Raw genomic sequence first — 461,373 nt, forward strand, 5'->3', positions numbered from 1 at the left:
TAGCGCCGATGGTAGTGTGGGGTCTCCCCATGCGAGAGTAGGGAACTGCCAGGCATCAAATTAGCGAAAGGCCATCCGTCAGGATGGCCTTTTTGCGTTGGTGCAGAAAAAATACCGGATGCGACGCTGGCACGTCTTATTGTTTTATCTGTGCCCGTCCTGAATAGCGTAGGCAGTAAAAACCACCGAATGGTCTGGCTAAGAAATAAAGACCCTACACATTTCCTTGTATACGCCAGATGTTCGCCCATTTCCATACGACAACCTCACCTGAAATCCTTCCTGCCATCCTGAATAATCATTCTCTTGCTAACCAAATTCGCAATTATGGTTGCACAAGCATATGTAACAAATGTATAACATTCGACTTACTAAATAATAAACAACATCGACCGACAAAAGCATCGGATTATGGCAGGAGAAATATTGGCATGGCAGAAAGCACTGTAACGGCAGACAGCAAACTGACAAGTAGTGATACTCGTCGCCGCATCTGGGCAATAGTAGGGGCCTCTTCAGGTAACCTGGTCGAATGGTTCGATTTCTATGTCTACTCATTCTGTTCCCTCTACTTCGCCCACATCTTTTTCCCTTCAGGTAATACGACCACTCAACTACTGCAAACAGCAGGCGTTTTTGCTGCGGGCTTTCTGATGCGTCCAATAGGTGGCTGGCTATTTGGACGTATAGCCGATAAACATGGCCGTAAAAAATCAATGTTGTTATCGGTGTGTATGATGTGTTTCGGATCACTGGTTATCGCCTGTCTGCCAGGTTATGAAACTATCGGTACCAGGGCTCCAGCATTATTGCTTCTCGCGCGTTTATTCCAGGGATTATCCGTTGGCGGAGAATATGGCACCAGCGCCACTTATATGAGTGAAGTTGCTGTTGAAGGGCGCAAAGGGTTCTATGCTTCGTTCCAGTATGTCACGCTAATTGGCGGTCAGTTGCTGGCCTTACTGGTTGTGGTGGTTTTACAACATACTATGGAAGATTCTGCTCTCAGAGAGTGGGGATGGCGCATTCCTTTTGCGTTAGGAGCGGTGTTAGCCGTTGTAGCGTTGTGGTTACGCCGTCAATTAGATGAAACTTCGCAACAAGAAACGCGCGCTTTAAAAGAAGCGGGCTCAATGAAGGGATTATGGCGCAATCGCCGTGCATTCATTATGGTTCTCGGCTTCACTGCTGCGGGTTCCCTTTGTTTCTATACCTTTACCACCTATATGCAGAAATATCTGGTGAATACTGCGGGAATGCACGCCAACGTAGCAAGCGGCATTATGACTGCGGCATTGTTTGTATTTATGCTCATTCAACCGCTCATTGGCGCGCTGTCAGATAAGATTGGTCGCCGAACCTCAATGTTATGTTTTGGCTCTTTGGCTGCTATTTTTACCGTCCCCATACTGTCAGCATTGCAGAACGTCTCCTCTCCTTATGCCGCTTTTGGTCTGGTGATGTGCGCCTTGCTGATTGTGAGTTTTTATACATCAATCAGCGGGATACTGAAGGCTGAGATGTTTCCGGCACAGGTTCGCGCATTAGGCGTTGGTCTGTCATATGCGGTCGCCAATGCTATATTTGGTGGTTCGGCGGAGTATGTAGCGTTGTCGCTGAAATCGATAGGAATGGAAACGGCATTCTTCTGGTATGTGACATTGATGGCCGTGGTGGCGTTTCTGGTTTCTTTGATGCTGCACCGCAAAGGGAAGGGGATGCGTCTTTAGTGATGCGCTATTTGCCAGACGGTATAGCCGGTGGTTGCACCGGCTACATCCCATGTAAAATCTTTCCAGCTCCAGCCGCTTCCTTCGGGGCGGCTATCCCAAAGTTCTTTTGACGTTCCCAACCCTACAGAGAACATCAGCCCGAACATTGCGCTGCGGTCGCGACTCATCCCCTGATGCTGTGCGTATTCATTTCCTGCAGCGGAAAGCATCGCCGAGGCGATAAAGTGTTGAGCTTTATCCTGCCCGTGCCAGCTATCGTAAGCCATGTGGCTGCAACCAGAAAGTAACAATAGTGAACAGACAAAAAGAATACGCAACGCGGCCTCCAAAAAACAAACCCCGTACGGGACGGGGTTCAGATTACAGGATACGGCTAATTAATCGGTCGATGCGGATGCGGCGCAAACGGCGGATAAGTTTGCGAACTTTCACCGGATAATCGGCAATACTTTGCAGATCGCGGTAGTGCTTAACAATGGTGGTATGCTCGCGGATCAGATCCAGTTCTTTTTCACGCTGCGGCGCAAGCTCCAGTTGCGGATCGTGGATCAAAATGGCGTTTTCCAGATCCAGACGCCAGGCGCGTGGATTCAGGTTATTGCCGGTTACCAGCATCCACTTATCATCAACCCACATTCCTTTCAGGTGATAAGTATTATCGTCATCTTTCCACAAACGGACCACTAACTGGTCTGTATTGACGTAATACTGCAAACGACTCAGGAAGCGACGCAGATTGATCTCATAAAGATAAGGCAACGCGCCAATTATCTTGAATGGTTCATCTTCCGGGATATAGAAGTCATTCGCGGTTTTATCACCAACGATAATTTCGACCTTTTTCCCTTCACGGAGCAACTGGATGATATTGCGCACCAGGATTGCCGGGAGGTTGAAGTATGGCGTGCAGATAGTCAGTTTCTGTTCTGCACAAGGCATCAGATGGAAAATGGTCTTGTTCAACAGACTCGATTTCCCCAGACCCACCAACGGCGTGACGGAAAGTTGATCGTTATCAGCATCTCCCTGGAAATGATAAGCGGCATCACGCAACTCCTGGCGGAACAGGCGAATGTCGTTCTTGATTTCCGGACTTTTTGGGCGATGTTCATCATCCAGACGGTTAACACCGCGACCATTCATAATATTCTGCGTAACCCATTCAAACATAATGTCTGACATCTTACGGTTACGAATCAGATGATAACGGTCGTAGCGGTATTTGTCGTGCTGATGCAGATAAACATCGTTCAGACTGGCACCGCTGTAAAGTACGCTATCGTCGATGATAAAGCCTTTAAAATGCAGAACACCCAGGGCTTCACGGGTATTGATGGGAACGCCATAAACCGGAACATCTACGCCCGGATTTTCCTGCGCCATGCGGCAGTACCAGTCAGCGTTAGTATTAGATGCCGCAGCGCCAATGCGTCCACGTTGCGCACGATGCCAGTCGACCAGCACCCGCACATCCAGTTCCGGACGCTGCCGTTTAGCCTCATAGAGCGCGCTCAGAATGCCTTTGCCACCATCATCCTGTTCGAGATACAGGGCAACAATGCAAATGCGCTGCTTCGCGCTGGCTATTTTTTCCAGCAGCGTCTCCCGGAAGTCGGCGGGAGCGTAAAAGAAATCGACATCATCAACTGATTGAGAAATCTTGGGTAGTTGGGCAAGGTGTTGTTGATGTTTATTACGCTTAAATTTTGACAACATCACAGTGCATTTCTTCTCTGTTCATTGAAGGGTCCTCTGTGCAATGCAGACGACATAAGCGGGCAATAATAACACCAGACCCGATTAAGTGGTCAACATTTCCAGTACCTTACTCATGATTCCTCGCGCTGGGCAAGATTTAGCGTAAGCCCAACGATCCCCTCTTCGAGCTGGATATCAACGTTAAACCCAAGCTTGCGGGCCAGCGCCACCATGCCACGATTGTTTGGCATCGTAATACCATTCAGACGTTGCAGTCCGTGATCTCGCGTATAGGTGATCAACTTTTCCATCAGTCGCCGACCTAACCCTAACCCTTTGAGATCCGAGCGAACCAGTACGGCAAATTCAGCATCAATGTTATCAGGGTCGGAGATCGCGCGTGTGACGCCGAGGATCTCTTCCGTTTGATCAATACGTCGCACCGCCACAAACGCCATTTCCCGATCGTAGTCGATCTGTGTCATGTTAGCTAAATCTTCATGGGTAAATTCGTTGATCTCGCTAAAGTAGCGATAATAAAGATCTTCTTTGGTGACTCGTGAAATGAATTGCTGAAGCTGTGGCTCATCCTCTGGCAAAATCGGGCGGAACAAGCAGCGTTCGCCGTTTTTCAATTCCACCCATTCTTCCAGCTGATGCGGGTACGGGCGCACTGCCAGCCGACTCTCGTTATCGCCTGCAAACGGTGCAATATCGAGCGTGACATCCAGCGCGGTAAATTCACTGCCAGAAGCCAGCAAAGGATGAATATCCAGACGCTGAATTTCCGGGCAATCGACAATCAAGTTGGAAGCCTGCACCAGAAGCTGGCTCAAGCCTGCAACATCCAATGGACGTAGCGCACTGCGCGCACGAATCTTTTTACTTTTGATTCCCTGAATGACCAGATAGCGGGCCAGGTTCATGTTTAGCGGCGGTAGCGCGACGACGGCTTGATCTTCAGGGCGCCACTCCACACCGCCTTCACCCAGCATGATCAGCGGTCCGAAAACCGGATCCTGCTCAACCACTACCCGCAACTCTTGAGCGCCCGCACGGTTAGCCATACTTTGCACCAGCAAACCGTGGATCCGCGCCTGCGGCCAGGCCATTTTTACGCGATCGAAAATAGCGTTCGCGGCTTGCTGTACTTCATTGGCTGTACGCAAGTAAAGCATTACGCCCTGAACTTCCGATTTATGTGGAATATCTGGCGAGCGCAATTTCAGCGCCACCGGATAACCAATCTGTTCAGCAATATGCACCGCTTCGGTACTATCGCTGGCAATCCAGGTGGGAAGCGTGTTCATACCATACGCTTGCAGGATTGGCTGTACCTCATGGGTATCGAGCGACGTTGCCCCTTCGGCAATAGCCTGTTGCAACAGAAGATGCGCTTCTGCGGTATTAGAGGTCAGATTGCTGGGCAGCGCCGGCGTTTCGCGTAGTTGCTTCTGATTACGCCGATACTCAACCATGTGCATAAAAGCGGTGATGGTACCTTCTGGCGTGCGATAGGTTGGCAGCCCGGCTTCACTGAATAAACGTCGCGCCTCTTGCGAGGAATGTTCGCCGCACCAGTTCGTCAGCAGAGAGACATACTTGCTGCGAGGGTGATGTTTTACCGCTTCAATTAATGCTTGCGCGCTTTCTGTTGCGGGCGCTGCGGCACTGGGCGAATGAATAACCATCAGCGCATCAAAATCCTGACTGTGGAGCAGAATATCCAGCGTTTTAATATAGTGCTCACTGCTGGCGTCATCGCGCAGATCAAGCGGGTTAGAGATTACTACATGTTCTGGCAACGCATCGCGTAGTTTCTGGCAGGTTTCTTCGCTTAGTGTTGCCAGCTTGCCATTGCGTGACCATAAGGCATCCAGCGCCAGCGCAGCTGGCGCTGCACCGTTGCTGATAATCATCAGTCGGTCGCCACGCAATGGGCGCATATGGCTAAGGGTTTCCACTGCCGAAAATAGTTCGTGAGTGTCCTGTACTCGTAATAAACCGGCACGCTGAATAGCCGCATCCCATGCCGGGTCCATTCCTGCCGTCGTATTCAGCAGTCGCTGTGCTGCCGGGCTACGTCCGCTTTTAATTACCAGGATCGGTTTATTACGCGAGGCGCTACGGGCAGCCGAAACAAAGCGCCGCGCGTCGCTTAATTGTTCGAGGTAGAGCAGGATGGCGCTGGTTTTACTGTCGCGCGCCAGATAATCGAGCAATTCATCAACGTCGATATCCAGGCTATCGCCGAGCGCAATAAAATACGAAAAACCCATTTCACGCTGTTGCGCCCAGTCGAGAATGGTGTTGGAAACAGCAGCCGATTGCGAAATAAACGCCAGTTTGCCGCGTTTGATTGGTACGGGCGAAAAGCTGGCATTCAGACCTTGCCACGGCGCCAGTAATCCCAGACTGTTTGGCCCAAGCAAGCGCATGTTATGGCGCTGGGCGCAGGCACGGAGATCTTCATGTTGCGATGCCGGGGCAGAAAGAATAATGCAGGTTTTACAGCCTTTCTCGCCGAGTTCTTCCAGAAGCGCCAGATTGCGGCTGGCATTGGTACACAGCACTGCAAGGTCGGGCGTAAATGGCAGACTGGCGATGTCCGGCCAGGCCAGTACACCTTGTACCGCTTTCCAGGCAGGCGTCACCGGTAACACCGGTCCGTTAAAGCCTCCCGCCAGCAGGTTACGCATCATCAGGTAACCTGCGCGATTAGGTTTCATCGATGCGCCAATTACCGCTATCGATTTTGGTCGCAGTAGTGCTTCCAGTCCTCGCTGACTCATACCAGTCTCCCGCAGAAGTGACTGAATGATTCTAAACGCTTTCTAACTGTTCTGCTGTGATGCTACCCAGATGTTGCGTTTTTCCTGCCAGATAGCGTGTTTTAAAGCGAGTGAAATGCTCGCCTAAGCTGACCGCAGCCCCGGTATCGCCCGCCATATCTAAAAGTGCGATAGCCACTTCAGCGGTACAATATTGGCCTTCAGCCTGGGCTTCACGCAGGCGATAAGCAGAAAGCCGGGAAAGATCGACGGAAATGACGGGAAGATTATCCAGATACGGACTTTTACGAAACATCTTGCGAGCTTCCGGCCAGGTGCCATCGAGCATGATAAACAGCGGTGGCTTACCGGAAGGCGGAGTGAAAATGACTTCCCGTTGTTCATCGGCATATGAGGCGGGAAAAACCACCATTGGCTGATATTCCGGATTCTGTACCAGATCCAGCAGTTCTTGCGATGGTTCGGTGCGCGACCATTGAAACGCGATGGTATCCGGCAAGATATCGGCAATCAAACGTCCCGTATTGCTGGGCTTCATCGGCTCGGTGTCGAACATCAGCAAACAAAAGCGGCTTTTTGCTTCCGCTGGCGTGATCGTTGAACAGAGACATAATTTCTCTGGTAAAAGACAACGTTGGCAACGACGAACGCGATTACCACGGGCAAGAAAAGGGCGCGTTGCGCGCGCAATACGCTCGGCGCGTAACTGGAGAACAGCGTTTTCGGTCATAAGAGAGCGTCGAAAAAACGCCATTGTCGCAGAGGAGAAAACGGGGCACAAGATGCGCCCCGACAAGATTAAAGCGATTCGTTCAGCCAGCTATCGAAAGGTGCTTTCGGTACTGCGCCATTAAGCATGTCGACAACCTGACCGTTTTTGAAAATCATGATCGTCGGAATACTGCGAATACCAAAGCGACTGCTTAATTCACGTTCAGCTTCGGTATTCACTTTCACAAAGCGCACTTTACCGCTACGCTCTTGCGCAACATCTTCAAAAATTGGCGCGAAATTACGGCAAGGGCCGCACCACGGCGCCCAGAAGTCGATCACCACAGGCAGATCGTCTTTCAGTAATTTGTCGAGCGTTTCACTGGTCGCATTAATCACCTCTCCGTCAAACAGGTTGTGACCGCAGCGTCCACATTTTGCCGCATCTTCGATCCGATCGTCGGGAATGCGATTGATGGCCTGACAATGGGTACAAACGGTATTCATATCTAACCTCGGGATGAGTAAGGAGACTTATCGGTAACGACAGAGGTATGTTTCTAATATGTTACATATTATCGAGGGCATTGTTCCAGACAACAATCTGTTTTATTCAATGGGTATGATAGTCACAGGCTTTGGAACGAAATCATGGCGAACCGCGCGCACTTCGGGTAATCTGCGCGCTTCGCGCAGCGCTGGTGGAGAAAAGCATGAACGATGAAATGAAAAGCAAAAGCGGCAAGGTCAAAGTGATGTATGTCCGCAGTGATGATGATTCTGATAAACGTACTCATAACCCGCGTACCGGGAAAGGGGGCGGGCGTCCAGGAAAATCTCGTGCCGACGGTGGCCGTCGCCCCGCCCGCGATGACAAACAGAGTCAGCCTCGTGACCGCAAGTGGGAAGAGTCGCCGTGGCGCACGGTTTCCCGCGCGCCGGGTGATGAGACGCCGGAAAAGGCCGATCACGGTGGCATCAGTGGTAAAAGTTTTATTGATCCGGAAGTGTTGCGTCGTCAGCGTGCGGAAGAAACTCGCGTCTACGGCGAAAATGCATGTCAGGCACTGTTCCAGAGCCGCTCGGAAGCAATTGTTCGCGCCTGGTTTATCCAGAGCGTAACGCCGCGTTTTAAAGAGGCATTGCGCTGGATGGCGGCAAACCGCAAAGCGTACCATGTGGTGGATGAAGCCGAACTGACAAAAGCGTCAGGCACGGAACATCACGGTGGCGTTTGCTTTCTGATCAAAAAACGTAACGGCACAACCGTGCAGCAGTGGGTAAGTCAGGCCGGTGCGCAGGATTGTGTACTGGCGCTGGAAAACGAATCTAACCCGCATAACCTGGGCGGCATGATGCGTAGCTGTGCGCACTTTGGCGTGAAAGGCGTTGTGGTGCAGGATGCTGCGTTGCTGGAATCGGGGGCGGCTATCCGTACCGCAGAAGGCGGCGCAGAACATGTTCAGCCGATTACTGGCGACAACATTGTTAACGTACTGGATGATTTCCGTCAGGCGGGCTACACCGTGGTGACCACTTCCAGCGAGCAAGGTAAACCGCTGTTCAAAACCAGTCTGCCAGAAAAAATGGTGCTGGTGCTGGGTCAGGAATATGAAGGGTTACCGGATGCCGCACGCGATCCGAACGATTTGCGCGTGAAGATTGACGGTACTGGCAACGTTGCTGGACTGAATATCTCTGTTGCAACCGGCGTTCTTCTTGGCGAATGGTGGCGTCAGAATAAAGCCTGATAAATCAGCCGGGTGGCAGTTCTGCCATCCGGCATTTTCCCGTTAATTTACTCACTCTCTGCCGGTAATACTGGCATCCAGTCAATCGGCGTCTCGCCACGTTGTTCCAGCCACTGATTTGCCAGCACAAAATGGTTACAGCCAAAGAATCCACGATGCGCAGAAAGCGGTGACGGATGCGGTGCTTTCAGCACGTGATGGCGTTGCTTATCTATAATCGCCCCTTTCTTTTGTGCATGCGATCCCCACAACAAAAATACCACGCCTTCGCGGTGCTGATTAATCAGACTGATGACTTTATCAGTAAATGTCTCCCAACCGAGGCTGGCGTGGGAATGCGCCTGGCCTGCACGTACAGTCAATACGGTATTGAGCAGCAGGACACCCTGACGCGCCCAGCTTTCAAGATAGCCATGAGTAGGGCGAGTAAAGCCTGGGATAGTATTTTCCAGCTCTTTATACATATTCAGCAGTGACGGTGGTGTCGGAATGCCGGGGCGAACGGAAAATGCCAGACCATGCGCCTGTCCTGGTCCGTGATAAGGATCCTGGCCGAGAATCACCACTTTCACGTCACCCAACTCTGTGAAGCGGAACGCGTTAAAGACATCTTTTTGTGGCGGATAGATAGTGATACCGGACTGCCGCTCGTTGGCGACGGTCTGAAGGGTGTTAAGAAAATAGGGTTGCTGCTTCTCTTCAGCCAGCACGTCATGCCAGGTTAATTCGTTAGCCATCTCGCTCTCCTGCGAATCTTCAATCCGCCTAGCTTAACTGCTTCTTTCTACAGAACAAAACCAAGCACACTTTTTAGCCAAAAATACGTGAAAAAAAATGTAAATTGGTAAAATTCCACACCTGCATAAGTTGATGTAAAACAATAAAATCCATTTGCGGCCACACTTGATGTGTGGTTTTTATTGATTTAAATCAAAGAATCAAGGGTCTTTGAGGAGTATATATACACTCAAGCAACAATGGTTTTACCAATTAGCCGCGACAGGCTGATCAAATCAAATAAATTTTGCCGGGGAGGCATCACATGATTACAGGTATCCAGATTACTAAAGCCGCTAACGACGATCTGCTGAACTCTTTCTGGCTGCTGGACAGCGAAAAAGGCGAAGCGCGTTGCATCGTTGCGAAAGCAGGTTTTGCAGAAGACGAAGTGGTTGCAGTAAGCAAACTGGGTGACATTGAGTACCGTGAAGTTCCAGTAGAAGTTAAACCAGAAGTACGCGTAGAAGGTGGTCAGCACCTGAACGTAAACGTTCTGCGTCGTGAAACTCTGGAAGATGCAGTTAAGCATCCGGAAAAATATCCGCAGCTGACCATCCGTGTATCCGGTTATGCAGTTCGCTTTAACTCTCTGACTCCGGAACAGCAGCGCGACGTTATCGCTCGTACCTTTACTGAAAGCCTGTAAGGCTTAAGTCAGATATATCAGAAGCGGAAGAGGGCAACCTCTTCCGTTTTTTTGTTTATTAATAGAAAATACGAACCGCGCAATAGACCAGAAGCAGCGCCAGCACGATATTTAACAGATGACCATACTGGCGAAACAATCGCTGAAACAGATGCCCCGCCAACGCCCAGCATACATTGCCAAACGTCCCAATCATTGCCAGCAAAACGCTGACGCCAACTACCCAGCTTAACGCCTGCGTTTGCGGCAGGACAAATGTCGATAGTGCCGTAATGCCGTACAAAATGATTTTGACGTTCACAAACTGTAGCGCAAAGCTTGCCCAAAAGCTGATCGGTTTTGCCTGTAGCCCGTCTTCCTTTGTTGGGCTGGTAGCGATTTTCCACGCCAGCCAGACAATATATGCCGCCCCCGCCCAACTTAACAGATGCACTGCTGCCGGGTCGATAACAGCCAGTGAAAACGAAATTCCCGCACACAGCAGCATGACGATTAAAAATCCCAGACTCATCCCTGCCAGTACGCGGGTACTCTGACGAAACCCATGCGACGTGGCAGAACTAAGGGCGAGAATATTGTTTGGTCCTGGTGTAAGGGCAGTAATCAGTGTGTAGGTCCAAAAAGCACTTAAAAGGGTCGGTGTCACTTGTTATCTCCTCTGTTTTAGTAGACAGTACCCGACACAAAACATTTAAAAAAATGAATGTTTTCACATTCTAAATTCGATATTTTCGATAGGTTTGGGATTATGGATCTGCGCCGTTTTATTACCCTAAAAACCGTGGTGGAAGAGGGTTCCTTTTTGCGTGCTTCGCAAAAATTGTGCTGCACACAGTCGACGGTTACCTTTCATATTCAGCAGCTTGAACAGGAGTTTTCGGTCCAGTTGTTTGAGAAAATTGGTCGACGGATGTGCCTCACTCGCGAAGGAAAAAAGCTGCTGCCGCACATTTATGAACTCACCAGAGTGATGGAAACGCTTCGCGAAGCTGCCAAAAAAGAGTCTGATCCGGACGGAGAACTGCGCGTTGTTTCGGGGGAAACGTTACTCTCTTACCGTATGCCGCAAGTGTTGCAGTGTTTTCGACAACGAGCGCCAAAAGTGCGTTTATCATTGCAGTCGCTGAACTGTTATGTGATCCGTGATGCACTACTGAATGATGAGGCAGACGTCGGCGTCTTTTATCGCGTAGGGAATGATGATGCACTGAACCGACGTGAGTTGGGTGAACAATCGCTGGTGCTGGTGGCTTCACCGCAAGTTGCAGATGTTGATTTTACTGAGCTGGGAAGGCATAACGTCTGTAGCTTTATTATCAACGAACCGCAATGTGTCTTCCGGCAGATCTTTGAAAGCACGCTGCGCCAGCGGCGCATCACGGTGGAAAACACCATTGAGCTTATAAGTATCGAAAGCATCAAGCGTTGTGTTGCGGCAAATATCGGTGTCAGCTACTTGCCACGCTTTGCGGTGGCAAAAGAGCTTGAAAGCGGTGAATTAATTGAATTGCCCTTCGGCGAACCGTCGCAGACCATTACAGCAATGTGCGCACACCATGCCGGAAAAGCGGTTAGCCCGGCGATGCACACTTTTATTCAGTGTGTTGAAGAGTGTTTTTTGCCGGGATAAAAATAATGCCGGGCTTAAACCCGGCATTAAGATTACTCTTCTGTCGTTTGCGGCGGCACGCCCGTTCCGCTTGGTTTGCGGCGCTTACCAATATTTTTGGTATCGCGATGGCGTTTTTTCACCCGCGGCTTCTCTTTCTCTTTAGCCTTTTTCTTCTCGGCACGTTTCGCCAGCACTTTCTTAGATGGCTTGCCCGTCTGTTTCTCGCTTGGCGCACGTGTTTTCGGGCGTAACTCATCAATTACGCGAGCTTTAATCGGCTCTTCAATGTAACGGCCAACTTTGCCCAGCAGCAGATGGTCATGAGCTTCAACCAGCGAAATCGCAGTGCCTTTACGGCCAGCGCGAGCGGTACGCCCGATACGGTGCAAATAAGTATCGCCACTGCGCGGCATATCGAAGTTAAAGACGTGGCTGACATCCGGAATGTCGATACCGCGTGCAGCAACGTCGGTAGCAACCAGCACGTTAACGCGACCTTCGGTCAGACGTTTAATCGCTTCATTACGCTTGCCTTGTACCATCTCACCTTCGAGATAGCAGTTGTTGATGCCCGCTTCGCGCAGCCAGTTTGCCAGTTCATGCACACGCTCACGCTTACGCACAAATACGATTGAGCGAGTCGCTTCAGGCTGTTTTAACAGGTGCACCAGCAACGCGGTTTTATGCTCAAGATCATCGGCGCGGTAATACCACTGATGGATCTTTTTGCGCTCACGAGTGGAAGGATTAGCAGAAACTTCCACCGGATCTTCCAGCAGACGCTCGGCAAAATCCTGAATCGCATCGCCTTCCAGCGTTGCGGAGAAGAGCAGGGTCTGTTTACGCCAGCGCGTTTCGCCAGCAATATGTTCGATATCCTGAGCGAAGCCCATATCCAGCATACGGTCCGCTTCGTCGAGGATCAGCGTTTCAACCGCGCGGCAATCGAAATTCTCTTCTTTTATGTATTGCAGCAGACGTCCGGTCGTGGCGACCACGATGTCCTGGTTTTCGCTGAACACTTCTGCGTGGTTCATATAGGCCACGCCGCCGGTGATAGTGGCGATATCGAGATGCGTATGTTTCGCCAGTTCGCGGGCATGATCGGCCACCTGCATCGCCAGTTCGCGAGTTGGGGTGAGGATCAAAATACGCGGTGGACCGGATTTCTTACGTGGGAAATCGAGCAGGTGCTGCAACGCTGGCAGCAGATACGCCGCCGTTTTACCGGTGCCTGTCGGCGCAGAACCGAGTACATCACGGCCATCGAGCGCAGGCGGAATGGCGGCAGCCTGAATGGCGGTCGGGCGAGTGAAACCTTTATCCTGGAGGGCTTCCAGCAGGCTTTCGTCGAGTTCAAGTTCGGAAAAAGTCGTTACAGTCATGTTCTACCTCTGTGTGGGGCGCTGATTATAGACGTTACGGCTGCAATCTTCATCTGTTTGTATGGATATCACTTCTCAGGTATTGTTCTTACCCGGTGCTATCGCCGTTTTTTCAGCAAGGTTTTATTTTCATGTCACAGTCTACATCCGTGCTTCGTCGTAATGGATTTACTTTTAAACAGTTTTTTGTCGCACATGATCGCTGTGCAATGAAAGTGGGAACGGATGGTATTTTGCTTGGCGCATGGGCTCCTGTGGCTGGGGTAAAACGCTGCCTTGATATCGGCAGCGGTAGCGGCTTATTGGCTTTGATGCTGGCGCAGCGCACCGATGACAGCGTGATAATCGATGCGGTTGAAATTGAAAACGAAGCGGCTGCCCAGGCGCGGGAAAATTTCGCTCAGTCCCCGTGGGCAGAGCGGATTAACGTCCATACGGCGGATATTCAGCAGTGGATAACACAGCAGACAACGCGCTTTGATTTAATCATCAGCAACCCGCCCTATTATGAGCAGGGAGTGGAGTGTGCGACACCGCAGCGGGAACAGGCGCGCTATACCACCACGCTGGATCATCAATCCTTGCTGACCTGCGCGGCAGAATGCATTACCGAAGAGGGATTTTTCTGCGTGGTGCTGCCAGAGCAAATCGGTAATAGTTTTACTGAGCTGGCATTAAGTATGGGGTGGCATTTACGTTTGCGAACGGATGTGGCAGAAAACGAAGCACGATTGCCGCACCGGGTGCTGCTGGCATTCTCCCCACTGGCGGGGGAGTGCTTTTGCGATCGCTTAGTCATTCGTGGGCCAGACCAGAACTATTCTGAAGCGTATACGGCGCTGACCCAGGCCTTTTATCTATTTATGTAATGATTGACGGGGGTGAGAATCGACGGACCGGAATGCGTGAGTAGCTCCGGGTAATCCAGCGTGAAATGCAACCCCCGACTCTCCTTGCGCATCATTGAACAGCGAACAATCAACTCGGCAACCTGCACCAGATTACGCAGTTCCAGCAAATTATTCGACACGCGGAAGTGGGCGTAATATTCGTCTATTTCCTGTTGCAACATATTGATACGCCGCAGGGCGCGCTCAAGACGTTTTGTTGTGCGCACAATGCCTACGTAATCCCACATAAACAAGCGTAACTCGTGCCAGTTATGTTGAATCACCACCAGTTCATCAGGATTCTCAACGCGGCTTTCATCCCAGGGTGGCAGGCTGCTGACGCCGCGCGCATAAGGCATACGTTTTGTGATATCTTCCGCCGCCGACCAGCCATAGACCAGACACTCCAGCAAGGAGTTAGAGGCCATGCGGTTAGCACCATGTAATCCTGTATAACTCACTTCTCCAATGGCATACAGGCCATCAACATCCGTGCGTCCATGATTATCAACCATTACACCGCCGCAGGTATAGTGCGCAGCAGGCACAATCGGCACCGGTTCTTTCGTGAGATCAATACCCAGCCCCAACAACTTTTCATAGATCATCGGGAAATGCTGGCGAATAAATTCGGCGGGCTTATGGCTGATATCAAGGAACATACAATCCGCGCCGAGGCGTTTCATCTCATGGTCAATGGCGCGGGCGACAATATCGCGCGGGGCCAGTTCGCCGCGATCATCAAAATCAGGCATAAAACGTGTGCCGTCCGGGCGTTTCAAATAAGCTCCTTCGCCGCGTAAGGCTTCCGTTAACAGGAAATTCCGTGCCTGTGGATGGTACAGCGCGGTAGGGTGAAACTGATTAAATTCGAGATTGGCGACCCGGCAACCAGCACGCCAGGCCATGGCAATACCATCACCAGAGGAAATATCCGGATTGGTGGTGTACTGATAAACCTTCGACGCGCCGCCAGTTGCCAGCACCACTGCTTTGGCGTGGCAAGTTTCCACTGTTTCTTTATTACGGTTCCAAACCCACGCGCCGACAACCCTTCGCGTTCCAGGCAAACCAATCTTGTCAGAAACAATCAGATCAACCGCATTGCTGCGTTCCAGCACATGAATATTCGGATGGTTCTGCGCCTTGCTCACCAGCGTGGTTTCTACTTCTCTACCGGTGGCGTCGGCAGCATGAAGAATACGACGGTGACTATGCCCACCTTCACGGGTCAGATGATAGCTCTCTTCGCCATTTGGCTGGACGTGGGTATCAAACAACACTCCCTGATCAATTAGCCATTGCACGCAGGAACGCGCGTTGCTGGCGACAAACTCAACCGCATGGCGATCGCAAATTCCGGCGCCAGCAATCAATGTGTCTTCCACATGCGAGTCAATGCTGTCAGTTTCATCAAACACGGCGGCGATTCCGCCCTGGGCATAAAATGTTGAGCCTTCCGTTACCGGGCCTTTGCTAAGAACGATGATCCGATGCTGGTCAGCCAGACGTAGTGCCAGTGAAAGCCCGGCTGCGCCGCTACCGATAATCAACACATCGCAAGAATGTTCAGGAAGAGTATTCATTTTGTTTGTTTAATTTACTAAACACGATTTGGTCATCATAGCAGCACATTGTGTAATTAAACACCTGTTATTTTAATATTTGTTACAATGGCTAAACAGGAAGATCCTGGGCGGTGGAAAAAAGAGAAGTTGCTTGCTGGCGGAGGATTAGGTGGTGAAATAAAAAGGCCGTTGGGGTACTCTTCAGGCAGTTAAATGGGCATTTCTACACAGATAATGCGATGTTCAGATTCTGTAGACTTATAATGATAGATAATGATCCGTCTACAGCATGACAAACAAAAACAGATGCGTTACGGAACTTTACAAAAACGAGACACTCTAACCTTTTGCTTGCTCAAATTGCAGCTAATGGAGTGGCGTTTCGATAGCGCGTGGAAATTTGGTTTGGGGAGACTTTACCTCGGATGAGCGAGCAGTTAACGGACCAGGTCCTGGTTGAACGGGTCCAGAAGGGAGATCAGAAAGCTTTTAACTTACTGGTAGTGCGCTATCAGCATAAAGTGGCGAGTCTGGTTTCCCGCTATGTGCCGTCGGGTGATGTTCCCGATGTGGTACAAGAAGCTTTTATTAAAGCCTATCGTGCGCTGGATTCGTTCCGGGGAGATAGTGCTTTTTATACATGGCTGTATCGGATAGCTGTCAATACAGCGAAAAATTACCTGGTTGCTCAGGGGCGTCGTCCACCTTCCAGTGATGTGGATGCCATTGAAGCAGAAAACTTCGAAAGTGGCGGCGCGCTGAAAGAAATTTCGAACCCTGAGAACTTAATGTTGTCAGAAGAACTGAGACAGATAGTTTTCCGAACTATTGAGTCCCTCCCGGAAGATTTACGCATGGCAATAACCTTGCGGGAGTTGGATGGCCTGAGCTATGAAGAGATAGCCGCTATCATGGATTGTCCGGTAGGTACGGTGCGTTCACGTATCTTCCGAGCGAGGGAAGCTATTGATAATAAAGTTCAACCGCTTATCAGGCGTTGACGATAGCGGGATACTGGATAAGGGTATTAGGCATGCAGAAAGAACAACTTTCCGCTTTAATGGATGGCGAAACGCTGGATAGTGAGCTGCTTAACGAACTGGCTCACAACCCGGAAATGCAGAAAACCTGGGAAAGCTATCACTTAATCCGTGACTCTATGCGGGGTGATACTCCTGAGTTGCTTCATTTCGATATCTCATCACGCGTGATGGCCGCCATTGAAGAAGAGCCAGTTCGTCAACCGACGATATTGATCCCAGAGGCCCAGCCTGCACCGCATCAATGGCAGAAAATGCCATTCTGGCAGAAAGTACGTCCGTGGGCGGCACAGCTTACCCAAATGGGCGTAGCGGCATGTGTATCGCTTGCAGTTATCGTTGGCGTCCAGCACTATAATGGACAATCTGAAACGTCCCAGCAGCCCGAAACACCGGTATTTAATACTCTGCCGATGATGGGTAAAGCCAGCCCGGTAAGCCTGGGGGTACCTTCTGAAGCGACGACCGCGAGCAATGGTCAGCAGCAACAGGTACAGGAGCAGCGTCGTCGCATTAATGCCATGTTGCAGGATTACGAACTGCAACGTCGACTCCACTCCGAACAGCTTCAGTTTGAGCAGGCCCAGACACAGCAAGCCGCTGTACAGGTGCCAGGAATTCAAACTTTAGGAACGCAATCGCAGTAATGAAGCAACTTTGGTTTGCCATGTCATTAGTGACAGGTAGCCTGTTATTCTCTGCTAACGCCTCGGCCACTCCCGCGTCCGGGGCGTTATTACAGCAGATGAACTTGGCTAGTCAGTCACTGAATTACGAGCTGTCATTCATCAGCATCAATAAACAAGGTGTTGAGTCTCTGCGTTATCGACATGCACGCCTCGATAACCGTCCGCTTGCACAGTTGTTGCAAATGGATGGCCCGCGCCGGGAAGTGGTACAGCGCGGCAATGAAATCAGCTACTTTGAGCCGGGCCTTGAACCGTTTACTCTTAATGGCGATTACATTGTTGATTCTCTGCCATCGCTCATCTATACCGATTTCAAACGCCTTTCTCCTTACTACGACTTTATCTCCGTGGGACGCACTCGTATTGCTGATCGTCTTTGCGAAGTCATTCGCGTAGTCGCCCGTGATGGTACACGCTACAGCTACATTGTGTGGATGGACACCGAATCGAAATTACCGATGCGGGTTGATCTCCTTGATCGCGATGGCGAAACGCTGGAACAATTTCGCGTGATTGCTTTTAACGTCAATCAGGATATCAGCAGCAGTATGCAGACGCTGGCGAAGGCGAACTTGCCGCCACTGCTTTCTGTTCCTGTAGGTGAAAAAGCCAAATTCAACTGGACTCCAACCTGGTTACCGCAGGGGTTTAGCGAAGTCTCCAGTAGCCGACGCCCGTTGCCCACGATGGACAATATGCCCATCGAATCACGTCTCTATTCTGACGGGTTGTTCAGCTTCTCGGTAAACGTTAACCGCGCGACGCCGTCGAGCACCGATCAGATGTTGCGAACCGGACGCCGAACAGTCAGCACCAGCATACGTGACAACGCGGAAATCACTATTGTTGGTGAACTACCGCCGCAAACGGCGAAACGCATCGCCGAGAACATTAAGTTCGGGGCCGCGCAATGATCAAAGAGTGGGCTACTGTCGTCTCCTGGCAAAACGGGCAGGCGCTGGTCAGTTGTGATGTCAAAGCCTCATGCAGCAGCTGCGCTTCCCGTGCTGGCTGCGGCAGCCGCGTGTTGAATAAACTTGGTCCGCAAACCACACATACCATCGTCGTACCCTGTGATGAACCGTTAGTGCCGGGGCAAAAAGTGGAATTAGGAATCGCTGAAGGTAGCCTGCTTAGTTCCGCATTGCTGGTTTATATGTCGCCGCTGGTGGGATTGTTCCTTGTTGCTTCGTTATTTCAGCTACTCTTTGCTTCAGACATTGCGGCGTTATGCGGCGCAATTCTTGGTGGCGTTGGTGGATTCCTGATTGCGCGCGGCTACTCGCGAAAGTTTGCTGCCCGGGCTGAATGGCAACCGATCATTTTAAGCGTGGCATTGCCGCCAGGCCTTGTGCGGTTTGAAACATCTTCGGAAGACGCGAGCCAGTGATTTCACTGGCTTTGTCGCATTTTGCATAACAAATGCGAGGACGTTTCCAGATACTACAATCCATACGGTATGAACATTTCCTCGCCTCAATGTTGTAGTGTAGAATGCGGCCTTTCTATTAATACAGACGTTAAGCTCAGAACAGCGACTTCTAAAAGCCTGGTTAACCGGGCATTAAGGCACAATAATCATACTTTATGAAGAATATACGTAACTTTTCGATCATTGCTCACATTGACCACGGTAAATCGACGCTGTCTGACCGTATTATCCAGATCTGCGGTGGCCTGTCTGACCGTGAAATGGAGGCGCAGGTTCTCGATTCCATGGATCTTGAGCGTGAGCGTGGCATCACCATCAAAGCGCAGAGCGTGACGCTGGACTACAAAGCGTCTGACGGCGAAACCTATCAGCTTAACTTTATCGACACTCCAGGCCACGTTGACTTCTCCTATGAAGTTTCCCGTTCTCTGGCCGCCTGCGAAGGCGCATTGCTGGTGGTCGACGCCGGGCAGGGCGTAGAAGCGCAAACTCTGGCGAACTGCTACACCGCGATGGAGATGGATCTCGAAGTGGTGCCGGTACTGAACAAGATTGACTTACCGGCAGCCGATCCTGAACGCGTGGCGGAAGAAATTGAAGATATTGTTGGCATCGATGCCACCGACGCGGTGCGCTGTTCAGCGAAAACCGGCGTTGGCGTGCAGGACGTTCTCGAACGTCTGGTGCGCGACATTCCACCGCCGGAAGGCGATCCAGAAGGTCCGTTACAGGCGCTGATTATCGACTCCTGGTTCGATAACTACTTGGGCGTGGTTTCACTTATCCGTATTAAAAACGGCACCCTGCGTAAGGGCGACAAAGTGAAAGTTATGAGCACCGGGCAGACCTATAACGCCGACCGCCTGGGGATCTTCACGCCGAAACAGGTTGATCGTACTGAACTGAAATGCGGCGAAGTAGGTTGGCTGGTGTGTGCGATCAAAGACATCCACGGCGCACCGGTAGGCGATACCTTAACGCTGGCGCGTAATCCGGCAGAAAAAGCGTTGCCTGGGTTTAAGAAAGTTAAACCGCAGGTTTATGCGGGCTTGTTCCCGGTAAGTTCCGACGACTATGAAGCCTTCCGTGACGCGTTGGGCAAACTCAGCCTGAACGACGCCTCACTGTTCTATGAGCCAGAAAGCTCTACGGCGCTGGGCTTTGGTTTCCGCTGCGGCTTCCTCGGCCTGCTGCACATGGAGATCATTCAGGAACGTCTGGAACGTGAATACGATCTGGACCTGATTACCACAGCACCGACAGTAGTGTATGAAGTTGAAACTACGGCAAAAGAAGTTATCTACGTCGACAGCCCATCCAAGCTGCCAGCGGTAAATAACATCTACGAACTGCGCGAGCCGATTGCAGAGTGTCATATGCTGCTGCCGCAAGCGTATCTCGGTAACGTCATTACCCTGTGCGTGGAAAAACGCGGTGTACAGACCAACATGGTCTATCACGGAAACCAGGTAGCGCTGACGTACGAGATCCCGATGGCGGAAGTGGTGCTTGATTTCTTCGACCGACTGAAATCAACCTCGCGTGGCTATGCGTCTTTGGATTACAACTTCAAACGCTTCCAGGCTTCTGACATGGTGCGTGTTGACGTCTTAATCAACGGTGAGCGTGTTGATGCGCTGGCATTGATCACCCACCGTGATAATTCGCAAAATCGTGGTCGCGAGCTGGTGGAGAAGATGAAAGATCTGATCCCACGCCAGCAGTTTGATATCGCTATTCAGGCAGCGATTGGTACGCACATCATTGCGCGTTCCACCGTGAAGCAGCTGCGTAAAAACGTACTGGCTAAATGCTATGGTGGTGATATCAGCCGTAAGAAAAAGCTGCTGCAGAAGCAGAAAGAAGGTAAGAAACGTATGAAGCAGATCGGTAACGTCGAGCTGCCGCAAGAAGCGTTCCTTGCCATTCTGCACGTCGGCAAAGACAACAAATAACCCTTAGGAGTTGGCATGGCGAATATGTTTGCCCTGATTCTGGTGATTGCCACACTGGTGACGGGCATTTTATGGTGCGTGGATAAATTCTTTTTCGCACCTAAACGACGGGAACGTCAGGCAGCGGCGCAAGCGGCTGCCGGGGATTCACTGGATAAAGCAACCCTGAAAAAGGTTGCGCCGAAGCCAGGCTGGCTGGAAACCGGGGCTTCTGTATTTCCGGTGCTGGCTATCGTATTGATTGTGCGTTCATTTATTTATGAACCGTTCCAGATCCCGTCAGGTTCGATGATGCCGACTCTATTAATCGGTGACTTCATTCTGGTAGAGAAATTTGCTTACGGCATTAAAGATCCTATTTACCAGAAAACATTGATCGAAACCGGTCATCCGAAACGTGGCGATATCGTGGTCTTCAAATACCCGGAAGATCCGAAGCTTGATTATATCAAGCGAGCGGTAGGTTTACCGGGCGATAAAGTCACTTATGATCCGGTGGCGAAAGAAGTGACCATTCAACCAGGATGCAGTTCCGGTCAGGCGTGTGAAAACGCGCTACCAGTAACTTATTCCAACGTTGAACCGAGCGATTTCGTACAGACCTTCTCGCGTCGTAACGGCGGAGAAGCGACCAGTGGCTTCTTTGAAGTGCCGAAAAACGAAACTAAAGAAAATGGTATTCGTCTTTCCGAACGTAAAGAGACGCTGGGCGATGTAACGCATCGCATCCTGACTGTACCCATCGCCCAGGATCAGGTAGGGATGTATTACCAGCAGCCAGGGCAGCAACTGGCAACCTGGATTGTTCCGCCGGGCCAATACTTCATGATGGGTGACAACCGCGATAACAGCGCGGACAGCCGTTACTGGGGCTTTGTGCCGGAAGCGAATCTGGTCGGTCGGGCAACGGCTATCTGGATGAGTTTCGATAAGCAAGAAGGTGAATGGCCGACAGGTGTGCGCTTAAGTCGCATTGGTGGCATCCATTAATTGCTGTTTCTCGTTCACGTTGTCGTCATTCTGGCGGCAACGTGAATTATTTATGAGATAAATCTCCCCAGGCTAACGACATCCCTTATCGTTGTGTATAGAATATTCCCCCGAAGTTTAAGGTTGGCGCCTTCTGGTTGCCACGGCACACGAAACAGCGTTGGTTTCCACATATGGCGTAATGAATCCGCAACAAAGCGGTTAACAGAGCCTATGTGTATCAGGTCTGTTTCGTGTGCTGAATTGTTGACGCATTTATTTATTGGTATCGCATGAACCCCATCGTAATTAATCGGCTTCAACGGAAGCTGGGCTACACTTTTAATCATCAGGAACTGCTGCAGCAGGCATTAACTCACCGCAGCGCCAGCAGCAAACATAACGAGCGTTTAGAATTTTTAGGCGACTCAATCTTGAGCTACGTTATCGCCAATGCGCTGTATCACCGTTTCCCTCGTGTGGATGAAGGCGATATGAGCCGGATGCGTGCCACGCTGGTCCGTGGCAATACGCTGGCAGAACTGGCACGCGAATTTGAGTTAGGCGAGTGCTTGCGTTTAGGGCCGGGTGAACTTAAAAGCGGTGGATTTCGTCGCGAGTCAATTCTCGCCGACACCGTCGAAGCATTAATTGGCGGCGTATTCCTCGACAGTGATATTCAAACCGTCGAGAAGTTAATCCTTAACTGGTATCAAACCCGTCTGGACGAAATTAGCCCAGGCGATAAACAAAAAGATCCGAAAACGCGCTTGCAAGAATATTTGCAGGGTCGCCATCTGCCGCTGCCAACCTATCTGGTAGTTCAGGTCCGTGGCGAAGCGCACGATCAGGAATTTACAATCCACTGCCAGGTCAGCGGCCTGAGTGAACCGGTGGTTGGCACAGGTTCAAGCCGTCGTAAGGCTGAGCAGGCTGCCGCCGAACAGGCGTTGAAAAAACTGGAGCTGGAATGAGCATCGATAAAAGTTACTGCGGATTTATTGCCATCGTTGGACGTCCGAACGTTGGTAAATCCACGCTGCTGAACAAACTGTTGGGGCAGAAAATCTCCATCACTTCCCGCAAAGCGCAGACAACTCGTCACCGCATTGTGGGTATCCATACTGAAGGCGCGTATCAGGCGATCTACGTCGATACCCCGGGCCTGCATATGGAAGAGAAGCGTGCTATTAACCGCCTGATGAACAAAGCGGCGAGCAGCTCCATTGGCGATGTCGAGCTGGTGATTTTTGTCGTTGAAGGCACCCGTTGGACGCCGGACGATGAAATGGTGCTCAACAAGTTGCGTGACGGTAAAGCGCCGGTGATCCTCGCGGTGAACAAAGTGGATAACGTGCAGGAAAAAGCCGACCTGCTGCCGCATCTGCAGTTCCTGGCAAGTCAGATGAATTTCCTTGATATCGTGCCAATCTCCGCCGAAACCGGACTTAACGTTGACACTATCGCGTCAATCGTGCGCAAACACCTGCCGGAAGCGACGCATCACTTCCCGGAAGATTACATCACCGACCGTTCACAGCGGTTTATGGCCTCTGAAATCATCCGTGAAAAACTGATGCGTTTCCTCGGAGCAGAACTGCCGTACTCCGTGACCGTGGAGATCGAACGTTTTGTCACCAATGAACGTGGTGGCTACGACATCAACGGTTTGATTCTCGTTGAGCGCGAAGGGCAGAAGAAGATGGTCATCGGCAACAAAGGGGCCAAGATTAAAACCATCGGTATTGAAGCGCGTAAAGACATGCAAGAAATGTTCGAAGCGCCTGTCCACCTTGAGCTGTGGGTGAAAGTGAAATCTGGTTGGGCCGACGACGAACGCGCGTTGCGCAGTCTCGGTTACGTTGACGATCTTTAATTAGCATACTCTATGACTTTCGAGGTGCAGGAAGGCGGCAAGACCGTGAATCCCTGGGAGCTTACTAAAGTAAGTGACCAGGGTGAACGGGTGCAGCCAGGGCACCTGCAACTTGAAAGGCGACGAGTATAATGGAAGGCTGGCAGCGCGCATTCGTCCTGCATAGTCGTCCCTGGAGCGAAACCAGCCTGATGCTGGACGTCTTCACGGAGGAATCGGGTCGCGTGCGTCTGGTTGCTAAAGGCGCACGCTCTAAACGCTCAACTCTGAAAGGTGCATTACAGCCTTTCACCCCTCTCTTGCTACGCTTCGGTGGGCGCGGTGAAGTCAAAACGCTGCGCAGTGCTGAAGCTGTCTCATTGGCGCTACCATTAAGCGGTATCACGCTTTACAGCGGTCTGTACATCAACGAACTTCTCTCCCGCGTGCTGGAATACGAGACGCGCTTCTCGGAACTCTTTTTCGATTACTTGAACTGCATCCAGTCTCTGGCTGGAGCCACAGGCACACCGGAACCGGCCTTGCGCCGCTTTGAGCTGGCATTGCTCGGGCATCTGGGTTATGGCGTTAATTTTACCCATTGCGCAGGTAGCGGCGAACCGGTGGATGACACCATGACGTATCGTTATCGCGAAGAAAAAGGCTTTATCGCCAGTGTAGTTATCGACAACAAAACCTTCACCGGAAGGCAGTTGAAAGCGTTACACGCGCGGGAATTTCCTGATGCAGACACATTGCGTGCCGCGAAACGCTTTACCCGCATGGCGCTTAAGCCGTATCTTGGCGGTAAACCATTAAAGAGCAGGGAACTGTTCCGGCAGTTTATACCTAAGCGAACAGTGCAAACACATAATGACTGATGAGGATTGTCATGGCTGAATTACTGTTGGGCGTCAACATTGACCATATCGCAACACTGCGGAATGCACGTGGTACTGCCTACCCCGACCCGGTGCAGGCCGCGTTTATTGCCGAGCAGGCTGGCGCGGATGGCATTACCGTGCATTTGCGTGAAGATCGTCGCCACATTACTGACCGCGACGTGCGCATCCTGCGTCAGACGCTGGATACCCGCATGAATCTGGAGATGGCGGTGACTGAAGAGATGTTGGCGATTGCCGTTGAGACTAAGCCTCATTTTTGCTGCCTGGTACCAGAAAAGCGCCAGGAAGTGACAACCGAAGGTGGCCTGGACGTAGCCGGTCAGCGTGACAAAATGCGCGATGCCTGTAAACGTCTGGCGGATGCCGGGATTCAGGTTTCTCTTTTCATTGATGCCGACGAAGAGCAAATCAAAGCTGCAGCAGACGTAGGCGCCCCGTTTATCGAGATCCACACCGGTTGTTATGCCGATGCCAAAACTGAAGCTGAACAGGCGCAAGAGTTGGCACGCATTGCCAAAGCAGCAACCTTTGCTGCAAGTCTCGGTCTGAAAGTTAACGCCGGTCACGGTCTGACCTATCACAACGTGAAAGCCATTGCCGCCATCCCTGAGATGCATGAACTGAATATCGGTCATGCCATTATCGGACGAGCGGTGATGACCGGGCTGAAAGATGCGGTGGCAGAAATGAAGCGTCTGATGCTGGAAGCGCGTGGCTAATGGCAATATTAGGTTTAGGCACCGATATCGTGGAGATCGCTCGCATTGAAGCGGTGATCGCCCGATCTGGTGAGCGCCTGGCACGCCGCGTATTAAGCGATAACGAATGGGAAATCTGGAAAACGCACCAACAGCCAGTGCGTTTTCTGGCGAAGCGTTTTGCTGTGAAAGAAGCGGCAGCAAAAGCGTTTGGCACCGGGATCCGCAATGGTCTGGCGTTTAATCAGTTTGAAGTGTTTAACGATGAGCTCGGCAAGCCAAGACTACGGTTGTGGGGCGAGGCGTTAAAACTGGCAGAAAAGTTGGGCGTCGCGCATATGCATGTGACGCTGGCAGATGAGCGCCACTATGCTTGTGCCACGGTAATTATTGAAAGTTAAAAATAATACCGTTCTCTTTAAAAAATAAAACCCCCGAACTGGTAAGGAACGGGGGTTTTACTTTACAACTTTAATTTTGTGCAGCACGCACCCTCAATGAGAGCGATTATGGATCAGTGTGGTTATCTTTTACAAGCAACTTGCAATCTTTAGTATAAAAACTCGAGCCTTGACGAATAAATCGATATTGATGGCAAGATTAACGTGACCGCCAATTTGTAAGTACATTAAAATTAGCTTCGTTATTGGAAATTTTGCTGTGCTTTACACCATGCCACTGAATTCCCCCATTGAAACGAGTGGTGTCGTCAAAGCTCTGGTGTGGAGTGCAGCATGCACCCTCAATAACTCGCACGTTCAGCTTTGGGGAGATGTAAGGGCTAATCTGAGCGGCTGCATTCCTTGTTTAAGGAAAAACGAATGACTGATTGTCGATACCTGATTAAACGGGTCATTAAAGTCGTCATTGCTGTTTTACAGCTGATCCTTCTGTTCTTGTAACACCAGGAAACGTACTTAAGGCGCGTCAGGTTAACCAGCCAGGCGCGCCTTTAATAATTAGAAGTAAATGTCTGCGTAGATATTATAGAAATTCATTTAATGAATATATTTATTAATGACGTCATGGAAATAAATATAACACTTTCGGTTTTATTCGGGTAAATAAGCAATACCCTGCTCCTGAAGCAGGATATTAAATTTTATCCGCGTGATGCATCAGCACAAATTTATCCCACAACTGCTCTTCTGTCTCGACATGCGCCGGATCTTTCACAATGGTATTAGGGATCGGGCACACCTTCTGGCAGGTTGGCGTTTCGTAGTGACCTACGCATTCAGTACACTTATCGCTGTTAATCTCGTAAATATGATCACCCATCGAAATCGCCTCATTCGGGCATTCAGGTTCACACATATCACAATTGATGCATTTTTTAGTGATTAACAGCGCCATAAGGAAACTCTCAAAACAACACAAACCGGGCGGGCATTATACGCGCATTCTTTACTCAAACCAGTTTTTTCACCAGTGCCTCGCTGTGGCGAATGCGCTCAGGCGCCAGTTCGAGATCCTGCTGGATTAGCGCAATGAACAGCAAATCTGTAAGCATTCCCTGGGCGTGACAAGCGGAGATCGACGCACTATTCGTCGCCTGTTCTTCGGCAATAGTATACAGGCAATGGGATGCACGTTGTTGCAGAGCATTTGGCGTGAAACCGGTAATTGCCAGCACCTTTCCTCCCACACGTAGCATCTCATCCGCCGCGAGATTTAACTCACGTCGTACACCAGTGTAAGAGATAGCTAATAACAGGTCGTCCGGTGAAGATGCCTGTACAGTTGAGAGCAACGCATGCATATCGCGTTCTGCGGCAGCATTGAAACCAATCTTCATCAGTTTCCAGGCAAAGTTTTGCGCTACCAGACCCGAAGCGCCAATGCCAGTCAAAATAATCCGCCGCGCAGAACGCAACATCACCACGCATTCATGCAATTTCTCTTCACTGTTAACGTTCAGCGTCGCATACATGGCAGCCGTGTTTTCTTTTATGAGCTTTTCGCCCACCAGTCGCAACGGATCATCACCGCGAATTTGGTTATGAATGGGGACAGAAGGGGATTCCGGCTGGCTCGCCAGAGCTTCGCTTAACGCCAGTTTTAAGGCTGGAAAACCTTTATAGCCGAGTTTTTGTGCGAATTTCACTACGCTGGATTGACTGACTCCGGCTTCGTTGGCCAATTGCTGCGAACTTAAATGGCGCGCCGAATCAGGTTGTAGCAGGAGATAGTCCGCCAGTTTTTTATCACTCTGGGCAAGCTGCTGGTAACGCTGACGAATACGAAGTAAGCCGTTCATATCTTTCCTCGCGATGAAATAATGGCGACAACAGGCAATATGAGACACAAGCGAGTGAATATTATATTCCATAGTTTGTAAGATCTATGAATTAAAAATTCCATTCAGCATTATACGGTAGATTGTTGCCGGAAAAGTGATGATCTATCTGTTAGGCTATGTAGTAGCGATGATTAATCAGGATGTTTCAGTCCAGAGGAGTATGGTTTGGCAACTCACGAGCGTCGTGTGGTGTTTTTTGACTTAGATGGAACATTGCATCAACAGGATATGTTCGGTAGTTTTCTGCGCTACATACTGCGTCGCCAACCACTGAATACACTGCTTGTCCTGCCGCTATTACCGGTTATTGCCATGGCATTATTGATAAAAGGTCGTGCCGCGCGCTGGCCGATGAGTCTGCTATTGTGGGGATGTACTTTTGGTCACCGCGAAGCGCGTTTACAGGCGTTGCAAGCCGATTTTGTGCACTGGTTTCGCGACAATGTTACTGCTTTCCCGCTGGTGCAAGAGCGCCTGACTACCTATCTGCTAAGTTCCGATGCCGATATCTGGTTGATAACTGGTTCTCCGCAGCCATTGGTTGAGGCTGTCTATTTTGATACATCGTGGCTACCACGGGTTAATCTTATCGCCAGCCAAATCCAGCGAGGCTATGGCGGCTGGGTGTTGACCATGCGTTGTCTCGGGCATGAGAAGGTCGCGCAACTGGAGCGCAAAATCGGTACGCCACTGCGGTTGTACAGTGGTTACAGCGACAGTAATCAGGACAACCCGCTACTCTATTTTTGTCAGCACCGTTGGCGCGTAACTCCGCGCGGCGAACTCCAGCAACTGGAATAGAGTAAAGCATAGCGTACGTGTATAATGCGCCGCGCTTTTATAACCGGAGTTTTCTTTTTGTCTGAAGTCGAATTTAGTCACGAATACTGGATGCGTCATGCCATGACGCTGGCAAAGCGTGCCTGGGACGAGCGGGAAGTACCGGTCGGCGCAGTATTAGTGCATAACAACCGGGTAATCGGCGAAGGCTGGAATCGTCCGATTGGTCGGCATGATCCAACCGCGCACGCTGAAATCATGGCCCTGCGTCAGGGCGGTCTGGTGATGCAAAATTATCGCCTGATCGACGCAACATTATATGTCACGCTGGAGCCGTGTGTAATGTGCGCCGGAGCGATGATTCACAGCCGCATTGGTCGTGTTGTTTTTGGTGCACGAGATGCGAAAACGGGCGCTGCCGGATCATTAATGGATGTGTTGCACCATCCGGGGATGAATCACCGGGTGGAAATCACAGAAGGGATACTGGCGGAAGAGTGTGCAGCGCTACTCAGCGACTTCTTTCGCATGCGTCGTCAGGAAATTAAAGCGCAGAAAAAAGCACAATCTTCTGCGGATTAATTTTGTTTCTTTTCACTTCCCTTCCTGGAAAACAGCAGCGAAGGGGAGTGTGTCAGATAATTAGATGACGATTGTGAAAAAAACGAGAGAAAAGGAAATTTTCCTTTACTCAATTCTGTTGGTGACACCGCCGGATAATCCTGAGCCAACTGCATCGCCGCTTCTGTAGCCTGCTTTTCTTTCTCTTGCAGATACCCCACCAGACTAATCTGATACTTACGGATATTTTCGACATAGGCGTAAGCTTCATGTCCCCGCGCATAACCGTAAGTCAGCTTGCTGTAATAGGGTTTCTGGCTAAGTAAAGGCAGACGTTGTTTAACATCGGTCCAACTGTCAGGATTACCTTTGGTTTTTGCCGTCAGGGCGCGAGCATCCAGCATATGCGCATAACCCATATTGTAAGCGGCGAGCGCAAACCAAATCCGTTCATTTTCTGGCACGCTTTCCGGCACTTTACTCATCATATCCTGCAAATAACGCGCGCCGCCGCTGATGCTTTGTTCGGCATCGGTACGATCGGTAATGCCCAGGCTTTGCGCGGTATTTTTGGTCAACATCATCATTCCACGCACACCGGTCGGTGAGGTGGCTTGCGCGTCCCAATGTGATTCCTGATAAGCAATAGCCGCCAGCAAACGCCAGTCAATTTCCTCGGCGTATTTTTCAAACAAAGGTTTTAATTGTGGCAGAACCGCATCGACGGCGCGTAAAAATGTGCGCGTATCGACGTAATCAAAATCATCGCCATGCCCCAGGTATTTCTCTTCAATGCGTGCCAGCGTACCGTCCTCATTCATTTTGTTGAAGAAGTCGAGCAGAGCTGCGGAAAGGGTATTATCGTCATCTAACTGGCTAAACCAGGTCACGGGTTGTTCATCGGTGATATCGAGCGCCACGGCGAGTTCCGGGTGAACTCGCTGAAACAGGCTGATGGCGACAGAATCAGCAATGGTGTAATCCAGCTTACCTCCGATGACATCTTCCAGTAATTCTGCAGAGCCTTTTTTGTCGTCCACCTTCCAGCTTAAATCCGGGAACTTAGTTTCTTTCAGTCTTTGCAGATCGTTAACGACGACGTGTCCTGGTGCGATGGAGAGCTGTTCCGCCGTCAAATTGCCCAGCGTGCGTGGGCGATATTGACCCACTTTGTAAACCAGTTGTTGTGAAACGGAATAATAGGTTGGACCAGGCTGATAATTTTTTACCCGCTCACTGTTATAAACCAGACCGGCTGCCAGAAGGTCGGCGTCGCCGTTGTCGAGATCGTCAAACAACTGGCTGATATTCTGCCGTACGGTCACTTTCAGTTTCACGCCGAGGTAGTCGGCAAATTGTTTGGCCAACTCATAATCCAGCCCGGAAGATTTACCGTTAATCTCATTCCAGGTGAGGGGAGTATGAATGGTGCTCACGCGCAATTCTCCCCGCGCTTGAATGGCGGCGATACGGTTGTCGGCTTTACCAAACCACGGAATAGATGGCCAGAGAGCTACCGCGAGAAGCAGTGCCAGAATGCCAATGAACAGATAATTAATCTTTAATTTTTTCAATTAGTTAATTCTCTGTGTCGTTCGTGTCCTGGCTTGAAAAAACGATATGCTAAACAAAGGTATAATCATCAATGAGCGGCATTTTGCGTAAACCTGTGCCAGTTGGCAACTTATTACAGCCGTTGGCGGCACGCGTTGCTAATCCACGATGGTGATTTTATTTCCACGCAAACGGTTTCGTCAGCGCGTCAGATTCTTTATAATGACGCCCGTTTCCCCCCTTGGGTACACCGAAAGCTTAGAAGACGAGAGACTTATGATGGAAATTCTGCGTGGTTCGCCTGCACTGTCGGCATTCCGAATCAATAAACTGCTGGCGCGTTTTCAGGCTGCCAGGCTCCCGGTTCACAACATTTACGCCGAGTATGTCCATTTTGCTGACCTCAATGCGCCGTTAAACGAAGAAGCGTACGCGCAACTTGAACGCCTGCTGAAATATGGCCCGGCACTCGCCAGCCATGCCCCGGAAGGCAAATTACTGCTGGTGACCCCGCGTCCAGGTACCATCTCTCCCTGGTCTTCAAAAGCGACCGATATCGCTCATAACTGCGGGCTGCAACAGGTAAACCGCCTTGAGCGCGGCGTTGCTTACTATGTAGAAGCCGGTACGCTGAACAATGAACAATGGCAGCAGGTTACCGCTGAACTGCACGACCGCATGATGGAAACGGTCTTTTTCGCTTTAGATGATGCAGAGCAGCTGTTTGCCCATCATCAACCGACTCCGGTCACCAGCGTTGATTTACTGGGGCAGGGACGTCAGGCGCTGATCGACGCAAACCTGCGTCTCGGCCTGGCACTGGCGGACGATGAAATTGACTATCTGCAAGATGCTTTCACAAAGCTTGGTCGTAACCCGAACGACATCGAGCTTTATATGTTTGCCCAGGCGAACTCTGAGCACTGCCGTCATAAGATTTTTAACGCCGACTGGATTATCGATGGTAAACAACAGCCGAAATCGCTGTTTAAGATGATCAAAAACACCTTCGAAACCACGCCGGATCACGTTCTCTCTGCTTATAAAGATAACGCCGCAGTGATGGAGGGCTCTGAAGTGGGCCGCTATTTTGCCGACCACGAGACGGGCCGCTACGATTTCCATCAGGAACCGGCGCATATCCTGATGAAAGTGGAAACCCACAACCATCCGACAGCGATTTCTCCGTGGCCGGGGGCGGCGACCGGTTCTGGCGGTGAAATACGTGATGAGGGCGCCACCGGGCGCGGTGCGAAGCCGAAAGCCGGTCTGGTCGGTTTCTCCGTTTCTAACCTGCGTATTCCGGGCTTCGAACAGCCGTGGGAAGAAGATTTCGGTAAGCCGGAGCGCATTGTCACCGCGCTGGACATCATGACTGAAGGCCCATTAGGCGGCGCGGCATTTAACAACGAATTTGGTCGTCCGGCACTGAACGGCTACTTCCGTACCTATGAAGAAAAAGTAAACAGTCACAACGGCGAAGAGCTGCGCGGCTATCACAAACCGATCATGCTGGCGGGTGGGATCGGCAACATTCGTGCCGATCACGTACAAAAAGGCGAGATCAACGTTGGTGCGAAGCTGGTCGTTCTCGGCGGCCCGGCGATGAACATCGGTCTTGGCGGCGGTGCGGCGTCTTCCATGGCGTCTGGTCAGTCTGATGCGGATCTCGACTTTGCTTCCGTCCAGCGCGACAACCCGGAGATGGAACGTCGCTGCCAGGAAGTTATCGACCGTTGCTGGCAGTTGGGCGATGCCAACCCAATCCTGTTTATCCACGACGTTGGCGCAGGCGGTCTTTCTAACGCCATGCCGGAACTGGTGAGCGACGGCGGACGCGGCGGTAAATTTGAACTGCGCGATATCCTGAGCGACGAACCGGGCATGAGCCCGCTGGAAATCTGGTGTAACGAATCCCAGGAACGCTACGTGCTGGCGGTTGCTGCCGATCAGTTACCGCTGTTTGACGAACTGTGTAAGCGTGAACGCGCGCCATACGCGGTGATTGGTGAAGCGACCGAAGAACTGCATCTTTCTCTGCACGATCGCCATTTTGATAATCAGCCAATCGATCTGCCGCTGGACGTGCTGCTTGGCAAAACGCCGAAGATGACCCGCGACGTACAAACGCTGAAAGCGAAAGGCGACGCCCTGGCCCGTGAAGGGATCACCATTGCTGATGCGGTGAAACGCGTGCTGCATCTGCCGACCGTGGCGGAGAAAACTTTCCTGGTGACCATTGGCGACCGTACCGTAACCGGTATGGTGGCGCGCGATCAGATGGTGGGTCCGTGGCAGGTGCCGGTCGCTAACTGCGCGGTCACTACCGCCAGCCTCGACAGCTACTACGGTGAAGCGATGGCGATTGGCGAACGTGCGCCGGTTGCGCTGCTGGATTTCGCCGCTTCTGCCCGTCTGGCGGTCGGTGAAGCGTTAACTAACATCGCCGCTACGCAGATTGGCGATATCAAACGCATTAAACTTTCCGCCAACTGGATGGCGGCAGCAGGTCATCCTGGTGAAGATGCTGGCCTGTATGAAGCCGTTAAAGCCGTGGGCGAAGAGCTTTGTCCGGCGCTGGGCCTGACTATCCCGGTGGGTAAAGACTCCATGTCGATGAAAACCCGCTGGCAGGAAGGTAGCGAAGAGCGCGAAATGACGTCGCCGCTGTCGCTGGTAATTTCTGCATTTGCCCGCGTAGAAGATGTACGTCACACCATTACGCCGCAGCTTTCTAACGAAGATAACGCACTGCTGCTCATTGATCTGGGCCTTGGCAATAACGCGCTGGGCGCAACGGCGCTGGCGCAGGTTTACCGTCAGCTTGGCGACAAACCCGCTGATGTGCGCGACGTCGCGCAACTGAAAGGTTTCTATGACGCGATTCAGGCACTGGTTGCGCAGCGTAAGCTGCTCGCGTACCACGACCGCTCTGACGGTGGCCTGCTGGTGACGCTGGCGGAAATGGCGTTTGCCGGTCATTGCGGCATTGAAGCGGATATCGCCTCTCTGGGCGACGATCGCCTGGCTGCGTTGTTTAACGAAGAACTGGGGGCGGTGATTCAGGTGCGCGCCGCTGACCGTGAAGCGGTCGAAGCCGTACTGGCACAGCATGGCCTTGCTGATTGCGTTCATTATGTCGGTCAGGCGGTATCTGGTGACCGTTTTGTGATTACCGCTAACGGACAGGCTGTATTCAGCGAAAGCCGTACTACGCTGCGTGTCTGGTGGGCAGAAACCACCTGGCAGATGCAGCGCCTGCGTGACAACCCGGAGTGCGCCGATCAGGAACATCAGGCGAAATCCAACGACGCCGATCCGGGTCTGAATGTGAAACTGTCGTTCGATATCAACGAAGATGTAGCAGCACCGTTTATTGCCACTGGCGCGCGCCCCAGAGTTGCCGTGCTGCGTGAGCAGGGCGTGAACTCGCATGTTGAGATGGCGGCAGCTTTCCATCGTGCAGGCTTCGATGCTATCGACGTGCATATGAGCGACCTGCTGGCTGGACGAACTGGTCTGGAGGATTTCCACGCCCTGGTAGCGTGTGGCGGTTTCTCCTACGGTGACGTGCTGGGCGCAGGTGAAGGCTGGGCGAAGTCTATTCTGTTCAACAACCGTGTACGCGATGAGTTTGCAACTTTCTTCCATCGTCCGCAAACGCTGGCGCTGGGGGTATGTAACGGATGCCAGATGATGTCCAACCTGCGCGAACTGATCCCTGGTAGTGACCTGTGGCCACGTTTTGTGCGTAACACATCCGATCGCTTTGAAGCGCGTTTCAGCCTGGTTGAAGTGACCCAAAGCCCGTCGTTGCTGCTGCAGGGGATGGTTGGTTCGCAGATGCCGATAGCCGTTTCTCACGGTGAAGGGCGCGTTGAAGTGCGCGATGCGGCGCATCTGGCGGCACTGGAAAGCAAAGGGCTGGTGGCGCTGCGCTATGTCGATAACTTCGGCAAAGTCACTGAAACCTACCCGGCCAACCCGAATGGTTCCCCGAACGGTATCACTGCGGTCACTACCGAAAGCGGTCGTGTCACCATTATGATGCCGCACCCGGAACGTGTTTTCCGGACTGTCAGCAACTCCTGGCATCCGGAAAACTGGGGGGAAGATGGTCCGTGGATGCGCATTTTCCGCAATGCACGTAAGCAGTTGGGGTAAGGCTGCGAGTATTTTTCGCAACGCATTGATTTTGTTGGCCGGATAAGGCGTTAACGCCGCATCCGGCATTAAACGTCAACCACTATTATCAGCTCCCAAATCCGGGAGCTTTTTTTGTGTCTGTAAATCACGACAACGGGTGGTTTGCCGTGTCGCTTATAGGTGACATTTAACTTGTTGATTTAATTTAAAACTAATACTTTTATCTTTAATTGTCTCTTATGAGCGACACAGTGGCTGATTTATAGACAAATCGTCAAGCAGCCATAAATCCATCAAACCAACGTAGAATCAGTACGTTATCAAACTATTTTATTTATTGGCACAGTTACTGCATAATAGTAACCAGTGGCTCATTCACCTACTTATGTCAGCCCCTTCGGGACGTGCTACATAAAATTCGAATGACGCACAACAAGGTGCCTGCCGTCCAACTTCTGATATCAGCGTAGCTATATCAACCATCGGGCGAAACGTCGAGTTAGGCACCGCCTTATTCCACAACAAAGCCGGGTAATTCCCGGCTTTGTTGTATCTGAACTCCCCCTCGGTTAGCATCAGGCTATTCGCGTCTGACGAGAGTAACACCTTGAAACGCTGGCCCGTTTTTCCCCGTTCATTACGACAATTAGTCATGCTGGCATTCTTGCTGATTCTGCTGCCTCTGCTGGTACTGGCATGGCAAGCCTGGCAAAGCCTTAATGCACTTAGCGATCAGGCGGCGCTGGTCAATCGCACAACGCTTATTGACGCCCGGCGCAGTGAGGCAATGACTAATGCGGCGCTGGAGATGGAGCGTAGCTACCGTCAGTATTGCGTGCTGGATGATCCCACCCTGGCAAAGGTCTATCAAAGCCAGCGTAAACGTTACAGCGAAATGCTCGATGCCCACGCAGGCGTGCTGCCAGACGATAAACTCTACCAGGCATTACGTCAGGACTTGAACAATCTGGCCCAACTCCAGTGTAACAACAGTGGGCCGGATGCGGCGGCTGCCGCGCGTCTGGAAGCCTTTGCCAATGCCAATGCCGAAATGGTACAGGCCACGCGCACCGTGGTGTTCTCACGCGGGCAGCAACTTCAGCGAGAGATAGCCGAACGCGGACAGTATTTCGGCTGGCAGTCACTGGTGTTGTTCCTGGTGAGTCTGGTAATGGTGCTGCTTTTCACCCGAATGATTATCGGCCCGGTGAAAAATATCGAACGGATGATCAACCGTCTGGGGGAAGGGCGTTCTCTGGGGAATAGCATCTCGTTCAGCGGCCCGAGTGAGTTACGTTCGGTCGGGCAGCGTATTCTCTGGTTAAGCGAACGCCTGTCATGGCTTGAATCCCAACGCCATCAGTTTTTAAGACATTTATCTCATGAATTAAAAACGCCGTTGGCGAGTATGCGTGAGGGTACTGAATTATTGGCTGACCAGGTCGTCGGGACGCTCACGCCGGAACAAAAAGAGGTGGTGAGCATTCTTGATAGCAGCAGCCGCAATTTGCAAAAGCTGATCGAACAACTGCTTGATTACAACCGCAAACAGGCGGACAGTGCGGTGGAACTGGAGAATGTTGAGTTAGCACCGCTGGTGGAGACAGTAGTTTCTGCTCATAGCCTGCCCGCACGGGCTAAAATGATGCATACCGACGTTGATCTCAAAGCAACAGCTTGCCTGGCGGAGCCAATGCTGCTGATGAGCGTACTGGATAATCTTTACTCCAATGCGGTGCACTACGGGGCTGAATCCGGTAACATTTGCCTTCGCAGCAGTTTACATGGTGCGCGGGTTTATATTGATGTCATCAATACAGGCACGCCCATTCCGCAAGAGGAACGCGCCATGATCTTCGAACCCTTTTTTCAGGGAAGCCACCAGCGAAAAGGGGCGGTGAAGGGCAGCGGTCTGGGATTAAGCATTGCCAGGGATTGTATTCGCCGTATGCAAGGGGAACTGTATCTGGTCGACGAGAGCGGGCAAGATGTTTGTTTCCGCATTGAATTACCGTCGTCGAAAAACACGAAATAATGCTAACAGCCTATCCCATCAGGCTATTTTATTTGCCAGTTTGGCCCCGGGCAGTGCTCGAAATCTTCACGTACGACATGTACGCTCCGGTTTCTCCGCGCTGTCCATGTCCAAACTGCCTGCAACAATTACGCCCACTGGGATAGGCTTTAAGTCTGGTGAATATGCGACACATTTTTCAACGATTTTTACCCCGACGGCTGTGGCTGGCGGGGTTGCCTTGTCTGGCGCTGCTGGGCTGCGTGCAGAATCACAATAAGCCAGCTATTAATGCGCCAGTAGAAGAAAAAATTCCGGTTTATCAACTGGCTGATTATCTTCCTACTGAATGTAGCGACATCTGGACGCTGCAAGGTAAATCAACCGAAACTAACCCGCTTTACTGGCTACGGGCGATGGATTGCGCCAACCGCTTAATGCCAGCGCAGTCGCGTCAGGAAGCGCGTAAGTATGGTGATGGCAGCTGGCAAAATACCTTTAAGCAGGGGATTTTGCTCGCCGATGCCAAAATCACGCCTTTTGAGCGCCGCCAACTGGTCGCGCGCATTGATGCGTTAAGTACTGAGATCCCGGCGCAGGTTCGCCCTTTGTATCAACTCTGGCGCGACGGACAGGCGCTGCAACTGCAACTGGCGGAAGAACGCCAACGTTACAGCAAACTCCAGCAGTCCAGCGACAGCGAACTGGACGCCTTGCGCCAGCAACATCACGTTCTACAGCAACAGCTGGAACTCACCACCCGCAAGCTGGAGAACCTGACGGATATTGAGCGCCAACTCTCGACCCGCAAACCGGCCGGAAATTTCCCACCGGACACGCCGCACGAGAGTGAAAAAAACGCGCCATCCACCAATGAGGTCACCCCTGATGAGCCATAAACCTGCGCATTTATTATTGGTCGATGACGATCCGGGATTGCTGAAATTGCTTGGTCTGCGCCTGACCAGTGAAGGTTATAGCGTGGTTACAGCAGAAAGTGGTGCCGAGGGATTACGGATACTGAATCGTGAAAAAGTGGATTTAGTCATCAGCGACCTGCGGATGGATGAAATGGATGGTATGCAACTGTTTGCTGAAATCCAGAAAGTGCAGCCAGGTATGCCGGTAATCATCCTCACCGCGCATGGTTCTATTCCCGATGCCGTAGCAGCGACACAGCAGGGCGTGTTTAGTTTCCTCACCAAGCCCGTCGATAAAGACGCGCTATATCAGGCAATTGATGATGCGCTGGAGCAATCCGCCCCAGCCACTGACGAACGTTGGCGCGAGGCGATTGTCACTCGTAGTCCGCTGATGCTGCGCTTGCTGGAACAGGCGCGGCTGGTGGCGCAATCAGATGTTAGTGTTTTGATTAACGGTCAGAGCGGCACCGGGAAAGAGATTTTCGCCCAGGCAATTCACAACGCCAGCCCGCGCAACAGCAAGCCGTTTATTGCTATTAACTGTGGCGCATTGCCTGAACAGTTGCTGGAGTCGGAGTTGTTTGGTCATGCACGCGGCGCGTTTACTGGTGCCGTCAGCAATCGCGAGGGCTTATTTCAGGCGGCGGAAGGCGGTACGCTGTTTCTCGATGAGATTGGCGATATGCCCGCACCTTTGCAGGTCAAACTGCTTCGCGTATTGCAGGAGCGCAAAGTACGTCCGTTGGGCAGCAACCGCGATATTGATATCGACGTGCGGATTATTTCAGCGACTCACCGCGACCTGCCAAAAGCGATGGCGCGCGGGGAGTTTCGCGAAGATCTTTATTATCGCCTCAACGTTGTCAGCCTGAAAATTCCGGCGCTGGCGGAGCGCACGGAAGACATTCCGCTGCTGGCAAATCACTTGTTGCGCCAGGCGGCAGAGCGACATAAACCATTTGTCCGCGCGTTTTCTACCGATGCGATGAAACGCCTGATGACCGCCAGCTGGCCAGGCAATGTGCGCCAGTTGGTGAACGTGATTGAACAGTGTGTGGCGCTGACCTCATCGCCGGTGATTAGTGATGCGTTAGTAGAGCAGGCGCTGGAGGGCGAAAACACGGCGCTGCCCACCTTTGTTGAGGCACGTAACCAGTTTGAACTCAACTACTTACGCAAGTTGTTGCAAATCACCAAAGGTAATGTCACTCATGCGGCGAGAATGGCGGGGCGCAACCGGACAGAATTTTATAAACTGCTTTCCCGACACGAGCTGGATGCAAACGATTTCAAGGAATGAATCGGCGTAATGTGTTACGTTTAGCAGATCAAAAGACAGGCGACCTTTTCAAGGAATAGCATGAAAAAGATTGATGCGATTATTAAACCCTTCAAGCTGGACGATGTCCGCGAAGCACTGGCCGAAGTCGGTATTACCGGCATGACCGTGACCGAAGTGAAAGGCTTTGGTCGCCAGAAAGGCCACACTGAGCTGTACCGCGGTGCGGAATATATGGTGGATTTTCTGCCGAAGGTGAAAATTGAGATCGTCGTACCGGACGACATTGTGGATACCTGTGTAGACACGATTATTCGCACGGCGCAAACCGGCAAAATTGGTGATGGTAAAATTTTCGTCTTTGACGTGGCACGGGTCGTTCGTATCCGTACCGGTGAAGAGGACGACGCGGCAATTTAAACCGCGTTATGGTTGCCGGATGTCTCCATCCGGCAACATCAAATCACAGCACTTTATGCGGGCCAAAGCATTCGTAATGAATGTTTTCCTGCTTCACACCCAGGTCCACTAACTGTTTCGCGGCAAACTGCATGAAGCCGACCGGACCGCAGAGATAGAACTGCATTGCCGGATTGCTGAACGCACCTTCCTGTTTGCTCAAATCCATCAGACCTTCACTGTCAAACTGACCTTTCGCGCGATCGGCTTCGCTCGGCTGGCGATACCAGGTGTGCGCGGTAAAGCGCGGCAGTGCTTGCCCCAGTTCCTTAACTTCATCAGCAAAGGCGTGAACATCGCCATTTTCTGCCGCATGGAACCAGTTCACCTGGGCGCTATGGCCTGCTTTTGCCAACGTGTCGAGCATCGCCAGCATTGGCGTTTGCCCTACGCCCGCAGAGATCAGTGTTACCGGCGTGTCATCTGTCACATCCATAAAGAAATCACCCGCCGGAGCCACCAGTTTCACAACATCGCCAACGTTGGCGTGGTTGTGCAGCCAGTTGGATACCTGGCCGCCATCTTCGCGTTTCACCGCAATACGATAGCCTTTGCCATCAGGTTTACGGGTCAAAGAGTACTGACGAATTTCCTGATGCGGGAAACCTTCCGGTTTCAGCCAGACGCCGAGATATTGCCCCGGACGGTATTCTGCCACTGCGCCACCGTCGACCGGTTCCAGTTCGAAGCTGGTGATCAATGCGCTGCGCGGTGTTTTAGCCACAATGCGGAAATCGCGTGTACCTTCCCAGCCACCGGCTTTGCTGGCGTTTTCGTTATAGATTTCTGCCTCGCGATTGATAAATACATTAGCCAGTACGCCATAGGCTTTACCCCACGCGTCCAGCACTTCCTGGCCCGGGCTGAACATTTCGTCCAGGGTCGCTAACAGGTGTTCGCCGACGATGTTGTACTGTTCCGGTTTGATCTGGAAACTGGTGTGCTTCTGGGCGATTTTTTCTACCGCAGGCAGCAGCGCAGGCAGGTTTTCGATATTGCTGGCGTAGGCGGCAATAGCGTTAAACAAGGCTTCACGTTGATCGCCATTACGCTGGTTACTCATATTAAAAATTTCTTTGAGTTCTGGGTTATGAGTAAACATACGGTCGTAGAAATGGGCGGTTAATTTCGGCCCTGTTTCCACCAGCAAAGGGATGGTGGCTTTTACTGTAGCGATGGTTTGAGCGTCAAGCATATGGTCTTCCTTTTTTTGCATCTTAATTGATGTATCTCAAATGCATCTTATAAAAAATAGCCCTGCAATGTAAATGGTTCTTTGGGGGTTTTTCATTAAGAATGTGATGAAGTGAAAAATTTGCATCACAAACCTGAAAAGAAATCCGTTTCTGGTTGCAGGCCCTTTATTCTCAAAAGCCTTGCACAGCCTGAAGGTAATCGTTTGCGTAAATTCCTTTGTCAAGACCTGTTATCACACAATGATTCGGTTATACTGTTCGCCGTTGTCCATCAGGACCGCCAAAATCAGGCGAAAAATTTTATTGTTAGCTGAGTCAGGAGATGCGGATGTTAAAGCGTGAAATGAACATTGCCGATTATGATGCCGAACTGTGGCAGGCTATGGAGCAGGAAAAAGTACGTCAGGAAGAGCACATCGAACTGATCGCCTCCGAAAACTACACCAGCCCGCGCGTAATGCAGGCGCAGGGTTCTCAGCTGACCAACAAATATGCTGAAGGTTATCCGGGCAAGCGCTACTACGGCGGTTGCGAGTATGTTGATATCGTCGAACAACTGGCGATCGATCGCGCGAAAGAACTGTTCGGCGCTGACTACGCTAACGTTCAGCCGCACTCCGGTTCCCAGGCTAACTTTGCGGTCTACACCGCGCTGCTGGAACCCGGTGATACCGTTCTGGGTATGAACCTGGCGCATGGTGGTCACCTGACTCACGGTTCTCCGGTTAACTTCTCCGGTAAACTGTACAACATTGTTCCTTACGGTATCGATGCAACTGGCCACATCGACTACGCAGATCTGGAAAAACAAGCCAAAGAACACAAACCGAAAATGATTATCGGCGGCTTCTCCGCATACTCCGGCGTGGTTGACTGGGCGAAAATGCGTGAAATTGCTGACAGCATCGGTGCTTACCTGTTCGTTGATATGGCGCACGTTGCAGGTCTGGTTGCCGCTGGCGTCTACCCGAACCCGGTTCCTCATGCTCACGTAGTGACTACCACCACTCACAAAACCCTGGCGGGTCCGCGCGGCGGCCTGATCCTGGCGAAAGGCGGTAGCGAAGAGCTGTACAAAAAACTGAACTCTGCTGTCTTCCCTGGCGGTCAGGGCGGCCCGTTGATGCACGTAATCGCCGGTAAAGCAGTAGCGCTGAAAGAAGCGATGGAGCCGGAGTTCAAAACTTACCAGCAGCAGGTCGCGAAAAACGCTAAAGCGATGGTAGAAGTGTTCCTCGAGCGCGGCTACAAAGTGGTTTCTGGCGGTACTGATAACCACCTGTTCCTGGTTGATCTGGTTGATAAAAACCTGACCGGTAAAGAAGCTGACGCCGCTCTGGGCCGTGCTAACATCACCGTCAACAAAAACAGCGTACCGAACGATCCGAAGAGCCCGTTTGTAACTTCTGGTATTCGCGTAGGTACTCCGGCGATTACGCGTCGCGGCTTCAAAGAAGCAGAAGCGAAAGAACTGGCTGGCTGGATGTGTGACGTGCTGGACAGCATCAATGATGAAGCGGTTATCGAGCGCATCAAAGGTAAAGTTCTCGACATCTGCGCACGCTACCCGGTTTACGCATAAGCGAAACGGTGATTTGCTGACAATGTGCTCGTTTTTTATGCCAGATTCGGCGTGAACGCCTTATCTGGTCTACAAATTCTCTGTGTAGGCCTGATAAGCGTAGCGCATCAGGCAATCTTACGTTTGTGATCATCAAGGCTTCCTTCGGGAAGCCTTTTTACCTTATCGCGCCATCAAATCTGTCGTAACTGCGCCTCAACATACAAATAGCCAATCCCCAGCACCTGTTGTGCGCGGCTTAATTGCCCAAAGCCAATTTGCGTCGCTTTCACGCTCGGTCCTTCGTCGCGGTCGAACGGATTAAATCCCGTCTGGCGAATAATGGTATTAAGCCAGTTCTCGCCAAAAGCACAGCTGCGACCATATAACCAAATCTGATTAATATTGAGGATGTTGAGGAAGTTATACAGACTCAAACCAATGGCGTTGGCACTGCGGTCAACCCAGCTGGTGACCCACGGTTCTCCGCTCTGCCAGGCCGCAATCAATTGCGCGGTAGTCAGTTTTTCGGGATCAAGCTGAGTATTGCCTGGTTGTGATTTTAGCCATACCCGCGCCTGCTTTTTTAATGCGCTTAACGAGGCAACGGTTTCCAGACAGCCGTAACGTCCGCAGTCGCAGGCGACGCCATCCAGGTTAACGATGGTGTGACCAATCTGCCCGCTGCCATACAAACTGCCGCGATAAATTTGCTCGTTAATCACGAACGACGAGCCAATGCCGTAATCAACGTTGATCACACAGAAATCACGCCCCTGTGAATTATTTTGCCATTTCTCCGCCAGTGCCAGCATCACACAGTCATTATCGACCATCACCCGAATACCGAGCTTCTCTTCCAGCAGGTACTTCACCTCGACTGGCGTTGTCCACGGCGCCTGCGGCATGGTTTGCGACACACCGGTGACCGGATCCACCTGGCCGTGGATTGCCAGCGCCAGATTGATGGTGCGGCCTGGCCACAGTTTGCGATGGCGATGCCAGCATTTTTCGATTTCGGAAAGCAGTGCCTGTGGTGTTGGTGCCTCTATCTGTAAATACTCAAATTCACCTTTCGGACTTAAACAAGCATTAGCAACCTGACACTCAATGCTGGTGGGCGTCACGTTCAGGCACAGCGTCCAGTCGCCATCCGGCGCAATCAGCCATGTGCCGCTGCTATGCCCGCGTGTCTGGCTTTCATCGTCGATATTCACCACCCGCTTTTCGTTTTCCAGCTCCTGCAAAATATTACTGACCGCCGGAATCGAAATTTGCGCCAGCCGCGCCAGCGTCGACTTATTGGCGCGTTTTTGTCGGTATAGCAGTTCCAGAATCACGCATTTGTTATGGTGGCGGATCTGTTGATTGTTAATACAGGCTCTCATCTTCACTAAACCTTGTTTAGTTAATTGCGTGATTATTCCGCGAAAACATTGCCAGATTGTTCAATACACTGCCACAAATCTTTTAATTCAGTATGTCTTGTTAATATTGAGGACACCATGACTCCAGTAAAAGTGTGGCAAGAGCGCGTTGAGATCCCGACCTATGAAACCGGGCCGCAGGATATACATCCCATGTTCCTGGAAAATCGCGTTTATCAGGGCTCGTCCGGCGCGGTTTATCCCTACGGCGTGACCGATACGCTGAACGAACAGAAAACCCTGAAATCCTGGCAGGCGGTGTGGCTGGAAAACGAGTACATCAAAGTGATGATCCTGCCGGAGCTGGGCGGTCGTGTGCATCGCGCGTGGGATAAAGTGAAACAGCGCGATTTTGTCTATCACAATGAAGTCATTAAACCGGCGCTGGTGGGGCTGCTGGGGCCGTGGATTTCCGGCGGGATTGAGTTTAACTGGCCACAACACCATCGCCCGACCACCTTTATGCCCGTTGATTTCACCATCGAAGCCCATGAAGACGGTGCACAGACGGTGTGGGTCGGCGAAACGGAACCGATGCATGGTTTACAGGTGATGACCGGTTTTACGTTGCACCCTGACCGTGCCGCACTGGAGATTGCCAGCCGCGTCTATAACGGCAATGCCACGCCGCGTCATTTCTTGTGGTGGGCCAACCCGGCGGTGAAAGGTGGCGAAGGGCATCAGAGCGTTTTCCCACCGGATGTGACTGCGGTGTTTGATCACGGCAAACGCGCAGTGTCTGCCTTCCCAATCGCCACTGGCACCTATTACAAAGTGGATTACTCCGCTGGAGTGGACATTTCTCGCTATAAAAATGTGCCAGTGCCGACTTCGTATATGGCCGAAAAATCGCAGTACGATTTTGTTGGCGCATGGTGTCACGATGAAGATGGCGGTTTGCTGCACGTTGCCAACCACCATATTGCGCCAGGTAAAAAACAGTGGAGCTGGGGACACAGTGAATTTGGCCAGGCGTGGGATAAGAGTCTGACCGACAATAACGGCCCGTATATCGAGCTGATGACCGGCATTTTTGCCGATAACCAACCCGATTTTACCTGGCTTGATGCTTACGAAGAGAAGCGTTTCGAGCAGTATTTCCTGCCTTATCATTCTCTGGGTATGGTGCAAAACGCCTCCCGCGATGCAGTGATTAAACTCCAGCGTAGCGAGCGGGGGATTGAGTGGGGGCTGTATGCCATCTCCCCGTTGAATGGATATCGCCTGGCGATCCGCGAAATCGACAAATGCAACGCGTTACTCGACGACGCCGTGGCCCTGACACCAGCGACCGCCATTCAGGGCGTGTTGCACGGTATCAATCCAGACAGACTGACCATTGAACTCTCCGATGCCGACGGCAATATCGTACTGAGTTATCAAGAACATCAGCCGCAAGAATTGCCGTTGCCGGACGTCGCCAAAGCGCCACTGGCAGCGCAAGACATTACCAGTACAGATGAGGCCTGGTTTATCGGTCAGCATCTGGAGCAATACCATCATGCCAGCCGTTCACCGTTCGATTACTACCTGCGCGGCGTGGCGCTGGACCCGTTGGATTATCGCTGTAACCTGGCGCTGGCGATGCTGGAATATAACCGTGCAGATTTCCCGCAAGCGGTGGCGTATGCCAGTCAGGCGTTGAAACGCGCACATGCGCTGAACAAAAACCCACAGTGCGGACAGGCAAGTTTAATTCGCGCCAGTGCTTACGAACGTCAGGGACAATATCAACAAGCCGAAGAGGACTTCTGGCGTGCGGTCTGGAGCGGCAACAGTAAAGCGGGCGGCTATTATGGTCTGGCACGTCTGGCGGCGCGTAATGGTAACTTCGACGCTGGTCTGGATTTTTGCCAACAAAGTCTTCGCGCCTGCCCAACCAATCAGGAAGTACTTTGCCTGCATAACCTGCTGCTGGTGTTAAGCGGTCGTCAGGACAACGCGCGTTTACAGCGCGAGAAACTGCTGCGTGATTATCCGCTGAACGCCACCCTGTGGTGGCTGAACTGGTTCGATGGTCGTAGCGAATCAGCCCTCGCGCAGTGGCGCGGTCTGTGTCAGGGACGCGACGTTAATGCCCTGATGACCGCCGGGCAACTGATTAACTGGGGAATGCCTGCTCTGGCGGCAGAGATGCTGAACGCACTGGACTGCCAGCGTACGCTGCCGCTTTACCTGCAAGCCAGCTTGCTGTCGAAAGCTGAACGCGGCGAACTGGTCGCAAAAGCGATTGATGTCTTCCCGCAGTTTGTCCGTTTCCCTAATACACTGGAAGAAGTAGCGGCGCTGGAGAGCATCGAAGAGTGCTGGTTTGCACGGCATTTACTGGCCTGTTTCTACTACAACAAGCGCAGCTACGGCAAAGCCATTGCCTTATGGCAACGTTGCGTAGAGATGTCGCCGGAGTTTGCCGACGGCTGGCGCGGGCTGGCGATCCATGCGTGGAATAAGCAGCATGATTCTGAACTGGCCGCGCGTTATCTTGATAGTGCTTATCAGCTTGCGCCGCAGGATGCACGTCTACTTTTTGAACGGGATTTGCTGGATAAGTTAATCGGCGCGGCACCAGAAAAACGACTGGCGCGTCTGGAAAATAATCTGGAAATTGCGCTGAAACGCGACGACATGACCGCAGAATTGCTCAATTTGTGGCATCTCACTGGTCAGGCAAACAAAGCGGCGGATATTCTCGCCACGCGCAAATTCCACCCGTGGGAAGGCGGGGAAGGGAAGGTCACCAGTCAGTTTATCCTCAACCAGTTATTACGTGCCTGGCAGCATCTTGATGCCAGACAGCCGCAGCAGGCCAGCGAACTGCTTCATGCCGCGCTGCATTATCCGGAGAATTTAAGCGAAGGCCGTTTACCGGGGCAAACTGACAACGACATCTGGTTCTGGCAGGCGATATGCGCAAAAGCCCTGGGCGATGAAACTGAAGCGACGCGTTGTTTACGTTTGGCGGCGACCGGCGATCGCACCATTAACATCCACAGTTATTACAACGATCAGCCGGTTGATTATCTCTTCTGGCAAGGAATGGCACTGCGACTGCTGGGCGAACAACAAACCGCACAGCAACTGTTTAGTGAAATGAAACAGTGGGCGCAAGAGATGGCGAAAACCAGTATCGAAGCGGATTTCTTTGCCGTCTCGCAACCTGACTTGTTGTCGCTGTATGGCGATTTACAACAGCAGCATAAAGAAAAATGCCTGATGGTGGCGATGCTGGCGGCCGCGGGATTAGGGGATATTGCGCAATATGAATCTGCTCGCGCTGAATTGACTGCGATTAATCCAGCCTGGCCGAAAGCGGCATTATTCACCACCGTGATGCCTTTTATTTTTAACCGCGTTCACTAAACCCTATTAACTGTAATATTTGAGCGGCACGCGCTGCCGCTCATCACTAAATAATTAGAATAAGCCGTCGTAAATAAAAACCCTACAGGAGGCACTATGCCTACAAAAATCAGAATAACCCGTAATCTATTATTAATGGCTACGCTATTGAGTAGCGCACTATTTGCCAGAGCAGCGGAAAAAGAAATGACCATTGGCGCAATATACCTTGATACCCAGGGATATTACGCTGGAGTGCGTCAGGGTGTTCAGGATGCGGCAAAAGATTCTTCAGTACAGGTACAGTTAATAGAAACCAATGCTCAGGGCGATATTTCAAAAGAAAGTACCTTTGTTGATACCCTCGTGGCGCGTAATGTCGATGCCATTATTTTGTCGGCAGTTTCTGAAAATGGCAGTAGCCGCACCGTTCGTCGCGCCAGTGAAGCGGGTATTCCGGTAATTTGCTACAACACCTGTATTAATCAAAAGGGTGTCGATAAATATGTTTCGGCATATCTGGTTGGTGATCCGCTGGAATTTGGTAAAAAACTGGGTAACGCTGCCGCCGATTATTTTATTGCCAACAAAATTGACCAGCCGAAAATTGCCGTCATCAATTGCGAAGCCTTTGAAGTTTGTGTGCAACGACGTAAAGGGTTTGAAGAAGTATTAAAAGCCCGCGTTCCCGGTGCGCAAATTGTCGCTAATCAGGAAGGGACTGTTTTAGATAAAGCGATTTCTGTCGGTGAAAAACTGATTATCTCCACGCCGGATCTCAACGCCATTATGGGGGAATCGGGCGGTGCGACACTCGGCGCAGTTAAAGCGGTACGCAATCAAAATCAGGCCGGAAAAATTGCTGTTTTCGGTTCGGATATGACCACTGAAATTGCTCAGGAGCTGGAAAACAACCAGGTGCTAAAAGCGGTAGTGGATATTTCTGGTAAGAAAATGGGCAATGCTGTTTTCGCGCAAACATTGAAGGTTATCAATAAACAAGCCGACGGTGAAAAAGTGATTCAGGTGCCAATCGATCTCTATACCAAAACTGAAGACGGTAAACAGTGGCTGGCAACGCACGTTGATGGTCTGCCCTAATAGCTGATACGCAGAGGTCCCTATGTTCACGGCAACAGAGGCAGTCCCGGTAGCAAAAGTGGTGGCAGGAAATAAGCGTTATCCCGGCGTCGTTGCGCTGGATAACGTTAACTTCACGCTCAATAAAGGCGAAGTTCGCGCGCTGCTAGGCAAAAACGGTGCGGGAAAATCGACCCTCATTCGAATGCTTACCGGTAGCGAACGTCCGGATAGCGGTGATATCTGGATTGGCGAGACGCGACTGGAAGGTGACGAAGCTACGCTGACTCGCCGTGCCGCTGAACTGGGGGTACGCGCGGTTTACCAGGAGTTAAGTCTGGTGGAGGGGCTGACGGTGGCGGAAAACCTCTGCCTTGGTCAATGGCCACGCCGCAACAGCATGATTGATTACCCGCAAATGGCGCAGGATGCCCAACGTTGCTTACAGGCGCTGGGTGTTGACGTTAGCCCTGAACAACTTGTTTCGACATTGAGTCCGGCGCAAAAGCAACTGGTGGAAATTGCGCGGGTGATGAAGGGCGAGCCGCGCGTGGTCATTCTCGATGAACCCACCAGCTCGCTTGCCAGTGCGGAAGTTGAACTGGTGATAAGCGCCGTGAAAAAGATGTCAGCACTGGGCGTGGCGGTGATTTACGTCAGCCACCGGATGGAAGAAATCCGCCGCATTGCCTCCTGTGCCACCGTTATGCGCGATGGTCAGGTGGCGGGCGATGTGATGCTCGAAAACACCTCAACCCGCCATATTGTGTCGCTGATGCTCGGACGCGATCACGTTGATATTGCACCGGTTGCTGCTCAGGAGATTGCGGACCAGGCCGTACTGGAAGTTCGCGCGTTACGCCACAGACCAAAGCTTACGGAGATCAGTTTCTCCCTGCGTCGTGGCGAAGTGCTCGGCATTGCTGGCCTGCTGGGGGCAGGACGCAGTGAATTGCTGAAAGCGATTGTTGGGCTGGAGACGTATGAACAGGGCGAAATTATTGTCAACGGCGAGAAAGTCACGCGCCCCGATTACGGCGACATGCTGAAACGCGGCATTGGTTATACGCCAGAAAACCGCAAAGAAGCAGGGATCATTCCCTGGCTGGGCGTTGACGAAAATACGGTACTGACCAATCGGCAAAAAATCAGCGCCAACGGCGTACTGCAATGGCCCACCATCCGCCGCCTGACCGAAGAGGTGATGCAGCGGATGACGGTCAAGGCTGCCAGTAGCGAAACGCCCATCGGCACGCTTTCTGGCGGCAATCAGCAAAAAGTGGTGATCGGTCGTTGGGTCTATGCCGCCAGCCAGATTTTGTTGCTCGACGAGCCAACGCGCGGCGTCGATATCGAAGCCAAGCAGCAGATCTATCGTATTGTCCGCGAGCTGGCCGCAGAAGGAAAAAGCGTGGTGTTTATCTCCAGTGAAGTGGAGGAGTTGCCGCTGGTGTGCGACCGCATCCTGTTGTTACAGCACGGCACGTTCTCGCAGGAGTTTCACTCGCCGGTCAATGTGGATGAGCTGATGTCCGCCATTCTGTCTGTGCACTGATGAATTTTACCGAGGAACCTGAAGATGTCTGCTTCGTCATTACCATTGCCGCAGGGCAAGAGCGTCTCGCTCAAACAATTTGTCAGTCGCCATATTAATGAGATTGGTTTGCTGGTGGTGATTGCCATTTTGTATCTGGTCTTCTCCCTGAACGCGCCTGGCTTTATCTCATTGAATAACCAGATGAACGTGCTGCGCGATGCCGCCACCATCGGGATCGCCGCCTGGGCGATGACGCTGATTATTATCTCCGGTGAAATTGATGTCAGCGTTGGGCCGATGGTGGCTTTTGTCTCAGTGTGCCTGGCGTTTTTGCTGCAATTTGACGTTCCGCTGGCGATTGCTTGCTTGCTGGTGTTGCTGTTAGGGGCGCTGATGGGAACGCTCGCCGGGGTGCTGCGCGGCGTGTTTAACGTGCCAAGTTTCGTTGCCACACTGGGGTTGTGGAGCGCCCTGCGCGGAATGGGGCTGTTTATGACTAACGCCCTGCCAGTGCCGATTGACGAAAACGAGGTCCTGGACTGGCTGGGGGGACAATTTCTCGGTGTGCCAGTATCCGCGCTGATCATGATGGTGTTGTTTACGCTGTTTGTGTTCATCAGCCGCAAAACCGCTTTCGGGCGCTCGGTTTTTGCCGTTGGCGGTAATGCTACGGCAGCGCAGTTGTGCGGTATTAACGTTCGTCGGGTGCGCATTCTCATCTTTACCCTTTCGGGATTATTAGCGGCGGTGACGGGCATTTTGCTGGCGGCGCGCCTTGGTTCTGGTAACGCAGGTGCGGCCAACGGTCTGGAGTTTGATGTTATTGCCGCTGTCGTGGTCGGCGGTACGGCGCTTTCCGGTGGTCGCGGCTCGTTGTTCGGTACGCTGCTTGGCGTACTGGTGATTACGCTAATCGGTAACGGTCTGGTGTTGCTTGGGATTAACTCCTTTTTCCAGCAGGTGGTGCGCGGCGTCATCATCGTGGTGGCGGTCCTGGCGAATATCTTGCTGACCCAGCGAAGCAGTAAAGCGAAACGCTAAACCTTAACGCCCCTGGCGCGGGTGCGGCAGGGATGAAAATTAATCGTATTGTTAATGAGGGATTTATGAAAACGATGCTGGCAGCTTATTTACCAGGAAATTCGACCGTCGATCTGCGGGAAGTTGCGGTGCCGACGCCGGGGATTAACCAGGTGCTGATCAAAATGAAATCCTCCGGGATTTGCGGAAGCGATGTCCACTACATTTATCATCAGCACCGCGCCACGGCGGCCGCGCCCGATAAACCGTTATACCAGGGATTTATCAACGGTCATGAACCGTGCGGGCAAATTGTGGCAATGGGGCAAGGCTGTCGCCATTTCAAAGAGGACGATCGCGTGCTGGTGTATCACATTTCTGGCTGTGGTTTTTGCCCGAACTGCCGCCGCGGTTTTCCTATCTCTTGTACCGGCGAAGGAAAAGCGGCTTACGGCTGGCAGCGTGACGGCGGTCATGCCGAATACCTGCTGGCGGAAGAAAAAGATCTGATCCTCCTGCCGGATGCGTTGAGCTACGAAGATGGTGCGTTTATCAGTTGTGGCGTTGGCACGGCCTATGAAGGGATTTTGCGCGGTGAAGTTTCCGGCAGCGATAACGTGCTGGTGGTTGGTCTGGGACCGGTCGGCATGATGGCGATGATGCTGGCGAAAGGTCGCGGTGCAAAACGGATCATCGGCGTTGATATGTTGCCGGAACGTCTGGCAATGGCGAAACAGTTAGGCGTGATGGATCACGGTTATTTAGCAACCACTGAAGATTTGCCGCAGATAATCGCCGAACTCACTCACGGCGGCGCGGATGTTGCGCTCGATTGCTCCGGTAATGCCGCAGGTCGCTTACTGGCACTGCAATCCACCGCTGACTGGGGACGCGTGGTTTACATTGGTGAAACCGGAAAAGTGGAGTTCGAGGTTAGCGCTGACCTGATGCACCACCAACGGCGAATTATTGGTTCCTGGGTGACCAGTTTGTTCCATATGGAGAAATGCGCCCACGATCTGACTGACTGGAAACTGTGGCCGCGTAACGCCATTACTCATCGCTTCACGCTGGAACAGGCGGGAGATGCTTATGCGCTGATGGCAAGCGGCAAATGCGGCAAAGTCGTGATTAATTTCCCGGATTAAGGAGTTAGCGGATGACCATCTATACCTTATCTCACGGGCCGCTAAAGCTGGATGTCTCTGATCAGGGGGGCGTAATCGAAGGTTTCTGGCGTGACACGACGCCGCTCTTACGTCCCGGTAAAAAAAACGGTGTGGCAACCGATGCCTCTTGTTTTCCGCTGGTGCCATTTGCAAACCGGGTGAGCGGTAACCGTTTTGTCTGGCAGGAGCGAGAGTATCAACTGCAACCGAATGTTGAATGGGATGCGCACTATCTGCACGGTGACGGCTGGCTGGGCGAGTGGCAATGTATAACGCGCAGCGATGATAGCTTGTGTCTGGTGTATGAACATCGCACGGGTGTTTATCACTATCGGGTAAGTCAGGCGTTTCATTTAACGGCAGATACGCTGACGGTCACGCTCTCTGTCACCAATCAAGGGGTAGAGACGCTGCCATTTGGTACCGGCTGGCATCCTTATTTTCCGTTGTCGCCGCAAACGCGGATTCAGGCACAGGCGAGCGGTTACTGGCTGGAGCGGGAGCAGTGGCTGGCGGGTGAGTTTTGCGAGCAGTTACCGCAGGAACTGGATTTCAACCAGCTCGCGTCGTTGCCGCGCCAGTGGGTAAACAATGGTTTTGCTGGCTGGAATGGTCAGGCCCGCATCGAGCAGCCGCAGGAAGGTTACGCCATCACTATGGAGACGACGCCGCACGCGCCGTGCTATTTCATCTTTGTCTCCGACCCGGTGTTTGATAAAGGGTATGCGTTTGATTTCTTCTGTCTGGAGCCGATGAGTCATGCGCCGGATGACCATCATCGCTCTGAAGGGGGGGACCTCATTGCGCTTGCGCCGGGGGAATCAACAACCTCAGAGATGTCGTTGCGGGTTGAGTTGCTGTAATTTATAAAATACCGGATGCACAGGCCTACAGGGTAATTTCGACTTGGTAGCAATCGGCGCACCATGCCTGATGCGACGCTTATCGCGTCTTATCAGGCCTACAATCGGTGTTGGATCGGTAGGCCGGATAAGGCGTTCACGCCGAATCCGGCATGTTTTTAACGTCGATCCAGAGAAATAGCCCCCGGCCCGGTAATTGCCAGCAGCAGGAATGCGCCAGCAATGCTGATATTCTTCCAGAAATTAATCATATTTGGCCCGACCGCATCGCCGGTCATATCCCAGTAATGGTGGCCAATCACCGCCGTACCCAACGTGTAGAAAATAAACAGTATCGCCAGCGGGCGGGTGAAAAAGCCAAGTACGATTAATATCGCGGCGGGGACTTCCATAATCACCGCAATACCTGCCGCCAGCATCGGCATCGGTGCGCCCAGCGAGGCCATATATTGTACCGTACCGTCAAAGCCCATCATTTTGGGAAAACCAAAAATAATGAAAATTAAGATGACGGCGATACGGGCAATTAATAACAACACGGGGCGGGCGGCACCAAAATCAAAATAACGTAGTGAGTTCATAACCAATCCCTTTGCAAGATAATGTGATTTAAACGTAATACACACACTCGCACCTCGCCACGCCTCAGCAGATGAGAAATTTGGTAATTATCCAGGTCAGCATCCAGCGCATTTTCTGTAGGTGATATTTTGTTAGCGGTATTAACGATAATTTTTTCCAGAATGGTGTACTGGAAGTGGCCCTGATTTTCTTATTTTTCAACTTGCAACAACATTCGATTAACCTCAGACTAACGCCTCCTGACGGGAGGGACTCATGGTTTTGCAATCCACGCGCTGGTTGGCGCTCGGTTATTTCACTTACTTTTTTAGCTACGGTATTTTTCTACCTTTCTGGAGCGTCTGGCTTAAGGGAATTGGCTTAACGCCAGAAACCATCGGCCTGTTGTTGGGAGCCGGGTTGGTGGCCCGTTTTCTCGGTAGTTTGATAATTGCGCCTCGCGTTAGCGATCCTTCTCGCCTGATTTCTGCGCTGCGTGTACTGGCGTTGCTGACGCTACTTTTTGCTATCGCCTTCTGGGCGGGTGCGCACGTAGCGTGGCTGATGGTGGTGATGGTTGGTTTTAACCTCTTTTTCTCTCCGCTGGTGCCGTTGACCGATGCATTGGCGAATACCTGGCAAAAGCAGTTCCCGCTTGATTATGGCAAAGTGCGACTTTGGGGCTCGGTGGCGTTTGTCATTGGCTCGGCGCTAACGGGAAAACTGGTCAGCGTATTCGATTATCGGGTGATTCTGGCAATGCTGACGTTGGGCGTAGCATCTATGCTGCTCGGTTTTCTGATTCGCCCGACCATTCAGCCACAAGGAGCAAGCCGCCAACAGGAAAGCACCGGTTGGCCAGCGTGGTTGGCGCTGGTTCGCCAGAACTGGCGTTTTCTGGCCTGCGTGTGTTTGTTGCAGGGGGCGCATGCGGCTTATTATGGGTTTAGCGCCATTTACTGGCAGGCGGCTGGCTACTCGGCCTCGGCAGTAGGCTATTTGTGGTCGCTGGGCGTGGTGGCGGAAGTCATTATCTTTGCGCTGAGTAATAAGCTTTTCCGCCGTTGTAGCGCCCGTGATATGTTGCTGATCTCGGCGGTATGCGGGGTAGTGCGTTGGGGAATTATGGGGGCAACCACTGAGCTGCCGTGGTTGATTATGGTGCAAATTCTGCATTGCGGCACCTTCACCGTGTGCCACCTGGCGGCCATGCGCTACATTGCCGCTCGTCAGGGGGGCGAGGTGATCCGCTTACAGGCAGTTTATTCTGCCGTCGCGATGGGCGGCAGTATTGCTATCATGACCGTCTTCGCCGGTTTCCTGTATCAATATCTGGGGCATGGCGTGTTCTGGGTGATGGCATTGGTGGCGTTGCCGGCAATGTTTTTGCGCCCGAAAGTCGTTCCCTCATGCTGATTCAAGTATTTTGCGGATCTGCTCCTGTTGATGTGCCGTCAGGGTCAGATCCGTATAAATCAGCGGTGGTGAAAAAAGCGGCAGCGGTATGGTATAAGGCGCAATAATAAGCGCGGCGTTGCGCGGTGCGCCAATCTGCAAAAATGTCTTCACAGACATGTGCTTAATATTGAGTGGCAGTATCGTTAGCTCACGCAATTGCAGCTCAATATTCGCTTCTCGTTCGCTGTCATTGCCCGTCAGCAAAATAATCTGTTTTTCGTGAATTTCATTTGCCGGCATCAGCCATGCACCGAAAATCACAGCCACCAGACAATTTTCTTCATCGGAAAGACTGACATTGTATTCATTTTCAAACCCAACCAGCGCTTCGCGGGTGGTGTGCACGAGCCGTGGATAAAGTCGACGGAACTCTTCCGGTAAAGTGTTATCAATGCCGATAGAAAACAAACAGCGGTTTAACGCCTGGGCGAGGTGAGTATAAAGCTGATAGCATAACCCCTGTTCATCATAGAAACGGACGTTACTCAACTGACGAAAATGCTGTACCAGACGGTTAATTGACAGACGCAACTGCTTGCCACGCTGATGGGTGTCTCGCAGTGGATCAGGAACCCGCAACATGGAAAAAAGTAATGCCATAAATAGCGGTTCATCTGGGGGGACAGGTTGACGCGCCCGCCGTTGCCAGTGCCGGCCAATTTCCTGTGCAACCTGAAACTCAATGCAAGATTCCAGCCAGTGGCGTTGCAGCGGGTTAAAAAGGGGCGAGATTCCGGCATGGTGTTGCAATAAGCAATATTGCAGATACAAACACAGGAAATGAATATCTCGCGCGTCAAAGCGTTTTTGTAGCCTTCGCGAGCAGAGATTAACTAACGCCAGTAGATTGGTGTCGTCGTAAAAATTACGAGCAATCCCCCGACGTTTTAGCTCCCTCTTTAACGCGGGCGTAAAATGGTTGCTGATAAATGACGGGCAAAGGCGAAAAGCGCGTCGTAGCCAATGAAATAAACATAAGCGTTTGTTAAGTATTGTACCTTCAATCCGGTAGCTCCCGTCATATCCAGTTGTAATGATGAGTTGATGATAACGCTGGATCTCCCGTCCTGTTTCGCTGATATCGCGACCCACAATTTCATCATCCACACCATTAAGCTCGCTGAAAGTTGCCGCTGTGGCACTCAACCCCGGCTGGAACAGCGTCAGTAATACTTGGCAACGGCGCTGGGGAGCTGAAAGTACAGATGGTGGGGCAAGTGTAGGTATCATCTGTAGATCTCCCATAAGCATAATTTATAAGAATAGCTAAAGTTTGCTTAGGGAAACGGTGATTGGAATGCTATTCATCAGAAATGATGACAAACATCACAGAATTTTTATCGATATAAACACTTCCAGGCAGTTTAATGCCATCAATTAAAGTGATTTCTTGCTGTTTTATCTGGTTTCGACCATAAAGTTAATTCTGTGGATTCAACGCGCTAAGGATAAAATCCACCATCTGCTCGCGATAAACGTCTCCGTGACGATCGGAAAAGGCATCAATATGTTCGCCATCGGGGATCAAAATCAGGCGTTTTGGCTCTTTCGCCAGGGCAAATAATTTCTCGCTATGCTGCCATGGAATAACATGATCAGCTTTGCCGTGAATCAGTAAAAGCGGAATGGGGCTGACACTGGCGATGTAGTTTTCGCTGCTGTAACTCTCATCAAGTAAGTAGCCACTGCCGGGGATCATTTGGTTGGCGATGGTCGAATAAGAGGCAAATGTGGAGTCGAGGATCACCGCGCGTATGCCCTCGCGATCTCCCAGTCCAATAACGTCAAGAATATTCGCGCCGCCAATACTCTGCCCGAACAACACCAACCGCTTTGGGTTTACATCGCTGCGATGGCGCACCACATTGATGGCACTTTGCGTATCGTCCAGTAACCCGGCTTGTGATGGCGTGCCTTTAGATTTACCAAAACCGCGATAATCGAACATAAAAACATTGAAATTGCGTTCTGGTAACCAACTGACCAGTGGCCAGTGGGCGGACATATTCCCGGCATTGCCGTGAGCATGAATTACGGTAGCAATAGCGTTTTCGGCGGGACCAGTGGAAGAAGGGATAAACCAGCCTTGCAGTCGTGTGCCGTCTTTAGCCGTAAATTCAACAGATTCCGCAGACCAGGGATCAGGGCCGTAAATTTTGTCATCGGGATAATAAAAGAAGTTGATGGCGATGCGCGGCACTAAATAAACGCAGAAAGCAGCAATAAAAAGAATAAACAGTATCTTGAGAACGCGTTTGTTCGCTGGCAGAACCATGACCTTTCCTTACGACTTCTTTGTAATCCATTAATCGGGGAAAGATGGTGGGAGAGTGGCAAAGGAAAGTAAAGCGGTGAGAAAGTATTTCAGAATAGCGCCTGAAAGGCGAGGGCGGGTGAGGAAAGTCACCCGCCCGAGAAATTAACGCTTCAGGGCGTCGCTTAACTCGTCACGCATATTTGACAGCATGGCTTTCACTACGCGTGGGTTACCGGCAACGATGTTACCAGTCAGCATGTAGTTATGACCGCCAGTGAAGTCGCTGACGATACCGCCTGCCTCACGAACCAGCAACTCGCCTGCGGCGAAGTCCCACGGACGCAGACCGATTTCAAAGAAACCGTCAACACGACCAGCGGCGACGTAAGCCAGGTCCAGCGCTGCAGAACCGGTACGACGGAAGTCAGCGCACTCGTTGAACAGTTTGCCGACGATGTTGATGTAGGTGGTGGCGTACTGTTTTGCTTTGAACGGGAAGCCGGTCGCCAGAATAGTACCGTCGAGATCGCGAGCGGTGCTGCCGCGCAGACGATAACCGTTCAGCTGTGCGCCCTGACCGCGAGTCGCAGTGAACAGTTCGTTACGCATAGGATCGTAAACCACAGCAACTTCAGTGCGGCCTTTGATACGTACGGCGATAGATACCGCGAAGTGCGGCAGACGTTTGATAAAGTTGGTAGTGCCATCCAGTGGATCGATAACCCATTGAACATCCTGATCAGTACCTTCAAGTTCACCGCTTTCTTCGGTGATGATGGTGTGCTGTGGGTAAGATTTACGAATCGTGTCGATAATCACCGCTTCGGCAGCTTTATCTACGTTGGTCACGAAATCGTTACTGCCTTTCTGGCTCGCTTCTACAGCGTCCGGGGTTTCATAGTTTTTGGCAATTAAATTACCCGCCTTGCGCGCTGCGCGCACGGCGATGTTCAGCATCGGATGCATCGGTTTCTCTCACTGGATGTTAAAGAACGGGAAAACGGCGCAGAGTATAGCAGCGAGATCGGCATCTGTCTTCGTTTTATGTTAAGATGCACGAATAATCTTTAGACGAAGAAAGACAATGCTGCAAAATATTCGAATTGTGCTGGTGGAGACGTCACACACCGGCAATATGGGGTCTGTTGCTCGTGCCATGAAAACAATGGGGTTAACCAACCTGTGGCTGGTTAATCCACTGGTGAAACCTGACTCGCAGGCGATTGCCCTGGCGGCAGGCGCCAGCGATGTCATTGGTAACGCTCACATCGTCGATACCCTCGACGAAGCGTTAGCCGGTTGTAGCCTGGTGGTTGGCACCAGTGCACGTTCGCGCACGTTACCGTGGCCGATGCTCGACCCGCGCGAGTGTGGTCTGAAAAGCGTCGCTGAAGCGGCAAATACCCCGGTGGCGCTGGTCTTTGGTCGCGAGCGCGTGGGCTTGACCAATGAAGAGTTGCAGAAGTGCCATTATCATGTCGCGATTGCCGCTAACCCGGAATACAGCTCGCTGAACCTGGCGATGGCGGTGCAGGTTATTGCGTATGAAGTGCGCATGGCCTGGCTGGCGACTCAGGAAAACGGCGAGCAGGTCGAGCATGAAGAGACGCCGTATCCGCTGGTCGATGATCTGGAGCGTTTTTACGGTCATCTGGAACAAACGTTGCTGGCAACCGGTTTTATTCGTGAAAACCATCCGGGGCAGGTGATGAATAAATTGCGCCGTCTGTTTACTCGTGCACGTCCGGAAAGCCAGGAGTTGAATATCCTGCGCGGGATTCTGGCTTCTATTGAGCAGCAGAATAAAGGTAACAAGGCCGAATAACAGTCGTTGCCTGATGCGACGCTTAACGCGTCTTATCAGGCCTACAAGTGCACGGAATCGTAGGTCGGATAAGGCGTTCACGCCGCATCCGACAGTGGTTGCCTGATGCGATGCTTAACGCGTCTTATCAGGCCTACAGTGTACAAAGTCGTAGGTCGGATAAGGCGTTTACGCCGCATCCGACAACAGGTATAAACGCCACGATAAAAAATGGCACTGAAGGTTAAATACCCGACTAAATCAGTCAAGTAAATAGTTGACCAATTTACTCGGGAATGTCAGACTTGACCCTGCTATGCAATACCCCCACTTTTACAATAAAAAACCCCGGGCAGGGGCGAGTTTGAGGTGAAGTAAGACATGAGACTGACATCTAAAGGGCGCTATGCCGTGACCGCAATGCTTGACGTTGCGCTCAACTCCGAAGCAGGCCCGGTACCGTTGGCTGATATTTCCGAACGTCAGGGAATTTCCCTTTCTTATCTGGAACAACTGTTTTCCCGTCTGCGTAAAAATGGTCTGGTTTCCAGCGTACGTGGACCAGGCGGTGGTTATCTGTTAGGCAAAGATGCCAGCAGCATCGCCGTTGGCGAAGTGATTAGCGCCGTTGATGAATCTGTAGATGCTACCCGTTGTCAGGGTAAAGGCGGCTGCCAGGGCGGTGATAAATGCCTGACCCACGCGCTGTGGCGTGATTTGAGCGACCGTCTCACCGGTTTCCTCAATAACATTACTTTAGGCGAACTGGTCAATAACCAGGAAGTGCTGGATGTATCTGGTCGTCAGCATACTCACGACGCGCCACGCAGCAATCGTAACGATGCAATTGATGTTAAGTTGCGCGCATAAAAGATAAAAAGTATTCAGAATCAGGCCGGGGCGTATCGCGCTCCGTAAACACGGTCGTACATCCAGCCGGTAGCCTGGTTCCTTGCATTGAGTGATGTACGGAGTTTATAGAGCAATGAAATTACCGATTTATCTCGACTACTCCGCAACCACGCCGGTGGACCCGCGTGTTGCCGAGAAAATGATGCAGTTTATGACGATGGACGGAACCTTTGGTAACCCGGCCTCTCGTTCTCACCGTTTCGGCTGGCAGGCTGAAGAAGCAGTAGATATCGCCCGTAATCAGATTGCCGATCTGGTCGGCGCTGACCCGCGTGAAATCGTCTTTACCTCTGGTGCAACCGAATCCGACAACCTGGCAATCAAAGGTGCAGCCAACTTTTATCAGAAAAAAGGCAAGCACATCATCACCAGCAAAACCGAGCACAAAGCGGTACTGGACACCTGCCGTCAGCTGGAGCGCGAAGGTTTTGAAGTCACCTACCTGGCGCCGCAGCGTAACGGCATTATCGACCTGAAAGAACTCGAAGCGGCGATGCGTGACGACACCATCCTCGTTTCCATCATGCACGTGAATAACGAAATCGGCGTGGTGCAGGATATCGCGGCTATCGGCGAAATGTGCCGTGCTCGTGGCATTATCTATCACGTTGATGCAACCCAGAGCGTGGGCAAACTGCCTATCGACCTGAGCCAGTTGAAAGTTGACCTGATGTCTTTCTCCGGCCACAAAATCTATGGCCCGAAAGGTATTGGTGCGCTGTATGTGCGTCGTAAACCGCGCGTACGTATCGAAGCACAAATGCACGGCGGCGGTCACGAGCGCGGTATGCGTTCCGGCACACTGCCTGTTCACCAGATCGTCGGTATGGGCGAAGCCTATCGCATCGCGAAAGAAGAGATGGCGACCGAGATGGAACGTCTGCGCGGCCTGCGTAACCGTCTGTGGAACGGCATCAAAGATATCGAAGAAGTTTACCTGAACGGTGACCTGGAACACGGTGCGCCGAACATTCTCAACGTCAGCTTTAACTACGTTGAAGGTGAGTCGCTAATTATGGCTCTGAAAGACCTCGCGGTTTCTTCAGGTTCTGCCTGTACGTCGGCAAGTCTTGAACCGTCCTACGTGCTGCGCGCGCTGGGGCTGAACGACGAGCTGGCACATAGCTCTATCCGTTTCTCTTTAGGTCGTTTTACTACTGAAGAAGAGATCGATTACACCATCGAGTTAGTTCGTAAATCCATCGGTCGTCTGCGTGACCTTTCTCCGCTGTGGGAAATGTACAAGCAGGGCGTGGATCTGAACAGCATCGAATGGGCTCATCATTAATCGGTATCGGAATCAGGAGAATTTATAATGGCTTACAGCGAAAAAGTTATCGACCACTACGAGAATCCGCGTAATGTAGGTTCTTTCGACAACAACGACGAGAACGTGGGCAGCGGCATGGTGGGTGCACCGGCCTGTGGCGACGTGATGAAGTTGCAGATTAAAGTCAACGATGAAGGTATCATTGAAGACGCGCGTTTTAAAACTTACGGCTGCGGTTCCGCTATCGCTTCCAGCTCCCTGGTAACCGAATGGGTGAAAGGGAAGTCTCTCGACGAAGCACAGGCGATCAAAAACACCGATATTGCTGAAGAACTTGAACTGCCACCGGTGAAAATTCACTGTTCTATTCTGGCAGAAGACGCGATCAAAGCCGCCATTGCGGACTATAAAAGCAAACGTGAAGCAAAATAAGAGTTGAGGTTTGGTTATGTCGATTACACTGAGCGACAGTGCAGCAGCGCGAGTAAATACCTTTCTGGCTAACCGCGGCAAAGGGTTTGGCCTGCGTCTGGGTGTGAGAACCTCCGGATGTTCAGGTATGGCTTATGTACTGGAATTTGTTGACGAACCGACGCCGGAAGACATCGTGTTTGAAGACAAAGGCGTGAAAGTCGTGGTCGATGGCAAAAGCCTGCAATTTCTGGACGGTACGCAGCTGGACTTTGTAAAAGAAGGCCTGAACGAAGGGTTTAAATTCACCAACCCGAACGTCAAAGATGAGTGTGGTTGCGGCGAAAGCTTCCACGTCTGATGCGCATACCGATAACCCCACCGTGGTCTGCTGCGCGTGGGGTTTGTTTTACCTGATTCGCCGTTATCGCGGTGGATCGCAGCCCTGAGAATGTTATGGATTACTTCACCCTCTTTGGCTTGCCTGCCCGTTATCAACTCGATACCCAGGCACTGAGCCTGCGTTTTCAGGATCTACAACGTCAGTATCATCCTGATAAATTCGCCAGCGGAAGCCAGGCGGAACAACTCGCCGCCGTACAACAATCCGCGACCATTAACCAGGCTTGGCTTACGCTGCGTCATCCGTTAATGCGCGCGGAATACCTGCTTTCGCTGCACGGTTTTGATCTCGCCAGCGAGCAGCATACTGTGCGCGACACCGCGTTCCTGATGGAACAGCTGGAACTGCGCGAAGAACTGGACGAGATCGAACAGGCGAAAGACGAAGCGCGGCTGGAAAGCTTTATCAAACGTGTGAAAAAGATGTTTGATACCCGCCATCAGTTGATGGTTGAACAGTTAGACAACGAGACGTGGGACGCGGCGGCAGATACCGTGCGTAAGCTGCGTTTTCTCGATAAACTGCGAAGCAGTGCCGAACAACTCGAAGAAAAACTGCTCGATTTTTAATTTCTGGAAGCTAAACATGGCCTTATTACAAATTAGTGAACCTGGTTTGAGTGCTGCGCCGCATCAGCGTCGTCTGGCGGCCGGTATTGACCTGGGCACAACCAACTCGCTGGTGGCGACAGTACGCAGCGGTCAGGCCGAAACGTTAGCCGACCATGAAGGCCGTCACCTGCTGCCGTCTGTTGTTCACTATCAACAGCAAGGGCATTCGGTGGGTTATGACGCGCGTACTAACGCAGCGCGTGACACCGCCAACACCATTAGTTCTGTTAAACGCCTGATGGGGCGCTCGCTGGCTGATATCCAGCAACGCTATCCGCATCTGCCTTATCAATTCCAGGCCAGCGAAAACGGCCTGCCGATGATTGAAACGGCGGCGGGGCTGCTGAACCCGGTGCGCGTTTCTGCGGACATCCTCAAAGCACTGGCGGCGCGGGCGACTGAAGCTCTGGCAGGCGAGCTGGATGGTGTGGTTATCACCGTTCCGGCGTACTTTGACGATGCCCAGCGTCAGGGTACCAAAGACGCCGCGCGTCTGGCGGGCCTTCATGTCCTGCGCTTACTTAATGAACCGACTGCCGCGGCTATTGCTTACGGGCTGGATTCCGGTCAGGAAGGCGTGATCGCCGTTTATGACCTTGGCGGCGGGACTTTTGATATTTCTATTCTGCGCTTAAGTCGCGGCGTGTTTGAAGTGCTGGCGACCGGCGGTGATTCTGCGCTTGGCGGCGATGATTTCGACCATCTGCTGGCGGATTACATTCGCGAGCAGGCGGGCATTCCTGACCGTAGCGATAATCGCGTTCAACGTGAACTGCTGGATGCCGCCATCGCGGCCAAAATTGCTCTGAGCGATGCAGACTCTGCGACCGTTAACGTTGCGGGCTGGCAGGGCGCAATCAGCCGTGACCAATTCAACGAACTGATCGCTCCACTGGTTAAACGGACCTTACTGGCCTGTCGTCGCGCGCTGAAAGACGCGGGCGTTGAGGCTGATGAAGTACTGGAAGTGGTGATGGTGGGCGGTTCTACCCGTGTGCCGCTGGTGCGTGAACGGGTGGGCGAATTTTTCGGTCGTCCGCCGCTGACTTCCATCGACCCGGATAAAGTCGTCGCTATTGGCGCGGCGATTCAGGCGGATATTCTGGTGGGTAACAAGCCGGATAGCGAAATGCTGCTGCTCGATGTGATCCCGCTGTCGCTGGGCCTCGAAACGATGGGTGGCCTGGTGGAGAAAGTCATCCCGCGTAATACCACGATTCCGGTGGCCCGCGCCCAGGATTTCACCACCTTTAAAGATGGACAGACGGCAATGTCTATCCATGTTATGCAGGGTGAACGTGAACTGGTGCAGGACTGCCGCTCGCTGGCGCGTTTTGCGCTGCGTGGTATCCCGGCGCTACCGGCTGGCGGCGCGCATATTCGTGTAACGTTCCAGGTCGATGCTGACGGTCTTTTGAGCGTGACGGCGATGGAGAAATCCACCGGCGTTGAGGCGTCTATTCAGGTCAAACCGTCTTATGGTCTGACCGACAGCGAAATCGCCTCGATGATCAAAGATTCAATGAGCTATGCCGAGCAGGACGTAAAAGCCCGTATGCTGGCAGAACAAAAAGTAGAAGCGGCGCGCGTGCTGGAAAGTCTGCACGGCGCGTTGGCTGCTGATGCCGCGCTGTTAAGCGCCGCAGAGCGTCAGGTCATTGACGATGCTGCCGCTCACCTGAGTGAAGTGGCGCAGGGCGATGATGTTGACGCCATCGAACAAGCGATTAAAAACGTAGACAAACAAACCCAGGATTTCGCCGCTCGCCGCATGGACCAGTCGGTTCGTCGTGCGCTGAAAGGCCATTCCGTGGACGAGGTTTAATATGCCAAAGATTGTTATTTTGCCTCATCAGGATCTCTGCCCTGATGGCGCTGTTCTGGAAGCGAATAGTGGTGAAACCATTCTCGACGTTGCGCTGCGTAATGGTATCGAGATTGAACACGCCTGTGAAAAATCCTGTGCTTGCACCACCTGCCACTGCATCGTTCGTGAAGGTTTTGACTCGCTGCCAGAAAGTTCTGAGCAAGAAGACGACATGCTGGACAAAGCCTGGGGGCTGGAGCCGGAAAGCCGTTTAAGCTGCCAGGCGCGTGTCACCGACGAAGATTTAGTGGTCGAAATTCCGCGTTACACTATCAACCATGCGCGTGAGCATTAACAGAGGTTAGTATGGGACTTAAGTGGACCGATAGCCGCGAAATTGGCGAAGCACTGTACGATGCGTATCCCGATCTTGATCCGAAAACGGTTCGATTCACCGATATGCATCAGTGGATTTGCGATCTTGAAGATTTCGACGACGACCCGCAGGCATCTAACGAGAAAATCCTCGAAGCGATTTTGTTAGTCTGGCTGGACGAAGCTGAGTGATTTCCGCGTCATGCTTCACGCCGCAGATGCGTTGGCCGCGCTCGTTCACCCCTGTCACATAGTTATCTATGCTCCTGGGGCTTCACTCACTTGCCGCGTGATTCGGCACCCCTCCGGGGCCAGCGCAAGCGCTGTTCAAAACGCAATGCGTTTTGTCCTACAACGCGAATCATTTAGCGGAAAAATCCTGGGGCTGCCAACTGGCGGCCCTTTTACAAATAAGGATAACTAAAATGACAGAAGCGATGAAAATTACCCTCTCTACCCAACCTGCCGACGCGCGCTGGGGAGAAAAAGCGACTTACAGCATTAATAATGATGGCATTACCCTGCATTTGAACGGGGCGGACGAGCTGGGGCTGATCCAGCGTGCGGCGCGCAAGATTGACGGTCTGGGCATCAAGCATGTTCAGTTAAGTGGTGAAGGCTGGGATGTGGATCGCTGCTGGGCATTCTGGCAAGGTTACAAAGCCCCGAAAGGGACGCGTAAAGTGGAGTGGCCGGATCTGGACGATGCCCAACGTCAGGAACTGGATAACCGCCTGATGATCATCGACTGGGTGCGTGACACCATCAACGCACCGGCTGAAGAACTGGGGCCATCGCAACTGGCACAGCGTGCTGTTGATCTGATTAGCAACGTTGCAGGCGATCGTGTGGCTTATCGGATCACCAAAGGTGAAGATCTGCGTGAGCAAGGTTATATGGGGCTGCACACCGTCGGGCGCGGTTCGGAACGTTCTCCGGTATTGCTGGCGCTGGATTACAACCCAACTGGCGATAAAGAAGCGCCGGTATACGCGTGCCTGGTAGGTAAAGGTATCACCTTTGATTCCGGTGGCTACAGCATCAAACAGACCGCGTTTATGGACTCAATGAAGTCCGATATGGGCGGCGCGGCAACGGTTACCGGGGCGCTGGCGTTTGCTATTACTCGCGGTCTGAATAAACGCGTGAAACTGTTCCTCTGCTGTGCGGATAACCTGATCAGCGGTAACGCGTTCAAACTGGGCGATATCATCACCTATCGCAACGGTAAAAAAGTCGAAGTGATGAATACCGATGCGGAAGGGCGTCTGGTGCTGGCTGATGGCCTGATTGATGCCAGTGCGCAGAAACCAGAACTGATTATTGATGCAGCGACCCTGACCGGGGCGGCGAAAACCGCGTTGGGTAATGATTATCACGCGTTGTTCAGTTTTGACGATGCGCTGGCTGGTCGCCTGCTGGCGAGTGCCGCACAAGAGAACGAACCGTTCTGGCGTCTGCCGTTGGCGGAGTTCCACCGCAGTCAGTTGCCGTCTAACTTTGCCGAACTGAACAATACCGGAAGCGCGGCGTACCCAGCGGGTGCAAGTACGGCGGCTGGCTTCCTGTCGCATTTTGTTGAGAACTACCAGCAAGGTTGGCTGCATATCGACTGCTCGGCGACGTACCGTAAAGCGCCGGTTGAACAGTGGTCTGCGGGGGCAACGGGACTTGGTGTGCGCACGATTGCTAATCTGTTAACGGCGTAAACTAATATGCCGGATGCGGCGTAAACGCCTTATCCGGCCTACAAAATATTGCAAATTCAACAAATTGCGGCTCCCTTGTAGGCCTGATAAGCGTAGCGCATCAGGCACTTCCGCTCCGAACGTTGAATGAATTGTGGTTCTTATGTCCGAAACAAAAAACGAACTTGAAGACCTGCTGGAAAAAGCAGCAACCGAACCGGCGCACCGACCAGCCTTTTTCCGTACTTTACTGGAATCCACCGTCTGGGTGCCTGGTACGGCGGCGCAGGGCGAGGCTGTTGTTGAAGATAGTGCGCTCGATTTACAGCACTGGGAAAAAGAAGACGGCACCAGCGTTATTCCTTTTTTCACCTCATTAGAAGCGCTTCAACAGGCGGTTGACGGCGAACAGGCATTTGTCGTGATGCCTGTTCGCACGCTGTTTGAGATGACTCTTGGTGAAACGCTCTTCCTTAATGCCAAACTGCCAACGGGTAAAGAATTTATGCCGCGTGAAATCAGTTTGTTGATTGGTGAAGAAGGGAATCCGCTGAGTAGCCAGGAAGTACTGGAAGGTGGCGAATCGCTGATATTATCGGAAGTCGCAGAGCCGCCAGCGCAGATGATTGATTCACTCACCACCTTATTTAAAACTATTAAGCCGGTGAAGCGCGCTTTTATTTGTTCAATTAAAGAGAGCGAAGAGGCACAGCCTAATTTGCTTATTGGTATTGAAGCCGATGGCGATATCGAAGAAATTATTCAGGCGGCGGGAAGTGTAGCGACCGATACATTACCTGGCGATGAACCTATTGATATTTGCCTGGTGAAAAAAGGGGAAAAAGGAATTAGCCACTTTATTACCGAACATATTGCGCCATTTTATGAACGTCGCTGGGGGGGATTCCTGCGTGACTTTAAACAGAATCGGATAATTTAATCTAAATAATTCGAGTTGCAGGAAGGCGGCAAGCGAGTGAATCCCCGGGAGCTTACATAAGTAAGTGACGGGGGTGAGCGACAAATCCGCATGGAGCGGATTTGAACGCTGCTTACAGCGGCCCCGTAAGGGGTGAGGCCCATGGATGGGCCGAGTAACCCGCAGACGCAGCACATGCAACTTGAAGTATGACGAGTATTTAAAATATGCCGCCCTGACGGGCGGCATTCGGGCTTACTTGCTGTTCTGAAGGTTGTTAATCACCAGTAAATTGTTGCCGGAGAGATTCCGGTTATTATTTACTTCGGAAAACAGCGCACCAGAAACAATAAGTACGATACAAAAGCACCGTATCTTCATTGTGCGGTCCATGCGAAGACCGCATCACGACAGCACCACTGGCGATATTGCCGCGATAGTAAGCACTGAGACGCGCTTGCCCTAAGGGTCGCGGAACATCCTTTCCTTAAGCCAGCGCCCGCTTGCGAGACGGCGGAAAGGGCCGTAGTGAATAATACACTAACTGAACAATAATTACTCTCTTATGCTTGACAAAAAGGGAGTTACTAGCGAGTATTGTTATCGCTGAGACGCGCTTGCATTACTACGGTAATACAACCAGCTGGAAAGGCCGCGAACCAGACCAGCAATAAAAAAACCGCCAAATTCGGCGGTTTTTTTATTGCCTGTAAAAAGCTTATTTCACGGGCTCAACCGGTAAATCTACCCGTGCTCCCCATTCACTCCATGCGCCGTCGTACAGTTTTACGTTTGGCACATCCAGTGTAGCGAGTGCCAGCAACACCACGGCTGCCGTTACACCGGAACCACAGCTGACAATAATTGGTTTGTCATAGCTGACGCCGCGGCCAAAAAATATCGCATCCAGTTCATCGGTTGTTTTCAGTTCGCCATCACGCACCAGTTCCGTCCACGGAACATTCAGCGCACCGGGAATATGCCCGCGACGTAAACCCGGGCGAGGTTCATCGACTTCTGCATTAAAACGTGCAGCCGGCCGGGCATCAATAATTTGCGCCGTTTTTTCATGGCTTGCCAATAACACATCGGTCACTTTTACCACAGCTTCCTGGTTAAACGCGGTGTTAAACTCTCCTTCCGGCAGTTCTACTGCGCCTTCTTCTAACAGCAGATCATCGCGCTGCCAGCCCGCTAATCCACCGCCGAGAATAGACACTTTCTCCACACCAAAAGTGCGCAGCATCCACCACGCGCGCGGTGCAGAAAATAGGTTTCCTTCATCATAGACAATCAGATGCTTGTCCTGATTAACGCCCAGTTCACGCATTGCGACGGCGAACGTTTCCGGGCGAGGCAGCATGTGCGGAAGTGGGGATGTATGATCAGAAAGCGCTTCGATATCGAAAAATACTGCACCGGGGATATGACCGCTCAGGTACTCCTGGGCAACGTTACGATCTTCCTGTCCGGGCGGTGCCATACGGGCATCAATAATCTGAATTTCCGGGTCATCAATATGTTCGGCGAGCCAGTCGGCTCCTACAAACCATGTCGTGGACATAGGCATCTCCATTTTTGCCGGGGTTAAGCTAAATTGTCGGATGTTTGCCGGAAAGCGACAAGCAAAAGAGGTTGATTTGGCTGTCTGAGCCACATTTCTCACTAAAATTCGGATTCTGTAGATGTGATAGTGAATTACATAACGTCATTTCTCACGCATAATAATCATTCGACGTTGCTAACGGGCCATTGTGGCAGGGATGAGAGATGAAAAAGTTACGCTTAGTCGCCTGTATATTAATGCTGGCGCTGGCAGGGTGCGACAACAACGATAACGCGCCAACAGCAGTGAAAAAAGATACATCTTCTGAAGTTGCTAAAGAGTCATCTTCGACAGATGCGACTTCTGCGAAACTCTCCGCGCCGGAGCGACAAAAACTGGCACAACAGAGCGCGGGTAAGGCACTGACATTGCTCGATCTCTCTGAAGTACAGCTTGATGGCGCAGCCACGCTGGTACTGACTTTCTCCGTCCCCCTCGACCCGGATCAGGACTTCTCGCGTGTTATTCATGTCGTCGATAAAAAGAGCGGCAAAGTGGATGGTGCCTGGGAGTTGTCAGATAATCTCAAAGAACTGCGTTTACGCCACCTCGAACCGAAACGTGATTTGATCGTCACTATTGGCAAGGAAGTTAAGGCACTCAATAACGTAACCTTCAGTAAAGATTACGAAAAAACTATCACCACCCGCGATATCCAACCCAGCGTCGGCTTTGCCAGCCGTGGTTCGCTGCTGCCTGGAAAAGTCGTGGAAGGACTGCCGGTAATGGCGCTCAACGTTAACAATGTCGATGTTAACTTCTTCCGTGTGAAGCCAGAATCGCTGCCTGCTTTCATTAGCCAGTGGGAATACCGTAACTCGCTGGCGAACTGGCAATCAGACAAACTGTTGCAGATGGCAGACCTGGTCTATACCGGGCGGTTTGATCTCAATCCTGCGCGTAACACCCGTGAAAAATTATTGCTGCCGCTGGGCGATATCAAGCCGCTTCAGCAGGCGGGCGTGTATCTGGCTGTAATGAATCAGGCCGGACATTACGATTACAGTAATCCAGCCACGCTATTTACGTTAAGTGATATCGGCGTATCGGCCCACCGTTATCACAATCGTCTGGATATCTTTACTCAAAGCCTGGAAAACGGCGCGGCCCAGCAAGGAATTGAAGTCTCGCTATTAAATGAAAAAGGGCAGACCCTGGCTCAGGCGACCAGTGATTCACAGGGCCATGTACAGCTGGAAAATGATAAAAACGCGGCGCTACTGCTGGCGCGTAAAGACGGTCAGACAACGCTGCTCGATTTAAAACTACCGGCACTGGACTTAGCGGAATTTAACATTGCTGGTGCGCCAGGGTACAGCAAACAGTTCTTTATGTTTGGCCCGCGCGATCTTTATCGCCCGGGCGAAACGGTAATCCTCAACGGCTTACTGCGTGATGCAGACGGTAAAGCTCTGCCGGATCAACCCATCAAACTGGACGTGATTAAACCCGACGGGCAGGTACTGCGTAGTGTTGTTAGCCAGCCGGAAAATGGCCTCTACCATTTTACCTGGCCGCTGGATAGTACTGCGGCAACCGGCATGTGGCATATCCGAGCCAACACTGGCGATAACCAGTATCGGATGTGGGATTTCCACGTCGAAGATTTTATGCCGGAGCGTATGGCGTTGAATCTGACCGGCGAGAAAATGCCATTAACGCCAAAAGATGAAGTGAAATTCTCCGTGGTGGGGTACTACCTGTACGGTGCGCCTGCTAATGGCAATACCTTGCAGGGACAGCTTTTCCTGCGGCCACTGCGTGAAGCGGTTTCTGCATTGCCTGGTTTCGAATTTGGCGATATTGCTGCCGAAAACCTTTCCCGCTCGCTGGATGAAGTCCAGCTGACGCTGGATGATAAAGGACGCGGCGAAGTTTCCACTGAAAGCCAGTGGAAGGAAGTACATTCCCCATTGCAGGTTATTTTCCAGGGCAGTTTGCTGGAGTCGGGCGGTCGACCGGTGACGCGCCGCGCTGAACAGGCTATCTGGCCTGCCGATGCGCTGCCAGGGATCCGTCCGCAGTTCACCTCGAAATCGGTTTATGATTACCGCACTGACAGTATGGTAAAACAGCCCATTGTTGATGAAGGCAGTAATGCCGCTTTTGACATCGTTTACAGCGATGCGCATGGCGTGAAAAAAGCTGTGTCAGGCTTGCAGGTACGCCTGATTCGCGAACGTCGCGATTACTACTGGAACTGGTCGGAAGATGAAGGCTGGAAGTCACAGTTCGATCAAAAAGATCTGATCGAAAATGAGCAAACGCTGGATCTGAAAGCAGATGAAACCGGTAAGGTGAGCTTTCCGGTAGAGTGGGGCGCTTATCGTCTTGAAGTCAAAGCGCCGAATGAAGCGGTCAGTAGCGTGCGTTTTTGGGCCGGATATAGCTGGCAGGATAATAGCGACGGTAGCGGCGCAGTGCGTCCGGACCGCGTTACGCTGAAACTGGATAAAGCCAGTTATCGCCCTGGCGATACTATTAAGTTGCATATTGCCGCGCCAACGGCGGGTAAAGGCTACGCGATGGTGGAGTCCAGTGAAGGGCCACTCTGGTGGCAAGAGATTGATGTCCCGGCACAAGGGTTGGATCTGACTATTCCGGTCGATAAAACCTGGAATCGTCATGATCTTTATTTGAGTACGCTGGTGGTGCGTCCTGGTGATAAATCTCGCTCCGCGACGCCAAAACGCGCGGTTGGTGTGTTGCATTTGCCGCTTGGTGATGAAAACCGTCGCCTCGATCTGGCGCTGGAAACACCAGCAAAAATGCGTCCCAATCAACCATTAACCGTGAAAATTAAAGCCAGCACTAAAAATGGTGAGAAGCCAAAACAGGTGAATGTGCTGGTGTCTGCCGTTGATAGTGGTGTGCTGAATATTACTGACTACGTCACGCCAGATCCGTGGCAGGCGTTCTTTGGTCAGAAACGCTATGGCGCAGACATTTACGATATTTACGGTCAGGTTATTGAAGGTCAGGGGCGTCTGGCTGCACTGCGCTTTGGTGGCGATGGTGATGAACTGAAACGCGGTGGCAAACCGCCAGTAAATCACGTCAATATTGTCGCGCAACAGGCGCTGCCGGTAACGCTCAACGAACAGGGCGAAGGCACAGTTACATTGCCGATTGGCGATTTTAACGGTGAATTGCGCGTCATGGCGCAAGCATGGACGGCAAATGACTTCGGCAGCAGCGAAAGCAAAGTGATTGTTGCTGCACCGGTGATAGCCGAACTGAACATGCCGCGCTTTATGGCGAGTGGCGACACCTCACGTCTGACGCTGGATATCACTAATCTTACTGATAAACCGCAAAAACTGAACGTTGCCCTGACCACCAGCGGCTTAGTTGAACTGGTAAGCGATTCACCTGCACCTGTTGAATTAGCGCCAGGGGTGCGAACCACGCTGTTTATCCCGGTGCGCGCTCTGACGGGCTATGGCGATGGTGAAATACAGGCCACCATCAGTGGGTTAGCGTTACCAGGTGAAACCGTTGCCGATCAGCATAAGCAGTGGAAAATCGGCGTCCGTCCGGCATTCCCGGCACAAACAGTCAATTATGGTACGGCGTTACAGCCTGGTGAAGCATGGGCGCTCCCGGCTGATGGGTTGCAAAACTTCTCTCCTGTTACGCTGGAAGGGCAGTTGTTGTTGAGTGGCAAACCACCGCTGAACATTGCACGTTATATCAAAGAGTTAAAGGCATACCCATACGGTTGTCTCGAGCAAACCGCCAGCGGTCTGTTCCCGTCGCTCTATACCAATGCAGCCCAACTACAGGCGTTGGGCATAAAAGGTGACAGTGATGATAAACGCCGTGCGGCAGTCGATATTGGTGTTTCTCGTTTGCTGCAAATGCAACGGGATAACGGCGGCTTTGCGCTGTGGGATAAAAACGGTGACGAAGAGTACTGGCTGACGGCCTACGTGATGGATTTCCTGGTCCGCGCAGGTGAGCAGGGTTACAGCGTGCCGACAGAAGCCATTAACCGGGGAAATGAGCGTCTGCTGCGCTATTTACAAGATCCGGGCATGATGTCGATTCCGTACGCTGATAATCTTAAAGCCAGTAAGTTTGCTGTTCAGTCTTACGCTGCGCTGGTGCTGGCTCGGCAGCAAAAAGCGCCACTGGGTGCGCTGCGTGAAATCTGGGAACGTCGTGCAGATGCTGCGTCTGGATTGCCACTGCTGCAACTTGGCGTTGCGCTGAAAACCATGGGTGATGCGACGCGGAGTGTAGACGCAATTGCGCTGGCGCTGAAAACGCCGCGTAATAATGATGAGCGGATATGGCTTGGCGATTACGGTAGCCCACTGCGCGACAACGCGTTGATGCTCTCCTTACTGGAAGAGAACAAACTGCTGCCAGATGAGCAGAACACCTTGCTGAATACACTTTCGCAGCAGGCGTTTGGTGAACGTTGGCTATCAACTCAGGAAAGTAACGCGCTGTTCCTGGCTGCCCGTACGATTCAGGATTTACCGGGCAAATGGCAAGCACAAACCTCTTTCTCTGCCGAGCCGCTGACAGGCGAGAAAGCGCAAACCAGCAGTCTGAATAGCGATCAACTTGCCGCCTTGCAGGTGACCAACAGTGGCGACCAGCCGTTATGGCTGCGTGTGGATGCCAGCGGTTATCCGCAATCCGCACCTTTGCCTGCGAGCAATGTGCTGCAAATAGAACGTCATATCTTGGGTACTGACGGTAAGAGCAAATCGCTGGACTCGTTACGTAGCGGCGATTTGGTACTGGTCTGGTTGCAGGTAAAAGCCAGTAACAGCGTGCCGGATGCGTTGGTGGTTGATTTGCTGCCAGCGGGTCTGGAGCTGGAAAACCAGAACCTGGCTAACGGTAGCGCCAGTCTGGAGCAAAGTGGCAGCGAAGTGCAAAACCTGCTTAATCAAATGCAACAAGCGAACATTAAGCATATTGAGTTTCGTGACGATCGCTTTGTGGCGGCGGTTGCCGTTGATGAATATCAGCCGGTAACGCTGGTGTATCTGGCGCGGGCGGTAACGCCGGGAACGTATCAGGTTCCGCAACCGATGGTGGAATCAATGTATGTTCCCCAATGGCGGGCAACAGGCGCGACTGAAGAGTTGCTGATTGTCAGACCGTAAATGCCTCGTCTGTTAACCAAACGTGGCTGCTGGATAACGCTGGCAGTCACGCCCTTTATTATCATTCTTGCAGCGTGGGGAGCAGACAAACTCTGGCCTCTGCCGCTACATGAAGTCAATCCCGCACGCGTGGTTGTGGCGCAGGATGGGACGCCGCTCTGGCGTTTCGCCGATGCTGAGGGTATCTGGCGTTATCCAGTGACTATCGAAGATGTTTCTCCGCGCTACCTTGAAGCACTGATCAATTACGAAGATCGCTGGTTCTGGAAGCATCCGGGCGTAAACCCGTTCTCGGTGGCGCGCGCTGCCTGGCAGGATCTGACTTCTGGTCGGGTTATCTCCGGCGGCAGCACGCTCACTATGCAGGTTGCTCGTCTGCTTGATCCTCATCCCAAAACATTTGGCGGTAAAATTCGCCAACTCTGGCGTGCATTTCAACTGGAATGGCACCTGTCTAAACGTGACATTCTGACCTTGTATCTTAACCGTGCCCCGTTTGGCGGTACCTTACAGGGGATCGGTGCGGCAAGCTGGGCTTATCTCGGGAAATCGCCTGCTAATTTGAGCTATTCCGAGGCAGCAATGCTGGCAGTGTTACCGCAAGCGCCCAGCCGACTGCGCCCGGATCGCTGGCCGGAACGTGCCGAGGCCGCACGTAATAAAGTGCTCAAACGGATGGCTGCGCAAGGTGTGTGGTCCCGTGAGCAGGTAAAAGAATCTAGTGAAGAGCCCATCTGGCTGGCTCCCAGACAAATGCCGCAACTGGCACCACTGTTTTCGCGCATGATGCTCGGTAAAAGTAAAAGCGACAAAATCGTTACTACGCTGGATGCAGGTCTTCAGCGACGTCTGGAAGAATTGGCGCAAAACTGGAAAGGTCGATTGCCGCCGCGCAGCTCACTGGCGATGATCGTGGTTGATCATACCGATATGCGTGTTCGCGGCTGGGTGGGATCTGTTGATCTCAATGATGATTCACGTTTTGGCCATGTTGATATGGTTAATGCGATCCGATCGCCGGGATCGGTACTCAAACCATTTGTTTATGGTCTGGCACTGGATGAAGGCTTGATTCACCCGGCATCGCTGTTGCAAGACGTTCCCCGGCGCACCGGTGATTATCGACCTGGCAACTTTGATAGCGGATTTCATGGCCCGATCAGCATGAGCGAGGCGCTGGTGCGCTCGCTGAACTTACCTGCTGTGCAGGTGCTGGAAGCTTATGGGCCGAAACGGTTTGCGGCAAAGTTACGTAACGTTGGTTTGCCGTTATATTTGCCCAACGGTGCTGCGCCGAATCTTTCGCTCATTCTCGGCGGCGCAGGTGCAAAACTGGAAGATATGGCAGCAGCGTATACCGCGTTTGCTCGCCACGGTAAGGCGGGTAAGTTACGCTTACAGCCGGGCGATCCATTACTCGAGCGACCGTTAATGTCGCCGGGGGCCGCGTGGATTATCCGCCGTATTATGGCTGATGAAGCACAGCCGCTACCGGATGGCGCTTTGCCGCGCGTCGTACCACTGGCGTGGAAAACAGGAACCAGCTATGGCTATCGCGATGCATGGGCTATAGGAGTAAACGCTCGCTATGTGATTGGGATCTGGACTGGCAGGCCGGACGGCACGCCGGTAGTCGGCCAGTTTGGCTTTGCCAGCGCCGTACCGCTGTTGAATCAGGTGAATAATATCTTACTGTCGCGCAGTGCGAATCTGCCGGAAGACCCGCGTCCTGACTCTGTAAGCCGTGGCGTTATCTGCTGGCCGGGCGGGCAGTCGTTGCCGGAAGGTGACGGTAACTGTCGCCGCCGTCTGGCAACCTGGCTGCTGGACGGGAGCCAGCCGCCAACGCTGTTACTGCCTGAGCAAGAAGGGATTAATGGCATTCGTTTCCCCATCTGGCTGGATGAAAACGGCAAACGTGTTGCTGCTGATTGCCCGCAGGCGCGACAAGAAATGATAAATGTCTGGCCGCTACCGCTGGAACCCTGGCTGCCTGCATCGGAACGTCGCGCCGCACGCCTGCCATTGGCATCAACACGTTGCCCGCCGTACGGTCATGATGCCCAGCTCCCGCTGCAGCTGACAGGCGTTCGCGATGGCGCGATTATTAAACGTTTACCGGGCGCAGTCGAAGCGACTTTGCCGGTGCAAACAAGTGGAGGGGCAGGCGAACGCTGGTGGTTTCTTAATGGCGAACCGTTAACTGAGCGCGGGCGCAACGTGACTCTGCATTTAACGGAAAAAGGCGATTATCAATTGCTGGTGATGGATGAAGTGGGGCAAATAGCGACAGTGAAATTTGTCATGCAATAGTCTGTTTCCTCCATGTTTGTTGCTTAAACTGGGTTTATTTTAAAAAAATGTTACCTTCATCAATAGTCAACGGCTCTGTTGCTCATTATAATCCGCGCCATCTCGTACGCTGGTACAGACAACAACAGAATAATTTACAGAGGTAAAAATGGCTATTGAACGTACTTTTTCCATCATAAAACCGAATGCGGTAGCAAAAAACGTCATTGGTAATATCTTTGCGCGCTTTGAAGCTGCAGGGTTCAAAATTGTCGGCACCAAAATGCTGCACCTGACCGTTGAACAGGCTCGTGGCTTTTATGCTGAACACGATGGAAAACCGTTCTTTGATGGTCTGGTTGAATTCATGACCTCTGGCCCGATCGTGGTTTCCGTGCTGGAAGGTGAAAACGCCGTTCAGCGTCACCGCGATCTGCTGGGCGCGACCAATCCGGCAAATGCACTGGCCGGTACTCTGCGTGCTGATTACGCTGACAGCCTGACCGAAAACGGTACCCACGGTTCTGATTCCGTTGAATCTGCCGCTCGCGAAATCGCCTACTTCTTTGGTGAAGGCGAAGTGTGCCCGCGCACGCGTTAATATTTTCGTAAATGCCGCGTGCAAACGTGGCATCCATGCGCCAGAATTTGTACAATGCAGCGCCCCCGGACGAGCAGTCGCTCACCGGGGCGTTTCTTTTTTCAACCCTCCAGGGGCCATAACGTGTAATAACGAGGCCGGAATAGCATATGTCTGAACAATTAGTCACACCTGAAAACGTCACCACGAAAGATGGAAAAATCAACCTGCTGGATCTCAACCGTCAGCAGATGCGGGAGTTTTTTAAAGAATTAGGTGAAAAACCCTTCCGCGCCGATCAGGTGATGAAGTGGATGTATCATTATTGCTGCGACAACTTTGATGAGATGACCGACATCAACAAAGTGTTGCGTGGCAAGCTGAAAGAGGTGGCGGAAATCCGCGCACCGGAAGTGGTTGAAGAACAGCGTTCATCTGACGGCACCATTAAATGGGCAATTGCCGTGGGCGATCAGCGCGTTGAAACGGTATATATCCCGGAAGACGACCGCGCCACGCTTTGCGTCTCCTCGCAGGTTGGCTGTGCGCTGGAGTGTAAATTCTGTTCCACTGCCCAGCAAGGTTTCAACCGTAACCTGCGGGTGTCGGAAATTATTGGCCAGGTGTGGCGTGCGGCGAAAATCGTCGGCGCAGCAAAAGTCACCGGTCAACGTCCGATCACTAACGTAGTGATGATGGGTATGGGCGAGCCGCTGCTCAACCTGAACAACGTCGTTCCGGCGATGGAAATCATGCTCGACGACTTTGGCTTTGGCTTGTCTAAACGTCGCGTGACGCTCTCTACATCGGGTGTTGTTCCGGCTCTGGATAAACTGGGCGATATGATTGACGTTGCGCTGGCAATTTCTCTGCACGCGCCGAACGACGAAATTCGTGACGAAATTGTACCGATCAACAAAAAGTACAATATCGAAACTTTCCTCGCTGCAGTACGCCGCTATCTGGAAAAGTCCAATGCCAATCAGGGGCGCGTCACCATTGAATACGTGATGCTTGACCACGTTAACGACGGTACAGAGCATGCGCATCAACTGGCGGAATTGCTGAAAGATACGCCGTGTAAGATCAACCTGATTCCGTGGAACCCGTTCCCGGGCGCGCCGTATGGCCGCAGTTCGAACAGTCGTATCGATCGCTTCTCAAAAGTGTTGATGAGTTATGGTTTCACAACCATCGTGCGTAAAACGCGTGGGGATGATATCGATGCAGCCTGCGGGCAATTAGCGGGTGAGGTTATCGACCGTACTAAACGGACCCTGCGCAAACGGATGCAGGGTGAAGCCATCGACGTGAAAACGGTTTGATGTCTTTTACGCCACGGTTATTTTTTGTACCGTGGCGTAATCTTTTATGAATATAGCATTCAGTTGCAATTGTCTGATCAATATTAACGGTGCGTTTTTGCTGACTTTAAGGCAGTATGTAACGATGCAACAGTAAGTTAGCTTTGATTCATGTGGGCTTTGTCATGAGCACACAGACAGTCTTATACTGTATGATAAGCGTTAACTTAATGGATGTCTCGCGGTGTGGGTGAGCATGATGACTCATCGGCATCTCAATTCTCATTTAAACGTACCTGCAGCGAATGAATACTGAAGCCACGCACGACCAAAATGAAGCACTTACTACCGGCACTCGCTTGCGTAATGCCCGCGAACAACTTGGACTTAGCCAGCAAGCCGTTGCCGAACGACTTTGTCTGAAGGTTTCCACGGTACGCGATATTGAAGAAGATAAGGCGCCAGCCGACCTTGCATCAACATTCCTGCGCGGGTATATCCGGTCTTATGCACGTCTGGTGCATATTCCGGAAGAAGAACTGCTGCCGGGGCTGGAAAAACAGGCTCCGCTACGGGCCGCAAAAGTTGCGCCTATGCAGAGTTTCTCTCTCGGCAAGCGGCGTAAAAAACATGATGGCTGGCTGATGACCTTCACCTGGCTGGTGTTATTTGTGGTGATTGGACTGAGCGGTGCCTGGTGGTGGCAAGATCACAAAGCCCAGCAGGAAGAGATCACGACTATGGCCGATCAGACCACAGCGGAACTGAACGGTAATAGCGGCCAGGCGCAGAGCGTGCCGTTAGATACCTCATCAAACGCCAGCCAGAGTGACTCCACTACGACGTCAGCACCTGCAGATACTACTGCTGCAAACACGCAAACGTCAGACGTGACCACGCCAGCACCTGCCGTTGAACCACAGCAGAACGCGGTTGTTCCGCCTTCGCAGGCGAATGTGGATACCGCTGCTACGACCGCGCCAACTGCAACGACGCCAGATGACGCGGCACCACTGCCAACCGATCAGGCTGGTGTGACCACGCCGGCGGCTGACCCGAATGCACTGGTGATGAACTTTACTGCCGATTGCTGGCTGGAAGTTACTGATGCTACCGGTAAAAAACTGTTCAGCGGGATGCAGCGTAAAGACGGTAATTTGAATTTAACCGGCCAAGCACCGTATAAACTGAAAATTGGTGCGCCGGCCGCAGTACAGATCCAGTATCAAGGGAAACCTGTCGATCTGAGTCGTTTTATCAGAACTAACCAGGTTGCGCGTCTGACCCTAAATGCCGAACAATCACCGGCGCAGTAACAGACGGGTAACGCGGGAGATTTTGCATGCATAACCAGGCTCCAATTCAACGTAGAAAATCAACACGTATTTACGTTGGGAATGTGCCGATTGGCGATGGGGCTCCCATCGCCGTACAGTCCATGACTAATACGCGTACGACGGATGTCGAAGCGACGGTCAATCAAATCAAGGCGCTGGAACGTGTTGGTGCCGATATCGTCCGTGTTTCAGTACCGACGATGGACGCGGCAGAAGCGTTCAAACTCATCAAACAGCAGGTTAACGTACCGCTGGTTGCCGATATCCACTTTGACTATCGCATTGCGCTAAAAGTGGCGGAATACGGCGTCGATTGCCTGCGCATTAACCCAGGAAATATCGGTAATGAAGAGCGCATTCGTATGGTGGTTGACTGTGCGCGCGATAAAAACATTCCGATCCGTATTGGTGTTAACGCGGGATCGCTGGAAAAAGATCTGCAAGAAAAGTATGGCGAACCGACGCCGCAGGCGTTGCTTGAGTCCGCCATGCGCCATGTTGATCATCTTGATCGTCTGAACTTCGATCAGTTTAAAGTCAGTGTCAAAGCGTCAGACGTTTTCCTGGCAGTAGAATCTTATCGTCTGCTGGCAAAACAGATCGATCAGCCGCTGCATCTTGGGATCACCGAAGCCGGCGGGGCGCGCAGCGGGGCGGTGAAATCGGCCATCGGTTTAGGTCTGTTGCTGTCTGAAGGCATTGGCGACACGCTGCGCGTTTCGCTGGCTGCCGATCCGGTTGAAGAGATCAAAGTCGGTTTCGATATCCTGAAATCGCTGCGGATCCGTTCGCGCGGGATCAACTTCATCGCCTGCCCGACCTGTTCTCGTCAGGAGTTTGATGTCATTGGTACGGTTAATGCACTTGAGCAGCGTCTGGAAGATATCATTACTCCGATGGACGTATCGATCATTGGTTGCGTGGTGAATGGCCCTGGCGAGGCACTGGTTTCTACACTCGGCGTCACGGGCGGCAACAAGAAAAGCGGCCTTTATGAAGACGGCGTTCGTAAAGACCGTCTGGACAACAATGACATGATCGACCAGCTGGAAGCGCGCATTCGTGCGAAAGCCAGTCAACTGGACGAAGCGCGTCGAATTGACGTTCAGCAGGTTGAAAAATAATAACGTGATGGGAAGCGCCTCGCTTCCCGTGTATGATTGAACCCGCATAGCTCCCGAAACATTTACGGAAGCGCTGAGGGTTCATTTTTATATTCAGAAAGAGAATAAACGTGGCAAAAAACATTCAAGCCATTCGCGGCATGAACGATTACCTGCCTGGCGAAACGGCCATCTGGCAGCGCATTGAAGGCACACTGAAAAACGTGCTCGGCAGCTACGGTTACAGTGAAATCCGCTTGCCGATTGTAGAGCAGACCCCGCTATTCAAACGTGCGATTGGTGAAGTCACCGACGTGGTTGAAAAAGAGATGTATACCTTTGAGGATCGTAATGGCGACAGCCTGACTCTGCGACCTGAAGGGACGGCGGGCTGTGTACGCGCCGGCATCGAGCATGGTCTTCTGTACAATCAGGAACAGCGTCTGTGGTATATCGGGCCGATGTTCCGTCACGAGCGTCCGCAGAAAGGGCGTTATCGTCAGTTCCATCAATTGGGCTGCGAAGTTTTCGGTCTGCAAGGTCCGGATATTGACGCTGAACTTATCATGCTTACTGCTCGCTGGTGGCGTGCGCTGGGTATCTCTGAACACGTTACCCTCGAACTGAACTCAATCGGTTCACTGGAAGCGCGAGCGAACTACCGCGATGCTTTAGTTGCGTTCCTCGAACAGCATAAAGAAAAACTGGACGAAGACTGCAAACGCCGCATGTACACCAACCCGCTGCGCGTGCTGGATTCCAAAAATCCGGAAGTGCAGGCGTTACTCAACGACGCTCCGGCGTTAGGCGATTATCTTGATGAGGAGTCGCGCGAGCATTTTGCTGGTCTGTGCAAACTGCTCCAGAGTGCAGGTATTGCCTACACCGTCAACCAGCGTCTGGTGCGTGGTCTGGATTACTACAATCGTACCGTTTTCGAATGGGTGACTAACAGCCTCGGTTCCCAGGGGACTGTGTGCGCAGGTGGTCGTTATGACGGTCTGGTGGAACAACTGGGTGGCCGTGCAACGCCGGCAGTAGGTTTTGCGATGGGCCTTGAACGTCTTGTGTTGTTAGTTCAGGCAGTTAATCCGGAATTTAAAGCCGATCCCGTTGTCGATATATACCTGGTGGCTTCAGGCACCGATACACAATCTGCGGCGCTGGCATTAGCTGAACGTCTGCGTGATGAATTACCGGGCGTGAAATTGATGACCAACCACGGCGGCGGCAACTTTAAGAAACAGTTCGCCCGTGCTGATAAATGGGGCGCACGCGTTGCTGTGGTGCTGGGTGAGTCCGAAGTGGCCAACGGCACGGCAGTAGTGAAGGATTTGCGCTCTGGTGAGCAAACGGCAGTTGCGCAGGATAGCGTAGCCGCGCATTTGCGCACGTTACTGGGTTAAGGAAGGAGAAGGACAGCGTGGAAATTTACGAGAACGAAAACGACCAGGTTGAAGCGGTTAAACGCTTTTTTGCTGAGAATGGTAAAGCACTGGCTGTTGGGGTGATTTTGGGCGTTGGCGCACTGATTGGCTGGCGCTACTGGAACAACCATCAGGTTGATTCCGCACGCTCCGCTTCTCTTGCCTATCATAATGCGGTTACCGCAGTGAGCGAAGGCAAACCAGACAGCATTCCGGCGGCGGAAAAATTCGCCGCTGAAAATAAAAATACTTATGGCGCGCTGGCTTCTTTGGAACTTGCGCAGCAATTTGTTGACAAAAATGAACTAGAGAAAGCTGCCGCCCAATTGCAACAAGGGTTGGCGGACACGAGCGATGAAAATCTCAAAGCCGTGATAAATCTGCGTCTTGCCCGAGTTCAGGTGCAGCTCAAGCAGGCTGATGCCGCGCTGAAAACCCTTGAAACCATTAAAGGTGAAGGGTGGGCTGCCATTGTTGCCGACCTGCGTGGTGAAGCATTGTTGAGCAAAGGTGATAAGCAAGGTGCGCGTAGTGCATGGGAAGCAGGCGTGAAAAGCGATGCTACCCCGGCACTGAGCGAAATGATGCAGATGAAAATTAATAATTTGTCCATCTGAGAGGGACCCGATGCAATTGCGTAAATTACTGCTGCCAGGACTGCTTTCCGTTACTCTTTTAAGCGGCTGTTCGCTGTTTAACAGCGAAGAAGATGTGGTAAAGATGTCCCCATTGCCGACCGTTGAAAACCAGTTTACGCCGACAACGGCGTGGAGCACCTCTGTTGGTAGCGGCATTGGCAACTTCTATTCTAATCTTCATCCGGCACTGGCGGACAACGTTGTCTATGCAGCGGACCGCGCTGGTTTAGTAAAAGCGATGAATGCGGATGACGGCAAAGAAATCTGGTCTGTCAGTCTGGCCGAGAAAGATGGCTGGTTATCTAAAGAGCCGGCATTGCTTTCTGGCGGCGTGACCGTAGCAGGTGGTCACGTTTACATTGGCAGCGAAAAGGCGCAGGTTTACGCGCTGAATACCAGCGATGGTACAGTAGCATGGCAAACTAAAGTTGCGGGTGAAGCACTTTCTCGCCCGGTGGTTAGCGATGGTCTGGTGCTTATCCACACCAGTAACGGTCAGTTGCAAGCGCTGAATGAAGCAGACGGTGCGGTTAAATGGACTGTTAACCTCGATATGCCTTCGCTCTCTTTGCGTGGCGAATCTGCGCCAGCAACCGCATTTGGTGCGGCAGTCGTTGGTGGTGATAATGGCCGCGTCAGTGCAGTGCTGATGCAACAGGGCCAGATGATTTGGCAACAGCGTATCTCCCAGGCGACCGGTTCAACCGAAATCGACCGTTTGAGCGATGTTGATACTACGCCAGTAGTTGTGAACGGTGTTGTTTTCGCGCTGGCCTATAATGGTAACCTGACGGCGCTTGATTTGCGCAGTGGTCAGATTATGTGGAAACGCGAACTGGGTTCGGTGAATGATTTCATCGTCGACGGTAACCGTATCTATCTGGTTGATCAAAATGACCGGGTAATGGCGTTGACCATCGATGGTGGCGTGACGCTGTGGACACAAAGCGATCTGCTGCACCGCCTGCTGACTTCTCCGGTGCTGTATAATGGCAACCTGGTGGTGGGTGACAGTGAAGGTTATCTGCACTGGATTAACGTCGAAGATGGTCGTTTTGTTGCCCAGCAAAAAGTTGATAGCTCCGGCTTCCAGACCGAACCGGTTGCCGCTGATGGCAAACTGCTGATCCAGGCAAAAGACGGGACTGTGTACTCCATTACACGTTAATCGTCTCTGTCGTTCACTTTGAAAACGGCTCCTGGACAGGGGCCGTTTTCCTGTTTTTAACAACGACGCAAAAAGAGCGCTCGTTGTCTGATGATTTATAAAAATGAGGCTTTAAACATGGTACCTGTGGTCGCGCTTGTCGGGCGCCCTAACGTAGGAAAATCCACGTTATTTAACCGTCTAACTCGCACCCGAGATGCGCTGGTTGCGGATTTCCCGGGTCTGACTCGTGACCGTAAGTACGGTCGTGCAGAAATTGAAGGCCGCGAGTTTATCTGTATTGATACCGGCGGTATTGACGGTACAGAAGACGGTGTTGAAACCCGCATGGCGGAACAGTCGCTGCTGGCGATTGAAGAAGCAGACGTTGTACTGTTTATGGTTGATGCGCGTGCGGGTCTGATGCCGGCGGATGAAGCCATTGCCAAACATCTGCGTTCCCGCGAAAAGCCAACTTTTCTGGTGGCGAACAAAACCGATGGACTGGACCCGGATCAAGCAATCGTTGATTTTTATTCACTCGGTTTAGGTGAAATCTACCCAATTGCCGCTTCGCATGGTCGTGGCGTATTAAGTCTGCTGGAGCACGTGCTGCTGCCGTGGATGGAAGATATCGCGCCGCAAGAAGAAGTGGATGAAGACGCCGAATACTGGGCGCAATTTGAAGCGCAAGAGAACGGCGAGGAAGAAGAAGAGGAAGACGACTTCGACCCGCAAAGTCTGCCAATCAAACTGGCGATTGTTGGTCGCCCGAACGTCGGTAAGTCTACGCTCACTAACCGTATTCTCGGTGAAGAGCGTGTTGTGGTTTACGACATGCCAGGCACTACGCGTGACAGTATTTACATTCCAATGGAACGCGATGGACGTGAGTATGTACTTATTGACACCGCAGGCGTACGTAAACGCGGAAAAATCACCGATGCGGTAGAAAAATTCTCCGTAATCAAAACGTTGCAGGCGATTGAAGATGCCAACGTGGTAATGCTGGTGATTGATGCGCGCGAAGGTATTTCCGATCAGGATCTCTCCCTGCTGGGCTTTATTCTCAATAGTGGGCGCTCACTTGTGATTGTGGTGAACAAGTGGGATGGCCTGAGTCAGGAAGTGAAAGAGCAGGTGAAAGAGACGCTGGACTTCCGTCTGGGTTTTATCGATTTTGCTCGCGTGCATTTTATCTCTGCATTGCACGGCAGCGGTGTTGGAAACCTGTTTGAATCGGTGCGTGAAGCTTATGACAGTTCCACCCGTCGTGTGGGAACGTCTATGCTGACACGAATTATGACCATGGCTGTTGAAGATCATCAACCGCCGCTGGTACGTGGTCGTCGTGTGAAGCTGAAGTATGCTCACGCCGGTGGTTATAACCCGCCGATTGTGGTGATTCACGGTAACCAGGTGAAAGACCTGCCAGATTCCTACAAGCGTTATCTGATGAATTATTTCCGTAAGTCTCTGGACGTGATGGGTACGCCGATTCGTATTCAGTTCAAGGAAGGGGAAAACCCGTATGCGAACAAGCGTAACACTCTGACACCGACCCAGATGCGTAAACGTAAACGCCTGATGAAGCATATTAAGAAAAGTAAGTAATTACTTATGTGGTTTCCCTTTCCGTATGGAAAGGGAAAACCATGAAAATATGAGGATCATTTATGGAACTTAGCTGCCCAATCTGCCAAAACCCTCTCGAACGTAATGGCGAGGCTGCTCACTGCGCAACGTGCAACAAAGATTTCATAGTCCAGGCTCTTTGTCCTGACTGCCACCAACCATTGCAGGTATTAAAAGCGTGTGGTGCGGTGGATTATTTCTGCCAGCATGGTCACGGTTTAATTTCTAAAACCCGTATTGAATTTATCATTGCTTAATATCACGGGAATATATGATTTTGCATTATATATTCCTAATTTAAATATTATAATCTCTTTCCTATTAAATTAACGACAAAATAAAAATGTATAAAATCACATTATTATAACTTTAATATTATATTTAGCACTTATGACGTGCAGTTTCTGCGTTATCTGGCATACAATGTCAGACATTATTTCAGAATTGAATTTCCACAGGGAAAAACATGCTGCGATGGATCCGCTATATAACGCTAATATTTATCTCTGGTGCTGCTTATGCGGCACCAGAGATAAATAGTAAGCAAAGCGAATCATCATTGCCCGATCTGGCAAGCGAGGCTGCTCAACTAGAAGAACAAAGTAACAAAGGTAAATCCTTCAAGGAACGTGGTGCCAACTACGTTACCGAGTCCGCCCAACAGGGCTTTGAGAACCTGACTCCAGAAGCTCTTGAATCCCAGGCGAGAAGCTATCTGCAAGGCCAAATCACCTCATCCGCACAGTCTTATATCGAAGGTGCACTTTCTCCTTATGGTAAAGTTCGCTCTAACCTTTCCATCGGTCAGGATGGCTCGCTGGACGGCAGTTCAATCGACTATTTTGTCCCCTGGTATGATAATCAGAGCACCGTCTATTTCAGTCAGTTTTCTGCGCAACGAAAAGAAGATCGCACGATAGGTAATATAGGTTTAGGCGTAAGACATAATTTTGATAAATGGTTATTGGGTGGAAATATATTTTATGATTATGATTTCACCCGCGGACATCGCCGTTTAGGTTTAGGAACAGAAGCCTGGACGGATTATTTAAAATTTTCTGGTAACTATTATCATCCGCTTTCAGACTGGAAAGATTCAAAAGATTTTGATTTCTATTTAGAACGACCCGCACGTGGCTGGGATGTCCGGGCGGAAGCCTGGCTACCATCTTATCCGCAGCTGGGGGGCAAAATTGTTTTCGAGCAATATTATGGTGACGAAGTGGCGCTCTTCGGCACCGATAATTTAGAAAAAGATCCCTATGCAGTGACGCTTGGCGTGAACTATCAACCCGTTCCGTTACTGACGGTTGGGACGGACTATAAAGCAGGAACCGGAGATAACAGCGATCTTAGTGTTAACGCCACGATTAACTATCAGTTCGGTGTTCCGCTAAAAGATCAACTGAATAGCGATAACGTTAAAGTCGCTCACTCGCTGATGGGCAGTCGCCATGACTTCGTTGAGCGTAATAATTTTATTGTTCTGGAATATAAAGAAAAAGATCCTCTCGACGTTACGTTATGGCTGAAGGCTGACGCCACCAATGAACACCCGGATTGTGTCATTAAGGACACACCCGAAGCTGCGGTGGGGCTGGAAAAATGTAAGTGGACCATTAACGCGCTAATCAACCATCACTATAAAATTGTCGTCGCCTCGTGGCAGGCGAAAAACAATGCTGCCCGTACGCTGGTAATGCCTGTTGTAAAAGCGAATACCATCACGGAAGGTAACAACAACCACTGGAATCTGGTGCTGCCAGCCTGGCAGTACAGCTCAGATCCTGCCGAACAGGAAAAACTCAATACCTGGCGCGTGCGTCTGGCGCTGGAAGATGAAAAGGGCAATCGGCAAAACTCAGGCGTGGTGGAAATTACCGTTCAGCAGGACCGCAAAATTGAGCTGATCGTCAATAATATCGCAGATGTGCCGGATGAGAACAATCATAGCCACGAAGCCAGCGCTCAGGCGGATGGCGTCGATGGCGTGGTGATGGATCTCGACGTTACCGATAGCTTTGGTGATGACACGGACCGTAACGGCGATGCGCTACCTGAAGATGGCCTGAGTCCGCAGCTTTACGATGCTCAGGATAAAAAGGTAACCCTCACCAATAAACCCTGTTCAACCGAGAATCCCTGCGTCTTTATCGCCAAACAGGATAAAGAAAAAGGTACCGTTACGCTCTCCAGTACGCTTCCCGGTACTTTCCGCTGGAAAGCGAAAGCTGCTCCGTATGATGACAGTAACTATGTCGATGTAACTTTCCTCGGCGCGGGGGGCAATGATGTTAATGCCTTTATCTACCGTGTATCCGCGACTAACCCTGTCAATCTTATCGGTAATGAGAAAGAGCATTTGCCTGTTGATAATTCCTATCGCTTTGTCTTGTGGCGCGATGCTAACAAAGATGGCGTTTTCCAGCAGTCGGAAAAACTGACGGAAGAGGAAATGGCGCAATACGACTACCAATGGGAATTTACCGGACACAGCGTCAATGGCTACACCGGTGCCCAAACGAATACCAGTAATGAAGATATTGTCATCCCTGCCACTAACGAGGAAGCCGTACAAAAATTTGGCGCCCAAAAAGAAGATGGCGTGCAGGGATATGGATTACGTGTGGTTTACAGCAAGCACTAGATCGGCGTAATGGCCGATCGGCCAGTCGCTGGATATTAATCAAGGAGAGAATTGAATGAACAATAATTTAACGCGGCCATTGACGAAAGTCGCGCTGGCGCTGGCTTTAGCGGGGTACTGTGTGGTGCCTGCTGCAATGGCTGAAGGGCAGGGTAATCTTAGAGCTGGTCAGTGGCAATCAGAATCACAGACTACCGGTACCATTCAGGGGACCGTGCCGTGGATCACCCGTAGCGCGTCAGAAACGAGCGATGCTGATAAATCTCATGTCACTATTACTATTGATCGCGGTGGACGTTCTGCTTCAACCGATGGCGAGAAGCAATTTCATGTTGGCGACAAGCTAACTGCAAACTGGGCCATTGGCGATACCCAGGGGGACCTTGACGACAACAACACAGCAACCAAAGCGACACTTCAGTGGATGAGCTTTAGCGACCAGGCGGGGGGCGATCCAAAACCGATAGGTACAGTTGGCAGTGACACTTACACCATCGCTGCAGCAGATGCCGATCGATACATAGGCTTGAAGATCACGCCAACCACTACTACCGGTGATCCAAACGTGGCGGTGGAAGTGGTCATGTTAGACCTCTCTACAAACGCTGGTGGTGGTTCTGACAGCGATGATATTCCTGAAGGTCCGGTGTTTGATGATGCAGTTCATGTGGTCATCCATGAGCAAGGTGTCAATACCAACCTGCTGGGCAAAGATACCAAACTCAAAACCAATACCACCTATCAGGTCATGCTGTGGAAAGATAAAAACAGCAACGGATCCTACGATACGGGCGAAGAAGTTACTAATCAGTACAACTACCGCTGGCGCTTTACTGGCACCAGTCTGCAGTTGGGGACGACGGGTGGGCTTGTCAACCCGAGCTACAACAACAGCGACCTGGTTATTCCGGTTACCAACGCCGAAGCGAAAACCGCGTTCGACTACAGCGAAGGCGGACTCACACTTGGCGCCGATGGTGTCCAGGGCTACGGTTTGTCCATCGACTACCAGAGAAAATAATTTTTACCAGCACCATTCCCCTTGGGGAATGGTGCTTTTCCGCGCACTTTGCTTAACCTGCGTTAAGCAAAGTGGGTTGAGGTAAGAAAGTAACGTTAACGGGCAGGTTTCACTCATGGGCGGGAAATTGAAACGCGTAAAAATGGTGATGGCTTTTTTAATGCTTACTCTGGCTACGCCAGCAGTAGCAGCATTGAAAGGAGGCCAATGGCAACATGTTGACGTTTCAACGGATGCCATAAACGGCACCCCTCCCATAGCAGACAGCGCCAGCGTACCCGTTTATCAGGGCAGCATCCAGTTAGATCCCAGCAAAGAACACGATGTTGCATTTAGCTCCACACCGGGTAATTTCAGCGTGGATGCTACCGCAACCAGTATGTTGCTCATTAACCAGCACGATACCGAAGGCGATCTTTTTGCCAACCCGCCACTGTTGCGCTGGGAAAACCAGACGTTACCTGCTGTCTCGTTGGTTTGGGCTGAAGCTGCGACGCCGGATGCGCCGCTTAGTCCGCAACCTCGCCCGGATCGCTCCTTCTGCGCGCAAAACCTTGCCGGACATAAGCTGGTGGTGATCCCTCAGTTTGACCCGAAAGAAACTCTGCCCACGCTGGATCTGTTCACCCTGACCGGTATACCTAACCGGGGCTCGGTATTATTGAGTGAACAGCAGGTGACGTTAAATATTGCGCCTGCTCAGGGCGATTTGGTGACCGTTGCTGCCGCGGGTTATGACGATACGCTGAAGGCGTCAAGAGCCAAAGTTGGCGAAACCATCACGTTAACCGTGACCACTAAGGACTGTCAGGGCAATCCGGCGGGTAATATCCCATTTACCATCAAGCGCGGCGATGCGATAAATCGTCAGACAATGGTGAACAATACCGGTCCGGTAAAGCTGGACAGCACAGAACTGACCACTACGGCGACAGAGTACCGTGGTACTACGGATGCCAATGGTTCCGCCACGGTACAGGTGACGCAGTCAAATGGCCCCGGTGTAAAAACGCCGCTGATCGTCGGTTTGCCCGGTATTTCGCAGACCAGCGAAACGGCAGTCATTTTTACTGTGCTCACCAGCCCGGACGTACCGCAAGCCAATATGTGGGGCCATATGCCCAACACACTGAAGGCGCAGCAGTACACCTTTACCCGGCCGAAACTGGCGGCGGAAGTCTCTAATGAAGACGGCACGGTTGACGATCATAACGAAACCTGGTCCACCTTTATCTGGAGTGGCGCGGATAACCACTGCGATATTTTGCCCGGTATGCGCCAGTTTGGCGCGCTGGCAACCGTGATTCCAACGACCATCCAGAATGTTGCAGGTTGGCCAATAGCGAACAACTATTACTGGTCTTCTCTGGCGGGGACCACCGGGCAGCACCATGCTGCGGATGTCTCCAACCGCAGCGAAGCGCAGAAACCGGATGATACCCGGTTCATCGTGAGCTGCGTCGACAAAGAAGCGCCTGATGTTGAGCCTGAACTGATTCTCACGTCAGATGATTATGACGACACTTTACAGGCGGTGAGAGTAGCTGTCGGCGACGAAACGAATATGCGCCTGACCATTACCGATAAGAAAAATAATAACCAGCCGCTGGCGTACTACTATTTCTCACTGCATCTGGATGACGGCGTTAACCGCAAAGGGGAAAGTAATGCGGCCTGGGAAGCAAACCCGGTACAGATAGACACAGGGGGCGATCTGCAAAAAGTGGACGCTCATAATTATGAGGGCATGACGGATGTTAACGGTCAGGCAACGTTAACTCTGCGTCAGCCCGGCGGTGTAGGGGTGAAAACGCACCTCACAGCGCAAATGCGCAGCAACTTTACTGCGTCAGACACCAAAGATGTGATTTTTGCCGTTATCACCAGCCCGGATGTGCCGCAGGCGCGCATGTGGGGATATATGGGTAACGGCATCATTGAAAAGGGTAACCTGTTCAAACGTCCTCGCCTGGCAGATGAAACAACCAATGAACTTGGCTCAATTCGTGAAAATAACGAAGACTGGGCGTTATTCGACCAGAACACCAGTATGCAAGCAGAGTGCGGTGTCGGGCATATACCGAGTCAGCGTTCACTAACTGCGTTATTCAATGGTCACCCTGGAAATGCAATTGGCACGGAGTACGGCTGGCCAACGGTAAAACAAGATTACCTGACAGCGGCGGAGCAGGTCGACTCGCATTCCTCCGTTGATCTGGGAAATGGTGATATCGATAGCTATTCTGGCTTTAAACAAAACTATCTCACCTGTTCTGCCAATGAACTGATTGCTCAGGTGGTGGTGGATACCGACAAAGACACGACGCCTGATTCCAGGATAGCCAAAGCTAAGGTAGGCGAGAAAATCACCATGACGGTTCATACCGTCAATGCTCAGAATGGTGCGCCTGTGCCGTTTACTGCTTTTACCATCACTAAAGATATGGGCTTAAGTCGTGCCGGTAAAACAACTGATTTTACCGACCCCACCAGCGGCGCATTAACCATGAATGGCGTACAGTACGGTACTTCGCAGCCTTCAACCGTTTATTCTGGTACTACGGATGCACAGGGCGCGGCCACCGTTGTGATCGAACAACCGCAAGGCGTGGGGCTAAGAACGCCGCTGAACATCACGCCGACCAATTCGGTGCTTCCTAATACCGTTAACTACTCCGTGGTATTTACCACGGTTACCAGCCCGGATGTAACTGGTGCGCGGATGTGGGGGCATATGGATGACACCATAAAAGTCGACTCCCTGATCTTTGAGCGCCCTAAACTGGCTGCGGAAGTTAACGAGAAGAATTTTATTACCGAGAATAATGAAGACTGGGCGCGTGTTGCACAGGAAGATATTGCCAATACCGATTTCGGAGGCTGTGGTGTAAACAAAGTCCCTCTGAAAACACAGCTTACCTCGTTATATGACGCCAACAATAACAACGCTATTCAGACCGTTCACGGCTGGCCGACTCAGCGTGAGGAATACTGGACCAGCACGCCAGCCGATAAAACACCCGTCCTGTATTCTCAGTGGCTGAATAATGGCTCGCTGGTGGCTAACAATACGGATCCCATTTATGTCAGTTGCCTGGCAACGGCGAACGCCCCGGCAAGCCAGATTACGCTGGAAGTCGTCAACCAGGCGCAGTGGAATGGCACATTGAAGGCTGCGAAGCTGAAAAAAGGCGAAACCTTACAGGTTAAGGTTACGGTAAAAGATGCGGCAGGCAATCCGATGCCGGATATGCCATTTACCTTTAACCGTGGTGATGGCTATACCCGTAATCCCGTTGAAAAACATATTGCAGGCAGCGATGACGGTATTGTTGCCCCGGTGGTGGTAGATGGCGAGTCGCTGAACGATACGGCAACTGTCCACGCCGCTATAACTGGCAGCGACGGCACGAAAATTCTTAATATCACTCGCCCGGATGCGCACGGCACCAAAACGGCCATTACCGTCGGGCTTTATTCCGATCCGACGATCAAGGCGACCATGGACACCATTTTCACCGTGGTCACCAGCCCGGATACCGGCAAAGCGAAAATGTGGGGCCATATGCCGGAAACGCTGTCGGCAGGCGGGCTGACGTTTAAACGCCCGATTCTGTTTACAGAACTAACCGGCAGCCCAGGCAATAAACGCAAAGGCCCGGAAGAGGATAATGAGATTTGGGCGTTGTTTACGGAGGCTCAGGCGGCCAAGGTCAATAATGGTGGCTGTGGCGCGGATTACATTCCGACGCAGGACGCACTGATCTCGCTCTCTGGCGGTTGGGGGGGCCATGCGGTTGATGGCTGGCCTGTTCTGATAAATTACGATTCCAGCACGCCGGATCAGGCCAGTACTGGCGATCGTAAATATAAAAGCGTGAAGCTGAGTGATGGCACCAGTGGCAGCCTGGCAACCGCTGATTTTGGCTATCTGACCTGCCAGACCACGGCGAATCCTGTGGTGAAAACGATTGAACTTAGCTCTGCTCAGACCGCGAAATATGATGGAATTGACGCGGTAAAAGTCAGAACTAACTACAGTGTTTTCGGGGATCAGTTAACCATGACGGTGACAACTCGTGATGCACAGGGGAACCCGCTGGGTTATGCACCGTTTACCTTAATTCATGGTACTACCGTGCCCCGCACGATGAATTCGATAACTATCGATAATTATTCACGACTGATATACGTTCAGGACAGTTATAATAATGCATCTACCTATCTTGATGATGGTAGACGTTACTACAGTATGACAGGGGCTGACGGTACATTAACCTTTACGATGCATCAGCCCAATCAAGGCATGGGAACGCGCATTCCGTTGACGGCGCAACTGGATAGCGGAGCGACATCGAATGTTCTAAGCGCGATTTTCACCACCATTACCAGCCCGGATACGCCGAAAGCGAACTTCTGGGGATACATGCCGGAAACCCTGTCCGCCCAAAATGGTAAGGTTTTCAATCGCCCATTGTTGAAAAAAGAGGCAGGATCTTCGGCCTCGTTAACCATTAATAACGAAGACTGGCAGCAGGTCACCATTACTCAGGCGCAGGATGGTACACAGGGGGGCTGTAAAGATGCATTGCCGCTGATGAACGATCTGCAATCACTGTATCAAGCGTATCCTTCCGGGACGCTGGAGTCCGCGCAGGGCTGGCCGCTGGATGCGACAAGACCGTTCTTCTGGTCGCGTAATGTGGCTTCAGGGAGTGATGTCACATCGCCAAACTGGCAATATATGAATCTCCAGACCGGAACCTCAGGGCAAACAAGCGCTACATCGGTGGCCTATTCCCAGGTGTGCCTTGCGAACGCTGAGCCGATTGGCAATATCGCCCTTACCTCTGCGCCAGCAAACTGGAACAGCACGTTGTCTGCGGGCAAAGTGAAGAAAGGGGACGCACTGCCGGTCACCGTGACGGTCACTCGCCCTGACGGCTCGCCGGCGGCGTATGAGTCGGTGAGTATCCAGCGCGGCGTCAGTATGCTGCGAGCTAACGACACTGTCGACGGCTCAGTTTCGTCTGACAATCTCACGGTGAATGCCTTCAATCCAGCGCAAACATTCTCAAGTGCGGTTTTAACCGGGCAGAATAATCAAAATTATCTGTTTATCCAGACCGATGCACAGGGACAGGTGACGTTTAACCTGCGCCAGGATGACACCACCGGGTTGAGAACACCAATGAGCGCCACAGCATTTGGTAGCAGCGCCAGACTAAACGCGCCGATGGATGCTATTTTCACGGTGATTACCAGCCCTGACAGCGATAAAGCCAATATGTGGGGTCATATGCCGGAGACGGCGACGGCGGCAGACGGTACGGTATTTGTGCGCCCGAAACTGAAGGCAGAATTACCGAATCCAATAACCGGGGCCAATAGCAAGGTGGTCGCTAGCGAAACCTGGCTTGTGCCAACTCCGGATGAGAGGGAGGATAGCGGTACTCGGGAATGTGAGGTCGCGCGGTACCCTTCAGCGGATGAGTTACGTTCTCTGAATGCTCGCTACCCTAACGGCACGATACAATCTGCAATCGGTTGGCCAGTTGTCGCAGCAGAGGATTATGGCTGGTGGACATCAGATCCAACCTGTAATACCACCGCACATGCTCGCGTGTGCCAGACGGTGAACTTGTACACCGGGGCTGTGGATACAACAAAGAGCCGTTCGCATCAGGCTTGTCTGTTGAATCCGCATAGTACCGTCTCTGCCGTGACGTTGACTTCGACGGCATTTGATAGCAGTACACAGGCGGCGAAGGTGAAAAAAGGCGAATCCATGCCAGTGACCGTCACGGTCAAAGACAGCGCCGGGAAACCGGTGCCGAACGTGGCCTTTACCCTGAAACGCGGTGATGCGGAACCGCGCAACTCTGGGGCGACTTTGTATGGCGACGTGGCGGCGATGGATGACCTGACCGTTCAGCCGCCCACTGGTGCTACGGTCATGTTATCCGACAGCGGTAATACAATACAGGGAACCACCGGCGCTGACGGTACGGCGACGTTTACTGTAAAACAGGACAATACGCCGGGCTATAAAACGCCGCTGACGGTGACGTTGAACGATAACGTCAGCATCACCGCGACGATGGACGCTATTTTCACCGTGGCGACTAGTCCGAATGTAACGAGCGCATACTTCTGGGGGCATATGAGCGATACCGCGACGGTAAATGGTAAGACATTACATCGCCCGTTGTTGAAATCAGAGATACCTTCGAACAGTACCGCAGCCGCCGCGCCGAACGTCAACAACGAAACCTGGGCGTTGGCGCATACTGTTGATGCGACAAAATGGGATCTTGCAGATCAGTGCGGACATTTGAGTAATGCGCCGGAATACGATGATTTACAGGCGCTTCACACCAGCTTTAGCTCGTTGGGCTGGCCCTCGTCTCCCAGCTTCCCTTACTTATCGCAAAGTCGAGGAGGCGGTAATTTTTACTGCGGTATGATTGAAGCGACCGGTGCGCAGAATTGTGGTATTTCCCCCGCTAGCACGGCAGGATTTGCTACATGTTTCCCGTAATACCTTACTGACGTATTTTTCTTGTGCGCTTCACGGAGTGCACTTCGCTAATTATCAGCCCGTCTTTTAGACGGGTAGTTAACATATCACCGGCTTTCACTTGTTTGGTCTGCTTCAGCACTTCGCCATCCGTTGCGCTGGTGACGCTGTATCCGCGCGCCAGCGTGGAGAGTGGGCTCACGGCTTCAAGATGCGTCACTGCATTACCAAAGCGTTCGCGCGTGACACTGAGTTGGTTACGAAGCGTTTCCGCCAGGCGATATTCTAATTGCTGAATGCGCGTTTGCGCGCGATGGATCCGCGGTTGCGGGTTTTGATTATTCAGGCGCTGGCTAAGGTGTTGCTGTTGCTGACCTGCCCGCTTCAACCTGTTTTCCAGCGCAAAACTCATCCGTTTTTGCAGACGTTCCAGAGTGGTTTGTTGGCGTGCCAGGCGTAGCTGCGGATGCTGCTGCTGTAACCGATGATGAATTTGCGTAAAGCGTCGCGTGCGGTTGGCGAGATAATAATCCATCGCCATTTCCAGCCGCTGCTGCGCAGATTGCACCTGGCGCAACAATTCTTGCTGATTACGGCTTACGACTTCAGCAGCGGCTGACGGCGTTGGCGCGCGCAGGTCAGCGACGAAGTCAGCGATGGTTACATCAGTTTCATGGCCGACGGCACTCACCACCGGGATCCGGCTGGCAAAAATCGCCCGCGCCACGCGTTCGTCGTTAAAACTCCATAAATCTTCCAGCGAACCACCGCCGCGCCCGACGATCAAAACGTCGCATTCGTTGCGTTGATTCGCCAGTTCAATGGCACGAACGATTTGCCCCGGCGCATCATCACCCTGAACGGCAGTAGGGTAGATAATTACCGGCAAAGAAGGATCTCGACGCTTTAACACATGCAAAATATCGTGCAGTGCCGCACCGGTTTTTGATGTGATCACACCAACGCAATGCGCAGGGGAGGGGAGTGGTTTTTTTAGTTGCTGATCGAACAAACCTTCCGCCTGCAACTTCGCTTTGAGTTGTTCGTACTTCTGTTGCAGCAAGCCTTCACCGGCAGGCTGCATACTTTCGACGATTATCTGATAGTCGCCGCGCGGCTCGTAGAGCGTAATATTGGCGCGAACTAAAACCTGTTGCCCATGCTGTGGGCGGAAGGTGACCCGTCGGTTGCTGTTGCGGAACATCGCACAGCGCACCTGGGCGGTATCGTCTTTGAGCGTAAAGTACCAGTGCCCGGAAGAGGGCTGGCTAAAGTTAGAGATTTCGCCGCTGATCCACACTTGCCCCATCTCCTGCTCAAGCAGCAAACGGACGGTCTGATTCAGGCGACTAACCGTAAAAATTGCGGGGGATTGAGATGGTAACATGTGAGCGAGATCAAATTCTAAATCAGCAGGTTATTCAATCGATAGTAACGTGCTGACCGGGGATCGCAAGTATTATTTGCAAAAAGGGGTAGATGCAATCGGTTACGCTCTGTATAATGCCGCGGCAATATTTATTAACCACTCTGGTCGAGATATTGCCCATGCTACGTATCGCTAAAGAAGCTCTGACGTTTGACGACGTTCTCCTCGTTCCTGCTCATTCTACCGTTCTGCCGAATACTGCTGACCTCAGCACTCAGCTGACGAAAACTATTCGTCTGAATATTCCTATGCTTTCCGCAGCAATGGATACCGTAACGGAAGCGCGCCTGGCTATTGCTCTGGCTCAGGAAGGCGGTATCGGCTTTATCCACAAAAACATGTCTATTGAGCGCCAGGCTGAAGAAGTTCGCCGTGTGAAAAAACACGAATCTGGCGTGGTAACCGATCCGCAGACCGTACTGCCGACAACCACCCTGCGTGAAGTGAAAGAGCTGACCGAGCGTAACGGTTTTGCTGGCTACCCGGTTGTTACCGAAGAAAACGAACTGGTCGGCATCATTACCGGTCGTGACGTGCGTTTTGTGACCGACCTGAGCCAGCCGGTTAGTGTTTACATGACGCCGAAAGAGCGTCTGGTAACTGTGCGTGAAGGCGAAGCCCGTGAAGTTGTGCTGGCAAAAATGCACGAAAAACGCGTTGAAAAGGCGCTGGTTGTTGATGATGAATTCCACCTGATCGGCATGATCACCGTGAAAGACTTCCAGAAAGCGGAACGTAAACCGAACGCCTGTAAAGATGAACAAGGTCGCCTGCGTGTTGGTGCGGCCGTTGGCGCGGGTGCGGGTAACGAAGAGCGTGTTGATGCGCTGGTTGCCGCAGGTGTTGACGTTCTGCTGATCGACTCCTCGCACGGTCATTCTGAAGGCGTTCTGCAACGTATCCGTGAAACTCGTGCCAAATATCCGGATCTGCAAATCATCGGCGGCAACGTTGCAACAGCTGCAGGCGCACGCGCCCTGGCAGAAGCTGGTTGCAGCGCGGTTAAAGTGGGTATCGGCCCAGGCTCCATCTGTACTACCCGTATCGTTACTGGTGTAGGTGTTCCGCAGATCACCGCTGTTGCTGACGCAGTTGAAGCGCTGGAAGGCACTGGTATTCCGGTTATCGCTGATGGTGGTATTCGCTTCTCTGGCGATATCGCCAAAGCTATCGCCGCTGGCGCAAGCGCGGTGATGGTAGGTTCCATGCTGGCAGGTACTGAAGAATCTCCGGGTGAAATCGAACTCTACCAGGGCCGTTCTTACAAATCTTACCGTGGGATGGGCTCTCTGGGCGCGATGTCCAAAGGTTCTTCTGACCGTTACTTCCAGAGCGACAACGCTGCCGACAAACTGGTGCCAGAAGGTATCGAAGGCCGCGTAGCCTACAAAGGTCGCCTGAAAGAGATCATTCACCAGCAGATGGGTGGCCTGCGCTCCTGTATGGGGCTGACCGGCTGTGCTACTATCGACGAACTGCGTACTAAAGCGGAGTTTGTACGTATCAGCGGTGCGGGTATTCAGGAAAGCCACGTTCATGACGTGACCATCACCAAAGAGTCCCCGAACTACCGTCTGGGCTCCTGATTTTCTTCGCCCGACTTCATGTCGGGCGATTTATATTATCTGTTTCACTTGCCTCGGAATAAGCGTCAATGACGGAAAACATTCATAAGCATCGCATCCTCATTCTGGACTTCGGTTCTCAGTACACTCAACTGGTTGCGCGCCGCGTGCGTGAGTTGGGCGTCTACTGTGAACTGTGGGCGTGGGATGTGACAGAAGCACAAATTCGTGACTTCAATCCAAGCGGCATTATTCTTTCCGGTGGCCCGGAAAGCACCACCGAAGAAAACAGCCCGCGCGCGCCGCAATATGTCTTTGAAGCAGGCGTACCGGTATTCGGCGTTTGCTATGGTATGCAGACCATGGCGATGCAGTTGGGCGGTCACGTTGAAGCCTCTAACGAACGTGAATTTGGCTACGCGCAGGTTGAAGTCGTTAACGACAGCGCACTGGTTCGCGGTATCGAAGATGCTCTGACCGCAGACGGTAAACCGCTGCTGGATGTCTGGATGAGCCACGGCGATAAAGTTACCGCTATCCCCTCCGACTTCATCACCGTTGCCAGCACCGAAAACTGCCCGTTTGCCATTATGGCCAACGAAGAAAAACGTTTTTACGGCGTACAGTTCCATCCGGAAGTGACTCACACTCGCCAGGGTATGCGCATGCTGGAGCGTTTTGTACTGGATATCTGCCAGTGTGAAGCCCTGTGGACGCCGGCAAAAATTATCGACGACGCCGTAGCCCGCATTCGCGAGCAGGTGGGCGACGATAAAGTGATCCTCGGCCTCTCTGGTGGCGTGGATTCCTCCGTGACCGCTATGCTGCTGCACCGCGCTATCGGCAAAAACCTGACCTGCGTATTCGTGGACAACGGCCTGCTGCGTCTCAACGAAGCAGAGCAGGTTCTGGATATGTTTGGCGATCACTTTGGCCTGAACATTGTTCACGTTCCGGCAGAAGATCGCTTCCTGTCAGCACTGGCTGGTGAAAACGATCCGGAAGCAAAACGTAAAATCATCGGTCGCGTTTTCGTTGAAGTATTCGATGAAGAAGCGCTGAAACTGGAAGATGTGAAGTGGCTGGCACAGGGGACTATCTACCCTGACGTTATCGAATCTGCCGCTTCTGCAACGGGTAAAGCACACGTAATCAAATCTCACCACAACGTTGGCGGCCTGCCGAAAGAGATGAAGATGGGCCTGGTTGAACCGCTGAAAGAGCTGTTCAAAGACGAAGTGCGTAAGATTGGTCTGGAGCTGGGTCTGCCATACGACATGCTCTACCGTCACCCGTTCCCGGGACCGGGCCTCGGCGTTCGTGTACTGGGCGAAGTGAAGAAAGAGTACTGTGACCTGCTGCGCCGTGCTGATGCCATCTTTATTGAAGAACTGCGTAAAGCGGACCTGTACGACAAAGTCAGCCAGGCGTTCACCGTGTTCCTGCCGGTACGTTCTGTTGGCGTAATGGGCGATGGGCGTAAATACGACTGGGTTGTCTCTCTGCGCGCTGTCGAAACCATCGACTTCATGACCGCACACTGGGCGCATCTGCCGTACGACTTCCTCGGCCGCGTTTCCAACCGTATTATCAATGAAGTGAACGGTATTTCCCGCGTGGTGTATGACATCAGCGGCAAACCGCCAGCGACTATTGAGTGGGAATGATTTCCCTATAATTGATTAATGATCATGGCACAAGGATAAGTGCCATTATTAAATATTCTTCACATCTGAATTAAGATACTACTCTGGCTTAATACATCCATTTTTCCACCAACGCATCACCTAATTTCTCGCGTAACATTTCTTCATTATCTTCCTCACCATGCACTGTGAGTAGACATTTAAACATGACCAGGTCGAGATACTGACCAACATCACTGAACATTTGTGTCAGCATCGGCGGACAGTCGTGATCAAAATACCAGACTTCGCCTGTTACCCGGTGAAAACACCACAAATTTCCATTCCCCAAATAGTCGCCAAAAGCGATAAGTTGATCGACAAGATTCCTCAGTCCATTACTATCAGGTAGCTCTTCCAGAAGATCTGTGATCCCAGGGTACGCGTCGGTTAATGGTTCAATTGCCGCGTAAGGTGCAGGTTGCACACTGCAAAGCGTTTCCGCCAGATTAAGGGTGCCAATGTGTTCATGATACGAGCGAAGTAATGGAGGAATTGTACAATCCAACCTTTGTTCAAGTGCTTCAATTTCACTGGCGGGAACAGGGGAAATGGGCGAGCGTCGGTTCCACTCTTCACTCCAGGCAAGGACACAGGTGCGCCACCAGTCTACACGTGCGTTAAGATCAACAAATTCGGGCCAAACCAGAGGAGGTATATCATTGTCGAGTTTTGGCGTTTTGGCATTTGTATCCATGTCATATCCTGTTCTAAATGAAGGAGAGTTAGAAACGTATATTGCAATATAAGAAAGCCTATAATCCTCACGGATCATAGGCTTGAAGCTACTGACATCGCTTAGTTAAACCAGCTGTCCGATTTATTCTCTTCTGCTTTACCCACGCTTTTCATCAAATCGCGACCACCTTCTGTCACATTTCTGTTAGCGTCAGCTTCAGATTGCACGACATCTGTTTGCGCGGCTTTGTGCTTCAGCTCCTGATCGATAAATTCGTTCTCGCGCTTAACGCGGGCTTCTTCTTTTGCCAGCGCCAGTTTTTGTTTCTGAATCTCTAAGCTGCGCAACTCATCTTCATAACTTTGATCGCGTTTTTTGTCCGCAGTGGCTTCGGCGTCCAGTTTATCCTGACGAGCTTTCTTATTCGCCGCTGCCGTTGCCGCTCTTTTGTTAGCGGCTGCCTGAGCGTTTGCGCGACGCTGTTTCTCTTGCTGAATTTCCCTGTTGCGCTCCGCGACCCATTCGTCATGCTGCTTTTGCTCTTCATTTTTACCTTGCTGTTCAGCTTCTGCGACAGCTGAAAGTTGATCCTGTAATGAAGAGGCGAAAGCCGAGCTACTAACAGCGGCTAAAATGGCGCAAAGAAAAACTTTCTTCATGAGTCCTCCTGATAGTTAGCTCTTTTCAGGACATTTGGTATTTGGCTGAATACGCGTTTCGTTATACGTCGTGGTAATAACAACGGCTAAACCCGTCGTAAACTGGCATTCTTTACCTACCTGGGTGGAGGTATACACTTTGGTGCCTTCCTTATAAGTTAAAGAAACACCTTCCACTAAGGTTTTATCATTCACCATAGAACCCGCTGCCGCACCTACAGCTCCGCCGCCAACTGCGCCTGCCGTCGTTCCGGAATTACTGCCAGACCCGACATTGTGGCCGATAACACCACCAGCGACTGCGCCAATAAGCGCACCGAAAGCTTGTGCGTTCCGTTTATTTTGGGAGTTGTCTACGGCAACTTTTGCGGGAAGAATGGAAATAATATTAACGGTTTTAGTTTCTTGCTTGGTATTCAGTTGATCGGTTTGATAAACATCGGCGGCATGATCGTCAGCATTTGACTGGCATCCTGCCAGGGTGAATGACGCTAACATTGCCATAGGCAGAAGACATTTTTTAAATTTCATCACTATTCCTTGTTATAGACTTTACGAAAAACAAGATATTTAAGATCATCGAAAGAGGAAAGTAAATGTATAGACTATGGAGGAATAGATTAAATTTATTTAAATTCATCAAACAAATAAATGCGCACAAACGCATAATACAAACAGATATATTATATCTAATATATATTGCGTCTTATTGCAGAATGATTCGAAATCAGGACAAAGAGGTAAAAATTTAGATAAATAAATGCCTGCCGCTTTGATAACAACAAAGAGCAACCGTATCTGACAGCATTGAGTCGTCTTGTTCAGTAAAGGTGACGAAGGTAATCGCTAACGTTGTACCGAGGATTCGATAGAGAGTGTGGATTGCTGAGCTTCTTTTTTGCTCTGATGATGCTGCCAGGCGCCAACGGAAGAGTAGATAAAGCGGCCAAAGAAGAAGAGAAAGCTGATAAGCAGTACGATACGGGTCATGCGACTGTTAAATCGGTGTCGTTTTCGCATACTGGTTGCCTGACTCACAAAAGGTTCCTTGAAGTATGTCCCACACTGTGGACGGTACTTACATTAAGGCACACCAGGACAAAATGGTCAATTCTTCGTTATGTAAAAAAGCGTCAGCTGATACATATTTTAATGTTATGGAAGTTGATTTAATTATTTACAACGATGATGTAATAATGATGAGCTAACATGATAAACGTAATAATTCATTAATCAGGGTTATTTTGTTTGATATATATCAATTGGAACTTTCATATGACACTTAGAATCAATGCTCTCTATAGTGATGAATAATCATCATACGAAGTCAGGTGGGATGCCTGTCTGAATACACCCCCTTCAGGATGTGGGGGATTCTGTTGAGCATCTATGAAACTGAACGCAACTTATATAAATATACGTGATAAATGGTGGGGGCTTCCGCTGATCCTGCCGTCTATAATCTTGCCTGTTTTCGCCCATATAAATACTTACGCACATATTTCTTCTGGTGAAGTTTTTCTCTTTTATCTGCCGCTAGCGCTGATGATCAGCATGATGATGTTTTTTAGCTGGGCAGCATTACCAGGTATTGCTTTAGGGATTTTTGTTCGCAAGTATGCCGATCTTGGTTTTTATGAAACGATCTCGTTAACGGTTAATTTTATTATCATTATCATTCTCTGTTGGGGCGGTTACAGGGTCTTTACTCCCCGGCGCAACAACGTTTCACATGGTGATACCCGCTTAATTTCCCAGCGTATTTTTTGGCAGATTGTTTTCCCTGCAACGTTGTTTCTGGTGCTCTTCCAGTTTGCGGCGTTTGTAGGTTTACTGGCAAGCAGAACAAATCTGGTTGGTGTCATGCCCTTTAATTTGGGAACCTTAATCAATTACCAGGCCTTGCTGGTGGGTAATCTGATAGGCGTCCCGCTTTGCTATTTCATCATTCGTTCTGTACGAAATCCATTTTATTTTCGAAGCTATTATTCTCAATTAAAACAACAGATTGACAGTAAAGTTACAAAAAAAGAGTTCGCGCTGTGGTTGCTTGCTCTGGGCGCATTGTTATTGCTGCTATGTATGCCTTTAAATGAAAAAAGCACAATTTTCAGCACCAACTATACTTTGTCGTTATTGCTGCCGCTGATGATGTGGGGAGCGATGCGTTATGGCTACAAGCTGATCTCGTTGCTCTGGGCAATAGTGCTGATGATCAGTATCCATAGCTACCAGAATTACATTCCCTTTTATCATGGGTATACCACTCAATTAACCATAACCTCCTCCAGCTATCTGGTATTTTCTTTTATCGTCAATTACATGGCTGTTCTGGCAACGCGTCAACGAGCCGTGACCAGACGCATTCAGCGACTGGCTTACGTGGATCCGGTTGTTCATCTGCCGAATGTTCGCGCCTTGAATCGCGCACTGCGTGATGCGCCCTGGTCCGCGCTATGTTATTTACGCATTCCTGGTATGGAAATGTTGGTAAAGAACTATGGCATCATGCTGCGTATCCAATACAAACAAAAGCTTTCACATTGGCTGGCACCTTTACTGGAACCCGGAGAGGATGTTTATCAGCTTTCTGGCAATGATCTCGCGCTGCGACTGAATACAGAGTCTCACCAGGAGCGCATTATCGCATTGGATAACCATCTTAAGCAGTTTCGTTTCTTTTGGGATGATATGCCATTGCAACCACAGATTGGCGTCAGCTATTGCTATGTCCGTTCGCCAGTGAATCATATTTATTTGCTGTTGGGTGAGCTAAGTACGGTTGCTGAACTCTCTATCGTGACTAATGCCCCTGAAAATATGCAGCGTCGCGGAGCAATGTATCTGCAACGAGAATTAAAAGACAAAGTGGCAATGATGAATCGGCTACAGCAGGCGCTTGAGCACGACGATTTTTGCCTGATGGCCCAGCCAATTACTGGAGTGCGCGGCGATGTCTATCATGAAATTTTGCTGCGTATGCGAGGGGAGAATGATGAACTCATCAATCCTGATAATTTCTTGCCGGTTGCGCATGAATTTGGCTTATCGTCCAGTATCGACATGTGGGTCATCGAACATACATTGCAATTTATGGCGGAAAATAAAGAGAAAATGCCCGCCCAACGATTTGCGATTAATTTGTCACCAACGTCAGTTTGTCAGGCTCGCTTTCCTGTTAAAATTAGTAAGTTATTGGCGAAATACCAAATAGAAGCGTGGCAGCTTATCTTTGAAGTCACTGAAAGTAATGCCCTTATCAATGTTAAGCAGGCACAGAACACGTTACAACATCTTCAGGAGTTAGGATGCCAGATTGCTATTGATGATTTCGGCACCGGATACGCAAGCTATGCGCGGCTAAAAAATGTGAATGCCAATTTATTAAAAATTGATGGCAGCTTCATCCGTAATATTGCCTCAAATAGCCTGGATTACCAGATAGTGGCATCGATTTGTCATCTGGCACGAATGAAGAAAATGCAAGTAGTTGCGGAGTATGTTGAAAATGAAGAGATTCGCAAAGCCGTACACTCTTTGGGTATTGATTACCTGCAAGGCTTTTTGATTGGTGAACCGCAGCCGTTAATTGCGATTGTGGCCGAAAGAGAACCTGCTCGAGAAAGCGCGTAATTCATTTGGGCCAACACAACTGGTTGGCCCGTTTTCATTTCATATTAAGCCGAGATTTCTGGCGTGCTTTCTTCTTCAATTTTTAACCGCCAGCCACTCACGCCTTCCCAGTATTCTTGCTCCTTTTCCAGATCAAGCAATACCAACGCGTTCTGGCTAAACCAGTCATGTGGAAAACGCAGCGTCCAGTGGCTGTCATCAGTAATCAGAGTTAATGTCGGCGGTGTCGTGGTTGCCTGACGTTGATTGTTAAGTAATACGCCAAGGCGCAATAGCTGAATTAACGGCAGGAATTGTTTTTTCTTAAATAGCGTAAAGCGCGGCAGATCGTCGAGCTTAATCGCTTTACGATGATAACGCACCAGCGTTGCCATCATCAGTTGTTGCTCCTGATTAAATCCAGGCAAGTCGCTGTTTTGCAGGATATACGCCGAATGGCGATGAAGGCCGCTATGATTAATGCTTAATCCAACTTCATGCAGCATGGCAGCCCAGCGCAGTAATGCTTCCAGTTGTGGATGAGCCAGCTTCGGTTGCTGTTCCCGCCATTGTTCGTACATTTGCATGGTTGTGTCGAGCACCCGTCGGGCCTGTTCACTGTCAATGTGATACTGGTTGGCGAGGCTGCTGGCGGTGCGGCTACGCACATCCTGATGGCGGAAACGTCCTTCCATTTCATACAAAACGCCTTCACGCAGCGCCCCGTCAGAAAGCCGCAGTTCACGAATGGCTAAGGCATCAAATACACCACACAAAATAGCCAGGCCAGGAACAAAAACCGTTTTCCGTTCTTCCGACAGACCCGGCAAACTTAACGCCGAGAAGTTACGATGACGTAAAACTTCTTTCACCAGTTTATCGAGGCGCTCTGGTGTTATGATGCCGTCTTTCTCGCCCATTTCCAGCAACACTTCATGGGCGGCTTTAATGGTGCCGGAAGCCCCCATCGCAACGTTCCAGCCCTGAATACGGAATTGCCAGGTTAATGTTTCCAGTTTTTGTGCAGCCGCCATGCGTGCGCGCTGAAAATTCTCTTTATTGATGACCCCGCCCGGAAAATAAAGCTGGGCAAAGCTGACGCAACCCATCCGGCGGCTTTCGACGAGAATCGGTTCGAAATTTTCTCCAATTACCAACTCCGTTGAGCCGCCGCCAATATCAATAACCAGTTTGCGACCTTTTTCTGGCTGGGTATGTTCCACACCCATAAAAATCAGACGAGCTTCTTCGTTGCCGGAAATAATTTCAATTGGATAGGGGATAACCTTTTCTGCGCGTTTCAGAAAATCAGTAGCGTTCAGCGCCTGACGCAGTGTATGTGTCCCGACAATGCAGACACTAGAGGGAGAGAAACCTTGCAAGCGTTCGGCAAACAGCGACAGACAGCTTAAACCGCGCGTCATCGCCTCCTCACTCAACATATTATCTGGCCCCAGACCATCTGCCAGGTGTACCCGTTGTTTCAGGCGGCCAATAATCTGCATGGCGCCATCCACCACACGGGCAATAACCATGTGGAAACTGTTTGAACCAAGATCGACCGCAGCAAACTCCTGCGGACGAGGGGATTTGTCGTGTATTGGCATAGGTTATTCTGGTTGTTCGAGTGATTTTATGTAGTCGTAGATCGCCAACTGCGCCCGAACTTTCCGGCGATTACCGCGGGGAACGTAGCGATTACTGAGTTCTTTATCGATATAACGCGCTTTCACCGTATCGCTGAACAAAATTTCTACGATATCCAGCACCCGCTGCTTCAGGCGCGGGTCGAGCAGCGGCGTAGCCACTTCAATACGATAATCAATGTTGCGTGTCATCCAGTCGGCGGAAGAAAGGTAAACCTTTTTATCGCCACCGTTTTCAAAAATATATACCCGGTCATGTTCAAGGTAACGGTCAACAATGCTAATAGCACGAATATTGTCGCTAATGCCTTCCAGATTGGGGATCAGCGAACACATCCCGCGTACCAGTAGATTCACCGGTACGCCGGAACTGGATGCCGCATACAGACGATCGACCAGCCCTTTATCGACCAGGTTATTCAGTTTCAGAGTAATACCGCTGGGCAGCCCTTGTTGTGCGTTGGCAATTTCGCGATCCACCATTTCATACAACAGACGGCGGGAGTTTTGCGGCGACACCATTAAATAATCAAATGTCACCGGACGGTATGGGTTTTCAATAAAGTTGAACACCCGTCGCACTTCGTTGGTGATGCGCGCATCGGCGGTCAGCAGCGAATAGTCGGTATAAAGGCGCGCGGTTTTTTCGTTAAAGTTCCCGGTCCCGATATGCGCGTAACGCACGACTTCACCGTTTTCCTTACGTGAAATCAGGAACAGTTTGGCGTGAATTTTCAGCCCCGGCGCAGAGAAGATAACGTGCACGCCAGCTTCGGTTAGTCGCTTCGCCCAATGAATGTTAGCTTCTTCGTCAAAACGTGCCTGTAGCTCAACCACCACGGTCACTTTCTTGCCGTTGTGCGCTGCGTGGATCATCGAGTCGATGATGCGTGAATCTTTTGCCACACGGTAAATATTGATTTTTATCGCCAGTACACTCGGGTCGAATGAGGCCTGACGCAGCAGTTCCAGTACGTGCTCAAAGGTGTGATAAGGATAATAGAGCAGAACATCGCGTTCGCGAATGGCATCAAAACCGTTGCGGAACTGGGCTTTATCAAACCAGATATGGCGTAAACGCGGCAGTGGTTTGTTAACCAGATTTGCTTTGCCGACATTAGGGAAATTAATAAAGTCTTTAAAATTGTGGTAACGGCCGCCGGGGACAATAGAGTCGTAACGAGAAATAGTCAGTTTCTCACGCAACACTTCAACCAGCGCGTTAGGCATATCACGCTGATAAACGAAACGTACTGGTTCTGCGGTTAAACGCTGCTTCAGACTGGAGGACATCAGCTCCATCAGGCTGGCTTCCATCTCGTGTACTAAATCGTATTCGGCGTCGCGGGTCATCTTCATCGAATAGGCATTTAGCGCGTCGTAATCAAAGAAGCCTTTGAAGATATCATCAAGGCAGTAACGCAGAATGTTATCCAACAAAATCATTGGTTTGCGTCGACGCGGTGCTTCCGGCGGCAAGTTCACAAAGCGCGGAACTTTATCCGACGGGATCTCCAGCAGCGCGTAACGGATGGTATCGCCACGAATAATCTCCACCGCCAGATAGGTATAATCGTCTTTCAGAAACTGCACTAAGTCAGTGTCAGGATTGATTAAAATCGGCGTAATGTGCTGACGCAGATACTGCTTAAAATAATGACGCAGCCAGTTTTGTTGATTAACGGAGAGCTGGCGTTCATTAATCAGGAAAATCTGGTTACGCGCCATCTCCAGCAGCAGCTCGTTGTAAAGACCGTCAAATTCCTGATCGGCTTTTAGCACGCGGGATTGAATTTTGCCCAGCAAATGGCGGGAGTGAGAGTTAGAACCTTGTTCTTCGCTAATAATGATACGTCGCTTCAGTTCAGCGAAGCGAACTTTATAGAACTCATCAAGGTTATTGGAATAGATCCCAAGAAAACGCATCCTTTCAATCAGCGGGTTAGATTTGTCCGCCGCTTCCTGAAGCACGCGTTCATTGAACGATAACCAACTGAGCTCTTTCTCGATGTATAGCTTTTCCTGACCCATTACCACTTTTACTCCGTTTTATTCACGGGACACTGCCTGGCTATTATGGCGAGCAATGTTGGCAGATGTCCAACTATGCCAGAAAAGGGGGAAAAAAACTGCTGAAGCCTGCGATTTACAGGAGAAACGAGAAGCGCCAGCAGTAGCGCTGGCGCTTTAAAATGCGGAAGATTACTCGTCGTCGGCGGCATAGCCCTGCGGTGGAAGACGTTGATCATCCAGCCACGCGGCGTTTTCATGCATCTTCAGACGACCATCAACAAACCAGCTAATGACCAGCGGGTAAATAGCATGCTCCTGGGTTTGCACGCGAGCGGTGATTTCATCTTCTGTATCACCGGCAAAAACCGGAATTTTAGCCTGCAAAATTACCGGGCCGCCGTCCAGCTCATCGGTCACGAAATGCACCGATGTACCATGTTCTTCATCGCCATTTTCCAGAGCCTGACGATGGGTATGCAAACCGGGATATTTCGGCAGCAGGGAAGGGTGAATGTTCAGCAAACGCCCGGCGTAGTGGGAAACAAACGCTGGGCTGAGAATGCGCATAAAACCGGCCAGAACGACCACATCGGGTGCGTACACGTCGATTTCGTGCATCAATTCCCGATCATAGTCTTCCCGACTGTCAAATTGACTGGCAATAAGCGTATGCGTTGCGATACCTGCTTTGCGGGCGCGCTCAAGGCCGAACGCGTCGGCCTTATTGCTGAAAACTGCCCGTAGGGTGCCTTTAATTTTGTTGGTTTTGCAGGCATCTATAATTGCCTGCAAATTACTTCCGTTGCCGGAAATAAGCACCACAATATTCATTATTCGATAACCACGCGTTGTTCGGAATCAGAAGCTTTGATGATACCGATTTTCCACGCGTTTTCACCGTTGGCATTGAGCAGGGCGAGAGCTTTGTCCACTTCCGGAGCAGGCAGGGCGATAACCATCCCGACGCCGCAGTTGAAGGTACGATACATTTCATGGCGGCTGACGTTACCTGCCGTTTGCAGCCAGTTGAACACTTCCGGCCACTGCCAGGAGGATTCATCAATCACTGCCTGAGTGTTTTCTGGTAATACGCGAGGAATGTTTTCCCAGAAACCGCCGCCGGTCAGGTGCGCAATGGCGTGAACATCAACCTTTTCAATCAATTCCAGCACGGACTTCACATAAATACGGGTTGGTGCCAGCAGATGATCGGCCAGGGGTTTGCCGTCCAGCTCTGTAGTTTGCGGATCGCAACCGCTGACTTCGAGAATTTTGCGTACCAGCGAGTAACCGTTAGAGTGCGGGCCGCTGGAGCCGAGTGCAATGAGCACATCGCCGTCGCTAACTTTAGAACCGTCGATGATTTCTGATTTTTCTACCACCCCAACACAGAAACCAGCAACATCATAATCTTCGCCGTGATACATCCCCGGCATTTCCGCTGTTTCGCCGCCCACCAGCGAACAGCCGGATTGCAGACAGCCTTCGGCGATGCCACTGATCACCGCTGAAGCGGTATCAACATCCAGTTTTCCGGTTGCGTAATAATCGAGGAAAAACAGTGGTTCAGCGCCTTGTACCACCAGGTCATTAACGCACATGGCGACCAGATCGATACCAATGGTATCGTGGCGTTTTAAATCCATGGCCAGACGCAGCTTGGTGCCTACACCGTCAGTGCCGGAAACCAGCACAGGTTCGCGATATTTTTGCGGCAACGCACACAGCGCACCGAAGCCGCCCAGACCGCCCATCACTTCCGGGCGACGCGTTTTCTTCACTACGCCTTTGATTCTGCCAACCAGAGCATTACCTGCGTCAATATCAACACCGGCATCTTTGTAGCTAAGAGAGGTTTTATCGGTCACTGCTTGGGTCCCCACGCGTTACTTGCGGTAGAAAAATAAAATTCGGCGCAATTCTAACAGGGAAAGCAAACGTTTGCGAGACTGCTTTACATAACCTTTTTCAGCCTCTTTTCGCCTACCAAACAGCGAAGTAGCGCATAAATAAACGTAATGAATGAATGTATTGTGAGATAATGACAATAAATAACTATTTGAATGTGAAATGATTTTTTATCAAACCGTTGTTAGTTTGTCTAAAGTCAACGAAAATAATATTGCCGCCTTAAAAAAAGGCGGTATAATCCGTCGATTTTTTTTGTGGCTGCCCTCAAAGGAGAAAGAGTATGAAGATCGTGGAAGTCAAACACCCACTCGTCAAACACAAGCTGGGACTGATGCGTGAGCAAGATATCAGCACCAAGCGCTTTCGCGAACTCGCTTCTGAAGTGGGTAGCCTGCTGACTTATGAGGCGACCGCCGACCTCGAAACTGAAAAAGTTACTATCGAAGGCTGGAACGGTCCGGTAGAAATCGACCAGATCAAAGGTAAGAAAATTACCGTGGTGCCGATCCTGCGTGCGGGCCTGGGGATGATGGACGGCGTGCTGGAAAACGTTCCGAGTGCGCGCATCAGCGTGGTCGGTATGTACCGTAATGAAGAAACGCTGGAGCCAGTACCGTACTTCCAGAAACTGGTTTCTAACATTGATGAGCGTATGGCGCTGATCGTCGACCCAATGCTGGCAACCGGTGGTTCCGTTATCGCGACCATCGACCTGCTGAAAAAAGCGGGCTGCAGCAGCATTAAAGTGCTGGTGCTGGTGGCTGCGCCAGAAGGTATCGCTGCGCTGGAAAAAGCGCACCCGGACGTCGAGCTGTATACCGCATCGATTGACCAGGGGCTGAATGAGCACGGATACATTATCCCGGGCCTCGGCGATGCCGGTGATAAAATCTTTGGTACGAAATAACGAATAAAAAATAATTAAAGCCGACTTTAAGAGTCGGCTTTTTTTTGAGTAAAGCGCCTATAACACATAATATACAGAGGATAATACTATGACGCGCCGTGCTATCGGGGTGAGTGAAAGACCGCCACTTTTACAGACAATCCCGCTTAGTTTACAACATTTGTTCGCCATGTTTGGTGCAACCGTCCTGGTGCCCGTCTTATTTCATATCAACCCAGCAACCGTACTGTTATTTAACGGTATCGGAACGCTGCTGTATCTCTTCATCTGTAAAGGGAAAATCCCTGCTTATCTTGGTTCGAGCTTTGCCTTTATTTCCCCGGTGTTATTGCTGTTGCCGTTGGGTTATGAAGTTGCGCTGGGCGGCTTTATTATGTGCGGCGTGCTGTTCTGTCTGGTTTCTTTTATTGTGAAGAAAGCAGGAACTGGCTGGCTGGATGTGCTTTTTCCTCCAGCGGCAATGGGGGCAATCGTTGCTGTCATCGGTCTGGAACTGGCGGGCGTGGCTGCTGGCATGGCGGGCTTACTCCCGGCTGAAGGGCAAACGCCAGATTCCAAAACCATCATTATCTCCATTACTACCCTGGCGGTTACGGTTTTAGGTTCCGTACTGTTCCGCGGTTTCCTGGCAATTATCCCGATTTTGATTGGCGTGTTGGTGGGGTACGCGCTCTCCTTCGCAATGGGAATTGTCGATACCACGCCGATTATCAACGCTCACTGGTTTGCTCTGCCGACTCTTTACACGCCGCGCTTTGAGTGGTTTGCCATTTTGACCATTCTGCCTGCGGCGCTGGTGGTTATTGCTGAACACGTAGGGCATCTGGTGGTAACGGCTAACATCGTGAAAAAAGATCTGTTGCGCGATCCGGGCCTGCACCGTTCCATGTTCGCTAATGGTCTGTCGACCGTTATCTCCGGGTTCTTTGGTTCCACGCCAAACACCACCTACGGGGAAAACATCGGCGTTATGGCGATCACCCGCGTTTACAGTACCTGGGTAATCGGTGGTGCGGCGATCTTCGCCATCCTGCTCTCCTGTGTTGGTAAACTGGCTGCTGCTATCCAGATGATCCCACTGCCGGTGATGGGCGGCGTTTCGCTGCTGCTTTACGGTGTCATCGGCGCTTCTGGTATTCGTGTGCTTATTGAATCGAAAGTGGATTACAATAAAGCACAGAACCTGATCCTGACCTCCGTGATCCTGATCATCGGCGTCAGTGGCGCGAAGGTAAACATTGGTGCGGCAGAGCTGAAAGGTATGGCGTTGGCGACCATCGTCGGCATTGGCTTAAGCCTGATCTTTAAATTGATTAGTGTGCTCCGCCCGGAAGAAGTGGTGTTGGATGCAGAAGACGCCGATATAACAGAAAAATAATGTAGCGGCCGGGCAGTAATGCTGCCCGGTTCAAACATGATGGAATTCTGTGGTAAACTTCTCGCGATTTTGTGAAATCCCTGGTTGAGGTATCTCTGAACACACCGGCACAGCTCTCTTTGCCACTTTATCTTCCTGACGACGAAACCTTTGCAAGTTTCTGGCCGGGGGATAACTCCTCTTTACTGGCCGCGATGAAAAACGTGCTGCGTCAGGAACATAGCGGTTACATCTATCTCTGGGCACGCGAAGGCGCGGGGCGCAGCCATCTGCTGCACGCGGCTTGCGCGGAATTGTCGCAGCGTGGCGATGCGGTAGGGTATGTCCCGCTGGATAAACGCACCTGGTTTGTTCCGGAAGTGCTCGATGGTATGGAACAACTGTCGCTCGTTTGCATCGACAATATTGAGTGTATTGCTGGCGATGAGTTGTGGGAGATGGCGATTTTCGATCTCTACAATCGGATTCTGGAGTCGGGCAAAACACGGTTGCTGATCACTGGCGATCGTCCACCACGTCAGTTGAATCTGGGGTTACCGGATCTCGCGTCACGTCTCGACTGGGGGCAGATCTACAAGCTGCAGCCACTTTCAGATGAAGACAAATTGCAGGCTTTACAGTTACGCGCCCGTTTGCGTGGTTTTGAACTGCCGGAAGATGTGGGACGTTTCTTGCTGAAGCGGCTCGACAGAGAGATGCGCACGCTATTTATGACGTTGGATCAGCTGGATCGCGCATCAATTACCGCACAACGTAAGTTGACCATTCCGTTTGTGAAAGAAATTCTGAAGCTGTAGACAAGGTTTTTATTGTCGGATGTGGTACGAAGACCTGCGCGAAGTGAGTCCATTGTATTCGTAGGCCGGATAAGACGCGGCAAGCGTCGCATCCGGCAATGTGCCTTAACTAGCGATGAGGCGCATCTTAACCCACGATTTCCAGCACCTGCTCCGGTGGACGACCAATCCGCGCTTTGCCATTCGCGACCACAATCGGGCGCTCCATCAGCTTCGGATTATCCACCATTGCCTGAATCAGCACTTCTTCGCTAAGTGAACTGTCAGCCAGGTTCAGTTCTTTATAAAGCTCCTCTTTCTGGCGCATCAGTTCACGGGCGCTATTCATACCCAACATTTTCAGCAAATTACGTAGCGTTGCTGCATCGGCGGGTGTCTCAAGATAGAGCACCACTTCCGGCTCCACACCATTTTCTTTCAGCAGGTTCAGCGTTTCACGGCTCTTTGAACAGCGTGGGTTGTGGTAGATTTTTACCTGTTTGGTCATTGTTCTTCCTTTAATGCGAATTACATTTTCGTATAAGGCTTAAAGCGTTCCTGCAACTGGCGCAACTGGTCGATACGTGCATCGTAACGCGCTTGTTGCAGGCTGCCTAATTTCACCTGCGAACTTGCGCTACTTAACAGAGAAATGGCTTGGTCGAGTCGCCCGGCCAGCGCATAACCTTCTGCTCGCGCAGCCAGTTCCTGATCGCGGTTATTTAGCGCGGCTTCTGCCTGTGCCAGCAAATCCCAGCCATTGCTGTCATCTTTATTATTAAAAGTGTAGCGATTCAGAATATTGGCCGCTTCCTGCGGTTGACCGCCTTGCAGATAAGCGTTTGCCAGGTTGAGTTGCAACACCGGATTGGTGCGCAAATCGCGGGCATTTTTCAGCCGATTGATAGCGTCATTGGCTTTGTGTTGCCCAAGGTCAATATCGGTTGCCAGATCGAGAAACCATGCATTAGTCGGTTCTGCCGCCAGTAATGGCTGTAGCGTCTTCCGTGCTTCATCGAATTTATTGGCTCCCATCGCCTGTAAAGCACGGCCATACTGTGCCGCCCGTTGCTGACGAACGTTACCTTTCGCCCATTCATCCAGCAAATCACTGGTGAGCTGGTTACGTCCGGAATTGTACATCCCCAGAGTACGCGCTTTCGCCAGATAGAAGTCTTCTGACGATTGCACCACCAGCGGGCGCATCTGATTAGCACGGTTACGAGCATCAGCCAGACGGCTTTCCGGCAACGGGTGAGTCAGCAAAATTTCCGGCGGACGCGAAGAGTAGCGCGCCTGATCGAGCAATTTTTCGAGGAAGGTCGGCATCGCCTGCGGATCGAACCCCGAGCGTTGCAGCACCTGAATCCCAATGCGGTCTGCTTCCTGTTCGTTTTGCTGGGTGAAGCTGATCATCCCCTGGCGCGTTCCCGCAAGCGTACCGGTCAGCGCCGCCATTCCCGCCTGCGGGCTGGCCATTGCCAGTAAAATAGAACCTAACGCCCCGACCCAGGTGAGTGGTGCGCTACGTTGCTGATCTTCCATCGCTCGCGCCAGGTGACGCTGGGTGACGTGGGAGATTTCATGCGCCATAACCGAAGCCAGTTGGCTTTCGTTATCGGAATAACGGAACAGGGCAGAGTGCAGTACCACGTTGCCGCCAAAGAAAGCAAAGGCGTTAATTTCGTCGTTATTGATCAGAAAGAAATGGAACGGCGTCTTTACTGAATTGGCATGCGAAACCAGACGCATCCCCAGCGAGTTAATGTATTGCGTTAATAGCGGATCATTAATTAACGGCGCGCTGCCGCGTAATTGGCGAACGTAATAGTCGCCCATTTGCATTTCCTGACCAATGGAAAGCGTGCTTCCTGCGGAGGTTCCCATATCCGGCAAGGTGTCTGCGCTATCGGCAAACGCCGGGGCCACCTGACCGAGGGTCACAGCAGCAATGAGGGTAGCAACAAGGTTTTTTTTCAACTGCCTGAACATAACCTCTGTCCTGTATTTTTGGAGATAGTCATTTGACCGATACTGTGAAATATCGTTCCCACCGCGCCGCCTTTGAGTGTAACGGTGAAGATTAGCCCACTCAAATGACTTTTCAGTTTCCTGAATCCGTCATAAAAAGCGAAGTCTTTTTTGTGACATTTCGATACAATTGCGGATCGCAATCCCCCTCTTGAGGTTCAGGGAAGGTCTTTATGCTCGAAATGTTGATGCAATGGTATCGCCGCCGTTTTAGCGACCCGGAAGCGATTGCCTTGCTGGTTATTTTAGTTGCCGGTTTTGGCATTATCTTTTTCTTTAGTGGCCTGCTCGCGCCGTTGCTGGTGGCTATTGTGCTGGCCTATTTGCTGGAATGGCCCACTGTGCGCCTGCAATCTATTGGCTGTTCCCGCCGTTGGGCAACGTCGATTGTATTGGTGGTTTTTGTCGGTATTTTGCTGCTGATGGCGTTCGTGGTACTGCCTATCGCCTGGCAACAGGGCATTTATTTAATCCGCGATATGCCGGGCATGCTCAATAAGCTTTCAGATTTTGCTGCCACGTTGCCGCGCCGTTATCCGGCGTTGATGGACGCGGGCATTATTGATGCGATGGCTGACAATATGCGTAGCCGGATGCTTACCATGGGCGATTCAGTGGTAAAAATTTCTCTCGCCTCGCTGGTTGGTTTGCTGACCATTGCCGTCTATCTGGTGCTGGTGCCATTGATGGTCTTCTTCCTGCTGAAAGACAAAGAGCAAATGCTGAATGCCGTTCGTCGGGTGCTGCCGCGCAACCGTGGGCTGGCAGGGCAGGTGTGGAAGGAGATGAACCAGCAAATCACCAACTACATCCGTGGCAAGGTACTGGAGATGATCGTGGTGGGGATCGCCACCTGGCTGGGATTCTTACTCTTTGGGCTGAACTATTCGCTGCTGCTGGCGGTGCTGGTCGGTTTCTCGGTGCTTATTCCGTACATTGGCGCATTTGTGGTGACCATTCCGGTGGTTGGCGTGGCGCTATTCCAGTTTGGCGCCGGCACTGAGTTCTGGAGTTGCTTCGCGGTGTATCTGATTATCCAGGCGTTGGACGGTAACTTACTCGTACCGGTGTTGTTCTCTGAAGCAGTTAACCTGCATCCGCTGGTGATTATTTTATCGGTGGTGATTTTCGGCGGGCTGTGGGGATTCTGGGGCGTATTCTTCGCTATTCCACTGGCGACGCTAATCAAAGCGGTAATCCATGCCTGGCCGGATGGTCAAATCGCGCAAGAGTAATCTTCATTCCAATATATCACCGGATATGAAGTGTGCTGGCCGCAAGCGCAGCCAGCACGGAATGGAGCAAAGTAATCAGGCGTGTTCTTTTAGCCAGTTAAGCACTACGTCGTGGTGATTGCTGGTTTTGAAATCGTCAAATACGTGTTCGATTTTGCCGTTGGCATCGATCAGGAAGCTGATGCGGTGAATACCATCGTAGGTTTTACCCATGAAAGACTTCTTGCCCCAGACGCCGAATTGTTCGCATACCTGGTGGTCCTCATCGGACAGAAGCGTAAAGTTAAGCAGTTCTTTATCTGCGAAACGGGAGAGTTTTTCGGGTTTATCGGTACTGATACCCAGCACATCAACGCCCACTTTTTTTAACTCTTCCATGTTATCGCGTAAGCCGCAGGCCTGTACGGTACAGCCGGGGGTCATGGCTTTCGGGTAGAAATAAACCAGAACACGCTGTCCCTGGAAGTCGGTCAAATTAACTTGTTCTCCGTCTTGATCCGGCAAGCTAAATTTCGGTGCGATGTCACCGGCTTTCAGTGGATTCATTACTTAACTCCATCCTGTTCATCATGTTGGGAATAATTGACGACGCTAATACTGCCTTGCGCATTGAGTTCTGTACATAGTGCTTTGAAGGCTTGTTCAATATTTGCTGAATCCGCAGACGCCGGGCTGTGGGCGGTTATCTGAATATGCAGTTGTGCAGCTCGTTCATTTTCAGCAGGTTGCGTGCGAGACACCAGCTCCGCAATGTTCATATGGTGCGCGTCGAAAAGTGCTGTGAAGCGCTCAATTAAATGCGGTGAATCTGCCACATCGATCTGAACCCAGACAGATGCGGGCATCGGCGGACGCGGACGAGCCGTCGTGCGCTTCATCACGATTAAAAGATCCAGTTCGGCACCTTTCAACGGTAACGTTGATTCGATCAAGGTGATGGCGTTCCATGAACCGGAAAGCAGCATGATAAAGGTGAACTCTTCTCCCAGCATCGCCAGGCGACTGTCTTCTATATTACAGCCGCAACTACTGACATGACGGGTGATAGTGTTCACAATTCCTGGGCGATCGGCACCCAGCGCAGTGATCACCAAATAATGTTGCGATGACAGTGTCAAACCGGTTATTCCTTCAAGGGGGAGAGTAGCTCTTAAGGAAAGCATAAAAAAAACATGCATACAACAATCAGAACGGTTCTGTCTGCTTGCTTTTAATGCCATACCAAACGTACCATTGAGGCACTTGTTTGCACAGAGGATGGCCCATGTTCACGGGAAGTATTGTCGCGATTGTTACTCCGATGGATGAAAAAGGTAATGTCTGTCGGGCTAGCTTAAAAAAACTGATTGATTATCATGTCGCCAGCGGTACTTCGGCGATTGTTTCTGTAGGCACCACTGGTGAGTCCGCTACCCTGAATCATGACGAACATGTTGATGTGGTAATGATGACGCTGGAGCTCGCTGACGGGCGTATTCCGGTAATTGCCGGAACTGGTGCTAACGCTACTGCGGAAGCCATTAGCTTGACACAGCGTTTCAATGACAGTGGCATTGTTGGCTGCCTGACGGTGACCCCTTATTACAACCGCCCGTCGCAGGAAGGTCTGTATCAGCATTTCAAAGCCATCGCTGAACATACTGACCTGCCGCAAATCCTGTATAATGTGCCGTCCCGTACTGGCTGCGATCTGCTACCAGAAACGGTGGGCCGTCTGGCGAAAGTAAAAAATATTATCGGAATCAAAGAGGCAACAGGGAACTTAACGCGTGTTAATCAGATCAAAGAGCTGGTTTCAGACGATTTTGTTCTGCTGAGCGGCGATGATGCGAGCACGTTGGACTTCATGCAGTTAGGTGGTCATGGCGTTATTTCCGTTACGGCTAACGTCGCAGCGCGTGATATGGCCCAGATGTGCAAACTGGCGGCAGAAGGGCATTTTGCCGAGGCACGCGTTATTAATCAGCGTCTGATGCCATTACACAACAAACTATTTGTCGAACCCAATCCAATCCCGGTGAAATGGGCATGTAAGGAACTGGGTCTTGTGGCGACCGATACGCTGCGCCTGCCAATGACGCCAATCACCGACAGTGGTCGTGAGACGGTCAGAGCGGCGCTTAAGCATGCCGGTTTGCTGTAAAGTTTAGGGAGATTTGATGGCTTACTCTGTTCAAAAGTCGCGCCTGGCAAAGGTTGCGGGTGTATCGCTTGTTTTATTACTCGCAGCCTGTAGTTCTGACTCACGCTATAAGCGTCAGGTGAGTGGTGATGAAGCCTATCTGGAAGCGGCACCGCTTGCGGAGCTTCATGCCCCGGCAGGAATGATTTTGCCGGTGACCTCTGGTGATTATGCAATCCCGGTGACCAACGGTAGTGGTGCTGTCGGTAAGGCGCTGGACATTCGTCCACCAGCCCAGCCGCTGGCACTGGTTTCTGGCGCGCGTACCCAGTTCACGGGCGATACCGCTTCACTGCTGGTGGAAAATGGTCGTGGCAATACTCTGTGGCCGCAGGTGGTTAGCGTGCTGCAGGCGAAAAACTATACCATTACCCAACGCGATGATGCCGGTCAGACGCTGACCACCGATTGGGTACAATGGAACCGTCTGGACGAAGACGAGCAGTATCGTGGTCGTTATCAAATCTCTGTTAAACCGCAGGGTTATCAGCAGGCGGTAACGGTGAAATTGCTGAACCTGGAACAGGCTGGCAAGCCGGTTGCAGATGCGGCGTCTATGCAGCGTTACAGCGCTGAGATGATGAACGTCATTTCCGCTGGCCTGGATAAATCCGTCACTGATGCGGCTAATGCAGCGCAAAATCGTGCTTCCACAACAATGGATGTACAAAGCGCCGCTGACGACACTGGTTTACCGATGTTGGTCGTGCGTGGTCCGTTCAACGTAGTATGGCAACGTCTGCCTGCTGCGTTGGAAAAAGTGGGCATGAAAGTGACCGACAGCACTCGTTCACAAGGCAGCATGGCCGTAACTTACAAGCCACTGTCTGACAGCGACTGGCAGGAACTGGGCGCGAGCGATCCAGGCCTGGCATCGGGCGACTACAAACTGCAGGTCGGTGATTTAGATAACCGCAGCAGCCTACAGTTCATCGATCCGAAAGGTCATACGCTGACACAAAGCCAAAACGACGCACTGGTATCTGTCTTCCAGGCTGCGTTTAGCAAGTAAAAATACAGGGCTGGAGTCTTCCGGCCCTTTTTTCTGATATGATACGCAAACGTGTGCGTCGGCAGAAAAACGCGATTTTAGCGGTAATTCGCACGAAATTTGTTTGTCGGACGTAGGTCGGGTAAGGCGTTTACGGCGCAACCGACAAAACATCCGGCACACCAGACAGCAAAAGATTTTAAAACGTTAATTCACACCCAGGAGTGATAAAGATGCAAAAGCAAGCTGAGTTGTATCGTGGTAAAGCGAAAACCGTATACAGCACGGAAAACCCGGACCTGTTGGTGCTCGAATTCCGCAATGATACGTCAGCAGGGGATGGCGCGCGCATTGAGCAGTTTGATCGCAAAGGTATGGTGAACAACAAGTTCAACTACTTCATTATGAGCAAACTGGCTGAAGCGGGTATCCCGACTCAAATGGAGCGTCTGCTCTCTGATACCGAATGTCTGGTGAAAAAACTGGATATGGTGCCGGTTGAGTGTGTCGTGCGTAACCGTGCTGCTGGCTCTCTGGTGAAACGTCTTGGAATCGAAGAAGGTATTGAGCTGAACCCACCGCTGTTCGATCTGTTCCTGAAAAACGACGCTATGCACGACCCAATGGTCAACGAATCTTACTGCGAAACCTTTGGCTGGGTAAGCAAAGAGAATCTGGCGCGTATGAAAGAGCTGACCTACAAAGCGAACGACGTACTGAAAAAACTGTTCGACGATGCAGGTCTGATTCTGGTCGACTTCAAGCTGGAATTTGGCCTGTACAAAGGCGAAGTGGTGCTGGGCGATGAGTTCTCCCCGGACGGTAGCCGCCTGTGGGACAAAGAAACGCTGGAGAAAATGGACAAAGACCGTTTCCGCCAGAGCCTCGGTGGCCTGATCGAAGCCTATGAAGCCGTCGCCCGCCGCCTGGGTGTACAGCTGGACTGATTTTTCTGTTCATCATCTTGCCGTGCTGCTGGCACGGCAAGATGACCGCTCTTGTAAGACGTGAATTGAACGCTCATTCCTCCATCATTTCCTCCCGCTTTCCTGTGGTAATCTTCCTCTGAACGACCTACGATCATTCCTATAATGAATATATTGTTGAGGTATCTATGCGCTGGCAAGGGCGTCGTGAAAGTGACAATGTTGAAGACAGGCGAAACAGCTCCGGTGGTCCGTCAATGGGTGGTCCCGGTTTTCGCCTACCAACCGGTAAAGGTGGGTTAATTTTATTGGTGGTTGTTTTGGTTGCTGGCTACTATGGTGTTGATTTAACTGGATTGATGACCGGACAGCCAGTTTCACAACAGCAATCAACGCGTTCAATTAGCCCAAATGAAGACGAAGCGGCAAAATTCACCTCGGTGATTCTGGCAACCACGGAAGATACCTGGGGACAGCAATTCGAGAAGATGGGTAAGGCCTATCAGCAACCGAAGCTGGTAATGTACCGTGGAATGACTCGCACCGGTTGCGGGGCGGGGCAATCCATTATGGGACCGTTTTATTGCCCGGCGGATGGCACAGTCTATATCGATCTCTCCTTCTATGATGACATGAAAGACAAACTGGGCGCGGATGGTGATTTTGCTCAAGGGTACGTTATCGCCCATGAAGTCGGTCATCACGTGCAGAAACTGTTAGGCATCGAGCCGAAAGTCCGTCAGCTGCAACAAAACGCGACGCAAGCGGAAGCCAACCGCTTATCTGTGCGTATGGAACTCCAGGCCGACTGCTTTGCCGGTGTCTGGGGGCATAGCATGCAGCAGCAAGGTGTTCTGGAAACCGGCGATCTGGAAGAGGCGCTGAACGCGGCGCAGGCCATCGGCGATGACCGTTTACAACAGCAAAGTCAGGGGCAGGTTGTGCCAGATAGCTTTACTCATGGCACATCTCAGCAACGCTACAGCTGGTTTAAACGTGGCTTCGACAGCGGCGATCCGGCACAATGCAATACTTTCGGTAAAAGCATTTAACTTCCGGGGCAGGGATGGCTGAACTGACTGCGCTTCATACATTAACAGCGCAAATGAAACGCGAAGGGATTCGCCGCTTGTTGGTGTTGAGCGGCGAAGGAAGTTGGTGCGGTGAGCATGCGCTTAAGTTGCGTGAAGCATTACCGGGCGACTGGCTGTGGGTTTCGCCACAGCCAGCTTCTGAAAACCACTGTACGCCATCTGCGCTGCAAACTTTACTTGGGCGCGAGTTTCAGCATGCGGTATTCGATGCCCGCCAGGGCTTTGATGCCGCCGCTTTTGCGGCCCTTAGCGGAACGCTGAAAGCGGGAAGCTGGCTGGTGTTGTTGCTCCCCGTGTGGGAAGAATGGGAAAACCATCCTGATGTCGATTCGCTGCGCTGGAGTGATTGCCCTGGTCCTGTTGCGGCTCCGCATTTTGTCCAACATCTCAAACGCGTACTTGCGGCGGATAACAACGCTATCCTCTGGCGGCAAAATCAGCCGTTCACGTTGGTGCATTTTGCTCCCCGTACTGACTGGCAACCTGCTACCGGCGCACCACAACCAGAACAACAGCACATATTACAGCAACTGCTGACCATACCGCCGGGCGTGGCAGTGGTAACCGCTGCGCGCGGGCGCGGTAAGTCGGCGTTGGCGGGGCAGCTCATTTCCCGTATCTCTGGCAGTGCGATTGTTACAGCACCTGCGAAGGCTGCAACGGATGTGCTGGCGCAGTTTGCGGGCGAGAAGTATCGCTTTGTGGCGCCAGATGCCTTATTAGCCAGTGATGAAAAAGCTGACTGGCTGGTGGTTGACGAAGCTGCAGCCATTCCTGCGCCACTGTTGCATCAGCTGGTATCGCGTTTCTCACGCACCTTGTTAACTACCACGGTACAGGGTTATGAAGGTACCGGACGAGGATTTTTGCTGAAGTTTTGCGCTCGCTTTCCGCGCCTTCAGCGCTTTGAATTGCAACAGCCGATCCGCTGGGCGCAGGGCTGTCCACTGGAAAAAATAGTCGGTGAGGCACTGGTTTTTGACGACGAAAACTTCACTCACGAACCAGAAGGTGACATCGTCATTTCCGCTTTTGAACAGACGCTATGGCAAAGCCATCCGGATACACCGTTAAAGGTGTATCAGCTATTGTCTGGTGCGCATTACCGGACATCCCCCCTGGATTTACGCCGGATGATGGATGCACCTGGGCAACATTTTTTACAGGCGGCTTGCGAAAACGAGATTGCCGGGGCGCTGTGGCTGGTGGATGAGGGCGGATTATCGGAAGAACTCAGTCAGGCGGTATGGGCGGGTTATCGTCGTCCACGGGGCAATCTGGTGGCTCAGTCGCTGGCGGCACACGGCAGCAATCCACTGGCGGCGACGTTGTGCGGTAGACGTGTCAGCCGGATTGCCGTCCACCCGGCACGTCAGCGCGAAGGTGTTGGGCAACAGCTTATTGCCAGCGCTTTGCAATATACGCATGGCCTCGACTACCTTTCGGTAAGCTTTGGCTACACCGAGGAATTATGGCGTTTCTGGCAACGATGCGGTTTTGTGTTGGTGCGGATGGGCAATCATCGCGAAGCCAGCAGCGGCTGTTATACGGCGATGGCGTTGTTACCGATTAGCGAAGCGGGTAAACAACTGGCAGAACGTGAGCATTTTCGTTTACGCCGCGATGCGCAAATTCTCTCGCAGTGGAATGGCGAAACTATTCCAGTCGATCCGCTTAACGATATCGTGATTACTGACGGCGACTGGCTGGAACTAGCTGGTTTTGCTTTCGCTCATCGTCCGCTTTTAACGTCGTTAGGCTGTTTAATGCGTCTACTGAAAATCAGCGAACTGACATTACCAGCGCTTCGTGGGCGTTTGCAGAAAAACGTCAGCGGCGCGCAGTTATGTACCACACTTAAACTTTCGGGGCGTAAGGCGTTGTTGGCCCATCAGCGTGAAGAGGCGGCACAGGCGCTATTTGCACTTGATGATGCCCGCACTGAACGCCTGCGCGATCGCATAACGCAATGGCAATTTTTTCACTGACTCCTTCAATTTTATCCCATGGTCATTGTGAGTCAGCGGCGTAAAATTAATGACATCAGTTAAGGAGTTCGCCATGAAACATGACCATTTTGTTGTTCAAAGCCCGGATAAACCTGCGCAACAGTTGTTGCTGCTTTTTCACGGCGTCGGCGATAACCCAGTAGCGATGGGGGAGATCGGCAGTTGGTTTGCACCGTTGTTCCCGGATGCGCTGGTGGTGAGTGTCGGTGGCTCCCAGCCGAGCGGTAATCCGGCTGGACGTCAGTGGTTTTCGGTGCAGGGCATAACGGAAGAAAACCGCCAGGCGCGCGTGGATGCCATCATGCCGACCTTTATTGAGACGGTGCGCTACTGGCAGAAACAGAGCGGAGTAGCGGCTAACGCTACGGCGCTAATCGGTTTCTCACAAGGCGCGATTATGGCTCTGGAGAGTATTAAAGCCGAACCGGGCCTTGCCTCACGCGTCATTGCTTTTAATGGACGCTATGCCAGCCTGCCGGAAACGGCTTCTACGGCCACGACAATTCACTTGATCCATGGTGGTGAAGATCCGGTTATCGATCTGGCGCATGCGGTTGCGGCACAAGAAGCGTTAATTAATGCGGGTGGTGATGTGACGCTGGATATTGTGGAAGATTTGGGCCATGCGATCGACAATCGTAGTATGCAGTTTGCCCTTGATCACTTGCGTTATACCATACCGAAACATTACTTCGATGAAGCGTTAAGCGGGGGCAAGCCCGGCGATGATGATGTGATTGAAATGATGTAATAATAGACGAGTAGGCCTGATAAGACGCGTGAGCGTCGCATCAGGCATCGTTCACCATTGCCGGATGCGGCGTGAACGCCTTATCCGGCCTACGGTTGAGCGCCCAGCTTACTTCTTCGGTTGATCCTTCTTCGGCCAGTCGTCGTCATCGTCCCACTTATCGTTGAAATCACGATGCGGGGGAAGCTCCGGCTTGTTGGCGAGAAATTTCTTATGGTCGATGCGCTTGAGATCTTTAATCACGTTCAGCAGGACGCCGACCAAAAAGACAATCACCAGAATCCACCAATATTTAGCCAGCCAGTCCATGCTTATTTCCTCTTACAGAACGACTCATCAGGCGACGAGCTGTTCCATGATACGTTGATACATACGGGCAAGTAGCTGCAGGTCGGCAGCATTTACACATTCATTAATTTTATGAATGGTAGCATTGACCGGCCCGAGTTCCACCACCTGCGCCCCCATGCGAGCAATAAAGCGCCCGTCGGACGTTCCGCCTGTGGTCAGTAGCTGCGGTTTAATTTCATTATAGTGCTCAACGGCGTTCACCACCGCATCTACCAGTTTACCGCGTGCTGTCAAAAATGGCTGACCAGAAAGCCACCAGTCGACGGTGTAGCGCAGCTGATATTTATCCAGTAAGGCAAGCACCTGCGCTTTGATCATTTCGTCGGTCAGTTCGGTACTAAAACGGAAGTTAAACTGCACAAACAGTTCGCCCGGAATAACATTGTTACTGCCGGTTCCCGCCTGAATATTGGCAATCTGCATACTGGTTGCCGGGAAGAATTCATTACCCTGATCCCACTCAATGGCCACTAATTCATTAAGGAAAGGCGCTGCGCGATGTACCGGGTTGTCAGCCAGGTGCGGATAGGCCACATGCCCCTGCACGCCATGAATAGTGAGGTTGCAGGTTAACGATCCGCGCCGGCCATTTTTCACTACATCGCCAACCACTTCGATACTCGACGGCTCACCGACCAGGCAGTAATCCAGCCGTTCATTACGCGCCATTAACGCTTCGACGACTTTGACCGTGCCATTGTGGGCGCTGGCCTCTTCGTCTGAGGTGATCAGAAACGCCAGTCGGCCTTTATGGTTTGGATGTTGCGCGACAAAACGTTCTGCTGCCACCACCATCGCCGCCAGCGAGCCTTTCATATCAGCCGCGCCACGCCCGAACAACATGCCATCGCGAATGGTTGGCTCAAATGGTGGGTTGATCCAACGGTCGGCATCGCCAGGGGGGACTACGTCAGTATGTCCGGCAAAGGCCAATGTTTCTCCTTGCCCACGCCACGCCCAAAAATTCTGCGTATCCGCAAAATCCATGCGTTCAATGGTAAAACCGATTGCCTGCAGACGGTCGATCATGATTGCCTGACATCCTGCATCATCAGGACTTAAGGATGGGCGGCGAATAAGCTGCTGTGTCAGCTCAATAACCGGACACGACATAGACTACACCTCATGGAAAAATTGCTGATAACTGGATTCACTGAAACCCAGCAGCATAGGCTTCCCTGGCGCACAGAGCAATGGGCGTTTGATGATTGCAGGCATTTCAGTCATTAATGCTATAGCGGAGGCCGCATCGGTGATGTTGTGGCGGGTGGCTTCGTCCAGTTTTCGCCAGGTTGTACCACGGGTGTTGAGTAACGCTTCCCAGCCTAATTCGTTGATAAAACCGTTCAATAATTCGCTGTCCAGCCCATCAACGCGGTAATCGTGAAAGCGATAGTCGATGTTATTGGTTTCCAGCCAACGGCGAGCCTTTTTAATGGTGTCACAATTTTTGATGCCGTAAAGTGTAAGCATAATGAATCCTTTTTCGATTTATAAGAATAAATACTCATTTAACGGGCAATACATTTCCCCTGCAAATGAATACCAGAAAATATAACATTATTAAGGTGTTTCACTTAACAATTATTAAATGATTGTGAGCGTTTTGAATGCAATATATTAAGAATATTCCCCTAGGTATCTGTCTGTATTTCAAACAGAATTAAACAAGTATTAGAATCTGTATGAATATGTCGAAATGTTGCTGTTCATCACATAAAAATCCCTGTCACAGGGCCATAGTATTTACATAGGCTTTGCCCCGGAGGTAGTAATCACAGCAATCGAATAAATTAGCTTCACCACGGTATATTGTTTCCGTAGAATACCCATAATTATAAGAGAGGTTGTTATGATTGAACGTGAACTGGGGAACTGGAAAGACTTTATCGAAGTTATGCTTCGTAAGTAATTTCCAGAACAGGAAATGAAAGAACCTGACGTCAGGTTCTTTATCAGAGAGTTGAAAAAGGCGACACATATGTATGTCGCCTTTTTTATTGCTTATTCTGGTCGAGGCTTCAGTGGGAAGCGACGACGCACCAGTACAAAGAATAGCGGTACGAAGTAAATCGCCAGAATGGTGGCAGAAATCATCCCACCCATTACGCCAGTACCGACTGCGTGTTGGCCACCGGAACCGGCACCACTGCTGATAGCCATTGGCAGTACGCCGAAGATAAACGCCAGTGAGGTCATCAGAATCGGGCGTAAACGCTGACGGCAGGCGTAGAGCGTCGCTTCAAACAGGTCGTGGCCTTTTTGATTCATCTCGTTGGCAAACTCAACAATCAGAATGGCGTTTTTCGCCGACAAACCAATGACTGTTAGCAGGCCAACCTGAAAGTAAACATCGTTTTCCAGCCCACGCATCCAGGTTGCCAGCAGCGCGCCGATAACCCCCAGCGGTACAACCAGCATTACCGAGAACGGTACAGACCAACTTTCATAAAGTGCAGCCAGACACAGGAATACCACCAGCAATGAAATGGCATACAGCGCCGGAGCTTGCGCACCGGAAAGTCGTTCCTGGTACGACATCGCTGTCCACTCCAGTCCAAAGCCGTTCGGCAACTGCTTCACCAGCGATTCCATAATATCCATCGCTGTACCCGTACTAACGCCCGGAGCGGCTTCCCCGACAATTTCTACCGCAGAATAGCCGTTATAGCGTTCCAGACGCGGCGAGCCTGTCTCCCAGCGAGAGGTTGCGAAGGCGGAGAAAGGCACCATGCCGCCGTCTTTGTTACGCACATACCACAGGTTAATGTCATCTGGCAGCATGCGATACGGCGCGGCAGCCTGCACATAGACTTTCTTCACGCGACCGCGATCCATAAAGTCATTCACATAGCTCGAGCCCCACGCGGTTTGCAGCGTGTCGTTAATATCGTCAATGGCAACGCCCAGCGCCTGCGCTTTGCGCTGGTCGATATCAATCTGCAATTGCGGGCTGTCGTCCAGACCGTTATGGCGCACACGGGTAAGTTCTGGGTTTTCCGCCGCGAGCGCCAGCAGCTGATTACGCGCGGCCATCAGCGCATCGTGACCAGCCCCGGCGTGGTCCTGCAACTCCATATCAAATCCAGCGGAACTGCCAAGACCGCTGATAGCTGGCGGGCTACTGGCGATAACGCGAGCTTCTTTGATTTTATTAAATTCTTTTGTTGCACGTTCGATAATGGCAAACGAGGTGCCTGTTTTACTGTCGCGTTCGCTCCAGTCTTTCAGGCGGACAAACATTCGTGCCACGTTCTGCCCGTTCCCCCCAGGGCCAGAACCGACAGTGGCAAACACCGACATGATGTTGTCTTTCTCATGGGTGAAGTAATACTTCTCGATCTGTTCCACCACTTTCAGGGTCTGTTGTTGAGTCGAACCGCTGGGTAACTGTACCGAGGTGGTAAACATGCCACGGTCTTCCAGAGGCAGGAACGACGTCGGCAGACGCAGAAACAGGAACACCATGCCGCCTAACAGCAGGACGTAAATCAAAATCCAGCGCAGGCTGCGATGGAGAATTTTTGCCACCCCTTTTTCGTAGCGTTCGGCGTTACGGTTGAACATCTGGTTGAACCAGGCAAAAAAACCTTTTTGCCCGTGATGCTCACCTTTTTTCAGTGGCTTAAGTAGTGTGGCGCACAATGCCGGAGTCAGGATCATCGCCACCAGCACCGACAGCACCATTGCTGCAACAATGGTTATAGAGAACTGGCGATAGATAGCCCCGGTGGTGCCGCCAAAGAAGGCCATTGGCACAAATACGGCAGAAAGCACCATTGCAATCCCGACCAGAGCGCCCTGGATCTGCCCCATCGATTTACGTGTGGCTTCGCGAGGAGTGAGTCCTTCCTCACTCATAATGCGTTCGACGTTTTCCACCACCACGATGGCGTCATCCACCAGCAGGCCGATCGCCAGCACCATCGCGAACATGGTTAAGGTGTTGACGCTATAGCCGAAGGCATAAAGCACCGAAAAGGTTCCCATCAACACTACCGGCACGGCAATAGTTGGGATCAGCGTAGCGCGGAAGTTTTGCAGGAACAGATACATTACGAGGAAAACCAGCGCGATAGCTTCTAACAGGGTTTTCACTACGTCTTCAATGGAGGCCTTAACAAACGAGGTGGTTTCATACGCCACCTTGTACTCCAGTCCGGGCGGGAAATACTGCGCCAGTTCATCCAGACGGTTGATCACCAGTTCTGCCGTCGCCATTTCGTTCGCGCCGGAGGCCAGTTTTACCCCTAGCCCCGAGGCTGGTTTACCGTTGAAGCGGCTAAGATAGTCGTATTTCTCCGCTCCCATTTCGACGGTGGCGACATCACCCAGTTTCACTTCCGAACCGTCCTGATTCACCCGCAGAGTGATATCACGGAACTGTTCTGGCGTTTGTAACAGTGACTGGGCGTTAATGGTGGCGTTGAGTGCCTGGTTATCGACAGACGGCGTACCGCCAAGCTGCCCAACCGCAATTTGTGCGTTCTGCGACTCGATGGCGTCGGTCACATCTTTAGCCGTCATCTGGAAACTGTTCAGTTTTGCCGGATCCAGCCAGATACGCATCGAATACTGTGAACCGTAAGCGTCGATATCACCAACGCCGTTCACGCGGCTTAACGGGTCCTGAATATTACTGGCAACGTAATCGGCAATATCCTGTTTATCCATCGAACCATCGGTTGAGACAAAGGCAATGGTCAGAATGTTGGTATCCCCGGTTTTACGCACCGTTACACCCTGATTTTGCACCGCCTGCGGTAGTTTACGCATGGCCGACTGCAACTGGTTCTGCACTTGTTGCACTGCTTCATCCGGATCTGTGCCAGCTTTAAAACTGAGCGTTACCGACGCCTGCCCAGTACCGCTGCTTTGTGATGACATATACATCAGGTTATCGAGGCCAGTCATATTCTGCTCGATAACCTGGGTCACGGTGTTTTCCAGTGTCTGGGCTGACGCGCCAGGATAGTTAGCGGTCACTCGCACATTCGGTGGAGCGAGATCCGGGTACTGTTCAACGGGCAATGAGAAAATGGCCAGGGTTCCTGTCAGACACAACAGAATTGCCAACACCCAGGCAAAAATGGGGCGATCAATAAAGAAATTCGCCATTAAAAGAGGACCTCGTATTTCTGCGTATCGTTATGGGCATGCCTTGCTTCACTGTAGCGGCAAGGTACGAGCCAATCGTGGAGAAAAAAAGGAGATAATGTAAATTATCATACCCTTTTATACTGAACTTAAAGTGCCAGTATTTATTGAACAGTAGGCGGCATTATAACTACTGGCTTTCCTCGCTCTCCGCAGAGCGAAAGCTAATACTCACTAACGTGCCGCCGCCGGAAGGTTGCGAAAAAGTCAGCGTCCCACCCAATCTTTCCGCGCGCTCGCGCATGATATTCAGACCATAATGGCCTTCGGGTTCCTTCGGTTCACCGATGCCAATACCGTTGTCACGAATATAAACTGTGTGATTGCCATCTGGCGCGGTGACGCAGCTAACGGCAATTTCGCTGGCGTCGGCGTGCTTCATTGCGTTCAGCACCGCTTCGCGAATAATTTGCAACAAATGCACCTGCATCTGCGCATCCAGCGCCAGGGTTGGCAGACGGCAGTCGAGCGTCAATTTTGCACTGGTCTGGTTTTGTAATGTATCCAGCATTTCACGTAGTGCAGAGGGGAGATCCGCCTGCTGTAGCGTCAGTCGGAAAGTGGTTAATAGCTCGCGTAACTGCCGATAAGCATCATTCAGCGCCTGGGAGAAATCGGCCATGATACTTTGTGCTGTGGCGTTATCTTCTGGTATCGAACGCTTCAGTAACGTCAACTGGATACGTAAGTAAGAAAGCACCTGTGCCAGCGAGTCGTGCAACTCGCGGGCGATGGTTGCGCGTTCTTCCATCAACAGCAACTGCTGAAAATGCTTCTGCGCCTGGTTAAAGTACAAACCGCGGCCCAGCATCGACGAAACGCTGTTAAGCAGCGGTTCTGACGCCGACAGGTTGCTATTTTGCCAGTGCAGCTCGCCGTAAACCGTCTCTTGCATGGTAACTGGCAAAATCTGCATTGGCAGCTCAGGGGTTGGCTTTCCTTCGCTAATACGCCAGTTATCCCCAACGTTCAGCTCCAGATATTCAGCCGCTTCATTGTCGCGAACAATCTGCAAAATATGGCGGAAACAATGCACATCAATCTGGCTGGTGTTCAGCGCCTGTGAACACTGATAAAGAACTTCCAGACGTCGCTTGGCCTCGTGGAGATCGCGAGTCTTTTCTTCTACTGACGCTTCCAGCGAGCGGTACAACTTATGCAGCTCGCTCGACATCTGGTTAAAGGTTTTTGCAAGCAGGCCCAGTTCATTGGGGAGGCTGGTATCCAGCGGCGGCGAGTCGAACTGCCCGTGTTCAATACGCTGACTGGCGGTAACCAGTTGATTCAGCGGAGCAACCACCTGATGGCGTATGCGGCGCAGAGTAAAAAAGACCAGCGTGAAAATACCAATACCGCCAGCCAGCGAAATCGCCACTACCAGCAGCATTTTACGTTCGGCGTAGTGTTGCAAAGCCAGTACGAACAGGTCTATCTGATTGACATAATTATTGATATTGGCCTGATACCACGGCAAATCGCCCTGAATGAGCCGGTTATTCATCTCCAGCCAGTTGGCATTCAGATGCGCATAGCGAGTTTTCACCGCCTCTGGTACATACCAGACGTTAAGATTGGTTAAGACTGGTGAGTGTAGCGCCTGCTGGAACAACTGGCGATGTACATTTAGCTGTGGACTTGCGCTTTGCAGATCGTAACCCAGACGGTAACTCTGCATACGCAGCGATCCGGCAATATTGATGGCTTCCGCATCACGCAAACTGCTCGCCAGAGTTAGCAGGGCAATACCAGTGGAAAGAATCGACAGCAGCACAATGTAAAAAAAGGCCCGGGCCAGACTGGCCGAGACGGGTCGTTTGACAATCACACGCGTCTTCTCCACATAAAATAACTAATGTTCCAGAACGCTGAAACTCAATTTGATAAGTAATGGGATTATTTGATCTGCCACAGTTTATAGCGAAATAGTTACTTATTCCGGGCAAATGAACATTGCCGATTCCCCTGTAAGTCGGGTAATAACAACACTCATATAAAGAATAAGGTTTTTACAACCAAAAAAGAAGGTCGTTATGAATCGTTTTATTATGGCCAACAGTCAGCAATGTCTGGGGTGCCATGCTTGTGAAGTGGCCTGTGTGATGGCTCATAATGATGAGCAACACGTGTTGAGTCAGCACCATTTCCACCCCCGAATTACGGTTATCAAACATCAGCAGCAACGTAGCGCAGTAACCTGTCACCATTGTGAAGATGCGCCCTGCGCTCGTAGTTGCCCCAATGGCGCGATCAGCCACGTTGATGACAGCGTTCAGGTCAATCAGCAAAAGTGTATTGGCTGTAAATCCTGCGTGGTGGCCTGTCCGTTTGGCACGATGCAAATTGTTCTGACGCCCGTCTCGGTGGGTAAAGTGAAAGCCACTGCGCATAAATGTGACCTGTGTGCAGGGCGAGAAAACGGCCCTGCCTGTGTCGAGAATTGCCCGGCGGATGCGCTGCAACTGGTGACCGACTCCGCACTCTCCGGCATGGCGAAATCCCGCCGCCTGCGCACTGCGCGTCAGGAACATCAACCGTGGCATGCGAGCGTCCCGGCACAAGAAAGGCCAGTCATCAGTAAAGTAGAACAAATGCAGGCAACCCCCGCGCGCGGCGAACCGGATAAACTGGCGATTGAGGCACGCAAAACTGGCTTTGATGAAATTTATCTGCCGTTTCGTGCCGACCAGGCACAACGAGAAGCCTCGCGCTGCCTGAAGTGCGGCGAGCATAGCGTTTGTGAATGGACCTGCCCGCTGCATAACCATATTCCGCAGTGGATTGAACTGGTGAAAGCCGGAAACATCGACGCAGCCGTCGAGCTTTCTCACCAGACTAACACGCTGCCGGAAATTACCGGGCGTGTTTGCCCGCAAGACCGTCTGTGCGAAGGTGCCTGTACTATTCGCGATGAGCACGGTGCGGTGACTATCGGCAATATTGAACGTTACATTTCGGATCAGGCGCTGGCGAAAGGCTGGCGTCCCGACTTAAGCCATGTCACCAAAGTCGACAAGCGAGTGGCGATTATCGGCGCAGGTCCGGCAGGGCTGGCATGTGCTGATGTCCTGACCCGCAATGGCGTCGACGTAACGGTCTACGATCGCCATCCGGAAATCGGCGGTTTGCTTACCTTTGGCATTCCCTCCTTTAAGCTCGATAAATCACTGCTGGCGCGCCGTCGGGAAATCTTCAGCGCGATGGGGATTCATTTCGAACTCAATTGTGAAGTGGGTAAAGATGTCTCTTTGGATTCGCTGCTGGAACAGTACGACGCGGTCTTCGTTGGCGTCGGCACTTACCGTTCCATGAAAGCAGGCTTACCCAATGAAGAGGCGCCGGGCGTTTATGACGCGCTGCCGTTCCTCATAGCCAACACCAAACAGGTGATGGGACTTGAAGAGTTACCGGAAGAGCCATTTATTAATACCGCCGGGATGAATGTGGTAGTACTGGGCGGTGGGGATACCGCGATGGATTGTGTACGTACTGCGCTGCGCCACGGCGCGAGCAACGTCACCTGTGCCTACCGTCGTGATGAAGCCAACATGCCTGGTTCGAAAAAAGAGGTGAAGAACGCCCGTGAAGAAGGGGCGAACTTCGAGTTTAATGTTCAGCCAGTGGCGATTGAGCTGAATGAACAAGGTCACGTCTGCGGGATCCGTTTCCTGCGCACGCGTCTTGGCGAAGCGGATGCACAAGGGCGTCGGCGACCTGTACGGATTGAGGGCAGTGAATTTGTGATGCCGGCAGATGCAGTGATCATGGCATTTGGCTTTAATCCACATGGTATGCCGTGGCTTGAGTCGCACGGTGTAACGGTGGATAAATGGGGCCGCATTGTGGCGGACGTTGAAAGCCAGTACCGTTACCAGACCACCAATCCGAAAATCTTCGCAGGTGGCGATGCCGTACGTGGTGCGGATCTGGTGGTTACCGCAATGGCCGAAGGCCGCCATGCGGCGCAGGGGATTATTGACTGGTTAGGGGTAAAATCAGTCAAATCTCACTGATAGCCTGCGCAGACAAACCCGACTTCACAGCGTAAGATAATTGTTCATTTCGCGCTGTGGAGTCGGTATGACGCAACAAATTACCCTCATTAAAGACAAAATTCTCTCCGATAACTATTTCACCCTGCACAACATTACCTACGATCTCACCCGCAAAGATGGCGAAGTTATCCGCCATAAACGTGAAGTTTACGATCGCGGCAATGGCGCGACGATCCTCCTGTACAACGCGAAGAAAAAGACCGTAGTTCTGATTCGCCAGTTCCGCGTCGCTACCTGGGTTAATGGCAATGAAAGTGGGCAGCTGATTGAAACCTGCGCCGGGCTGCTGGATAACGACGAACCGGAAGTGTGTATTCGCAAAGAAGCGATTGAAGAAACGGGGTATGAAGTTGGCGAAGTACGCAAATTATTTGAACTGTATATGTCGCCTGGCGGTGTGACCGAGCTAATCCACTTTTTTATCGCCGAATACAGTGACAATCAGCGCGCTAACGCCGGTGGTGGCGTCGAAGATGAAGATATTGAAGTGCTTGAGCTGCCGTTCAGCCAGGCACTGGAGATGATCAAAACCGGCGAGATACGAGACGGTAAGACGGTGTTATTGCTCAACTATTTGCAAGCGTCGCATTTAATGGACTGAAAAATAACAATAATATTTCGTTGTTTATTATTGGCTCAATCCGATAAATCCGATTGAGCCGCGCTACCTGCGCAACGAAGATACGACTTGTGCTGTTTGTTTGAACTTCTGGGGTCGTACCGTCCATGCGCTATCGCATTTTTCTTCTCTTTTTTTTCGCCTGGTTGCCGACGTCTTTGGCGTGGGCGGCACCAGCGCAACGGGCGTTTTCCGACTGGCAGGTCACCTGTAATAACCAAAACTTCTGCGTGGCGCGCAATACTGGCGATCATAATGGACTGGTGATGACCCTGAGTCGAAGCGCCGGGGCGCATACCGACGCTGTTTTACGTATTGAGCGCGGTGGATTGAAATCCCCGGATGTGTCGGAAGGGGAGATAGCGCCACGACTGCTGTTAGATGGCGAGCCGCTGACGTTAAGCGGGGACAAATGGCGGATTTCGCCGTGGTTATTAGTGACCGATGATACGGCGACCATCACCGCATTTTTAAAGATGATTCAGGAAGGGAAAGCCGTCACTTTACGCGACGGCGATCAGACTATTTCTCTGGCCGGATTGAAAGCAGCGTTGCTGTTTATTGATGCCCAGCAAAAGCGCGTTGGTAGTGAAACCGCATGGATTAAGAAAGGGGACGAGCCGCCGCTGAGTGTACCGCCAGCGCCTGCGCTAAAAGAGGTCGCTGTGGTAAACCCAACGCCGACGCCACTCTCACTCGAAGAGCGTAACGATTTGCTGGATTACGGTAACTGGCGGATGAATGGCCTGCGCTGTTCGCTTGATCCGTTGCGTCGCGAAGTCAATGTCACTGCGCTGACTGACGACAAAGCGTTAATGATGATTAGCTGTGAAGCAGGCGCGTATAACACCATTGATCTGGCGTGGATTGTGTCGCGTAAAAAGCCGCTGGCCTCGCGCCCGGTACGGTTACGTTTACCATTCAACAACGGTCAGGAAACGAATGAACTGGAGTTGATGAATGCGACATTTGATGAAAAAACGCGTGAACTGGTGACCTTAGCGAAAGGCCGCGGATTAAGCGATTGTGGTATTCAGGCGCGCTGGCGTTTTGACGGCCAGCGTTTTCGCCTGGTGCGTTACGCTGCCGAACCGACCTGCGATAACTGGCATGGGCCAGACGCCTGGCCTACGCTTTGGATCACGCGTTGAGTGCCATCTGGCGGATGCGGCGTAAACGCCTTATCCGCCCTACGGTCCGGCGCGGCTTGTAGGCCTGATAAGACGCGTTAGCGTCGCATCAGGCAAACCGGCATCAGGCACCTTTCACCCCCAGCACCTTATGCGCTTTTGCCACAATATTCTCGGCGGTAAAGCCAAAGAACGGGAACAGCTTATCCGCTGGGGCCGATTCCCCGTAGCCGGTCATCCCGACAATCGCCCCTTTCAGGCCGACGTATTTGTACCAGTAATCGGCGATGCCTGCTTCCACCGCTACGCGGGCCGCAACGTTAGAAGGCAATACCGATTCCCGATATTCCTCATCCTGGGCGTCGAAAATATCGGTCGAGGGCAGGGAAACCACCCGCACATTACGCCCTTCGCCCGCTAATTTCTCCGCCGCTTGCAGGGTAATTTCCATCTCTGACCCCGTGGCAATCAAAATAATATCCGGCTTACCGCCGCTGTCTTTCAGCACATAGCCACCACGGGCAATTTCTTTAACCTGATCCGGCGTACGTTCCACCTGCGCCAGATTCTGCCTTGAGAGGATCAGCGCCGTCGGTCCGTTGTGGCGCTCAACCGCCAGCTTCCAGCCCACTGCTGCTTCCACCTGATCGCTCGGTCGCCAGGTGCTGAAATTCGGCGTTAAGCGCAAACTGGCCAGTTGCTCAACCGCCTGGTGCGTTGGACCATCTTCCCCCAGGCCAATCGAGTCGTGGGTATAAACCATAATCTGCCGCGCTTTCATCAGCGCCGCCATCCGCGCGGCGTTACGGGCGTATTCAACAAACATCAGGAACGTTGCGGTATACGGTACAAATCCACCGTGGTGTGCAATGCCGTTGGCAATAGCAGTCATACCAAATTCACGTACCCCGTAGTGAATATAATTCCCCGCCGGATCTTCCTTCAGCGACAGAGAACCTTTCCAGATGGTGAGATTACTTGGGGCCAGATCCGCCGAACCGCCAAGCAGTTCCGGCAGCATAGGGCCGTAGGCGTTAAGCGTATTTTGCGACGCTTTACGGGTAGCGATTTTCGCCGGATTCGCCTGCAACTCATTGATATATTTCTGAGTCGTTTTCTCCCAGTCCTTCGGCAAACCACCACTCATCCGGCGAGTAAACTCTTCTGCCAGTTGCGGATGAGCCTTTTTATACGCGGCAAACTTCTCATTCCAGCTCTGCTGGGCTTTTTCGCCTTTTTCGCGGGCATCCCAGGCGTGATAAATCTCTTTGGGGATCTCAAATGGCGGATGATGCCAGCCTAGTTTTTGTCGTGCCAGTGCCACTTCTTCTTCACCCAGCGGTGCACCGTGGGCCTCTTCCTTACCCGCTTTATTAGGCGAACCAAAGCCAATCACTGTACGGCAGATAATCAACGACGGCTTATCTTTCACGCTTTGTGCTTCGAGGATCGCGTCCTTAACCGCCTGTGGATCGTGGCCGTCGATCTCGTGGATCACATGCCAGTGGTAGGCTTCAAATCGTTTTGCCGTATCGTCGGTAAACCAGCCTTCGGTTTCACCATCAATCGAAATACCGTTGTGATCGTAAAAGCCAATCAGCTTGCCGAGTCCCAGCGTACCCGCCAGCGAACAGACTTCGTGAGAGATTCCTTCCATCAGACAGCCGTCGCCCATAAACACGTAGGTGAAGTGATCGACAATCTCATGGTCCGGCTGGTTAAACTGCGCCGCCAGTGTACGTTCAGCTATCGCCATCCCGACCGCGTTCGCCAAACCTTGCCCAAGTGGACCTGTGGTGGTTTCAACACCTGGCGTATAGCCAATCTCCGGATGGCCTGGGGTTTTCGAATGCAGTTGACGGAAATTTTTCAGTTCTTCGAGCGGTAGGTCATAACCAGTCAGATGTAGCAAACTGTAGAGCAGCATCGAGGCGTGACCGTTGGAGAGAATAAAGCGGTCACGATCATACCAGGTCGGATCGGTGGGGTTATGTTTAAGAAAGTCGTTCCACAGCACTTCGGCAATATCGGCCATACCCATTGGCGCGCCGGGATGACCAGAATTGGCTTTTTGCACCGCATCCATACTGAGCGCGCGAATCGCATTGGCAAGGTCTTTTCGGGACATAAAACACTCCGTGGCTGGTTTTAGAATTTGGCGGCAAGAAGATCTTCCAGTTTGCGTTGATCGACGGCGAACAGGCGGATGCCTTCAGACAGTTTTTCTACCGCCATCACATCCTGATTATGCTCCCAACGGAACTCCGCTTCGCTCATGGGGGCAGGGCGTGGGAATGTCTGAGAAGGCGGGATTAATTTGCGGACGACTGGTGAGACTTTTTCCTGCAACTCTTTCAGCAAGTTCGGCGCGATGGTCAGACGATCGCAGCCGGTTAACGCGAGGATTTGCTCGGTACGGCGGAAACTTGCGCCCATCACAATGGTTTCATAGCGGTGCTGCTTATAGTAGTCGTAGATATTACGCACTGACTTAACGCCTGGATCTTCTTCTACCACATACGGGTCCAGCGGCTTGCGCGCCTGATACCAGTCATAAATACGACCGACAAACGGCGAAATCAGAAAAACGCCCGCTTCTGCACAGGCGCGTGCCTGAGCAAAGGAAAACAGCAGCGTCAGGTTGCAGTTAATGCCTTCTTTTTCCAGCTCTTCTGCTGCGCGAATTCCTTCCCAGGTCGAAGCCAGTTTGATCAGAATGCGTGATTTCTCAACGCCCTGTTGCTGGTACAAATCCACCAGATGGCGTGCTTTTTCAATACTCTTTTCTTTGTCAAAAGAGAGGCGTGCATCAACTTCTGTCGACACGCGACCGGGTACGATTTTGAGAATTTCTGTACCGAAATTGACCGCCAGCTTATCGCAGGCAGCTACCACTTGTTGTTCCTGCGTTTGGCCATTTTTTTTACCCCAGGCGATAGCATCGTCTATTAAATGCTCATATTGTGATAATCCGGCAGCCTTGAGTAATAGCGAAGGATTGGTGGTGGCATCCTGGGGGTGATAATGGCGAATGGACTCAATATCACCGCTGTCAGCCACTACAGTGGTGAACTGTTTGATGCCGTCTAACTCGTTCATAGGAAATACTCCTTGAAAAGTAAAGTGTTAGATGAGTGCGTTAATTCACACTTCTGAGAAATTTCGTTAAACGCATCAAAAAAGCATAGCAGAGAGGCATGGTATTGCTGGATTAAGCAGGTAACATCAGTGTTATGGGATTATTACCAAAACATTATTTGATGGGGGAGGGGTTGGGCTTGCTCAGAGTCCCGAAGCTCCGGCAAGGTAATAATGTGCGCCACGTTGTGGGCTGAGGCAGTTGCCCACACCTATTTTTGTGAACGTTACGTGAAAGGAACAACCAAATGGATGAGCAGTTAAAACAAAGTGCACTTGATTTCCATGAATTTCCTGTACCAGGAAAAATCCAGGTTTCTCCGACCAAACCTCTGGCAACGCAGCGCGATCTGGCGCTGGCCTATTCACCTGGTGTCGCCGCGCCTTGTCTTGAAATCGAAAAAGATCCGTTAAAAGCCTATAAATATACTGCGCGCGGTAACCTGGTGGCGGTGATCTCCAACGGTACGGCGGTGCTGGGATTAGGCAACATTGGCGCGCTGGCTGGCAAACCGGTGATGGAAGGCAAGGGCGTTCTGTTTAAGAAATTCGCCGGAATTGATGTGTTTGACATCGAAGTTGACGAGCTGGACCCGGATAAATTTATTGAAGTGGTCGCCGCACTCGAACCGACCTTCGGCGGCATCAACCTCGAAGACATTAAAGCGCCGGAATGTTTCTATATTGAGCAGAAACTGCGCGAGCGGATGAACATTCCTGTATTCCACGACGACCAGCACGGGACGGCAATCATCAGTACCGCCGCCATTCTCAACGGCTTACGCGTCGTTGAGAAAAATATCTCCGACGTACGGATGGTGGTTTCTGGTGCGGGCGCAGCAGCAATTGCCTGTATGAACCTGCTGGTGGCGCTGGGTCTGCAAAAACATAACATCGTTGTATGTGACTCAAAAGGCGTTATTTATCAGGGCCGTGAGCCGAACATGGCGGAAACCAAAGCGGCTTACGCGGTGGTGGATGACGGCAAACGTACTCTCGACGATGTGATTGAAGGTGCGGATATTTTCCTTGGCTGTTCCGGCCCGAAAGTGCTGACTCAGGAGATGGTGAAGAAAATGGCCCGCGCGCCGATGATCCTTGCGTTGGCAAACCCGGAGCCGGAAATTCTGCCACCGCTGGCGAAAGAAGTGCGTCCGGATGCCATCATCTGTACCGGTCGTTCTGACTATCCAAACCAGGTCAACAACGTGCTTTGCTTCCCGTTCATCTTCCGTGGCGCGCTGGACGTTGGCGCAACCGCTATTAATGAAGAGATGAAACTGGCGGCGGTACGTGCGATTGCTGAACTGGCGCATGCGGAACAGAGCGAAGTGGTGGCTTCTGCCTATGGCGATCAGGATCTGAGTTTTGGCCCGGAATACATCATTCCTAAACCGTTCGATCCACGTCTGATCGTTAAGATCGCCCCTGCGGTCGCTAAAGCGGCGATGGAGTCCGGCGTGGCGACGCGTCCGATTGCTGATTTTGACGTCTACATCGACAAACTGACTGAGTTCGTTTACAAAACCAACCTGTTTATGAAGCCGATATTCTCCCAGGCTCGCAAAGCGCCGAAACGCGTTGTTCTGCCGGAAGGGGAAGAGGCGCGCGTTCTGCACGCCACTCAGGAACTGGTTACCCTGGGGCTGGCAAAACCGATTCTCATTGGCCGTCCGAACGTTATCGAAATGCGCATTCAGAAACTGGGCTTGCAGATCAAAGCGGGCGTTGATTTTGAGATCGTCAATAACGAATCCGATCCGCGTTTTAAAGAGTACTGGAGTGAATACTTCCAGATCATGAAGCGTCGTGGTGTAACTCAGGAACAGGCGCAACGTGCGCTGATCAGCAACCCGACGGTGATCGGTGCGATCATGGTTCAGCGTGGTGAAGCCGATGCGATGATCTGCGGAACGGTGGGCGATTATCACGAACACTTTAGCGTAGTGAAAAATGTCTTCGGTTATCGCGATGGCGTTCACACCGCAGGTGCAATGAACGCGCTGTTGCTGCCGAGTGGTAACACCTTTATTGCTGACACCTATGTTAATGATGACCCAGACGCAGAAGAGCTGGCGGAGATCACGCTGATGGCGGCAGAAACTGTCCGTCGTTTCGGTATTGAGCCGCGCGTTGCCTTACTGTCGCACTCTAACTTCGGTTCTTCTAACTGCCCGTCGTCGAGCAAAATGCGTCAAGCGCTGGAACTGGTCCGGGAACGTGCGCCTGAGCTGATGATTGATGGCGAAATGCACGGTGATGCGGCGCTGGTGGAATCGATTCGCAACGACCGTATGCCGGACAGCACCCTGAAAGGTTCCGCTAATATTCTGGTGATGCCGAACATGGAAGCTGCCCGTATTAGTTACAACTTACTGCGCGTTTCCAGCTCAGAAGGTGTTACCGTCGGCCCGGTGCTGATGGGCGTGGCGAAACCGGTTCACGTGTTAACGCCGATCGCGTCAGTGCGTCGTATTGTCAACATGGTGGCGCTCGCCGTGGTTGAAGCGCAAACCCAGCCGCTGTAATTCTTCTTTAACTATCACGCTTACCCTGAGTAATTCGGGGTAAGCGATTTTTATATTATCAATACGTCTTACTGCTTTTACTAATAGCAAGTAAATTACCCGACATAAAAATAAAGTAATATCTTTATATTTATTCATGCGCTGCATATGAAAGTTTATACACCACGGTAAATATCTCTCCATTCTTAGTGATCTACCTCACCTTTTAAACTCGCTTGCCGAATTTTGTTATTTACTCTGACGAAAAATTGTCACGATACACGCAAGTTTTTTACAGGCGGCGACTTATGGACAAAGAACGCATCATTCAGGAATTTGTACCCGGGAAACAGGTCACGCTGGCGCATCTTATCGCGCATCCGGGCGAAGAGCTGGCGAAAAAAATCGGCGTTCCGGATGCTGGCGCAATTGGCATTATGACGCTAACGCCAGGCGAAACAGCAATGATCGCCGGTGATTTAGCACTGAAAGCCGCCGATGTGCATATCGGTTTTCTCGACCGCTTCAGCGGCGCATTGGTGATTTATGGCTCGGTGGGCGCAGTCGAAGAGGCTTTATCACAAACCGTCAGCGGTTTAGGGCGTTTATTAAATTATACGCTGTGTGAAATGACCAAAAGTTAATACGAGGCATTCATGAAGCGAATTGCGTTTGTGGGTAGCGTCGGGGCAGGAAAAACAACGTTATTTAATGCGTTGCAGGGAGATTATACCCTCGCCAGAAAAACACAGGCCGTGGAATTTAATGATAATGGCGATATTGATACTCCGGGTGAATATTTTAGCCATCCCCGCTGGTATCACGCCTTAATTACCACACTACAGGATGTGGACATGCTGATATATGTCCACGGCGCAAATGACCCGGAAAGCCGATTACCTGCCGGGTTGCTGGATATTGGCGTCACTAAACGGCAAATCGCCGTCATCAGTAAAACGGACATGCCGGATGCTGACGTCGCCGCAACGCGAAAGTTATTGCTTGAGACTGGCTTTGAAGAGCCGATTTTCGAGCTAAACAGCCACGACCCGCAAAGCGTGCAGCAACTGGTGGATTATCTGGCATCTCTCACCGAACAGGAGGAAGCAGGTGAAAAAACTCATCACAGCGAATGATATTCGTGAAGCACATGCGCGCGGCGAACAGGCAATGTCTGTGGTTTTGCGCGCCAGCATTATTACCCCGGAAGCCCGCGAAGTAGCAGACTTGCTGGGAGTTACCATCACTGAATGCGATGAATCGACGCCAGTAACGGCATCCGTTCCCGCCAGCGAGCCAGCCGATAAAACCGAAAGCCAGCGCATTCGCGAAACCATCCTCGCCCAGCTGCCAGAAGGCCAGTTTACCGAAAGCCTGGTTGCGCAGCTGATGGAAAAAGTGATGAAGGAAAAACAGTCGCTGGAGCAGGGCGCAATGCAGTCGAGCTTTAGATCGGTAACTGGCAAAGGCGGCATCAAAGTTATTGATGGCGGCAGCGTTAAGTTTGGTCGCTTTGATGGCGCACAGCCACACTGCGTCGGTTTAACGGATCTGGTGACCGGAGACGATGGCAGCAGCATGGCTGCGGGTTTTATGCAGTGGGATAACGCCTTCTTCCCGTGGACTCTGAACTACGACGAAATCGACATGGTACTGGAAGGTGAACTGCACGTTCGCCATGAAGGAGAAACCATGATCGCCAAAGCAGGCGACGTGATGTTTATCCCGAAAGGTTCCAGCATTGAATTTGGTACGACATCCAGCGTGAAATTCCTGTATGTCGCCTGGCCGGCTAACTGGCAATCCCTATGAAAGATTTCATCACCGAAGCATGGCTAAGAGCGAACCATACGCTCAGTGAAGGCGCAGAGATCCATCTCCCTGTGGACAGTCGCCTGACGCCCTCTGCCCGGGAGTTACTGGAAAGCCGCCATCTGCGCATCAAGTTTATTGACGAGCAGGGCAGCCTGTTTGTGGACGATGAACAGCAGCAGCCGCAGCCCGTTCACGGGCTGACCAGTAGCGATGAACATCCGCAGGCATGTTGTGAACTGTGCCACCAGCCGGTGGCGAAAAAGCCAGACACGCTAACTCACCTGTCGGCGGAAAAAATGGTCGCCAAAAGCGATCCGCGTCTGGGTTTTCGCGCTGTTCTCGACACCACCATTGCACTTACGGTATGGCTGCAAATTGAACTGGCGGAACCGTGGCAGCCGTGGCTGGCGGATATCCGTTCACGTCTTGGCAACATTATGCGCGCCGATGCGCTGGGGGAACCGCTGGGCTGTCAGGCGATTGTCGGGCTTTCTGACGAAGATCTGCATCGGCTTTCTCAACAGCCGCTGCGCTATCTCGACCACGATCATCTGGTGCCGGAAGCCAGCCACGGACGCGATGCGGCGTTGCTGAATCTGCTACGCACCAAAGTGCGTGAAACCGAGACGGTAGCGGCACAGGTGTTTATCACCCGCAGTTTTGACGTATTACGCCCGGACATCTTGCAGGCGCTGAACCGCCTTTCCAGCACGGTTTACGTGATGATGATCCTGAGCGTAGCGAAGCAGCCGCTAACGGTGAAACAGCTCCAACAACGACTGGGAGAGACGCAATGATTATTGAACGTTGCCGTGAACTGGCGTTGCGAGCGCCCGCCAGAGTGGTTTTTCCGGATGCGTTAGACCAGCGTGTACTGAAAGCCGCGCAATATCTGCATCAACAAGGTCTGGCGACACCTGTTTTGGTCGCCAATCCGTTTGAACTTCGCCAGTTTGCGCTCAGTCACGGCGTGGCGATGGACGGGTTACAGGTGATTGATCCGCATGGCAACCTCGTAATGCGGGAAGAATTTGCCCACCGCTGGCTGGCCCGTGCGGGCGAAAAAACGCCGCCGGATGCGCTGGAAAAACTCACCGATCCGCTGATGTTTGCCGCCGCAATGGTTAGCGCCGGTAAAGCGGATGTCTGCATTGCTGGCAATCTCTCTTCCACGGCGAATGTGCTGCGTGCCGGATTACGCATTATCGGCTTGCAGCCAGGCTGTAAAACGCTCTCTTCCATTTTCCTGATGCTGCCCCAGTACAGTGGCCCGGCGTTGGGCTTTGCCGATTGCAGCGTGGTGCCGCAGCCGACGGCGGCGCAGCTGGCGGATATCGCGCTTGCCAGCGCCGAAACCTGGCGGGCCATCACCGGAGAAGAGCCGCGCGTGGCGATGCTGTCGTTTTCCAGCAACGGTAGCGCCCGTCATCCCTGCGTTGCCAACGTGCAGCAGGCGACAGAAATCGTCCGTGAGCGCGCACCGCAACTGGTGGTGGATGGTGAGTTGCAGTTTGACTCCGCTTTCGTGCCGGATGTTGCGGCGCAAAAAGCGCCTGCCAGCCCGCTACAGGGCAAAGCCAATGTGATGGTTTTTCCATCTCTGGAAGCGGGAAATATTGGCTACAAAATCGCACAACGACTCGGCGGATATCGTGCCGTCGGGCCATTGATACAAGGACTTGCCGCGCCGATGCACGATCTTTCTCGTGGTTGTAGCGTGCAGGAAATTATCGAACTGGCGCTGGTGGCAGCCGTACCGCGTCAGACAGAAGTGAACTGCGAAAGCAGTTTACAAACACTGGTTGAATGAACGGTCCCGTTCTGGACCCCTATAAAGAGGAAAACACAATGGAAGCATTAGGAATGATCGAAACCCGGGGCCTGGTTGCACTGATTGAGGCTTCTGATGCGATGGTGAAAGCTGCGCGCGTCAAACTGGTTGGTGTTAAGCAGATTGGCGGCGGCCTGTGTACTGCCATGGTTCGCGGTGATGTTGCCGCCTGTAAAGCCGCGACTGATGCAGGTGCCGCAGCGGCACAGCGTATCGGTGAACTGGTATCCGTACACGTTATCCCGCGTCCTCACGGCGACCTGGAAGAAGTCTTCCCGATCGGCCTGAAAGGCGACAGCAGCAACCTGTAATCACCCTGTGTGACGTCGACTCGGGCGTCACGCTCTCTCCTTTTTCATTTTACCTTCCGCGGAGGGTAGGGGGAGCTTTTACCTGAAATACGCCACGGAGGCGGGTATGAAACTGGCAGTCGTCACTGGACAAATTGTTTGTACCGTACGCCATCACGGACTGGCGCATGACAAATTGCTGATGGTGGAAATGATTGACTCACAAGGTAATCCTGACGGGCAGTGTGCCGTTGCCATCGACAATATTGGCGCCGGAACCGGGGAGTGGGTGTTGCTGGTGAGTGGCAGTTCCGCCCGCCAGGCGCACAAAAGTGAAACATCTCCGGTCGATCTATGCGTGATTGGCATCGTCGATGAGGTGGTGTCTGGCGGTCAGGTTATTTTCCACAAATAAGGCAGAACATCATGAATCAACAGGATATTGAACAGGTGGTGAAAGCGGTACTGCTGAAAATGCAAAGCAGTGACACGCCGCCCACCGCCGTTCATGAGATGGGCGTTTTCGCTTCCCTGGATGACGCCGTTGCGGCAGCCAAAATTGCCCAGCAAGGGTTAAAAAGCGTGGCAATGCGCCAGTTAGCCATTGCCGCTATTCGTGAAGCAGGCGAAAAACACGCCAGAAATTTAGCGGAACTTGCCGTCAGTGAAACCGGCATGGGCCGCGTTGAAGATAAATTTGCCAAAAACGTCGCCCAGGCGCGCGGTACGCCAGGCGTTGAGTGCCTCTCTCCGCAGGTGCTGACGGGCGACAACGGCCTGACCTTAATTGAAAACGCGCCCTGGGGCGTGGTGGCTTCGGTGACGCCTTCCACTAACCCGGCGGCAACCGTAATTAATAACGCCATCAGCCTGATTGCGGCGGGTAACAGCGTTATTTTCGCCCCGCATCCGGCGGCGAAAAAAGTCTCCCAGCGGGCGATTACGCTGCTCAACCAGGCGATTGTTGCCGCAGGCGGGCCGGAAAACTTGCTGGTTACCGTGGCCAATCCGGATATCGAAACCGCGCAACGCTTGTTCAAGTTTCCAGGCATCGGCCTTTTGGTGGTGACCGGCGGCGAAGCGGTGGTGGAAGCGGCGCGTAAACATACCAATAAACGCCTGATTGCCGCAGGTGCCGGTAATCCGCCAGTAGTGGTGGATGAAACCGCCGACCTTGCCCGCGCAGCCCAGTCCATCGTCAAAGGCGCTTCTTTCGATAACAACATCATTTGTGCCGATGAAAAGGTACTGATTGTTGTCGATAGCGTGGCCGATGAACTGATGCGTCTGATGGAAGGCCAGCACGCGGTGAAACTGACCGCAGAGCAGGCGCAGCAGCTGCAACCGGTATTACTGAAAAATATCGACGAGCGTGGAAAAGGCACCGTCAGCCGTGACTGGGTGGGTCGTGACGCAGCGAAGATCGCGGCGGCAATCGGCCTGAACGTCCCGCATGAAACGCGATTGCTGTTTGTAGAAACCACCGCAGAACATCCGTTTGCTGTTACCGAACTGATGATGCCGGTGCTGCCCGTCGTGCGCGTCGCCAACGTAGCGGATGCCATTGCGTTGGCGGTGAAACTGGAAGGCGGTTGCCACCACACGGCGGCAATGCACTCGCGCAATATCGAGAACATGAACCAGATGGCGAACGCCATTGATACCAGCATTTTCGTCAAGAACGGGCCGTGCATTGCCGGGCTGGGGCTGGGCGGTGAAGGCTGGACCACGATGACCATCACTACGCCAACCGGTGAAGGTGTAACTAGCGCACGGACGTTTGTCCGACTGCGTCGCTGTGTATTAGTCGATGCGTTTCGCATTGTTTAAGGAGTAACCGATGGCGCACGACGAACAATGGCTCACTCCACGTCTGCAAACGGCGGCAACGCTGTGTAACCAGACGCCCGCCGCGACGGAATCTCCGCTGTGGCTGGGGGTGGATCTGGGCACCTGCGATGTGGTGTCGATGGTCGTCGACAGCGACGGTCAGCCGGTGGCGGTATGCCTCGACTGGGCCGATGTAGTCCGCGACGGCATCGTCTGGGATTTCTTCGGCGCAGTCACCATTGTTCGTCGCCATCTCGATACCCTCGAGCAGCAATTCGGTCGCCGTTTTAGCCATGCGGCGACGTCATTTCCTCCTGGTACTGACCCGCGTATTTCCATCAATGTGCTGGAGTCTGCCGGACTGGAAGTGAGCCATGTGCTGGATGAGCCAACGGCGGTGGCAGATCTGCTGCAACTGGACAATGCAGGTGTAGTGGATATCGGCGGCGGTACTACCGGTATTGCCATCGTGAAGCAGGGCAAAGTGACTTACTCGGCGGATGAAGCCACTGGCGGGCATCACATCTCTCTGACCCTTGCCGGAAATCGTCGTATTTCGCTGGAAGAGGCGGAGCAGTACAAGCGTGGTCACGGTGAAGAGATTTGGCCTGCGGTGAAACCGGTGTACGAAAAAATGGCGGACATTGTCGCCCGGCATATCGCGGGGCAGGGCATTACTGATTTATGGCTGGCAGGCGGCTCCTGTATGCAACCGGGCGTGGCGGAACTGTTTCGCAAACAATTCCCGGCGTTACAGGTGCATTTACCGCAGCACAGTTTGTTTATGACCCCGCTGGCGATCGCCAGTAGCGGGCGAGAGAAAGCGGAGGGGCTATATGCAAAATGAATTGCAGACCGCGCTCTTTCAGGCGTTCGATACCCTGAATCTGCAACGGGTAAAAACATTTAGTGTTCCACCGGTGACGCTTTGCGGTCCGGGCGCGGTGAGCAGTTGCGGACAGCAAGCGCAAATGCGTGGGCTGAAACATCTGTTCGTGATGGCCGACAGCTTTTTGCATCAGGCGGGGATGACCACCGGGCTGATGCGCAGCCTGGCCGTAAAAGGCATCGCCATGACGCTCTGGCCATGTCCGGTGGGCGAACCGTGCATTACTGACGTGTGTGCAGCCGTGGCGCAACTGCGTGAATCAGGTTGTGACGGCGTGATCGCGTTTGGCGGTGGCTCGGTGCTGGATGCAGCGAAAGCCGTGGCGTTGCTGGTGACGAACCCTGATAGCACGCTGGCAGAAATGTCAGAAACCAGCGTTCTGCAACCGCGTCTGCCGCTGATTGCCATTCCAACGACCGCCGGAACCGGCTCTGAAACTACCAACGTAACAGTGATTATCGACGCAGTGAGCGGGCGCAAGCAGGTGTTAGCACATGCCTCGCTGATGCCGGATGTGGCGATTCTCGACGCTGCGCTGACCGAAGGCGTGCCGTCACACGTTACGGCGATGACTGGCATCGATGCGCTAACTCACGCCATTGAAGCGTATAGCGCGTTGAACGCCACACCGTTTACCGACAGCCTGGCGATTGGCGCTATTGCGATGATCGGTCAATCGCTTCCGAAAGCGGTGGGTTACGGGCATGACCTGGCGGCGCGCGAGAGCATGTTGCTCGCCTCGTGCATGGCGGGTATGGCGTTTTCCAGTGCTGGGCTTGGGTTATGCCACGCGATGGCGCATCAGCCGGGGGCGGCGTTGCATATTCCGCACGGTCTGGCGAACGCCATGTTGCTGCCAACGGTGATGGAATTTAACCGGATGGTCTGCCGCGAACGTTTTAGTCAGATAGGTAGGGCGCTGCGAACTAAAAAATCGGACGATCGTGACGCTATTAATGCGGTAAGCGAGTTGATTGCGGAAGTTGGGATCGGTAAACGGCTGGGCGATGTTGGTGCGACATCTGCGCATTACGGTGCATGGGCGCAGGCCGCGCTGGAAGATATTTGTCTGCGCAGTAATCCGCGTACTGCCAGCCTGGAACAGATTGTCGGCCTGTACGCAGCGGCGCAATAAATGCCGGATGCGACGCCTGGCGCGTCTTATCCGGCTTACGGGATTGGACATGTAGGGCGGATAAGGCGTTCACGCCGCATCCGCCAATAAATAACAACTAACAGGGAGTAAAGGCGATGGGAATTAACGAAATCATCATGTACATCATGATGTTCTTTATGCTGATAGCTGCCGTAGACAGGATCCTGTCGCAGTTCGGCGGTTCTGCTCGTTTCCTCGGTAAGTTCGGTAAAAGTATCGAAGGAGCCGGCGGCCAGTTCGAGGAAGGTTTTATGGCAATGGGCGCTCTGGGGCTGGCGATGGTTGGTATGACCGCGCTGGCACCGGTACTGGCCCACGTACTCGGGCCGGTGATTATCCCCGTTTACGAAATGCTCGGCGCCAACCCGTCAATGTTCGCCGGAACGCTGCTGGCGTGCGATATGGGGGGCTTCTTCCTCGCCAAAGAGCTGGCGGGCGGCGATGTAGCAGCGTGGCTATACTCTGGGTTAATTCTCGGGTCGATGATGGGGCCAACGATTGTGTTTTCCATTCCGGTGGCGCTCGGCATTATCGAACCTTCTGACCGTCGTTACCTGGCGCTCGGTGTGCTGGCGGGCATTGTGACTATTCCAATTGGTTGTATTGCCGGTGGCCTGGTGGCGATGTATTCCGGCGTGCAGATCAACGGCCAACCGGTGGAATTCACCTTTGCGCTGATCCTGATGAACATGATCCCGGTACTTATCGTCGCGGTGCTGGTGGCGCTGGGGCTGAAATTCATCCCGGAAAAAATGATCAACGGCTTCCAGATCTTCGCCAAATTCCTCGTTGCATTAATCACCATTGGCCTTGCGGCCGCGGTAGTGAAATTCCTGCTTGGCTGGGAACTGATCCCCGGTCTGGATCCGATCTTCATGACCCCTGGCGATAAACCAGGCGAAGTGATGCGCGCCATAGAAGTGATCGGTTCGATCTCCTGTGTACTGTTGGGGGCGTATCCGATGGTGCTGCTGCTCACCCGCTGGTTTGAAAAACCGCTAATGAGCGTCGGTAAAGTGCTGAATATGAACAATATCGCGGCAGCAGGCATGGTGGCAACGCTTGCTAACAACATCCCGATGTTCGGCATGATGAAGCAGATGGATACCCGCGGCAAAGTCATCAACTGCGCCTTCGCCGTTTCTGCAGCCTTCGCCCTGGGCGACCACTTAGGCTTCGCGGCTGCCAACATGAACGCGATGATCTTCCCGATGATTGTCGGCAAGCTGATTGGCGGTGTAACGGCGATTGGCGTGGCGATGATGCTGGTGCCAAAAGAAGATGCGACTACGGCTAAAACCGAAGCGGAGGCGCAATCGTGAACACTCGCCAGCTACTGAGCGTCGGTATTGATATCGGCACCACCACCACCCAGGTGATCTTCTCCCACCTGGAGCTGGTTAACCGTGCTGCGGTGTCGCAGGTGCCGCGCTACGAATTTATCAAACGCGAAATTAGCTGGCAAAGCCCGGTGTTCTTTACTCCTGTCGACAAACAGGGCGGATTAAAAGAAGCGGAACTGAAAACCTTAATCCTCGAGCAATATCAGGCCGCAGGCATCGCGCCAGAAAGCGTCGATTCCGGCGCCATCATCATCACCGGCGAAAGCGCGAAAACCCGCAATGCCCGTCCGGCGGTAATGACGCTCTCCCAGTCGCTGGGCGATTTTGTGGTCGCCAGCGCCGGACCGCATCTCGAATCCGTGATTGCCGGTCACGGTGCCGGGGCGCAAACCCTCTCTGAACAACGGTTATGTCGGGTCCTGAATATCGACATCGGCGGCGGCACGGCGAACTACGCGCTGTTCGATGCCGGAAAAATCAGCGGAACTGCCTGCCTGAACGTCGGCGGGCGGCTGCTGGAAACCGACAGTCAGGGACGCGTGGTGTACGCCCATAAACCGGGACAGATGATTGTGGATGAGTGCTTCGGCGCAGACACCGACGTCCGTTTGCTGACAGGCGCGCAGCTGGTGCAGGTTACCCGACGGATGGCGGCGCTGATTGTCGAAGTGATTGACGGAACGCTCTCGCCGCTCGCGCAGGCATTGATGCAAACCGGTTTGCTGCCCGCAGGTGTTACGCCCGAAATCATTACGCTTTCTGGCGGTGTGGGCGAATGTTATCGCCACCAGCCTGCCGACCCGTTCTGTTTTGCCGATATTGGCCCGCTGCTTGCAACGGCGCTGCATGACCATCCGCGCCTGCGTGAGATGAACGTGCAGTTTCCGGCGCAAACCGTGCGCGCCACGGTAATTGGTGCGGGCGCGCATACCCTTTCGCTCTCTGGCAGCACTATCTGGCTGGAGGGCGTACAACTGCCGCTGCGCAATTTGCCAGTGGCGATCCCGATTGATGAAACGGATCTGGTGAATGCCTGGCAACAGGCGCTGATTCAGCTCGATCTGGATCCCAAAACTGATGCGTACGTGCTGGCGCTTCCCGCCTCGCTGCCTGTGCGTTACGCCGCGGTACTGACGGTCATCAACGCGCTGGTCGATTTCGTCGCGCGTTTTCCGAATCCGCATCCCCTGCTGGTGGTGGCCGGGCAGGACTTTGGTAAAGCTCTGGGCATGTTGTTGCGCCCACAGCTACAACAACTCCCGTTGGCAGTCATTGACGAAGTGATTGTCCGCGCGGGGGACTATATCGACATTGGTACGCCTCTTTTTGGCGGATCGGTTGTGCCGGTGACGGTGAAATCACTCGCATTTCCTTCTTGAGGGAACGACTTATGAAACTAAAGACCACATTGTTCGGCAATGTATATCAATTCAAGGATGTAAAAGAGGTGCTGGCAAAAGCCAACGAACTGCGTTCGGGGGATGTGCTGGCGGGCGTTGCAGCGGCAAGTTCGCAGGAGCGCGTGGCAGCCAAACAGGTGCTGTCGGAAATGACGGTGGCGGATATCCGCAATAACCCGGTGATTTCCTATGAAGAAGACTGCGTTACGCGCCTGATTCAGGACGACGTTAACGAAACGGCCTACAACCAGATTAAAAACTGGAGCATCAGCGAGCTGCGTGAGTACGTCCTGAGTGACGAAACCAGCGTGGATGACATTGCCTTTACCCGCAAAGGGCTGACCTCGGAAGTGGTCTCGGCGGTGGCGAAGATTTGCTCTAACGCGGATCTGATCTACGGCGCAAAGAAAATGCCAATTATCAAAAAGGCCAATACCACCATCGGTATTCCTGGCACCTTCAGCGCGCGTTTGCAGCCAAACGACACTCGTGACGATGTGCAGAGTATCGCCGCGCAAATCTATGAAGGGCTTTCCTTCGGGGTGGGCGATGCGGTGATCGGCGTTAACCCAGTGACGGACGACGTGGAAAACTTAAGCCGCGTGTTGGATACCATCTATGGCGTGATCGACAAGTTCAACATTCCGACTCAGGGCTGCGTACTGGCGCACGTCACCACCCAGATTGAAGCGATTCGTCGCGGCGCACCGGGCGGGCTGATTTTCCAGAGTATTTGCGGCAGCGAAAAAGGGCTGAAAGAGTTTGGCGTGGAGCTGGCGATGCTCGACGAAGCGCGCGCAGTGGGCGCGGAGTTCAACCGTATTGCCGGGGAAAACTGCCTCTACTTCGAAACAGGACAAGGTTCTGCGCTCTCCGCTGGCGCGAACTTCGGCGCTGACCAGGTGACGATGGAAGCACGTAATTATGGGCTGGCGCGTCATTACGATCCGTTTATCGTCAACACCGTGGTCGGCTTTATTGGGCCGGAGTATCTCTACAACGACCGGCAGATTATCCGCGCGGGTCTGGAAGATCACTTCATGGGCAAGCTGAGTGGCATCTCGATGGGCTGTGACTGCTGCTACACCAACCACGCAGATGCTGACCAGAACCTCAACGAAAACCTGATGATTTTGCTCGCCACCGCAGGCTGCAACTACATCATGGGCATGCCGCTCGGCGATGACATCATGCTCAACTACCAGACCACGGCGTTCCACGACACCGCTACTGTGCGTCAGTTACTCAACCTGCGCCCGTCACCGGAGTTTGAACGCTGGCTGGAAAGCATGGGCATTATGGCAAACGGTCGCCTGACCAAACGGGCGGGCGATCCGTCACTGTTCTTCTGATGACGCGGAGATAACACATCATGGATCAAAAACAGATTGAAGAAATTGTACGCAGCGTGATGGCGTCAATGGGACAAGCGGCCCCCGCGCCGTCAGAAGCAAAATGCGCCACCACAACCTGTGCGGCACCGGTGACCTCTGAAAGCTGCACGCTGGATTTAGGTTCCGCTGAAGCAAAAGCGTGGATTGGCGTAGAAAATCCGCATCGCGCAGACGTATTAACAGAACTGCGCCGTAGTACTGTGGCCCGCGTGTGTACCGGTCGTGCCGGTCCGCGTCCGCGTACCCAGGCGCTGTTGCGTTTCCTGGCCGATCACTCTCGTTCGAAAGACACCGTACTGAAAGAAGTGCCGGAAGAGTGGGTAAAAGCCCAGGGCCTGCTGGAAGTCCGCTCTGAAATTAGCGACAAAAATCTCTACCTGACTCGCCCGGATATGGGCCGCCGCCTGTGTGCAGAAGCTGTTGAAGCGCTGAAAGCGCAGTGTGTCGCCAATCCGGACGTGCAGGTCGTTATTTCCGATGGCTTGTCTACTGACGCTATTACCGTGAACTACGAAGAGATCCTGCCGCCGCTGATGGCGGGCCTGAAACAGGCCGGGCTGAAAGTCGGCACACCGTTCTTTGTTCGATATGGGCGCGTGAAGATTGAAGATCAGATTGGTGAGATCCTCGGCGCGAAAGTGGTGATCCTGCTGGTGGGTGAACGTCCGGGGCTGGGGCAGTCAGAAAGCCTCTCCTGCTACGCCGTTTACTCGCCGCGTATGGCAACCACCGTTGAGGCCGATCGCACCTGTATCTCTAACATTCACCAGGGCGGCACACCGCCGGTTGAAGCCGCAGCAGTCATTGTGGATTTGGCGAAACGTATGCTGGAGCAGAAAGCATCCGGCATCAACATGACCCGTTAAGGAGGCATCATGCCAGCTTTAGATTTGATTCGACCGTCGGTCACCGCCATGCGGGTGATTGCCTCCGTTAACGCCGATTTTGCGCGTGAACTGAAATTACTGCCGCATATTCGTAGCCTCGGTCTGATTTCAGCCGACTCCGATGACGTAACCTACATTGCGGCTGACGAAGCGACCAAACAGGCGATGGTGGAAGTGGTTTATGGCCGCTCGCTGTATGCGGGAGCGGCGCACGGTCCGTCACCGACTGCCGGTGAAGTGTTGATTATGCTTGGTGGGCCAAACCCGGCGGAAGTGCGTGCCGGTCTGGATGCAATGGTTGCGCATATTGAAAATGGCGCGGCGTTCCAGTGGGCCAACGATGCGCAAGATACGGCATTCCTCGCACATGTGGTTTCGCGTACCGGTTCTTATCTCTCATCAACCGCCGGGATCACACTTGGCGATCCGATGGCGTATCTGGTGGCGCCGCCGCTGGAAGCGACCTACGGCATTGATGCAGCGTTAAAATCTGCCGACGTGCAGCTGGTGACCTATGTACCACCGCCGTCAGAAACCAACTACTCGGCGGCATTTTTAACCGGTAGCCAGGCAGCGTGTAAAGCGGCCTGTAACGCCTTTACTGATGCTGTGCTGGAAATCGCGCGTAATCCAATCCAGCGTGCGTAACGGAGGTTGCCGATGATCAATGCACTGGGATTGCTGGAAGTGGACGGCATGGTCGCCGCAATCGATGCGGCAGATGCCATGCTGAAAGCGGCCAACGTGCGCCTGCTCAGTCATGAAGTGCTTGACCCTGGTAGGTTGACGCTGGTGGTGGAAGGCGATCTGGCGGCGTGTCGTGCGGCGCTGGACGCAGGTTGTGCTGCTGCGATGCGTACCGGGCGTGTAATCAGCCGTAAGGAAATCGGTCGGCCAGATGATGACACCCAGTGGCTGATTGGCGGCTTTAAACGCCAGCCGAAGCAACCTGTGAAGGAGCCGGAAAAGGAAGCTGACGCGCCAGCGATCGTCGCGGAATCTGCCGACGAGTTGTTGGCGCTGTTAACATCAGTACGTCAGGGAATGACGGCAGGAGAAGTCGCTGCCCACTTTGGCTGGCCGTTGGATAAAGCCAGAAATGCGCTGGAACAGTTCTTTTCTGCCGGGACGTTACGTAAACGCAGTAGTCGTTATCGTCTTAAGCCCCATTAACCTGTCGGAGGTGCCGGGCGTTATGTAACGCCCGGCATTAACATCATGAAAAAGACCCGTACAGCCAATTTGCACCATCTTTATCATGAACCCTTACCCGAAAACCTGAAGCTCACGCCGAAGGTTGAAGTGGATAATGTTCATCAACGACAGACAACGGATGTTTATGAACATGCATTGACAATTACCGCCTGGCAGCAGATTTACGATCAGCTGCATCCGGGCAAGTTTCATGGTGAATTTACGGAAATCCTGCTTGATGATATTCAGGTTTTCCGTGAATACACCGGTCTGGCGCTGCGTCAGTCGTGTCTGGTCTGGCCGAACTCGTTCTGGTTTGGTATTCCGGCGACGCGCGGTGAACAGGGATTTATTGGATCGCAATGTCTGGGAAGCGCAGAAATTGCCACGCGCCCTGGCGGCACCGAGTTCGAATTAAGTACGCCTGACGATTACACGATCCTTGGCGTAGTGCTTTCTGAAGATGTCATTACCCGGCAGGCTAACTTTTTGCATAACCCGGAAAGGGTGCTGCATATGTTACGTAACCAGTCGGCGCTGGAAGTGAAAGAGCAGCATAAAGCCGCGCTGTGGGGCTTTGTCCAACAGGCGCTGGCGACATTTTGCGAGAACCCGGAGAATTTGCATCAGCCTGCGGTGCGTAAAGTGCTTGGCGATAACTTGCTGCTGGCGATGGGGACGATGCTGGAAGAAGCGCAGCCAATGGTGACGGCGGAAAGCATTAGTCATCAGAGTTACCGTCGTTTGCTTTTCCGCGCCCGTGAATATGTGCTGGAAAACATGTCCGAACCGGTAACAGTGCTGGATTTGTGCAATCAACTGCATGTCAGCCGCCGCACCTTACAAAACGCGTTTCACGCTATTTTAGGCATTGGCCCGAACGCGTGGCTGAAACGCATCCGTCTGAACGCCGTACGTCGCGAACTGATAAGCCCGTGGTCGCAGAGCACAACGGTAAAAGACGCCGCCATGCAGTGGGGATTCTGGCATTTGGGGCAATTTGCCACGGATTATCAGCAACTGTTTGCCGAAAAACCGTCACTGACGTTGCATCAGCGGATGCAGGAATTGGGGGGAGGTTGAGGGCCGGATGGGGAGGGTGTTTGATCCGGCCAATAGTGAAGTTACAAATTATATTGAGCTGCTAAGTTTTTTATTGCCCGACGGGATATGCGATAAACAAACCGGCAATTGTCAAAATACATGCCAACAAAAATATCAAAATACGATTTACGCGCTTTCGCGAAATTTCAAATAAATAACAAAATAATGTTGTTACCACGATTACTACCGGGATAGTCATAAAATTAATAACGATGAGTGCTATCAACCCGAAACTTGCTCCACCACCATGGGGAATAAAAATGTGCTCTTCAAAATAAATTTCCAGGGCAAATGCCAGCACGCACCCCAGAAAACTCATATCCAGATGAGGGTACCATTTACTTTCTTTATGTGATGTGTCTGACATTTTTAATCGCTTCCTTTGTCGCTCGCAATAAATAATGCCTACGATTGCTGATAAGACGTCGCTGTTGTCCGGCACTCCGAGCAGATGAATGCGTAAATTATCCCTTCGCTGTATTGTTCAATATCGGCATAATCCAGTTGCGCAAGAAACGTCATTGAGCGGGAGCATTCCGGGCAGTGAGGATATTTCGCGTCCTGAATCCAGGTTGGATGCCCGCCAATTTGCGAGAAAGAAACAGGTAAAAATTGGTCTGCGGCAAATAACGGTGGTCGAAGGTTTCCCCGTCTCATGCTGTTTATCGGTAGCCGACGCCATTCAGATACATCATCCGGCAGCCAGGCCGGTGGGATATTTTTTGCAGACAAATGAGCGTTACCCAGTGAGTCCATGTAGCCGAAAACGGTGCTGTAGGCGGTGCAACATTCACAAGTCACGACGCGAAACTTGCCGTTATCGCTAAGGCCAATTGCTTTCAGGTCAACGTCGAAAAGATTCGTCAGGGGCAATGCGCAATTTGGACAGGTATCGCTGCGTTCATCTGCTACACGCAAAGCTTCGCAAGACCCGGTGCTTTTCATTTCCAGATGAAAACATTGAGGAAAATAGAGATTACGCCTTTGCCCTTCAGCGGTTAGCTCCCAACCGGCCTCAAACGCATATTCTTCAGGCGCGATGTAAAGTGAACTGCGCCACGGCGGCGGGCTATGACGCCAGCGGGCAAAACGCTCAACGACAACATCATCTCCAATCCATGCCAGACATTGCAGAATACAATTTCTGTTGTCTGCATCATCCTCAACCCGTTCTAGTAGCGTATCGCGAATATCCGTGGGGGCGCGGTGGAAAGGCATGTAAGAATCACTATCCAAATCATCGTAAGAGATCCATTCTCTGAAATACGCATCCAGATTTGCCTGGGTAAATGCCGCCAGACAAAGCCAAATCTCCTGAGCGAGCTTATATTCACCAGATGCAAAGCGTTCTGTGGCGTAATCAGCCATCTGCTGCGCTTGATCGGCGGTCAGTTGTTGATACAGGACATTGGTGGGAACGGGGCAGGGAGTCCAGTCGATTAACGCATTGAATTTTCTCGGCTGGTGAACTAATTTCAGCATGGCAACCGGATCGCTTAACCCTGCAAACGCATTCACGATCTTTTTGTTTTTCCTGATATATTCATCGTGCTCGCGCTGCTGTTGGGCCTGAACGCAGGGCATGCAAAACCCACCGGTGCGCGCCGCGGTTTGTGGCAGAATGGTTGATGTACAAGCGGGGCTTTTACAGGGAATACGGTCAGTCATTGGGGCGTTCCTTGCATTAATTAATCCATATTAATAATTGTGTCTTCTGGCAGCTTGTAAATAACATTCAACTGCCAGGAGTAAAATAAATTAAACCCAATCCCTGACCTTAATAAACTCACTCAACGCCGCTTCCGGACTGTCTTCTTCCGGCTGATAATCGTACTCCCAGCGTACCAGCGGTGGCATTGACATCAGGATTGATTCAGTGCGCCCGCCGGTTTGTAAGCCAAACAGCGTGCCGCGATCCCAGACCAGGTTGAACTCGACATAACGACCGCGACGGTAGAGCTGGAAATTACGCTCGCGCTCGCCGTATTCCATCGCTTTACGTCGCTCAACAATCGGCAAGTATGCGTCGGTGTAGCCTTTGCCTACCGCCTGCATAAAGGCGAAACAGTGGTCGAAGTCTGGCGTGTTCAGGTCATCAAAGAACAGCCCGCCAATGCCGCGCTGCTCGTTACGATGTTTGAGGTAGAAGTAATCGTCGCACCACTTTTTGTAGCGTGGATAAACATCTTCGCCAAACGGCTGGCACAGGTCGCGGGCGGTGCGGTGCCAGTGAATGGCATCTTCTTCAAAGCCATAGAAAGGGGTTAAATCGAAGCCGCCGCCAAACCACCAGACGGGAGCGGTACCCGGTTTTTCGGCAATAAAAAAGCGCACATTGGCGTGGCTGGTGGGAACATACGGATTATGCGGATGCACCACCAAAGAAACGCCCATCGCCTCGAAACTGCGCCCGGCAAGTTCCGGGCGATGAGCGGTGGCGGAAGCGGGCATTGCGTCGCCGTGGACGTGAGAAAAGTTGACGCCCGCCTGTTCGAAAACACCGCCATTACGCAACACCCGACTACGCCCACCGCCACCAGCTTCGCGTTGCCAGCTATCTTCGACAAACTCTGCGCCATCTACGGCGGCCAGTTGCTGGCAAATTGTATCCTGAAGGTCGAGGAGGAACTGTCTAACCTGGTGTGCGTCGGGTTTCATAACTTACCGCTTTTTCGAGTGTGCTTTCTGGTTGTCAAACCAGTGGAAATAACTGATCACGCCTTCAGCAATCGCTGTGGCGATTTTCTGACGAAACGCCGCCGTGCCTAACAGCCGTTCTTCTTCCGGGTTGGTGATAAACGAAGTTTCCACCAGCACCGAAGGAACAGACGGTGATTTCAACACCACAAATGCCGCTTGTTCGGTGTTGCGGCTGTGTAGTTTATGCACCGGCTTAATCTTCTTTAGAATGTGCGAGCCGAGTGTCAGACTATTTTTAATGGTATCTGTTTGCACCAGATCAAACAGCACTTGTTGTAATAGGTGATCCCTGTCGGTCGCCTTTTTCCCGGCGACTTCATCAGCACGGTTTTCGCGTTCCGACAAATATTTTGCCATCGCGCTACTTGCGCCACGGTTAGAGAGGGCAAAGACCGATGCACCAGCGGCTTTTGGGTTGGTAAAGCCGTCGGCGTGAATTGACATAAACAGGTCAGCGCCATGTTTATGGGCGATTTCAACGCGATCGTACAGTGGAATAAACGTATCGCCAGAACGCGTCAGCCGCGCATCAATGCCATGATTGCGCAATATGGAACGGACATTTTTGGCAATCGCCAGCACTACGTGTTTTTCTTTCGACCCGTTGCGGCCAATCGCCCCGGTATCAATTCCGCCGTGGCCTGGATCGAGAACGACTATTCGCTTACCTCCGGCTTTTTTGGCTTTAGGCTTACTGTGTCCGTTGCTGGTTTTTAAAGGTTCTTCTTTGGCGATGGCTTGTGACATTCCTGACAACGTCAGGGCAGCTAATCCGGCTTTCAGCACCTGGCGGCGCGAAGTGAGTGTTTTTAGTGGTTTAAAAGTGCTCATACGGCCTGAGTTGTAATAATGAAGTTCCAGATGTTATATCGTATCGCGTAATCCGTTACGACGGTTTGCTGGTGAGAATTGTTTTACTTTTCATTTCAATAAATGACAACGTGCCATTATGCCACTTTTTCAACCGATTTTCGTCAGATATTGGCTAATTCAACCGTTCACGCCATAATCACCCTTTTAACCCCCAAAAAGGTAACCAATACCATGGAGATACGCGTATTTCGCCAGGAAGATTTCGAAGAGGTCATCACCCTTTGGGAGCGTTGCGACTTGCTGCGTCCGTGGAACGATCCGGAAATGGACATCGAGCGCAAGATGAACCATGACGTCAGTTTGTTCCTGGTCGCGGAAGTGAACGGTGAAGTGGTGGGAACGGTGATGGGCGGTTATGACGGGCATCGTGGGTCTGCTTATTATCTTGGCGTGCATCCGGAGTTTCGCGGGCGCGGCATTGCTAACGCGTTGCTTAATCGGCTGGAGAAAAAGCTAATTGCCCGCGGCTGCCCGAAAATTCAGATCAACGTGCCGGAAGATAACGACATGGTGCTTGGGATGTATGAACGTCTGGGATATGAACACGCTGATGTGCTGAATCTGGGCAAGCGTTTGATTGAAGATGAAGAGTACTGAGTTTCATCCTGTCCATTACGATGCGCACGGACGCCTGCGTTTACCTTTCCTCTTCTGGTGTGTGTTATTACTACAGGCGCGGACCTGGGGGCTGTTTGTGATTGCCGGTGCGTCGCGTGAGCAGGGAACTGCGTTGCTGAATCTGTTTTATCCCGATCACGATAATTTCTGGCTGGGGTTGATTCCTGGCATTCCGGCGGTGCTGGCGTTTTTGTTGAGCGGTCGGCGGGCTACGTTTCCCCGTTTTTGGCATGGGCTCTATTTTGTGTTGCTGTTGGCACAGCTCGTTTTACTTTGCTGGCAGCCGTGGCTGTGGCTGAATGGGGAATCAGTGAGCGGTATCGGCCTGGCGCTGGTGGTGGCGGATATTGTGGCGTTAATCTGGCTTTTGACCAACCGACGTTTACGCGCCTGTTTTAATGAAGAAAAAGAATAACGCAGAGGCGCGCTTTGTTTATGCCGGATGCGGCGTGAACGGCTTATTCGGTCTACAAATTTTGCAAATTCAATATATTGCAGGAAAGAGTAGGCCTGATAAGCGTAGCGCATCAGGCAATTTTGTGTTTGCCATCAGCCTCTAACGGCACTTTTTTGCAAATTCGCACTCCAAGCAACGTTATTGAATAACCAAAGGAAGTGACATGAAATCGCTGCGTTTATTGTTATGCGCTATGCCGTTGATGCTGACCGGCTGTTCCACTATGTCGTCAGTTAACTGGTCTGCCGCTAATCCGTGGAACTGGTTTGGTTCATCTACCAAAGTGAGCGAGCAGGGCGTGGGTGAATTAACGGCGTCCACACCATTACAAGAACAAGCTATTGCCGATGCGCTTGATGGTGATTATCGCCTGCGCAGCGGAATGAAAACCGCTAACGGTAATGTAGTGCGCTTTTTTGAAGTGATGAAAGGCGACAGCGTGGCGATGGTCATCAATGGTGATCAAGGTACAATCAGCCGCATTGACGTTTCAGATAGCAATATTCCTGCTGACACCGGTGTTAAAATCGGTACACCGTTTAGCGACCTTTACAGCAAAGCATTTGGCAATTGTCAAAAAGCCGACGGTGATGATGATCGTGCTGTCGAATGTAAAGCTGAAGGCAGTCAACATATTAGCTACCAGTTCAGCGGGGAATGGAGTGGTCCTGAAGGGCTAATGCCTTCGGATGATACCCTGAAAAACTGGAAAGTCAGTAAAATTATCTGGCGACGTTAATTTGCGTCTGAGCAAACCGCTAATCATAAAAAACACGTAAAATAGCGCCCAACAATGCCACGGATTGCGTGGCATTCTTATTTTCAGGAGGAACAATGTCTCAGGTTCAGAGTGGCATTTTGCCAGAACATTGCCGCGCGGCGATTTGGATTGAAGCCAACGTTAAAGGGGAAGTTGACGCCCTGCGTGCGGCCAGTAAAACATTTGCCGACAAACTGGCAACTTTTGAAGCGAAATTCCCTGACGCGCATCTTGGTGCGGTGGTTGCCTTTGGTAACAACACCTGGCGTGCTCTGAGCGGCGGCGTTGGTGCCGAAGAGCTGAAAGATTTTCCGGGCTACGGCAAAGGTCTTGCGCCGACTACTCAGTTCGATGTGTTAATCCACATTCTTTCTCTGCGTCATGACGTAAACTTCTCTGTCGCCCAGGCGGCGATGGAAGCTTTCGGCGACTGCATTGAAGTGAAAGAAGAGATCCACGGCTTCCGTTGGGTGGAAGAGCGTGACCTGAGCGGCTTTGTTGACGGTACGGAAAACCCGGCAGGTGAAGAGACGCGTCGCGAAGTGGCGGTCATTAAAGACGGCGTGGATGCAGGTGGCAGCTATGTGTTTGTGCAGCGCTGGGAACACAACCTGAAGCAACTCAACCGTATGAGTGTTCACGACCAGGAGATGATGATCGGCCGTACCAAAGAAGCTAACGAAGAGATTGATGGCGACGAACGTCCGGAAACCTCTCACCTGACTCGTGTTGATCTGAAAGAAGATGGCAAAGGGCTGAAGATTGTTCGCCAGAGCTTGCCGTACGGCACCGCCAGCGGCACGCACGGTCTGTACTTCTGTGCTTATTGCGCACGTCTGCATAACATTGAGCAGCAACTGCTGAGTATGTTTGGCGACACCGATGGCAAACGTGACGCAATGTTGCGTTTCACCAAACCAGTCACTGGCGGCTATTACTTCGCGCCGTCGCTGGACAAGCTGATGGCGCTGTAAGCGTTTCTGATTCAATGATTAAAGGCCAGCCAGTAACACAACTGACTGGCCTTTTTACTACTTCTGCTTTAACGCCGCATATACCTGATCAACCACCCAACCATAAGTTGCAATCGGTAACTGACCGCTTTCGAACATATTGGGATTTTTTTGTGGATCGGCAACTGGCGAATGTGGCTTGTTGCTTAACATCACAATCGCCATATGATTCACCGGATCGATAACGGTCACCGTCCCGGTCCAGCCCGTGTGACCGTAGGTTTGCGGGCTTGCCAGCGAGCCAAATGTTGGTGTCATGGTGGCATTACCATTCACGCGCCAGCCGAGGCCAAAAGTGGCATCTTCCTTTGAACTGGTGGTGAACATCTTCACTGTTTCTGCACTGAACAGCTGCACATCGCCATAGCCACCGCCGTTCAGCATCGTTTGCATCAACACCGCAATATCGTCGGTATTGGAAAATAAACCTGCATGCCCGGAAACGCCGCCCATCGAATAAAAGGCTTTTTCATCGTGCACCTGACCCCAGAGAGTGGTGGTGCGGATATTCGGGAAGTGGATCACGCCATCGCGGGTATTGCCGTTCAGTTCCGTCGCGGCAATTTGCTGCGGTTTAAAGCCTTTCAGTAGCGGATTAAACACGGTGTGCGTCAGACCGAGCGGGCGATAAATCGACTCTTCAACATAGCGGTCAAGCGGTTGGCCAGTCACTGACTCGACGATAAATCCGAGCAGCATATAATCGACATCGCTGTAGATATGCTTGCTACCGGGCTGATACTCCAGCGGCGTGCGTTTAATCATCTCCAGCGTCTGGCCTTTATCCTGGGAATATAACGCGCCCGCGACGGCTTTATTCGGGTATTGCGGGTCTGCCGGGAAACCGCCGCTGTGATGCAGCAGGTCGGCGAGCCGCAGCGTGTTTTTGCCTTTAATCGTATCGCTCGGGCTATCGGCAAACCCGGGAATATATTTCGCAATCAGATCGTCAGGATGCAACTTGCCTTCGCTCATCAGCTTTTGCAGGGCGAAGTTAGTGGCGTACATTTTTGTGTTTGAGGCCAGGTCATACAGCGTATCGGTAGTGGCTTTTACAGGCTGCGCCATCAACACGCTGCCATCGTACTTTTTCGCCGCGCCCCAGGCTTTGCGATACACAATCTGATTATCTTTAATAATCAGCAGGTTTACTCCTGGGTAACCGGCATTCACCTGCTGGTTAATCCAGTTCTCCATCTGGTTAAGCCGCTCGACGTTGAATCCTGCTTTCTCTGGCGAACTTTCTGTCAGAACAGGGAATTCTGCGGCGCTGACGCTACAGCTGACAGCCAGCAGAGAAAGATAGAGCATTGTCCGTTTCATAATCAGTCCAGATTGACGTTACGGCAGCCAAAGAGTGTGGTGAAAATAAACCCACTAATCCATGCCACCAGAATCCCACCTGCATATACCGCCATTGCCGGAAGGATACCTTGAGCGGAAGTCATCAGCGGCAGCGCCACCAGACCAGACGGCCCAAAGGCGCTGTTTAAGCCCATTGGTAGACCCCACCAGGCTATCAGACCGATAAACAAACCGCCCGCTGCGCCGCCTAAACAGGCGGTAACAAACGGTTTCATGCGGGGCAGGGTGACGCCGTAAATCAGCGGTTCGCCAACGCCCAGCAGACCGGGAATAATCGCCCCACGTACCTGACTGCGTAATGCGCTATGCGGTTGCGCCCGCCAGTAGAGTGCCAGCGCCGCGCCCACCTGGCCCGCGCCCGCCATCGAAAGGATGGGAAATAAGCTGTTGAATCCCTGGCTGTCCATTAAAGCCAGATAAACAGGAATAAAGCCCTGATGCACGCCAAACACCACGGCAATCAGGAATAGCCCGGCCAATACTGCACAACCGAGCGGATTACTGTTCAGGTGCATAAACAGCCACGACATACCTTCGAATAACCAGCCGCCCAGCGGCATAATGATCAAATACGCCAGCGTAGCGGTGATCAGCAGAGTGATTAACGAGGTCAACAGCATGTCGAGATCGTCCGGCATAAAGCGGCGCACCATGCCTTCAATGCGGGCGCAGGCCCAGGCGGCAATCAACACGCCGATAATATTGCCGCGTGGATCGATGGGCAGACCGAAGAAATCATGAAAACCGGCGTAGTAACCGGTGGTGGCAGTAGGGTTATAACCAAGTAAAAAGAGCGCGGCGATAATTGCGCCATTTACGCCCGTGCCGCCGAACGCCTGCGCCGCGTTATAGCCAACCAGAATTACCAGGAAGGTGAACAAGCCTTTGCTGAACACCTTCATAAAATTCAGCGCGTCGGGCAGCATTCCCTGAGCATCTGCCGGAACGTGTATCACCGTGGCGATTAGTGTCGCTATCCCCAGCAACAGACCCGCAGCAATAAAACCGGGGATCAGCGGCGTAAAGATGGTGGCGAATTTGGCGAGAAATTGTTGTACGCCGGAAGTTTGTTTGGCTTTTAACTGACGTTTGTTCTGGGCGGCGATTTCTGCAGCATCCTGCACGGGCGCTTCACCCAGCAACTCGCTCATGGCTTTTGCGGCACGATGCGCTTTGCCTGGCCCAAAAACGACCTGTACCTGATCGCTGGTCAAAATGACGCCCTTTACGCCTTCCAGGGTTTTGATATCGGGATCAACCAGTGAACTGTCATGTACACCCAGACGCAGGCGCGTCATACAGTTACCACAACTGGCGATGTTTCCCGGGCCACCGACCCGGGTAAGAATGGTATTCAGAAGTTCACTGCTGATCTCTTTAGCCATGGGTTAATCCTTTTCCAGAGCCTTTCGAATAAAGCCGCCGTGTTGATCCAGGCGTTTTTTAGCTTCAGTGGCATCGAGATTTTTCAGCACCATCACAATGGCCGTTTTACAGTGGCGGTCGCAGGCAACCAATGCCGCTTCCGCTTGCTCCGCGCTACATCCGGTGGCGTTTTTGACGATATTGACCTGGCGCACATGCAGTTTTTCGTTGGTGGCGACCACATCAACCATCAGATTGCCGAACACTTTACCTGACTTAATCATCAGCCCGGTGGAGAGCATATTGAGCACCAGTTTCTGCGCCGTACCTGCTTTCATTCGCGAAGAACCGGTAACCACTTCGGCACCAACAACCGGTGTAATAGCAAACTCTGCGGTAGTGGAAACAGCACTCCCCGGATTACAGGAAATTCCCACTGTGCGGCAGCCCAACTGGCGTGCGTATTCCAGCCCGGCAATCACGTACGGTGTACGACCGCTGGCGGCAATACCGACCACCACATCCTGTGCCGTTAAATTGATAATTTTCAGATCGTTAACACCGCCTTCTCGGCTATCTTCTGCGCCTTCCACTGCATGCTGAATGGCATATTCGCCGCCAGCAATCAAACCCACCACCAGATCCGGTTTCACGCCGTAGGTCGGCGGACATTCACTGGCATCAAGAATACCCAGGCGACCAGAGGTTCCCGCACCGATGTAAATCAGACGGCCGCCGCCGCTCACCTGGGCATGAATAACATCGATCGCCGCTGCGATATCCGGCAGTACGCGTTCAACGGCGAGTGGTACGGTTTTATCTTCATCGTTGATAATCCGGCACATTTCCAGCGTCGAAACACGGTCAATTTCAGCCGAGGCGGCGTTCGAGCCTTCGGTAATCATCTTTTCAAGTTGCATCAGTGGTGACCTTAGTATTCACAATCAAATAATTGCAGATTGATGGAATCATATATCTCGATTTGCTAGTTTTAAAGGAATCATTGAGTCTGAAATCGCAGAGTGTGAAGAGCGTCAAAGGGCAAAAACCGTGTGCTATGCTGCGCGCAGAATGTGGTGAGGGAGTGGAAGATGTTGTACCTGACAAAATTACGCAATGCAGAAAGTGACTTTACTGAAAATGAGCAAAAAATAGCCGACTTTTTGCAAGCCAGGGTGAGCGAACTGAAATCCGTTTCTTCACGAAATATGGCGAAACAGCTCGGTATTAGCCAGTCGAGTATTGTGAAGTTCGCTCAGAAACTCGGCGCGCAAGGTTTTACCGAATTGCGTATGGCGTTAATTGGCGAATATAGCGCCAGCCGGGAGAAGAAAAACGCCACGGCGTTGCATTTGCACAGTTCGATTACCAGTGATGATTCGCTGGAAGTGATAGCGCGTAAATTGAATCGCGAAAAAGAGCTGGCGCTGGAGCAGACCTGCGCGTTGCTCGATTACACGCGACTGCAAAAAATCATTGAGGTCATCAGTAAAGCGCCATTTATTCAGATAACCGGTTTGGGCGGATCGGCGCTGGTGGGGCGCGATCTCTCATTCAAACTGATGAAAATTGGTTATCGCGTGGCCTGTGAGGCCGACACGCACGTACAAGCCACGGTTTCCCAGGCGCTGAAAAAAGGCGATGTACAAATTGCTATCTCTTACAGTGGCAGTAAAAAAGAGATTGTCTTGTGCGCAGAAGCGGCACGAAAGCAGGGGGCAACGGTGATTGCCATTACTTCTCTGACTGACTCTCCGCTGCGGCGGCTGGCGCATTTCACGATCGATACCGTTTCCGGCGAAACCGAATGGCGTAGCTCGTCAATGTCTACCCGCACAGCGCAAAATTCTGTTACCGATTTACTGTTTGTTGGCCTGGTGCAACTCAATGATGTGGAGTCGTTGAAAATGATTGAGCGCAGTAGTGAGCTGACACAACGGTTAAAGTGATGCATAAAGCAGCAACTGGATTGAGATTTTCCTTAATTAGTGAGCTGATACGCAGCAATATTTTGTTTATCCTGTATTTTCAGAGGTAATGGAGTGTAACGCTCTGTATTAACAAGGAGAGCATTAAAATGGGTAAACTCACGGGCAAGACAGCACTGATTACAGGCGCATTGCAGGGAATTGGCGAAGGAATTGCCAGAACTTTTGCACGTCATGGCGCGAACCTAATCTTGCTGGATATCTCCCCTGAGATTGAAAAGCTAGCGGACGAACTGTGTGGTCGCGGTCATCGTTGTACGGCGGTTGTTGCCGATGTTCGTGACCCGGCGTCGGTCGCCGCAGCTATCAAACGCGCAAAGGAAAAAGAAGGGCGCATTGATATTCTGGTGAATAACGCAGGCGTTTGTCGTCTGGGCAGTTTCCTCGATATGAGCGATGAAGATCGCGATTTCCATATTGATATCAATATTAAAGGCGTATGGAACGTCACGAAGGCGGTGCTGCCGGAGATGATTGCCCGCAAAGATGGCCGCATTGTGATGATGTCTTCAGTCACTGGCGATATGGTGGCCGATCCGGGCGAAACGGCGTATGCCTTAACGAAAGCGGCGATCGTCGGTTTGACTAAATCGCTGGCGGTGGAGTACGCGCAATCCGGTATTCGCGTAAATGCGATTTGTCCGGGCTATGTTCGTACGCCAATGGCGGAAAGTATTGCCCGCCAGTCGAATCCGGAAGATCCAGAATCGGTGCTGACGGAAATGGCGAAAGCAATCCCGCTGCGTCGCCTTGCCGATCCGCTGGAAGTGGGCGAACTGGCTGCCTTCCTCGCATCCGATGAATCCAGCTATTTAACCGGTACTCAGAATGTGATTGATGGCGGCAGCACGTTGCCGGAAACGGTTAGCGTCGGCATCTGATTCACCTCTGTTTCCTCCCTGCATGGGTGGGGAGGATTTCGTTTTGAACCCGGTTCTTATTCCCTTTTCAACTTCCAAATCACCAAACGGTATATAAAACCGTTACTCCTTTCACGTCCGTTATAAATATGATGGCTATTAGAAAGTCATTAAATATATAAGGGTGCGCAATGGCCGTTAACTTACTGAAAAAGAACTCTCTCGCGCTGGTCGCTTCTCTGCTGCTGGCGGGCCACGTGCAGGCAACGGAACTGCTGAACAGTTCTTATGACGTCTCCCGCGAGCTGTTTGCTGCCCTGAACCCGCCGTTTGAGCAACAATGGGCAAAAGATAACGGCGGCGACAAACTGACGATAAAACAATCTCATGCCGGGTCATCAAAACAGGCGCTGGCAATTTTGCAGGGCTTAAAAGCAGACGTTGTCACTTATAACCAGGTGACCGACGTGCAGATCCTGCACGATAAAGGCAAGCTGATCCCGGCGGACTGGCAGTCGCGCCTGCCGAATAACAGCTCGCCGTTTTACTCCACCATGGGCTTCCTGGTGCGTAAGGGCAATCCGAAGAATATCCACGACTGGAACGATCTGGTGCGCTCCGACGTGAAGCTGATTTTCCCGAACCCGAAAACGTCTGGTAACGCGCGTTACACTTATTTAGCCGCGTGGGGTGCAGCGGACAAAGCTGACGGTGGCGATAAAGCCAAAACCGAACAGTTTATGACTCAGTTTCTGAAAAACGTTGAAGTGTTCGATACTGGCGGACGTGGCGCGACCACCACCTTTGCCGAGCGCGGTCTGGGCGATGTGCTGATTAGCTTCGAATCGGAAGTGAACAACATCCGTAAACAGTATGAAGCGCAAGGCTTCGAAGTGGTGATTCCGAAAACCAATATTCTGGCGGAATTCCCGGTGGCGTGGGTGGATAAAAACGTGCAGGCCAACGGTACGGAAAAAGCAGCAAAAGCCTACCTGAACTGGCTCTACAGCCCACAGGCGCAGACCATCATCACCGACTATTACTACCGCGTAAATAACCCGGAAGTCATGGCCAAACTGAAAGATAAATTCCCGCAGACCGAGTTGTTCCGTGTGGAAGACAAGTTTGGCTCCTGGCCGGAAGTGATGAAAACTCACTTCACCAGCGGTGGCGAGTTAGACAAGCTGTTAGCGGCGGGGCGTAACTGATGTTTGCCGTCGCCTCCAGACGCGTGCTGCCGGGCTTTACCTTAAGCCTTGGCACTAGTCTGCTGTTTGTGTGCCTGATTTTGCTGCTGCCGCTCTCCGCGCTGGTGATGCAGCTCTCTGAGATGAGCTGGACACAGTACTGGGAAGTGATCACCAACCCGCAGGTGGTGGCGGCCTATAAAGTGACGCTGCTGTCGGCGTTTGTCGCATCGATTTTTAACGGCGTTTTCGGCCTGCTGATGGCGTGGATCTTAACCCGTTATCGCTTTCCGGGTCGCACGTTGCTTGATGCGCTGATGGATTTACCGTTTGCACTGCCGACGGCTGTCGCTGGTTTGACGCTGGCCTCGCTCTTTTCCGTAAACGGTTTTTACGGTGAATGGCTGGCGAAGTTTGATATCAAAGTCACCTACACCTGGCTTGGGATTGCGGTGGCGATGGCCTTTACCAGCATTCCGTTTGTGGTGCGTACCGTGCAGCCGGTGCTGGAAGAGTTAGGCCCGGAATATGAAGAAGCGGCGGAAACGCTCGGCGCCACGCGCTGGCAGAGTTTCTGCAAAGTGGTGCTGCCGGAACTTTCTCCGGCGCTGGTGGCGGGCGTGGCGCTGTCGTTTACCCGTAGTCTTGGAGAGTTTGGCGCGGTGATTTTTATCGCCGGGAACATCGCCTGGAAAACAGAAGTGACGTCGCTGATGATTTTCGTTCGCTTACAGGAGTTTGATTACCCGGCGGCGAGCGCAATTGCCTCGGTGATCCTCGCGGCATCACTGCTGCTGCTGTTCTCAATTAACACTCTGCAAAGTCGCTTTGGTCGGCGTGTGGTAGGTCATTAATGGCGGAAGTTACCCAATTGAAGCGTTATGACGCGCGCCCGATTAACTGGGGCAAATGGTTTCTGATTGGCATCGGGATGCTGGTTTCGGCGTTCATCCTGCTGGTGCCGATGATTTATATCTTCGTGCAGGCGTTCAGCAAAGGGCTGATGCCGGTATTACAGAATCTGGCCGATCCGGACATGCTGCACGCCATCTGGCTGACGGTGATGATTGCGCTAATTGCCGTACCGGTAAACCTGGTGTTTGGCATTCTGTTGGCGTGGCTGGTGACGCGTTTTGATTTTCCGGGACGTCAGTTGCTGCTGACGCTGCTGGATATTCCGTTTGCTGTTTCACCGGTAGTTGCTGGTCTGGTTTATCTGCTGTTCTACGGCTCTAACGGCCCGCTGGGCGGTTGGCTCGACGAGCATAACCTGCAAATTATGTTCTCGTGGCCGGGGATGGTGCTGGTGACGATTTTTGTCACCTGCCCGTTTGTGGTGCGCGAACTGGTTCCGGTGATGTTAAGCCAGGGCAGCCAGGAAGACGAAGCGGCGATTTTGCTCGGTGCATCCGGCTGGCAGATGTTCCGTCGCGTCACATTGCCGAATATTCGCTGGGCGCTGCTTTATGGCGTGGTGCTGACCAACGCCCGCGCGATTGGCGAGTTTGGCGCGGTGTCGGTAGTTTCCGGCTCGATTCGCGGAGAAACCCTGTCGCTGCCATTACAAATTGAATTGCTGGAGCAGGACTACAACACCGTCGGCTCCTTTACCGCCGCTGCGTTGTTGACGCTGATGGCGATTATCACCCTGTTTTTAAAGAGTATGTTGCAGTGGCGCCTGGAAAATCAGGAAAAACGCGCGCAGCAGGAGGAACATCATGAGCATTGAGATTGCCAGGATTAAGAAGTCTTTTGGTCGCACCCAGGTGCTGAACGATATCTCACTGGATATTCCTTCTGGTCAGATGGTCGCGTTACTGGGGCCGTCCGGTTCCGGGAAAACCACGCTGCTGCGCATTATTGCCGGGCTGGAGCATCAAACCAGCGGGCATATCCGTTTTCATGGCACGGATGTTAGCCGCCTACATGCGCGCGATCGTAAAGTCGGTTTCGTGTTCCAGCACTACGCGCTGTTCCGCCATATGACGGTATTCGACAATATCTCCTTTGGCCTGACGGTGCTGCCGCGTCGCGAGCGCCCGAATGCGGCGGCGATCAAAGCGAAAGTGACAAAATTGCTGGAAATGGTCCAGCTTGCCCATCTGGCGGATCGTTATCCGGCGCAGCTTTCCGGCGGGCAGAAACAGCGTGTGGCGCTGGCGCGTGCGCTGGCTGTAGAACCGCAAATTCTGCTGCTCGATGAACCGTTTGGTGCACTGGATGCGCAGGTGCGTAAAGAACTGCGTCGCTGGCTGCGTCAGCTGCATGAAGAACTGAAATTTACCAGCGTATTTGTCACCCACGACCAGGAAGAGGCGATGGAAGTCGCCAACCGCGTAGTGGTGATGAGCCAGGGCAATATCGAACAGGCCGATGAACCGGATCAGGTATGGCGAGAACCAGCGACCCGTTTTGTGCTCGAATTTATGGGCGAAGTGAACCGTCTGCGTGGCACCATTCGCGGCGGGCAGTTCCACGTTGGCGCACATCGCTGGCCGCTGGGCTACACGCCTGCGTACCAGGGGCCGGTGGATCTCTTCCTGCGCCCGTGGGAAGTGGATATCAGCCGCCGCACCAGCCTTGAATCGCCACTGCCGGTCCAGGTACTGGAAGCCAGCCCGAAAGGCCACTACACCCAATTAGTGGTGCAGCCGCTGGGGTGGTATGAAGACCCGCTGACCGTGGTGATGCGCGGGGATGACGCGCCAGTGCGCGGCGATCGTTTGTTCGTCGGGCTGCAACATGCGCGACTGTATAACGGCGACGAGCGTATTGAAACCCGCGATGAGGAACTTGCTCTCGCGCAAAGCGCCTGATAGGTTGAGTGAATGTTAAACGCCCGGAGGCGCTTCCCGCGATCCGGGCTTTTTAATGGCAAGGTTTTGTAACCTGTAGGCCTGATAAGACGCGTCAGCGTCGCATCAGGCAACACCACGTATGGGCAGAGATCGTGAGTACATTAGAACAAACAATTGGCAATACCCCTTTGGTGAAGTTGCAGCGGATGGGGCCGGATAACGGCAGTGAAGTGTGGTTAAAACTGGAAGGTAATAACCCGGCGGGGTCGGTAAAAGACCGTGCGGCGCTTTCGATGATTGTCGAGGCCGAAAAACGCGGTGAGATTAAACCGGGCGATGCGTTAATTGAAGCCACCAGTGGCAATACCGGGATTGCGCTGGCAATGATTGCGGCACTGAAAGGCTATCGCATGAAATTGCTGATGCCCGACAACATGAGCCAGGAACGCCGTGCGGCGATGTTGGCTTACGGCGCGGAACTGATTCTGGTTACCAAAGAACAGGGTATGGAAGGGGCGCGCGATCTGGCGCTTGAAATGGCTAATCGCGGTGAAGGTAAACTACTCGATCAGTTTAACAACCCTGATAACCCTTACGCCCATTACACCACCACCGGGCCGGAAATCTGGCAGCAAACAAGTGGGCGCATCACGCATTTTGTCTCCAGCATGGGGACAACTGGCACCATCACCGGCGTTTCACGTTTTATGCGCGAGCAATCCAGTCCTGTGACGATTGTTGGCCTACAGCCGGAAGAGGGCAGCAGTATTCCAGGTATTCGTCGCTGGCCAGCGGAATATCTGCCAGGCATCTTTAACGCTTCGTTGGTGGATGAGGTACTGGATATCCATCAGCGCGATGCGGAAAACACCATGCGTGAACTGGCGGTGCGCGAAGGGATTTTCTGTGGCGTCAGCTCTGGTGGCGCGGTTGCCGGTGCACTGCGCGTGGCAAAAGCCAACCCCGGCGCGGTGGTGGTAGCGATCATCTGCGATCGCGGCGATCGCTACCTTTCTACCGGGGTATTTGGTGAGGAGCACTTTAGCCAGGGCTCAGGGATTTGACGGCACCGTTTTATCCGTCTGCGCAATTAACGCATGTAAAAACGGTTGCGCATTTTCATCGCTCTTACCGGGCATCTTCACGATGTAAGGCTTACCGGTAATCGATGATGACGAAGCCACCTTATCAATAAATTGCTCGGCGGTATCAATGCGGTTGCGCGTGTTGCCGAGCTTCAACTTCAGATGCGAAACTGCTTCATCACAGGTATGTTCATCGCCGTTGCGCACAAATATCAAATCCTTTTTCTGTGCTAATCCATCCAGCATGGCGTTGATGCGGGCTTCTTCGTGGGCAGTTAATTTCGCGTAAGCGGGGAGTGTCATCAACAGCGTAATGACCAGACAAATGATTTTCTTCACTGAATTACCTTATCCTTGTTATGTGATAGCCGATTTGACTGCCAAAATCAGGTAAAGTTTCGGTTGGGATGCGATGAGGATCATCGGCAAGGAGAAAAATTAAATGAGTAGTTTGTTGTTGTTTAACGATAAGAGCAGAGCGTTGCAGGCGGATATTGTCGCTGTGCAGTCGCAGGTGGTGTATGGCAGCGTAGGCAACAGCATCGCCGTGCCTGCTATTAAACAGAACGGTCTGAATGTCTTTGCCGTGCCGACCGTGTTGCTCAGTAATACGCCGCATTATGACACATTCTATGGTGGTGCGATTCCGGACGAATGGTTTAGCGGCTATTTACGCGCACTACAGGAGCGCGATGCACTGCGCCAGCTGCGTGCTGTCACCACAGGTTATATGGGAACCGCGTCGCAAATCAAAATTCTTGCCGAGTGGCTGACTGTATTACGCGAAAATCATCCTGACTTATTGATTATGGTCGATCCGGTGATTGGCGATATTGATAGCGGTATCTACGTCAAACCTGATCTTCCGGAGGCATATCGGCAATATTTGTTGCCACTGGCGCAGGGAATTACGCCAAATATCTTTGAGCTGGAAATCCTGACCGGTAAAAATTGCCGCGATCTTGACAGCGCCATTGCTGCTGCAAAAAGCCTGCTTTCAGAGACATTAAAATGGGTGGTTGTTACCAGCGCCTCCGGTAACGAAGAAAATCAGGAGATGCAGGTGGTGGTGGTCAGTGCCGACAGCGTGAATGTCATTTCCCATTCTCGGGTAAAAACAGACCTTAAAGGAACAGGCGATCTGTTTTGCGCCCAGCTTATTAGTGGCTTGTTGAAAGGTAAGGAATTAACTGACGCGGTACATAGCGCGGGCTTACGCGTGCTGGAGGTGATGCGCTATACCCAGCAGCATGGTAGTGATGAATTGATTTTGCCGCCCCTGACTGAAGCATAAAAAAATGGCGCCATCGGCGCCATTTTTCACTGCGGCAAAAATTACTTCTTGATGCGGATAACCGGGGTTTCACCCACAGTCACGCTACCGGACAGTTTGATCAGTTCTTTGATTTCGTCCATGTTGGAGATAACAACCGGAGTCAGAGTCGACTTGGCTTTCTCTTCCAGCAGCGGGAGATCGAATTCAATCACAGTATCGCCAACTTTCACGCGCTGACCTTCTTCAGCAATACGCTTGAAGCCTTCGCCTTTCAGCTCAACGGTGTCGATACCGAAGTGGACGAACAGCTCAACGCCGCTATCGGATTCGATAGAGAACGCGTGGTTGGTTTCAAAGATTTTACCAATGGTGCCGTCAACCGGAGCGACCATTTTGTTGCCAGTTGGTTTGATAGCAATGCCATCACCAACGATTTTTTCCGCAAAAACGACATCCGGCACGTCTTCGATATTGACGATCTCGCCAGAGAGCGGAGCAATGATCTCAATAGTTCCGGTATCCTTCTTGTCGTCGGAAACCAGAGATTTCAGTTTATCGAACAAACCCATGATCTTCTCCTAAGCAGTAAATTGGGCCGCATCTCGTGGATTAGCAGATTGTTTTTTCTTCAATGAACTTGTTAACCAGCGTCATTAACTCGTCCGTTGTCGGTTGAGCAAGAGCTTGCTCTGCTAACACCTTCGCATCTTCGAAGTTCGTGTTACGGATAATCTTCTTAATGCGCGGGATAGAAATGGCGCTCATAGAGAATTCGTCCAGACCCATCCCCAGCAACAGAAGTGTAGCACGTTCATCGCCAGCAAGCTCACCACACATACCTGTCCATTTGCCTTCAGCATGAGAAGCATCAATAACTTGCTTGATCAAGTTCAGCACGGACGGTGACATTGGCTGGTAAAGGTGTGAAATCATATCATTACCACGGTCAACTGCCAGAGTGTACTGCGTTAAATCATTGGTGCCGATACTAAAGAAATCAACTTCTTTGGCTAAATGACGCGCAATTGTCGCGGCAGCCGGTGTTTCCACCATTACGCCAATTTCAATTGACTCGTCAAACGCTTTACCTTCGTCGCGCAGTTCCTGTTTGTAGATTTCAATCTCTTTGCGCAGTGCACGCACTTCTTCAACAGAGATGATCATCGGGAACATGATGCGCAATTTACCGAAAGCAGAGGCGCGCAGGATAGCGCGAAGCTGATCGCGCAGGATCTCTTTACGATCCATCGCGATACGGATAGCACGCCAGCCGAGGAACGGGTTCTCTTCTTTCGGGAAGTTCATGTACGGCAGCTCTTTATCGCCGCCAATGTCCATGGTACGAACAATAACTGCCTGTGAGCCACACGCTTCAGCCACCGCTTTGTAAGCAGCAAACTGTTCTTCTTCGGTTGGCAGCGCGTCGCGGTCCATGAACAGGAATTCGGTACGATACAAACCAACGCCTTCAGCGCCGTTACGCTCTGCACCTTCAACGTCACGAACAGTACCGATGTTAGCGCACACTTCGACCTGGTGACCGTCCAGCGTAATAGCTGGCAGATCTTTCAGTTTAGCAAGCTCTGCTTTTTCAGAAGCAACTTGCTCCTGAACGGCGCGCAGTTTATCAATAACTTCATTGGTTGGATTGACGTAAACCTGATTGTTTACGGCATCCAGAATCAGATAGTCGTCGTTTTTCACCTGAGAGGTGACGCTACCGGTACCCACGATGGCTGGCAGTTCCAGAGAACGCGCCATGATAGAGGTGTGGGAAGTCCGGCCACCCGCGTCGGTGATGAAACCCAGCACCTTCTTCAGGTTCAGCTGTGCGGTTTCGGACGGCGTCAGGTCAGCGGCAACCAGGATTACTTCATCCTGAATGGCGCTCAGGTCGATGATCTTCAGCCCCAGGATGTTGCGCAGCAGGCGCTTACCGATATCACGTACGTCAGCCGCACGCTCTTTCAGGTATTCGTCATCCAGTTCTTCCAGGGCAGAAGCCTGACCTTCGATAACTTCATGAGCAGCTGCATCAGCGGTCATGTGCTTATCTTTAATCAGGGCTATGATTTCCTGCTCCAGCTCCTCATCTTCGAGCAGCATAATATGCCCTTCAAAGATGGCTTCTTTTTCTTCACCGAACGTTTCACCAGCTTTCGTTTTGATCGTTTCCAGCTGGGCTGATGCCTTGGCACGACCGCTCAGAAAACGTTCAACTTCCTGATCAACCTGGTCGGCAGAAATTTTTTTCCGGTCAATGACGATTTCGTCTTCTTTCAAAAGCAGAGCTTTACCGAAAGCGATACCCGGGGATGCTAAAATGCCTGAAATCATAACCCTACCTTACTTGTGACTGATTTTTAAAAGAACCCGGGAAATTACTCGAGTTCAGCCATCAGTTTAACCAGATGTTCAACCGCTTTTTGCTCGTCTTCGCCTTCTGCAGAGATAGTCACAACGGTGCCTTGAGTCAGGCCCAGAGTCTGCAGTTTGAACAGGCTTTTGGCGCTGGCGCTTTTGCCGTTAGAAGTCACAGTAATTTCAGATGTGAAGCCCTTAGCTTCTTTTACAAACTGGGCAGCAGGGCGGGTGTGCAGACCGTTCGGAGCGGTAATGGTAACTTCTTGCTGGAACATTGTATTTCCCCAACTTATAGGTTTAGTGTTGTGGAACTAAAGTCTAGCCTGGCGGTTCGACTTTAGCCTGTATTGTTAGCGCCAGTTTTAACAGACGCGACGCACGAAGTGCTCTATACAGTCCATTGCTGGCGGATGTTGGCCGCTGACGTTTCGTTCATCATTAAACATTATGCCGCTAAAGGAAGACTTGAACCAAATCATAAAATCGATTCAGCTAAGGCTTTTCCTGTAACGATTAATTTCGCGCATCAAAATAATTAGTCAGGTTAAATACCAGTTCCGACAAGTTGAATCAATGCCAGGAGGGGCGAAAGTTTGAAGCAGGCCACAAAAAAGCACCTGAAAAGGTGCTTTTTTACGCATTTCTAACAAGCTGGCATTACTGTTGCAGTTCTTTCTCGGTAAAGAGATCGGCAAACAGTGCAGTGCTTAAATAACGCTCACCCGATGATGGTAGAATAACCACAATATTCTTATTGGTAAAGCTTTCATCTTCTTGCAGTTTCAACGCCGCAGCAACAGCCGCACCGGAAGAGATCCCGGCAAGAATGCCTTCTTCTTCCATCAGGCGTCGCGCAGTAGAGATGGCTTCTTCATTGGTGATGCCAATAACTTTGTCGACCAGTTTGAGATCAAGGTTAGCAGGGATAAAGCCTGCGCCGATGCCCTGGATTTTATGCGGCCCTGGTTTGATTTCTTCACCTGCCAGCGCCTGGGCGATAACCGGAGAGTCGGTTGGTTCTACGGCAACAGAGATGAGGTCAGTCTTGCCTTTGGTACCTTTAATGTAGCGGCTGACACCGGTCAAAGTACCGCCAGTGCCTACCCCGGCAATAAACACATCGACCTGACCGTCGGTATCTTCCCAGATCTCGGGACCGGTGGTTTTTTCATGAATTTCCGGGTTTGCCGGATTGCTGAATTGTTGCAGCAGCAGGTATTTTTCTGGATTGCTGGCGACAATTTCTTCCGCTTTTTGAATCGCACCTTTCATCCCTTTCGCGCCTTCAGTTAGCACCAGGTTTGCACCTAACGCTTTGAGCAGCTTGCGGCGTTCAATACTCATGGTTTCCGGCATGGTCAGAGTGAGTTTATAACCGCGAGCGGCAGCCACATACGCCAGCGCAATCCCGGTATTGCCGCTGGTTGGCTCCACCAACTCAACGCCCGGTTTCAGTACGCCGCGCTTTTCGGCATCCCAAATCATATTGGCACCGATACGGCACTTAACGCTGAAGCTGGGGTTGCGGGATTCCACCTTCGCCAGAATACGTCCGTTACCGATTCGATTCAGGCGAACCAGCGGTGTGTGACCGATAGTCAGCGAGTTATCTTCAAAAATCTTACTCATGGCCTGTCCTTAACTGTATGAAATTGGGATACAACAGCTAGCATACCCGCTCAGAGAATATGCGGAAGTAAGGATTTAGCATATCTATATGCAGAAGGGAAATAATGGTTCGCAAGATGGAATAAGGGGCGGCATAAGCCACCCCTGTTCCACACATAATGTTTACAAAATAATCGGTAAATTGTTACCGCCACAATGCATGTTTAGCGCGGTAGCAATCGACCCACATCGCCGTAGCGCCACAAACGGCCACCGGCATGATGAACAGGTTGAGTACCGGGATCATCGTGAACAGGCTAGTTAAAGCACCAAACTGCATATTAGTGATTTTGCGCGTGCGCAGGGCAGTGCGCATATCTTTGAATGGTACTTTGTGGTTATCGAACGGATAGTCGCAGTACTGGATGGCTAACATCCAGGCGCTGAACAGGAACCACAGTACCGGTGCGACGGTTTGCCCAATGCCAGGGATGAAGTAAAGGATCAGCAATACAATCGCGCGCGGCAGATACCAGGCAAACTTTTGCCATTCACGTTTCATAATCCGCGGCACATCTTTCATGATGCCGAAAATACCGGTATCCGGTGGCGTAGCGCCAGTCAGTCTTGCTTCCAGTTGTTCAGCCAACAAACCGTTAAACGGTGCGGCAATCCAGTTGGCGATGGTGGAGAAAAAATAGCCAAAAACCAGTAGCACGGAGATAACCGCTACAGGCCACAGCAAATAGCTCAACCATTGCAGCCAGCCAGGTACGTGGCTCATTAATGACGGGATCCAGACATCCAGTTGGCTAAAGAGCCACCAGAACGCGCCTCCCATCAACAAGATATTGATCAACAGCGGTAAGATGACAAAACGCCGAATCCCAGGTTGCGAGACGAGCTTCCAGCCTTGCGCAAAATAGTAAAAACCGCTGCGTGAGGCAGATGTGAATGTTGAAACCATAATCAGGATATGCTCCTTTTGACCAATCCCAGGAAAGTTCTGCGTATTTTACCGGGTAATTGCGCAATGGACAGTTAGGATATGTTCGAAAAAACAGCAAAAAGCACGATTTCATCTATCTTTGTGCTGTGAAAGTTAAGAGTGCACTTGCACTTGAGGTAATCGACAAATACTCTTAGTGAGTAAATGTTTGCCGTGGTGGCAAGGTGTTAGAACAACAGAGAATATAATGATGCAGGATTTGCGTCTGATATTAATCATTGTTGGCGCGATCGCCATAATCGCTTTACTGGTACATGGTTTCTGGACCAGCCGTAAAGAACGATCTTCTATGTTTCGCGATCGGCCACTAAAACGAATGAAGTCAAAACGTGACGACGATTCTTATGACGAGGATGTCGAAGATGATGAGGGTGTTGGTGAGGTTCGTGTTCACCGCGTAAATCATGCCCCGGCTAACGCCCAGGAGCATGAGGCTGCTCGTCCGTCGCCGCAACACCAGTACCAACCGCCTTATGCGTCTGCGCAACCGCGTCAACCGGTCCAGCAGCCGCCTGAAGCGCAGGTACCGCCGCAACATGCTCCGCATTCAGCGCAGCCTGTTCAGCAACCGCAGCCAGTGCAACAACCGCAGCCAGTACAGCAGCCGGCTTACCCGCCGCAGCCTGAACAGCCGGTTGCTTCGCAGGTGCCTCCAGCTCCGCAGCCGGCTTTCCAGACCGCGGAACCTGTAGCGGCACCGCAGCCTGAACCTGTAGCTGAACCAGCGCCTGTGATGGATAAGCCGAAGCGTAAAGAAGCGGTGATCATCATGAACGTCGCGGCGCATCACGGTAGCGAGCTGAACGGTGAACTGCTTCTTAATAGCATTCAACAGGCGGGCTTTATCTTTGGCGATATGAATATTTATCATCGCCATCTTAGCCCGGATGGCAGCGGCCCGGCATTATTCAGCCTGGCGAATATGGTGAAACCGGGAACCTTTGATCCTGAAATGAAGGATTTTACAACGCCGGGGGTCACTATCTTCATGCAGGTGCCGTCTTACGGTGATGAACTGCAAAACTTCAAGCTGATGCTGCAATCTGCGCAGCATATTGCCGATGAAGTAGGCGGCGTAGTGCTTGACGATCAGCGCCGTATGATGACTCCGCAGAAACTGCGCGAGTATCAGGACATCATCCGCGAAGTCAAAGACGCCAACGCCTGATACACTTAGGGCAAATTAACTCCTTTTCGAACCCCCGCTTGTCGGGGGTTTTTAGCATTGATGGTGCGATATGGAATCAATCGAACAACAACTAACAGAACTGCGAACGACGCTTCGCCACCATGAATATCTTTATCATGTGATGGATGCGCCGGAAATTCCCGACGCTGAATACGACAGGCTGATGCGCGAGCTGCGCGAGCTGGAAGCCAAACATCCAGAGCTGATTACTCCTGATTCGCCTACCCAACGTGTAGGTGCAGCGCCGCTGGCAGCCTTTAGCCAGATCCGTCATGAAGTGCCAATGCTGTCGCTGGATAACGTATTTGATGAAGAGAGTTTTCTCGCCTTCAACAAACGCGTACAGGACAGGCTTAAAAGCAACGAAAAAGTGACCTGGTGCTGCGAGTTAAAGCTCGATGGGCTTGCCGTCAGTATTCTGTACGAGAATGGTGTACTGGTAAGCGCGGCGACCCGCGGCGATGGCACCACTGGGGAAGACATCACGTCGAACGTGCGTACCATTCGCGCCATTCCGTTGAAACTGCATGGTGAGAATATTCCAGCACGACTGGAAGTGCGTGGTGAAGTGTTCCTGCCGCAGGCGGGCTTTGAGAAGATTAACGAAGAGGCGCGACGCACGGGCGGGAAAGTGTTTGCTAACCCACGTAATGCGGCGGCAGGTTCTCTGCGCCAGCTTGATCCGCGTATTACTGCGAAGCGACCGCTTACTTTCTTCTGCTATGGCGTTGGCGTACTGGAAGGTGGCGAGCTGCCGGACACTCATCTGGGCCGTTTAATGCAGTTTAAAGCGTGGGGATTACCTGTCAGCGATCGGGTAACGCTTTGCGAATCAGCAGAAGACGTGCTGGCGTTTTACCACAAAGTGGAAGAGGACCGCCCGACGCTGGGCTTTGATATTGACGGTGTAGTCATTAAGGTCAACTCGCTGGCGCAGCAGGAACAACTTGGCTTTGTTTCCCGCGCCCCGCGCTGGGCTGTTGCGTTTAAATTCCCGGCGCAGGAACAAATGACTTTCGTGCGCGACGTTGAGTTTCAGGTTGGGCGTACAGGCGCGATTACGCCCGTTGCGCGTCTGGAACCTGTCCATGTTGCAGGCGTGCTGGTGAGCAACGCCACACTGCATAACGCGGACGAAATTGAACGTCTCGGTTTACGTATTGGCGATAAAGTAGTGATTCGCCGCGCAGGTGACGTGATCCCACAAGTGGTTAACGTCGTGCTTTCTGAACGACCGGAAGATACCCGTGCGGTAGAGTTCCCTACACACTGTCCGGTTTGTGGCTCCGACGTCGAGCGTGTAGAAGGCGAAGCCGTGGCCCGCTGTACAGGTGGCCTGATTTGCGGTGCTCAACGTAAAGAATCGCTGAAACACTTTGTTTCCCGTCGTGCGATGGACGTTGACGGCATGGGTGACAAAATTATCGACCAGCTGGTTGAAAAAGAATACGTCCACACTCCGGCGGACCTGTTCAAACTCACCGCAGGCAAACTTACCGGACTGGAGCGAATGGGGCCGAAATCGGCACAAAATGTGGTTAACGCACTGGAAAAAGCGAAAGAAACCACCTTTGCCCGCTTCCTCTATGCACTTGGCATCCGTGAAGTCGGTGAGGCTACCGCAGCAGGTCTGGCGGCATATTTTGGCACGCTGGAAGCGCTGGAATCAGCCTCGATTGAAGAGCTGCAAAAAGTGCCAGACGTCGGGATCGTGGTGGCATCTCACGTTCACAACTTCTTTGCCGAAGAAAGCAACCGCAATGTCATCAGCGAGCTGTTGGCGGAAGGTGTTCACTGGCCTGCGCCGATCGTTATTAACGCAGAAGAGATCGACAGCCCGTTTGCGGGTAAAACCGTGGTGCTTACGGGCAGCTTAAGCCAGATGTCGCGTGATGACGCTAAAGCTCGCCTGGTCGCGCTGGGCGCGAAAGTGGCGGGCAGCGTTTCGAAGAAAACCGATCTGGTGATTGCTGGTGAAGCCGCTGGCTCTAAACTGGCGAAAGCGCAGGAACTGGGCATTGAAGTCATCGACGAAGCTGAAATGCTGCGTTTGCTGGGGAGCTGAGGTGGAGAAAGAGCAGCTGATTGAAATTGCCAATACGATGATGCCGTTTGGCAAGTACAAAGGGCGTCGCTTAATAGACCTGCCGGAAGAGTATCTACTGTGGTTTGCCCGCAAAGATGAGTTCCCGGCAGGCAAACTCGGTGAGCTAATGCAAATCACGTTGCTGATTAAAACCGAGGGGCTGACGCAACTGGTCCAGCCCCTGAAACGTCCGCTTTAAACTTTTCCGGCGCTGCTTTCCTGCTGCGGCTGTAGTTGCTCGGTCTGGCGCTTATAACGACGCGCCAGCACCGCGCAGACCATCAGTTGGATCTGATGGAAAATCATCAACGGCAGTACCATCATACCGATCACCGATGTGGGGAACAGAATGTTCGCCATCGGAATACCATTCGCCAGACTCTTTTTCGAACCACAGAAGACGATAGTGATTTCATCTGCTTTATTGAAACCCAGTCGACGCGCCATAAAGACGTTAATCACAATCACAATCGCCAGCAATACGCAGCTGACCACCACAATAAACAGCAGCGAACCCCAACCGACTTTGTGCCAGATGCCGTTAACGACGGCTTCGCTGAATGCCGTATAAACGACTAAAAGAATGGATGTCTGGTCGGTTTTCGCTATCCACTTTTTATTGCGTGCTACCCAGTTACCAATCCACGGGCGAGAAAGATGTCCCAGCACGAACGGCAGCAGTAGTTGCAACATAATCTTACCGACCTGTTCCAGACTGCCTTCTGCACCGTGAATATTCATTACCAGACCGACCAGCAACGGCGAAAGGAAAATCCCCAGCAGGCTGGATGCCGATGCAGAACACACCGCCGCCGCGACATTACCGCCCGCCATTGAAGTAAAGGCGATTGCAGACTGCACGGTAGCCGGGAGAATGCACAAATAGAGAAAACCGGAATAGAGCATGGGATCGACATTTACCGGTTTCCACCAGGCAAACAGTACGCCCAGAATCGGAAACAGTACGAAGGTGCTGCACATTACCCACAAATGTAACCGCCAGTGACTACCGCCAGCGATTATCGCCTCACGGGACAGCTTCGCGCCGTGCATAAAGAACAACAGGGCAATAGCTGCCGTGGTCAGATTTTCAAAGAAGGGAACAAAACCGCCTCTGGCCGGAAAGAAAGAAGCCAGTAATACCACCGTGATCAGGGTTAAAGTGAAAGGATCGAGGATACGAAAAAGTTTCATAAAGACTCCAGATGACCGATGGCACTATTGTGCTTCTTTCAGTTTGAGAAATAAAATCGATTTATTGCATTCATTCATGAAGAAAATAGATGAATTACTCTTTAAAACAATTAAATATTTTCTTCACAGTAGTGCAGGAAGAATCGGTCACGTTCAACAGCGGCTGAAGCATCAGAGGACGTGGTGCAAAAACAGGAGGGAATAGTGATGGCAGGGCGAGAAGGGCATTTGCTGTATCATATATAGTGTTATGTATTTCTGCCGGGAATCCCGGCAGAAATGGTTCAGAAGTTAAATTTGACCGAGTAAATGATGGCGTCCTGATACCAGGCTTCTCCCAGCTTGTCGTCCGCGTAGCGATACTGGAGTCCCGTAGTTATATTTGGGGTAGCGTTCCACCAGAGGGCGACCGCACCGTTCAGCCCTTCCTTACCGCCATTACCTACTGCGTAAGTGGCATCACGGTCAAACTCGTACTCGTTCCAGTTGGTGAGGGTGAATTTCTCACTGCCCAGCATAAAGCTGTAACCCGCAACCCAACCCGCTACGTAGCCGTTATCGCCAGTGTAATAGGTTTGATCCGTATAGCGTTTAGCGAAAAACGGTTTGAACCACCACCCCTTGCCAGTAAGGTTGTAGCCGATACCGTACAGGAACATATCATCGTGGAAATTTATCCGATTTGCAGAACCGTAGGTGCCATACGCGTGCAGGTAGAGATTAAATCCGGTATCGCCCAGGTAAATGCGGTTGGTATTTTTAAAGGTATAACGCTGCTCGCTACCTGGTTTATCGTGGCGGTCGTTATAAAAGTTTTCCCAGTCGAAGAACCCGTACATTTCTCCCCAACTAAAGTTAGCGCCGCCTTCCAGTTCAAGATAACCAAAATCATCTTTGTGTGATTTGGTCGACGATTTCTCAGTCGTTCGACTGGTCCAGTCCAGGTAATGCATGCCGATATCTGCAAACCCACCTTTAAATTCTGCATGAGATATAACAGGTATGGCTAATAAAGAGGAGAGTGTCAGAGTCAGAAGATGTTTTTTCATAGCATAAATCCCTATGCCGATCGTTATTAGTAGATTGCTTAATAAAGTAGTTGCTTAAAAACGGCATATTGTTAATGCAATGGAGTAAATATCGCCAATACAGTTTTTGCTGAGAATTAATAGTGAAAAGATATAAATCCATCGATATCGAATCACTATTGAATGCGTGAAAAAAGTGTATTGGTAAGAGCCGGGACAACCTCGCTATAAAAAGGCGTTAGATTCAACCCTACAGAAAAAGGATATATATGTCTCAGGCAAATTTTTCTCATAACCCGCTGTATTGCGTCGATATTATCCAGGCTTATAAACCTGATTTCACGCCACGAGTGGCCTTTATTTTAGGTTCCGGGCTAGGCGCGCTAGCCGATCAGATTGAGAACGCTGTCGCAATTTCCTACGAAAAGTTGCCTGGATTCCCGGTGAGTACCGTTCATGGTCATGCGGGTGAACTGGTGCTGGGTCACCTCCAGGGCGTACCGGTGGCATGCATGAAAGGTCGGGGACATTTCTATGAAGGTCGTGGAATGACCATCATGACCGACGCGATTCGTACTTTCAAATTGCTGGGCTGTGAACTGCTGTTCTGCACCAATGCGGCGGGCTCACTGCGTCCGGAAGTTGGTGCGGGCAGTCTGGTTGCGCTGAAAGACCACATTAACACCATGCCGGGTACACCGATGGTGGGGCCGAACGATGAACGCTTTGGAGAACGTTTCTTCTCGCTGGCGAATGCCTACGATGCGGATTATCGGGCACTGTTGCAAAAAGTGGCGAAAGAAGAGGGTTTCCCTCTGACGGAAGGTGTATTTGTTTCGTATCCGGGGCCGAATTTCGAAACGGCGGCTGAAATTCGCATGATGCAAATTATTGGCGGGGATGTCGTTGGAATGTCCGTTGTGCCTGAAGTTATTTCAGCACGCCATTGTGACCTGAAGGTGGTAGCCGTTTCTGCGATTACCAATATGGCGGAAGGTCTGAGTGACGTGAAGTTGTCACATGCCCAAACGCTGGCGGCAGCGGAGCTCTCCAGGCAGAACTTTATCAATCTTATTTGCGGGTTTCTGCGCAAAATTGCCTGATTAAAACAACAAGAAACGGCCTCTCGGGTGAGGCCACATGATGCGACAAGGAAACGATTATGAGCATCGCTTTGCGCCTAAAGGTAATGTCCTTTTTGCAATATTTTATCTGGGGGAGCTGGCTGGTTACCCTCGGTTCTTACATGATTAATACCCTCCATTTTACCGGCGCTAACGTCGGCATGGTTTACAGTTCCAAAGGTATTGCCGCGATTATTATGCCAGGCATTATGGGGATCATCGCGGACAAATGGCTGCGCGCTGAACGTGCATACATGCTGTGCCATCTGGTGTGCGCTGGCGTACTTTTTTATGCAGCATCCGTCAGTGATCCGGATACGATGTTTTGGGTGATGTTAGTCAATGCGATGGCATTTATGCCGACTATCGCATTATCGAACAGCGTCTCTTACTCTTGCCTTGCCCAGGCAGGGCTTGACCCGGTGACGGCTTTCCCACCTATTCGCGTTTTTGGTACGGTGGGGTTCATCATCGCGATGTGGGCGGTAAGCTTACTGCATCTGGAATTGAGCAGCCTGCAGCTGTACATCGCGTCCGGTGCGTCTCTGCTACTGTCGGCTTACGCGTTAACGCTGCCTAAGATCCCTGTTGCGCAGAAAAAAACGACCACTTCGCTTGCCAGTAAGCTCGGTCTGGATGCTTTCGTGCTGTTCAAAAATCCACGCATGGCCATCTTTTTCCTCTTCGCCATGATGCTGGGCGCAGTACTGCAAATTACCAACGTTTTTGGCAACCCGTTCCTGCATGATTTTGCCCGTAACCCGGAGTTTGTTGATAGCTTCGTGGTGAAATATCCGTCCATTTTACTGTCAGTTTCACAGATGGCTGAAGTCGGTTTCATTCTGACGATTCCGTTCTTTTTAAAGCGTTTCGGTATCAAAACGGTCATGCTTATGAGTATGGTGGCCTGGACGCTGCGCTTTGGTTTCTTCGCTTATGGCGATCCGTCACCAGCCGGGTTTATTTTGCTGCTGCTGTCGATGATTGTTTACGGCTGTGCATTCGATTTCTTCAATATTTCCGGTTCGGTTTTTGTCGAACAGGAAGTTGATTCCAGCATTCGTGCCAGCGCACAAGGGCTCTTTATGACCATGGTAAATGGTGTCGGTGCTTGGGTTGGCTCGATTCTGAGCGGTATGGCAGTAGATTACTTCTCGGTAGATGGCGTAAAAGACTGGCAAACTATCTGGCTGATGTTTGCAGGATATTCTCTTTTCCTCGCAGTGATATTTTTCTTTGGGTTTAAATATAACCATGACCCTGAAAAGATAACACATCGAACAGTGACACATTAAAAGGATTGACAGCTCTGTTTTCCGGAGCTGTTTTTATGATAAAGGTTATTAAGTGAAAGATATTTTATTTTCTTCGGGCGTCGGTTTTGGCATTGGTGCTTTATTTACAATCGTGCGATTACCTATTCCTGTGCCAAATGTATTGCCGGGTATATTATCCATTGTGTTTATGTATGTAGGTTATCTGGTGGTGAAATACTTTATGCCGTGATAATTTAACAAAATGTATTTATTAAACGGAGCACTTAATTATGGAACGCATTTACAGAACAGACCTTAAGTTGCTTCGTTATTTTCTTGCTGTAGCAGAAGAGTTACATTTTGGCCGCGCAGCGGCACGTTTAAATATGTCTCAGCCTCCGCTCAGTATTCATATTAAAGAGCTGGAAAATCAACTCGGCACACAGCTTTTCATTCGTCATTCGCGCAGTGTCGCTCTGACACACGCGGGAAAAATCTTGATGGAAGAATCGCGGCGGTTGCTGATGAATGCAAATCAGATGTTGGCTCGGATTGAACAAATAGGCCGGGGAGAAGCAGGGCGGATTGAACTCGGTGTGGTCGGGACGGCAATGTGGGGACGGATGCGGCCGGTTATGCGGCGATTCCTCAGGGAAAACCCCAACGTTGAAGTACTGTTTCGCGAAAAGATGCCTGCGATGCAAATGGCGCTGTTGGAGCGCCGCGAACTCGATGCCGGGATCTGGCGAATGGCGACAGAACCACCGGAAGATTTTACCAGCTTACGCTTGCATGAATCGGCGTTTCTGGTGGCGATGCCTGAAGAGCATTACCTCTCATCATATTCCGCCGTTCCGCTGGAAGCTCTACGTGACGAGTATTTTGTCACAATGCCGCCCGTGTACACTGACTGGGATTTTTTGCAGCGCGTTTGTCAGCAGGCGGGGTTTTCACCGGTTGTTATTCGCGAAGTTAATGAACCGCAAACGGTGCTGGCCATGATCAGTATGGGCATTGGTATCACATTGATAGCAGACAGCTATGCACAGATGAACTGGCCAGGTGTCATTTTCCGTCCGCTCAGAGAGCGCATCCCGGCAGATTTATATATTGTTTATGAAACACAGCAGGTGACGCCCGCGATGGTTAAGCTGTTGGCAGCATTGACACAGTAGGCGAGGGGGATTGCCGGAAATCGTAGGTCTGATAAACGAAGCGCATAAATCACACGTAGCAAAAAGGCGCCTTTAGGGCGCCTTTTTACATTGGTGGGTCGTGCAGGATGACTCGCTTCGCTCGCCCTTCGGGCCGTCGCCGCGAGCGGCTCCGTTGTTTCGCTGCGCTCAACTCGAACCTGCTGCAGGTTCGAATCTTTGAATATCGCACATAGCAAAAAGGCGCCTTTAGGGCGCCTTTTTACATTGGTGGGTCGTGCAGGATTCGAACCTGCGACCAATTGATTAAAAGTCAACTGCTCTACCAACTGAGCTAACGACCCGAAGTGGTGGGTGATGACGGGATCGAACCGCCGACCCCCTCCTTGTAAGGGAGGTGCTCTCCCAGCTGAGCTAATCACCCACTTCGGTACTTCACATTATTGCAAGAAATTTAGCCGGTGAGAAAGTGGTGGGTGATGACGGGATCGAACCGCCGACCCCCTCCTTGTAAGGGAGGTGCTCTCCCAGCTGAGCTAATCACCCACTTCTCAATTTCTTGCTACACGGCGGAGACTACATAAAGTAGTTGGTGGGTGATGACGGGATCGAACCGCCGACCCCCTCCTTGTAAGGGAGGTGCTCTCCCAGCTGAGCTAATCACCCCCGCTGTGTGGAGTCGCATTATAGGGAGAGTTGGAAATGAGTCAACGCCTTTTCTAAAGAAATTGTTCGTTCGTCGTAAAATTAAGCAGGATGATCGCAAAACAGACCGTGTTGCGCAATTTCTCAACGAAAACAATAATGCATCATGTAGCAACCCGAACTACATTGAGGAATCAGGCTGGAGTGATAGAATATCGCCCACTCAATTTTTCCAGGATTTGCCGGTTGTCGGCATCTTTCTAAACGTAAGGCCATTTCATGAAAATCAAAACTCGCTTCGCGCCAAGCCCAACAGGCTATCTGCACGTTGGCGGCGCGCGTACTGCTCTTTACTCCTGGCTTTTTGCACGTAACCACGGCGGTGAGTTCGTGCTGCGTATTGAAGACACCGATCTTGAGCGTTCCACGCCGGAAGCTATCGAAGCCATTATGGATGGCATGAACTGGCTGAGTCTGGAGTGGGATGAAGGCCCGTACTTCCAGACCAAACGTTTCGATCGTTATAACGCGGTTATCGATCAGATGCTGGAAGAGGGTACTGCCTATAAATGCTACTGCTCTAAAGAACGCCTTGAAGCGCTGCGTGAAGAGCAGATGGCAAAAGGCGAGAAGCCGCGTTATGACGGCCGCTGCCGCCACAGCCATGAACATCACGCTGATGATGAACCGTGCGTTGTACGTTTTGCTAACCCGCAGGAAGGTTCTGTGGTTTTTGACGATCAGATCCGTGGTCCGATCGAGTTTAGCAACCAGGAGCTGGATGATCTGATTATCCGCCGTACCGATGGTTCTCCGACCTATAACTTCTGCGTGGTTGTCGACGACTGGGATATGGAAATTACTCACGTCATCCGTGGTGAAGACCATATCAACAACACGCCGCGCCAGATCAACATTCTGAAAGCTCTGAAAGCGCCCGTACCGGTTTACGCGCACGTTTCTATGATCAACGGTGATGACGGTAAAAAATTGTCCAAACGTCACGGTGCAGTCAGCGTAATGCAGTATCGTGATGACGGCTATCTGCCAGAAGCACTGTTGAACTATCTGGTGCGTCTGGGCTGGTCCCACGGCGATCAGGAAATCTTCACCCGCGAAGAGATGATCAAATACTTCACCCTGAATGCCGTCAGCAAATCTGCCAGTGCGTTCAACACCGACAAGCTGCTGTGGCTTAACCATCATTACATTAACACGCTGCCACCGGAGTATGTGGCTACCCATTTACAGTGGCACATCGAGCAGGAAAACATCGATACCCGCAACGGCCCGCAACTGGCGGATCTGGTGAAACTGCTGGGCGAACGCTGCAAAACGCTCAAAGAGATGGCGCAAAGCTGCCGCTATTTCTACGAAGATTTTGCTGAGTTTGATGCCGATGCTGCGAAAAAACATCTGCGTCCGGTAGCGCGTCAGCCGCTGGAAGTGGTACGAGACAAACTCTCTGCAATTACTGACTGGACGGCTGAAAATGTTCACCACGCTATTCAGGCAACGGCGGATGAGCTGGAAGTGGGGATGGGTAAAGTTGGTATGCCACTGCGTGTAGCCGTAACCGGTGCAGGGCAGTCCCCGGCACTGGATGTTACCGTTCACGCGATCGGCAAAGCACGTAGCATCGAGCGCATCAACAAAGCGCTGGCCTTTATTGCTGAACGCGAAAACCAGCAGTAATTAGCGTATAAAAAGATAAACGGCAGGAGATAATATCCTGCCGTTTTTTTATTTATGCTGATTCGTCAATATCGAGACGGGCGAGGAAATTGCGAATTCCTTTACGTGACAAAAATTGCGCGACTTTTTCCTGCTCAATGTCAGTCATATTGTCTATTGCGTTGATGATTTGTCGATACGCTGGCGCACGTGCTCCAGGAGCGTATTCAGCAACTCTCTCTTCTGCTTCCATCAACATTGGTGTGTTATGGAACGCGGGCGTGTTCTGAATAAACTCGCAAACCTGCGAATCGACCAGAATAAGTCTGGCACGACCTCCTTTCACGCCGGGAAATTTTTCCGTTCTCCAGCTTTTTTCTCTGATCCAACGGTTAACTGTTTGTTTAGCCACACCGAGGCATTCAGCCAGCTCTTCGGTGGTCATTTTATTGCGTAATCTTTTCATATTATTTGCTGTCGCGAATCCCTAAGCGTTGTAATAAACCGATAATCCCTTCCCGCAGAAGCAAGGATGTAAACTGTTTTTGTTCAAGAGGCGTCATCTCTTTCGCCAGCGTCACCAGCAGCACTTCAAGCGGCGTATCGCCAGACAGTTCAGGTGCTTCCCTCTGACCGTCCGGGCGTTCTGCATTACGAATATATTCACGAACTTGTTTATTGATGTGAATCAGTCGGGCCTTGCCACCCTGGACACCTGGTTTTGGTGATGTCGTCCAGCCTTGCTTGCGTACCCATTTATTAATGGTCTGGCGGCTATAACCGGTCAGCCTGGCAAGTTCATCTGGCGTCATCCTCTCCTTGAACATAACAATTCCCTGAATGATTGCGGGTCTATTAGTGGTTCATTTTATAACACCACTTTACAAGAAACCGTGACAGGAATAACTACTGAATGCGAGCGACTATCCAAAATAGTTCATTTGCCTGATTTTTCAGCGATTGAAACTACGCGTTGCAATTTGCCGTTGACACATTCAGGCGGAATTCATATGATGCCGCCCGTCAACTCGACAAGCTTTACGTGATGGGGCTATAGCTCAGCTGGGAGAGCGCTTGCATGGCATGCAAGAGGTCAGCGGTTCGATCCCGCTTAGCTCCACCAAATTTTGCACCCAGCAAATTTGGTACGTAAACGACTCGTGGGGCTATAGCTCAGCTGGGAGAGCGCTTGCATGGCATGCAAGAGGTCAGCGGTTCGATCCCGCTTAGCTCCACCAAATTTCAAACCCTCGCTGCGAAGCGGGGGTTTTTTGTCTCTGCTTTTTGCCGCTTTTGTAATACCGTCTACGCCCCAGGTTAGTGTCGCCTGGTGGGAACATCATTGGATGAAATATCGGCAACGGGCCAGTCCCTGTTTGCTTCGCGATGCGAATAAACTTATTATTTGTGTGCCTTAAACCCCGATCAGTGAGAGTAGTGTACTCATGTTTGTGGAGCATAACCTGATAAAAAATATCAAGATATTTACTCTAGCGTTTACGCTCACCGTGGTACTTATTCAGCTATCCCGTTTTATCTCGCCACTTGCTGTTATCCATTCCAGCTATATCTTTCTGGCGTGGATGCCACTGTGCGTAATGCTATCCATATTCTTTATCTTCGGCTGGCGCGGTGTCGTTCCCGTATTAAGTGGAATGTTTTGCACCAATCTGTGGAATTTTCATCTCTCATTTTTGCAAACTGCCGTCATGCTTGGCAGCCAGACGTTCGCTGTGCTGTGTGCCTGTGCAATATTACGCTGGCAGTTGGGAACGCGTTGGCGCTATGGATTGACCACCCGAAACGTCTGGCAACGTCTCTTCTGGCTTGGTTTGGTGACGCCGATCGGCATCAAGTGCAGCATGTATCTCGTGGGCAGGTTCTTTGATTTCCCACTAAAGATATCGACCTTTTTCGGCGATGCCGACGCGATTTTCACGGTCGTTGATTTACTAAGTCTTTTCACCGCAGTGTTGATTTACAACATGCTCTTTTACTATCTCACTCGCATGATTGTAAGTCCGCACTTTGCGCAGATATTGTGGCGCAGGGATATTGCGCCGTCGCTGAATAAAGAGAAACGCACATTTACCTTAAGTTGGCTGGCGGCTCTTAGCGTTCTGCTACTTTTGATGTGTACGCCTTATGAAAACGACTTTATCGCCGGTTACCTGGTACCGGTTTTCTTTATCATCTTTACCCTTGGTGTCGGTAAACTTCGCTATCCGTTTTTAAATCTTACCTGGGCTGTATCGACGCTTTTCCTCCTGAATTACAACCAGAATTTTTTACAAGGGGTGGAAACAGAATATTCGCTGGCATTTATTCTTGCGGTGCTGATTTCCTTTAGCGTTTGCCTGCTTTACATGGTACGCATTTATCATCGGAGCGAATGGCTTAACCGTCGCTGGCATTTGCAGGCGCTGACCGATCCGTTAACGCTATTACCCAACTTTCGTGCACTGGAGCAATCGCCGGAGCAAGAGGCAGGTAAGAGTTTTTGCTGTCTGCGCATTGATAATCTTGAGTTTATGAGTCGCCATTACGGGTTAATGATGCGCGTTCATTGTATTCGCTCAATTTACCGTACATTGCTGCCATTGATGCAGGAAAACGAAAAGTTGTATCAATTGCCGGGGAGCGAATTGCTGTTGGTACTGACCGGGCCGGAAACGGAAGGGCGGTTACAGCATATGGTTAACGTTCTCAACAGTCGGCAAATCCACTGGAACAACACCGGGCTGGATATGGGCTACGGTGCTGCCTGGGGACGTTTTGACGGTAACCAGGATACCCTGCAGCCAATGCTGGGGCAGTTAAGCTGGTTGGCGGAACAATCCTGCGTTCATCATCACGTGCTGGCGTTGGATAATCGAGAGGAGATTGCATCCGGGCAGACAACCAAACAGGTGTTGTTACTCAATACAATCCGTAAGGCGTTAGATAAGGGGGATTTGCTGCTCTATGCCCAGCCAATTCGCAACAAGGATGGAGAAGGTTACGATGAAATCCTTGCGCGTCTGAAATACGACGGCGGCATAATGACGCCTGATAAATTTTTGCCGCTTATTGCCCAATTTAACCTTAGCGCGCGATTCGATTTACAGGTGCTGGAATCCCTGTTGAAGTGGCTGGCAACTCACCCTTGTGACAAAAAAGGGCCGCGTTTTTCGGTCAATTTAATGCCGCTCACTCTGCTGCAAAAGAATATCGCCGCGCGGATTATTCGTCTGTTTAAACGTTACCGTGTCTCCCCGGCGACTGTGATTATTGAGATCACCGAGGAGCAGGCGTTTTCTAACGCAGAAAGCAGTATGTACAATATTGAACAACTGCATAAGTTTGGCTTCCGTATTGCGATTGATGATTTTGGCACCGGCTATGCCAACTACGAACGGTTAAAGCGTTTGCAGGCTGATATCATCAAGATTGATGGCGTCTTCGTTAAGGATATCGTCACTAATACACTTGATGCGATGATAGTGAGATCAATTACCGATCTGGCGAAAGCTAAGTCATTGAGTGTGGTCGCGGAGTTTGTCGAGACGCAACAGCAGCAGGCATTATTGCATAAGCTCGGGGTGCAATATCTGCAAGGGTATTTAATTGGTCGCCCGCAACCATTAGTTGATTAACAGGCGTAAAAATGCCGGGGAATTATCCCCGGCATTTGAGGCTGATGACAAACAAAAATTGCCTGATGCGCTGCGCTTATCAGGCCTACATGGGAATCACAATCTATTGAATTTGCGTTGTTTCGTAGGCTGGATAAGGCGTTTACGCCGCATCCGGCATAAACAAAACGCACTTTGTCAACAAACTGAAGCCGGGGAATTATCCCCGGCTTTTTTAATGGATTAGCTTACAGTACCAGTGCTGCGATTGACGCAGACAACACACTCACCAGCGTAGAGCCGTAAACCAGTTTCAGACCGAAGCGAGAAACCACGTTACCTTGCTCTTCGTTCAGGCCTTTAACTGCACCCGCGATAATCCCGATAGAAGAGAAGTTAGCGAAGGATACCAGGAACACAGAGAGAATACCTTCAGCACGCGGAGAGAGCGTGGAAGCAATTTTCTGCAGATCCATCATCGCAACGAACTCGTTGGAAACCAGTTTGGTCGCCATAATACTGCCTACCTGCAGTGCTTCACTGGAAGGAACACCCATCACCCATGCAATTGGATAGAAGATGTAGCCCAGAATACCCTGGAAGGAGATGCTATAGCCAAACCAGCCAGTCACGGTAGCAAACAGAGCGTTCAGGGCTGCAATCAGGGCGATAAAGCCGATCAGCATCGCGGCAACGATAATGGCTACTTTGAAGCCTGCCAGAATGTATTCACCCAGCATTTCGAAGAAGCTCTGGCCTTCGTGCAGGTCGGACATCTGAATGTTTTCTTCGCTGGCATCAACACGGTAAGGGTTGATCAGCGACAGCACGATAAAGGTGCTGAACATGTTCAGTACCAGCGCAGCAACGACGTATTTTGGTTCCAGCATGGTCATGTATGCGCCAACGATGGACATAGAAACGGTGGACATCGCCGTTGCTGCCATGGTGTACATACGATTACGGGAGATTTTGCCGAGGATATCTTTATAGGCGATAAAGTTTTCAGACTGACCCAGAATCAGGGAGCTGACGGCGTTAAAGGATTCCAGTTTGCCCATGCCGTTGACTTTGGAGAGCAGGAAACCAATTGCGCGGATAATCACCGGCAATACGCGAATATGCTGGAGAATACCGATCAGCGCAGAGATAAAGACGATTGGGCACAGCACTTTCAGGAAGAAGAAGGCCAGGCCTTGATCATTCATGCTACCAAAGACGAAGTTAGTCCCTTCGTTGGCAAATCCGAGCAGTTTTTCGAACATTTCGGAGAAGCCTTTCACGAAGCCCAGACCAACGTCGGAGTTCAGGAAGAACCACGCCAGTAACACTTCGATAACAAGCAATTGAATAACATAACGGATACGAATTTTTTTGCGGTCGCTGCTTACCAGCAGTGCGAGAATCGCAACAACGGCAAGTGCCAGTACAAAATGAAGGACGCGGTCCATATTTGCTCCAAATATGAGGCAGGTTAAATTTCCGTGCACATTCTATGTAACATGGGTAAGGAAAACGAGATCTGACACACACTATAATGACGTCCTGTGACAAGCTTCAAAAATAGTGAGCTGTCATACATTTCTGCTATGTTGTGTATGGAAGCTGAAAGTTATGTAAATGTGCTAATATTAAACATAACCATAACATTCAAGTCATCAATCTTTTCGTAGCCATAATCCTGGTCTATCAGAAAAATCACCACAACCCATTTAAATGAATTTGATAATCATTCTCGTTTGACTTAGCATGAAACATAGCAAAGGCTATGTTTTAGAGGCACAAGATGATGAACTATCGCGTTGAGAGTAGCAGTGGTCGGGCGGCGCGCAAGATGAGGCTCGCATTAATGGGACCTGCGTTCATTGCGGCGATTGGTTATATCGATCCCGGTAACTTTGCGACCAATATTCAGGCGGGCGCCAGCTTCGGCTATCAGCTGCTGTGGGTGGTTGTCTGGGCCAACCTGATGGCGATGCTGATTCAGATCCTCTCGGCCAAACTCGGGATTGCCACTGGTAAAAACCTGGCGGAACAAATTCGCGATCACTACCCACGTCCGGTGGTCTGGTTCTATTGGGTCCAGGCGGAAATTATTGCGATGGCGACCGATCTGGCGGAATTTATTGGTGCGGCGATCGGTTTCAAACTCATTCTTGGTGTTTCTTTATTGCAGGGGGCGGTGCTGACAGGTATTGCCACTTTCCTGATTTTAATGCTGCAACGTCGCGGGCAAAAACCGCTGGAGAAAGTGATTGGTGGGCTTCTGTTGTTTGTCGCGGCGGCTTACATTGTTGAGCTGATTTTCTCCCAACCAAATCTGGTGCAGTTGAGTAAAGGCATGGCGATACCGAGTTTACCGTCCTCGGAAGCGGTCTTCCTGGCGGCTGGCGTGTTAGGGGCGACGATTATGCCGCATGTGATTTATCTTCACTCTTCGCTCACCCAGCATCTACACGGTGGTTCACGCCAGCAACGTTACTCAGCGACCAAATGGGATGTGGCGATCGCCATGACCATCGCTGGCTTTGTCAATCTGGCGATGATGGCAACGGCTGCTGCAGCATTTCACTTTTCTGGTCATACTGGTGTTGCTGATCTTGATGAGGCTTACCTGACGCTGCAACCGCTGTTAAGCAATGCAGCGGCAACGGTTTTTGGTTTAAGTCTGGTGGCTGCGGGGCTTTCGTCAACGGTAGTGGGTACGTTGGCAGGGCAGGTGGTGATGCAGGGATTCATTCGCTTTCATATCCCGCTGTGGGTACGCCGTACGGTAACCATGCTGCCGTCATTTATTGTCATTCTGATGGGATTAGATCCGACACGGATTCTGGTTATGAGTCAGGTGCTGCTCAGTTTTGGTATTGCTCTGGCGCTGGTGCCGCTGCTGATTTTCACCAGTGATAGCAAGCTGATGGGCGATCTGGTGAATAGCAAATGGGTAAAACAAATCGGCTGGATGATTGTGGTGTTGGTGGTAACGCTGAATATCTGGTTGCTGGTAGGAACGGCGTTGGGATTGTAGTTGAATGCGCGTCGCATCTGGCACCACTGGCGGATGCGGCGTAAAACGCCTTATCCGCCCTACGTGTTAAATGGAGCGGGTTTGTAGGCCTGATAAGACGCGCTAGCGTCGCATCAGGCATTGTGCTCCATTGGCGAATGTGTTTAATGGCGATGCCCGTGACCCCGGCCTTTTCCACGATGATCATCACGGTCGCGCCAGCCTTCACGATAGCCACGCTCATACGCTTTACGCTTATCCCAGCCACGGTGATAGCCATTATCATGACGCCACCAGCGGTTTTTACGCCATTCATAATTACGGTGCCAGTAGTCACGATCGCGCCAGTGACCACCGTCCCAGTAGTTACCATAATGATCGCGATCGCCAATTTGTAATTTAATTGATGGCAGTAAGGTAATTTCACCTGCGTTTGCTGCAAGCGGGGTAAATGCCATCAGGGCGGCCGCCAGAAACAGTGACCTGAACATTGTTATTCTCCTTCACGATCGAAGCCGTCAGCGGCCTGTTAACGCAATATTACGGGGAGGTAAAGCCCCGTTTCATCGCCATAACTCTTAAATCATAAGGGAGAGCATTTTTTGCTAAAGGTTATCGTGGGGGGGCTGTTGCTCTGGACGATTTACGATCATCATCGGTTTCCCTGCCAGTAATAGCCATGCCGGAAGCATGACGATACACAGTAGTGGTAACAATGTGGAATCGGGTACAACGACCGCCGCCATAAACAAACTTAGCCAGCCATCGCGCGTTACTACCAGTACGAGGCCGAGAATAGCGCAGGAGACGGTAATGGCCGCCGGAACTGCGGGGACGTGCGCATGTAGCATCAATCCTAACGCTACGCCGACAAATACCGCCGGGAAAATTCGCCCGCCGCGAAACCCGCTGGCGGCGGCAATGACCAGGGCTGCAAGTTTGATTACCGCCAGCAAAAAGTAATCACTGGTGCTGAAGGCCTGATTTGTCACCATCTGCTGCATCTCGTCCAGCCCTTTAAATAGCGAAATCGGCCCACCAATAACTCCCAAAATACCGAGAATAAACCCGCCAACCCCCAGCATGAGGACCGGATTTTTAATCTGATGCATCATCGCGTGCAACCGTGGGAAACACCAGACTGCAATCATACCCGCCGCAATGGCGATCGCCGTCACAATTGCACCACTGATGATGTCTGCCAACTGCATCTGTCCGTAATGCGCAATGGGCAGTGAAAAATGAGGATGGAAAAATAATCCGGTGGTAAGCGCACCAGCTGCTGCCGCCATTAACGGCGTAAAAAGACGATCCCATAGCGGGACTTCACTACTGCCATTTAAGGTTTGCGAAAAAATCAACGCCGCCGCAACAGGCGTGCCAAACAGCGCGCCGATAGTTCCGGCAGAGGCTAAAATAGTCCACTCCATGCGGTTCACTCGTGGTAACAGACGCGCGCCAATCGCTACCGCGAGGGCGATATTGATGGTCATGATTGGATGTTCCGGCCCGAGACTGACGCCGCCAGCAAGACCGAGAATTAATGCTACGATAAGTCCAGGTAGCGCAGAGGGGGGAACTGGCGCACCAATCAGCGCTTCACTGGCAGGATCCGGCCCGGCATGGCCCCGGCTGAAACGGATGACTAGCCCTACAGCCGCCCCCGTCAGCGTTAATATGCCGATGATCCAGAGCGGTGAATCCTGGGCTATCCCCAGAGTTCCCGGCAGTCGTTGCCAGAGCAGATTCTGTAATACCGAGGCGATTTTCATCACCGCAATCAGAATAAGACTGGACGCAATCCCAATTGCCAGGGCGGGGAGCGATAATAACAACATGGTTCTGGCTCGCGGATGAAGCATGTTCTATTCCTTTATGCGGGTTCAGATACTTAGTTTGCCCAGCTTACACAAAGGCATCGCTGCAATTGGTGCTGAAACGATAAAGTAATTGTGTGACCCAGATCGATATTTACAGGGAGCCCGCCTTTACGGCGTTGTTGTTATGCCCCCATGAATTTACAGTGTGAGAAAGAATTATTTTGACTTTAGCGGAGCAGTAGAAGAATGACAAAGTATGCATTAGTCGGTGATGTGGGCGGCACCAACGCACGTCTTGCTCTGTGTGATATTGCCAGTGGTGAAATCTCGCAGGCTAAAACCTATTCAGGGCTTGATTATCCCAGCCTGGAAGCGGTCATTCGCGTTTATCTTGAAGAGCAAAAAGTCGAGGTGAAAGATGGCTGCATCGCCATTGCTTGCCCAATTACCGGTGACTGGGTGGCGATGACCAACCATACCTGGGCGTTCTCGATTGCCGAAATGAAAAAGAATCTCGGTTTTAGCCACCTGGAGATTATTAACGATTTTACGGCGGTTTCGATGGCGATCCCGATGCTGAAAAAAGAGCATCTGATCCAGTTTGGCGGCGCAGAACCGATTGAAGGCAAACCTGTCGCGGTGTACGGTGCCGGGACAGGGCTTGGGGTCGCACATCTGGTCCATGTCGATAAACGCTGGGTAAGCTTGCCAGGCGAAGGCGGTCACGTTGATTTTGCGCCAAACAGTGAAGAAGAAGCCATTATTCTTGAAATACTGCGCGCAGAAATTGGCCATGTCTCGGCTGAACGCGTGCTCTCTGGCCCTGGTTTGGTGAATCTGTATCGCGCGATTGTGAAAGCGGACAACCGCCTGCCGGAAAATCTCAAGCCGAAGGATATTACCGAACGCGCGCTGGCCGACAGTTGCACCGATTGCCGTCGTGCGTTGTCACTGTTTTGCGTCATTATGGGGCGTTTTGGCGGCAATCTGGCGCTCAATCTCGGAACATTTGGCGGTGTCTATATTGCGGGCGGTATCGTTCCGCGTTTCCTTGAGTTCTTCAAAGCCTCCGGTTTCCGTGCTGCATTTGAAGATAAAGGGCGCTTTAAAGAATATGTCCATGATATTCCGGTGTATCTTATCGTCCATGACAATCCGGGCCTTCTCGGCTCCGGTGCACATTTACGCCAGACCTTAGGCCACATTCTGTAAATCCTTCCTGTTATATCGGGAGGTGACTCTCCCGATAATCTTTTAAATCATATAGTTAATTCAATTTTTCTTTGTGTCTCCTCACAAGGCCGACCTGCGTCACACTTCCGCACTACGGGATTAATTCTCCAGTAAATGCATTATTTATCTGGTAACGGCAATTTGTTTTGCACGTTCATAATTTCATTTGTCAACTATAAACGAACGAGGAAATAACGATGAGTAAGAAACTGATTGCCTTATGTGCCTGCCCGATGGGCCTGGCTCACACTTTTATGGCTGCCCAGGCGCTGGAAGAAGCGGCGGTGGAAGCCGGTTATGAAGTGAAAATTGAAACTCAGGGCGCGGATGGCATCCAGAACCGCCTGACGGCGGAGGATATCGCCGAAGCGACCATCATCATTCATTCCGTGGCAGTTACACCAGAAGATAACGAACGTTTCGAATCACGCGACGTTTATGAAATCACTTTGCAGGACGCAATTAAAAACGCTGCGGGCATCATCAAAGAAATCGAAGAGATGATTGCCGCTGAACAACAGTAATATTCGACAGGGATAATTGTTATGGCCATTAAAAAACGCAGTGCAACCGTTGTGCCTGGCGCATCCGGTGCGGCAGCGGCAATTAAGAATCCGCAGGCCTCTAAAACCAGCTTCTGGGGTGAACTCCCGCAGCATGTGATGTCAGGGATTTCACGCATGGTGCCGACCTTAATTATGGGCGGTGTGATCCTCGCTTTCAGCCAGTTGATTGCTTATAGCTGGCTAAAAATTCCCGCTGACATTGGCATTATGGATGCACTTAATAGCGGGAAATTTTCCGGTTTCGACCTCTCCTTACTGAAATTTGCCTGGCTGTCGCAGTCCTTCGGCGGCGTGTTGTTTGGTTTTGCTATTCCGATGTTTGCCGCTTTTGTGGCGAACTCCATTGGCGGCAAACTGGCGTTCCCGGCTGGGTTTATCGGCGGGTTGATGTCTACCCAGCCCACGCAACTGCTGAACTTCGATCCCAGCACTATGCAATGGGCGACCTCTTCACCAGTTCCGTCTACCTTCATTGGTGCGCTGATTATTTCCATCGTCGCGGGTTACCTCGTGAAATGGATGAACCAGAAAATCCAGTTGCCGGATTTCCTGTTAGCGTTCAAAACCACATTTTTGCTACCGATTCTTTCCGCCATTTTTGTCATGCTGGCGATGTATTACGTGATCACGCCGTTTGGTGGCTGGATCAACGGCGGGATCCGTACTGTGCTGACCGCAGCAGGTGAGAAGGGCGCGCTGATGTACGCAATGGGTATTGCGGCGGCGACCGCAATAGACCTCGGTGGTCCAATCAACAAAGCGGCAGGTTTCGTTGCTTTCAGCTTTACCACTGACCACGTATTACCAGTTACCGCGCGTTCTATCGCTATTGTTATTCCGCCGATTGGTCTGGGTCTGGCGACCATTATCGACCGCCGTTTAACCGGAAAACGTCTGTTCAGTGCCCAGCTTTATCCGCAGGGTAAAACCGCGATGTTCCTGGCGTTTATGGGGATCAGTGAAGGTGCCATTCCGTTTGCGCTGGAAAGTCCCATCACCGCCATTCCGTCCTATATGGTTGGCGCGATTGTCGGCTCTACCGCCGCTGTCTGGCTGGGCGCAGTGCAATGGTTCCCTGAATCAGCAATCTGGGCGTGGCCGCTGGTGACTAACCTGGGCGTCTACATGGCGGGGATCGCGCTGGGGGCAATCATTACCGCGCTGATGGTGGTGTTCCTGCGTCTGATGATGTTCCGCAAAGGCAAATTGTTAATCGATAGCCTGTAAGAAGGACAATCCAGATGACATTACTCGCTTCGCTGCGTGACTGGCTTAAGGTGCAACAACTGGATGCGGTGCTTCTCTCCTCACGACAGAACAAACAGCCACATCTGGGGATCTCCACCGGATCAGGTTATGTAGTGATTAGCCGTGAAAGTGCGCACATTCTGGTGGATTCGCGCTATTACACGGAGGTGGAAGCTCGTACGCAAGGCTACCAGCTTCATTTGCTCGATGCGACGCATACGCTTGCAACCATCGTCAGGCAAATCATTGCCGATGAGCAGCTGCAAACGCTCGGTTTTGAAGGCCAGCAGGTGAGCTGGGAAACCGCGCACCGCTGGCAGGCTGAACTCAATGCGAAACTGGTAAGCGCCACGCCGGATGTGCTACGGCAAATCAAAACGCCAGAGGAGGTGGAGAAAATCCGCCTCGCCTGTGGGATTGCCGATCGCAGTGCAGAGCATATTCGCCGCTTTATTCAGTCGGGTATGAGTGAGCGCGAGATAGCCGCTGAACTGGAGTGGTTTATGCGCCAGCAGGGCGCAGAAAAAGCCTCTTTTGACACCATTGTCGCCAGCGGCTGGCGTGGGGCGCTACCGCACGGGAAAGCCAGCGACAAGATTGTTGCAGCAGGCGAGTTTGTCACTCTCGATTTCGGTGCGCTGTATCAGGGCTACTGCTCTGATATGACGCGCACCTTCCTGGTGAATGGCAAAGGGGTGAGCGCCGAATCTCACCCGCTGTTTAAGGTGTACCAGATTGTCCTGCAGGCACAGCTGGCGGCAATCTCCGCGATTCGCCCCGGCGTGCGCTGCCAACAGGTTGACGACGCCGCGCGCCGGGTGATTACCGAGGCCGGTTATGGCGAGTTTTTCGGCCATAACACCGGTCATGCTATCGGCATTGAAGTCCATGAAGAGCCGCGTTTTTCACCGCGGGACACCACGACGCTACGGCCAGGGATGTTATTGACCGTGGAGCCGGGGATTTATTTGCCAGGGCAAGGGGGCGTGCGCATCGAAGATGTCGTGCTGGTTACCCCGCAAGGCGCAGAAGTGCTCTACGCCATGCCGAAAACAGTGTTGCTCACGGGAGAGGCATAATGGATTTATCGCTATTAAAAGCGTTGAGTGAGGCCGATGCGATCGCCTCCTCTGAACAGGAAGTACGGCAGATCCTGCTGGAGGAAGCGGATCGCCTGCAAAAAGAGGTCCGTTTTGACGGTCTGGGATCGGTGCTGATCCGCCTCAATGAATCGACAGGTCCGAAGGTGATGATCTGCGCGCATATGGACGAAGTGGGATTTATGGTGCGCAGCATCTCCCGTGAAGGGGCGATCGATGTCCTACCGGTTGGCAACGTGCGCATGGCTGCCCGCCAACTGCAGCCGGTGCGGATCACTACCCGTGAAGAGTGCAAAATTCCCGGCCTGCTCGACGGCGAGCGGCAGGGGAATGACGTCAGCGCCATGCGCGTGGACATTGGCGCGCGCTCGTATGACGAAGTGATGCAGGCGGGAATTCGTCCAGGCGATCGCGTCACGTTTGATACGACGTTTCAGGTTCTCCCTCACCAGCGGGTGATGGGGAAAGCCTTTGATGACCGCCTCGGTTGTTACCTGCTGGTGACTTTACTGCGCGAACTGCACAACGCCGAGCTGCCTGCTGAAGTCTGGCTGGTGGCCAGTTCCAGCGAAGAGGTGGGATTACGCGGTGGGCAAACTGCCACCCGCGCAGTGTCGCCTGACGTCGCCATTGTGCTTGATACCGCCTGCTGGGCGAAAAACTTTGATTTTGGCGCGGCTAACCATCGACAGATTGGTAACGGCCCGATGCTGGTGTTAAGCGATAAATCGCTGATTGCGCCGCCAAAACTTACCGCGTGGATCGAAACCGTGGCGGCAGAAATTGGCGTACCGTTGCAGGCAGATATGTTTAGCAACGGCGGCACGGACGGTGGAGTGGTGCACTTAACCGGTACTGGCGTACCAACGGTGGTGATGGGGCCAGCAACTCGCCACGGACATTGCGCGGCATCGATTGCCGATTGCCGTGACATTTTGCAGATGCAGCAACTTTTATCTGCCCTTATTCAACGTCTTACCCGTGAGACGGTTGTTCAACTGACGGATTTCAGATGATCTCCTGATTAACCCGGAGCGGTTATGTTAACGATTCAATTTCTCTGTCCTTTGCCTAACGGTCTGCATGCCCGTCCGGCGTGGGAACTTAAAGAGCAGTGCAGCCAGTGGCAAAGTGAAGTGACTTTCATTAACCATCGTCAAAATGCAAAGGCCGATGCGAAAAGCTCGCTGGCGCTGATTGGCACCGGCACCTTATTCAATGACAGTTGCAGCCTGAACATTAGCGGCAGCGATGAAGAGCAGGCGCGGCGCGTGCTGGAAGAGCATATTCAGGTGCGCTTTATTGACAGCGACAGCGTCCAGCCGACGCAGGCAGAACTGACGGCGCATCCACTGCCGCGCTCATTAAGCCGCCTGAACCCTGATTTGCTGTACGGCAATGTGCTGGCAAGCGGCGTCGGCGTCGGTACGCTGACCTTATTACAAAGCAACAGCCTCGACAGTTATCGGGAGATCCCGGCCAGTGCGCAAGACTCCACCCGGCTGGAGCACAGCCTGGCAACGCTTGCCGAGCAACTGAACCAGCAACTGCGCGAGCGTGACGGCGAAAGCAAAACCATTCTCAGCGCCCATTTGTCGCTTATTCAGGATGATGAGTTCGCAGGCAATATCCGTCGCCTGATGGCAGAACAGCATCAGGGACTGGGGGCGGCGATCATCAGCAATATGGAGCAGGTTTGCGACAAGCTTTCTGCTTCTGCCAGCGATTATCTGCGCGAACGTGTTAGCGACATTCGCGATATCAGCGAACAGTTGCTGCATATCACCTGGCCGGAACTGAAGCCGCGCAATAATCTGGTGCTTGAAAAACCGACCATTCTGGTGGCTGAAGATTTAACTCCAAGCCAGTTTTTGAGTCTCGATTTAAAAAATCTTGCAGGCATGATTCTGGAGAAAACCGGGCGCACCTCGCATACTCTGATTCTGGCCCGCGCCTCGGCGATCCCCGTTCTTAGCGGTCTACCACTGGATGCCATTGCGCGTTATACCGGGCAATTGGCGGTACTTGACGCCCAGTGCGGCGTGCTGGCAATTAATCCCAACGATGTGGTGAGCGGCTATTACCAGGTGGCGCAGACGCTGGCGGACAAACGCCAAAAACAACAGGCGCAGGCTGCCGCGCAACTGGCCTATTCTCGTGATAACAAACGGATTGATATTGCGGCGAACATTGGCACCGCTCTGGAAGCACCAGGCGCGTTTGCCAACGGCGCGGAAGGCGTCGGGCTGTTTCGTACCGAAATGCTCTATATGGATCGCGACAGCGCGCCGGATGAACAGGAGCAATTTGAAGCCTACCAGCAGGTGTTACTGGCGGCGGGCGACAAGCCGATTATCTTCCGCACGATGGACATCGGCGGCGATAAAAGCATTCCTTACCTCAACATTCCCCAGGAAGAGAACCCGTTCCTCGGCTATCGCGCGGTACGTATTTACCCGGAATTTGCTGGTCTGTTCCGCACTCAACTGCGGGCTATTTTGCGCGCCGCCAGTTTTGGCAACGCCCAGTTGATGATCCCGATGGTTCACAGCCTCGATCAGATCTTATGGGTGAAGGGCGAGATCCAAAAAGCGATCGTTGAGCTTAAGCGTGATGGCCTGCGCCATGCAGAGACGATTACGCTTGGGATCATGGTGGAAGTGCCGTCGGTGTGCTACATCATCGACCACTTCTGCGATGAGGTCGATTTCTTTAGTATTGGTTCCAACGATATGACCCAGTATCTGTATGCGGTCGATCGTAATAACCCGCGCGTTTCGCCGCTGTATAACCCGATTACGCCATCGTTCCTGCGCATGTTGCAGCAGATAGTTACCACTGCGCATCAGCGGGGCAAATGGGTCGGCATTTGCGGTGAACTGGGTGGCGAAAGTCGTTATCTGCCGCTACTGCTTGGGCTGGGCCTGGATGAATTAAGTATGAGTAGCCCGCGCATTCCGGCGGTGAAAAGCCAGCTGCGTCAGCTCGATAGCGAGGAGTGTCGGGAACTGGCGCGTCAGGCATGCGAGTGCCGTAGCGCGCAGGAAATCGAAGCGTTACTCACCGCCTTTACGCCGGAAGAAGACGTTCGCCCACTGCTGGCGCTGGAGAATATCTTCGTTGACCAGGCTTTTAGCAATAAAGAACAGGCGATTCAGTTCCTGTGCGGTAACCTCGGCGTTAACGGGCGCACTGAACATCCGTTCGAGCTGGAAGAAGATGTCTGGCAGCGGGAAGAGATTGTCACCACCGGCGTTGGTTTTGGCGTGGCGATCCCGCACACCAAATCGCAGTGGATCCGCCATTCCAGTATTAGCATTGCCCGACTGGTGAAACCGGTTGACTGGCAGTCAGAGATGGGCGACGTCGAACTGGTGATCATGCTGACGCTGGGCGCCAACGAAGGGATGAACCATGTGAAAGTCTTTTCGCAACTGGCGCGTAAGCTGGTGAATAAAAACTTCCGCCAGTCGCTTTTCGCCGCAAGTGATGCGCAAAGCATCCTGACGCTGCTGGAAACGGAAATAACCTTCTAAACTTAGCCCTGAAAACGGGCGCTGTACTCTCCCGGCGTCAGGCCAAACTGACGCCGGAAGACGCGACAAAAATAGTCGCTATCCGGAAAGCCGCAACGCTGCGCCACTTCATGAATCGACAGATGATATTTCTGCAATATCATCCTCGCCTTCGCCATTCGTACCCAGCGAACATACTCGATAAAACGCATCGTCCCATGCTGCGCAAACAGTTTTGACAGATGATTGGGCGTGATATTAAAAAACTGCGCCACGCTCTCGCGGGTGAGCGGCTGGGCGTAGTTATCCTGAACCCAGTTACAAATGCTGTGATAGAGAAAATCGCCGCGCGACTGTGAATGACCTGGAGGCATATTCACCACGTTGCGGCAAAGATGCAGCAAACTTAACACCAGTGGCTGAATGATATTCTGCTCCAGCGGCGAACGGCTGAGATGGGTGAGGGCGGTAAGCATTGCTTCACCTTCGCCGCGTTGCAGGCTGGGAAGCTGGAGCTGGCGAACCGGGTGTAACAACGACGTTGTGCGGCTATCGTAAAACGATAACCCCAGCCAGGTCGGTGCGAACACCAGGCTTAACAGCATCACCGGTTTTTTGTTCACTGGTAAATTAGCCGCGCGCGCCGGAATAAACAGCATTTCTCCTTCCACCATGTGCTGCTGCTTTGCTTCCAGCAGGTTGCCGTATTCGCCGCGCAGCACAATATCCAGACGGGGAAAATCAATACACAAACTGCCTACCGGCAGCGAGGCAGGCTGGCTGGCAAACCAGACGCGCCCAAGCAGTTGCGGGTTAAGCACCAGGCCGCTGAACAGATCGGCGAAAAATTGTTGATCGGCGGGCAAGCCTGTTGCTTTCATGGATCTTCCTGATTACAGATGCATTAACTGGCGGAATTCTTTAACTTTACTGCGGCTGACCGGCACTTCAAAATCCAGATCTTTCAGCCGCAGAATATAGGTATTGTTAAACCACGGTTCGATCTCGCGGATTTTGTTCAGGTTGACGCAAAATGAGCGATGGCAGCGGAAAAAATGCGACGACGGCAGTTTGCTGCAAAACTCGGTGATGTTCATCGGCATCACATAAGATTCACGCCGCGTATAGACAAAGGTCATTTTCTCGTGCGCTTCGGCGTAGTAGATATCATTAACCGGCGTCACGATGAGGCGTTCATCTTTCACCAGATTAATGGTGTCATTCTCACGCGTTAACGGCACGGCGGGCGTGCTGCTGGTTTGCTGTTGCTGCCAGGCGGTTTCCAGCTTTTGCAGCATCCCGGTAATCCGTGACTCCTGATACGGTTTGAGAATGTAGTCAAATGCCTCCAGTTCAAACGCTTCCACCGCATGCTCTTTCCACGCGGTGATAAACACAATAAACGGTTTATGAGCGAACTGGCTGATGTTTTGCGCCAGCAGCACGCCATCCAGCGACGGAATATTGATATCCAGAAAAATGGCGTCGACGCGGTTATGCTGCAAAAACTTCAACACGTCCAGACCGTCGTCAAAGGTGCCGACAATCTCCATCTGGCTGTGCTCTTTAATAAGCCAGCTAAGTTCCTGTTGTGCCAGGAATTCGTCTTCAACAATGATGACTTTCACAATATCACTCCGGCTCAAAGCAATAACGTAGCTTGTGAGGCGACAGGGGTGCGTTGGTTAGGAATGTAAAACGCAATTTCCGTTCCTGGTTCCAGGCGGCGGATATGCAGCCCCTCGCCATATAACAACTTCACGCGATGATGCACATTCAGCAGGCCGATTTTATTGCCTGGCATTTCGTTCGCTTCGACCCGCTCAATCACCTTTGGATCGATGCCATGCCCGGTATCTCTTACCGCAATGCGTACTCGGTTACCGCACTCCGCAACGCTGATGGTGACAACGCCTTTTCCCTTGCAAGGCTGAATACCGTGGACGATGGCGTTCTCCACCAACGGCTGGATCAGCAAGCTGGGTATACAGCAATTCACCTCTTCATCAATATCGTAGATAACTGCCAGCTTGTCGCCAAAGCGGGCCTGCTCAATGGCGATATAGTCTTTGATTTGGTACAGCTCTTTTTTGATATCAATTTGCTCATCGTCTTTTAATTCAATGTTATAGCGCAGATAGCGCGACAAATTAAAGATCAGCTGGCGAGCAGTGTCTGGATTCAGACGGATCGACGATGAAATAGCGTTCAGAGCGTTAAACAGAAAATGGGGATTAATTTTACTTTGCAGGGCGCGAAGCTCTGCCTTATTTGCCATTTCCCGCAGCTGCTCGGCACGGGAAACCTCCAGTTGGGTAGAGATGATTTGCGACAGACCGACCGCCATCTCCTGTAATGACGAAGTTATCTGATGCGCATGGCAGTAGTAAATTTTCAGCGTCCCGGTCACAACGCCTTTCTCCCACAATGGGATCACCAGCATGGAATGAATCTCTGGTGTGCGGTGGGCTTCATCATTGTTTTTAATGATGATTTTCCCGTAATTCATTGCCTGACGCGTCGTTGGGCTAATGAAGTCATCGCCATTCTGATAGTTATGCTCACCGACGCCAACATAGGCCAGCACATGTTCGGTATTGGTTATTGCCACCGCATCGGCGTGAATGTCATCGCGGATAATTTCGCAAACTTTACGTAACGATTCGCTATTCACATGACGAAACAGCGGCAGCGTTTTATTGGCGATATCCAGCGCCAGCTTGGCCTGGCGCGCGGCGCTGGCCTCTTTTTCGCCTTCAACGCTTTGCACCAGCAGCACAATAAAGCCAATACAAACACTGCCGAGGATCATCGGAATACCGATTTTGGAGACGATATCCAGCCCCAGCTCAGTGGTTGGCGCCCAGACAATCACCAGAATCATGGTCAACGTTTCACAGAGCATGCCGCCGAGAATACCGACGCGCCAACGTTGCGCTTTAGGGATTTTCAGATTGATCCAACCAGAGATGCATCCCGCCAGAATACTGGTGATGAAGCAGGGGATAGCCGTCACGCCACCAATATCAATTAAATAACGATGAATACCCGCGATCACGCCGGTAATGATGCCTACCCACGGGCCAAACAGAATCCCGCCTGACATTACCGCGATAATACGCACGTTAACCAGCGAACCTTCCACTGGTACGCCGGACCAGGTGCTGAACAAGGCGAACATCGAGAAAATGGCGGTAACAGCGAGCAGCTCTTTCGCTGAGTGCGCCGACTTGTGCAACAGCTCGCGAAACAGGCGGATACGAATAAGGAAGAACAGGCAGATAAGCATTAGCGCTGCCCGATCGAAGACCGCCAGCAGCATGTTGAATATTTCGTGCACGGGTAACTCTGAATAAGGTTTAAACCTCTATGATAGGTAACCTGAGGGCTGATGACCAGTGCGCTACTTTTGAGGAAAAACCACAAATTTAAAAGGGGATTGAAAGCTAAATGGTGTACTGGCAATGCATCTCTTGTCAGCATCAAACTCATTGGTAAATTTTTTGAAATTATATTGTTAATGCAATTGATGATGATTTTCTTGTTGGCGAATCTAAATTTCCTGTTTTTAATGTTTCGATCCTCTTTTTTTCGCATTGATAATAATTTTCTAAAACGCTGGACAGACAGAAATTAATCAGGCTATTTTCAAATCAGCCACCATCGTGGCTGCGTCGCTCGGACGGTCCGGGCGCTAACGTTAATCTGAGGAAATTATGGCTGACACTCGCCCTGAACGTCGCTTTACGCGCATTGATCGTCTCCCGCCTTACGTTTTTAACATTACCGCTGAACTGAAAATGGCTGCGCGTCGGCGTGGCGAAGATATTATTGATTTCAGTATGGGTAACCCGGACGGCGCGACCCCGCCGCATATTGTCGAAAAATTATGTACTGTGGCGCAGCGACCGGACACACACGGTTACTCTACCTCACGCGGTATTCCTCGGTTACGTCGCGCGATTTCTCGCTGGTATCGGGAACGCTACGATGTTGAGATCGACCCGGAATCAGAAGCCATCGTCACCATTGGCTCGAAAGAGGGGCTGGCGCACCTGATGCTGGCGACGTTGGATCACGGCGATACCGTGCTGGTGCCGAATCCAAGCTATCCCATTCATATTTACGGCGCGGTGATTGCTGGTGCGCAGGTACGTTCAGTGCCGCTGGTGGAAGGTGTCGATTTCTTCAACGAACTGGAACGCGCTATTCGTGAAAGTTATCCGAAACCGAAGATGATGATCCTCGGCTTCCCGTCAAACCCTACTGCGCAATGCGTAGAACTGGAGTTCTTCGAAAAAGTTGTGGCGCTGGCGAAACGCTACGATGTGCTGGTGGTCCACGACCTGGCCTATGCTGATATCGTTTACGATGGCTGGAAAGCGCCGTCAATCATGCAGGTGCCGGGCGCACGTGACGTTGCGGTCGAGTTCTTTACCCTGTCGAAAAGCTACAACATGGCGGGCTGGCGTATCGGCTTTATGGTGGGCAATAAAACGCTGGTTAGCGCGCTGGCACGCATCAAAAGTTATCACGATTACGGTACCTTTACGCCGTTACAGGTTGCCGCCATCGCGGCGCTGGAAGGCGATCAGCAGTGCGTGCGTGACATTGCCGAACAGTATAAGCGTCGGCGCGATGTGCTGGTAAAAGGGCTGCATGAAGCGGGCTGGATGGTCGAAATGCCGAAGGCTTCGATGTATGTCTGGGCAAAAATTCCGGAACCGTATACGGCAATGGGCTCGCTTGAATTTGCCAAGAAGCTGCTGAACGAAGCGAAAGTGTGTGTATCGCCGGGGATTGGCTTTGGCGACTACGGTGACACGCATGTCCGCTTTGCGCTGATTGAAAACCGCGACCGTATTCGTCAGGCAATCAGAGGGATTAAAGCGATGTTCCGTGCTGACGGCATACTGCCAGCCAGCAGCAAACATATTCACGAAAACGCTGAATAACGCCTTCGCCAGAAATGCAAACAGGAGCCAGATGGCTCCTGTTTTTCGTTTCGCAGTTTACTTTTAGATCATCAGGGCAAAAGTACCGGCCCAAACGATGACCATAAAAGAAATGCCCATAAAGAAATATTTCACTTTACATCTCTCCGCGTAATTACTGTTACGCCTGAATGACTTCATTACACCTGATACAGTGAGCTGACACCCGCGGGCATCACCTCAGAATTCTGAGCATATTGGCTCGAGACGGCGCTAATGTACGCCTAAAACTAAATCGAAACAAGTGGCATTTTCTTATTTACTTTTAGTAACTTACGAGTGTCGCATATCGGCGACAGATTGATTTCCGGCAGTAATAATTCACGATTCAGCGAAGGGAAAAATCTTAAGAAAAAAGCCATAAAAACCATGATGTTATTATGGCTTATCTGAGGAGGGAAAAAGTTTGGGTTATTTGCTAAACGTATAACGAGGCTTCACCCACCGGACGCGTTTTGAAGCGGCGATGGATCCAGAGATACTGCTCTGGTGCGCGCATAATCTCTTTCTCAATAATTTTGTTCATATAGGCGGCGGCCTGAATTTCATCAGCCGGATAGCCTTCCATCTCTGGCGTAATAAACAGACGGTAACCGCTATAATCGGTTTTTCGCACCATCGTCACAGTTAGCATAGCCGCGCCAGAGAGGCGAGAGAGGACGTAGGTACCATTGGTTGTAGCAACATTTTCTACCGCAAAGAATGGTGCGAAGGAGCTACCCTTACGACCATAATCCTGGTCAGGTGCAAACCATACAGCTTCACCTTTTTTCAGCGCACTGACAATGCCACGCAGATTATTTCTACCGATCATCGCTTTATTGGAACGCATGCGACCACGGGTCTGTACCCATTCCATCAGTTGATTATTATGCGGACGGTAAGTTGCCATCATCGGTTGGCAAAGCCCCATTACGCGGCCACCCAACTCCAGCGACATAAAGTGCACACCGACAACCATCACGCCGCGATTTTGCATTTGTGCGCGTTGCAGGTTATCCAGCCCTTCGACATCAAACCATTTACGCACGCGACGATCTGGCCAGAACCACGCCATTCCAGTTTCTACCAACGCCATTCCGAGCGAGCGAAAGTTGTCGGTAATCATCTTCTCGCGCTCTTCAGAGGAAAGTTGCGGGAAGCAAAGCTCAAGGTTTTTGCGGGCGATGGATTCGCGACGTTTCAAGAACGGCCTGGCCATTGTGCCGATACGCGTGCCAAGAAAGCACAGAACAGGGTAAGGAAGTTGTACCCAAAGCCAGAGTACGCCAAGACCAAACCACGTCAGCCAGTAGCGAGGATGCAGGAACTCGCGGGAAAATTTGCATTGTGGAAACATAGTTACCTTCAGTAGATACGAATTGTTGTATCGCAGAAGATTCCATGTCTACAGCGGTACACTCAATTGATTGGGCCATCATGTACGACAATGGTTCCTGTAAAGAGTGTAAAGACTAGTCAGGACATAACCACGAGGAGCATGAATACGGTTTTTCTATTTTATCACCAGCTGATTATTTTCAGCTACTGATTATTTATTGCTCAAGTAAATATTTTTCAGGGATGTACAGTCATGTCTATAATATATTGTTTTTATTGATGTTTTGTTAATATTGCCAGTGATTAAGAATTGTCTTACTATTGAAGTAAATAAAGTAACACGTTTTTTAGCACGGCAGGAGGTTGAGCTATGATTTATTTATGGATGTTTCTCGCCTTGTGTATCGTCTGCGTTAGCGGATATATCGGTCAGGTATTAAATGTAGTTTCTGCTGTCTCTTCTTTCTTCGGCATGGTCATCCTTGCCGCACTCATTTATTACACCACGATGTGGCTAACCAGTGGCAATGAGTTGGTCACGGGAATATTTATGTTTCTTGCACCAGCCTGCGGATTGATGATTCGCTTTATGGTGGGGTACGGAAGGCGGTAGTAGGGGGACGAAAATTTTTATGGCAGGTGTTCAGAGCACCAACTGAAGAGATTGTTCACCTGTGACCATCCATTTCGTGAATATATAATGCCACTTTAGAGCAATCGGCTGGACATGACCGTTATTGTTGAGTTGATGGCCGTTTTTACGGTCATTTCCGATAAAGGGCATTTGCATAGAATTGTGTGCAAACACGAAAAAAAGAGAGTATTAGGAATTTGGGGGCATTCCAGTAATTTACAATCAGAAAGGAATGACATATGTACCGGTCTTTCGATTTTGATAAAACCCCTGAAGTACTTCAGTCCGGATCTAACGGATAAAGACGTCATTTTAACCCAGTTAATCAAATAGTTAACCTCAGCTGCATTGACTGCGGAATTTGGCTCTCGTTTGATTCAGTAGTTGGAAGCATGGCCTTAAAACGGTTCCAGTAAAAAGATCATTTAAGCTACAACGGGCAGTTTCGAACGGGCTACGTCACGCGATTCTAATCGCTCGGTTGACTCCCTGTTAGTGAAAAGAGCCAGACCGCGCTGCCCGATAAGGTTAAACGGATTATCATTCTCTTGTTGCATTTGGGATACGTTGCCAGGATATCTGCAGTGAGATTGAAGATTTATATGTTTTCAGCGTGTCCGCTACGACTATCATCATCGTGGCAAATAAAGTTATTTCTGAGTTAAACCAGTGGCAACAACGTCCACTAGAAAAGTTCTAGCGTCTGGCTGGATGCTATTCAATATAAAATACAGGAAGATGACCGTTATCAGGACAAAGCAGTTAAGACGATACAAGAGCTGAATCTGGAAAGTAAAAAGAACCTCTGAGTCTGTATCTGCTTAAAAAAGAATCGCTAATTTCTGGTCATTTGTATTAAGTGACCAGAAAAATTAAAGCCCCTGCTTCGGGGCATAAATCATGCAATACTTTAGTGGCAGTGAATTTCGCTAATTAAGTTTGTTGGAACAATCATAACCCAGTTTGCTGGTTTGATTTGTATGGCTGAATTTGCGTTATCAATTTTTTCAGCGTGACATATTGAATAATAAAAATGATCATTTAAAAAAATGTTTTTCTTTGCCATTTCACTTTCTGATATTATGTCTGCATTCACAATATAAATACACAATAACACTCCGGAAATAAAATAAGATAAATAACTGATTGGCTTTGAGAAATTACATTGGGATAAACATGCTATGAACAATAAGATAGAGAGAAAATTTGTTCCTACAAAATATCTATCGGGAAATGTAATTTGATAGTTATTCAAGAGATCGCTGAGGCCGATTCTACCGAAAACAGTCGTAATAAGACAGATAAAGAGTGCGATCGCTAAAGTAAGTAAATGTTTTTTTATTGTTGCATCTTTAGTTTTGTAAATAATCGTTGTGCAAAAGATAACATATACGAATGATAGGGCTATCGATATTGAATCATTTAATTTTTCATACCACGGAAATACAAATGGATAAAGTAGCAGTCGAGCTGTTACCATTTCAATAATATTATTAGGATTATAGCCATAGTCACCAAGTCCACCAGAGCCATTGAGTCGAGGAAGTATAAATAAAGCTAATATGACCATGGATATTGCTAAAGGTAGCATATCCTTAATTAAAGTATATTTATTTTTAACATTCAACAACTTGAAGGAATAATAAACTCCTACAATTATAAATACGACTGGGTTTGTTGCGGCAGTTAACCAGATCATCATGTCAATAATAAATTTAGCAATTTTTTTATTGACGTACTCTCTCTGTATAATAAGAGCACTCGCTATAGCTGGCATATAAAAACCAATTTGTAACAAATGACCGATATTTTCAGATTGAGAATGGCCTAAGGGCAATAAGAGAGTTATGAAATATGCTAAAATAGAAAATAATGGATTGGATATTTTAATAATTAAATGAAAAGCCATAACGGCCATTAGACTATAGAAAAAATATGATGCTACAGCTATAGATTGCGGAAGAAGTAATAAGGGACTCCCGCTTATAATACTGCTGATTGATGTTGATACAAACAAAAAGAAAATATTAAAGAATACAAAATAATCTTCTCTGGCATTAATGAAGGTTTCTAGCCAACCATGATTCAATGCATTAGCAACCCAGACACCATCTTCCGCATAAAGCCAGGGATTGATGATTGGAGTCGTATAACGCATAGCCAAAACTATCATGCCAAATATTATTAAAATAATATAACTGCTGATGTTTATATTTTTCATTTTCATTTTCATTTTCCTTTTCCTTGATTATAAAATCCAAAACACGCTTTAAATAAGACAATCAATACGGAAAAGTTTCCTTTGATTCCATTTATTTTTGTAGGTATTTCACCTTTAGGATAACGACGAATGGTCGGAATTTCTAAGCAACGATAACCAAGTTGTGGGACTCGGTATGAAAGATATGCCAGTAGTTCATAAGATGAGAAAATATCACGGAACGGTGCAACACGCTCGTCAAGCAGCATTTTACTACTATAACCCCTAAATCCTTGAGTAGTATCTGTCCATTTAAATCCTGAAAAGAAACTAAGCATAGGCGCATGGATAAAGCGTATTGCAATATCTCGGGTGAGAGGAGTATTTTCTGCTACACCACCATTAAGGAAACGAGACGCCTGAACGAAATGTACACCATTTTTTAGAGCTGTGATAAATTGTGGAATAGCCACAGGATCATCTTTGTCATTTCCATCAATAGTCACAATGCCTTCATAACCTTGCTCAAGAGCAAAAGCATAGGCACATCTTAGCTGTGCGCTTAGCTTACCTGGTGCTTTTTTCAGTATTAGACCACGAACGCCTTTTTCCTGTAGGATATTGGGATTCAGAGAACCATCGGTGCTGCCACCATCAACAATAATTATATCTGCATAAGTTGATACATTTATGGCAGCCATTCTTGCTAATAGGTTATGTATGCGAATGCCCTCGTTAATTACGGGGATAACGACACAATAATTGTGTTTTTTACCAAGCCACATTTGGTTTTCGTAGGCAGGGACTTGCCATTTGGCGCGAAGTGTTTGAGATATGAATTCAGTCATAATGTTTACTTAACTTTAAGGGTAATAAGGGCGACACCACTCATCACCAACAGAATTCCAGTAATGGTAGACCAGTAAACTGGTTCGCGGAAAATAACGACAGAGAATAATGCGACACAGGCAATTGCACCAGAGGTCAGTATTGGGTGTGCTACATTCAAAGGTAAAAATGCCAGTGTAACAGCATATAACAAAAAGGCAATTCCATATAGAAATATCCCTAACCATAATGGCCAATTTGCAAGCGCGGCAAGAGGTTCAGTCAGACTTGGAAGCCTTCTGGGAGGGGTTATTGCTAATTTTATCAGAACACTGGCCGAGGCATTAGAAAATATGCCAAGAATCAAAATGAGCCACTTCATTCTATTCCCTCTTTCTACTGACGATAATGAGAAATTGCGAAATCAAGAGCATCCTCAATAGAGGAAAGCGAATGTTTATTTTGGGGATCGAGCATTTCAATTGTTGCAATAGAGTTCGGTAATGCGTGATAGAGAGCATTAGCAATATGCGTATGGTTCGCACCGCTACAGCCTAAAGGAGCCAGATCTGGTTCACTGAGATGAATGTGACCTATGATATCAGCGTCTTGCTGAAGGATATCATTAATATTTTCTTTGTTAATTATGATGGCACCAGTATCCAGCTGCATTTTAATTGCAGGGTGATTTACTTGCCGAACAACAAAAGCAGTTTCAGCACTGTTAATCATAAAATTTGCCCCGTAACAGACTGGGTTTGGTTCAAGGCAAAAATAAACGCCTTCTTGCTGTGCAATATCACCAAGATGATTAAAGAAATTTATTGCAATTTCAAGAGTAATACTATCAGACAATCCCTTTCGGTCGCGGTTTTTAGGTGATCCAAACACTAATGCTGGAATTCCTAAACCGGCAGCAATACGACTGATAGCCTGTAAGTGAACCAACATTTTTTTTTGTACTTCGTTGGTTGAAAAAATATTTAACCCTTGAGTTCCAAATAATAGTGATTGCATACCAACTAATGAAATTCCATTATCATGCCAGTAATTGCGAACGGCAAATATTTCGCGTTCACTTGCGTCTAACGGATTGGGGAAGTATTTTCCAGGGACAATATCTATTGCATCAATCTGTCTGGAATGTAGTAAGTGACAGATGGAATTATCATTAGTTATATTCCAGGCCATACCTGAGAGTGAAAGTCTCATTTTAATTACTGCCTATTTCAGATTGTGCATAAGCGCGTATTGCCATCAATGATTCACGACGGTTATACTGATAGTCATGATCGTTAGTAAATAGGTGACTATGGCAACTTTTCATATCGTAATATCCAGGTTTATCCTGAATGTGATTGCAAAACTCGAAGCCAAAGCTATGTTGTGCTATATCAGCGACGCTTATTGGTGCCGCAGTCAAATGTATCAGTGATAATTTATGTTGTAGCGCAATATTAATGTCATACCACAAGTTGATCATCGGGTAAAATTGAAAAATACTACGACTTTCAATTTGTAAAATATTATTTTTATGCAAAAAATCATAGATAATGTTTTTTTTGAGACCTGGCCCAACGAGGCCTGGTAATCGTACAATTAGATTGTCTGGGAATTGTTTGCTAACAAATTGTTCTAAATAATATCTGTGTGCACCGTAAGCATGTAATCCTTCTGTTTCGATTGATGTGGTCTCATCAACATTAACTGGATCTTTAAAGACATCTACAGTACTAATCAAAATAAATTTTTGACAAGATATTGTTTTTAATTTTTCAATTAGGTTATTGATTTTTTTTATGTCGCCGGCAGGGTCTTTATTTGCAAGCCATTTTTGTGCAGGGGCACCGGCACAAACTACCGTGTCAAATGTTTTTCCAACAATTTCGTCGATGTTGGTTGAGCGATATAGTGCATCGAAACGACGTTGCCTTAATAAAGTTGTACCGACAAAACCGGAATATCCAATCAATGCGTCCATTCTTCCCCCATAGTCTGTGGTGTTAAACCATCACGACCAGTTTGTACATAATTAGACTCTAGTGGCAGAGAAGTGTGCATAACATTAAACCTATCGGTATTAACCATGACTTCACTTGTTCGTTCATAAACCACTGCATACTCTGCCTGTGAGTTGCTTTCATCCAACAGGCGCCCCAAATACTCGCCAAAAAAAGCCATCATGACGAACTGAATTATAAATAATGAAGTTACAACTAATATAGTCGTTGTCCAGCCTTCAACAATAAGCCCACTGAACAGATGGATCAACACGCTATAACAAGCAAATAGAAAACCCGCAAGACTTCCGCCGAAACCGAGAATAGACATCCAACGTAGCGGCTTCGTGGAGTTAAATATTACCAAGTGCATCAATCGATGCAATGATTTTACTACCCCGGCGCCCTCTGATTGTTTTAGAGGTTTGTAGATGAGGGCTTCGGCTGGATAGCCGGTTTTGTGAATACGAAGATAGAATTGGTGGTGAAATCGACCGATTCGAGTAACGGCATTTACAGCGCGACGGCTTAAACAACGCAACCCCGTTGAGTTAGAAGGAATCTCATAATCTATGGTGCGCAATGCAACATTCATGAGTCGACGAAGTATCCGATAACGTAGTGAACGAACGTTATTCGAAACACCAATTACGACATCGGCACCTTCACGACATTTGTTAACACTTTGAGGTACGACTTCTACCGGATCGGCCAGTGGATTCCATAAAACAACAAAATCACCAATAGCACTTTCTAATCCAGCCGCTAAAGCAACATCATGAAATACGGGAGTGGATAGCTGGATTATTCGTACACAAGGAATATCCTTCAACACTCGATCTTCTACCTGTGCGCTAGTACTGTCTAACCCCGGTGCTATAACGACTAATTCGTAATCACTATATAGCGTATCCAGAAGTGAGGCAAGTTTAGATAAAGGAGCATAGATATCATTCAAGTGGTCTGGAATGACAATAACGACTGATACAAAAGATTCACTTTTCATTTTTATCAACTCAACTCGATCACGCGTTCTATTTCATGTAGAGCATCATAAATATTGTCAATTTTCCCACCCATCACGCAGTGAAGCCCCTTCAATATATAATTCGGGCGAAATAAAATTGGGCGAGAATCATCGCTATCGCTTCGTGGAAGGATTGTTTTTACTTCCCAGATTGAGCTTTGATATTGGCATTCACTCAAACAAGGGATATAACGTGTGGCATCTCTTATCATATGCCCCCAGGCCGAATGCCGTTCATTCAGTTCATACTTTCTATATGCATCCTCATAAGGTTTATTTGGTCTGTCATTCCATTGGTAATGGGGTGTGTATCGAACATGGCTGAAGGAATGTAGTTGAGCTGGTGGGAATGGCATAACAGAAAAAAATGGGCCGCACATTAGTGTTAGCCCCATTTTTTTTAGCTCATCTGGAACAGTTACAAGACACATTTCCGTCATTTCATGACGAAGGGGAATTAATGTAAGCTCAGAACCATTCAAGAGATAATTAATTCTTGAATAAGTACAATTGAAAAGATGATCAACATAACTAATATCTGGTTGTCCAGATATTGTTGTGATTACCTCTAACCCCTCACCAGATTTGCTAACTTTTTCAACAACCGCGTCCGTTACAATAGTAACTTTCGCCGCTGAAAGCCGTTGTAGCATTGTATTACGCAGCTTATGGGAATCAAATGCATACTCACGGGTAGTAAACACCGCATCGATAAGTACAGGATTAATCAAACGTTTCACTGACGGAGGAGCATCTTCACATTCAGCACCTATACGTTGACAAAATCGACTAAATTGTGCACCTGTTATTTTACTCAACGCACCTGCAACAAGGTAATATTTGGCAAAATCATCTTCAATGCAGTCGCGAAATTCTGTAACAAAACGAGGAAAAGAGATACGAGAGCGTAACGCTGTCAAGATGCTGCGTGGATAATGATAGCCATTGTGCACTCGAGCCTGATTAACATAGGATGCACGGGACATGAGTTCTTGACTTTTCTCATAAACTGTAACTTTACAACCTTTCAATGCAAGTTGTTCTGCCAGATACAAACCAAAAAAACCGCCTCCTGCGATTGCAACATTTTTACTCCCCATAATCGTAACCTCCGAAAAATACGTTAAAACTAAAAGTATTAACGTTGGTAAGTTTTGGCTTGCAAAAATTTAACCGCAGTTATATTTTTAGATTATCCTTAATATTAAGATAATACTTAATTCATGAGATGAATGAAAGTCTATTGTGAATTTTTAGTGGTTTATTGAATTTGTTCAGCTGAACAGCGGTGATATGCTCACCTTAGAACAAACAAGTATCCCAATGAAAAGAAGAAATTTCAGTGCAGATTGTAAATGCGAATCCGCTCAACGGGTTGTTGACCAGAACTACACAGTGGCAGATGCCGCCAAACTATGGATGTCGGCCTTTCCACGATGACAAGATGGGGCAAACAACTGCGCAATGAGCGTCAGGGCAAAGCACCAGAAGCCTCCCCGATAACTCCGGAACAAATCGAAATACGTGAGCTAAAGAAAAAGCTACAACGAATTGAAATGGAAAACGAAATATTAAAAAAGGCTACCGCGTTTTTGATGCCGGACTCCCTGAACAGTTCTCGATAATCGGGAAACGCAGGTCGCGTTATCCTGTGGTCACTCTCTGCCATGTGTTCGGGGTTCATCGCAATAGCTACAAATACTGGATCGTTCTGGAAAACCAGGCGGCAGACGGGCTGTATTACGCAGTCAGGTACTTGAGCTACATGGCATCAGCCATGGTTCGGTCGGAGTAAGAATCATCGTCACAATGGCAACCCAGAGAGGCTATCAGATGGGGTGCTGGCTTGCTGGCAGGCTTATGAAAGAGTTGGGGCTGGTCAGTTGCCAGCAGCCGACTCACCGGTACAGGCATGGCGGTCATGAACATGTTGCTATCCCTAACTATCTTGAACGGCAGTTCGCCGTGACAGAACCAAATCAAGTAGTGTGGTGTGGCGACGTGACTTTGTTGGCTCGCTCCATTGCGCCGCGATCTTCAAATCTGCGGATTACTTCCAGCAGTTGCATCGGCTCAATATCCTGAATTTCGAGGCCGCCGATGATAGGTAAAATGTCGTCATCAAACATTTTTGCAAGTTCAGTCGCATACCCTACTGACCATACTTGCTTCTTGTGCTCGTACCATTCCTTGTAAATGGCGCTAAAGGAATTGTTGTTAGACGAAGCCTTTTTCGCTTTTACCGGATCGATGCCAACCGAGATGACTTGCCTCGCAGCCCATGCCTTATCCTTTGCCTCCTGCAAAGTCATAAGCGGATATTTTCCGACGGTCAGTATTTTCTCCTTACCGTCAATTTTGTAGCGAAGCTGTCATACCTTTTTACCGGACACAGGGACATAAAGGTACAGGCCATTACCATCGAGAAGGCGGTATGGTTTTTCTTTCGGCTTTGTTGCTTCAATCTGCTTAACGGTGAGCATGGGTAAAATTATTTTATCCACTTTTTACCCGTCATGGAGTGCGGCTGTTAACAATCTTACGCGAACCATGACGAACTGTGGATGCACGGGAAGTTTGATATTCAAGGGGATTTCGCGGACTGGTACAGATGATGGGAGCGAACTGATAAATGGTGTCCCCTGCAGGAATCGAACCTGCAATTAGCCCTTAGGAGGGGCTCGTTATATCCATTTAACTAAGAGGACAATGCGGCATGAGTATAACCGCTATTAAACAGCGGGGTAAGTACACTGCCGCTCGATTGCTTAAACCCTCGCCACTTATAGCGGATTTTTATCATTTTTCTTAATGGTTTCCGCACGTTCTGCTTTCTGGCGTGCCTCTTCTTTACGCTTGTTACTCATATCGTTACGGATCTGCGCATGGCTCATTAATGCGAAGATGAAGGTGCCGCCGCAGATGTTCCCCGCCAGAGTAGGTAGCGCAAATGGCCAGATGAAATCACTCCAGTGCAGCGTGCCGTTAAATACCAGATAGAGGATCTCTACAGAACCGACGACGATGTGGGTAGTGTCGCCCAGTGCAATAAGCCACGTCATCAATATAATTACTACAATCTTTGCTGCTCCCGCCGCCGGAAACATCCATACCATAGTCGCTATTAGCCAGCCGGAAATGATCGCATTGGCGAACATCTCGCTGGGCGAGTTCTTCATCACATCCATGCCGATTTTGACAAATGCATCGCGGGTTTCTTCATCAAAGATAGGCATATACTCAAAAGCCCACGCCGCAATAGCTGTTCCCAGAATATTACCTAACAGAACCACCCCCCAAAGTCGCAACAGTAAACCGACATTGCCCATTGTCGGTTTTTGCATTACGGGCAGTACCGCAGTAACTGTATTCTCGGTGAATAATTGTTGGCGCGCCATAATAACGATAATAAAACCAAAGGTATAACCGAGATTCTCCAGCAAAAAACTGCCCGGTACGCCTTCCAGTTCGACATGAAATATCCCTTTTGCCAGTAGCGAAGCGCCCATCGACAGACCCGCCGCAATGGCTGACCACAGTAGCGCCATCGCGTCACGTTCCAGCTCTTTTTCGCCGTCCTGACGGATATGTTCGTGGATAGCCATTGCCCGGGAAGGGAGCCGGTCTTCATCTATTTCAATTTTTTTTCCGCGCTCTTTTTCTTCGCTCTCGACTTCAATTTCGTCGCTGTGTTTATCAATTTTATCGTTATCCATGGTGAGTTCTCTTGATTAGCACGTATAGCTAAAGCGTAGTGGCTTTTTTGCTCGCAACCGGCGGGAGTTACTCTGAAAATACATAAAAGGCAACGTTTGCCTTTTTCTGTTTCTATAGAATCAAGTAGCCTACAGGGCGGTGATTACCAGGCTATGATCAAATCAGTAAAACAGGGCGTATGGACATCATTTGACGTGCTGTTACAATCGCCCACACCTAAACAGGCGGATACGGTATCGTTCCGTCATGGATGGCAAACTGCATAAGCCATAAAAAAAACAGGGAGACATTTATGAAGCTTCGCCTGTCGGCGCTTGCTCTGGGAACTACGCTTCTGGTGGGGTGTGCGAGTTCCGGAACAGATCAGCAAGGGCGTTCTGACCCGTTAGAAGGGTTCAACCGCACCATGTACAATTTTAACTTCAATGTGTTAGACCCGTATGTGGTTCGACCGGTGGCTGTCGTGTGGCGTGATTATGTTCCGCAACCGGCACGTAATGGGTTAAGCAACTTTACTGGCAACCTTGAAGAACCTGCGGTGATGGTTAACTACTTCCTGCAGGGCGACCCTTATCAGGGGATGGTCCACTTTACCCGCTTTTTCTTGAACACTCTTTTGGGGATGGGCGGTTTTATTGATGTTGCTGGGATGGCGAATCCGAAACTGCAACGAACGGAACCTCACCGCTTTGGTAGCACGCTTGGCCACTATGGCGTGGGGTATGGGCCTTATGTCCAGTTACCGTTCTACGGTAGCTTTACGCTGCGTGATGACGGCGGTGATATGGCTGATGGCCTCTATCCAGTGCTTTCGTGGTTGACCTGGCCGATGTCGGTAGGTAAATGGACGCTTGAAGGTATCGAAACGCGTGCGCAACTGCTGGATTCTGATGGCCTGCTTCGTCAGTCGTCCGATCCTTACATCATGGTGCGCGAGGCGTACTTCCAGCGTCATGATTTCATCGCCAATGGCGGAGAACTCAAACCGCAGGAAAACCCGAACGCGCAAGCGATTCAGGATGATTTAAAAGATATCGATTCTGAATAAGAGCCAATAAAAAAGGTGAGTTGAAAAACTCACCTTTTTTCTTATTAAACTAACGTGTTATTAGAACGCGTAGTTAAAGTTCGTGCCGAACAGCCAGGCTTTACCTTCAGACTCGAAGGAATAAGCTGCCGCTCCTTCACCTTCGGTGAATTTCACTTTCTGACCATGCATATAAGATGCGCCGACGTCAATGGATGCATCTTCATTAAATGCGTAGGTTAACCCAGCACTTAACCACAAGCGATCCTGGTCAGGAATGGAAATAGAACGTTTATCTGCCGGAACCGGGCTGTCGTCATAGGCGATACCGGTACGGAAGGTCCAGTTTTTATCGTAATAGTAGGTTGTACCCAACGCGATACGATATGCGTCACGGAATCCTTCATCTTTATAGAACAGAGTCTGACCACTATCGCCTTTCGCTTTCAACTCCTGGAACTGGCTCCAGCTGGTATAGGCCATGCTGTAGTGAATTGCCCACTGCGGCGCAACACGGTTATAACCAGAAATCTCCCACATCTCAGGCAGGTTGAGCGTTAAGGACCCATTTTGTGTTGCACCCATCGTGCCATATGGTAAGCCCATGTTGCCCAAAATGTTGTTCAGATTTGGGTTAATGGAGCTTTTGTAATCCCCTTCGAAGTCGATTTTAACTTCTGAACGATATGTCAGGCCCCAACGGTTATCTTTATCCAGTTCATAAAGAATACCCGCGTTCCAGCCAAAGCCCCATTCGTCACCTTTCAGATGAGCAATTTGAGAGTCCGGAGTATTAATACCATTGGTTAATGAAGCGGGTACACCCCGGGCAATCAACTGTTGAGACAACAATGGCCCCAGCGAACCGGCGTAACGCTCAATTTTTGCCTTGGCGTAAACCGCATCAAAACCAAGACCAAAACTCCAGCTATTGTTAAGGCGATAAGCCCCGCTAAGGTTAAGGTTGATTGTCTGCAGATCGGTTTTACCGCCATAGATACCAGCAGCGTAGTTGTCGGTAAATTCCGTAGCCAGGCCGTAGTTGGAAGTTATTGACGCTCCCCAACCAAACTGATCGTTAATAGGCGCGACAAAGTGCAGGTTAGGTACCCACGCTGTCGGTGCGATATTTTTAGCATTTGCACTCTGACCGGTTAAATTAGAATGTCCGGTAATATCTACATCCGGATCAATATAAACCGCGCCCGCTGAAAAAGTTGGGCGGTCAAACATGGTAATCAACGCGGGGTTACGGCTGACGTTACCGGCATCATCGGCAATTGCGCCTTCCCCTGAATAAGCCCGGCCCAGGCCTGAGGAAGAAAATTCGTTTAACTGAAAGCCTGCCGACCAGGCCTGGGTGGAGATAAGTGCCACTGCGACTGCGATAGCAGACTTTGTAAACAGGGTTTTCTGGCTCATGACCATAACCTCAATAATTTATTTTTATACAAACTATGTTACGTGCTGTAACAGGAGCGCGAAGTGTAGGGTCTGATGTACATCTTAGAAATCAGACCAGTGGCGAGAGTATAGGTCGGACCAGATGGGATGTTGCAAGTATGTTTCTATATTTTTTCAAATATGATCTAAGAAACGCGATCCAGCTGGCAAAATTTGGAGGTGGCGCACTCATGGATTCGGGGGAATTTTGTTTTAGATCATTTTTAAGTGTGATTTCGGTCGCTTATCCGATTTTGCAGAATTAACAACTGGAGTGGCACTTTTCAGAAGCGTAAAATATCCGCAACGTTTATCTGGCACCTTGGGTGCACATACAGAGGAAATCAACGATGAGTAAATGTAGTGCTGATGAAACCCCGGTTTGCTGCTGTATGGATGTTGGCACCATTATGGACAACTCCGATTGCACCGCGTCTTACAGCCGTGTGTTTGCAAACCGCGCAGAAGCAGAACAAACGCTGGCGGCGCTGACTGAAAAAGCCCGTAGCGTGGAATCCGAACCGTGCAAAATCACCCCGACCTTCACTGAAGAGTCTGATGGTGTGCGCCTGGATATCGATTTCACTTTTGCCTGCGAAGCTGAAATGCTTATCTTCCAGCTGGGTCTGCGTTAATTCCTCTCGGGTACATACGCCCCTGCCAGCAACAGGCAGGGGCGTTTTCTTTTCTTTCTCCTGTCTTCAGTGTGTCATAGCTCTCACTTTCCTTTTTCTCCGCTTGGCTAAATGTAAAAAAATAGTTAAGACTATGATCAGGTCAGACCACTTTATATATTTTTTTACAGGGGAGTGTTATGGGTCAGGTTTTACCGCTGGTTACCCGTCAGGGCGATCGTATCGCCATCGTTAGCGGGTTACGTACGCCTTTTGCCCGCCAGGCGACGGCTTTTCATGGCATTCCTGCTGTTGACTTGGGAAAGATGGTCGTAGGTGAATTGCTGGCACGCAGCGAAATTCCCGCAGAAGTGATTGAGCAACTGGTCTTCGGCCAGGTTGTGCAAATGCCAGAAGCGCCCAATATTGCGCGTGAAATTGTTCTCGGTACTGGAATGAATGTGCATACCGATGCTTACAGCGTCAGCCGCGCTTGCGCTACCAGTTTCCAGGCCGTCGCGAACGTTGCTGAAAGCCTGATGGCGGGAACTATTCGAGCGGGGATTGCCGGTGGGGCAGATTCCTCTTCGGTATTGCCAATTGGCGTCAGTAAAAAATTGGCGCGCGTGTTGGTGGATGTCAACAAAGCTCGAACCATGAGCCAACGGCTGAAACTCTTTTCTCGCCTGCGTTTGCGTGACTTAATGCCCGTACCGCCTGCGGTGGCGGAGTATTCCACCGGATTACGGATGGGTGACACCGCCGAACAAATGGCGAAAACGTATGGCATCACCCGTGAACAGCAAGATGCGTTGGCCCACCGTTCGCATCAGCGTGCTGCCCAGGCATGGTCAGACGGTAAATTAAATGAAGAAGTCATGACCGCGTATATCCCGCCTTATAAACAGCCTCTCGCGGAAGATAATAATATTCGCGGCAATTCCACGCTTGCCGATTACGCAAAACTGCGCCCGGCGTTTGATCGTAAACACGGAACGGTAACGGCGGCAAACAGTACGCCGCTGACCGATGGCGCGGCAGCGGTGATCCTGATGACTGAATCCCGGGCGAAAGAATTAGGGCTGATACCGCTGGGATACCTGCGTAGCTACGCATTTACCGCTATTGATGTCTGGCAGGATATGCTGCTCGGCCCGGCCTGGTCAACACCGCTGGCGTTGGAACGTGCTGGTTTGACAATGGCCGATCTGACGTTGATTGATATGCACGAAGCGTTTGCCGCCCAGGCTCTGGCCAATATTCAGTTGCTTGGCAGCGAACGTTTTGCTCGCGACGTACTGGGGCGTGCACATGCCACAGGAGAAGTGGACGATAGCAAATTTAACGTGCTTGGCGGCTCGATTGCTTACGGGCATCCCTTCGCGGCGACCGGCGCGCGGATGATTACTCAGACCTTACACGAACTTCGCCGTCGTGGCGGTGGATTTGGTTTGGTGACCGCCTGTGCCGCAGGTGGGCTTGGTGCGGCAATGGTTCTGGAGGCGGAATAATGGAAATGGCATCAGCGTTTACTCTTAATGTCCGTCTGGACAATATTGCCATCATCACCATCGACGTTCCCGGCGAGAAAATGAACACCCTGAAGGCGGAATTTGCCTCGCAGGTCCGCGCCATTATTAAGCAACTCCGCGAAAACAAAGATCTGCGCGGTGTGGTGTTTATCTCTGCGAAACCGGACAACTTTATCGCTGGCGCAGATATCAACATGATCGGCAACTGCAAAACGGCGCAAGAAGCGGAAGCACTGGCGCGGCAGGGGCAACAGTTGATGGCGGAGATTCATGCTCTGCCAGTTCCGGTTATTGCCGCTATTCACGGTGCCTGCCTGGGGGGCGGGCTGGAGTTGGCGCTGGCGTGTCATGGCCGCGTCTGTACTGACGATCCTAAAACTGTCCTCGGTTTGCCGGAAGTACAACTTGGATTGTTACCCGGTTCAGGCGGTACTCAGCGTTTACCGCGCCTGACAGGCGTCAGCACAGCATTAGAGATGATCCTCACCGGAAAACAACTTCGGGCGAAACAGGCATTAAAGCTGGGGCTGGTGGATGACGTCGTTCCGCACTCCATTTTACTGGAAGCCGCAGTTGAGCTGGCGAAGCAGGATCGTCCATCTTCCCGCCCTCTACCTGTACGCGAGCGTATTCTGGCAGGACCGTTAGGTCGTGCACTGCTGTTCAAAATGGTAGGCAAGAAAACCGAGCAGAAAACTCAGGGTAACTATCCGGCGACAAAACGCATCCTTGACGTTATTGAAACCGGATTAGCGCAGGGGACCAGCAGTGGCTATGACGCCGAAGCCAGGGCGTTTGGTGAACTGGCGATGACGCCGCAATCGCAGGCTTTGCGTAGTATCTTTTTTGCCAGTACTGAAGTGAAGAAAGATCCCGGCAGTGATGCTCCGCCTGCGCCATTAAACAGCGTGGGGATTTTAGGTGGTGGCTTGATGGGCGGTGGAATTGCCTACGTTACTGCCTGTAAAGCGGGTCTGCCGGTAAGAATTAAAGATATCAATGCCCAGGGCATAAATCATGCGCTGAAATACAGTTGGGATCAGCTGGAGGGCAAAGTGCGTCGCCGACATCTCAAAGCCAGCGAACGTGACAAACAACTGGCATTAATTTCGGGAACGACGGATTATCGCGGCTTTGCCCATCGCGATCTGATTATTGAAGCGGTGTTTGAAAATCTCGAATTAAAACAAAAGATGGTGGCGGAAGTGGAGCAAAATTGCGCCGCTCATACCATCTTTGCTTCGAATACTTCATCTTTACCGATTGGCGATATCGCCGCTCACGCCACGCGACCAGAGCAAATTATCGGTCTGCATTTCTTCAGCCCGGTAGAAAAAATGCCGCTGGTGGAGATCATTCCTCATGCGGGGACATCGGCGCAAACCATCGCCACCACGGTAAAACTGGCGAAAAAACAGGGCAAAACGCCGATTGTGGTAAAGGATAAAGCCGGGTTTTATGTCAATCGCATCTTAGCGCCTTATATTAACGAAGCTATCCGCATGTTGACCGAAGGTGAACGTGTTGAGCAGATTGATGCCGCGCTGGTGAAGTTTGGTTTTCCGGTAGGGCCAATCCAACTTTTGGATGAGGTAGGAATTGATACCGGGACTAAAATTATTCCTGTACTGGAAGCAACTTATGGAGAACGTTTTAGCGCGCCTGCAAATGTTGTTTCTTCAATTTTGAATGATGATCGCAAAGGCAGAAAAAATGGCCGAGGTTTCTATCTTTATGGCCAAAAAGGGCGTAAAAGCAAAAAACAGGTCGATCCCGCCATTTACCCGCTAATTGGTGCGCAAGGGCAGGGGCGACTCTCCGCACCGCAGGTTGCTGAACGGTGTGTGATGTTGATGCTGAATGAAGCAGTACGTTGTCTGGACGAGCAGGTTATCCGAAGTGTGCGTGACGGGGATATTGGCGCGGTATTTGGAATAGGTTTTCCTCCGTTTCTTGGTGGCCCATTCCGCTATATCGATGCTCTCGGCGCGGGGAAAGTGGTTGCAATAATGCAACGGCTGGCCACGCAGTATGGTTCTCGTTTCATCCCTTGCGAGCGTTTAGTAGAGATGGGCGAGCGTGGGGAAAGTTTTTGGAAAACAAGTGCAACAGACCCTCATTAAAAGGGTCAAAGCTATATGAATCCGCGCTGAATGGCGGCGTATTGGTCAATGTGTAAACGCATGTTGACTATTCTTACGCCATTGAGGTAAAAAACAGCGTTTCATTCGGTGAATGGATAAGGCACAATGCCGGCCACCGTTTTCTTTTTTGGGTTTCAGATGAAAGAAGACGGGCGAATCTGGTTAACAAAAGCGGTGCAATATGCAAGTTTTTATCATGCGTCACGGCGACGCAGCCCTCGATGCCGCCAGTGATTCGGTTCGTCCCCTGACCACTAACGGTTGTGACGAATCTCGCCTGATGGCGAACTGGCTGAAAGGTCAAAAAGTGGAAATCGAACGCGTTCTGGTGAGCCCGTTCCTGCGAGCCGAGCAAACACTGGAGGAAGTAGGGGATTGTCTGAACCTGCCTTCCAGTGCAGAAGTTCTGCCGGAGTTAACGCCCTGCGGCGATGCCGGTCTGGTCAGTGCCTATTTGCAGGCGTTGACCAATGAAGGTGTTGCTTCGGTGTTGGTTATCTCCCATTTACCGTTAGTTGGGTATCTGGTTGCCGAGTTATGTCCGGGCGAAACGCCGCCTATGTTTACCCCCTCGGCCATTGCCAGCGTAACGCTTGATGAAAGCGGAAACGGCACATTCAACTGGCAGATGAGCCCGTGTAATTTGAAGGTGGCGAAAGCTATCTGATTCGTTTGAAAAGATGCCCGATGTAAGGTTTACACCGGGCATCTGCCTTCTTGCAATACGATGAATTTATTCAATATCGCTGATGGAGTCGGTGTGCTTCAATGGTGGTATGTTGAGTGAAAATCGTATCCGCGCATAAATTTTTATTTGAAATATTCCGCTCTGTGGATAGACCATGCCACTCATTTAATGGCGGGTGTTTTTTCGCATATCTGAACTAACGAAACATATAAAAGGAATAGGTAAATATATTATTTAGTCTTAATTTTATATTGCTTGTAGCGTTTAAATATTATATTTCACCAAAGTTAGAATTACAATCCAGTTATTTCCCTTTGTCTATTTTATGAACAAATGGTATTTGTTTTTGGTATGCCAGCAATGCTTTTTAACCATTTTATTGGACTTTTATAAGATTATCCTGATAAATGGGTGCTGTTTTTTATATATTAAGAAGCTCTACATTCAATCGTTAGTAAATTTAATTTGTATTGCGTTCCTGAAAATATCACCATCCACCCACACCAAAGAATATCTTCTTATGCGACCTATTTTCTTGTTAGTTAGATCGGATAGCTTATTCAATGGCTGGGTATAAATAATTGCTATTGACTGAATCAATGTATTGCAATGTTTATATTTTTAATTATTTATGGTTTAAGGACAAATAATGAGTAAGTTTGTAAAAACAGCTATTGCTGCAACAATGGTAATGGGGGCGTTCGCTTCTACTTCAACAATCGCTGCTGGCAACAACGGTACTGCACGTTTCTACGGCACCATTGAAGATTCCCCGTGCTCCATCGTTCCTGATGATCACAAACTGGAAGTCGATATGGGTGACATTGGTTCGGGGATCCTGAAAAACAACGGGACTTCCACACCAAAAAATTTCCAGATCCATCTGCAAGACTGTGTGTTTGACACTCAGACAACCATGACCACGACCTTCACCGGTAACGTGTCCTCTGCCAACAGCGGCAATTACTACACCATTTACAATACTGACACCGGCGCGGCATTTAACAATGTCAGCCTGGCGATTGGTGACGCTCAGGGTACCTCTTACAAAAGTGGCATGGGCATCGACCAGGCAATCGTAAAAGATACTTCTACCAACAAAGGCAAAGCGAAGCAGACTCTGAACTTTAAAGCCTGGCTGGTGGGTGCTGCTGATGCGCCAGATTTAGGTAACTTTGAAGCGAACACAACGTTCCAGGTTACTTATCTCTAAGTGATATCCCCATAGCTTTCGGGCTATGGGGTTTTTAAATGGAATTCGCGCAAATTATAATAATTACGGATGGATACGTATATGCCTGACCATTCTCTTTTCCGACTACGGGTACTTCCCTGCTGCATTGCACTGGCAATGTCCGGGAGTTATGTCAATGCCTGGGCTGAAGATGAAATTCAGTTTGATTCCCGTTTTCTGGAGTTAAAAGGCGATACAAAAATCGATCTGAAGCGATTTTCCAGCCAGGGGTATGTCGAACCTGGGAAATATAATTTACAGGTTCAGCTAAATAAACAGCCTCTGACGGAAGAACACGATATCTATTGGTACGCCTCTGAGAACGATGCCAGTAAAACCTATGCTTGCCTGACACCTGAACTGGTCGCCCAGTTTGGTTTAAAAGAAGACGTGGCGAAAAATCTGCACTGGATCCATGACGGTAAATGTCTGAAACCCGGCCAACTGGAAGGGATGGACATTAAAGCTGACCTGAGTCAGTCGGCGTTAATCATTTCATTACCACAAGCTTATCTCGAATATACCTATATTGACTGGGACCCGCCTTCACGCTGGGATGATGGTATTTCTGGTTTAATCGCTGACTACAGTCTGACCGCCCAGACACGACACGAAGAAAATGGCGGCGACGACTCTAACGAGATCAGCGGTAACGGGACGGTCGGGGTTAACCTCGGCGCGTGGCGTCTGCGTGCCGACTGGCAGACCGACTACCAGCACAGCAAAAGCAATAATGACGATGTTATCAGCGGTGATGACACGCAAAAAAACTGGGAGTGGAGTCGCTACTACGCCTGGCGGGCTTTGCCGTCATTAAAAGCCAAACTCGGCCTTGGTGAAGACTACCTTAATTCTGATATTTTCGACGGCTTTAACTACGTGGGGGGCAGTATCAGCACCGACGATCAAATGTTGCCGCCGAATCTGCGCGGTTATGCGCCGGATATTTCCGGCGTGGCGCACACTACCGCGAAAGTGACCGTTAGCCAGATGGGCCGCGTCATCTACGAGACGCAGGTCCCTGCGGGGCCATTCCGCATCCAGGATCTTGGTGATTCTGTTTCTGGCACGCTGCACATCCGCATTGAAGAACAGAACGGTCAGGTGCAGGAATATGACATCAACACTGCCTCTATGCCGTTCCTGACTCGCCCTGGCCAGGTGCGTTATAAACTGATGATGGGACGCCCGCAGGAGTGGGGGCATCACGTAGAAGGCGGTTTCTTCTCTGGCGGAGAAGCCTCCTGGGGGATTGCCAACGGCTGGTCGCTGTACGGCGGCGCGCTGGCGGATGAACATTATCAATCGGCTGCGCTTGGCGTTGGTCGCGATCTGTCTGTATTTGGCGCGGTCGCCTTTGATATTACTCACTCGCATACTCACCTGGATAAAGACACCGCCTACGGTAAAGGTTCGCTGGACGGTAACTCGTTTCGCGTGAGTTATTCCAAAGACTTTGATCAGCTCAACAGCCGCGTCACCTTTGCCGGATACCGCTTCTCGGAAGAGAACTTCATGACCATGAGCGAGTATCTTGATGCCAGCGATAGCGAAATGGTCCGCACCGGCAATGATAAAGAGATGTACACCGCCACCTATAACCAGAATTTCAGAGATGCCGGTGTTTCTGTTTATCTCAACTATACCCGCCATACCTACTGGGATCGCGACGAGCAGACCAACTACAACATCATGCTCTCGCACTACTTCAATTTAGGCAGTATCCGCAATATGAGCATTTCCATGACAGGATACCGCTACGAGTATGACAACCAGTCCGATAAAGGTGTGTACATTTCGCTCAGTATGCCGTGGGGTGACAGCAGCACCATCAGCTATAACGGCAACTATGGTAGCGGTTCGGATAGCAGTCAGGTGGGATATTTCAGCCGTGTTGATGACGCAACTCACTACCAGTTGAACGTGGGCACCAGTGACCATCACTCCAGCGTTGATGGCTATTACAGCCACGATGGCTCGCTGGCACAGGTAGATCTCAGTGCCAACTACCATGAAGGGCAGTACACCTCGGCAGGGATTTCTCTTCAGGGCGGAGCAACACTCACCGCGCAAGGTGGTGCGCTCCATCGGACCCAGAATATGGGCGGCACGCGTCTGTTAATTGATGCTGATGGCGTGGCCGGTGTTCCGGTCGAAGGAAATGGCGCAGCGGTTTACACCAATATGTTCGGTAAAGCCGTGGTGGCAGACGTCAACAACTACTACCGCAACCAGGCGTATATCGACCTTAACAACCTACCGGAAAACGCTGAAGCTACTCAGTCCGTGGTGCAGGCAACGCTCACCGAAGGGGCCATTGGCTACCGTAAATTCTCGGTGATCAGCGGGCAAAAAGCGATGGCAGTACTGCGTCTGCAAGATGGCAGCTATCCACCGTTTGGCGCGGAAGTGAAAAACGATAACGCGCAGAATGTCGGTCTGGTTGATGATGACGGCAACGTCTATCTCGCGGGTGTAAAAGCAGGCGAGCATATGACCGTTTCATGGGGCAGTGTTGCCCATTGCGATATTCATCTACCTGACCCGCTGCCTGCCGATCTGTTCAATGGTTTGTTATTGCCATGCCAGCAAACAGGGGCGACATCTCCCTCGGAGCCAAATGATATTAAGCCGGCTATCCAGGAACAGACCAAACAGGTTGCGCCAACAGAACCGCCGATATCGGTATCAGCTAACTAATAACGTGATTAAGGAATGATCCATGAAGAATCTATTTTGTTCTGCTAAAACAGCAGCAACGACGCTGGCGTTACTGTTAACTGCTACCAGCTTGTCAGCTCAGGCATCGGTCACCCCGGACCGGACTCGTTTGATTTTTAATGAAAGCGACAAGTCGATTAGCGTTACGCTGCGCAATAACGACCAAAAAATGCCGTATCTGGCGCAAAGCTGGATGGAGGATGAGCAGGGGAACAAGATTAGCTCGCCGCTGACGGTACTGCCGCCTGTGCAGCGCATCGATGCCATGATGAACGGTCAGGTGAAGGTGCAGGGTATGCCGGATATCAACAAGCTGCCTGCCGATCGTGAAAGCATGTTTTATTTCAACGTGCGCGAGATCCCGCCAAAATCGAACAAACCTAACACGCTACAGATTGCGTTACAGACGCGCATCAAGCTGTTCTGGCGACCAAAGGCGCTGGAAAAGACCAGTATGAAAAACCCGTGGCAGCACAAGGTGACCTTAACCCGTAGCGGTCAGGAATTTATCGTCAACAACCCGACGCCTTACTACGTCATTCTCAGCAACGCCAGCACGCAAAAAAACGGCACTCCGGCAGCGGGATTTTCGCCGTTGGTGATATCGCCAAAAACCTCCGTGCCGTTAAAGGTCAAAATGGATAGCGTTCCGGTGCTCACGTATGTGAATGACTTCGGGGCGCGTATGCCGCTGTTCTTCACCTGTACGGGCAACACCTGCCAGGTAGATGCAGAGCAGAGCCGCAAAGGCTGATGCCGGGGGAGCGACATGAGACAAATTTTTCTTACCGGGGCAGTTGCCATGCTGTTGGCCTGTAACGTGGCGGGGAATGTTGCCAGTGCGGAAACAAAACCCGTCAATCTGGAACTCATTGTCAGGGTGGATATGCCGCCGCCCTGTACCGTTACCGGCAGTGCGGTGGAGTTTGGCGATGTGGTGATCGCCAGTATTGATGGCAACAACTACCGTCAGAACGCAGCGTATACCCTCGATTGTTCAGGACGTCTTTCAGACGATCTGCGGATGCAACTGAAAGGCACCACCACTACGGTGAACGGTGAGACTGTACTGGATGCAGGCATTGCCGGGTTTGGCATCCGTATCGAAAACGCCGCCGATAACTCACTGTTTTCCATCGGTGAAAATAACTGGACGCCTTTTGCGGTTAATAGCCTGCCGGAACTGAAGGCTGTGCCGGTAAAACAGAGCGGCGTACAACTCACACCAGCGGAATTTAACGCCAGTATGACGATGGTGGTGGATTACCAATGAAACGACTCGCACTTTTCCTGATTTGTGGTGTATGCGGGGGCGTTCAGGCCTCGCCGGATATTACCTTTCACGGCACGCTGGTGTCGCCACCTGCCTGCACGATCAACGAAGGCCAGACCATTGAACTAGAGTTTCGTGATGTGCTTATCGACAGTATTGACGGCAACTACGCCCGCCAGGAGGTGCCGTACACCATTAAATGTGATTCGGACTACCGGAATACAGCCTGGGAGATGACGCTCACCTGGACGGGTACGCAAACCAGTTACAACGATGCGGCAATCGAAACCGATGTTCCTGGATTCGGTATTCAGCTTTTGCAAAATGGGCAACGTTTTCAACTCAATACCCCGCTGCTCATTAATGCCACGGATTTTACACAAAAGCCGAAGCTGGAAGCTGTTCCGGTGAAAGCGAGCGGCGCCACATTAAACGACGGCACGTTTTCAGCGTACGCAACATTACGGGTGGATTATCAATGAAGACAAAGACCGGTTGTATGCTCCTGGCAAGTCTCATGCTAACTGCCAGTGAAACCACATTGGCGGCGGACAATCTGCATTTTTACGGCAATTTGTTAAGTAAAACCTGCACCCTGGTGGTGGAGGGCGACGTGCTGGCGGAAGTGCATTTCCCCACCATCAGCAGTCAGGATTTAATGGTCGCGGGGCAATCTGCCCGGGTGCCGGTGGTCTTTAAGCTAAAAGATTGCAAAGGCCCGGCGGATTACCAGGTGAAAGTCACGCTGACTGGTACGGAAGATAGCGAACAGCCAGGTTTTCTGGCACTTGATTCGGCTTCGGGTGCGCAAGGGGTAGGAATAGGTATGGAAAAGTTCGACGGAACGTGGGTACCTCTTAACGACACTACTGGCGCGATTTTCAATCTCAGTAATGGCGCGAATAACCTCAATTTTAATACCTGGTTGCAGGCGAAAAGCGGTCGTGACGTAACCTCGGGTGACTTCACCGCCAGCCTGATCGCCACTTTTGAGTACATTTAAAATGAAAATAATACGATGTTTTTTGGGCGTACTGACACTGATGTTATTTAGCCTGGCGGCCCATGCAGAGGATTTTATGATGTATACCCCGATGGGAGCCCCAAGCTTCGCCGCACACATGGTATTTAAGCTGGAGGTGGTGACTTCAACAGGGGTGTATACAGGGGAGTATGAGTCCAGTAACCCCCATATACTCACAACTGGTAATTTGAGGCTTATAAGCTGGAATGGGCCGGCTGGTATACCGGCACCGACAATTAATTTTTTGCAAGCATACGGTTTACCCGATTCAACGTGCCCGGGTATTACCAGTGTTCCTTCTACCAGCGGCAAAGGTTGGGATTGTTATGAGGCTGATTTGAAGGTTTCAGTAACAGGAGACGTGCAAGGGTGTCCGTGGTTGGTATCGAGCCAGATTACAACTACGGATGAAGGGGCCGTAGGGGCAACATATACAGGGCCAAAGACTCATAACTCTGCCTGCCCCTCAATACCGCTGGCGACATATGATGTATCCTGGGATAAGAATACGGTGTTGCATAAAAAAACGTTAAATCTGCAATCAACCGACGCCGTAGGGGGAATCATCGAGAAAACCCTATCGACTTATTTAATGGAAAGCCAGAAGTTGTGTGACGGTAGTCAGTTTGACGATCGTGGAGCCAATTGCCGCTTTGTATCGCAGATGATCACCTTTACGACATCAGGCTGCGACGATGCTAAAGTGACGGTGACGCCAATTCCACATCCGATTACCGACGAGCAACTGCATGATATTGTGGTGCGTGTGGACACCAGTGCATTGCAACCTATTGATTCAACGTGTCGATTCCAGTATGTGCTGAATATGCTTTAGCACATCGCATCCGGTGGTTGTGCGCAGATGCCTGATGCGACGTTGACGCGTCTTATCAGGCTTACAGACGATACCAATTTGTAAGCCGGATAAGGCGTTTACGCCGCATCCGGCATTCGATGCCAGCAGTCAGGGTGAAATGGCAAAACGCATCCGCCTCCTGGTATTCAAGGTAACTCCGGCGGCAGCCACTCTTCCACTTCAATCAACACTAACAACGCCGCATCTCCGCCGTACTCTTTCGGCGCCTGGTGAAATGCCATTACATGCGGATGTTGCGCCAGCCACAGCGGCGTTTGCTGTTTCAAAATATGCTTACCATGACCATGCATCACGCAGGCGCAAAACACATGCTCACGGCGGCAGGCGGCAATCAATGCGCCTAACTCTTGTTTGGCTTGCAATTGCGTCAGACCATGCAAATCTAAAAACAGCTCTGGTGAATAATCACCACGACGCAGTTTCTTCGCCTCAAAATGGCTCACATCCGGGCGGACATATTTAACCGGACCTTCGGTATTTAATAACGGTTGAAACTCATCGGAGAAATAATGACTGGCATCAGCCTGTTCCTGAATCAACCGCTTCACCGGCACTTCGCTGATTTTTTTACGCTGCGGTCGGTGGACAATTGTGTCCTGCTTAATCTTGCGAGTGCCCGCCATCAACTGGCGAAACAGTGCCTGGTCCTCCTCGCTGAGTGTTGTTTTCTTTTTCATTTATGTATCTCTGTTTTAATTTTCCTACAGTTTACCCGACTCGCAGCGCAATCGATCGGTCAAAACGTATTTTTCCTGCGTCATCGCCGCGTGAATGCTGATTTATCGTCATCTTCATGGCAAACTAGCCGCCGAAATTAATGCGACCATGCCCTGGAGGAATACGTGGATAAAATTTTCGTTGATGAAGCAGTAAATGAGCTGCAAACCATTCAGGACATGTTGCGCTGGTCGGTTAGCCGCTTCAGCGCGGCAAATATCTGGTACGGCCACGGCACCGACAACCCGTGGGATGAAGCGGTGCAACTGGTATTGCCATCGCTCTATCTGCCGCTGGATATTCCGGAAGATATGCGCAACGCCCGCCTGACCTCCAGCGAAAAACACCGTATTGTTGAGCGTGTGATCCGCCGCGTCAACGATCGCGTTCCGGTGGCCTATCTGACCAACAAAGCCTGGTTCTGCGGCCATGAATTTTACGTCGATGAACGCGTGCTGGTGCCGCGCTCACCGATTGGTGAACTGATCAACAATAAGTTTGCCGGACTTATCAGCAAGCAACCGCAACATATTCTGGATATGTGCACTGGTAGCGGTTGCATCGCCATTGCCTGCGCTTATGCCTTCCCGGAAGCGGAAGTCGACGCGGTAGATATCTCTCCCGACGCGCTGGCGGTAGCCGAACAGAACATCGAAGAACATGGTCTGATCCACAACGTCATTCCGATTCGTTCCGATCTGTTCCGTGACTTGCCGAAAGTGCAGTACGACCTGATCGTCACTAACCCGCCGTATGTTGATGCGGAAGATATGTCCGACCTGCCAAACGAATATCGTCACGAGCCGGAACTGGGCCTGGCATCTGGCACTGACGGCCTGAAACTGACGCGCCGCATTCTCGGTAACGCGGCAGATTACCTTGCTGATGATGGCGTGCTGATTTGTGAAGTGGGCAACAGCATGGTACATCTTATGGAACAATATCCGGATGTTCCGTTCACCTGGCTGGAGTTTGATAACGGCGGCGATGGTGTGTTTATGCTCACTAAAGCGCAGCTTATTGCGGCACGGGAACATTTTGGAATTTATAAAGATTAAATTTACTCGTCATTCTTCAAGTTGCATGTGCTGCGTCTGCGCTCGTTCACCCCAGTCACTTACTTCTGTAAGCTCCTGGGGATTCACTCACTTGTCGCCTTCCTGCAACTTGAATTATTTAGAGTAAAAAATGCAAACACAACAATAACGGAGCCGTGATGGCTGGAAACACAATTGGACAACTCTTTCGCGTAACCACCTTCGGCGAATCGCACGGGCTGGCGCTCGGCTGCATCGTCGATGGTGTTCCGCCAGGAATTCCGCTGACGGAAGCGGATCTGCAACATGATCTCGACCGTCGTCGCCCTGGGACCTCGCGCTATACCACCCAGCGTCGTGAACCGGATCAGGTAAAAATTCTCTCCGGCGTTTTTGAAGGTGTTACCACTGGTACAAGTATTGGCCTGCTGATCGAAAACACCGATCAGCGTTCCCAGGATTACAGCGCAATTAAAGACGTTTTCCGTCCAGGCCATGCCGATTACACCTACGAACAAAAATACGGTCTGCGCGACTATCGCGGCGGTGGACGCTCCTCCGCCCGTGAAACCGCCATGCGCGTTGCGGCAGGGGCGATTGCCAAAAAATATCTCGCGGAGAAATTTGGCATCGAAATTCGCGGCTGCCTGACCCAGATGGGCGACATTCCCCTGGAAATCAAAGACTGGTCGCAGGTCGAACAAAATCCTTTCTTCTGCCCGGACCCGGACAAAATCGACGCGTTAGATGAACTGATGCGCGCGCTGAAAAAAGAGGGTGACTCCATCGGCGCGAAAGTCACTGTGGTGGCAAGTGGTGTACCCGCAGGACTTGGCGAACCGGTATTTGATCGTCTGGATGCCGACATCGCTCATGCGCTGATGAGCATCAACGCGGTGAAAGGTGTGGAAATTGGCGATGGTTTTGACGTGGTGGCGCTGCGTGGCAGCCAGAACCGCGACGAAATCACCAAAGAAGGTTTTCAGAGCAACCATGCAGGCGGCATTCTTGGCGGTATCAGCAGTGGGCAGCAAATCATTGCCCATATGGCGCTGAAGCCAACCTCCAGCATTACTGTGCCTGGGCGCACGATCAATCGCTTTGGCGAAGAAGTTGAGATGATCACCAAAGGTCGCCACGATCCCTGTGTCGGGATCCGCGCCGTGCCGATCGCAGAAGCGATGCTGGCAATCGTTTTAATGGATCACCTGTTACGGCAGCGGGCGCAAAATGCCGATGTGAAGACTGATATTCCACGCTGGTAAAACATGAACAAAACCGCGATTGCGCTACTGGCCCTGCTTGCCAGTAGCGTCAGCCAGGCAGCGACGCCGTGGCAAAAAATAACCCAACCTGTGCCGGGTAGCGCACAATCGATAGGTAGTTTTTCTAATGGTTGTATCGTCGGCGCTGACACGTTGCCGATACAGTCCGAACATTATCAGGTCATGCGTACCGATCAGCGTCGCTATTTCGGTCACCCGGATCTGGTGATGTTTATCCAGCGTCTGAGTAGCCAGGTGAACAATCTGGGCTTGGGTACGGTGCTGATTGGCGATATGGGAATGCCCGCTGGTGGGCGTTTCAACGGCGGTCACGCCAGTCACCAGACCGGACTGGATGTCGATATCTTCCTGCAACTGCCAAAAACACGCTGGACCTCCGCGCAGCTCTTGCGCCCGCAGGCATTAGATCTGGTTTCCCGTGATGGCAAGCGTGTCGTTCCTACTCTGTGGAAGCCGGAAATTTTCAGCTTGATCAAACTCGCCGCCCAGGACAAAGACGTCACGCGCATTTTTGTTAATCCGGCGATTAAACAACAACTTTGCCTTGATGCGGGTACCGATCGCGACTGGTTACGAAAAGTGCGACCCTGGTTCCAGCATCGCGCACATATGCATGTACGATTACGTTGTCCTGCCGATAGTCTGGAGTGTGAAGATCAACCTTTACCACCACCGGGCGATGGTTGCGGGGCAGAACTGCAAAGCTGGTTTGAACCTCCAAAACCGGGAACAACAAAGCCTGAGAAGAAGACACCGCCTCCGTTGCCGCCTTCCTGCCAGGCGCTACTGGATGAGCACGTGATCTAATGGAAACGTTTAATAGCCTGTTTATGGTTTCCCCGCTGTTGCTGGGAGTCCTCTTTTTTGTCGCCATGCTGGCGGGATTTATCGACTCGATTGCCGGTGGTGGTGGGTTACTTACCATTCCGGCGCTAATGGCGGCGGGGATGTCTCCAGCTAACGCGCTGGCAACCAATAAACTGCAAGCTTGTGGTGGCTCAATCTCGGCCACTATCTATTTTATTCGCCGCAAAGTCGTCAGTTTAAGCGACCAAAAACTCAATATCGCCATGACCTTTGTTGGCTCAATGAGCGGCGCACTGCTGGTGCAATATGTTCAGGCCGATATATTACGGCAGATATTGCCCATCCTGGTGATTTGCATCGGCCTCTATTTCTTACTGATGCCCAAACTGGGAGAAGAAGATCGCCAGCGCCGGATGTACGGTTTGCCCTTCGCGTTAATTGCCGGTGGCTGCGTCGGTTTTTATGACGGATTCTTTGGTCCGGCAGCAGGATCGTTTTATGCGCTGGCCTTCGTTACGCTGTGCGGATTCAACCTTGCCAAAGCCACTGCCCACGCAAAATTACTCAACGCGACTTCAAACATCGGCGGTTTGCTGCTGTTTATTCTCGGCGGCAAAGTGATCTGGGCAACGGGATTCGTGATGCTGGTGGGGCAGTTCCTCGGCGCACGTATGGGTTCAAGACTGGTGTTGAGCAAAGGACAAAAGCTGATCCGCCCGATGATCGTAATCGTCTCGGCGGTGATGAGTGCCAAATTACTTTATGATAGCCATGGACAGGAGATCCTCCACTGGTTGGGGATGAACTAATGAACACTACACACCACTACGAGCAGTTGATTGAAATTTTTAATAGCTGCTTTGCCGATGAATTTAATACCCGTCTGATTAAAGGCGACGACGAACCGATCTATCTTCCTGCTGATGCGGAAGTACCGTATAACCGAATCGTCTTCGCTCATGGCTTTTATGCCAGCGCCATCCATGAGATTTCGCACTGGTGCATTGCCGGGAAAGCGCGCCGTGAGCTGGTTGACTTCGGCTACTGGTATTGCCCGGACGGACGCGATGCCCAAACGCAAAGCCAGTTTGAAGATGTTGAAGTTAAGCCGCAGGCGCTTGACTGGTTGTTCTGCGTGGCGGCGGGATATCCGTTTAACGTCAGTTGCGACAATCTGGAAGGGGATTTCGAACCGGATCGCGTGGTGTTCCAGCGGCGGGTACATGCGCAGGTGATGGATTATCTGGCAAACGGCATTCCGGAACGTCCGGCACGCTTCATAAACGCATTACAAAATTATTATCACACGCCGGAACTTACGGCGGAACAGTTCCCGTGGCCGGAAGCGCTCAACTAAAGCCAGCGCCACGTTTTACAATGAGGAAAGAAGATGATCGCGGAGTTTGAATCACGCATTCTGGCATTAATCGACGGTATGGTTGACCATGCCAGTGATGATGAGTTGTTTGCCAGTGGGTATTTGCGTGGACACCTGACATTAGCCATCGCAGAACTGGAAAGTGGTGATGACCACTCCGCTCAGGCGGTGCATACGACCGTTAGCCAGAGTCTGGAAAAAGCCATTGGCGCGGGTGAATTGTCGCCGCGTGACCAGGCGCTGGTAACCGATATGTGGGAACACCTGTTTCAGCAGGCTTCACAGCAGTAATTTGTTAGCGTCTGGAGCATAATGCCTGATGCGACGCTTACCGCGTCTTATCAGGCCTACAGGTTACACGTAGGTCGGATAAGGCGTTCACGCCGCATCCAACATTGATTGCACCATGCCTGATGCGACGCTTACCGCGTCTTATTAGGCCTACACGTTACACGTAGGTCGGATAAGGCGTTCACGCCGCATCCGACATTGATTGCACCATGCCTGATGCGACGCTTACCGCGTCTTATTAGGCCTACACGTTACACGTAGGTCGGATAAGGCGTTCACGCCGCATCCGACATTGATTGCACCATGCCTGATGCGACGCTTACCGCGTTTTATTAGGCCTACATGTTACACGTAGGTCGGATAAGGCGTTCCCGCCGCATCCGACAATCAATGCCAAAGCAGATTACCCGACCTTAACCGCTTTACCTTTCAATAACTTCCGCACCCATAACCGATTCGGGTTTAACGCCGCCAGCGTACTGGCATCCATCGGAATTGGTTCTTCACTCATCTGCGCCGCCAGAATTTCGGCGCATAGCGGGGCAGAGCACAAACCACGCGAACCCAAAGCAGCTAGCATAAAGAGATCGGTATAAACCGGTGCGCTGACCGCGTTTTCTTTCTGTTCTGCCAGCGAGGCATATTCCGCGAGTGTTGCGTCATAATCAGGCACGTTGCCCACCATTGGCAGATGATCGCGGGTGGCACAACGTACACCGCAACGAGCGTCTTTATCACTGACATCAACTTCTTTCGCCCACTGCGCTTGCGGGAAACAATCAATCAACCGCTGGCGGTTCTGCTGCTGATCCTCCTCACTGTACGCTGTCTCTTCACTACCGCGATGGTAACTGGCACCAATACAATGGTGCTGATTCGCCGGATTTTGTGGCGTGAGATAACCGTCATAGCACAGCACCTTCTTCAGCGTCGCCAGTTCCGGCGTTGTCGGAATATGGCTGACCTGACCGGCAACCGAATATACCGGCAGAGATGATGTTTGGCTGAAACGGCTGATTTGATGCCCGTTCGCCAGTACCACCACGCTATGCGTCGCTTGCTGATTATTCTTAAAACTCAACAACCAACAGTCATCTTTACGGGATAAATCTTGTAACTGATGTTGATAATGAATCTGCAAACCTTGCTGTTCTGCCAGTTCCAGCACATTACGTGTCAGTTCCGCCGGACACAGCCAGCCACCCTGCGGATAAGTAATGCCGCCGCAATGGGTCGCAACGCCCGTAATTTGTTCAACCTCATTTGCCTCAACGGCAACAGCCAACTCTGCGGGTAAATCCATCGACAGCATCTGTGCGATTTTATGCTGACTTTTTTCATCCCAGCCTAACTGCGTGACGCCGCACCAGTCATGATCAAATTTAACGGGCAATAAATCATAAATCCGACGAGCAAAAGTAAACGCATTAGAGAAAAAGCGGTTTAGCGATTCATCGTGTTTACTTAAGAGCGGATACAGCGCTCCCTGACGATTGCCGGAAGCACCCAGCGCGGGGGCTTCATCCGCGCAATAAAGCGTTACCTGCCAGCCGCGACGTAATAGCGCCAGTGACAACAACGCGCTGGCAATACCGCCGCCGATAATCGCCGCTTCCCGTTTGCTGCTGCCCGTACGGTTAAACCACGGCGTGGAGCAGGGGAGTGGTAATGTCTGTTCCATCACCCCGCAAAGCATTTCCCGTTTTCGCCCAAAGCCCTTACGCTTTTGCATTGTGAATCCGGCTTCCTGCAAACCACGGCGGACAAAACCGGCAGACGTAAAGGTTGCCAGCGTGCCGCCAGGGCGCGCCAGTCGGGCCATTGCATTAAACAGGTTTTGCGTCCACATATCCGGGTTTTTCGCGGGCGCAAAGCCGTCCAGAAACCAGGCATCCACTTTTTGATTCAGCGAATCGTCCAGTTGGCTGGTCAGTTCGTTAATATCGCCAAACCATAAATCCAGCGTTACGCGGCCTTCATCGAGCAATAACCGATGGCAACCGGGCAGGGGTAAAGGCCACTGTGCCTGAAGCTGTTCCGCCCACGGCGCCAGTTCTGGCCAGTGTTGGTGCGCTAACGCTAAATCAGCACGAGTGAGGGGAAATTTCTCAAAACTAATGAAATGTAAGCGTTGTAACTGCGCCTGCGGATGCGCTTCGCGAAACTGAGCAAATGCCTGCCATAGCGTCAGGAAGTTTAATCCGGTGCCGAAGCCGCTTTCTCCTACCACAAACAAAGGATGTGGATGACAGGGGAAGCGTGCCTCTAATTGGTTACCCCCAAGAAAAACATAACGCGTCTCTTCCAGTCCGTTATCGTTGGAAAAATAGACATCGTCAAAATCTCGGGAAACAGGTGTACCCTCAGCATTAAATTCGAGGTTGGCAGGTTGTATGGAGTAGTGTTTCACGTAAGTTACTCGTCTTACAGGCGGTGACTCGATCTTAGCGATGTGTGCCAGGCTGCGCAAATTTCTCTATTAATTGGCTGATCGGACTTGTTCGGCGTACAAGTGTACGCTATTGTGCATTCGAAACTTACTCTATGTGCGACTTACAGAGGTATTGAATGAAACGTGCAGTGATTACTGGCCTGGGCATTGTTTCCAGCATCGGTAATAACCAGCAGGAAGTCCTGGCATCTCTGCGTGAAGGACGCTCAGGGATCACTTTCTCTCAGGAGCTGAAGGATTCCGGCATGCGTAGCCACGTCTGGGGCAACGTAAAACTGGATACCACTGGCCTCATTGACCGCAAAGTTGTGCGCTTTATGAGCGACGCATCCATCTATGCATTCCTTTCTATGGAGCAGGCAATTGCAGATGCTGGCCTCTCCCCGGAAGCTTACCAGAATAACCCGCGCGTTGGCCTGATTGCAGGTTCCGGCGGCGGCTCCCCGCGTTTTCAGGTGTTCGGCGCTGACGCAATGCGCGGCCCGCGCGGCCTGAAAGCGGTTGGCCCGTATGTGGTCACCAAAGCGATGGCATCTGGCGTTTCTGCCTGCCTCGCCACGCCGTTTAAAATTCACGGCGTTAACTACTCCATCAGCTCCGCATGTGCAACTTCCGCACACTGTATCGGTAACGCAGTAGAGCAGATCCAACTGGGCAAACAAGATATCGTGTTTGCTGGCGGCGGCGAAGAGCTGTGCTGGGAAATGGCCTGCGAATTCGACGCAATGGGCGCGCTGTCTACCAAATACAACGATACCCCGGAAAAAGCCTCCCGTACTTATGACGCTAACCGTGACGGTTTCGTTATCGCTGGTGGCGGCGGTATGGTTGTGGTTGAAGAACTGGAACACGCGCTGGCACGTGGTGCGCATATCTACGCTGAAATCGTTGGCTACGGCGCAACGTCTGATGGCGCCGACATGGTTGCTCCGTCTGGCGAAGGTGCAGTTCGCTGCATGAAGATGGCGATGCACGGTGTTAATACCCCAATTGACTACCTGAACTCTCACGGTACTTCGACTCCGGTTGGCGACGTGAAAGAGCTGGCGGCTATCCGTGAAGTGTTCGGCGATAAGAGCCCGGCGATTTCTGCAACCAAAGCGATGACCGGTCACTCTCTGGGCGCTGCGGGTGTACAGGAAGCTATCTACTCTCTGCTGATGCTGGAACACGGCTTTATTGCTCCGAGCATCAACATTGAAGAGCTGGACGAGCAGGCTGCGGGTCTGAACATCGTGACCGAAACGACCGATCGCGAACTGACCACCGTGATGTCTAACAGCTTCGGCTTTGGCGGCACCAACGCCACGCTGGTAATGCGCAAACTGAAAGATTAATTTGGAGTAGATCGGATAAGACGCGCCAGCCTCGCATCCGACGATACGCACCAATACCGCATCCGGCACTAACGTAAAAGGGAACCTGATGGTTCCCTTTTCACATCATTGACAATCGCCGTCTGTTCCAGGCAAACTTCCCGTTTTGTCGATATCCTGCTAGAAAGACGTACGCGTTAAATCCTGCCAACGCACCGTAACCCTGAAAACCAGAGAGATGAGACGGGGAGACACCTCGCCTTGCGCTGCATTCTGGAGTAATGCATGACTGCTGTAAGCCAAACAGAAACACGATCTTCTGCCAATTTTTCGCTCTTCCGCATCGCTTTTGCGGTTTTTCTAACCTACATGACCGTAGGGCTGCCGTTGCCGGTTATCCCGCTGTTTGTTCATCATGAACTGGGCTATGGCAATACCATGGTCGGGATTGCCGTCGGTATTCAGTTTCTGGCTACAGTGCTGACGCGTGGCTACGCCGGGCGGCTGGCCGATCAATATGGCGCAAAACGTTCAGCTCTCCAGGGCATGTTCGCCTGTGGTCTGGCTGGCGGCGCGCTGATGCTGGCGGCGCTATTGCCTGTCTCCGCACCGATTAAATTTGCCCTGCTGGTCGTCGGGCGTTTGATTCTTGGTTTTGGCGAAAGTCAGTTGCTTACGGGGGCTTTGACCTGGGGATTGGGCATTGTCGGGCCGAAACACTCCGGCAAAGTGATGTCGTGGAACGGGATGGCGATTTATGGCGCACTGGCGGTGGGCGCACCGCTTGGCTTGTTGATTCATAGCCATTACGGTTTTGCCGCACTGGCGCTTACCACAATGGCATTGCCTTTACTGGCGTGGGCTTGTAACGGCACAGTACGCAAAGTACCGGCAATGGCGGGAGAACGTCCGTCGCTGTGGAGCGTTGTCGGGCTTATCTGGAAACCGGGTCTTGGTCTGGCGCTTCAGGGCGTTGGCTTTGCGGTTATCGGGACCTTTGTTTCGCTCTACTTTGCCAGCAAAGGATGTGCGATGGCTGGTTTTACGCTCACCGCATTTGGCGGCGCATTTGTCGTGATGCGCGTGATGTTTGGCTGGATGCCAGACCGTTTTGGCGGCGTGAAAGTGGCGCTTGTCTCTTTGCTGGTCGAAACGGTCGGTTTGTTGCTGCTCTGGCAAGCGCCTGGCGCGTGGGTGGCATTAGCCGGTGCGGCACTAACCGGGGCAGGGTGTTCACTTATCTTCCCGGCGCTCGGTGTGGAAGTCGTTAAGCGCGTTCCGTCTCAGGTTCGCGGTACTGCGCTCGGCGGTTATGCGGCGTTTCAGGATATCGCCCTCGGTGTTTCCGGGCCGCTGGCTGGTGTCCTGGCGACCACATTTGGCTATTCGTCGGTATTCCTTGCCGGGGCGATATCGGCGGTGCTGGGGATTGTCGTGACGATACTGTCATTTCGTCGTGGTTAACTCAATAACCAGATTAATATCACTATGATGGCGGTCAACAATATCCACAGGCTGGGGCGCATTGCCAATTCTTGCATCGTGTTAATGAATGGCGTAAAGGGATTGAGCAACGGTTGAATATCTCGCGGTTCAGTCCCATTCACCCGCCGCTGATAAAGCTGGTTGAGGATATCCTCGGCCTGTGCGGAAGTCAGGGCTGATTGCGCAGAAAGGCCATATTTTTGCTCAACATAGGTCGATAATACCGTCAGTTCGCCGGCATCCAGTGGCTGTTTTAGCGCCATCTGAAGTGATTCCAGCGTCGGTGTATTTTGCTGACTTAACACCTGACGTGCCTGCAACCAGGTAACCAGGTGGGTAAACATTTTTGCCGGGATCAACTCACCATTTTTTACCCCAGAAAGTTCCAGCATTGATTGCCAAATCTGTTTGCTGGGTTCTCCCGTTGCCGCCGCGAGTTTAGTGACCAGTTGCTTGAGTGTATTGTGTTCTGCCGGTAACAAAGGACGGTCGGTCGCCGGGCGCTGTTGCGGCTGCGGGATAACCATCTTCCCTTCCTTTAACAGAGTCAGGACGGTTTTTAATTGCTCCGGTGAGAGTTGATTCAGCGGCGTCTGACCAAAGTTATGGCGGATGTAATCTGTAACCGCCTGACGATTATTCCCCAACCGTAAATACTCGCTCAATTGAGCCAAAAGCTGGCGGACAGAATGGCTTTCTTGCGCGGCCAGTAAACGTTGTGCAAGGTTATGTTCTGCGGCGGGGAAGTTGCGTGAAAGTAACGGTGAATCACCCGGCAGACCGATATCGTGCTTTATACTGGCCCACAATTCCGCGCTCTGTTGTTGCGTCAGAGAAGTCACTTTGGTCATCAAACTTTCCAGCACTGTACGTTGCAAGCTGGATAAAGGCTGATTGCCTGCGCCAGACGACAGTTTATCCCCCTGACTCGGTGGTTGCCCAGGAGGGGCGGAAATAGGTTGTATCATTACGTATCCTTCTACCTGAAATCATCGCAAGTATGCCTGGCCGCGAGATTATGGCACACTTGTCCGGTTAACTCTCGTTCTCATACAGGTACCACAAACGTGAAAATCCTTGTTGATGAAAATATGCCTTATGCCCGCGAATTATTTAGTCGTCTGGGGGAGGTGAAAGCGGTTCCGGGGCGTCCAATTCCAGTTGCTGAACTGGATGATGCAGATGCTTTGATGGTGCGGTCGGTCACGAAAGTGAATGAATCTTTGCTGGCAGGAAAACCAGTAAAATTTATTGGCACCGCGACTGCAGGGACGGACCATGTCGATGAAACGTGGTTAAAGCAGGCGGGAATTGGTTTTTCTGCTGCACCTGGCTGCAATGCGATTGCGGTAGTGGAATATGTTTTCTCGTCACTGCTGATGCTTGCCGAACGCGATGGATTTTCACTGCACGAGCGTACCGTGGGGATCGTGGGCGTCGGCAACGTAGGGCGACGGTTACAGGCACGACTGGAAGCGTGGGGGATTAAAACCTTACTTTGCGATCCACCACGCGCCGATCGTGGGGATGAAGGCGATTTCCGTCCTCTTGATGAACTAGTCGCGCAAGCAGACATTCTGACTTTCCATACGCCACTGTTTAAAGACGGTCCGTACAAAACGCGGCATCTGGCGGATGAAAAACTGATTCGCAGTCTGAAGCCGGGGGCGATTCTGATTAACGCCTGCCGTGGCGCAGTCGTTGATAATACCGCACTACTGACCTGTCTGAATGAAGGCCAGAAGTTAAGCGTGGTGCTGGATGTCTGGGAGGGCGAGCCAGAGCTCAACGTCGAACTGCTGCAAAAAGTGGATATCGGCACGCCGCATATCGCGGGCTATACCCTCGAAGGTAAAGCGCGTGGCACGACGCAAGTGTTTGAAGCCTATAGCAAGTTTATTGGGCATGAACAACACGTTGCGCTGGATACGTTACTGCCCGCGCCAGAGTTCGGTCGCATTACGCTGCATGGTCCACTCGATCAACCGACGCTGAAAAGGCTGGTGCATTTGGTGTATGATGTGCGCCGCGATGACGCACCGCTGCGTAAAGTCGCCGGAATTCCGGGTGAGTTCGATAAACTGCGCAAAAATTACCTTGAGCGCCGCGAATGGTCGTCTCTGTATGTGATTTGTGATGACGCCAGTGTGGCATCATTACTGTGTAAACTGGGTTTTAACGCCGTTCATCATCCGGCTCGTTAATCTCTTCTTCATGCTCTCTGCTGTAACATAGGCAGGGAGCTTTGCATTTTCTGGAGTAAACCACCATGTCTGAAGGCTGGAACATTGCCGTCCTGGGCGCAACTGGCGCTGTGGGCGAAGCCCTGCTTGAAACGCTGGCTGAACGTCAGTTCCCGGTTGGGGAAATTTATGCACTGGCACGTAACGAAAGCGCAGGCGAGCATCTGCGTTTTGGTGGTAAGACAATCACCGTGCAGGATGCCGCCGAATTTGACTGGACGCAGGCGCAACTGGCGTTTTTCGTCGCAGGCAAAGAAGCGACCGCTGCCTGGGTTGAAGAAGCAACCAACTCAGGCTGCCTGGTTATCGACAGCAGCGGATTGTTCGCTCTCGAACCAGACGTACCGCTGGTGGTGCCGGAAGTAAACCCGTTTGTACTGGCTGATTACCGTAATCGTAATGTCATCGCCGTACCGGACAGCCTGACCAGCCAGCTGTTGGCTTCTCTGAAACCGTTAATCGATCAGGGCGGGTTGTCGCGTATTAGCGTTACCAGCCTGATTTCAGCCTCCGCACAGGGCAAAAAAGCGGTCGATGCGTTAGCGGGGCAGAGTGCGAAATTGCTCAACGGCATTCCGATTGACGAAGAAGATTTCTTCGGGCGTCAGCTCGCGTTCAACATGCTGCCGTTACTGCCGGACAGGGAAGGTTCTGTACGTGAAGAACGCCGTATCGTCGATGAAGTGCGCAAAATCATGCAGGACGAAGGGCTGATGATTTCGGCAAGCGTCGTCCAGGCACCGGTATTTTATGGCCATGCTCAGATGGTCAACTTTGAAGCACTGCGTCCGCTGGCGGCGGAAGAGGCGCGTGATGCGTTTGCTCAAAGCGAAGATATTGAGCTTTCTGAAGAGAATGAATTTCCAACGCAGGTGGGCGATGCTTCCGGGTCGCCGCATCTTTCTGTGGGCTGCGTGCGCAATGATTACGGTATGCCGGAGCAAATCCAGTTCTGGTCGGTGGCCGATAACGTCCGTTTTGGTGGCGCACTGATGGCAGTGAAAATCGCCGAGAAACTGGTGCAGGAGTACCTGTACTAATGTCCGACCAGCAACAACCGCCAGTTTATAAAATTGCGCTGGGCATTGAGTACGACGGCAGTAAGTATTACGGCTGGCAACGACAGAACGAAGTTCGCAGCGTGCAGGAGAAGCTGGAAAAGGCGCTCTCCCAGGTGGCGAACGAACCAATTACCGTCTTCTGCGCCGGGCGTACTGACGCAGGCGTACATGGCACCGGGCAGGTAGTGCATTTCGAAACCACCGCGCAGCGCAAAGACGCTGCGTGGACATTAGGCGTAAATGCGAATTTGCCTGGTGACATCGCTGTGCGTTGGGTTAAAGCTGTACCTGATGATTTTCATGCCCGATTTAGCGCCACGGCTCGCCGTTATCGCTACATCATCTACAATCATCGGTTGCGTCCGGCGGTGCTGAGTAAAGGTGTGACCCACTTTTACGAACCGCTGGATGCCGAACGGATGCATCGTGCTGCGCAATGCTTGTTGGGCGAGAATGATTTCACCTCATTTCGCGCTGTGCAGTGCCAGTCCCGAACGCCGTGGCGCAACGTTATGCATATTAACGTCACGCGACATGGTCCTTATGTGGTGGTGGATATCAAAGCGAATGCCTTTGTACATCATATGGTGAGGAATATTGTCGGTAGCCTGATGGAAGTAGGCGCCCACAACCAGCCAGAGAGTTGGATAGCAGAGTTGTTAGCGGCAAAGGACAGAACGCTGGCGGCAGCAACGGCGAAAGCGGAAGGGCTATATCTGGTTGCGGTAGATTACCCTGACCGATTTGATCTTCCAAAACCGCCAATGGGCCCGCTATTTCTGGCGGACTAATGAGAATAATGCTCTAAAAATTTCAGGCTGAAGCCAACGTAGCTACAGCCTGAGAAATGAAGAGTACAAGGCGTAGGCAATTATGGACCTGATTTATTTCCTCATCGATTTTATTTTGCACATTGATGTGCATCTGGCGGAGCTGGTCGCGGAGTATGGCGTCTGGGTTTATGCCATTCTGTTTTTGATTCTGTTTTGTGAAACCGGGCTTGTGGTAACACCATTTTTACCAGGTGACTCCCTGCTGTTTGTCGCTGGCGCGTTGGCATCTCTGGAGACTAACGATCTCAACGTCCATATGATGGTAGTACTGATGTTGATTGCTGCAATTGTGGGTGATGCGGTCAACTACACTATTGGGCGACTGTTCGGTGAGAAGTTATTCAGTAACCCCAATTCGAAAATTTTCCGTCGTAGTTATCTCGACAAAACGCACCAGTTTTATGAGAAACATGGCGGCAAAACCATTATTCTCGCTCGTTTTGTGCCTATCGTCAGAACGTTCGCCCCGTTTGTTGCGGGTATGGGCCACATGTCGTACCGTCACTTCGCCGCTTATAACGTGATCGGCGCACTGTTATGGGTACTGCTTTTTACCTATGCAGGTTATTTCTTCGGTACAATCCCGATGGTTCAGGATAACCTTAAGCTGCTGATCGTCGGTATTATTGTGGTTTCCATTTTGCCGGGCGTCATCGAAATTATCCGTCACAAACGCGCTGCGGCACGCGCCGCAAATAAAAAGTAACTCCGCGGTTCGACCACTTTTTTATCCAAAGTTTCGGGCTGTTATGTTTTAATGTGCAACATTCATGGTCTGTTGGGGGCAAAAATGGCATTATGCGTCCCCAAAGATAAAACTGGCATCGAACCAGGTTCAGACAGAAAGGTCCCTAATGAGCTGGATTGAACGAATTAAAAGCAACATTACTCCCACCCGCAAGGCGAGCATTCCTGAAGGTGTGTGGACTAAGTGTGATAGCTGCGGTCAGGTTTTATACCGCGCTGAACTGGAACGTAATCTTGAGGTCTGTCCGAAGTGTGACCATCACATGCGTATGTCGGCGCGTAATCGCCTGCATAGCTTGTTAGATGAAGGCAGCCTTGTGGAGCTGGGTAGCGAGCTTGAGCCGAAAGATGTGCTGAAGTTCCGTGACTCCAAGAAGTATAAAGACCGTCTGGCCTCTGCGCAGAAAGAAACCGGCGAAAAAGACGCGCTGGTGGTGATGAAAGGCACCCTGTACGGTATGCCGGTTGTCGCTGCAGCATTCGAATTTGCCTTTATGGGCGGATCAATGGGCTCAGTGGTTGGCGCTCGTTTCGTGCGTGCCGTTGAGCAGGCGCTGGAAGATAACTGCCCGCTGATCTGCTTCTCCGCCTCTGGTGGCGCACGTATGCAGGAAGCGCTGATGTCGCTGATGCAGATGGCAAAAACCTCTGCGGCACTGGCGAAAATGCAGGAGCGCGGGTTACCGTACATTTCCGTGCTGACCGACCCGACCATGGGCGGTGTTTCTGCAAGCTTCGCGATGCTGGGCGATCTCAATATTGCTGAACCAAAAGCGTTAATCGGCTTTGCCGGTCCGCGCGTTATCGAACAGACCGTTCGCGAAAAACTGCCGCCAGGATTCCAGCGCAGTGAATTCCTGATCGAGAAAGGCGCCATTGATATGATCGTCCGTCGTCCGGAAATGCGCCTGAAACTGGCTAGCATTCTGGCGAAGCTGATGAATCTGCCTGCGCCTAATCCTGATGCGCCGCGTGAAGGCGAAGTGGTGCCACCGGTGCCGGATCAGGAACCAGAGGCCTGATAACTGATAAGGGCAGGGCCACTGGCTCTGCCCTTTTGCTATTTATTCTCCCCGTAAAGAATCAGCGGATACCATGATTATCAAACGCACTCCTCAAGCCGCGTCGCCTCTGGCTTCGTGGCTTTCTTATCTGGAAAACCTGCACAGTAAAACTATCGATCTCGGCCTTGAGCGCGTCAGCCAGGTTGCGGCGCATCTTGGCGTCCTTAAACCTGCACCGTTTGTGTTTACCGTTGCGGGAACTAATGGCAAAGGCACGACCTGCCGTACGCTGGAGTCGATTCTGATGGCGGCAGGGTACAAGGTGGGTGTGTACAGTTCGCCGCATCTGGTGCGTTATACCGAGCGCGTTCGTATACAGGGCAAAGAGCTGGCAGAGTCGGCCCATACAGCCTCTTTTGCCGAGATTGAGGCCGAGCGCGGCGATATTTCTCTGACTTATTTTGAATACGGTACGTTGTCGGCATTATGGTTGTTCAAACAGGCGCAACTCGATGTGGTGATTCTGGAAGTAGGTCTGGGCGGTCGTCTGGATGCTACTAACATTGTCGATGCTGATGTTGCCGTGGTGACCAGTATCGCGCTGGATCATACCGACTGGCTGGGGCCAGATCGTGAAAGCATTGGTCGTGAAAAAGCGGGGATCTTCCGCAACGAAAAACCGGCAATCGTCGGTGAGCCAGAAATGCCTTACACCATTGCCGATGTAGCACAGGAGAAAGGCGCACTGTTGCAACGTTGTGGCGTTGAGTGGAATTATTCCGTCACTGACCATGACTGGTCATTTACCGATGCTCACGGCACGCTGACGGGGTTACCGTTGCCACTTGTCCCGCAACCGAATGCCGCAACAGCACTGGCGGCACTGCGAGCCAGCGGTCTGGAAGTCAGTGAAAAGGCAATTCGTGACGGTATTGCCAGCGCAATTTTGCCTGGACGTTTCCAGATTGTGAGCGAGTCCCCACGCGTCATTTTTGATGTTGCCCATAATCCTCATGCGGCGGAATATCTTACCGGACGCATGAAAGCGTTACCGAAAAACGGGCGCGTGCTGGCGGTTATCGGTATGCTACATGATAAAGATATTGCCGGAACGCTGGCCTGGTTGAAAAGCGTGGTTGATGACTGGTATTGTGCGCCACTGGAAGGGCCGCGCGGTGCCACGGCAGCACAACTGCTTGAGCATCTGGGGAACGGCAAACCATTCGATAGTGTTGCGCAGGCATGGGATGCCGCAATGGCGGACGCTAAACCGGAAGATACCGTGCTGGTGTGTGGTTCGTTCCATACGGTCGCACATGTCATGGAAGTGATTGACGCGAGGAGAAGCGGTGGCGAGTAAGTTTCAGAATCGGTTAGTTGGCACTATTGTGCTGGTAGCTCTGGGAGTTATTGTGCTTCCAGGGTTGCTTGATGGGCAGAAAAAACATTATCAGGATGAGTTTGCAGCGATCCCGCTGGTGCCGAAAGCGGGCGATCGTGACGAGCCTGATATGATGCCAGCCGCCACTCAGGCGTTGCCGACACAGCCGCCAGAAGGCGCGGCAGAAGAGGTGCGGGCAGGTGATGCCGCAGCGCCTTCGCTCGACCCGGCAACCATTGCGGCCAATAATACCGTGTTTGAACCGGAGCCTGTACCGGTCGCTCCACCGAAACCGAAACCGGTGGATCCGCCTAAGCCGAAGGTTGAAGTGCCGCCCCCGCCGAAGCCAGAAGCGAAGCCGGTTGTTGAAGAAAAAGCAGCGCCGACGGGTAAAGCATACGTTGTGCAACTGGGCGCGCTGAAAAATGCCGATAAAGTGAATGAGATTGTCGGTAAGCTGCGTGGCGCGGGATATCGGGTTTATACTTCGCCGTCGACGCCAGTGCAGGGTAAAATCACCCGTATTCTCGTGGGACCAGATGCCTCGAAAGATAAGCTGAAAGGATCGCTTGGCGAACTGAAGCAGATCTCTGGTTTGAGCGGCGTGGTTATGGGCTACACGCCAAATTAATACGGTTTTGCCTGATGCGACGCTGGCGCGTCTTATCAGACCTGGGCAGGGGTAGACCCGTAGGTCGGATAAGGTGTTCACGCCGCATCCGACAGCCGTTGCCTGATGCGACACTAACGCGTCTTATCAGGCTTGTGCAGGAGCAAAACCGTAGGTCGGATAAGGCGTTCACGCGGCATCCGACAATGATTGCCCGATGCCGCAAAGACATAAAAAGTCGATGGCGTTGAATGTTTTTTCAGCGCCATTTTTATTGATGCGCGGGAAGGAAATCCCTACGCAAACGTTTTCTTTTTCTGTTAGAATGCGCCCCGAACAGGATGACAGGGCGTAAAATCGTGGGACACATATGGTCTGGATTGATTACGCCATAATCGCGGTGATTGCTTTTTCTTCTCTGGTTAGCCTGATCCGCGGCTTTGTTCGTGAAACGTTATCACTGGTGACATGGGGTTGTGCTTTCTTTGTCGCCAGTCATTACTACACTTACCTGTCAGCCTGGTTTACGGGCTTTGAAGACGAACTGGTTCGAAATGGGATTGCCATCGCGGTACTGTTTATCGCAACCCTGATCGTTGGCGCAATCGTCAACTTCGTGATAGGTCAGTTGGTTGAGAAAACCCATCTGACAGGCACCGATCGGGTGCTGGGCGTCTGTTTCGGTGCGTTGCGCGGTGTGTTGATTGTTGCCGCCATACTCTTCTTTCTCGACTCCTTTACCGGAGTGTCGAAAAGCGAAGACTGGAGCAAATCACAGCTGATCCCGCAGTTCAGTTTTATCATCAGATGGTTTTTTGATTATCTGCAAAGCTCGTCAAGTTTCTTGCCCAGGGCGTAAGTGCTCTGAGATGTGGCTTAACGAGGAAAAAGACGTATGTGCGGTATTGTCGGTATCGCCGGTGTTATGCCGGTTAACCAGTCGATTTATGATGCCTTAACGGTGCTTCAGCATCGCGGTCAGGATGCCGCCGGCATCATCACCATAGATGCCAATAACTGCTTTCGTTTGCGTAAAGCGAACGGGCTGGTGAGCGATGTATTTGAAGCTCGCCATATGCAGCGTTTGCAGGGCAATATGGGCATTGGTCATGTGCGTTACCCTACGGCTGGCAGCTCCAGTGCCTCTGAAGCGCAGCCGTTTTACGTTAACTCTCCGTATGGTATTACGCTTGCCCACAACGGCAATCTGACCAACGCTCACGAGTTGCGTAAAAAACTGTTTGAAGAAAAACGCCGCCACATCAACACCACTTCCGACTCGGAAATTCTGCTTAATATCTTCGCCAGCGAGCTGGACAACTTCCGCCACTACCCGCTGGAAGCCGACAACATTTTCGCCGCCATTGCCGCCACGAACCGCCAAATTCGCGGCGCGTATGCCTGCGTAGCGATGATTATCGGCCACGGTATGGTCGCCTTCCGCGATCCTAACGGGATTCGTCCGCTGGTGTTGGGGAAACGTGATATCGACGAGAATCGCACGGAATATATGGTCGCTTCCGAAAGCGTTGCGCTCGATACGCTGGGCTTTGAGTTCCTGCGTGACGTCGCCCCAGGCGAAGCGATTTACATCACTGAAGAAGGGCAGTTGTTTACCCGTCAGTGTGCAGACAATCCGGTCAGCAATCCGTGCTTATTTGAGTATGTTTACTTTGCCCGTCCGGACTCATTCATCGACAAAATTTCCGTTTACAGCGCCCGCGTTAATATGGGCACGAAACTGGGTGAGAAAATTGCCCGTGAATGGGAAGATCTGGATATCGACGTGGTTATTCCGATCCCGGAAACTTCCTGCGATATCGCGTTGGAAATCGCCCGAATTTTGGGCAAACCGTACCGTCAGGGCTTTGTTAAAAACCGCTATGTTGGTCGTACCTTCATCATGCCGGGTCAGCAACTGCGTCGTAAATCTGTGCGCCGTAAACTGAACGCTAACCGCGCTGAGTTCCGCGATAAAAACGTCCTGCTGGTTGATGACTCCATCGTGCGCGGCACCACCTCTGAACAAATTATCGAGATGGCACGCGAAGCCGGAGCGAAGAAAGTATATCTCGCCTCTGCGGCACCGGAGATTCGCTTCCCGAACGTTTATGGTATTGATATGCCAAGCGCCACGGAACTGATCGCCCACGGTCGTGAAGTGGATGAAATTCGTCAGATCATCGGTGCCGACGGTTTGATTTTCCAGGATCTCAACGATCTGATCGAAGCTGTTCGCGCTGAAAATCCGGATATCCAGCAGTTCGAATGCTCAGTGTTTAACGGCGTTTACGTTACTAAAGATGTTGATCAGGGCTATCTCGATTTCCTCGATACCTTACGTAATGACGACGCCAAAGCATTGCAACGTCTGAATGAAGTGGAAAACCTGGAAATGCATAACGAAGGATGACGCCTTCGCTCAGGGTGCCAGTCTGGCACCCTGACTTGCAACTCCCGCCGAAATCCTGCAAAGTCTGCCAGCAAGTCTGACAGGGCAACTCTCTATGAAACGACTCATTGTAGGCATCAGTGGTGCCAGCGGCGCGATTTATGGCGTGCGCTTATTACAGGTTCTGCGCGATGTTGCAGATATCGAAACGCATCTGGTGATGAGCCAGGCGGCGCGCCAGACCTTATCTCTCGAAACGGATTTTACCCTGCGCGAAGTGCAGGCGTTAGCTGATGTAACTCATGATGCGCGCGATATTGCCGCCAGCATCTCTTCTGGTTCTTTCCAGACGCTGGGGATGGTGATTTTACCCTGTTCAATCAAAACCCTTTCCGGCATTGTCCATAGCTATACCGATGGCCTGTTGACTCGTGCGGCAGATGTGGTGCTGAAAGAGCGTCGACCGCTGGTGCTCTGCGTGCGTGAAACACCGTTGCATTTAGGCCACCTGCGTTTAATGACTCAGGCGGCAGAAATTGGTGCGGTGATTATGCCTCCTGTTCCGGCGTTTTATCATCGCCCACAATCCCTTGATGATGTGATAAATCAGACGGTTAACCGTGTTCTTGACCAGTTTGCAATAACCCTTCCCGAAGATCTCTTTGCCCGCTGGCAGGGCGCATAACACCGCTGTTGCCCTGTTTCAGGGCAATTTTGCAACCGCGATCAAATCCTCGACATTTTGTTCCTTCCATTGAATCGAAACGCTGCGATTCAACCGCCATACCTGCTATCTTCAATTTCAGGACAATAATGCAACGTCTTATTAACATATTTTACGTTGAATGTTGCTGCTGTCGGCAAGATGGCATAAGACCTGCATGAATGAGCCTGCAAACACACAACACAATACACAACATAAAAAAGCCATTTCACTTGAGGGTTATGTATGAAGAAGTCGATTCTCGCTCTGTCTTTGTTAGTCGGTATTTCCGCCGCGGCTTCCAGCTATGCTGCGCTGCCGGAGACGGTACGTATCGGAACCGATACCACCTATGCGCCGTTCTCATCGAAAGATGCCAAAGGTGACTTTGTTGGCTTTGATATCGATCTCGGTAACGAGATGTGCAAACGGATGCAGGTGAAATGTACCTGGGTTGCCAGTGATTTTGACGCGCTGATCCCCTCACTGAAAGCGAAAAAAATCGACGCGATTATTTCGTCGCTCTCCATTACCGATAAACGTCAGCAGGAGATTGCTTTCTCCGACAAGCTGTACGCCGCGGATTCCCGTCTGATTGCCGCTAAAGGTTCGCCGATTCAGCCAACGCTGGATTCACTGAAAGGTAAACATGTAGGAGTGCTGCAAGGCTCCACTCAGGAAGCCTACGCTAACGATACCTGGCGCAGTAAAGGTATTGATGTTGTGGCCTATGCCAACCAGGATTTAGTTTATTCCGATCTTGCTGCGGGGCGTCTGGATGCCGCGTTACAAGATGAAGTCGCTGCCAGTGAAGGATTCCTTAAGCAACCTGCCGGTAAAGAGTTCGCCTTTGCAGGCCCATCAGTGAAAGACAAAAAATACTTTGGTGACGGCACCGGTGTTGGGTTGCGTAAAGATGATGCCGAACTGACAGCCGCCTTTGACAAAGCGCTTGGCGAGCTGCGCCAGGATGGTACTTACGACAAGATGGCGAAAAAGTACTTCGATTTTAATGTCTACGGTGACTGATACGTCGCAGGGAGGCTGCACCTGATAGCGTCATTATCATGGTGCGCTCCAGGTTTGTTGCACTATCGCGGTGCATTGAAATGCATACTTAAGCAATTTTAATGAAAAATAATACGGCTAACTGGCCTGGATATTTTGCCTTGTTGGTCAATTTTATGGCACGATAAGTGTAACAAACCTGTAAACATTCCCTATTAAAAGACTGTCAGTTGAGGACATTATGAAAAAACTGGTGCTATCGCTCTCTCTGGTTCTGGCCTTCTCCAGCGCGACTGCTGCTTTTGCTGCTATTCCGCAAAATATTCGCATCGGTACTGACCCAACTTATGCACCGTTTGAATCAAAAAATTCACAAGGTGAATTGGTTGGCTTTGATATCGATCTGGCAAAGGAATTATGCAAACGCATCAATACGCAATGTACATTTGTCGAAAATCCGCTGGATGCGTTAATTCCGTCATTAAAAGCGAAGAAGATTGACGCCATCATGTCATCGCTTTCTATCACCGAAAAACGTCAGCAGGAAATAGCCTTCACCGACAAATTGTACGCCGCCGATTCTCGTCTGGTTGTGGCGAAAAACGCCGACATCCAACCGACAGTAGAATCGCTGAAAGGCAAGCGGGTAGGCGTATTGCAGGGGACTACTCAGGAGACGTTCGGTAACGAGCACTGGGCGCCAAAAGGCATTGAAATCGTCTCTTATCAGGGGCAGGACAACATTTATTCTGACCTGACCGCCGGGCGTATTGATGCTGCGTTCCAGGACGAAGTTGCCGCCAGCGAAGGTTTCCTCAAACAGCCAGTCGGTAAAGATTACAAATTCGGTGGTCCATCTGTTAAAGATGAAAAACTGTTCGGTGTAGGCACCGGCATGGGCCTGCGTAAAGAAGATAACGAACTGCGCGAGGCACTGAACAAAGCCTTTGCCGAAATGCGCGCCGACGGTACTTACGAGAAATTAGCGAAAAAGTACTTCGATTTTGATGTTTATGGTGGTTAATCACCATCGGTGAAAGAAAGCCCGCTCCCTTTGGGCAACCGGAGGGAGACAAGAGGCGGGAAATTCACCACACACGACAGGACAGGCAGCATGTTGTATGGGTTTTCAGGTGTTATTTTACAGGGTGCGCTCGTCACGCTGGAGCTGGCTATCAGTTCTGTAGTGCTCGCTGTAATCATCGGTTTAATTGGCGCTGGCGGTAAGCTTTCGCAAAATCGGCTCTCGGGGCTGATTTTCGAAGGATATACCACGCTGATTCGCGGCGTGCCGGATTTAGTGTTGATGCTGCTGATATTTTATGGTTTGCAGATTGCGCTAAATACGGTGACGGAGGCGATGGGCGTCGGGCAGATTGATATTGATCCGATGGTTGCCGGTATTATCACCCTGGGGTTTATTTACGGTGCTTACTTCACCGAAACGTTCCGTGGCGCGTTTATGGCGGTGCCGAAAGGGCAAATAGAGGCGGCGACGGCGTTCGGTTTTACTCGTGGGCAAGTGTTTCGGCGGATTATGTTTCCGGCGATGATGCGTTACGCCCTGCCAGGCATTGGCAACAACTGGCAGGTGATCCTCAAATCTACCGCCCTGGTTTCGTTACTCGGCCTGGAAGATGTGGTCAAAGCCACGCAGCTGGCAGGCAAAAGTACCTGGGAACCGTTCTATTTCGCCATCGTCTGTGGCGTGATTTACCTGGTTTTTACCACCGTTTCCAATGGTGTGCTGCTGTTCCTTGAGCGCCGCTACTCCGTGGGTGTGAAGAGGGCTGACCTGTGATCGAAATCTTACATGAATACTGGAAACCGCTGCTGTGGACTGACGGTTATCGCTTTACCGGTGTGGCAATCACCCTCTGGCTGCTGATTTTGTCGGTAGTCATGGGCGGCATTCTGGCGCTGTTTCTGGCAATTGGTCGCGTCTCCAGCAATAAATACATCCAGTTTCCCATTTGGCTGTTTACCTATATTTTTCGCGGTACGCCGCTGTATGTGCAGTTGCTGGTGTTCTATTCCGGCATGTACACGCTGGAGATTGTTAAAGGGACCGAGTTCCTTAACGCTTTCTTCCGCAGTGGCCTGAACTGTACCGTGCTGGCGCTGACGCTCAACACCTGCGCTTACACCACCGAGATTTTTGCCGGAGCGATCCGCTCGGTGCCGCACGGGGAAATCGAAGCTGCCAGAGCCTATGGTTTCTCGACCTTTAAAATGTATCGCTGCATTATTTTGCCGTCGGCGCTGCGTATTGCTTTACCGGCCTACAGCAACGAAGTGATCCTGATGTTGCACTCTACCGCGCTGGCGTTTACGGCCACGGTACCGGATCTGCTGAAAATTGCCCGCGATATCAACGCCGCGACTTATCAACCTTTTACCGCCTTCGGCATTGCTGCGGTACTCTATTTAATGATCTCTTATGTCCTGATCAGCCTCTTTCGCAGGGCAGAAAAACGCTGGTTGCAGCATGTGAAACCTTCTTCAACGCACTGAGAATACGATGTCCGAGAATAAATTAAACGTTATCGATTTGCACAAACGCTACGGCGAACATGAAGTGCTGAAAGGGGTGTCACTGCAAGCGAACGCCGGGGATGTGATCAGCATCATCGGATCGTCGGGATCGGGGAAAAGTACCTTTCTGCGCTGTATTAACTTCCTCGAAAAACCGAGTGAAGGATCGATCGTGGTTAACGGCCAGACCATCAATCTGGTGCGGGATAAAGACGGCCAACTCAAAGTCGCCGATAAAAATCAGCTGCGCTTACTGCGCACGCGCCTGACCATGGTGTTCCAGCACTTCAATCTCTGGAGCCATATGACGGTACTGGAAAACGTCATGGAAGCGCCCATTCAGGTGCTGGGCCTGAGCAAGCTGGAAGCACGCGAGCGGGCGGTGAAATATCTAGCGAAAGTTGGCATAGACGAACGCGCGCAGGGGAAATACCCGGTGCATCTTTCCGGTGGTCAACAACAGCGTGTTTCCATTGCACGGGCGCTGGCGATGGAACCGGAAGTTCTGCTGTTTGATGAACCTACATCGGCCCTTGACCCAGAGCTGGTGGGCGAAGTGCTGCGCATTATGCAGCAGCTGGCGGAAGAGGGGAAAACGATGGTGGTGGTGACTCACGAAATGGAATTTGCTCGCCATGTCTCTACACATGTTATTTTCCTCCATCAGGGGAAAATTGAAGAAGAGGGCGCGCCAGAACAATTATTTGGCAACCCGCAAAGTCCTCGTTTGCAACAGTTCCTTAAGGGGTCGCTGAAATAATTATCTCTCCGGTGGCTAATGCTGCCGGAGTATTTTCAAGGCTAATTTGCGAGTTAGCTTCCGTTGAGATGTATATATTGCAGTCTACTTAAAATAGTTCTGAATTCGCTGTCCAATTATAAAAACTGCCTGCTGCATTGTTTATAAAGGGTGGTTATTGTCTCGTCATCTTAAATTTGAGGGGTGACGGAACGCCATGACCATATCGACAACTTCCACACCGCATGATGCGGTATTTAAATCCTTTTTATGTCATCCGGACACTGCGCGGGATTTTATTGATATTCACCTCCCCGCGCCGCTACGTAAACTGTGTGATTTAACGACGCTAAAACTGGAACCCAACAGTTTTATTGATGAAAACCTGCGACAATATTACTCCGACATCTTGTGGTCAGTGAAAACTGAGGATGGGATGGGGTATATTTATGTCGTCATTGAACACCAAAGTAAGGCGGAAGAACTAATGGCTTTTCGCATGATGCGCTATTCCATCGCGGCGATGCAAAACCATCTTGATGCAGGCTATAAAGAACTGCCTTTGGTGATCCCAATGCTGTTTTATCACGGTTGCAGGAGTCCTTATCCTTATTCTCTCTGCTGGTTAGATGAATTTGCGGAGCCTGCTATAGCCCGCAAAATTTATTCATCGGCTTTTCCGCTGGTGGATATTACCGTAGTGCCGGATGACGAGATTATGCAACACCGTAAAATGGCATTGCTGGAGTTAATTCAGAAACATATTCGCCAGCGCGATCTGTTGGGATTAGTAGAGCAAATTGTTTCCCTATTAGTTACAGGGAACACTAATGACAGACAGCTAAAAGCCCTGTTTAATTACGTATTACAAACGGGGGATGCCCTGCGTTTTCGTGATTTTATTGGTGAGATAGCGGAACGTGCACCACAAGAAAAGGAGAAACTGATGACCATTGCTGACAGATTACGTGAAGAAGGGCGGAATGATGGATTAATTCTGGGAAAACGCGAAGAAGCTCTGCGAATTGCTCAGGAGATGCTGGAGAGGGGGGTAGACAGAGAGTTAGTTCTGATGGTGACCCGACTTTCGCCAGACGATCTTATCGCGAAAAGCCACTAATCCTGTAAAACCGGAGGCTATCTGGTGGATGTTTGCGGTTAAACGCATCAGCGAACAACATCTGCCAGCGCCTCGTCTAAATCGTACCAGCGAAACGCAAAACCCGCTTCTTCAAGCCGTTTTGGTAACGCACGTTGTCCGCCTAATACCAGAACTGAAGATTCGCCCATTAACAGCCGAATGGCGGTCGCGGGGACGCGCATAATCGCCGGGCGATGCAGTGCATGGCCGAGCGCATGGGAAAATTGTTCATTGCGTACTGGGTAGGGGGCAACCATATTAAATGGCCCGCGCAGATCGTTATCCAGCAGCCAGAGAATCCCGTTGACCATATCATCGATATGAATCCAGGCCAGATACTGCCGACCAGAACCAATCGGGCCACCCAGGCCAAGACGAAACGGCGGCAGCATTTTGCCGAGAATACCGCCATCTGGTGCCAGTACCACACCGGTACGCAGCAGGCACACTCGTGTTCTGTCACTTTGCGCCCGACAGGCAATTTCTTCCCAACGAGCGCAGAGTTTATGGGTAAATTCGTTATGTGGAGGCTCTTCTTCGGTAACCACCACTTCACCTAAATCACCGTAATATCCCGTCGCTGAACCTGAAATAAGGACCGACGGCGGCGTGTCGCTGGCGTTAATTAAATCCACCAGTTTTTGCGTAATATTCCAGCGACTTTGGCACAGTCGGTCTTTTTGCTCGCGAGTCCAGCGTTTGTCGGCAATCGGTTCGCCAGCCAGGTTGATTACCGCATCAACGCCGTTAAGGTTGCTTTGATTGGCAAGCCCTTGCCATAGTGTCACTTGGGGGCCGAGGATTGAACTGGCTTTCTGCGGGGTACGCGTCACTACGGTGACCTGATGGCCCAACTCCAGCAAACGCGGGATTAAATGGCGACCAATTAATCCTGTCCCTCCGGTGATCACTATATTCATGCAGCCTCCCGATATGGCGGTTAACGCTGCCAGCTCAAGGTCATTGATACTGAATCGGCATAGCGCAGCGCGTGCAGTTTATCGATCTCCACTTCAGCATAGGTTACCCAGTGATGTTCACGTGCGATATCGAGCACATCCTGAGTTAATTTTTCCAGCAAAGAGAAACGGTTATTCTCTACGTGTTGAATGATGTTTTTGGTGATGGTGCGATAGTTCAGCGCGTCATTAATATCTTCACTGGTACGCGCTTTATCGGCGGGGTAGTGGATCGTGACATTGATAACGATGTCCTGACGGTTGTTAATCTCTTCGTCCTTAATTCCGATAAATGTACGTAAACGAAGGTTCTTTATACGAATAATAGCGGCAGGTTGTGACATTGCAGGTTCCCTGTTGTTTTACTTAGACTGGAATAATACACGAGAACCTTTCTCAGTTAACTATCTGAGATCTCATCATTCAAATGGGCCTTTAATAGTGATTGCCCGGTGGCAGGGCGCGAACGGATCCGCTCATGCCAGTTCTTCGCTGCCGGGTACATAGCAAGGTCAATCCGCTGGCGAGCATATGCATTTACCCACGGCCAACAGGCAATATCCGCAATGCTGTAATCTTCGCCGCCAAGCCAGGGGGAGTTTTCCAGTCGCTTGTTCAGTACATGGTACAGACGCTGAGATTCAACCTGATAGCGTTCAATAGCGTAAGGAATGGTTTGGGGGGCTGCGTGATTAAAATGATGATTTTGCCCAAGCATCGGCCCCAGGCCGCCAACCTGCCAGAATAACCACTGTAAGGTGGTGGCGCGCTCACGCGGGTCGTGACTTAAAAATAGTCCCGTTTTCTCCGCCAGATACAACAAAATTGCACCTGACTCAAAGAGGCTTAACGGTTCGCCGCCATCAGTCGGTGAATGATCAACAATTGCCGGAATTTTATTGTTCGGCGAAATACGCAAAAACTCCGGGCGAAACTGACAGCCTTTCCCCAGGTCAACCTTGATTAAACGATAATCCAGGCCAGCCTCTTCGAGAAACAGCGTAATTTTGTGGCCATTTGGGGTAGGGGCGTAATAGAGATCGATCATTGCGGCTCCGGTTGTCTAATAATCTGAACATCTCAAGTATAGAAACCCCGGAGACTTGCGTGAGTTTTCATCAAGTAACAGTGGCAAAAAGGCTCTATAGTTTGAGAGCAAGCCCCTTTATCGCCGAGGATATAATGAGTAAACCCGCTATCACGCTTTGGTCAGATGCCCATTTTTTCTCCCCCTACGTGTTATCCGCCTGGGTGGCGTTGCAGGAGAAAGGACTACCTTTTCATATAAAGACTATCGACCTTGGCAGCGGTGAACATTTACAGCCGACGTGGCAAGGTTACGGGCAGACACGCCGCGTGCCTTTGTTACAGATTGATGATTTTGAGTTGAGCGAATCCTCTGCCATAGCGGAATATCTGGAAGACCGTTTTGCGCCGCCAACCTGGGAACGCATTTATCCATTGGATCTGCAAAATCGGGCGCGTGCCCGGCAGATTCAGGCATGGCTGAGAAGCGACCTGATGCCTCTGCGTGAAGAGCGTTCGACGGATGTCGTTTTTGCTGGTGCAAAAAAAGCACCGCTAACGGCGGAGGGAAAAGCCAGCGCGGAGAAACTGTTCGCTATGACAGAACATTTATTGATCCATAACCAGCCTAATTTGTTTGGCGAGTGGTGCATTGCTGATACTGATTTAGCGCTAATGATTAATCGTCTGGTGCTGCACGGCGATGATGTGCCGGAGCGTCTGGTGGATTATGCGGCATTCCAGTGGCAGCGGGCTTCAGTTCAGCGCTTTATTGCACTTTCAGCAAAGCAATCTGGCTGATAGCGGTGACAGAATCCAGTATCATAGCTAACGTTTTTTCGACGAGGAGTGAGTGATGAAACTGATGTTTGCATCGGACATTCATGGGTCGTTACCGGCGACGGAACGTGTACTGGAGTTGTTTGCCCAAAGCGGCGCTCAGTGGCTGGTGATTCTTGGCGACGTGCTGAATCACGGCCCACGCAATGCTTTACCGGAGGGCTATGCGCCGGCAAAGGTGGCAGAACGGTTGAATGAAGTGGCGCATAAAGTTATCGCTGTACGTGGTAACTGCGACAGTGAAGTGGACCAAATGCTGCTGCATTTCCCAATGACCGCGCCATGGCAACAGGTGTTGCTGGAAAAACAGCGCCTGTTTCTGACACATGGTCATCTGTTTGGCCCGGATAATCTGCCGGCGTTAAACCAGAACGACGTGCTGGTGTATGGTCATACCCATCTGCCGGTGGCGGAGCAGCGGGGGGAGATTTTCCACTTCAACCCCGGTTCGGTTAGCATTCCGAAAGGCGGCAATCTGGCGAGCTACGGCATGCTCGAAGATGACGTACTAAGCGTAATCGCACTCAATGATCAAAGTATCATTGCGCAGGTCGCGATTAATCCGTAATTTACCCAACAACTCAAAATGCGCCGTAAGAGCGCCAGAAAAAGAAGGTTTCCTGATAATGGAACAGCGTCGTTTGGCAAGTACTGAATGGGTGGATATTGTCAATGAAGATAACGAAGTCATTGCACAAGCCAGCCGGGAACAAATGCGGGCACAGTGTCTGCGTCATCGTGCAACTTACATCGTCGTGCATGATGGTATGGGCAAAATTCTGGTCCAGCGTCGTACCGAGACAAAAGACTTTTTACCCGGCATGTTAGATGCGACCGCAGGTGGTGTGGTCCAGGCCGATGAGCAACTGCTGGAATCCGCACGTCGCGAAGCGGAAGAAGAGTTGGGCATTGCCGGTGTCCCCTTTGCCGAGCACGGGCAGTTCTATTTCGAAGACAAAAATTGCCGTGTCTGGGGCGCGTTGTTCAGCTGTGTTTCTCACGGTCCCTTCGCCCTTCAGGAAGATGAAGTCAGTGAGGTTTGCTGGCTGACGCCTGAAGAAATCACCGCTCGTTGCGATGAGTTCACACCAGACTCGCTGAAAGCCCTTGCACTGTGGATGAAGCGCAATGCCAGGAATGAAGTAGAAACTAAAGAAGATCCAGAAGAGGCTTAATAAGTTTCAGCAGCTTTCACGTAAACATAAACTAGGAGCGATGAGTATCTGATCGCTCCAGTTACCTTCTTTAATTCGTTCCAGCAAAGCCTTTCCTGCTTCCAGACCAATTTTCCTGTGAGGAACGGCCATTGTTGTTAATGGCGGTTGGCAAACTTTGCTAACGTCACTGTTACCAAATCCCACTACGGCGAGATCGTCTGGCACTTTGATGCGTCTTCGTTGACATTCATACAGGACACCGCAAGCCAACTCATCTGACACACATACCAGGGCATCCAGTTCCGGCCATGCGAGTAAAAATTCCGGCAATTGTGATGCTCCGGTGGAAAAGACCGGTGGCAGAGCAGCATTAATAACACGGTTGGGAGACATATGATGGCGTAACATGGCTTTATACCATCCCTGTAAATGCTGCTGAAAGATCCATTGTTCCTGGTTGGCGCATAGCAAACCGATATTTTGATAACCACGTTGTACCAGCATATCCGTCAGTTCGAACATTGCTGCGACATTATCAATACCAATGTTCATATCAATCGGATCGGTACGAATGGCACCGATTTCCATAACGGGAATCGAGGCATTTTTGAGCCAGTTACGCACGGTATTATTATGCTCAACACTGAGCAAAATTGCTGCGGCGATATTCGAAGCCAGCAGGGTTTCCAGCAGTTTTTCTTCTTGTTCCAGACGATGGCGTGACTCGGCCAGGATTATCTGATATCCCGCTGGTTGTAGCACATGTTGCAGTCCGGCAAACATTTCCGTGCATCCCGCTTCAGCCAGGTTTGGTACGACCATTGCAATCGTGTGTGACGATGCCGATGCCAGCGCACTTGCAGTGAGGTTGGGCATGTACCCTAATTCATTAACTGCGGCTTCAATCTTCTCCCGCAGTTTATCGGAAACTTGTTCGGGAGTGCGTAACGCTCTGGATACTGTCATTGTGCCAACTCCCGCGAGTTGCGCGACATCGGCGATAGTGACTTTACCTGTACTACGACGTTTTCGGGTTATTGCCATACAAAATCCTGCTCAGCGACTACATATGGAGATCTTTTTTTACTTAACATCAACGGCTTCCTGTTGGTAGCAGAGTATACCTCTTAATTTCTGATAGAAGTTTGGATTTCATCAGTGAAATCCGTTTTGATAGCGCTATCACAAATATGAATGATACATACTGATAGCGCTATCTTTGTGAGATTGATCTCAGATATACCGCCGTTGCTTGCTTAAAGTCTGCTCATTGACACGGAAAATGAGGAGGACAAGTGCTTAATACCTGGCTTTCTGATTCAACAATCGCATTACGAAAGAATGTCGCAACCTGGCAGCAGGCATTAGATATTTGTGCCAGACCGTTACTGGAGGCGGAGATAATTACCACGGATTATCTCAGTGCGATAAAAACACAACATGAAAAACTGGGGCCTTATTATGTCCTGGCCCCTGGGCTGGCCATGCCGCATGCCAGACCAGAAGAAGGAGCAAAAGGATTAGGGTTATCATTATTAAAACTTGAAGAAGGTGTCAGTTTTAATGCAGAGGAATTTGATCCTGTAGATATCATCATTTTACTTGCCGCACCAGACAAACACAGTCATATCGAAATGATATCTGCACTAGCTGAGTTGTTCTCCAGTGAGGAGGATTTACAGGAATTGCATCAGGCTCGCAACCTGGAGGAAATAAAAACGATAATTTCACGATTCTAGTTACATTCCAAATTCAGTCTTGTCACAACATTACGCCGTTGCGTGATGAGAACTTCTACAACTTAACATGGTGAATATAATGAAAATTATGGCTATTTGTGGTTCAGGGCTTGGTAGTAGTTTTATGGTCGAAATGAATATTAAAAAAGTTCTGAAAAAAATGGAGATAGAAGCGGAAGTGGAACATTCCGATCTCTCATCAGCAACGCCTGGGGCTGCCGATTTATTTGTGATGGCTAAAGATATTGCCGCCAGTGCCAGCGTACCGGAAAGTCAGTTGGTGGTTATCAACAACATCATTGATATTAATGAACTCGAAACGCAACTGCGTAACTGGTTCGCAAAACAATAACTTTAATTGAAGCGAGGTGGATATGTTTATCCTTGAAGCGCTGAATTTTGTTGTTGATATACTCAAAGTACCCTCGGTACTGGTCGGCTTGATTGCCTTAATCGGTCTGGTTGCTCAGAAAAAAAACTTTTCAGATGTTGTTAAAGGCACAATTAAAACCATCCTCGGCTTTATTGTACTGGGCGGTGGTGCCACTGTTTTAGTTGGTTCTTTAAATCCGCTGGGGAGTATGTTTGAACATGCCTTTAATATTCAGGGTATCATTCCTAATAATGAGGCTATTGTTTCTATTGCGTTAGAAAAATATGGCGCATCGACGGCGCTTATTATGGCATTTGGTATGGTGGCGAATATTATTGTTGCCCGCTTTACCCGCCTGAAATATATCTTCCTGACCGGGCACCACACATTTTACATGGCCTGCATGATTGGTGTGATTCTGACAGTGGCTGGTTTTGACGGTATATCACTGGTATTTACCGGTTCTCTTATTCTGGGACTGGTGATGGCATTTTTCCCGGCACTAGCACAACGCTATATGAGGCGTATTACCGGGAATGATGACATCGCATTTGGTCACTTTGGCACCCTGGGATATGTACTCTCTGGCTGGATTGGCAGCGTGTGCGGTAAAGGTTCCCGTTCCACCGAAGAGATGAATTTGCCCAAAAATCTGAGCTTCCTGCGCGACAGTTCCATCTCTATTTCTCTTACGATGATGGTGATTTATCTGATCATGGCGATCAGTGCGGGTCGTGAGTACGTTGAAAGCCAGTTCAGTGGCGGTCAAAACTACCTTGTCTACGCCATCATTATGGCCATCACCTTCGCTGCTGGCGTATTTATCATTCTGCAAGGTGTGCGTTTAATCCTTGCTGAAATAGTTCCGGCATTTACCGGGTTCTCAGAAAAGCTGGTGCCGAATGCCCGTCCAGCCCTCGATTGCCCGGTTGTGTACCCGTATGCGCCAAACGCAGTGCTAGTTGGCTTCTTGTTTAGCTTTCTTGGCGGTTTGGTGGGGCTATTTTTGTTGGGGCAGATGAAGCTGGTGCTGATCCTTCCTGGTGTCGTTCCTCACTTCTTCACCGGGGCGACTGCGGGGGTATTTGGTAACGCTACAGGTGGACGTCGCGGCGCGATGATAGGTGCTTTTGCGAATGGCTTATTGATTACCTTCCTGCCAGTGCTGTTATTGCCAGTTCTGGGGGCGATAGGCTTTGCTAATACGACCTTTTCCGATGCAGATTTTGGTGTTGTCGGCATCATTCTCGGAAACCTGGCACGTTATCTCTCACCTTTTGCCATCACCGGACTTGTAGTCGCGCTATTTGTGCTGCTGGTTGCCTGGAACATTTTCGCCAATAACAAACTCGCTGCCAAAGCGCAGGAGAGGAGCGGAGCCAAATCATGAATGTTAAAGAAGTGACGCAATTTGCACGAGATATTCGCATCCAGACGCTGAAATCATTAACCCATCTTGGTTTCGGACATTATGGTGGCAGCATGTCGGTTGTGGAGACGCTGGCAGTGCTTTATGGCGCGGTAATGAAAATTGATCCAGCTGATCCCGAGTGGCCTGAGCGTGACTATTTTGTCTTGTCAAAAGGGCATGCCGGACCTGCGCTCTACAGTACTCTGGCACTGAAAGGTTATTTTCCACTGGAAGAATTAAGCACCTTAAATCAGAACGGAACTCGCTTACCAAGTCATCCGGATCGGCTAAAGACGCGTGGTGTTGATGCCACCACAGGATCGCTGGGGCAGGGGATATCCATTGCCGGAGGGATGGCGCTGTCGCATAAACTGGCGGGGCGCAAGAATCGGGTTTTTTGTATTGTCGGCGACGGTGAACTTAATGAAGGCCAATGTTGGGAAGCCTTCCAGTTTATCGCACATCATCGTTTGAATAATCTCACTGTTTTTGTTGACTGGAACAAACAGCAGCTTGATGGCGAACTGGATGAAATTATTAATCCGTTTGATTTAGAAGGTAAATTCCGCGCTTTCGGTTTTGATGTCGTGACAGTGAAGGGAGATGATATTGAGGGCTTGTTGAATGTAGTTAAACCTGTCCTGCCAGCAGAGGCCAGACCGAGAGTGGTTATTCTCGATAGCATTAAAGGGCAGGGGGTACCGTGTCTCGAGCAACTCAGTAATTCCCATCACTTACGCCTCACGGAAGAAATGAAGGAGACGCTAAACGAAACAATTCGCCAACTGGAGGCCATGCATGATTAAGCTCGCACCGGCAGGACAAAAAGACAGTATCGAAATGCGCAAAGTTTATGCAGGTTTTATCGCGCAACAGAGTGAAAACGGTAATTCTGTCATTGCCCTTGAGGCTGATTTAATGAGTTCTATGGCAATGGATAGCGTGGCGCGGGATTATCCACAGCACGTCATCAATTGCGGCATTATGGAAGCCAATGTTATCGGCACAGCTGCAGGGCTGGCCTTAACCGGGCGCAAGCCATTCGTGCATACCTTTACCGCATTTGCCAGCCGTCGCTGTTTTGACCAGCTCTTTATGTCGCTTGATTACCAGCGTGCTAACGTCAAAGTTATCGCTTCTGATGCGGGTGTTACCGCTTGCCACAATGGCGGAACACATATGTCATTTGAAGATATGGGGATTGTGCGCGGGCTGGCGCATTCGGTGGTGATGGAGATGACCGATGCAGTGATGTTTAGTGATATTTTACGCCAGCTTGTGGTGCTTGATGGGTTTTACTGGGTTCGTACCATCCGTAAGCAAGCAGCGAGTATTTACGCACCAGGTACGACCTTTACGATTGGTAAAGGGCAGGTATTACGTGAAGGTACGGATATCACCTTGATTGCTAATGGCATTATGGTGGCGGAAGCGCTTGAGGCTGCTCGTCAACTTGAGCAGGCTGGGGTAAGTGCAGCGGTCATTGATATGTTTACTCTCAAACCTATTGATCGGATGTTAATTAAAAATTATGCCGAAAAAACAGGGCGGATCGTGACATGTGAAAACCATAGTATTCACAATGGATTAGGTTCAGCAGTTGCTGAAGTACTTGTAGAAACTTGTCCTGTGCCCATGCGTCGGGTGGGGGTTAAAGAGCGTTATGGCCAGGTTGGAACTCAGGACTTTTTACAACGGGAATATGGTTTAACGGCACATGATATTGTGGCAGCCGCCAGAGAGCTATTGTAATCAGTTCCCCTTGCCAGAAAGACTGGCAAGGGGATCCTTGACTTAATGGTAGCCCATCAACTGGGCACCTATCACCACCACGCTGGACATAATAAACAGTAGTCCAAGCAGTGTTGCACCCACTTTTATCCAGTTACGGAAGTCCACACGGCAAACACCGAGCGTTGCCATTAACGAAGCCGAAGTCGGGTAAATGATATGGCTGAAGCCATCGCCAAACTGGAAGGCCAGCACGGTAACCTGACGGTTAACGCCGACCAGATCGCCAAGCGGTGCCAGTAACGGCATGGTTAACGCTGCCTGACCAGACCCGGATGTCACAAAGAAATTGAATACTGCCTGGAAGAGCAGCATAAACCAGGCCGCAACTGCGTTATCCAGACCGCTAATGGCTTTGGCAATGCTGTTGAGGATGGTATTCAGCACGCTGGCATCTCCCGCTTCACCATTACCGACCAGCAGCAAAATCCCTTTGGCGAAACCCACCAGCAGGGCGGGGGCTATCATCATTCGCGCGCCTTCGGTAAAGGACGAAGCCATGGTATTTACCGTCATGCCGTTAAGACGGAAAACAACGCCGATGATGCCAATTACCAGACCCATCGTGAAGAACTGGCTGGCAATTTCTGGAATAAACCAGGCATTGACGATAACGCCCCAAATCACCCAGATCATGACGGCGGTTAAAACAATCAATACCAGCCAGTCACCAAAGGTAAACGGACGTTGTTCAACGTCAGCCTGTTTTTCACGGAAGAAGCGATCGGAATCATGCACGCGTGATAACAGAGGATTCTTTTTCACCCGCGAGGCGTACACCATGGTGAAGACCAGGCCAATCAGAGTAGCGATCACCCATACCACGATACGCAAACCGGAGCCGGAAAGCACCGGAACGCCAGCAATCCCCTGGGCGACAACCACGCAGAACGGGTTCATCCACGAGCTGGCAAAACCGATTTGCGTAGCGATATAGGTTACCAGGACGGTGGTGATACTGTCATAACCCAGCCGTACCATGAGTGGCGCGATAATGATGGCAAAGGCGACAGCCTCTTCCCCCATGCCAAATACCGCACCGCCGAGTGAAAAGAGAATAAATAACGCCGGAATGAAAAGAATCTCATTCCCTCGTGTGTGGCGGATAAGCGCCAGGATGCCGTTATCAATAGTTCCTGTGCGCATCACGATGCCAAACGCGCCGCCAATTACCAGCATAAACATGATGATGCCAACGGCTGTCCCGTATTTCGAGCCAGAGGTTAGCCCTTCAAATGGGAAGTTCATCAGGCCGGGGCGTTCATCTCCCGTCGTGAACAGTTGTACGCGGTGATACTCTGGTTCGCCCGCCTCGTTGGTCAGAATGCGAAATGAGTGAGGGTCTACAACCTTGCGTGTTTTTGTCTGACCATCAACCTGATACTGCACTTCCTGACTGTCAAACATCCCCACCGGAACTACCCAGGTGGCGAGGCTGGTTAAAATAGCAACAAAAAAGATAATCACCAGCGTATCGGGCATTGCCCATCTTCTGGTTGGTTTGGATTCAGTTATTGCGGACATAGCGCAAATTTTCCCTTGCACAAGACAAAGTGGTAAGTATGCAAAGTGAGATGACGCAATTCATTGATGCAGCGCAGTTAAGCAAGATAATCAGAAAGGAGTAATGCAAATTAAGAGAATAAAAAACCGGAAATAGTGACTATTTCCGGTTCTGATATCCGCAGCAGTAAGGCTGCGGATTATGACGAGATTACTGCTGCTGTGCAGACTGAATCGCAGTCAGCGCGATGGTGTAGACGATATCGTCAACCAGTGCGCCACGGGACAGGTCGTTAACCGGCTTGCGCATACCCTGGAGCATCGGCCCGATGGAGATCAGGTCGGCAGAACGCTGTACCGCTTTGTAGGTGGTGTTACCGGTGTTCAGATCCGGGAAGATGAACACGGTAGCGCGACCTGCAACCGGAGAGTTCGGCGCTTTAGATTTCGCAACGTCAGCCATTACCGCAGCATCGTACTGCAGCGGGCCGTCGATCATCAGGTCAGGACGTTTTTCCTGCGCCAGACGAGTTGCTTCGCGAACTTTCTCTACGTCGCTACCTGCACCAGAAGTACCGGTGGAGTAGGAGAGCATAGCCACGCGCGGTTCGATACCGAAGGCTGCAGCGGAATCTGCGGACTGAATCGCGATTTCTGCCAGCTGTTCAGCGGTCGGATCCGGGTTGATCGCACAGTCACCGTAAACATAAACCTGTTCTGGCAGCAGCATGAAGAACACGGAAGATACCAGAGAGCTGCCCGGAGCAGTTTTGATTAACTGCAGCGGCGGACGGATGGTGTTTGCGGTAGTGTGAACTGCACCGGAAACCAGACCATCAACTTCATCCTGCTCCAGCATCAGCGTACCGAGAACCACGTTGTCTTCCAGCTGTTCGCGGGCAACGGTTTCGGTCATGCCTTTGTTCTTACGCAGTTCGACCAGACGTGCAACATAATTTTCGCGAACCACTTCTGGATCAACGATTTCAATGCCTGCACCCAGTTCTACGCCCTGAGACGCTGCAACGCGGTTGATCTCTGCCGGGTTACCCAGCAGTACGCAAGTTGCGATGCCACGTTCAGCACAGATAGCGGCGGCTTTAACGGTACGCGGTTCGTCGCCTTCCGGCAGAACGATACGTTTGCCCGCTTTGCGCGCCAGTTCGGTCAGCTGATAACGGAACGCTGGCGGAGACAGACGACGGCTGCGCTCGGAAGTGGCAGTCAGAGAGTCAATCCAGTCAGCGTTGATGTAGTTAGCAACATATTCCTGAACTTTCTCGATACGCTCGTGATCGTCAACCGGAACTTCCAGATTGAAGCTCTGCAGGCTCAGAGAAGTCTGCCAGGTGTTAGTATTCACCATGAATACCGGCAGGCCGGTAGCGAATGCGCGTTCGCACAGTTTAGAAATGCGTGCGTCCATTTCGTAGCCGCCAGTCAGCAGCAGGGCGCCGATTTCTACGCCGTTCATTGCAGCCAGGCAAGCAGCAACCAGTACGTCAGGACGGTCTGCGGAAGTGACCAGCAGAGAACCTGCACGGAAGTGCTCCAGCATGTGCGGAATGCTGCGTGCGCAGAAAGTGACTGATTTCACGCGGCGAGTGTTGATGTCGCCTTCGTTGATGATGGTGGCGTTCAGGTGGCGAGCCATATCGATCGCTCGGGTCGCGATCAGATCAAAGCTCCACGGCACAGCGCCGAGAACCGGCAGCGGGCTGGATTCTTGCAGCTTCGCCGGATCAACATTGTTCACTTTAGCTTTGGTAGAGTCGTCGAAAATCTCGGACAGATCCGGGCGAGTACGACCTTGCTCATCAACCGGAGCGTTCAGTTTGTTAACGATAACGCCAGTGATGTTGGTGTTTTTTTCGCCGCCGAAGCTGTTGCGGGTCAGTTCGATACGCTCTTTCAACTGTTCCGGGGTATCAGTACCCTGAGACATAACGAAGACGATTTCCGCGTTCAGCGTTTTGGCGATTTCGTAGTTCAGGGACTGGGCAAACTGGTGCTTACGTGTCGGGACCAGACCTTCAACCAGAACCACTTCAGCGTCTTTGGTGTTGGCGTGGTAGTTCGCGACGATCTCTTCCATCAGCACATCTTTCTTATTGCTGGAAAGCAGACCTTCAACGTAACTCATTTTCAGCGGTTCAGCGGCTGTCGTGGTGGAAGAGTTCGCACGCACGATAGTCGTTGTCTGATCGGGCGCATCGCCACCGGTACGCGGCTGAGCGATAGGTTTGAAAACGCTCAGACGAACGCCTTTGCGTTCCATTGCACGGATCACGCCAAGGCTGACGCTGGTCAGACCGACGCTGGTTCCGGTAGGGATCAGCATAATAATACGGGACACGGTTTATCCTCTTTCGTTACCGCCGGTTTGGCGGGTTACAAAACAGCACCGCCAGCTGTGCTGGCGGTGTGAAATCAGGCAGTCAGGCGGCTCGCGTCTTGCGCGATAACCAGTTCTTCGTTGGTTGGGATAACCACCGCAGGACGGGTACCTTCTTTGTTGATGAAACCAGATTTGCCGAAACGTGCAGCCAGGTTGCGTTCGTGATCAACTTCAAAGCCCAGCACGCCCAGTTTGCCCAGAGACAGTTCACGAACCATCGCGGCATTTTCACCAATACCACCGGTGAATACAACAGCGTCCAGACGACCATCCATCAGCGCGGTGTATGCACCGATGTATTTCGCCAGGCGGTGGCAGTAAACGTCCATTGCGCGCTTCGCGTCTTCTTTCGTCGCGTAGTTGTCTTCAACATAGCGGCAGTCGCTGGTGACTTCGGTCAGACCCAGCAGGCCAGACTCTTTGGTCAGCATTTTGTTGATTGCGTCAACGCTCATGCCCAGGGTGTCGTGCAGGTGGAAGATGATAGCTGGGTCGATATCGCCAGAGCGAGTACCCATTACCAGACCTTCCAGCGGGGTCAGACCCATAGAGGTATCAACGCATTTACCGTTGCGGATAGCAGAAACGGAACCACCGTTGCCCAGGTGGCAGGTGATGATGTTCAGTTCTTCTACCGGTTTGTTCAGCATTTTTGCCGCTTCCTGGGTTACATAGAAGTGGCTGGTGCCGTGCGCGCCGTAACGACGGATGCCGTGCTCTTTGTACAGGTTGTACGGCAGGGCATAGAGGTAAGACTCTTCCGGCATAGTCTGGTGGAATGCGGTGTCGAACACTGCAACGTTTTTATCTTTCAACTGCGGGAAAGATTTCAGAGCTTCTTCGATACCGATCAGGTGAGCCGGGTTGTGCAGAGGTGCAAAAGAAGCTGCATCTTTGATACCCTGAATAACAGACTCGTCGATCACTACGGAGCTGGTATACTTCTCGCCGCCGTGTACGATACGGTGGCCGATAGCGGTCAGCTGTGCAGAAAGTTCTGGTTTTTGTGCCAGAATAGTATTAACGATAAAGTTGAGCGCTTCGCTGTGAGCGGCGCCTGCACCTAAATCCGCTTCTTGTTTATTGCCGTCCATTTTCCATTTGATACGTGCTTCGGGCAGGTGGAAACATTCGGCTAAACCAGAAAGGTACTCTTCACCATTTACTGCATCGATGATTGCAAATTTCAGTGAAGAACTACCGCAGTTCAGAACCAGTACTAACTTACTCGACATGGAAGTACCTATAATTGATACGTGGCTAAAAAAACGTCAGGGAGCCATAGAGCGTAGCGCATGATGACACCGACATTTATGATTAACATCATGCACTGCAAATTTTTTTTGCATGATGGAAGAAATATCTTGAGTCTATGCCATTTTGCGTAATTTTCAGCCAATGGCATAATGTTTATGAATTTGACGACTCAATGAATATGTACTACTCGGCCATTTCAGGCTGCTAAAGGATACCTGATTGTGGGTATGGAAGACAAAATGTTTTGAACGTTGTCCCGCTGAGTTGTGAATTTGCACAAATTTTTGAATCTTTATATGTGAAGTTGAGGTGAAGCATGTCAACGCCGGATAATCGTTCTGTTAATTTTTTTAGCTTGTTTCGCCGGGGACAGCATTACTCAAAGACGTGGCCGCTGGAAAAACGCCTTGCCCCGGTCTTTGTTGAGAATCGTGTCATTAAGATGACGCGCTATGCGATCCGCTTTATGCCGCCGATCGCCGTGTTTACTCTCTGCTGGCAGATTGCACTGGGCGGTCAGCTTGGTCCGGCAGTCGCCACTGCGTTGTTCGCTCTAAGCTTACCCATGCAGGGACTGTGGTGGCTGGGCAAGCGTTCTGTAACGCCATTACCACCTGCAATCCTCAACTGGTTTTATGAAGTTCGCGGTAAATTGCAGGAGTCTGGACAGGTGCTGGCACCTGTTGAAGGCAAGCCTGATTACCAGGCATTAGCTGACACGCTTAAGCGTGCCTTCAAACAACTGGATAAAACTTTCCTTGATGATTTGTAATTGACCCCTGATTACGCATATAAAAGAAGGCAGACATCGGCCTTCTTTTTTTTCACCGTAGTAGAGTGATACAGGAGTCAACAATGGAAATGACCAACGCGCAACGTCTTATTTTGTCTAACCAGTACAAAATGATGACTATGCTCGATCCGGCAAATGCTGAACGTTACCGTCGCCTGCAAACAATCATTGAACGTGGTTATGGTTTGCAAATGCGCGAGTTGGATCGCGAGTTTGGCGAGCTGAAAGAAGAAACCTGCCGCACTATCATCGACATTATGGAGATGTATCACGCGCTGCATGTTTCCTGGTCTAATTTACAGGACCAGCAATCCATCGATGAACGTCGTGTCACCTTCCTCGGCTTTGACGCCGCAACCGAAGCACGTTATCTCGGTTATGTACGCTTTATGGTTAACGTTGAAGGGCGTTACACCCATTTTGATGCCGGAACTCACGGCTTTAATGCACAGACGCCAATGTGGGAGAAATATCTGCGCATGTTGAATGTCTGGCATGCCTGCCCGCGTCAGTATCACCTGAGCGCTAACGAAATTAACCAAATTATTAACGCCTGAGGAGGCCGCGTGCGGTGTAAAGGTTTTCTGTTTGATCTGGATGGAACGCTGGTGGATTCTCTGCCCGCGGTAGAGCGGGCGTGGAGCAACTGGGCCAGACGTCATGGGTTAGCGCCGGAAGATGTGCTGGCTTTCATTCATGGTAAACAGGCGATTACGTCTCTGCGCCATTTTATGGTGGGCAAATCGGAGAAGGAAATTGCCGCCGAGTTTACCCGTCTGGAACAGATTGAGGCCACGGAAACCGAAGGTATTACCGCACTTCCTGGGGCGATAGCTTTGCTCAATCATTTGAATAAAGCGGGGATCCCGTGGGCCATTGTCACTTCTGGTTCCATGCCTGTTGCGCGAGCACGCCACAAAGTCGCCGGACTTCCCGCGCCGGAAGTGTTTGTTACCGCAGAGCGGGTTAAACGTGGAAAACCAGAGCCGGATGCCTATCTGTTAGGTGCACAACTGTTGGGCCTTGCACCGCAGGAATGTGTGGTGGTGGAGGATGCTCCCGCAGGTGTGCTTTCAGGCCTGGCCGCAGGGTGTCATGTCATTGCGGTTAACGCACCGGCTGATACCCCGCGTTTGAATGAGGTGGATTTGGCCCTCCATAGTCTGGAACAAATTACTGTGATCAAACAGCCAAATGGTGACGTTATTATTGCGTGAAACGCCTGATCATGATTTAGCCCCGTCCCGTCGGGGCTTTTTTATGGCAGAATCAGGCCATCCCCCTCAATTAACAAGGATACGTTGTGAACGGTGAATTGATCTGGGTTCTTTCATTACTGGCGGTTGCTATCGTCTTGTTTGCGACGGGCAGAGTGCGTATGGATGCGGTCGCTTTGTTTGTTATTGTTGCGTTTGCATTAAGCGGTACGCTGACCGTCCCTGAAGTGTTTTCCGGCTTTTCCGATCCTAACGTGGTACTGATCGCCGCCTTGTTTATTATTGGTGATGGTTTAGTCCGCACGGGTGTCGCCACCGTAATGGGGACATGGCTGGTTAAAGTGGCAGGCAGCAGTGAGATCAAAATGTTGGTTTTGTTGATGCTGACCGTTGCGGGCCTTGGCGCGTTTATGAGTTCAACCGGCGTCGTCGCTATCTTTATCCCTGTGGTGTTAAGCGTTGCTATGCGCATGCAAACGTCGCCGTCGCGCCTGATGATGCCGTTGAGTTTTGCCGGGCTGATCAGCGGCATGATGACGCTGGTGGCGACGCCACCTAACCTGGTGATTAACAGTGAATTGCTGCGTGAAGGCTATCATGGTTTTAGTTTCTTTAGCGTAACCCCCATCGGCCTGGTTGTATTGGTACTCGGTATCTTATATATGCTGGTGATGCGTTTTATGCTGAAAGGGGATTCCCAGACCCCGCAGCGTGAAGGCTGGACGCGTCGTACCTTCCGCGATCTTATCCGTGAATACCGACTTACCGGGCGCGCGCGCCGCCTGGCTATTCGTCCCGGTTCGCCGATGATTGGCCAGCGACTGGACGATCTCAAATTACGTGAACGTTATGGCGCTAACGTCATCGGTGTTGAACGCTGGCGGCGTTTTCGTCGCGTTATTGTGAACGTGAACGGGGTTTCTGAATTCCGTGCGCGTGACGTTTTGCTTATTGATATGTCTGCGGCTGATGTCGATCTCCGACAATTTTGCAGTGAACAATTGCTGGAGCCAATGGTACTGCGCGGCGAGTATTTTTCCGATCAGGCCCTTGATGTCGGCATGGCGGAGATTTCATTAATTCCTGAATCTGAGTTGATTGGTAAATCGGTGCGCGAAATTGGCTTTCGTACGCGCTACGGACTGAATGTGGTGGGCCTGAAACGCAATGGCGTGGCGCTGGATGGTTCGCTGGCGGATGAGCCTCTGCTGCTGGGCGATATCATCCTGGTTGTCGGTAACTGGAAGCTTATCGGTATGCTGGCAAAACAGGGCCGCGATTTCGTGGCGCTGAACTTACCGGAAGAGGTGAGTGAAGCATCGCCTGCGCACAGCCAGGCACCCCATGCCATTTTCTGTCTGGTGTTGATGGTGGCGTTAATGCTGACCGATGAAATTCCTAATCCTGTTGCGGCCATCATTGCCTGCCTGCTGATGGGGAAATTCCGCTGTATCGATGCCGAAAGCGCTTATAAATCCATTCACTGGCCGAGCATTATTTTGATCGTTGGGATGATGCCGTTCGCAGTGGCGCTACAGAAAACAGGCGGTGTCGCACTGGCGGTAAAAGGGTTAATGGACATCGGCGGCGGTTACGGGCCACATATGATGCTTGGCTGTTTGTTTGTCTTGTCGGCGGTGATTGGTTTGTTTATTTCGAATACGGCAACGGCAGTGCTGATGGCGCCGATTGCGCTGGCTGCGGCCAAAACAATGGGCGTTTCGCCGTATCCATTTGCCATGGTGGTGGCGATGGCAGCATCTGCCGCCTTTATGACGCCAGTTTCCTCACCGGTTAACACGTTGGTTTTAGGGCCAGGAAATTACAGCTTTAGTGATTTTGTGAAGCTGGGAGTACCGTTTACCGTTATTGTGATGGCGGTTTGCGTGGTGATGATTCCGATGCTGTTTCCGTTTTGACGAGAGCCTGATGTCGCATCTGGCGCTTATTGCCAGATGCGGCGCTGGCTCCGGCAACTTACAGCGGTGAATCCTGGCTAATCTCATCGAGCGATAGTTGGAAGCTGGGAACAAAGACTTCCATGAAGTAGTCCATCTCCTGACTGCGGCGCGCTTCAAGCGTCGCTTCCAGTCGCGTCTTTGCAAGTAAAAATTCATTATTACCCGCAGCGAGCTCTTCCAGACATTTCAGATAGGCACAAAGTGCATCAGCCTGTTTCACCAGCGATTTTTCCTCATCGCTATACGCATGCTCATCAATGAGTGGTGCAAAGATATCCCTTAGCTCTTCCGGAACCATATCGACCAGCTTTTGTTGGGCGATTTTTTCAATAGCTTTGTATTCCTGAGCGATTTGCGAATTGAAATATTTCACTGGGGTAGGGAGATCGCCGGTGAGCACTTCAGAGGCATCGTGGTACATCGCCAGCAGAGCGATGCGTTCAGCGTTGACATTTCCGCCAAACTTACGGTTTTTAATGGCAGCCAGCGCATGGGCGACCATCGCCACCTGCAAACTGTGCTCAGACACATTTTCTGTCCGTACGTTGCGCATTAACGGCCAGCGGTTAATTAGTTTCAGACGGGAGAGATGGGCAAAAAAATGGCTCTGCTTCATAACGACCTTGCGTGTGATGACTTCATGAGATCATTGTGGGGGGATAACACTGCCGGATGCAATCTCCGGCAGTGAATTTAAGATTACAGCTGATGATAGCCAGAAAGGAAACGAGCGAATTTACTTAATGACAGTTCGATATCATCAACGCGCGGCAGCGTAACAATGCGGAAGTGATCCGGCCACGGCCAGTTAAAAGCCGTCCCCTGAACCAGCAGAACTTTTTCCTGTAACAGGAAGTCCAGCACCATCTTCTGGTCGTCGTGAATATTAAAACGTTTAGCGTCGATTTTCGGGAACATGTACAGCGCGCCGCGTGGCTTCACGCAGGAAACGCCTGGAATGTCGTTAATCAACTCCCATGCGCGATTACGCTGCTCGTAAAGACGCCCGCCAGGTAAGATAAATTCACTGATACTCTGATAGCCACCCAATGCGGTCTGAATCGCGTGTTGTGCGGGAACGTTGGCGCAAAGTCGCATTGAGGCCAGCATCTCCAGACCTTCGATGTAGCCTTTGGCGTGTTTTTTCGGCCCGTTCAGTACCATCCAGCCTTGACGGAAGCCTGCCACTCGATACGTTTTCGACAGACCGTTAAAGGTAATGGTCAGCAGGTCAGGCGCCATCGCCGCAATCGAGTGATGCTCGGCGTCGTCGTAGAGAATTTTGTCGTAAATTTCATCGGCGAAAATAATGAGATTATGCTGACGCGCAATCTCCACAATTTCCATTAAAAGCTCTTTGGAATAAACCGCGCCGGTTGGGTTGTTCGGGTTGATAATAACGATACCGCGCGTACGAGGCGTAATTTTAGCGCGAATATCATCGAGGTCCGGGAACCAGTCAGAGGACTCGTCGCAAAGGTAGTGCACCGCTTTACCGCTGGAGAGCGAAACCGCCGCGGTCCATAGTGGATAATCAGGTGCAGGAACCAACATTTCATCCCCGCTGTTCAGCAATGCCTGCATTGCCTGAACGATAAGCTCCGATACCCCATTGCCGATGTAAATGTCTTCCACGGTAACATCACGCATGCCTCGCGCCTGATAGTGCTGCATGATGGCCTTACGCGCAGAGTAGAGGCCTTTTGAATCACAATAGCCCTGAGCTGTCGGGAGGTTGCGTATCACATCAACCAGGATCTCATCAGGAGCGTCAAAACCGAACGGGGCTGGGTTGCCGATGTTCAGTTTCAATACTTTGTTACCTTCTTCTTCCAGGCGTTTTGCTTCTTTCAGCACCGGACCACGGATGTCATAACAGACATTCTCTAACTTGCTGGATTTTTCAATGGGTGACATGACTCTTGACCTTTTTTGCTGTTATCGCCACTCCCTGCCGTGGAAGTCAGCTTAGAACAATGTACTCCCCCGAGGCGGTGTTTTGAAGTTCTGCAGAACAAGATTTTGCGAGAGTAAAAGGAGGGAATGTGCTGTTAATAACTTAATAATCATTAAATATTGAGATGCATATGCTTAATGATTTGTGTTTTGTAGTGATTTATTCTATGTATTAATCTAATGCATGGTTTTTTGTCTGGTAGATAAATGTGCGAATTTTCTTTGATTTAAGAAATCACGAACATAACATATTCATGATATTTTCATTATAAGTGAAACATAAACAGAGTAGTGATCACCGAAGTGTCGTATAGGTGATGACGTGCGAAATTATTGTTAAGCGGAATTAATGAATGCAAGGTGTGCTAATTAATTATTATTTAATATTCAAAAAGGTTTTGTTGTGCTTATTAATAATAGAAGATTACTTTGCCTAACATAACATAACTTTGCATCAGATAATTCGCAATGGCCCTTATAAATAAATGGGTTTTAGGGTAAAATGCTCGTTTAAATGACGGAACCCCCACTGTTGACGCAGACAAATCATCGCCGCTTATGCGTGTTTACGCCGGGTTGGCGCCGCTTTGTTAGTAGTGGAACAAGGATCAACATTTACATTTACACAAACACTCGCATGTCATAAATAGAAAAGAGTGAGTAACTTAATAGATATGCGATTCCTGAAGATATATTCTGTGAACTACTTCAGGCATTATAACGGAACAATGTGAGTCGTTCTTATTAGTGCAACTCATATGCATTTTAACTTTCATCCAGACTTCCGGATGAAACTGCCAGGGAGGCACATTACAAATGGAATTGCTTGTTTGTGTGTGCACAGCATTAACCAGCTCAGTATGAGCCGCCAGTAAGTGATAATATATGATAAGTGCAAATCGTCCGATAATTAACCTCGACCTCGATCTGCTGAGAACATTTGTTGCTGTTGCCGATCTGAACACTTTTGCTGCCGCAGCTGCCGCTGTGTGTCGTACTCAGTCCGCTGTTAGTCAGCAAATGCAGCGTCTTGAACAACTCGTTGGGAAAGAACTGTTCGCTCGGCATGGTCGTAACAAACTGTTAACTGAACATGGCATTCAGCTTCTTGGCTATGCCAGGAAGATCCTGCGTTTTAATGATGAGGCTTGCTCATCATTGATGTTCAGTAATCTTCAGGGCGTGTTAACAATCGGCGCTTCAGATGAATCTGCTGATACGATCTTACCTTTTCTGCTTAATCGCGTTAGTTCGGTTTATCCGAAACTTGCGCTGGATGTCCGCGTTAAGCGTAATGCCTATATGGCAGATATGCTGAAGTCCCAGGAAGTGGATTTAATGGTTACCACAAATCGTCCTGATACCTTTAAGGCGTTGAACCTGAGAACTTCTCCAACGCACTGGTATTGCGCTGCGGAATACGTATTGCAAAAAGGCGAGCCGATCCCTCTGGTGTTGCTGGATGATCCTAGTCCGTTCCGTGATTTGGTTCTGGCAACACTCAATAAAGCGGATATTCCATGGCGTCTGGCTTATGTCGCCTCCACGTTGCCGGCGGTCCGCGCTGCCGTGAAAGCGGGGTTAGGTGTAACGGCAAGGCCGGTTGAGATGATGAGTCCGGACCTGCGCGTCTTGAGCGCTGTGGACGGTTTACCACCACTGCCAGATACCGAATATTTGCTGTGCTATGATCCGTCCAGTGGTAATGAGCTGGCTCAGGTGATATACCAGGCAATGGAGAGTTATCAGAACCCATGGCAGTTCAGCACGATAGGCGCCCATGAAGGGGATGATTCTCTGTTAATTGAAGGCGATTACGAATAATTGTCTGGTAATAGATAACCACATTTGTAAAAACAAGCCACTGATGTTTTTTTGAACGTCAGTGGCTTTTTTTTACAATAAATGATGACAACGTTTCCTGATATTGAACAAAAGTGTTCATTTTTCAATCGACAGCCCTTCTCTAAACGTGCGAACAAAAAATCGCCTGATAAAAATCTCCTGCTACAATGATGTTAAAAAATACGTGAACTTGTTGCTGTATTTTTGTTATGGATTAACAAAAGCGTGTCACAGATCAAGAAAATACTCTCTTTTGGGGGGAGGAATCGGTACAAATTCCTGTCAAAATAGACCCGTATTTTTTCCATTGCTTCACAACGGACACGATTCAACAACATCTAATTTTCCTGGAGTCGTCAATGATCTGGGATGAAGAGCATTAAATGCAAAAGTTGTTGGTATTATGTAAATTAATGTGAAGAAACTTTTGTTAAAGTTGACAAAAGGTTATAGAAAGGGGTAAAAGACCACATCAATTCACTGTATAAAATTGTTACTACAGTAGTTGTAAGGTTTTTTTTATTCCTCCCCATGAATCGATGTGGCGTCCATCTGCCGTGAAGAGCAGAGAATCAGGCGCTACTTTTGATGAGTAAGCAATGAGTATGTCAACATCCACTGAAGTCATCGCTCATCACTGGGCATTCGCTATCTTTCTTATCGTTGCCATTGGCCTGTGTTGCCTGATGCTGGTAGGCGGTTGGTTTTTAGGCGGTCGCGCGCGCGCGCGGTCGAAAAACGTGCCGTTTGAATCAGGTATCGACTCGGTCGGCTCCGCCCGCTTACGCCTGTCCGCCAAGTTTTATCTGGTGGCCATGTTCTTCGTTATCTTCGACGTTGAAGCGCTGTATCTGTTCGCATGGTCAACCTCTATCCGCGAAAGCGGCTGGGTAGGCTTTGTGGAAGCTGCAATTTTTATTTTTGTGTTACTGGCAGGTCTGGTTTATCTGGTGCGTATTGGCGCGCTGGACTGGACGCCCGTGCGTTCACGCCGCGAGCGTATGAACCCGGAAACGAACAGTATCGCTAATCGTCAACGCTAACCGCGAGGCATTAAGATGGATTATACGCTCACCCGCATAGATCCCAACGGTGAGAACGACCGTTACCCCCTGCAAAAGCAGGAGATCGTAACCGACCCTCTGGAGCAAGAAGTTAACAAAAACGTGTTTATGGGCAAGCTCAATGACATGGTTAACTGGGGTCGTAAAAACTCAATTTGGCCGTATAACTTCGGTCTTTCCTGCTGTTACGTTGAGATGGTGACTTCGTTTACCGCGGTGCATGACGTGGCGCGTTTTGGCGCAGAAGTATTGCGTGCTTCGCCGCGTCAGGCTGACCTGATGGTGGTTGCAGGAACCTGCTTTACCAAAATGGCACCGGTTATTCAGCGTCTGTATGACCAGATGCTGGAACCCAAATGGGTTATCTCAATGGGTGCCTGTGCCAACTCCGGCGGTATGTACGATATTTATTCCGTTGTGCAGGGCGTTGATAAATTCATCCCGGTTGATGTGTATATCCCGGGCTGCCCGCCGCGTCCTGAAGCGTACATGCAGGCACTGATGCTGTTGCAGGAATCTATCGGCAAAGAACGTCGTCCGCTCTCCTGGGTGGTTGGCGATCAGGGCGTTTATCGCGCCAATATGCAATCAGAGCGCGAACGCAAGCGCGGTGAACGCATTGCTGTTACCAACCTGCGCACCCCTGACGAGATTTAATTTGCGCCTGTCGGCAAAGGTGTTTTTCTTCGCTTATTCTTAAATCTATTGCGCGAAGCCATGCCGACAGTCACCACGGACCATATGCAATGGTGAACAATATGACCGACTTAACCGCGCAAGAACCCGCCTGGCAGACCCGCGATCATCTGGATGATCCGGTTATTGGCGAACTGCGCAACCGTTTTGGGCCGGATGCCTTTACTGTTCAGGCGACTCGCACCGGGGTTCCCGTTGTGTGGATCAAGCGTGAACAATTACTGGAAGTGGGCGATTTCTTAAAGAAACTGCCGAAACCTTACGTCATGCTGTTTGACTTACACGGCATGGACGAACGTCTGCGCACCCACCGCGAAGGGCTACCTGCTGCGGATTTTTCCGTTTTCTACCATCTGATTTCTATCGATCGTAACCGCGACATCATGCTGAAGGTGGCGCTGGCAGAAAACGACCTGCACGTACCGACTTTCACCAAACTGTTCCCGAACGCTAACTGGTATGAGCGTGAAACCTGGGATCTGTTTGGCATTACTTTCGACGGTCACCCGAACCTGCGCCGCATCATGATGCCGCAAACCTGGAAAGGTCACCCGCTGCGTAAAGATTACCCGGCGCGCGCTACCGAATTCTCGCCGTTTGAGCTGACCAAAGCCAAACAGGATCTGGAGATGGAAGCCCTGACCTTCAAACCGGAAGAGTGGGGGATGAAGCGCGGCACCGAAAACGAGGACTTTATGTTCCTCAACCTCGGTCCGAACCACCCGTCGGCGCACGGTGCCTTCCGTATCGTACTGCAACTCGATGGCGAAGAGATTGTCGACTGCGTACCAGACATTGGTTACCACCACCGTGGCGCGGAAAAGATGGGCGAGCGTCAGTCCTGGCATAGCTACATCCCGTACACCGACCGTATCGAATACCTCGGCGGCTGCGTTAACGAAATGCCGTACGTACTGGCGGTAGAGAAACTGGCCGGGATCACTGTACCGGATCGCGTTAACGTGATTCGCGTAATGCTTTCCGAACTGTTCCGCATCAACAGCCACCTGCTGTATATCTCGACCTTTATTCAGGACGTCGGCGCGATGACGCCCGTGTTCTTCGCCTTTACCGATCGTCAGAAAATTTACGATCTGGTGGAAGCGATTACTGGTTTCCGTATGCACCCGGCATGGTTCCGTATCGGCGGTGTAGCGCATGACCTGCCGCGTGGCTGGGATCGCCTGCTGCGTGAGTTCCTTGACTGGATGCCGAAACGTCTGGCTTCTTACGAGAAAGCCGCGCTGCGTAACACCATCCTGATTGGCCGTTCCAAAGGCGTTGCCGCCTACGGCGCGAAAGAGGCGCTGGAGTGGGGTACCACTGGTGCAGGCCTGCGTGCCACCGGGATCGACTTCGACGTGCGTAAGGCGCGTCCTTATTCTGGCTATGAAAACTTCGACTTTGAAATTCCGGTTGGCGGTGGCGTTTCTGACTGCTACACCCGCGTAATGCTGAAAGTGGAAGAGCTGCGCCAGAGTCTGCGCATTCTTGAGCAGTGCCTCAACAACATGCCGGAAGGCCCGTTCAAAGCGGATCACCCGCTGACCACGCCGCCGCCGAAAGAGCGCACGCTGCAACATATCGAAACCCTGATCACCCACTTCCTGCAAGTGTCGTGGGGGCCAGTGATGCCTGCCAATGAATCCTTCCAGATGATTGAGGCGACCAAAGGGATCAACAGTTACTACCTGACCAGCGACGGCAGCACCATGAGTTATCGCACCCGTATTCGCACGCCGAGTTATGCGCATTTGCAGCAAATTCCGGCGGCGATCCGCGGCAGCCTGGTGTCTGACCTGATTGTTTATCTGGGCAGTATCGATTTTGTTATGTCAGATGTGGACCGCTAATTATGCACGAGAATCAACAACCACAAACCGAGGCTTTTGAGCTGAGTGCGGCAGAGCGTGAAGCGATTGAGCACGAGATGCACCACTACGAAGACCCGCGTGCGGCGTCCATTGAAGCGCTGAAAATCGTTCAGAAGCAGCGTGGCTGGGTACCGGACGGCGCGATCCATGCGATCGCCGATGTGTTGGGTATTCCGGCGAGCGATGTCGAAGGCGTGGCAACGTTCTACAGCCAGATCTTCCGCCAGCCAGTTGGTCGCCATGTGATCCGTTATTGCGACAGCGTGGTCTGTCACATCAATGGTTACCAGGGCATTCAGGCGGCGCTGGAGAAAAAGCTGAACATCAAACCAGGGCAAACGACATTTGATGGCCGCTTTACGCTGCTGCCAACCTGCTGCCTGGGGAACTGTGATAAAGGGCCAAACATGATGATCGATGAGGATACTCACGCGCATCTGACCCCGGAAGCGATCCCTGAACTGCTGGAGCGGTATAAATGAAAAACATTATCCGTACTCCCGAAACGCATCCGCTGACCTGGCGTCTGCGTGATGACAAACAGCCAGTGTGGCTGGACGAATATCGCAGCAAAAACGGTTACGAAGGCGCGCGTAAGGCGCTGACCGGGCTGTCTCCGGACGAAATCGTTAATCAGGTAAAAGACTCCGGCCTGAAAGGGCGAGGCGGCGCGGGTTTCTCGACTGGCCTGAAGTGGAGCCTGATGCCGAAAGACGAATCCATGAACATCCGTTACTTGCTGTGTAACGCCGATGAAATGGAGCCTGGTACCTATAAAGACCGTCTGCTGATGGAGCAACTGCCGCACCTGCTGGTGGAAGGCATGCTCATCTCCGCGTTTGCGCTGAAAGCTTACCGTGGCTACATCTTCCTGCGTGGCGAATATATTGAAGCGGCAGTGAATCTGCGCCGTGCCATTGCCGAAGCGACCGAAGCAGGTCTGCTTGGCAAAAACATTATGGGAACAGGTTTTGACTTCGAACTGTTTGTCCATACCGGGGCAGGGCGCTACATCTGCGGTGAAGAAACAGCGTTAATCAACTCCCTGGAAGGACGTCGCGCTAACCCACGCTCGAAACCGCCATTCCCGGCAACCTCAGGCGCATGGGGTAAACCGACCTGCGTCAACAACGTCGAAACCCTGTGTAACGTTCCGGCGATCCTCGCTAACGGCGTGGAGTGGTATCAGAACATCTCGAAAAGCAAAGATGCTGGCACCAAGCTGATGGGCTTCTCCGGTCGGGTGAAAAATCCGGGCCTGTGGGAACTGCCGTTCGGTACTACCGCGCGCGAGATACTCGAAGATTATGCCGGTGGTATGCGTGACGGTCTGAAATTCAAAGCCTGGCAGCCAGGCGGCGCGGGTACTGACTTCCTCACCGAAGCGCACCTTGACCTGCCGATGGAGTTCGAAAGCATCGGTAAAGCGGGCAGTCGTCTGGGTACGGCGCTGGCGATGGCGGTTGACCATGAGATCAACATGGTGTCACTGGTGCGTAACCTGGAAGAGTTTTTCGCCCGTGAGTCCTGCGGCTGGTGTACGCCGTGCCGCGACGGCCTGCCGTGGAGCGTGAAAATTCTGCGTGCGCTGGAGCGTGGCGAAGGCCAGCCGGGCGATATCGAAACACTTGAGCAACTGTGTCGATTCTTAGGGCCGGGTAAAACTTTCTGTGCCCACGCACCTGGTGCAGTGGAGCCGTTACAGAGCGCCATCAAATATTTTCGCGAAGAATTTGAGGCGGGAATCAAACAGCCGTTCAGCAATACCCATTTGATTAATGGGATTCAGCCGAACCTGCTGAAAGAGCGCTGGTAACCGAATTTCGATTAACGCTCGGTCCCTGACCGAGAAAACTGGAAGCATGCTAATGGCTACAATTCATGTAGACGGCAAAGAATACGAGGTCAACGGAGCGGACAACCTGCTGGAAGCTTGTCTGTCTCTGGGTCTTGATATTCCTTACTTTTGCTGGCATCCGGCGCTAGGAAGCGTCGGTGCTTGCCGCCAGTGTGCGGTAAAGCAATACCAAAACGCGGAAGACACGCGTGGTCGCCTGGTGATGTCCTGTATGACACCGGCTTCCGATGGCACCTTTATTTCCATTGACGACGAAGAAGCGAAACAGTTCCGTGAAAGTGTGGTCGAGTGGTTAATGACCAACCACCCGCACGACTGTCCGGTATGTGAAGAAGGCGGTAACTGCCACCTTCAGGATATGACCGTGATGACCGGGCATACCTTCCGTCGCTACCGTTTCACCAAACGTACCCACCGCAATCAGGATTTGGGGCCGTTCATCTCTCACGAAATGAACCGCTGCATCGCCTGCTACCGCTGTGTGCGTTACTACAAAGATTACGCGGACGGCACGGACTTGGGCGTTTATGGCGCGCACGACAACGTCTACTTCGGTCGCCCGGAAGACGGCACTCTGGAAAGCGAATTTTCCGGTAACCTGGTCGAAATTTGCCCGACTGGCGTATTTACCGACAAAACGCACTCCGAGCGTTACAACCGTAAATGGGATATGCAGTTTGCTCCGAGCATCTGCCAGCAATGTTCTATCGGCTGTAACATCAGCCCCGGCGAGCGTTATGGCGAACTGCGTCGTATCGAAAACCGTTACAACGGTACGGTAAACCACTACTTCCTCTGCGACCGTGGTCGTTTCGGTTACGGCTACGTCAACCTGAAAGATCGTCCGCGTCAGCCGGTACAGCGTCGTGGCGATGATTTCATTACCCTCAACGCCGAACAGGCAATGCAGGGCGCGGCAGATATTCTGCGTCAGTCGAAGAAAGTCATCGGCATCGGTTCTCCGCGCGCCAGCGTGGAAAGCAACTTTGCGCTGCGTGAACTGGTAGGTGAAGAAAACTTCTATACCGGTATCGCTCACGGTGAACAGGAACGTCTGCAACTGGCGCTGAAAGTGCTGCGTGAAGGCGGCATTTATACTCCGGCACTGCGCGAAATTGAATCTTACGATGCAGTACTGGTGCTGGGCGAAGATGTTACCCAGACCGGCGCGCGCGTCGCGCTGGCAGTACGTCAGGCGGTGAAAGGCAAAGCTCGCGAAATGGCGGCAGCACAGAAAGTGGCTGACTGGCAGATTGCGGCAATCCTCAACATTGGCCAACGTGCGAAGCATCCGCTGTTTGTCACCAACGTTGATGACACCCGTCTGGATGATATCGCGGCGTGGACTTACCGCGCACCGGTTGAAGATCAGGCGCGTTTAGGTTTTGCCATCGCCCATGCGCTGGATAACTCCGCGCCAGCGGTTGACGGTATCGAGCCTGAGCTGCAAAGCAAAATCGACGTCATCGTGCAGGCACTGGCGGGTGCGAAGAAACCGTTGATTATCTCCGGGACAAACGCTGGTAGCTTAGAGGTGATTCAGGCTGCGGCTAACGTGGCGAAAGCCCTGAAAGGTCGCGGTGCTGACGTAGGTATCACCATGATTGCCCGTTCCGTCAACAGCATGGGGCTGGGCATTATGGGCGGCGGTTCGCTTGAAGAAGCGTTGACCGAACTGGAAACCGGACGCGCCGACGCGGTGGTGGTGCTGGAAAACGATCTGCATCGTCATGCTTCTGCTACCCGCGTGAATGCTGCGCTGGCAAAAGCGCCGCTGGTGATGGTAGTTGATCATCAGCGTACGGCGATCATGGAAAACGCCCATCTGGTACTTTCCGCCGCCAGCTTTGCTGAAAGCGACGGTACGGTAATTAATAACGAAGGCCGCGCCCAACGTTTCTTCCAGGTTTACGACCCGTCCTATTACGACAGCAAAACCGTGATGCTGGAAAGCTGGCGCTGGCTGCACTCGCTGCACAGCACGCTGCTGAGTCGAGAAGTTGACTGGACGCAGCTCGACCACGTGATTGACGCCGTTGTGGCGAAAATCCCGGAACTGGCGGGTATCAAAGATGCCGCGCCGGACGCAACATTCCGCATTCGTGGGCAGAAACTGGCTCGTGAGCCGCACCGTTACAGCGGTCGTACCGCCATGCGCGCCAACATCAGCGTTCATGAGCCGCGTCAGCCGCAGGATATTGACACCATGTTCACCTTCTCGATGGAAGGTAACAACCAGCCGACCGCGCACCGTTCACAAGTGCCGTTTGCCTGGGCGCCGGGCTGGAACTCCCCGCAGGCGTGGAACAAATTCCAGGACGAAGTGGGCGGCAAACTGCGCTTTGGCGATCCGGGCGTGCGTCTGTTTGAAACCAGCGATAACGGTCTGGATTACTTCACCAGCGTACCGGCACGCTTCCAGCCGCAGGAAGGGAAATGGCGTATCGCGCCGTACTACCACCTGTTTGGCAGCGATGAATTGTCACAACGTGCTCCGGTCTTCCAGAGCCGTATGCCGCAACCGTACATCAAACTTAACCCGGCAGATGCCGCGAAGTTGGGCGTGAATGCGGGTACACGCGTCTCCTTTAGTTACGATGGCAACACGGTCACGCTGCCGGTTGAAATCGCCGAAGGGCTGACGGCAGGGCAGGTGGGCTTGCCGATGGGTATGTCCGGCATTGCTCCGGTGCTGGCTGGCGCGCATCTTGAGGATCTCAAGGAGGCACAACAATGAGTTGGTTATCACCGGAACTGATTGAGATCCTGCTGACCATCCTCAAAGCGGTGGTGATCCTGCTGGTGGTTGTCACCTGCGGGGCATTCATGAGCTTTGGCGAACGTCGCCTGCTGGGTCTGTTCCAGAACCGTTACGGACCTAACCGTGTTGGCTGGGGCGGTTCGCTCCAGCTGGTCGCGGACATGATCAAAATGTTCTTTAAAGAAGACTGGATCCCGAAATTCTCGGATCGCGTCATCTTTACCCTGGCGCCGATGATCGCCTTTACCTCGCTGCTGCTGGCTTTTGCGATTGTGCCAGTCAGCCCGGGGTGGGTGGTTGCCGACCTGAACATCGGGATTTTGTTCTTCCTGATGATGGCAGGTCTGGCGGTTTATGCGGTGCTGTTTGCGGGCTGGTCAAGTAACAACAAATACTCGCTGCTGGGTGCGATGCGTGCTTCCGCGCAGACCCTGAGCTACGAAGTGTTCCTCGGGCTTTCCCTGATGGGCGTGGTGGCGCAGGCCGGTTCATTCAACATGACCGACATCGTCAACAGCCAGGCGCATGTGTGGAACGTCATCCCGCAATTCTTTGGTTTTATTACCTTTGCCATCGCGGGCGTGGCGGTGTGTCACCGTCATCCGTTTGACCAGCCGGAAGCCGAGCAGGAACTGGCGGATGGTTACCACATTGAATATTCCGGCATGAAGTTCGGTCTGTTCTTCGTGGGCGAATACATCGGGATTGTGACCATCTCTGCACTGATGGTGACGCTGTTCTTCGGTGGCTGGCAAGGCCCGTTGTTACCGCCATTCATCTGGTTCGCGCTGAAAACCGCGTTCTTTATGATGATGTTCATTTTGATTCGTGCGTCGTTACCGCGTCCGCGTTATGACCAGGTAATGTCCTTCGGCTGGAAAATCTGTCTGCCGCTGACGCTGATCAACTTGCTGGTAACGGCGGCTGTCATTCTCTGGCAGGCGCAATAAGGGGCAATAAGACCATGACCTTAAAAGAATTGTTAGTAGGTTTCGGCACCCAGGTTCGTAGTATCTGGATGATCGGCCTGCACGCGTTCGCCAAACGCGAAACGCGAATGTACCCGGAAGAGCCGGTCTATCTGCCGCCCCGTTATCGTGGTCGTATCGTTCTGACCCGCGACCCGGATGGCGAAGAGCGTTGCGTAGCCTGTAACCTCTGCGCGGTAGCCTGCCCGGTCGGCTGTATCTCACTGCAAAAAGCAGAAACCAAAGACGGTCGCTGGTATCCGGAATTTTTCCGCATCAACTTCTCACGCTGCATTTTCTGTGGTCTGTGCGAAGAAGCCTGTCCGACCACGGCGATTCAGTTAACCCCGGATTTCGAGATGGGGGAATACAAGCGCCAGGATCTGGTTTACGAGAAAGAGGATCTGCTGATCTCCGGTCCGGGCAAATACCCGGAATATAACTTCTACCGGATGGCAGGTATGGCAATCGACGGCAAAGATAAGGGCGAAGCAGAGAACGAAGCCAAGCCTATCGACGTCAAGAGCCTGTTACCGTAAGGAGAGGGGCAATGGAGTTCGCTTTTTATATCTGTGGCCTGATAGCCATACTTGCGACCTTGCGAGTGATCACCCATACCAATCCGGTACACGCACTGCTGTACCTGATTATTTCGCTGCTGGCGATTTCCGGGGTGTTCTTCTCACTGGGCGCTTACTTTGCCGGTGCGCTGGAAATTATCGTCTACGCGGGTGCCATTATGGTGCTGTTCGTGTTTGTGGTGATGATGCTCAACCTGGGCGGTTCAGAAATCGAACAGGAACGCCAGTGGCTGAAACCGCAGGTGTGGATTGGTCCGGCAATTTTGTCGGCCATCATGCTGGTGGTGATTGTTTACGCCATTCTCGGTGTTAACGATCAGGGTATCGACGGTACGCCAATCAGTGCTAAAGCAGTGGGTATTACGCTGTTCGGGCCTTACGTACTGGCGGTTGAACTGGCTTCTATGCTGCTGCTGGCTGGTCTGGTTGTGGCCTTCCACGTCGGTCGTGAAGAGCGTGCGGGTGAAGTGCTAAGTAACCGTAAAGACGACAGCGCGAAAAGAAAAACGGAGGAGCACGCATGATCCCCTTACAACATGGACTGATCCTCGCGGCAATCTTATTCGTTCTTGGCTTAACCGGTCTGGTTATCCGTCGCAATCTGCTGTTTATGCTGATTGGTCTGGAAATCATGATTAACGCCTCCGCGCTGGCCTTTGTGGTCGCCGGTAGCTACTGGGGCCAGACCGACGGTCAGGTGATGTACATTCTCGCCATCAGCCTCGCGGCGGCAGAAGCGAGTATCGGCCTTGCGCTGCTGCTGCAACTTCACCGTCGTCGCCAGAACCTGAACATCGATTCAGTAAGTGAGATGCGCGGATGAACATGCTTGCCTTAACCATTATTTTTCCATTGATTGGCTTCGTCCTGCTGGCGTTCTCCCGTGGCCGCTGGTCTGAAAACGTCTCAGCGATTGTGGGCGTAGGCTCTGTGGGCCTGGCGGCGCTGGTGACCGCCTTTATCGGAGTCGACTTCTTCGCTAACGGCGAGCAGGCATACAGCCAGCCGCTATGGACGTGGATGTCGGTAGGCGACTTTAACATCGGTTTCAACCTGGTGCTGGATGGCCTGTCGCTGACCATGCTCTCGGTAGTCACTGGTGTGGGTTTCCTGATCCACATGTACGCCTCCTGGTATATGCGTGGTGAAGAGGGCTACTCTCGCTTCTTCGCTTATACCAACCTGTTCATCGCCAGCATGGTGGTTCTGGTGCTCGCCGATAACCTGCTGCTGATGTACCTCGGCTGGGAAGGCGTGGGCCTGTGTTCCTATCTATTGATTGGTTTCTATTACACCGATCCGAAGAATGGCGCTGCGGCAATGAAAGCGTTCGTCGTGACCCGTGTGGGTGACGTGTTCCTCGCTTTTGCGCTGTTCATTCTCTACAACGAGCTGGGTACGCTGAACTTCCGCGAAATGGTCGAACTGGCACCAGCGCACTTTGCTGACGGCAATAACATGCTGATGTGGGCGACGCTGATGCTGCTGGGCGGCGCGGTCGGTAAATCTGCGCAGTTGCCATTGCAGACATGGCTTGCCGACGCGATGGCTGGCCCGACGCCTGTCTCTGCGTTGATCCACGCCGCAACCATGGTAACCGCGGGTGTCTACCTGATCGCCCGTACCCACGGCCTGTTCCTGATGACGCCGGAAGTTCTGCATCTGGTGGGTATTGTCGGGGCAGTTACGTTGCTGCTGGCCGGTTTTGCCGCGCTGGTACAGACCGACATCAAACGTGTTCTCGCTTATTCCACCATGAGCCAGATTGGCTACATGTTCCTCGCGCTTGGCGTGCAGGCATGGGATGCGGCGATTTTTCACTTGATGACCCACGCGTTCTTTAAAGCGCTGCTGTTCCTGGCATCCGGTTCCGTCATTCTGGCCTGCCATCACGAACAGAACATCTTCAAGATGGGCGGTCTGCGTAAATCTATTCCGCTGGTTTATCTCTGCTTCCTGGTGGGCGGCGCGGCACTGTCGGCACTGCCGCTGGTCACTGCGGGCTTCTTCAGTAAGGATGAGATCCTCGCGGGGGCGATGGCGAATGGCCATATCAATCTGATGGTGGCAGGTCTGGTCGGTGCGTTTATGACCTCGCTCTATACCTTCCGTATGATTTTCATCGTCTTCCACGGAAAAGAACAAATTCACGCTCACGCCGTGAAAGGGGTAACTCACAGCCTGCCGCTGATTGTGCTGCTGATCCTTTCCACCTTCGTTGGCGCACTGATTGTACCGCCGCTGCAGGGCGTGCTTCCGCAAACTACGGAACTGGCGCACGGCAGCATGTTGACCCTGGAAATTACCTCTGGCGTGGTCGCGGTGGTCGGCATTCTGCTGGCAGCCTGGCTGTGGCTGGGTAAACGTACGCTGGTGACTTCCATCGCCAACAGTGCGCCGGGCCGTCTGCTGAGTACCTGGTGGTACAACGCCTGGGGCTTTGACTGGCTGTACGACAAAGTATTCGTCAAGCCGTTCCTGGGTATCGCCTGGTTGCTGAAACGCGATCCGCTGAACGCAATGATGAACATCCCGGCGATCCTCTCGCGCTTTGCGGGTAAAGGTCTGCTGTTCAGTGAGAACGGCTACCTGCGCTGGTATGTTGCATCCATGAGCATCGGTGCGGTCGTGGTGCTGGCACTGTTGATGGTACTGCGTTGAGTTAAGGATTGTGGGATTGCCCTTGGGCATATAAGAACGTAGGTCGGATAAGCTGCCTTCGCGGCGCATCCGACACTACCCCCAGTCCGAAGTGAATTTTCTGTCGTGAGAATTCGTTGAAAATCCGGTCCTGACGGGACTTTTACAAGGAATAAAGATCGCCATGTTACTACCCTGGCTAATATTGATTCCCTTTATTGGCGGCTTCCTGTGCTGGCAGACCGAACGCTTTGGCGTCAAGGTGCCGCGCTGGGTAGCGCTAATCACCATGGGATTGACGCTGGCGCTGTCGCTGCAACTGTGGTTGCAGGGCGGTTATTCACTGACGCAATCCGCCGGAATTCCGCAGTGGCAGTCTGAATTTGACATGCCGTGGATCCCGCGTTTTGGAATCTCTATCCATCTCGCCATTGATGGTCTGTCGCTGCTGATGGTCGTGCTGACCGGTCTGCTCGGCGTGCTGGCGGTACTCTGCTCGTGGAATGAGATCGAAAAATATCAGGGCTTCTTCCACCTCAACCTGATGTGGATCCTGGGCGGCGTTATCGGCGTGTTCCTTGCCATCGACATGTTCCTGTTCTTCTTCTTCTGGGAAATGATGCTGGTGCCGATGTACTTCCTGATCGCGCTGTGGGGGCATAAAGCCTCTGATGGTAAAACGCGTATCACGGCGGCAACCAAGTTCTTCATCTATACCCAGGCGAGTGGTCTGGTGATGTTGATCGCCATCCTGGCGCTGGTCTTCGTTCATTACAATGCGACCGGTATCTGGACCTTCAACTATGAAGAACTGCTGAATACGCCAATGTCTAACGGCGTGGAATACCTGTTGATGCTGGGCTTCTTCATCGCCTTCGCGGTCAAAATGCCGGTGGTTCCGCTGCACGGCTGGCTGCCAGATGCGCACTCTCAGGCACCGACAGCCGGTTCCGTTGACCTTGCGGGGATCTTGCTGAAAACCGCTGCTTACGGTCTGCTGCGCTTCTCGCTGCCGCTGTTCCCGAACGCCTCGGCAGAGTTCGCGCCAATCGCTATGTGGCTGGGTGTTATCGGCATCTTCTACGGTGCGTGGATGGCCTTTGCCCAGACCGATATCAAACGTCTGATTGCCTACACCTCGGTTTCCCACATGGGCTTCGTGCTGATTGCTATCTACACCGGCAGCCAGTTGGCCTACCAGGGCGCGGTTATTCAGATGATTGCGCACGGTTTGTCGGCGGCGGGTCTGTTTATTCTCTGCGGTCAGCTCTATGAACGTATCCACACTCGCGACATGCGGATGATGGGCGGTCTGTGGAGCAAGATGAAATGGCTGCCAGCACTGTCCCTGTTCTTTGCAGTGGCAACGCTTGGGATGCCAGGTACCGGTAACTTCGTCGGCGAATTTATGATTCTGTTCGGCAGCTTCCAGGTTGTCCCGGTGATTACCGTTATCTCTACCTTTGGGCTGGTCTTTGCATCTGTTTATTCGCTGGCGATGCTTCATCGCGCTTACTTCGGTAAAGCGAAAAGCCAGATTGCCAGCCAGGAACTGCCAGGGATGTCGCTGCGTGAGCTGTTTATGATCCTGTTGCTGGTGGTGCTGCTGGTACTGCTGGGCTTCTATCCGCAGCCGATTCTGGATACCTCGCACTCCGCGATTGGCAATATCCAGCAGTGGTTTGTTAATTCCGTTACTACTACAAGGCCGTAAATCGCTCATGACTTTAACTCCACAAAACCTGATCGCACTGCTACCGTTGCTGATCGTCGGCTTGACGGTGGTGGTTGTGATGCTCTCCATTGCGTGGCGACGCAATCATTTCCTCAACGCTACGCTCTCGGTTATTGGGCTTAACGCGGCGCTGGTTTCGCTCTGGTTTGTCGGCCAGGCGGGCGCTATGGACGTTACGCCGCTGATGCGCGTTGATGGTTTCGCCATGCTTTACACCGGGCTGGTACTGTTGGCGAGCCTCGCAACCTGTACTTTTGCCTACCCGTGGCTTGAAGGCTATAACGACAACAAGGACGAGTTCTACCTGTTGGTGTTAATTGCCGCACTGGGTGGGATCCTGCTGGCGAATGCCAACCATCTGGCGTCTCTGTTCCTCGGTATCGAACTGATCTCTCTGCCACTGTTTGGCCTGGTCGGTTACGCTTTCCGCCAGAAACGTTCGCTGGAAGCCAGTATCAAATACACCATTCTCTCTGCCGCAGCGTCTTCTTTCCTGCTGTTCGGTATGGCGCTGGTGTACGCGCAGTCTGGCGACCTGTCGTTTGTCGCGCTGGGTAAAAACCTCGGCGACGGTATGCTCAACGAGCCGCTGTTGCTGGCAGGTTTCGGCCTGATGATTGTTGGCCTCGGCTTCAAACTCTCTCTGGTGCCGTTCCACCTGTGGACGCCAGACGTATACCAGGGCGCGCCTGCGCCGGTTTCCACTTTCCTGGCGACGGCGAGCAAAATCGCTATCTTCGGCGTGGTGATGCGTCTGTTCCTCTACGCACCGGTGGGGGACAGCGAAGCGATTCGCGTGGTGCTGGCGATTATCGCCTTTGCCTCTATCATCTTCGGTAACCTGATGGCACTGAGCCAGACCAACATCAAACGTCTGCTCGGTTACTCATCTATCTCTCACCTTGGCTATCTGCTGGTGGCGCTGATTGCGCTGCAAACCGGCGAGATGTCGATGGAAGCGGTAGGGGTTTACCTCGCCGGTTATCTGTTCAGCAGCCTCGGCGCGTTCGGCGTGGTCAGCCTGATGTCCAGCCCTTATCGTGGCCCGGATGCTGATTCTCTGTTCTCTTACCGCGGTCTGTTCTGGCATCGTCCGATCCTCGCGGCAGTGATGACGGTGATGATGTTGTCGCTGGCCGGTATCCCGATGACGCTGGGCTTTATCGGTAAGTTCTACGTGCTGGCGGTCGGTGTTCAGGCACACTTGTGGTGGTTGGTGGGTGCGGTGGTTGTCGGTTCGGCAATCGGCCTCTACTACTACCTGCGCGTGGCGGTGAGTCTGTACCTGCATGCACCGGAAAAACCTGGCCGCGATGCACCGTCTAACTGGCAGTACAGCGCGGGCGGTATCGTGGTGCTCATCTCCGCACTGTTGGTACTGGTGCTGGGTGTATGGCCACAACCGCTGATTAGCATTGTGCGTTTGGCAATGCCGATGATGTAAGTCATCAATTCATAAGCTGAGAAGGCCGCCGACATGTTCGGCGGTTTTTTTATGGTACCCTGATACCATCACCCAACAATCACCGTCAGCGCATGATTCCCTTGCCGCAGCATACGCCGATACGCGCTAATCAGCTTTTCCATATCAAGCATGATGGACGCAAAGAGTTGCCCTTCTAACTCTTCTGAAAAGGTCACTCCCGGATAAATCTCCATTTCATTGAGTCGCTTAATGGAAAACTGTTTACGCAGCACATTTCGGTCGAGTGCTTCCAGGCGGTCGATTGTCGCGGCTAACTCCTGATTCCAGGTTAATCCCAGGAAACCATCTATGCCATCTTCGAGACTGTGTTCACCAAGCACTGCGCGACTTAGTGGGTCATTCTTCGCAGGGTCAAATGCAGATGTACCCGTCAGGCCAAAATGTAAAAAATCCCAGCGTTTATCAATATCCAGACGCCGTAAACCTGAAAGCGTGTCGTGAATATTGTCCATTAAAGGCTTTTCTGTAGATTCAAGCAGTTGGTTAACCTTTTCTGAATTAATTTCCGCAAAATAACAAATCATTCCCATCTTATTTCTCCCGTCAGATTTCCTTTTGCGCATCTTAAAACAGACGCGGAAAAATAAAATAATCATGCTGTTTTTTCTGGATCCTCCTCGAGAAATTTTTATTATTTACTGTTTTGCAACAAGGTAATAACTCCATCCACGACCTGAGCCATTTTCTGATAATTGAGTCTGTCTGCGGTATCGCCAGGTAATTGATATTATTTGTTTTTATAATTGCTCAGAACTTGCGTGTCGGGGTGTTGGCTGTAATGCATTGACCCAGGGTTGATAAAGAACAATCAGAGGAAGTGAAAACAGGAACAATATAAAAAAGGGAAAAGTTATTTTTTATATGCAAATTATTAATAGGTTTCGTTGTTGAATTATTATTTGTTATGGGTTTCGATACTGTATCTTATTAAGATTGTCAGGGCTATACAAAGAGTCTATTTTATGTCTGGTGGCCGAGTTTATTTAAAAGGATTTTATATGAGAAATAAAAATATAATCATGTTGCTTATTAGTAGTTTGATTTTGTCAGGATGTGGACCGGAATTTAAGGATAAGGAAAGCCAGCAACAACAATCCACTACATCAACAGACCAGCAAGCGCGTGCCGCGCAACAAGCTGCAAGAAAAGAGGCCGAGCAAAGAGCCGCCGTCGCTAAAGCCGCTGCTGACGCGAAAGCAAAATCCTTAGTCCAGCAAGAAGCGCAACAATCCTCAGACAAACAAGCTTTACAGGGGCGATTGCAGGCAGCGCCAACATATGCAAGAGCGTCTAAAGAAAAAGCTACACGTATCTCAAATCCAGGAACCGCTCGTTACCAGCAGTTCGATGACAATCCGGTTAAGCAGGTAGCGCAAAACCCGTTGGCGACGTTTAGCCTTGATGTTGACACCGGCAGTTATGCAAATGTACGGCGTTTTCTCAATCAGGGGCAGTTGCCTCCGCCAGACGCTGTGCGGGTGGAGGAGATGGTCAATTATTTCCCGTCTGACTGGGAGATGACTGACAAAAAATCTATTCCGGCTTCTAAGCCAATACCTTTCGCTATGCGCTACGAACTGGCACCTGCGCCGTGGAATGAACAGCGAACATTGCTGAAAGTTGATATCCTGGCGAAAGACCTCAAAAGTGAAGCGTTACCAGCTTCTAATTTGGTCTTTCTTATCGACACGTCCGGGTCAATGCATTCTGATGAACGCTTACCTCTAATTCAGTCTTCTTTGAAGTTGCTGGTTAAAAAACTCCGTGATCAGGACAACATTTCTATTGTGACCTATGCCGGTGACTCCCGTATTGCGTTGCCTTCAATCTCCGGGAATCACAAGGCGGAAATTAATGCCGCAATTGATTCGCTGGATGCAGAAGGCAGTACCAATGGCGGTGCCGGGCTGGAGATGGCTTATCAGCAGGCAGCGAAGGGGTTTATTAAAGGTGGCATCAATCGAATTTTATTGGCCACTGACGGTGACTTTAACGTTGGCATTGACGATCCAAAATCGATTGAATCAATGGTCAAAAAACAGCGGGAGTCTGGTGTTACGCTATCGACGCTGGGCGTAGGAGGGGATAATTACAATGAGGCAATGATGGTGAGAATTGCCGATGTTGGTAACGGCAACTACAGCTACATTGATACCCTCTCAGAAGCGCAGAAGGTATTGAACAGCGAAATGCATCAGACATTGGTTACCGTGGCAAAAGATGTCAAAGCGCAAATTGAGTTTAACCCCGCGTGGGTGACGGAATACCGTCAGATTGGTTATGAAAAACGTCAGTTACGGGCGGAGGATTTTAATAACGACACCGTTGATGCGGGCGATATTGGCGCAGGTAAACATATAACGTTGTTATTTGAATTAACGCTTAACGGACAAATGGCGTCAATTGATAAATTACGCTATGCCTCGGATCAGAAATCAGCAGAATCGGACAAAGCTAAAGAACTGGCCTGGTTAAAGATTCGTTGGAAATACCCGCAGGGAAAAGAAAGTCAGTTAGTTGAATTTCCGTTGGCACCCACAATAAACGCACCGTCAGAAGATATGCGTTTTCGCGCAGCAGTAGCTGCATTTGGGCAAAAATTGCGCGACTCTGAATACCTGAATAATATATCCTGGCAGCAGATCGAGCAGTGGGCGCGGCAAGCGAAAGGGCAGGACCTACAAGGTTACAGAGCGGAATTTATTCGCCTGATTGGGCTGGCGGAAGGTCTGGACAATTCACAAAACTAAAAATGATAAATCTGTTTGCCGGATATCGACATCAAGCGTATTCGGCAAACAGATGAAAAATATGTCAAATAACTGCGTTGGCATCATTAAATTAATCAGCCAACTAACCACCGCTTTCGACTTAAATGCTAAAAACCGCGAAATCGCTCGCCAGTTCAGTTGCCGGGAAAATCGACCGGCATTCGTGTAACAAGTGCTGACAGCCTTTGTCATCATAGCGCGAACTAACATGGGTAATAATTAGCTTACCGACACCAGCTTCACGGGCCAGAGCTGCCGCCTGGCGTGTGGAGCTGTGGCCGCGGCTGTTGGCTTTGGCTTCCATTTCCATATCCAGAGTAGCTTCGTGAATCATTATGTCGACACCTTTAGCCAGCTCCAGCGCGGCATCGCAAGGGCCAGTATCGCCGAAAATGGCGATCGCTTTTCCTGGTGTAGGCGCGGCTAAGTAATCAGCGCCGTTAATCTGCCGACCGTCTTCCAACGTGACAGTTTTTCCGGCTTTCAAATCCTGAAACAATGGGCCAGGCTGTACGCCTGCGGCCTTTAATGCCGGGGCATTCAGCGCACCAGGCTTATCATGTTCTTCTACGCGATAGCCGTAACATTCCAGCGGATGTTCCATCGGATAAGCTGTCACTTTACGCAAGCCATCATCAAGAATTTCGCCTGCGCTAATTTCAACAATCTCCAGCGGATAATCGGTCCACGAGCCACTAATGCGTAACGCTGTCTCAACGAATTCACGGATACCTTTCGGACCATAAATTGTTAAGGGTTGCACAATGCCTGACATGGAACGACTGCACAGCAAACCAGGCAGGCCGAAAAGATGATCGCCATGAAGATGGCTAATAAAAATCCTGTCCAGTTTTCCAGGGTTAAATGCCGTGTGCAGCATCTGGTGTTGTGTACCTTCACCACAGTCAAATAACCAAAGTCCGGCCTGGGTCGGATGTTGCAGATTGAGCAATATCGCCGTGACATTACGCGCCCGGGTCGGAACTCCCGCCGAAGTACCTAAGAAAATTAATTCCATAAGACCATCACATTTCTAAAAATAATCCGGCTAGTATAAGGCATACAACCAAAAGGAGCGCATCATGATCGACTGGCAGGATCTTCATCACTCTGAATTATCGGTTTCTCAGCTTTATGCCTTATTACAACTGCGTTGTGCGGTATTCGTCGTCGAACAAAACTGTCCTTATCAGGATGTCGATGGTGACGATCTGGTAGGTGAAAATCGTCACATTCTCGGCTGGCAAAACGGGGAACTGGTAGCGTATGCGAGGATTCTGAAAAGCGATGATGATCTCGAACCGGTGGTGATTGGTCGGGTGATTGTCAGCGAAGCTTTGCGGGGCGAAAAAGTGGGGCAACAACTGATGCGTCAAACGCTCGATTCATGCGCGAGTCACTGGCCTGATAAGCCTGTTTACCTTGGTGCGCAGGCACATTTGCAAAACTTTTACCGCAGTTTTGGCTTTATCCCCGTAACGGATATTTACGAGGAAGATGGTATTCCCCACATTGGGATGGCGCGCGAAGTCATTCAGGCGTAATCGATAACCGTTGTCTATAGTTAGTGGCAGGTTTTAAGCAAATGGAGAATGAGAATGTCTAATCAATTTGGTGATACACGCATCGATGACGACCTGACGTTGCTGAGTGAAACACTGGAAGAAGTGCTGCGCTCCTCTGGCGATCCCGCCGATCAGAAATATATTGAGCTGAAGGCGCGAGCAGAGAAGGCGCTGGATGATGTGAAAAAAAGAGTCAGTCAGGCTTCGGACAGCTATTACTATCGGGCGAAGCAAGCGGTTTATCGCGCCGACGACTACGTTCATGAAAAACCGTGGCAGGGGATTGGCGTTGGCGCTGCGGTTGGTTTGGTATTAGGACTGTTGCTGGCACGCCGTTAAAACCTCCCTACACTGGGGTACTGCATTTTTTTTGCAGTACCCCGTATAATGTGAGGCTTTTAACAGGGAGAGGTCCGCGTGCAATCACTCACTACGGCGCTGGAAAATCTATTGCGCCATCTGTCGCAAGAGTTTCCAGCGACGCCCGGCATTCGGGTTTTTGATATTCCTTTCCCATTAAATGACGCCTTTGATGCCTTAAGCTGGTTGGCCAGCCAGAAAATGTATCCGCAATTTTACTGGCAACAACGCAATGGTGATGAAGAGGCTGCCGTGCTGGGGACAATAGCCTGCTTTTCGTCGCTGGCGCAGGCGCAGCGTTTTCTCCGACAACACCCGGATCACACCGACTTACGTATCTGGGGGCTGAATGCGTTTGACCCTTCCCAGGGCAATTTACTCCTCCCGCGGTTGGAATGGCGACGCTGTGCAGGCAAAGCGACCCTTCGACTGACCCTTTTCAGCGAACACTCCCTTCAGCAAGATGCACATCAGGCAAAGGAATTCATTGCTGCTCTGGCAAACATTAAACCGTTGCCAACCCTGCATTTAACTATCACCCAAGAAAATCACTGGCCGGACAAACCAGGTTGGACGCGGTTAATTAAACTGGCGACCGACACCATTGCTGAAGGTGAACTGGATAAAGTGGTGTTGGCGCGGGCGACCGACCTGCATTTCTCCGATTCAGTTAACGCGGCGGCAATGATGGCTGCCAGCCGTCGGTTGAACCTGAACTGCTATCATTTCTACATGGCCTTTGATGGCGAAACCGCGTTCCTGGGTTCATCTCCTGAGCGGCTTTGGCGGCGGCGTGACAAAGCGTTGCGTACTGAAGCACTGGCGGGGACGGTAGCGAATCATCCTGATGATAAACAGGCGCAGCAACTGGGCGAGTGGCTTATGGCGGATGATAAAAACCAGCGCGAGAACATGCTGGTGGTGGAAGATATCTGCCAGCGATTGCAGGCAGATACCCAGACACTCGATGTATTGCCGCCGCAGGTGCTTCGTCTGCGTAAAGTGCAGCATCTGCGTCGCTGTATCTGGACTTCACTCAACAAAGCGGATGATGTGATCTGTTTACATCAGTTGCAGCCAACGGCAGCGGTGGCAGGTTTACCGCGCGATCTGGCGCGGCAGTTCATCGCCCGGCACGAACCGTTCACCCGCGAATGGTATGCCGGTTCTGCGGGTTATCTCTCATTACAACAAAGCGAATTCTGCGTTTCCCTGCGCTCGGCGAAAATCAGTAGCAATGTCGTGCGATTGTATGCCGGAGCAGGCATTGTCCGAGGCTCAGACCCCGAGCAGGAGTGGCTGGAAATCGACAACAAAGCGGCAGGACTGCGCACTTTATTACAATTGGAATAGTAATGAGTCGCATCATTACCGATTCATATCAATAATCTATTTTTGTAGCTCCTTATACTTAGCCGCAATATTGATACCGGACAAACTCATGTCAGTAAGCGCATTTAACCGACGCTGGGCGGCGGTCATTCTGGAAGCATTAACACGTCATGGCGTCAGACATGTCTGCATCGCCCCTGGCTCTCGTTCTACGCCATTAACTCTGGCGGCGGCGGAGAATTCCGCATTCATTCACCACACTCATTTTGATGAGCGTGGGCTGGGGCATCTGGCGCTGGGGCTGGCGAAGGTCAGCAAACAGCCAGTGGCGGTGATAGTGACTTCCGGCACGGCGGTAGCGAATCTCTATCCGGCGTTGATTGAAGCGGGGTTAACCGGAGAAAAACTGATCCTGTTAACCGCCGATCGTCCTCCGGAACTGATTGACTGCGGCGCAAATCAGGCAATTCGTCAGCCGGGTATGTTCGCCTCTCATCCTACGCATAGCATTTCACTACCGCGCCCGACTCAGGATATTCCCGCCCGTTGGCTGGTTTCTACTATCGACCACGCTTTAGGCACGCTGCATGCGGGCGGAGTCCATATCAACTGCCCGTTTGCCGAACCGTTATATGGTGAGATGGACGATACCGGACTTAGCTGGCAACAACGTCTTGGCGACTGGTGGCAGGGCGACAAACCGTGGCTGCGTGAAGCGCCTCGTCTTGAGAGCGAAAAACAGCGCGACTGGTTCTTCTGGCGGCAAAAGCGCGGCGTGGTGGTTGCCGGGCGCATGAGTGCGGAAGAGGGCAAAAAAGTTGCCCTGTGGGCGCAAACTCTTGGCTGGCCGCTGATTGGCGATGTGCTGTCGCAAACCGGGCAGCCGCTGCCTTGTGCCGATCTCTGGTTAGGCAATGCCAAAGCGGTGAGTGAGTTGAAGCAGGCGCAGATTGTCGTGCAACTTGGGAGCAGCCTGACGGGCAAACGGTTACTGCAATGGCAGGCAAGCTGTGAGCCAGAAGAGTACTGGATTGTTGATAACATCGAAGGGCAGCTTGACCCGGCACACCACCGTGGGCGTCGCCTGGTTGCCAATATTGCCGACTGGCTGGAGCTGCATCCGGCTGAAAAACGTCAGCCCTGGTGTGTGGAGATCCCGCGTCTGGCTGAACAGGCAATGCAGGCAGTTGTTGCCCGCCGCGATGCTTTTGGCGAAGCGCAACTGGCGCACCGCATCAGCGACTATCTGCCACAACAGGGGCAACTGTTTGTCGGTAACAGCCTGGTAGTGCGTTTGATCGATGCTCTCTCGCAACTTCCGGCAGGTTATCCGGTATATAGCAACCGAGGGGCCAGCGGTATCGACGGCCTGATCTCAACGGCTGCAGGCGTTCAGCGGGCCAGTGGTAAACCGACACTGGCGATTGTTGGCGATCTTTCCGCACTTTACGACCTGAACGCGCTGGCCTTGTTACGTCAGGTTTCCGCGCCGCTGGTATTAATTGTGGTGAACAACAACGGCGGGCAAATTTTCTCGCTGCTGCCGACGCCGAAAAGCGAGCGCGAGCGTTTCTATCTGATGCCGCAAAACGTCCATTTTGAGCACGCTGCCGCGATGTTTGAGCTGAAATATCATCGCCCACAAAACTGGGATGAATTTGAATCGGTTCTGGCAGGCGCGTGGCGCATCCCAACCACCACGGTGATTGAAATGGTGGTTAACGACACCGATGGTGCGCAAACCCTCCAGCAATTGCTGGCGCAGGTAAGCCATTTATGATCCTGCACGCGCAGGCAAAACACGGTAAGCCAGGTTTACCCTGGCTGGTGTTTTTGCATGGTTTCTCCGGCGATTGCCTCGAATGGCAGGAAGTCGGCGAGGCGTTTGCTGATTATTCGCGTTTATATATTGATCTCCCCGGACACGGTGGTTCGGCGGCAATTCGTGTCGGTGGTTTTGCTGATGTCACCGACTTACTACGTAAAACCCTTGTTAGTTACAACATACTAAACTACTGGTTGGTGGGATATTCGCTTGGTGGACGGGTGGCGATGATGGCGGCTTGTCAGGGGATGTCGGGACTGAGTGGCGTGATTGTCGAAGGTGGGCATCCTGGGCTGCAAAGTGCTGAACAACGAGCGGAACGCCAGCTTTCCGATCACCGCTGGGCGCAGCGTTTTTGCTCAGAACCGTTAATGGCAGTGTTTACCGACTGGTATCAACAGCCTATTTTTGCCTCGCTCAATGATGATCAACGCCGGGAGCTGGTGACGCTGCGCAGCAACAATAACGGCGCAACCCTTGCCGCTATGCTGGAGGCCACTTCTCTCGCCGTCCAGCCTGATTTACGTGCTAACCTTAGCGCCCGCACATTTGCGTTTTATTATTTATGTGGTGAACGTGACAGCAAATTCCGCGCTCTGGCGGCGGAACTGGCTGCCGACTGCCATGTCATTCCTCGCGCCGGACATAACGCGCACCGGGAAAATCCCGCTGGCGTAATCGCAAGTCTGGCGCAGATCTTGCGTTTCTGACTAAAGGACACAATATGATTTATCCTGATGAAGCAATGCTTTACGCACCGGTTGAATGGCACGACTGCTCCGAAGGTTTCGAGGACATTCGTTATGAAAAATCCACCGACGGTATCGCAAAAATCACCATTAATCGTCCGCAGGTGCGCAATGCCTTCCGTCCTCTGACGGTAAAAGAGATGATCCAGGCACTGGCGGATGCACGTTATGACGACAACATCGGCGTGATCATTCTGACGGGTGCAGGCGATAAAGCGTTCTGCTCTGGCGGTGACCAGAAAGTGCGCGGCGACTACGGCGGCTATAAAGATGACTCTGGCGTACATCACCTGAACGTGCTGGACTTCCAGCGCCAGATCCGTACCTGTCCGAAACCGGTCGTCGCGATGGTAGCAGGCTACTCCATCGGCGGCGGTCACGTTCTGCACATGATGTGCGATCTGACTATCGCGGCAGATAATGCCATCTTCGGTCAGACTGGCCCGAAAGTCGGTTCCTTCGACGGCGGCTGGGGCGCGTCTTATATGGCTCGCATTGTCGGACAGAAAAAAGCGCGTGAAATCTGGTTCCTGTGCCGTCAGTACGACGCAAAACAGGCGCTGGATATGGGCCTCGTGAACACCGTCGTACCGCTGGCCGATCTGGAAAAAGAAACCGTCCGCTGGTGTCGCGAAATGCTGCAAAACAGCCCGATGGCGCTGCGTTGCCTGAAAGCTGCACTGAACGCCGACTGTGACGGTCAGGCCGGTCTGCAGGAACTGGCGGGTAACGCCACCATGTTGTTCTACATGACGGAAGAAGGTCAGGAAGGTCGCAACGCTTTCAACCAGAAGCGTCAACCAGATTTCAGCAAATTTAAACGGAATCCGTAATGCGTAGCGCGCAGGTATACCGCTGGCAGATCCCCATGGACGCGGGGGTGGTTCTGCGCGACAGGCGGTTAAAAACCCGCGACGGGCTGTACGTTTGTCTGCGCGAGGGCGAGCGCGAAGGGTGGGGGGAGATCTCCCCACTACCGGGCTTCAGTCAGGAAACCTGGGAAGAGGCGCAAAGCGTGCTGCTTACCTGGGTAAATGACTGGCTGGCAGGTGATTGCGAGCTACCGCAGATGCCTTCCGTCGCCTTTGGCGTAAGCTGTGCATTGGCGGAGTTGGCAGACACGTTGCCGCAGGCGGCAAATTACCGTGCTGCGCCACTGTGTAATGGCGATCCGGACGATCTGATCCTCAAACTTGCCGATATGCCTGGCGAGAAAGTGGCGAAGGTCAAAGTAGGATTGTACGAAGCAGTACGCGACGGCATGGTGGTGAATCTGTTGCTGGAGGCGGTTCCGGATCTGCATTTGCGTCTTGACGCGAATCGCGCATGGACGCCGCTGAAAGGCCAGCAGTTTGCCAAATACGTTAACCCGGATTATCGCGACCGCATCGCTTTTCTCGAAGAACCGTGCAAAACTCGCGATGATTCGCGTGCGTTTGCCCGTGAAACGGGTATTGCCATTGCCTGGGATGAAAGTCTGCGCGAGCCAGATTTTGCCTTTGTGGCGGAAGAAGGCGTACGTGCGGTGGTTATCAAACCCACACTCACGGGCTGCCTGGAGAAAGTGCGCGAGCAGGTAGAGGCAGCGCATGCGCTGGGGCTGACGGCAGTGATCAGTTCTTCCATCGAATCGAGCTTAGGTCTAACGCAACTGGCGCGGATTGCTGCCTGGTTAACGCCAGACACTATTCCGGGGCTGGACACGCTGGATCTGATGCAGGTGCAGCAGGTTCGTCGCTGGCCGGATAGCCCGCTGCCTGTCGTGGACGTTGATGCACTGGAGCGACTGTTATGATCTTTTCTGACTGGCCGTGGCGTCACTGGCGGCAGGTGCGGGGAGAAGCCATCGCCTTACGTCTTAATGACGAGCAACTCAACTGGCGCAAGCTTTGTGCTCGCGTCGATGAGTTAGCTTCTGGCTTTGCGGCGCAGGGTGTGGTTGCAGGCAGCGGCGTAATGTTGCGGGCGTGGAATACGCCACAAACGTTGCTGACCTGGCTGGCGTTACTGCAATGCGGGGCGCGTGTGCTGCCCGTGAATCCACAACTGCCGCAACCGTTGCTTGAAGAATTGCTGCCAAATCTCACTCTGCAATTTGCGCTGGTGCCGGAAGGGGAAAACACGTTTCCGGCATTAACGTCGCTGCATATTCATCTGGTTGAAGGTGTACATGCCGCTGTGTGGCAGCCGACACGTCTGTGCTCAATGACATTGACCTCCGGCTCCACTGGCTTGCCAAAAGCCGCTGTTCATACTTATCAGGCCCATCTTGCCAGCGCCGAAGGGGTGTTATCGCTAATTCCGTTTGGTGAGAACGATGACTGGCTGCTTTCTTTGCCGCTGTTTCACGTCTCCGGGCAGGGAATTATGTGGCGCTGGTTATACGCTGGCGCGCGGATGACGGTACGCGATAAACAACCCCTGGAGCAAATGCTGGTAGGTTGTACTCACGCCTCGCTGGTGCCGACGCAGCTCTGGCGTTTGCTGGTTAACCGCAGTTCAGTTTCACTGAAAGCGGTGTTGCTTGGCGGTGCGGCTATCCCGGTCGAATTGACGGAACAGGCGTGCGAGCAGGGGATTCGTTGCTTTTGCGGCTATGGTCTGACGGAGTTCGCTTCCACGGTTTGTGCGAAAGAAGCGGACGGCCTGGCTGACGTCGGTTCGCCGCTGCCGGGTCGGGAAGTGAAAATCGTTAATGATGAAGTGTGGCTGCGGGCTGCCAGTATGGCAGAAGGTTACTGGCGCAATGGGCAACTGGTGCCGCTGGTTAATGACGAAGGCTGGTACGCTACGCGCGATCGCGGTGAGATGCATAATGGCAAGCTGACCATTGTCGGACGTTTAGACAATCTGTTCTTCAGCGGTGGCGAAGGCATTCAGCCAGAAGAAGTCGAACGTGTGATTGCCGCGCATCCCGCGGTTTTGCAAGTGTTTATTGTCCCTGTCGCAGACAACGAGTTTGGTCATCGGCCGGTAGCGGTTGTGGAGTATGACCAGCAAAGCGTTGATCTTAGCGAATGGGTGAAAGACAAGCTGGCCCGTTTTCAACAACCGATACGTTGGTTAACACTTCCTCCTGAGCTGAAAAACGGCGGCATTAAGATTTCACGTCAGGCGTTAAAAGAGTGGGTGCAACGCCTGCAATAATTAACCATCGGTTTTACTTCTCATTTTTACCATTCCATTGTCATTGATAATGGGTTTACATGTTAATCTGTAAATTAATATGAAAATTCTTATCTAACAGGGAGGTGCAATGGAGTGGTTAGTAAAAAAGACGTGTTGCGGCGCGGCAAAAAATCGCCATGTATTGGTCCTTAGTGATACCAGTGGTGCTCTCAAAATGATTGCCGAAGTGTGCAACGATGTCATTGTTCAGCCTGGTGATTTACTCTCACCGCTACAGGATGCGATGTACTGCATTAACCGGGATACACAACGCACAATTAAAGTTATTGATGCCCGAAGCTACAGTGGCGAAGAGTGGGAGAATGTACGCAAAACATCCAGAAATCGTCAGTGATTTTTATTTCGAACTGGCAGGAAAATCAGCGTTAATCCACCCATAATACTGGCTACTCCAAGCAGTGCCTTCACAGAAAAAGTTCCTTCCCAGCCGGGAAGTACCATTGATGCAATCCATACCAGTACATAACTCATACTCAGTAAGGCGTAGGCTTTGCTGAGTGCCAGCTGATGCAATGCCTTATACCAGCAAAAAACGGAGATCAGATAATCAACCAGGCCGACGATCAGCATCCGGGTACCGAAATCAAAAGTAAAAAGCGCAGCGATAAAATCCCACAACTGCGTCATCGGCGGCAGATGACTCGCCGCAAAACCGAGGCTTAATTGCGCAGCAGAAGCAATAATGACGCTGAATAATCCCCACATCAGGCCCATTACACCGTGCTCCCCAGAATTACAATGCCGCCAATAATGAAGGCCACCCCACACCAGTGACGAAAAGACACAGGTTCGTGCCACAGTTTTACTGCTGCCAGCGTCACCCAGACAAAATTCAGGCTCAACATCGGGTAGGCAATACCCACCGGTATGTTCTGCAATACCAGCAGCCAGAGCAGCATTGCCAGCCCCAGACAAACCAGTGCCAGCCCCAGCCACAGCGCAATATGTTTGCGCCGTTTGTTTATCGCCACAAAGCACGTCGCCTGTTTCTGGCAGAGTTGCCCGGCAACACTAAGCAAGCTGGCAAAGACTAATATCAGCCAGATCATTTAGGCCGATACTGAAAGAGCACCAGACGTCCCTGATGATCGGTGGCGTCAGCAGGTGGAATGGGGAGACTGTTAATGTCTTCATCGTGGTCAACCGAAAGCACGAGAGTAATAATCCCCTCCTGGCGATGTTGAGTAAGCCAGCTGGCGAAATCATCACCGCTGACAAATCTGCCTTTCGCATCCGGATAATTGAGGCCATATTTCAATTCACCCGTCTGGCGATACATGATGATGTCATCGCGTTGCAGGCTCCATGCCAGACCTGCGGCAACACCGACGCTATCAGTAAGAATATAGCGGCTCGGCTGGAGTGACTCTTGCGTCATCTCAACAAAAAACTGCGGATGTTTGCCTTCCATGACTCTGTCGGGGATCGCAATACCCACAAGCAACGCCAGCCCCAATGGACAAAGCGCCGCAAAAGGCCAGTTTTTTTCCACGTTCGTTAATGTAAACCAGCCGAAAAATGCCCACAGCGAAAAAATCGACCATGAGCAAAAGACTTTATAGATTTCGAAAGTTTGCCAGACTGGCGTGCTCATTGGTCCCCAGGGAGAGACAACAAACGTGGCAATAATGCCAGTAACGCCAAATGCGATATTGATCCAGCCATTAATCCGCAACGCCAGAGGATTATTTTTTGCTGCCTGCAAAGCGTAATACGCCATCAACATCGCTAAAGGCGCAAAGCAGGAGAGAATATAGGTGGGTAATTTGCCTTTGGCGATGGATAAAAACAGCAGTGGCATCACCGTCCAGCTCAACAAATAGACGGTTGCGGAATGGCTGCGGTTTTTCCAGCCAGCACGCAGCGCGCCGGGGAGTAATCCCAGCCACGGCAGGCTACCGGCAATGATAATCGGCAAGTAGTACCAGAACGGGGCTTTGTGTTGGGCATCGTCCATCGCAAAGCGTTGAATATGCTCAATCCAGAAAAAATAGTGCCAGAAGTCAGGCTCCCGTTGCGCTATTGCCAGCCCCCAGGGGAGAACCGTCAGTACGCAACTGATGATTGCCAGCCAGCCGTAAATAAAGAGATCTTTCCAGCGTTTTTGCGCTGCTACCCACGGCAGCACACTTAATACCGGCACGGCGAGGGCGAGGAAACCTTTGGTCATCACCCCCATGCCACATGTTAATCCCAGCAGTAAAAATCCCGCGCTTTTGCCTTTCCTGGTTTGTGCGTCCATTGCCAGCCAGAAGCTGCACATTCCCGCCACCAGCCAGAATGCGATGAATGGATCGAGTACAGCATAAGTGCCGATGGCGTAGACAATAAACAGCGAGAGATAAATCACCGCGGCGAGTAGTGCCAGACGTTTATCGCGCCATAAACGGAGAGTAAGCCAGGCCACCAGCGCGGCGGTTAATAGGGTCGCAAAGATAACGCCTGCCCGCACACCAATGTTATTCGCGCCAAATAACCATTGCCCAATACTGTTAATCCAGTATCCGGCAATCGGTTTTTCGAAATAACGTAGCCCTAACAGGTGGGGCACAATCCAGTCGCCGGAGGCCAGCATTTCCCGACTGATTTCCGCATAACGCGTTTCATCAGGTTGCCAAAGCAGACGATAATTAATCGGCAAGAGATAATAGACGGTAATAAACGCAAAGAATGCTGCGTAATAGCGAATGGATTTCATGGACGAGTTCCCGCAGCCTGCTGGCAACCCAGCCAGCCTTCACGTCCGGCAATAGTACCGCGAACAACTTGCCCGACAGGCAATGTCTCTGTTAGCAGCTCGCTTAATGGGCAAAACGTAATGCCTTCACGAGCGGCGCGTTTCAGGAGATCCACAAAATTCTGCTGATAAGCGCCGCCTTCAACTTCGGCATGAATGGTATAAACCGGCGTTCCTTTATCTCGCAGGATGCGGTTGAGTAGCCAGCCGTTAAAATCTTCCGCTTTCACATCCCGGCCAATCACTTCATCCCAGGTGGGTAACGTTACCGGTATTTGTGCAGTGCCGGGGAGCCCTGACTCGAGTAACGGACGAAACGGCATCACCCCGCGACAATCGCTGTTGTAGCGCAAATGGAACACTTCTTTTGCCTCAATCACTTGTTGATCGGCACGCCAGCCCGCGGCGGCGGAACAGGTTACCGGTTGGCCGATTATCTCTTCCAGCGTACGAAGACCGAGGGCGATATCGTTCACCATCGTTTGCCGACTCCAGTTACCGCTATGGGCTTGCCAGGCGTGATGATCCCAGGCGTGCAGGCCGATTTCGTGGTGTTTAGCCGCCTCACGAATGATGTCGGCGTTGGCATGAGCAATCTCTTTTCCTGGCCATGCTGTACCTGCCAGTAAAATATCCCAGCCATAAAGCGATGCCGCGTTTGAGCGCAGCATCTTCCACAAAAACTGTGGTTTCACCAGTCGCCAGAGATGGCGGCCCATATTGTCCGGGCCGACGCTGAAAAAAATGCTGGCCTGAATATTATGCTTACTCATGGTTTCCAGCAGACGCGGTACACCTTCGCGGGTACCGCGAAAGGTATCGACATCAATGCGTAAACCCACTTTGGTCATGATGATTTATCCGTAAGCTCGACAGTGCGCAGGAAGAAATCCAGCGTTTCATCGATGGTTTCCTGCATATCAATTTTCGGTTCCCAGTCCAGGCAGCGACGGGCATTGCGGATACTCGGTTTACGGTGCTCCACGTCCTGATATCCCTTGCCGTAGTAGCTACTGCTTTCTACTACGCGAAAGCCTGCAAACGGCGGGAAGTGGTGGCGCAGCGGATGTTTTTCAAAGCTTGCCAGCAGCATCTCGCCCAGTTCTTCAATACTCGCTTCGTTATCAGGATTGCCAATGTTGATAATCTCACCGTCACAGCGATTTCCCGCATTCTCAATAATGCGGAACAACGCTTCGATACCATCCCGAATATCAGTAAAGCAGCGTTTTTGTTTTCCGCCATCAATAAGCTTAATCGGTGAACCTTCCACCAGATTGAGAATGAGTTGTGTAATCGCGCGTGAGCTACCAATTCGCGCCGCATTAAGGTTATCCAGTCGTGGCCCCATCCAGTTAAACGGGCGGAAGAGGGTGAACTGCAAACCTTCTTTTTCACCATACGCCCAGATCACCCGGTCAAGTAATTGTTTTGACACCGAATAAATCCAGCGTGGTTTATTCACTGGGCCGACGATCAAATTAGAATGGTCTTCATCGAAATATTTATCGCTACACATCCCATAAACTTATGAAGTCGACGGGAAGATGATTCGCTTACGGTACTTCACGCAGTAACGGATAATGCGCAGATTCTCTTCAAAATCGAGCTCAAATACGCGTAGCGGGTTGCGGGTATATTCAATCGGTGTGGCTATTGCCACCAGCGGCAATACGACATCACATTTTTTGACGTGATACTCAATCCATTCGGAATGAATGCTGATATCACCTTCGACAAAGTGAAAATTCGGATGATTCAGAAAACGGCTTATCGCGTCACTACCAATATCCAGACCATAAACTTCATAGTGATCTTCGCGCAGCAAGCGTTCTGTCAAATGGTTACCGATAAAACCATTTACCCCGAGGATCAACACTCGGGTACGGCGCCGCGCGGCGCAGGCAGGCTGGCTATTCAACCGTGAACCTTGCACCAGCCCCAGCGTTTGGGCTAATTGCGAGCCTTGCATGGTAATGCCGTCACCCGCCTGTCCGGTGGCGATTTCCAGCGCGCCATTACCACAGGCAATCAGCAACGGAGCGACAGAAATCACGCTTCCCGGCTGTGCTGCGGACGTATGAGGATGTACGCGTGACGACCAGACGGTGAATTTCTGATTACCAACATAGCTGAAGGCGCCAGGCCACGGATCGGCGACGGCGCGCACCATGTTATGCAATACGGCTGCCGGTTTGTGCCACTCGAGGAAACTGTCCTCTGGTGTTCTGCGGCCAAAACAGGTGGCTTCGTTCTCGCGTTGGGCGATTTCCAGAATATGACCGTGTTTAATGGCGGGTAACGTCTGTTCCAGCAACTGACGCGCGGCATGGCACAATTTATGATGCAGCGTAATGGCGATATCATCTGGCGCAATGGCAACGCGCAGTTGGGCAACAATGGCCCCGGCATCGGCGCGTTTAACCATTCGGTGCAATGTAACACCCGTTTCCGTTTCACCGTTCACCAGCACCCAGTTCAGCGGCGCGCGACCACGATATTTCGGTAGCAGCGAACCATGCAGATTAAATGCGCCTGCGGGAGCGAGTTGCAAAATCTCGTTGCTAATGAGATGGCGATAATAAAAAGAGAAAATCACCTCTGGCGACAGTTGGGCAATGCGTTCCACCCACAGCGGATGATTAACGTCATCTGGTGCGTAAACCGGAATGCCTCTTTCCGCCGCCAGGCGGGCCACCGAACCATAAAAGGCTTTTTCGCCAGGATTATCGGTATGGGTAAAAATGGCGCTAATTTCATAACCGGCAGCAAGTAGGGCTTCAATACCGAGGCAACCCATATCGTGGTAGGCAAAAACAACGGCTTTCATTATTCATTTTCCTTGCGGGATGGACGGATAACTTGCTGAACAAAATAGCGGGGACGGGCGCGGACATCGGTGTAGATCCTGCCGATATATTCACCGAGTAATCCCATGCCAATAAACTGAGCGCCAATAAAAGTAAACAGCACGGCAAATAGCATAAAGACGCCTTCCGCCGCCCATTGTGGCCCGAAGGTCAGGCGTAAAATCACCAGCAGTACCGCAATGCTGAAACCCCCAATCGCAATCACGCTGCCGAGAAGACTCAGCATACGCAACGGCGTAGTTGTAAGGCAGGTCACCAGGTCGTACATCAAATTTATCAGACGCATAAAGCTGTATTTAGATTCGCCATACTCACGCTCGGCATGATGCACCGGAATTTCAATGGCGCGGCGAGCGAAGATATTCGCCAGAATTGGAATAAAGGTGCTGCGCTCATGGCAGTGCAACATGGCATCGATAATATGACGGCGATAGGCGCGTAACATACAGCCATAGTCGCCCATCGCTTTGCCGGTGGTGCGCTGAATAAGCCGGTTAATCATCTTCGATGCCGTTTTACGAAACCAGGTGTCCTGGCGATTCTGGCGCACAGTACCCACCACGTCGTAACCTTCATCGGCTTTTTCTACCAGACGGGGGATCTCCTCCGGCGGATTCTGGAGATCGGCATCAAGGGTAATAATTAAATCACCGGTAACATGGCTGAAACCTGCCATGATCGCAGAATGCTGTCCGTAATTACGATTAAGCAAAATGGACACGATGTGGCTGCCCTCCGCTTGTGAGGCATCGACCAGCATTTGTGCGGAATTATCTCTACTGCCGTCATCAATCAGCAGGATCTCATACTCTTTCCCCAGTGTTTCGCAGGCTGCGGTGGTGCGCCTGATTAATTCCGGTAAGCTTTCCTGCTCGTTAAAAACAGGAATAACCACCGAGACTTTCTTAACAGGGTGGATTTCAAACATTGCTTATTGTCCTGCGAGTTGATGAAGGGCAGCGATGACGCGTTCGGCGTCAGCGGTGGTCATATCCGGGAACAGCGGCAATGAGCAGATGCGTTCGCTGTTCCATTCGCTATTGGGTAACGAAAGAGCGGGAAAACGTTCGCGATAATATTTTTGCGTGTGGGTGGCGCGGAAATGTAACCCGGTGCCAATGCCTTTTTCTTTTAACGCCTCCATCAATGCATCGCGGTTGATACCGCAACGTTGTTCATCAACACGAATAATAAACAGATGCCATGCGTGAACATGCGGCCATACGGGAAGGCTTAAAGGCTGGAACGGGAGAGCTACCAGTGCTTGTTGATATTGCAGGGCAATTTCCCGACGACGGGTGTTAAGTTGCTCTAATTTATTTAACTGCGTCAGGGCTATAGCGGCGTTAATATCGGTCAGATTGTACTTGTAGCCAGGCGTTAATACTTCTGCCTGCGGTGCGCGGCCCCAGGTTTGCCTGTCATATGCATCGACGCCCAGACCATGAAATTTCAGCATACGTAGCTGGCGGGCGAGGTTTTCATCATCAGTAACAATCAGACCGCCTTCCGCACAGGTAATATTTTTGATGGCGTGAAACGAAAAAATAGCAGTACCTTTCGCACCAATATGTTGGCCTTTGTAATACGTACCGACGGCATGGGCGGCATCTTCGATGACTGCGATACCGTGGCGTTCACCAATGGCGCGAATAGCGTCAATATCTGCTGGCGCACCGGCATAATGCACTGGAATGATGGCTTTAGTGTTCGGCGAAATGGCTGCTTCGATTGTTTCAGGCGTAACCATCAGCGTATCGCGATCGACATCTACCATCACCGGCGTAGCGCCCAACAAAGAAATCATATTGAGGGTTGAAACCCAGGTCAGTGAAGGCGTGATCACTTCATCGCCAGCGCCAATCCCCAGCGCCATCAGCGTGATATGCATTCCGGCAGTGGCTGAGTTGACTGCAATGGCATGCTGATTTCCTGTCAACTGGCAAAAGGCGTGTTCCAGTTGCTGATTTTTCGGACCCGTGGTGATCCAACCGGATTCGAGGACCTCTTGAACTGCCGCGAGTTCTTCCGCACCCATTGCCGGGCGTGAGAAAGGCAAAAAATCTGACATTATTTTTCCTTCGGCCATTGAATACTTTCCCCATCTATCCACTAATATTTGTTATAGGGGACGTTATATGTATTTTGCCATTTGGAATGGAATTCTAAGGTTAGAATATTAATTTAACCTTAAGGAATAAATATAAGACTTAAATATTATTTTTTTTGTTTTTTTATCTTATTCGGGCTTTTAATTTGACAAGATTTAAGGCATTTTGCGTGCATCGTAATGTCTTAATATTATCCCAGCCACTATTTGCCGATGAAAATGTCGTTAGTTTTCGTGGTCACTTAGCGGCTAGCTTGTCTACAGGTGGAGCCTACGTGTTAGCCTTTTGCCGGACTTCGTTGAAGTCTAAAAAATATGCCTTAATTTTACTGGCGCTTGCTGCGATTGCAGTGCTGGGTACACATGCAGCCTGGAGTGGTAATGGTTTGCCGCGTATCGACAACAAAACGTTGGCCAGATTGTCGCAACAGCACCCGGTGGTGGTTCTGTTTCGCCATGGAGAACGCTGCGATCGTTCCTCCAATCAATGCTTGTCAGACAAAACAGGTATTACGGTAAATGGCTCTCAGGATGCGCGTGAACTGGGCAAAGCCTTCAGCGCAGATATCCCTGATTTCGATCTTTATTCCAGTAATACCATTCGGACCATTCAATCGGCGACCTGGTTTTCAGCGGGCAAAAAACTGACGGTAGATAAGCGATTTCTACATTGTGGGAACGAGATTTATAGCGCAATTAAGGATCTGCAAACAACATCGCCTGGTAAGAATATTGTTATTTTTACCCATAACCATTGCCTGACGTATATTGCCAAAGACAAACGTAATGCGACATTTAAACCAGATTATCTGGATGGACTGGTAATGCATGTGGAAAAAGGCAAAGTATTTCTGGACGGTGAGTTTGTTAATCGTTGATATTTTTAAGATGACAGCCAGTTATGGCTGTCGTTTCTATGACAGCAGTCCTTTCAAACGTAACGTTTTGCGGGTTGCAACATTCAAATCGTATTGCGCCAGATCTTCGGGTTTTACCCACGCGTATTCCTGAAACTCTTCGTTTATTTTCACTTCACGGTTGGCAGAAACGCAGTCAAAGATCAGATAAATCATATAAATCTCTTCCTTACGACCATCTGCATACGTCTTAGTGCGAATGTCATCGCTGAAAGTCCACGGAGTGATTTCAGTAAGAATCAGTTGCTCGCCCAACTCTTCTCTGATTTCGCGGCGTAATGCTTCTTCAATACGCTCGCCAGGCTCCACTCCACCGCCCGAAAGCGCCCATTGACCCGGGAAAACGCCGCGATCGTCAGCCATTTTACATAGCAGATAAGCACCATCATTTTGAATCAAAGGGCAAACAATAGTCCGTTGTCGCACAGGGATGTTCCTTATAATCGAAAATAAACCAAGAGAATACGGCAACTCATAAATATGCGAAAGTGACATTAGTCTCTTTTGCGATGATAACTGCACTGATTATTATTTTTGTTTATAACGTTAAATCATGTTTATTTTTTCGGCGTTAAACTATTTGAGAAGTATTTAGTTACAATAAGTTAGCTGATCACTTTTTTCGCGCATTGAATCCACTGCGTCAGGCAGTACAATCCCGCAGCTTTGGGGAATTTTGATTATCTTGTTGCGGGAAAAGGTAAAAATGAAAAAATTTGCGCTACCAGTTCTGGCTGGAATGCTGTTGGTTTCTGCATCGGTCAATGCGATGAGTATCAGCGGCCAGGCAGGTAAGGAATACACCAATATTGGCGTCGGTTTCGGGACCGAGTCTACGGGACTGGCGTTAAGCGGTAACTGGACACATAACGACGACGACGGTGATGTCGCGGGCGTGGGGCTGGGTCTGAATCTTCCTCTGGGGCCGTTAATGGCAACTGTAGGTGGGAAAGGTGTTTATACCAACCCGAATTACGGCGATGAAGGTTACGCGGCAGCAGTCGGTGGTGGTTTGCAGTGGCAAATTGGCGACAGCTTCCGTCTGTTTGGTGAGTATTATTACTCTCCGGATTCGCTCTCCAGCGGTATTCAAAGTTATGAAGAAGCGAATGCTGGCGCGCGTTACACCATTATGCGTCCAGTCAGCATTGAGGCAGGTTACCGTTATCTGAACCTGTCGGGGAAAGACGGCAACCGCGATAATGCCGTGGCTGACGGCCCTTATGTTGGGGTTAACGCCAGCTTCTGATGCCTTCCGGCGCGGCGTTCTGTCGCGCCATTCAGTTTCTTACTACGCCTTATCTCCCTTTGCGTTATAGTGATTCGATAACAAAAGCAGGAGATAACCATGTTAAAAGTGGAAATGCTATCCACCGGGGATGAGGTGTTACACGGGCAAATCGTTGACACGAATGCAGCCTGGCTGTCCGACTTTTTCTTTCATCAGGGCTTGCCGCTATCTCGCCGTAATACCGTAGGCGATAACCTTGAAGATTTAGTCACCATTCTTCGTGAGCGCAGTCAGCATGCCGATGTGCTGATCGTCAACGGCGGGCTGGGGCCAACCAGCGATGATTTAAGCGCGCTCGCTGCTGCGACAGCAAAAGGTGAAAGTCTGGTGCTGCATGAAGCCTGGCTTAAAGAGATGGAACGTTATTTCCGCGAACGTGGTCGCGCGATGGCGCCGAGCAACCGTAAACAGGCAGAACTGCCAGCGAGTGCCGAGTTCATCAATAACCCCGTAGGCACCGCCTGTGGTTTTGCCGTGCAGCTTAACCGTTGCCTGATGTTCTTTACCCCTGGCGTGCCGTCGGAATTTAAAGTGATGGTCGAGCATGAAATCCTGCCGCGCCTGCGCGAGCGATTTGCATTGTCGCAACCGCCGGTTTGCCTGCGTTTGACTACCTTTGGTCGTTCGGAAAGCGATCTGGCGCAAAGCCTGGACTCTCTGCAATTACCGCCGGGCGTAACGATGGGCTATCGCTCCTCGATGCCGATAATTGAACTTAAGCTGACCGGACCGGCAAGCGAGCAACAGGCGATGGAAAAACTGTGGCTGGACGTTAAACGTGTTGCCGGACAGAGCGTGATTTTCGAAGGCACCGAAGGATTGCCAGCGCAGATCAGTCGCGAATTGCAAAATCGCCAGTTCAGTTTGACGTTGAGCGAGCAATTCACCGGCGGTTTATTGGCTTTGCAACTATCTCGCGCAGGTGCTCCATTGCTGGCGTGTGAAGTGGTTCCTTCACAGGAAGAAACCCTGGCGCAAACTGCACACTGGATTACAGAACGGCGGGCCAACCATTTTGCCGGGCTGGCACTGGCTGTTTCTGGTTTCGAGAACGAGTATCTCAACTTTGCGCTCGCCACGCCGGACGGCACTTTCGCCCTGCGCGTACATTTCAGCACCACGCGTTACAGCCTGGCTATTCGTCAGGAAGTGTGCGCAATGATGGCACTTAACATGCTGCGCCGCTGGCTGAACGGCCAGGATATCGCCAGCGACCATGGCTGGATTGAGGTTGTTGAGTCCATGACCTTATCTGTTTGATCGGTCATTCTGTGCCGGTTTACTGCACCGGCACATTACCCTCCCGCAAATTTGTCCAACCTGTTGTACTCAGTAAGAAAAAATCCGTGCGCAGATTCACAATTTTGTACGTAATTTCTCCAGTCCGCTGGACGAGAAACGGGATTTGATGCGCTTCACAATTTTACTCACCCTGAGCGACCAGACTGATTCCAGTATCTAAGACTGGAGTCCAGTATGTTGGAATCAAGCAAAGTACCCGCCCTGACACGGGCTATTGATATTCTCAATCTGATTGCCCGCATTGGCCCCTGTAGTGCTGCGACGATCATCGACACATTGGGGATCCCGAAAAGTACGGCCTATCTGTTGCTTAATGAACTAAGCATCCGGCGGATCCGCGCTGCGGGTAAAGCCGCAGGTTTTCTGGCTGTTGACCCAGATATGGCGCAGCAATGCCTTGCGTGGGGAGCGAACTTTGTCGCCGTAGGCGTTGACACGATGCTCTACAGTCATGCCCTCGATAAGCGACTGGCAATGATTTAAATCAGGCAAAAATGGGCCACGCATAACAGGAAATTATTAATATCAAAGGCCCACAGGGATTGACTGTGGGTCTGTGCGGAGATTAGTGATTTTTCTCTGTTAGATCGGCTTCGTTTAGCTGGGTGGTTGCGAGCACCAGGTCACGAGCGATGCCCTGTTCCAGCATTCGCAAAGCGATTTTAATGGCTTGTTCATGCATGCCTTCTACTTTACCTTTCTGCAAACCTTCTAACTTACCTTGCTGCAAACCTTCCAGTTTACCTTCCTGCCAACCAATTTGATGTCCTTCCTGCCGTAGCCGTTCAGCAATCGTCATTAATCTCTCCTTTTGTAGTGGTGAACGTTCGGCAATCTCCTCGATAAAATGGCTGAAACGGGAGGTATCGCCGCATTGCAGGAGATAATTAAACAGTGTTTGTAATTGGCTGTCATTAGTGAAGCCCCTAACCAAAAGCGTGGTGATCCTGTCGACCAGACCGATTAAATCGCGTTCGCGAATATGTTTCTGAATAAGCTCCAGCAGGGCGATACGGCGATGCTGCATAATCTCATCGTCAGGGACGATGGTGATATCCACCAACGGAAATGCCTCGGTGTAGAGCTGCCGGGCAAGCTGCGGGTCGTCAAATTCATCCAGCCAGTTCAGTGAATATGGGTAGGGTGAGGTTTCGCCGTGATAAAACAGCATTGGCACTACCAGCGGGACTCTGTCATAGCCTTTGTCCAGATGGCGCTGCATGGCGGCAGTGGCATAACGCATCAGTCGAAAGGCCATGTTTTTTTCCGCAGAACTTTGATGCTCAATCACGCAGTAGATATAACCTTCGCCGTCGCTGGTTTCTACCGACCACAAAACATCCGAGTAGTAAGCGCGTAAACTTTTTTCAATAAAACTGGTGGGTTCCAGCCTTAAAGTTTGCAGATTGCAAAGTTTTCTCAGCGGTTCTGGCAGATGTATTTCCAGAAAATCCCGCGCGGTTTCGGGCGAGAACATAAACGTTTTAAACACCGCATCATGCGGGGAGGATGTTGTTGATTCAGTCATGGTTGTCCGTCACCTGATTTTTATGATGACAGGACATTACGGGGATCGCAGGCCGATGACATCTGGCAGTTTTAGCCTTTGCGAGACGTTTTCAGAAGTATTTTTACTGCAATGCAACGCATACATTGGGTACGGAACCGTGCACGCAAAAATGCCCGATAAGCCATGAACTCATCGGGCATCAGAAGGACGTTTAAGCCAGTGCCTGGGCCAGCAGTGTGATTGGGTGTTCGCAGCGAAGGCTTGTGGACATCTCAATCTGCCATTTGCAGGTTTCGCAGTCGGTAACGACCAGATCCGCGCCGCTCTCTTCTATCTGGCGGAACAGTGGTGCACCAATGGCTTGTGAAGTAGGGTAGTTCTCTTTTTTGAAACCATATGTTCCGGCAATACCGCAGCACTGGGAATCCAGCACTGTCAGCTCAAGCCCTGGGATCTTACGCAACAGCTCCAGGGTGTAGAGCGTCCAGCCCATTTTTTCCATATGGCATGGGGTGTGGTAAACAACTTTTAGCGGCAGCGGTTTCAGCGGTAACGTTTTGCCTTCGTCCAGTTTGCGCCACAGCCAGCGGGTCGCCAGTTCGATGTGATCGCGCAAGCCCTGGTTGTCGACATTCAGCACTTCCGGGTACTCGTCGCGCAGAGCAAACGTACAGGTGGAGGAGGTGGCAATCACCGGAATACCTTTCACTCCAACAGCCTCGCGGATCGACTCCACATTCGTCATCGCCTGTTTGCGTGCTTTATCGGTAAAGCCGTTGGCGATTAGCGGCACACCGCAGCATTTTTCTTTGCTGAGTAATTGCACTCCCGTTCCCATCGCGTTGAGCACTTTAATTAAATCTTTACCCAGTTGCGGATGGTTGTAGTTGACGAAGCAACCGTGGAAAAAGGCGACCTGGTCTTTATACTGCGCCTGCTGAGTCGCCACGCTGCGATACCAGCGACGGAACGTGCCGAAGGAGTATTTTGGCAGCGTGCGGCGATGGTCTATTTTTAATGCCGCATCAAGCAGTTGCCGCACCGGTTTCAGCGAGGTAGCGGTGTTGATGATTGGCGCGAACGGCGTGGAAACGCTGCCCATCAGGTCGGTATGGCTTAAAACAAAGTTACGCAGCGAGGGGCGCGTGGTGTCATATTTCGCTCGTGCACGCTGGATGATATCGCCAATCTTCACATCGGACGGGCAGGCGACTTCACAACGTTTACAGTTAATGCAATATTTCAGTGCCTCGTCATACAGTGCACCATCTTTCAGGCGCAGACGTTCGCCATCCGGCCCAGCCTGTTTTGGCCCGGGATAACCTGGATTTACTCGGCTCACCGGGCAGGCGGTGGTGCAGACGGTGCACTTAATGCAATTTTCGAAGCTGGTATCGTTCATTTTTGGCCTCCTGCGCGTTGGGCAATCTGTTGAGCGGCATGTAAAGCACTGACGACACAAACGCCGCCACCGCATCCCTGGGCGATGGGATCAAATCCGCCCAGAACCGAACCGATGGCAAACAAATTCTCTACCGTTTGACCAGCTTGTGACGGGCGTAGCGCCTCGTCAGTGGTCACGCCGAACAGTTGCCACGGTTGCGCAGCAAAAAAGTCACTTCTATACCACTCACCCCGCGTGGCGGTTTGCAGCACATCAAGGCCGAGAATTGGCTCGCGAATGCTGTCACGTTCCGCCACCAGGCCACCGCTAAAGAAACTGCCGCTGGCAAGCACCGCAAAACGCGGACGCAGCGGAATGTCGGCGTGGTTACGGGTCCAGATTTCGCTCACCACACCATTTTGGCAGGTCACACTTTTCACTTCATCGCCCGGCATCCACACGCCGCCCTGGCGCACAAACTGGCGCTGTAACTGGTTTTGCAGACGAATACCCAGTACTGAAGGTGGTAGTGTAGGTAGCAGCATTAATGAACAGGGTAATTGCTCGTTCAGCCACCGCCACAGTTTGTCATCTGCCAGCCCAAAGCAGGCAGGCATCATGATCATTTCGCAGGTATTGGCGACTGGAATAAGTGCGTCAAATAACAGCGGCCAGTTTTCTTCGTTATTAAGGAAGCGGGCGATATTCACCGCACGGAACTCGGTGGCGTTATTGCGTAGCACATCCAGTTCCGGCAGTTCAATTTCAGCAGTTTCAACCGAAAGATCCAGTTCGCGCAACGAAGCCGCCGCAAGATGCGCCTGAAAATCCATCAGACCGCTAATTCCCACCACACATATCTTCTTCGCGGGTAGCGGCCAGACGGGAACTTCTGGCGAACTTAACCAGGTCGAACGCAAAGTGCCGAGCGGGGTAACGCGCTGATGGGCCAGTTCTACGCTGCCCTGCAATTGCGCGCCGCTTTCCGCAATTAATGCCTGCGCCTGACAAGCGAGATCCAGTACGTGTTGTGGGCCGAGAAGGCTGTAAGGGTGGGCAGGAGCCTGATGGCACAAAGACTCCAGCCCTGCGTGAATGTCTGCCACTGGCTGACCGTCTGGCAGGTGGCTCAGTAAGTCCAGCGATCCTGATGAGAAATGCAGAGCGCTTTGTCCACGAGTGACAATGGCACAGCGCAGGCCGTGTTTTTGCAATTGCAGGCCGCAGAGTAATCCGGCAAGACCGCCGCCCATAATGACAGTATCAAATCGCATCTTTCTGCTCCTTCTCCAGACCACACAGTCCCTGATAAACCCAGCGGGTAAATTCGCTTTCGCGCAGTGCGTCCCCCCATGCAATGGGCTGCACACCTTTCCAGCGTTCGTTAAGGAAGGTGGAAAGTTGTTCGATAGATTGCGCGGATGTGGTGACGTTAAAGCGTTGTAACAATCCGGCTGCGCGGCAGGCACAGAGTTCCCCCTGGCAAGTTCCCATCCCCACACGGGTGCGACGACGTAAATCCAGCAGGCTGTTGACGTTTAAATTTTCTACTGCGTACTGAACTTCGCCAGCGGTAACGGCTTCACATTCACACACCAGACTGCGATGCAAACGGCCTTCACTTAACCAGGCGGGGGTGCGATCGCCATGACGATAAACAGCAGAACCGCGCAGTGGGGCAGGCAGGGAGATCACTTTGCGCAGTGTGACTTCTGTCGGTTCTTGTGAGCCAGGCAGCGCCAGGTCAGCGGTAGTGCAGGGGCGTGTGTTGCCAAGCTTGCGGCAGACGGCATCCGTAGCCCATTCCGCCATCAGGCGGTAAGTCATCAGTTTACCGCCAGTGATAGTAATAAATCCGTCCAGGCCGTCGCGCTCGGCGTGGTCGAGCAGCACGATGCCGCGACTGACGTTACGACCGCTCGGGTCGTCATCGCTGGCAACCAGCGGGCGTACGCCAGAGTAGGCTCGCAGAATGCGCGTTTTCGCCATCACCGGAGCCAGTTTTTCCCCTTCACGCAGCAGAATATCCACTTCTTCTGCTGTCACTCGATTGTCATCAATTTCGTCGTAATCAATACGTAATGAGGTGGTGCCAATCAGCGAAATGGTATCGCCAGGCACCAGAATATCGGCGTCGGAAGGTTTACGGCAGCGGTTGATCACATGCTGGTTAATGCGGTGATCCATGATCAGCAACGATCCTTTAGCCGGGAACATACGAATGCGCAGATCGGCATATTCGGCAATATGTTGCCCCCAGATCCCGGCGGCGTTCACTACTACAGGCGCATGAAGTGCCTGAGTTTCGCCAGTGAGATGGTTCCGTACACGAACGCCACATACCGTCGCGCCTTCACGAATCAGGCCAGTCACTTCGTGGGCGGTGAGGATAACTGCACCGTGTTCTTTCGCATCGAGCATGTTCGCTGCGGTCAGGCGGAATGGGTCAACGGTGCCATCCGGAACTTTTACCGCGCCAATCAATGCCGGGTTAACGGAAGGTTCGATAATGCGTGCTTGCTGTGGATCAATGGCTTCAGCACTGATTCCAGCCTCTTCGCAAGCGCGAATAAAAGTCGCCTGGAAGGAGAGGTCATCTTCCGGCAGGGTGATAAACAGGCCGTTGGTTGGTTCGACACAGTGACGCGCAATGCGTTTTAAAATCTTGTTTTCACTAATACATTCGCGTGCCGATTCCGCATCGGTAACCGCATAGCGTGCGCCGCTGTGCAGCAGACCGTGGTTACGCCCGGTGGCTCCCGTTGCGATGTCGTGGCGTTCTACCAAAATCACTTTCAGCCCGCGCAGAGCACAGTCGCGGGCGATACCGGCTCCTGTTGCGCCGCCGCCAATGATAATCACGTCACTTGTTTGCGAGTCGCGAGTTTTCATTGTTATCCCTCAAAAGTTCGTTTTGTCTCATTTAGCCACAGAAAAAACATGTATTGTTTGATTTCGCGCACAATCGCTCATAATTCGAAAGTGAAACGTGATTTCATGCGTCATTTTGAACATTTTGTAAATCTTATTTAATAATGTGTGCGGTAATTCACATTCATGAAATGAATGATTAATTAACATCGCGGCGACTCAAGAAACGGCAGGTTCTTCCATTGAATCAGGCTGTTAATCATAAATAAGACCACGGCCACGGAGGCTATAAATGTTGAGTATTTTTAAACCAGCGCCACACAAGGCGCGCTTACCTGCCGCGGAGATCGATCCGACCTATCGTCGGTTGCGCTGGCAAATTTTCCTGGGGATATTCTTTGGCTATGCTGCTTACTATCTGGTTCGTAAGAACTTTGCGCTCGCAATGCCCTATCTGGTGGAGCAGGGGTTCTCTCGCGGTGATTTAGGTTTTGCCCTTTCTGGGATCTCAATTGCTTACGGATTTTCGAAATTCATCATGGGTTCGGTGTCTGACCGCTCGAATCCGCGCGTTTTCCTGCCAGCAGGTTTGATCCTGGCGGCGGCAGTCATGCTGTTTATGGGCTTTGTCCCGTGGGCGACATCAAGCATTGCGGTAATGTTTGTGCTGCTATTCCTTTGCGGTTGGTTCCAGGGGATGGGGTGGCCGCCGTGCGGTCGTACTATGGTGCACTGGTGGTCGCAGAAAGAACGTGGCGGCATTGTGTCGGTGTGGAACTGTGCGCATAACGTCGGTGGTGGAATTCCGCCGCTGCTGTTCCTGCTGGGTATGGCCTGGTTCAATGACTGGCACGCGGCGCTTTATATGCCGGCTTTCTGTGCCATTCTGGTGGCGTTGTTCGCATTTGCGATGATGCGCGATACCCCGCAATCTTGTGGCCTGCCGCCGATCGAAGAGTACAAAAATGATTACCCGGACGACTATAACGAAAAAGCGGAACAGGAGCTGACCGCGAAGCAGATTTTCATGCAGTACGTGCTGCCGAATAAACTGCTGTGGTACATCGCCATCGCCAACGTGTTCGTCTATCTGCTGCGCTACGGTATCCTCGACTGGTCACCGACTTACCTGAAAGAGGTGAAACACTTCGCGCTGGATAAATCCTCCTGGGCCTACTTCTTCTATGAGTATGCGGGCATTCCGGGCACTCTGCTGTGCGGCTGGATGTCGGATAAAGTTTTCCGTGGTAACCGTGGGGCAACTGGCGTCTTCTTTATGACTCTGGTGACTATCGCCACCATCGTTTACTGGATGAACCCGGCAGGCAACCCAACTGTCGATATGATTTGTATGATTGTTATTGGCTTCCTGATCTACGGCCCAGTCATGCTGATTGGTCTGCACGCGCTGGAACTGGCGCCGAAGAAAGCAGCAGGTACGGCGGCGGGCTTTACCGGGCTGTTTGGTTATCTTGGTGGCTCCGTAGCGGCAAGCGCGATTGTCGGCTACACCGTTGACTACTTCGGCTGGGATGGCGGCTTTATGGTGATGATTGGCGGCAGCATCCTGGCGGTTATCTTGTTAATTGTCGTGATGATTGGCGAAAAACGTCGCCATCAGGAATTACAGCAAAAACGCAACGGAGGCTAATGGCATGAAATTGACGCTGAAAAACCTTAGCATGGCTATCATGATGAGTGGAGTGATTATGGGAAGCAGTGCAATGGCGGCGGATCACAGTGAAAAAATAGTGATTGCCCATCGCGGCGCCAGCGGTTATTTGCCGGAGCATACGCTGCCTGCAAAGGCGATGGCGTATGCGCAGGGGGCAGATTATCTTGAACAGGATTTGGTGATGACGAAGGACGATCATCTGGTCGTTCTGCATGACCACTATCTTGACCGGGTAACTGATGTCGCCGATCGTTTCCCGGATCGTGCGCGTAAAGATGGCCGTTATTACGCGATAGATTTTACGCTGGATGAAATTAAGTCTTTAAAATTCACTGAAGGCTTCGATATTGAAAACGGTAAAAAAGTGCAGACTTTCCCCGGACGTTTCCCGATGGGTAAATCTGACTTCCGTGTGCACACTTTCGAAGAGGAGATTGAATTTGTTCAGGGGCTAAATCATTCGACCGGGAAAAATATCGGTATCTATCCAGAGATTAAAGCACCGTGGTTCCACCATCAGGAAGGGAAAGATATTGCGGCAAAAACGCTGGAAGTGCTGAAGAAATATGGCTACACCGGTAAGGATGATAAGGTTTATTTGCAATGCTTTGATGCTGATGAACTGAAGCGTATTAAGAATGAGCTGGAGCCCAAAATGGGTATGGACCTCAACCTGGTACAGCTGATTGCCTATACCGACTGGAACGAAACTCAGCAGAAACAACCGGACGGAAGCTGGGTCAATTATAGCTATGACTGGATGTTCAAGCCGGGTGCCATGAAACAGGTAGCGGAATATGCTGATGGTATTGGCCCGGATTATCATATGGTGATTGATGAGAAATCGCAGCCGGGTAATATCAAGCTTACCGGAATGGTAAAAGATGCACAGCAGAATAAGCTGGTGGTGCATCCTTATACCGTGCGAGCCGACAAGCTACCGGAATATGCCACCGATGTGAATCAGTTGTATGACATTCTGTACAATAAAGCCGGTGTTAATGGGTTATTTACCGACTTCCCTGACAAGGCGGTAAAATTCCTCAACAGAGAGTAACGTTATTACAGGATGGCGCTTTAAACGCCATCCTGTCTTACTTCAAATTTCACCACTCACCACTAAACTCTCCATGCACATCTGCAGTAAAAACAGCGGGCTGCCTTCTACTGGAGTTTCTTTCGCCAGTAATGAAATCTGTCGATAGAAGGTCGGCTCCAGAGGAACGGAACACAATTCACCGGCAGTGGTTTTAAGTGTTAATTCCGGTAATAAAGCAATGCCTAATCCCTGACGAATAAAACTGATTGCTGTATCCGGATGGTTAAATTCATATTTTATCTGCGGTATAATATTTTTTTTCTTTAAATAACGCCATAATGCTTAATTCATAGCGCCCTTTACTGATAATTAATGGCTCACCCATCAGCTTTTCTACCGTAATGGTGCTATTGTTTGCCAGTGGATGGTCGGGCGGCAATACTACAGTAAATTTGTCCTGATATATCGGCACGGAGTACATTCCGCTTACGGGGAAATGAACAAAACCAGCATCAATGGTTTCATTCTGGACCGAATCTATAATTTCCGTGCTATTTTCCTCAAAAGGAATAATTTTTACATTCGGATGATGAATTTCAAAGTAGCGAATCACCACTGGTAAAATGCAGGCGCATACACTGGGGAAACAGCCGAGCCTCAGCGTTCTTTGTGGGTTCTGTTTTTCCTGTTCGGCTATCTCTTTCACCGCGTTAACTTCCCTATTAATGGCGCGCAGGTGATGCACAATTCGGTGACCTGCTGCGGTCAGTTGTAAAGCTTTCCGGCGATCGCGTAACAGAATATTCACGCCAAGTTCTTGTTCCAGGGCTGCAATCGCCTGGCTTACCGCCGACTGCGTCATGAACAATCGCTTGCTGGCTTCAGTAAAACCACCGTAATCCAGCACGGCGAGTAAAGAATGTATTTGAGTTAGTGTCATTAGAGTTTACTAATTAATAATATTAAAACGATTAATTTCTTTAATAGAATGCCGCCATTTATACTCCTGTTCTGCAAAGTACATCACAATTTGACGCAACCGCAGTAACGGGAGTGTTGTCTGCGTGCGTCATCCTGACAGGCGGTAGGGTATGAAAGAGAAGTTATGGACGAAGGATTTTTGGGCAATAACTATCATCAGTTTTATTATATTCTTCGTTTTTTATGTTTTATTAACGTTGTTGCCAATTTACATCTCTGACCATTTACATGCCTCGCCTGATAAAGCCGGTTTGTTGGTGACTTTATTTTTAATTGCCGCCATTGTCATTCGTCCTTTTGCAGGCCAATGGGTAGCGAAATATTCTAACAAAGCGATTCTGGTGCTCTCTTCTCTGGCCTTTTTGTTGGTCACTGCGATGTATCCTTTTTGTCAGTCGATTGAATCACTGCTTTTTATTCGGGTGCTTCATGGGATTACCTTCGGGGTTATCACGACAGTAAAAGGAACGATTTCTGCGCGGTTGATCCCGGCCTCCCGACGTGGGGAGGGCATCAGTTTTTTCTCTCTGGCAATGGGGCTGGCGATGGTGGTTGGGCCGTGGATTGGTCTGAATATGGCGCGCCGGGAGGCCTTTGCCCCCGCATTCTGGTTATGCGCGGCGGTGGCCGCGTTAGGCATCGTATTATCGTTGATGATGACCGTGCCATCGATACTGCGCCATGCTGATGGGGTGAAAGCAAAAATGGGCTTCGCAGCGATGTTTGACCGTGCCGCGATACCATTTGCGCTGATTACCTTTTTTATGACTTTTTCTTACGCAGGGGTTTCTGCTTTTCTGGCGCTCTACGCTCGCGAACTTAACCTGATGTCGGCTGCCAGTAACTTCCTGCTTTGCTACGCCGTATTCCTGATGATTTGTCGAACCTTTACTGGCAACATTTGCGATAAAAAAGGGCCAAAATATGTGGTTTTCCCTTGTCTGCTGGCGTTTACCATTGGTCTGGTTGCGCTGGGCTTTAGCCAGGGGAGCGTGATGATGATTGTCTCTGGGGCGCTGATTGGTATTGGTTATGGATCTGTCACGCCAGTATTCCAGACACAAATCATCAGTTCGGTAGAACCACATAAAATTGGTGTCGCAAACTCGTTATTCTTCAATGCGATGGATGCCGGACTGGCGCTGGGGGCGTTTGTGATGGGGATGATGGTTGCGCATACTGGCTACCGGACGATCTATCTGCTGGGTGCGCTGTTAGTGGTAGTGGCTGGCGGAATTTATGCTCTACAAATGAAAGGAAGAAGTGGCGTGAGGCTAGTCTCGGCAAAAGAACTCCATTAATAAACATTTTTTATTAAGTTTTTCTTAAGGTGAACACCTATAGTCATTGTCGTTAAAAATAACAACAGGCGACAGGGTATGGTTGTTTCAGTAAACCGCGACGAATTTAATCACTGGTGGGCAACGGAAGGTGACTGGGTTGAAGAGCCGAATTTCCGCCGAAACGGCATGAGCGGGGTGCAATGCGTTGAACGAGACGGGCAAAAACTTTATGTGAAGCGCATGACTCAGCACCTGTTTTATTCCCTCCGCTATCCATTTGGTCGCCCGACGATTGTGCGCGAGGTTGCGGTGATAAAAGATCTGGAACGCGCCGGTGTGATTGTGCCGAAAATCGTTTTTGGTGAAGCGGTGAAAATTGATGGCGAATGGCGCGCGTTGCTGGTGACCGAAGATATGGCGGGGTTTATCAGCATTGCTGACTGGTATGCGCAACATGCAATTACGCCTTTTGCTGATGATGTCCGCGAGGGGATGTTAAAAGCGGTTGCACTGGCGTTTAAGAAAATGCATGGCGTTAATCGTCAGCATGGTTGCTGCTATGTTCGCCATATCTATGTGAAAACGGAAGGTAAGGCAGAAGCTGGTTTTCTTGACCTGGAGAAAAGCCGCCGTCGTTTGCGGCGCCATAAAGCGATCAATCATGACTTCCGCCAACTGGAAAAATATCTGGAGCCGATTCCCAAAACCGACTGGGAGCAGGTGAAAGCGTATTACTACGCCATGTAATCGTTGTAGGCCAGATAAGACGCATGAGCGTCGCATCTGGCAACTATTCGCGCATGCCATGTTGGATGCGGCGTAAACGCCTTATCCAACCTACAAAAAGCCGTTGTAGGCCAGATAAGACGTATGAGCATCGCATCTGGCAACTATTCGCGCATGCCATGTTGGATGTGGCGTAAACGCCTTATCCAACCTACAAAAAGCCGTTGTAGGCCAGATAAGACACATGAGCGTCGCATCTGGCACTAGTGCCAGATCATAACTCGATTTCAATATCGCCTTTTGCCCGGCAACAACAGGGCAAAATCTCTCCTGGCTGAATAAAGGCTAACGGTTCGGCAATCCAGTCAACCTGACCTGCAATCAGGCGTGTGCGACAGGAGCCGCAATAGCCTTCGCGGCACTGGTACTCAACCGCCACATTATGGGATTCCAGCGCCGCCAGAAGGGAAGGGTGTTCATCCTGGCACAGCAGTTGTGTGCCAGTGATGCGCAAGGTAACGCGGGTCATCAGAGCTGGAAGTTACTCAAATCGTCGGTGTCCACTTCCGAGTCAATTTGACCGACCAGATAAGAACTCACCTCAACTTCCTGTGGGGCAACCTGTACGTTATCAGACACCAGCCAGGTGTTGATCCACGGGATCGGGTTGGAGCGCGTCTGGAACGGCAGATCCAAACCGACAGCTTGCATACGGATGTTGGTGATGTACTCCACGTACTGGCAGAGAATGTCTTTATTCAGACCAATCATCGAACCGTCACGGAACAGATAATCCGCCCAGTCTTTCTCTTGCTGTGCCGCCTGGACAAACAGGTCATAGCACTCCTGCTTACACTCTTCGGCAATTTCCGCCATTTCCGGATCATCAGCGCCGCTGCGCAGTAGATTCAGCATATGCTGGGTGCCAGTCAGGTGCAGGGCTTCGTCACGGGCAATCAGGCGAATAATCTTAGCATTGCCTTCCATCAGCTCACGTTCAGCGAACGCGAAGGAACAAGCGAAGCTGACGTAGAAGCGAATGGCTTCCAGCGCGTTAACGCTCATCAGGCAGAGATAAAGTTTTTTCTTCAGCTCGCGCAGGCTAACGGTCACGGTTTTACCGTTGACGGTGTGGGTGCCTTCGCCCAGCAAATGCCAATAGCTGGTCATCTCGATCAGCTCATCGTAATAGCGGGAAATACCTTCCGCGCGTTTCTGGATCTGCTCGTTGGTGACGATATCGTCGAATACAACAGACGGATCGTTAACGATATTACGAATGATATGGGTATAGGAACGAGAGTGAATCGTTTCTGAAAATGCCCAGGTTTCGACCCAGGTTTCCAGTTCCGGAATAGAAATTAGCGGCAGCAGTGCCACGTTCGGGCTGCGACCCTGAATTGAATCGAGCAACGTCTGGTATTTCAGGTTGCTGATAAATATGTGCTTTTCGTGTTCAGGCAGCGCCTGATAATCGATACGGTCGCGGGAGACATCAACTTCTTCCGGACGCCAGAAGAAAGAGAGCTGCTTTTCGATCAGCTTTTCGAAGATTTCATATTTTTGCTGATCGTAGCGGGCCACGTTGACCGGCTGACCAAAGAACATTGGCTCTTTGAGCTGATCATTTTTCGTCTGTGAAAAGGTGGTATATGCCATGAATGTGTCCTGTTAGGAGTTTAATGCCGGATAAAGCATTTTACGCGGCATCCGGCATCCTCTGCCTGATGCGACGCTGGTGCGTCTTATCAGGCCTACAAATTCGAGCCGTAGGCCGGATAAGGCGTTTACGCCGCATCCGGCATCTCAATATCAGATCTTACATGCGCCGCTTTCGCAGCCATCGTCCTGGATTGACGGCACCAGATCGTCCTGCGCGTCTTCAGCACCGTCACGGGTGTTCTGATAATACAGCGTTTTGACCCCGAATTTGTAGGCGGTGAGCAGGTCTTTCAGCAACTGCTGCATCGGCACTTTTCCTGACGGGAAGCGTGACGGATCGTAGTTAGTATTAGCAGAGATCGACTGATCGATAAATTTCTGCATGATACCAACCAGTTGCAGGTAGCCGTCGTTACCCGGCATCTCCCACAGCAACTCGTAGGCGTCGTGCAGATGCTCGTAGTCCGGCACCACCTGACGCAGAATACCGTCTTTCGACGCTTTAATGCTGACATAACCGCGCGGCGGTTCAATACCGTTAGTGGCGTTAGAGATCTGTGAAGACGTCTCGGACGGCATCAGAGCAGAAAGCGTGGAGTTACGCAGACCGTGAGTTTTGATGGACTCACGCAACGCTTCCCAGTCGTAATGCAGGGGTTCATTGGCAATGGCATCCAGATCTTTCTTATAGGTATCGATCGGCAGGATCCCTTTGGCATAGGTGGTTTCGTTAAACCACGGACACGCGCCTTGCTCTTTCGCCAGCTCGTTAGACGCTTTCAGCAGATAATACTGAATCGCTTCGAAGGTTTTGTGCGTCAGGTTGTTTGCGCTGCCGTCGGAGTAGCGTTTACCGTGCTTCGCCAGATAGTAAGCAAAGTTGATCACACCAATACCCAGCGTACGGCGACCCATCGCCCCGCGTTTGGCTGCCAGGATAGGGTAATCCTGATAATCCAGCAGCGCGTCAAGTGCGCGCACCGCCAGAACTGCCAACTCTTCCAGTTCATCCAGGCTGTTAATAGCGCCCAGGTTGAAAGCAGAAAGCGTACACAGCGCGATTTCACCGTTCTCGTCGTTAACGTCATTCAGCGGTTTGGTCGGCAGGGCGATTTCCAGGCACAGGTTAGACTGGCGCACTGGCGCAATAGCCGGATCAAACGGGCTGTGGGTGTTGCAGTGGTCAACGTTCTGAATATAAATACGACCAGTAGACGCACGTTCCTGCATCATCAGCGAGAACAGCTCAACCGCTTTCACGCGCTGTTTGCGGATGCTGTCGTCTTTCTCATATTTGGTGTACAGGCGCTCAAACTCTTCCTGATCGGCGAAGAACGCATCGTACAGTCCCGGTACGTCGGACGGGCTGAACAAAGTGATCTCTTCACCTTTCAGCAGACGGGTATACATCAGTTTGTTGATCTGCACCCCGTAGTCCATATGACGCACGCGGTTACCTTCTACACCACGGTTGTTTTTCAGCACCAGCAGACTTTCTACTTCCAGATGCCATATTGGGTAGAATAGCGTTGCCGCACCACCGCGCACGCCACCCTGGGAGCAGGATTTCACCGCCGTCTGGAAATGTTTGTAGAACGGAATACAACCAGTATGGAACGCTTCGCCGCCACGAATTGGACTACCCAGCGCACGAATACGCCCGGCGTTGATGCCGATACCCGCTCGCTGGGAAACGTATTTCACAATCGCGCTGGAGGTCGCGTTAATGGAATCCAGGCTGTCGCCGCACTCGATCAGCACGCAGGAACTGAACTGACGAGTCGGAGTACGCACGCCGGACATGATTGGCGTCGGCAGCGAAATTTTAAATGTGGAAACTGCGTCGTAAAAACGCTTCACATATTGCAGACGTGTTTCACGTGGGTAGTTCGAGAACAGGCACGCAGCAACCAGAATATAGAGGAACTGTGCGCTCTCGTAGATTTCGCCGGTCACGCGGTTCTGCACCAGATATTTGCCTTCCAGCTGCTTAACGGCAGCATAAGAGAAGGTCATATCACGGTCGTGAACGATAAACGTGTCCATCTGCTTGAACTCTTCTTCCGTGTAGTCTTCCAGCAGATGATTATCGTATTTGCCCATCTCGACCATTTTAACCACGTGGTCATACAGCGCAGGCGGCTCAAACTGGCCATAGGCTTTTTTACGCAGGTGGAAAATTGCCAGGCGCGCGGCGAGGTACTGATAGTCCGGTGCGTCACGGGAGATCAGGTCAGCGGCAGCCTTGATAATGGTTTCGTGGATGTCGGAGGTCTTGATACCGTCATAAAACTGAATATGGGAGCGCAGCTCGACTTGTGAAATAGAAACGTTATGCAGTCCTTCCGCCGCCCAGTCCAGAACGCGATGTATTTTGTCGAGATTGATGCGCTCTGTGCTACCGTCGCGCTTTGTCACCAGCAGATTCTGATTCATGTATGTCGTACCTGTTTTTGGAATTCTTTCCGCAATAGTTTCGCTCCAACTACCTGTAGTAAGGAAAGTCGCAATGAACACTATATATAGGGGGTCTATTTGAGATTCACTGCAAGATAGTGTGAAAATGGCCCTGTTGCAAGTGCATAACTTTGTGGATAACTCAGGAAGGAAAAAGTGACTTCCGCGTACCTTAGGTCAGACAAGGTGTTCGGGAAAGTCAATGGGAAGAGAAAAATTTGTTAAAAATAACCGTTCGGTGATTTCTTGAACGTTCAATTTAAGATAATTATTGATCCAGGTTATTTATTGCGCTTAACTCAATTCAGCAAAAATTGATTTTGCTGCAACAGCATCTGGAGCAATCATTTATTCCATTGTTCACAATGTGAGCATTTGTAACCTGCTGTAAGGTTGGTAACGGTGTTTTTTTATTCAGTTAATGTTAAATAATTACTCTTAATGTTGATTTTTCTTATGGTTGATAAATGATTTAATTAAATTGATGTCATTTAAGTATTGTTAATTAAAGAATTAATGCGAGTTTAAAAATATTTTTAGTTCTATTTATTATTATTAACAGCCATATCATAAGGTTAATCTATTTGTGATTTACAATTAATTTTTATTTAAAGGCATAACCTGTTTTTTAATAGACCAATGTTATTTAAGTGGTAACCAGGTCATGCAAAGTAAAAAATGGATTCTTTTTTCTGTTAAAGTGATTATATGGGATATCCCTGCCATGATGGCGGGGTCATTTACAGCTGCAAATGCCTCGCCGCAGGTTTTTGAATCATGTCAGGGAAACTACGTAACCAGTAGTTGCCAGGCCAGCAGGCAAAGCCTTTCAGGCATTACGCAGGGCTGGAGCGTCGCTGATGGACAATGGCTGGTTTTTTCGGATATGACAAATAGCGCCAGCGGCGGAGCAGTATTTTTGCAACAGGGGGCGGGACTTTTACTATCGCCAGAAAATGAAAGCGGTATGACCTTGTTTGCGAATAATGCCGTAAATGGCGAATATAATAATGGTGGGGCAATATTTGCCAAAGAAAACTCAACGCTGAATCTTGATAATGTTATTTTTGTGGGTAACGTAGCTGGAGGGTATGGCGGTGCTATCTATTCTTCTGGCACCAACGACTCCGGTGCGATAGATATACGCGTCACTAATACCGTGTTCAGCCAAAATATCGCCAATGACGGCAAAGGTGGTGCAATTTATACTATCAATAATGACGTCTATTTAAGTGATGATATTTTTGATAATAACCAGGCATATACATCAACAAGTTACAGTGATGGCGATGGTGGTGCAATCGATGTCACCGATAATAATAGCGATATTACTCATCCCTCAGGTTTTACAATAATAAACAATACTTCATTTACAAATAACTCAGCGGAAGGTTATGGCGGGGCAATTTATACCAATAGCGTGACCACCCCCTATCTTATTGATATTTCAGTTGATGCCAGTTTCAGCCAGAACGATGGCGTTTTAGTGGATGAGAACAACAGCGCAGCAGGTTATGGCGATGCACCTTCTCCCGCGGCGGGCGGCTTTATGTATGTCAATTCAAGCCTGGTAAGGTTTGATATCGCAGCCAATAAAACCCTGGTTATCGGTGACGTAAGTAACGATGGTGCGATCGATTCCATTGCCGGAACCGGGAGTATCAGCAAAACCGGTGCAGGCGAACTGGTACTCAACGCGGATAATAATAATTTTACCGGCGAGATGCGGATCGAAAACGGTGAAGTGACGCTGGGGCGTAGCAATTCGCTGATGAATGTCGGCGATGACCGTTGCCAGAGTAATGCGCAAAATTGCTATGGCCTTATGGTCGGCAGTATCAGCCATCGGCATGACCAGGCTGAATTGAACGTTGGTGCTACACAGCAGACTTTTGTTCACTCACTGACGGGGTTTCAGAATGGCACCTTAAATATTGATGCTGGGGGTAACGCTATCGTTAATGCAGGCAGTTTTAGCGGAACCATCGAAGGAGAAGGGCAACTCACTATTGCTGAAAACGGCAGCTATGTGCTGGCGGGGGCGCAGTCGATGGCGCTGACCGGCGATATTGTGGTGGAAGATGGCGCAATCCTCTCGCTGGCGGGTAACGCCACGGACCTTGCGGAGATGCAGGACGATCCGCAGTCAATCGTGTTAAACGGCGGCGTATTGGATCTCTCCGATTTCACTACCTGGCAGAGCGGTACGTCAGAGAATGATGGTCTGGAAATCAGTGGCAGTGGCGGTACGGTGATTGGTCAGCAGGATGTTGTCGATCTCTACGGCGGCGACGATCTGCATATTGGCGATGACGGGAATAATGGTGTTTATGTGGTGGTGGATGCAGGTGACGGGCAGGTCAGCCTGGCAAATGACAATCAATACCTCGGCACAACACAAATCGCCTCCGGTACGCTTCTGGTGAGCAACAATTCTCAGCTTGGTGATACCTACTATAACCGCCAGGTTATCTTTACTGGTAATCAACAAGATAGCACGATGGAGATTACCGCCGACGTTGACACGCGCTCAGAGGCGGCAGGCCACGGACGAGATATCGAAATGCGCGCCGATGGTGAAGTGATGGTCGATGCGGGTGTGGATAGTGAGTGGGGGGCTCTGATGGCTGACGGCAGCGGGCAGCATCAGGATGAGGGAAGCACATTTACTAAAACAGGCGCAGGTACGCTGGAACTGACCGCCAGCGGTACGACGCAGTCGGCGGTGAAAATTGAAGAAGGCATGCTGCAAGGCGATGCTGCGAATATCTTTCCTGATGCTTCTTCGCTGTGGGTTGGTGACGGAGCAACGTTCGAGACTGGCGCGGATCAGGATATTCGCTCTGTTGATGTGACTTCCAGCGGTACTATCGATATCAGCGATGGCACCGTTTTGCGCCTGACCAGTCAGGATACTTCCGCCGCACTGGATGCCTCGCTGTTTAACGGCGACGGTACGCTGGTGAATGCCACCGATGGCGTAATGTTGACAGGTGAGCTTAATACCAACCTGGAAACCGACAGCCTGACTTATCTTTCAGACGTGACGGTCGATGGCGATCTCACTAATACTTCCGGAACGGTCAGCCTGCAAAATGGCGTCGCTGGCGACACACTGACGGTGAATGGCAATTACAGCGGAGGTGGAACGCTACTTCTCGACAGTGAATTAGATGGCGATGATTCCATAAGCGATCTGCTGGTGCTTAACGGCAATACATCCGGCAATACCACGGTAGTGATTAACCCGATTACTGGCATTGGCCAGCCGACATCTACAGGGATAAAAGTGGTTGATTTCGCTGCCGATCCTACGCAATTCCAGAACAATGCCCAGTTTAGTCTGGCGGGTAGTGGCTACGTCAATATGGGCGCTTACGACTATACGTTGGTGGAAGATGATAATGACTGGTATCTGCGTTCGCAAAAAGTCACTCCGACGCCACAGCCTGATCCGGAGCCAACTCCCGATCCCACGCCCGATCCAGACCCTACACCGGATCCGATACCCGCTTACCAGCCTGTGCTGAATGCCAAAGTTGGGGGATATCTTAATAACCTGCGGGCGGCAAATCAGGCATTTGTGATGGGGCGGCGCGATCACGCTGGTGGTGATGGTCAGACACTGCATTTGCGTGTTGTCGGCGGACGTTATCATTACACCGCCGCGGGGCAGCTGGCGGAGCACGAAGACACTTCTACAGTGCAACTCAGCGGTAATCTGTTTAGTGGGCGATGGGGAGATGATGGCGAGTGGATGCTTGGGGCCGTAGGTGGCTACAGCGATAACCAGGGCGACACCCGCTCAAACGTGACCGGAACCCGCGCTGATAACCAGAACCACGGTTATGCCGTTGGGTTGACCACAAGCTGGTTTCAGCACGGTAGCCAAAAACAAGGGGCATGGCTGGATAGCTGGTTGCAGTACGCCTGGTTTACGAATGATGTTAGCGAACAAAGCGACGGAGCGGATCATTACCACTCATCAGGGATCGTTGCTTCGCTGGAAGCAGGGTATCAGTGGTTGCCGGGGCGTGGTGTGGTAATTGAACCGCAGGCGCAAGTGATTTATCAGGGGGTGCAGCAAAGTGATTTTACTGCTGCTAACCGTGCACGGGTATCACAATCGCAGGATGATGATATTCAGATGCGACTTGGATTACACAGCGAATGGCATACTGCGCTTCATATCACGCCAACGTTGGATTTGAATTATTATCACGATCCGCATTCGGCGGAAATTGAAGAAGATGGTAGCCAAATCAGCGACGATGCGGCGAAGCAGCGTGGTGAAATAAAAGTGGGGATCACAGGCAATATTAGTCAGCGAGTTTCTCTGCGCGGCAGCGTGGCGTGGCAGAAAGGATGCGATGATTTTGCCCAGACGACCGGGTTTTTGTCGATGACGGTGAAATGGTAATTGCTGTCCGCCCGGCACGATTGCCGGATGCGGCGTAAACGCCTTATCCGGCCTACGGGGTATTTGTAGGCCTGATAAGATGCGACAAGCGTCGCATCAGGCATTGGCACGATTGCCGGATATATCCGGCCAACAACCTCACTTATTCTGCGTGTGCAGCATATAGTTCACATCAACGCCGGGGCCGAGCTTAAAGGAGTTAGTGATCGGGTTATAATGCAGCCCGATCATATGTCGCTCTTTTAGACTGGTCTGATCCACCCAGCCCAGCAATTCTGCTGGTTTAATAAACTTTTTCACGTCATGCGTGCCTTTAGGCACCATGCGCAAAATATATTCTGCGCCGACCACCGCCATCAGCCACGACTTGCCATTACGATTAAGTGTGGAGAAAAAGACATCGCCACCCGGTTTTACCAGTTGTGCGCAGGCTCTGACCACTGACTGCGGATCGGGAACATGCTCCAGCATCTCCATGCAGGTCACCACATCATACTGTCCGGCATATTTTGCTGCGTGTTCTTCAACGGTTTCCTGCACGTACTCCACCTGAATACCGCTTTCCAGCGCGTGTAGCTTTGCAACTTGTAGCGGTTCAAAACCCATATCCAGGCCGGTCACCGTCGCGCCTTCGCGCGCCATACTCTCAGCCAGAATGCCGCCGCCACAACCGACATCGAGTACCTTTTTGCCAAATAAACCGCCAGCACGCTCGGCAATATAGCCCAGACGCAGCGGGTTAATGCGGTGCAGTGGTTTGAACTCGCCTTCCAGATCCCACCAGCGGGAGGCGACGGCTTCAAATTTAGCGATCTCTTCGTGGTCTACGTTATGGTTTACCGGCGATTTTTCGGCATTCATTGGCACTTCTACTCCGTAATTGGCAAGACAATCGAGTATATCAGGCATTGCATGTGAATAAAGCGTATTGGTTTACCTCAATCTGCGCGGCTGTGTTATAATTTCCGACCTTTGAATCCGGGATACAGTAGAGGGATAGCGGTTAGATGAGCGACCTTGCGAGAGAAATTACACCGGTCAACATTGAGGAAGAGCTGAAGAGCTCCTATCTGGATTATGCGATGTCGGTCATTGTTGGCCGTGCGCTGCCAGATGTCCGAGATGGCCTGAAGCCGGTACACCGTCGCGTACTTTACGCCATGAACGTACTAGGCAATGACTGGAACAAAGCCTATAAAAAATCTGCCCGTGTCGTTGGTGACGTAATCGGTAAATACCATCCCCATGGTGACTCGGCGGTCTATGATACGATCGTCCGCATGGCGCAGCCATTCTCGCTGCGTTACATGCTGGTAGACGGTCAGGGTAACTTCGGTTCTATCGACGGCGACTCTGCGGCGGCAATGCGTTATACGGAAATCCGTCTGGCGAAAATTGCCCATGAACTGATGGCCGATCTCGAAAAAGAGACGGTCGATTTCGTTGATAACTATGACGGCACGGAAAAAATTCCGGACGTCATGCCGACCAAAATTCCTAACCTGCTGGTGAACGGTTCTTCCGGTATCGCTGTAGGTATGGCAACCAACATCCCGCCGCACAACCTGACGGAAGTCATAAACGGTTGTCTGGCGTATATTGATGATGAAGACATCAGCATTGAAGGGCTGATGGAACACATCCCGGGTCCGGACTTCCCAACGGCGGCAATCATTAACGGTCGTCGCGGTATTGAAGAAGCTTACCGTACCGGTCGCGGCAAGGTATACATCCGCGCCCGTGCAGAAGTGGAAGTCGACGCCAAAACCGGGCGTGAAACCATTATCGTCCACGAAATTCCGTATCAGGTGAACAAAGCGCGTCTGATCGAGAAGATTGCGGAACTGGTAAAAGAAAAACGCGTGGAAGGCATCAGCGCGCTGCGTGACGAGTCTGACAAAGACGGTATGCGCATCGTGATTGAAGTCAAACGCGATGCGGTCGGTGAAGTGGTGCTCAACAACCTCTACTCCCAGACCCAGTTGCAGGTTTCTTTCGGTATCAACATGGTGGCATTGCACCATGGTCAGCCGAAGATCATGAACCTGAAAGACATCATCGCTGCGTTTGTCCGTCACCGCCGCGAAGTCGTGACCCGTCGTACCATTTTCGAACTGCGTAAAGCCCGCGATCGTGCTCATATCCTTGAAGCATTAGCCGTGGCGCTGGCAAACATCGATCCGATCATCGAACTGATCCGTCATGCGCCGACCCCTGCAGAAGCGAAAACCGCGCTGGTTGCTAATCCGTGGCAGTTGGGCAACGTTGCCGCAATGCTGGAACGTGCTGGCGACGATGCTGCGCGTCCGGAATGGCTGGAGCCAGAGTTCGGCGTGCGCGATGGTCTGTACTATCTGACCGAACAGCAAGCCCAGGCGATTCTGGATCTGCGTCTGCAGAAACTGACTGGCCTTGAGCACGAAAAACTGCTCGACGAATACAAAGAGCTGCTGGATCAGATCGCTGAACTGCTGCGTATTCTGGGCAGCGCCGATCGTCTGATGGAAGTGATCCGTGAAGAGCTGGAGCTGGTTCGTGAACAGTTCGGTGACAAACGTCGTACTGAAATCACGGCTAACAGCGCAGACATCAACCTGGAAGATCTGATCACCCAGGAAGATGTGGTCGTCACGCTCTCTCACCAGGGTTACGTGAAGTACCAGCCGCTTTCTGAATACGAAGCGCAGCGTCGTGGCGGGAAAGGCAAATCTGCCGCACGTATTAAAGAAGAAGACTTTATTGACCGACTGCTGGTGGCGAACACTCACGATCATATCCTGTGCTTCTCCAGCCGTGGTCGCGTCTATTCGATGAAGGTCTACCAGTTGCCGGAAGCTTCTCGTGGTGCACGTGGTCGTCCGATCGTCAACCTGCTGCCGCTGGAGCAAGACGAACGTATCACCGCCATCCTGCCAGTGACTGAGTTTGAAGAAGGCGTGAAAGTCTTCATGGCGACCGCTAACGGTACGGTGAAGAAAACCGTCCTCACCGAATTCAACCGTCTGCGTACCGCCGGTAAAGTGGCGATCAAACTGGTTGAAGGCGATGAACTGATCGGCGTTGATCTGACCAGCGGTGAAGACGAAGTGATGCTGTTCTCCGCAGAAGGTAAGGTGGTGCGCTTTAAAGAGTCTTCTGTCCGCGCAATGGGCTGCAACACCACAGGTGTTCGCGGTATCCGTTTAGGCGAAGGCGATAAAGTTGTATCACTGATCGTACCGCGTGGCGATGGCGCAATCCTCACTGCTACGCAAAACGGTTACGGTAAACGTACTGCGGTGGCGGAATACCCAACTAAGTCGCGTGCGACGAAAGGGGTTATCTCCATTAAAGTCACCGAACGTAACGGTTTAGTGGTTGGTGCGGTGCAGGTAGATGACTGCGACCAGATCATGATGATCACCGACGCCGGTACGCTGGTACGTACTCGCGTTTCGGAAATCAGCATCGTGGGTCGTAATACCCAGGGCGTGATCCTCATCCGTACTTCGGAAGATGAAAACGTGGTGGGTCTGCAACGAGTTGCTGAACCGGTTGATGAGGAAGATCTGGATACCATCGACGGCAGTGCTGCGGAAGGGGATGATGAAATCGCTCCGGAAGTGGACGTTGACGACGAGCCAGAAGAAGAATAATTTCATCGCTTCATGACAGAAGGGAGTAAACATCCCTTCTTCGAAATGAAAAGTCCAGGCTGCAGAGTCTGGGCTTTTGTCGTATTAGGGCGCGCTAAAGGGCGGGTTCGTTCGTCAAAAATAACGGTTATACACAAGGAATGTGGCAATGAGCGGTGAAAAAAAGGCAAAAGACTGGCGATTTTATGGCCTTGTAGGTGTCAGTGTTGTTGCGCTCCTTTCCGCGGGCGTCTGGGCACTGCAATACACTGGCCGCGGTCCAGAAAAAACGTTGTCGCCGCTGGTGGTGCACAATAATTTGCAAATCGATCTCAATGAGCCGGACCTTTTTATCGACAGCGACTCTCTAAGCCAGCTTCCCAAAGATCTCCTTACCATTCCTTTTCTCCACGATGTTCTGAGCGAAGATTTCGTTTTCTATTATCAGAACCATGCTGACCGTCTGGGCATTGAAGGCAGTATTCGCCGCATTGTGTACGAACATGATTTAACGCTGAAAGATAAACTCTTTGCCTCACTCTTAGACCAGCCCGCGCAGGCGGCATTGTGGCACGATAAACAAGGCCATCTTTCACATTATATGGTGCTTATCCAGCGTAGTGGCTTGAGCAAGCTACTGGAGCCATTGCTGTTTGCCGCTACCAGCGACAGCCAGTTAAGCAAGACGGAAATCAGTAGCATCAAGCTAAATAATGAAACCATCCCTGTTTATCAGTTGCGCTATAACGGCAATAACACCCTGATGTTCGCGACTTATCAGGACAAGATGGTGGTCTTTTCCAGCACGGATATGCTGTTTAAAGATGACCAGCAGGATACCGAAGCCACGGCGATCGCAAGTGATTTGTTGAGCGGTAAAAAACGCTGGCAGGCCAGCTTTGGCCTGGAAGAGCGTTTACAATCCTCCGCCGAAAAAACGCTCGTCCGTCAGCGCATTGTTGTCAGCGCAAATTTGCTGGGCTTTGGCTACCAGCGATTAATGCCTTCTTTTGCTGGCGTACGCTTCGAAATGGGCAACGACGGCTGGCACAGTTTTCTGGCGTTAAATGATGAATCCGCAAGCGTAGATGCCAGTTTCGATTTTACGCCGGTATGGAACAGTATGCCTGCTGGTGCCAGCTTTTGCGTGGCGGTGCCGTATTCGCACGGTATTGCTGAAGAGATGCTTTCGCACATCAGCCAGGAAAACGTCAAGTTGAATGGGGCATTAGATGGCGCAGCTGGGCTGTGCTGGTATGAAGACTCAAAACTGCAAACCCCACTGTTTGTCGGTCAGTTTGATGGCACTGCCGAACAGGCGCAATTGCCAGGAAAACTGTTTACCCAAAATATTGGCGCTCGTGAAAGCAAAGCGCCAGAAGGCGTATTACCGGTAACTCAAACTCAGCAGGGCAATGCGCAAATCTGGCGTCGCGAAGTCAGTTCCCGATACGGGCAGTATCCAAAAGCGCAGGCGGTGCAACCGGATCAATTAATGTCGGATTATTTTTTCCGTGTGTCGCTGGCCATGCAGAACAAAACGCTGCTTTTCTCTCTCGATGATTCGCTGGTTAATAACGCGCTGCAAGCATTGAATAAAACCCGCCCGGCAATGGTGGATGTGATACCCACTGATGGCGTCGTTCCGGTCTATATCAATCCACAAGGCGTGGCGAAACTGCTGCGTAACGAAACGCTGACCAGTCTGCCGAAGAACCTCGAACCGGTTTTTTATAACGCCGCGCAAACTTTATTAATGCCGAAACTGGACGCTTTATCGCAACAGCCTCGTTATGTGATGAAACTGGACCAGATGAAACCGGGCGCCGCCTGGCAATGGTTACCAATCAACTGGCAGTCATTATGAGGCGTGGACTGCTGGCACTGATTTGCTGGCTGTGTTGTTTTGTTGCTCATAGCGAAATGCTGAATGTCGAACAATCGGGACTCTTTCGTGCCTGGTTTGTGCGCATTGCGCAGGAACAGCTACGCCAGGGGCCAAGTCCACGTTGGTATCAGCAAGATTGCGCTGGCCTGGTGCGCTTTGCAGCGAACGAGGCGCTGAAAGTTCACGACAGCAAATGGCTAAAAAGTAACGGCATAGCAAGTCAGTATTTGCCGCCTGAAATGACGTTAACACCTGAACAGCGTCAACTGGCGCAAAACTGGAATCAGGGGAACGGGAAAAACGGCCCCTATGTGACCGCGATTAATTTGATTCAGTACAACAGCCATTTTATTGGCCAGGACATAAACCAGGCGCTGCCTGGCGATATGATTTTTTTTGATCAGGGCGATGCCCAGCACTTAATGGTCTGGATGGGGCGTTACGTCATCTACCACACCGGAAGCGCCACGAAAACTGACAACGGAATGCGCGCAGTCAGTCTGCAACAACTTATGACATGGAAGGACACCCGATGGATACCAAACGATTCCAATCCCAATTTCATTGGCATTTATCGTTTAAATTTTCTGGCGCAATAGCGGCCTGCCTGTGCCTGTCTCTTGTGGGGACGGGACTTGCTAATGCTGACGATTCGCTTCCTTCCAGCAATTATGCGCCGCCAGCCGGGGGAACGTTCTTTTTGCTTGCTGACAGCAGTTTTAGCAGCAGCGAAGAGGCGAAAGTGCGGCTGGAAGCGCCGGGTCGCGATTATCAACGTTATCAGATGGAAGAGTACGGCGGCGTGGATGTTCGCCTGTATCGTATTCCTGATCCGATGGCATTTCTGCGTCAGCAGAAAAATTTGCACCGCATTGTGGTACAACCGCAGTATCTGGGCGACGGTCTGAACAATACGCTAACCTGGCTATGGGATAACTGGTACGGAAAATCTCGCCGTGTAATGCAGCGTTCTTTCTCTTATCAGTCACGGCAGAATGTGACCCAGGCATTACCGGAATTGCAGCTCGGCAATGCCATCATCAAACCTTCCCGTTATGTACAAAACAGCCAGTTTTCACCGCTGAAGAAATATCCACTGGTGGAACAGTTCCGTTATCCACTATGGCAGGCAAAACCGGTTGAACCGCAGCAAGGCGTAAGACTGGAAGGCGCATCCAGTAACTTCATCTCGCCGCAGCCTGGCAACATCTATATTCCTCTCGGCAAACAAGAGCCGGGGCTATATCTCGTCGAAGCGATGGTGGGCGGTTATCGGGCAACAACGGTGGTGTTTGTCTCCAATACCGTTGCGTTGAGTAAAGTGTCGGGTAACGAGCTTCTGGTGTGGACCGCTGGCAAAAAGCAGGGGGAAGCGAAGCCGGGATCAGAAATTCTGTGGACTGACGGTCTTGGCGTGATGACCCGAGGCGTCACCAATGACAGCGGCACCTTGCAGTTACAACATATATCGCCTGAACGTTCATATATTCTGGGTAAAGATGCTGAAGGCGGCGTTTTTGTCTCCGAGAACTTCTTCTACGAAAGCGAAATCTACAATACTCGCTTGTATATCTTTACCGATCGCCCTCTATACCGCGCAGGCGATCGTGTTGATGTCAAAGTGATGGGCCGCGAGTTTCACGACCCGCTGCATTCATCCCCCATCGTCAGTGCTCCGGCGAAACTCTCGGTGCTGGACGCCAACGGCAGCCTGTTGCAAACCGTCGATGTCACGCTTGATGCGCGTAATGGCGGGCAGGGGAGTTTCCGCTTGCCAGAGAATGCCGTCGCCGGGGGCTATGAGTTACGCCTGGCTTACCGCAAGCAGGTCTATAGCAGCAGTTTTCGCGTGGCAAACTACATCAAACCCCATTTCGAGATTGGTTTAGCTCTCGACAAAAAAGATTTCAAAACTGGCGAGGCGGTAAGCGGCAAACTGCAACTGCTCTACCCGGATGGCGAGCCGGTAAAAAATGCCAGCGTGCAGTTAAGTTTGCGCGCCCAACAGCTTTCGATGGTCGGTAACGATTTGCGCTATGCCGGGCGTTTCCCGGTGTCGCTTGAAGGCAGTGAAACGGTTTCAGACGCCAGCGGTCATGTGGCGTTAAATCTTCCCGCAGCAGATAAACCGAGCCGCTATTTACTGACTGTCTCCGCCAGCGACGGCGCGGCATATCGTGTCACCACAACCAAAGAGATCCTCATTGAACGTGGCCTGGCGCATTACTCTCTAAGCACCGCCGCACAATACAGTAATAGCGGTGAGTCGGTTGTTTTCCGTTATGCCGCGCTGGAATCTTCAAAGCAGGTTCCTGTTAAGTATGAGTGGTTACGTCTGGAAGACCGAACAAGCCACAGCGGAGATCTGCCGTCTGGTGGCAAATCCTTCACCGTTAATTTCGATAAACCAGGTGACTACAATCTGACGTTACGCGATAAAGACGGCTTAATTCTCGCAGGATTAAGCCATGCGGTCAGTGGTAAGGGCAGCACGGCGCATGCTGGTACGGTAGATATTGTGGCAGATAAAACGCTGTACCAGCCTGGTGAAACTGCGAAGATGCTGATTACCTTCCCGGAGCCAATTGATGAAGCATTATTGACGCTGGAGCGCGATCGCGTGGAACAGCAGTCGCTGCTATCGCATCCGGCAAACTGGCTGACGTTACAACGTTTAAACGATACCCAGTATGAAGCCCGCGTTCCGGTGAGCAATTCCTTTGCGCCCAACATCACTTTTTCGGTACTGTATACCCGTAACGGGCAGTACAGTTTTCAGAACGCGGGGATCAAAGTCGCCGTTCCCCAGTTAGATATTCGGGTGAAAACGGATAAAACCCATTACCAGCCGGGCGAACTGGTCAATGTCGAATTAACCTCGTCGCTGAAGGGCAAACCGGTTTCCGCGCAGTTAACGGTTGGCGTGGTCGATGAAATGATCTACGCGCTGCAACCGGAAATCGCGCCGAATATCGGCAAATTTTTCTATCCACTGGGGCGTAACAATGTGCGCACCAGTTCCAGTCTGTCATTTATCAGCTACGACCAGGCGCTCTCCAGCGAGCCTGTTGCGCCTGGCGCGACTAACCGCAGCGAGCGACGAGTGAAAATGCTGGAACGTCCACGGCGTGAGGAAGTTGATACCGCGGCATGGATGCCGTCGCTCACCACGGATAAACAAGGTAAAGCGTACTTTACGTTCCTGATGCCGGATTCGTTAACGCGCTGGCGCATTACCGCTCGAGGGATGAACGGCGACGGACTGGTCGGTCAGGGGCGCGCTTATTTGCGCTCGGAAAAAAATCTTTACATGAAGTGGAGTATGCCAACGGTCTATCGCCTTGGCGACAAACCAGCGGCAGGGCTGTTTATCTTCAGTCAGCAGGATAACGAACCGGTAGAGCTGGTGAGTAAATTTGCGGGCGACGAGCTGCGCCAGACGCTGACGCTGCATAAAGGGGCGAACTATATTTCGCTGACGCAGAACATTCAGCAATCTGGCTTGTTAAGCGCAGAACTGCAACAAAATGGGCAAGTACAAGACAGCATTAGCACAAAACTGTCTTTTGTTGATAACACCTGGCCCGTTGAGCAGCAGAAAAACGTCATGCTCGGCGGTGGAGATAACGTGCTCATGTTGCCCGAGCAGGCGCGCGACATCCGGATACAAAGTAGCGAAACGCCGCAGGAGATTTTCCGCAATAACCTCGATGCATTAGTTGATGAGCCGTGGGGGGGCGTGATCAACACGGGTAGTCGTCTGATCCCCCTGAGCCTCGCCTGGCGTGCGCTTGCCGATCATCAGAGTGCTGCCGCAAACGACATTCGCCAGATGATACAGAATAACCGTCTGCGGCTGATGCAGCTGGCGGGGCCTGGCGCGCGCTTTACCTGGTGGGGTGAAGATGGCAACGGCGACGCGTTCCTGACGGCATGGGCATGGTACGCCGACTGGCAGGCCAGTCAGGCGCTCGGCGTAATGCAACAACCTGAATACTGGCAGCATATGCTCGACAGCTATGCGGAACAGGCTGACAACATGCCGTTACTGCATCGGGCGCTGGTGCTGGCGTGGGCGCAGGAGATGAATCTGCCGTGCAAAACATTGTTGAAAGGGCTGGATGAAACTATCGCCCGGCGCGGAACGAAAGCTGAAGATGTCTCTCAGGAAGACACCAGCGATATCAATGACAGCTTGATTCTCGATACGCCGGAATCTCCACTGGCTGATGCAGTGGCAAACGTCTTAACCATGACGATGCTGAAAAAAGCGCAGTTGAAGTCCACTGTCATGCCACAGGTCCAGCAATATGCCTGGGATAAAGCGGCAAACAGCAACCAACCGCTGGCGCACACGGTTGTGCTGCTCAATAGCGGTGGCGACACTACCCAGGCGGCAGCCATTTTAAGCGGTTTAACCGCTCAACAATCCAGTATCGAGCGTGCACTGACCATGAACTGGCTGGCGAAATATATGGCGACGACACCTCCGGTTGTGTTGCCAGCGCCGACGGGCGCATGGTCTAAACGGAAGGTTACCGGAGGAGGCGAATACTGGCGTTGGATTGGTCAGGGCGTGCCGGAAATTCTCTCTTTTGGTGACGAATTACCGCCGCAAAACGTGCAGGTCCGCTGGCGAGAACCGGCAAAAACGGCTCAACAAAGTAACATTCCGGTGACTGTTGAACGCCAGTTGTATCGGTTGATCCCAGGTGATGAAGAGATGAGCTTTACTCTGCAGCCGGTGACCCGCAATGAGATTGACAGCGATGCGCTGTATCTCGATGAAATCACTCTTACTAACGAGCAGGATGCATCTCTGCGCTACGGTCAGGTAGAAGTACCGCTGCCGCCGGGAGCCGATGTTGAGCGGACAACGTGGGGAATATCAGTCAATAAACCTAACGCCGGGAAACAGCAGGGGCAATTGCTGGAAAAAGCGCGTAATGAAATGGGCGAACTGGCTTATATGGTGCCGGTGAAAGAACTGACGGGAACGGTCACTTTCCGCCATTTGCTGCGCTTCTCGCAAAAAGGGCAATTCGTTCTACCGCCCGCTCGCTATGTGCGTTCCTATGCGCCTTCACAGCAAAGCGTTGCGGCAGGTAGTGAATGGACCGGGATGCAGGTGAAATAAGTGAACTGGCGCAGAATCGTCTGGCTATTGGCGTTGGTTACTCTGCCAACGGTTGCACAGGAGACGCCGTTACAACTGGCGCTGCGGGGGGCGCAGCACGATCAACTGTATCAGCTGTCGTCATCAGGCGTGACAAATGTCTCGACGTTACCTGACTCGCTCACCACACCGTTAGGGAGTTTATGGAAGCTGTATGTTTACGCCTGGCTGGAGGATACCCATCAACCGGAGCAGCCATACCAGTGTCGCGGCAACTCCCCGGAAGAGGTTTATTGTTGTCAGGCAGGGGAGAGCATAACGCGCGATACCGCACTGGTGCGCTCCTGTGGACTCTATTTTGCGCCGCAGCGGTTGCATATTAGCGCGGATGTATGGGGGCAATACTGGCAACAGCGTCAGGCTCCGGCGTGGTTAGCCTCTCTTTCTACGCTGAAACCAGAAACGTCGGTAACCGTTACGTCGCTGCTTGATTCATTAGCGACTTTACCCGCGCAAAACAAAGCTCAGGAAGTCTTACTGGATGTGGTGCTGGACGATGCGAAAATCGGTGTCGCGTCTATGCTCGGTAGTCGAGTGCGGGTGAAAACCTGGAGTTGGTTTGCCGATGATAAACAGGAAATTCGCCAGGGCGGTTTTGCCGGATGGTTAACCGATGGCACGCCTCTGTGGGTTTCAGGTGGCGGCACCAGTAAAACGGTACTGACTCGTTATGCGACGGTACTTAATCAGGTCTTGCCTGTGCCGACGCAAGTTGCCAGCGGGCAATGTGTACTGGTGGATCTGTTTGCTCGCTATCCGGTGAAGAAAGTCACTGCGGAAAAGAGCACGACGGCAGTAAAACCAGGTGTGCTCAATGGGCGCTATCGTGTGACGTTCGCCAATGGTAACCATATTACGTTTGTTAGCCATGGTGAGACGACGTTACTGATGGAGAAGGGCAAACTGAAATTACAGTCGCATCTCGATCGTGAAGAGTATGTTGCCAGAGTTCTGGATCGCGAGGCGAAAAGTACGCCTCCTGAAGCTGCGAAAGCCATGACCGTGGCGATTCGCACGTTTTTACAGCAAAACGCCGATCGGGAAGGCGATTGCCTGACCATTCCGGACAGTAGTGCCACTCAGCGTGTTTCTGCTTCGCCAGCCACCACGGGCGCGCGGACGATGACCGCCTGGACGCAGGATCTCATTTACGCGGGCGATCCGGTTCATTATCACGGCAGCCGTGCTGCCGAAGGCACGCTATCCTGGCGTAAAGCCACTACCCAGGCGGGGCAAGGTGAACGTTACGACCAGATACTCGCCTTTGCCTATCCCGATAACAGCCTTAGCCGCTGGGGAGCACCACGCTCCACTTGCCAGATTCTGCCAAAAGCGAAAGCCTGGCTGGCGAAAAAAATGCCCCAGTGGCGACGCGTGTTACAAGGCGAGACGGGTTACAACGAACCAGATGTGTTTGCGGTTTGCCGTTTAGTCTCGGGGTTCCCCTTTACCGATCGGCAGCAAAAACGACTATTTATTCGTAATTTCTTTACGCTTCAGGATCGGCTTGATTTAACTCATGAGTATCTGCACCTGGCCTTTGATGGTTATCCCACCGGGCTTGATGAGAACTATATCGAAACGCTGACCCGACAATTATTAATGGACTAATGCTATGCGAAAGATTTTTCTTCCATTGTTACTGGTGGCGCTTTCACCGGTTGCCCACAGCGAAGGTGTGCAGGAAGTCGAGATTGATGCGCCGCTCTCTGGCTGGCATCCGGCAGATGGCGAAGATGCCAGTTTTTCACAGTCGATCAATTACCCCGCGTCATCCGTCAACATGGCGGATGATCAAAATATCTCTGCGCAAATCCGCGGCAAAATAAAAAACTATGCTGCGGCGGGCAAAGTCCAGCAGGGCCGGCTGGTGGTCAACGGTGCCAGCATGCCACAGAGAATTGAATCCGATGGTTCTTTTGCGCGCCCTTATATTTTCACGGAAGGCAGTAACAGTGTGCAGGTCATCAGCCCCGATGGGCAAAGCAGACAAAAAATGCAGTTTTACTCTACGCCTGGGGCTGGGGCGATTCGCGCGCGTTTACGGCTGGTTCTCTCGTGGGATACGGACAATACCGACCTCGATCTTCATGTCGTTACGCCTGACGGTGAACATGCCTGGTACGGTAATACAGTGCTGAAAAACAGTGGCGCACTGGATATGGATGTCACGACAGGTTACGGACCAGAGATTTTCGCTATGCCAGCGCCGATTCACGGGCGCTATCAGGTGTATATCAACTACTTCGGCGGGCGCAGCGAAACGGAATTAACCACCGCCCAATTGACGCTGATCACCGATGAGGGGTCGGTCAATGAGAAACAGGAAACGTTTATTGTGCCGATGCGTAATGCCGGTGAACTGACGCTGGTGAAAAGTTTTGACTGGTGATCCCTTCATTCACACTTTGCCCGGCACTCTTTTTTCAGATAAGACTGCTGGGCTATCTGCCTACGCCAGGATATAACCATTAACAAGCGTCGGCAGAATGGTCATTTCTCATTGTGCGTTCTGAAATCTGTCCATTTTTTGCGGCTTCCCTGGTTAAGGCAATGGTTTCTAAGCGAACATCGTGTTGCAATGGTGACAGAACATTGCGGTGACACACTTTTACCGCTACCTTAACCACACTCCATCGTTCACCTGAGGCGGAGCTTCGCCCCTTTGAAATACCTGGCTTCTTTTCGCACAACCCTGAAAGTCTCGCGCTACATGTTCAGAGCGCTGGCGTTATTGATCTGGCTGTTGATTGCTTTTTCATCAGTGTTTTACATCGTCAACGCTTTACATCAACGAGAATCTGAGATTCGTCAGGAATTTAATCTAAGCTCCGATCAGGCCCAGCGGTTTATTCAGCGCACCTCTGATGTCATGAAAGAGCTGAAGTACATTGCTGAAAATCGCTTATCCGTGGAAAACGGCGTGCTTTCTACGCGTGGGCGTGAAACGCAAGCGGATGTGCCGGTTTTCGAACCGCTGTTTGCTGATTCCGATTGTTCCGCAATGAGTAACACCTGGCGAGGCTCCCTGGAGTCACTGGCGTGGTTTATGCGCTACTGGCGCGATAATTTCTCTGCGGCTTACGATCTCAACCGCGTGTTTTTAATCGGCAGCGATAACCTCTGTATGGCCAACTTTGGCCTGCGTGATATGCCCGTCGAACGTGACACTGCTCTGAAAGCCCTGCATGAACGCATTAACAAATATCGTAACGCGCCACAGGATGACAGCGGCAGTAACCTTTTCTGGATCAGTGAAGGGCCGCGCCCTGGAGTGGGATATTTCTATGCGCTGACGCCAATTTATCTGGCAAACCGTTTGCAAGCGCTTTTAGGCGTAGAACAGACAATTCGGATGGAGAACTTCTTCCTGCCGGGTACGTTGCCGATGGGCGTCACCATTCTTGATGAAAATGGTCATACCCTGATTTCGCTGACCGGACCGGAAAGTAAGATCAAAGCCGAACCGCGTTGGATGCAGGAGCGATCCTGGTTTGGCTATACGCCAGGTTTCCGTGAGCTGGTGCTGAAGAAAAATCTACCGCCGTCTTCGCTAAGTATTGTCTATTCAGTGCCTGTTGATCAGGTGCTGGAACGTATTCGCATGCTGATACTTAACGCGATTTTGCTGAACGTGATTGCGGGGGCTGCATTATTTACCCTCGCACGGATGTATGAGCGACGTATTTTTATTCCGGCGGAAAGTGACGCCCAGCGACTGGAAGAGCATGAGCAGTTTAACCGCAAGATAGTCGCCTCTGCGCCTGTGGGCATCTGCATTTTGCGAACTGTCGATGGCGTCAACATTTTGAGTAACGAACTGGCGCATACCTATCTCAACATGCTTACGCATGAGGATCGTCAACGGCTGACGCAAATTATTTGTGGCCAGCAGGTCAATTTTGTCGATGTCCTTACCAGTAACAATACCAATCTGCAGATCAGCTTTGTTCACTCACGCTATCGTAATGAAAACGTGGCAATTTGCGTACTGGTAGATGTGTCTTCACGCGTGAAGATGGAAGAGTCGCTGCAGGAAATGGCGCAGGCGGCAGAACAGGCGAGCCAGTCAAAATCGATGTTCCTTGCTACCGTCAGCCACGAACTGCGAACGCCGCTGTATGGCATTATCGGTAACCTGGATCTATTACAAACCAAAGAGTTACCAAAAGGTGTTGACCGTCTGGTGACGGCAATGAACAACTCTTCCAGCCTGTTATTGAAAATTATTAGCGACATTCTCGATTTCTCGAAGATTGAATCGGAACAGTTGAAAATCGAACCACGCGAGTTTTCGCCGCGCGAAGTTATGAACCACATCACCGCCAACTATTTGCCGCTGGTGGTACGCAAGCAACTTGGTTTGTACTGTTTTATTGAGCCAGATGTACCGATGGCGCTCAATGGCGATCCAATGCGCTTACAGCAGGTGATCTCCAACCTGTTGAGTAATGCTATTAAATTTACTGATACCGGCTGCATTGTTCTGCATGTTCGCGTTGATGGTGATTATCTTTCTATTCGCGTACGTGATACCGGGGTGGGCATTCCAGCGAAAGAAGTGGTGCGGTTATTTGACCCATTCTTCCAGGTGGGGACGGGTGTACAGCGTAACTTCCAGGGTACTGGTCTGGGGCTGGCGATTTGTGAAAAACTGATCAGTATGATGGACGGTGACATCTCGGTGGATTCTGAACCGGGAATGGGCAGCCAGTTTGCGGTGCGTATTCCACTGTATGGCGCGCAGTACCCGCAGAAAAAAGGTGTCGAAGGATTAACGGGTAAACGTTGCTGGCTGGTGGTTCGCAATGCATCGCTCTGTCAGTTCCTTGAAACCAGTTTGCAGCGTAGCGGCATAGTCGTTGCAACATACGAAGGGCAGGAGCCGATCCCCGAAGATGTGTTGATCACCGATGATGTGGTGAGTAAAAAATGGCAGGGCAGGGCGGTTGTAACTTTCTGTCGTCGCCATATTGGCATCCCCCTGGAGAAAAAACCTGGTGAATGGGTACACAGTGTGGCAGCCCCGCACGAGCTACCGGCATTGCTGGCGCGCATCTATTTGATAGAAATGGAGAGTGACGATCCTGCTAACTCTCTGCCGTCGACCGACAAAGTGGTCAGCAATAACGACGATATGATGATTCTGGTTGTGGACGATCATCCGATTAACCGTCGTCTGTTAGCCGATCAGCTTGGATCATTGGGCTATCAGTGTAAGACGGCGAATGATGGTGTTGATGCACTTAATGTTCTTAGTAAGAATCACATTGATATTGTGCTAAGTGATGTCAACATGCCGAATATGGATGGTTACCGGTTAACGCAACGTATCCGCCAGCTGGGACTTACGTTACCGGTAATAGGAGTAACGGCCAATGCGTTGGCCGAAGAGAAACAGCGGTGTCTGGAGTCCGGTATGGATAGCTGCCTGTCTAAGCCAGTGACGTTAGATGTCATAAAGCAGACGCTGACGATGTATGCCGAGAGGGTCAGGAAAGCACGGGAATCGTAGGGGCGTTCGGTGCAAATGCCAGATGCGACGCTGGCGCGTCTTATCTGGCCTACAAAGTAGTAATATATTGAAATATTAGGATTTGTAGGCCGGATAAGACGTTTACGTTGCACCCGGTAATCGGTGCTTATCTGGACTGCGGGAAATTACTCTTTATCCGCCGGACTTAACGTCACAGAAGAGAGATAATTCAACAGCGCGATATCGTTCTCGACACCCAGCTTCATCATTGCGGATTTTTTCTGGCTACTGATGGTTTTAATACTCCGGTTCAGCTTCTTAGCAATCTCGGTAACCAGGAAGCCTTCGGCAAACAGGCGCAGAACTTCACTCTCTTTTGGTGAGAGGCGCTTGTCACCGTAACCGCCAGCGCTGATTTTCTCTAACAGCCGAGAAACGCTTTCCGGAGTAAATTTCTTACCTTTTTGTAGCGCTGCGAGGGCTTTCGGCAGGTCGGTCGGCGCACCTTGTTTCAGAACGATCCCCTCGATATCCAGGTCCAGTACCGCACTAAGAATAGCCGGGTTATTGTTCATGGTCAGAACAATAATCGACAGACTTGGGAAGTGGCGCTTGATGTACTTGATTAAAGTAATGCCATCGCCGTATTTATCGCCAGGCATGGAGAGATCGGTAATCAAAACATGCGCATCCAGCTTCGGCAGATTATTGATCAGTGCTGTAGAGTCCTCAAATTCGCCAACAACATTCACCCACTCGATTTGCTCAAGTGATTTGCGAATACCGAACAAGACTATCGGATGGTCATCAGCAATAATTACGTTCATATTGTTCATGTAATAGGCTACCTTGCTACAGCAAGCTCTTGACATAGCTGTCAATGTCGCTGATGTATTTTTCTATTCCTGGGACATCCTTCTCGCGAATAAGATGTTCCAGCGTTTCACATAACTGCTTGCCGGGTACCAGATTAAGCATGGCAAACACGCCTTTCAGACGATGAGCCGTTTGGGCTAACGCAGCAAAGTCACTGGTTGCTGCCTCAGTATATAGCCTCTTAACATCATCCGGTACTGTGTCTACAAAGAGCGCATAATAGCCGCTGGCATGGAGTTGTGCATTTTCATCTCCGCCCAGAGGCGATTCTGTCACCTCTTCCTGCGCCAGTTGCACTTCGATTAATTGTAAGACCGCTTCCTGCATAGCGTTGCTCATATTGAAGTTGACGCACAATTGACCAGGTCCAATTTCCCGTACGCCAGACTCATCATCGCTTAAAAGCAAGCCAGAGGCAGTAAGATTAGACGGATTATCCGTTAAAAAGATATCATAATCTTGACTAATTAATCTTTCATCCGGTGTGATGCAGGTTGCCCCCCAATTTTCTAACTGGCGAGTGACAATATTCCGAATTTCTGCGGAAGTTATGTCCATCATCACGCTAACATCATCCAGTAAACGCTCTTCTTCCTCTTCCACTTCTGGCTCCGCAGTGGGCATTTTAATATGCACGGAATAACGTGTACCAAGCTCGTCGCGCGTTTTGATGTTTAAATGACCGCCTAGCTTGCGCGCCAGTTGATCGCTCAACCAGAATGCCAACGGGTCTGCTTTGCCGTAGCGATCGCGTTGAGTCTGGTTGATGAACGGGAAGTGCAAATTATCCATTTCATGAATGCTTATGCCATCTCCGGTGTCCAGAATGCGGAAAGTCAGACGTTCTTCGGAAGATTCGTCCTGGTCTACCTCAAGGGTAATTTTCCCCATTTGCGTCGAAGTGACAGCATATTGCATCAGTAACAGCAAAATACGGCGTAAGGCATCGCGATCGCCACAGCGCATATCGTGTGCTTTTAGATGATTGTTAATCAGTAGCTGAAGACCTTTACGCTTGATGGCTGGCAACACGGAAGGCACGACTTCATCAATCAAATCCTGCACGGAGAAAAGCTCGCTCTCGCTTTTCCAGCTATCGTCGGCAAGCATATTCGCTAACTGGATTTCATCAACCAGGCGCACCAGCACATCAGCCTGATTCGCCAGTTGTCTGCTTTCCGGTGTGTTGAGTTTGGCTGCGCTTTCCGCCAGGACGTGTGCAGGTTCTTTTAGTGCGTCGCCAATATTTTTCATAAAGGCCATCCGGCCTTGCTGATTCTTCTCGTACAGACGCTGCGCTTGCTTGAGTTTCTTGTTCACCAGTACTTCGCGATCTTGATCGCGAATAATGAAGATTTGTGTACGCGGCGCGACCTGGCTGCGAAACATACGGATCTCATACAGTTCGTTATTGATCGTCGCCTGAATGATGCCCTGATGCTGTTCTGCCATAGTGGTGATGTTTTGCAGATTCAAATGCGGCAGCAGGTGGTCGGCAATTTTATTGCTTATTACTGTGCGGTTCGATTCCTGATCGTGAACCAGCAGGCCGAGTGGCAGCAGCGACACGATCTCTTCATTGATGGCCCGCAAAACGCGCAGTTCATTGTTCACTGCCGTGCTGGGTACGCTTTCTGTGGTACGGCCAGAGAAATGGCGGAAGGTGGTATAGCCAAACAGCGCCAGCGCCAGCAAACCGATGTTCAGCAGCAGCGGCAGGAGAATGTTTTGCAACGTATCCAGCAGCAATGTGCCGTAAGGAACCTGCCAGACCAGACGCATATCCGTGGAGTTGAGCGCCGAAGAGATTTCAATCTTCGAACTATTAAAGTGGATACTGACGCTATCCGCCGCTTCTTTCTCATTATTATTGGTTCCCGCTGCGGCCGCGTCTGGCTCCAGACGGAAGCTATCCAACGGCATCCCCGGCGGGATCAAATCATTAATAGGCAGATCAAAAGCCACTACCGTCGCCAGATGTCCCGGCTGGTTAAAGGTGGTACGCAGGGTAAAATAATGACCGTTCTGCCAGGCCAGGCGGCGCAGGTTAGAAAAACTTTCACGTTCATCCAGGGCGTTGGCCTGTTGCAACATCTCTGCGCGACGAGAATCAACAATGTCACTGACAGTCGATTCTTTAAATCCCGAGGTCAGATCTTTTAGCGGTAGGGTGGAGATCAAAACCAGGCTGTTATCCTGGCCGTTCAGATAGTACATCGACCAGGGTACATTCTCTGCGCCCCACAATGTATCCAGATAAGTGGACATTCTTTGGGTCATTTCAAGCGTTGAGTTGTCGTGAGAACCAAAGATCAGGGCTTCCGTTTTGCGGCGCGGTTTTTCCAGATAATAGACATCCTGTTTCAGGCGCGTCTCCTGCAACCCTTCGCTGGAGGAGGTAGAGGCCGTCGCGGCAATGTTGTCGTAAATCTGCCAGGTCACATAACGCCAGGTATCGACGCGCTTTTGGATGGCATGGGTAATATCAACAATCTGGTAGCTTTTATCTTTCAGCCAGGCGTTAACGGCGCTTTGTACCATTACACCCATCGTCACTAGTAACACAATGATCAACAGTAAAAAGAAGCGGGTAATGCTCCCCGGTAGGAGTGAAAAGCGGGTCGTGGCCGTTGTCTCTTTCTGACGCATTCGTGTTTATGACCTGTTAAAACTTCGCAAAGTGATAGGGCAGTATAAAGGGTACAGTGTGAAATTCCAGACTCTTACCTGATTGATGTTAAGGCATTCGCCGACGATATTTCACATTTTTCCCTGCGGTAAATAAATGTACAAATGCCTTGTTAATGTACAAATAACCCACAGGCGTGAAGAAAATTATCAGGAAAATAGTGCAGATAGATTTTGTCGGTAATTGTTGTTGGTTTTTTACGAAATGGTTAACGATTGTTATAATTTTGCTACGGTAGTACAAGAAAATAAAAGATGTGTAAAGAAGGGTAAAAAAAACCGGATGCGATGCATCCGGCTGAAATAGGGGTAAACAGACATTCAGAAATGAATGACGGTAATAAATAAAGTTAATGATGATAGCGAGACATATTTTAGTTGCGAGTGAAGAATTTGTTTTAACATTCAGTGCGGTCAATAACTTAAGATTAAGTTATTGTTTTAAAGGTCGAAATAATCTTACTTGATGTTTAGTGCGTTATTTGCTCAAACATCAGAATCTGAAAAAGTTCCATCACATTTACATTTTGAAATACCTATGTGGATATTTGAAACATCTTAAAAGTTTTAGTATCATATTCGTGTTGGATTATTCTGCATTTTTGGGGAGAATGGACCTGCCGACTGATTAATGAGGGTTAATCAGTATGCAGTGGCATAAAAAAGCAAATAAAGGCATATAACAGAGGGTTAATAACATGAAAGTTAAAGTACTGTCCCTCCTGGTCCCAGCTCTGCTGGTAGCAGGCGCAGCAAATGCTGCTGAAGTTTACAACAAAGACGGCAACAAATTAGATCTGTACGGTAAAGTAGACGGCCTGCACTATTTCTCCGACAACGATAAGGTTGATGGCGACAAGACCTACATGCGTCTTGGCTTCAAAGGTGAAACTCAGGTTACTGACCAGCTGACCGGTTACGGCCAGTGGGAATATCAGATCCAGGGCAACGCTCCTGAAAGCGAAAACAACTCCTGGACCCGTGTGGCATTTGCTGGTCTGAAATTCCAGGACGTTGGTTCTTTCGACTACGGTCGTAACTACGGCGTTGTTTACGACGTAACCTCCTGGACCGACGTGCTGCCAGAATTCGGTGGCGACACCTACGGTTCTGACAACTTCATGCAGCAGCGTGGTAACGGCTTCGCGACCTACCGTAACACCGACTTCTTCGGTCTGGTTGACGGCCTGAACTTTGCTGTTCAGTACCAGGGCAAAAACGGTAGCGTAAGCGGCGAAGGCATGACCAACAACGGTCGTGATGCTCTTGAGCAGAACGGTGACGGTGTTGGTGGTTCTATCACTTATGACATCGGTGAAGGCTTCAGCTTCGGTGGTGCGATCTCCAGCTCCAAACGCACCGCAGATCAGAACAACAGTGCTCGTTTCATCGGTAATGGTGATCGTGCAGAAACCTACACTGGTGGTCTGAAATACGACGCTAACAACATCTACCTGGCTGCTCAGTACACCCAGACTTATAACGCAACTCTGGCTGGTGATTTAGGCTGGGCGAACAAAGCCCAGAACTTTGAAGTGGTTGCCCAGTATCAGTTCGACTTCGGTCTGCGTCCTTCTGTTGCTTACCTGCAGTCCAAAGGTAAAAATCTGAATGCCAACATCGCTGGTCGTACTTACGACGACGAAGATCTGGTGAAATATGTTGATGTTGGTGCTACCTACTACTTCAACAAAAACATGTCCACCTATGTTGATTACAAAATCAACCTGCTGGACGACAATAACTTCACCCGCGCTGCTGGCATCAACACTGATGACATCGTAGCTCTGGGTCTGGTTTACCAGTTCTAATCTCGATTGATATCGAACAAAGGGCCTGCGGGCCCTTTTTTCATTGTTTTCAGCGTACAAACGCTTTTTTTTGGTGTACTCTTGCGATTGTTCGCATGAGGATAATCACGTATGGAAATAAGCTTTACCCGCGTGGCACTGCTGGCTGCCGCGCTCTTCTTTGTTGGTTGCGATCAAAAACCACAACCCGCCAAAACCCACGCTACTGAAGTTACCGTTCTTGAAGGCAAAACTATGGGTACCTTCTGGCGTGCCAGCATCCCGGGCATTGACGCCAAACGCAGCGCCGAACTTAAAGAAAAGATTCAGACCCAGCTGGACGCCGACGATCAGCTGCTTTCGACCTATAAAAAAGATTCCGCGCTGATGCGCTTTAACGACTCGCAAAGTTTGTCGCCGTGGCCGGTAAGTGAAGCGATGGCCGATATCGTCACCACCTCGCTGCGCATTGGCGCAAGGACCGATGGTGCGATGGATATAACCGTCGGGCCGCTGGTGAATCTGTGGGGCTTTGGCCCGGAACAACAGCCGGTTCAAATTCCGAGCCAGGAACAGATCGATGCGATGAAAGCCAAAACCGGCTTACAGCACCTGACGGTGATTAATCAGTCCCACCAGCAATATCTGCAAAAAGACCTGCCGGATTTATATGTCGATCTCTCCACCGTCGGTGAAGGTTATGCGGCGGATCACCTGGCACGCTTGATGGAGCAGGAAGGGATTTCCCGCTATCTGGTGTCGGTGGGCGGCGCGCTGAACAGCCGTGGTATGAACGGTGAAGACCTGCCGTGGCGGGTAGCGATTCAAAAACCAACCGATAAAGAAAACGCGGTTCAGGCTGTGGTGGATATCAACGGTCATGGGATTAGCACCTCTGGCAGCTACCGTAACTATTACGAACTGGACGGCAAACGTCTTTCCCATGTTATCGATCCGCAAACCGGGCGTCCCATCGAACACAATCTGGTATCCGTGACGGTGATCGCTCCGACGGCGCTGGAAGCCGATGCCTGGGATACTGGCTTGATGGTACTCGGGCCGGAGAAAGCCAAAGAGGTTGTTCGCCGGGAAGGGCTGGCGGTTTATATGATCACCAAAGAAGGCGATAGCTTTAAAACCTGGATGTCACCACAGTTTAAAAGCTTCCTTGTCAGCGAAAAAAATTAAAGCGCAAGATTGTTGGTTTTTGCGTGATGGTGACCGGGCAGACTAAAGGCTATCCTTAACCAGGGAGCTGATTATGAAAAACGCCACATGCTTAACTGACGATCAACGCTGGCAATCTGTCTTAGCCCGCGACCCGCACGTCGACGGCGAATTTGTTTTCGCCGTGCGTACCACGGGTATCTTTTGCCGCCCGTCTTGCCGTGCCAGACATGCCTTGCGGGAAAATGTCTCCTTCTATACCAATTCCAGTGAGGCACTCGCCGCTGGGTTTCGCCCCTGCAAACGCTGCCAACCTGATAAAGCCAACGCCCAGCAACATCGGTTGGATAAAATCACCCACGCTTGTCGACTGCTGGAACAGGAATCGCCCATGACGCTGGAAGCCTTAGCCGACCAGGTGGCGATGAGTCCGTTCCATCTACATCGTTTATTTAAAGCCACGACCGGAATGACGCCAAAAGCCTGGCAACAGGCCTGGCGCGCTCGCCGTTTGCGCGAATCGCTGGCGAAAGGGGAGTGCGTCACCCGGGCGATTCTGAACGCTGGATTTCCCGACGGCAGTAGTTATTACCGCAAAGCCGACGAAACGCTGGGCATGACGGCTAAACAGTTTCGCCACGGTGGCGAAAACCTGGCTGTGCGTTATGCACTGGCCGATTGTGAACTGGGGCGTTGCCTGGTGGCGGAAAGCGAGCGGGGGATTTGCGCAATATTACTGGGCGATGATGACGCGACATTAATCAGCGAACTGCAGCAGATGTTTCCTGCCGCTGACAACACTCCCGCTGATCCGACGTTTCAGCAACACGTGCGCGAGGTAATAGTCAGTCTCAATAACCGCGATACGCCGCTGACGTTGCCACTGGATATTCGGGGAACCGCTTTTCAACAACAAGTCTGGCAGGCGCTACGCACTATACCTTGTGGTGAAACGGTGAGTTACCAGCAACTGGCGAACGCGATTGGCAAACCGAAAGCGGTACGTGCCGTAGCCAGCGCCTGCGCCGCCAACAAGTTAGCTATCGTAATACCCTGTCATCGGGTAGTACGCGGTGATGGCGCACTTTCTGGTTACCGCTGGGGCGTGTCGCGCAAAGCGCACCTGCTGCGCCGCGAAGCTGAACATGAGGAGATGTAATGTTGGATCTGTTTGCTGATGCAGAGCCGTGGCAAGAATCGCTGGCTTCCGGCGCGGTGATTTTGCGCCGTTTTGCTTTTAACGCTGCGGAACAACTGATCCGCGATATTAATGACGTTGCCAGCCAGTCGCCGTTTCGCCAGATGGTTACCCCGGGCGGGTATACCATGTCGGTGGCGATGACCAACTGCGGACATATGGGATGGACCACCAATCGACAGGGTTATCTCTATTCGCCCATTGATCCGCAAACGGAACAACCGTGGCCAGCGATACCGCAAAGTTTTCATGATTTATGTCAGCGGGCGGCCACGGCGGCGGGCTATCCAGACTTTCAGCCTGATGTTTGCCTCATCAACCGCTACGCCCCGGGCGCGAAACTGTCGCTGCATCAGGATAAAGACGAACCAGACCTGCGTGCGCCGATTGTTTCTGTTTCTCTGGGCTTACCCGCTATTTTCCAATTTGGCGGCCTGCAACGAAATGATCCGCTAAAACGACTGCTGCTGGAACATGGCGATGTGGTGGTGTGGGGCGGTGAATCGCGGCTGTTTTATCACGGTATTCAACCAATAAAAGCTGGGTTTCATCCACTCACCGCCGACTGCCGCTACAACCTGACATTCCGTCAGGCAGGTAAAAAAGAATAAAAATAAGAATTATTATTGCTGTGCGCGCGGAGATGTTTAAACTGCGGGCTGTAATTCATTGTCCGGGTTTTCTGCATGGAACTTCTTGTACTTGTCTGGCGGCAGTATCGCTGGCCATTTATCAGTGTGATGGCGCTAAGTCTCGCCAGCGCGGCATTAGGTATTGGCTTAATTGCTTTTATCAATCAGCGCCTTATCGAAACGGCGGATACCAGTCTGCTGGTGTTGCCGGAGTTTCTGGGTTTATTGCTGCTGTTGATGGCAGTGACGCTGGGATCGCAACTGGCGCTCACCACACTGGGACATCACTTCGTTTACCGACTGCGTAGCGAATTTATTAAGCGGATTCTGGATACTCACGTCGAGCGTATCGAACAACTCGGCAGCGCCTCGTTGCTGGCGGGGTTAACCAGCGATGTACGCAATATCACCATTGCGTTTGTTCGTCTGCCGGAACTGGTGCAGGGAGTCATTCTCACTATCGGTTCAGCGGCGTATCTGTGGATGCTGTCGGGCAAAATGCTGCTGGTAACGGCTATCTGGATGGCGGTCACCATCTGGGGCGGTTTTGTGCTGGTGGCGCGGGTGTACAAGCATATGGCGACCCTGCGTGAAACCGAAGACAAGCTGTACACGGATTTTCAAACCGTGCTGGAAGGGCGTAAAGAGCTGACCCTGAACCGCGAGCGCGCCGAGTACGTTTTTAAAAACCTCTACATTCCCGATGCACAAGAGTACCGCCATCATATTATTCGCGCTGATACGTTCCATCTTAGTGCCGTGAACTGGTCGAACATTATGATGTTGGGCGCTATTGGTCTGGTGTTCTGGATGGCGAACAGTCTCGGTTGGGCGGATACCAACGTTGCGGCGACCTATTCGCTGACGCTGCTGTTCCTGCGTACGCCGCTGCTTTCGGCGGTTGGTGCGTTGCCGACGCTGCTAACGGCACAGGTGGCGTTTAACAAACTGAACAAATTCGCGCTCGCGCCTTTCAAAGCGGAGTTTCCGCGCCCGCAGGCGTTTCCCAACTGGCAAACGCTGGAGCTGCGTAATGTTACGTTTAGCTATCAGGATAACGCGTTTTCCGTTGGACCGATTAACCTCACCATTAAACGTGGCGAACTGCTGTTTCTGATTGGTGGCAATGGTAGCGGAAAATCGACGCTGGCGATGTTGCTGACAGGTTTGTATCAGCCGCAAAGTGGCGAAATTTTGCTGGATGGCAACCCTATCAGCGGCGAAAAACCGGAAGATTATCGCAAACTGTTTTCGGCAGTCTTTACCGATGTCTGGTTGTTTGATCAACTGCTGGGGCCGGAGGGAAAACCTGCTAACCCGCAACTGGTTGAGAAATGGCTGGCGCAGCTGAAAATGGGTCATAAGCTTGAGTTAAGTAACGGGCGTATTGTTAACCTGAAGTTATCGAAAGGGCAGAAAAAACGTGTGGCACTGTTGCTGGCACTGGCAGAAGAACGCGACATTATCCTGCTGGATGAATGGGCGGCGGATCAGGACCCACACTTCCGCCGCGAGTTTTATCAGGTACTGCTGCCGTTGATGCAGGAGATGGGTAAAACAATCTTTGCTATCAGCCATGATGATCACTACTTTATCCACGCCGACCGCCTGCTGGAGATGCGTAATGGGCAACTTAGCGAACTGACTGGCGAAGAGCGCGACGCAGCTTCGCGTGATGCCGTTGCCCGGACGGCATAATGTTTTGACGCTGACCTGGCGGATCGCTGCCGCCAGGTCAATATTCTAAAAATCCCTTCATTTCCAATAACCCTATAATTAATCAACGAAATTATAATGTTTCTAAAATTAGAATATAATTTATAAACATTATTTAAATATTGTTACTTAAGTGTTACCGTTGATGCCGCGCAAATCTCACCTGCAATAAAGCGACTAAAAGTAAGGCATTAACAAGATGAAAAAAGTGACTGCCATGCTCTTCTCGATGGCCGTGGGGCTTAATGCCGTTTCGATGGCGGCAAAAGCGAAAGCGTCCGAGGAGCAGGAAACTGATGTACTGTTGATTGGCGGCGGCATTATGAGCGCCACGTTGGGGACCTATTTACGGGAGCTGGAACCGGAATGGTCGATGACAATGGTGGAACGCCTGGAGGGTGTTGCGCAGGAGAGTTCGAACGGCTGGAACAACGCCGGAACCGGGCATTCTGCGCTGATGGAACTCAACTACACCCCGCAAAACGCCGATGGTAGCATCAGTATCGAAAAAGCAGTCGCTATTAACGAAGCATTCCAGATTTCCCGCCAGTTCTGGGCGCATCAGGTCGAGCGCGGCGTGCTGCGTACTCCGCGTTCATTTATCAATACCGTTCCGCACATGAGCTTTGTCTGGGGCGAGGATAACGTCAACTTCCTGCGCGCCCGTTACGCGGCCTTGCAACAAAGTTCGCTGTTCCGCGGTATGCGTTACTCCGAAGATCACGCGCAAATCAAAGAGTGGGCGCCGCTCGTGATGGAAGGGCGCGATCCGCAGCAGAAAGTGGCTGCGACACGTACAGAAATTGGCACCGATGTAAACTATGGTGAAATCACTCGCCAGTTAATTGCTTCCTTGCAGAAGAAATCTAACTTCTCGCTGCAACTCAGTAGCGAAGTCCGCAGCCTCAAACGTAATGACGACAACACCTGGACCGTCACCGTTGCGGATCTGAAAAATGGCACTGTACAGAACATCCGCGCAAAATTTGTCTTTATCGGCGCGGGCGGTGCGGCGCTGAAACTGTTGCAAGAATCCGGTATTCCAGAAGCGAAAGACTACGCCGGTTTCCCGGTGGGCGGTCAGTTCCTGGTTTCGGAAAACCCGAATGTGGTTAATCACCATCTGGCGAAGGTTTATGGTAAGGCATCCGTTGGTGCGCCGCCGATGTCAGTTCCGCATATCGATACCCGTGTGCTGGACGGTAAACGCGTAGTGCTGTTCGGGCCATTTGCTACGTTCTCAACCAAATTCCTCAAAAACGGTTCACTGTGGGATCTGATGAGTTCCACCACTACTTCCAACGTGATGCCGATGATGCACGTCGGGCTGGATAATTTCGATCTGGTGAAATATCTGGTGAGTCAGGTGATGTTGAGTGAAGAGGATCGTTTTGAAGCGTTGAAAGAGTACTATCCGCAGGCGAAAAAAGAGGACTGGCGTTTGTGGCAAGCGGGACAGCGCGTGCAGATTATCAAACGTGATGCCGAGAAAGGCGGCGTACTGCGTCTGGGAACAGAAGTGGTCAGCGACCAGCAAGGAACCATTGCCGCGCTGCTGGGGGCATCTCCTGGGGCGTCAACAGCTGCACCAATTATGTTGAATCTACTGGAAAAAGTGTTTGGTGATCGTGTTTCCAGCCCGCAATGGCAGGCCACGCTGAAAGCGATCGTTCCGTCTTATGGCAGCAAGTTGAACGGCGATGTGGCGGCAACAGAACGTGAGTTGCAGTACACCAGCGAAGTGCTGGGTCTGAAATATGATAAGCCGCAGGCGGCAGACAGCACGCCGAAACCGCAGTTAAAACCGCAACCCGTTCAAAAAGAAGTGGCGGATATTGCGTTGTAATGATGCGCCGCATCCTGCATTGAGTGTCGGATGCGGCGTAACCGCCTTATCCGACCTACGGGGTGCAGCACTTCACAGCGGCGTAGGCCTGATAAGACGCGCCAGCGTCGCATCAGGCAATCGGCTCGGGCGTTAGATGTCGGATGCGGCGCAACCGCCTTATCCGCCCTACGGGGCGCAGCACTTCACAGCGGCATAGGGCTGATAAGACGCGCCAGCGTCGCATCAGGCAACCAGCTCGGGCGTTGGATGTCGGATGCGGCGTAACCGCCTTATCCGCCCTACAGGGGGAGCAGTTTACAGCAGTTTAGCGAACGACTGCGTTCTCAATCTTCTCTTCTGCCTTCCAGATGCGGTATTTCACATCCACATTGTCTGGCGTATACACCACGATCGGCAGCTTACTGTTGTAACGCAGCATTCCGGTATCGCCCAAATATGCGGTGACAAATTTCTTCTCTTTTTTGCCGTCCGGGCAGGCCATCATCGTCGAAACTGGCGAGCTAACTTTATCAAAGACATAATAATCATAGCCCCAGCCTTCCAGCGTTTTGCTTTCCAGCTTCCCACCGAGACGATGCAGATTGCAGTCGACTTCCAGCGTCTGACCGATTAACAGTTCTACTTTCAGGGTAGATTCATCTTCTTGCGGAGTTAGCTGAATCACCTGACGCTTCATCCCTTTTTCAGCTTGCGGATAAGGGGCGATTTTTTCCAGTGGCTGGACGCTGTCTGCCGCCCAGGCAGAGGTGGCGGCGAAAGCGGCAAACAACACTGCAGGTAGAATGGTCTTCATTTGTTTTCCTTCTTCATTTATAGGTTTTCATCGTTGATGTCGCTGAAGGTTAACATATTCATCAGATTTATTGATTTGCTTTATGAATAACTTAAGGAATATTCAGACAACTTTACCTTCTCTTTTGGTGTTATATGCTGACGGATGGTGAAGCCTGGAGAAATATCTTTGGTGAATTTATCGCTATGTAAAATTGTTTATAACCGATTGAAATGTGAATAAAAGCCCATTTTTGCCTGCCTTCCCGCCACTCTTTTGATCCTGCTACAGGTTTTACCCCGATCGGGGTATGCATCTTTGACACATCCTTTAATATCTTAGCGCCTATAAAAATGGCTTATTAATTATGCGGTTTATTTGGTCGCTCCAGCTTTGTGGAGCGCGTTAATGATGGAAGGTCAATGTGAAGATTGATGCATCCCGTCGGGGCATACTCACTGGTCGCTGGCGCAAAGCCAGTAACGGTATCCGTCCGCCCTGGTCCGGTGATGAATCTCATTTTCTGACCCATTGTACCCGCTGCGATGCCTGTATTAATGCTTGTGAAAACAACATTCTGCAACGCGGTGCGGGCGGCTATCCGAGCGTTAATTTCAAAAACAACGAGTGCAGCTTCTGTTACGCCTGCGCGCAGGCTTGCCCCGAATCGCTATTTTCTCCGCGCCACACCAGGGCCTGGGATTTGCAGTTCACCATTGGGGACGCGTGCCTGGCATATCAGTCAGTTGAATGCCGCCGCTGTCAGGATAGCTGTGAGCCAATGGCAATTATCTTTCGCCCGACGCTCTCCGGGATCTACCAGCCGCAACTTAATAGCCAACTTTGCAACGGATGTGGTGCATGTGCAGCCAGCTGTCCGGTATCAGCCATAACTGCGGAGTATCTCCATGCACACTAACTGGCAAGTTTGCAGCCTGGTCGTGCAGGCCAAAAGCGAACGAATTTCAGACATCAGCACTCAACTAAACGTCTTTCCTGGCTGTGAAGTCGCTGTCAGCGACGCGCCGAGCGGTCAGTTGATTGTGGTGGTGGAAGCAGAAGACAGCGAAACGCTGATCCAAACCATTGAGTCAGTACGCAACGTAGAGGGCGTGCTGGCGGTGTCGCTGGTTTATCACCAGCAGGAAGAGCAAGGTGAGGAAACACCATGAAAATCAGTCGTCGTAGCTTTATGAAAGCTAACGCCGTTGCGGCCGCTGCGGCGGCTGCCGGTCTCAGCGTGCCGGGCGTTGCCCGCGCCGTTGTTGGTCAGCAGGAAGCCATTAAATGGGATAAAGCGCCGTGCCGTTTCTGCGGTACTGGTTGCGGCGTTCTGGTCGGAACGCAGCAGGGGCGTGTGGTGGCCTGTCAGGGCGACCCGGACGCACCGGTTAACCGTGGCCTGAACTGCATTAAGGGCTATTTCCTGCCCAAAATCATGTACGGTAAAGACCGTTTGACGCAGCCGCTACTGCGTATGAAAAACGGTAAATATGACAAAGAAGGCGAATTTACCCCAATCACCTGGGATCAGGCCTTCGATGTGATGGAAGAGAAATTCAAAACCGCCCTGAAAGAAAAAGGGCCGGAATCGATCGGTATGTTCGGTTCTGGTCAGTGGACTATCTGGGAAGGTTATGCCGCGTCCAAGCTGTTCAAAGCTGGCTTTCGTTCGAACAACATCGACCCGAACGCGCGTCACTGTATGGCGTCGGCGGTTGTTGGCTTTATGCGTACCTTTGGTATGGATGAACCGATGGGCTGCTATGACGACATCGAACAGGCTGACGCGTTTGTGCTGTGGGGCGCGAACATGGCGGAGATGCACCCGATCCTCTGGTCGCGCATCACTAACCGTCGTCTCTCTAACCAGAACGTCACCGTGGCGGTGCTTTCTACCTACCAGCATCGTAGCTTCGAGCTGGCGGATAACGGTATCATCTTTACGCCGCAGTCTGACCTGGTGATCCTGAACTACATCGCCAACTACATCATTCAAAACAATGCGATAAATCAGGACTTCTTCAGCAAGCACGTTAACCTGCGCAAAGGTGCGACGGACATCGGCTACGGTTTACGTCCGACCCATCCGCTGGAAAAAGCAGCGAAGAATCCGGGGTCTGACGCTTCCGAACCGATGAGCTTCGAAGATTACAAAGCCTTCGTTGCTGAATATACGCTGGAAAAAACCGCCGAAATGACCGGCGTGCCGAAAGACCAGTTAGAGCAGCTGGCGCAACTGTATGCCGATCCGAACAAGAAAGTCATCTCCTACTGGACGATGGGCTTCAACCAGCATACCCGCGGCGTGTGGGCCAACAACCTGGTCTACAACCTGCACCTGCTGACCGGAAAAATCTCCCAGCCGGGTTGCGGTCCGTTCTCCCTGACGGGACAGCCTTCTGCGTGTGGTACTGCGCGTGAAGTCGGCACCTTTGCTCACCGTCTGCCTGCGGACATGGTGGTGACTAACGAGAAACACCGTGATATCTGCGAGAAGAAGTGGAATATCCCGAGCGGCACTATTCCTGCGAAAATCGGTCTGCACGCGGTGGCGCAAGACCGTGCGCTGAAAGACGGCAAACTGAATGTTTACTGGACCATGTGTACCAACAACATGCAGGCCGGACCGAACATTAATGAAGAGCGTATGCCGGGCTGGCGCGATCCGCGCAACTTTATCATCGTCTCCGATCCGTATCCGACAGTCAGTGCGCTGGCAGCGGACTTGATCCTGCCAACGGCGATGTGGGTAGAGAAAGAGGGCGCTTACGGTAACGCCGAACGCCGTACTCAGTTCTGGCGTCAGCAGGTACAGGCACCGGGCGAAGCAAAATCGGATCTCTGGCAGTTAGTTCAGTTCTCCCGCCGCTTCAAAACTGAAGAAGTATGGCCGGAAGAGCTGCTGGCGAAGAAACCAGAACTGCGTGGCAAAACGCTGTACGAAGTTCTGTATGCCACCCCGGAAGTGAGCAAATTCCCGGTATCCGAACTGGCGGAAGATCAACTGAACGATGAATCCCGCGAGCTGGGCTTCTATCTGCAAAAAGGGCTGTTCGAAGAGTACGCATGGTTTGGTCGCGGTCACGGTCACGATCTCGCACCGTTCGATGACTACCACAAAGCACGCGGTCTGCGCTGGCCGGTAGTGAACGGTAAAGAAACGCAGTGGCGTTACAGCGAAGGTAACGACCCGTATGTGAAAGCGGGCGAAGGCTACAAGTTCTACGGTAAACCGGATGGCAAAGCGGTGATCTTCGCACTGCCGTTCGAACCGGCGGCGGAAGCACCGGATGAAGAGTACGACCTGTGGCTCTCTACCGGACGCGTACTGGAGCACTGGCACACCGGCAGTATGACTCGCCGTGTACCGGAACTGCACCGCGCCTTCCCGGAAGCGGTCCTGTTTATTCACCCGCTGGATGCGAAAGCGCGTGACCTGCGTCGTGGCGACAAAGTGAAAGTGGTTTCTCGCCGTGGCGAAGTGATCTCGATTGTCGAAACGCGCGGGCGTAACCGTCCGCCGCAGGGCCTGGTGTACATGCCGTTCTTCGACGCCGCACAGCTGGTTAACAAACTGACGCTGGATGCGACCGATCCGCTCTCGAAAGAGACGGACTTCAAGAAGTGCGCAGTCAAACTGGAGAAGGTGTAAGCCATTATGTCCCGGTCAGCGAAACCTCAAAATGGTCGCCGCCGCTTTCTGCGCGATGTTGTTCGCACAGCAGGCGGGCTGGCAGCCGTGGGTGTGGCGCTGGGGTTACAACAGCAAACCGCACGCGCATCTGGCGTGCGGTTGCGCCCGCCCGGAGCCATAAACGAGAACGCCTTTGCCAGTGCCTGCGTACGTTGTGGTCAGTGTGTTCAGGCTTGCCCTTACGACACCTTGAAACTGGCGACGCTGGCCTCAGGCCTGTCGGCAGGTACGCCGTATTTTGTCGCGCGGGACATTCCTTGCGAAATGTGTGAGGACGTTCCGTGCGCCAAAGTATGCCCCAGTGGTGCGCTGGATCGTGAGATCGAATCGATCGACGACGCGCGGATGGGGCTGGCGGTGCTGGTGGACCAGGAGAACTGCCTCAACTTTCAGGGGCTGCGCTGCGATGTCTGTTATCGCGAATGCCCGAAAATTGATGAGGCAATCACCCTGGAACTCGAGCGCAACACGCGTACCGGTAAGCACGCCCGTTTTCTGCCAACAGTTCACAGCGATGCCTGTACTGGCTGCGGTAAGTGCGAAAAAGTGTGCGTGCTGGAACAACCAGCAATCAAGGTGTTACCGCTGTCACTGGCGAAAGGGGAGTTAGGTCACCATTACCGCTTCGGCTGGCTGGAGGGGAACAATGGCAAATCGTAAACGTGACGCCGGGCGCGAGGCACTGGCGAAGAAAGGCTGGTGGCGCAGTCACCGTTGGCTGGTGTTGCGTCGACTTTGTCAGTTCTTCGTGCTGGGAATGTTTTTGAGCGGCCCGTGGTTTGGTGTGTGGATTTTGCATGGCAACTACAGCAGTAGCCTGTTATTCGACACCATTCCGCTGACCGATCCGCTGATGACGCTGCAAAGCCTTGCCAGCGGTCATCTGCCCGCCACGGTGGCGCTGACTGGCGCGGTGATTATCACTGTGCTCTACGCCCTGGCTGGAAAGCGATTATTTTGCAGTTGGGTCTGCCCGCTGAACCCGATTACCGATTTAGCAAATTGGTTACGCAGACGATTTGACCTCAATCAGTCTGCGACGATCCCACGCCACATTCGCTACGTGCTGTTGGTAGTCATTCTGGTGGGATCGGCCTTAACCGGCACGCTCATCTGGGAATGGATCAACCCGGTTTCTCTGATGGGGCGCAGTCTGGTAATGGGATTTGGCAGTGGCGCGCTGCTTATTCTCGCGCTGTTTTTATTTGATCTACTGGTCGTTGAACACGGCTGGTGCGGCCATATTTGTCCGGTCGGCGCGCTGTATGGCGTGCTGGGAAGTAAAGGTGTTGTCACCGTTGCGGCCACCGATCGACAGAAATGTAACCGCTGTATGGATTGTTTTCATGTTTGCCCGGAACCGCATGTACTACGTGCCCCGGTGCTGGATGAACAAAGCCCGGTGCAGGTCACCAGCCGCGATTGCATGACGTGCGGTCGCTGCGTGGATGTCTGTTCTGAGGATGTATTTACAATAACTACACGATGGAGTTCGGGAGCGAAATCATGAAAAGCCATGACCTGAAGAAAGCGCTGTGTCAATGGACGGCGATGCTGGCCCTGGTGGTGAGCGGCGCAGTTTGGGCGGCTAATGGCGTCGATTTTAGCCAGTCGCCGGAAGTATCCGGGACGCAGGAAGGGGCCATTCGGATGCCAAAAGAGCAGGAGCGGATGCCGCTGAACTATGTGAATCAGCCGCCAATGATCCCGCATAGCGTTGAAGGTTATCAGGTAACGACCAATACCAACCGCTGCTTACAGTGCCACGGTGTCGAAAGCTATCGTACCACTGGCGCGCCGCGCATCAGTCCTACTCACTTTATGGACAGCGACGGCAAAGTGGGCGCGGAAGTGGCTCCTCGTCGTTACTTCTGTCTGCAATGTCACGTACCGCAGGCCGATACCGCGCCAATCGTGGGGAATACCTTTACCCCGTCAAAAGGTTACGGGAAATAAGAGGTTATTATGGGAAATTCTGACCGTAAGCCTGGTCTGATTAAGCGCCTGTGGAAATGGTGGCGTACCCCCAGCCGTCTGGCGCTGGGTACGCTGCTGTTGATCGGTTTTGTCGGCGGCATTGTCTTCTGGGGCGGCTTTAACACCGGTATGGAAAAAGCTAACACTGAAGAGTTTTGCATTAGCTGCCACGAGATGCGCAACACGGTGTATCAGGAATACATGGATTCCGTGCATTACAACAACCGTAGCGGCGTACGTGCGACCTGTCCGGATTGTCACGTTCCGCACGAGTTTGTGCCGAAAATGATACGTAAGCTCAAAGCAAGTAAAGAGCTGTATGGTAAAATTCTGGGCGTTATTGACACGCCGCAAAAATTCGAAGCTCATCGCCTGACTATGGCACAGAATGAGTGGCGGCGCATGAAGGACAACAACTCGCAGGAGTGCCGTAACTGTCACAACTTCGAGTTTATGGATGCAACTGCCCAGAAATCTGTCGCTGCAAAAATGCACGACCAGGCAGTAAAAGCTGGGCAAACCTGTATCGACTGCCATAAAGGGATTGCACATAAGCTGCCTGATATGCGCGAAGTTGAGCCAGGTTTCTGACAAGGTAAAGATGAGTGGTAATGCTTGAAGCCAGAGGTTTGCTCTGCGAGCGTGATGAACGAACGTTGTTCTGTGATTTATCGTTTTCCCTGAAAGCAGGGGAGTGGGTGCAGATTACCGGAAGTAACGGCGCGGGGAAGACAACGCTTCTCCGTTTGCTGACGGGGTTGTCTCGCCCTGACGCGGGTGAAGTTCTCTGGCAAGGGCAGCCCTTGCATCAGGTACGCGACAGCTACCATCAAAACCTGTTATGGATAGGCCATCAGCCGGGGATCAAAACCCGGCTGACGGCGTTAGAAAATCTGCATTTCTATCACCGTGACGGTGATACCGCACAATGTCTGGACGCCCTGGCGCAGGCCGGGCTTGCCGGATTCGAAGATATTCCCGTAAACCAGCTCTCTGCTGGGCAACAACGCCGCGTTGCGCTGGCGCGTTTGTGGCTGACCCGTGCCACGTTGTGGATACTCGACGAACCTTTTACCGCGATTGACGTTAACGGCGTCGATCGTCTGACCCAGCGTATGGCGCAGCATACGGAGCAGGGGGGGATTGTGATTCTGACCACTCACCAGCCGCTCAACGTTGCTGAAAGTAAAATTCGCCGCATTTCGCTGACGCAAACGAGGGGCGCATGATGTTCTGGCGCATTTTCCGTCTTGAGCTGCGCGTGGCGTTTCGCCATAGCGCCGAAATCGCGAATCCGCTGTGGTTCTTCCTGATTGTTATTACCCTTTTTCCGCTCAGTATCGGCCCGGAGCCGCAGCTGCTGGCGCGTATCGCACCGGGGATTATCTGGGTTGCGGCGCTGCTTTCTTCACTGCTGGCGCTGGAGCGGCTATTCCGTGACGATTTGCAGGACGGCAGTCTTGAACAATTGATGTTATTGCCATTACCCTTGCCCGCCGTTGTACTGGCGAAGGTGATGGCGCACTGGATGGTAACGGGTCTGCCATTACTCATCCTCTCGCCTCTGGTGGCATTGCTACTGGGAATGGACGTTTATGGCTGGCAAGTGATGGCGCTGACGCTGCTGCTGGGAACTCCAACGCTGGGTTTTCTCGGCGCACCTGGCGTGGCGCTGACTGTGGGGCTTAAGCGCGGTGGCGTACTACTGAGCATTCTGGTGTTACCGCTGACTATCCCATTACTCATCTTTGCCACCGCCGCGATGGACGCGGCTTCTATGCATTTGCCCGTTGACGGGTATCTGGCAATTTTAGGCGCGTTGCTGGCAGGCACCGCGACATTAAGTCCTTTTGCGACGGCGGCAGCGTTACGAATCAGCATTCAATGACGCTGGATTACTGATTTTTGTTCAAGTCTGGTATCGAAACTATGTGGAAAACACTGCATCAACTGGCGATCCCACCACGGTTGTACCAAATCTGTGGCTGGTTTATACCGTGGCTGGCAATTGCCAGTGTGGTTGTGCTTACCGTCGGCTGGATCTGGGGATTCGGCTTTGCTCCGGCTGATTATCAGCAAGGAAATAGCTACCGCATTATTTATCTGCATGTGCCTGCGGCGATCTGGTCGATGGGGATTTATGCCTCAATGGCGGTGGCCGCGTTTATCGGCCTTGTCTGGCAGATGAAAATGGCTAACCTGGCGGTGGCGGCGATGGCGCCCATTGGTGCCGTGTTTACTTTTATTGCCCTGGTCACTGGTTCTGCATGGGGAAAACCGATGTGGGGTACCTGGTGGGTATGGGACGCGCGTCTGACTTCTGAACTGGTGCTGCTGTTTCTGTATGTTGGTGTGATTGCCCTGTGGCACGCCTTCGACGATCGCCGTCTGGCAGGCCGTGCGGCAGGTATTCTGGTGCTAATTGGCGTAGTGAACTTGCCGATTATTCATTATTCCGTTGAGTGGTGGAACACCCTACATCAGGGATCAACGCGGATGCAGCAAAGTATTGATCCGGCGATGCGTTCGCCGCTGCGCTGGTCGATTTTCGGCTTCCTGCTGCTGTCTGCCACGCTGACGTTGATGCGGATGCGTAATTTGATTTTGCTGATGGAAAAACGCCGTCCGTGGGTGAGTGAACTGATACTGAAAAGAGGCCGTAAATGACCCCTGCATTTGCTTCCTGGAATGAATTTTTCGCAATGGGCGGTTACGCCTTTTTTGTCTGGCTGGCGGTGGTGATGACCGTTATTCCGCTGGTTGTTTTGGTCGTACACTCGGTGATGCAGCATCGCGCAATTCTGCGTGGCGTGGCGCAACAGCGGGCGCGTGAGGCGCGTTTACGTGCTGCGCAACAGCAGGAGGCCGCATGAATATTCGCCGTAAAAATCGTTTGTGGATTGCCTGCGCCGTGCTGGCAGGTTTGGCGCTGACCATCGGTCTGGTGCTGTATGCGCTGCGCTCTAATATCGATCTTTTCTATACGCCGGGAGAAATTCTCTACGGCAAGCGCGAAACCCAACAGATGCCGGAAGTCGGTCAGCGTCTGCGCGTTGGCGGGATGGTGATGCCGGGTAGCGTGCAGCGCGATCCTGACTCGCTGAAAGTGACGTTTACCATTTACGATGCTGAAGGTTCGGTCGATGTCTCTTATGAAGGCATTTTGCCGGATCTGTTCCGTGAAGGGCAGGGCGTTGTGGTGCAGGGTGAGCTGGAAAAAGGCAATCATATTCTCGCTAAAGAAGTGTTGGCGAAACATGATGAAAACTATACGCCGCCAGAAGTCGAAAAAGCGATGGAAGCCAATCACCGTCGCCCGGCGAGTGTTTATAAGGACCCAGCATCATGATGCCGGAAATTGGTAACGGGCTGCTGTGCCTGGCGCTAGGAATTGCGCTGCTGCTGTCCGTGTATCCGCTATGGGGCGTGGCGCGTGGAGATGCGCGCATGATGGCTTCTTCTCGCTTGTTTGCCTGGCTACTGTTTATGTGCGTGGCTGGCGCATTTCTGGTGTTGGTCAATGCTTTCGTGGTGAATGACTTCACCGTCACCTATGTCGCCAGCAACTCCAATACCCAGCTTCCGGTGTGGTATCGCGTGGCAGCTACCTGGGGCGCGCATGAAGGCTCGCTGCTGCTGTGGGTGTTACTGATGAGCGGCTGGACTTTCGCAGTAGCGATTTTTAGCCAGCGTATCCCGCTGGATATTGTTGCTCGTGTACTGGCGGTAATGGGCATGGTCAGCGTCGGCTTTTTGCTGTTCATTCTCTTTACCTCTAATCCGTTCTCACGCACATTGCCGAATTTCCCAATTGAAGGTCGCGATCTTAACCCGTTGTTGCAGGATCCGGGGCTGATCTTCCATCCGCCTCTGCTCTATATGGGGTACGTTGGTTTCTCGGTGGCGTTTGCTTTTGCCATTGCTTCTTTGTTAAGCGGGCGTCTGGACAGCACTTATGCACGTTTTACTCGTCCGTGGACGCTGGCGGCGTGGATCTTCCTGACGCTCGGCATCGTACTCGGCTCCGCATGGGCCTATTACGAACTCGGCTGGGGCGGCTGGTGGTTCTGGGATCCGGTCGAAAATGCTTCGTTTATGCCGTGGCTGGTGGGGACTGCGCTGATGCACTCGCTGGCGGTAACCGAACAACGTGCCAGCTTCAAAGCGTGGACATTACTGCTGGCAATCAGTGCCTTCTCGTTGTGTCTGCTGGGGACCTTCCTTGTGCGCTCCGGCGTGCTGGTATCAGTACACGCGTTTGCCTCGGATCCGGCGCGCGGCATGTTCATTCTCGCCTTTATGGTGCTGGTGATTGGCGGTTCGCTGCTGCTGTTTGCTGCCCGTGGTCATAAAGTTCGCTCACGCGTAAACAATGCGCTGTGGTCGCGGGAATCTCTGTTGTTGGCGAACAACGTTTTGCTGGTCGCCGCGATGCTGGTGGTGTTGCTGGGGACGTTGCTGCCGCTGGTACATAAGCAACTGGGATTAGGCAGTATTTCTATTGGTGAACCGTTCTTCAACAGCATGTTTACCTGGCTGATGGTGCCATTTGCACTGGTGCTGGGCATTGGTCCGCTGGTGCGCTGGGGGCGCGATCGCCCGCGTAAAATTCGCAATTTATTGATTATTTCCTTCATCTCTACGCTGGTGCTGTCGCTGCTGTTGCCGTGGCTGTTCGAAAGCAAAGTTGTGGCAATGACGGTGCTCGGTCTGGCAATGGCTTGCTGGATTGCGGTGCTGGCTATTGCGGAAGCGGCGCTGCGCATTTCACGTGGCACGAAAACCACCTTCAGTTACTGGGGGATGGTGGCGGCCCACCTGGGGCTTGCGGTGACAATTGTTGGTATCGCCTTCAGTCAGAACTATAGCGTCGAGCGTGATGTGCGCATGAAGTCCGGCGATAGTGTCGATATTCATGAATATCGCTTCACCTTCCGTGATGTCAAAGAGGTGACTGGCCCTAACTGGCGCGGCGGTGTGGCGACTATCGACGTAACGCGAGATGGCAAGCCGGAGACGGTGCTGTATGCGGAAAAACGTTATTACAACACTGCTGGTTCAATGATGACTGAAGCGGCGATTGACGGCGGCATCACCCGTGACCTGTACGCGGCGCTCGGTGAAGAGCTGGAAAACGGCGCGTGGGCAGTTCGTCTTTACTACAAACCTTTTGTTCGCTGGATCTGGGCGGGCGGGCTGATGATGGCGCTGGGCGGGCTGCTGTGCCTGTTTGATCCTCGCTATCGCAAGCGCGTGAGTCCGCAAAAAACTGCGCCGGAGGCTGTATGAAGCGCAAAGTACTGTTACTTCCTTTGATTATCTTTCTGGCGATTGCCGCAGCATTGCTGTGGCAACTGGCGCGTAACGCCGAAGGAGATGATCCGACCAATCTGGAATCAGCACTCATTGGCAAGCCGGTGCCGAAGTTTCGCCTCGAATCACTGGACAATCCCGGTCAGTTTTATCAGGCGGATGTGCTGACTCAGGGCAAACCAGTGCTGCTTAACGTCTGGGCGACCTGGTGCCCGACCTGCCGCGCGGAACATCAATATCTGAATCAGCTTTCTGATCAGGGCATCCGCGTGGTCGGCATGAACTATAAAGACGACAGGCAGAAAGCGATTAGCTGGCTGAAAGAGCTGGGTAATCCTTACGCGCTAAGTCTGTTTGACGGTGACGGCATGTTAGGGCTGGATCTGGGCGTGTATGGCGCGCCAGAAACGTTCCTCATCGACGGCAACGGCATCATTCGTTATCGCCATGCGGGCGATCTCAATCCCCGCGTCTGGGAAGAAGAGATCAAGCCGCTGTGGGAGAAATACAGTAAGGAGGCCGCACAATGAGGTTTTTATTGGGTGTGCTGATGCTGATGATCTCCGGCTCGGCGCTGGCAACCATCGACGTGTTGCAGTTTAAGGATGAAGCACAGGAACAGCAGTTCCGCCAGCTCACCGAAGAGCTGCGCTGCCCGAAATGTCAGAACAACAGCATTGCCGATTCTAACTCGATGATTGCCACCGACCTGCGCCAGAAAGTGTATGAACTGATGCAGGAAGGTAAAAGTAAGAAAGAGATTGTCGATTATATGGTGGCGCGTTACGGCAACTTCGTCACTTACGATCCGCCGTTAACGCCGCTGACCGTGTTGCTGTGGGTACTGCCAGTTGTTGCCATTGGCATTGGCGGTTGGGTGATTTACGCCCGCTCGCGGCGGCGTGTGCGGCTGGCGGTGGAGGAATTTCCTGAACAAAGCGTGCCGGAAGGTAAGCGTGCCGGATTTGCTGTTTACCTGCCGGGGATTGTTGTGGCGTTGATTGTGGCAGGCGTCAGCTACTACCAGACTGGCAATTATCAGCAGGTAAAAGTCTGGCAGCAGGCCACGGCACAGGCTCCGGCATTGCTGGACAGGGCGCTGGACCCGAAAGCTGACCCATTGAATGAAGAAGAGATGTCGCGCCTTGCACTTGGAATGCGTACTCAACTGCAAAAAAATCCGGGAGATATAGAAGGCTGGATTATGTTGGGCCGCGTTGGGATGGCGCTGGGGAATGCCAGTATTGCGACTGATGCATATGCTACTGCGTATCGCCTCGATCCGAAAAACAGCGATGCCGCGCTGGGGTATGCTGAAGCGTTGACACGCTCTTCTGATCCTAACGACAACCGCCTGGGCGGTGAGTTATTACGTCAGTTGGTGAGAAGTGACCACAGCAATATTCGCGTGTTAAGCATGTATGCGTTTAACGCCTTTGAGCAGCAGCGATTTGGCGAAGCCGTTGCCGCGTGGGAGATGATGTTGAAACTCTTGCCTGCCAACGATACTCGCCGTGCGGTGATTGAGCGCAGTATCGCTCAGGCGATGCAGCATTTATCGCCGCAACAAAGTAAATAAGAAGAAGCCCGATGGTTAATCCATCGGGCTATTTTTTTATTGCGCCCCGCGTTGTTGCAGGAACAGAATGGTGGCCGCCACGCGTGAGCGGACATTGAGTTTACGCAGCAGATTGCGGATATGGACTTTTACCGTCTGCTCGGAAATATTCAGTACCGAAGCGATCTGCTTATTGGACAGCCCTTGTGCCAGTTCGTGCAGAACATCTAATTCACGCTCCGTTAGCACGCTGAAGGGGTCTTCTTCAGCACCAAACATTTCACGCTCGCGTAAGTACTGACTGACGCGTTCACTAAAGACTTTGCTGCCTTTTGCTCCGGCGCGAATCGCTTCCAGCAACACTTCCGGATCGCTATCTTTCAACAGATAACCGTCAGCGCCTGCGTCTATCAGTGCAAAGATATCGCTGGAGGCATCTGATACGGTCAGGATAATAATTTGCGCGGTAACGCCATCCCTGCGCAAGGCATTGAGGGTATCCAGGCCACTCATACCTTTCATATTGAGATCCAGCAAGATAACGTCGATATCCAGCCTATTTGCCAGATCGATAGCACTCGCGCCGTCGCCTGCTTCGGCGACCACTTCAAAGCCAGGATCAAGCTCCAGTAACTGACGAACACCGCGTCGCATAAGTGGATGATCATCCACAATCAGCACCTGAAAAGGCGTTGCTTCAGGCATAGTAGTCTCCTGAGGTTTTATTAGAATCATTATGTTTGAGCGTAGCGTTGGTAACACTACCAGGCGCGTGAATGTTACCCCATTTTATGTATGGGCATGTAGTGAAAACTGTAAGTGTGGGGAGGGGGCATTGGCGTAGATATAAAAAAACCAACCTTTGCGGTTGGTTTTCTTGGGATTTTTGGTCGGCACGAGAGGATTTGAACCTCCGACCCCCGACACCCCATGACGGTGCGCTACCAGGCTGCGCTACGTGCCGACTCGTGGCTGCTTATACTACCGTTTTCCACGCCGATTGCAAGTAAGATATTTTGCTAACTGATTTATAATTAATCAGTTAGCGATAAAACGCTTCTCGTCTGTCAGCACTTGCAATAACAAACTCAACTGTGGTTTTTCGTCTCTCACTCTTTCACCACGTAAGTTGTACGTGCGGTATTTACCGTTATTGTTCAGTACCAGCGTCATTTTCGGTGTGGTAATTGCCAGCGTATCGTTATCCGCGGCTGTTACCCAGTAATGACGGCGCTCAGGGTTGAACAAGTCTTGACCTTGTGAGTATTCGCTGGCAGGCGTGCTGACGTGCAGCAGGCGTTGCATCAGCGTCGTCATAAGATCAGTATGATCGGTCAGGGTATTAATACGCTGTGCCGGTGTGCCTGGCCAGTGAATGACCAATGGCACCTGAAGATGGCCACGTGACCAGTCAAAGGTTTCTTCATCTTCGCTCAGCGGAATGCCGCGACCAGCAGTGATAATCACCACCGTGTTGTCCAGTTTCCCGGATTCACGTAACGCATTCAGGACGCGATTGATCTGGTCATCGACATTACCCGCCGCGCGGCTATATTTTCGGGCAAATGCTTGCTGGTTGCTGTCGTCAATATTGGTGCCATTGAAAGATACCCACGAGAACCAGCGGTTATCTTCTTGCGCGTAGCGGCCAAGCCAGTTGATCCACTGCGTGGCGGTCTGCTCATCGGATTGTGTATGTACGCTCGGCATCGAGAAGTCTGACAACAATGCCTGACGATAGAGCGGACTGGTAAAGCCATCTGACGAGAATAAGCCCAACTGATAGCCTTGCTGGTTGAGTGCGGTAATTAACGCCGCTGGTGTACGGGTTGACAGAATACCGTCCATATAGCTTGGCGAGATGCCATAGAACAAGCCAAAGATACCGTTGTCGGTGGCGTTGCCGGAACTCATATGCCGCGTGAACGAAATATTTTGCTCGGCAAAACCTGCCAGTGCAGGCATCTGCTTCTCGTAGCGCGAGTAGTTCAGGCCATCGACAGTAATCAACAGCACATTTTGCCCGGTGCCCATATCGCGGTAGCGCAATTCGCTTAACGGATACTGTACGGAAACTGCGTCTGGATTGCCTTGCTCGATCAGACGGCGTTGATACTCCTGCGCATCAAGCAGGCCATGCTTCTCTAGAAAACGTCGCGCCGTCATCGGGTACGAAAGCGGCAGGTTGGCGCGCTGCATAGTGATTGGGCGATAGAAGTTAGCATCGGCCCAGATATACACCATGTGTGAGGCAATAAAGGCGATAAATAAGAATGCAGCCAGCGGACGGGCGAAGCGCCGACGACGCGTCAGACTGCGCAGCTTTTGCCAGCTCCACGTCGCAAACACCAGTTCAATCAATAAAATAACTGGCACACTGATAAACATTAGCTGCCAGTCGCGCGCCATCTCATTCTCGTCCGGGTTGATAACTAACTGCCAGACAATGGGATTAAGATGGAGATGGAAACGGGTAAAGACTTCGCTGTCGATCAGCAGCAGCGTCATTCCCACAGTGGCCAGAATGACGGACAAAAACCTCATTAGCCTCTGTGAGCCGACGATAAAGGTCAGCGGGAAGAGGATCAGCAAGTAGGTGGCGAACACCAGAAAGCTAAAGTGGCCGATAATGCTTACATAGGAATAAATACGACCTGCAAGCGTTGTCGGCCAGTCGGCGATAAACAGGTAACGGCTGCCAATGACTAGTGAGAGCAGAATGTTGAACAGTGCAAACCAGTGCCCCCAGCTGACCATCTGGGAGACTTTTTCACGGTAGCGCTGACGATGAGTTACCATAACCTGTTATCTGTTTCCCTTAGTGCGCTTTGTCTTCGTTGATCGAGGACTGCAAAGCGCGGGCAAAAGAGTTGGCAATCGCCTGGCGTTGAGCCGGGGCAATGCTGGTATTGATAAGGTTAGTGACCATGTTGCCTAACACCATCAGGGAAAGGTCGGTCGGAGCCTTATGTTTTTCCAGTACGTTGAGCAGCTCTGCGAGCAATTGTTCAACCTGTTCATCACTGTAGCGGGAAATTTGTGGCATAAATCGAAATCAGTTAGTTGATGAAAGGGCAACATATTACCGTAGCAACGGTTTTTTTTCTGCTTTTTTATGCTTTCAATCATTCTCATTACGCAGCCTTCTGTAAAATGGCCGCCAACTTTTATTGCGTCGCTTTACCGGCGGTGGTTGAATACCGCCCGGTCTTAAAGGAGAGTTTATCATGAGTCTGGATATCAACCAGATTGCTCTGCACCAGCTTATCAAGCGTGATGAGCAGAACCTTGAGCTGGTGTTGCGCGATTCATTGCTGGAACCGACGGAAACCGTCGTTGAGATGGTGGCAGAGTTGCATCGGGTCTATAGCGCCAAGAACAAAGCCTACGGATTGTTCAGCGAAGAGAGTGAACTGGCGCAGACGCTGCGCTTGCAACGTCAGGGCGAAGAGGACTTTCTGGCATTTAGCCGAGCGGCAACTGGACGCCTGCGTGACGAACTGGCGAAATATCCTTTTGCTGACGGCGGTTTCGTACTGTTTTGTCACTACCGTTATCTGGCAGTGGAATATCTGTTGGTGGCAGTATTAAGCAACCTGAGCAGTATGCGCGTTAATGAAAATCTCGACATTAACCCGACCCATTATCTCGATATCAATCATGCGGATATCGTGGCGCGTATCGATTTAACTGAGTGGGAAACCAATCCGGAATCGACCCGCTATCTGACTTTTCTGAAAGGGCGGGTCGGACGCAAAGTCGCCGATTTCTTTATGGACTTCCTGGGTGCCAGCGAAGGGTTGAACGCGAAAGCGCAAAACCGCGGTCTGTTGCAAGCGGTCGACGACTTCACCGCAGAAGCGCAACTGGATAAAGCAGAACGGCAGAACGTTCGCCAGCAAGTTTATAGCTATTGTAATGAGCAATTGCAGGCGGGCGAGGAGATCGAACTGGAGTCGTTGTCGAAAGAGTTGGCGGGTGTCAGCGAAGTAAGCTTCACAGAGTTTGCTGCTGAAAAAGGGTATGAACTGGAAGAGAGCTTCCCGGCAGACCGCAGCACGCTGCGTCAGTTGACTAAGTTTGCCGGTAGCGGCGGTGGTTTGACCATTAACTTTGATGCGATGCTGTTAGGTGAACGCATCTTCTGGGACCCGGCGACCGATACGCTGACTATTAAAGGTACGCCGCCAAACCTGCGTGATCAATTGCAGCGCCGGACGTCTGGCGGGAACTAATCAGTGAATGCCAGATGCGGCGTGAACGCCTTATCTGGCCTACCCAAAAGAGCAATACCGTAATCAGGCATTAATCTGCAGATACAAAAAACCCCGCCGGAGCGGGGTTTTTTACAACTTATTCTGCGATTAAGCGCGAACGAAGTCGATGTGCTGCAGCTTCGGTTTGTACGGATGACGCTGTACGTCCTGAGCTTTAACTTTGATTTCTTTACCGTCAACAACGATGGTCAGAACTTCGCTGTAGAATTCAGCTTTAGCTTGCATGTTCATGACTTTGTCGTGATCCAGCTCGATAGCCAGCGGCGCTTCTTTGCCACCGTAGATGATTGCCGGGAATTTGTTAGCGGCACGCAGGCGGCGGCTCGCACCCTTACCCTGCTCTTTACGTACTTCTGCGTTGATAGTAAACATTTCTTTCTCTCTTAAATGATTCCTGCTACAGGCGACCCAGCAACAGGCAAGTGATCTGCTTTGCGTATGCAAAAGCGGGCGAGATTCTATACTCAATCGCCTTATACATCAATCAAAACTACCATTAACCGCGTAATTCATGCGCCCGCCGAAAACGACCTTCGTAATCGAATACTTTTTCACGCACCTGCCAGTACTGGCCTTTCATTCGTGCGACGACGAAATCCGGATGGCGCAGCAACGCTTGTTGGGCGAGGATATCGGCAGCGGTTATCCAGCGCAAAGGGATGCCCGGTGTACGTGTATGCGGACGGATAAAAAGCTGTTCAAAAGCGGTACGCTGGGCCGGTGTTTGCAGGCGGAAACGCTCACTGACATCAGCGCCATCTTCATCGTAATAGGTGATTTTCAGCCATTCGCCTTTTTCGTCGTGACCATGCTGCAAAGACATGCCGCTACAGCGTAGTACCAGGGCGTCTTTAAGTCGTAGAGCCGCTTTTAACATATCATCCGGGTCAACCAGAATGGTGTCACATTCGCGGCAACGGCGGGCGGCAATATCGTTTTCCGCGTTACATTGCGGACAATTTTTAAAACGGAAACGGAAGTCACACTGTTCGCGATGACCGTCGTCATCTTCAAACCATCCCTGACAGCGGCGACCAAAGTGTTCAATCAATGTACCGTCGGCGGTAGTTTTGCCCCAAAAGGTGTTGGCAAAGCCACAGGCAGGGCAGAAAACCTGCACCGGGACGTTGTCACTTTTGCCTTTCGGCGTACCAACTTCCGGTGCGTAGAGGTCATGAGGATTGCCTGCATAATCAAGAATTAAGCAATCTGTCTTACCTGGCGCCAGGCGCAGACCGCGCCCGACAATTTGTTGGTAAAGACTCACTGATTCGGTAGGGCGCAGAATGGCGATAAGATCGACGTGCGGGGCGTCAAAACCGGTGGTCAGTACCGCGACGTTGACCAGATAGCGAAAACGCTGGGCTTTAAAATCTTCAATTAATACATCGCGTTCAGCGCCGGGCGTGTCGCCAGTAATAAGTGCGGCATCCTCAGCGGGTAGCAAACCGACAATCTCTTTTGCGTGTTCGACTGTCGCGGCGAAAATCATCACCCCTTTACGCTTTTCGGCGAACTCCATAATCTGGCTGATGATGTGCGGTGTAATACGTTGCTGTTTTTTCAGTTCCCGGTTGAGATCAGCTTCGCTGAACAGCCCGTTGCTCTGCGCCTGCAAGCGGCTGAAATCGTATTGCACAACCGGCATATCCAGCCGTTCCGGTGGCGTCAGATAGCCGTGTTTAATCATATAGCGCAGCGGCAGCTCATAAATGCAGTCACGGAAAAGGGCTTTCTCGTCGCCGCGTACCATACCGTGATAATGAAACTGATAAATCCAGCCTTTACCCAGCCGAAAAGGCGTGGCAGTCAGCCCAAGCAGGCGTAAGTGGGGATTCACTTTTGTCAGGTGAGTAAGGATTTGCTTATACTGGCTCTCTTCGTCGTCACCAATACGGTGGCATTCATCGACAATCAAAAGCGAAAACTCACTCTGAAAGGCATCGAGATTGCGGGCAACCGACTGCACGCTGCCAAAGACCACTTTACCGTGGCTCTCCTTGCGCTTTAGCCCGGCGGCAAAAATATCGGCCTCCAGCCCCAACGCCTGGTATTTAGCATGGTTCTGCGCCACCAGCTCTTTGACGTGTGCCAGCACCAGAACACGGCCACGCGCCAGTCGCGCCAGTTCGGCAATCACCAGGCTTTTACCTGCTCCGGTAGGCAGCACGATAACGGCAGGGGTTTTATGACGACGAAAATGGTTGAGCGTGGCATCCACGGCTTCTTGCTGGTATGGACGAAGTGTAAAAATCATGGTTTAGCGTAGGTAGATTAATCTGCTAATAGTATGCCACGGATCTTTTTCCCTTGAGGGAAGTTATTAGACCGCTATACTGGGCAGACAACAGTTCTGATTTTCGGGTCTATGCCCGACCTCCGTTTTTTACAGGCAAAATCACACACATGCGACTTGATAAATTTATCGCACAGCAACTCGGTGTTAGCCGTGCTATTGCCGGGCGTGAAATCCGCGGCAATCGTGTCACCGTCGATGGCGAAATCGTCCGTAATGCAGCGTTCAAACTGCTCCCTGAACACGATGTAGCTTATGATGGCAATCCGCTGGCGCAGCAACACGGCCCGCGTTATTTCATGCTCAACAAGCCCCAGGGCTATGTTTGCTCAACTGATGACCCGGATCACCCAACGGTGCTCTATTTTCTGGATGAACCTGTGGCGTGGAAACTGCACGCGGCAGGGCGGTTGGATATTGATACCACCGGTCTGGTGCTGATGACTGACGATGGTCAGTGGTCGCATCGCATTACTTCTCCGCGTCATCATTGTGAGAAGACCTATCTGGTGACGCTGGAATCTCCGGTAGCGGACGATACGGCAGAACAATTTGCCAAAGGCGTGCAGTTACATAACGAAAAAGATCTCACTAAGCCCGCGGTGCTGGAAGTGATTACCCCTACGCAGGTCCGTCTGACCATCAGTGAAGGGCGTTATCATCAGGTGAAACGCATGTTTGCCGCCGTGGGCAACCACGTGGTGGAATTGCACCGTGAACGCATTGGCGGTATTACACTGGATGCAGATTTAGCGCCCGGGGAATATCGTCCATTAACTGCAGAAGAAATTGCCAGCGTTGGTTAACACTTTCATTTTATTCAGGAGCCCGTTGTGACCACTCGACAGCATTCGTCGTTTGCTATTGTCTTTATCCTTGGCCTTTTGGCCATGTTAATGCCGCTGTCGATTGATATGTATCTGCCCGCGCTGCCAGTGATTTCAGCGCAGTTTGGTGTGCCAGCGGGTAGCACACAGATGACCCTGAGTACCTATATTCTGGGTTTTGCGTTGGGGCAGTTAATCTACGGGCCGATGGCGGATAGCTTCGGGCGCAAGCCGGTTGTTCTCGGTGGTACGCTGGTGTTTGCCGCGGCGGCGGTGGCGTGCGCGCTGGCGCAAACCATCGATCAGCTGATTGTGATGCGTTTCTTCCACGGTCTGGCTGCGGCTGCAGCCAGCGTGGTAATCAACGCTTTGATGCGCGATATCTACCCGAAAGAAGAGTTCTCGCGGATGATGTCGTTTGTCATGCTGGTAACGACTATTGCGCCACTGATGGCACCGATAGTTGGCGGCTGGGTGCTGGTGTGGTTGAGCTGGCATTACATCTTCTGGATCCTCGCTGTGGCGGCAATTCTGGCTTCGGCAATGATTTTCTTCCTGATTAAAGAAACGTTGCCGCCAGAGCGTCGCCAACCGTTCCACATTCGTACCACTATCGGTAACTTTGCTGCGCTGTTCCGCCATAAGCGTGTCCTGAGTTATATGCTGGCCAGCGGTTTCAGCTTCGCCGGGATGTTCTCATTCTTAAGCGCCGGGCCGTTTGTCTACATTGAAATTAACCACGTCGCGCCGGAAAACTTTGGTTATTACTTTGCGCTAAACATTGTTTTCCTGTTCGTGATGACCATCTTTAACAGCCGCTTTGTCCGCCGGATTGGCGCGTTAAATATGTTCCGCTCTGGGTTGTGGATCCAGTTCGTCATGGCGGCATGGATGGTCATCAGTGCGCTGCTGGGGCTAGGTTTCTGGTCGCTGGTGGTTGGCGTTGCGGCGTTTGTGGGTTGCGTATCGATGGTGTCATCCAATGCGATGGCGGTCATTCTTGATGAGTTTCCCCATATGGCTGGAACGGCGTCGTCGTTGGCTGGAACTTTCCGTTTTGGCATTGGCGCAGTTGTTGGCGCTTTGCTTTCTTTGGCTACCTTCAATTCCGCATGGCCGATGATCTGGTCCATTGCTTTCTGTGCGACCAGTTCCATTCTCTTCTGCCTTTACGCCAGTCGACCGAAAAAACGGTGATCTATTGCACAACGGGGAAGCTAAAAGGCTTCCTTTGTTGATGCATGTCAACCGCAAATCTATCATTCCCCCGATATATGTTTATTTTATGTAAACTCAATTTATGTAAAAAGTCACATCATTGTAGTTAAAAAGGTTGAGTTAGATCGCAGAAACGGGTACATATAGCCCCGCAAACGTGACCACGCCCGCAGATATCATTTAAACCAGAACAATAGCGGCCACGCAGGCGAGGCATCAATCTTTACGATCTGTTGAAGGACAGATTGTTGATGATGTGTTAAAATTAATGTAAATAAATTGTGAAGTAAATGTGCTTCCGGGGAAAATAAGTGACTTCATTACAACTCTCAATCGTCCATCGACTGCCGCAGAACTATCGTTGGTCTGCTGGTTTCGCAGGTTCGAAAGTTGAACCGATTCCGCAAAATGGACAGTGCGGCGACAACAGCCTGGTGGCGCTTAAATTACTTAGCCCGGATGGCGATAACGCATGGTCGGTGATGTACAAACTAAGCCAGGCGTTAAGCGATATTGAAGTTCCGTGTTCTGTTCTGGAATGCGAAGGTGAGCCGTGCCTGTTTGTAAATCGCCAGGACGAGTTTGCAGCGACATGCCGACTGAAAAATTTTGGTGTGGCCATTGCCGAACCTTTCTCAAACTACAATCCATTTTAAGCGTCAGCTCAACGCCAGTAGCTGACGCGTATACTCCTGCTGCGGTGCGGCAAACACGCGCGCGCACGGTCCTTGTTCCACCACTTCTCCCTGTCGCAGCACGATCACCTGATGACATAACGCGCGGACAACGTGCAAATCATGGCTGATAAACAAATAGGCCAGTTGATGTTTTTGTTGCAATGATTTCAATAACGTCAATATTTGCGCCTGTACCGTTTTGTCGAGCGATGACGTTGGTTCATCAAGAATGATTAGCGAAGGTTTAAGAATCAATGCTCTGGCAATTGCAATACGTTGTCTCTGACCACCAGAGAACTCCGCCGGATAACGGTGGCGCGTTTCAGGATCTAACCCCACTTCATGCATTACGGCTTTCACTTGTTCTTCGCGTTGTACGGCAGAGAGCGTCGGTTGGTGAACCCTTAACCCTTCCTCAATAATTTGCAACACGTTGAGTCGCGGATTGAGTGAGGAGTTCGGATCCTGGAATACTACCTGAATGCGATGGCGGATTGGCAATAGCTGGCGACGATTTAAATTTTGCAATGGCTGACCGTCAAAGACGATGCTGCCTTGAGAGTTAATCAACCGCAGCAGCGCCAGCCCCGTTGTGCTTTTGCCGGAACCGGACTCGCCCACTAAACCCAGCGTTTCACCCGCCCGTAGCGTAAAACTGACGCTTTTCACCACCACGTTATGATCGACGATGCGCTTCAGGAGTCCTTTGCGAATGGGGAAGGCGACCTGAAGCTGTTCAACATCAAGCAACGTTGAGGCTGGTTCTGGCAACGGCACGGGATCGCCTGACGGTTCGCTGTTGAGTAACTTTTGCGTATAAGGATGTTCAGGAGAGGCAAAGAGCGTAACGGCGTTATTTTGCTCCACACTGCGACCGTTTTGCATTACCGCCACGCGGTGGGCCAGTTTTCTGACAATGCTGAGGTTATGAGTAATAAACAGCATACCCATATTCAGCTCGCCTTGCAGCTCGCGCAACAGTTGCAAAATCTGCGCCTGGACAGAGACGTCCAGTGCAGTGGTTGGCTCATCAGCAATCAATAACTCCGGTCGTGTGAGAAGAGCCATTGCAATCATCACCCGCTGGCGTTCACCGCCGGAGAGCTGATGCGGGTAATCTGACAGCCGTTTTGCCGCCTGACGGATACCGACGCGATCAAGGCAATTAAGGATTTCTCCACGCGCTGCTTCCCGACGCATCCCGCGGTGGAGTGAAAGCACTTCATAAAGCTGTTTTTCCAGGGTATGCAATGGATTTAACGACACCATCGGTTCCTGGAAAATCATGGCAATCTTATTTCCCCGCACGCCACGTAATGTTTGCTCGCTGGCATGAAACAGCGATTCGCCATGAAAACGAATATCACCAGCGAGATATTCAACCGGCGGGGAAGGGAGCAGGCGTAAAATTGACAGCGCGGTAACGCTCTTACCCGAACCAGACTCACCCACCAGCGCCAGCGTTTCGCCAGCTTCAATGTGTAGTGAAACATCATTCACTACGGTACGTACGGTTTGCTGATGGCGAAAACCCACCGACAAATTTTCAATCGCTAACAGAGTTTGCGCCATGCTACACCGCCTTATTAGGATCAAATGCGTCGCGGACTGCTTCACCGATAAAGATCAGCAAAGACAATAATATCGCCACCGACAAGAAGGCGGTGATCCCAAGCCACGGGGCCTGCAGGTTATTTTTCCCTTGTAATAGCAGTTCGCCGAGCGACGGTGAACCGAGCGGCAACCCGAAGCCGAGGAAATCGAGCGAGGTCAGGGTGGTTATTGAACTACATAAAATAAACGGTAAAAAGGTGAGAGTAGCGACCATTGCATTTGGCAACATATGACGCAGGATGATACTGCGATCGCTGACGCCAAGCGCCTGCGCCGCGCGGATGTAGTCAAAATTACGGGTACGTAAAAACTCCGCGCGCACCACGCCGACCAGACTCATCCAGCCAAACAAGACAGTAATTGCCAGCAGCCACCAGAAGTTAGGCTGTACGACGCTGGAAAGTAAAATAATCAAAAACAGCGTCGGCATCCCCGACCATACTTCAATAAAGCGTTGTCCCCAGAGATCGACTTTCCCACCGTAATAACCTTGCAGCGCCCCCGCCAGCACGCCCATCACACTGGAGCAGAGTGTCAACATCAGACCAAACAGAACCGAGATCCGCGTGCCATACAGAATGCGCGCCAGCACATCACCGCCGTTGGCATCCGTTCCCAGCCAGTTTTGCCGGGAAGGTGGGGAAGGGAAGGGCTTATCGGTAGCAAAGTTGATACTGGTAGCGCCAAAGCGAATCGGCGCCCACAGTACCCAGCCGTTATTTTCCAGTCGCTGTTTCAGCCACGGGTCCTGATAATCAGCCTGACTTGCCAGCGGGCCGCCAAAATCGCTCTCACTGTAGTTTTTCAGCAATGGGAAATACCAGCTGCCGTCATAACGCACCAGCAACGGTTTATCGTTGGCGATCAGTTCAGAACACAAACTCAAACCAAACAAGACGAGGAAAATCCATAACGACCAGTAGCCGCGACGGTTGTGACGAAAACGCGCCCAACGGGCCTGATTGACGGGGCTGAGTCGCGACATTAGCGTCCCTCGAAATCAATACGCGGATCGACCAGCGTATAGCTGATATCACTGACAATATTCAGCAGCAGGCCAATCAGGGTGAAAATGTACAGGGTGCCAAACATCACCGGATAATCGCGCGAGACGGTCGCTTCGTAGCCCAGTAAACCGAGGCCATTGAGCGAAAACATCACCTCAATCAACAGCGAGCCGGTGAAAAACATGCTGATAAACGTCGCCGGAAAACCGGCAATCACCAGCAGCATGGCGTTGCGGAACACATGTTTCCAGAGAATGTTTTTCTCACTTACCCCTTTCGCACGCGCGGTCACCACGTATTGCTTACGCACTTCATCAAGGAATGAGTTTTTTGTCAGCATCGTGAGCGCCGCAAAGCCGCCAATCACCGTCGCCAGCACCGGCAGCGTGATATGCCACAGATAATCCGTGATTTTCTGATACCACGGCAGCGAATCAAAGTTAGCGGAAACCAGGCCGCGTAGAGGGAACAGGTCGAAATAGCTGCCGCCCGCGAAGAAGACAATCAGCAGGATGGCAAACAAAAAGGCTGGAATGGCGTAGCCGATGATGATAAATGCGCTACTCCAGACGTCAAAGCGGCTGCCGTTATAAACGGCTTTGCGAATACCCAACGGAATCGACACCAGATAGATAATTAGCGTGCTCCACAATCCGAGTGTGATGGAAACCGGCAGACTGTCTTTAATCAGTGTCAGCACCGAAGCGCTGCGAAACAGGCTGTCGCCAAAATCAAAGCGGATGTAGTCCCAGAGCATTTTGAAGTAACGTTCGTGGATCGGCTTATCGAAACCGTAGCGATGGGTGATCTCAGCGATCACTTCTGGATCTAACCCGCGTCCGCCACGGTAATTACTGTCGCTGATATTGCCGACGCCCGTCTGTGCGTGGCTGGCACGAACGCCTTCGCCGCCTGCGCCGGGTAATACTCCGGCATTACCAAACTCAATGGCGGCGATGGCCTGGTCGACGGGACCGCCAGGCGCAATTTGCACGATGAAAAAGTTGATGGTGATAATCGCCCATAACGTTGGGATCACCAACAACAGACGGCGAATCAGGTAAGCGCCCATCTACTCTCCCTGTTTGCTGGCGGACGGTAGTTTGGCCGCTTTATTAACGTCATACCACCAGGTATCGATACCCAGGCTGTAAATAGGGCGCACAGCGGGTTGGGAGAATTTATCCCACCAGGCGAGACGGTCTTCCGCCATGTACCACATCGGCAGCATGTAATAATTCCACGTTAATACGCGATCCAGGGCGCGTCCCAGCGGCAGTAATTTTTCTTTATTTCCTTGGGCGGCAATAATCTGGTTGATCAGCGAATCGATAACCGGACTTTGCACGCCGGGGGCATTATAAGTGGAGTTGATATATTCCGATGACCAGGAGATCTGTAAATCGGAACTGGGCCACGGCATTGCCCGCCACACGCGCGGCATCATGTCATAGTCGCGGCTGCGCATTCGGTTGGTGATTTGCGAGTTATCAACCTTGCGAATGTCCATGTTGATACCCAGCCGTTGCAGGCTATGTTGGAACGGCAATACCCACTGGCTATTACTGCTTGCGGGAAGCAATAATTCAAAGCTGAGTGGCTGGCCTGTGGTGGCATTAACGCGTTGCTGACCTTTCAGCACCCAGCCTGCATCGTTGAGAAGTTTGTCGGCTTTTAACAGGTTGTCGCGGTCGTAGCCATCGCCTTTGGACGCTGGTGGCTGGTAGATTTGTGTGAACACTTCTGGCGGTAGATCTTTTTTCATTGGCGCAAGTAGCACCAGTTCTGCAGCGTCAGGGTAATTTCTGGCCGCGTATTCGGTATTCTGGAAATAACTGTTCGTGCGACTCCAGGCATTGTAAAACAACGCCTTATTCATCCATTCAAAGTCAAAGGCGAGGGTGATGGCTTCCCGGACCCGGCGATCGCTGAAGACCGGACGCTGAATATTAAACGCCAGCCAGCGCGTATCCTGGGCTGATTCGTTCTTTTGCTCATCTTTAATGATGTATTTTTTATCGAAATTCTTACCGGTATAGCGCGTGGCCCAGTTTTTGGCGTCGTTTTCCATGCGCAAATCAAAGGCACCGGCTTTAAACGCTTCAAAGGCGACATTATCATCGAGGTAATAATCGTAGCGAATGGTGTCGAAATTCCAGCGACCACGATTTACCGGTAAATCGGCTGCCCAGTAATCTTTAACGCGAGAATAGACAATATTCTGGCCCATTTTCCAGGATGTAATGCGGTAAGGACCACTGGCAAGCGGAGGTGTAGAGAGTGGGTCGCTCAGTTTATGATCCTTCCAGTATTTCTCAGGAAACACGGGGAGTGAAAACAGACTAAGCATATCTTCTTTGCCTGGTTTGGCTAATTCAATTCGCACGGTTAATGGCGCTATGGCTTTGACCGTTGTGCCTTTGTATACCAGGCGAAACTGCGGCACACCTTCGGTCATAAATTTTTGAAAAGTAAACTCAACGTCGCGTGCGGTAATCGGCGATCCATCATGAAAACGGGCGCGCGGATTGATAGCGACTTCTACCCAGGAATAATCGTCGGCATAGCGCGCGCTTTCGGCAATCAGCGGGTAATAACTGCCGGGTTCATCATCGGAAGTGGTAAATAGCGTGTCGTACAGTTGCTCGGTGCGTGCACCGGGGTTTCCGCGTAGTGCATAGCGGTTGAAATTATCGAAGGTGCCAATAGAGGATAATGTTATCTGCCCGCCCTTTGGCGCAGCGGGATTCACATAATCAAAATGGTTGAAATTAAAAGCATACCGGGGTTCTCCCAGCACCGCAAAGGCATAGCTTTCCTTGATAGCCTGCGCCTGCGCACCGAAGGTGAACAGGGTGATAAACAGCAGCAGTATGCGCACAATCATCTGCAACGGATTTCCTTTTACTCATCATTAGCCGCAATCCGGCATGCTTTAACTATGAATAATAAGGGACACAAGCACACCTTACCACTGCGGCGTATGCGGTTTCTCCAGCCAGCGGACAAAATCATCCATCGGTAAGGGGCGGCTAATCCAATAACCTTGTAGGAAATTAACACCGCGCTCACGTAGCCAGCGCGCCTGTTCCGGCGTTTCGACCCCTTCAGCAACCGTCAGCATATTGAGACGTTTCGCCAGCGTGAGCACTGCGTCAAGTACCGGAGATGTGACCGTTTCCGTACCTATAGCATTGATAAACCCACGGTCAATTTTCAGATACTCGAGTGTAAAGCGTTCCAGATAGATAAGCGCGCTGTGTCCGGTGCCGAAGTCATCAATAGCAATTTCCACGCCGACAGAGTGCAGCCAGGCGAACAGTTTTGTGGCCTCATGCTCTTTCAGCATATCGCGCTCGGTTATCTCCAGTACAATCTGGAAATGGTGTGCGGGTAGGGAGGCGAGCAGTCGATGTATGTCCGCTTTAAAGCTCTCGCTGTGCAGATGGTCCGGTGCGATATTAATGCCAAACTTTATGCCCACCGGCAGTACGTTTTGTAATTCAGCCGCATCACGGGCTATGAGCTCAAACAGATGCTGGGTCAGCGGCACGATCATCTTTTGCGATTCGGCATATTGAATGAAGGCATCCGGCGGGATTTCACCTGCTACAGGGTGACGCCAGCGTAGTAGCACTTCCAGGCCCGTGACCTGCAGCGTTTGTGTATCAACCACCGGCTGATACACCAGGTAAAATTGCTCACGTTTGATGGCAGCCATAATTTCTCTGCCTGGGCGCATACGCACACTCATCAGGTAATAGCAGAGCAGGCCAACGACAGTTCCGCTCATACCGCCCAGTAAAAACGCATACCACACATCGTTCCATGTCCAGTCATCAGCATAAAGCCGAACGGTCAGCGGAAGGCCCGCAATTTTGGTTTCGCGTACTGGTTTGCCGGATAACTCACGGACGTTCATCAAATGCGACGCAAATGTCGAGAGCACGGTATCGCCAATAATGAGTGCGATTCCGTCGAAATCTTGCTGACGAGAGCTATAGAGAAGATACGGCGTCAGGTGCAGATTTAATGCTGCAAAAACGCCGCTATTTTTCAATAAAGGGTTGCGATACCAGATGACGATAGCGGGTTTGTTGGGCACCATTGGCGTGCCAGGTAACATCGCCATATCGACGTCTTTGTTAATATCGAGCGCCGGGATCAACTCATTGAGCGGTATATCCATCTCCCCCGTTGCTGATGAACAAAAGCTCTTTTTATCTTTCACCAGCACAAATGTACGAACATTCATGCTAAACGCCGCGCGGGCAGTCAGTTCAGGGTTAGCCTGCTGACAGGTATCTAAGGTGAGCGGCTGTAGGCGGTCAGTGGTTGATTTCAGGTCGGCGAAATAGGTATCGAGATACTTTTGTACGTCGGTAATCAGTGTGTCGTATTTGACTTCGTGTTTATGCCAGGCGACCAAAAACTGAAGACAGCTGACCAGTATTGCAATCATCACGCCCGCAATAATGCAGGTAAGCAGGATCTTACGTCCGGAAGAGGGAGCGCGTATGAACATGGTTCCGTTAATATTCCTGAGATTACGAAGCGCTGAAGTGTAAGAGAATGACGGGACTATAGCCTGGTTCAAGGCACGTAAACATCATTCTCTATGATGAATGAAAATAAAAAAGCACTGCTTAAGCAGTGCCTTCAGTTAACTCGTCAGGATAGCCAAGGGATTGCATCCAAACGGTTTATTAGCTGCGGCTAAGAACCCGACGTGCTTCGTTGTAACGCTTTTTCCAGTACGGCTCATTCATGCTGGAAATGATAACACCACTGCTGGTGGAAGCATGAACGAACTGATTGTTGCCGATATAAATACCGACATGGCGTCCAGTTGAACCAGCACGGAACAGAACTAAGTCACCTGTACGCAAATTACTGCGGGAAACTGACTTGCCCATTTCCTGCTGTTCATAAGTTGAACGAGGAAGTTCTAAGCCAAATTGTTCGCGGAATGTACGCTGTACGAAACCAGAACAATCGATACCTTTTTTAGTGCTGCCACCCAGACGATAACGGACGCCTTTCCAGTCAGCATACTGATCCATAATTCGCGATTTTACGTCGACATTACGAACCAGGTTTTCAAATTCATCCTGAGAAGCTTGCAGTGATGATGTTTCACTACCCACTGCACGTGTCTCAGGATGCATATTCTTTGCGGTGTTATTTGCACTACATGCAGAAAGCAGAACCGCTACTGCAATCGCGGGAATCCCGCGCAAGATATATCTCAAAATCGGTTGAGATTTGACCATGTTGTTTGTTTTCCCTTGAAGTCCTTAACGACAAATATCGTTATAAAAAAATGCCAAGCGACACGAGACTAATTACCTGGGCATGTTGAAACAATTCCTTAAGGCCAAATCTGTGGACTAACGCACAAAATTATATGCTGTGAGGATAATCTACTGCCGAGGCAAAACGAGTTCGAGATTACCCGATTGACGCGGTCTTGGCGAGTGGTTTTACATGATTTTTTATAAGAAAAAGTGATACAGAAAGTTAATAAACGGGATTGGTCAATTAAAGTACGATAGGCTAAAAGATGCGCAATCCATTCATTTGCTTAGAGAATGATTATTTCACTTAATGAGCGAGAGCAAAGTCGCACATCATCAGGATTATCTTCACTATGAAAATAAACCTGACAATGTTAATTACTGTGAGTTATTTGTTTTATGAATGTTTATTTTTGCCAGGGAGTGATTTGTCAAAAAAGGCGATTAATCGATCACTTAGAGGGGTCATTAGCCACCAGGGCAACCCAATCAATATCACCGTCATGGAACCGACAATGATATCGGTAAACCAATGTGCGCCAATCATCACTCTGGGAAATGCAAAAACCACAAATATAATAAGGGCGATTACTCCTGCGACTTTTCCGAAATATCGCCACATAAAAGCGGAAAAAATAAGCAGCATCATGCCATGATCGCCGGGAAAACTATCTCGTGAGGCATCTTTCGTTGGAACAGAGAGCAGTTCGCTGACGCGGTTAATATCTGTAAAGGTCAATGTCGGACTGGCTCGTTTTACCGGAATCAATGCCTGACCCAACTGATTTAATACCACTGCGGTAAACAGCATAACCAGACCAATAATCACAATACGTCGTCTGCCGGGCGCGTTTTCTTTCAGCCAGAAACTCAGCATCAGTATTCCCATCGCCAGCAGTGAACAACCGTCGAAAGCGCGATTATTAGTCAACGCAACCAACCATAAAAAAGTCTTGCTTTCGACCAGTTTCTGATTAAAAAAATAAAAAATATCCGCATCAATCGGCAACCAGAATCCATGATTGACGGGAATGTACCAGGAAAGAAACAGCGCGAGGCCGACAATATTTAACAGCACTATTTGCGGCAAATTTTTGATCATATTATCTCTAATTATCTTACTGAAAAACGCAAGCAACCTTACGCGTTGGTCGCTAAACGAAGCTTCAACAGCGCGCTCTGTAAGGCGTTCCAGTCAGTTTCGCTGCTGGAAATCAGCTCAATGCGGCTATCCGGTGGTGCAACGTTTTGCGTTTCAATGTGCAGGTCATCGCCCTGACGGTTGATGCGCACAAGGCCTTCTGGTATCCGCATTACGCCTTTTACGCGTCCGACCGGCGCAAGTCGCGCCCATTCAAGGATGCCAATGGTGTCGAACACGGTATCAGCGTCGAATATCCAACCGCAGGCCTGATGTCCTTGTCCGCTATTCAGACTGCGACGCCAGCGTTGATGCTCTGGCAGGCTTAATGCCGCTAATCCTTTTTTCTCGTTATGTTGATGCGAATGAGTAGCGCTGGCGGGCAACTCAGTTAAATTTCGACGAGGTAAATCCAGAAGATAACCTTCAATTTGCCCATGATCGCTGTGAATTAATTGCCGTTCGCCACCGTTTTGTTGCCACCAGCGTTGTAACGCTTGCTCGCTTTCGGGCGTAGCACGGTCGGATTTATTGGCGACAATGATGTCTGCGGCAGCCAGTTGATCACGGAAGTTTTCATTGCTGATGCTTTTTTCGTCCAGCAGCAGGCGCGGATCGAGAATGCACAACGTAGCGCGCAGATCGATCCACGGTTCATAGACCGGCGCGGTTAACAGATCGAGGATCTGTTTCGGATGACCCAGTCCGGTCGGCTCTATCAGCAAGCGGTCAGGTTTTCCCTGGCGCAGCAAGGTATTCAGCCCCACCTGCATCGGTAAGCCATTGACGCAACACATGCAGCCACCGGGGATCTCTTTTAGCAAAGCGCCACTATCTGCGAGCAAAGCGCCGTCAATTCCGACTTCACCAAATTCATTAACCAGAACTGCCCATTTTTCGTTTGGATCTTTGTGGGCGAGCAGATGAAGAATAGAGGTTGTTTTCCCGCTGCCGAGAAAACCGGTGATGAGGTTGGTCCTGGTCACAACGGCTCCGCAATAATCAGATGAGTTAACTGTGCGTTAATCCTGGCTAAAAAAGCCGGAAAAGAGAAGAGAGAGGGCGGACGAAGCGATACTCCATCCGCTTTAACCGCAGAAATCGTTAAATTTTGAGGGTGTTTAATAGCGCCTGATGCGCGCCAAACAGCGCGATTTGTTGCCAGGCTTGTTCGATGGCCTGCACAAAATGCGGATTATCTGGCAGGTCATCACCGAATACTTCACGCAAAGAAAGCAGGGCGGTGACGCGTTGTTCATTGCTACTGCCTGCAACGAGGTCGTGAATTTTATCGTAAAGTGGATCGCGGACATCGATAGCTTTTCCGACATCATCAACGCCGCTCACATAGCGCATCCAGCCTGCGACGCCTAATGCCAGTAATGGCCAGTTTGTTTCTCTGGCCAGATGAATGCGAATCCCTGCTAACATACGTTGCGGTAATTTCTGACTGCCATCCATCGCGATTTGCCAGGTCTTATGTTTCAGCGCCGGATTGGCAAAACGTTCAATTAACGTATCCGCATAGTATGTTAAATCGACATCTTTAATCCGCAGCGTTGGCGCTTGCTCTTCCAGCATTAACGTTCTGGCGGCATGGCGAAACGCGCGGTCTTGCATGCAATCACTGATATGGGCGAATCCAGCCAGGTAGCCCAGATAAGCGAGAAAAGAGTGACTGCCATTAAGCATGCGCAGTTTCATCTCTTCCCACGGCAGGACATCATTCACCATTTGCACACCTGCAACTTCCCAGGTTGGACGCCCTGCGACGAAGTTATCTTCCACCACCCACTGGATAAAAGGCTCGCAGCTAATTGCACAGGGATCATTCACGCCCAGATATTGGCTAATTTCTGCCAGTGATTCTTCCGTTGCCGCCGGGACGATACGATCGACCATGGTTCCCGGAAAGCTGACGTGCTCTTTAATCCACTCGGCAAGTTCTGGAGAGCGTTTTTCAGCCATCCCCAGCACCGCGTTTTTCACCACATGGCCATTGTCGGGAATATTATCGCAGGAAAGTACGGTGAACGGCGCAAGGCCACGTTCGCGACGGCGTTTCAGTGCTTCGACGAGAATGCCTGGCGCGGAGTGAGGTTCTTCCGGGCTTTGTAAGTCGTGAATAATCCGCGAATTGTTGGTGTCGAGCGCACCGGTAGCCGGGTCGATACAATAACCTTTTTCGGTAATGGTCAGGGAAACAATTGCCACCTGCGGTTCGCAAAATTTCTCAATAATCGCTGCTAAGGAATCCAGTTTTGCATTCAGGCATTCATGAACGGCCCCGACAATAATCGCCTGATTGCCGTCTGCGCCTTTCTCCAGCACGGTATATAAATGATCCTGTTCGCGAAGTTGGCTCATTAGCAGATCGCCGCTGAACAAACTGATTTCACAGATCCCCCAATCGCTGCCCTGGGCATTCAGCACACGGTCGGTCAGTAACGCCTGATGTGCGCGGTGAAAGGCACCAAAACCAAAATGAACGATACGGGATTTCAATTGCTGGCGATCGTAGCGTGGAGTGTGAATGTGAGGCGGGAACGTAGTGGAGGCAATTGTGTTCATAGAAGTCACGTCTTAGTAACGATTGGTTAACAACGCTAGTGTAAAGTTATATGACAGCAATTGAAATTGGTCTGTATTGTTAATGCGATGAAGTGTGAGGGCGATCAATTTACAAGTGAATATTGCGGGCGAAAGGTGTTCAGGAAGCGCAAAATGAAGGATTGGTATAATAAATTAAAAAAGGGACCGCCTGAGCAGTCCCTTTTCTGAATGTGGCTGAAGTTAGTCAGCACGCCCCATATAACGGCGTTCTTCGATATGGATGCGGATTTTTTCGCCCGGGCTTAAGTATTCTGGTACCTGAATCACCAGGCCGGTGCTCAATGTCGCCGGTTTGTTACGGGCGCTGGCAGAAGCACCTTTGATGCCAGGAGCGGTTTCAACGATTTCCAGATCAACAGTCTGCGGCAGTTCAAGCGCCAGCAGTTGACCGTCCCAGGTCAGAACCTGCATGTCAGGCATGCCGCCTTCCGGCATAAACAGCAGTTCTTCTTCAATCTGATCTTTAGTGAAGGTATACGGGGTATAGTCTTCTTTATCCATAAAGACATATTCGTTGCCATCGACGTAGGAGAAGTCAACGTAGCGGCGGGTCAGCGTCACGGTATCAACGATATCATCGCCTTTAAAGCGTTCTTCCACTTTCAGCCCAGTACGGACGTCTGAAAAACGCATTTTGTACAGCGTAGCGGCACCGCGGGCGGTAGGCGACTGAATATCAATGTCCTTAACCAGCAGCAGTTTGCCGTTGTAATTCAGTACCATACCTTTTTTAATTTCGTTCGCTCTTGGCATCGAAAAATTCCTGTTGTCGAAAATGTCAAAAATATCGCGACAAACTACTCGCGACGGGCCTTTCAGGCAAGTGGTATTCGCACTTTTGCTGGTGCCCAAAAGGTGGTAAGGTGCGCGCTCCTCAATCCGGTGGTTAACCTTAAGAGAACAACGTATGGAATGCCGTCCGGGTTGCGGGGCGTGTTGCACCGCCCCCTCAATCTCCAGTCCTATTCCCGGTATGCCTGATGGCAAGCCCGCTAACACGCCCTGTATTCAGCTTGATGAACAACAACGCTGTAAAATTTTCACATCTCCATTACGACCGAAAGTTTGCGCAGGCTTACAGGCCAGTGCTGAAATGTGCGGTAACACGCGTCAGCAGGCCATGACCTGGCTTATCGATCTGGAAATGCTGACCGCGCCTTAAACATCTTTAATCCGCAGCAAGCAAAACAGAGTGGCAATAACCATCACCATCGCAAACCAGAACACCGCGTGATAATTCCAGATCTCGGCGACTACGCCCGCCACTGAACCAGCGATGATCCAGCCCACGCGCGACGTATTGGTATAGAGCGTGGTTGCTGAACCTGCCTGACCGGGCATCAGGTCCTGGAAATAGAGCATCCCGATACCGCCCAGAATGCCGATAAAAATAGCATTCAGCAGCTGTAAGCCCAACAGAATGACAGGTGAATGCGCCATCAGCATACCCGCGTAAAAGCAGACGCCACCTACGGCGGCAACGCGCATTAAGAAGCGCTTACCCAGACGTTTGGCAAAATATCCGGCAATCAACATGGTCGGGATTTCCAGCCCGGCGGCGGTCCCCATCATCACGCCCGCCAGTTTCTCAGGAAGATGCAGTTCGTTGATAATAAACAGCGGCATGTTGATGATGTACAGGCTGTTCGAGCCCCACATCAATGTACAAATCAGAAACAACAGCAGCGTATCGCGACGGTTATGGCGTGGGGCTTCAACCGTGTCAGTTGCCAGCGGCACCTCTTTTTGCATCGACGGTAAAAACAACCACACCATCACGCCGCAGACAATAAACGCCACCGCCGCGCTGAGATACATCACCGTAAAGCTGAATCCCATCGCTAAGGCATAAGCCAGCGGCGGGCCTATGACCCACGCTAACGAAACCTGGGCGCGTAAAAAAGAGCTGAACATCACCGCTTCACGCCCGGTTTTGTCGGCATGTTCACGGGCAAGAGCAAACATTTGCGGGTTGGCGGTAGAGCCAAAACTGCTTAAAAAAACGCCGATGAATAACAAAACAAAATAGTTGCGATTCCAGGCAAAAAGGGTACAGGCCAACACGCCTAACAGGCAGCAAAAGACAATCAGCGATTTACGATCGCCGCGTTTATCAGAGCGTCCGGCGAGAAATTGACTGACCAGAATTCCGATAACGGCACTACCAGTAAAGAAGAATCCCACCATCGCCGGGCGCGCGTGCACCTCATCAGTGAGGAAAATACTTAGCGTCGGGGTTTGCAGAGCACCTGCAATACCGGTGAGAAAGGCAACAATTAAAAACGCCGTTGACGTCAGGTCAAACGATTTCGCGCTGGAAACTGCGGGGGAGTTATGCATGCTGGTCGTTCAGTGAAAGATGAAGACGCGGAGTTTACGCTGCCTGTCAGAAAATAAACAGTCAGTGAAATCAAACTCGCCACGAATAATCAAAATGGCATTTCACTCTTGCTGATCCTCTGCTGACGCCACTGAAATGCTACTGCTGATGGCTAATTTCGCTGTCAGCATTTCAGAATTTTGGCAAAAAAATGTGCAGCGCATCAAACTTTTGGACATAATTTAGCGGCTTCCCTTGCGTGCTGAAGAAGAAGTATTATTCTTTATTGAAACGTTTCAGCGCGATCTTGTCTTTAATCCTAAGCCAGGTTGGCGCTTTTTTTCTCATAGAAGCTGAATCGTTTCAATTCAGCAAGAGAGGAGAACTATGTTCCAGTTATCCGTACAGGACATCCATCCGGGCGAGAAGGCCGGAGACAAAGAAGAGGCGATTCGCAAGGTCGCCGCGGCGCTGGTGCAGGCCGGTAATGTAGCTGAAGGCTACGTCAATGGCATGCTGGCGCGCGAACAGCAAACCTCAACCTTTCTCGGCAATGGTATTGCTATTCCACACGGTACGACCGACACCCGCGATCAGGTGCTGAAAACCGGCGTTCAGGTATTTCAGTTCCCGGAAGGCGTTACCTGGGGTGAAGGTCAGGTTGCGTACGTGGCGATAGGTATTGCCGCCAGCTCCGATGAACATCTGGGCTTGCTGCGCCAACTAACTCATGTACTGAGCGATGATTCCGTTGCTGAACAATTAAAGTCAGCTACCACCGCAGAAGAACTGCGCGCATTGCTGATGGGTGAAAAGCAAAGTGAGCAGCTGAAGCTCGATAACGAAATGCTGACGCTGGATATCGTTGCCAGTGATTTGCTGACCCTGCAAGCGTTAAACGCCGCTCGTCTGAAAGAAGCGGGCGCAGTTGACGCTACCTTCGTCACCAAAGCCATCAATGAACAACCGCTGAACCTCGGACAGGGCATCTGGCTGAACGATAGCGCCGAAGGCAACCTGCGTAGCGCGATTGCGGTAAGCCGTGCGGCAAATTCTTTTGATGTGGAAGGCGAAACGGCAGCCATGCTGGTGAGTGTGGCGATGAATGACGATCAGCCTCTCGCAGTACTTAAGCGCCTGAGCTCCCTGCTGCTCGACAACAAAGCTGACCGCCTGCTGAAAGCGGATGCGGCAACGTTGCTGGCGCTGCTGACCAGCGATGATGCGCCGACCGACGACGTGTTAAGCGCGGAGTTTGTGGTGCGCAATGAACACGGCCTGCATGCCCGTCCAGGCACCATGCTGGTCAATACCATTAAACAATTTAACAGTGATATTACCGTGACAAACCTTGATGGCACCGGCAAACCGGCAAACGGACGTAGTCTGATGAAAGTTGTAGCACTTGGCGTTAAGAAAGGTCATCGCCTACGCTTTACCGCCCAGGGACCAGACGCTGAACAGGCGCTGAACGCCATTGGCGACGCCATCGCCGCAGGTCTTGGGGAGGGCGTGTAATGAGCAGACGTGTTGCTACGATCACCCTTAATCCGGCTTATGACCTTGTTGGTTTTTGCCCGGAAATTGAACGCGGCGAAGTGAACCTGGTGAAAACCACCGGTCTGCATGCGGCGGGTAAAGGCATCAACGTGGCCAAAGTATTAAAAGACCTGGGAATTGATGTCACCGTTGGCGGCTTCCTGGGGAAAGACAATCAGGATGGTTTTCAGCAACTGTTCAGTGAGCTGGGCATTGCCAACCGTTTCCAGGTTGTACAGGGGCGTACCCGCATTAATGTCAAGTTGACGGAAAAAGACGGCGAAGTAACCGACTTCAACTTCTCGGGTTTTGAAGTCACTCCCGCCGACTGGGAACGTTTTGTGACGGATTCTCTGAGCTGGCTTGGTCAGTTCGATATGGTCTGTGTCAGCGGCAGTTTACCATCAGGCGTCAGCCCGGAAGCCTTCACCGACTGGATGACTCGCCTGCGTAGTCAGTGTCCTTGCATTATCTTTGATAGTAGCCGTGAAGCGTTAGTGGCAGGTTTGAAAGCAGCACCGTGGCTGGTGAAACCAAACCGCCGTGAGTTGGAAATCTGGGCGGGCCGTAAACTGCCTGAAATGAAAGATGTGATTGAAGCTGCGCATGCGCTGCGTGAACAAGGTATTGCGCATGTCGTCATTTCACTGGGTGCCGAAGGCGCGCTTTGGGTTAATGCCTCCGGCGAATGGATCGCCAAACCACCGTCAGTCGATGTCGTAAGTACCGTTGGCGCAGGGGATTCTATGGTTGGTGGGCTGATTTACGGCTTGCTGATGCGTGAATCCAGTGAACACACACTGCGTCTGGCGACAGCTGTTGCTGCCCTGGCGGTAAGTCAAAGCAATGTGGGTATTACCGATCGTCCGCAGTTGGCCGCAATGATGGCGCGCGTCGACTTACAACCTTTTAACTGACAGCAGGAGAGGCATAATGAAAACGCTGCTGATTATTGACGCTAATCTCGGTCAGGCACGCGCCTATATGGCGAAGACCCTGCTGGGCGCGGCGGCGCGAAAAGCAAAACTGGAAATCATCGACAATCCTAACGATGCTGAAATGGCGATTGTACTCGGTGATTCCATCCCTAACGACAGCGCGCTGAACGGTAAAAATGTCTGGCTGGGCGATATTTCCCGGGCCGTTGCGCACCCTGAGCTGTTCCTGAGTGAAGCCAAAGGCCATGCGAAACCTTACACTGCGCCGGTAGCCGCTACAGCGCCGGTTGCTGCCAGCGGGCCGAAACGCGTGGTTGCGGTGACAGCTTGCCCAACTGGTGTAGCTCACACTTTTATGGCGGCAGAAGCCATTGAAACCGAAGCGAAAAAACGTGGCTGGTGGGTGAAAGTTGAAACTCGTGGCTCTGTAGGCGCGGGTAATGCCATCACGCCTGAAGAAGTGGCAGCGGCGGATCTGGTGATTGTGGCGGCAGATATTGAAGTCGATCTGGCGAAATTTGCTGGTAAACCGATGTATCGCACCTCTACCGGTCTGGCGCTGAAGAAAACCGCGCAGGAACTGGATAAAGCCGTTGCTGAAGCGACGCCGTACGAACCAGCAGGCAAAGCTCAAACGGCGGCGACGGAAGGCAAGAAAGAGAGTGCAGGCGCGTATCGTCACTTGCTGACGGGCGTTTCCTACATGTTGCCGATGGTGGTTGCTGGCGGTCTGTGTATCGCGCTTTCTTTTGCTTTTGGTATCGAAGCGTTTAAAGAGCCGGGTACGCTGGCTGCGGCGCTGATGCAGATTGGTGGCGGTTCAGCCTTTGCGCTGATGGTACCGGTACTGGCAGGTTATATTGCCTTCTCTATTGCCGACCGTCCGGGCCTCACGCCTGGTCTGATTGGCGGTATGCTGGCAGTCAGCACGGGTTCTGGTTTCATTGGCGGTATTATTGCGGGCTTCCTGGCAGGTTACATCGCGAAGTTAATCAGTACCCAATTGAAATTGCCACAGAGTATGGAGGCGCTGAAACCGATTTTGATCATTCCGCTGGTATCCAGCCTGGTGGTTGGCCTGGCGATGATCTACCTGATCGGTAAACCGGTTGCAGGTATCCTCGAAGGTCTGACCCACTGGCTGCAAACCATGGGTACTGCGAATGCGGTGCTGCTGGGCGCGATCCTTGGTGGCATGATGTGTACTGATATGGGTGGCCCGGTGAACAAAGCGGCGTACGCGTTCGGTGTGGGTCTGCTGAGTACCCAAACCTATGGCCCAATGGCGGCGATTATGGCGGCAGGTATGGTGCCACCGCTGGCAATGGGGCTGGCAACAATGGTGGCGCGTCGCAAATTCGATAAAGCGCAACAGGAAGGCGGCAAAGCAGCTCTGGTTCTGGGACTGTGCTTTATTTCCGAAGGTGCAATTCCGTTTGCGGCCCGTGACCCGATGCGAGTGCTGCCGTGCTGTATCGTTGGTGGGGCGCTGACTGGCGCAATCTCTATGGCGATTGGTGCGAAACTGATGGCACCGCACGGTGGTCTGTTTGTTCTGCTGATCCCGGGTGCTATTACGCCGGTACTGGGTTACCTGGTGGCAATTATTGCCGGTACGCTGGTGGCGGGTTTGGCCTATGCCTTCCTGAAACGTCCGGAAGTGGACGCGGTAGCGAAAACAGCATAATAAAACGTGAACAACAGGGCAGAAATTTCCTGCCCTGAATCATTTGATGATAGCAGGGTGATTGACAAGTTCTTAATGGTAACTATATGAATTTATATGGTTTACCTTTAAGTCGAAATCTGAAATATTCATCAAACATCAACGTTGTTTCCTCAAGGGCAGATTAATTTCTGCCCTTTTTTATTGTTCCCATTCTGTGCATCCCGTCACAAATTCCTCGTTTTTTAAATCCATACATTTAATAGCGTTTTGTGAGCCTGTTCAAATCTGCCCATTTTGCCCATCTGGCGGCGATTTACTTTAAGTAAAACATGCATACTATGAGCACATGTTTAAATATGAACACATGTTTAAACGTTATTTGCAGTACCTATATTCTTGTGGATTGACAGAGTTGGTAATTTTTTTCCAGAGGACGTGCTATGCGCGAAAAGGAATATGTCGTAATTATAGGTTCGGCGAATATTGATGTCGCCGGATATTCACATGAATCATTAAATTATGCGGATTCAAATCCAGGTAAAATAAAATTTACTCCTGGTGGAGTAGGCCGCAATATCGCGCAAAATCTGGCGTTACTGGGGAATAAAGTCTGGCTACTGAGCGCTGTAGGCAGTGATTTTTATGGCCAATCGCTCCTGACGCAAACCAATCAATCCGGTGTTTATGTCGATAAATGCCTGATTGTGCCAGGGGAAAATACGTCGAGCTATTTATCATTGCTCGATAATACCGGTGAAATGCTGGTTGCTATAAATGACATGAATATTAGTAACTGTATTTCCGCGGAATATCTCGCACAGCACCGTGAATTTATCCAGGGGGCAAAGGCCATTGTCGCAGACTGTAATATCAGTGAAGAGGCGTTGGTCTGGATTCTGGATAATGCCGTCGACGTACCTGTATTTGTCGATCCTGTTTCGGCATGGAAATGTGTCAAAGTGCGCGATCGTCTAAGCCAGATCCACACGCTGAAGCCAAACCGTCTGGAAGCAGAAACTCTGAGCGGGATTGCGCTGTCAGGGCGTGAAGATGTGGCAAAAGTTGCCGCCTGGTTCCATCAACATGGCCTGAACCGATTAGTACTGAGTATGGGCGGAGACGGTGTTTACTACAGTGAAATCGGCGGTGAAAGCGGCTGGTCTGCACCGATTAAAACCAATGTCATTAATGTTACCGGAGCGGGCGATGCCATGATGGCAGGTCTTGCATCGTGTTGGGTCGACGGAATGCCGTTTGCCGAATCTGTTCGTTTTGCACAGGGATGTTCGTCAATGGCGCTCTCCTGTGAATACACCAATAACCCCAATTTATCGATTGCCAACGTTATATCGTTAGTGGAGAACGCAGAATGTCTGAATTAAACATTTCCCCTGAATTATTACAAATTTCCCCGGAAGTACAGGACGCTTTAAAAAACAAAAAACCGGTAGTTGCGCTGGAATCGACCATTATTTCTCACGGGATGCCGTTCCCACAAAATGCCCAAACGGCAATTGAAGTAGAAGAAACTATTCGTAAGCAGGGGGCCGTTCCTGCAACAATCGCCATTATCGGCGGCGTAATGAAAGTAGGTTTAAGCAAAGAAGAAATTGAATTACTGGGCCGCGAAGGGCACAACGTAACCAAAGTTAGCCGTCGCGATTTACCTTTTGTGGTCGCAGCCGGAAAAAATGGTGCTACTACCGTCGCATCAACGATGATTATTGCGGCACTTGCCGGAATTAAAGTATTTGCCACCGGCGGTATTGGTGGGGTACATCGCGGGGCGGAACATACCTTCGATATTTCTGCCGATTTACAGGAACTGGCGCACACCAATGTCACCGTAGTGTGTGCCGGGGCGAAATCTATTCTCGATTTAGGCTTAACCACCGAATATTTAGAAACTTTCGGTGTGCCGTTAATTGGCTATCAGACCAAAGCGCTGCCGGCGTTTTTCTGCCGTACCAGCCCGTTTGACGTCAGCATTCGTCTCGACAGTGCCACAGAAATTGCCCGCGCGATGGCGGTGAAATGGCAAAGCGGTCTGAACGGTGGCCTGGTGGTAGCGAATCCGATCCCGGAACAGTTTGCTATGCCGGAACAGACCATTAACGCAGCGATCGATCAAGCGGTGGCAGAGGCCGAAGAACAGGGCGTTATCGGTAAAGAAAGTACGCCGTTCCTGCTGGCGCGCGTTGCTGAACTGACCGGTGGCGACAGCCTGAAATCCAACATCCAATTGGTGTTCAATAACGCCATTCTGGCGAGCGAAATTGCCAAAGAATACCAGCGTCTCGCAGGTTAATTTCTGACGGGCAGAAAGCCGTCGCCCGTACCGATCATACATACCGAAACCTGGCGCTGGCGCCGGGTTTACTGGCATGAAGGGAAAATCCTTATGGATATAATGAGAAGTTTGGTAGGGATGGTGGTATTGCTGGCAATTGCATTTGTGTTGTCGGTAAATAAAAAAAGCATCAGTTTGCGCACGGTTGGGGCCGCGCTGCTGCTGCAAATCGCCATTGGCGGCATCATGCTCTATTTTCCACCGGGAAAATGGGCGGTAGAGCAGGCGGCATTAGGCGTCCATAAAGTGATGTCCTACAGTGACGCCGGAAGTGCCTTTATTTTTGGCTCGCTGGTGGGGCCGAAAATGGATGTCTTGTTCGACGGCGCGGGCTTTATCTTCGCCTTTCGCGTACTCCCGGCGATTATCTTCGTCACAGCGCTTATCAGCCTGCTGTACTACATTGGCGTAATGGGACTGCTAATTCGCATTCTTGGCAGCATTTTCCAGAAAGCCCTTAACATCAGCAAAATCGAGTCTTTTGTTGCAGTTACGACGATTTTCCTCGGGCAAAACGAGATCCCGGCGATCGTTAAACCGTTCATCGATCGCATGAATCGCAACGAGCTGTTTACCGCAATTTGTAGCGGGATGGCGTCCATTGCCGGTTCGATGATGATTGGTTATGCCGGAATGGGCGTGCCGATTGACTACCTGTTAGCGGCATCGCTGATGGCTATCCCCGGCGGTATTTTGTTTGCGCGTATTCTTAGCCCAGCAACCGAGCCTTCACAGGTGACATTTGAAAACCTGTCGTTCAGCGAAACGCCGCCAAAAAGCTTTATCGAAGCGGCGGCGAGCGGAGCTATGACCGGGCTGAAAATTGCCGCAGGTGTGGCGACGGTGGTGATGGCGTTTGTGGCAATTATTGCGCTGATCAACGGCATTATCGGCGGAATTGGCGGCTGGTTTGGTTTTGCCAATGCATCTCTGGAAAGTATTTTTGGTTATGTGCTGGCACCGTTGGCGTGGATCATGGGCGTGGACTGGAGCGATGCTAACCTTGCAGGTAGCCTGATTGGGCAAAAACTGGCGATTAACGAATTTGTTGCTTACCTGAGTTTCTCACCGTATCTGCAAACAGGTGGTACGCTGGAAGTGAAAACAGTGGCGATTATCTCCTTTGCGTTGTGTGGTTTTGCTAACTTTGGTTCTATCGGCGTTGTCGTTGGGGCGTTCTCGGCTATTTCGCCAAAACGCGCACCAGAAATCGCCCAGCTTGGTTTACGGGCGCTGGCAGCGGCGACGCTTTCCAATTTGATGAGTGCGACTATTGCCGGGTTCTTTCTTGGGCTGGCGTAATGCTCGATTTGTAGGCCGGATAAGACGCATCAAGCGTCGCATCCGACAATCGCACTATTGCAAATGATTTTTACTGCATCATCCCGGAGAATTTATTCTCCGGGTCCATTTCCAGCGCCAATCCTAACAACTGCTTTCTGTTTTTAATTAAATACCCTTTCTGACTTTTAATTAATAAACCGTCGTGAATGAATTGCGCGAGAACATATAACAGGTGCCGATAAGAAACACCCAAATATTCTGCCGCTTGTGTATGTTTTTCGTGATAAAGATCACCTTCTTGCGAAAGTAATATAAATGCTGCCAGGCGATTCACTAACGGGAATGATTGATTCTGCGTTAGAGAAACAATATTACGATAATTTTTATGGCTTAAGGTGACGCAGAGCTTTCGTAAAAACAGTGTGTCGTTTAATAACAGCGGACGGTAATGTTTCATGGGGAGTGCAAGGCACCAACACTCTTCAATAGCCTGTACCGCACGCGGTTCATGATCTTTATCGATTAGCTCAATCTCACCAATAAAACAGGGCGCGGCAAAGAAATCAATTAGCGATACGCGGCCATTGGCTAGCGTGGCGTAAAGCCTGGCGCGGCCTCGCGTCAGGTAAAACAGCCAGGACGGTTGTTGGCCTTCCTGCACAATGTAGTCCCGTGCTAAAAAGTGAAATAACCGCGTGTCGGTAGAAACATCGGTTGAAAAGCACTCCTTAAATGCGGATTCGTTAATCAGTTGTTGCTTCAATTCATTATTGTGGATTTCTTTCACGATGTTTATCCGCTATGAGATTTCTCATATTTAGCATACGTACGCTGTTGTTAAGATTCAATCATCGGCCGGTAGAAATTTCTTTGCTGTAGCAAAAAATAACGCAACTGGAAACAGAGGAAATAAACAATGGAAAAAAGAAAAATTATTCTGGATTGTGATCCGGGTCATGATGATGCTATTGCTATAATGATGGCGGCGAAACATCCAGCGATTGATTTATTAGGTATCACCATTGTGGCGGGTAATCAAACCCTCGATAAAACATTAATTAATGGCCTGAATGTTTGCCAGAAACTGGAGATTAATGTTCCGGTTTATGCGGGGATGCCGCAACCTATTATGCGCAAACAAATTGTTGCCGATAATATTCACGGAGAAACCGGATTGGATGGCCCGGTATTCGAGCCGCTGACCCGTAAAGCTGAAAGCACCCATGCGGTGAGATACATCATCGATACCCTGATGGCAAGCGAAGGCGATATCACTCTGGTGCCGGTCGGCCCGTTGTCAAATATCGCGGTGGCAATGCGCATGCAACCGGCAATTCTGCCGAAAATCCGAGAAATTGTGCTAATGGGCGGCGCTTACGGTACAGGTAACTTCACGCCGTCTGCCGAGTTCAACATCTTTGCCGACCCGGAAGCCGCACGCGTAGTGTTCACCTCCGGCGTTCCGTTGGTGATGATGGGCCTCGATCTCACTAACCAGACCGTTTGCACCCCAGATGTGATTGCGCGGATGGAAAGGGCCGGTGGCCCTGCCGGGGAGCTGTTCAGCGACATCATGAATTTCACTCTCAAAACGCAGTTCGAAAACTACGGTCTGGCTGGCGGCCCGGTGCATGACGCCACTTGCATTGGCTATCTGATTAACCCTGATGGCATTAAAACCCAGGAGATGTACGTCGAAGTGGACGTCAACAGCGGCCCTTGCTACGGGCGCACGGTCTGCGACGAACTGGGCGTTCTCGGCAAGCCCGCTAATACAAAAGTCGGCATCACTATTGATACCGACTGGTTCTGGGGCTTAGTCGAAGAGTGCGTTCGCGGCTACATCAAAACCCATTAAGTGTTGATAACAAACCGGGCCAGTATCGCTAGATGCAAGTCCGGCTTTTTCTGATGGGCAGAAAGCCGTCGCCCAAAATGACATGAAGAGATAATAACTATGGATGTCATGAGAAGTGTTCTGGGAATGGTGGTATTGCTGACGATTGCGTTTTTACTGTCAGTAAATAAGAAGAAGATCAGTCTGCGTACCGTTGGCGCGGCGTTGGTGTTACAGGTCGTGATTGGCGGCATTATGCTGTGGCTACCACCGGGGCGTTGGGTCGCAGAAAAAGTCGCTTTTGGCGTCCATAAAGTAATGGCGTACAGCGACGCAGGTAGCGCTTTTATCTTCGGCTCGCTGGTCGGGCCGAAAATGGACACCCTGTTTGATGGCGCAGGATTTATCTTTGGTTTCAGAGTATTACCGGCAATTATCTTTGTCACCGCACTGGTGAGTATTCTCTACTACATCGGTGTGATGGGGATCTTGATTCGCATTCTTGGCGGTATCTTCCAGAAAGCATTAAATATCAGCAAGATCGAGTCATTCGTCGCGGTCACTACTATTTTCCTTGGGCAAAACGAAATTCCGGCGATTGTGAAACCTTTTATCGATCGTCTGAATCGCAATGAGCTGTTTACGGCTATTTGCAGCGGTATGGCCTCAATTGCCGGTTCGACGATGATTGGTTACGCCGCACTGGGCGTACCTGTGGAATATTTGCTGGCGGCATCGTTAATGGCGATCCCTGGCGGGATCTTGTTTGCTCGCTTGTTAAGTCCGGCCACGGAATCTTCTCAGGTTTCCTTTAATAACCTCTCTTTCACCGAAACTCCGCCAAAAAGTATTATTGAAGCGGCAGCGACAGGGGCGATGACCGGGCTGAAAATCGCTGCGGGCGTGGCGACAGTGGTCATGGCATTTGTTGCCATCATTGCGTTAATTAACGGTATTGTTGGCGGCGTTGGTGGCTGGTTCGGTTTTGAGCATGCCTCGCTGGAGTCAATTTTAGGTTATCTGCTGGCCCCGCTGGCATGGGTGATGGGTGTCGACTGGAGTGATGCGAATCTGGCCGGAAGTTTGATTGGGCAGAAGCTGGCGATCAATGAATTTGTCGCTTACCTCAATTTCTCGCCATATCTGCAAACGGGTGGCACTCTGGATGCTAAAACCGTGGCGATTATTTCTTTTGCACTATGCGGTTTTGCTAACTTTGGTTCTATCGGGGTAGTGGTTGGGGCATTTTCTGCGGTTGCGCCACACCGTGCGCCGGAAATCGCCCAGCTTGGTTTACGGGCGCTGGCGGCGGCGACGCTTTCCAACTTGATGAGTGCGACCATTGCCGGATTCTTTATTGGTTTAGCTTGAGTGTCATTGCCTGATGCGCAAGCTTATCAGGCCTACATTTACTTGCTGAAATTGCCTGATTTGTAGGCCGGATAAGACGCGTTAAGCGTCGAATCCGGCAACATTGTTACACCATCGGTACTAATGAAAGCGCGTTATCGGCAGACAGGGTAGGGTTATTTATGCTGCCGCTGGCGCGCGAAATCGCCGCGCAAGCCATCGCAAAACGGGCGCTATCACGGAAATTGCTTCCTTCAAGAAAGCTATACACCAGGCCCGCCATAAAACCATCGTCAGCGCCAAAACTGTCTACTGTTGTATGTGTTGGTGCGGTCAGCAAAAATTGTTCGCCATCCTTTTCGCTGCAATAAACAGACTCATCGGGTAAATAAACAAACAGTTGCTGAACACCTTGCTGATGCAATGCATTCACTGCGGCATTACGGTCAGCATCGCTGGTGATGGCCTGTCCCCATAAAATTTCCAGCTCCGGCAAAGTGGGTTTCAGAGTGTGAATATGCGCCAGCCAGTGTTTGATTTTGCCCGCTTTAAATTCTGAAACGGTATCGACAAACACCGGAATTTCATCGGCAAGGGTGAATACCCACTCCAGCGCCTCAGCAGTCAGGTTACAATCTGCCAGCACCACGCCCGCATGACGAAGTAAATCGCGCGACCCGTTCAGTAGTTGCGGAGTCAACTGTTCCAGCAGATGGGTATCGTTAATCGCCAGCACGGTTTCATCGTCTTGATTGGCAATTGCCAGATATGTTGACGTACTTTGGCCGTGTAAACGAACGCAGCCGGAGACATTCACTCCGGCACGGCGCGTCTCTTCCAGGAGCATTTCGCCATAAAAGTCATCGCCAATCACCGAGAGTAAATGAACGTCGCGCCCTAACAGCGCCAGATTGTGGGCGATGTTGCGCCCAACGCCGCCCGCCGAGCAATGAATTGTACCGGGATGAGAAGCCGCTTGCGGATAACGGATATCCGCCATCCCGCGAATATCCATATTGATTGTCCCCACCACTACGCAGTATTCCTGCTCGGTGAGAATGTAACCTTTGCCTTTAATCCGCCCTTTGCGCATTAAATCCATAATATGCGCTGCTACGCGCGAGCGGCTGATTTGTAGCATATCCGCAATTTCATTCTGCTGAATCAGCGGGTTACGCCGTAAAATTGCAAGGATTTCCTTCTCCCGGTTGTTCATCTTCAGGCTACCGCTTTTTCAGTTTGTTGCGCTTTCAGCCAGGCGATCTCTTCTGCCCAGATATCCGGGTTGATGGTTTCGAGGATCAACGGAATGCCGTCGAAGCGGTCGTCCTGCATGATCCAGCGGAACGCATCATGACCGATATTGCCTTCACCGAGGCTATGATGGCGGTCAACGCGGCTGCCAAAGGTGCTTTTCGCATCGTTAAGGTGCATCCCGCGCAGATACTTAAAGCCAACAATACGGGCAAAATCAGCGAACGTTTTCTCGCATTCGGCCGGAGTACGCAAATCATACCCGGCTGCAAAAGCATGGCAGGTATCAATGCACACGCCGACGCGGGATTTATCTTCTACGCCGTCGATAATCGCCGCGAGATGTTCGAATTTAAACCCTAAGTTGCTGCCCTGACCGGCAGTATTTTCTATCACCGCGGTCACACCTTGTGTTTTATCCAGCGCAATGTTGATAGATTCGGCAATGCGCGCAAGGCAATCCTCTTCTGAAATCTGCATCAGATGGCTGCCGGGGTGGAAGTTGAGCAAAGAAAGTCCCAGCTGCTCGCAACGCTGCATTTCATCAATAAACGCATCGCGCGATTTTTCCAGGGCTTCAGCGACCGGATGGCCGAGGTTAATCAGATAACTGTCGTGGGGAAGAATTTGCGCCGACGTGTAGTGATATTTTTCACAGGCGGCTTTGAATTCATCGATGGTTTGCGTCGTGAGCGGTGCGGCACGCCACTGACGTTGGTTTTTGGTGAACAAGGCAAACGCGGTTGCGTCGATTTCGGCGGCGCGAATTGCGGCATTTGCCAGACCGCCAGCAGCACTAACGTGCGCTCCAATGTATTTCATGCGAGGACTCCTGTTAAACCCGCTGGAGGAAAACGGTAATGATAGCGGGTTAACAGGAGCAAGATGTAGTGGTTTATGCGATGACGCTTTGAATTACAAAGTTAATCGCAGCACCACCAACAATCAGCCAGGCAAACAGTACCAGTGCCATCAGCAGAGGTTTCGCCCCGGCTTTTTTCAGCGCGCTGACGTGAGTGGTCAGACCAAGCGCCGCCATCGCCATTGCCAGCAGGAAGGTATCCAGCGTTACCAGCATGTTCACCACGCTCTGCGGTAACAGGTGGAACGAGTTAAAGATGGCAACTACGATGAACAAGATGGCAAACCACGGAATAGTGATTTTGCTTTTCTCGCCGCTGTTCGCCCCGGACAGCTGTTTAACACGCGCCGCCAACAGGATGAGGAACGGAGCCAGCATCATCACGCGCAGCATTTTGGAGATAACTGCCGCGTTTTCTGCATCCGGGCTGATGGCATGACCTGCCGCCACCACCTGCGCCACTTCGTGCACAGTAGAACCAATGTAGATACCGAAAGTTTCCGGGCTAAACCATTGAGTCATCAGCGGATAAATCGCCGGATAGAGGAAAATCGCGACGGTCCCGAAGATAACGACGGTTGCAACAGCCACGGTTACTTTACTGGCTTCCGCTTTCACTACCGGCTCAGTCGCCAGTACCGCGGCAGCACCACAGATGCTGCTACCGGCACCGATCAACCAGCTGGTGTGCTTATCCAGACCAAATACTTTCTGCCCCAGGAAGCAAGCCAGCAGGAAGGTACTGGACAGCGTCAACACGTCAATGATGATCCCACTGATACCGACATCGGCAATTTGCGAGAACGTCAGACGGAAGCCATAAAGAATGATACCCAGACGTAATAAATATTGCTTGGCAAACAGCACGCCACCGTCACAGCTTTTCCAGATGTGCGGATAGATGGTGTTGCCTAAAACCATCCCCAACAAGATTGCGAGGGTGAGGGCACTAAACCCGGCACCCGCAACCGCGGGAATGGAACCACCCCACAGGGCGACCCCGGTGATAACTGCACTCAGGGCTAACCCCGGAATAAAATGCCACAGTGTACGATGTTGTTTCTGTAAGGTGATATTCGTCATAACCCTCTCCTTTAACCGGGCATAAGGTTACGACTAACTGGTTTAAAAATAAAATTGATTATATATTTATAATTAATCTTTATAAGTGGTAAGCGACTATGCACATCACCCTCCGGCAGTTGGAAGTTTTTGCAGAAGTATTGAAAAGTGGATCAACCACCCAGGCGTCGGTGATGCTGGCGTTGTCGCAATCAGCAGTGAGCGCAGCCTTGACCGACCTGGAAGGGCAGCTTGGCGTGCAACTGTTTGATCGCGTGGGGAAAAGACTGGTTGTTAATGAACACGGGCGGCTGCTCTATCCGCGTGCGTTGGCACTGCTTGAACAGGCGGTTGAAATCGAACAACTGTTTCGCGAAGACAACGGCGCGATTCGTATCTATGCCAGTAGTACCATCGGTAACTACATTCTGCCTGCAGTTATCGCCCGTTATCGCCATGATTATCCGCAGTTGCCGATTGAACTTAGCGTTGGGAATAGCCAGGACGTGATGCAAGCGGTGCTGGATTTCCGCGTTGATATTGGCTTTATTGAAGGACCGTGCCACAGCACTGAAATCATTTCTGAACCGTGGCTGGAAGACGAGCTGGTGGTTTTCGCCGCGCCGACTTCGCCGTTGGCTCGTGGTCCGGTCACCTTAGAACAGCTGGCCGCTGCGCCGTGGATCCTGCGTGAACGCGGTTCCGGCACGCGGGAGATTGTCGATTATCTGTTGCTGTCACATTTACCGAAGTTTGAGATGGCGATGGAATTAGGTAACTCCGAGGCAATCAAACATGCGGTGCGTCATGGGTTGGGAATTAGTTGCCTGTCGCGACGGGTGATTGAAGATCAATTGCAGGCAGGCACATTAAGTGAAGTTGCGGTCCCTCTGCCGCGCCTGATGCGTACGTTGTGGCGTATACATCATCGGCAAAAACACCTTTCCAACGCGCTACGGCGCTTTCTGGACTATTGCGATCCCGCGAATGTACCGCGTTAATTCGCTGTACAAGAACATGCTGGTGCTGTGTCGATTTCGTGACGCAGCGCCCTCAGCATGCATTCGCCAGAAAAGAGATTGGCTGCTTTACTTATAATCCCTGGGCGATCATGAAGGTGTCTTATAACCGTGTATTTCTGCCGGAAGGATTGCCAATCGTCTGCTACAATCGCGCCTCATTTTTAAGATGGATAGCATTTTTGTATGGGTTCCGAAACTAAAACTACAGAAGCGCCGGGCTTACGCCGTGAATTAAAGGCGCGTCACCTGACGATGATTGCCATTGGCGGTTCCATCGGTACGGGTCTTTTCGTTGCCTCTGGCGCAACGATTTCTCAGGCAGGTCCGGGCGGGGCATTGCTCTCGTATATGTTGATTGGCCTGATGGTTTACTTCCTGATGACCAGTCTCGGTGAACTGGCGGCATATATGCCAGTTTCCGGTTCTTTTGCCACTTACGGTCAGAACTATGTTGAAGAAGGCTTTGGCTTCGCGCTGGGCTGGAACTACTGGTACAACTGGGCGGTAACTATTGCCGTTGACCTGGTTGCTGCGCAGCTGGTCATGAGCTGGTGGTTCCCGGACACACCAGGCTGGATCTGGAGTGCGTTGTTCCTCGGCATTATCTTCCTGCTGAACTACATCTCAGTTCGTGGCTTTGGTGAGGCGGAATACTGGTTCTCACTGATTAAAGTCACAACGGTCATTGTCTTTATCATTGTCGGCGTGATGATGATTATCGGTATCTTCAAAGGTGCGCAGCCTGCGGGCTGGAGCAACTGGACGATTGGCGAAGCACCCTTTGCTGGTGGTTTTGCGGCGATGATTGGCGTAGCAATGATTGTTGGCTTCTCTTTCCAGGGAACTGAACTGATTGGTATCGCTGCGGGCGAGTCTGAAGATCCGGCGAAAAACATTCCGCGCGCAGTACGTCAGGTGTTCTGGCGAATCCTGCTGTTCTATGTGTTCGCAATCCTGATAATCAGCCTGATCATTCCATACACCGATCCGAGCCTGCTGCGTAACGATGTGAAAGACATCAGCGTCAGCCCGTTCACCCTGGTGTTCCAGCACGCGGGTCTGCTCTCTGCAGCGGCGGTGATGAACGCGGTTATTCTGACGGCAGTTCTGTCAGCGGGTAACTCCGGTATGTATGCGTCTACCCGTATGTTGTACACCCTGGCGTGTGACGGTAAAGCGCCGCGCATTTTTGCTAAACTGTCGCGTGGCGGCGTACCGCGTAACGCGCTGTATGCGACCACGGTAATTGCCGGTCTGTGCTTCCTGACCTCCATGTTTGGTAACCAGACGGTATACCTGTGGCTGCTGAACACCTCCGGTATGACAGGCTTTATCGCCTGGCTGGGAATTGCGATCAGCCATTATCGTTTCCGTCGCGGTTATGTGTTGCAGGGGCATGATATTAACGATCTGCCGTACCGTTCGGGCTTCTTCCCGCTGGGACCGATCTTCGCATTCATTCTGTGCCTGATTATCACTCTGGGCCAGAACTACGAAGCGTTCCTGAAAGACACTATCGACTGGGGTGGCGTAGCGGCAACCTATATCGGCATCCCGCTGTTCCTCATGATCTGGTTTGGCTATAAGCTGATTAAAGGAACCCACTTCGTACGCTACAGCGAAATGAAGTTCCCGCAGAACGATAAGAAATAAGTTTTCCCCCTTCCTTATAAAGCCCTCTCAATCGAGAGGGCTTTTTCTTTTCCTTGATATTCATGCGGATATAAAATTTAACATTTGGATTGATAATTGTTATCGTTTGCATTATCGTTACGACGAAATCAAAAAAGGCTGACAAATCAGAGGCTGTTCAGGTTTTCTGGCGTGATCTCCTGCCTATAAAAAGTCCACCGCGATGCTGCCGTACGCAAGGGGACATGAAGAAGATGTGAGCGATAACCCATTTTATTTTCGTAGTTACCTCATGGAGATATGGAATGTTTAGGTTGAACCCTTTCGTACGGGTCGGGCTGTGTTTGTCCGCAATTTCATGTGCATGGCCTGTGTTAGCGGTTGATGATGATGGCGAGACGATGGTAGTCACGGCATCTTCCGTTGAACAAAACCTCAAAGATGCGCCTGCCAGTATCAGTGTCATTACCCAGGAAGACCTGCAGCGTAAACCGGTACAGAATCTGAAAGATGTCCTCAAAGAAGTGCCGGGCGTACAACTGACGAACGAAGGGGACAACCGTAAGGGCGTCAGTATTCGTGGCCTGGACAGCAGCTACACCCTGATTCTTGTCGATGGTAAACGCGTTAACTCACGCAATGCCGTCTTCCGCCATAATGACTTTGACCTGAACTGGATCCCGGTCGATTCCATCGAACGTATCGAAGTGGTACGTGGCCCGATGTCTTCACTGTATGGTTCTGATGCGCTCGGCGGCGTGGTGAACATCATCACTAAAAAAATCGGCCAGAAATGGTCAGGCACCGTAACGGTAGATACCACCATTCAGGAACATCGCGATCGCGGTGACACTTACAACGGCCAGTTCTTCACTAGTGGACCGCTGATTGATGGCGTGCTGGGGATGAAAGCTTACGGCAGCCTGGCAAAACGTGAAAAGGATGACCCGCAGAGTTCCTCTACCACCGATACCGGAGAAACGCCACGTATTGAAGGATTCTCCAGCCGCGACGGCAATGTTGAATTTGCCTGGACGCCGAATCAAAATCACGATTTTACCGCTGGGTACGGTTTCGACCGCCAGGATCGCGATTCTGACTCGCTGGACAAAAACCGCCTCGAACGCCAGAACTACTCCGTAAGTCATAATGGGCGCTGGGATTACGGCACCAGCGAACTGAAATATTACGGTGAGAAAGTCGAGAATAAAAACCCAGGCAACAGTAGCCCGATTACTTCCGAAAGTAACACGGTTGATGGCAAATACACGCTGCCGCTGACGGCTATCAATCAGTTTGTCACGGTTGGTGGTGAATGGCGCCATGACAAACTTAGCGATGCGGTAAACCTGACTGGCGGCACCAGCACTAAAACATCTGCCAGCCAGTACGCGCTGTTTGTGGAAGATGAATGGCGGATCTTCGAGCCGCTGGCGCTGACGACCGGCGTGCGTATGGACGATCACGAAACCTACGGCGAACACTGGAGCCCACGTGCCTATCTGGTCTATAACGCCACCGATACCGTAACAGTAAAAGGCGGCTGGGCAACGGCCTTTAAAGCGCCTTCGCTATTACAACTTAGCCCCGACTGGACGACCAACTCCTGCCGTGGCGCATGCAAGATAATTGGTAGCCCGGATCTGAAACCAGAAACCAGCGAAAGTTGGGAGCTGGGGCTTTACTACATGGGCGAAGAAGGTTGGCTGGAAGGCGTTGAATCCAGCGTAACCGTCTTCCGCAATGATGTGAAAGATCGTATTAGCATCAGCCGTACGTCTGACGTCAATGCTGCGCCGGGTTACCAAAACTTTGTCGGTTTTGAAACGGGGGCAAACGGTCGACGTATGCCGGTGTTCAGCTACTACAACGTCAATAAAGCACGTATCCAGGGCGTGGAAACCGAGTTGAAAATCCCGTTCAACGACGAATGGAAGTTGTCACTCAACTACACCTACAACGATGGACGCGATGTCAGCAACGGGGAAAACAAACCACTGTCCGATCTGCCATTCCATACCGCTAACGGTACACTGGACTGGAAACCGTTGGCACTGGAAGACTGGTCGTTCTATGTTTCTGGTCACTACACCGGTCAGAAACGAGCCGACAGCGATACCGCTAAAACGCCAGGTGGCTATACAATCTGGAATACCGGCGCAGCGTGGCAGGTGACCAAAGACGTCAAACTGCGCGCAGGCGTGCTGAACCTGGGCGACAAAGATCTGAGTCGTGATGACTACAGCTATAACGAAGACGGACGTCGTTACTTTATGGCAGTGGATTATCGCTTCTGATGAGGAGATGCCCGGCGAACCGGGCCAAGTTTTACTTCAGTAAATACTGCGCATGGAAGCGCAGATGATCCTCTATAAAAGAGGCAATGAAGTAATAGCTGTGATCATAACCAGGTTGAATACGTAGCGTCATCGGCCACGCTTTCTGGCGTGCGGCTTCTGCCAGTACTGCAGGTTGAAGCTGGTCGGCAAGAAACTGATCGTTATCACCCTGATCGATAAGCGTCGGAATCGCATCTTGCGCATTGCTGGCGTACATCAGCGCACAGCTATCCCATTCCACCCAACTATTTTTATCCTCGCCCAGGTAGGCGCTAAATGCTTTGATTCCCCAGGGAACACAACACGGATTCACAATCGGCGCAAAGGCGGAAACACTGGTGTATTTGCCAGGATTTTTCAGCGCCATAATCAATGCGCCATGACCCCCCATCGAATGGCCGCTAATAGCGCAGCGATCGCTGACGTTAAATTGCGATTGAATCAGCGTCGGTAATTCATCGCGCAGATAATCATACATCCGGTAATGCGTCGACCACGGCGGTTGTGTGGCGTTAAGATAAAACCCTGCACCCTGGCCCAAATCGTAGCCATCATCGTTAGCAATCTGTTCGCCGCGCGGGCTGGTATCTGGCATCACCAGTACAATCCCCAGTTCTGCCGCTACGCGCTGGGCACCCGCTTTGGTCGTGAAGTTCTCGTCATTACAGGTTAAACCTGAAAGCCAGTACAGCACAGGTGGCGGGGCGTTATCACGGGGAGGCGGGAGAAAGATACTGAACGTCATCGGGCAATTTAAGGCACTGGAGTCGTGCCGCCAGCGTTGCTGCCAGCCTTCAAAACAGCGATGCTCTTCGAGCATTTCCATGCGAGGCTCCTTGTTATGTTGTTTGCAATTTTTTCATCATACCGTTTATTCAATGCGTTGTGAGTAACTTTCACTTCCGCATATGCATAACGATGTTTTAACATTTACGGCTGAAAGGCAGCGGCAATTACAATAATTATCGCTGTGAATACTGGATTATGTGCGTCACCTCACGCACAATAATCAGGCTGCTAATCAGCTTAATAACTTTGCCCCCACGCAGGGCGGAGGCGTCACACCTGCAGGAGAAAACATAAATGCCATCACTCAGTAAAGAAGCGGCCCTGGTTCATGAAGCGTTGGTTGCGCGAGGACTGGAAACACCGCTACGCCCGCCCGTGCATGAAATGGATAACGAAACGCGCAAAAGCCTTATCGCCGGTCATATGACCGAAATCATGCAGCTATTGAATCTCGACCTGGCCGATGACAGTTTGATGGAAACGCCGCATCGCATCGCCAAAATGTATGTCGATGAAATTTTCTCCGGTCTGGATTACGCCAACTTCCCGAAAATCACCCTCATTGAGAATAAAATGAAGGTCGATGAAATGGTCACCGTGCGCGATATCACCCTGACCAGCACCTGCGAGCACCATTTTGTCACTATTGATGGCAAAGCGACGGTAGCCTATATCCCGAAAGATTCGGTGATTGGCCTGTCGAAAATTAATCGCATCGTGCAGTTCTTTGCCCAGCGCCCGCAGGTGCAGGAACGTCTGACCCAACAAATCCTCATTGCGCTACAAACGCTGCTGGGTACCAATAACGTGGCTGTCTCCATCGACGCGGTGCATTACTGCGTGAAAGCGCGTGGCATCCGCGATGCAACCAGCGCTACGACAACGACTTCCCTCGGTGGTTTGTTCAAATCCAGTCAGAATACGCGCCACGAGTTTCTGCGTGCTGTGCGTCATCACAACTGATTAAAAGGCAGGAACCATGGAGCGCAACGTCACGCTCGATTTTGTTCGCGGCGTCGCCATTCTGGGGATCCTGCTATTAAACATCAGCGCCTTTGGTTTACCAAAGGCGGCTTATCTCAATCCCGCCTGGTACGGCACTATTACTCCGTCCGACGCCTGGACCTGGGCGTTTTTGGATCTCATCGGTCAGGTAAAATTCCTCACGCTTTTTGCGTTGCTGTTTGGTGCGGGCCTGCAAATGTTGCTGCCGCGTGGCAGACGCTGGATCCAGTCGCGGTTAACACTGTTAGTCTTGCTGGGCTTTATTCACGGTTTATTGTTCTGGGACGGCGATATCCTGCTGGCTTATGGGCTGGTGGGTTTAATCAGTTGGCGACTGGTGCGCGATGCGCCATCGGTAAAAAGTTTATTTAATACAGGCGTCATGCTGTATCTGGTGGGGATTGGCGTTTTGCTGTTGCTGGGGTTGATTTCTGACAGCCAGACCAGTCGTGCCTGGACGCCAGATGCGTCGGCCATTTTGTATGAAAAATACTGGAAACTTCACGGCGGTGTTGAAGCGATCAGTAACCGCGCCGATGGCGTAGGCAACAGTTTGCTGGCGCTGGGCGCGCAGTACGGCTGGCAGCTGGCGGGGATGATGTTAATTGGCGCGGCGCTGATGCGCAGCGGCTGGCTGAAAGGGCAGTATAGCTTGCGACACTATCGGCGTACCGGTTTTGTGCTGGCGGCAATTGGTGTGCTGATTAATCTTCCTGCCATCGCACTGCAATGGCGGCTGGACTGGGCGTATCGCTGGTGTGCCTTCTTACTGCAAATGCCGCGTGAACTTAGCGCGCCGTTTCAGGCAATTGGCTATGCGTCGCTGTTTTATGGCTTTTGGCCGCAATTAAGCCGCTTCAGGCTGGTGCTGGCGATCGCCTGCGTCGGAAGGATGGCGCTAACCAATTATCTATTGCAAACGCTGATTTGTACCACGCTGTTTTACCACCTCGATTTGTTTATGCAGTTTGACCGTCTGGAGTTGCTGGCGTTTGTGGCTCCGGTATGGCTGACGAACCTGCTTTTCTCTGTTATCTGGCTGCGCTACTTCCGTCAGGGGCCGGTGGAATGGCTCTGGCGTCAGTTAACCTTGCGTGCTGCCGGACCCGCATTATCTAAAACATCCAGATAACGATCTGGATCACATTCATTAACAAAATGACTGTAACCGTTTCCATTGCTGTGACTCGATTCACGAAGTCCTGTATTCAGTGCTGACAAAATAGCCGCCAGCAAGCAGTAATCTACTGCAATCTCATAACAGGTAGTGAATATGATCACCATTCGTGATGTAGCGCGTCAGGCTGGCGTCTCTGTGGCAACGGTTTCCCGGGTGCTCAATAACAGCACGCTGGTAAGTGCCGACACGCGTGAAGCAGTTATGAAAGCGGTGAGTGAGTTGGATTATCGGCCAAATGCCAATGCACAGGCGCTGGCAACTCAGGTGAGCGATACCATCGGCGTGGTGGTAATGGATGTTTCAGATGCATTTTTTGGCGCATTGGTTAAAGCCGTCGATCTCGTTGCCCAGCAACATCAGAAATATGTGTTGATTGGCAATAGCTATCATGAAGCGGAAAAAGAGCGTCATGCCATTGAAGTGCTAATCCGCCAGCGTTGTAACGCATTGATCGTTCATTCAAAAGCGTTAAGTGACGACGAGCTGGCGCAATTTATGGACAACATTCCCGGTATGGTGCTCATCAATCGGGTTGTGCCGGGCTATGCCCATCGCTGTGTTTGTCTGGATAATATCAGCGGCGCCAGAATGGCGACGCGCATGTTGCTGAATAACGGCCATCAACGTATCGGCTATCTTTCTTCCAGCCACAGCATTGAAGATGACGCAATGCGTAAAGCTGGCTGGATGAGCGCGCTGAAAGATCAGGATATTGTTCCGTCGGAAAGCTGGATTGGCACGGGTACACCGGATATGCCAGGCGGCGAGGCGGCGATGGTTGAACTACTCGGGCGCAATCTACAACTTACCGCTGTATTTGCCTATAACGACAATATGGCTGCTGGCGCTCTGACCGCATTAAAAGATAATGGCATTGCTATTCCGTTACATCTCTCAATCATCGGTTTCGATGATATCCCCATTGCTCGTTACACCGACCCGCAATTAACGACCGTGCGTTACCCCATTGCTTCGATGGCAAAATTAGCCACTGAACTGGCCTTGCAGGGGGCAGCAGGCAACATTGATCCGCGTGCCAGCCACTGTTTTATGCCGACGTTAGTGCGTCGCCATTCTGTCGCAATACGCCAGAATGCGGCGGCGATCACTAACTGAGCAAATCAGAGGATGTAACCGCTTTCAATTTGTGAGTGGTTTCACAGTATGTTAACAATCTGGTAGCTATGATTGCACTGTTTTAACGTTGTAACTTGTATGTAACAGTGAGTAATCGCTTTTATCGAGGTTATGGCGTCATCACAACAATTAGAGCCGTTTTATGGAGCGTTACCGGGCATGGAAGAACGAATTTTAAAACGTGAGCTTCGGCGTTCAGTAACACTTCATTAACTATACTGCCCCGCCAAGCATTTATCTCAAGCACTACCCTGCATAAGAAAAACCGGAGATACCATGAACAAGAAGGTGTTAACCCTGTCTGCTGTGATGGCCAGCATGTTATTCGGCGCCGCTGCACACGCTGCTGATACCCGTATTGGTGTGACGATTTATAAATATGACGATAACTTTATGTCTGTGGTGCGTAAGGCTATCGAACAGGATGCGAAAGCAGCACCAGACGTCCAGTTGCTGATGAATGATTCACAGAATGACCAGTCCAAGCAGAACGATCAGATTGATGTGCTGTTGGCGAAAGGGGTGAAGGCCCTGGCAATCAACCTGGTTGACCCGGCAGCTGCGGGTACGGTGATTGAGAAAGCGCGCGGACAAAACGTGCCGGTGGTTTTCTTCAACAAAGAACCTTCCCGTAAAGCGCTGGATAGCTACGACAAAGCCTACTACGTTGGTACTGACTCCAAAGAGTCCGGCATTATTCAGGGCGATCTGATTGCTAAACACTGGGCGGCGAATCAGGGGTGGGATCTCAACAAAGATGGTCAGATTCAGTTCGTACTGCTGAAAGGCGAGCCGGGCCATCCGGATGCAGAAGCACGCACCACTTACGTGATTAAAGAGCTCAACGACAAAGGCATCAAAACTGAACAGTTACAGTTAGATACCGCTATGTGGGACACCGCTCAGGCGAAAGATAAGATGGACGCCTGGCTGTCTGGCCCGAACGCCAACAAAATCGAAGTGGTTATTGCTAACAACGATGCGATGGCAATGGGCGCGGTTGAAGCGCTGAAAGCACACAACAAGTCCAGCATTCCGGTGTTTGGTGTCGATGCGTTGCCAGAAGCACTGGCGCTGGTGAAATCCGGTGCGCTGGCTGGCACCGTGCTGAATGATGCCAACAACCAGGCGAAAGCGACTTTTGATCTGGCGAAAAACCTCGCCGATGGCAAGGGTGCCGCTGACGGCACCAACTGGAAAATCGACAACAAAGTGGTGCGCGTACCTTATGTTGGCGTAGACAAAGATAACCTGGCTGAATTCAGCAAGAAATAAGACTGAACGGGCGCAATAGTTTATTGCGCCCTTATTGTATGGCCAACAAGGTAAAATTATATGGTCAGCTCAACGACTCCGTCATCAGGTGAATACTTGTTGGAAATGAGCGGTATCAACAAGTCCTTTCCCGGTGTGAAGGCTCTTGATAATGTCAATTTAAAAGTTCGGCCACATTCCATCCATGCTTTAATGGGGGAGAATGGTGCGGGAAAATCGACATTATTAAAATGCCTGTTCGGTATCTATCAAAAAGATTCCGGCACCATTTTATTTCAGGGTAAAGAAATCGATTTTCACTCTGCCAAAGAAGCGCTGGAAAACGGCATTTCGATGGTACATCAGGAATTAAACCTGGTATTGCAACGTTCGGTCATGGACAACATGTGGCTGGGGCGATATCCCACCAAAGGCATGTTTGTCGATCAGGACAAAATGTACCGCGAAACGAAAGCGATTTTTGATGAACTGGAAATTGATATCGATCCACGTGCGCGCGTCGGGACATTATCTGTTTCGCAAATGCAGATGATCGAAATTGCTAAAGCGTTTTCCTATAACGCGAAAATTGTGATTATGGATGAACCTACTTCTTCGTTAACCGAAAAAGAGGTTAATCATCTGTTCACTATTATTCGTAAATTAAAGGAACGCGGCTGCGGTATTGTTTATATCTCGCATAAAATGGAAGAAATCTTCCAGTTATGTGATGAAGTCACTGTATTGCGCGACGGTCAGTGGATCGCCACCGAACCGCTGGCAGGGCTGACGATGGACAAGATCATTGCCATGATGGTTGGTCGTTCTCTTAACCAGCGTTTCCCGGATAAAGAAAACAAGCCGGGGGAAGTGATCCTCGAAGTGCGTAACCTGACGTCACTGCGCCAGCCGTCGATTCGCGATGTCTCGTTTGACCTGCATAAAGGGGAGATCCTCGGTATTGCCGGACTGGTGGGGGCGAAACGTACCGATATTGTTGAGACGTTATTTGGCATTCGCGAGAAATCTGCTGGCACCATTACGTTGCATGGCAAAAAGATCAATAACCATAACGCCAACGAAGCCATTAACCACGGATTCGCGTTGGTAACTGAAGAACGCCGCTCAACGGGAATTTATGCCTATCTGGATATCGGATTTAACTCGTTAATTTCCAATATTCGCAATTACAAAAACAAAGTTGGCTTGCTGGATAATTCGCGGATGAAAAGTGATACCCAGTGGGTCATTGATTCGATGCGGGTAAAAACGCCAGGTCATCGGACACAAATTGGTTCGCTTTCCGGTGGTAATCAGCAAAAGGTGATTATTGGTCGCTGGTTACTCACGCAACCGGAAATATTAATGCTCGACGAGCCGACGCGCGGGATTGATGTCGGGGCAAAGTTTGAAATTTATCAGTTAATTGCCGAACTGGCGAAGAAAGGCAAGGGGATTATTATTATCTCCTCTGAAATGCCAGAGTTGTTAGGGATAACAGACCGTATTCTGGTGATGAGCAATGGCCTCGTTTCCGGAATTGTCGATACAAAAACAACAACGCAAAACGAAATTCTGCGTCTTGCGTCTTTGCACCTTTAAGATTAGGGGCTTCCCATGAGTGCGTTAAATAAGAAAAGTTTTCTTACTTATCTGAAAGAGGGCGGTATTTACGTCGTTCTTTTAGTTTTGCTGGCCATTATAATTTTCCAGGACCCAACATTTTTAAGTCTGTTGAACTTAAGTAATATTCTTACCCAGTCATCGGTGCGTATTATTATCGCGCTCGGCGTGGCAGGGTTAATTGTCACCCAGGGAACCGACCTTTCCGCAGGTCGCCAGGTGGGGCTGGCAGCAGTAGTAGCGGCGACGTTATTGCAGTCGATGGAAAACGCCAACAAAGTATTTCCGGAAATGGCGACGATGCCGATTGCGCTGGTTATTCTGATTGTCTGTGCTATTGGCGCGGTTATCGGTTTGATCAACGGCCTGATTATCGCTTATCTCAACGTGACGCCGTTCATAACCACTCTCGGCACGATGATCATCGTTTACGGCATTAACTCGCTCTATTACGACTTTGTTGGTGCGTCGCCGATTTCTGGTTTCGACAGTGGTTTCTCCACGTTTGCCCAGGGCTTTATTGCGCTGGGGAGTTTCCGGCTCTCTTACATCACCTTCTACGCCCTGATTGCGGTGGCATTCGTCTGGGTGCTGTGGAACAAAACCCGTTTCGGTAAGAACATTTTTGCAATTGGCGGTAACCCGGAAGCGGCGAAAGTTTCTGGTGTCAACGTCGGACTGAACCTGCTGATGATCTATGCGTTGTCTGGTGTGTTCTATGCCTTCGGCGGAATGTTAGAAGCCGGACGTATCGGCTCTGCCACCAACAACCTTGGCTTTATGTATGAGCTGGATGCCATCGCGGCGTGCGTGGTGGGCGGCGTATCGTTCAGCGGCGGTGTGGGGACGGTCATTGGCGTGGTGACCGGGGTCATTATCTTTACGGTCATCAACTATGGTCTGACGTACATTGGCGTAAACCCGTACTGGCAGTACATCATCAAAGGGGCGATTATTATCTTCGCCGTGGCGCTGGATTCACTGAAGTACGCGCGTAAGAAGTGATGTGAAGGCGGGCATTGCCGGATGCAACGCTGGCGCGTTTTATCCGGCCTACAATGGGTTCAACATACTGATTTGTATGGTTTTGTAGGCCGGATAAGGCGTTTACGCCGCATCCGGCAATCGGTATCAAATGCCGGATGCGATGCTGGTTCTACAACGTTACCGGATGTTCTTTCTCACCTTTTTTAAACTTCACTTCCCCAAGATCAATACAACCAACCGGGCAGACGTGACCGCAAAGCAAACAACCGACGCATTTCTCGGTATTACAATGTGGCGTGCGCGTTTTCTCATTCCACTCCATTGCCTGATGACCGCCGTCGTAACAGGAAATATAACAGCGCCCACAGCCAACACATTTATCGAGATTGATGTTGGGATAGACGATATAACTGCGGTCTAAATCTTCTGCCGGAACAATATTATGATTCGCCAGCCCCACCATTTCCTGCAACGAGGCAAATCCCTGATCGGCAAGGTAATGCGACAACCCGCTCGTCATATCTTCCACAATGCGATAACCGTACTGCATAATGCCTGTGGTCACCTGCAACGTTGCCGCGCCGAGCAATAAAAACTCCGCTGCATCTTCCCAGGTTTCAATACCGCCGATACCGCTGATCGGGAAATCGCGCAGTTCTGGATGCGTGCGCATTTGCTGAATAAAGCGCAGGGCGATCGGTTTCACCGCTTTACCGGAATAACCGGAAATACTCGATTTACCGTTGACGATCGGCATACCGATTTTCTGATTAAGATCGATATTGGTGATGGATTTGACGGTGTTAATCGCCGCAATGCCGTCTGCGCCGCCGCGTTTCGCCGCCAGCGCCACTTCGCACATATCACCGATATTCGGCGTCATCTTCGCCAGCATTGGCAGCGTAGAACCACGTTTCACCGCTCGACAATATTTCTCTACCAGTTCCGGGCTTTGCCCGACATCGCTCCCCATCGCATGGGAAGTCATTTGCGGACAGGAGAAGTTACACTCGATCATATCGGCGCCAGCTTTTTGCACCAGACGCGCCAGATCTTCCCACTGTTGCTCATTTTCCCCCATGATCGAGGCGATCAATACTTTGTCGGGGTAATCTTCTTTCAGTCGACGCAGGGCAGCCAGATTCTCCTCCAGCGGATGCTCGGCAATCTGCTCCATATTTTTGAAGCCAATAAATCCGGTATCTTCTTTTACCAGATGATCAAAACGCGGCGAGACTTCATTAGCGATAAAAAAACCGATCGTTTTAAATACCACTCCGCCCCAGCCTGTGTCGTAGGCTTTGGCGCACATCTCGTAGCAATTGCCAACCGGCGAAGAAGAGAGGCAGAACGGGTTGGGAAACTTCACGCCGCAAAAGGTAATAGAAAGATCTTTCGTTAACATGAGCAAGCCCCCTCTAAATAATGATGAATCGCCTCGGCGGCTTCTTTCCCGGTCTTCACGGCATAAACTACGGTTTTGTCACCCTCAACAATATCGCCAGCGGCAAACAGTTGCGGGTCGCAGGTCTGGTAATTTTGCGTTTCGATGGTGTTACGCTGTGGTTCCAGTGCGGAAAAAGCAGCAAGTTCGGCATGTTGACCTACGGCGAGAATAATTTTGTCCGCCGCCATCGTTAGTTCACCTGGTAAACGAACATGCTTAAAGGTGACTTTATTGCTGTCTACTGCCACTGGCGTAAAGCCATCAATAATCGATACACCCAATTTCTGGGCGCTGGTGAACTCTTTCTTGCTTGCCGGAAACGCATCTAACTCTTCGCGCGCTACACAGGTCACCGCCTGACAACCAAGAACTTTCAGCGTGCTGGCAACGTCCATCGCGACATCGCCGCCGCCAATAATTAATGCGCTCTGTGGGATGCTGATATCACCTTGCGCCTGGCGCGCGCGTTGCAAGAAATCGACGGCTATTTCAACGTCGCTGTGTTCAAACAGCGGCAGACCAGAACCGCTCGATAACCCCACGGTGACCAGTACCGCTCGGTTTTCTGCTTTCAATTGTTCCAGCGTGAGCGTTTTACCAATCTCGTAATTGCACTTAATGGTCACACCCATTTTTTCGATACGGGCGATTTCTGCATCCAGCACCGATTGCGGCAAACGAAATTGCGGAATACCGTTACGCAGCCAACCACCTGGCTGTGCTTCTTTTTCATAAATCGTGACGTCGTATCCCCGGTTGGTCAGTGTCACACTAGCTTGTAATCCGGCGGGGCCTGCACCAATAATCGCCACTTTGCCGAGCGTTTTACTGCCGGGCTGATAAATTTCCATTCCGGTTTGCTGTTCGAAATCAGTAACAAAACGCTGTAAGCGACCAATATCAATCGGGTCGTCGACCCCGGCTCGTGTACAACCGCGCTGGCATAATTTTTCCGTCGGGCATACTCTGGCGCAAACGGCACCGAGCGCGTTATTTTCGCGAATTGTCTCGGCAGCACCTTTAAAGTTACGAAAATAAATGGAGCGAATAAATTTTCCCGGATCGGTTTGTGCCGGACAAGCCTGACTACAGGGCGCGTCGTGACATAATAAACAGCGAGAGGCTTCTTTAATCGCCAGTAAAGGCGTAAAAGCCGGAGTGAGTTCATCCAGATAATTTTGTTGCGGCATGTGATCTTCCTTAATGCTATAGGTAATTAAGGCGAGCGTTTAGTAAATATATGTACTGATATGAAGGCTAAGCGTGCGGGGAAATTTAAACTGTGAAAAGATTCACAAATAGCTGCGGTTAAGAATGTGATATCCGCAGCTTATCAGGTGAAGTAATAATTATTCTCAATAATTAACTGGAGAGGGGGATATTAACGATAGAAAATAAGATAAATAATCATGCCAACAGATAAAAGTCCGAAACCGCTATACGCCACCATATAAGCAAAGAAGAGCCGCGGATTTTTTTCGCGCCAGACATACACCGGTTCCGGCGAATTTTTAACTCGTTTATCAATCGCGCCAGCACGCCAGCCTTTCCACGCTTCGCGAAAACAAAATACAGGGATCAGGAAAAAAACGGCAACGACAAAAAACTGCTGTACATCCATAACTACTTTCCTTGTTTCTTTTGTAATTCAAGTAACTGCTCGGGCGTGACGGCGGGATAGCCCTGCGCATCTTCCGGCACTTGATGCATTGCCGGAATAGGGACCAATGGACCTAAAAAGCGCGGCTCACGTTTAAAAATATAAAGGTCAGCCAGTGCGCCGAAACGGGCGGCAAATTCGCGAATACGTACCGACCACATATCTTTTGGTGATGGTACGGCATAACACTGGGCCTGAATACCCATATGTAAAGCAATAAATAATGCCCGCTCACAGTGAAAACGCTGGGTGATAATAATGAAATCGTTTGTATCGAACACTTTGCGCGTGCGTACGATGGAATCCAGCGTTCGGAATCCCGCGTAATCGAGAACAATATCAGAGGGGTCGACGCCGGCGGCTATTAAATCTTTGCGCATGGTCATCGGCTCGTTATAACTTTGCAACGCATTATCGCCGCTAAGTAATAGATAGTTCACCTTACCGCTGTTATATGCATTAATCGCCCCCTGAATACGGTAGCGGTAATACTGATTAATGACTCCGGTGCGATAATACTTTGCCGTGCCAAGCACCACACCGACCTGACGGTAGGGGAGATCCTGCAATTCGTCGTAGATATAAGGCGCGGTTTTCCAGCTCATCCAGCGATCGAGGCCGAGCACAGTTAACAGCAGCAAGCCGATCATGACTAACAGGCTGTAGAACACGCGCTTTAACATGCAGAAAACTCGATCTTGGGGAATTTCAATCAGGCTACTTTACCTGCGGGCTTTGCGCAAGAAACGGCAAACTGTTTGCCGGGATTTTCGACACCGGGATAAGTTGGCAAGCCTGATGCGACGCCTGGCGCGTCTTATCAGGCCTACAAAACATACCAGACCAGTAGGCCGGATAAGCGTAACGCATCCGGCATAAGGCTTAAGCGAGGAGAACGCGGTCGATGTTGTTACAACCGAGGGCTTTCAGTGTTGCTGAGGTTGCATCCCATTGAATCAACGGTGCGTCGGCTTTTTCTGCCAGAATCGCGCGCTGAATATCCGGGTAATCATAACCTTTGAGATTCAACAGAATTAACGCGGCCTGTAACGGTGGCAGCGTAGGGTTGAACGCCGCGTTTTCAGCATAACTACCACTGAAAATACGGCCATCTTTACATTCCAGCGCCACTCCGCTGGGAGACTTGCTATAAGGCATGTGTGAACGGTTCGCCGCGGCAATCGCTGCCTGAGAAAGTGCATCGCCAGTTAACGTAAAGCCGTGATCCTGCTCGTCCATCAGCAGCGTTTTAATCTCCAGATCTTTTGGTCCAAAGGCATCCGGCAGATAGTCACGCAGTGCGTGCGCTTCGCGACCTGGTAGATGAATACGCAGATCCAGACCGCTGTTCAGTTCATTCATAAACTGACGGCAGTGACCACAAGGGGTGTAGTTAACGGTAATGGCCGCGAGAACTTTCTCACCGCTTAACCAGGCGTGGCTGATTGCACTTTGTTCGGCATGAACGGTTTGCTGCATTGTTGCACCAATAAATTCCATATTGGCACCGAAATACCATGTACCACTCACGCCGCGTGCAATAGCGCCAACGTTAAAATTTGACAATGGCGTACGCGCACAGGCCGCAGCCAGCGGTAGCAGTGCGAAAGCCAGCGCGTCTTCGTCCAGCCCTGTTGCGCTCTTAAGCGAAGAGACTTGCTCCCCGGTCAACAAAGCGGGGAAGTACTTGTCTGCCAGAATAGGTTCCAGCGCAGATTGCAAGTTATCCGCAAGTTGGGCAAAAGCAGTTTGAAAACGTGGATGCATGGCGTTGCCTCATAATCATGTAATGGGATAACAGTTTACGAACCTGTCATGGCTTTATATGTGATCTGAATCTCATTAATTATGCAACTCGTGAAACTTACATCGAAAATGCGCGACGCATCGCAAATTTTAGCGCATTACTGCCAGGATAATCGGGAAAAGAAACGGTGCAAGCAGCGAGGTAATAATCCCGCATAGCACCAACGCCAGCGAACTAAATGCGCCTTCCTGATAATCCAGTTCGGCACAGCGTGCCGTACCGAGGGCGTGAGAAGCCGTCCCCATCGCCAGACCGCGCGCCGCTTTAGTACGAATACGCATCGCATTAAGCAACGTATGACCAAAGACCGCGCCGAGGATCCCGACGAAAATGACACAAACTGCGCTAATTGCCGGAATACCGCCAATACTCCCGCCGACCGCCATCGCAATTGGCGTAGTGACCGATTTCGGTAAGATTGACGCAGCAATTTCCGGTGAAGCCCCCATCAACAATGCCACGCAAGTCCCCGTGACCATCGCTACCACGCTGCCGACAAAACAGATGGTGATGATTGATTTCCAGCGGGCGCGGATCTGATGCAGCTGTTCATATAAAGGATAGGCCAGCGCGACGACTGCCGGTTGCAGCAGATCGTTTAACACTTCGCTGCCTTTAAAGTAGCTGTCGTAAGAGATACCGGTTAGCAAGAGAAAAGGAATGATCACCACCATTGCCACCAGTAACGGGTTAAGCAGTGGAAACTTATACCGCGCTGCCAGTTTGCGTGCGGCAAAAAAGACAATCAACGTTAGTGGTAATGACCACCAGATATTTGCCATCATTCTTCTGATCCTTTCTGACCTACGACTTTACGTTCACCGTGCACCAGGTGCGAGCTCCAGCTCACCACCAGAAAAACCACCAGCGTACTGACTGCACAGGAAACTACTACCGGGCCAAACTGCGCGCGTAGTAAATCAAAATATTGCATTACGCCTACGCCAATAGGCACAAACAATAGCGCCATATAGCGAATTAAAACGTAACACCCCGGATTGACCCACTTCGCCGGAAGAATTTGCAAGGCCAGCAGGACAAACAGGATTAACATCCCGATGATGCTGCCCGGAATGGTTACCGGTAGCAGGGATGCAATGAAAATGCCTGCATACAGGCAGGCATAAATCAGGACGAAAGCGCGTAAATATTGCCAGATAATGTTCAGTGTCTTACTCATAATCAACACCCCAGATGAGATGGATTCATCATACAATTAATTCGTAAAACGTGCTACCGATCACATTAAGAATTCATCGCTTATTTTTCGCGCCTGGGTATGACGATGTGAGTAGCGAACTCAGGCAAATCTGCTTTTTCGCAACAGCAAGTGTGTTTGCCATAGATCAAGCATAGAAAGGGATTGTAGCTTTGCAGTAATCTCATTCGGCAGACCTTTAATCCGCTGACCGGAGGCGCTAACATAGCGCCTCATTTTTTTGCGGGTGATGATATGCGTGTGTTACTGGCGCCAATGGAGGGGGTACTTGACTCTCTGGTGCGCGAATTGCTGACCGAAGTTAACGACTACGATCTGTGCATCACTGAGTTTGTTCGCGTGGTGGATCAACTGCTGCCGGTAAAAGTTTTTCATCGCATTTGCCCTGAGCTACAAAATGCCAGCCGTACTCCTTCAGGTACGCTGGTGCGCGTACAGTTGCTGGGGCAGTTCCCGCAATGGCTGGCAGAGAATGCCGCCCGTGCGGTGGAATTAGGTTCCTGGGGCGTGGATCTTAACTGCGGCTGCCCGTCGAAAACGGTTAACGGCAGCGGCGGTGGGGCAACATTGCTGAAAGATCCTGAACTCATCTACCAGGGCGCGAAAGCGATGCGCGAAGCCGTACCGGCGCATTTGCCCGTCAGCGTGAAAGTGCGTCTGGGCTGGGACAGTGGTGAGAAGAAATTTGAAATTGCCGATGCTGTTCAGCAAGCCGGAGCGACGGAACTGGTCGTGCATGGGCGGACAAAAGAACAGGGTTACCGTGCAGAGCATATCGACTGGCGGGCGATTGGCGAGATTCGCCAGCGGCTGAATATTCCGGTGATTGCCAATGGTGAAATCTGGGACTGGCAGAGTGCGCAACAATGCATGGCTATCAGCGGCTGCGACGCGGTGATGATTGGGCGCGGGGCGCTCAATATTCCCAACCTGAGTCGGGTGGTGAAATATAACGAACCGCGAATGCCGTGGCCGGAGGTCGTTGCATTGCTGCAAAAGTATACCCGTCTGGAGAAACAGGGAGATACCGGGTTATATCACGTCGCGCGGATTAAGCAGTGGTTGAGTTATTTACGTAAAGAATATGATGAAGCAACAGGATTATTTCAGCATGTGCGGGTGTTGAATAATTCCCCTGATATCGCAAAGGCTATTCAGGCAATTGATATCGATAAGCTGCGATAATAGTGGAATCGCAGCATATTAGAGACAATGAATCGCTTATTCAGCTTCATCGTATTGTTGCGCTCCTTTCATGTGCTAAGCCATATATCGCAACTGGCGCAAGGAGCGCGCAGGGGGCGGCCAATCGCCGCCGCCCCCTGCACCCCCAGGCTCTGGCGAACAAAATCGCCGCTGCGCGGTGCCCTCGGCTTATCCCTTACGGCTACCGGGTCGGGCGCGAGGTAACATCCCTGTAAGACGCGCCCTCAGCCCACATCCATGTGGGCTGCCCCGGCCTCCAGGGAACGCCTCGGCGATTTTGACGCCACCAACACCGGAGCTGTTTGTAAATCAAGTACACAAAACATCTAATACTATCCAGACTACCTATCTGCCATATCTGGTTTATCTGATATTCTAAAATATCATCTTAAATACGCCAGTCACCACCAGTAGCCCAATCAGGAAAATAATCAATACTGCCCAGAGTATAATTTTCATTGGCGTTCCTTTATTTGTGAGTGCTGAATAAGTATAGGTAAAAATGAAACCCTTTGCCGTTATCCATAAACGATTAAGATAAATCAGATGATATCATTCACTTGTTGTATATTTTTCTGGATGTGTCGTTTTATTTCCACTGATGTATTGCCACGCGAAACTAAAAAATATATCGCCACACGCGGTAATCTCCGCGCACCGTTTCTTACCTGATTATTCCCCATGAATCGTGATTCATTTAATGCAGCAAGCGTCTGTTTTCCGCTTTTAATTTTGTTGGCAGGATGTGCGCCTGTACACGAAACTCGTCAGGCGTTAAGCCTGCAAACGCCTGCCACGCAAGTGGACACAGCGTTACCTGCGGCATTGAAAAACGGTTGGCCAGACAGCCAGTGGTGGCTGGAATATCACGATAATCAACTCACTTCCTTAATTAATAATGCAATACAGAACGCGCCGGATATGCAGGTAGCTGAACAGCGCATTCAACTGGCTGAAGCGCAGGCGAAAGCAGTAGCGACCCAGGATGGCCCGCAGGTAGATTTTTCTGCGGATATGGAACGGCAAAAAATGTCGGCTGAAGGGTTAATGGGGCCGTTTGCCCTGAACGATCCAGCAGCTGGTACCACGGGGCCGTGGTACACCAACGGTACTTTTGGTTTAACGGCAGGCTGGCATCTTGATATCTGGGGAAAGAATCGGGCGGAAGTCACTGCTCGACTGGGGACGGTTAAAGCGCGGGCGGCTGAACGTGAGCAGACCCGGCAATTGCTGGCTGGCAGCGTGGCACGCCTGTACTGGGAGTGGCAAACCCAGGCGGCGTTAAACACGGTCTTGCAGCAAATCGAAAAAGAGCAGAACACCATTATTGCGACCGATCGCCAGCTCTATCAGCGTGGAATTACCTCTTCGGTTGAAGGTGTGGAAACCGATATTAATGCCAGTAAAACCCAGCAACAGCTCAACGATGTCGCGGGTAAGATGAAAATTATCGAGGCGCGATTAAGTGCGCTCACCAACTATCAGCAAAGTGCATTGAAGCTACATCCGGTCGCGTTGCCGAAAGTGGCAAGCCAGCTTCCTGATGAACTGGGATATTCCTTGCTGGCCCGGCGGGCAGATTTGCAGGCGGCACATTGGTACATCGAGTCGTCGTTAAGTACCATCGACGCAGCAAAAGCGGCATTTTATCCCGACATCAATCTGATGGCCTTCCTGCAACAGGATGCTTTGCATTTAAGCGATCTTTTTCGTAGCTCCGCCCAACAGATGGGCGTCACGGCGGGGCTGACATTGCCAATATTCGACAGCGGCAGGCTTAACGCCAATCTTGACATTGCGAAAGCCGAAAGCAACTTGTCGATTGCCAACTACAACAAAGCCGTGGTCGAGGCGGTGAATGACGTGGCGCGGGCGGCGAGTCAGGTTCAGACACTGGCAGAGAAAAACCAGCATCAGGCGCAAATTGAGCACGATGCCTTGCGTGTGGTGGGGCTGGCGCAGGCGCGATTTAACGCGGGTATCATCGCGGGTTCCCGCGTTAGTGAAGCCAGGATTCCGGCGCTTCGCGAACGAGCCAACGGCCTGCTTTTGCAAGGGCAATGGCTGGATGCCTCCATTCAACTCACCAGTGCGTTGGGCGGGGGCTACAAACGCTGAGGCTATGCGCTTTCTGTACTTAACGTTTAGTCAGCGTCAGGCGGAGAACCCAGTGGCACAGGTCGCGATTATTACTGCTTCTGATTCAGGGATAGGTAAAGCGTGCGCGTTATTACTGGCGCAGTAATGTTTTGATATTCAATGGGTAATATTTTTGTAGGCATGATAAGACGCGCAAGCGTCGCATCAGGCATAGAGCACCTGTTGCCTGATGCGGCCTGAACGCCTTATCCGAGACAACGGCTTTACGCCTGATTATCTGGCTTTTTCTTCCCGCGCCGTTTCAGCCACCAGCGAACACCAACCACCAGAGCCACAGCCAGAATCAACCAAACCCAGTGCTTTAGATGCTGGTCAAGATCGTGCAACCACGGTGCAATCACCTGGCCACCTGCGTAGCCAATGGTGGTAAAAATCAGCGCCCAGGCAAATGCGCCGAGAATATTCAGCGGTAGAAATATTTTCGGCGGAAGCTGACTGGCGCCAATCAGCGTCGGACCAATCACCCGAAAGCCATACATAAAACGTGTACCAATAACAAACAGATACGGATGACGTTGGATCAGCTTTTGGGCATGCTCGATTTTGTCCTGATGTTTTGAGAAGCGTCGTAACAGCTTGCCGCCAAACTGCCGTCCACACAGATAAAGCGCTTGGTCGCCAATCATGCCGCCAAGTGCTACGGAAAGTACCACCAGCGGGAATTTCAGTAGCCCCTGATGTACGGCAACACCACCGAGCAAGGTGACGGTTTCACCTTCAGCCAGACTGCCAAGTACCAGCGCGGCATAACCATATTGTGAGATGAGTGTATTGAGATCCATAAGCCAGTCTGTCTCCCTTTGGTTGCCTGTAAGCATACACCCAGTGAATTATTTGCGCAGAAAAAGCCCCACTGTGTGGCGCACTAATTTAGTAATCGCACAAAAAATAATCACAAGCTGACTTATACTTGAACTGTCAGGTTCATGAACTCACAACAAGGGGGCGGTATGAGCCATGTCTGGGGGCTGTTTTCCCATCCCGATCGTGAAATGCAGGTGATTAATCGTGAAAACGAAACGATTTCTCATCACTACACCCACCACGTTTTGCTGATGGCGGCGATTCCGGTGATTTGCGCTTTCATTGGCACCACGCAAATCGGCTGGAATTTTGGCGATGGTACTATCCTGAAGTTATCCTGGTTTACCGGACTGGCTTTGGCTGTCTTGTTTTATGGCGTTATGCTGGCTGGGGTCGCGGTGATGGGGCGAGTCATCTGGTGGATGGCGCGCAATTACCCACAGCGCCCGTCGCTTGCGCACTGTATGGTCTTCGCGGGATACGTCGCGACGCCGCTGTTTTTAAGCGGTCTGGTAGCGCTTTACCCGCTGGTCTGGCTGTGTGCTCTGGTCGGCACGGTGGCGCTGTTTTACACGGGGTATCTGCTTTATCTCGGTATTCCAAGCTTCCTGAATATCAACAAAGAGGAAGGTCTTAGCTTCTCCAGTTCGACACTGGCGATTGGCGTGCTGGTGCTGGAAGTCCTGCTTGCCCTTACCGTCATACTATGGGGGTACGGTTATCGTCTGTTCTAGAAAGTTCTTTTGTGCTGCATTGCTGGCGTAAATGTCAGCAACGCAGCATTTCCTCACGATTCTCCTTTGACGACCGCACTTTTTGCTCGTTATGATGGCTTCGCTAGCCTCAGTAAATCCTTACTCCGGCGGTGCGCAACCCGTGCGCGTGAACCACTATTTGAATGCTCATCATGCCGAAATTTCGAGTTTCTTTATTTAGCCTGGCCCTGATGCTGGCTGTGCCTTTTGCACCGCAGGCCGCTGCGAAAACGGCAGCCGCTGCCACCGCTTCGCAGCCGGAAATTGCTTCCGGTAGCGCGATGATTGTTGATCTCAATACCAACAAAGTGATCTATTCGAACCACCCGGATCTGGTGCGTCCGATTGCCTCAATCACCAAATTAATGACCGCGATGGTTGTGCTGGATGCGCGACTGCCGCTGGATGAAAAATTAAAAGTAGACATCAGCCAGACGCCGGAGATGAAAGGGGTCTATTCGCGCGTACGACTGAATAGCGAAATCAGCCGCAAAGATATGCTGCTTCTGGCGCTGATGTCCTCAGAAAACCGCGCGGCGGCGAGCCTGGCACATCATTATCCTGGCGGTTATAACGCGTTTATTAAAGCAATGAATGCGAAAGCAAAAGCTCTCGGGATGAACAACACGCGCTTTGTTGAACCGACCGGGCTATCGGTGCATAACGTTTCAACTGCACGTGACCTGACCAAATTGTTGATTGCCACCAAACAGTATCCGTTGATCGGTCAGTTAAGTACCACCCGTGAAGATATGGCGACCTTCTCTAACCCGTCGTATACGCTGCCGTTCCGCAATACTAACCATCTGGTGTATCGCGATAACTGGAATATCCAGCTAACCAAAACCGGCTTTACCAATGCAGCAGGGCATTGCCTGGTGATGCGCACGGTTTTTAATAATAAACCGGTGGCGCTGGTGGTGATGGATGCGTTTGGCAAATATACCCATTTTGCCGATGCCAGCCGCCTGCGTACATGGATTGAAACCGGCAAAGTAATGCCCGTTCCGGCAGCGGCGTTGAGCTATAAAAAACAAAAAGCCGCCCAGATGGCGGCGGGGCAGACGGCACAAAACGATTAAGTTTAATCACTGTTGGTATTGCCTGATGCGACGCTTGCGCGTCTTATCAGGCCTACAAAATGCGCCGTACCTGTAGGCCGGATAAGGCGTTCACGCCGCATCCGGCAGTCGGCGCACGATGCCTGATGCGATGCTGGCGCGTCTTATCAGGCCTACAAAATGTGCCGTACCCGTAGGCCGGATAAGGCGTTTACGCCGCATCCGGCTATATTTACTTCACTTCCTGCCAGTTTTTCCGTTTACTGGTTTTACCGATCCCAGGATTCATACTGTTGGTCGGATCATTCTCGCGATAGAACTTCTGCAGCGTCTCCGGTGCTTTATACAAATGACCGACGTTATGCTCGGCAGGATATTGCGCGCCGCGCTGGCGTAACAATTCCAGCATCTGTTCCTTCAATGCATGCACATCCACGCCTTTCTTAACGATGTAATCCTGGTGGAAGACATAGCACATAAAATGCCCGTAATAGAGCTTATGCACCAACTGACTGTCGATTTCCGGCGGCAGATGTTCATACCACTCGGTGTCATTACGCCGCAGAGCAATATCCAGTGCCAGAATGTCTTCGACTTCATCGGAATGTACCGCCTGATAACGTATCGCTGCACCCGCAGCCGCGAAACGGTGTAAAAACGCTTTATTACCTTCCTCCGGCGTACAGACAAAGAAATCGCCTTCGGCCTGTTTGAAAAAATCTACCAGCCAGGATTTTGCTTCGCCCACGCCATCCCCCGCCATTTTTAACAGCAGATGATGTTCATATTTATCGCGCCAGCTTTTCATGCGCGGCGGCAAATGACTGGGGAACAAATGACTGAATTTCTGCATGGCGAGGTCGGTAAAGTGTGGGCGGAAGAACTTTACCTTCTCCAGCATCGCATCGGTACGTCCCTTGATATTAAAGAATAGCGGCATCTTGTCGGTGCCTAGCTTATCGATCATCAGGAAGGTGTCTTTGCCGTATTTTTCTGCAATATCGTAGATATCCCGGTGCATGTATTCCCCGGCAACCGGCAGGTTTTTAAAATTGGCCAGAATATGGCGGCGGAGCTCGGTCAGTACTTCCGGCTGATTGGTGCCGATATAAAACACCTGCTGGTTTTTTTCCGCTTCGAAGGTGTCAAGACGTACCGCGAATACTGCCAGTTTTCCGGCGCAACCGGAGGATTCAAACAGGCGATCCGGGTCGGCGTTATAACGTGCGGGAGTGTCGGCTTCAATATCTCGTACGCGGTGAACATAGTCATAATCATGAGCGTGGCGGCCATCGTGGCGCACATCATCTTCTTTGATGCGATCGTCATCCAGCTTACTGAGGATTTGTTCCGGCGTTTCGCCCAGATCAATCCCCAGATGGTTAACCAGCGTCAGCTTGCCGTTTTCATCTATGCGCGCGAACAACGACATTTCGGTATACGCCGGGCCACGCTGCACCAGCGAGCCGCCGGAGTTATTACATATGCCGCCAATAACCGATGCGCCAATACACGATGAACCAATCACCGAGTGCGGTTCGCGACCTAATGGTTTGAGGGCTTTTTCCAGCGAATAGAGCGTGGTGCCAGGATATGCCAGCACTTGTTCGCCCTTACCGAGAACATGCAGCTTGTCGAGGCGCAGGGTGCTGATGATAACGATATCGCGATCATAATCGTTACCGTTTGGCGTGGAGCCTTCGGTCAGACCGGTATTGGCGGCCTGCATCAGAATAATTTTGTCGGCGGTGACGCAGGCTTTCAGTACTCGCCACAATTCCAGTAGCGAGCCAGGAAGAACAACGGCCAGTGCGTCACCCTGACCGGAGCGGAAGCCCTTGCGATAGCGGGCCGTTTTTGCGGGATCGGTGAGCAGGTGTGAATGACCGACCAGACGGGCAAGTTCATTCAAAAAGGTTTTATTATCAGTTGTTGTCATGGAAGACATTTTCCACTCCTTGTGGTGGCGAAAAAATATCACCAACTAGAATAGCTCCTTGTATGACAATTCAGCGAGTGAATATTTTGAGAATTCAGACAATAAACTGAGCATTCTTTTTCTCTCTCCATCATGCTTATGGCAAACTACCGCTTTTGCACCATTTTCGCTGCCTCGTCGGGCAACAGAGGAAGAATAATCCACATGAAATGGCTATGTTCAGTAGGTATCGCAGTGAGTCTGGCCCTACAGCCAGCACTGGCGGATGATTTATTCGGCAACCATCCATTAACGCCCGAAGCGCGGGATGCGTTCGTCACCGAACTGCTCAAAAAAATGACGGTTGATGAGAAAATTGGTCAGCTGCGTTTAATCAGCGTCGGCCCGGATAACCCGAAGGAGGCTATCCGCGAGATGATCAAAGAAGGGCAGGTTGGCGCAATTTTTAATACCGTCACACGTCAGGATATCCGCGCCATGCAGGATCAGGTGATGGAACTGAGCCGCCTGAAAATTCCTCTTTTCTTTGCTTACGACGTGCTGCACGGTCAACGTACTGTCTTCCCGATTAGCCTCGGTCTGGCGTCATCTTTTAACCTTGATGTGGTGAAAACCGTAGGAAGCATTTCTGCCTATGAAGCGGCGGACGATGGCCTGAACATGACCTGGGCGCCGATGGTCGATGTCTCGCGCGATCCGCGCTGGGGTCGCGCTTCTGAAGGTTTTGGCGAAGATACGTATCTGACCTCAATTATGGGTAAAACCATGGTTGAAGCGATGCAGGGCAAAAGCCCGGCGGATCGCTACTCGGTGATGACCAGCGTCAAACACTTCGCGGCTTACGGCGCGGTAGAAGGCGGCAAAGAGTACAACACCGTCGATATGAGTCCGCAGCGCCTGTTTAATGACTATATGCCGCCGTACAAAGCGGGGCTGGATGCAGGCAGCGGCGCGGTGATGGTGGCACTGAACTCACTCAACGGCACGCCTGCAACTTCTGACTCCTGGCTGCTGAAGGATGTCCTGCGCGATCAGTGGGGCTTTAAAGGCATCACGGTTTCCGATCATGGCGCAATCAAAGAGTTGATCAAGCACGGTACGGCGGCAGACCCGGAAGATGCGGTGCGCGTGGCGCTTAAGTCCGGGATCAACATGAGCATGAGCGACGAGTACTACTCGAAGTATCTGCCTGGTTTGATCAAGTCAGGCAAAGTGACCATGGAAGAGCTGGACGACGCCGCCCGCCACGTATTGAACGTTAAATATGATATGGGGCTGTTTAACGATCCATACAGCCATCTTGGTCCGAAAGAATCTGACCCTGTTGATACCAATGCCGAAAGCCGCCTACACCGCAAAGAAGCGCGTGAAGTGGCGCGCGAAAGTCTGGTGCTGCTGAAAAACCGTCTCGAAACGCTGCCGTTGAAAAAATCTGCCACCATTGCGGTGGTTGGCCCGTTGGCGGACAGTAAACGTGACGTAATGGGAAGCTGGTCAGCAGCCGGTGTCGTCGATCAATCCGTGACCGTGCTGACCGGGATTAAAAATGCCGTCGGTGAAAACGGCAAGGTGTTGTACGCCAAAGGGTCGAACGTCACCAGTGATAAAGGCATTATTGACTTCCTGAATCAGTATGAAGAAGCGGTAAAAGTCGATCCTCGTTCTGCGCAAGAGATGATTGATGAAGCGGTACAGACCGCGAAGCAATCTGATGTGGTGGTGGCTGTGGTTGGTGAAGCCCAGGGGATGGCGCACGAAGCCTCCAGTCGGACCGATATCACTATTCCGCAAAGCCAGCGCGATTTGATTGCGGCGCTGAAAGCCACTGGAAAACCGCTGGTGCTGGTGCTGATGAATGGCCGTCCGCTGGCGCTGGTCAAAGAAGATCAGCAAGCAGACGCGATTCTGGAAACCTGGTTTGCCGGGACTGAAGGGGGTAATGCGATTGCCGACGTGTTATTTGGTGATTACAACCCGTCCGGAAAGCTGCCGATGTCCTTCCCGCGTTCTGTTGGGCAGATCCCGGTTTACTACAGCCATCTGAATACCGGTCGTCCGTATAATGCCGACAAGCCGAACAAATACACTTCACGTTATTTCGATGAAGCAAACGGGGCGCTTTATCCGTTCGGTTATGGCCTGAGCTATACCACTTTTACCGTCTCTGATGTGAAACTTTCTGCCCCGACCATGAAGCGTGACGGCAAAGTGACCGCCAGCGTACAGGTGACGAACACCGGAAAACGCGAAGGGGCGACGGTGATTCAGATGTACTTGCAGGATGTGACCGCTTCCATGAGCCGCCCGGTGAAACAGCTGAAAGGCTTTGAGAAAATCACCCTGAAACCGGGCGAAACTCAGACCGTCAGCTTCCCGATCGATATTGAGGCGCTGAAGTTCTGGAATCAGCAGATGAAATATGATGCCGAGCCAGGCAAGTTCAACGTCTTTATCGGCACCGATTCCGCACGCGTTAAGAAAGGTGAATTTGAGTTGCTGTAATTCTTTAGCGAGGGCGCGAAGCTTGCGCCCTTTGCCTGATGCGCTGCGCTTATCAGACCTACAGGATGGTTGCAATTTGTTGAATTTTCAACGTTTGTAGGTCGGGTAAGGCGCTCGCGCCGCATCCGGCAAGAAACGCTGAGAAAGATACGCCCTGTCAGGCCAATCCCGCCATTATCAACTATGCTTTTCTCTTAATTCGCTGAAAACAACAGTAAAAGAATGAGGAAAGCATCATGCCACTCTCAAAGCTCTGGGCTGGTTCACTGGTTATGCTGGTAGCCGTGAGCCTGCCGCTACATGCGGCTTCCCCCGTTAAGGTTGGTTCGAAAATCGATACCGAAGGCGCGCTACTCGGCAACATCATCTTGCAGGTACTCGAAAGCCACGGCATACCAACGGTAAATAAAGTGCAACTGGGAACCACGCCCGTGGTGCGTGGGGCGATTACTTCCGGCGAACTGGATATCTATCCGGAATACACCGGCAATGGCGCTTTCTTCTTTAAAGATGAAAACGATGCGGCGTGGAAAAATGCCAGACAGGGTTACGAGAAAGTCAAAAAGCTCGATGCGGAGCAAAACAAGTTAATCTGGCTGACGCCTGCGCCTGCGAATAACACCTGGACCATCGCCGTGCGTCAGGATGTTGCAGAGAAAAACAAACTCACTTCGCTTGCCGATCTCAGCCGTTATCTGAAAGAGGGCGGCAACTTCAAACTGGCGGCCTCGGCAGAGTTTATTGAACGCGCCGATGCGCTACCCGCCTTTGAAAAAGCCTATGACTTTAAACTCGAACAGGGGCAGTTACTGTCACTGGCAGGCGGCGACACGGCGGTGACGATTAAAGCCGCTGCCCAACAAACATCCGGTGTTAATGCGGCGATGGCTTACGGCACTGACGGCCCGGTAGCGGCGCTGGGGCTACAAACATTAAGCGATCCGAAAGGCGTGCAACCTATCTACGCGCCTGCGCCAGTGGTGCGTGAATCGGTGCTGAAGGAGTATCCGCAAATGGCACAGTGGCTACAGCCAGTTTTCGCCAGCCTCGATGAAAAGACATTACAGCAGCTGAATGCCAGTATTGCCGTTGAAGGACTGGATGCCAAAAAAGTGGCTACCGACTACCTGAAACAAAAAGGGTGGACGAAGTAATTTCCCGTGGCTTATCTACGTATTAATCCTGTACTGGCGTTGCTGCTGTTGCTGACGGCAATAGCAGTAGTGCTGCCGTTTATCAGTTACGCGCCTAACCGATTAGTCTCTGGTGAGGGTCGTTATCTCTGGCAACTGTGGCCGCAGACTATCTGGATGCTGGTGGGCGTTGGTTGCGCCTGGCTGACTGCCTGCTTCGTTCCTGGCAAAAAAGGCAGCATTTTTGCACTTATCCTTGCGCAATTCGTCTTCGTGTTACTGGTGTGGGGCGCAGGAAAGGCCGCGACGCAGTTGGCGCAAAATGGCAGTGTGCTGGCGCGTACCAGCCTCGGCAGTGGCTTCTGGCTGGCTGCGGCGCTGGCATTGCTGGCCTGTAGCGATGCCATCCGCCGGATCACTACGCATCCGCTGTGGCGCTGGTTGTTGCATATACAGATTGCCATTTTTCCGCTGTGGTTGCTGTTCTCCGGCACGCTTAACGATCTCTCGTTATTGAAGGAATATGCCAATCGCCAGGATGTGTTCGATGACGCGCTGGCGCAACATCTGACCCTGCTGTTTGGTGCAGTGCTACCTGCGCTGGTGATTGGTGTGCCGCTGGGCGTCTGGTGCTACTTTTCCACCGCGCGGCAGGGAGCGATTTTTTCTCTGCTTAATGTCATTCAGACCGTGCCTTCGGTGGCGCTATTCGGCCTGTTGATTGCCCCGCTTGCCGCGCTGGTTACTGCCTTTCCGTGGCTGGGTACGCTTGGTGTGGCAGGAACAGGCATGACGCCAGCACTGATAGCGTTGGTGCTCTATGCCCTGTTGCCGCTGGTGCGCGGCGTGGTAGTGGGGTTGAATCAGATCCCGCGTGATGTGCTGGAGAGCGCCAGAGCGATGGGTATGAGCGGGGCGCAGCGTTTCCTGCAGGTTCAGTTACCGCTGGCACTACCCGTATTTCTGCGCAGCCTGCGGGTGGTGATGGTGCAGACCGTCGGTATGGCGGTGATTGCGGCGTTAATTGGCGCGGGTGGCTTTGGCGCGCTGGTTTTCCAGGGGCTGTTAAGCAGTGCCATTGATTTAGTGTTGCTGGGGGTGATCCCGGTAATTGTACTGGCGGTGCTTACCGATGCACTGTTCGATTTGGTTATCGCACTGCTGAAGGTGAAAAGTAATGATTGAATTTAGCCATGTCAGCAAACTGTTCGGCACACAAAAGGCCGTCAACGATCTCAATCTTCATTTTCAGGAGGGGAGTTTTTCGGTGCTGATTGGCACGTCAGGCTCTGGTAAATCTACCACACTGAAAATGATTAACCGTTTGGTGGAGCATGACAGCGGCGTGATCCGCTTTGCCGGAGAAGAGATTCGTTCGCTGCCAGTGCTGGAGCTGCGCCGCCGGATGGGATACGCGATTCAATCTATTGGCCTTTTTCCCCACTGGAGCGTGGCGCAAAACATCGCCACCGTACCGCAATTACAAAAATGGTCGCGGGCGCGGATTGACGATCGTATCGACGAATTAATGGCGCTACTGGGGCTGGAGCCGAATCTGCGTGATCGTTATCCGCATCAGTTATCCGGTGGTCAGCAGCAACGTGTGGGAGTGGCCCGCGCGCTGGCTGCCGATCCGCAAGTCTTACTGATGGATGAACCGTTTGGCGCACTGGACCCGGTAACGCGCGGCGCGTTGCAACAAGAGATGAGGCGCATTCACCGTTTGCTGGGGCGTACTATTGTTCTGGTGACCCATGATATCGACGAGGCACTGCGGCTGGCAGAACATCTGGTGTTGATGGATCACGGAGAGGTGGTGCAGCAGGGCAATCCACTGGCGATGCTTACTCGTCCGGCGAATGATTTTGTCCGCCAGTTTTTTGGGCGCAGCGAACTGGGCGTGCGCCTGTTGTCTTTACGCAGTGTGGCAGATTACGTGCGCCGCGAAGAACGTGCTGAAGGTGAAGCGCTGGCAGAAGAGATGACGCTACGCGATGCGCTCTCCCTGTTTGTTGCGCGGGGATGCGAAGTGCTGCCGGTGGTCAACACGCAGGGGCAGCCTTGCGGTACGCTGCATTTTCAGGATCTGCTGGTGGAGGCGTAAGCGTATGAAGATGTTGCGCGAACCGCTATTCTGGCTTATAGCTCTGTTTGTGGCGCTGATTGTCTGGCTACCCTATAGCCAGCCGCTGTTCGGTGCCTTATTTCCGCAACTGCCGCGGCCCGTTTATCAGCAAGAAAGTTTTGCGGCCCTGGCGGTGGCCCATTTCTGGCTGGTGGGGATCTCAAGTTTGTTTGCGGTAATTATCGGCGTGGGTGCCGGAATTGCCGTCACTCGTCCGTGGGGTGCAGAGTTTCGTCCGCTGGTGGAAACCATTGCCGCCGTTGGGCAGACTTTTCCTCCTGTAGCCGTACTGGCGATTGCCGTTCCGGTAATGGGATTTGGTTTGCAACCGGCGATTATCGCGCTGATCCTTTACGGCGTGCTACCGATCTTACAGGCGACACTTGCCGGGCTGGGATCGATAGATGCCAGCGTGACAGAAGTTGCCAAAGGCATGGGAATGAGCCGCGGTCAGCGTTTGCGCAAAGTCGAGTTACCGCTGGCGGCGCCGGTGATTCTGGCTGGCGTGCGGACGTCGGTGATTATCAACATTGGTACGGCGACTATCGCCTCAACGGTAGGAGCCAGCACGCTGGGTACGCCGATCATCATCGGACTTAGCGGATTTAACACCGCTTATGTGATTCAGGGGGCGTTACTGGTGGCACTGGCGGCGATCATCGTCGACCGCCTGTTTGAACGGCTGGTGCAGGCGTTTAGCCAGCACGCAAAATAAAGGTATAACCAGCGAGCATGACGCCACCAATTCCACCTAACGCCATAAACAGGAACAGGGTGATGACCCCAATTTTAGCTATGCGCATAATGCACTCCTTATGTTAACGAAAGGATTGTACAGTAAAGCGCATTTGTTAACGAAACATTAAATGCCAAGCGGGAAAATATCATGGCCTTGTTCCTGCCAACTGGTGAGTTGCTGCTGCTGGGCAGGAGACTGGTTATCACCACACCACACCAATAGCGTGCGACCTTCAAACAGTTCCGGGCGTAGTTGATTGAGCGAGTGAGCAAGAACATCAATACGCCATCCCTGCTGGCTGGCGATCCAGCCTTCCAGCCACAGACGCGTGGTATCCTGAATATTCCAGCCAACCACCAGCGCATCTTTACCCTGTTTTTTACGTGCTGAGGCCAGACAAATGGCGATGTAGTTGATCAGCACACCGTCCAGAATCGCCAGCAATGCCTGAAGAGTCGGTTGTTGGCATTGAAGCCGTCGACGCAGAGGAATAAGCAGGTGCGTGGTGAGTGTCTGGGCGGGATAATCCTGGCCGCGCTCTTTGATCCACATTCGTAGACTCTGGAGATTACCGCTTTGTAGGTAATTAAGCAGTATTTCTTGCTGGTCGCGCCAACCGTTCTGCGCATCAATATTCTCATTACTGAGCAGCATTTTTACTTTGCTGACCTGCACGCCGTTGTCGATCCAGCGCTTGATCTCCCGGATCCTGTCGATATCCGCATCGTTAAACAGGCGGTGTCCGCCGTCTGTCCGCTGCGGTTTCAATAACCCGTAACGCCTCTGCCACGCGCGTAACGTGACAGGATTGATATCACAAAGCAACGCCACTTCACCAATTGTGTAAAGCGCCATCGTTTCACCCTTGCTTGCGAGGTCCCAGCATAACTGTAGACGTTCTTTTATGAACCAGGTAGTTTTGGCCGTTTTTTGATCTCGATTAGGATGATTTTGTTTTTGCCAGGTTGTTTTGAGTGATCATACTCACGATTTTTCATTTTTCTGCAACAGTTCAAAGAAAGTTAAACGCGAGCAATGTATGTTACGCGTTTTAAAGGGAAGTGTGGTTTGCGGGTATGTACGATTTTAATCTGGTGTTGCTGCTGCTTCAGCAGATGTGCGTTTTTTTAGTCATTGCGTGGTTAATGAGTAAAACGCCATTATTCATACCGTTAATGCAGGTCACGGTTCGTCTGCCGCACAAATTTCTCTGCTATATCGTCTTTTCCATCTTCTGCATCATGGGCACCTGGTTCGGGCTGCACATTGACGATTCTATTGCCAATACCCGGGCGATAGGCGCGGTAATGGGCGGACTACTCGGTGGTCCAGTAGTGGGAGGATTGGTTGGTCTGACCGGCGGGTTACATCGATACTCTATGGGGGGCATGACCGCACTGAGTTGCATGATCTCGACGATCGTCGAAGGATTGCTCGGCGGGCTGGTACATAGCATCCTGATCCGCCGCGGGCGCACCGATAAAGTCTTTAACCCCATTACCGCGGGTGCCGTCACGTTCGTTGCGGAAATGGTGCAAATGCTGATAATCCTGGCTATCGCCCGACCTTATGAAGATGCGGTGCGTCTGGTGAGTAATATCGCTGCGCCGATGATGGTAACCAACACCGTGGGCGCGGCGCTGTTTATGCGTATATTGCTCGATAAACGCGCGATGTTTGAAAAATACACCTCGGCTTTTTCTGCCACCGCGCTGAAAGTTGCGGCCTCAACGGAAGGCATTTTGCGCCAGGGCTTTAACGAAGTGAACAGCATGAAGGTGGCACAGGTGCTGTATCAGGAGCTGGATATTGGCGCGGTAGCGATTACCGATCGCGAGAAACTGCTGGCTTTTACCGGTATTGGTGACGACCATCATTTACCAGGCAAACCGATTTCTTCGGCTTATACCTTAAAAGCCATTGAAACCGGAGAAGTGGTCTACGCCGATGGCAACGAAGTGCCTTATCGTTGCTCTTTGCATCCGCAGTGCAAGTTAGGCTCAACGCTGGTGATCCCTCTGCGTGGTGAAAATCAACGGGTGATGGGTACCATCAAATTATATGAAGCTAAAAATCGGCTGTTCAGCTCAATCAATCGCACGCTGGGTGAGGGGATTGCACAACTGCTTTC

The 461,373-nt window shown here is 51.3% G+C and carries 405 protein-coding genes, 8 tRNA genes, 1 other RNA gene and 9 pseudogenes (1 of these 423 only partly in view); 272 read left to right on the forward strand and 151 right to left on the reverse strand.

Annotation, left to right across the window (positions count from 1 at the left end; all coding sequences use genetic code 11):
• Positions 1 to 431 precede the first annotated feature (431 nt).
• The gene (kgtP, locus tag A9180_RS03190; RefSeq protein ID WP_064526114.1) at positions 432 to 1,730 is read left to right on the forward strand and encodes an alpha-ketoglutarate permease; all 1,299 of its coding nucleotides are present in this window, start codon (positions 432 to 434) and stop codon (positions 1,728 to 1,730) included.
• Here the strand turns inward: kgtP and A9180_RS03195 are convergent.
• The 5 genes from A9180_RS03195 to trxC all read right to left on the reverse strand — a co-directional run bounded on the left by A9180_RS03195 (position 1,727) and on the right by trxC (position 7,441).
• Complete coding sequence (locus A9180_RS03195; protein ID WP_074399450.1) at positions 1,727 to 2,050, reverse strand: YfiM family lipoprotein; 324 nt, start codon at positions 2,048 to 2,050, stop codon at positions 1,727 to 1,729. The two genes, kgtP and A9180_RS03195, sit on opposite strands and share 4 nt — an antisense overlap.
• Positions 2,051 to 2,093: 43 nt before the next feature.
• Positions 2,094 to 3,449 carry a CDP-diacylglycerol--serine O-phosphatidyltransferase gene (gene pssA / locus A9180_RS03200; protein ID WP_064526119.1) on the reverse strand — a complete coding sequence of 452 codons (1,356 nt, stop codon included), beginning with the start codon at positions 3,447 to 3,449 and terminating at the stop codon, positions 2,094 to 2,096.
• Between the two features lie 113 nt (positions 3,450 to 3,562).
• Positions 3,563 to 6,223 carry a peptidyl-lysine N-acetyltransferase PatZ gene (gene patZ / locus A9180_RS03205; RefSeq protein ID WP_064526121.1) on the reverse strand — a complete coding sequence of 887 codons (2,661 nt, stop codon included), beginning with the start codon at positions 6,221 to 6,223 and terminating at the stop codon, positions 3,563 to 3,565.
• A 31-nt stretch (positions 6,224 to 6,254) separates the two neighbouring features.
• Positions 6,255 to 6,953 (reverse strand): tRNA-uridine aminocarboxypropyltransferase, encoded by a 699-nt coding sequence (gene tapT / locus A9180_RS03210; RefSeq protein WP_064526123.1) that lies wholly within the window; start codon positions 6,951 to 6,953, stop codon positions 6,255 to 6,257.
• A gap of 68 nt (positions 6,954 to 7,021) precedes the next feature.
• Positions 7,022 to 7,441, reverse strand: a complete 420-nt coding sequence (trxC, locus tag A9180_RS03215; protein WP_064526125.1) for a thioredoxin TrxC — start codon at positions 7,439 to 7,441, stop codon at positions 7,022 to 7,024.
• 206 nt (positions 7,442 to 7,647) lie between these two features.
• Between trxC and A9180_RS03225 the strand changes: the two genes are divergently transcribed.
• On the forward strand, positions 7,648 to 8,685 hold the full coding sequence (locus A9180_RS03225) for a tRNA/rRNA methyltransferase (protein ID WP_064526130.1): 1,038 nt from the start codon (positions 7,648 to 7,650) through the stop codon (positions 8,683 to 8,685).
• Between the two features lie 47 nt (positions 8,686 to 8,732).
• Here the strand turns inward: A9180_RS03225 and ung are convergent, their stop codons facing one another.
• Positions 8,733 to 9,422: a uracil-DNA glycosylase gene (ung, locus tag A9180_RS03230; RefSeq protein WP_064526131.1), complete on the reverse strand. Its 690-nt coding sequence runs from the start codon at positions 9,420 to 9,422 to the stop codon at positions 8,733 to 8,735.
• Between the two features lie 305 nt (positions 9,423 to 9,727).
• Here ung and grcA point away from each other — a divergent pair, with 305 nt between their 5' ends.
• Positions 9,728 to 10,111: an autonomous glycyl radical cofactor GrcA gene (grcA, locus tag A9180_RS03235; protein ID WP_000627804.1), complete on the forward strand. Its 384-nt coding sequence runs from the start codon at positions 9,728 to 9,730 to the stop codon at positions 10,109 to 10,111.
• Between the two features lie 58 nt (positions 10,112 to 10,169).
• Here the strand turns inward: grcA and eamB are convergent, their stop codons facing one another.
• Positions 10,170 to 10,757 (reverse strand): cysteine/O-acetylserine transporter, encoded by a 588-nt coding sequence (eamB, locus tag A9180_RS03240; protein ID WP_064526133.1) that lies wholly within the window; start codon positions 10,755 to 10,757, stop codon positions 10,170 to 10,172.
• 102 nt (positions 10,758 to 10,859) lie between these two features.
• Here eamB and A9180_RS03245 point away from each other — a divergent pair, with 102 nt between their 5' ends.
• The gene (locus A9180_RS03245; RefSeq protein WP_064526135.1) at positions 10,860 to 11,741 is read left to right on the forward strand and encodes a LysR family transcriptional regulator; all 882 of its coding nucleotides are present in this window, start codon (positions 10,860 to 10,862) and stop codon (positions 11,739 to 11,741) included.
• Between the two features lie 32 nt (positions 11,742 to 11,773).
• Here A9180_RS03245 and srmB read toward each other — a convergent pair whose 3' ends face one another.
• Positions 11,774 to 13,108 carry an ATP-dependent RNA helicase SrmB gene (gene srmB, locus A9180_RS03250; RefSeq protein WP_000219193.1) on the reverse strand — a complete coding sequence of 445 codons (1,335 nt, stop codon included), beginning with the start codon at positions 13,106 to 13,108 and terminating at the stop codon, positions 11,774 to 11,776.
• A gap of 131 nt (positions 13,109 to 13,239) precedes the next feature.
• On the opposite strand from srmB, the gene trmN reads away from it, so the two are divergent.
• The gene (trmN, locus tag A9180_RS03255) at positions 13,240 to 13,977 is read left to right on the forward strand and encodes a tRNA(1)(Val) (adenine(37)-N(6))-methyltransferase TrmN (RefSeq protein WP_064526137.1); all 738 of its coding nucleotides are present in this window, start codon (positions 13,240 to 13,242) and stop codon (positions 13,975 to 13,977) included.
• On the opposite strand, the gene nadB is transcribed toward trmN, so the two are convergent.
• Positions 13,962 to 15,584 carry an L-aspartate oxidase gene (gene nadB, locus A9180_RS03260; protein ID WP_064526139.1) on the reverse strand — a complete coding sequence of 541 codons (1,623 nt, stop codon included), beginning with the start codon at positions 15,582 to 15,584 and terminating at the stop codon, positions 13,962 to 13,964. The two genes, trmN and nadB, sit on opposite strands and share 16 nt — an antisense overlap.
• Positions 15,585 to 15,839: 255 nt before the next feature.
• Between nadB and rseD the strand changes: the two genes are divergently transcribed.
• From rseD to shoB, 13 genes are all read left to right on the forward strand, one after another.
• Positions 15,840 to 15,995, forward strand: a complete 156-nt coding sequence (gene rseD, locus A9180_RS24135) for a rpoE leader peptide RseD (protein ID WP_064526141.1) — start codon at positions 15,840 to 15,842, stop codon at positions 15,993 to 15,995.
• Positions 15,992 to 16,567: an RNA polymerase sigma factor RpoE gene (gene rpoE / locus A9180_RS03270; protein WP_001295364.1), complete on the forward strand. Its 576-nt coding sequence runs from the start codon at positions 15,992 to 15,994 to the stop codon at positions 16,565 to 16,567. The genes rseD and rpoE overlap by 4 nt, the downstream gene beginning before the upstream one ends.
• 32 nt (positions 16,568 to 16,599) lie before the next feature.
• Complete coding sequence (gene rseA, locus A9180_RS03275; RefSeq protein ID WP_064526142.1) at positions 16,600 to 17,253, forward strand: anti-sigma-E factor RseA; 654 nt, start codon at positions 16,600 to 16,602, stop codon at positions 17,251 to 17,253.
• Complete coding sequence (gene rseB, locus A9180_RS03280) at positions 17,253 to 18,209, forward strand: sigma-E factor regulatory protein RseB (protein WP_064526144.1); 957 nt, start codon at positions 17,253 to 17,255, stop codon at positions 18,207 to 18,209. The genes rseA and rseB overlap by 1 nt, the downstream gene beginning before the upstream one ends.
• The gene (rseC, locus tag A9180_RS03285; protein WP_064526146.1) at positions 18,206 to 18,685 is read left to right on the forward strand and encodes a SoxR-reducing system protein RseC; all 480 of its coding nucleotides are present in this window, start codon (positions 18,206 to 18,208) and stop codon (positions 18,683 to 18,685) included. The genes rseB and rseC overlap by 4 nt, the downstream gene beginning before the upstream one ends.
• 197 nt (positions 18,686 to 18,882) lie before the next feature.
• Complete coding sequence (gene lepA / locus A9180_RS03290; RefSeq protein WP_000790173.1) at positions 18,883 to 20,682, forward strand: translation elongation factor 4; 1,800 nt, start codon at positions 18,883 to 18,885, stop codon at positions 20,680 to 20,682.
• A gap of 15 nt (positions 20,683 to 20,697) precedes the next feature.
• Positions 20,698 to 21,672, forward strand: coding sequence for a signal peptidase I (gene lepB, locus A9180_RS03295; RefSeq protein ID WP_000002532.1), 975 nt, complete (start codon positions 20,698 to 20,700; stop codon positions 21,670 to 21,672).
• A gap of 272 nt (positions 21,673 to 21,944) precedes the next feature.
• The gene (gene rnc / locus A9180_RS03300; protein WP_001068343.1) at positions 21,945 to 22,625 is read left to right on the forward strand and encodes a ribonuclease III; all 681 of its coding nucleotides are present in this window, start codon (positions 21,945 to 21,947) and stop codon (positions 22,623 to 22,625) included.
• Positions 22,622 to 23,527 carry a GTPase Era gene (gene era, locus A9180_RS03305; RefSeq protein ID WP_064526148.1) on the forward strand — a complete coding sequence of 302 codons (906 nt, stop codon included), beginning with the start codon at positions 22,622 to 22,624 and terminating at the stop codon, positions 23,525 to 23,527. Before rnc ends, era begins: the two co-directional genes overlap by 4 nt.
• Positions 23,528 to 23,658: 131 nt before the next feature.
• Entirely contained in the window at positions 23,659 to 24,387 is a 729-nt protein-coding gene (recO, locus tag A9180_RS03310; RefSeq protein WP_064526150.1) for a DNA repair protein RecO, read from the forward strand.
• Between the two features lie 11 nt (positions 24,388 to 24,398).
• A complete protein-coding gene (gene pdxJ, locus A9180_RS03315) occupies positions 24,399 to 25,130 on the forward strand; it encodes a pyridoxine 5'-phosphate synthase (RefSeq protein WP_064526152.1) in 732 nt (243 codons plus the stop codon).
• Positions 25,130 to 25,510: a holo-ACP synthase gene (gene acpS / locus A9180_RS03320; RefSeq protein ID WP_064526159.1), complete on the forward strand. Its 381-nt coding sequence runs from the start codon at positions 25,130 to 25,132 to the stop codon at positions 25,508 to 25,510. The genes pdxJ and acpS overlap by 1 nt, the downstream gene beginning before the upstream one ends.
• Before the next feature lie 420 nt (positions 25,511 to 25,930).
• Positions 25,931 to 26,011, forward strand: a complete 81-nt coding sequence (gene shoB / locus A9180_RS03335) for a type I toxin-antitoxin system toxin ShoB (protein ID WP_000128779.1) — start codon at positions 25,931 to 25,933, stop codon at positions 26,009 to 26,011.
• Between the two features lie 193 nt (positions 26,012 to 26,204).
• Here the strand turns inward: shoB and yfhL are convergent, their stop codons facing one another.
• Positions 26,205 to 26,465 carry a 4Fe-4S dicluster ferredoxin YfhL gene (yfhL, locus tag A9180_RS03340; RefSeq protein WP_001196283.1) on the reverse strand — a complete coding sequence of 87 codons (261 nt, stop codon included), beginning with the start codon at positions 26,463 to 26,465 and terminating at the stop codon, positions 26,205 to 26,207.
• A 55-nt stretch (positions 26,466 to 26,520) separates the two neighbouring features.
• Positions 26,521 to 27,369, reverse strand: a complete 849-nt coding sequence (locus tag A9180_RS03345; protein ID WP_064526160.1) for a MurR/RpiR family transcriptional regulator — start codon at positions 27,367 to 27,369, stop codon at positions 26,521 to 26,523.
• A gap of 207 nt (positions 27,370 to 27,576) precedes the next feature.
• On the opposite strand from A9180_RS03345, the gene yfhb reads away from it, so the two are divergent.
• Positions 27,577 to 28,212: a phosphatidylglycerophosphatase C gene (yfhb, locus tag A9180_RS03350; protein ID WP_064526162.1), complete on the forward strand. Its 636-nt coding sequence runs from the start codon at positions 27,577 to 27,579 to the stop codon at positions 28,210 to 28,212.
• A gap of 57 nt (positions 28,213 to 28,269) precedes the next feature.
• A complete protein-coding gene (gene tadA, locus A9180_RS03355; RefSeq protein ID WP_064526984.1) occupies positions 28,270 to 28,773 on the forward strand; it encodes a tRNA adenosine(34) deaminase TadA in 504 nt (167 codons plus the stop codon).
• On the opposite strand, the gene mltF is transcribed toward tadA, so the two are convergent.
• Entirely contained in the window at positions 28,770 to 30,326 is a 1,557-nt protein-coding gene (gene mltF / locus A9180_RS03360; protein WP_064526164.1) for a membrane-bound lytic murein transglycosylase MltF, read from the reverse strand. The genes tadA and mltF overlap by 4 nt on opposite strands.
• Positions 30,327 to 30,582: 256 nt before the next feature.
• On the opposite strand from mltF, the gene purL reads away from it, so the two are divergent.
• From purL to glnB, 5 genes are all read left to right on the forward strand, one after another.
• On the forward strand, positions 30,583 to 34,470 hold the full coding sequence (gene purL / locus A9180_RS03365) for a phosphoribosylformylglycinamidine synthase (protein WP_064526165.1): 3,888 nt from the start codon (positions 30,583 to 30,585) through the stop codon (positions 34,468 to 34,470).
• Between the two features lie 589 nt (positions 34,471 to 35,059).
• Positions 35,060 to 36,487 carry a two component system sensor histidine kinase QseE/GlrK gene (qseE, locus tag A9180_RS03370; RefSeq protein ID WP_064526167.1) on the forward strand — a complete coding sequence of 476 codons (1,428 nt, stop codon included), beginning with the start codon at positions 35,060 to 35,062 and terminating at the stop codon, positions 36,485 to 36,487.
• A gap of 164 nt (positions 36,488 to 36,651) precedes the next feature.
• Entirely contained in the window at positions 36,652 to 37,365 is a 714-nt protein-coding gene (gene qseG / locus A9180_RS03375) for a two-component system QseEF-associated lipoprotein QseG (RefSeq protein WP_064526169.1), read from the forward strand.
• On the forward strand, positions 37,355 to 38,689 hold the full coding sequence (gene glrR, locus A9180_RS03380; RefSeq protein ID WP_064526171.1) for a two-component system response regulator GlrR: 1,335 nt from the start codon (positions 37,355 to 37,357) through the stop codon (positions 38,687 to 38,689). Before qseG ends, glrR begins: the two co-directional genes overlap by 11 nt.
• Before the next feature lie 60 nt (positions 38,690 to 38,749).
• Positions 38,750 to 39,088: a nitrogen regulatory protein P-II gene (gene glnB / locus A9180_RS03385; RefSeq protein ID WP_064526174.1), complete on the forward strand. Its 339-nt coding sequence runs from the start codon at positions 38,750 to 38,752 to the stop codon at positions 39,086 to 39,088.
• A 43-nt stretch (positions 39,089 to 39,131) separates the two neighbouring features.
• On the opposite strand, the gene hmpA is transcribed toward glnB, so the two are convergent.
• Entirely contained in the window at positions 39,132 to 40,322 is a 1,191-nt protein-coding gene (hmpA, locus tag A9180_RS03390) for an NO-inducible flavohemoprotein (protein ID WP_064526176.1), read from the reverse strand.
• A gap of 329 nt (positions 40,323 to 40,651) precedes the next feature.
• Between hmpA and glyA the strand changes: the two genes are divergently transcribed.
• Positions 40,652 to 41,905, forward strand: coding sequence for a serine hydroxymethyltransferase (gene glyA / locus A9180_RS03400; protein WP_000919159.1), 1,254 nt, complete (start codon positions 40,652 to 40,654; stop codon positions 41,903 to 41,905).
• Positions 41,906 to 42,078: 173 nt separating this feature from the next.
• On the opposite strand, the gene A9180_RS03405 is transcribed toward glyA, so the two are convergent.
• A complete protein-coding gene (locus A9180_RS03405) occupies positions 42,079 to 43,272 on the reverse strand; it encodes an ROK family protein (RefSeq protein WP_064526181.1) in 1,194 nt (397 codons plus the stop codon).
• A 117-nt stretch (positions 43,273 to 43,389) separates the two neighbouring features.
• Between A9180_RS03405 and A9180_RS03410 the strand changes: the two genes are divergently transcribed.
• The 6 genes from A9180_RS03410 (at position 43,390) to A9180_RS03435 (ending at position 52,319) form a co-directional block, all read left to right on the forward strand.
• Positions 43,390 to 46,671, forward strand: a complete 3,282-nt coding sequence (locus A9180_RS03410; RefSeq protein ID WP_064526183.1) for a DUF5107 domain-containing protein — start codon at positions 43,390 to 43,392, stop codon at positions 46,669 to 46,671.
• A 96-nt stretch (positions 46,672 to 46,767) separates the two neighbouring features.
• Entirely contained in the window at positions 46,768 to 47,751 is a 984-nt protein-coding gene (locus A9180_RS03415) for a substrate-binding domain-containing protein (protein ID WP_064526185.1), read from the forward strand.
• 22 nt (positions 47,752 to 47,773) lie between these two features.
• Positions 47,774 to 49,285 (forward strand): sugar ABC transporter ATP-binding protein, encoded by a 1,512-nt coding sequence (locus tag A9180_RS03420; RefSeq protein WP_064526188.1) that lies wholly within the window; start codon positions 47,774 to 47,776, stop codon positions 49,283 to 49,285.
• A gap of 24 nt (positions 49,286 to 49,309) precedes the next feature.
• Positions 49,310 to 50,308, forward strand: a complete 999-nt coding sequence (locus A9180_RS03425; protein ID WP_064526190.1) for an ABC transporter permease — start codon at positions 49,310 to 49,312, stop codon at positions 50,306 to 50,308.
• A gap of 32 nt (positions 50,309 to 50,340) precedes the next feature.
• The gene (locus A9180_RS03430) at positions 50,341 to 51,435 is read left to right on the forward strand and encodes a zinc-dependent alcohol dehydrogenase family protein (protein WP_074399428.1); all 1,095 of its coding nucleotides are present in this window, start codon (positions 50,341 to 50,343) and stop codon (positions 51,433 to 51,435) included.
• Between the two features lie 11 nt (positions 51,436 to 51,446).
• Positions 51,447 to 52,319 (forward strand): aldose 1-epimerase, encoded by an 873-nt coding sequence (locus tag A9180_RS03435; protein ID WP_064526193.1) that lies wholly within the window; start codon positions 51,447 to 51,449, stop codon positions 52,317 to 52,319.
• A gap of 158 nt (positions 52,320 to 52,477) precedes the next feature.
• Here A9180_RS03435 and A9180_RS03440 read toward each other — a convergent pair whose 3' ends face one another.
• Positions 52,478 to 52,900 (reverse strand): DoxX family protein, encoded by a 423-nt coding sequence (locus tag A9180_RS03440; RefSeq protein ID WP_064526195.1) that lies wholly within the window; start codon positions 52,898 to 52,900, stop codon positions 52,478 to 52,480.
• 256 nt (positions 52,901 to 53,156) lie between these two features.
• Between A9180_RS03440 and A9180_RS03445 the strand changes: the two genes are divergently transcribed.
• Positions 53,157 to 54,296: a 3-phenylpropionate MFS transporter gene (locus tag A9180_RS03445; protein WP_064526196.1), complete on the forward strand. Its 1,140-nt coding sequence runs from the start codon at positions 53,157 to 53,159 to the stop codon at positions 54,294 to 54,296.
• Here the strand turns inward: A9180_RS03445 and csiE are convergent.
• From csiE to suhB, 3 genes are all read right to left on the reverse strand, one after another.
• Positions 54,288 to 55,568, reverse strand: a complete 1,281-nt coding sequence (gene csiE, locus A9180_RS03450; protein WP_064526198.1) for a stationary phase inducible protein CsiE — start codon at positions 55,566 to 55,568, stop codon at positions 54,288 to 54,290. The genes A9180_RS03445 and csiE overlap by 9 nt on opposite strands.
• Positions 55,569 to 55,758: 190 nt before the next feature.
• Entirely contained in the window at positions 55,759 to 56,613 is an 855-nt protein-coding gene (locus A9180_RS03455; protein ID WP_064526200.1) for an alpha/beta hydrolase, read from the reverse strand.
• Between the two features lie 144 nt (positions 56,614 to 56,757).
• A complete protein-coding gene (suhB, locus tag A9180_RS03460; RefSeq protein WP_044790284.1) occupies positions 56,758 to 57,561 on the reverse strand; it encodes an inositol-1-monophosphatase in 804 nt (267 codons plus the stop codon).
• 118 nt (positions 57,562 to 57,679) lie between these two features.
• Here suhB and trmJ point away from each other — a divergent pair, with 118 nt between their 5' ends.
• The 11 genes from trmJ to sseB all read left to right on the forward strand — a co-directional run bounded on the left by trmJ (position 57,680) and on the right by sseB (position 66,816).
• Entirely contained in the window at positions 57,680 to 58,420 is a 741-nt protein-coding gene (gene trmJ, locus A9180_RS03465) for a tRNA (cytosine(32)/uridine(32)-2'-O)-methyltransferase TrmJ (protein WP_000940019.1), read from the forward strand.
• A gap of 360 nt (positions 58,421 to 58,780) precedes the next feature.
• A complete protein-coding gene (gene iscR, locus A9180_RS03470) occupies positions 58,781 to 59,269 on the forward strand; it encodes a Fe-S cluster assembly transcriptional regulator IscR (RefSeq protein WP_001241354.1) in 489 nt (162 codons plus the stop codon).
• A 115-nt stretch (positions 59,270 to 59,384) separates the two neighbouring features.
• Positions 59,385 to 60,599: a cysteine desulfurase gene (iscS, locus tag A9180_RS03475; protein ID WP_001295373.1), complete on the forward strand. Its 1,215-nt coding sequence runs from the start codon at positions 59,385 to 59,387 to the stop codon at positions 60,597 to 60,599.
• Positions 60,600 to 60,626: 27 nt separating this feature from the next.
• Positions 60,627 to 61,013 (forward strand): Fe-S cluster assembly scaffold IscU, encoded by a 387-nt coding sequence (gene iscU, locus A9180_RS03480; RefSeq protein ID WP_000331707.1) that lies wholly within the window; start codon positions 60,627 to 60,629, stop codon positions 61,011 to 61,013.
• Between the two features lie 16 nt (positions 61,014 to 61,029).
• A complete protein-coding gene (gene iscA, locus A9180_RS03485; protein WP_000028953.1) occupies positions 61,030 to 61,353 on the forward strand; it encodes an iron-sulfur cluster assembly protein IscA in 324 nt (107 codons plus the stop codon).
• Positions 61,354 to 61,448: 95 nt separating this feature from the next.
• The gene (gene hscB / locus A9180_RS03490) at positions 61,449 to 61,964 is read left to right on the forward strand and encodes a co-chaperone HscB (RefSeq protein WP_064526202.1); all 516 of its coding nucleotides are present in this window, start codon (positions 61,449 to 61,451) and stop codon (positions 61,962 to 61,964) included.
• A gap of 16 nt (positions 61,965 to 61,980) precedes the next feature.
• A complete protein-coding gene (hscA, locus tag A9180_RS03495; protein WP_064526204.1) occupies positions 61,981 to 63,831 on the forward strand; it encodes a Fe-S protein assembly chaperone HscA in 1,851 nt (616 codons plus the stop codon).
• Between the two features lies 1 nt (position 63,832).
• Entirely contained in the window at positions 63,833 to 64,168 is a 336-nt protein-coding gene (gene fdx, locus A9180_RS03500) for an ISC system 2Fe-2S type ferredoxin (RefSeq protein WP_001124471.1), read from the forward strand.
• An 11-nt stretch (positions 64,169 to 64,179) separates the two neighbouring features.
• Positions 64,180 to 64,380: a Fe-S cluster assembly protein IscX gene (gene iscX / locus A9180_RS03505; protein WP_000523616.1), complete on the forward strand. Its 201-nt coding sequence runs from the start codon at positions 64,180 to 64,182 to the stop codon at positions 64,378 to 64,380.
• Between the two features lie 233 nt (positions 64,381 to 64,613).
• Positions 64,614 to 65,897, forward strand: a complete 1,284-nt coding sequence (pepB, locus tag A9180_RS03510; protein ID WP_064526205.1) for an aminopeptidase PepB — start codon at positions 64,614 to 64,616, stop codon at positions 65,895 to 65,897.
• A gap of 142 nt (positions 65,898 to 66,039) precedes the next feature.
• On the forward strand, positions 66,040 to 66,816 hold the full coding sequence (gene sseB, locus A9180_RS03515) for an enhanced serine sensitivity protein SseB (RefSeq protein ID WP_064526207.1): 777 nt from the start codon (positions 66,040 to 66,042) through the stop codon (positions 66,814 to 66,816).
• Between the two features lie 234 nt (positions 66,817 to 67,050).
• On the opposite strand, the gene timP is transcribed toward sseB, so the two are convergent.
• A complete protein-coding gene (timP, locus tag A9180_RS24680; RefSeq protein WP_262364606.1) occupies positions 67,051 to 67,176 on the reverse strand; it encodes a small toxic inner membrane protein TimP in 126 nt (41 codons plus the stop codon).
• Positions 67,177 to 67,513: 337 nt separating this feature from the next.
• Entirely contained in the window at positions 67,514 to 68,359 is an 846-nt protein-coding gene (sseA, locus tag A9180_RS03520; RefSeq protein ID WP_064526209.1) for a 3-mercaptopyruvate sulfurtransferase, read from the reverse strand.
• A 206-nt stretch (positions 68,360 to 68,565) separates the two neighbouring features.
• On the opposite strand from sseA, the gene yfhM reads away from it, so the two are divergent.
• The 14 genes from yfhM (at position 68,566) to A9180_RS03590 (ending at position 95,199) form a co-directional block, all read left to right on the forward strand.
• Positions 68,566 to 73,527, forward strand: coding sequence for an alpha2-macroglobulin (gene yfhM / locus A9180_RS03525; RefSeq protein ID WP_064526211.1), 4,962 nt, complete (start codon positions 68,566 to 68,568; stop codon positions 73,525 to 73,527).
• Entirely contained in the window at positions 73,528 to 75,840 is a 2,313-nt protein-coding gene (gene pbpC, locus A9180_RS03530) for a peptidoglycan glycosyltransferase PbpC (RefSeq protein WP_064526213.1), read from the forward strand.
• Between the two features lie 148 nt (positions 75,841 to 75,988).
• Entirely contained in the window at positions 75,989 to 76,420 is a 432-nt protein-coding gene (gene ndk, locus A9180_RS03535) for a nucleoside-diphosphate kinase (RefSeq protein WP_000963837.1), read from the forward strand.
• Between the two features lie 149 nt (positions 76,421 to 76,569).
• Positions 76,570 to 77,724: a bifunctional tRNA (adenosine(37)-C2)-methyltransferase TrmG/ribosomal RNA large subunit methyltransferase RlmN gene (locus tag A9180_RS03540; protein WP_064526215.1), complete on the forward strand. Its 1,155-nt coding sequence runs from the start codon at positions 76,570 to 76,572 to the stop codon at positions 77,722 to 77,724.
• Between the two features lie 284 nt (positions 77,725 to 78,008).
• Positions 78,009 to 79,019, forward strand: coding sequence for a cytoskeleton protein RodZ (gene rodZ, locus A9180_RS03545; RefSeq protein ID WP_064526217.1), 1,011 nt, complete (start codon positions 78,009 to 78,011; stop codon positions 79,017 to 79,019).
• Between the two features lie 26 nt (positions 79,020 to 79,045).
• A complete protein-coding gene (gene ispG / locus A9180_RS03550; RefSeq protein WP_000551807.1) occupies positions 79,046 to 80,164 on the forward strand; it encodes a flavodoxin-dependent (E)-4-hydroxy-3-methylbut-2-enyl-diphosphate synthase in 1,119 nt (372 codons plus the stop codon).
• Between the two features lie 110 nt (positions 80,165 to 80,274).
• Positions 80,275 to 81,549 carry a histidine--tRNA ligase gene (gene hisS / locus A9180_RS03555; protein WP_064526219.1) on the forward strand — a complete coding sequence of 425 codons (1,275 nt, stop codon included), beginning with the start codon at positions 80,275 to 80,277 and terminating at the stop codon, positions 81,547 to 81,549.
• A 17-nt stretch (positions 81,550 to 81,566) separates the two neighbouring features.
• Positions 81,567 to 82,187 (forward strand): ancillary SecYEG translocon subunit YfgM, encoded by a 621-nt coding sequence (yfgM, locus tag A9180_RS03560; protein ID WP_064526221.1) that lies wholly within the window; start codon positions 81,567 to 81,569, stop codon positions 82,185 to 82,187.
• Positions 82,188 to 82,197: 10 nt separating this feature from the next.
• The gene (gene bamB, locus A9180_RS03565; RefSeq protein WP_064526223.1) at positions 82,198 to 83,376 is read left to right on the forward strand and encodes an outer membrane protein assembly factor BamB; all 1,179 of its coding nucleotides are present in this window, start codon (positions 82,198 to 82,200) and stop codon (positions 83,374 to 83,376) included.
• Between the two features lie 117 nt (positions 83,377 to 83,493).
• Positions 83,494 to 84,969: a ribosome biogenesis GTPase Der gene (gene der, locus A9180_RS03570; RefSeq protein WP_064526988.1), complete on the forward strand. Its 1,476-nt coding sequence runs from the start codon at positions 83,494 to 83,496 to the stop codon at positions 84,967 to 84,969.
• Positions 84,970 to 85,031: 62 nt separating this feature from the next.
• A complete protein-coding gene (locus tag A9180_RS03575) occupies positions 85,032 to 85,247 on the forward strand; it encodes a zinc ribbon domain-containing protein (RefSeq protein ID WP_064526225.1) in 216 nt (71 codons plus the stop codon).
• Between the two features lie 209 nt (positions 85,248 to 85,456).
• Positions 85,457 to 87,637, forward strand: coding sequence for an intimin-like inverse autotransporter SinH (gene sinH, locus A9180_RS03580; RefSeq protein WP_064526227.1), 2,181 nt, complete (start codon positions 85,457 to 85,459; stop codon positions 87,635 to 87,637).
• Positions 87,638 to 87,692: 55 nt separating this feature from the next.
• Positions 87,693 to 88,658, forward strand: coding sequence for a SinI family autotransporter-associated protein (locus tag A9180_RS03585; RefSeq protein ID WP_064526229.1), 966 nt, complete (start codon positions 87,693 to 87,695; stop codon positions 88,656 to 88,658).
• Positions 88,659 to 88,773: 115 nt separating this feature from the next.
• A complete protein-coding gene (locus A9180_RS03590) occupies positions 88,774 to 95,199 on the forward strand; it encodes an adhesion domain-containing protein (RefSeq protein ID WP_064526232.1) in 6,426 nt (2,141 codons plus the stop codon).
• 4 nt (positions 95,200 to 95,203) lie between these two features.
• Here A9180_RS03590 and xseA read toward each other — a convergent pair whose 3' ends face one another.
• Positions 95,204 to 96,565, reverse strand: a complete 1,362-nt coding sequence (gene xseA, locus A9180_RS03595) for an exodeoxyribonuclease VII large subunit (RefSeq protein ID WP_064526234.1) — start codon at positions 96,563 to 96,565, stop codon at positions 95,204 to 95,206.
• A 161-nt stretch (positions 96,566 to 96,726) separates the two neighbouring features.
• Here xseA and guaB point away from each other — a divergent pair, with 161 nt between their 5' ends.
• Positions 96,727 to 98,193: an IMP dehydrogenase gene (gene guaB, locus A9180_RS03600; RefSeq protein ID WP_064526989.1), complete on the forward strand. Its 1,467-nt coding sequence runs from the start codon at positions 96,727 to 96,729 to the stop codon at positions 98,191 to 98,193.
• A 68-nt stretch (positions 98,194 to 98,261) separates the two neighbouring features.
• Positions 98,262 to 99,839 (forward strand): glutamine-hydrolyzing GMP synthase, encoded by a 1,578-nt coding sequence (guaA, locus tag A9180_RS03605; RefSeq protein ID WP_064526237.1) that lies wholly within the window; start codon positions 98,262 to 98,264, stop codon positions 99,837 to 99,839.
• An 88-nt stretch (positions 99,840 to 99,927) separates the two neighbouring features.
• On the opposite strand, the gene A9180_RS03610 is transcribed toward guaA, so the two are convergent.
• The 4 genes from A9180_RS03610 to A9180_RS03625 form a co-directional block, all read right to left on the reverse strand.
• Positions 99,928 to 100,554, reverse strand: a complete 627-nt coding sequence (locus A9180_RS03610) for an SMI1/KNR4 family protein (protein WP_064526239.1) — start codon at positions 100,552 to 100,554, stop codon at positions 99,928 to 99,930.
• 101 nt (positions 100,555 to 100,655) lie between these two features.
• On the reverse strand, positions 100,656 to 101,195 hold the full coding sequence (locus A9180_RS03615; protein ID WP_064526241.1) for a DUF5384 family protein: 540 nt from the start codon (positions 101,193 to 101,195) through the stop codon (positions 100,656 to 100,658).
• Between the two features lie 15 nt (positions 101,196 to 101,210).
• Positions 101,211 to 101,729, reverse strand: coding sequence for a glycine zipper 2TM domain-containing protein (locus tag A9180_RS03620; protein WP_074399430.1), 519 nt, complete (start codon positions 101,727 to 101,729; stop codon positions 101,211 to 101,213).
• Between the two features lie 312 nt (positions 101,730 to 102,041).
• Positions 102,042 to 102,233: a YfgG family protein gene (locus A9180_RS03625; RefSeq protein ID WP_064526245.1), complete on the reverse strand. Its 192-nt coding sequence runs from the start codon at positions 102,231 to 102,233 to the stop codon at positions 102,042 to 102,044.
• A 17-nt stretch (positions 102,234 to 102,250) separates the two neighbouring features.
• On the opposite strand from A9180_RS03625, the gene A9180_RS24505 reads away from it, so the two are divergent.
• On the forward strand, positions 102,251 to 102,403 hold the full coding sequence (locus A9180_RS24505) for a hypothetical protein (RefSeq protein ID WP_064526247.1): 153 nt from the start codon (positions 102,251 to 102,253) through the stop codon (positions 102,401 to 102,403).
• 181 nt (positions 102,404 to 102,584) lie between these two features.
• Entirely contained in the window at positions 102,585 to 104,828 is a 2,244-nt protein-coding gene (locus tag A9180_RS03635) for a sensor domain-containing phosphodiesterase (protein ID WP_064526249.1), read from the forward strand.
• Positions 104,829 to 104,872: 44 nt separating this feature from the next.
• On the opposite strand, the gene ppx is transcribed toward A9180_RS03635, so the two are convergent.
• The 4 genes from ppx to purM form a co-directional block, all read right to left on the reverse strand.
• Positions 104,873 to 106,414 (reverse strand): exopolyphosphatase, encoded by a 1,542-nt coding sequence (ppx, locus tag A9180_RS03640; protein WP_064526251.1) that lies wholly within the window; start codon positions 106,412 to 106,414, stop codon positions 104,873 to 104,875.
• 3 nt (positions 106,415 to 106,417) lie between these two features.
• Positions 106,418 to 108,484 carry a polyphosphate kinase 1 gene (ppk1, locus tag A9180_RS03645; RefSeq protein ID WP_064526252.1) on the reverse strand — a complete coding sequence of 689 codons (2,067 nt, stop codon included), beginning with the start codon at positions 108,482 to 108,484 and terminating at the stop codon, positions 106,418 to 106,420.
• A 171-nt stretch (positions 108,485 to 108,655) separates the two neighbouring features.
• Complete coding sequence (gene purN / locus A9180_RS03650) at positions 108,656 to 109,297, reverse strand: phosphoribosylglycinamide formyltransferase (protein WP_064526254.1); 642 nt, start codon at positions 109,295 to 109,297, stop codon at positions 108,656 to 108,658.
• A complete protein-coding gene (gene purM / locus A9180_RS03655; protein WP_064526256.1) occupies positions 109,297 to 110,334 on the reverse strand; it encodes a phosphoribosylformylglycinamidine cyclo-ligase in 1,038 nt (345 codons plus the stop codon). The genes purN and purM overlap by 1 nt, the downstream gene beginning before the upstream one ends.
• A 323-nt stretch (positions 110,335 to 110,657) precedes the next feature.
• Here purM and upp point away from each other — a divergent pair, with 323 nt between their 5' ends.
• From upp to A9180_RS03670, 3 genes are all read left to right on the forward strand, one after another.
• On the forward strand, positions 110,658 to 111,284 hold the full coding sequence (upp, locus tag A9180_RS03660) for a uracil phosphoribosyltransferase (protein ID WP_001295473.1): 627 nt from the start codon (positions 110,658 to 110,660) through the stop codon (positions 111,282 to 111,284).
• 88 nt (positions 111,285 to 111,372) lie between these two features.
• Positions 111,373 to 112,662 carry a uracil permease gene (uraA, locus tag A9180_RS03665; protein WP_054494643.1) on the forward strand — a complete coding sequence of 430 codons (1,290 nt, stop codon included), beginning with the start codon at positions 111,373 to 111,375 and terminating at the stop codon, positions 112,660 to 112,662.
• A gap of 95 nt (positions 112,663 to 112,757) precedes the next feature.
• Complete coding sequence (locus A9180_RS03670; protein WP_074399451.1) at positions 112,758 to 113,459, forward strand: DnaA inactivator Hda; 702 nt, start codon at positions 112,758 to 112,760, stop codon at positions 113,457 to 113,459.
• A gap of 127 nt (positions 113,460 to 113,586) precedes the next feature.
• On the opposite strand, the gene arsC is transcribed toward A9180_RS03670, so the two are convergent.
• Together arsC and bepA are read right to left on the reverse strand one after the other, a co-directional pair.
• Positions 113,587 to 113,946, reverse strand: a complete 360-nt coding sequence (gene arsC / locus A9180_RS03675) for an arsenate reductase (glutaredoxin) (protein ID WP_064526258.1) — start codon at positions 113,944 to 113,946, stop codon at positions 113,587 to 113,589.
• 20 nt (positions 113,947 to 113,966) lie between these two features.
• The gene (gene bepA, locus A9180_RS03680) at positions 113,967 to 115,430 is read right to left on the reverse strand and encodes a beta-barrel assembly-enhancing protease (RefSeq protein ID WP_064526260.1); all 1,464 of its coding nucleotides are present in this window, start codon (positions 115,428 to 115,430) and stop codon (positions 113,967 to 113,969) included.
• Positions 115,431 to 115,642: 212 nt separating this feature from the next.
• On the opposite strand from bepA, the gene A9180_RS03685 reads away from it, so the two are divergent.
• Positions 115,643 to 116,704, forward strand: coding sequence for an AI-2E family transporter (locus A9180_RS03685; RefSeq protein ID WP_064526262.1), 1,062 nt, complete (start codon positions 115,643 to 115,645; stop codon positions 116,702 to 116,704).
• A 75-nt stretch (positions 116,705 to 116,779) separates the two neighbouring features.
• Here A9180_RS03685 and bcp read toward each other — a convergent pair whose 3' ends face one another.
• The gene (gene bcp, locus A9180_RS03690; protein WP_064526265.1) at positions 116,780 to 117,250 is read right to left on the reverse strand and encodes a thioredoxin-dependent thiol peroxidase; all 471 of its coding nucleotides are present in this window, start codon (positions 117,248 to 117,250) and stop codon (positions 116,780 to 116,782) included.
• Positions 117,250 to 117,822, reverse strand: a complete 573-nt coding sequence (locus A9180_RS03695) for a glycine cleavage system transcriptional repressor (RefSeq protein WP_000176182.1) — start codon at positions 117,820 to 117,822, stop codon at positions 117,250 to 117,252. The genes bcp and A9180_RS03695 overlap by 1 nt, the downstream gene beginning before the upstream one ends.
• 146 nt (positions 117,823 to 117,968) lie before the next feature.
• Between A9180_RS03695 and dapA the strand changes: the two genes are divergently transcribed.
• The 6 genes from dapA (at position 117,969) to ypfH (ending at position 124,657) form a co-directional block, all read left to right on the forward strand.
• A complete protein-coding gene (gene dapA, locus A9180_RS03700) occupies positions 117,969 to 118,847 on the forward strand; it encodes a 4-hydroxy-tetrahydrodipicolinate synthase (protein WP_064526267.1) in 879 nt (292 codons plus the stop codon).
• A gap of 16 nt (positions 118,848 to 118,863) precedes the next feature.
• Positions 118,864 to 119,898, forward strand: coding sequence for an outer membrane protein assembly factor BamC (bamC, locus tag A9180_RS03705; protein ID WP_064526268.1), 1,035 nt, complete (start codon positions 118,864 to 118,866; stop codon positions 119,896 to 119,898).
• 212 nt (positions 119,899 to 120,110) lie between these two features.
• On the forward strand, positions 120,111 to 120,824 hold the full coding sequence (purC, locus tag A9180_RS03715; protein ID WP_001295467.1) for a phosphoribosylaminoimidazolesuccinocarboxamide synthase: 714 nt from the start codon (positions 120,111 to 120,113) through the stop codon (positions 120,822 to 120,824).
• Between the two features lie 167 nt (positions 120,825 to 120,991).
• Entirely contained in the window at positions 120,992 to 121,855 is an 864-nt protein-coding gene (locus A9180_RS03720) for a neutral zinc metallopeptidase (protein WP_064526270.1), read from the forward strand.
• Positions 121,856 to 121,869: 14 nt separating this feature from the next.
• Complete coding sequence (gene tmcA, locus A9180_RS03725) at positions 121,870 to 123,885, forward strand: tRNA cytosine(34) acetyltransferase TmcA (RefSeq protein ID WP_064526273.1); 2,016 nt, start codon at positions 121,870 to 121,872, stop codon at positions 123,883 to 123,885.
• A gap of 73 nt (positions 123,886 to 123,958) precedes the next feature.
• Positions 123,959 to 124,657 (forward strand): esterase, encoded by a 699-nt coding sequence (gene ypfH, locus A9180_RS03730; protein WP_064526274.1) that lies wholly within the window; start codon positions 123,959 to 123,961, stop codon positions 124,655 to 124,657.
• Positions 124,658 to 124,765: 108 nt separating this feature from the next.
• Here ypfH and A9180_RS03735 read toward each other — a convergent pair whose 3' ends face one another.
• From A9180_RS03735 to A9180_RS03745, 3 genes are read right to left on the reverse strand one after another with little or no spacing between them, the layout of a single operon-like run.
• Positions 124,766 to 124,966 (reverse strand): YpfN family protein, encoded by a 201-nt coding sequence (locus A9180_RS03735; protein WP_001516859.1) that lies wholly within the window; start codon positions 124,964 to 124,966, stop codon positions 124,766 to 124,768.
• 27 nt (positions 124,967 to 124,993) lie between these two features.
• Positions 124,994 to 126,121: a succinyl-diaminopimelate desuccinylase gene (gene dapE / locus A9180_RS03740; protein WP_064526276.1), complete on the reverse strand. Its 1,128-nt coding sequence runs from the start codon at positions 126,119 to 126,121 to the stop codon at positions 124,994 to 124,996.
• Positions 126,122 to 126,124: 3 nt separating this feature from the next.
• The gene (locus tag A9180_RS03745) at positions 126,125 to 126,481 is read right to left on the reverse strand and encodes an ArsC family reductase (protein WP_064526278.1); all 357 of its coding nucleotides are present in this window, start codon (positions 126,479 to 126,481) and stop codon (positions 126,125 to 126,127) included.
• Between the two features lie 379 nt (positions 126,482 to 126,860).
• On the opposite strand from A9180_RS03745, the gene ypfM reads away from it, so the two are divergent.
• Positions 126,861 to 126,920, forward strand: a complete 60-nt coding sequence (gene ypfM / locus A9180_RS22460) for a protein YpfM (RefSeq protein ID WP_001386977.1) — start codon at positions 126,861 to 126,863, stop codon at positions 126,918 to 126,920.
• A 92-nt stretch (positions 126,921 to 127,012) separates the two neighbouring features.
• Here ypfM and acrD read toward each other — a convergent pair whose 3' ends face one another.
• Together acrD and narQ are read right to left on the reverse strand one after the other, a co-directional pair.
• Positions 127,013 to 130,126, reverse strand: coding sequence for a multidrug efflux RND transporter permease AcrD (gene acrD, locus A9180_RS03755; protein ID WP_064526280.1), 3,114 nt, complete (start codon positions 130,124 to 130,126; stop codon positions 127,013 to 127,015).
• Positions 130,127 to 130,295: 169 nt separating this feature from the next.
• On the reverse strand, positions 130,296 to 131,990 hold the full coding sequence (gene narQ / locus A9180_RS03760) for a nitrate/nitrite two-component system sensor histidine kinase NarQ (protein ID WP_064526282.1): 1,695 nt from the start codon (positions 131,988 to 131,990) through the stop codon (positions 130,296 to 130,298).
• 205 nt (positions 131,991 to 132,195) lie between these two features.
• Between narQ and aegA the strand changes: the two genes are divergently transcribed.
• The 3 genes from aegA (at position 132,196) to A9180_RS03775 (ending at position 135,987) form a co-directional block, all read left to right on the forward strand.
• Positions 132,196 to 134,175, forward strand: coding sequence for a formate-dependent uric acid utilization protein AegA (gene aegA / locus A9180_RS03765; RefSeq protein WP_064526284.1), 1,980 nt, complete (start codon positions 132,196 to 132,198; stop codon positions 134,173 to 134,175).
• Positions 134,176 to 134,242: 67 nt separating this feature from the next.
• Positions 134,243 to 134,818 (forward strand): GDP-mannose pyrophosphatase NudK, encoded by a 576-nt coding sequence (gene nudK / locus A9180_RS03770; protein ID WP_064526286.1) that lies wholly within the window; start codon positions 134,243 to 134,245, stop codon positions 134,816 to 134,818.
• A gap of 125 nt (positions 134,819 to 134,943) precedes the next feature.
• Positions 134,944 to 135,987 carry a DUF1176 domain-containing protein gene (locus tag A9180_RS03775; RefSeq protein WP_064526288.1) on the forward strand — a complete coding sequence of 348 codons (1,044 nt, stop codon included), beginning with the start codon at positions 134,944 to 134,946 and terminating at the stop codon, positions 135,985 to 135,987.
• Between the two features lie 103 nt (positions 135,988 to 136,090).
• Here A9180_RS03775 and tkt read toward each other — a convergent pair whose 3' ends face one another.
• Both tkt and tal read right to left on the reverse strand, forming a co-directional pair.
• Complete coding sequence (gene tkt / locus A9180_RS03780) at positions 136,091 to 138,094, reverse strand: transketolase (protein WP_064526289.1); 2,004 nt, start codon at positions 138,092 to 138,094, stop codon at positions 136,091 to 136,093.
• A gap of 20 nt (positions 138,095 to 138,114) precedes the next feature.
• A complete protein-coding gene (gene tal / locus A9180_RS03785) occupies positions 138,115 to 139,065 on the reverse strand; it encodes a transaldolase (protein ID WP_064526291.1) in 951 nt (316 codons plus the stop codon).
• 287 nt (positions 139,066 to 139,352) lie between these two features.
• On the opposite strand from tal, the gene maeB reads away from it, so the two are divergent.
• The 18 genes from maeB (at position 139,353) to eutR (ending at position 156,723) form a co-directional block, all read left to right on the forward strand.
• Positions 139,353 to 141,632 carry an NADP-dependent oxaloacetate-decarboxylating malate dehydrogenase gene (maeB, locus tag A9180_RS03790; protein WP_064526293.1) on the forward strand — a complete coding sequence of 760 codons (2,280 nt, stop codon included), beginning with the start codon at positions 139,353 to 139,355 and terminating at the stop codon, positions 141,630 to 141,632.
• Positions 141,633 to 141,919: 287 nt separating this feature from the next.
• A complete protein-coding gene (gene eutS, locus A9180_RS03795; RefSeq protein ID WP_000356956.1) occupies positions 141,920 to 142,255 on the forward strand; it encodes an ethanolamine utilization microcompartment protein EutS in 336 nt (111 codons plus the stop codon).
• Between the two features lie 12 nt (positions 142,256 to 142,267).
• Complete coding sequence (gene eutP, locus A9180_RS03800) at positions 142,268 to 142,747, forward strand: ethanolamine utilization acetate kinase EutP (RefSeq protein WP_064526294.1); 480 nt, start codon at positions 142,268 to 142,270, stop codon at positions 142,745 to 142,747.
• Complete coding sequence (gene eutQ / locus A9180_RS03805) at positions 142,722 to 143,423, forward strand: ethanolamine utilization acetate kinase EutQ (RefSeq protein ID WP_064526296.1); 702 nt, start codon at positions 142,722 to 142,724, stop codon at positions 143,421 to 143,423. The genes eutP and eutQ overlap by 26 nt, the downstream gene beginning before the upstream one ends.
• On the forward strand, positions 143,420 to 144,223 hold the full coding sequence (gene eutT, locus A9180_RS03810; RefSeq protein ID WP_064526298.1) for an ethanolamine utilization cob(I)yrinic acid a,c-diamide adenosyltransferase EutT: 804 nt from the start codon (positions 143,420 to 143,422) through the stop codon (positions 144,221 to 144,223). The genes eutQ and eutT overlap by 4 nt, the downstream gene beginning before the upstream one ends.
• Positions 144,220 to 145,236 (forward strand): phosphate acetyltransferase, encoded by a 1,017-nt coding sequence (pta, locus tag A9180_RS03815; RefSeq protein WP_064526300.1) that lies wholly within the window; start codon positions 144,220 to 144,222, stop codon positions 145,234 to 145,236. Before eutT ends, pta (A9180_RS03815) begins: the two co-directional genes overlap by 4 nt.
• Before the next feature lie 38 nt (positions 145,237 to 145,274).
• Positions 145,275 to 145,568 (forward strand): ethanolamine utilization microcompartment protein EutM, encoded by a 294-nt coding sequence (gene eutM / locus A9180_RS03820; RefSeq protein ID WP_000387713.1) that lies wholly within the window; start codon positions 145,275 to 145,277, stop codon positions 145,566 to 145,568.
• 106 nt (positions 145,569 to 145,674) lie between these two features.
• On the forward strand, positions 145,675 to 145,962 hold the full coding sequence (gene eutN, locus A9180_RS03825; RefSeq protein ID WP_000762200.1) for an ethanolamine utilization microcompartment protein EutN: 288 nt from the start codon (positions 145,675 to 145,677) through the stop codon (positions 145,960 to 145,962).
• A gap of 11 nt (positions 145,963 to 145,973) precedes the next feature.
• Positions 145,974 to 147,377: an aldehyde dehydrogenase family protein gene (locus tag A9180_RS03830; protein WP_064526302.1), complete on the forward strand. Its 1,404-nt coding sequence runs from the start codon at positions 145,974 to 145,976 to the stop codon at positions 147,375 to 147,377.
• 10 nt (positions 147,378 to 147,387) lie between these two features.
• Positions 147,388 to 148,224, forward strand: coding sequence for an ethanolamine utilization protein EutJ (gene eutJ / locus A9180_RS03835; RefSeq protein WP_064526303.1), 837 nt, complete (start codon positions 147,388 to 147,390; stop codon positions 148,222 to 148,224).
• Positions 148,214 to 149,401, forward strand: coding sequence for an ethanolamine utilization ethanol dehydrogenase EutG (gene eutG, locus A9180_RS03840; protein ID WP_064526305.1), 1,188 nt, complete (start codon positions 148,214 to 148,216; stop codon positions 149,399 to 149,401). The genes eutJ and eutG overlap by 11 nt, the downstream gene beginning before the upstream one ends.
• A 116-nt stretch (positions 149,402 to 149,517) precedes the next feature.
• Complete coding sequence (gene eutH / locus A9180_RS03845; RefSeq protein ID WP_064526307.1) at positions 149,518 to 150,744, forward strand: ethanolamine utilization protein EutH; 1,227 nt, start codon at positions 149,518 to 149,520, stop codon at positions 150,742 to 150,744.
• Complete coding sequence (gene eutA, locus A9180_RS03850; RefSeq protein ID WP_064526310.1) at positions 150,741 to 152,144, forward strand: ethanolamine ammonia-lyase reactivating factor EutA; 1,404 nt, start codon at positions 150,741 to 150,743, stop codon at positions 152,142 to 152,144. The genes eutH and eutA overlap by 4 nt, the downstream gene beginning before the upstream one ends.
• Before the next feature lie 11 nt (positions 152,145 to 152,155).
• Positions 152,156 to 153,517 (forward strand): ethanolamine ammonia-lyase subunit alpha, encoded by a 1,362-nt coding sequence (eutB, locus tag A9180_RS03855; RefSeq protein WP_064526312.1) that lies wholly within the window; start codon positions 152,156 to 152,158, stop codon positions 153,515 to 153,517.
• A gap of 20 nt (positions 153,518 to 153,537) precedes the next feature.
• Entirely contained in the window at positions 153,538 to 154,425 is an 888-nt protein-coding gene (gene eutC, locus A9180_RS03860; RefSeq protein WP_064526314.1) for an ethanolamine ammonia-lyase subunit beta, read from the forward strand.
• 9 nt (positions 154,426 to 154,434) lie between these two features.
• Entirely contained in the window at positions 154,435 to 155,094 is a 660-nt protein-coding gene (gene eutL, locus A9180_RS03865; protein ID WP_064526316.1) for an ethanolamine utilization microcompartment protein EutL, read from the forward strand.
• Between the two features lie 12 nt (positions 155,095 to 155,106).
• Positions 155,107 to 155,619 (forward strand): ethanolamine utilization microcompartment protein EutK, encoded by a 513-nt coding sequence (gene eutK, locus A9180_RS03870; RefSeq protein WP_064526318.1) that lies wholly within the window; start codon positions 155,107 to 155,109, stop codon positions 155,617 to 155,619.
• A gap of 45 nt (positions 155,620 to 155,664) precedes the next feature.
• Positions 155,665 to 156,723 (forward strand): HTH-type transcriptional regulator EutR, encoded by a 1,059-nt coding sequence (gene eutR, locus A9180_RS03875; RefSeq protein WP_064526319.1) that lies wholly within the window; start codon positions 155,665 to 155,667, stop codon positions 156,721 to 156,723.
• Between the two features lie 70 nt (positions 156,724 to 156,793).
• Here eutR and A9180_RS03880 read toward each other — a convergent pair whose 3' ends face one another.
• The 4 genes from A9180_RS03880 to amiA all read right to left on the reverse strand — a co-directional run bounded on the left by A9180_RS03880 (position 156,794) and on the right by amiA (position 160,275).
• The gene (locus tag A9180_RS03880) at positions 156,794 to 157,111 is read right to left on the reverse strand and encodes a hypothetical protein (protein WP_064526321.1); all 318 of its coding nucleotides are present in this window, start codon (positions 157,109 to 157,111) and stop codon (positions 156,794 to 156,796) included.
• Positions 157,112 to 157,149: 38 nt separating this feature from the next.
• A complete protein-coding gene (locus tag A9180_RS03885; protein ID WP_064526323.1) occupies positions 157,150 to 158,412 on the reverse strand; it encodes a DUF1963 domain-containing protein in 1,263 nt (420 codons plus the stop codon).
• A gap of 90 nt (positions 158,413 to 158,502) precedes the next feature.
• Complete coding sequence (hemF, locus tag A9180_RS03890; protein WP_064526325.1) at positions 158,503 to 159,402, reverse strand: oxygen-dependent coproporphyrinogen oxidase; 900 nt, start codon at positions 159,400 to 159,402, stop codon at positions 158,503 to 158,505.
• A gap of 3 nt (positions 159,403 to 159,405) precedes the next feature.
• Positions 159,406 to 160,275 carry an N-acetylmuramoyl-L-alanine amidase AmiA gene (amiA, locus tag A9180_RS03895; RefSeq protein ID WP_064526327.1) on the reverse strand — a complete coding sequence of 290 codons (870 nt, stop codon included), beginning with the start codon at positions 160,273 to 160,275 and terminating at the stop codon, positions 159,406 to 159,408.
• A gap of 213 nt (positions 160,276 to 160,488) precedes the next feature.
• Between amiA and A9180_RS03900 the strand changes: the two genes are divergently transcribed.
• From A9180_RS03900 to yfeX, 4 genes are all read left to right on the forward strand, one after another.
• Positions 160,489 to 160,914 (forward strand): GNAT family acetyltransferase, encoded by a 426-nt coding sequence (locus A9180_RS03900; RefSeq protein ID WP_064526329.1) that lies wholly within the window; start codon positions 160,489 to 160,491, stop codon positions 160,912 to 160,914.
• Positions 160,901 to 161,350, forward strand: coding sequence for a DUF2919 domain-containing protein (locus A9180_RS03905; protein ID WP_064526331.1), 450 nt, complete (start codon positions 160,901 to 160,903; stop codon positions 161,348 to 161,350). The genes A9180_RS03900 and A9180_RS03905 overlap by 14 nt, the downstream gene beginning before the upstream one ends.
• A 205-nt stretch (positions 161,351 to 161,555) precedes the next feature.
• Complete coding sequence (locus A9180_RS03910; RefSeq protein ID WP_064526333.1) at positions 161,556 to 162,131, forward strand: RpoE-regulated lipoprotein; 576 nt, start codon at positions 161,556 to 161,558, stop codon at positions 162,129 to 162,131.
• Between the two features lie 95 nt (positions 162,132 to 162,226).
• Positions 162,227 to 163,126 carry a porphyrinogen peroxidase gene (yfeX, locus tag A9180_RS03915; RefSeq protein ID WP_000084590.1) on the forward strand — a complete coding sequence of 300 codons (900 nt, stop codon included), beginning with the start codon at positions 162,227 to 162,229 and terminating at the stop codon, positions 163,124 to 163,126.
• Between the two features lie 57 nt (positions 163,127 to 163,183).
• On the opposite strand, the gene pbp4b is transcribed toward yfeX, so the two are convergent.
• From pbp4b to murQ, 3 genes are read right to left on the reverse strand one after another with little or no spacing between them, the layout of a single operon-like run.
• A complete protein-coding gene (gene pbp4b / locus A9180_RS03920) occupies positions 163,184 to 164,488 on the reverse strand; it encodes a penicillin binding protein PBP4B (RefSeq protein WP_064526335.1) in 1,305 nt (434 codons plus the stop codon).
• Positions 164,489 to 164,490: 2 nt separating this feature from the next.
• Positions 164,491 to 165,915: a PTS N-acetylmuramic acid transporter subunit IIBC gene (gene murP, locus A9180_RS03925; RefSeq protein ID WP_064526337.1), complete on the reverse strand. Its 1,425-nt coding sequence runs from the start codon at positions 165,913 to 165,915 to the stop codon at positions 164,491 to 164,493.
• Positions 165,916 to 165,918: 3 nt separating this feature from the next.
• On the reverse strand, positions 165,919 to 166,815 hold the full coding sequence (murQ, locus tag A9180_RS03930) for an N-acetylmuramic acid 6-phosphate etherase (RefSeq protein WP_064526339.1): 897 nt from the start codon (positions 166,813 to 166,815) through the stop codon (positions 165,919 to 165,921).
• Between the two features lie 171 nt (positions 166,816 to 166,986).
• Here murQ and murR point away from each other — a divergent pair, with 171 nt between their 5' ends.
• The 7 genes from murR (at position 166,987) to cysM (ending at position 173,792) form a co-directional block, all read left to right on the forward strand.
• On the forward strand, positions 166,987 to 167,844 hold the full coding sequence (gene murR / locus A9180_RS03935; protein ID WP_064526341.1) for an HTH-type transcriptional regulator MurR: 858 nt from the start codon (positions 166,987 to 166,989) through the stop codon (positions 167,842 to 167,844).
• Between the two features lie 128 nt (positions 167,845 to 167,972).
• Entirely contained in the window at positions 167,973 to 168,764 is a 792-nt protein-coding gene (gene ucpA, locus A9180_RS03940; protein WP_000517442.1) for an SDR family oxidoreductase UcpA, read from the forward strand.
• Positions 168,765 to 168,934: 170 nt separating this feature from the next.
• A complete protein-coding gene (gene cysP, locus A9180_RS03945; protein ID WP_064526343.1) occupies positions 168,935 to 169,951 on the forward strand; it encodes a thiosulfate/sulfate ABC transporter substrate-binding protein CysP in 1,017 nt (338 codons plus the stop codon).
• A complete protein-coding gene (cysT, locus tag A9180_RS03950; RefSeq protein ID WP_064526345.1) occupies positions 169,951 to 170,784 on the forward strand; it encodes a sulfate/thiosulfate ABC transporter permease CysT in 834 nt (277 codons plus the stop codon). Before cysP ends, cysT begins: the two co-directional genes overlap by 1 nt.
• A complete protein-coding gene (gene cysW / locus A9180_RS03955) occupies positions 170,784 to 171,659 on the forward strand; it encodes a sulfate/thiosulfate ABC transporter permease CysW (protein WP_064526347.1) in 876 nt (291 codons plus the stop codon). Before cysT ends, cysW begins: the two co-directional genes overlap by 1 nt.
• Entirely contained in the window at positions 171,649 to 172,746 is a 1,098-nt protein-coding gene (gene cysA, locus A9180_RS03960; protein ID WP_064526349.1) for a sulfate/thiosulfate ABC transporter ATP-binding protein CysA, read from the forward strand. Before cysW ends, cysA begins: the two co-directional genes overlap by 11 nt.
• A gap of 134 nt (positions 172,747 to 172,880) precedes the next feature.
• Positions 172,881 to 173,792: a cysteine synthase CysM gene (gene cysM, locus A9180_RS03965; protein WP_064526351.1), complete on the forward strand. Its 912-nt coding sequence runs from the start codon at positions 172,881 to 172,883 to the stop codon at positions 173,790 to 173,792.
• Here the strand turns inward: cysM and A9180_RS03970 are convergent.
• The gene (locus tag A9180_RS03970; RefSeq protein WP_064526353.1) at positions 173,781 to 174,152 is read right to left on the reverse strand and encodes a YfeK family protein; all 372 of its coding nucleotides are present in this window, start codon (positions 174,150 to 174,152) and stop codon (positions 173,781 to 173,783) included. The two genes, cysM and A9180_RS03970, sit on opposite strands and share 12 nt — an antisense overlap.
• Before the next feature lie 103 nt (positions 174,153 to 174,255).
• On the opposite strand from A9180_RS03970, the gene pdxK reads away from it, so the two are divergent.
• Positions 174,256 to 175,107, forward strand: coding sequence for a pyridoxine/pyridoxal/pyridoxamine kinase (pdxK, locus tag A9180_RS03975; RefSeq protein WP_064526356.1), 852 nt, complete (start codon positions 174,256 to 174,258; stop codon positions 175,105 to 175,107).
• A 41-nt stretch (positions 175,108 to 175,148) separates the two neighbouring features.
• Here pdxK and crr read toward each other — a convergent pair whose 3' ends face one another.
• From crr to cysZ, 5 genes are all read right to left on the reverse strand, one after another.
• Complete coding sequence (crr, locus tag A9180_RS03980; protein WP_000522247.1) at positions 175,149 to 175,658, reverse strand: PTS glucose transporter subunit IIA; 510 nt, start codon at positions 175,656 to 175,658, stop codon at positions 175,149 to 175,151.
• A 40-nt stretch (positions 175,659 to 175,698) separates the two neighbouring features.
• Entirely contained in the window at positions 175,699 to 177,426 is a 1,728-nt protein-coding gene (ptsI, locus tag A9180_RS03985; protein WP_000623129.1) for a phosphoenolpyruvate-protein phosphotransferase PtsI, read from the reverse strand.
• 44 nt (positions 177,427 to 177,470) lie between these two features.
• Complete coding sequence (gene ptsH, locus A9180_RS03990; protein WP_000487600.1) at positions 177,471 to 177,728, reverse strand: phosphocarrier protein Hpr; 258 nt, start codon at positions 177,726 to 177,728, stop codon at positions 177,471 to 177,473.
• 382 nt (positions 177,729 to 178,110) lie between these two features.
• The gene (gene cysK, locus A9180_RS03995) at positions 178,111 to 179,082 is read right to left on the reverse strand and encodes a cysteine synthase A (protein ID WP_000034402.1); all 972 of its coding nucleotides are present in this window, start codon (positions 179,080 to 179,082) and stop codon (positions 178,111 to 178,113) included.
• Between the two features lie 184 nt (positions 179,083 to 179,266).
• Complete coding sequence (cysZ, locus tag A9180_RS04000) at positions 179,267 to 180,028, reverse strand: sulfate transporter CysZ (protein ID WP_064526358.1); 762 nt, start codon at positions 180,026 to 180,028, stop codon at positions 179,267 to 179,269.
• A 229-nt stretch (positions 180,029 to 180,257) separates the two neighbouring features.
• Here cysZ and zipA point away from each other — a divergent pair, with 229 nt between their 5' ends.
• The 3 genes from zipA (at position 180,258) to A9180_RS04015 (ending at position 183,544) form a co-directional block, all read left to right on the forward strand.
• On the forward strand, positions 180,258 to 181,238 hold the full coding sequence (gene zipA, locus A9180_RS04005) for a cell division protein ZipA (protein ID WP_064526360.1): 981 nt from the start codon (positions 180,258 to 180,260) through the stop codon (positions 181,236 to 181,238).
• A gap of 70 nt (positions 181,239 to 181,308) precedes the next feature.
• Positions 181,309 to 183,324 carry an NAD-dependent DNA ligase LigA gene (ligA, locus tag A9180_RS04010; protein ID WP_064526362.1) on the forward strand — a complete coding sequence of 672 codons (2,016 nt, stop codon included), beginning with the start codon at positions 181,309 to 181,311 and terminating at the stop codon, positions 183,322 to 183,324.
• A gap of 1 nt (position 183,325) precedes the next feature.
• Positions 183,326 to 183,544 carry a DUF3820 family protein gene (locus tag A9180_RS04015; protein WP_064526364.1) on the forward strand — a complete coding sequence of 73 codons (219 nt, stop codon included), beginning with the start codon at positions 183,326 to 183,328 and terminating at the stop codon, positions 183,542 to 183,544.
• On the opposite strand, the gene A9180_RS04020 is transcribed toward A9180_RS04015, so the two are convergent.
• Positions 183,541 to 184,539, reverse strand: a complete 999-nt coding sequence (locus tag A9180_RS04020) for a bile acid:sodium symporter family protein (protein ID WP_064526366.1) — start codon at positions 184,537 to 184,539, stop codon at positions 183,541 to 183,543. The genes A9180_RS04015 and A9180_RS04020 overlap by 4 nt on opposite strands.
• 135 nt (positions 184,540 to 184,674) lie before the next feature.
• On the opposite strand from A9180_RS04020, the pseudogene A9180_RS24685 reads away from it, so the two are divergent.
• A pseudogene (locus A9180_RS24685) lies at positions 184,675 to 184,785 on the forward strand (LysR family transcriptional regulator); the annotation flags it as partial.
• Positions 184,786 to 184,823: 38 nt separating this feature from the next.
• Here A9180_RS24685 and A9180_RS04025 read toward each other — a convergent pair.
• Positions 184,824 to 185,588, reverse strand: coding sequence for an outer membrane protein OmpK (locus A9180_RS04025; protein ID WP_064526368.1), 765 nt, complete (start codon positions 185,586 to 185,588; stop codon positions 184,824 to 184,826).
• Positions 185,589 to 185,836: 248 nt separating this feature from the next.
• Here A9180_RS04025 and xapA point away from each other — a divergent pair, with 248 nt between their 5' ends.
• Genes xapA through xapR form a run of 4 tightly spaced genes read left to right on the forward strand, consistent with a single transcriptional unit; the run spans position 185,837 to position 189,122 of the window.
• Entirely contained in the window at positions 185,837 to 186,670 is an 834-nt protein-coding gene (gene xapA / locus A9180_RS04030) for a xanthosine phosphorylase (RefSeq protein WP_064526370.1), read from the forward strand.
• Positions 186,671 to 186,729: 59 nt separating this feature from the next.
• Positions 186,730 to 187,986, forward strand: coding sequence for a xanthosine/proton symporter XapB (gene xapB / locus A9180_RS04035; protein ID WP_064526371.1), 1,257 nt, complete (start codon positions 186,730 to 186,732; stop codon positions 187,984 to 187,986).
• Between the two features lie 52 nt (positions 187,987 to 188,038).
• Positions 188,039 to 188,197 (forward strand): DUF1427 family protein, encoded by a 159-nt coding sequence (locus A9180_RS04040; RefSeq protein ID WP_000651752.1) that lies wholly within the window; start codon positions 188,039 to 188,041, stop codon positions 188,195 to 188,197.
• 40 nt (positions 188,198 to 188,237) lie between these two features.
• Positions 188,238 to 189,122: a DNA-binding transcriptional regulator XapR gene (gene xapR / locus A9180_RS04045; RefSeq protein ID WP_064526373.1), complete on the forward strand. Its 885-nt coding sequence runs from the start codon at positions 188,238 to 188,240 to the stop codon at positions 189,120 to 189,122.
• 91 nt (positions 189,123 to 189,213) lie between these two features.
• Here the strand turns inward: xapR and A9180_RS04050 are convergent.
• From A9180_RS04050 to A9180_RS04070, 5 genes are all read right to left on the reverse strand, one after another.
• Positions 189,214 to 189,347: non-coding RNA, RtT sRNA (locus A9180_RS04050), on the reverse strand.
• A 22-nt stretch (positions 189,348 to 189,369) separates the two neighbouring features.
• A tRNA-Lys gene (locus A9180_RS04055) sits at positions 189,370 to 189,445 on the reverse strand.
• Positions 189,446 to 189,449: 4 nt separating this feature from the next.
• A tRNA-Val gene (locus tag A9180_RS04060) sits at positions 189,450 to 189,525 on the reverse strand.
• 46 nt (positions 189,526 to 189,571) lie between these two features.
• Positions 189,572 to 189,647 (reverse strand) — tRNA-Val (locus tag A9180_RS04065).
• Positions 189,648 to 189,691: 44 nt separating this feature from the next.
• Positions 189,692 to 189,767: transfer RNA gene (locus A9180_RS04070), tRNA-Val, on the reverse strand.
• A gap of 258 nt (positions 189,768 to 190,025) precedes the next feature.
• On the opposite strand from A9180_RS04070, the gene gltX reads away from it, so the two are divergent.
• On the forward strand, positions 190,026 to 191,441 hold the full coding sequence (gltX, locus tag A9180_RS04075; protein WP_064526375.1) for a glutamate--tRNA ligase: 1,416 nt from the start codon (positions 190,026 to 190,028) through the stop codon (positions 191,439 to 191,441).
• 52 nt (positions 191,442 to 191,493) lie between these two features.
• Here gltX and A9180_RS04080 read toward each other — a convergent pair whose 3' ends face one another.
• Together A9180_RS04080 and A9180_RS04085 are read right to left on the reverse strand one after the other, a co-directional pair.
• Complete coding sequence (locus tag A9180_RS04080) at positions 191,494 to 191,886, reverse strand: MerR family transcriptional regulator (protein ID WP_064526377.1); 393 nt, start codon at positions 191,884 to 191,886, stop codon at positions 191,494 to 191,496.
• A 1-nt stretch (position 191,887) separates the two neighbouring features.
• Entirely contained in the window at positions 191,888 to 192,247 is a 360-nt protein-coding gene (locus A9180_RS04085; protein WP_123057945.1) for a YfeC-like transcriptional regulator, read from the reverse strand.
• Positions 192,248 to 192,467: 220 nt separating this feature from the next.
• Here A9180_RS04085 and A9180_RS04090 point away from each other — a divergent pair.
• The 3 genes from A9180_RS04090 to A9180_RS04100 all read left to right on the forward strand — a co-directional run bounded on the left by A9180_RS04090 (position 192,468) and on the right by A9180_RS04100 (position 195,055).
• Positions 192,468 to 192,543: transfer RNA gene (locus A9180_RS04090), tRNA-Ala, on the forward strand.
• A 39-nt stretch (positions 192,544 to 192,582) separates the two neighbouring features.
• A tRNA-Ala gene (locus A9180_RS04095) sits at positions 192,583 to 192,658 on the forward strand.
• Between the two features lie 207 nt (positions 192,659 to 192,865).
• Positions 192,866 to 195,055 carry a sensor domain-containing phosphodiesterase gene (locus A9180_RS04100; protein ID WP_064526380.1) on the forward strand — a complete coding sequence of 730 codons (2,190 nt, stop codon included), beginning with the start codon at positions 192,866 to 192,868 and terminating at the stop codon, positions 195,053 to 195,055.
• Between the two features lie 227 nt (positions 195,056 to 195,282).
• Here the strand turns inward: A9180_RS04100 and nupC are convergent, their stop codons facing one another.
• On the reverse strand, positions 195,283 to 196,485 hold the full coding sequence (nupC, locus tag A9180_RS04105; protein WP_064526382.1) for a nucleoside permease NupC: 1,203 nt from the start codon (positions 196,483 to 196,485) through the stop codon (positions 195,283 to 195,285).
• Positions 196,486 to 196,820: 335 nt separating this feature from the next.
• Between nupC and A9180_RS04110 the strand changes: the two genes are divergently transcribed.
• The gene (locus tag A9180_RS04110) at positions 196,821 to 198,059 is read left to right on the forward strand and encodes an Nramp family divalent metal transporter (RefSeq protein WP_064526384.1); all 1,239 of its coding nucleotides are present in this window, start codon (positions 196,821 to 196,823) and stop codon (positions 198,057 to 198,059) included.
• A gap of 143 nt (positions 198,060 to 198,202) precedes the next feature.
• On the opposite strand, the gene ypeC is transcribed toward A9180_RS04110, so the two are convergent.
• Both ypeC and A9180_RS04120 read right to left on the reverse strand, forming a co-directional pair.
• Positions 198,203 to 198,529: a DUF2502 domain-containing protein YpeC gene (gene ypeC, locus A9180_RS04115; protein WP_000490072.1), complete on the reverse strand. Its 327-nt coding sequence runs from the start codon at positions 198,527 to 198,529 to the stop codon at positions 198,203 to 198,205.
• Positions 198,530 to 198,643: 114 nt separating this feature from the next.
• Positions 198,644 to 199,900, reverse strand: coding sequence for an ion channel protein (locus A9180_RS04120; protein ID WP_064526386.1), 1,257 nt, complete (start codon positions 199,898 to 199,900; stop codon positions 198,644 to 198,646).
• 204 nt (positions 199,901 to 200,104) lie between these two features.
• Here A9180_RS04120 and glk point away from each other — a divergent pair, with 204 nt between their 5' ends.
• The 6 genes from glk (at position 200,105) to ptsP (ending at position 207,541) form a co-directional block, all read left to right on the forward strand.
• Complete coding sequence (gene glk / locus A9180_RS04125) at positions 200,105 to 201,070, forward strand: glucokinase (protein WP_064526391.1); 966 nt, start codon at positions 200,105 to 200,107, stop codon at positions 201,068 to 201,070.
• Between the two features lie 218 nt (positions 201,071 to 201,288).
• Positions 201,289 to 201,615 (forward strand): PTS fructose transporter subunit IIB, encoded by a 327-nt coding sequence (locus tag A9180_RS04130; RefSeq protein WP_064526393.1) that lies wholly within the window; start codon positions 201,289 to 201,291, stop codon positions 201,613 to 201,615.
• A 21-nt stretch (positions 201,616 to 201,636) separates the two neighbouring features.
• The gene (locus tag A9180_RS04135; RefSeq protein WP_064526395.1) at positions 201,637 to 202,884 is read left to right on the forward strand and encodes a PTS fructose transporter subunit IIC; all 1,248 of its coding nucleotides are present in this window, start codon (positions 201,637 to 201,639) and stop codon (positions 202,882 to 202,884) included.
• 14 nt (positions 202,885 to 202,898) lie between these two features.
• Complete coding sequence (gene ypdF / locus A9180_RS04140; protein WP_064526397.1) at positions 202,899 to 203,984, forward strand: aminopeptidase; 1,086 nt, start codon at positions 202,899 to 202,901, stop codon at positions 203,982 to 203,984.
• On the forward strand, positions 203,984 to 205,021 hold the full coding sequence (gene ypdE, locus A9180_RS04145) for an aminopeptidase (protein WP_064526400.1): 1,038 nt from the start codon (positions 203,984 to 203,986) through the stop codon (positions 205,019 to 205,021). Before ypdF ends, ypdE begins: the two co-directional genes overlap by 1 nt.
• A gap of 24 nt (positions 205,022 to 205,045) precedes the next feature.
• Positions 205,046 to 207,541 (forward strand): phosphoenolpyruvate--protein phosphotransferase, encoded by a 2,496-nt coding sequence (gene ptsP / locus A9180_RS04150; protein WP_064526402.1) that lies wholly within the window; start codon positions 205,046 to 205,048, stop codon positions 207,539 to 207,541.
• Between the two features lie 2 nt (positions 207,542 to 207,543).
• Here ptsP and A9180_RS04155 read toward each other — a convergent pair whose 3' ends face one another.
• The 3 genes from A9180_RS04155 to ypdA are packed head-to-tail and all read right to left on the reverse strand — an operon-like array spanning position 207,544 to position 210,860.
• A complete protein-coding gene (locus A9180_RS04155; protein WP_064526405.1) occupies positions 207,544 to 208,401 on the reverse strand; it encodes an AraC family transcriptional regulator in 858 nt (285 codons plus the stop codon).
• Positions 208,402 to 208,413: 12 nt separating this feature from the next.
• On the reverse strand, positions 208,414 to 209,148 hold the full coding sequence (ypdB, locus tag A9180_RS04160; RefSeq protein WP_064526407.1) for a two-component system response regulator YpdB: 735 nt from the start codon (positions 209,146 to 209,148) through the stop codon (positions 208,414 to 208,416).
• Between the two features lie 14 nt (positions 209,149 to 209,162).
• Positions 209,163 to 210,860, reverse strand: coding sequence for a two-component system sensor histidine kinase YpdA (ypdA, locus tag A9180_RS04165; RefSeq protein WP_074399435.1), 1,698 nt, complete (start codon positions 210,858 to 210,860; stop codon positions 209,163 to 209,165).
• Positions 210,861 to 211,236: 376 nt separating this feature from the next.
• On the opposite strand from ypdA, the gene alaC reads away from it, so the two are divergent.
• Positions 211,237 to 212,475 carry an alanine transaminase gene (gene alaC, locus A9180_RS04175; protein WP_064526416.1) on the forward strand — a complete coding sequence of 413 codons (1,239 nt, stop codon included), beginning with the start codon at positions 211,237 to 211,239 and terminating at the stop codon, positions 212,473 to 212,475.
• A gap of 63 nt (positions 212,476 to 212,538) precedes the next feature.
• Here alaC and ypdK read toward each other — a convergent pair whose 3' ends face one another.
• Positions 212,539 to 212,610, reverse strand: coding sequence for a membrane protein YpdK (gene ypdK / locus A9180_RS22475; RefSeq protein WP_010723117.1), 72 nt, complete (start codon positions 212,608 to 212,610; stop codon positions 212,539 to 212,541).
• Positions 212,611 to 212,932: 322 nt separating this feature from the next.
• Positions 212,933 to 213,853 (reverse strand): kdo(2)-lipid IV(A) palmitoleoyltransferase, encoded by a 921-nt coding sequence (gene lpxP / locus A9180_RS04180; protein ID WP_064526419.1) that lies wholly within the window; start codon positions 213,851 to 213,853, stop codon positions 212,933 to 212,935.
• Positions 213,854 to 214,204: 351 nt separating this feature from the next.
• Here lpxP and A9180_RS04185 point away from each other — a divergent pair, with 351 nt between their 5' ends.
• Together A9180_RS04185 and A9180_RS24985 are read left to right on the forward strand one after the other, a co-directional pair.
• Positions 214,205 to 214,447, forward strand: coding sequence for a YfdY family protein (locus tag A9180_RS04185; RefSeq protein WP_064526421.1), 243 nt, complete (start codon positions 214,205 to 214,207; stop codon positions 214,445 to 214,447).
• A gap of 583 nt (positions 214,448 to 215,030) precedes the next feature.
• Entirely contained in the window at positions 215,031 to 215,168 is a 138-nt protein-coding gene (locus A9180_RS24985) for a transposase (RefSeq protein WP_123057946.1), read from the forward strand.
• Between the two features lie 210 nt (positions 215,169 to 215,378).
• Here the strand turns inward: A9180_RS24985 and A9180_RS04195 are convergent, their stop codons facing one another.
• From A9180_RS04195 to A9180_RS04225, 7 genes are read right to left on the reverse strand one after another with little or no spacing between them, the layout of a single operon-like run.
• The gene (locus tag A9180_RS04195) at positions 215,379 to 216,695 is read right to left on the reverse strand and encodes a hypothetical protein (RefSeq protein ID WP_241957057.1); all 1,317 of its coding nucleotides are present in this window, start codon (positions 216,693 to 216,695) and stop codon (positions 215,379 to 215,381) included.
• Positions 216,696 to 216,697: 2 nt separating this feature from the next.
• Positions 216,698 to 217,516 (reverse strand): glycosyltransferase family 2 protein, encoded by an 819-nt coding sequence (locus A9180_RS04200; protein WP_064526427.1) that lies wholly within the window; start codon positions 217,514 to 217,516, stop codon positions 216,698 to 216,700.
• 5 nt (positions 217,517 to 217,521) lie between these two features.
• The gene (locus A9180_RS04205; RefSeq protein ID WP_064526430.1) at positions 217,522 to 217,878 is read right to left on the reverse strand and encodes a DMT family transporter; all 357 of its coding nucleotides are present in this window, start codon (positions 217,876 to 217,878) and stop codon (positions 217,522 to 217,524) included.
• A 14-nt stretch (positions 217,879 to 217,892) separates the two neighbouring features.
• Entirely contained in the window at positions 217,893 to 218,708 is an 816-nt protein-coding gene (locus tag A9180_RS04210; protein WP_064526433.1) for a sugar phosphate isomerase/epimerase family protein, read from the reverse strand.
• 1 nt (position 218,709) lies between these two features.
• Positions 218,710 to 219,477: an NAD(P)-dependent oxidoreductase gene (locus tag A9180_RS04215; protein ID WP_064526436.1), complete on the reverse strand. Its 768-nt coding sequence runs from the start codon at positions 219,475 to 219,477 to the stop codon at positions 218,710 to 218,712.
• Entirely contained in the window at positions 219,465 to 220,502 is a 1,038-nt protein-coding gene (locus A9180_RS04220; RefSeq protein WP_064526438.1) for a hypothetical protein, read from the reverse strand. The genes A9180_RS04215 and A9180_RS04220 overlap by 13 nt, the downstream gene beginning before the upstream one ends.
• Positions 220,503 to 220,507: 5 nt before the next feature.
• Positions 220,508 to 221,623 (reverse strand): FAD-dependent oxidoreductase, encoded by a 1,116-nt coding sequence (locus A9180_RS04225; RefSeq protein WP_064526441.1) that lies wholly within the window; start codon positions 221,621 to 221,623, stop codon positions 220,508 to 220,510.
• 223 nt (positions 221,624 to 221,846) lie between these two features.
• On the opposite strand from A9180_RS04225, the pseudogene A9180_RS23800 reads away from it, so the two are divergent.
• A pseudogene (locus tag A9180_RS23800) lies at positions 221,847 to 222,536 on the forward strand (transposase); the annotation flags it as partial.
• Here the strand turns inward: A9180_RS23800 and intS are convergent.
• The 3 genes and pseudogenes from intS to A9180_RS04250 form a co-directional block, all read right to left on the reverse strand.
• Positions 222,530 to 223,006 (reverse strand): annotated as a pseudogene (gene intS / locus A9180_RS04240) (prophage integrase IntS); the annotation flags it as partial. The pseudogenes A9180_RS23800 and intS sit on opposite strands and share 7 nt — an antisense overlap.
• Positions 223,007 to 223,156: 150 nt before the next feature.
• Positions 223,157 to 223,231: transfer RNA gene (locus A9180_RS04245), tRNA-Arg, on the reverse strand.
• 75 nt (positions 223,232 to 223,306) lie between these two features.
• Entirely contained in the window at positions 223,307 to 224,239 is a 933-nt protein-coding gene (locus A9180_RS04250; protein WP_064526444.1) for a formate/nitrite transporter family protein, read from the reverse strand.
• A 293-nt stretch (positions 224,240 to 224,532) separates the two neighbouring features.
• Between A9180_RS04250 and mlaA the strand changes: the two genes are divergently transcribed.
• A complete protein-coding gene (gene mlaA / locus A9180_RS04255) occupies positions 224,533 to 225,288 on the forward strand; it encodes a phospholipid-binding lipoprotein MlaA (protein ID WP_064526447.1) in 756 nt (251 codons plus the stop codon).
• 60 nt (positions 225,289 to 225,348) lie between these two features.
• Here mlaA and fadL read toward each other — a convergent pair whose 3' ends face one another.
• A complete protein-coding gene (fadL, locus tag A9180_RS04260; protein ID WP_064526451.1) occupies positions 225,349 to 226,689 on the reverse strand; it encodes a long-chain fatty acid transporter FadL in 1,341 nt (446 codons plus the stop codon).
• A 371-nt stretch (positions 226,690 to 227,060) separates the two neighbouring features.
• On the opposite strand from fadL, the gene A9180_RS04265 reads away from it, so the two are divergent.
• The 11 genes from A9180_RS04265 (at position 227,061) to A9180_RS04315 (ending at position 238,775) form a co-directional block, all read left to right on the forward strand.
• Entirely contained in the window at positions 227,061 to 227,345 is a 285-nt protein-coding gene (locus A9180_RS04265) for a YfcZ/YiiS family protein (protein WP_001296261.1), read from the forward strand.
• Between the two features lie 179 nt (positions 227,346 to 227,524).
• Positions 227,525 to 228,835, forward strand: coding sequence for an acetyl-CoA C-acyltransferase FadI (fadI, locus tag A9180_RS04270; protein WP_064526454.1), 1,311 nt, complete (start codon positions 227,525 to 227,527; stop codon positions 228,833 to 228,835).
• Complete coding sequence (gene fadJ / locus A9180_RS04275) at positions 228,835 to 230,979, forward strand: fatty acid oxidation complex subunit alpha FadJ (protein ID WP_064526457.1); 2,145 nt, start codon at positions 228,835 to 228,837, stop codon at positions 230,977 to 230,979. The genes fadI and fadJ overlap by 1 nt, the downstream gene beginning before the upstream one ends.
• Before the next feature lie 202 nt (positions 230,980 to 231,181).
• On the forward strand, positions 231,182 to 231,667 hold the full coding sequence (gene sixA / locus A9180_RS04280) for a phosphohistidine phosphatase SixA (RefSeq protein WP_064526460.1): 486 nt from the start codon (positions 231,182 to 231,184) through the stop codon (positions 231,665 to 231,667).
• A gap of 670 nt (positions 231,668 to 232,337) precedes the next feature.
• Complete coding sequence (locus A9180_RS04285) at positions 232,338 to 232,901, forward strand: fimbrial protein (protein ID WP_064526463.1); 564 nt, start codon at positions 232,338 to 232,340, stop codon at positions 232,899 to 232,901.
• An 81-nt stretch (positions 232,902 to 232,982) separates the two neighbouring features.
• Complete coding sequence (locus tag A9180_RS04290; protein ID WP_064526468.1) at positions 232,983 to 235,622, forward strand: fimbrial biogenesis outer membrane usher protein; 2,640 nt, start codon at positions 232,983 to 232,985, stop codon at positions 235,620 to 235,622.
• Positions 235,623 to 235,644: 22 nt separating this feature from the next.
• Positions 235,645 to 236,397 carry a fimbria/pilus periplasmic chaperone gene (locus A9180_RS04295; protein WP_064526471.1) on the forward strand — a complete coding sequence of 251 codons (753 nt, stop codon included), beginning with the start codon at positions 235,645 to 235,647 and terminating at the stop codon, positions 236,395 to 236,397.
• A gap of 15 nt (positions 236,398 to 236,412) precedes the next feature.
• Complete coding sequence (locus A9180_RS04300; protein ID WP_064526474.1) at positions 236,413 to 236,916, forward strand: fimbrial protein; 504 nt, start codon at positions 236,413 to 236,415, stop codon at positions 236,914 to 236,916.
• Complete coding sequence (locus tag A9180_RS04305) at positions 236,913 to 237,398, forward strand: fimbrial protein (RefSeq protein ID WP_064526477.1); 486 nt, start codon at positions 236,913 to 236,915, stop codon at positions 237,396 to 237,398. The genes A9180_RS04300 and A9180_RS04305 overlap by 4 nt, the downstream gene beginning before the upstream one ends.
• Positions 237,395 to 237,919, forward strand: a complete 525-nt coding sequence (locus A9180_RS04310; protein ID WP_064526480.1) for a fimbrial protein — start codon at positions 237,395 to 237,397, stop codon at positions 237,917 to 237,919. Before A9180_RS04305 ends, A9180_RS04310 begins: the two co-directional genes overlap by 4 nt.
• Before the next feature lie 118 nt (positions 237,920 to 238,037).
• Positions 238,038 to 238,775, forward strand: coding sequence for a StfH/YfcO family fimbrial adhesin (locus tag A9180_RS04315; protein ID WP_316246019.1), 738 nt, complete (start codon positions 238,038 to 238,040; stop codon positions 238,773 to 238,775).
• A 167-nt stretch (positions 238,776 to 238,942) separates the two neighbouring features.
• On the opposite strand, the gene smrB is transcribed toward A9180_RS04315, so the two are convergent.
• Entirely contained in the window at positions 238,943 to 239,494 is a 552-nt protein-coding gene (gene smrB / locus A9180_RS04320; protein WP_000730806.1) for an endonuclease SmrB, read from the reverse strand.
• Positions 239,495 to 239,659: 165 nt separating this feature from the next.
• Between smrB and prmB the strand changes: the two genes are divergently transcribed.
• From prmB to A9180_RS04350, 6 genes are all read left to right on the forward strand, one after another.
• On the forward strand, positions 239,660 to 240,592 hold the full coding sequence (gene prmB / locus A9180_RS04325) for a 50S ribosomal protein L3 N(5)-glutamine methyltransferase (protein WP_064526487.1): 933 nt from the start codon (positions 239,660 to 239,662) through the stop codon (positions 240,590 to 240,592).
• A gap of 158 nt (positions 240,593 to 240,750) precedes the next feature.
• Complete coding sequence (gene aroC, locus A9180_RS04330; protein ID WP_064526490.1) at positions 240,751 to 241,836, forward strand: chorismate synthase; 1,086 nt, start codon at positions 240,751 to 240,753, stop codon at positions 241,834 to 241,836.
• Positions 241,837 to 241,839: 3 nt separating this feature from the next.
• Entirely contained in the window at positions 241,840 to 242,664 is an 825-nt protein-coding gene (gene mepA / locus A9180_RS04335) for a penicillin-insensitive murein endopeptidase (protein ID WP_064526493.1), read from the forward strand.
• Entirely contained in the window at positions 242,664 to 243,473 is an 810-nt protein-coding gene (locus tag A9180_RS04340; protein ID WP_064526496.1) for a sulfite exporter TauE/SafE family protein, read from the forward strand. The genes mepA and A9180_RS04340 overlap by 1 nt, the downstream gene beginning before the upstream one ends.
• Complete coding sequence (gene epmC, locus A9180_RS04345; protein WP_064526500.1) at positions 243,473 to 244,021, forward strand: elongation factor P hydroxylase; 549 nt, start codon at positions 243,473 to 243,475, stop codon at positions 244,019 to 244,021. Before A9180_RS04340 ends, epmC begins: the two co-directional genes overlap by 1 nt.
• 33 nt (positions 244,022 to 244,054) lie before the next feature.
• A complete protein-coding gene (locus A9180_RS04350) occupies positions 244,055 to 244,333 on the forward strand; it encodes a YfcL family protein (RefSeq protein WP_000559761.1) in 279 nt (92 codons plus the stop codon).
• Positions 244,334 to 244,736: 403 nt separating this feature from the next.
• Here the strand turns inward: A9180_RS04350 and mnmC are convergent, their stop codons facing one another.
• Positions 244,737 to 246,743, reverse strand: a complete 2,007-nt coding sequence (gene mnmC, locus A9180_RS04355) for a bifunctional tRNA (5-methylaminomethyl-2-thiouridine)(34)-methyltransferase MnmD/FAD-dependent 5-carboxymethylaminomethyl-2-thiouridine(34) oxidoreductase MnmC (RefSeq protein ID WP_064526503.1) — start codon at positions 246,741 to 246,743, stop codon at positions 244,737 to 244,739.
• Positions 246,744 to 246,901: 158 nt separating this feature from the next.
• On the opposite strand from mnmC, the gene fabB reads away from it, so the two are divergent.
• Both fabB and A9180_RS04365 read left to right on the forward strand, forming a co-directional pair.
• Positions 246,902 to 248,122, forward strand: a complete 1,221-nt coding sequence (gene fabB / locus A9180_RS04360) for a beta-ketoacyl-ACP synthase I (RefSeq protein WP_064526506.1) — start codon at positions 246,902 to 246,904, stop codon at positions 248,120 to 248,122.
• A gap of 264 nt (positions 248,123 to 248,386) precedes the next feature.
• Entirely contained in the window at positions 248,387 to 249,565 is a 1,179-nt protein-coding gene (locus A9180_RS04365; RefSeq protein WP_064526509.1) for an MFS transporter, read from the forward strand.
• On the opposite strand, the gene flk is transcribed toward A9180_RS04365, so the two are convergent.
• Positions 249,562 to 250,554, reverse strand: a complete 993-nt coding sequence (gene flk / locus A9180_RS04370; RefSeq protein WP_064526512.1) for a flagella biosynthesis regulator Flk — start codon at positions 250,552 to 250,554, stop codon at positions 249,562 to 249,564. The genes A9180_RS04365 and flk overlap by 4 nt on opposite strands.
• A 99-nt stretch (positions 250,555 to 250,653) precedes the next feature.
• On the opposite strand from flk, the gene pdxB reads away from it, so the two are divergent.
• The 16 genes from pdxB to A9180_RS04450 all read left to right on the forward strand — a co-directional run bounded on the left by pdxB (position 250,654) and on the right by A9180_RS04450 (position 265,962).
• Positions 250,654 to 251,790, forward strand: a complete 1,137-nt coding sequence (gene pdxB, locus A9180_RS04375; protein WP_064526514.1) for a 4-phosphoerythronate dehydrogenase PdxB — start codon at positions 250,654 to 250,656, stop codon at positions 251,788 to 251,790.
• A gap of 65 nt (positions 251,791 to 251,855) precedes the next feature.
• The gene (locus tag A9180_RS04380) at positions 251,856 to 252,869 is read left to right on the forward strand and encodes an aspartate-semialdehyde dehydrogenase (protein WP_064526517.1); all 1,014 of its coding nucleotides are present in this window, start codon (positions 251,856 to 251,858) and stop codon (positions 252,867 to 252,869) included.
• Positions 252,869 to 253,681 (forward strand): tRNA pseudouridine(38-40) synthase TruA, encoded by an 813-nt coding sequence (gene truA, locus A9180_RS04385; RefSeq protein ID WP_001283589.1) that lies wholly within the window; start codon positions 252,869 to 252,871, stop codon positions 253,679 to 253,681. The genes A9180_RS04380 and truA overlap by 1 nt, the downstream gene beginning before the upstream one ends.
• 82 nt (positions 253,682 to 253,763) lie before the next feature.
• Positions 253,764 to 254,429 carry a DedA family protein gene (locus A9180_RS04390; protein ID WP_064526520.1) on the forward strand — a complete coding sequence of 222 codons (666 nt, stop codon included), beginning with the start codon at positions 253,764 to 253,766 and terminating at the stop codon, positions 254,427 to 254,429.
• 148 nt (positions 254,430 to 254,577) lie between these two features.
• Positions 254,578 to 255,492, forward strand: coding sequence for an acetyl-CoA carboxylase, carboxyltransferase subunit beta (gene accD, locus A9180_RS04395; protein ID WP_064526523.1), 915 nt, complete (start codon positions 254,578 to 254,580; stop codon positions 255,490 to 255,492).
• Positions 255,493 to 255,565: 73 nt separating this feature from the next.
• On the forward strand, positions 255,566 to 256,834 hold the full coding sequence (folC, locus tag A9180_RS04400) for a bifunctional tetrahydrofolate synthase/dihydrofolate synthase (protein ID WP_064526525.1): 1,269 nt from the start codon (positions 255,566 to 255,568) through the stop codon (positions 256,832 to 256,834).
• Entirely contained in the window at positions 256,824 to 257,486 is a 663-nt protein-coding gene (gene dedD, locus A9180_RS04405) for a cell division protein DedD (protein ID WP_064526528.1), read from the forward strand. Before folC ends, dedD begins: the two co-directional genes overlap by 11 nt.
• Positions 257,487 to 257,835: 349 nt before the next feature.
• Positions 257,836 to 258,324, forward strand: a complete 489-nt coding sequence (gene cvpA, locus A9180_RS04410) for a colicin V production protein (RefSeq protein WP_064526531.1) — start codon at positions 257,836 to 257,838, stop codon at positions 258,322 to 258,324.
• Positions 258,325 to 258,360: 36 nt separating this feature from the next.
• Positions 258,361 to 259,878 (forward strand): amidophosphoribosyltransferase, encoded by a 1,518-nt coding sequence (gene purF, locus A9180_RS04415; protein WP_064526534.1) that lies wholly within the window; start codon positions 258,361 to 258,363, stop codon positions 259,876 to 259,878.
• A 94-nt stretch (positions 259,879 to 259,972) separates the two neighbouring features.
• Positions 259,973 to 260,542 carry a flavin prenyltransferase UbiX gene (gene ubiX / locus A9180_RS04420; protein WP_064526537.1) on the forward strand — a complete coding sequence of 190 codons (570 nt, stop codon included), beginning with the start codon at positions 259,973 to 259,975 and terminating at the stop codon, positions 260,540 to 260,542.
• A 264-nt stretch (positions 260,543 to 260,806) separates the two neighbouring features.
• Positions 260,807 to 261,589 (forward strand): lysine/arginine/ornithine ABC transporter substrate-binding protein ArgT, encoded by a 783-nt coding sequence (gene argT, locus A9180_RS04425; RefSeq protein WP_064526540.1) that lies wholly within the window; start codon positions 260,807 to 260,809, stop codon positions 261,587 to 261,589.
• Positions 261,590 to 261,809: 220 nt separating this feature from the next.
• Complete coding sequence (gene hisJ, locus A9180_RS04430) at positions 261,810 to 262,592, forward strand: histidine ABC transporter substrate-binding protein HisJ (protein ID WP_064526543.1); 783 nt, start codon at positions 261,810 to 261,812, stop codon at positions 262,590 to 262,592.
• A gap of 90 nt (positions 262,593 to 262,682) precedes the next feature.
• Entirely contained in the window at positions 262,683 to 263,369 is a 687-nt protein-coding gene (gene hisQ, locus A9180_RS04435; RefSeq protein WP_064526547.1) for a histidine ABC transporter permease HisQ, read from the forward strand.
• On the forward strand, positions 263,366 to 264,082 hold the full coding sequence (locus tag A9180_RS04440; RefSeq protein WP_064526550.1) for an ABC transporter permease: 717 nt from the start codon (positions 263,366 to 263,368) through the stop codon (positions 264,080 to 264,082). Before hisQ ends, A9180_RS04440 begins: the two co-directional genes overlap by 4 nt.
• Positions 264,083 to 264,089: 7 nt before the next feature.
• On the forward strand, positions 264,090 to 264,863 hold the full coding sequence (hisP, locus tag A9180_RS04445; protein ID WP_064526553.1) for a histidine ABC transporter ATP-binding protein HisP: 774 nt from the start codon (positions 264,090 to 264,092) through the stop codon (positions 264,861 to 264,863).
• Positions 264,864 to 265,059: 196 nt separating this feature from the next.
• Positions 265,060 to 265,962 (forward strand): Rpn family recombination-promoting nuclease/putative transposase, encoded by a 903-nt coding sequence (locus A9180_RS04450; protein ID WP_064526557.1) that lies wholly within the window; start codon positions 265,060 to 265,062, stop codon positions 265,960 to 265,962.
• Between the two features lie 47 nt (positions 265,963 to 266,009).
• Here A9180_RS04450 and A9180_RS04455 read toward each other — a convergent pair whose 3' ends face one another.
• From A9180_RS04455 to yfcG, 3 genes are read right to left on the reverse strand one after another with little or no spacing between them, the layout of a single operon-like run.
• Positions 266,010 to 266,903, reverse strand: a complete 894-nt coding sequence (locus tag A9180_RS04455) for a TIGR01777 family oxidoreductase (protein WP_064526559.1) — start codon at positions 266,901 to 266,903, stop codon at positions 266,010 to 266,012.
• A 20-nt stretch (positions 266,904 to 266,923) separates the two neighbouring features.
• On the reverse strand, positions 266,924 to 267,286 hold the full coding sequence (gene folX / locus A9180_RS04460) for a dihydroneopterin triphosphate 2'-epimerase (protein ID WP_064526562.1): 363 nt from the start codon (positions 267,284 to 267,286) through the stop codon (positions 266,924 to 266,926).
• A gap of 56 nt (positions 267,287 to 267,342) precedes the next feature.
• Positions 267,343 to 267,990, reverse strand: coding sequence for a GSH-dependent disulfide bond oxidoreductase (gene yfcG / locus A9180_RS04465; RefSeq protein ID WP_064526565.1), 648 nt, complete (start codon positions 267,988 to 267,990; stop codon positions 267,343 to 267,345).
• Positions 267,991 to 268,124: 134 nt separating this feature from the next.
• Between yfcG and yfcF the strand changes: the two genes are divergently transcribed.
• Genes yfcF through yfcD form a run of 3 tightly spaced genes read left to right on the forward strand, consistent with a single transcriptional unit; the run spans position 268,125 to position 269,983 of the window.
• A complete protein-coding gene (gene yfcF, locus A9180_RS04470) occupies positions 268,125 to 268,769 on the forward strand; it encodes a glutathione transferase (protein WP_064526567.1) in 645 nt (214 codons plus the stop codon).
• Positions 268,770 to 268,824: 55 nt separating this feature from the next.
• The gene (yfcE, locus tag A9180_RS04475; RefSeq protein WP_064526570.1) at positions 268,825 to 269,376 is read left to right on the forward strand and encodes a phosphodiesterase; all 552 of its coding nucleotides are present in this window, start codon (positions 268,825 to 268,827) and stop codon (positions 269,374 to 269,376) included.
• A gap of 58 nt (positions 269,377 to 269,434) precedes the next feature.
• On the forward strand, positions 269,435 to 269,983 hold the full coding sequence (yfcD, locus tag A9180_RS04480) for an NUDIX hydrolase YfcD (RefSeq protein WP_064526572.1): 549 nt from the start codon (positions 269,435 to 269,437) through the stop codon (positions 269,981 to 269,983).
• A gap of 6 nt (positions 269,984 to 269,989) precedes the next feature.
• Here yfcD and A9180_RS04485 read toward each other — a convergent pair whose 3' ends face one another.
• The gene (locus tag A9180_RS04485; RefSeq protein WP_064526575.1) at positions 269,990 to 271,009 is read right to left on the reverse strand and encodes a LacI family DNA-binding transcriptional regulator; all 1,020 of its coding nucleotides are present in this window, start codon (positions 271,007 to 271,009) and stop codon (positions 269,990 to 269,992) included.
• A 251-nt stretch (positions 271,010 to 271,260) separates the two neighbouring features.
• Between A9180_RS04485 and A9180_RS04490 the strand changes: the two genes are divergently transcribed.
• The 5 genes from A9180_RS04490 to A9180_RS04510 all read left to right on the forward strand — a co-directional run bounded on the left by A9180_RS04490 (position 271,261) and on the right by A9180_RS04510 (position 275,240).
• Positions 271,261 to 271,704, forward strand: a complete 444-nt coding sequence (locus tag A9180_RS04490) for a PTS sugar transporter subunit IIA (protein ID WP_064526578.1) — start codon at positions 271,261 to 271,263, stop codon at positions 271,702 to 271,704.
• 79 nt (positions 271,705 to 271,783) lie between these two features.
• Positions 271,784 to 272,056 (forward strand): PTS sugar transporter subunit IIB, encoded by a 273-nt coding sequence (locus A9180_RS04495; RefSeq protein ID WP_000699821.1) that lies wholly within the window; start codon positions 271,784 to 271,786, stop codon positions 272,054 to 272,056.
• 22 nt (positions 272,057 to 272,078) lie between these two features.
• The gene (locus tag A9180_RS04500; protein ID WP_064526582.1) at positions 272,079 to 273,467 is read left to right on the forward strand and encodes a PTS ascorbate transporter subunit IIC; all 1,389 of its coding nucleotides are present in this window, start codon (positions 272,079 to 272,081) and stop codon (positions 273,465 to 273,467) included.
• On the forward strand, positions 273,464 to 274,294 hold the full coding sequence (locus tag A9180_RS04505; RefSeq protein ID WP_064526585.1) for a transketolase: 831 nt from the start codon (positions 273,464 to 273,466) through the stop codon (positions 274,292 to 274,294). The genes A9180_RS04500 and A9180_RS04505 overlap by 4 nt, the downstream gene beginning before the upstream one ends.
• On the forward strand, positions 274,287 to 275,240 hold the full coding sequence (locus A9180_RS04510; RefSeq protein ID WP_064526588.1) for a transketolase family protein: 954 nt from the start codon (positions 274,287 to 274,289) through the stop codon (positions 275,238 to 275,240). Before A9180_RS04505 ends, A9180_RS04510 begins: the two co-directional genes overlap by 8 nt.
• A 42-nt stretch (positions 275,241 to 275,282) precedes the next feature.
• Here the strand turns inward: A9180_RS04510 and yfcC are convergent, their stop codons facing one another.
• The 3 genes from yfcC to ackA all read right to left on the reverse strand — a co-directional run bounded on the left by yfcC (position 275,283) and on the right by ackA (position 280,415).
• Positions 275,283 to 276,803: a putative basic amino acid antiporter YfcC gene (gene yfcC / locus A9180_RS04515; protein WP_064526590.1), complete on the reverse strand. Its 1,521-nt coding sequence runs from the start codon at positions 276,801 to 276,803 to the stop codon at positions 275,283 to 275,285.
• 190 nt (positions 276,804 to 276,993) lie between these two features.
• Positions 276,994 to 279,138: a phosphate acetyltransferase gene (pta, locus tag A9180_RS04520; protein ID WP_064526593.1), complete on the reverse strand. Its 2,145-nt coding sequence runs from the start codon at positions 279,136 to 279,138 to the stop codon at positions 276,994 to 276,996.
• Between the two features lie 74 nt (positions 279,139 to 279,212).
• Entirely contained in the window at positions 279,213 to 280,415 is a 1,203-nt protein-coding gene (gene ackA, locus A9180_RS04525; RefSeq protein ID WP_064526596.1) for an acetate kinase, read from the reverse strand.
• 338 nt (positions 280,416 to 280,753) lie between these two features.
• Between ackA and yfbV the strand changes: the two genes are divergently transcribed.
• From yfbV to A9180_RS04545, 4 genes are all read left to right on the forward strand, one after another.
• Positions 280,754 to 281,209, forward strand: coding sequence for a terminus macrodomain insulation protein YfbV (gene yfbV / locus A9180_RS04530; RefSeq protein ID WP_000106627.1), 456 nt, complete (start codon positions 280,754 to 280,756; stop codon positions 281,207 to 281,209).
• An 83-nt stretch (positions 281,210 to 281,292) separates the two neighbouring features.
• On the forward strand, positions 281,293 to 281,787 hold the full coding sequence (locus tag A9180_RS04535; protein ID WP_064526599.1) for a YfbU family protein: 495 nt from the start codon (positions 281,293 to 281,295) through the stop codon (positions 281,785 to 281,787).
• 9 nt (positions 281,788 to 281,796) lie between these two features.
• Positions 281,797 to 282,447, forward strand: coding sequence for a hexitol phosphatase HxpA (gene hxpA / locus A9180_RS04540; protein ID WP_064526602.1), 651 nt, complete (start codon positions 281,797 to 281,799; stop codon positions 282,445 to 282,447).
• An 86-nt stretch (positions 282,448 to 282,533) separates the two neighbouring features.
• Positions 282,534 to 284,366 carry an SLC13 family permease gene (locus tag A9180_RS04545; RefSeq protein ID WP_064526605.1) on the forward strand — a complete coding sequence of 611 codons (1,833 nt, stop codon included), beginning with the start codon at positions 282,534 to 282,536 and terminating at the stop codon, positions 284,364 to 284,366.
• 58 nt (positions 284,367 to 284,424) lie between these two features.
• Here A9180_RS04545 and yfbR read toward each other — a convergent pair whose 3' ends face one another.
• Together yfbR and alaA are read right to left on the reverse strand one after the other, a co-directional pair.
• Positions 284,425 to 285,024, reverse strand: coding sequence for a 5'-deoxynucleotidase (yfbR, locus tag A9180_RS04550; protein WP_000813861.1), 600 nt, complete (start codon positions 285,022 to 285,024; stop codon positions 284,425 to 284,427).
• 83 nt (positions 285,025 to 285,107) lie between these two features.
• Positions 285,108 to 286,325: an alanine transaminase AlaA gene (alaA, locus tag A9180_RS04555; protein WP_064526608.1), complete on the reverse strand. Its 1,218-nt coding sequence runs from the start codon at positions 286,323 to 286,325 to the stop codon at positions 285,108 to 285,110.
• A gap of 924 nt (positions 286,326 to 287,249) precedes the next feature.
• Here alaA and lrhA point away from each other — a divergent pair.
• The 14 genes from lrhA (at position 287,250) to nuoN (ending at position 303,830) form a co-directional block, all read left to right on the forward strand.
• Entirely contained in the window at positions 287,250 to 288,188 is a 939-nt protein-coding gene (lrhA, locus tag A9180_RS04560) for a transcriptional regulator LrhA (RefSeq protein ID WP_064526611.1), read from the forward strand.
• Between the two features lie 620 nt (positions 288,189 to 288,808).
• Positions 288,809 to 289,252: an NADH-quinone oxidoreductase subunit NuoA gene (gene nuoA / locus A9180_RS04565; protein ID WP_064526614.1), complete on the forward strand. Its 444-nt coding sequence runs from the start codon at positions 288,809 to 288,811 to the stop codon at positions 289,250 to 289,252.
• 15 nt (positions 289,253 to 289,267) lie between these two features.
• Positions 289,268 to 289,930 carry an NADH-quinone oxidoreductase subunit NuoB gene (gene nuoB, locus A9180_RS04570; RefSeq protein WP_000386733.1) on the forward strand — a complete coding sequence of 221 codons (663 nt, stop codon included), beginning with the start codon at positions 289,268 to 289,270 and terminating at the stop codon, positions 289,928 to 289,930.
• 89 nt (positions 289,931 to 290,019) lie between these two features.
• Positions 290,020 to 291,822, forward strand: a complete 1,803-nt coding sequence (gene nuoC, locus A9180_RS04575; RefSeq protein ID WP_074399439.1) for an NADH-quinone oxidoreductase subunit C/D — start codon at positions 290,020 to 290,022, stop codon at positions 291,820 to 291,822.
• 2 nt (positions 291,823 to 291,824) lie between these two features.
• Positions 291,825 to 292,325 carry an NADH-quinone oxidoreductase subunit NuoE gene (gene nuoE, locus A9180_RS04580; RefSeq protein ID WP_000545042.1) on the forward strand — a complete coding sequence of 167 codons (501 nt, stop codon included), beginning with the start codon at positions 291,825 to 291,827 and terminating at the stop codon, positions 292,323 to 292,325.
• A complete protein-coding gene (gene nuoF, locus A9180_RS04585) occupies positions 292,322 to 293,659 on the forward strand; it encodes an NADH-quinone oxidoreductase subunit NuoF (protein ID WP_000789507.1) in 1,338 nt (445 codons plus the stop codon). The genes nuoE and nuoF overlap by 4 nt, the downstream gene beginning before the upstream one ends.
• A 52-nt stretch (positions 293,660 to 293,711) precedes the next feature.
• Positions 293,712 to 296,438 (forward strand): NADH-quinone oxidoreductase subunit NuoG, encoded by a 2,727-nt coding sequence (gene nuoG, locus A9180_RS04590; RefSeq protein ID WP_064526620.1) that lies wholly within the window; start codon positions 293,712 to 293,714, stop codon positions 296,436 to 296,438.
• On the forward strand, positions 296,435 to 297,412 hold the full coding sequence (gene nuoH / locus A9180_RS04595; RefSeq protein WP_000118685.1) for an NADH-quinone oxidoreductase subunit NuoH: 978 nt from the start codon (positions 296,435 to 296,437) through the stop codon (positions 297,410 to 297,412). Before nuoG ends, nuoH begins: the two co-directional genes overlap by 4 nt.
• A 14-nt stretch (positions 297,413 to 297,426) precedes the next feature.
• Complete coding sequence (gene nuoI, locus A9180_RS04600; protein ID WP_000172749.1) at positions 297,427 to 297,969, forward strand: NADH-quinone oxidoreductase subunit NuoI; 543 nt, start codon at positions 297,427 to 297,429, stop codon at positions 297,967 to 297,969.
• Positions 297,970 to 297,980: 11 nt separating this feature from the next.
• Entirely contained in the window at positions 297,981 to 298,535 is a 555-nt protein-coding gene (nuoJ, locus tag A9180_RS04605) for an NADH-quinone oxidoreductase subunit J (protein ID WP_000393511.1), read from the forward strand.
• Entirely contained in the window at positions 298,532 to 298,834 is a 303-nt protein-coding gene (gene nuoK, locus A9180_RS04610; protein ID WP_000612644.1) for an NADH-quinone oxidoreductase subunit NuoK, read from the forward strand. The genes nuoJ and nuoK overlap by 4 nt, the downstream gene beginning before the upstream one ends.
• Positions 298,831 to 300,672, forward strand: coding sequence for an NADH-quinone oxidoreductase subunit L (nuoL, locus tag A9180_RS04615; RefSeq protein WP_064526623.1), 1,842 nt, complete (start codon positions 298,831 to 298,833; stop codon positions 300,670 to 300,672). The genes nuoK and nuoL overlap by 4 nt, the downstream gene beginning before the upstream one ends.
• A 163-nt stretch (positions 300,673 to 300,835) precedes the next feature.
• On the forward strand, positions 300,836 to 302,365 hold the full coding sequence (gene nuoM / locus A9180_RS04620; RefSeq protein WP_064526626.1) for an NADH-quinone oxidoreductase subunit M: 1,530 nt from the start codon (positions 300,836 to 300,838) through the stop codon (positions 302,363 to 302,365).
• Positions 302,366 to 302,372: 7 nt separating this feature from the next.
• Positions 302,373 to 303,830 carry an NADH-quinone oxidoreductase subunit NuoN gene (gene nuoN, locus A9180_RS04625; RefSeq protein ID WP_064526628.1) on the forward strand — a complete coding sequence of 486 codons (1,458 nt, stop codon included), beginning with the start codon at positions 302,373 to 302,375 and terminating at the stop codon, positions 303,828 to 303,830.
• Positions 303,831 to 303,898: 68 nt separating this feature from the next.
• On the opposite strand, the gene A9180_RS04630 is transcribed toward nuoN, so the two are convergent.
• Both A9180_RS04630 and A9180_RS24690 read right to left on the reverse strand, forming a co-directional pair.
• Positions 303,899 to 304,402 (reverse strand): YfbM family protein, encoded by a 504-nt coding sequence (locus tag A9180_RS04630; protein WP_064526631.1) that lies wholly within the window; start codon positions 304,400 to 304,402, stop codon positions 303,899 to 303,901.
• A 101-nt stretch (positions 304,403 to 304,503) separates the two neighbouring features.
• Positions 304,504 to 304,599 (reverse strand): annotated as a pseudogene (locus A9180_RS24690) (aminopeptidase); the annotation flags it as partial.
• A gap of 271 nt (positions 304,600 to 304,870) precedes the next feature.
• Between A9180_RS24690 and A9180_RS04635 the strand changes: the two are divergent.
• Positions 304,871 to 306,622 carry a vWA domain-containing protein gene (locus A9180_RS04635; RefSeq protein WP_064526634.1) on the forward strand — a complete coding sequence of 584 codons (1,752 nt, stop codon included), beginning with the start codon at positions 304,871 to 304,873 and terminating at the stop codon, positions 306,620 to 306,622.
• A 121-nt stretch (positions 306,623 to 306,743) separates the two neighbouring features.
• Here A9180_RS04635 and rbn read toward each other — a convergent pair whose 3' ends face one another.
• Positions 306,744 to 307,661, reverse strand: a complete 918-nt coding sequence (gene rbn, locus A9180_RS04640) for a ribonuclease BN (protein ID WP_064526638.1) — start codon at positions 307,659 to 307,661, stop codon at positions 306,744 to 306,746.
• Between the two features lie 64 nt (positions 307,662 to 307,725).
• Here rbn and A9180_RS04645 point away from each other — a divergent pair, with 64 nt between their 5' ends.
• The 9 genes from A9180_RS04645 (at position 307,726) to pmrD (ending at position 315,997) form a co-directional block, all read left to right on the forward strand.
• Positions 307,726 to 308,187, forward strand: coding sequence for a GNAT family N-acetyltransferase (locus A9180_RS04645; protein ID WP_064526641.1), 462 nt, complete (start codon positions 307,726 to 307,728; stop codon positions 308,185 to 308,187).
• A 54-nt stretch (positions 308,188 to 308,241) separates the two neighbouring features.
• On the forward strand, positions 308,242 to 308,547 hold the full coding sequence (elaB, locus tag A9180_RS04650; RefSeq protein ID WP_064526644.1) for a stress response protein ElaB: 306 nt from the start codon (positions 308,242 to 308,244) through the stop codon (positions 308,545 to 308,547).
• A gap of 78 nt (positions 308,548 to 308,625) precedes the next feature.
• Positions 308,626 to 309,921 carry an isochorismate synthase MenF gene (gene menF, locus A9180_RS04655; RefSeq protein WP_064526647.1) on the forward strand — a complete coding sequence of 432 codons (1,296 nt, stop codon included), beginning with the start codon at positions 308,626 to 308,628 and terminating at the stop codon, positions 309,919 to 309,921.
• Between the two features lie 88 nt (positions 309,922 to 310,009).
• Entirely contained in the window at positions 310,010 to 311,680 is a 1,671-nt protein-coding gene (gene menD / locus A9180_RS04660; RefSeq protein ID WP_064526650.1) for a 2-succinyl-5-enolpyruvyl-6-hydroxy-3-cyclohexene-1-carboxylic-acid synthase, read from the forward strand.
• On the forward strand, positions 311,677 to 312,435 hold the full coding sequence (menH, locus tag A9180_RS04665; RefSeq protein WP_064526655.1) for a 2-succinyl-6-hydroxy-2,4-cyclohexadiene-1-carboxylate synthase: 759 nt from the start codon (positions 311,677 to 311,679) through the stop codon (positions 312,433 to 312,435). Before menD ends, menH begins: the two co-directional genes overlap by 4 nt.
• A gap of 14 nt (positions 312,436 to 312,449) precedes the next feature.
• On the forward strand, positions 312,450 to 313,307 hold the full coding sequence (gene menB / locus A9180_RS04670; RefSeq protein ID WP_000639996.1) for a 1,4-dihydroxy-2-naphthoyl-CoA synthase: 858 nt from the start codon (positions 312,450 to 312,452) through the stop codon (positions 313,305 to 313,307).
• Complete coding sequence (menC, locus tag A9180_RS04675) at positions 313,307 to 314,269, forward strand: o-succinylbenzoate synthase (RefSeq protein ID WP_064526658.1); 963 nt, start codon at positions 313,307 to 313,309, stop codon at positions 314,267 to 314,269. The genes menB and menC overlap by 1 nt, the downstream gene beginning before the upstream one ends.
• The gene (gene menE / locus A9180_RS04680; RefSeq protein WP_064526661.1) at positions 314,266 to 315,621 is read left to right on the forward strand and encodes an o-succinylbenzoate--CoA ligase; all 1,356 of its coding nucleotides are present in this window, start codon (positions 314,266 to 314,268) and stop codon (positions 315,619 to 315,621) included. The genes menC and menE overlap by 4 nt, the downstream gene beginning before the upstream one ends.
• 109 nt (positions 315,622 to 315,730) lie before the next feature.
• Positions 315,731 to 315,997: a signal transduction protein PmrD gene (gene pmrD / locus A9180_RS04685; RefSeq protein ID WP_064526664.1), complete on the forward strand. Its 267-nt coding sequence runs from the start codon at positions 315,731 to 315,733 to the stop codon at positions 315,995 to 315,997.
• On the opposite strand, the gene arnF is transcribed toward pmrD, so the two are convergent.
• From arnF to arnB, 7 genes and pseudogenes are all read right to left on the reverse strand, one after another.
• Positions 315,991 to 316,377: a 4-amino-4-deoxy-L-arabinose-phosphoundecaprenol flippase subunit ArnF gene (gene arnF / locus A9180_RS04690; RefSeq protein WP_064526667.1), complete on the reverse strand. Its 387-nt coding sequence runs from the start codon at positions 316,375 to 316,377 to the stop codon at positions 315,991 to 315,993. The genes pmrD and arnF overlap by 7 nt on opposite strands.
• Entirely contained in the window at positions 316,377 to 316,712 is a 336-nt protein-coding gene (gene arnE / locus A9180_RS04695) for a 4-amino-4-deoxy-L-arabinose-phosphoundecaprenol flippase subunit ArnE (protein WP_064526670.1), read from the reverse strand. Before arnE ends, arnF begins: the two co-directional genes overlap by 1 nt.
• Positions 316,709 to 318,361 carry a lipid IV(A) 4-amino-4-deoxy-L-arabinosyltransferase gene (gene arnT / locus A9180_RS04700; protein ID WP_064526673.1) on the reverse strand — a complete coding sequence of 551 codons (1,653 nt, stop codon included), beginning with the start codon at positions 318,359 to 318,361 and terminating at the stop codon, positions 316,709 to 316,711. Before arnT ends, arnE begins: the two co-directional genes overlap by 4 nt.
• A complete protein-coding gene (gene arnD, locus A9180_RS04705; protein ID WP_064526676.1) occupies positions 318,358 to 319,251 on the reverse strand; it encodes a 4-deoxy-4-formamido-L-arabinose-phosphoundecaprenol deformylase in 894 nt (297 codons plus the stop codon). Before arnD ends, arnT begins: the two co-directional genes overlap by 4 nt.
• Positions 319,248 to 321,230, reverse strand: a pseudogene (arnA, locus tag A9180_RS04710) (bifunctional UDP-4-amino-4-deoxy-L-arabinose formyltransferase/UDP-glucuronic acid oxidase ArnA). Before arnA ends, arnD begins: the two are co-directional and overlap by 4 nt.
• Positions 321,230 to 322,198 carry an undecaprenyl-phosphate 4-deoxy-4-formamido-L-arabinose transferase gene (gene arnC / locus A9180_RS04715; RefSeq protein WP_064526679.1) on the reverse strand — a complete coding sequence of 323 codons (969 nt, stop codon included), beginning with the start codon at positions 322,196 to 322,198 and terminating at the stop codon, positions 321,230 to 321,232. The pseudogene arnA and the gene arnC overlap by 1 nt, the downstream one beginning before the upstream one ends.
• A gap of 3 nt (positions 322,199 to 322,201) precedes the next feature.
• Complete coding sequence (gene arnB, locus A9180_RS04720) at positions 322,202 to 323,341, reverse strand: UDP-4-amino-4-deoxy-L-arabinose aminotransferase (RefSeq protein WP_064526682.1); 1,140 nt, start codon at positions 323,339 to 323,341, stop codon at positions 322,202 to 322,204.
• 314 nt (positions 323,342 to 323,655) lie between these two features.
• Between arnB and ais the strand changes: the two genes are divergently transcribed.
• Positions 323,656 to 324,258, forward strand: coding sequence for a lipopolysaccharide core heptose(II)-phosphate phosphatase Ais (gene ais, locus A9180_RS04725; protein ID WP_064526683.1), 603 nt, complete (start codon positions 323,656 to 323,658; stop codon positions 324,256 to 324,258).
• 36 nt (positions 324,259 to 324,294) lie between these two features.
• Here the strand turns inward: ais and nudI are convergent, their stop codons facing one another.
• The gene (gene nudI / locus A9180_RS04730) at positions 324,295 to 324,723 is read right to left on the reverse strand and encodes a nucleoside triphosphatase NudI (protein ID WP_064526686.1); all 429 of its coding nucleotides are present in this window, start codon (positions 324,721 to 324,723) and stop codon (positions 324,295 to 324,297) included.
• A 280-nt stretch (positions 324,724 to 325,003) separates the two neighbouring features.
• On the opposite strand from nudI, the gene A9180_RS04735 reads away from it, so the two are divergent.
• The 4 genes and pseudogenes from A9180_RS04735 to A9180_RS24990 all read left to right on the forward strand — a co-directional run.
• The gene (locus tag A9180_RS04735; protein ID WP_064526689.1) at positions 325,004 to 325,546 is read left to right on the forward strand and encodes a YfaZ family outer membrane protein; all 543 of its coding nucleotides are present in this window, start codon (positions 325,004 to 325,006) and stop codon (positions 325,544 to 325,546) included.
• Positions 325,547 to 325,645: 99 nt separating this feature from the next.
• On the forward strand, positions 325,646 to 326,848 hold the full coding sequence (locus tag A9180_RS04740; RefSeq protein WP_064526692.1) for a nicotinamide mononucleotide deamidase-related protein YfaY: 1,203 nt from the start codon (positions 325,646 to 325,648) through the stop codon (positions 326,846 to 326,848).
• 216 nt (positions 326,849 to 327,064) lie between these two features.
• A pseudogene (locus tag A9180_RS24595) lies at positions 327,065 to 327,223 on the forward strand (helix-turn-helix domain-containing protein); the annotation flags it as partial.
• Positions 327,224 to 327,268: 45 nt separating this feature from the next.
• Positions 327,269 to 327,373 (forward strand): annotated as a pseudogene (locus A9180_RS24990) (2-keto-3-deoxy-L-rhamnonate aldolase); the annotation flags it as partial.
• 82 nt (positions 327,374 to 327,455) lie between these two features.
• Here A9180_RS24990 and A9180_RS04750 read toward each other — a convergent pair.
• The 4 genes from A9180_RS04750 to glpA all read right to left on the reverse strand — a co-directional run bounded on the left by A9180_RS04750 (position 327,456) and on the right by glpA (position 332,676).
• Positions 327,456 to 328,418: an ISNCY family transposase gene (locus A9180_RS04750; RefSeq protein WP_064526696.1), complete on the reverse strand. Its 963-nt coding sequence runs from the start codon at positions 328,416 to 328,418 to the stop codon at positions 327,456 to 327,458.
• A gap of 193 nt (positions 328,419 to 328,611) precedes the next feature.
• Positions 328,612 to 329,802: an anaerobic glycerol-3-phosphate dehydrogenase subunit GlpC gene (gene glpC, locus A9180_RS04755; RefSeq protein ID WP_064526699.1), complete on the reverse strand. Its 1,191-nt coding sequence runs from the start codon at positions 329,800 to 329,802 to the stop codon at positions 328,612 to 328,614.
• Positions 329,799 to 331,058: a glycerol-3-phosphate dehydrogenase subunit GlpB gene (gene glpB, locus A9180_RS04760; protein WP_064526701.1), complete on the reverse strand. Its 1,260-nt coding sequence runs from the start codon at positions 331,056 to 331,058 to the stop codon at positions 329,799 to 329,801. The genes glpC and glpB overlap by 4 nt, the downstream gene beginning before the upstream one ends.
• Entirely contained in the window at positions 331,048 to 332,676 is a 1,629-nt protein-coding gene (glpA, locus tag A9180_RS04765; RefSeq protein ID WP_064526702.1) for an anaerobic glycerol-3-phosphate dehydrogenase subunit A, read from the reverse strand. Before glpA ends, glpB begins: the two co-directional genes overlap by 11 nt.
• 271 nt (positions 332,677 to 332,947) lie before the next feature.
• On the opposite strand from glpA, the gene glpT reads away from it, so the two are divergent.
• Positions 332,948 to 334,306, forward strand: a complete 1,359-nt coding sequence (glpT, locus tag A9180_RS04770) for a glycerol-3-phosphate transporter (protein ID WP_064526704.1) — start codon at positions 332,948 to 332,950, stop codon at positions 334,304 to 334,306.
• A 4-nt stretch (positions 334,307 to 334,310) separates the two neighbouring features.
• The gene (gene glpQ / locus A9180_RS04775; RefSeq protein ID WP_064526706.1) at positions 334,311 to 335,387 is read left to right on the forward strand and encodes a glycerophosphodiester phosphodiesterase; all 1,077 of its coding nucleotides are present in this window, start codon (positions 334,311 to 334,313) and stop codon (positions 335,385 to 335,387) included.
• A 42-nt stretch (positions 335,388 to 335,429) separates the two neighbouring features.
• On the opposite strand, the pseudogene A9180_RS04785 reads toward glpQ, so the two are convergent.
• Positions 335,430 to 336,309, reverse strand: a pseudogene (locus A9180_RS04785) (LysR family transcriptional regulator).
• A 151-nt stretch (positions 336,310 to 336,460) separates the two neighbouring features.
• Here A9180_RS04785 and A9180_RS04790 point away from each other — a divergent pair.
• Complete coding sequence (locus A9180_RS04790; protein ID WP_064526711.1) at positions 336,461 to 337,651, forward strand: MFS transporter; 1,191 nt, start codon at positions 336,461 to 336,463, stop codon at positions 337,649 to 337,651.
• A gap of 78 nt (positions 337,652 to 337,729) precedes the next feature.
• Complete coding sequence (gene inaA / locus A9180_RS04795) at positions 337,730 to 338,380, forward strand: lipopolysaccharide kinase InaA (protein WP_064526713.1); 651 nt, start codon at positions 337,730 to 337,732, stop codon at positions 338,378 to 338,380.
• 253 nt (positions 338,381 to 338,633) lie between these two features.
• Here inaA and yfaE read toward each other — a convergent pair whose 3' ends face one another.
• The 3 genes from yfaE to nrdA all read right to left on the reverse strand — a co-directional run bounded on the left by yfaE (position 338,634) and on the right by nrdA (position 342,457).
• Positions 338,634 to 338,888, reverse strand: coding sequence for a ferredoxin-like diferric-tyrosyl radical cofactor maintenance protein YfaE (yfaE, locus tag A9180_RS04800; RefSeq protein ID WP_064526716.1), 255 nt, complete (start codon positions 338,886 to 338,888; stop codon positions 338,634 to 338,636).
• Positions 338,888 to 340,018: a class Ia ribonucleoside-diphosphate reductase subunit beta gene (gene nrdB / locus A9180_RS04805; protein ID WP_064526718.1), complete on the reverse strand. Its 1,131-nt coding sequence runs from the start codon at positions 340,016 to 340,018 to the stop codon at positions 338,888 to 338,890. Before nrdB ends, yfaE begins: the two co-directional genes overlap by 1 nt.
• Before the next feature lie 153 nt (positions 340,019 to 340,171).
• A complete protein-coding gene (gene nrdA, locus A9180_RS04810; protein WP_064526720.1) occupies positions 340,172 to 342,457 on the reverse strand; it encodes a class 1a ribonucleoside-diphosphate reductase subunit alpha in 2,286 nt (761 codons plus the stop codon).
• A gap of 685 nt (positions 342,458 to 343,142) precedes the next feature.
• Between nrdA and yfaL the strand changes: the two genes are divergently transcribed.
• A complete protein-coding gene (gene yfaL, locus A9180_RS04820; protein WP_077883487.1) occupies positions 343,143 to 346,898 on the forward strand; it encodes an AIDA-I family autotransporter adhesin YfaL/EhaC in 3,756 nt (1,251 codons plus the stop codon).
• A gap of 138 nt (positions 346,899 to 347,036) precedes the next feature.
• Here yfaL and ubiG read toward each other — a convergent pair whose 3' ends face one another.
• Positions 347,037 to 347,759, reverse strand: coding sequence for a bifunctional 2-polyprenyl-6-hydroxyphenol methylase/3-demethylubiquinol 3-O-methyltransferase UbiG (gene ubiG, locus A9180_RS04825; protein WP_064526724.1), 723 nt, complete (start codon positions 347,757 to 347,759; stop codon positions 347,037 to 347,039).
• Between the two features lie 146 nt (positions 347,760 to 347,905).
• On the opposite strand from ubiG, the gene gyrA reads away from it, so the two are divergent.
• The 7 genes from gyrA to rcsC all read left to right on the forward strand — a co-directional run bounded on the left by gyrA (position 347,906) and on the right by rcsC (position 363,091).
• Positions 347,906 to 350,533 carry a DNA topoisomerase (ATP-hydrolyzing) subunit A gene (gyrA, locus tag A9180_RS04830; RefSeq protein WP_064526726.1) on the forward strand — a complete coding sequence of 876 codons (2,628 nt, stop codon included), beginning with the start codon at positions 347,906 to 347,908 and terminating at the stop codon, positions 350,531 to 350,533.
• Between the two features lie 148 nt (positions 350,534 to 350,681).
• Positions 350,682 to 352,379: a DUF2138 domain-containing protein gene (locus A9180_RS04835; RefSeq protein ID WP_064526728.1), complete on the forward strand. Its 1,698-nt coding sequence runs from the start codon at positions 350,682 to 350,684 to the stop codon at positions 352,377 to 352,379.
• Positions 352,376 to 352,999: a DUF1175 domain-containing protein gene (locus tag A9180_RS04840; protein WP_064526730.1), complete on the forward strand. Its 624-nt coding sequence runs from the start codon at positions 352,376 to 352,378 to the stop codon at positions 352,997 to 352,999. Before A9180_RS04835 ends, A9180_RS04840 begins: the two co-directional genes overlap by 4 nt.
• A 23-nt stretch (positions 353,000 to 353,022) precedes the next feature.
• The gene (locus A9180_RS04845; RefSeq protein WP_064526732.1) at positions 353,023 to 357,537 is read left to right on the forward strand and encodes an alpha-2-macroglobulin family protein; all 4,515 of its coding nucleotides are present in this window, start codon (positions 353,023 to 353,025) and stop codon (positions 357,535 to 357,537) included.
• Entirely contained in the window at positions 357,538 to 359,187 is a 1,650-nt protein-coding gene (locus A9180_RS04850) for a YfaQ family protein (RefSeq protein ID WP_064526734.1), read from the forward strand.
• A gap of 4 nt (positions 359,188 to 359,191) precedes the next feature.
• Positions 359,192 to 359,968 (forward strand): YfaP family protein, encoded by a 777-nt coding sequence (locus A9180_RS04855; RefSeq protein WP_064526736.1) that lies wholly within the window; start codon positions 359,192 to 359,194, stop codon positions 359,966 to 359,968.
• A 273-nt stretch (positions 359,969 to 360,241) separates the two neighbouring features.
• Positions 360,242 to 363,091: a two-component system sensor histidine kinase RcsC gene (rcsC, locus tag A9180_RS04860; protein WP_064526738.1), complete on the forward strand. Its 2,850-nt coding sequence runs from the start codon at positions 360,242 to 360,244 to the stop codon at positions 363,089 to 363,091.
• A gap of 146 nt (positions 363,092 to 363,237) precedes the next feature.
• Here the strand turns inward: rcsC and rcsB are convergent, their stop codons facing one another.
• Together rcsB and rcsD are read right to left on the reverse strand one after the other, a co-directional pair.
• Complete coding sequence (gene rcsB / locus A9180_RS04865) at positions 363,238 to 363,888, reverse strand: response regulator transcription factor RcsB (RefSeq protein ID WP_042290573.1); 651 nt, start codon at positions 363,886 to 363,888, stop codon at positions 363,238 to 363,240.
• Positions 363,889 to 363,904: 16 nt separating this feature from the next.
• A complete protein-coding gene (gene rcsD, locus A9180_RS04870; protein WP_064526740.1) occupies positions 363,905 to 366,577 on the reverse strand; it encodes a phosphotransferase RcsD in 2,673 nt (890 codons plus the stop codon).
• A gap of 737 nt (positions 366,578 to 367,314) precedes the next feature.
• Here rcsD and A9180_RS04880 point away from each other — a divergent pair.
• The 6 genes from A9180_RS04880 to mqo all read left to right on the forward strand — a co-directional run bounded on the left by A9180_RS04880 (position 367,315) and on the right by mqo (position 374,965).
• Complete coding sequence (locus tag A9180_RS04880; protein ID WP_064526741.1) at positions 367,315 to 368,427, forward strand: porin OmpC; 1,113 nt, start codon at positions 367,315 to 367,317, stop codon at positions 368,425 to 368,427.
• A 111-nt stretch (positions 368,428 to 368,538) separates the two neighbouring features.
• Entirely contained in the window at positions 368,539 to 369,594 is a 1,056-nt protein-coding gene (apbE, locus tag A9180_RS04885) for an FAD:protein FMN transferase ApbE (RefSeq protein WP_064526742.1), read from the forward strand.
• Between the two features lie 73 nt (positions 369,595 to 369,667).
• Positions 369,668 to 370,732, forward strand: coding sequence for a bifunctional DNA-binding transcriptional regulator/O6-methylguanine-DNA methyltransferase Ada (gene ada, locus A9180_RS04890; RefSeq protein WP_064526744.1), 1,065 nt, complete (start codon positions 369,668 to 369,670; stop codon positions 370,730 to 370,732).
• Positions 370,732 to 371,382, forward strand: a complete 651-nt coding sequence (alkB, locus tag A9180_RS04895) for a DNA oxidative demethylase AlkB (protein WP_064526745.1) — start codon at positions 370,732 to 370,734, stop codon at positions 371,380 to 371,382. Before ada ends, alkB begins: the two co-directional genes overlap by 1 nt.
• A 75-nt stretch (positions 371,383 to 371,457) precedes the next feature.
• On the forward strand, positions 371,458 to 373,101 hold the full coding sequence (gene yojI, locus A9180_RS04900) for a microcin J25 efflux ABC transporter YojI (RefSeq protein ID WP_064526747.1): 1,644 nt from the start codon (positions 371,458 to 371,460) through the stop codon (positions 373,099 to 373,101).
• Between the two features lie 217 nt (positions 373,102 to 373,318).
• A complete protein-coding gene (mqo, locus tag A9180_RS04905) occupies positions 373,319 to 374,965 on the forward strand; it encodes a malate dehydrogenase (quinone) (RefSeq protein WP_064526752.1) in 1,647 nt (548 codons plus the stop codon).
• Between the two features lie 307 nt (positions 374,966 to 375,272).
• Here mqo and eco read toward each other — a convergent pair whose 3' ends face one another.
• Positions 375,273 to 375,761 (reverse strand): serine protease inhibitor ecotin, encoded by a 489-nt coding sequence (eco, locus tag A9180_RS04910; protein ID WP_064526754.1) that lies wholly within the window; start codon positions 375,759 to 375,761, stop codon positions 375,273 to 375,275.
• 130 nt (positions 375,762 to 375,891) lie between these two features.
• Entirely contained in the window at positions 375,892 to 376,056 is a 165-nt protein-coding gene (locus tag A9180_RS24895) for a hypothetical protein (protein ID WP_064526755.1), read from the reverse strand.
• Between the two features lie 108 nt (positions 376,057 to 376,164).
• On the opposite strand from A9180_RS24895, the gene napF reads away from it, so the two are divergent.
• From napF to ccmH, 15 genes are read left to right on the forward strand one after another with little or no spacing between them, the layout of a single operon-like run.
• Positions 376,165 to 376,659: a ferredoxin-type protein NapF gene (napF, locus tag A9180_RS04920; RefSeq protein ID WP_000686723.1), complete on the forward strand. Its 495-nt coding sequence runs from the start codon at positions 376,165 to 376,167 to the stop codon at positions 376,657 to 376,659.
• A complete protein-coding gene (gene napD, locus A9180_RS04925) occupies positions 376,649 to 376,912 on the forward strand; it encodes a chaperone NapD (protein WP_064526756.1) in 264 nt (87 codons plus the stop codon). Before napF ends, napD begins: the two co-directional genes overlap by 11 nt.
• Positions 376,909 to 379,395, forward strand: coding sequence for a periplasmic nitrate reductase subunit alpha (gene napA, locus A9180_RS04930; protein ID WP_064526758.1), 2,487 nt, complete (start codon positions 376,909 to 376,911; stop codon positions 379,393 to 379,395). The genes napD and napA overlap by 4 nt, the downstream gene beginning before the upstream one ends.
• Positions 379,396 to 379,401: 6 nt before the next feature.
• On the forward strand, positions 379,402 to 380,097 hold the full coding sequence (gene napG / locus A9180_RS04935) for a ferredoxin-type protein NapG (protein ID WP_000091300.1): 696 nt from the start codon (positions 379,402 to 379,404) through the stop codon (positions 380,095 to 380,097).
• A complete protein-coding gene (gene napH, locus A9180_RS04940) occupies positions 380,084 to 380,947 on the forward strand; it encodes a quinol dehydrogenase ferredoxin subunit NapH (RefSeq protein WP_064526762.1) in 864 nt (287 codons plus the stop codon). Before napG ends, napH begins: the two co-directional genes overlap by 14 nt.
• Entirely contained in the window at positions 380,944 to 381,393 is a 450-nt protein-coding gene (gene napB / locus A9180_RS04945) for a nitrate reductase cytochrome c-type subunit (protein ID WP_000835177.1), read from the forward strand. Before napH ends, napB begins: the two co-directional genes overlap by 4 nt.
• 9 nt (positions 381,394 to 381,402) lie before the next feature.
• Positions 381,403 to 382,005, forward strand: coding sequence for a cytochrome c-type protein NapC (napC, locus tag A9180_RS04950; RefSeq protein WP_064526764.1), 603 nt, complete (start codon positions 381,403 to 381,405; stop codon positions 382,003 to 382,005).
• Positions 382,006 to 382,019: 14 nt separating this feature from the next.
• A complete protein-coding gene (ccmA, locus tag A9180_RS04955; protein WP_077883490.1) occupies positions 382,020 to 382,643 on the forward strand; it encodes a cytochrome c biogenesis heme-transporting ATPase CcmA in 624 nt (207 codons plus the stop codon).
• On the forward strand, positions 382,640 to 383,302 hold the full coding sequence (ccmB, locus tag A9180_RS04960) for a heme exporter protein CcmB (protein WP_000971724.1): 663 nt from the start codon (positions 382,640 to 382,642) through the stop codon (positions 383,300 to 383,302). Before ccmA ends, ccmB begins: the two co-directional genes overlap by 4 nt.
• A 41-nt stretch (positions 383,303 to 383,343) precedes the next feature.
• Entirely contained in the window at positions 383,344 to 384,081 is a 738-nt protein-coding gene (gene ccmC, locus A9180_RS04965) for a heme exporter protein CcmC (RefSeq protein ID WP_001295447.1), read from the forward strand.
• Positions 384,078 to 384,287 carry a heme exporter protein CcmD gene (gene ccmD / locus A9180_RS04970; RefSeq protein WP_000186540.1) on the forward strand — a complete coding sequence of 70 codons (210 nt, stop codon included), beginning with the start codon at positions 384,078 to 384,080 and terminating at the stop codon, positions 384,285 to 384,287. Before ccmC ends, ccmD begins: the two co-directional genes overlap by 4 nt.
• Entirely contained in the window at positions 384,284 to 384,763 is a 480-nt protein-coding gene (ccmE, locus tag A9180_RS04975; protein WP_001026411.1) for a cytochrome c maturation protein CcmE, read from the forward strand. The genes ccmD and ccmE overlap by 4 nt, the downstream gene beginning before the upstream one ends.
• Positions 384,760 to 386,703 (forward strand): cytochrome c-type biogenesis heme lyase CcmF, encoded by a 1,944-nt coding sequence (gene ccmF / locus A9180_RS04980; protein WP_064526768.1) that lies wholly within the window; start codon positions 384,760 to 384,762, stop codon positions 386,701 to 386,703. The genes ccmE and ccmF overlap by 4 nt, the downstream gene beginning before the upstream one ends.
• Complete coding sequence (gene dsbE, locus A9180_RS04985) at positions 386,700 to 387,257, forward strand: thiol:disulfide interchange protein DsbE (RefSeq protein ID WP_064526770.1); 558 nt, start codon at positions 386,700 to 386,702, stop codon at positions 387,255 to 387,257. Before ccmF ends, dsbE begins: the two co-directional genes overlap by 4 nt.
• Entirely contained in the window at positions 387,254 to 388,306 is a 1,053-nt protein-coding gene (ccmH, locus tag A9180_RS04990) for a cytochrome c-type biogenesis thiol:disulfide oxidoreductase CcmH (RefSeq protein WP_064526772.1), read from the forward strand. The genes dsbE and ccmH overlap by 4 nt, the downstream gene beginning before the upstream one ends.
• Before the next feature lie 36 nt (positions 388,307 to 388,342).
• Here ccmH and narP read toward each other — a convergent pair whose 3' ends face one another.
• The 4 genes from narP to A9180_RS05010 form a co-directional block, all read right to left on the reverse strand.
• Entirely contained in the window at positions 388,343 to 388,990 is a 648-nt protein-coding gene (narP, locus tag A9180_RS04995) for a nitrate/nitrite response regulator protein NarP (protein WP_064526779.1), read from the reverse strand.
• Between the two features lie 182 nt (positions 388,991 to 389,172).
• Positions 389,173 to 389,249: transfer RNA gene (locus A9180_RS05000), tRNA-Pro, on the reverse strand.
• Positions 389,250 to 389,323: 74 nt separating this feature from the next.
• The gene (gene yejM / locus A9180_RS05005; protein WP_064526781.1) at positions 389,324 to 391,084 is read right to left on the reverse strand and encodes an LPS biosynthesis-modulating metalloenzyme YejM; all 1,761 of its coding nucleotides are present in this window, start codon (positions 391,082 to 391,084) and stop codon (positions 389,324 to 389,326) included.
• Between the two features lie 19 nt (positions 391,085 to 391,103).
• A complete protein-coding gene (locus tag A9180_RS05010) occupies positions 391,104 to 391,331 on the reverse strand; it encodes a YejL family protein (protein WP_001135667.1) in 228 nt (75 codons plus the stop codon).
• 181 nt (positions 391,332 to 391,512) lie between these two features.
• Here A9180_RS05010 and yejK point away from each other — a divergent pair, with 181 nt between their 5' ends.
• Complete coding sequence (yejK, locus tag A9180_RS05015) at positions 391,513 to 392,520, forward strand: nucleoid-associated protein YejK (RefSeq protein WP_000050789.1); 1,008 nt, start codon at positions 391,513 to 391,515, stop codon at positions 392,518 to 392,520.
• A gap of 129 nt (positions 392,521 to 392,649) precedes the next feature.
• On the opposite strand, the gene rplY is transcribed toward yejK, so the two are convergent.
• Together rplY and A9180_RS05025 are read right to left on the reverse strand one after the other, a co-directional pair.
• Positions 392,650 to 392,934, reverse strand: coding sequence for a 50S ribosomal protein L25 (gene rplY, locus A9180_RS05020; RefSeq protein ID WP_000494183.1), 285 nt, complete (start codon positions 392,932 to 392,934; stop codon positions 392,650 to 392,652).
• A gap of 124 nt (positions 392,935 to 393,058) precedes the next feature.
• Complete coding sequence (locus A9180_RS05025; protein WP_064526783.1) at positions 393,059 to 394,819, reverse strand: DEAD/DEAH box helicase; 1,761 nt, start codon at positions 394,817 to 394,819, stop codon at positions 393,059 to 393,061.
• Positions 394,820 to 394,968: 149 nt separating this feature from the next.
• Between A9180_RS05025 and rsuA the strand changes: the two genes are divergently transcribed.
• From rsuA to A9180_RS05040, 3 genes are all read left to right on the forward strand, one after another.
• The gene (rsuA, locus tag A9180_RS05030) at positions 394,969 to 395,664 is read left to right on the forward strand and encodes a 16S rRNA pseudouridine(516) synthase RsuA (RefSeq protein WP_064526785.1); all 696 of its coding nucleotides are present in this window, start codon (positions 394,969 to 394,971) and stop codon (positions 395,662 to 395,664) included.
• Positions 395,665 to 395,691: 27 nt separating this feature from the next.
• On the forward strand, positions 395,692 to 396,882 hold the full coding sequence (bcr, locus tag A9180_RS05035) for a multidrug efflux MFS transporter Bcr (protein ID WP_064526787.1): 1,191 nt from the start codon (positions 395,692 to 395,694) through the stop codon (positions 396,880 to 396,882).
• 332 nt (positions 396,883 to 397,214) lie between these two features.
• Complete coding sequence (locus A9180_RS05040) at positions 397,215 to 397,559, forward strand: YejG family protein (protein WP_064526789.1); 345 nt, start codon at positions 397,215 to 397,217, stop codon at positions 397,557 to 397,559.
• Between the two features lie 3 nt (positions 397,560 to 397,562).
• Here A9180_RS05040 and yejF read toward each other — a convergent pair whose 3' ends face one another.
• The 10 genes from yejF to yeiP form a co-directional block, all read right to left on the reverse strand.
• Positions 397,563 to 399,152: a microcin C ABC transporter ATP-binding protein YejF gene (yejF, locus tag A9180_RS05045; RefSeq protein ID WP_064526791.1), complete on the reverse strand. Its 1,590-nt coding sequence runs from the start codon at positions 399,150 to 399,152 to the stop codon at positions 397,563 to 397,565.
• A gap of 1 nt (position 399,153) precedes the next feature.
• Positions 399,154 to 400,179 (reverse strand): ABC transporter permease, encoded by a 1,026-nt coding sequence (locus tag A9180_RS05050; protein WP_000088916.1) that lies wholly within the window; start codon positions 400,177 to 400,179, stop codon positions 399,154 to 399,156.
• Positions 400,179 to 401,273, reverse strand: a complete 1,095-nt coding sequence (locus tag A9180_RS05055; protein ID WP_000501604.1) for a microcin C ABC transporter permease YejB — start codon at positions 401,271 to 401,273, stop codon at positions 400,179 to 400,181. Before A9180_RS05055 ends, A9180_RS05050 begins: the two co-directional genes overlap by 1 nt.
• Positions 401,274 to 403,088, reverse strand: coding sequence for an extracellular solute-binding protein (locus tag A9180_RS05060; protein WP_064526793.1), 1,815 nt, complete (start codon positions 403,086 to 403,088; stop codon positions 401,274 to 401,276).
• An 81-nt stretch (positions 403,089 to 403,169) separates the two neighbouring features.
• A complete protein-coding gene (locus A9180_RS05065) occupies positions 403,170 to 404,726 on the reverse strand; it encodes a cyclic di-GMP phosphodiesterase (RefSeq protein WP_064526795.1) in 1,557 nt (518 codons plus the stop codon).
• Between the two features lie 181 nt (positions 404,727 to 404,907).
• The gene (gene mepS / locus A9180_RS05070; RefSeq protein WP_000241011.1) at positions 404,908 to 405,474 is read right to left on the reverse strand and encodes a bifunctional murein DD-endopeptidase/murein LD-carboxypeptidase; all 567 of its coding nucleotides are present in this window, start codon (positions 405,472 to 405,474) and stop codon (positions 404,908 to 404,910) included.
• Between the two features lie 421 nt (positions 405,475 to 405,895).
• Complete coding sequence (gene lpxT, locus A9180_RS05075) at positions 405,896 to 406,600, reverse strand: Kdo(2)-lipid A phosphotransferase (RefSeq protein ID WP_064526796.1); 705 nt, start codon at positions 406,598 to 406,600, stop codon at positions 405,896 to 405,898.
• A 38-nt stretch (positions 406,601 to 406,638) separates the two neighbouring features.
• A complete protein-coding gene (yeiR, locus tag A9180_RS05080) occupies positions 406,639 to 407,625 on the reverse strand; it encodes a zinc-binding GTPase YeiR (RefSeq protein WP_064526798.1) in 987 nt (328 codons plus the stop codon).
• 118 nt (positions 407,626 to 407,743) lie between these two features.
• Entirely contained in the window at positions 407,744 to 409,210 is a 1,467-nt protein-coding gene (locus tag A9180_RS05085) for a mannitol dehydrogenase family protein (protein ID WP_064526799.1), read from the reverse strand.
• A gap of 222 nt (positions 409,211 to 409,432) precedes the next feature.
• Positions 409,433 to 410,005 carry an elongation factor P-like protein YeiP gene (gene yeiP, locus A9180_RS05090; RefSeq protein WP_001136827.1) on the reverse strand — a complete coding sequence of 191 codons (573 nt, stop codon included), beginning with the start codon at positions 410,003 to 410,005 and terminating at the stop codon, positions 409,433 to 409,435.
• Between the two features lie 154 nt (positions 410,006 to 410,159).
• Here yeiP and A9180_RS05095 point away from each other — a divergent pair, with 154 nt between their 5' ends.
• A complete protein-coding gene (locus tag A9180_RS05095; protein ID WP_064526801.1) occupies positions 410,160 to 410,414 on the forward strand; it encodes a YkgJ family cysteine cluster protein in 255 nt (84 codons plus the stop codon).
• On the opposite strand, the gene setB is transcribed toward A9180_RS05095, so the two are convergent.
• Positions 410,411 to 411,592 carry a sugar efflux transporter SetB gene (gene setB, locus A9180_RS05100; RefSeq protein ID WP_064526803.1) on the reverse strand — a complete coding sequence of 394 codons (1,182 nt, stop codon included), beginning with the start codon at positions 411,590 to 411,592 and terminating at the stop codon, positions 410,411 to 410,413. The genes A9180_RS05095 and setB overlap by 4 nt on opposite strands.
• A gap of 367 nt (positions 411,593 to 411,959) precedes the next feature.
• Here setB and fruB point away from each other — a divergent pair, with 367 nt between their 5' ends.
• The 6 genes from fruB to A9180_RS05130 all read left to right on the forward strand — a co-directional run bounded on the left by fruB (position 411,960) and on the right by A9180_RS05130 (position 419,370).
• Positions 411,960 to 413,090 carry a fused PTS fructose transporter subunit IIA/HPr protein gene (fruB, locus tag A9180_RS05105; protein WP_064526805.1) on the forward strand — a complete coding sequence of 377 codons (1,131 nt, stop codon included), beginning with the start codon at positions 411,960 to 411,962 and terminating at the stop codon, positions 413,088 to 413,090.
• Positions 413,090 to 414,028: a 1-phosphofructokinase gene (gene fruK, locus A9180_RS05110; protein ID WP_000091263.1), complete on the forward strand. Its 939-nt coding sequence runs from the start codon at positions 413,090 to 413,092 to the stop codon at positions 414,026 to 414,028. Before fruB ends, fruK begins: the two co-directional genes overlap by 1 nt.
• 16 nt (positions 414,029 to 414,044) lie before the next feature.
• On the forward strand, positions 414,045 to 415,736 hold the full coding sequence (gene fruA / locus A9180_RS05115) for a PTS fructose transporter subunit IIBC (RefSeq protein ID WP_064526807.1): 1,692 nt from the start codon (positions 414,045 to 414,047) through the stop codon (positions 415,734 to 415,736).
• 422 nt (positions 415,737 to 416,158) lie between these two features.
• Positions 416,159 to 417,100, forward strand: a complete 942-nt coding sequence (locus A9180_RS05120; protein WP_064526809.1) for a pseudouridine kinase — start codon at positions 416,159 to 416,161, stop codon at positions 417,098 to 417,100.
• Complete coding sequence (gene psuG, locus A9180_RS05125; protein WP_064526811.1) at positions 417,088 to 418,026, forward strand: pseudouridine-5'-phosphate glycosidase; 939 nt, start codon at positions 417,088 to 417,090, stop codon at positions 418,024 to 418,026. Before A9180_RS05120 ends, psuG begins: the two co-directional genes overlap by 13 nt.
• A gap of 93 nt (positions 418,027 to 418,119) precedes the next feature.
• A complete protein-coding gene (locus A9180_RS05130; protein ID WP_064526813.1) occupies positions 418,120 to 419,370 on the forward strand; it encodes a NupC/NupG family nucleoside CNT transporter in 1,251 nt (416 codons plus the stop codon).
• Between the two features lie 70 nt (positions 419,371 to 419,440).
• Here A9180_RS05130 and A9180_RS05135 read toward each other — a convergent pair whose 3' ends face one another.
• The gene (locus tag A9180_RS05135) at positions 419,441 to 420,139 is read right to left on the reverse strand and encodes a transcriptional regulator YeiL (RefSeq protein WP_064526815.1); all 699 of its coding nucleotides are present in this window, start codon (positions 420,137 to 420,139) and stop codon (positions 419,441 to 419,443) included.
• Positions 420,140 to 420,268: 129 nt separating this feature from the next.
• Here A9180_RS05135 and rihB point away from each other — a divergent pair, with 129 nt between their 5' ends.
• Both rihB and A9180_RS05145 read left to right on the forward strand, forming a co-directional pair.
• Positions 420,269 to 421,210, forward strand: coding sequence for a ribosylpyrimidine nucleosidase (gene rihB / locus A9180_RS05140; protein WP_064526817.1), 942 nt, complete (start codon positions 420,269 to 420,271; stop codon positions 421,208 to 421,210).
• Between the two features lie 99 nt (positions 421,211 to 421,309).
• A complete protein-coding gene (locus A9180_RS05145; RefSeq protein ID WP_064526820.1) occupies positions 421,310 to 422,560 on the forward strand; it encodes a NupC/NupG family nucleoside CNT transporter in 1,251 nt (416 codons plus the stop codon).
• Positions 422,561 to 422,666: 106 nt separating this feature from the next.
• On the opposite strand, the gene A9180_RS05150 is transcribed toward A9180_RS05145, so the two are convergent.
• The 3 genes from A9180_RS05150 to A9180_RS05160 form a co-directional block, all read right to left on the reverse strand.
• Positions 422,667 to 423,755 (reverse strand): sugar kinase, encoded by a 1,089-nt coding sequence (locus tag A9180_RS05150; RefSeq protein ID WP_064526822.1) that lies wholly within the window; start codon positions 423,753 to 423,755, stop codon positions 422,667 to 422,669.
• Positions 423,756 to 423,757: 2 nt separating this feature from the next.
• Positions 423,758 to 424,615, reverse strand: a complete 858-nt coding sequence (gene nfo, locus A9180_RS05155) for a deoxyribonuclease IV (RefSeq protein ID WP_000873880.1) — start codon at positions 424,613 to 424,615, stop codon at positions 423,758 to 423,760.
• Positions 424,616 to 424,688: 73 nt separating this feature from the next.
• Positions 424,689 to 425,738, reverse strand: coding sequence for a YeiH family protein (locus tag A9180_RS05160; protein WP_064526823.1), 1,050 nt, complete (start codon positions 425,736 to 425,738; stop codon positions 424,689 to 424,691).
• Between the two features lie 98 nt (positions 425,739 to 425,836).
• Between A9180_RS05160 and yieE the strand changes: the two genes are divergently transcribed.
• The 3 genes from yieE to cirA all read left to right on the forward strand — a co-directional run bounded on the left by yieE (position 425,837) and on the right by cirA (position 430,668).
• Positions 425,837 to 426,718 carry a DNA-binding transcriptional regulator YeiE gene (gene yieE / locus A9180_RS05165; RefSeq protein WP_000548294.1) on the forward strand — a complete coding sequence of 294 codons (882 nt, stop codon included), beginning with the start codon at positions 425,837 to 425,839 and terminating at the stop codon, positions 426,716 to 426,718.
• A 204-nt stretch (positions 426,719 to 426,922) separates the two neighbouring features.
• Entirely contained in the window at positions 426,923 to 428,392 is a 1,470-nt protein-coding gene (lysP, locus tag A9180_RS05170; RefSeq protein ID WP_064526825.1) for a lysine-specific permease, read from the forward strand.
• A 284-nt stretch (positions 428,393 to 428,676) separates the two neighbouring features.
• On the forward strand, positions 428,677 to 430,668 hold the full coding sequence (gene cirA / locus A9180_RS05175) for a catecholate siderophore receptor CirA (protein ID WP_064526827.1): 1,992 nt from the start codon (positions 428,677 to 428,679) through the stop codon (positions 430,666 to 430,668).
• A gap of 31 nt (positions 430,669 to 430,699) precedes the next feature.
• Here cirA and yeiG read toward each other — a convergent pair whose 3' ends face one another.
• On the reverse strand, positions 430,700 to 431,536 hold the full coding sequence (gene yeiG / locus A9180_RS05180; protein ID WP_064526830.1) for an S-formylglutathione hydrolase: 837 nt from the start codon (positions 431,534 to 431,536) through the stop codon (positions 430,700 to 430,702).
• Between the two features lie 257 nt (positions 431,537 to 431,793).
• Here yeiG and folE point away from each other — a divergent pair, with 257 nt between their 5' ends.
• The 6 genes from folE to mglC all read left to right on the forward strand — a co-directional run bounded on the left by folE (position 431,794) and on the right by mglC (position 438,703).
• Entirely contained in the window at positions 431,794 to 432,462 is a 669-nt protein-coding gene (gene folE / locus A9180_RS05190) for a GTP cyclohydrolase I FolE (protein WP_001139613.1), read from the forward strand.
• Between the two features lie 16 nt (positions 432,463 to 432,478).
• Positions 432,479 to 433,636, forward strand: coding sequence for a DUF418 domain-containing protein YeiB (gene yeiB, locus A9180_RS05195; protein ID WP_064526834.1), 1,158 nt, complete (start codon positions 432,479 to 432,481; stop codon positions 433,634 to 433,636).
• A 141-nt stretch (positions 433,637 to 433,777) separates the two neighbouring features.
• Positions 433,778 to 434,800 carry an HTH-type transcriptional regulator GalS gene (gene galS / locus A9180_RS05205; protein ID WP_064526837.1) on the forward strand — a complete coding sequence of 341 codons (1,023 nt, stop codon included), beginning with the start codon at positions 433,778 to 433,780 and terminating at the stop codon, positions 434,798 to 434,800.
• Positions 434,801 to 435,097: 297 nt separating this feature from the next.
• Entirely contained in the window at positions 435,098 to 436,096 is a 999-nt protein-coding gene (gene mglB, locus A9180_RS05210) for a galactose/glucose ABC transporter substrate-binding protein MglB (RefSeq protein WP_001036964.1), read from the forward strand.
• Positions 436,097 to 436,156: 60 nt separating this feature from the next.
• Complete coding sequence (gene mglA / locus A9180_RS05215; RefSeq protein ID WP_064526839.1) at positions 436,157 to 437,677, forward strand: galactose/methyl galactoside ABC transporter ATP-binding protein MglA; 1,521 nt, start codon at positions 436,157 to 436,159, stop codon at positions 437,675 to 437,677.
• A 15-nt stretch (positions 437,678 to 437,692) separates the two neighbouring features.
• Positions 437,693 to 438,703 carry a galactose/methyl galactoside ABC transporter permease MglC gene (mglC, locus tag A9180_RS05220; protein WP_001275121.1) on the forward strand — a complete coding sequence of 337 codons (1,011 nt, stop codon included), beginning with the start codon at positions 437,693 to 437,695 and terminating at the stop codon, positions 438,701 to 438,703.
• Between the two features lie 151 nt (positions 438,704 to 438,854).
• Here mglC and preA read toward each other — a convergent pair whose 3' ends face one another.
• From preA to A9180_RS05255, 7 genes are all read right to left on the reverse strand, one after another.
• Positions 438,855 to 440,090: an NAD-dependent dihydropyrimidine dehydrogenase subunit PreA gene (preA, locus tag A9180_RS05225; RefSeq protein ID WP_064526841.1), complete on the reverse strand. Its 1,236-nt coding sequence runs from the start codon at positions 440,088 to 440,090 to the stop codon at positions 438,855 to 438,857.
• Positions 440,084 to 441,322 (reverse strand): NAD-dependent dihydropyrimidine dehydrogenase subunit PreT, encoded by a 1,239-nt coding sequence (gene preT / locus A9180_RS05230; RefSeq protein ID WP_064526843.1) that lies wholly within the window; start codon positions 441,320 to 441,322, stop codon positions 440,084 to 440,086. Before preT ends, preA begins: the two co-directional genes overlap by 7 nt.
• Positions 441,323 to 441,513: 191 nt before the next feature.
• The gene (locus tag A9180_RS05235) at positions 441,514 to 441,753 is read right to left on the reverse strand and encodes a DUF2542 family protein (RefSeq protein ID WP_064526844.1); all 240 of its coding nucleotides are present in this window, start codon (positions 441,751 to 441,753) and stop codon (positions 441,514 to 441,516) included.
• A 2-nt stretch (positions 441,754 to 441,755) separates the two neighbouring features.
• A complete protein-coding gene (gene sanA, locus A9180_RS05240) occupies positions 441,756 to 442,475 on the reverse strand; it encodes an outer membrane permeability protein SanA (RefSeq protein ID WP_064526846.1) in 720 nt (239 codons plus the stop codon).
• 199 nt (positions 442,476 to 442,674) lie between these two features.
• Positions 442,675 to 443,559, reverse strand: a complete 885-nt coding sequence (cdd, locus tag A9180_RS05245) for a cytidine deaminase (RefSeq protein ID WP_064526848.1) — start codon at positions 443,557 to 443,559, stop codon at positions 442,675 to 442,677.
• 129 nt (positions 443,560 to 443,688) lie between these two features.
• Positions 443,689 to 444,384 carry a CidB/LrgB family autolysis modulator gene (locus A9180_RS05250; RefSeq protein ID WP_064526850.1) on the reverse strand — a complete coding sequence of 232 codons (696 nt, stop codon included), beginning with the start codon at positions 444,382 to 444,384 and terminating at the stop codon, positions 443,689 to 443,691.
• On the reverse strand, positions 444,381 to 444,779 hold the full coding sequence (locus tag A9180_RS05255; RefSeq protein ID WP_064526852.1) for a CidA/LrgA family protein: 399 nt from the start codon (positions 444,777 to 444,779) through the stop codon (positions 444,381 to 444,383). Before A9180_RS05255 ends, A9180_RS05250 begins: the two co-directional genes overlap by 4 nt.
• A gap of 273 nt (positions 444,780 to 445,052) precedes the next feature.
• Here A9180_RS05255 and dusC point away from each other — a divergent pair, with 273 nt between their 5' ends.
• Positions 445,053 to 446,003 carry a tRNA dihydrouridine(16) synthase DusC gene (dusC, locus tag A9180_RS05260; RefSeq protein ID WP_064526854.1) on the forward strand — a complete coding sequence of 317 codons (951 nt, stop codon included), beginning with the start codon at positions 445,053 to 445,055 and terminating at the stop codon, positions 446,001 to 446,003.
• 396 nt (positions 446,004 to 446,399) lie between these two features.
• On the opposite strand, the gene yohP is transcribed toward dusC, so the two are convergent.
• A complete protein-coding gene (gene yohP / locus A9180_RS24695) occupies positions 446,400 to 446,483 on the reverse strand; it encodes a small membrane protein YohP (protein ID WP_000691708.1) in 84 nt (27 codons plus the stop codon).
• Between the two features lie 222 nt (positions 446,484 to 446,705).
• Between yohP and mdtQ the strand changes: the two genes are divergently transcribed.
• Complete coding sequence (mdtQ, locus tag A9180_RS05270; protein ID WP_064526856.1) at positions 446,706 to 448,142, forward strand: multidrug resistance outer membrane protein MdtQ; 1,437 nt, start codon at positions 446,706 to 446,708, stop codon at positions 448,140 to 448,142.
• A gap of 52 nt (positions 448,143 to 448,194) precedes the next feature.
• Positions 448,195 to 448,266 (forward strand): annotated as a pseudogene (locus A9180_RS24700) (hypothetical protein); the annotation flags it as partial.
• 121 nt (positions 448,267 to 448,387) lie between these two features.
• Here the strand turns inward: A9180_RS24700 and A9180_RS05275 are convergent.
• On the reverse strand, positions 448,388 to 448,966 hold the full coding sequence (locus tag A9180_RS05275) for a DedA family protein (RefSeq protein WP_064526857.1): 579 nt from the start codon (positions 448,964 to 448,966) through the stop codon (positions 448,388 to 448,390).
• A 168-nt stretch (positions 448,967 to 449,134) separates the two neighbouring features.
• On the opposite strand from A9180_RS05275, the gene A9180_RS05280 reads away from it, so the two are divergent.
• Together A9180_RS05280 and pbpG are read left to right on the forward strand one after the other, a co-directional pair.
• Positions 449,135 to 449,722, forward strand: a complete 588-nt coding sequence (locus A9180_RS05280; protein WP_001295454.1) for a Yip1 family protein — start codon at positions 449,135 to 449,137, stop codon at positions 449,720 to 449,722.
• A gap of 173 nt (positions 449,723 to 449,895) precedes the next feature.
• Positions 449,896 to 450,825, forward strand: coding sequence for a D-alanyl-D-alanine endopeptidase (pbpG, locus tag A9180_RS05285; protein WP_064527004.1), 930 nt, complete (start codon positions 449,896 to 449,898; stop codon positions 450,823 to 450,825).
• A 211-nt stretch (positions 450,826 to 451,036) separates the two neighbouring features.
• On the opposite strand, the gene dld is transcribed toward pbpG, so the two are convergent.
• Positions 451,037 to 452,752 carry a D-lactate dehydrogenase gene (dld, locus tag A9180_RS05290; RefSeq protein ID WP_064526859.1) on the reverse strand — a complete coding sequence of 572 codons (1,716 nt, stop codon included), beginning with the start codon at positions 452,750 to 452,752 and terminating at the stop codon, positions 451,037 to 451,039.
• 195 nt (positions 452,753 to 452,947) lie between these two features.
• On the opposite strand from dld, the gene bglX reads away from it, so the two are divergent.
• The 5 genes from bglX (at position 452,948) to yehW (ending at position 459,218) form a co-directional block, all read left to right on the forward strand.
• Entirely contained in the window at positions 452,948 to 455,245 is a 2,298-nt protein-coding gene (bglX, locus tag A9180_RS05295) for a beta-glucosidase BglX (RefSeq protein ID WP_064526861.1), read from the forward strand.
• 236 nt (positions 455,246 to 455,481) lie between these two features.
• On the forward strand, positions 455,482 to 456,399 hold the full coding sequence (gene osmF, locus A9180_RS05300) for a glycine betaine ABC transporter substrate-binding protein OsmF (RefSeq protein WP_064526863.1): 918 nt from the start codon (positions 455,482 to 455,484) through the stop codon (positions 456,397 to 456,399).
• A 6-nt stretch (positions 456,400 to 456,405) separates the two neighbouring features.
• Positions 456,406 to 457,563, forward strand: a complete 1,158-nt coding sequence (gene yehY / locus A9180_RS05305; RefSeq protein WP_064526865.1) for a glycine betaine ABC transporter permease YehY — start codon at positions 456,406 to 456,408, stop codon at positions 457,561 to 457,563.
• Complete coding sequence (gene yehX, locus A9180_RS05310; RefSeq protein ID WP_064526867.1) at positions 457,556 to 458,482, forward strand: glycine betaine ABC transporter ATP binding protein YehX; 927 nt, start codon at positions 457,556 to 457,558, stop codon at positions 458,480 to 458,482. Before yehY ends, yehX begins: the two co-directional genes overlap by 8 nt.
• A 4-nt stretch (positions 458,483 to 458,486) precedes the next feature.
• Complete coding sequence (yehW, locus tag A9180_RS05315; protein ID WP_064526869.1) at positions 458,487 to 459,218, forward strand: glycine betaine ABC transporter permease YehW; 732 nt, start codon at positions 458,487 to 458,489, stop codon at positions 459,216 to 459,218.
• Here the strand turns inward: yehW and A9180_RS05320 are convergent.
• Positions 459,199 to 459,306 (reverse strand): protein YohO, encoded by a 108-nt coding sequence (locus tag A9180_RS05320; RefSeq protein WP_064526871.1) that lies wholly within the window; start codon positions 459,304 to 459,306, stop codon positions 459,199 to 459,201. The genes yehW and A9180_RS05320 overlap by 20 nt on opposite strands.
• Positions 459,307 to 459,365: 59 nt before the next feature.
• A complete protein-coding gene (gene mlrA, locus A9180_RS05325) occupies positions 459,366 to 460,097 on the reverse strand; it encodes an HTH-type transcriptional regulator MlrA (protein WP_064526873.1) in 732 nt (243 codons plus the stop codon).
• A gap of 221 nt (positions 460,098 to 460,318) precedes the next feature.
• Here mlrA and btsS point away from each other — a divergent pair, with 221 nt between their 5' ends.
• Positions 460,319 to 461,373, forward strand: partial view of a two-component regulatory system sensor histidine kinase BtsS gene (gene btsS, locus A9180_RS05330; protein ID WP_064526875.1) — the 5' portion only. It continues 631 nt past the right edge of the window; 1,055 of the gene's 1,686 nt are visible here — the first part of the coding sequence; it begins with the start codon at positions 460,319 to 460,321; its stop codon lies off the right edge, out of view.

The sequence above is a fragment of the Escherichia sp. B1147 genome (genome assembly GCF_001660175.1).
Taxonomy (GTDB): Bacteria; Pseudomonadota; Gammaproteobacteria; order Enterobacterales; family Enterobacteriaceae; genus Escherichia; species Escherichia whittamii.

Excerpts from the sequence above, each read along its gene's own strand:
- kgtP (WP_064526114.1), top strand. The coding sequence starts at position 432 with ATGGCAGAAAGCACTGTAACGGCAGACAGCAAACTGACAAGTAGTGAT.
- pssA (WP_064526119.1), bottom strand. The coding sequence starts at position 3,449 with ATGTTGTCAAAATTTAAGCGTAATAAACATCAACAACACCTTGCCCAA.
- patZ (WP_064526121.1), bottom strand. The coding sequence starts at position 6,223 with ATGAGTCAGCGAGGACTGGAAGCACTACTGCGACCAAAATCGATAGCG.
- tapT (WP_064526123.1), bottom strand. The coding sequence starts at position 6,953 with ATGACCGAAAACGCTGTTCTCCAGTTACGCGCCGAGCGTATTGCGCGC.
- trxC (WP_064526125.1), bottom strand. The coding sequence starts at position 7,441 with ATGAATACCGTTTGTACCCATTGTCAGGCCATCAATCGCATTCCCGAC.
- A9180_RS03225 (WP_064526130.1), top strand. The coding sequence starts at position 7,648 with ATGAACGATGAAATGAAAAGCAAAAGCGGCAAGGTCAAAGTGATGTAT.
- ung (WP_064526131.1), bottom strand. The coding sequence starts at position 9,422 with ATGGCTAACGAATTAACCTGGCATGACGTGCTGGCTGAAGAGAAGCAG.
- grcA (WP_000627804.1), top strand. The coding sequence starts at position 9,728 with ATGATTACAGGTATCCAGATTACTAAAGCCGCTAACGACGATCTGCTG.
- A9180_RS03245 (WP_064526135.1), top strand. The coding sequence starts at position 10,860 with ATGGATCTGCGCCGTTTTATTACCCTAAAAACCGTGGTGGAAGAGGGT.
- srmB (WP_000219193.1), bottom strand. The coding sequence starts at position 13,108 with ATGACTGTAACGACTTTTTCCGAACTTGAACTCGACGAAAGCCTGCTG.
- trmN (WP_064526137.1), top strand. The coding sequence starts at position 13,240 with ATGTCACAGTCTACATCCGTGCTTCGTCGTAATGGATTTACTTTTAAA.
- nadB (WP_064526139.1), bottom strand. The coding sequence starts at position 15,584 with ATGAATACTCTTCCTGAACATTCTTGCGATGTGTTGATTATCGGTAGC.
- rseD (WP_064526141.1), top strand. The coding sequence starts at position 15,840 with ATGATCCGTCTACAGCATGACAAACAAAAACAGATGCGTTACGGAACT.
- rpoE (WP_001295364.1), top strand. The coding sequence starts at position 15,992 with ATGAGCGAGCAGTTAACGGACCAGGTCCTGGTTGAACGGGTCCAGAAG.
- rseA (WP_064526142.1), top strand. The coding sequence starts at position 16,600 with ATGCAGAAAGAACAACTTTCCGCTTTAATGGATGGCGAAACGCTGGAT.
- rseB (WP_064526144.1), top strand. The coding sequence starts at position 17,253 with ATGAAGCAACTTTGGTTTGCCATGTCATTAGTGACAGGTAGCCTGTTA.
- rseC (WP_064526146.1), top strand. The coding sequence starts at position 18,206 with ATGATCAAAGAGTGGGCTACTGTCGTCTCCTGGCAAAACGGGCAGGCG.
- lepA (WP_000790173.1), top strand. The coding sequence starts at position 18,883 with ATGAAGAATATACGTAACTTTTCGATCATTGCTCACATTGACCACGGT.
- lepB (WP_000002532.1), top strand. The coding sequence starts at position 20,698 with ATGGCGAATATGTTTGCCCTGATTCTGGTGATTGCCACACTGGTGACG.
- rnc (WP_001068343.1), top strand. The coding sequence starts at position 21,945 with ATGAACCCCATCGTAATTAATCGGCTTCAACGGAAGCTGGGCTACACT.
- era (WP_064526148.1), top strand. The coding sequence starts at position 22,622 with ATGAGCATCGATAAAAGTTACTGCGGATTTATTGCCATCGTTGGACGT.
- recO (WP_064526150.1), top strand. The coding sequence starts at position 23,659 with ATGGAAGGCTGGCAGCGCGCATTCGTCCTGCATAGTCGTCCCTGGAGC.
- pdxJ (WP_064526152.1), top strand. The coding sequence starts at position 24,399 with ATGGCTGAATTACTGTTGGGCGTCAACATTGACCATATCGCAACACTG.
- acpS (WP_064526159.1), top strand. The coding sequence starts at position 25,130 with ATGGCAATATTAGGTTTAGGCACCGATATCGTGGAGATCGCTCGCATT.
- shoB (WP_000128779.1), top strand. The coding sequence starts at position 25,931 with ATGACTGATTGTCGATACCTGATTAAACGGGTCATTAAAGTCGTCATT.
- yfhL (WP_001196283.1), bottom strand. The coding sequence starts at position 26,465 with ATGGCGCTGTTAATCACTAAAAAATGCATCAATTGTGATATGTGTGAA.
- A9180_RS03345 (WP_064526160.1), bottom strand. The coding sequence starts at position 27,369 with ATGAACGGCTTACTTCGTATTCGTCAGCGTTACCAGCAGCTTGCCCAG.
- purL (WP_064526165.1), top strand. The coding sequence starts at position 30,583 with ATGATGGAAATTCTGCGTGGTTCGCCTGCACTGTCGGCATTCCGAATC.
- qseG (WP_064526169.1), top strand. The coding sequence starts at position 36,652 with ATGCGACACATTTTTCAACGATTTTTACCCCGACGGCTGTGGCTGGCG.
- glrR (WP_064526171.1), top strand. The coding sequence starts at position 37,355 with ATGAGCCATAAACCTGCGCATTTATTATTGGTCGATGACGATCCGGGA.
- glnB (WP_064526174.1), top strand. The coding sequence starts at position 38,750 with ATGAAAAAGATTGATGCGATTATTAAACCCTTCAAGCTGGACGATGTC.
- hmpA (WP_064526176.1), bottom strand. The coding sequence starts at position 40,322 with ATGCTTGACGCTCAAACCATCGCTACAGTAAAAGCCACCATCCCTTTG.
- glyA (WP_000919159.1), top strand. The coding sequence starts at position 40,652 with ATGTTAAAGCGTGAAATGAACATTGCCGATTATGATGCCGAACTGTGG.
- A9180_RS03405 (WP_064526181.1), bottom strand. The coding sequence starts at position 43,272 with ATGAGAGCCTGTATTAACAATCAACAGATCCGCCACCATAACAAATGC.
- A9180_RS03410 (WP_064526183.1), top strand. The coding sequence starts at position 43,390 with ATGACTCCAGTAAAAGTGTGGCAAGAGCGCGTTGAGATCCCGACCTAT.
- A9180_RS03415 (WP_064526185.1), top strand. The coding sequence starts at position 46,768 with ATGCCTACAAAAATCAGAATAACCCGTAATCTATTATTAATGGCTACG.
- A9180_RS03420 (WP_064526188.1), top strand. The coding sequence starts at position 47,774 with ATGTTCACGGCAACAGAGGCAGTCCCGGTAGCAAAAGTGGTGGCAGGA.
- A9180_RS03425 (WP_064526190.1), top strand. The coding sequence starts at position 49,310 with ATGTCTGCTTCGTCATTACCATTGCCGCAGGGCAAGAGCGTCTCGCTC.
- A9180_RS03430 (WP_074399428.1), top strand. The coding sequence starts at position 50,341 with ATGAAAATTAATCGTATTGTTAATGAGGGATTTATGAAAACGATGCTG.
- A9180_RS03435 (WP_064526193.1), top strand. The coding sequence starts at position 51,447 with ATGACCATCTATACCTTATCTCACGGGCCGCTAAAGCTGGATGTCTCT.
- A9180_RS03440 (WP_064526195.1), bottom strand. The coding sequence starts at position 52,900 with ATGAACTCACTACGTTATTTTGATTTTGGTGCCGCCCGCCCCGTGTTG.
- A9180_RS03445 (WP_064526196.1), top strand. The coding sequence starts at position 53,157 with ATGGTTTTGCAATCCACGCGCTGGTTGGCGCTCGGTTATTTCACTTAC.
- csiE (WP_064526198.1), bottom strand. The coding sequence starts at position 55,568 with ATGATACCTACACTTGCCCCACCATCTGTACTTTCAGCTCCCCAGCGC.
- A9180_RS03455 (WP_064526200.1), bottom strand. The coding sequence starts at position 56,613 with ATGGTTCTGCCAGCGAACAAACGCGTTCTCAAGATACTGTTTATTCTT.
- suhB (WP_044790284.1), bottom strand. The coding sequence starts at position 57,561 with ATGCATCCGATGCTGAACATCGCCGTGCGCGCAGCGCGCAAGGCGGGT.
- trmJ (WP_000940019.1), top strand. The coding sequence starts at position 57,680 with ATGCTGCAAAATATTCGAATTGTGCTGGTGGAGACGTCACACACCGGC.
- iscR (WP_001241354.1), top strand. The coding sequence starts at position 58,781 with ATGAGACTGACATCTAAAGGGCGCTATGCCGTGACCGCAATGCTTGAC.
- iscS (WP_001295373.1), top strand. The coding sequence starts at position 59,385 with ATGAAATTACCGATTTATCTCGACTACTCCGCAACCACGCCGGTGGAC.
- iscU (WP_000331707.1), top strand. The coding sequence starts at position 60,627 with ATGGCTTACAGCGAAAAAGTTATCGACCACTACGAGAATCCGCGTAAT.
- iscA (WP_000028953.1), top strand. The coding sequence starts at position 61,030 with ATGTCGATTACACTGAGCGACAGTGCAGCAGCGCGAGTAAATACCTTT.
- hscB (WP_064526202.1), top strand. The coding sequence starts at position 61,449 with ATGGATTACTTCACCCTCTTTGGCTTGCCTGCCCGTTATCAACTCGAT.
- hscA (WP_064526204.1), top strand. The coding sequence starts at position 61,981 with ATGGCCTTATTACAAATTAGTGAACCTGGTTTGAGTGCTGCGCCGCAT.
- fdx (WP_001124471.1), top strand. The coding sequence starts at position 63,833 with ATGCCAAAGATTGTTATTTTGCCTCATCAGGATCTCTGCCCTGATGGC.
- iscX (WP_000523616.1), top strand. The coding sequence starts at position 64,180 with ATGGGACTTAAGTGGACCGATAGCCGCGAAATTGGCGAAGCACTGTAC.
- pepB (WP_064526205.1), top strand. The coding sequence starts at position 64,614 with ATGACAGAAGCGATGAAAATTACCCTCTCTACCCAACCTGCCGACGCG.
- sseB (WP_064526207.1), top strand. The coding sequence starts at position 66,040 with ATGTCCGAAACAAAAAACGAACTTGAAGACCTGCTGGAAAAAGCAGCA.
- timP (WP_262364606.1), bottom strand. The coding sequence starts at position 67,176 with ATGAAGATACGGTGCTTTTGTATCGTACTTATTGTTTCTGGTGCGCTG.
- sseA (WP_064526209.1), bottom strand. The coding sequence starts at position 68,359 with ATGTCCACGACATGGTTTGTAGGAGCCGACTGGCTCGCCGAACATATT.
- yfhM (WP_064526211.1), top strand. The coding sequence starts at position 68,566 with ATGAAAAAGTTACGCTTAGTCGCCTGTATATTAATGCTGGCGCTGGCA.
- pbpC (WP_064526213.1), top strand. The coding sequence starts at position 73,528 with ATGCCTCGTCTGTTAACCAAACGTGGCTGCTGGATAACGCTGGCAGTC.
- ndk (WP_000963837.1), top strand. The coding sequence starts at position 75,989 with ATGGCTATTGAACGTACTTTTTCCATCATAAAACCGAATGCGGTAGCA.
- A9180_RS03540 (WP_064526215.1), top strand. The coding sequence starts at position 76,570 with ATGTCTGAACAATTAGTCACACCTGAAAACGTCACCACGAAAGATGGA.
- rodZ (WP_064526217.1), top strand. The coding sequence starts at position 78,009 with ATGAATACTGAAGCCACGCACGACCAAAATGAAGCACTTACTACCGGC.
- ispG (WP_000551807.1), top strand. The coding sequence starts at position 79,046 with ATGCATAACCAGGCTCCAATTCAACGTAGAAAATCAACACGTATTTAC.
- bamB (WP_064526223.1), top strand. The coding sequence starts at position 82,198 with ATGCAATTGCGTAAATTACTGCTGCCAGGACTGCTTTCCGTTACTCTT.
- der (WP_064526988.1), top strand. The coding sequence starts at position 83,494 with ATGGTACCTGTGGTCGCGCTTGTCGGGCGCCCTAACGTAGGAAAATCC.
- A9180_RS03575 (WP_064526225.1), top strand. The coding sequence starts at position 85,032 with ATGGAACTTAGCTGCCCAATCTGCCAAAACCCTCTCGAACGTAATGGC.
- sinH (WP_064526227.1), top strand. The coding sequence starts at position 85,457 with ATGCTGCGATGGATCCGCTATATAACGCTAATATTTATCTCTGGTGCT.
- A9180_RS03585 (WP_064526229.1), top strand. The coding sequence starts at position 87,693 with ATGAACAATAATTTAACGCGGCCATTGACGAAAGTCGCGCTGGCGCTG.
- A9180_RS03590 (WP_064526232.1), top strand. The coding sequence starts at position 88,774 with ATGGGCGGGAAATTGAAACGCGTAAAAATGGTGATGGCTTTTTTAATG.
- xseA (WP_064526234.1), bottom strand. The coding sequence starts at position 96,565 with ATGTTACCATCTCAATCCCCCGCAATTTTTACGGTTAGTCGCCTGAAT.
- guaB (WP_064526989.1), top strand. The coding sequence starts at position 96,727 with ATGCTACGTATCGCTAAAGAAGCTCTGACGTTTGACGACGTTCTCCTC.
- guaA (WP_064526237.1), top strand. The coding sequence starts at position 98,262 with ATGACGGAAAACATTCATAAGCATCGCATCCTCATTCTGGACTTCGGT.
- A9180_RS03610 (WP_064526239.1), bottom strand. The coding sequence starts at position 100,554 with ATGGATACAAATGCCAAAACGCCAAAACTCGACAATGATATACCTCCT.
- A9180_RS03615 (WP_064526241.1), bottom strand. The coding sequence starts at position 101,195 with ATGAAGAAAGTTTTTCTTTGCGCCATTTTAGCCGCTGTTAGTAGCTCG.
- A9180_RS24505 (WP_064526247.1), top strand. The coding sequence starts at position 102,251 with ATGTCCCACACTGTGGACGGTACTTACATTAAGGCACACCAGGACAAA.
- A9180_RS03635 (WP_064526249.1), top strand. The coding sequence starts at position 102,585 with ATGAAACTGAACGCAACTTATATAAATATACGTGATAAATGGTGGGGG.
- ppx (WP_064526251.1), bottom strand. The coding sequence starts at position 106,414 with ATGCCAATACACGACAAATCCCCTCGTCCGCAGGAGTTTGCTGCGGTC.
- ppk1 (WP_064526252.1), bottom strand. The coding sequence starts at position 108,484 with ATGGGTCAGGAAAAGCTATACATCGAGAAAGAGCTCAGTTGGTTATCG.
- purN (WP_064526254.1), bottom strand. The coding sequence starts at position 109,297 with ATGAATATTGTGGTGCTTATTTCCGGCAACGGAAGTAATTTGCAGGCA.
- upp (WP_001295473.1), top strand. The coding sequence starts at position 110,658 with ATGAAGATCGTGGAAGTCAAACACCCACTCGTCAAACACAAGCTGGGA.
- uraA (WP_054494643.1), top strand. The coding sequence starts at position 111,373 with ATGACGCGCCGTGCTATCGGGGTGAGTGAAAGACCGCCACTTTTACAG.
- arsC (WP_064526258.1), bottom strand. The coding sequence starts at position 113,946 with ATGACCAAACAGGTAAAAATCTACCACAACCCACGCTGTTCAAAGAGC.
- bepA (WP_064526260.1), bottom strand. The coding sequence starts at position 115,430 with ATGTTCAGGCAGTTGAAAAAAAACCTTGTTGCTACCCTCATTGCTGCT.
- A9180_RS03685 (WP_064526262.1), top strand. The coding sequence starts at position 115,643 with ATGCTCGAAATGTTGATGCAATGGTATCGCCGCCGTTTTAGCGACCCG.
- bcp (WP_064526265.1), bottom strand. The coding sequence starts at position 117,250 with ATGAATCCACTGAAAGCCGGTGACATCGCACCGAAATTTAGCTTGCCG.
- dapA (WP_064526267.1), top strand. The coding sequence starts at position 117,969 with ATGTTCACGGGAAGTATTGTCGCGATTGTTACTCCGATGGATGAAAAA.
- bamC (WP_064526268.1), top strand. The coding sequence starts at position 118,864 with ATGGCTTACTCTGTTCAAAAGTCGCGCCTGGCAAAGGTTGCGGGTGTA.
- purC (WP_001295467.1), top strand. The coding sequence starts at position 120,111 with ATGCAAAAGCAAGCTGAGTTGTATCGTGGTAAAGCGAAAACCGTATAC.
- A9180_RS03720 (WP_064526270.1), top strand. The coding sequence starts at position 120,992 with ATGCGCTGGCAAGGGCGTCGTGAAAGTGACAATGTTGAAGACAGGCGA.
- tmcA (WP_064526273.1), top strand. The coding sequence starts at position 121,870 with ATGGCTGAACTGACTGCGCTTCATACATTAACAGCGCAAATGAAACGC.
- ypfH (WP_064526274.1), top strand. The coding sequence starts at position 123,959 with ATGAAACATGACCATTTTGTTGTTCAAAGCCCGGATAAACCTGCGCAA.
- A9180_RS03735 (WP_001516859.1), bottom strand. The coding sequence starts at position 124,966 with ATGGACTGGCTGGCTAAATATTGGTGGATTCTGGTGATTGTCTTTTTG.
- dapE (WP_064526276.1), bottom strand. The coding sequence starts at position 126,121 with ATGTCGTGTCCGGTTATTGAGCTGACACAGCAGCTTATTCGCCGCCCA.
- A9180_RS03745 (WP_064526278.1), bottom strand. The coding sequence starts at position 126,481 with ATGCTTACACTTTACGGCATCAAAAATTGTGACACCATTAAAAAGGCT.
- acrD (WP_064526280.1), bottom strand. The coding sequence starts at position 130,126 with ATGGCGAATTTCTTTATTGATCGCCCCATTTTTGCCTGGGTGTTGGCA.
- aegA (WP_064526284.1), top strand. The coding sequence starts at position 132,196 with ATGAATCGTTTTATTATGGCCAACAGTCAGCAATGTCTGGGGTGCCAT.
- nudK (WP_064526286.1), top strand. The coding sequence starts at position 134,243 with ATGACGCAACAAATTACCCTCATTAAAGACAAAATTCTCTCCGATAAC.
- A9180_RS03775 (WP_064526288.1), top strand. The coding sequence starts at position 134,944 with ATGCGCTATCGCATTTTTCTTCTCTTTTTTTTCGCCTGGTTGCCGACG.
- tkt (WP_064526289.1), bottom strand. The coding sequence starts at position 138,094 with ATGTCCCGAAAAGACCTTGCCAATGCGATTCGCGCGCTCAGTATGGAT.
- tal (WP_064526291.1), bottom strand. The coding sequence starts at position 139,065 with ATGAACGAGTTAGACGGCATCAAACAGTTCACCACTGTAGTGGCTGAC.
- maeB (WP_064526293.1), top strand. The coding sequence starts at position 139,353 with ATGGATGAGCAGTTAAAACAAAGTGCACTTGATTTCCATGAATTTCCT.
- eutS (WP_000356956.1), top strand. The coding sequence starts at position 141,920 with ATGGACAAAGAACGCATCATTCAGGAATTTGTACCCGGGAAACAGGTC.
- eutP (WP_064526294.1), top strand. The coding sequence starts at position 142,268 with ATGAAGCGAATTGCGTTTGTGGGTAGCGTCGGGGCAGGAAAAACAACG.
- eutT (WP_064526298.1), top strand. The coding sequence starts at position 143,420 with ATGAAAGATTTCATCACCGAAGCATGGCTAAGAGCGAACCATACGCTC.
- pta (WP_064526300.1), top strand. The coding sequence starts at position 144,220 with ATGATTATTGAACGTTGCCGTGAACTGGCGTTGCGAGCGCCCGCCAGA.
- eutM (WP_000387713.1), top strand. The coding sequence starts at position 145,275 with ATGGAAGCATTAGGAATGATCGAAACCCGGGGCCTGGTTGCACTGATT.
- eutN (WP_000762200.1), top strand. The coding sequence starts at position 145,675 with ATGAAACTGGCAGTCGTCACTGGACAAATTGTTTGTACCGTACGCCAT.
- A9180_RS03830 (WP_064526302.1), top strand. The coding sequence starts at position 145,974 with ATGAATCAACAGGATATTGAACAGGTGGTGAAAGCGGTACTGCTGAAA.
- eutJ (WP_064526303.1), top strand. The coding sequence starts at position 147,388 with ATGGCGCACGACGAACAATGGCTCACTCCACGTCTGCAAACGGCGGCA.
- eutG (WP_064526305.1), top strand. The coding sequence starts at position 148,214 with ATGCAAAATGAATTGCAGACCGCGCTCTTTCAGGCGTTCGATACCCTG.
- eutH (WP_064526307.1), top strand. The coding sequence starts at position 149,518 with ATGGGAATTAACGAAATCATCATGTACATCATGATGTTCTTTATGCTG.
- eutB (WP_064526312.1), top strand. The coding sequence starts at position 152,156 with ATGAAACTAAAGACCACATTGTTCGGCAATGTATATCAATTCAAGGAT.
- eutC (WP_064526314.1), top strand. The coding sequence starts at position 153,538 with ATGGATCAAAAACAGATTGAAGAAATTGTACGCAGCGTGATGGCGTCA.
- eutL (WP_064526316.1), top strand. The coding sequence starts at position 154,435 with ATGCCAGCTTTAGATTTGATTCGACCGTCGGTCACCGCCATGCGGGTG.
- eutK (WP_064526318.1), top strand. The coding sequence starts at position 155,107 with ATGATCAATGCACTGGGATTGCTGGAAGTGGACGGCATGGTCGCCGCA.
- eutR (WP_064526319.1), top strand. The coding sequence starts at position 155,665 with ATGAAAAAGACCCGTACAGCCAATTTGCACCATCTTTATCATGAACCC.
- A9180_RS03880 (WP_064526321.1), bottom strand. The coding sequence starts at position 157,111 with ATGTCAGACACATCACATAAAGAAAGTAAATGGTACCCTCATCTGGAT.
- A9180_RS03885 (WP_064526323.1), bottom strand. The coding sequence starts at position 158,412 with ATGACTGACCGTATTCCCTGTAAAAGCCCCGCTTGTACATCAACCATT.
- hemF (WP_064526325.1), bottom strand. The coding sequence starts at position 159,402 with ATGAAACCCGACGCACACCAGGTTAGACAGTTCCTCCTCGACCTTCAG.
- amiA (WP_064526327.1), bottom strand. The coding sequence starts at position 160,275 with ATGAGCACTTTTAAACCACTAAAAACACTCACTTCGCGCCGCCAGGTG.
- A9180_RS03900 (WP_064526329.1), top strand. The coding sequence starts at position 160,489 with ATGGAGATACGCGTATTTCGCCAGGAAGATTTCGAAGAGGTCATCACC.
- A9180_RS03905 (WP_064526331.1), top strand. The coding sequence starts at position 160,901 with ATGAAGAGTACTGAGTTTCATCCTGTCCATTACGATGCGCACGGACGC.
- A9180_RS03910 (WP_064526333.1), top strand. The coding sequence starts at position 161,556 with ATGAAATCGCTGCGTTTATTGTTATGCGCTATGCCGTTGATGCTGACC.
- yfeX (WP_000084590.1), top strand. The coding sequence starts at position 162,227 with ATGTCTCAGGTTCAGAGTGGCATTTTGCCAGAACATTGCCGCGCGGCG.
- pbp4b (WP_064526335.1), bottom strand. The coding sequence starts at position 164,488 with ATGAAACGGACAATGCTCTATCTTTCTCTGCTGGCTGTCAGCTGTAGC.
- murP (WP_064526337.1), bottom strand. The coding sequence starts at position 165,915 with ATGGCTAAAGAGATCAGCAGTGAACTTCTGAATACCATTCTTACCCGG.
- murQ (WP_064526339.1), bottom strand. The coding sequence starts at position 166,815 with ATGCAACTTGAAAAGATGATTACCGAAGGCTCGAACGCCGCCTCGGCT.
- murR (WP_064526341.1), top strand. The coding sequence starts at position 166,987 with ATGTTGTACCTGACAAAATTACGCAATGCAGAAAGTGACTTTACTGAA.
- ucpA (WP_000517442.1), top strand. The coding sequence starts at position 167,973 with ATGGGTAAACTCACGGGCAAGACAGCACTGATTACAGGCGCATTGCAG.
- cysP (WP_064526343.1), top strand. The coding sequence starts at position 168,935 with ATGGCCGTTAACTTACTGAAAAAGAACTCTCTCGCGCTGGTCGCTTCT.
- cysT (WP_064526345.1), top strand. The coding sequence starts at position 169,951 with ATGTTTGCCGTCGCCTCCAGACGCGTGCTGCCGGGCTTTACCTTAAGC.
- cysW (WP_064526347.1), top strand. The coding sequence starts at position 170,784 with ATGGCGGAAGTTACCCAATTGAAGCGTTATGACGCGCGCCCGATTAAC.
- cysA (WP_064526349.1), top strand. The coding sequence starts at position 171,649 with ATGAGCATTGAGATTGCCAGGATTAAGAAGTCTTTTGGTCGCACCCAG.
- pdxK (WP_064526356.1), top strand. The coding sequence starts at position 174,256 with ATGAGTAGTTTGTTGTTGTTTAACGATAAGAGCAGAGCGTTGCAGGCG.
- crr (WP_000522247.1), bottom strand. The coding sequence starts at position 175,658 with ATGGGTTTGTTCGATAAACTGAAATCTCTGGTTTCCGACGACAAGAAG.
- ptsI (WP_000623129.1), bottom strand. The coding sequence starts at position 177,426 with ATGATTTCAGGCATTTTAGCATCCCCGGGTATCGCTTTCGGTAAAGCT.
- ptsH (WP_000487600.1), bottom strand. The coding sequence starts at position 177,728 with ATGTTCCAGCAAGAAGTTACCATTACCGCTCCGAACGGTCTGCACACC.
- cysK (WP_000034402.1), bottom strand. The coding sequence starts at position 179,082 with ATGAGTAAGATTTTTGAAGATAACTCGCTGACTATCGGTCACACACCG.
- cysZ (WP_064526358.1), bottom strand. The coding sequence starts at position 180,028 with ATGGTTTCAACATTCACATCTGCCTCACGCAGCGGTTTTTACTATTTT.
- zipA (WP_064526360.1), top strand. The coding sequence starts at position 180,258 with ATGATGCAGGATTTGCGTCTGATATTAATCATTGTTGGCGCGATCGCC.
- ligA (WP_064526362.1), top strand. The coding sequence starts at position 181,309 with ATGGAATCAATCGAACAACAACTAACAGAACTGCGAACGACGCTTCGC.
- A9180_RS04020 (WP_064526366.1), bottom strand. The coding sequence starts at position 184,539 with ATGAAACTTTTTCGTATCCTCGATCCTTTCACTTTAACCCTGATCACG.
- A9180_RS04025 (WP_064526368.1), bottom strand. The coding sequence starts at position 185,588 with ATGAAAAAACATCTTCTGACTCTGACACTCTCCTCTTTATTAGCCATA.
- xapA (WP_064526370.1), top strand. The coding sequence starts at position 185,837 with ATGTCTCAGGCAAATTTTTCTCATAACCCGCTGTATTGCGTCGATATT.
- xapB (WP_064526371.1), top strand. The coding sequence starts at position 186,730 with ATGAGCATCGCTTTGCGCCTAAAGGTAATGTCCTTTTTGCAATATTTT.
- xapR (WP_064526373.1), top strand. The coding sequence starts at position 188,238 with ATGGAACGCATTTACAGAACAGACCTTAAGTTGCTTCGTTATTTTCTT.
- gltX (WP_064526375.1), top strand. The coding sequence starts at position 190,026 with ATGAAAATCAAAACTCGCTTCGCGCCAAGCCCAACAGGCTATCTGCAC.
- A9180_RS04080 (WP_064526377.1), bottom strand. The coding sequence starts at position 191,886 with ATGAAAAGATTACGCAATAAAATGACCACCGAAGAGCTGGCTGAATGC.
- A9180_RS04085 (WP_123057945.1), bottom strand. The coding sequence starts at position 192,247 with ATGTTCAAGGAGAGGATGACGCCAGATGAACTTGCCAGGCTGACCGGT.
- A9180_RS04100 (WP_064526380.1), top strand. The coding sequence starts at position 192,866 with ATGTTTGTGGAGCATAACCTGATAAAAAATATCAAGATATTTACTCTA.
- nupC (WP_064526382.1), bottom strand. The coding sequence starts at position 196,485 with ATGGACCGCGTCCTTCATTTTGTACTGGCACTTGCCGTTGTTGCGATT.
- A9180_RS04110 (WP_064526384.1), top strand. The coding sequence starts at position 196,821 with ATGATGAACTATCGCGTTGAGAGTAGCAGTGGTCGGGCGGCGCGCAAG.
- ypeC (WP_000490072.1), bottom strand. The coding sequence starts at position 198,529 with ATGTTCAGGTCACTGTTTCTGGCGGCCGCCCTGATGGCATTTACCCCG.
- A9180_RS04120 (WP_064526386.1), bottom strand. The coding sequence starts at position 199,900 with ATGCTTCATCCGCGAGCCAGAACCATGTTGTTATTATCGCTCCCCGCC.
- glk (WP_064526391.1), top strand. The coding sequence starts at position 200,105 with ATGACAAAGTATGCATTAGTCGGTGATGTGGGCGGCACCAACGCACGT.
- A9180_RS04130 (WP_064526393.1), top strand. The coding sequence starts at position 201,289 with ATGAGTAAGAAACTGATTGCCTTATGTGCCTGCCCGATGGGCCTGGCT.
- A9180_RS04135 (WP_064526395.1), top strand. The coding sequence starts at position 201,637 with ATGGCCATTAAAAAACGCAGTGCAACCGTTGTGCCTGGCGCATCCGGT.
- ypdF (WP_064526397.1), top strand. The coding sequence starts at position 202,899 with ATGACATTACTCGCTTCGCTGCGTGACTGGCTTAAGGTGCAACAACTG.
- ypdE (WP_064526400.1), top strand. The coding sequence starts at position 203,984 with ATGGATTTATCGCTATTAAAAGCGTTGAGTGAGGCCGATGCGATCGCC.
- ptsP (WP_064526402.1), top strand. The coding sequence starts at position 205,046 with ATGTTAACGATTCAATTTCTCTGTCCTTTGCCTAACGGTCTGCATGCC.
- A9180_RS04155 (WP_064526405.1), bottom strand. The coding sequence starts at position 208,401 with ATGAAAGCAACAGGCTTGCCCGCCGATCAACAATTTTTCGCCGATCTG.
- alaC (WP_064526416.1), top strand. The coding sequence starts at position 211,237 with ATGGCTGACACTCGCCCTGAACGTCGCTTTACGCGCATTGATCGTCTC.
- lpxP (WP_064526419.1), bottom strand. The coding sequence starts at position 213,853 with ATGTTTCCACAATGCAAATTTTCCCGCGAGTTCCTGCATCCTCGCTAC.
- A9180_RS04185 (WP_064526421.1), top strand. The coding sequence starts at position 214,205 with ATGATTTATTTATGGATGTTTCTCGCCTTGTGTATCGTCTGCGTTAGC.
- A9180_RS04195 (WP_241957057.1), bottom strand. The coding sequence starts at position 216,695 with ATGAAAATGAAAAATATAAACATCAGCAGTTATATTATTTTAATAATA.
- A9180_RS04200 (WP_064526427.1), bottom strand. The coding sequence starts at position 217,516 with ATGACTGAATTCATATCTCAAACACTTCGCGCCAAATGGCAAGTCCCT.
- A9180_RS04205 (WP_064526430.1), bottom strand. The coding sequence starts at position 217,878 with ATGAAGTGGCTCATTTTGATTCTTGGCATATTTTCTAATGCCTCGGCC.
- A9180_RS04210 (WP_064526433.1), bottom strand. The coding sequence starts at position 218,708 with ATGAGACTTTCACTCTCAGGTATGGCCTGGAATATAACTAATGATAAT.
- A9180_RS04215 (WP_064526436.1), bottom strand. The coding sequence starts at position 219,477 with ATGGACGCATTGATTGGATATTCCGGTTTTGTCGGTACAACTTTATTA.
- A9180_RS04220 (WP_064526438.1), bottom strand. The coding sequence starts at position 220,502 with ATGAAAAGTGAATCTTTTGTATCAGTCGTTATTGTCATTCCAGACCAC.
- A9180_RS04225 (WP_064526441.1), bottom strand. The coding sequence starts at position 221,623 with ATGGGGAGTAAAAATGTTGCAATCGCAGGAGGCGGTTTTTTTGGTTTG.
- A9180_RS04250 (WP_064526444.1), bottom strand. The coding sequence starts at position 224,239 with ATGGATAACGATAAAATTGATAAACACAGCGACGAAATTGAAGTCGAG.
- mlaA (WP_064526447.1), top strand. The coding sequence starts at position 224,533 with ATGAAGCTTCGCCTGTCGGCGCTTGCTCTGGGAACTACGCTTCTGGTG.
- fadL (WP_064526451.1), bottom strand. The coding sequence starts at position 226,689 with ATGAGCCAGAAAACCCTGTTTACAAAGTCTGCTATCGCAGTCGCAGTG.
- A9180_RS04265 (WP_001296261.1), top strand. The coding sequence starts at position 227,061 with ATGAGTAAATGTAGTGCTGATGAAACCCCGGTTTGCTGCTGTATGGAT.
- fadI (WP_064526454.1), top strand. The coding sequence starts at position 227,525 with ATGGGTCAGGTTTTACCGCTGGTTACCCGTCAGGGCGATCGTATCGCC.
- fadJ (WP_064526457.1), top strand. The coding sequence starts at position 228,835 with ATGGAAATGGCATCAGCGTTTACTCTTAATGTCCGTCTGGACAATATT.
- sixA (WP_064526460.1), top strand. The coding sequence starts at position 231,182 with ATGCAAGTTTTTATCATGCGTCACGGCGACGCAGCCCTCGATGCCGCC.
- A9180_RS04285 (WP_064526463.1), top strand. The coding sequence starts at position 232,338 with ATGAGTAAGTTTGTAAAAACAGCTATTGCTGCAACAATGGTAATGGGG.
- A9180_RS04290 (WP_064526468.1), top strand. The coding sequence starts at position 232,983 with ATGCCTGACCATTCTCTTTTCCGACTACGGGTACTTCCCTGCTGCATT.
- A9180_RS04295 (WP_064526471.1), top strand. The coding sequence starts at position 235,645 with ATGAAGAATCTATTTTGTTCTGCTAAAACAGCAGCAACGACGCTGGCG.
- A9180_RS04300 (WP_064526474.1), top strand. The coding sequence starts at position 236,413 with ATGAGACAAATTTTTCTTACCGGGGCAGTTGCCATGCTGTTGGCCTGT.
- A9180_RS04305 (WP_064526477.1), top strand. The coding sequence starts at position 236,913 with ATGAAACGACTCGCACTTTTCCTGATTTGTGGTGTATGCGGGGGCGTT.
- A9180_RS04310 (WP_064526480.1), top strand. The coding sequence starts at position 237,395 with ATGAAGACAAAGACCGGTTGTATGCTCCTGGCAAGTCTCATGCTAACT.
- A9180_RS04315 (WP_316246019.1), top strand. The coding sequence starts at position 238,038 with ATGGTATTTAAGCTGGAGGTGGTGACTTCAACAGGGGTGTATACAGGG.
- smrB (WP_000730806.1), bottom strand. The coding sequence starts at position 239,494 with ATGAAAAAGAAAACAACACTCAGCGAGGAGGACCAGGCACTGTTTCGC.
- aroC (WP_064526490.1), top strand. The coding sequence starts at position 240,751 with ATGGCTGGAAACACAATTGGACAACTCTTTCGCGTAACCACCTTCGGC.
- mepA (WP_064526493.1), top strand. The coding sequence starts at position 241,840 with ATGAACAAAACCGCGATTGCGCTACTGGCCCTGCTTGCCAGTAGCGTC.
- A9180_RS04340 (WP_064526496.1), top strand. The coding sequence starts at position 242,664 with ATGGAAACGTTTAATAGCCTGTTTATGGTTTCCCCGCTGTTGCTGGGA.
- epmC (WP_064526500.1), top strand. The coding sequence starts at position 243,473 with ATGAACACTACACACCACTACGAGCAGTTGATTGAAATTTTTAATAGC.
- A9180_RS04350 (WP_000559761.1), top strand. The coding sequence starts at position 244,055 with ATGATCGCGGAGTTTGAATCACGCATTCTGGCATTAATCGACGGTATG.
- fabB (WP_064526506.1), top strand. The coding sequence starts at position 246,902 with ATGAAACGTGCAGTGATTACTGGCCTGGGCATTGTTTCCAGCATCGGT.
- A9180_RS04365 (WP_064526509.1), top strand. The coding sequence starts at position 248,387 with ATGACTGCTGTAAGCCAAACAGAAACACGATCTTCTGCCAATTTTTCG.
- flk (WP_064526512.1), bottom strand. The coding sequence starts at position 250,554 with ATGATACAACCTATTTCCGCCCCTCCTGGGCAACCACCGAGTCAGGGG.
- A9180_RS04380 (WP_064526517.1), top strand. The coding sequence starts at position 251,856 with ATGTCTGAAGGCTGGAACATTGCCGTCCTGGGCGCAACTGGCGCTGTG.
- truA (WP_001283589.1), top strand. The coding sequence starts at position 252,869 with ATGTCCGACCAGCAACAACCGCCAGTTTATAAAATTGCGCTGGGCATT.
- A9180_RS04390 (WP_064526520.1), top strand. The coding sequence starts at position 253,764 with ATGGACCTGATTTATTTCCTCATCGATTTTATTTTGCACATTGATGTG.
- accD (WP_064526523.1), top strand. The coding sequence starts at position 254,578 with ATGAGCTGGATTGAACGAATTAAAAGCAACATTACTCCCACCCGCAAG.
- folC (WP_064526525.1), top strand. The coding sequence starts at position 255,566 with ATGATTATCAAACGCACTCCTCAAGCCGCGTCGCCTCTGGCTTCGTGG.
- cvpA (WP_064526531.1), top strand. The coding sequence starts at position 257,836 with ATGGTCTGGATTGATTACGCCATAATCGCGGTGATTGCTTTTTCTTCT.
- purF (WP_064526534.1), top strand. The coding sequence starts at position 258,361 with ATGTGCGGTATTGTCGGTATCGCCGGTGTTATGCCGGTTAACCAGTCG.
- ubiX (WP_064526537.1), top strand. The coding sequence starts at position 259,973 with ATGAAACGACTCATTGTAGGCATCAGTGGTGCCAGCGGCGCGATTTAT.
- argT (WP_064526540.1), top strand. The coding sequence starts at position 260,807 with ATGAAGAAGTCGATTCTCGCTCTGTCTTTGTTAGTCGGTATTTCCGCC.
- hisJ (WP_064526543.1), top strand. The coding sequence starts at position 261,810 with ATGAAAAAACTGGTGCTATCGCTCTCTCTGGTTCTGGCCTTCTCCAGC.
- hisQ (WP_064526547.1), top strand. The coding sequence starts at position 262,683 with ATGTTGTATGGGTTTTCAGGTGTTATTTTACAGGGTGCGCTCGTCACG.
- hisP (WP_064526553.1), top strand. The coding sequence starts at position 264,090 with ATGTCCGAGAATAAATTAAACGTTATCGATTTGCACAAACGCTACGGC.
- A9180_RS04450 (WP_064526557.1), top strand. The coding sequence starts at position 265,060 with ATGACCATATCGACAACTTCCACACCGCATGATGCGGTATTTAAATCC.
- A9180_RS04455 (WP_064526559.1), bottom strand. The coding sequence starts at position 266,903 with ATGAATATAGTGATCACCGGAGGGACAGGATTAATTGGTCGCCATTTA.
- folX (WP_064526562.1), bottom strand. The coding sequence starts at position 267,286 with ATGTCACAACCTGCCGCTATTATTCGTATAAAGAACCTTCGTTTACGT.
- yfcG (WP_064526565.1), bottom strand. The coding sequence starts at position 267,990 with ATGATCGATCTCTATTACGCCCCTACCCCAAATGGCCACAAAATTACG.
- yfcF (WP_064526567.1), top strand. The coding sequence starts at position 268,125 with ATGAGTAAACCCGCTATCACGCTTTGGTCAGATGCCCATTTTTTCTCC.
- yfcE (WP_064526570.1), top strand. The coding sequence starts at position 268,825 with ATGAAACTGATGTTTGCATCGGACATTCATGGGTCGTTACCGGCGACG.
- yfcD (WP_064526572.1), top strand. The coding sequence starts at position 269,435 with ATGGAACAGCGTCGTTTGGCAAGTACTGAATGGGTGGATATTGTCAAT.
- A9180_RS04485 (WP_064526575.1), bottom strand. The coding sequence starts at position 271,009 with ATGGCAATAACCCGAAAACGTCGTAGTACAGGTAAAGTCACTATCGCC.
- A9180_RS04495 (WP_000699821.1), top strand. The coding sequence starts at position 271,784 with ATGAAAATTATGGCTATTTGTGGTTCAGGGCTTGGTAGTAGTTTTATG.
- A9180_RS04500 (WP_064526582.1), top strand. The coding sequence starts at position 272,079 with ATGTTTATCCTTGAAGCGCTGAATTTTGTTGTTGATATACTCAAAGTA.
- A9180_RS04505 (WP_064526585.1), top strand. The coding sequence starts at position 273,464 with ATGAATGTTAAAGAAGTGACGCAATTTGCACGAGATATTCGCATCCAG.
- A9180_RS04510 (WP_064526588.1), top strand. The coding sequence starts at position 274,287 with ATGATTAAGCTCGCACCGGCAGGACAAAAAGACAGTATCGAAATGCGC.
- yfcC (WP_064526590.1), bottom strand. The coding sequence starts at position 276,803 with ATGTCCGCAATAACTGAATCCAAACCAACCAGAAGATGGGCAATGCCC.
- ackA (WP_064526596.1), bottom strand. The coding sequence starts at position 280,415 with ATGTCGAGTAAGTTAGTACTGGTTCTGAACTGCGGTAGTTCTTCACTG.
- yfbV (WP_000106627.1), top strand. The coding sequence starts at position 280,754 with ATGTCAACGCCGGATAATCGTTCTGTTAATTTTTTTAGCTTGTTTCGC.
- A9180_RS04535 (WP_064526599.1), top strand. The coding sequence starts at position 281,293 with ATGGAAATGACCAACGCGCAACGTCTTATTTTGTCTAACCAGTACAAA.
- yfbR (WP_000813861.1), bottom strand. The coding sequence starts at position 285,024 with ATGAAGCAGAGCCATTTTTTTGCCCATCTCTCCCGTCTGAAACTAATT.
- alaA (WP_064526608.1), bottom strand. The coding sequence starts at position 286,325 with ATGTCACCCATTGAAAAATCCAGCAAGTTAGAGAATGTCTGTTATGAC.
- lrhA (WP_064526611.1), top strand. The coding sequence starts at position 287,250 with ATGATAAGTGCAAATCGTCCGATAATTAACCTCGACCTCGATCTGCTG.
- nuoA (WP_064526614.1), top strand. The coding sequence starts at position 288,809 with ATGAGTATGTCAACATCCACTGAAGTCATCGCTCATCACTGGGCATTC.
- nuoB (WP_000386733.1), top strand. The coding sequence starts at position 289,268 with ATGGATTATACGCTCACCCGCATAGATCCCAACGGTGAGAACGACCGT.
- nuoC (WP_074399439.1), top strand. The coding sequence starts at position 290,020 with ATGGTGAACAATATGACCGACTTAACCGCGCAAGAACCCGCCTGGCAG.
- nuoE (WP_000545042.1), top strand. The coding sequence starts at position 291,825 with ATGCACGAGAATCAACAACCACAAACCGAGGCTTTTGAGCTGAGTGCG.
- nuoF (WP_000789507.1), top strand. The coding sequence starts at position 292,322 with ATGAAAAACATTATCCGTACTCCCGAAACGCATCCGCTGACCTGGCGT.
- nuoG (WP_064526620.1), top strand. The coding sequence starts at position 293,712 with ATGGCTACAATTCATGTAGACGGCAAAGAATACGAGGTCAACGGAGCG.
- nuoH (WP_000118685.1), top strand. The coding sequence starts at position 296,435 with ATGAGTTGGTTATCACCGGAACTGATTGAGATCCTGCTGACCATCCTC.
- nuoI (WP_000172749.1), top strand. The coding sequence starts at position 297,427 with ATGACCTTAAAAGAATTGTTAGTAGGTTTCGGCACCCAGGTTCGTAGT.
- nuoJ (WP_000393511.1), top strand. The coding sequence starts at position 297,981 with ATGGAGTTCGCTTTTTATATCTGTGGCCTGATAGCCATACTTGCGACC.
- nuoK (WP_000612644.1), top strand. The coding sequence starts at position 298,532 with ATGATCCCCTTACAACATGGACTGATCCTCGCGGCAATCTTATTCGTT.
- nuoL (WP_064526623.1), top strand. The coding sequence starts at position 298,831 with ATGAACATGCTTGCCTTAACCATTATTTTTCCATTGATTGGCTTCGTC.
- nuoM (WP_064526626.1), top strand. The coding sequence starts at position 300,836 with ATGTTACTACCCTGGCTAATATTGATTCCCTTTATTGGCGGCTTCCTG.
- nuoN (WP_064526628.1), top strand. The coding sequence starts at position 302,373 with ATGACTTTAACTCCACAAAACCTGATCGCACTGCTACCGTTGCTGATC.
- A9180_RS04630 (WP_064526631.1), bottom strand. The coding sequence starts at position 304,402 with ATGGGAATGATTTGTTATTTTGCGGAAATTAATTCAGAAAAGGTTAAC.
- A9180_RS04635 (WP_064526634.1), top strand. The coding sequence starts at position 304,871 with ATGAGAAATAAAAATATAATCATGTTGCTTATTAGTAGTTTGATTTTG.
- rbn (WP_064526638.1), bottom strand. The coding sequence starts at position 307,661 with ATGGAATTAATTTTCTTAGGTACTTCGGCGGGAGTTCCGACCCGGGCG.
- A9180_RS04645 (WP_064526641.1), top strand. The coding sequence starts at position 307,726 with ATGATCGACTGGCAGGATCTTCATCACTCTGAATTATCGGTTTCTCAG.
- elaB (WP_064526644.1), top strand. The coding sequence starts at position 308,242 with ATGTCTAATCAATTTGGTGATACACGCATCGATGACGACCTGACGTTG.
- menD (WP_064526650.1), top strand. The coding sequence starts at position 310,010 with ATGTCAGTAAGCGCATTTAACCGACGCTGGGCGGCGGTCATTCTGGAA.
- menH (WP_064526655.1), top strand. The coding sequence starts at position 311,677 with ATGATCCTGCACGCGCAGGCAAAACACGGTAAGCCAGGTTTACCCTGG.
- menB (WP_000639996.1), top strand. The coding sequence starts at position 312,450 with ATGATTTATCCTGATGAAGCAATGCTTTACGCACCGGTTGAATGGCAC.
- menC (WP_064526658.1), top strand. The coding sequence starts at position 313,307 with ATGCGTAGCGCGCAGGTATACCGCTGGCAGATCCCCATGGACGCGGGG.
- menE (WP_064526661.1), top strand. The coding sequence starts at position 314,266 with ATGATCTTTTCTGACTGGCCGTGGCGTCACTGGCGGCAGGTGCGGGGA.
- pmrD (WP_064526664.1), top strand. The coding sequence starts at position 315,731 with ATGGAGTGGTTAGTAAAAAAGACGTGTTGCGGCGCGGCAAAAAATCGC.
- arnF (WP_064526667.1), bottom strand. The coding sequence starts at position 316,377 with ATGGGCCTGATGTGGGGATTATTCAGCGTCATTATTGCTTCTGCTGCG.
- arnE (WP_064526670.1), bottom strand. The coding sequence starts at position 316,712 with ATGATCTGGCTGATATTAGTCTTTGCCAGCTTGCTTAGTGTTGCCGGG.
- arnT (WP_064526673.1), bottom strand. The coding sequence starts at position 318,361 with ATGAAATCCATTCGCTATTACGCAGCATTCTTTGCGTTTATTACCGTC.
- arnD (WP_064526676.1), bottom strand. The coding sequence starts at position 319,251 with ATGACCAAAGTGGGTTTACGCATTGATGTCGATACCTTTCGCGGTACC.
- arnC (WP_064526679.1), bottom strand. The coding sequence starts at position 322,198 with ATGTTTGAAATCCACCCTGTTAAGAAAGTCTCGGTGGTTATTCCTGTT.
- arnB (WP_064526682.1), bottom strand. The coding sequence starts at position 323,341 with ATGTCAGATTTTTTGCCTTTCTCACGCCCGGCAATGGGTGCGGAAGAA.
- A9180_RS04735 (WP_064526689.1), top strand. The coding sequence starts at position 325,004 with ATGAAAAAATTTGCGCTACCAGTTCTGGCTGGAATGCTGTTGGTTTCT.
- A9180_RS04740 (WP_064526692.1), top strand. The coding sequence starts at position 325,646 with ATGTTAAAAGTGGAAATGCTATCCACCGGGGATGAGGTGTTACACGGG.
- A9180_RS04750 (WP_064526696.1), bottom strand. The coding sequence starts at position 328,418 with ATGACTGAATCAACAACATCCTCCCCGCATGATGCGGTGTTTAAAACG.
- glpC (WP_064526699.1), bottom strand. The coding sequence starts at position 329,802 with ATGAACGATACCAGCTTCGAAAATTGCATTAAGTGCACCGTCTGCACC.
- glpB (WP_064526701.1), bottom strand. The coding sequence starts at position 331,058 with ATGCGATTTGATACTGTCATTATGGGCGGCGGTCTTGCCGGATTACTC.
- glpA (WP_064526702.1), bottom strand. The coding sequence starts at position 332,676 with ATGAAAACTCGCGACTCGCAAACAAGTGACGTGATTATCATTGGCGGC.
- glpT (WP_064526704.1), top strand. The coding sequence starts at position 332,948 with ATGTTGAGTATTTTTAAACCAGCGCCACACAAGGCGCGCTTACCTGCC.
- glpQ (WP_064526706.1), top strand. The coding sequence starts at position 334,311 with ATGAAATTGACGCTGAAAAACCTTAGCATGGCTATCATGATGAGTGGA.
- A9180_RS04790 (WP_064526711.1), top strand. The coding sequence starts at position 336,461 with ATGAAAGAGAAGTTATGGACGAAGGATTTTTGGGCAATAACTATCATC.
- inaA (WP_064526713.1), top strand. The coding sequence starts at position 337,730 with ATGGTTGTTTCAGTAAACCGCGACGAATTTAATCACTGGTGGGCAACG.
- yfaE (WP_064526716.1), bottom strand. The coding sequence starts at position 338,888 with ATGACCCGCGTTACCTTGCGCATCACTGGCACACAACTGCTGTGCCAG.
- nrdB (WP_064526718.1), bottom strand. The coding sequence starts at position 340,018 with ATGGCATATACCACCTTTTCACAGACGAAAAATGATCAGCTCAAAGAG.
- nrdA (WP_064526720.1), bottom strand. The coding sequence starts at position 342,457 with ATGAATCAGAATCTGCTGGTGACAAAGCGCGACGGTAGCACAGAGCGC.
- yfaL (WP_077883487.1), top strand. The coding sequence starts at position 343,143 with ATGCAAAGTAAAAAATGGATTCTTTTTTCTGTTAAAGTGATTATATGG.
- ubiG (WP_064526724.1), bottom strand. The coding sequence starts at position 347,759 with ATGAATGCCGAAAAATCGCCGGTAAACCATAACGTAGACCACGAAGAG.
- gyrA (WP_064526726.1), top strand. The coding sequence starts at position 347,906 with ATGAGCGACCTTGCGAGAGAAATTACACCGGTCAACATTGAGGAAGAG.
- A9180_RS04835 (WP_064526728.1), top strand. The coding sequence starts at position 350,682 with ATGAGCGGTGAAAAAAAGGCAAAAGACTGGCGATTTTATGGCCTTGTA.
- A9180_RS04840 (WP_064526730.1), top strand. The coding sequence starts at position 352,376 with ATGAGGCGTGGACTGCTGGCACTGATTTGCTGGCTGTGTTGTTTTGTT.
- A9180_RS04855 (WP_064526736.1), top strand. The coding sequence starts at position 359,192 with ATGCGAAAGATTTTTCTTCCATTGTTACTGGTGGCGCTTTCACCGGTT.
- rcsB (WP_042290573.1), bottom strand. The coding sequence starts at position 363,888 with ATGAACAATATGAACGTAATTATTGCTGATGACCATCCGATAGTCTTG.
- rcsD (WP_064526740.1), bottom strand. The coding sequence starts at position 366,577 with ATGCGTCAGAAAGAGACAACGGCCACGACCCGCTTTTCACTCCTACCG.
- A9180_RS04880 (WP_064526741.1), top strand. The coding sequence starts at position 367,315 with ATGAAAGTTAAAGTACTGTCCCTCCTGGTCCCAGCTCTGCTGGTAGCA.
- apbE (WP_064526742.1), top strand. The coding sequence starts at position 368,539 with ATGGAAATAAGCTTTACCCGCGTGGCACTGCTGGCTGCCGCGCTCTTC.
- ada (WP_064526744.1), top strand. The coding sequence starts at position 369,668 with ATGAAAAACGCCACATGCTTAACTGACGATCAACGCTGGCAATCTGTC.
- alkB (WP_064526745.1), top strand. The coding sequence starts at position 370,732 with ATGTTGGATCTGTTTGCTGATGCAGAGCCGTGGCAAGAATCGCTGGCT.
- yojI (WP_064526747.1), top strand. The coding sequence starts at position 371,458 with ATGGAACTTCTTGTACTTGTCTGGCGGCAGTATCGCTGGCCATTTATC.
- mqo (WP_064526752.1), top strand. The coding sequence starts at position 373,319 with ATGAAAAAAGTGACTGCCATGCTCTTCTCGATGGCCGTGGGGCTTAAT.
- eco (WP_064526754.1), bottom strand. The coding sequence starts at position 375,761 with ATGAAGACCATTCTACCTGCAGTGTTGTTTGCCGCTTTCGCCGCCACC.
- A9180_RS24895 (WP_064526755.1), bottom strand. The coding sequence starts at position 376,056 with ATGCATACCCCGATCGGGGTAAAACCTGTAGCAGGATCAAAAGAGTGG.
- napD (WP_064526756.1), top strand. The coding sequence starts at position 376,649 with ATGCACACTAACTGGCAAGTTTGCAGCCTGGTCGTGCAGGCCAAAAGC.
- napA (WP_064526758.1), top strand. The coding sequence starts at position 376,909 with ATGAAAATCAGTCGTCGTAGCTTTATGAAAGCTAACGCCGTTGCGGCC.
- napG (WP_000091300.1), top strand. The coding sequence starts at position 379,402 with ATGTCCCGGTCAGCGAAACCTCAAAATGGTCGCCGCCGCTTTCTGCGC.
- napH (WP_064526762.1), top strand. The coding sequence starts at position 380,084 with ATGGCAAATCGTAAACGTGACGCCGGGCGCGAGGCACTGGCGAAGAAA.
- napB (WP_000835177.1), top strand. The coding sequence starts at position 380,944 with ATGAAAAGCCATGACCTGAAGAAAGCGCTGTGTCAATGGACGGCGATG.
- napC (WP_064526764.1), top strand. The coding sequence starts at position 381,403 with ATGGGAAATTCTGACCGTAAGCCTGGTCTGATTAAGCGCCTGTGGAAA.
- ccmB (WP_000971724.1), top strand. The coding sequence starts at position 382,640 with ATGATGTTCTGGCGCATTTTCCGTCTTGAGCTGCGCGTGGCGTTTCGC.
- ccmC (WP_001295447.1), top strand. The coding sequence starts at position 383,344 with ATGTGGAAAACACTGCATCAACTGGCGATCCCACCACGGTTGTACCAA.
- ccmD (WP_000186540.1), top strand. The coding sequence starts at position 384,078 with ATGACCCCTGCATTTGCTTCCTGGAATGAATTTTTCGCAATGGGCGGT.
- ccmE (WP_001026411.1), top strand. The coding sequence starts at position 384,284 with ATGAATATTCGCCGTAAAAATCGTTTGTGGATTGCCTGCGCCGTGCTG.
- ccmF (WP_064526768.1), top strand. The coding sequence starts at position 384,760 with ATGATGCCGGAAATTGGTAACGGGCTGCTGTGCCTGGCGCTAGGAATT.
- dsbE (WP_064526770.1), top strand. The coding sequence starts at position 386,700 with ATGAAGCGCAAAGTACTGTTACTTCCTTTGATTATCTTTCTGGCGATT.
- ccmH (WP_064526772.1), top strand. The coding sequence starts at position 387,254 with ATGAGGTTTTTATTGGGTGTGCTGATGCTGATGATCTCCGGCTCGGCG.
- narP (WP_064526779.1), bottom strand. The coding sequence starts at position 388,990 with ATGCCTGAAGCAACGCCTTTTCAGGTGCTGATTGTGGATGATCATCCA.
- yejM (WP_064526781.1), bottom strand. The coding sequence starts at position 391,084 with ATGGTAACTCATCGTCAGCGCTACCGTGAAAAAGTCTCCCAGATGGTC.
- A9180_RS05010 (WP_001135667.1), bottom strand. The coding sequence starts at position 391,331 with ATGCCACAAATTTCCCGCTACAGTGATGAACAGGTTGAACAATTGCTC.
- yejK (WP_000050789.1), top strand. The coding sequence starts at position 391,513 with ATGAGTCTGGATATCAACCAGATTGCTCTGCACCAGCTTATCAAGCGT.
- rplY (WP_000494183.1), bottom strand. The coding sequence starts at position 392,934 with ATGTTTACTATCAACGCAGAAGTACGTAAAGAGCAGGGTAAGGGTGCG.
- A9180_RS05025 (WP_064526783.1), bottom strand. The coding sequence starts at position 394,819 with ATGATTTTTACACTTCGTCCATACCAGCAAGAAGCCGTGGATGCCACG.
- rsuA (WP_064526785.1), top strand. The coding sequence starts at position 394,969 with ATGCGACTTGATAAATTTATCGCACAGCAACTCGGTGTTAGCCGTGCT.
- yejF (WP_064526791.1), bottom strand. The coding sequence starts at position 399,152 with ATGGCGCAAACTCTGTTAGCGATTGAAAATTTGTCGGTGGGTTTTCGC.
- A9180_RS05050 (WP_000088916.1), bottom strand. The coding sequence starts at position 400,179 with ATGTCGCGACTCAGCCCCGTCAATCAGGCCCGTTGGGCGCGTTTTCGT.
- A9180_RS05055 (WP_000501604.1), bottom strand. The coding sequence starts at position 401,273 with ATGGGCGCTTACCTGATTCGCCGTCTGTTGTTGGTGATCCCAACGTTA.
- A9180_RS05060 (WP_064526793.1), bottom strand. The coding sequence starts at position 403,088 with ATGATTGTGCGCATACTGCTGCTGTTTATCACCCTGTTCACCTTCGGT.
- A9180_RS05065 (WP_064526795.1), bottom strand. The coding sequence starts at position 404,726 with ATGTTCATACGCGCTCCCTCTTCCGGACGTAAGATCCTGCTTACCTGC.
- mepS (WP_000241011.1), bottom strand. The coding sequence starts at position 405,474 with ATGGTCAAATCTCAACCGATTTTGAGATATATCTTGCGCGGGATTCCC.
- lpxT (WP_064526796.1), bottom strand. The coding sequence starts at position 406,600 with ATGATCAAAAATTTGCCGCAAATAGTGCTGTTAAATATTGTCGGCCTC.
- A9180_RS05085 (WP_064526799.1), bottom strand. The coding sequence starts at position 409,210 with ATGAACACAATTGCCTCCACTACGTTCCCGCCTCACATTCACACTCCA.
- yeiP (WP_001136827.1), bottom strand. The coding sequence starts at position 410,005 with ATGCCAAGAGCGAACGAAATTAAAAAAGGTATGGTACTGAATTACAAC.
- A9180_RS05095 (WP_064526801.1), top strand. The coding sequence starts at position 410,160 with ATGGAATGCCGTCCGGGTTGCGGGGCGTGTTGCACCGCCCCCTCAATC.
- setB (WP_064526803.1), bottom strand. The coding sequence starts at position 411,592 with ATGCATAACTCCCCCGCAGTTTCCAGCGCGAAATCGTTTGACCTGACG.
- fruB (WP_064526805.1), top strand. The coding sequence starts at position 411,960 with ATGTTCCAGTTATCCGTACAGGACATCCATCCGGGCGAGAAGGCCGGA.
- fruK (WP_000091263.1), top strand. The coding sequence starts at position 413,090 with ATGAGCAGACGTGTTGCTACGATCACCCTTAATCCGGCTTATGACCTT.
- fruA (WP_064526807.1), top strand. The coding sequence starts at position 414,045 with ATGAAAACGCTGCTGATTATTGACGCTAATCTCGGTCAGGCACGCGCC.
- A9180_RS05120 (WP_064526809.1), top strand. The coding sequence starts at position 416,159 with ATGCGCGAAAAGGAATATGTCGTAATTATAGGTTCGGCGAATATTGAT.
- psuG (WP_064526811.1), top strand. The coding sequence starts at position 417,088 with ATGTCTGAATTAAACATTTCCCCTGAATTATTACAAATTTCCCCGGAA.
- A9180_RS05130 (WP_064526813.1), top strand. The coding sequence starts at position 418,120 with ATGGATATAATGAGAAGTTTGGTAGGGATGGTGGTATTGCTGGCAATT.
- rihB (WP_064526817.1), top strand. The coding sequence starts at position 420,269 with ATGGAAAAAAGAAAAATTATTCTGGATTGTGATCCGGGTCATGATGAT.
- A9180_RS05145 (WP_064526820.1), top strand. The coding sequence starts at position 421,310 with ATGGATGTCATGAGAAGTGTTCTGGGAATGGTGGTATTGCTGACGATT.
- A9180_RS05150 (WP_064526822.1), bottom strand. The coding sequence starts at position 423,755 with ATGAACAACCGGGAGAAGGAAATCCTTGCAATTTTACGGCGTAACCCG.
- nfo (WP_000873880.1), bottom strand. The coding sequence starts at position 424,615 with ATGAAATACATTGGAGCGCACGTTAGTGCTGCTGGCGGTCTGGCAAAT.
- A9180_RS05160 (WP_064526823.1), bottom strand. The coding sequence starts at position 425,738 with ATGACGAATATCACCTTACAGAAACAACATCGTACACTGTGGCATTTT.
- yieE (WP_000548294.1), top strand. The coding sequence starts at position 425,837 with ATGCACATCACCCTCCGGCAGTTGGAAGTTTTTGCAGAAGTATTGAAA.
- lysP (WP_064526825.1), top strand. The coding sequence starts at position 426,923 with ATGGGTTCCGAAACTAAAACTACAGAAGCGCCGGGCTTACGCCGTGAA.
- cirA (WP_064526827.1), top strand. The coding sequence starts at position 428,677 with ATGTTTAGGTTGAACCCTTTCGTACGGGTCGGGCTGTGTTTGTCCGCA.
- yeiG (WP_064526830.1), bottom strand. The coding sequence starts at position 431,536 with ATGGAAATGCTCGAAGAGCATCGCTGTTTTGAAGGCTGGCAGCAACGC.
- folE (WP_001139613.1), top strand. The coding sequence starts at position 431,794 with ATGCCATCACTCAGTAAAGAAGCGGCCCTGGTTCATGAAGCGTTGGTT.
- yeiB (WP_064526834.1), top strand. The coding sequence starts at position 432,479 with ATGGAGCGCAACGTCACGCTCGATTTTGTTCGCGGCGTCGCCATTCTG.
- galS (WP_064526837.1), top strand. The coding sequence starts at position 433,778 with ATGATCACCATTCGTGATGTAGCGCGTCAGGCTGGCGTCTCTGTGGCA.
- mglB (WP_001036964.1), top strand. The coding sequence starts at position 435,098 with ATGAACAAGAAGGTGTTAACCCTGTCTGCTGTGATGGCCAGCATGTTA.
- mglA (WP_064526839.1), top strand. The coding sequence starts at position 436,157 with ATGGTCAGCTCAACGACTCCGTCATCAGGTGAATACTTGTTGGAAATG.
- mglC (WP_001275121.1), top strand. The coding sequence starts at position 437,693 with ATGAGTGCGTTAAATAAGAAAAGTTTTCTTACTTATCTGAAAGAGGGC.
- preA (WP_064526841.1), bottom strand. The coding sequence starts at position 440,090 with ATGTTAACGAAAGATCTTTCTATTACCTTTTGCGGCGTGAAGTTTCCC.
- preT (WP_064526843.1), bottom strand. The coding sequence starts at position 441,322 with ATGCCGCAACAAAATTATCTGGATGAACTCACTCCGGCTTTTACGCCT.
- A9180_RS05235 (WP_064526844.1), bottom strand. The coding sequence starts at position 441,753 with ATGGATGTACAGCAGTTTTTTGTCGTTGCCGTTTTTTTCCTGATCCCT.
- sanA (WP_064526846.1), bottom strand. The coding sequence starts at position 442,475 with ATGTTAAAGCGCGTGTTCTACAGCCTGTTAGTCATGATCGGCTTGCTG.
- cdd (WP_064526848.1), bottom strand. The coding sequence starts at position 443,559 with ATGCATCCACGTTTTCAAACTGCTTTTGCCCAACTTGCGGATAACTTG.
- A9180_RS05250 (WP_064526850.1), bottom strand. The coding sequence starts at position 444,384 with ATGATGGCAAATATCTGGTGGTCATTACCACTAACGTTGATTGTCTTT.
- A9180_RS05255 (WP_064526852.1), bottom strand. The coding sequence starts at position 444,779 with ATGAGTAAGACACTGAACATTATCTGGCAATATTTACGCGCTTTCGTC.
- dusC (WP_064526854.1), top strand. The coding sequence starts at position 445,053 with ATGCGTGTGTTACTGGCGCCAATGGAGGGGGTACTTGACTCTCTGGTG.
- yohP (WP_000691708.1), bottom strand. The coding sequence starts at position 446,483 with ATGAAAATTATACTCTGGGCAGTATTGATTATTTTCCTGATTGGGCTA.
- mdtQ (WP_064526856.1), top strand. The coding sequence starts at position 446,706 with ATGAATCGTGATTCATTTAATGCAGCAAGCGTCTGTTTTCCGCTTTTA.
- A9180_RS05275 (WP_064526857.1), bottom strand. The coding sequence starts at position 448,966 with ATGGATCTCAATACACTCATCTCACAATATGGTTATGCCGCGCTGGTA.
- A9180_RS05280 (WP_001295454.1), top strand. The coding sequence starts at position 449,135 with ATGAGCCATGTCTGGGGGCTGTTTTCCCATCCCGATCGTGAAATGCAG.
- pbpG (WP_064527004.1), top strand. The coding sequence starts at position 449,896 with ATGCCGAAATTTCGAGTTTCTTTATTTAGCCTGGCCCTGATGCTGGCT.
- dld (WP_064526859.1), bottom strand. The coding sequence starts at position 452,752 with ATGTCTTCCATGACAACAACTGATAATAAAACCTTTTTGAATGAACTT.
- bglX (WP_064526861.1), top strand. The coding sequence starts at position 452,948 with ATGAAATGGCTATGTTCAGTAGGTATCGCAGTGAGTCTGGCCCTACAG.
- osmF (WP_064526863.1), top strand. The coding sequence starts at position 455,482 with ATGCCACTCTCAAAGCTCTGGGCTGGTTCACTGGTTATGCTGGTAGCC.
- yehX (WP_064526867.1), top strand. The coding sequence starts at position 457,556 with ATGATTGAATTTAGCCATGTCAGCAAACTGTTCGGCACACAAAAGGCC.
- yehW (WP_064526869.1), top strand. The coding sequence starts at position 458,487 with ATGAAGATGTTGCGCGAACCGCTATTCTGGCTTATAGCTCTGTTTGTG.
- A9180_RS05320 (WP_064526871.1), bottom strand. The coding sequence starts at position 459,306 with ATGCGCATAGCTAAAATTGGGGTCATCACCCTGTTCCTGTTTATGGCG.
- mlrA (WP_064526873.1), bottom strand. The coding sequence starts at position 460,097 with ATGGCGCTTTACACAATTGGTGAAGTGGCGTTGCTTTGTGATATCAAT.